This window comes from Sanguibacteroides sp. AM78-02pH3A (assembly GCF_027666085.1).
Lineage (GTDB): Bacteria > Bacteroidota > Bacteroidia > Bacteroidales > Marinifilaceae > Gabonibacter > Gabonibacter massiliensis.
This window is the reverse complement of record NZ_JAQEHX010000002.1, coordinates 57672-519044: the sequence shown is the minus strand read 5'-3', so window position 1 is coordinate 519044 and position 461373 is coordinate 57672. Positions and strand designations below refer to the sequence as shown.

Annotated in this window: 375 protein-coding genes, 6 tRNA genes, 2 pseudogenes and 7 riboswitches (2 of these 390 running past the window's edge); of the genes and pseudogenes, 187 read left to right on the top strand and 196 right to left on the bottom strand. The window is 42.0% G+C overall.

The window, feature by feature from the left end; all coding sequences use genetic code 11:
* Positions 1–437, bottom strand: the beginning of a protein-coding gene (locus PGR74_RS04960) for an AMP-dependent synthetase/ligase (RefSeq protein WP_041503561.1). The gene continues 1465 nt to the left of window position 1, outside the view; only the first 437 of its 1902 coding nucleotides appear in the window; its start codon is at positions 435–437; its stop codon lies beyond the left edge, outside the window.
* A gap of 180 nt (positions 438–617) precedes the next feature.
* Here PGR74_RS04960 and PGR74_RS04955 point away from each other — a divergent pair, with 180 nt between their 5' ends.
* On the top strand, positions 618–965 hold the full coding sequence (locus tag PGR74_RS04955; protein WP_041503560.1) for a hypothetical protein: 348 nt from the start codon (positions 618–620) through the stop codon (positions 963–965).
* A 64-nt stretch (positions 966–1029) separates the two neighbouring features.
* Here the strand turns inward: PGR74_RS04955 and PGR74_RS04950 are convergent, their stop codons facing one another.
* Positions 1030–2424 (bottom strand): MFS transporter, encoded by a 1395-nt coding sequence (locus PGR74_RS04950; protein ID WP_041503559.1) that lies wholly within the window; start codon positions 2422–2424, stop codon positions 1030–1032.
* 108 nt (positions 2425–2532) lie between these two features.
* Positions 2533–3849 carry an MATE family efflux transporter gene (locus PGR74_RS04945; RefSeq protein ID WP_041503558.1) on the bottom strand — a complete coding sequence of 439 codons (1317 nt, stop codon included), beginning with the start codon at positions 3847–3849 and terminating at the stop codon, positions 2533–2535.
* Between the two features lie 238 nt (positions 3850–4087).
* Between PGR74_RS04945 and PGR74_RS04940 the strand changes: the two genes are divergently transcribed.
* The 8 genes from PGR74_RS04940 to PGR74_RS04905 all read left to right on the top strand — a co-directional run bounded on the left by PGR74_RS04940 (position 4088) and on the right by PGR74_RS04905 (position 13458).
* The gene (locus PGR74_RS04940) at positions 4088–4897 is read left to right on the top strand and encodes a M48 family metallopeptidase (RefSeq protein WP_041503557.1); all 810 of its coding nucleotides are present in this window, start codon (positions 4088–4090) and stop codon (positions 4895–4897) included.
* A gap of 113 nt (positions 4898–5010) precedes the next feature.
* Positions 5011–6480, top strand: a complete 1470-nt coding sequence (gene cysS, locus PGR74_RS04935) for a cysteine--tRNA ligase (protein ID WP_110688538.1) — start codon at positions 5011–5013, stop codon at positions 6478–6480.
* 53 nt (positions 6481–6533) lie between these two features.
* Entirely contained in the window at positions 6534–7658 is a 1125-nt protein-coding gene (locus PGR74_RS04930) for a glutaminyl-peptide cyclotransferase (RefSeq protein ID WP_052634627.1), read from the top strand.
* A gap of 66 nt (positions 7659–7724) precedes the next feature.
* On the top strand, positions 7725–8393 hold the full coding sequence (gene ung / locus PGR74_RS04925) for a uracil-DNA glycosylase (RefSeq protein WP_041503556.1): 669 nt from the start codon (positions 7725–7727) through the stop codon (positions 8391–8393).
* 232 nt (positions 8394–8625) lie between these two features.
* Complete coding sequence (locus tag PGR74_RS04920; RefSeq protein ID WP_041503555.1) at positions 8626–9624, top strand: class II fructose-bisphosphate aldolase; 999 nt, start codon at positions 8626–8628, stop codon at positions 9622–9624.
* Positions 9625–9751: 127 nt separating this feature from the next.
* The gene (typA, locus tag PGR74_RS04915) at positions 9752–11569 is read left to right on the top strand and encodes a translational GTPase TypA (RefSeq protein ID WP_041504635.1); all 1818 of its coding nucleotides are present in this window, start codon (positions 9752–9754) and stop codon (positions 11567–11569) included.
* 148 nt (positions 11570–11717) lie between these two features.
* Positions 11718–13121, top strand: coding sequence for a WG repeat-containing protein (locus tag PGR74_RS04910; RefSeq protein WP_110688521.1), 1404 nt, complete (start codon positions 11718–11720; stop codon positions 13119–13121).
* A gap of 70 nt (positions 13122–13191) precedes the next feature.
* Positions 13192–13458 carry a hypothetical protein gene (locus PGR74_RS04905; protein WP_041503552.1) on the top strand — a complete coding sequence of 89 codons (267 nt, stop codon included), beginning with the start codon at positions 13192–13194 and terminating at the stop codon, positions 13456–13458.
* Here PGR74_RS04905 and cobC read toward each other — a convergent pair.
* Together cobC and PGR74_RS04895 are read right to left on the bottom strand one after the other, a co-directional pair.
* Positions 13455–13985 (bottom strand): alpha-ribazole phosphatase, encoded by a 531-nt coding sequence (gene cobC / locus PGR74_RS04900; protein WP_041504633.1) that lies wholly within the window; start codon positions 13983–13985, stop codon positions 13455–13457. The two genes, PGR74_RS04905 and cobC, sit on opposite strands and share 4 nt — an antisense overlap.
* Before the next feature lie 7 nt (positions 13986–13992).
* Positions 13993–15153: a hypothetical protein gene (locus PGR74_RS04895; protein WP_270516799.1), complete on the bottom strand. Its 1161-nt coding sequence runs from the start codon at positions 15151–15153 to the stop codon at positions 13993–13995.
* Positions 15154–15312: 159 nt separating this feature from the next.
* Here PGR74_RS04895 and PGR74_RS04890 point away from each other — a divergent pair, with 159 nt between their 5' ends.
* A complete protein-coding gene (locus PGR74_RS04890) occupies positions 15313–15507 on the top strand; it encodes a hypothetical protein (RefSeq protein WP_041504631.1) in 195 nt (64 codons plus the stop codon).
* Positions 15508–15753: 246 nt separating this feature from the next.
* Complete coding sequence (locus tag PGR74_RS04885; RefSeq protein WP_270516797.1) at positions 15754–19026, top strand: golvesin C-terminal-like domain-containing protein; 3273 nt, start codon at positions 15754–15756, stop codon at positions 19024–19026.
* On the opposite strand, the gene PGR74_RS04880 is transcribed toward PGR74_RS04885, so the two are convergent.
* From PGR74_RS04880 to PGR74_RS04870, 3 genes are all read right to left on the bottom strand, one after another.
* Positions 19012–19773, bottom strand: coding sequence for an adenosylcobinamide-GDP ribazoletransferase (locus PGR74_RS04880; RefSeq protein WP_041503548.1), 762 nt, complete (start codon positions 19771–19773; stop codon positions 19012–19014). The genes PGR74_RS04885 and PGR74_RS04880 overlap by 15 nt on opposite strands.
* A 109-nt stretch (positions 19774–19882) precedes the next feature.
* Positions 19883–20920 (bottom strand): nicotinate-nucleotide--dimethylbenzimidazole phosphoribosyltransferase, encoded by a 1038-nt coding sequence (gene cobT / locus PGR74_RS04875; RefSeq protein WP_041505172.1) that lies wholly within the window; start codon positions 20918–20920, stop codon positions 19883–19885.
* Positions 20921–20944: 24 nt separating this feature from the next.
* Positions 20945–21460 carry a bifunctional adenosylcobinamide kinase/adenosylcobinamide-phosphate guanylyltransferase gene (locus PGR74_RS04870; RefSeq protein ID WP_181416493.1) on the bottom strand — a complete coding sequence of 172 codons (516 nt, stop codon included), beginning with the start codon at positions 21458–21460 and terminating at the stop codon, positions 20945–20947.
* Positions 21461–22044: 584 nt separating this feature from the next.
* Here PGR74_RS04870 and PGR74_RS04865 point away from each other — a divergent pair.
* Positions 22045–25290: a hypothetical protein gene (locus PGR74_RS04865; RefSeq protein WP_270516796.1), complete on the top strand. Its 3246-nt coding sequence runs from the start codon at positions 22045–22047 to the stop codon at positions 25288–25290.
* Between the two features lie 239 nt (positions 25291–25529).
* Here the strand turns inward: PGR74_RS04865 and PGR74_RS04860 are convergent, their stop codons facing one another.
* The gene (locus tag PGR74_RS04860) at positions 25530–27908 is read right to left on the bottom strand and encodes a TonB-dependent receptor (RefSeq protein WP_070807486.1); all 2379 of its coding nucleotides are present in this window, start codon (positions 27906–27908) and stop codon (positions 25530–25532) included.
* A 106-nt stretch (positions 27909–28014) separates the two neighbouring features.
* Positions 28015–28211, bottom strand: a riboswitch (cobalamin riboswitch).
* An 83-nt stretch (positions 28212–28294) separates the two neighbouring features.
* Positions 28295–28516, top strand: a riboswitch (cobalamin riboswitch).
* A gap of 168 nt (positions 28517–28684) precedes the next feature.
* Between PGR74_RS04860 and PGR74_RS04855 the strand changes: the two genes are divergently transcribed.
* The 8 genes from PGR74_RS04855 to PGR74_RS04820 all read left to right on the top strand — a co-directional run bounded on the left by PGR74_RS04855 (position 28685) and on the right by PGR74_RS04820 (position 38931).
* Positions 28685–30157 (top strand): PepSY domain-containing protein, encoded by a 1473-nt coding sequence (locus PGR74_RS04855; RefSeq protein ID WP_041503543.1) that lies wholly within the window; start codon positions 28685–28687, stop codon positions 30155–30157.
* Between the two features lie 10 nt (positions 30158–30167).
* Positions 30168–30734 (top strand): histidine phosphatase family protein, encoded by a 567-nt coding sequence (locus PGR74_RS04850; protein WP_316929909.1) that lies wholly within the window; start codon positions 30168–30170, stop codon positions 30732–30734.
* A 27-nt stretch (positions 30735–30761) separates the two neighbouring features.
* Entirely contained in the window at positions 30762–31331 is a 570-nt protein-coding gene (locus PGR74_RS04845; protein WP_041503542.1) for a cob(I)yrinic acid a,c-diamide adenosyltransferase, read from the top strand.
* 106 nt (positions 31332–31437) lie between these two features.
* Positions 31438–32919: a cobyric acid synthase gene (locus PGR74_RS04840; protein ID WP_041503541.1), complete on the top strand. Its 1482-nt coding sequence runs from the start codon at positions 31438–31440 to the stop codon at positions 32917–32919.
* Positions 32916–33983, top strand: coding sequence for a pyridoxal phosphate-dependent aminotransferase (locus tag PGR74_RS04835; protein ID WP_052634625.1), 1068 nt, complete (start codon positions 32916–32918; stop codon positions 33981–33983). Before PGR74_RS04840 ends, PGR74_RS04835 begins: the two co-directional genes overlap by 4 nt.
* 11 nt (positions 33984–33994) lie before the next feature.
* Positions 33995–34939, top strand: a complete 945-nt coding sequence (cbiB, locus tag PGR74_RS04830; RefSeq protein ID WP_041505174.1) for an adenosylcobinamide-phosphate synthase CbiB — start codon at positions 33995–33997, stop codon at positions 34937–34939.
* Positions 34940–35125: 186 nt separating this feature from the next.
* Entirely contained in the window at positions 35126–38398 is a 3273-nt protein-coding gene (locus PGR74_RS04825; protein WP_270516795.1) for a hypothetical protein, read from the top strand.
* A gap of 335 nt (positions 38399–38733) precedes the next feature.
* Complete coding sequence (locus tag PGR74_RS04820; protein ID WP_041503444.1) at positions 38734–38931, top strand: hypothetical protein; 198 nt, start codon at positions 38734–38736, stop codon at positions 38929–38931.
* Positions 38932–39088: 157 nt separating this feature from the next.
* Here the strand turns inward: PGR74_RS04820 and PGR74_RS04815 are convergent, their stop codons facing one another.
* Positions 39089–40393: a cobyrinate a,c-diamide synthase gene (locus tag PGR74_RS04815; RefSeq protein ID WP_041503443.1), complete on the bottom strand. Its 1305-nt coding sequence runs from the start codon at positions 40391–40393 to the stop codon at positions 39089–39091.
* A gap of 204 nt (positions 40394–40597) precedes the next feature.
* A riboswitch (cobalamin riboswitch) is annotated at positions 40598–40807 on the top strand.
* A 53-nt stretch (positions 40808–40860) separates the two neighbouring features.
* On the opposite strand from PGR74_RS04815, the gene PGR74_RS04810 reads away from it, so the two are divergent.
* Both PGR74_RS04810 and PGR74_RS04805 read left to right on the top strand, forming a co-directional pair.
* Entirely contained in the window at positions 40861–43101 is a 2241-nt protein-coding gene (locus PGR74_RS04810) for a TonB-dependent receptor (protein ID WP_059027111.1), read from the top strand.
* A gap of 83 nt (positions 43102–43184) precedes the next feature.
* Positions 43185–44111, top strand: a complete 927-nt coding sequence (locus tag PGR74_RS04805; protein WP_041505177.1) for a sirohydrochlorin cobaltochelatase — start codon at positions 43185–43187, stop codon at positions 44109–44111.
* A 61-nt stretch (positions 44112–44172) separates the two neighbouring features.
* Here the strand turns inward: PGR74_RS04805 and PGR74_RS04800 are convergent, their stop codons facing one another.
* The gene (locus tag PGR74_RS04800) at positions 44173–44394 is read right to left on the bottom strand and encodes a hypothetical protein (RefSeq protein WP_041503440.1); all 222 of its coding nucleotides are present in this window, start codon (positions 44392–44394) and stop codon (positions 44173–44175) included.
* A 205-nt stretch (positions 44395–44599) separates the two neighbouring features.
* Between PGR74_RS04800 and cobJ the strand changes: the two genes are divergently transcribed.
* From cobJ to PGR74_RS04775, 5 genes are all read left to right on the top strand, one after another.
* Positions 44600–46009: a precorrin-3B C(17)-methyltransferase gene (gene cobJ, locus PGR74_RS04795; RefSeq protein ID WP_041505179.1), complete on the top strand. Its 1410-nt coding sequence runs from the start codon at positions 44600–44602 to the stop codon at positions 46007–46009.
* A 53-nt stretch (positions 46010–46062) separates the two neighbouring features.
* On the top strand, positions 46063–47247 hold the full coding sequence (gene cbiE, locus PGR74_RS04790; protein WP_270516793.1) for a precorrin-6y C5,15-methyltransferase (decarboxylating) subunit CbiE: 1185 nt from the start codon (positions 46063–46065) through the stop codon (positions 47245–47247).
* Positions 47248–47251: 4 nt separating this feature from the next.
* Complete coding sequence (cobM, locus tag PGR74_RS04785; protein ID WP_270516792.1) at positions 47252–49063, top strand: precorrin-4 C(11)-methyltransferase; 1812 nt, start codon at positions 47252–47254, stop codon at positions 49061–49063.
* A 72-nt stretch (positions 49064–49135) separates the two neighbouring features.
* Positions 49136–50920 (top strand): cobalt-precorrin-5B (C(1))-methyltransferase CbiD, encoded by a 1785-nt coding sequence (gene cbiD, locus PGR74_RS04780; RefSeq protein ID WP_041503436.1) that lies wholly within the window; start codon positions 49136–49138, stop codon positions 50918–50920.
* 131 nt (positions 50921–51051) lie between these two features.
* Positions 51052–51936 (top strand): DMT family transporter, encoded by an 885-nt coding sequence (locus PGR74_RS04775; protein ID WP_041503435.1) that lies wholly within the window; start codon positions 51052–51054, stop codon positions 51934–51936.
* 59 nt (positions 51937–51995) lie between these two features.
* Here the strand turns inward: PGR74_RS04775 and PGR74_RS04770 are convergent, their stop codons facing one another.
* From PGR74_RS04770 to PGR74_RS04760, 3 genes are read right to left on the bottom strand one after another with little or no spacing between them, the layout of a single operon-like run.
* Positions 51996–53012, bottom strand: coding sequence for an ABC transporter ATP-binding protein (locus PGR74_RS04770; RefSeq protein ID WP_041503434.1), 1017 nt, complete (start codon positions 53010–53012; stop codon positions 51996–51998).
* Between the two features lie 9 nt (positions 53013–53021).
* On the bottom strand, positions 53022–54062 hold the full coding sequence (locus PGR74_RS04765; protein WP_289623344.1) for an iron ABC transporter permease: 1041 nt from the start codon (positions 54060–54062) through the stop codon (positions 53022–53024).
* A gap of 4 nt (positions 54063–54066) precedes the next feature.
* Positions 54067–55227 (bottom strand): ABC transporter substrate-binding protein, encoded by a 1161-nt coding sequence (locus tag PGR74_RS04760; protein ID WP_270516804.1) that lies wholly within the window; start codon positions 55225–55227, stop codon positions 54067–54069.
* A gap of 27 nt (positions 55228–55254) precedes the next feature.
* A riboswitch (cobalamin riboswitch) is annotated at positions 55255–55450 on the bottom strand.
* A 110-nt stretch (positions 55451–55560) separates the two neighbouring features.
* On the opposite strand from PGR74_RS04760, the gene cobI reads away from it, so the two are divergent.
* The 4 genes from cobI (at position 55561) to PGR74_RS04740 (ending at position 60374) form a co-directional block, all read left to right on the top strand.
* The gene (gene cobI / locus PGR74_RS04755) at positions 55561–56268 is read left to right on the top strand and encodes a precorrin-2 C(20)-methyltransferase (protein ID WP_041503432.1); all 708 of its coding nucleotides are present in this window, start codon (positions 55561–55563) and stop codon (positions 56266–56268) included.
* A 90-nt stretch (positions 56269–56358) separates the two neighbouring features.
* The gene (locus tag PGR74_RS04750; RefSeq protein ID WP_041503431.1) at positions 56359–57534 is read left to right on the top strand and encodes a BamA/TamA family outer membrane protein; all 1176 of its coding nucleotides are present in this window, start codon (positions 56359–56361) and stop codon (positions 57532–57534) included.
* Positions 57521–59239, top strand: coding sequence for a lipid A phosphoethanolamine transferase (locus tag PGR74_RS04745; RefSeq protein ID WP_052634601.1), 1719 nt, complete (start codon positions 57521–57523; stop codon positions 59237–59239). The genes PGR74_RS04750 and PGR74_RS04745 overlap by 14 nt, the downstream gene beginning before the upstream one ends.
* 145 nt (positions 59240–59384) lie before the next feature.
* The gene (locus PGR74_RS04740; protein ID WP_041503430.1) at positions 59385–60374 is read left to right on the top strand and encodes an aspartate-semialdehyde dehydrogenase; all 990 of its coding nucleotides are present in this window, start codon (positions 59385–59387) and stop codon (positions 60372–60374) included.
* A gap of 49 nt (positions 60375–60423) precedes the next feature.
* On the opposite strand, the gene PGR74_RS04735 is transcribed toward PGR74_RS04740, so the two are convergent.
* Positions 60424–61077, bottom strand: coding sequence for a 4'-phosphopantetheinyl transferase family protein (locus tag PGR74_RS04735; RefSeq protein WP_181416489.1), 654 nt, complete (start codon positions 61075–61077; stop codon positions 60424–60426).
* Between the two features lie 509 nt (positions 61078–61586).
* Between PGR74_RS04735 and PGR74_RS04730 the strand changes: the two genes are divergently transcribed.
* The gene (locus PGR74_RS04730) at positions 61587–62279 is read left to right on the top strand and encodes an energy transducer TonB (RefSeq protein WP_041503429.1); all 693 of its coding nucleotides are present in this window, start codon (positions 61587–61589) and stop codon (positions 62277–62279) included.
* Positions 62280–62342: 63 nt separating this feature from the next.
* Complete coding sequence (gene hflX, locus PGR74_RS04725; RefSeq protein ID WP_041503520.1) at positions 62343–63566, top strand: GTPase HflX; 1224 nt, start codon at positions 62343–62345, stop codon at positions 63564–63566.
* Between the two features lie 259 nt (positions 63567–63825).
* Here hflX and tyrS read toward each other — a convergent pair whose 3' ends face one another.
* A complete protein-coding gene (gene tyrS, locus PGR74_RS04720; RefSeq protein WP_041503428.1) occupies positions 63826–65118 on the bottom strand; it encodes a tyrosine--tRNA ligase in 1293 nt (430 codons plus the stop codon).
* Positions 65119–65146: 28 nt separating this feature from the next.
* Positions 65147–65626: a CvpA family protein gene (locus tag PGR74_RS04715; protein ID WP_059027088.1), complete on the bottom strand. Its 480-nt coding sequence runs from the start codon at positions 65624–65626 to the stop codon at positions 65147–65149.
* Between the two features lie 390 nt (positions 65627–66016).
* Between PGR74_RS04715 and aspS the strand changes: the two genes are divergently transcribed.
* The 6 genes from aspS (at position 66017) to PGR74_RS04685 (ending at position 73191) form a co-directional block, all read left to right on the top strand.
* Positions 66017–67768 (top strand): aspartate--tRNA ligase, encoded by a 1752-nt coding sequence (gene aspS / locus PGR74_RS04710; RefSeq protein ID WP_270516787.1) that lies wholly within the window; start codon positions 66017–66019, stop codon positions 67766–67768.
* A gap of 114 nt (positions 67769–67882) precedes the next feature.
* Complete coding sequence (locus PGR74_RS04705; protein WP_041503425.1) at positions 67883–69010, top strand: DNA polymerase III subunit; 1128 nt, start codon at positions 67883–67885, stop codon at positions 69008–69010.
* Between the two features lie 102 nt (positions 69011–69112).
* Positions 69113–70384: a PSP1 domain-containing protein gene (locus PGR74_RS04700; protein ID WP_082027530.1), complete on the top strand. Its 1272-nt coding sequence runs from the start codon at positions 69113–69115 to the stop codon at positions 70382–70384.
* The gene (locus tag PGR74_RS04695; protein ID WP_041505183.1) at positions 70377–71195 is read left to right on the top strand and encodes a rhomboid family intramembrane serine protease; all 819 of its coding nucleotides are present in this window, start codon (positions 70377–70379) and stop codon (positions 71193–71195) included. The genes PGR74_RS04700 and PGR74_RS04695 overlap by 8 nt, the downstream gene beginning before the upstream one ends.
* Before the next feature lie 6 nt (positions 71196–71201).
* A complete protein-coding gene (locus PGR74_RS04690; protein ID WP_052649397.1) occupies positions 71202–72134 on the top strand; it encodes a rhomboid family protein in 933 nt (310 codons plus the stop codon).
* 19 nt (positions 72135–72153) lie between these two features.
* A complete protein-coding gene (locus PGR74_RS04685; protein ID WP_041505184.1) occupies positions 72154–73191 on the top strand; it encodes an endonuclease/exonuclease/phosphatase family protein in 1038 nt (345 codons plus the stop codon).
* A gap of 167 nt (positions 73192–73358) precedes the next feature.
* On the opposite strand, the gene PGR74_RS04680 is transcribed toward PGR74_RS04685, so the two are convergent.
* The 9 genes from PGR74_RS04680 to PGR74_RS04640 form a co-directional block, all read right to left on the bottom strand.
* On the bottom strand, positions 73359–76130 hold the full coding sequence (locus tag PGR74_RS04680; RefSeq protein ID WP_270516786.1) for a M16 family metallopeptidase: 2772 nt from the start codon (positions 76128–76130) through the stop codon (positions 73359–73361).
* Positions 76127–77401 (bottom strand): thioredoxin family protein, encoded by a 1275-nt coding sequence (locus PGR74_RS04675; RefSeq protein WP_041505186.1) that lies wholly within the window; start codon positions 77399–77401, stop codon positions 76127–76129. Before PGR74_RS04675 ends, PGR74_RS04680 begins: the two co-directional genes overlap by 4 nt.
* A 120-nt stretch (positions 77402–77521) precedes the next feature.
* Complete coding sequence (locus PGR74_RS04670; RefSeq protein ID WP_041505187.1) at positions 77522–77776, bottom strand: hypothetical protein; 255 nt, start codon at positions 77774–77776, stop codon at positions 77522–77524.
* A gap of 302 nt (positions 77777–78078) precedes the next feature.
* On the bottom strand, positions 78079–78867 hold the full coding sequence (locus PGR74_RS04665) for a hypothetical protein (protein ID WP_052649398.1): 789 nt from the start codon (positions 78865–78867) through the stop codon (positions 78079–78081).
* An 11-nt stretch (positions 78868–78878) separates the two neighbouring features.
* The gene (locus tag PGR74_RS04660; protein ID WP_052634592.1) at positions 78879–79520 is read right to left on the bottom strand and encodes a hypothetical protein; all 642 of its coding nucleotides are present in this window, start codon (positions 79518–79520) and stop codon (positions 78879–78881) included.
* A complete protein-coding gene (locus tag PGR74_RS04655) occupies positions 79505–81082 on the bottom strand; it encodes a RagB/SusD family nutrient uptake outer membrane protein (RefSeq protein WP_041505188.1) in 1578 nt (525 codons plus the stop codon). Before PGR74_RS04655 ends, PGR74_RS04660 begins: the two co-directional genes overlap by 16 nt.
* Positions 81083–81093: 11 nt before the next feature.
* A complete protein-coding gene (locus PGR74_RS04650; RefSeq protein ID WP_110688533.1) occupies positions 81094–84585 on the bottom strand; it encodes a SusC/RagA family TonB-linked outer membrane protein in 3492 nt (1163 codons plus the stop codon).
* A gap of 150 nt (positions 84586–84735) precedes the next feature.
* Positions 84736–85875, bottom strand: a complete 1140-nt coding sequence (locus PGR74_RS04645; protein ID WP_270516784.1) for a FecR family protein — start codon at positions 85873–85875, stop codon at positions 84736–84738.
* 185 nt (positions 85876–86060) lie between these two features.
* Positions 86061–86579: a sigma-70 family RNA polymerase sigma factor gene (locus tag PGR74_RS04640; RefSeq protein ID WP_270516783.1), complete on the bottom strand. Its 519-nt coding sequence runs from the start codon at positions 86577–86579 to the stop codon at positions 86061–86063.
* Between the two features lie 485 nt (positions 86580–87064).
* Between PGR74_RS04640 and PGR74_RS04635 the strand changes: the two genes are divergently transcribed.
* Both PGR74_RS04635 and PGR74_RS04630 read left to right on the top strand, forming a co-directional pair.
* Positions 87065–87138, top strand: a tRNA-Ala gene (locus PGR74_RS04635).
* 114 nt (positions 87139–87252) lie between these two features.
* The gene (locus PGR74_RS04630; protein ID WP_041503416.1) at positions 87253–88473 is read left to right on the top strand and encodes a tyrosine-type recombinase/integrase; all 1221 of its coding nucleotides are present in this window, start codon (positions 87253–87255) and stop codon (positions 88471–88473) included.
* Between the two features lie 15 nt (positions 88474–88488).
* Here PGR74_RS04630 and PGR74_RS04625 read toward each other — a convergent pair whose 3' ends face one another.
* The 38 genes from PGR74_RS04625 to PGR74_RS04440 form a co-directional block, all read right to left on the bottom strand.
* Positions 88489–91785: a golvesin C-terminal-like domain-containing protein gene (locus tag PGR74_RS04625; RefSeq protein WP_041503415.1), complete on the bottom strand. Its 3297-nt coding sequence runs from the start codon at positions 91783–91785 to the stop codon at positions 88489–88491.
* A 19-nt stretch (positions 91786–91804) separates the two neighbouring features.
* On the bottom strand, positions 91805–92263 hold the full coding sequence (locus tag PGR74_RS04620) for a hypothetical protein (protein ID WP_041503414.1): 459 nt from the start codon (positions 92261–92263) through the stop codon (positions 91805–91807).
* Between the two features lie 260 nt (positions 92264–92523).
* Positions 92524–93108: a DUF6549 family protein gene (locus tag PGR74_RS04615; RefSeq protein WP_041503413.1), complete on the bottom strand. Its 585-nt coding sequence runs from the start codon at positions 93106–93108 to the stop codon at positions 92524–92526.
* Position 93109: 1 nt separating this feature from the next.
* Positions 93110–93568: a hypothetical protein gene (locus tag PGR74_RS04610; protein ID WP_052634589.1), complete on the bottom strand. Its 459-nt coding sequence runs from the start codon at positions 93566–93568 to the stop codon at positions 93110–93112.
* Complete coding sequence (locus PGR74_RS04605; protein ID WP_041503412.1) at positions 93555–94010, bottom strand: hypothetical protein; 456 nt, start codon at positions 94008–94010, stop codon at positions 93555–93557. The genes PGR74_RS04610 and PGR74_RS04605 overlap by 14 nt, the downstream gene beginning before the upstream one ends.
* 522 nt (positions 94011–94532) lie before the next feature.
* Entirely contained in the window at positions 94533–94937 is a 405-nt protein-coding gene (locus PGR74_RS04600; RefSeq protein ID WP_041503411.1) for a hypothetical protein, read from the bottom strand.
* Positions 94938–94949: 12 nt separating this feature from the next.
* The gene (locus PGR74_RS04595) at positions 94950–95258 is read right to left on the bottom strand and encodes a hypothetical protein (protein ID WP_041503410.1); all 309 of its coding nucleotides are present in this window, start codon (positions 95256–95258) and stop codon (positions 94950–94952) included.
* A gap of 47 nt (positions 95259–95305) precedes the next feature.
* Complete coding sequence (locus tag PGR74_RS04590; protein WP_041503409.1) at positions 95306–95935, bottom strand: hypothetical protein; 630 nt, start codon at positions 95933–95935, stop codon at positions 95306–95308.
* Positions 95936–95941: 6 nt separating this feature from the next.
* On the bottom strand, positions 95942–97693 hold the full coding sequence (locus PGR74_RS04585; protein WP_041503408.1) for a hypothetical protein: 1752 nt from the start codon (positions 97691–97693) through the stop codon (positions 95942–95944).
* Position 97694: 1 nt separating this feature from the next.
* Positions 97695–100868: a hypothetical protein gene (locus PGR74_RS04580; protein WP_110688507.1), complete on the bottom strand. Its 3174-nt coding sequence runs from the start codon at positions 100866–100868 to the stop codon at positions 97695–97697.
* A gap of 52 nt (positions 100869–100920) precedes the next feature.
* Positions 100921–102417: a hypothetical protein gene (locus PGR74_RS04575; protein ID WP_041503406.1), complete on the bottom strand. Its 1497-nt coding sequence runs from the start codon at positions 102415–102417 to the stop codon at positions 100921–100923.
* Positions 102414–106415, bottom strand: coding sequence for a phage tail tape measure protein (locus PGR74_RS04570; RefSeq protein WP_041503405.1), 4002 nt, complete (start codon positions 106413–106415; stop codon positions 102414–102416). The genes PGR74_RS04575 and PGR74_RS04570 overlap by 4 nt, the downstream gene beginning before the upstream one ends.
* Positions 106416–106673: 258 nt before the next feature.
* Positions 106674–107084, bottom strand: a complete 411-nt coding sequence (locus PGR74_RS04565) for a DUF2442 domain-containing protein (RefSeq protein WP_041503404.1) — start codon at positions 107082–107084, stop codon at positions 106674–106676.
* 31 nt (positions 107085–107115) lie between these two features.
* A complete protein-coding gene (locus PGR74_RS04560) occupies positions 107116–107352 on the bottom strand; it encodes a DUF4160 domain-containing protein (protein ID WP_041503403.1) in 237 nt (78 codons plus the stop codon).
* Between the two features lie 70 nt (positions 107353–107422).
* Positions 107423–107950 carry a hypothetical protein gene (locus tag PGR74_RS04555; RefSeq protein WP_110688504.1) on the bottom strand — a complete coding sequence of 176 codons (528 nt, stop codon included), beginning with the start codon at positions 107948–107950 and terminating at the stop codon, positions 107423–107425.
* A complete protein-coding gene (locus tag PGR74_RS04550) occupies positions 107931–108413 on the bottom strand; it encodes a hypothetical protein (protein WP_110688503.1) in 483 nt (160 codons plus the stop codon). Before PGR74_RS04550 ends, PGR74_RS04555 begins: the two co-directional genes overlap by 20 nt.
* A complete protein-coding gene (locus tag PGR74_RS04545; protein WP_041503400.1) occupies positions 108403–109176 on the bottom strand; it encodes a hypothetical protein in 774 nt (257 codons plus the stop codon). The genes PGR74_RS04550 and PGR74_RS04545 overlap by 11 nt, the downstream gene beginning before the upstream one ends.
* Positions 109173–110012: a DUF6712 family protein gene (locus PGR74_RS04540; protein WP_041503399.1), complete on the bottom strand. Its 840-nt coding sequence runs from the start codon at positions 110010–110012 to the stop codon at positions 109173–109175. The genes PGR74_RS04545 and PGR74_RS04540 overlap by 4 nt, the downstream gene beginning before the upstream one ends.
* On the bottom strand, positions 109996–111336 hold the full coding sequence (locus tag PGR74_RS04535; RefSeq protein WP_052634586.1) for a hypothetical protein: 1341 nt from the start codon (positions 111334–111336) through the stop codon (positions 109996–109998). Before PGR74_RS04535 ends, PGR74_RS04540 begins: the two co-directional genes overlap by 17 nt.
* Positions 111333–111557, bottom strand: coding sequence for a hypothetical protein (locus PGR74_RS04530; RefSeq protein WP_041503398.1), 225 nt, complete (start codon positions 111555–111557; stop codon positions 111333–111335). The genes PGR74_RS04535 and PGR74_RS04530 overlap by 4 nt, the downstream gene beginning before the upstream one ends.
* Before the next feature lie 325 nt (positions 111558–111882).
* Entirely contained in the window at positions 111883–113520 is a 1638-nt protein-coding gene (locus tag PGR74_RS04525) for a hypothetical protein (RefSeq protein WP_052634584.1), read from the bottom strand.
* A complete protein-coding gene (locus PGR74_RS04520) occupies positions 113498–114103 on the bottom strand; it encodes a TPM domain-containing protein (RefSeq protein ID WP_041503397.1) in 606 nt (201 codons plus the stop codon). The genes PGR74_RS04525 and PGR74_RS04520 overlap by 23 nt, the downstream gene beginning before the upstream one ends.
* Entirely contained in the window at positions 114096–114755 is a 660-nt protein-coding gene (locus PGR74_RS04515; RefSeq protein ID WP_041503396.1) for a hypothetical protein, read from the bottom strand. The genes PGR74_RS04520 and PGR74_RS04515 overlap by 8 nt, the downstream gene beginning before the upstream one ends.
* The gene (locus tag PGR74_RS04510) at positions 114752–114970 is read right to left on the bottom strand and encodes a hypothetical protein (RefSeq protein WP_041503395.1); all 219 of its coding nucleotides are present in this window, start codon (positions 114968–114970) and stop codon (positions 114752–114754) included. The genes PGR74_RS04515 and PGR74_RS04510 overlap by 4 nt, the downstream gene beginning before the upstream one ends.
* 91 nt (positions 114971–115061) lie before the next feature.
* A complete protein-coding gene (locus PGR74_RS04505; protein WP_052634582.1) occupies positions 115062–115634 on the bottom strand; it encodes a hypothetical protein in 573 nt (190 codons plus the stop codon).
* 14 nt (positions 115635–115648) lie between these two features.
* A complete protein-coding gene (locus PGR74_RS04500) occupies positions 115649–116617 on the bottom strand; it encodes a hypothetical protein (protein ID WP_041503394.1) in 969 nt (322 codons plus the stop codon).
* Positions 116618–116620: 3 nt separating this feature from the next.
* A complete protein-coding gene (locus PGR74_RS04495; protein WP_052634580.1) occupies positions 116621–117625 on the bottom strand; it encodes a head maturation protease, ClpP-related in 1005 nt (334 codons plus the stop codon).
* A 75-nt stretch (positions 117626–117700) separates the two neighbouring features.
* Positions 117701–118135: a hypothetical protein gene (locus PGR74_RS04490; protein ID WP_041503393.1), complete on the bottom strand. Its 435-nt coding sequence runs from the start codon at positions 118133–118135 to the stop codon at positions 117701–117703.
* Positions 118136–118210: 75 nt separating this feature from the next.
* Positions 118211–118705 (bottom strand): hypothetical protein, encoded by a 495-nt coding sequence (locus PGR74_RS04485; protein ID WP_041503392.1) that lies wholly within the window; start codon positions 118703–118705, stop codon positions 118211–118213.
* A gap of 744 nt (positions 118706–119449) precedes the next feature.
* Entirely contained in the window at positions 119450–122617 is a 3168-nt protein-coding gene (gene dnaG / locus PGR74_RS04480) for a DNA primase (protein WP_052634578.1), read from the bottom strand.
* Between the two features lie 11 nt (positions 122618–122628).
* Positions 122629–122949: a hypothetical protein gene (locus tag PGR74_RS04475; protein ID WP_041503391.1), complete on the bottom strand. Its 321-nt coding sequence runs from the start codon at positions 122947–122949 to the stop codon at positions 122629–122631.
* A gap of 487 nt (positions 122950–123436) precedes the next feature.
* Positions 123437–124021 (bottom strand): hypothetical protein, encoded by a 585-nt coding sequence (locus PGR74_RS04470; protein WP_235375064.1) that lies wholly within the window; start codon positions 124019–124021, stop codon positions 123437–123439.
* 49 nt (positions 124022–124070) lie between these two features.
* The gene (locus PGR74_RS04465) at positions 124071–124208 is read right to left on the bottom strand and encodes a hypothetical protein (RefSeq protein ID WP_235375063.1); all 138 of its coding nucleotides are present in this window, start codon (positions 124206–124208) and stop codon (positions 124071–124073) included.
* 67 nt (positions 124209–124275) lie between these two features.
* Entirely contained in the window at positions 124276–124464 is a 189-nt protein-coding gene (locus PGR74_RS04460; protein WP_041503389.1) for a hypothetical protein, read from the bottom strand.
* 584 nt (positions 124465–125048) lie between these two features.
* Positions 125049–125324 (bottom strand): hypothetical protein, encoded by a 276-nt coding sequence (locus PGR74_RS04455; protein WP_146216418.1) that lies wholly within the window; start codon positions 125322–125324, stop codon positions 125049–125051.
* 27 nt (positions 125325–125351) lie between these two features.
* A tRNA-OTHER gene (locus tag PGR74_RS04450) sits at positions 125352–125442 on the bottom strand.
* Positions 125443–125492: 50 nt separating this feature from the next.
* A complete protein-coding gene (locus PGR74_RS04445) occupies positions 125493–126059 on the bottom strand; it encodes a helix-turn-helix transcriptional regulator (RefSeq protein ID WP_041503385.1) in 567 nt (188 codons plus the stop codon).
* 59 nt (positions 126060–126118) lie between these two features.
* On the bottom strand, positions 126119–126331 hold the full coding sequence (locus tag PGR74_RS04440) for a hypothetical protein (protein WP_041503384.1): 213 nt from the start codon (positions 126329–126331) through the stop codon (positions 126119–126121).
* Positions 126332–126455: 124 nt separating this feature from the next.
* On the opposite strand from PGR74_RS04440, the gene PGR74_RS04435 reads away from it, so the two are divergent.
* Together PGR74_RS04435 and PGR74_RS04430 are read left to right on the top strand one after the other, a co-directional pair.
* Positions 126456–126857, top strand: a complete 402-nt coding sequence (locus PGR74_RS04435; protein ID WP_041503383.1) for a helix-turn-helix domain-containing protein — start codon at positions 126456–126458, stop codon at positions 126855–126857.
* A gap of 25 nt (positions 126858–126882) precedes the next feature.
* Complete coding sequence (locus PGR74_RS04430; protein ID WP_052634576.1) at positions 126883–128247, top strand: exonuclease domain-containing protein; 1365 nt, start codon at positions 126883–126885, stop codon at positions 128245–128247.
* A 21-nt stretch (positions 128248–128268) separates the two neighbouring features.
* Here PGR74_RS04430 and PGR74_RS04425 read toward each other — a convergent pair whose 3' ends face one another.
* Both PGR74_RS04425 and PGR74_RS04420 read right to left on the bottom strand, forming a co-directional pair.
* Positions 128269–128514, bottom strand: a complete 246-nt coding sequence (locus PGR74_RS04425) for a hypothetical protein (RefSeq protein WP_041503382.1) — start codon at positions 128512–128514, stop codon at positions 128269–128271.
* Between the two features lie 301 nt (positions 128515–128815).
* Positions 128816–129547 carry a transposase gene (locus PGR74_RS04420; RefSeq protein ID WP_041505192.1) on the bottom strand — a complete coding sequence of 244 codons (732 nt, stop codon included), beginning with the start codon at positions 129545–129547 and terminating at the stop codon, positions 128816–128818.
* Between the two features lie 187 nt (positions 129548–129734).
* On the opposite strand from PGR74_RS04420, the gene PGR74_RS04415 reads away from it, so the two are divergent.
* Genes PGR74_RS04415 through mutL form a run of 3 tightly spaced genes read left to right on the top strand, consistent with a single transcriptional unit; the run spans position 129735 to position 133035 of the window.
* Positions 129735–130826 carry a lysylphosphatidylglycerol synthase transmembrane domain-containing protein gene (locus tag PGR74_RS04415; RefSeq protein WP_041505193.1) on the top strand — a complete coding sequence of 364 codons (1092 nt, stop codon included), beginning with the start codon at positions 129735–129737 and terminating at the stop codon, positions 130824–130826.
* Positions 130827–130833: 7 nt separating this feature from the next.
* Complete coding sequence (locus tag PGR74_RS04410; protein ID WP_041503379.1) at positions 130834–131142, top strand: hypothetical protein; 309 nt, start codon at positions 130834–130836, stop codon at positions 131140–131142.
* 21 nt (positions 131143–131163) lie between these two features.
* Complete coding sequence (mutL, locus tag PGR74_RS04405; RefSeq protein ID WP_270516779.1) at positions 131164–133035, top strand: DNA mismatch repair endonuclease MutL; 1872 nt, start codon at positions 131164–131166, stop codon at positions 133033–133035.
* A 115-nt stretch (positions 133036–133150) separates the two neighbouring features.
* On the opposite strand, the gene PGR74_RS04400 is transcribed toward mutL, so the two are convergent.
* Positions 133151–134482, bottom strand: coding sequence for a TlpA family protein disulfide reductase (locus tag PGR74_RS04400; protein WP_270516778.1), 1332 nt, complete (start codon positions 134480–134482; stop codon positions 133151–133153).
* A gap of 150 nt (positions 134483–134632) precedes the next feature.
* Here PGR74_RS04400 and PGR74_RS04395 point away from each other — a divergent pair, with 150 nt between their 5' ends.
* Positions 134633–136915: an NADP-dependent malic enzyme gene (locus tag PGR74_RS04395; RefSeq protein ID WP_041505196.1), complete on the top strand. Its 2283-nt coding sequence runs from the start codon at positions 134633–134635 to the stop codon at positions 136913–136915.
* Between the two features lie 139 nt (positions 136916–137054).
* Complete coding sequence (gene rpiB / locus PGR74_RS04390) at positions 137055–137486, top strand: ribose 5-phosphate isomerase B (RefSeq protein ID WP_041503375.1); 432 nt, start codon at positions 137055–137057, stop codon at positions 137484–137486.
* A gap of 55 nt (positions 137487–137541) precedes the next feature.
* Here rpiB and rprY read toward each other — a convergent pair whose 3' ends face one another.
* The 4 genes from rprY to PGR74_RS04370 all read right to left on the bottom strand — a co-directional run bounded on the left by rprY (position 137542) and on the right by PGR74_RS04370 (position 141485).
* A complete protein-coding gene (gene rprY, locus PGR74_RS04385) occupies positions 137542–138231 on the bottom strand; it encodes a response regulator transcription factor RprY (protein WP_041503374.1) in 690 nt (229 codons plus the stop codon).
* A gap of 61 nt (positions 138232–138292) precedes the next feature.
* Positions 138293–139831 carry a sensor histidine kinase gene (locus PGR74_RS04380; RefSeq protein WP_041505197.1) on the bottom strand — a complete coding sequence of 513 codons (1539 nt, stop codon included), beginning with the start codon at positions 139829–139831 and terminating at the stop codon, positions 138293–138295.
* A gap of 80 nt (positions 139832–139911) precedes the next feature.
* Positions 139912–140934, bottom strand: coding sequence for a Holliday junction branch migration DNA helicase RuvB (gene ruvB, locus PGR74_RS04375; RefSeq protein ID WP_041505198.1), 1023 nt, complete (start codon positions 140932–140934; stop codon positions 139912–139914).
* A gap of 113 nt (positions 140935–141047) precedes the next feature.
* Complete coding sequence (locus tag PGR74_RS04370; protein WP_041505319.1) at positions 141048–141485, bottom strand: nucleoside deaminase; 438 nt, start codon at positions 141483–141485, stop codon at positions 141048–141050.
* A gap of 179 nt (positions 141486–141664) precedes the next feature.
* On the opposite strand from PGR74_RS04370, the gene PGR74_RS04365 reads away from it, so the two are divergent.
* From PGR74_RS04365 to PGR74_RS04300, 14 genes are all read left to right on the top strand, one after another.
* Positions 141665–142858, top strand: a complete 1194-nt coding sequence (locus PGR74_RS04365; protein ID WP_041505199.1) for a phosphoglycerate kinase — start codon at positions 141665–141667, stop codon at positions 142856–142858.
* Between the two features lie 98 nt (positions 142859–142956).
* Positions 142957–143550, top strand: a complete 594-nt coding sequence (locus PGR74_RS04360; protein WP_041505200.1) for a MarC family protein — start codon at positions 142957–142959, stop codon at positions 143548–143550.
* Positions 143551–143754: 204 nt separating this feature from the next.
* A riboswitch (cobalamin riboswitch) is annotated at positions 143755–143957 on the top strand.
* 178 nt (positions 143958–144135) lie between these two features.
* Positions 144136–146100, top strand: coding sequence for a TonB-dependent receptor (locus tag PGR74_RS04355; protein WP_442985414.1), 1965 nt, complete (start codon positions 144136–144138; stop codon positions 146098–146100).
* Between the two features lie 28 nt (positions 146101–146128).
* Positions 146129–147298 (top strand): YncE family protein, encoded by a 1170-nt coding sequence (locus tag PGR74_RS04350; RefSeq protein WP_270516776.1) that lies wholly within the window; start codon positions 146129–146131, stop codon positions 147296–147298.
* 13 nt (positions 147299–147311) lie between these two features.
* Positions 147312–148994 (top strand): PKD-like domain-containing protein, encoded by a 1683-nt coding sequence (locus PGR74_RS04345; RefSeq protein WP_041505203.1) that lies wholly within the window; start codon positions 147312–147314, stop codon positions 148992–148994.
* An 8-nt stretch (positions 148995–149002) separates the two neighbouring features.
* Entirely contained in the window at positions 149003–151084 is a 2082-nt protein-coding gene (locus PGR74_RS04340) for a hypothetical protein (RefSeq protein WP_146216417.1), read from the top strand.
* 14 nt (positions 151085–151098) lie between these two features.
* Positions 151099–153024: a hypothetical protein gene (locus PGR74_RS04335; protein ID WP_270516774.1), complete on the top strand. Its 1926-nt coding sequence runs from the start codon at positions 151099–151101 to the stop codon at positions 153022–153024.
* Positions 153025–153088: 64 nt separating this feature from the next.
* Positions 153089–154210: an ABC transporter substrate-binding protein gene (locus tag PGR74_RS04330; RefSeq protein ID WP_270516773.1), complete on the top strand. Its 1122-nt coding sequence runs from the start codon at positions 153089–153091 to the stop codon at positions 154208–154210.
* Entirely contained in the window at positions 154207–155253 is a 1047-nt protein-coding gene (locus PGR74_RS04325) for an iron chelate uptake ABC transporter family permease subunit (protein WP_394341851.1), read from the top strand. Before PGR74_RS04330 ends, PGR74_RS04325 begins: the two co-directional genes overlap by 4 nt.
* A 1-nt stretch (position 155254) precedes the next feature.
* Positions 155255–156277 carry an ABC transporter ATP-binding protein gene (locus tag PGR74_RS04320; protein WP_110688491.1) on the top strand — a complete coding sequence of 341 codons (1023 nt, stop codon included), beginning with the start codon at positions 155255–155257 and terminating at the stop codon, positions 156275–156277.
* 186 nt (positions 156278–156463) lie between these two features.
* Positions 156464–157267 (top strand): zinc transporter ZupT, encoded by an 804-nt coding sequence (zupT, locus tag PGR74_RS04315; RefSeq protein WP_059027020.1) that lies wholly within the window; start codon positions 156464–156466, stop codon positions 157265–157267.
* A gap of 10 nt (positions 157268–157277) precedes the next feature.
* Positions 157278–158183: a cation diffusion facilitator family transporter gene (locus PGR74_RS04310; RefSeq protein WP_041505206.1), complete on the top strand. Its 906-nt coding sequence runs from the start codon at positions 157278–157280 to the stop codon at positions 158181–158183.
* 157 nt (positions 158184–158340) lie between these two features.
* Positions 158341–158521, top strand: a riboswitch (cobalamin riboswitch).
* Between the two features lie 102 nt (positions 158522–158623).
* The gene (locus PGR74_RS04305; RefSeq protein WP_270516771.1) at positions 158624–160771 is read left to right on the top strand and encodes a ribonucleoside triphosphate reductase; all 2148 of its coding nucleotides are present in this window, start codon (positions 158624–158626) and stop codon (positions 160769–160771) included.
* A complete protein-coding gene (locus PGR74_RS04300) occupies positions 160753–161388 on the top strand; it encodes an anaerobic ribonucleoside-triphosphate reductase activating protein (protein WP_041503354.1) in 636 nt (211 codons plus the stop codon). Before PGR74_RS04305 ends, PGR74_RS04300 begins: the two co-directional genes overlap by 19 nt.
* Here the strand turns inward: PGR74_RS04300 and PGR74_RS04295 are convergent.
* The 3 genes from PGR74_RS04295 to PGR74_RS04285 form a co-directional block, all read right to left on the bottom strand.
* On the bottom strand, positions 161368–162036 hold the full coding sequence (locus PGR74_RS04295) for a potassium channel family protein (RefSeq protein ID WP_041503353.1): 669 nt from the start codon (positions 162034–162036) through the stop codon (positions 161368–161370). The genes PGR74_RS04300 and PGR74_RS04295 overlap by 21 nt on opposite strands.
* 28 nt (positions 162037–162064) lie before the next feature.
* The gene (locus tag PGR74_RS04290; protein WP_041505207.1) at positions 162065–163879 is read right to left on the bottom strand and encodes a TrkH family potassium uptake protein; all 1815 of its coding nucleotides are present in this window, start codon (positions 163877–163879) and stop codon (positions 162065–162067) included.
* A gap of 199 nt (positions 163880–164078) precedes the next feature.
* On the bottom strand, positions 164079–164447 hold the full coding sequence (locus PGR74_RS04285) for a DMT family protein (protein ID WP_041503351.1): 369 nt from the start codon (positions 164445–164447) through the stop codon (positions 164079–164081).
* A 133-nt stretch (positions 164448–164580) separates the two neighbouring features.
* On the opposite strand from PGR74_RS04285, the gene PGR74_RS04280 reads away from it, so the two are divergent.
* Both PGR74_RS04280 and PGR74_RS04275 read left to right on the top strand, forming a co-directional pair.
* Positions 164581–165417, top strand: coding sequence for an AAA family ATPase (locus PGR74_RS04280; RefSeq protein ID WP_041503350.1), 837 nt, complete (start codon positions 164581–164583; stop codon positions 165415–165417).
* Between the two features lie 34 nt (positions 165418–165451).
* The gene (locus tag PGR74_RS04275) at positions 165452–166426 is read left to right on the top strand and encodes a DUF4435 domain-containing protein (RefSeq protein ID WP_041503349.1); all 975 of its coding nucleotides are present in this window, start codon (positions 165452–165454) and stop codon (positions 166424–166426) included.
* Here PGR74_RS04275 and PGR74_RS04270 read toward each other — a convergent pair.
* From PGR74_RS04270 to PGR74_RS04260, 3 genes are all read right to left on the bottom strand, one after another.
* Positions 166397–167299 (bottom strand): hypothetical protein, encoded by a 903-nt coding sequence (locus PGR74_RS04270; protein ID WP_270516770.1) that lies wholly within the window; start codon positions 167297–167299, stop codon positions 166397–166399. The two genes, PGR74_RS04275 and PGR74_RS04270, sit on opposite strands and share 30 nt — an antisense overlap.
* On the bottom strand, positions 167283–167864 hold the full coding sequence (locus tag PGR74_RS04265) for an RNA polymerase sigma factor (protein WP_235375062.1): 582 nt from the start codon (positions 167862–167864) through the stop codon (positions 167283–167285). Before PGR74_RS04265 ends, PGR74_RS04270 begins: the two co-directional genes overlap by 17 nt.
* Before the next feature lie 132 nt (positions 167865–167996).
* Entirely contained in the window at positions 167997–168686 is a 690-nt protein-coding gene (locus PGR74_RS04260) for a DUF4163 domain-containing protein (protein WP_082032901.1), read from the bottom strand.
* A gap of 235 nt (positions 168687–168921) precedes the next feature.
* Between PGR74_RS04260 and PGR74_RS04255 the strand changes: the two genes are divergently transcribed.
* The 9 genes from PGR74_RS04255 (at position 168922) to PGR74_RS04215 (ending at position 178915) form a co-directional block, all read left to right on the top strand.
* Positions 168922–170151, top strand: coding sequence for a sigma-54 interaction domain-containing protein (locus PGR74_RS04255; RefSeq protein ID WP_041503346.1), 1230 nt, complete (start codon positions 168922–168924; stop codon positions 170149–170151).
* Positions 170152–170200: 49 nt separating this feature from the next.
* Positions 170201–170719 (top strand): LptE family protein, encoded by a 519-nt coding sequence (locus tag PGR74_RS04250; RefSeq protein WP_041503502.1) that lies wholly within the window; start codon positions 170201–170203, stop codon positions 170717–170719.
* A 20-nt stretch (positions 170720–170739) separates the two neighbouring features.
* Positions 170740–171477 carry a hypothetical protein gene (locus tag PGR74_RS04245; RefSeq protein WP_146216416.1) on the top strand — a complete coding sequence of 246 codons (738 nt, stop codon included), beginning with the start codon at positions 170740–170742 and terminating at the stop codon, positions 171475–171477.
* Positions 171468–171845, top strand: coding sequence for a preprotein translocase subunit SecG (gene secG / locus PGR74_RS04240; protein ID WP_041503345.1), 378 nt, complete (start codon positions 171468–171470; stop codon positions 171843–171845). The genes PGR74_RS04245 and secG overlap by 10 nt, the downstream gene beginning before the upstream one ends.
* Before the next feature lie 150 nt (positions 171846–171995).
* Complete coding sequence (locus PGR74_RS04235; protein WP_041503344.1) at positions 171996–172265, top strand: co-chaperone GroES; 270 nt, start codon at positions 171996–171998, stop codon at positions 172263–172265.
* Positions 172266–172302: 37 nt separating this feature from the next.
* Positions 172303–173934, top strand: coding sequence for a chaperonin GroEL (gene groL, locus PGR74_RS04230; protein ID WP_270516768.1), 1632 nt, complete (start codon positions 172303–172305; stop codon positions 173932–173934).
* A gap of 203 nt (positions 173935–174137) precedes the next feature.
* Positions 174138–175832, top strand: coding sequence for a Na/Pi cotransporter family protein (locus tag PGR74_RS04225; RefSeq protein WP_041503342.1), 1695 nt, complete (start codon positions 174138–174140; stop codon positions 175830–175832).
* A 42-nt stretch (positions 175833–175874) separates the two neighbouring features.
* Entirely contained in the window at positions 175875–177431 is a 1557-nt protein-coding gene (locus PGR74_RS04220) for a glycine--tRNA ligase (RefSeq protein WP_110688487.1), read from the top strand.
* Between the two features lie 245 nt (positions 177432–177676).
* Complete coding sequence (locus PGR74_RS04215) at positions 177677–178915, top strand: DcaP family trimeric outer membrane transporter (RefSeq protein ID WP_041503340.1); 1239 nt, start codon at positions 177677–177679, stop codon at positions 178913–178915.
* 47 nt (positions 178916–178962) lie between these two features.
* Here PGR74_RS04215 and PGR74_RS04210 read toward each other — a convergent pair whose 3' ends face one another.
* From PGR74_RS04210 to fbp, 8 genes are all read right to left on the bottom strand, one after another.
* Complete coding sequence (locus tag PGR74_RS04210) at positions 178963–179904, bottom strand: bifunctional riboflavin kinase/FAD synthetase (RefSeq protein ID WP_041503339.1); 942 nt, start codon at positions 179902–179904, stop codon at positions 178963–178965.
* Between the two features lie 121 nt (positions 179905–180025).
* Positions 180026–182590, bottom strand: coding sequence for an adenosylcobalamin-dependent ribonucleoside-diphosphate reductase (locus PGR74_RS04205; RefSeq protein ID WP_052634568.1), 2565 nt, complete (start codon positions 182588–182590; stop codon positions 180026–180028).
* A 284-nt stretch (positions 182591–182874) separates the two neighbouring features.
* Positions 182875–183408, bottom strand: coding sequence for a ribosome maturation factor RimM (rimM, locus tag PGR74_RS04200; RefSeq protein ID WP_041503338.1), 534 nt, complete (start codon positions 183406–183408; stop codon positions 182875–182877).
* Positions 183409–183416: 8 nt separating this feature from the next.
* Complete coding sequence (locus PGR74_RS04195; protein ID WP_041503337.1) at positions 183417–183995, bottom strand: 30S ribosomal protein S16; 579 nt, start codon at positions 183993–183995, stop codon at positions 183417–183419.
* A 359-nt stretch (positions 183996–184354) separates the two neighbouring features.
* A complete protein-coding gene (locus PGR74_RS04190; protein WP_041503336.1) occupies positions 184355–184999 on the bottom strand; it encodes a flavodoxin domain-containing protein in 645 nt (214 codons plus the stop codon).
* A 71-nt stretch (positions 185000–185070) separates the two neighbouring features.
* Entirely contained in the window at positions 185071–185757 is a 687-nt protein-coding gene (locus PGR74_RS04185) for a hypothetical protein (RefSeq protein ID WP_041503335.1), read from the bottom strand.
* Between the two features lie 251 nt (positions 185758–186008).
* On the bottom strand, positions 186009–188066 hold the full coding sequence (locus PGR74_RS04180) for an acetate--CoA ligase family protein (RefSeq protein WP_270516767.1): 2058 nt from the start codon (positions 188064–188066) through the stop codon (positions 186009–186011).
* A gap of 75 nt (positions 188067–188141) precedes the next feature.
* Entirely contained in the window at positions 188142–189161 is a 1020-nt protein-coding gene (fbp, locus tag PGR74_RS04175) for a class 1 fructose-bisphosphatase (protein ID WP_200889850.1), read from the bottom strand.
* A gap of 111 nt (positions 189162–189272) precedes the next feature.
* Between fbp and PGR74_RS04170 the strand changes: the two genes are divergently transcribed.
* From PGR74_RS04170 to PGR74_RS04140, 7 genes are all read left to right on the top strand, one after another.
* Positions 189273–190526, top strand: coding sequence for an aspartate kinase (locus tag PGR74_RS04170; protein WP_041503332.1), 1254 nt, complete (start codon positions 189273–189275; stop codon positions 190524–190526).
* A gap of 13 nt (positions 190527–190539) precedes the next feature.
* Complete coding sequence (locus tag PGR74_RS04165; protein ID WP_270516766.1) at positions 190540–192273, top strand: hypothetical protein; 1734 nt, start codon at positions 190540–190542, stop codon at positions 192271–192273.
* A gap of 134 nt (positions 192274–192407) precedes the next feature.
* Positions 192408–195836 (top strand): isoleucine--tRNA ligase, encoded by a 3429-nt coding sequence (gene ileS / locus PGR74_RS04160; protein ID WP_041503330.1) that lies wholly within the window; start codon positions 192408–192410, stop codon positions 195834–195836.
* A 94-nt stretch (positions 195837–195930) separates the two neighbouring features.
* Positions 195931–196311: a TraR/DksA family transcriptional regulator gene (locus tag PGR74_RS04155; RefSeq protein WP_041503329.1), complete on the top strand. Its 381-nt coding sequence runs from the start codon at positions 195931–195933 to the stop codon at positions 196309–196311.
* Between the two features lie 94 nt (positions 196312–196405).
* Positions 196406–197014: a lipoprotein signal peptidase gene (locus tag PGR74_RS04150; protein ID WP_041503328.1), complete on the top strand. Its 609-nt coding sequence runs from the start codon at positions 196406–196408 to the stop codon at positions 197012–197014.
* 199 nt (positions 197015–197213) lie between these two features.
* Complete coding sequence (topA, locus tag PGR74_RS04145) at positions 197214–199586, top strand: type I DNA topoisomerase (protein WP_041503327.1); 2373 nt, start codon at positions 197214–197216, stop codon at positions 199584–199586.
* A 113-nt stretch (positions 199587–199699) separates the two neighbouring features.
* Positions 199700–201832, top strand: a complete 2133-nt coding sequence (locus PGR74_RS04140; RefSeq protein WP_041503326.1) for a SurA N-terminal domain-containing protein — start codon at positions 199700–199702, stop codon at positions 201830–201832.
* A 108-nt stretch (positions 201833–201940) separates the two neighbouring features.
* Here PGR74_RS04140 and PGR74_RS04135 read toward each other — a convergent pair whose 3' ends face one another.
* Positions 201941–203626 (bottom strand): phosphoethanolamine transferase, encoded by a 1686-nt coding sequence (locus PGR74_RS04135; RefSeq protein WP_270516764.1) that lies wholly within the window; start codon positions 203624–203626, stop codon positions 201941–201943.
* A gap of 102 nt (positions 203627–203728) precedes the next feature.
* On the opposite strand from PGR74_RS04135, the gene PGR74_RS04130 reads away from it, so the two are divergent.
* From PGR74_RS04130 to PGR74_RS04110, 5 genes are all read left to right on the top strand, one after another.
* On the top strand, positions 203729–205015 hold the full coding sequence (locus PGR74_RS04130; protein ID WP_270516763.1) for a glycosyltransferase: 1287 nt from the start codon (positions 203729–203731) through the stop codon (positions 205013–205015).
* Between the two features lie 25 nt (positions 205016–205040).
* Positions 205041–206021 (top strand): D-glucuronyl C5-epimerase family protein, encoded by a 981-nt coding sequence (locus PGR74_RS04125; RefSeq protein WP_059026977.1) that lies wholly within the window; start codon positions 205041–205043, stop codon positions 206019–206021.
* 116 nt (positions 206022–206137) lie between these two features.
* Complete coding sequence (asnB, locus tag PGR74_RS04120) at positions 206138–208066, top strand: asparagine synthase (glutamine-hydrolyzing) (RefSeq protein WP_041505215.1); 1929 nt, start codon at positions 206138–206140, stop codon at positions 208064–208066.
* A gap of 25 nt (positions 208067–208091) precedes the next feature.
* Complete coding sequence (locus PGR74_RS04115) at positions 208092–209141, top strand: glycosyltransferase (RefSeq protein ID WP_041503322.1); 1050 nt, start codon at positions 208092–208094, stop codon at positions 209139–209141.
* A 3-nt stretch (positions 209142–209144) separates the two neighbouring features.
* Positions 209145–210344 carry a glycosyltransferase gene (locus PGR74_RS04110; RefSeq protein ID WP_041503321.1) on the top strand — a complete coding sequence of 400 codons (1200 nt, stop codon included), beginning with the start codon at positions 209145–209147 and terminating at the stop codon, positions 210342–210344.
* Here the strand turns inward: PGR74_RS04110 and PGR74_RS04105 are convergent.
* From PGR74_RS04105 to PGR74_RS04095, 3 genes are read right to left on the bottom strand one after another with little or no spacing between them, the layout of a single operon-like run.
* Positions 210311–211420 carry a glycosyltransferase family 4 protein gene (locus PGR74_RS04105; RefSeq protein ID WP_270516761.1) on the bottom strand — a complete coding sequence of 370 codons (1110 nt, stop codon included), beginning with the start codon at positions 211418–211420 and terminating at the stop codon, positions 210311–210313. The genes PGR74_RS04110 and PGR74_RS04105 overlap by 34 nt on opposite strands.
* Positions 211417–212301, bottom strand: a complete 885-nt coding sequence (locus PGR74_RS04100; RefSeq protein WP_041505217.1) for a glycosyltransferase family 2 protein — start codon at positions 212299–212301, stop codon at positions 211417–211419. Before PGR74_RS04100 ends, PGR74_RS04105 begins: the two co-directional genes overlap by 4 nt.
* A complete protein-coding gene (locus PGR74_RS04095; RefSeq protein WP_270516760.1) occupies positions 212298–213791 on the bottom strand; it encodes a lipopolysaccharide biosynthesis protein in 1494 nt (497 codons plus the stop codon). The genes PGR74_RS04100 and PGR74_RS04095 overlap by 4 nt, the downstream gene beginning before the upstream one ends.
* A 130-nt stretch (positions 213792–213921) precedes the next feature.
* Between PGR74_RS04095 and PGR74_RS04090 the strand changes: the two genes are divergently transcribed.
* From PGR74_RS04090 to PGR74_RS04080, 3 genes are all read left to right on the top strand, one after another.
* Positions 213922–216405, top strand: coding sequence for a YfhO family protein (locus PGR74_RS04090; RefSeq protein ID WP_052634565.1), 2484 nt, complete (start codon positions 213922–213924; stop codon positions 216403–216405).
* 133 nt (positions 216406–216538) lie between these two features.
* Complete coding sequence (locus tag PGR74_RS04085; protein WP_270516759.1) at positions 216539–217894, top strand: PCMD domain-containing protein; 1356 nt, start codon at positions 216539–216541, stop codon at positions 217892–217894.
* 6 nt (positions 217895–217900) lie between these two features.
* Complete coding sequence (locus tag PGR74_RS04080; RefSeq protein ID WP_041503317.1) at positions 217901–218731, top strand: outer membrane beta-barrel protein; 831 nt, start codon at positions 217901–217903, stop codon at positions 218729–218731.
* A 312-nt stretch (positions 218732–219043) separates the two neighbouring features.
* Here the strand turns inward: PGR74_RS04080 and PGR74_RS04075 are convergent, their stop codons facing one another.
* Positions 219044–220285: a peptidase U32 family protein gene (locus PGR74_RS04075; RefSeq protein WP_270516756.1), complete on the bottom strand. Its 1242-nt coding sequence runs from the start codon at positions 220283–220285 to the stop codon at positions 219044–219046.
* 142 nt (positions 220286–220427) lie between these two features.
* Between PGR74_RS04075 and nhaC the strand changes: the two genes are divergently transcribed.
* From nhaC to PGR74_RS04050, 5 genes are all read left to right on the top strand, one after another.
* Positions 220428–221858 carry a Na+/H+ antiporter NhaC gene (gene nhaC, locus PGR74_RS04070; protein ID WP_270516755.1) on the top strand — a complete coding sequence of 477 codons (1431 nt, stop codon included), beginning with the start codon at positions 220428–220430 and terminating at the stop codon, positions 221856–221858.
* Between the two features lie 121 nt (positions 221859–221979).
* Positions 221980–222357, top strand: coding sequence for a BlaI/MecI/CopY family transcriptional regulator (locus PGR74_RS04065; protein WP_041503314.1), 378 nt, complete (start codon positions 221980–221982; stop codon positions 222355–222357).
* A gap of 4 nt (positions 222358–222361) precedes the next feature.
* Complete coding sequence (locus PGR74_RS04060; protein WP_110688485.1) at positions 222362–223600, top strand: M56 family metallopeptidase; 1239 nt, start codon at positions 222362–222364, stop codon at positions 223598–223600.
* A gap of 153 nt (positions 223601–223753) precedes the next feature.
* On the top strand, positions 223754–224317 hold the full coding sequence (gene frr / locus PGR74_RS04055; protein ID WP_041503312.1) for a ribosome recycling factor: 564 nt from the start codon (positions 223754–223756) through the stop codon (positions 224315–224317).
* Positions 224318–224452: 135 nt separating this feature from the next.
* Positions 224453–225238: a DUF5672 family protein gene (locus PGR74_RS04050; RefSeq protein ID WP_110688529.1), complete on the top strand. Its 786-nt coding sequence runs from the start codon at positions 224453–224455 to the stop codon at positions 225236–225238.
* Here the strand turns inward: PGR74_RS04050 and PGR74_RS04045 are convergent.
* The 17 genes from PGR74_RS04045 to rsgA form a co-directional block, all read right to left on the bottom strand.
* Entirely contained in the window at positions 225222–226178 is a 957-nt protein-coding gene (locus tag PGR74_RS04045; protein ID WP_110688484.1) for a glycosyltransferase family 9 protein, read from the bottom strand. The two genes, PGR74_RS04050 and PGR74_RS04045, sit on opposite strands and share 17 nt — an antisense overlap.
* 10 nt (positions 226179–226188) lie before the next feature.
* A complete protein-coding gene (locus tag PGR74_RS04040; protein WP_110688483.1) occupies positions 226189–227127 on the bottom strand; it encodes a glycosyltransferase family 2 protein in 939 nt (312 codons plus the stop codon).
* Positions 227128–227139: 12 nt separating this feature from the next.
* Positions 227140–227931 carry an HAD-IIA family hydrolase gene (locus tag PGR74_RS04035; protein WP_041503310.1) on the bottom strand — a complete coding sequence of 264 codons (792 nt, stop codon included), beginning with the start codon at positions 227929–227931 and terminating at the stop codon, positions 227140–227142.
* The gene (locus tag PGR74_RS04030; protein ID WP_041505221.1) at positions 227918–228730 is read right to left on the bottom strand and encodes an aldolase/citrate lyase family protein; all 813 of its coding nucleotides are present in this window, start codon (positions 228728–228730) and stop codon (positions 227918–227920) included. Before PGR74_RS04030 ends, PGR74_RS04035 begins: the two co-directional genes overlap by 14 nt.
* Positions 228731–228732: 2 nt before the next feature.
* Positions 228733–230517 (bottom strand): thiamine pyrophosphate-binding protein, encoded by a 1785-nt coding sequence (locus PGR74_RS04025; protein WP_200889849.1) that lies wholly within the window; start codon positions 230515–230517, stop codon positions 228733–228735.
* Positions 230517–231410: an NAD-dependent epimerase/dehydratase family protein gene (locus PGR74_RS04020; RefSeq protein ID WP_235375061.1), complete on the bottom strand. Its 894-nt coding sequence runs from the start codon at positions 231408–231410 to the stop codon at positions 230517–230519. Before PGR74_RS04020 ends, PGR74_RS04025 begins: the two co-directional genes overlap by 1 nt.
* Positions 231397–232734: a lipopolysaccharide biosynthesis protein RfbH gene (gene rfbH / locus PGR74_RS04015; protein WP_041503306.1), complete on the bottom strand. Its 1338-nt coding sequence runs from the start codon at positions 232732–232734 to the stop codon at positions 231397–231399. The genes PGR74_RS04020 and rfbH overlap by 14 nt, the downstream gene beginning before the upstream one ends.
* Positions 232731–233810 (bottom strand): CDP-glucose 4,6-dehydratase, encoded by a 1080-nt coding sequence (gene rfbG / locus PGR74_RS04010; RefSeq protein WP_041505223.1) that lies wholly within the window; start codon positions 233808–233810, stop codon positions 232731–232733. Before rfbG ends, rfbH begins: the two co-directional genes overlap by 4 nt.
* 15 nt (positions 233811–233825) lie before the next feature.
* The gene (gene rfbF, locus PGR74_RS04005) at positions 233826–234596 is read right to left on the bottom strand and encodes a glucose-1-phosphate cytidylyltransferase (RefSeq protein WP_041505224.1); all 771 of its coding nucleotides are present in this window, start codon (positions 234594–234596) and stop codon (positions 233826–233828) included.
* Between the two features lie 181 nt (positions 234597–234777).
* On the bottom strand, positions 234778–235527 hold the full coding sequence (gene kdsB, locus PGR74_RS04000; protein WP_270516751.1) for a 3-deoxy-manno-octulosonate cytidylyltransferase: 750 nt from the start codon (positions 235525–235527) through the stop codon (positions 234778–234780).
* 4 nt (positions 235528–235531) lie between these two features.
* Positions 235532–238060 (bottom strand): M1 family metallopeptidase, encoded by a 2529-nt coding sequence (locus tag PGR74_RS03995; RefSeq protein ID WP_052649400.1) that lies wholly within the window; start codon positions 238058–238060, stop codon positions 235532–235534.
* 8 nt (positions 238061–238068) lie between these two features.
* Positions 238069–238422, bottom strand: coding sequence for a bactofilin family protein (locus tag PGR74_RS03990; RefSeq protein ID WP_041503302.1), 354 nt, complete (start codon positions 238420–238422; stop codon positions 238069–238071).
* A 14-nt stretch (positions 238423–238436) separates the two neighbouring features.
* Complete coding sequence (locus PGR74_RS03985) at positions 238437–238778, bottom strand: bactofilin family protein (protein ID WP_041503301.1); 342 nt, start codon at positions 238776–238778, stop codon at positions 238437–238439.
* 236 nt (positions 238779–239014) lie between these two features.
* Complete coding sequence (locus PGR74_RS03980) at positions 239015–240034, bottom strand: beta-ketoacyl-ACP synthase III (protein WP_041503300.1); 1020 nt, start codon at positions 240032–240034, stop codon at positions 239015–239017.
* Positions 240035–240145: 111 nt separating this feature from the next.
* Positions 240146–240331 carry a 50S ribosomal protein L32 gene (gene rpmF, locus PGR74_RS03975; RefSeq protein ID WP_041505225.1) on the bottom strand — a complete coding sequence of 62 codons (186 nt, stop codon included), beginning with the start codon at positions 240329–240331 and terminating at the stop codon, positions 240146–240148.
* Between the two features lie 17 nt (positions 240332–240348).
* A complete protein-coding gene (locus PGR74_RS03970) occupies positions 240349–240873 on the bottom strand; it encodes a YceD family protein (protein WP_235375060.1) in 525 nt (174 codons plus the stop codon).
* Positions 240874–240983: 110 nt separating this feature from the next.
* Positions 240984–241907 (bottom strand): ribosome small subunit-dependent GTPase A, encoded by a 924-nt coding sequence (gene rsgA / locus PGR74_RS03965; RefSeq protein ID WP_041503299.1) that lies wholly within the window; start codon positions 241905–241907, stop codon positions 240984–240986.
* A 222-nt stretch (positions 241908–242129) separates the two neighbouring features.
* On the opposite strand from rsgA, the gene PGR74_RS03960 reads away from it, so the two are divergent.
* From PGR74_RS03960 to PGR74_RS03910, 11 genes are all read left to right on the top strand, one after another.
* A complete protein-coding gene (locus PGR74_RS03960; RefSeq protein ID WP_041503298.1) occupies positions 242130–242726 on the top strand; it encodes a non-canonical purine NTP diphosphatase in 597 nt (198 codons plus the stop codon).
* On the top strand, positions 242713–243429 hold the full coding sequence (recO, locus tag PGR74_RS03955) for a DNA repair protein RecO (protein WP_041505226.1): 717 nt from the start codon (positions 242713–242715) through the stop codon (positions 243427–243429). The genes PGR74_RS03960 and recO overlap by 14 nt, the downstream gene beginning before the upstream one ends.
* A gap of 156 nt (positions 243430–243585) precedes the next feature.
* Complete coding sequence (locus tag PGR74_RS03950) at positions 243586–243978, top strand: hypothetical protein (RefSeq protein WP_041505227.1); 393 nt, start codon at positions 243586–243588, stop codon at positions 243976–243978.
* 20 nt (positions 243979–243998) lie between these two features.
* Positions 243999–247349, top strand: coding sequence for a golvesin C-terminal-like domain-containing protein (locus tag PGR74_RS03945; protein WP_041505228.1), 3351 nt, complete (start codon positions 243999–244001; stop codon positions 247347–247349).
* A 19-nt stretch (positions 247350–247368) separates the two neighbouring features.
* Positions 247369–248847, top strand: coding sequence for a TolC family protein (locus PGR74_RS03940; protein ID WP_041503294.1), 1479 nt, complete (start codon positions 247369–247371; stop codon positions 248845–248847).
* Between the two features lie 27 nt (positions 248848–248874).
* Positions 248875–249933, top strand: a complete 1059-nt coding sequence (locus tag PGR74_RS03935; protein WP_041503293.1) for an efflux RND transporter periplasmic adaptor subunit — start codon at positions 248875–248877, stop codon at positions 249931–249933.
* A gap of 81 nt (positions 249934–250014) precedes the next feature.
* Entirely contained in the window at positions 250015–253116 is a 3102-nt protein-coding gene (locus PGR74_RS03930) for an efflux RND transporter permease subunit (RefSeq protein ID WP_041503292.1), read from the top strand.
* Positions 253113–257852 (top strand): efflux RND transporter permease subunit, encoded by a 4740-nt coding sequence (locus PGR74_RS03925; RefSeq protein ID WP_110688474.1) that lies wholly within the window; start codon positions 253113–253115, stop codon positions 257850–257852. Before PGR74_RS03930 ends, PGR74_RS03925 begins: the two co-directional genes overlap by 4 nt.
* Before the next feature lie 72 nt (positions 257853–257924).
* Positions 257925–258656: a hypothetical protein gene (locus tag PGR74_RS03920; protein WP_041503290.1), complete on the top strand. Its 732-nt coding sequence runs from the start codon at positions 257925–257927 to the stop codon at positions 258654–258656.
* A gap of 248 nt (positions 258657–258904) precedes the next feature.
* Complete coding sequence (locus tag PGR74_RS03915) at positions 258905–260725, top strand: hypothetical protein (protein ID WP_152616167.1); 1821 nt, start codon at positions 258905–258907, stop codon at positions 260723–260725.
* Between the two features lie 194 nt (positions 260726–260919).
* Positions 260920–262530 carry an O-antigen ligase family protein gene (locus PGR74_RS03910; RefSeq protein ID WP_270516743.1) on the top strand — a complete coding sequence of 537 codons (1611 nt, stop codon included), beginning with the start codon at positions 260920–260922 and terminating at the stop codon, positions 262528–262530.
* Positions 262531–262751: 221 nt separating this feature from the next.
* Here PGR74_RS03910 and PGR74_RS03905 read toward each other — a convergent pair whose 3' ends face one another.
* The 3 genes from PGR74_RS03905 to PGR74_RS03895 are packed head-to-tail and all read right to left on the bottom strand — an operon-like array spanning position 262752 to position 264401.
* Positions 262752–263189, bottom strand: coding sequence for a hypothetical protein (locus PGR74_RS03905; RefSeq protein WP_152616166.1), 438 nt, complete (start codon positions 263187–263189; stop codon positions 262752–262754).
* An 11-nt stretch (positions 263190–263200) separates the two neighbouring features.
* Positions 263201–263908 carry a bacteriocin fulvocin C-related protein gene (locus PGR74_RS03900; RefSeq protein ID WP_270516741.1) on the bottom strand — a complete coding sequence of 236 codons (708 nt, stop codon included), beginning with the start codon at positions 263906–263908 and terminating at the stop codon, positions 263201–263203.
* 28 nt (positions 263909–263936) lie between these two features.
* Positions 263937–264401 (bottom strand): DUF1573 domain-containing protein, encoded by a 465-nt coding sequence (locus tag PGR74_RS03895; protein ID WP_270516739.1) that lies wholly within the window; start codon positions 264399–264401, stop codon positions 263937–263939.
* Positions 264402–264512: 111 nt separating this feature from the next.
* On the opposite strand from PGR74_RS03895, the gene PGR74_RS03890 reads away from it, so the two are divergent.
* The 8 genes from PGR74_RS03890 to PGR74_RS03855 all read left to right on the top strand — a co-directional run bounded on the left by PGR74_RS03890 (position 264513) and on the right by PGR74_RS03855 (position 275608).
* The gene (locus tag PGR74_RS03890; RefSeq protein WP_110688471.1) at positions 264513–265892 is read left to right on the top strand and encodes a sensor histidine kinase; all 1380 of its coding nucleotides are present in this window, start codon (positions 264513–264515) and stop codon (positions 265890–265892) included.
* The gene (locus tag PGR74_RS03885) at positions 265882–266571 is read left to right on the top strand and encodes a response regulator transcription factor (protein ID WP_059026893.1); all 690 of its coding nucleotides are present in this window, start codon (positions 265882–265884) and stop codon (positions 266569–266571) included. The genes PGR74_RS03890 and PGR74_RS03885 overlap by 11 nt, the downstream gene beginning before the upstream one ends.
* Positions 266572–266764: 193 nt before the next feature.
* Complete coding sequence (gene dnaG, locus PGR74_RS03880; protein ID WP_059027268.1) at positions 266765–268696, top strand: DNA primase; 1932 nt, start codon at positions 266765–266767, stop codon at positions 268694–268696.
* Positions 268697–268906: 210 nt separating this feature from the next.
* Positions 268907–269527, top strand: a complete 621-nt coding sequence (locus PGR74_RS03875; protein WP_041503282.1) for a TetR/AcrR family transcriptional regulator — start codon at positions 268907–268909, stop codon at positions 269525–269527.
* A gap of 108 nt (positions 269528–269635) precedes the next feature.
* Positions 269636–270922, top strand: a complete 1287-nt coding sequence (locus PGR74_RS03870; protein ID WP_041503281.1) for a TolC family protein — start codon at positions 269636–269638, stop codon at positions 270920–270922.
* A 28-nt stretch (positions 270923–270950) separates the two neighbouring features.
* Positions 270951–271994 carry an efflux RND transporter periplasmic adaptor subunit gene (locus tag PGR74_RS03865; RefSeq protein WP_270516737.1) on the top strand — a complete coding sequence of 348 codons (1044 nt, stop codon included), beginning with the start codon at positions 270951–270953 and terminating at the stop codon, positions 271992–271994.
* 93 nt (positions 271995–272087) lie between these two features.
* Positions 272088–275252 (top strand): efflux RND transporter permease subunit, encoded by a 3165-nt coding sequence (locus PGR74_RS03860; protein ID WP_041503279.1) that lies wholly within the window; start codon positions 272088–272090, stop codon positions 275250–275252.
* Positions 275253–275314: 62 nt separating this feature from the next.
* The gene (locus PGR74_RS03855; protein ID WP_041503278.1) at positions 275315–275608 is read left to right on the top strand and encodes a PG0541 family transporter-associated protein; all 294 of its coding nucleotides are present in this window, start codon (positions 275315–275317) and stop codon (positions 275606–275608) included.
* Between the two features lie 265 nt (positions 275609–275873).
* Here the strand turns inward: PGR74_RS03855 and PGR74_RS03850 are convergent, their stop codons facing one another.
* From PGR74_RS03850 to PGR74_RS03825, 6 genes are all read right to left on the bottom strand, one after another.
* The gene (locus PGR74_RS03850) at positions 275874–276785 is read right to left on the bottom strand and encodes a YitT family protein (protein WP_041503277.1); all 912 of its coding nucleotides are present in this window, start codon (positions 276783–276785) and stop codon (positions 275874–275876) included.
* 273 nt (positions 276786–277058) lie between these two features.
* Positions 277059–277249: riboswitch (cobalamin riboswitch) on the top strand.
* A 159-nt stretch (positions 277250–277408) separates the two neighbouring features.
* Positions 277409–278011 carry a nicotinate (nicotinamide) nucleotide adenylyltransferase gene (nadD, locus tag PGR74_RS03845; RefSeq protein ID WP_041503276.1) on the bottom strand — a complete coding sequence of 201 codons (603 nt, stop codon included), beginning with the start codon at positions 278009–278011 and terminating at the stop codon, positions 277409–277411.
* 175 nt (positions 278012–278186) lie between these two features.
* Positions 278187–279065 (bottom strand): YicC/YloC family endoribonuclease, encoded by an 879-nt coding sequence (locus tag PGR74_RS03840; RefSeq protein WP_270516734.1) that lies wholly within the window; start codon positions 279063–279065, stop codon positions 278187–278189.
* A gap of 106 nt (positions 279066–279171) precedes the next feature.
* Entirely contained in the window at positions 279172–279933 is a 762-nt protein-coding gene (locus tag PGR74_RS03835) for a hypothetical protein (protein ID WP_270516733.1), read from the bottom strand.
* A 151-nt stretch (positions 279934–280084) separates the two neighbouring features.
* A complete protein-coding gene (locus PGR74_RS03830; RefSeq protein WP_041505242.1) occupies positions 280085–280687 on the bottom strand; it encodes a hypothetical protein in 603 nt (200 codons plus the stop codon).
* Positions 280688–280698: 11 nt separating this feature from the next.
* A complete protein-coding gene (locus tag PGR74_RS03825; protein WP_052634616.1) occupies positions 280699–281199 on the bottom strand; it encodes an RNA polymerase sigma factor in 501 nt (166 codons plus the stop codon).
* Between the two features lie 152 nt (positions 281200–281351).
* On the opposite strand from PGR74_RS03825, the gene lepA reads away from it, so the two are divergent.
* From lepA to dinB, 5 genes are all read left to right on the top strand, one after another.
* Positions 281352–283139, top strand: a complete 1788-nt coding sequence (gene lepA / locus PGR74_RS03820) for a translation elongation factor 4 (RefSeq protein WP_041503271.1) — start codon at positions 281352–281354, stop codon at positions 283137–283139.
* A gap of 26 nt (positions 283140–283165) precedes the next feature.
* Positions 283166–284473, top strand: coding sequence for an amidohydrolase family protein (locus PGR74_RS03815; RefSeq protein ID WP_041503270.1), 1308 nt, complete (start codon positions 283166–283168; stop codon positions 284471–284473).
* A gap of 179 nt (positions 284474–284652) precedes the next feature.
* Entirely contained in the window at positions 284653–285516 is an 864-nt protein-coding gene (speB, locus tag PGR74_RS03810) for an agmatinase (RefSeq protein WP_041503268.1), read from the top strand.
* Positions 285517–285649: 133 nt separating this feature from the next.
* Entirely contained in the window at positions 285650–286672 is a 1023-nt protein-coding gene (locus tag PGR74_RS03805; RefSeq protein WP_041503267.1) for a 1,9-bis(guanidino)-5-aza-nonane synthase, read from the top strand.
* A 252-nt stretch (positions 286673–286924) separates the two neighbouring features.
* The gene (dinB, locus tag PGR74_RS03800) at positions 286925–288001 is read left to right on the top strand and encodes a DNA polymerase IV (RefSeq protein WP_082027540.1); all 1077 of its coding nucleotides are present in this window, start codon (positions 286925–286927) and stop codon (positions 287999–288001) included.
* Between the two features lie 214 nt (positions 288002–288215).
* Here dinB and speA read toward each other — a convergent pair whose 3' ends face one another.
* The gene (speA, locus tag PGR74_RS03795) at positions 288216–290108 is read right to left on the bottom strand and encodes a biosynthetic arginine decarboxylase (RefSeq protein WP_041503265.1); all 1893 of its coding nucleotides are present in this window, start codon (positions 290106–290108) and stop codon (positions 288216–288218) included.
* A 269-nt stretch (positions 290109–290377) separates the two neighbouring features.
* Positions 290378–290450: transfer RNA gene (locus PGR74_RS03790), tRNA-Pro, on the bottom strand.
* Between the two features lie 91 nt (positions 290451–290541).
* Between PGR74_RS03790 and rbfA the strand changes: the two genes are divergently transcribed.
* The 10 genes from rbfA to PGR74_RS03740 all read left to right on the top strand — a co-directional run bounded on the left by rbfA (position 290542) and on the right by PGR74_RS03740 (position 298667).
* Entirely contained in the window at positions 290542–290877 is a 336-nt protein-coding gene (rbfA, locus tag PGR74_RS03785; protein WP_041503264.1) for a 30S ribosome-binding factor RbfA, read from the top strand.
* A 65-nt stretch (positions 290878–290942) separates the two neighbouring features.
* Positions 290943–292151 carry an ABC transporter permease gene (locus tag PGR74_RS03780; RefSeq protein WP_041505244.1) on the top strand — a complete coding sequence of 403 codons (1209 nt, stop codon included), beginning with the start codon at positions 290943–290945 and terminating at the stop codon, positions 292149–292151.
* Positions 292152–292155: 4 nt separating this feature from the next.
* Positions 292156–292980: a peptidylprolyl isomerase gene (locus tag PGR74_RS03775; protein WP_052649402.1), complete on the top strand. Its 825-nt coding sequence runs from the start codon at positions 292156–292158 to the stop codon at positions 292978–292980.
* On the top strand, positions 292980–293387 hold the full coding sequence (locus PGR74_RS03770; protein ID WP_041503262.1) for a VanZ family protein: 408 nt from the start codon (positions 292980–292982) through the stop codon (positions 293385–293387). Before PGR74_RS03775 ends, PGR74_RS03770 begins: the two co-directional genes overlap by 1 nt.
* Before the next feature lie 78 nt (positions 293388–293465).
* Complete coding sequence (locus PGR74_RS03765; protein ID WP_041503489.1) at positions 293466–293780, top strand: MGMT family protein; 315 nt, start codon at positions 293466–293468, stop codon at positions 293778–293780.
* 11 nt (positions 293781–293791) lie between these two features.
* On the top strand, positions 293792–294376 hold the full coding sequence (locus PGR74_RS03760) for a sugar O-acetyltransferase (protein ID WP_041505325.1): 585 nt from the start codon (positions 293792–293794) through the stop codon (positions 294374–294376).
* A 96-nt stretch (positions 294377–294472) separates the two neighbouring features.
* Positions 294473–295495 carry a phenylalanine--tRNA ligase subunit alpha gene (gene pheS, locus PGR74_RS03755; RefSeq protein WP_041503260.1) on the top strand — a complete coding sequence of 341 codons (1023 nt, stop codon included), beginning with the start codon at positions 294473–294475 and terminating at the stop codon, positions 295493–295495.
* An 87-nt stretch (positions 295496–295582) separates the two neighbouring features.
* Positions 295583–296431: an N-acetylmuramoyl-L-alanine amidase-like domain-containing protein gene (locus PGR74_RS03750; protein ID WP_041505245.1), complete on the top strand. Its 849-nt coding sequence runs from the start codon at positions 295583–295585 to the stop codon at positions 296429–296431.
* Between the two features lie 150 nt (positions 296432–296581).
* Positions 296582–297178 carry a penicillin-binding protein activator LpoB gene (locus tag PGR74_RS03745; RefSeq protein ID WP_041503258.1) on the top strand — a complete coding sequence of 199 codons (597 nt, stop codon included), beginning with the start codon at positions 296582–296584 and terminating at the stop codon, positions 297176–297178.
* A 31-nt stretch (positions 297179–297209) separates the two neighbouring features.
* On the top strand, positions 297210–298667 hold the full coding sequence (locus PGR74_RS03740) for a COG3014 family protein (RefSeq protein ID WP_235375058.1): 1458 nt from the start codon (positions 297210–297212) through the stop codon (positions 298665–298667).
* A gap of 132 nt (positions 298668–298799) precedes the next feature.
* Here the strand turns inward: PGR74_RS03740 and PGR74_RS03735 are convergent, their stop codons facing one another.
* From PGR74_RS03735 to PGR74_RS03700, 8 genes are all read right to left on the bottom strand, one after another.
* Entirely contained in the window at positions 298800–300080 is a 1281-nt protein-coding gene (locus PGR74_RS03735; protein WP_270516720.1) for a thioredoxin family protein, read from the bottom strand.
* Position 300081: 1 nt separating this feature from the next.
* Entirely contained in the window at positions 300082–300519 is a 438-nt protein-coding gene (locus PGR74_RS03730; protein WP_041503256.1) for a hypothetical protein, read from the bottom strand.
* A 19-nt stretch (positions 300520–300538) separates the two neighbouring features.
* Positions 300539–301150: a fasciclin domain-containing protein gene (locus PGR74_RS03725; protein ID WP_041505246.1), complete on the bottom strand. Its 612-nt coding sequence runs from the start codon at positions 301148–301150 to the stop codon at positions 300539–300541.
* A gap of 5 nt (positions 301151–301155) precedes the next feature.
* Complete coding sequence (locus tag PGR74_RS03720; protein ID WP_041505247.1) at positions 301156–302694, bottom strand: RagB/SusD family nutrient uptake outer membrane protein; 1539 nt, start codon at positions 302692–302694, stop codon at positions 301156–301158.
* A 5-nt stretch (positions 302695–302699) separates the two neighbouring features.
* The gene (locus PGR74_RS03715; protein WP_110688467.1) at positions 302700–306152 is read right to left on the bottom strand and encodes a SusC/RagA family TonB-linked outer membrane protein; all 3453 of its coding nucleotides are present in this window, start codon (positions 306150–306152) and stop codon (positions 302700–302702) included.
* 276 nt (positions 306153–306428) lie between these two features.
* Positions 306429–307556, bottom strand: a complete 1128-nt coding sequence (locus tag PGR74_RS03710) for a FecR family protein (protein ID WP_270516719.1) — start codon at positions 307554–307556, stop codon at positions 306429–306431.
* Between the two features lie 148 nt (positions 307557–307704).
* Positions 307705–308283 (bottom strand): RNA polymerase sigma-70 factor, encoded by a 579-nt coding sequence (locus tag PGR74_RS03705; protein WP_041503252.1) that lies wholly within the window; start codon positions 308281–308283, stop codon positions 307705–307707.
* Positions 308284–308613: 330 nt separating this feature from the next.
* Positions 308614–309987 carry a dipeptidase gene (locus PGR74_RS03700; protein ID WP_041503251.1) on the bottom strand — a complete coding sequence of 458 codons (1374 nt, stop codon included), beginning with the start codon at positions 309985–309987 and terminating at the stop codon, positions 308614–308616.
* Positions 309988–310150: 163 nt separating this feature from the next.
* Here PGR74_RS03700 and PGR74_RS03695 point away from each other — a divergent pair, with 163 nt between their 5' ends.
* The gene (locus PGR74_RS03695; RefSeq protein WP_041503250.1) at positions 310151–311089 is read left to right on the top strand and encodes a ribose-phosphate pyrophosphokinase; all 939 of its coding nucleotides are present in this window, start codon (positions 310151–310153) and stop codon (positions 311087–311089) included.
* Positions 311090–311161: 72 nt separating this feature from the next.
* Here the strand turns inward: PGR74_RS03695 and PGR74_RS03690 are convergent, their stop codons facing one another.
* From PGR74_RS03690 to PGR74_RS03680, 3 genes are all read right to left on the bottom strand, one after another.
* Entirely contained in the window at positions 311162–312166 is a 1005-nt protein-coding gene (locus PGR74_RS03690; protein WP_052634554.1) for a Kelch repeat-containing protein, read from the bottom strand.
* 12 nt (positions 312167–312178) lie between these two features.
* The gene (locus PGR74_RS03685) at positions 312179–313345 is read right to left on the bottom strand and encodes a hypothetical protein (protein ID WP_270516717.1); all 1167 of its coding nucleotides are present in this window, start codon (positions 313343–313345) and stop codon (positions 312179–312181) included.
* A 228-nt stretch (positions 313346–313573) separates the two neighbouring features.
* On the bottom strand, positions 313574–314215 hold the full coding sequence (locus tag PGR74_RS03680) for a SanA/YdcF family protein (protein ID WP_394341850.1): 642 nt from the start codon (positions 314213–314215) through the stop codon (positions 313574–313576).
* 124 nt (positions 314216–314339) lie between these two features.
* Between PGR74_RS03680 and PGR74_RS03675 the strand changes: the two genes are divergently transcribed.
* Positions 314340–315059, top strand: a complete 720-nt coding sequence (locus PGR74_RS03675) for a pirin family protein (RefSeq protein WP_041503248.1) — start codon at positions 314340–314342, stop codon at positions 315057–315059.
* Between the two features lie 199 nt (positions 315060–315258).
* Positions 315259–316122 carry a VIT1/CCC1 transporter family protein gene (locus PGR74_RS03670; RefSeq protein ID WP_041503247.1) on the top strand — a complete coding sequence of 288 codons (864 nt, stop codon included), beginning with the start codon at positions 315259–315261 and terminating at the stop codon, positions 316120–316122.
* On the opposite strand, the gene PGR74_RS03665 is transcribed toward PGR74_RS03670, so the two are convergent.
* Entirely contained in the window at positions 316086–317552 is a 1467-nt protein-coding gene (locus PGR74_RS03665; protein WP_270516715.1) for a sodium:solute symporter, read from the bottom strand. The two genes, PGR74_RS03670 and PGR74_RS03665, sit on opposite strands and share 37 nt — an antisense overlap.
* Positions 317553–317700: 148 nt before the next feature.
* On the opposite strand from PGR74_RS03665, the gene leuS reads away from it, so the two are divergent.
* Entirely contained in the window at positions 317701–320472 is a 2772-nt protein-coding gene (gene leuS, locus PGR74_RS03660) for a leucine--tRNA ligase (protein WP_041503245.1), read from the top strand.
* Between the two features lie 143 nt (positions 320473–320615).
* Here leuS and PGR74_RS03655 read toward each other — a convergent pair whose 3' ends face one another.
* Both PGR74_RS03655 and PGR74_RS03650 read right to left on the bottom strand, forming a co-directional pair.
* The gene (locus tag PGR74_RS03655) at positions 320616–320993 is read right to left on the bottom strand and encodes a YbaN family protein (protein ID WP_070807480.1); all 378 of its coding nucleotides are present in this window, start codon (positions 320991–320993) and stop codon (positions 320616–320618) included.
* A 2-nt stretch (positions 320994–320995) separates the two neighbouring features.
* The gene (locus PGR74_RS03650) at positions 320996–321940 is read right to left on the bottom strand and encodes a tRNA-dihydrouridine synthase family protein (RefSeq protein WP_041505327.1); all 945 of its coding nucleotides are present in this window, start codon (positions 321938–321940) and stop codon (positions 320996–320998) included.
* A gap of 98 nt (positions 321941–322038) precedes the next feature.
* Between PGR74_RS03650 and PGR74_RS03645 the strand changes: the two genes are divergently transcribed.
* Together PGR74_RS03645 and PGR74_RS03640 are read left to right on the top strand one after the other, a co-directional pair.
* Positions 322039–322245: a hypothetical protein gene (locus tag PGR74_RS03645; protein WP_041503244.1), complete on the top strand. Its 207-nt coding sequence runs from the start codon at positions 322039–322041 to the stop codon at positions 322243–322245.
* Positions 322246–322268: 23 nt separating this feature from the next.
* On the top strand, positions 322269–322817 hold the full coding sequence (locus PGR74_RS03640; RefSeq protein WP_041503243.1) for a TlpA family protein disulfide reductase: 549 nt from the start codon (positions 322269–322271) through the stop codon (positions 322815–322817).
* Between the two features lie 289 nt (positions 322818–323106).
* Here PGR74_RS03640 and PGR74_RS03635 read toward each other — a convergent pair whose 3' ends face one another.
* From PGR74_RS03635 to PGR74_RS03615, 5 genes are all read right to left on the bottom strand, one after another.
* The gene (locus tag PGR74_RS03635; RefSeq protein WP_270516714.1) at positions 323107–323856 is read right to left on the bottom strand and encodes a DNA/RNA non-specific endonuclease; all 750 of its coding nucleotides are present in this window, start codon (positions 323854–323856) and stop codon (positions 323107–323109) included.
* 10 nt (positions 323857–323866) lie between these two features.
* Positions 323867–325465: a S41 family peptidase gene (locus PGR74_RS03630; protein WP_041505254.1), complete on the bottom strand. Its 1599-nt coding sequence runs from the start codon at positions 325463–325465 to the stop codon at positions 323867–323869.
* A 15-nt stretch (positions 325466–325480) separates the two neighbouring features.
* On the bottom strand, positions 325481–325906 hold the full coding sequence (locus tag PGR74_RS03625) for a deoxycytidylate deaminase (protein ID WP_041505329.1): 426 nt from the start codon (positions 325904–325906) through the stop codon (positions 325481–325483).
* Positions 325907–325910: 4 nt separating this feature from the next.
* Entirely contained in the window at positions 325911–326885 is a 975-nt protein-coding gene (locus tag PGR74_RS03620) for a polyprenyl synthetase family protein (RefSeq protein ID WP_041503240.1), read from the bottom strand.
* Between the two features lie 329 nt (positions 326886–327214).
* A tRNA-Arg gene (locus PGR74_RS03615) sits at positions 327215–327286 on the bottom strand.
* A gap of 364 nt (positions 327287–327650) precedes the next feature.
* On the opposite strand from PGR74_RS03615, the gene PGR74_RS03610 reads away from it, so the two are divergent.
* The 4 genes from PGR74_RS03610 (at position 327651) to PGR74_RS03595 (ending at position 332276) form a co-directional block, all read left to right on the top strand.
* Positions 327651–328871, top strand: coding sequence for an aminotransferase-like domain-containing protein (locus PGR74_RS03610; protein ID WP_041505255.1), 1221 nt, complete (start codon positions 327651–327653; stop codon positions 328869–328871).
* A gap of 96 nt (positions 328872–328967) precedes the next feature.
* Positions 328968–329420, top strand: a complete 453-nt coding sequence (dtd, locus tag PGR74_RS03605; RefSeq protein WP_041503238.1) for a D-aminoacyl-tRNA deacylase — start codon at positions 328968–328970, stop codon at positions 329418–329420.
* Between the two features lie 110 nt (positions 329421–329530).
* Positions 329531–329860 (top strand): nucleotide pyrophosphohydrolase, encoded by a 330-nt coding sequence (locus PGR74_RS03600; protein ID WP_041503237.1) that lies wholly within the window; start codon positions 329531–329533, stop codon positions 329858–329860.
* Positions 329861–329909: 49 nt separating this feature from the next.
* Positions 329910–332276, top strand: coding sequence for an efflux RND transporter permease subunit (locus tag PGR74_RS03595; protein ID WP_041505256.1), 2367 nt, complete (start codon positions 329910–329912; stop codon positions 332274–332276).
* An 81-nt stretch (positions 332277–332357) separates the two neighbouring features.
* Here PGR74_RS03595 and deoC read toward each other — a convergent pair whose 3' ends face one another.
* Positions 332358–333218, bottom strand: a complete 861-nt coding sequence (gene deoC, locus PGR74_RS03590; protein ID WP_052634612.1) for a deoxyribose-phosphate aldolase — start codon at positions 333216–333218, stop codon at positions 332358–332360.
* Between the two features lie 227 nt (positions 333219–333445).
* On the opposite strand from deoC, the gene mutS reads away from it, so the two are divergent.
* A complete protein-coding gene (gene mutS, locus PGR74_RS03585; protein WP_041503234.1) occupies positions 333446–336061 on the top strand; it encodes a DNA mismatch repair protein MutS in 2616 nt (871 codons plus the stop codon).
* Positions 336062–336115: 54 nt separating this feature from the next.
* On the opposite strand, the gene PGR74_RS03580 is transcribed toward mutS, so the two are convergent.
* Positions 336116–336919 (bottom strand): peptidylprolyl isomerase, encoded by an 804-nt coding sequence (locus tag PGR74_RS03580; protein WP_041505257.1) that lies wholly within the window; start codon positions 336917–336919, stop codon positions 336116–336118.
* Between the two features lie 111 nt (positions 336920–337030).
* On the opposite strand from PGR74_RS03580, the gene PGR74_RS03575 reads away from it, so the two are divergent.
* A complete protein-coding gene (locus tag PGR74_RS03575; RefSeq protein WP_270516710.1) occupies positions 337031–337438 on the top strand; it encodes an SPOR domain-containing protein in 408 nt (135 codons plus the stop codon).
* A gap of 10 nt (positions 337439–337448) precedes the next feature.
* Complete coding sequence (locus tag PGR74_RS03570; protein ID WP_041503231.1) at positions 337449–337910, top strand: SPOR domain-containing protein; 462 nt, start codon at positions 337449–337451, stop codon at positions 337908–337910.
* Here PGR74_RS03570 and PGR74_RS03565 read toward each other — a convergent pair.
* The 4 genes from PGR74_RS03565 to hemW form a co-directional block, all read right to left on the bottom strand.
* Positions 337907–338506, bottom strand: coding sequence for a PAP2 family protein (locus PGR74_RS03565; protein ID WP_270516708.1), 600 nt, complete (start codon positions 338504–338506; stop codon positions 337907–337909). The two genes, PGR74_RS03570 and PGR74_RS03565, sit on opposite strands and share 4 nt — an antisense overlap.
* Before the next feature lie 18 nt (positions 338507–338524).
* Positions 338525–340015, bottom strand: a complete 1491-nt coding sequence (gene rpoN, locus PGR74_RS03560) for an RNA polymerase factor sigma-54 (RefSeq protein WP_041503229.1) — start codon at positions 340013–340015, stop codon at positions 338525–338527.
* Between the two features lie 59 nt (positions 340016–340074).
* A complete protein-coding gene (asnS, locus tag PGR74_RS03555; protein ID WP_059026855.1) occupies positions 340075–341523 on the bottom strand; it encodes an asparagine--tRNA ligase in 1449 nt (482 codons plus the stop codon).
* A gap of 186 nt (positions 341524–341709) precedes the next feature.
* The gene (gene hemW / locus PGR74_RS03550) at positions 341710–342828 is read right to left on the bottom strand and encodes a radical SAM family heme chaperone HemW (RefSeq protein ID WP_270516707.1); all 1119 of its coding nucleotides are present in this window, start codon (positions 342826–342828) and stop codon (positions 341710–341712) included.
* Between the two features lie 120 nt (positions 342829–342948).
* On the opposite strand from hemW, the gene PGR74_RS03545 reads away from it, so the two are divergent.
* The 8 genes from PGR74_RS03545 to PGR74_RS03510 all read left to right on the top strand — a co-directional run bounded on the left by PGR74_RS03545 (position 342949) and on the right by PGR74_RS03510 (position 350318).
* Positions 342949–345186 carry a TonB-dependent receptor gene (locus PGR74_RS03545; RefSeq protein ID WP_041503226.1) on the top strand — a complete coding sequence of 746 codons (2238 nt, stop codon included), beginning with the start codon at positions 342949–342951 and terminating at the stop codon, positions 345184–345186.
* A 1-nt stretch (position 345187) separates the two neighbouring features.
* Complete coding sequence (locus tag PGR74_RS03540) at positions 345188–345979, top strand: DUF4249 family protein (protein ID WP_041503225.1); 792 nt, start codon at positions 345188–345190, stop codon at positions 345977–345979.
* Between the two features lie 260 nt (positions 345980–346239).
* Entirely contained in the window at positions 346240–346695 is a 456-nt protein-coding gene (rplM, locus tag PGR74_RS03535; protein ID WP_041503224.1) for a 50S ribosomal protein L13, read from the top strand.
* A gap of 6 nt (positions 346696–346701) precedes the next feature.
* A complete protein-coding gene (gene rpsI / locus PGR74_RS03530; protein WP_041503223.1) occupies positions 346702–347088 on the top strand; it encodes a 30S ribosomal protein S9 in 387 nt (128 codons plus the stop codon).
* A 93-nt stretch (positions 347089–347181) separates the two neighbouring features.
* Positions 347182–347982: a 30S ribosomal protein S2 gene (gene rpsB, locus PGR74_RS03525; protein WP_041503222.1), complete on the top strand. Its 801-nt coding sequence runs from the start codon at positions 347182–347184 to the stop codon at positions 347980–347982.
* Positions 347983–348061: 79 nt separating this feature from the next.
* On the top strand, positions 348062–348880 hold the full coding sequence (gene tsf, locus PGR74_RS03520; RefSeq protein ID WP_041503481.1) for a translation elongation factor Ts: 819 nt from the start codon (positions 348062–348064) through the stop codon (positions 348878–348880).
* Positions 348881–348945: 65 nt separating this feature from the next.
* Positions 348946–349611: an HAD family hydrolase gene (locus PGR74_RS03515; protein WP_262509255.1), complete on the top strand. Its 666-nt coding sequence runs from the start codon at positions 348946–348948 to the stop codon at positions 349609–349611.
* 86 nt (positions 349612–349697) lie between these two features.
* Complete coding sequence (locus PGR74_RS03510) at positions 349698–350318, top strand: HAD family hydrolase (RefSeq protein ID WP_052634551.1); 621 nt, start codon at positions 349698–349700, stop codon at positions 350316–350318.
* A gap of 2 nt (positions 350319–350320) precedes the next feature.
* Here the strand turns inward: PGR74_RS03510 and PGR74_RS03505 are convergent, their stop codons facing one another.
* A complete protein-coding gene (locus PGR74_RS03505) occupies positions 350321–351958 on the bottom strand; it encodes an ArnT family glycosyltransferase (RefSeq protein ID WP_041505261.1) in 1638 nt (545 codons plus the stop codon).
* Between the two features lie 186 nt (positions 351959–352144).
* On the opposite strand from PGR74_RS03505, the gene PGR74_RS03500 reads away from it, so the two are divergent.
* Positions 352145–353686: an ArnT family glycosyltransferase gene (locus PGR74_RS03500; protein ID WP_041503219.1), complete on the top strand. Its 1542-nt coding sequence runs from the start codon at positions 352145–352147 to the stop codon at positions 353684–353686.
* 4 nt (positions 353687–353690) lie between these two features.
* On the opposite strand, the gene PGR74_RS03495 is transcribed toward PGR74_RS03500, so the two are convergent.
* Together PGR74_RS03495 and PGR74_RS03490 are read right to left on the bottom strand one after the other, a co-directional pair.
* Positions 353691–354305, bottom strand: coding sequence for a lipid-A-disaccharide synthase N-terminal domain-containing protein (locus PGR74_RS03495; protein ID WP_041503218.1), 615 nt, complete (start codon positions 354303–354305; stop codon positions 353691–353693).
* 35 nt (positions 354306–354340) lie between these two features.
* A complete protein-coding gene (locus PGR74_RS03490) occupies positions 354341–355072 on the bottom strand; it encodes a glycosyltransferase (protein WP_041503217.1) in 732 nt (243 codons plus the stop codon).
* A 144-nt stretch (positions 355073–355216) separates the two neighbouring features.
* On the opposite strand from PGR74_RS03490, the gene pyrH reads away from it, so the two are divergent.
* The 8 genes from pyrH to gltX all read left to right on the top strand — a co-directional run bounded on the left by pyrH (position 355217) and on the right by gltX (position 363319).
* Positions 355217–355921, top strand: coding sequence for a UMP kinase (gene pyrH / locus PGR74_RS03485; RefSeq protein WP_041503216.1), 705 nt, complete (start codon positions 355217–355219; stop codon positions 355919–355921).
* Positions 355922–355980: 59 nt separating this feature from the next.
* A complete protein-coding gene (gene dxs / locus PGR74_RS03480) occupies positions 355981–357858 on the top strand; it encodes a 1-deoxy-D-xylulose-5-phosphate synthase (RefSeq protein ID WP_442985413.1) in 1878 nt (625 codons plus the stop codon).
* An 18-nt stretch (positions 357859–357876) separates the two neighbouring features.
* Positions 357877–358575 (top strand): Crp/Fnr family transcriptional regulator, encoded by a 699-nt coding sequence (locus tag PGR74_RS03475; RefSeq protein ID WP_041505263.1) that lies wholly within the window; start codon positions 357877–357879, stop codon positions 358573–358575.
* Between the two features lie 221 nt (positions 358576–358796).
* Positions 358797–359996, top strand: coding sequence for a pyridoxal phosphate-dependent aminotransferase (locus tag PGR74_RS03470; RefSeq protein WP_041503213.1), 1200 nt, complete (start codon positions 358797–358799; stop codon positions 359994–359996).
* Positions 359997–360175: 179 nt separating this feature from the next.
* Positions 360176–361315, top strand: coding sequence for a 1-acyl-sn-glycerol-3-phosphate acyltransferase (locus PGR74_RS03465; protein ID WP_041503212.1), 1140 nt, complete (start codon positions 360176–360178; stop codon positions 361313–361315).
* 55 nt (positions 361316–361370) lie between these two features.
* The gene (locus tag PGR74_RS03460; RefSeq protein WP_262509239.1) at positions 361371–361505 is read left to right on the top strand and encodes a hypothetical protein; all 135 of its coding nucleotides are present in this window, start codon (positions 361371–361373) and stop codon (positions 361503–361505) included.
* Positions 361505–361786: a hypothetical protein gene (locus PGR74_RS03455; RefSeq protein ID WP_041503210.1), complete on the top strand. Its 282-nt coding sequence runs from the start codon at positions 361505–361507 to the stop codon at positions 361784–361786. The genes PGR74_RS03460 and PGR74_RS03455 overlap by 1 nt, the downstream gene beginning before the upstream one ends.
* Before the next feature lie 12 nt (positions 361787–361798).
* The gene (gene gltX / locus PGR74_RS03450; RefSeq protein WP_270516702.1) at positions 361799–363319 is read left to right on the top strand and encodes a glutamate--tRNA ligase; all 1521 of its coding nucleotides are present in this window, start codon (positions 361799–361801) and stop codon (positions 363317–363319) included.
* Between the two features lie 54 nt (positions 363320–363373).
* On the opposite strand, the gene PGR74_RS03445 is transcribed toward gltX, so the two are convergent.
* Positions 363374–363982: a nitroreductase family protein gene (locus tag PGR74_RS03445; protein WP_270516701.1), complete on the bottom strand. Its 609-nt coding sequence runs from the start codon at positions 363980–363982 to the stop codon at positions 363374–363376.
* Between the two features lie 154 nt (positions 363983–364136).
* Here PGR74_RS03445 and glpK point away from each other — a divergent pair, with 154 nt between their 5' ends.
* Together glpK and PGR74_RS03435 are read left to right on the top strand one after the other, a co-directional pair.
* Positions 364137–365633 (top strand): glycerol kinase GlpK, encoded by a 1497-nt coding sequence (gene glpK, locus PGR74_RS03440; protein WP_041503207.1) that lies wholly within the window; start codon positions 364137–364139, stop codon positions 365631–365633.
* Between the two features lie 128 nt (positions 365634–365761).
* Positions 365762–366502: an MIP/aquaporin family protein gene (locus PGR74_RS03435; protein WP_270516700.1), complete on the top strand. Its 741-nt coding sequence runs from the start codon at positions 365762–365764 to the stop codon at positions 366500–366502.
* Here PGR74_RS03435 and dusB read toward each other — a convergent pair.
* The gene (dusB, locus tag PGR74_RS03430; RefSeq protein ID WP_270516699.1) at positions 366452–367483 is read right to left on the bottom strand and encodes a tRNA dihydrouridine synthase DusB; all 1032 of its coding nucleotides are present in this window, start codon (positions 367481–367483) and stop codon (positions 366452–366454) included. The two genes, PGR74_RS03435 and dusB, sit on opposite strands and share 51 nt — an antisense overlap.
* A 92-nt stretch (positions 367484–367575) precedes the next feature.
* Between dusB and PGR74_RS03425 the strand changes: the two genes are divergently transcribed.
* The 3 genes from PGR74_RS03425 to PGR74_RS03415 all read left to right on the top strand — a co-directional run bounded on the left by PGR74_RS03425 (position 367576) and on the right by PGR74_RS03415 (position 370850).
* Positions 367576–368094, top strand: coding sequence for a hypothetical protein (locus tag PGR74_RS03425; RefSeq protein ID WP_041503204.1), 519 nt, complete (start codon positions 367576–367578; stop codon positions 368092–368094).
* A 53-nt stretch (positions 368095–368147) separates the two neighbouring features.
* Positions 368148–368972 carry an outer membrane beta-barrel protein gene (locus tag PGR74_RS03420; protein WP_052634549.1) on the top strand — a complete coding sequence of 275 codons (825 nt, stop codon included), beginning with the start codon at positions 368148–368150 and terminating at the stop codon, positions 368970–368972.
* A gap of 246 nt (positions 368973–369218) precedes the next feature.
* A complete protein-coding gene (locus tag PGR74_RS03415; RefSeq protein WP_270516698.1) occupies positions 369219–370850 on the top strand; it encodes a dipeptidyl-peptidase 3 family protein in 1632 nt (543 codons plus the stop codon).
* A 436-nt stretch (positions 370851–371286) separates the two neighbouring features.
* Here the strand turns inward: PGR74_RS03415 and PGR74_RS03410 are convergent.
* The 7 genes from PGR74_RS03410 to polA form a co-directional block, all read right to left on the bottom strand.
* Positions 371287–371357: transfer RNA gene (locus PGR74_RS03410), tRNA-Gln, on the bottom strand.
* Between the two features lie 53 nt (positions 371358–371410).
* Positions 371411–373060: a S41 family peptidase gene (locus PGR74_RS03405; protein ID WP_270516697.1), complete on the bottom strand. Its 1650-nt coding sequence runs from the start codon at positions 373058–373060 to the stop codon at positions 371411–371413.
* Between the two features lie 56 nt (positions 373061–373116).
* A complete protein-coding gene (yidD, locus tag PGR74_RS03400) occupies positions 373117–373317 on the bottom strand; it encodes a membrane protein insertion efficiency factor YidD (protein ID WP_235375055.1) in 201 nt (66 codons plus the stop codon).
* Positions 373298–373753 (bottom strand): ribonuclease P protein component, encoded by a 456-nt coding sequence (rnpA, locus tag PGR74_RS03395; protein WP_270516696.1) that lies wholly within the window; start codon positions 373751–373753, stop codon positions 373298–373300. The genes yidD and rnpA overlap by 20 nt, the downstream gene beginning before the upstream one ends.
* 18 nt (positions 373754–373771) lie before the next feature.
* The gene (locus PGR74_RS03390; RefSeq protein ID WP_041503201.1) at positions 373772–374533 is read right to left on the bottom strand and encodes a uroporphyrinogen-III synthase; all 762 of its coding nucleotides are present in this window, start codon (positions 374531–374533) and stop codon (positions 373772–373774) included.
* Positions 374534–374545: 12 nt separating this feature from the next.
* On the bottom strand, positions 374546–375376 hold the full coding sequence (locus tag PGR74_RS03385; protein ID WP_052649405.1) for a DUF4271 domain-containing protein: 831 nt from the start codon (positions 375374–375376) through the stop codon (positions 374546–374548).
* 24 nt (positions 375377–375400) lie between these two features.
* Positions 375401–378100 (bottom strand): DNA polymerase I, encoded by a 2700-nt coding sequence (polA, locus tag PGR74_RS03380; protein WP_270516695.1) that lies wholly within the window; start codon positions 378098–378100, stop codon positions 375401–375403.
* Between the two features lie 156 nt (positions 378101–378256).
* Here polA and PGR74_RS03375 point away from each other — a divergent pair, with 156 nt between their 5' ends.
* Together PGR74_RS03375 and PGR74_RS03370 are read left to right on the top strand one after the other, a co-directional pair.
* Positions 378257–379348: a bifunctional 3-deoxy-7-phosphoheptulonate synthase/chorismate mutase type II gene (locus tag PGR74_RS03375; RefSeq protein WP_270516694.1), complete on the top strand. Its 1092-nt coding sequence runs from the start codon at positions 378257–378259 to the stop codon at positions 379346–379348.
* Positions 379349–379366: 18 nt separating this feature from the next.
* On the top strand, positions 379367–380014 hold the full coding sequence (locus tag PGR74_RS03370; protein ID WP_041503199.1) for a response regulator transcription factor: 648 nt from the start codon (positions 379367–379369) through the stop codon (positions 380012–380014).
* Here the strand turns inward: PGR74_RS03370 and PGR74_RS03365 are convergent.
* The 15 genes from PGR74_RS03365 to argR form a co-directional block, all read right to left on the bottom strand.
* Positions 380011–380916: a serine O-acetyltransferase gene (locus PGR74_RS03365; protein WP_041503198.1), complete on the bottom strand. Its 906-nt coding sequence runs from the start codon at positions 380914–380916 to the stop codon at positions 380011–380013. The two genes, PGR74_RS03370 and PGR74_RS03365, sit on opposite strands and share 4 nt — an antisense overlap.
* A 2-nt stretch (positions 380917–380918) precedes the next feature.
* Positions 380919–381854 (bottom strand): cysteine synthase A, encoded by a 936-nt coding sequence (gene cysK, locus PGR74_RS03360; RefSeq protein ID WP_041503197.1) that lies wholly within the window; start codon positions 381852–381854, stop codon positions 380919–380921.
* Positions 381855–382024: 170 nt separating this feature from the next.
* On the bottom strand, positions 382025–383824 hold the full coding sequence (uvrC, locus tag PGR74_RS03355) for an excinuclease ABC subunit UvrC (protein ID WP_200889851.1): 1800 nt from the start codon (positions 383822–383824) through the stop codon (positions 382025–382027).
* A 5-nt stretch (positions 383825–383829) separates the two neighbouring features.
* Positions 383830–385440 carry an adenine deaminase gene (gene ade, locus PGR74_RS03350; protein WP_041503195.1) on the bottom strand — a complete coding sequence of 537 codons (1611 nt, stop codon included), beginning with the start codon at positions 385438–385440 and terminating at the stop codon, positions 383830–383832.
* A 71-nt stretch (positions 385441–385511) separates the two neighbouring features.
* Positions 385512–387398 (bottom strand): tRNA uridine-5-carboxymethylaminomethyl(34) synthesis enzyme MnmG, encoded by a 1887-nt coding sequence (gene mnmG, locus PGR74_RS03345; protein WP_041503194.1) that lies wholly within the window; start codon positions 387396–387398, stop codon positions 385512–385514.
* Between the two features lies 1 nt (position 387399).
* On the bottom strand, positions 387400–387828 hold the full coding sequence (gene ybeY, locus PGR74_RS03340) for an rRNA maturation RNase YbeY (RefSeq protein ID WP_041503193.1): 429 nt from the start codon (positions 387826–387828) through the stop codon (positions 387400–387402).
* Between the two features lie 6 nt (positions 387829–387834).
* Positions 387835–388233 carry an ATP-binding protein gene (locus PGR74_RS03335; RefSeq protein WP_041503192.1) on the bottom strand — a complete coding sequence of 133 codons (399 nt, stop codon included), beginning with the start codon at positions 388231–388233 and terminating at the stop codon, positions 387835–387837.
* Positions 388234–388412: 179 nt separating this feature from the next.
* Positions 388413–389603 carry a murein hydrolase activator EnvC family protein gene (locus PGR74_RS03330; RefSeq protein WP_041503191.1) on the bottom strand — a complete coding sequence of 397 codons (1191 nt, stop codon included), beginning with the start codon at positions 389601–389603 and terminating at the stop codon, positions 388413–388415.
* Positions 389603–390457, bottom strand: coding sequence for a DUF4292 domain-containing protein (locus PGR74_RS03325; protein ID WP_041503190.1), 855 nt, complete (start codon positions 390455–390457; stop codon positions 389603–389605). The genes PGR74_RS03330 and PGR74_RS03325 overlap by 1 nt, the downstream gene beginning before the upstream one ends.
* Positions 390447–391988 carry a tetratricopeptide repeat protein gene (locus tag PGR74_RS03320; RefSeq protein WP_236684992.1) on the bottom strand — a complete coding sequence of 514 codons (1542 nt, stop codon included), beginning with the start codon at positions 391986–391988 and terminating at the stop codon, positions 390447–390449. The genes PGR74_RS03325 and PGR74_RS03320 overlap by 11 nt, the downstream gene beginning before the upstream one ends.
* A gap of 206 nt (positions 391989–392194) precedes the next feature.
* Entirely contained in the window at positions 392195–392629 is a 435-nt protein-coding gene (dut, locus tag PGR74_RS03315; RefSeq protein WP_041503188.1) for a dUTP diphosphatase, read from the bottom strand.
* 614 nt (positions 392630–393243) lie between these two features.
* Positions 393244–393729 carry a D-glycero-beta-D-manno-heptose 1-phosphate adenylyltransferase gene (rfaE2, locus tag PGR74_RS03310; RefSeq protein WP_041503187.1) on the bottom strand — a complete coding sequence of 162 codons (486 nt, stop codon included), beginning with the start codon at positions 393727–393729 and terminating at the stop codon, positions 393244–393246.
* Positions 393730–393733: 4 nt separating this feature from the next.
* Positions 393734–394084: an aspartate 1-decarboxylase gene (panD, locus tag PGR74_RS03305; RefSeq protein WP_041503186.1), complete on the bottom strand. Its 351-nt coding sequence runs from the start codon at positions 394082–394084 to the stop codon at positions 393734–393736.
* Between the two features lie 24 nt (positions 394085–394108).
* Positions 394109–394948, bottom strand: coding sequence for a pantoate--beta-alanine ligase (gene panC / locus PGR74_RS03300; RefSeq protein ID WP_041503185.1), 840 nt, complete (start codon positions 394946–394948; stop codon positions 394109–394111).
* 139 nt (positions 394949–395087) lie between these two features.
* Positions 395088–395567 (bottom strand): arginine repressor, encoded by a 480-nt coding sequence (gene argR / locus PGR74_RS03295; RefSeq protein WP_041503184.1) that lies wholly within the window; start codon positions 395565–395567, stop codon positions 395088–395090.
* Between the two features lie 172 nt (positions 395568–395739).
* Here argR and carA point away from each other — a divergent pair, with 172 nt between their 5' ends.
* From carA to radA, 5 genes are all read left to right on the top strand, one after another.
* On the top strand, positions 395740–396822 hold the full coding sequence (gene carA, locus PGR74_RS03290) for a glutamine-hydrolyzing carbamoyl-phosphate synthase small subunit (RefSeq protein WP_041503183.1): 1083 nt from the start codon (positions 395740–395742) through the stop codon (positions 396820–396822).
* Between the two features lie 28 nt (positions 396823–396850).
* Positions 396851–400072 carry a carbamoyl-phosphate synthase (glutamine-hydrolyzing) large subunit gene (carB, locus tag PGR74_RS03285; RefSeq protein WP_041503475.1) on the top strand — a complete coding sequence of 1074 codons (3222 nt, stop codon included), beginning with the start codon at positions 396851–396853 and terminating at the stop codon, positions 400070–400072.
* 166 nt (positions 400073–400238) lie between these two features.
* The gene (locus tag PGR74_RS03280; RefSeq protein ID WP_041503182.1) at positions 400239–400637 is read left to right on the top strand and encodes a hypothetical protein; all 399 of its coding nucleotides are present in this window, start codon (positions 400239–400241) and stop codon (positions 400635–400637) included.
* Positions 400638–400747: 110 nt separating this feature from the next.
* Positions 400748–403075, top strand: a complete 2328-nt coding sequence (locus PGR74_RS03275) for a transglycosylase domain-containing protein (RefSeq protein WP_041503181.1) — start codon at positions 400748–400750, stop codon at positions 403073–403075.
* A gap of 110 nt (positions 403076–403185) precedes the next feature.
* Complete coding sequence (gene radA / locus PGR74_RS03270) at positions 403186–404550, top strand: DNA repair protein RadA (RefSeq protein ID WP_041503180.1); 1365 nt, start codon at positions 403186–403188, stop codon at positions 404548–404550.
* Positions 404551–404594: 44 nt separating this feature from the next.
* On the opposite strand, the gene PGR74_RS03265 is transcribed toward radA, so the two are convergent.
* A complete protein-coding gene (locus PGR74_RS03265) occupies positions 404595–407273 on the bottom strand; it encodes a S9 family peptidase (RefSeq protein ID WP_110688458.1) in 2679 nt (892 codons plus the stop codon).
* Between the two features lie 89 nt (positions 407274–407362).
* Positions 407363–407812 (bottom strand): lipocalin family protein, encoded by a 450-nt coding sequence (locus PGR74_RS03260; RefSeq protein ID WP_052634540.1) that lies wholly within the window; start codon positions 407810–407812, stop codon positions 407363–407365.
* Positions 407813–408236: 424 nt separating this feature from the next.
* Between PGR74_RS03260 and PGR74_RS03255 the strand changes: the two genes are divergently transcribed.
* Together PGR74_RS03255 and PGR74_RS03250 are read left to right on the top strand one after the other, a co-directional pair.
* On the top strand, positions 408237–409175 hold the full coding sequence (locus PGR74_RS03255) for a DMT family transporter (RefSeq protein WP_041503472.1): 939 nt from the start codon (positions 408237–408239) through the stop codon (positions 409173–409175).
* Between the two features lie 178 nt (positions 409176–409353).
* Positions 409354–410508 carry an AAA family ATPase gene (locus PGR74_RS03250; RefSeq protein WP_041503179.1) on the top strand — a complete coding sequence of 385 codons (1155 nt, stop codon included), beginning with the start codon at positions 409354–409356 and terminating at the stop codon, positions 410506–410508.
* Positions 410509–410571: 63 nt separating this feature from the next.
* On the opposite strand, the gene PGR74_RS03245 is transcribed toward PGR74_RS03250, so the two are convergent.
* The 9 genes from PGR74_RS03245 to PGR74_RS03205 all read right to left on the bottom strand — a co-directional run bounded on the left by PGR74_RS03245 (position 410572) and on the right by PGR74_RS03205 (position 419866).
* A tRNA-Lys gene (locus PGR74_RS03245) sits at positions 410572–410647 on the bottom strand.
* A gap of 71 nt (positions 410648–410718) precedes the next feature.
* On the bottom strand, positions 410719–411435 hold the full coding sequence (locus PGR74_RS03240) for a YebC/PmpR family DNA-binding transcriptional regulator (RefSeq protein WP_041503178.1): 717 nt from the start codon (positions 411433–411435) through the stop codon (positions 410719–410721).
* 116 nt (positions 411436–411551) lie between these two features.
* Positions 411552–412958, bottom strand: coding sequence for a FimB/Mfa2 family fimbrial subunit (locus PGR74_RS03235; RefSeq protein ID WP_270516692.1), 1407 nt, complete (start codon positions 412956–412958; stop codon positions 411552–411554).
* Between the two features lie 187 nt (positions 412959–413145).
* Entirely contained in the window at positions 413146–414060 is a 915-nt protein-coding gene (locus tag PGR74_RS03230; RefSeq protein ID WP_041503176.1) for a glutaminase, read from the bottom strand.
* A gap of 65 nt (positions 414061–414125) precedes the next feature.
* Entirely contained in the window at positions 414126–415151 is a 1026-nt protein-coding gene (locus tag PGR74_RS03225) for an AMP-binding protein (protein ID WP_041503175.1), read from the bottom strand.
* A 10-nt stretch (positions 415152–415161) separates the two neighbouring features.
* Positions 415162–416208: an o-succinylbenzoate synthase gene (locus tag PGR74_RS03220; protein ID WP_041503174.1), complete on the bottom strand. Its 1047-nt coding sequence runs from the start codon at positions 416206–416208 to the stop codon at positions 415162–415164.
* A gap of 4 nt (positions 416209–416212) precedes the next feature.
* Positions 416213–417034: a 1,4-dihydroxy-2-naphthoyl-CoA synthase gene (menB, locus tag PGR74_RS03215; protein WP_041503173.1), complete on the bottom strand. Its 822-nt coding sequence runs from the start codon at positions 417032–417034 to the stop codon at positions 416213–416215.
* An 8-nt stretch (positions 417035–417042) separates the two neighbouring features.
* A complete protein-coding gene (gene menD, locus PGR74_RS03210) occupies positions 417043–418746 on the bottom strand; it encodes a 2-succinyl-5-enolpyruvyl-6-hydroxy-3-cyclohexene-1-carboxylic-acid synthase (RefSeq protein WP_041505271.1) in 1704 nt (567 codons plus the stop codon).
* On the bottom strand, positions 418727–419866 hold the full coding sequence (locus PGR74_RS03205) for an isochorismate synthase (protein ID WP_041505272.1): 1140 nt from the start codon (positions 419864–419866) through the stop codon (positions 418727–418729). The genes menD and PGR74_RS03205 overlap by 20 nt, the downstream gene beginning before the upstream one ends.
* 116 nt (positions 419867–419982) lie before the next feature.
* Here PGR74_RS03205 and PGR74_RS03200 point away from each other — a divergent pair, with 116 nt between their 5' ends.
* Positions 419983–421344, top strand: a complete 1362-nt coding sequence (locus PGR74_RS03200) for an MFS transporter (RefSeq protein ID WP_110688455.1) — start codon at positions 419983–419985, stop codon at positions 421342–421344.
* Between the two features lie 177 nt (positions 421345–421521).
* Here PGR74_RS03200 and PGR74_RS03195 read toward each other — a convergent pair whose 3' ends face one another.
* Together PGR74_RS03195 and PGR74_RS03190 are read right to left on the bottom strand one after the other, a co-directional pair.
* Entirely contained in the window at positions 421522–422160 is a 639-nt protein-coding gene (locus tag PGR74_RS03195) for a trimeric intracellular cation channel family protein (protein ID WP_041503167.1), read from the bottom strand.
* An 85-nt stretch (positions 422161–422245) separates the two neighbouring features.
* A pseudogene (locus PGR74_RS03190) lies at positions 422246–422572 on the bottom strand (alpha/beta hydrolase); the annotation flags it as partial.
* 1166 nt (positions 422573–423738) lie between these two features.
* Here PGR74_RS03190 and PGR74_RS03185 point away from each other — a divergent pair.
* From PGR74_RS03185 to PGR74_RS03170, 4 genes are all read left to right on the top strand, one after another.
* Positions 423739–427131 carry an ABC transporter permease gene (locus tag PGR74_RS03185; protein WP_041503165.1) on the top strand — a complete coding sequence of 1131 codons (3393 nt, stop codon included), beginning with the start codon at positions 423739–423741 and terminating at the stop codon, positions 427129–427131.
* A 31-nt stretch (positions 427132–427162) separates the two neighbouring features.
* Positions 427163–427561: a hypothetical protein gene (locus PGR74_RS03180; protein ID WP_041503164.1), complete on the top strand. Its 399-nt coding sequence runs from the start codon at positions 427163–427165 to the stop codon at positions 427559–427561.
* Positions 427562–427987: 426 nt separating this feature from the next.
* Positions 427988–428563, top strand: a complete 576-nt coding sequence (locus PGR74_RS03175) for a hypothetical protein (protein WP_041503163.1) — start codon at positions 427988–427990, stop codon at positions 428561–428563.
* Positions 428564–428574: 11 nt separating this feature from the next.
* A complete protein-coding gene (locus PGR74_RS03170; protein ID WP_270516689.1) occupies positions 428575–429315 on the top strand; it encodes a hypothetical protein in 741 nt (246 codons plus the stop codon).
* Positions 429316–429773: 458 nt separating this feature from the next.
* Here the strand turns inward: PGR74_RS03170 and PGR74_RS03165 are convergent.
* From PGR74_RS03165 to PGR74_RS03135, 7 genes and pseudogenes are all read right to left on the bottom strand, one after another.
* Positions 429774–429946, bottom strand: a pseudogene (locus PGR74_RS03165) (histone H1).
* 305 nt (positions 429947–430251) lie between these two features.
* Positions 430252–431790, bottom strand: a complete 1539-nt coding sequence (locus PGR74_RS03160; protein WP_041503161.1) for a DUF4998 domain-containing protein — start codon at positions 431788–431790, stop codon at positions 430252–430254.
* Positions 431791–431793: 3 nt separating this feature from the next.
* Positions 431794–433116, bottom strand: coding sequence for a DUF4959 domain-containing protein (locus PGR74_RS03155; protein ID WP_041503160.1), 1323 nt, complete (start codon positions 433114–433116; stop codon positions 431794–431796).
* Positions 433117–433154: 38 nt separating this feature from the next.
* Positions 433155–435119: a RagB/SusD family nutrient uptake outer membrane protein gene (locus PGR74_RS03150; protein WP_041503159.1), complete on the bottom strand. Its 1965-nt coding sequence runs from the start codon at positions 435117–435119 to the stop codon at positions 433155–433157.
* An 18-nt stretch (positions 435120–435137) separates the two neighbouring features.
* Positions 435138–438584, bottom strand: a complete 3447-nt coding sequence (locus PGR74_RS03145) for a TonB-dependent receptor (RefSeq protein WP_270516688.1) — start codon at positions 438582–438584, stop codon at positions 435138–435140.
* Positions 438585–438697: 113 nt separating this feature from the next.
* The gene (locus PGR74_RS03140; RefSeq protein WP_052634538.1) at positions 438698–439861 is read right to left on the bottom strand and encodes a FecR family protein; all 1164 of its coding nucleotides are present in this window, start codon (positions 439859–439861) and stop codon (positions 438698–438700) included.
* A gap of 53 nt (positions 439862–439914) precedes the next feature.
* Positions 439915–440484 carry an RNA polymerase sigma-70 factor gene (locus PGR74_RS03135; protein ID WP_270516687.1) on the bottom strand — a complete coding sequence of 190 codons (570 nt, stop codon included), beginning with the start codon at positions 440482–440484 and terminating at the stop codon, positions 439915–439917.
* A 328-nt stretch (positions 440485–440812) separates the two neighbouring features.
* Between PGR74_RS03135 and PGR74_RS03130 the strand changes: the two genes are divergently transcribed.
* The 3 genes from PGR74_RS03130 to PGR74_RS03120 all read left to right on the top strand — a co-directional run bounded on the left by PGR74_RS03130 (position 440813) and on the right by PGR74_RS03120 (position 442557).
* A complete protein-coding gene (locus PGR74_RS03130; protein ID WP_041503156.1) occupies positions 440813–441001 on the top strand; it encodes a PLDc N-terminal domain-containing protein in 189 nt (62 codons plus the stop codon).
* A gap of 585 nt (positions 441002–441586) precedes the next feature.
* On the top strand, positions 441587–441955 hold the full coding sequence (locus tag PGR74_RS03125; protein ID WP_270516686.1) for a fibronectin type III domain-containing protein: 369 nt from the start codon (positions 441587–441589) through the stop codon (positions 441953–441955).
* A 209-nt stretch (positions 441956–442164) separates the two neighbouring features.
* Positions 442165–442557, top strand: coding sequence for a fibronectin type III domain-containing protein (locus PGR74_RS03120; RefSeq protein ID WP_041503155.1), 393 nt, complete (start codon positions 442165–442167; stop codon positions 442555–442557).
* A gap of 228 nt (positions 442558–442785) precedes the next feature.
* Here the strand turns inward: PGR74_RS03120 and scpA are convergent, their stop codons facing one another.
* Both scpA and PGR74_RS03110 read right to left on the bottom strand, forming a co-directional pair.
* Complete coding sequence (gene scpA / locus PGR74_RS03115) at positions 442786–444942, bottom strand: methylmalonyl-CoA mutase (RefSeq protein WP_041503154.1); 2157 nt, start codon at positions 444940–444942, stop codon at positions 442786–442788.
* Positions 444943–445002: 60 nt separating this feature from the next.
* A complete protein-coding gene (locus PGR74_RS03110; RefSeq protein ID WP_270516684.1) occupies positions 445003–446880 on the bottom strand; it encodes a methylmalonyl-CoA mutase family protein in 1878 nt (625 codons plus the stop codon).
* A 241-nt stretch (positions 446881–447121) separates the two neighbouring features.
* Here PGR74_RS03110 and PGR74_RS03105 point away from each other — a divergent pair, with 241 nt between their 5' ends.
* Positions 447122–448018, top strand: a complete 897-nt coding sequence (locus tag PGR74_RS03105) for a diaminopimelate dehydrogenase (protein WP_041503152.1) — start codon at positions 447122–447124, stop codon at positions 448016–448018.
* A gap of 68 nt (positions 448019–448086) precedes the next feature.
* Here PGR74_RS03105 and PGR74_RS03100 read toward each other — a convergent pair whose 3' ends face one another.
* On the bottom strand, positions 448087–448386 hold the full coding sequence (locus PGR74_RS03100; protein WP_041505289.1) for a hypothetical protein: 300 nt from the start codon (positions 448384–448386) through the stop codon (positions 448087–448089).
* Between the two features lie 456 nt (positions 448387–448842).
* On the opposite strand from PGR74_RS03100, the gene PGR74_RS03095 reads away from it, so the two are divergent.
* The 3 genes from PGR74_RS03095 (at position 448843) to efp (ending at position 450855) form a co-directional block, all read left to right on the top strand.
* Positions 448843–449418, top strand: coding sequence for an L-threonylcarbamoyladenylate synthase (locus tag PGR74_RS03095; protein WP_110688448.1), 576 nt, complete (start codon positions 448843–448845; stop codon positions 449416–449418).
* A gap of 20 nt (positions 449419–449438) precedes the next feature.
* Positions 449439–450125: a tRNA (adenosine(37)-N6)-threonylcarbamoyltransferase complex dimerization subunit type 1 TsaB gene (tsaB, locus tag PGR74_RS03090; RefSeq protein WP_270516682.1), complete on the top strand. Its 687-nt coding sequence runs from the start codon at positions 449439–449441 to the stop codon at positions 450123–450125.
* Positions 450126–450285: 160 nt separating this feature from the next.
* Positions 450286–450855: an elongation factor P gene (gene efp / locus PGR74_RS03085; protein WP_041503148.1), complete on the top strand. Its 570-nt coding sequence runs from the start codon at positions 450286–450288 to the stop codon at positions 450853–450855.
* 162 nt (positions 450856–451017) lie between these two features.
* Here efp and rnc read toward each other — a convergent pair whose 3' ends face one another.
* The 3 genes from rnc to PGR74_RS03070 are packed head-to-tail and all read right to left on the bottom strand — an operon-like array spanning position 451018 to position 453280.
* Entirely contained in the window at positions 451018–451761 is a 744-nt protein-coding gene (rnc, locus tag PGR74_RS03080) for a ribonuclease III (RefSeq protein ID WP_041503147.1), read from the bottom strand.
* A 22-nt stretch (positions 451762–451783) separates the two neighbouring features.
* Positions 451784–453028, bottom strand: a complete 1245-nt coding sequence (fabF, locus tag PGR74_RS03075; protein WP_041503146.1) for a beta-ketoacyl-ACP synthase II — start codon at positions 453026–453028, stop codon at positions 451784–451786.
* Between the two features lie 15 nt (positions 453029–453043).
* Positions 453044–453280: an acyl carrier protein gene (locus PGR74_RS03070; RefSeq protein ID WP_041503145.1), complete on the bottom strand. Its 237-nt coding sequence runs from the start codon at positions 453278–453280 to the stop codon at positions 453044–453046.
* 171 nt (positions 453281–453451) lie between these two features.
* On the opposite strand from PGR74_RS03070, the gene purN reads away from it, so the two are divergent.
* The 4 genes from purN to dnaE all read left to right on the top strand — a co-directional run.
* Positions 453452–454018 carry a phosphoribosylglycinamide formyltransferase gene (gene purN / locus PGR74_RS03065; RefSeq protein WP_041503144.1) on the top strand — a complete coding sequence of 189 codons (567 nt, stop codon included), beginning with the start codon at positions 453452–453454 and terminating at the stop codon, positions 454016–454018.
* 53 nt (positions 454019–454071) lie between these two features.
* Positions 454072–457275 carry a S41 family peptidase gene (locus PGR74_RS03060; RefSeq protein WP_041503470.1) on the top strand — a complete coding sequence of 1068 codons (3204 nt, stop codon included), beginning with the start codon at positions 454072–454074 and terminating at the stop codon, positions 457273–457275.
* 60 nt (positions 457276–457335) lie between these two features.
* On the top strand, positions 457336–458736 hold the full coding sequence (locus tag PGR74_RS03055) for an MFS transporter (RefSeq protein ID WP_041505293.1): 1401 nt from the start codon (positions 457336–457338) through the stop codon (positions 458734–458736).
* Positions 458737–458896: 160 nt separating this feature from the next.
* Positions 458897–461373, top strand: partial view of a DNA polymerase III subunit alpha gene (dnaE, locus tag PGR74_RS03050; RefSeq protein WP_041505294.1) — the 5' portion only. 1183 nt of this gene lie beyond the right edge of the window; only the first 2477 of its 3660 coding nucleotides appear in the window; the start codon lies at positions 458897–458899; its stop codon lies beyond the right edge, outside the window.

The window sequence follows — 461373 nt, the reverse complement described above, 5'->3', positions numbered from 1 at the left end:
TCGAAAGAGAGAGTACGCTCCTCTTCTCCCTCATAATCGAATACAATGATCTTCTCTACTTGGAGCAAACGGGAGCTCATTTCACGTATCCGACGGAAATAATAAGAAGAAACAATTAAAAAACGAACTCCCGAATGTTCTATCCGAAATAAGATTTCATCACTTGTCAATTTGATACTTAAAGGTACATTTACCCCTCCCGCGTACAATACCCCCAGTTCAGCATACACCCAACGATTACATCCTTCACTCAAAAGAGCTGCCCGGTCTCCCTTATTCATCCCCAAAGAGAGTAAAGCTCCGGCAAAATCTATTACTTTCTCTCTAACCTCCCGATAAGACGTGGATATATATTTTCCATCTCTCTTCTCCCACAAATAAGGACTTTCGGAAAATTTCTCGCAACTCCGTTCAAATAACGCTATGATTGTATCCATACCTCTTTACAAAACCTCCTTACTAAAACTACAAAAATAGATATTTTACAAATCTAATAAAGAAATTCCAATTCCCTACGGCAACTCCCGGATAATAACTTTTTTCCAATCTCCTACTTATCAGGATGTAACCTGAATTTCTTTTCTCACGTAATCTTTACACAAACATAAAAGAATAACATGACCCGATTTTTAATCTTAACTATTACCGTAGTCTGTATAGGTATTACTATCGCCTGGAACAATAAAGCACATGGCGTTCTGCATCAAAATACCCCGATGAAAAACATAGAATTAAAATTCATCATCCAAGAATCTTCGGAGGTTCCCCTTCATCATGATATCATCATCTATGACGGTGATCCTTCCCGTAACGGACATGTATTGACAAAAGGCAAGGCAACAACAAAGAAGCCTTTTGTTACCTCCATAAGGGTTTCAGCTCAAAAACACGAACTATTTTCCGTTAGTCGTATCCCTTTCCATTCCAAACAAATCACCCGTACTGTAAAACAAACCAAACCTTAAATCAAAAGGTGTTTTTCCTAAATACGAGGAGAAACACCTTTTCATTCCGATATATACTACGTAGTTATTCGTTACCCATCTCCTGTTTCCGGGCATCTATGTAACGTACCACTTTTCCGTAAATGATCAAAGCGATAGCCGAAACCAAAGCAATACCGGCAAAATAATACCAGATATAATGAGCATTTGAAGCTGCCGCCGCCCACTCCGCCTCGCTACTAAACAAAGCATGGTCCGGACAATATTTACTCAACAGGAATCCGGACAATCCGAAACCGAAAATAGAAGAGAGAAACGAATGCAAATGGCTAAATCCGAGATAAAGCCCTTCCTCTCCTTTAGGAGCCTGTAAAGAAAAATACTCCAGAAAACGGGGAGAAATAAATACTTCAGCTAATCCCTGGAACACGATACCCACGATCATCATAAAAGCGACCGGATGCATTCCAACAATCTCACTATTGCTCAACATATTACCCGAAGCCATACATAAAGCCGATACCGGCATAATAAACATGCCTACCGTCATAGAAAATAATGCCGATTTTTTTCGCATCAATTGCGTAATCAAACTCACCGTCAACACAACCACCAACGGATTCACGTTAGCATACCACCCGATAGCACTTCCTTCCCCGGCCAACCGGATCACGTATTTGGGCATCGTCGCGTATAACTGATGTTGCACCATCCAGAATCCCGTAATGATTAAAATTAAAATAAGCAGACGGGCGTTCGTACAGACTTTCATCAAAGCGACCCATATCTGCCGGAAAGATTTTCCTTCTCCCGCATGTTTATCGCTTTTATACATAAAATAAATAGCTATTAAAGCTAAAAATGTCATGGAGGCAGAGAAATAATTCAAGACGATCATCCCCTCATGTCCCATAGAATCTCTTAACGGCGTCACCAATACCTTGCCGGAAAAAGCCCCGATATTTACCATCCCGTAAAAAATAGCAAAACCTTTCGCTCGGGTACTCTCGTCCGTTTCCTTGGCCACGGTACCGGAAATAACACTTTTAATAAAAGATCCGCCGACAACGATCAAAGCCATAATCGGTAAGATACCGTAACGATAGTTACTATCCTGCAATCCGTTAAAACGAGTTTCGTATCCGTATTCCACCAATCCGGTAGAAGCCAAAAAAGTCGGAAATACCCCTAATCCCAAATACCCTAACGTCAATAACAAAAAAGCCAGTAACATGGACTTACGAAATCCTATTTTGTCGGCAAGAGCTCCCGAGAAAGTAGGCAAGAAATACAAACAAGCGGAAAATATTCCCGCGATAGTAGCAGCCTGAATATCTGAAAAACCCAATACATTACTCAAATACAGGGTGATTACGACAAAAACACCGTAATACGCCGCTCTCTCTAATAATTCGACCGTGTTGGCAACCCAAAACGCTTTACTGAACTTCACTTTTTTCTTTTCTGTTGTCACACTCATACATTTAATTTTTACTAATTTTCATCCAACCGTGCAAAAATAACATTTTTACAATACACGACAATACCCGAAACCGATAGATCTAAATGATCCGGAAACACTCGAAAATTATTTACAACCTATTTTTTGTAAATATTGCAGTGTAAAAATCTTACGACTCCAAAGCGTTTGCATGATTCCCCGCAAAGAAAGATAGACCAGAAAAGCCAGCCAAAGCATATGATTATCGGTACTCCCGGAAAAAGTATAAAAAATGAAGAAAAAAGCGAATGAAGCTATCAACATAGCCCCAAGCATCTGTTTCGTTGCAGTGGCACCTATAAGTATTCCATCCCATAAGAAAGCGGAAAATCCGGCTAACGGAATAGCCAAAACCCAATAAAAATAAGTAGCCGAAGCCTGTATGACCTCCGTATCATCCGTCAATATACTTAAAAAATTTTTCCCTCCTACCGCGTATAAAAGAGTAAAAAACAAAGATAGTCCGACTCCCCAAGCGAACAGATTACGGACAGCATGTTTCAATTGCTTTAAATTACAAGCACCCACGTAACGGCCTGCTAAAGCTTCCCCGGCATAAGCAAAACCGTCCATAATATAAGAAAACAGTGTAAAAAGCTGCATCAACAGAGTATTAACCGCCAATATCACGTCCCCCTGACGGGCCCCCGTGGAAGTAAAAAAAGTAGTTACGGCAATCAAACAGAATGTACGCAAAAAAATATCCCGGTTCACCGCGAAAAAACGCTGCATAGCCGTTAAATATAAACTTTCCCGCAAAACAACCCTTACCCGCAAATAGCCGTATTTCTTCACCCATAAAACAACCGCCATGGCCAAGCCGCCATATTCGGCCACCACGGTTCCCAAGGCAACTCCTTCCACCTTCATCTTAAATCCAAAAACGAAACAAAGGCTGCACAAAATATTAACCGTATTCACCGCAATAGCAATATACATGGGGAAACGGGAATTTTGCATTCCGATAAACCATCCCTTAAAACCATACAAAGTCAAAACAGCCGGAGCTCCCCAGATGCAAACCCGAAAATAGGCTACGGCATACCGTTCTACTTCATCGCTGGTATCCAACAGGTGAAAAGCCAAACGCTCGATCGGGTATTGCAACAACAATAAGGCGATTGCAGAGACCAACCCGACACAAACCGCCTGTACCAAAACCCTCGTTTCCGCCGAAGCGTCTTTCCGTCCATAAGCCTGCGAAGTCAACCCGCTCGTACCCATTCGCAAAAAACCGAAATTCCAGTATAAAATATTAAACAGCAATCCTCCTACCGCAATCGCCCCGATATAAGCAGTCGCACCCAAATGCCCCACGATAGCCACATCGACTAAACCCAATAACGGGACCGTTATATTAGATATAATCGACGGAACGGCCAATTGAAGAATTCTCCGATTCATTACTTTTCATTTTAACACAAAAATAAAAGTATTTCCCTCAAAATAATTCAATAAAAGAAAATCTTGTTTCTATTATCTATCTATTACCTTTTAACCCAATAAAAATAGATTGTTAACGGGATGCTGTCCAACGGGCAAAAAGTAACTCATTTTTTCCGAAAGATTCTCTATTGAAAAACATTGCATTTTTCAGGTACGTATTATATTTTAGCATTCGAAATAAAAAAGAAATCAAACGATGAAAAAGAAATTTACCCGTATTACCCTATTAGGCTCTTTCCTTCTATTGATGTACCAATGTGCCACCGTACCCATCACGGGACGTCATCAACTTATTTTATTTCCGGAAGACCAGATGGTACAAACCAGCCTGACTTCTTACAGCAGTTTTATTAAAGAGAATAAATTATCGAGCGACGATTCGGCCAAAAACCGGATTCGGAAAGTAGGGGCCCGCATATCCAAAGCCGTGGAACAATACCTGAGAGAACACGGTTTAGAATCCGAAATTCAAAATTTCCAATGGGAATTTAATCTGGTAGTCAGCAATGAACCCAACGCCTGGTGTATGCCCGGAGGAAAAGTGGTATTCTATGAAGGGATTTTGCCCTACTGCCAAAACGAAGCGGGCATCGCTGTCGTTATGGGACACGAAATCGCTCATGCCGTAGCCCATCACAGCAACGAACGAATGAGTCAACAAGCATTGGTTCAATACGGTAGTACTGCCGCAAGCGAATTACTCGGCCAATCCCAGGGGGCAGCAAGAAAAGCGTTACTGGAACAGGTAATCGGAATCGGAGCCAACGTCGGCATCATCTTGCCTTTTTCACGTAAACACGAATCGGAAGCCGATCATTTGGGACTGATCTTTATGACAATGGCCGGTTACGATCCCAATGAAGCCACGGCCTTTTGGTCACGAATGGCAGCAGCAGGGGGAGGCAAACAAGCCGAATTCTTATCCACCCACCCGGCAGACGAAAAACGGATCGCTCAATTAAAAGCCCTGATCCCGGAAGCCTTGAAGTATAAGCCGCAGGAGTAAAACGCCTATCCCATGCTCTTCTCTTCCCCTGTTTTTAAACTTTATAAAAATAGAGAAGTTGTTTTTTATTTTTTTCTTACTTTTGTTATCCGAAACAAATGACTAAAAATACCATGGAAAATAAACTGACGATATACAATACATTAGATCGGAAAAAGGAGCTGTTCGAACCTCTTAACCCTCCATTTGTCGGATTGTACGTATGCGGTCCTACCGTGTACGGGGATGCTCATTTGGGACATGCCCGTCCGGCTATCACGTTCGATTTGCTTTTCAGATACCTGAAATACTTGGGTTATAAGGTAAGATACATCCGGAATATCACTGATGTAGGTCATTTAGTCAACGACGCGGACGAAGGAGAGGACAAAATCGGCAAAAAAGCGAAATTGGAACAACTGGAACCGATGGAAATCGTCCAATTGTATACCAACCGTTATCATAAAAACATGGAAGATCTGAATACACTTCCTCCCAGTATAGAACCTCACGCTTCGGGACACATCATAGAACAACAGGAGTTAATCAAAAAGATTATCGATAACGGTTTCGCTTATGAAAGTAACGGCAATATCTATTTCGATGTAGAACACTACAACCGGAAATTCCATTACGGAAAACTTTCCGGCCGAAAAATAGAAGAGTTATTTTCCAATACACGCCAGTTAGACGGACAAGGAGAAAAAAGAAACCCGTTGGATTTCGCTCTCTGGAAAAAAGCCTCCCCGGAACACATCATGCGGTGGCCTTCCCCCTGGGGAACAGGATTCCCGGGCTGGCATTTAGAATGTTCTTGTATGAGTCAAAAATACCTGGGAGAAACGTTTGATATCCACGGGGGAGGGTTGGATTTACAATTTCCTCATCACGAATGCGAAATCGCCCAAAGTGCGGCCGCGTACGGACACGACGCCGTAAGGTACTGGATGCATAATAATATGGTAACCATCAACGGACAAAAAATGGGGAAATCGTTAGGTAACTTTATCACCTTGGATCAACTTTTCTCGGGAGAAAATGACGTACTGGAACAAGCCTACTCCCCCATGACGGTTCGGTTCTTTATTCTCCAAGCCCATTATCGCAGCCCGCTCGATTTCTCAAACGAAGCATTAAAAGCGGCCCAAAAAGGTTACGAACGTCTTATGTCCGCCGTCAACCAATTGAATAAACTGAAGCCGTCAATAGAGAATACGGTAGATGTGGACTCCTTGATAAAGGAATGTTTCGAAGCGCTAAACGATGATTTGAATACTCCTATTCTAATCTCCCATCTATTCGACGGTGTACGGATCATCAATTCGATCAGTGCAGGCCATGAAAAAATAAACACCGAAAATTTAGATAAATTGAAAAAACTATACCAGGACATCGTAATTGATATTCTGGGATTAAAAAGCGAGGAGGATTCCGGGGCAAGCAACCAAGCTTTAGACAAAGTAATCGAGGCGATGATGAACGTGCGGAAAGTAGCACGCCAAAATAAAGACTGGGCCACTTCCGATCAGATTCGTGACGAATTAAAAAATGCAGGAATCCTTATTAAGGATACAAAAGACGGATACGAATGGAGCCTCGAATAAGAAGGCTTCTTTTACCCTCTTCACAGGAGGAAGATAATTATAATTAAAAATCAATGACATACATATTCTACGCATTATTATTTACATTGGTGTTCATCTCGTGCAAAACGGAGACAAAGCCTAAAAACAAAAACGCAACGTCGGTTTCGGCAAATGCGAAACCATCACCGGAAAATACGACGAGATACGTTAAGAGCATCCAGATTATCTATCCTCAAAAAAACGACACGTGTGTATTCGGAGAGAAAATCAAAATAAATTTCGCTTACGACAAACGATATAAAATCGATTCTTCTCATATCCTGTACAATAACTCAAGGATCACCACATTAGACAGTAATACCCGGGAGTATATCTTCAAAATCCCGGAAGGGAAATGCGGAACTCAAACGATAAAAGTCATGGCTTTCCATCCTAACCAGAGACAGGGGATTGCTACCATGCCGATCGTCATTAAACCAAACAAAGCTCCTGTATCTCTCGATTACCAACTTATAAACACCTTCCCTCACGACAACCGCGCCTACACCCAAGGTCTTGTATTTCACGACAATTTCATGTACGAAGGAACCGGACAATACGGAGCCTCCTCTTTACGAAAAACAGATCTTCAAAACAATAAAATACTATCCGTCCTTCACCTTGACAGGTCCTATTTCGGAGAAGGTATTACCATCTATAAAGACAAAATTTATCAAATTACCTGGAAATCACACAAAGGATTTGTTTACGACCTGAATACTTTCACGCTGGAAACCACGTTCGATTACCAAACTCAAGGTTGGGGCATTACCACAATGGACGACAAACTGATCATGAGTGACGGAACTCATGTCCTCTATCACCTCGATCCGGAAACTTTCAATATATTGAAAAGAGTAGAGGTTTTCGACCATAACGGTCCCGTCCTGAATCTAAACGAACTGGAGTTCATAAACGGCATGATCTGGGCCAACGTTTGGCTAACCGATCGAATTGCCGTTATCGATCCGCAAACAGGGGTCGTCAAACAAGAATTGCATCTGCCCGACTTATTAACAAAGGAGGAGAGCGGCAAGTTAGATGAAAATGATGACGTACTGAACGGTATTGCCTACAATGCCCAAAAAGGGACCCTATATGTTACCGGTAAACGCTGGCCTAAACTTTTTGAACTAAAGATAAAGCCTGTCAAATAATGACTTTTCAAAATCACCCAATCGTAAATCATCAAATCTTTAATTATAATCTAAATTCTACCTACCATGCCTGACGTTAAAATAGAAGAATCCTGGAAAGACCTTTTAAAGGAAGAATTTGAAAAACCTTATTTTTCAGAGCTCATTCAATTTGTGAAAGAAGAGTATAAGCATAACCGAATATTCCCCCCGGGAAAACTTATTTTTAACGCTTTTGACCATTGTCCCGTTGAAAACACGAAAGTCGTCATTTTGGGACAAGATCCCTACCACGGGCCGGGACAGGCTCACGGCCTTTGTTTTTCCGTACCGGAAGGAATAGAACAACCACCATCTTTACAAAACATTTTTAAAGAGATCAACAACGATTTGGGATCAGCCATACCTTCTTCCGGAAATTTGGAACGCTGGTCCGATCAGGGGGTTCTACTCCTGAACGCTACCTTGACTGTAAGGGCTCATCAGGCCGGCTCCCACCAGAATAAAGGCTGGGAAGAGTTCACGGATGCCGTTATCAAACTATTAGCCGAAAAAAAGGAGCACCTCGTTTTCATGCTATGGGGTTCTTATGCCCAGCGCAAAGGAGCTTTCATCAATACGCAACGCCATTTGGTATTAAAATCCGTTCATCCTTCTCCCTTATCGGCCAATCGGGGCGGATGGTTTGGAAATCACCACTTCAGTCAAGCCAATACCTATTTAAAAGCACATGGTTTAGAAGAGATCGAATGGTGAAACAAGATAGCGCATGGGACGACCTAATCGTACACCAGACATTTTAACAAGATTGCAAACAGGGGTGCGTCGCAATATCGGGTATGAATTTCAATTCCCATCTTCAATCCTTGTATTTCCGGACAACATGAAATTAACAGGTTACGCAAACGTTTGAAATTTTTTCCGGTTTTTCTTGGAAAACTCTGTTTTTAATCCTTAACTTTGATGCAGATTATAAAAAATATCAGCTATGGTTAATTACAAAGACTTAGGACTGGTTAACACCAGAGAGATGTTCAAGAAGGCAATGGAAGGCAAATACGCCATCCCGGCTTTCAATTTCAACAATATGGAACAGATGCAAGCCATCATCGGAGCTTGCGTAGAAACCAAATCACCGGTAATCTTACAAGTCTCCAGCGGAGCTCGAAAATATGCCAATCAAACCATTTTGCGTTACATGGCACAAGGGGCTGTCGAATATGCAAAAGAATTGGGATGCAATATACCTATTGCCCTTCATTTAGATCATGGTGACACCTTTGAATTATGTAAATCTTGTATTGAAATGGGCTTTTCTTCTGTCATGATTGACGGTTCGGCCCTCCCGTACGAAGAAAATATCGCTCTAACGAAGAAAGTGGTAGACTATGCTCACCAATTCGACGTAACCGTTGAGGGAGAATTAGGAGTTTTAGCCGGAATCGAAGACGACGTGAAAGCAGCTGAACACGTCTATACCAGTCCTGCACAGGTAGAAGATTTCGTGAAAAGAACAGGGGTGGATTCATTGGCTATCTCTATCGGAACTTCCCACGGAGCCAACAAATTCAAACCGGAACAATGTACCCGGAATGCAGAGGGAATTTTGATTCCGCCTCCTTTACGCTTTGATATCCTCGAGGAGATAGAAAAAAGGATCCCGGGATTCCCGATCGTACTTCACGGCTCTTCTTCAGTTCCTCAAGACAAGGTTGCCATTATCAACAAATACGGGGGAGCCGTAAAAGATGCCGTAGGTATTCCGGAAGAACAATTACGTAAAGCAGCGACATCAGCCGTCTGCAAAATCAACATCGATTCCGACGGACGTTTGGCAATGACAGCCGCTATTCGTGAAGTATTTGCCCAGAAACCGGCAGAATTCGATCCGCGTAAATACCTCGGGCCGGCACGCGAATCATTAAAGGAATTATATAAACACAAAACAATTAACGTGTTAGGAAGCGCAAACCGCGTTGATTGCTGATTCTATCGCATCATAAAAAAGGGACTCCGAAGTCCCTTTTTTATATTTTTTATATCCAACTGATTCACTTTCCAATAAAATGCATTACCTTTGCGCCCTATTTGGAACAATACCATAAAGGAGCAAAATGCAGAAAATTAGAAACATTGCGATTATCGCACATGTCGATCACGGGAAAACGACACTGGTCGACAAAATGATTTACCAAGGAAATTTATTCAGAGAAACAGAAAACAAAGGCGATCTATTGCTCGATAATAATGATCTGGAAAGAGAACGAGGAATTACCATATTGGCTAAAAACGTATCCGTTCATTACAAAGACTATAAGATCAATATCATTGACACACCGGGACATGCCGATTTCGGTGGAGAGGTCGAACGCGTTCTGAATATGGCCGACGGTGTTCTCCTATTGGTAGATGCCTTCGAGGGAACTATGCCTCAAACCCGTTTCGTTCTTCAAAAAGCTCTTGCTTTAGGTAAAAAACCCATCGTGGTTGTTAATAAAGTAGACAAGACCAATTGCAGACCGGATTTTGTTTATGAACAGGTATTTGATCTTATGTTCTCTTTGGACGCTACCGAAGAGCAACTCGATTTCACCGTTGTTTACGGTAGTGCCAAACAAGGTTGGATGTCAACGGATTGGCATAAGCCGACAACTGATATTACCCCGTTATTAGACGCTATTATCAAAGATATTCCCGCTCCTAAAATACAGGAAGGAACTCCACAAATGTTAATTACCTCCCTGGAATACTCCTCTTACGTGGGACGTATTGCCATCGGGAAACTAACCCGCGGCAAGCTAAAATCCGGAATGGCCGTAACGTTATGTAAGCGGGACGGAGAAACGATGGTAAAATCCAGAATCAAAGATTTAATGATATTCGAGGGGATGGGTAAACAAAAAGTGGAAGAAGTAGAGTGCGGCGAGATCTGCGCGTTAGTGGGAATCGAAGGATTTGAGATCGGCGATACGATTGCGGATTTCGAGAATCCGGAGGCTCTCGCTCCCATTGCAATCGACGAGCCGACCATGAGTATGCTATTTACCATCAACGACTCTCCCTTCTTCGGAAGAGACGGTAAATACGTAACTTCCCGCCATATCAAGGAACGTTTGGACCGGGAACTGGAAAAGAATCTTGCTTTACGGGTACAACCCGGATTAACAGCCGATTCATTTGTCGTATTCGGACGGGGTGTATTACACCTGAGCGTTCTTATCGAGACCATGCGCCGGGAGGGTTACGAGTTACAAGTAGGACAACCCAAAGTAATCATAAAAGAGATCAACGGCGTCAAATGCGAACCCGTCGAAGAGTTAACGATCGATTTACCGGAGGAACTTTCAGGAAAAGCGATTGAAATGGTTAACCGTCGAAAAGGTACCATGACCAACATGGAACACCGGAATGAACGGGTTCACCTTACATTCGATATCCCCTCAAGGGGAATCATCGGTCTAAGAAGCAATTTACTGACAGCGACGGCCGGAGAAGCCGTTATGGCCCACCGCCTGAAAGGCTTCGAACCTTATATGGGAGAGATCGAAATGCGTACCAACGGCTCTCTTATCGCCATGGAAGCCGGAGATACTTTCGCTTACGCAATCAATAAACTGCAAGACCGCGGACGTTTCTTCATCGATCCGGGTGAAGAAGTATATGCCGGACAAGTTATCGGCGAAAGTACCCGTCAGGACGATATCGTTATCAATGTCTGCAAATCCAAGAAACTGACCAATATGCGAGCCAGTGGCTCCGATGATAAAGTAAACATCGCCCCTGCCGTAAAATTTAGTTTGGAAGAAGCTCTTGAATATATTCAGGAAGACGAATACGTGGAGGTTACGCCCAAGTCTATGCGCCTTCGCAAAATCATCCTTGACGAGACAGAACGAAAAAGAAAAAATAAAGCTGCCGCTACCGCAGAATAATTTAATCTTTGTAAGATATAAACAACGCTGATCAAAATGAAATTGATCAGCGTTGTTTTTTATCACTCATACAATCAAGAACAGACACTCTATTTAAAAAATATTATTACTTTTAATCCTTCAAAATATAGACTATATAGTACACATAATGAAATATACCCTTCTATTATGCCTGATCGGCTTGTTGCTGGCCTGCAAGGAAAAAAAACAGATCAATTTTATCGGTTACGCCCACCAGATAGCCAATGGAAAGTGGGGGTTTATTAACGAAACGGGAGAAGAAATCGTAGCTTATAAATTCGATGGGGCAAAAGATTTTAAGGAGGGTATCGCAGTCGTCAGGATGGGCAATGGTTACGGATTCATCAATACAAAAGGCAAGATCGTGATCCCATTCAAATACGAACAGGCAGAAAGCTTTCAATACGGATTGGCCATTGTTACCCAAAACGCCAAAAAGGGAATCATCAATCTAAAAGGAGAAAAGGTTGTAGATTGCCTTTATGACGAACTTCATATCTTTCCGGAAGAAGGGGTCGCCAAAGCCAGAAAAGAAAATAAATACGGCTATATAAACCTTTCCGGAAAAGAAATGATTCCTTTCCGTTACGATGAGATATTTGCTTTCGATTCCACAGGCATAGCTCTCGTTAAACAAAACGGGAAATTAGGATATGTTTCCCGGGACGGAAAAGAGATTCTCCCTTGCCTATACAATGATATTCAAAAATTCGGGGCTTATCTTTATTCCATTACAAACGATAGCCTATCCGGTTTTATCAACCTCCAAAAACAGATGGTAACGCCTTGCCAATACCAATCGGCGACCTTTTGCGATGCCGACGGAGAATTATACAACGGGGAGATCATTCGGGTAGAAGCAGAAGGGAAATTCGGATTAATCGACGCTTACGGTAATACAATATGCGAAACCACGTACGACCGAATTGATGATTTTGGAGAGAGAGGTCTCGCTCTTGTTGTCAAGGATAACTTGTACGGTTATATCGACAAAAAAGGAAAAGAGGTCTTTCTTCCCCGGTATGAAGAACTGGAATATTTCACACCAAACGTGTATAAAATAAAAAAAGAGAGAAAATTCGGATTAATCGACAGTTTGCAGAACGAAATCACATCCTGTATCTACGACGCCATCGGAAAAATGAGCAACCGTCTATTTCGGATTTATAAAGACGATGCTTTGGGCTTATTGGACGAAAACGGAGACATCGCCCTTCCTTCCGTCTATAAAGATATATACTGGTTTGATAAAGAGCGGCAATTCATTCTCGTGCTAAACCAAGACAATCAAGTAGGTCTGTTAAACGATAAAGGAGCTCCCCTTACCCGTTGTATCTATACCCATATAGAGCCGTTTAATTCCATGGGTTATGCTTTAGTCCGAGCCAAAGGGAAAGAGGGCTATGTCAACAAAAAAGGGAAAGAGGTCGTACCTTGTATCTACTCTTACGTCTACCCCATCTCGGAAGATCAGACCGTACAAGTAAGAAACGATAAAGGAGTAACTATCCGGCTCAGCATCAACAACTGAATTTCATATCGAAATTCATATCTCTTATTAAAAAATAATTCGTACATTTAACGACGTAAAAGAATTTTTTATGAAAAAAGAGGACGAATCTCCCAACAACGCAATACTCCATTGTCAAAAAAAATTACAACGGATACGGGCTTTCATTTATATCCTCATATTAATTGCAATCGTACGAATAGCAATGATGGATTTCAATGGAGTCAGTACTCGAATGTGTATCGATGTAGCCGTCATGTTATTCATTATCGGCCTGACTTTAGTTTGCGAAAAGAACGTACGCCGAAAACTCAAACAAGCCATACGCCATGCCGAAGAAGAGGAAGAAAGATGCTAAACGACCTCCACGATCGTACGACTGCCATACGTGATATCATTTGAAAATGCTTGATTGAAATTATAAACACCCGCATAAATCAATACAGCTTGAATCGTTCCCCCGTGAGCAAAAATACAAACCTCCCGAAAAGGTTTCTTTCTCAACTCATCCAAAAAGGCAGTAACCCTATTGTATTGATCCAAAAAACTTTCACCTCCTACGGGCTGGACATTTAACCAATTGTCATACCACTCCTGTAACTTGGGATCCTTAATTTCCTCCCATCGTTTTCCTTCCCAGTGTCCGAAATTCAACTCTTTTAAACGATCATCCAGTACAGGATCTGGAAAACCGCAATAAGCAGCCAATTTCGTACATCGTTGCAAAGGACTCGAGTACACCGCATCGAATCGCGTTCCCACTAAACCTGCCTTCACCTTCTCCGCCTCTTCCGGAAATGTTTCCGCTACATCTACATCGCTATTCCCGTAGCAAGTCCCGGCAGGAACTTCTACCCGGGTATGCCGGATCAATGTCAACTTCATCGGCTTATCATGATTTAAATTTAACTTTCGTAATAAAAGGGTAATGCAGAGCATGAAGCTGTATCAATCCGATACGCTCCAATACACAACGTTTCAAAGGATCCTTTATTTTTTGAATATCTTCCGTCTTCTTCAGTTCCTTGCAATCATCCCATAGAATGGTATAAAAATAATCCTTATCCGAATGATAAAATCGTACCGGAGCCCCTTCTTCTCCTACCCAATAAATTCCCTTTTGCTTACGGTTGGGATACAAAAAATAATAGGCTTCGGCACGAGGGCCCGCAACGGAAAAATAAAATTCTTTTGAAGTCGCCTTAAAATAGATCGGCATTTTAAAATAATCCGCCTGCAAATAATATTGAATCTGCGATTTACCTTCCTTCAGCGGAGAAAAGGCATATCCGGAAGGGATTGTCCGTTTTCCAAAATCAATTTTAAACTCTTTTTCCAATTTTCCCTCTTTTACTCTATAATAAAAATGCTCTCCTCCCTGTGTACGGATATAATAAGACCGATCATAAGAGGGAGAAATGAGGAAGAAAGGAATCGTATAGTCTGAACGAGACAGATAGCTTCCAGTCTTTTTCCCCTTTTTATCAAATGACACTAACTGATCGAATGGCTTTGAAAAACTATCCTCATTCAATATACAAAAATAGAGAAAAAAACCACCGTCCGTCGACGGAGCAATCTCATAAGCATCTCCCGCCTCAGCATATTCCGGATGAATACTTTCCAACCAATGACCATCGGTCAGATCGTACAATTGTACATCTCCCTTCCAATCCAATGCCAACAACACATTTTTATCAAAATCCAATGCCACATCCCGGATAGTTCCGCAATTACCCTCCTTCGGCATACACTCCCTTCCAATAGTAAACAAATATTTACCGGAAGCATCGAAAAAAGCGATATTACGATTATCCCACAAAATAATATTCTCCCCCGGCACAAGCAAAATTTTACGGCTCCAAACTGTAATTCCCTCCACTTTATCCAACGGTATCACCTCCACCCGCTCTATCCACTTATTCAAATCGGTTACTCTTTCACATTGCTCTAAAGGTCTCAATACCCGCACATGCTCCTCTTTCCGGGCTGAAACAAAACCATCTTCTCCTCCCCAGATCAGGAAGCTTAAAATTATAAGAATAGTTTTCATATCACCGTTTTTTTATAAAGCAAATATAGGAAAAGAATTTATTGATAGCATTATGTAGAATTAAAATAAATCGTCTAAAATTTTGTTTATTATCTATTTTTTTGTAAATTACAATCGATACTTCGTCCCTCCATATATTAATCATTAAATCGTACGAATATGAAAAGTTTAATTTTAAGATTATTTTTCTTCTCCTTTCTGCTTATAGAAGGAGAAGAGGTATTTGCGGCTAAATATTATGTCGGTGGAGACGTAAGAGAATTTTGGACCATGGAATTACTACCAGGTGTCACCGTCCGCACTCTTGGTACTGCAATCGTTACAAAACAGATAAAAACGGAAGATACGTGTTAGTTCTCAATGCCTCTGGAACCTACACATTGGAATTTTCTCTTGCAGGATTTGGTACTGCAACAAAAACCGTTACCTTATTTAATCCCAATGAGGCTACCATAGTAGACGATATGATTCTTGTCCCCAAATCAAGTACAACAGAAAATTTATTTTCTAATAATCTTTTTCCTCATTACATTAATACATACGAATTATTAGCTTATTTAAAAAGGAAAAACTTCTATTTTTGTTAAGTCAATCTGAGATATGAACCTATATAACGTCAACACGATTCTGACCCACGAAGCTAAAATACAGGGACGAGGTATTTTGTTTAAAATCCTCGCGGGTTTGGTTATAGGCGGTATCACTTATATCGTTATGATCTACCATGGAAATTTTCCCTCCGCATCCTGGCAAAGAATCGCCATTTCCTCCTATATCCCCTGGGTCAGCACCACGCTTCTCAACCTTCTTCAGAACCTATTTGTCATCTTTACGATCAGCGGGTTCTACAAGAGATCGACAGCCGAAAACCTCGAGGTTCATCCCGCCGGGAATAGCGAGTGGTTACTCGGAAAAACGTTAGGCGTTATAAAGGTCCTATTTATTCTCGATTTAGCGTCCATCGGTATCACCTCTACCGTGCATGTACTACTCACGGACTCTCCCTTCAACATAGGAATCTATCTCTTCTATTTCATTACTCTGACCGTTCCAGCGACCCTCTTTTACTCCGGACTTACCCTCTTTCTATCCTTTCTTACACGACATAAAGGGATTACCATATTAGTTACGGGTCTACTCTACCTTTGCACCTCCGGCTTTTTTCACGATTACTGGAACGGGACAACCGATATCCTGGCCATCTCCATACCGAACATCTTTTCGAACATCACCGGACATGTTAATCCCGAACATTACCTCCTGCACCGGGGAGCTTTTTTCGGGATCGGGATTGGACTAATTTGCCTGGCGATAGCCTGTTTTAACAGAATCCCCAACCGGGTAAAAGCTCCCGGAGAATTCCGAATAACCGGAATCGTCGTGACAGTTATCGGATTGATGTTGCTCTCCTCGTACCGGATTCATTTCGTGAAAGAGAGCCAAAAAAGACAGAATCACGTGGAGATATTCGCGCGCCACGGGAATATTCCCAGCTTACAAATTCCAGAACACCAAATCCATTTTTCCAGGGAAGGCTCTATCGTGAACGCGACCAGCGAACTCTACCTGAAAAACCCGAACCCGGGAAAAGTCGATACCCTCGTGCTTTTTCTAAACCCCGGCCTGAAAATAAACTCATTGAAAGAGAACGAAAAAGAACTGCCATTCAAACAAGAAGGACAGGTCACCCTCATCTTTCATCCCCTGGAGACAGGACAAGAGATAAAACTAAAACTCCGTTACTCGGGGGAAATCGACGAGAGCGTCGCTTACCTCGATATCCCCGACAAGTTGTTTTACCAACCCAAAGATAACCCTTCTCTTCCTTTTATACTCGGCAAAAGAAGTGCTATGGTCGAAGAAAACTATATCTACCTTACCCCCGAGGTCATGTGGTACCCGTCGGCCGTACCTCCCGTTAACCCGATGGCCCCTTTTTGCTCCGGGAAAGACTTTACCCGCTTTAAATTGACCGTCGAAAATCCCGGAGAACTAATTTTCCTCTCACAGGGAAAAGAAGAGAAAAATAAAAAACAGGTCTCTTTCCATAACGAGGATCCTCTTACGGGTATTTCCCTTTGTGCCGGCAAGTTCAAAAGGAAATACATTAGCATGGGGAAATTTTACGCGTACCTCTATTACCTGAAAGAACAACCCTTCTTTTATAACGACCTAAAACAGGCCGACAACAAAGTAATAATCGAAGCGTATAAAGATTTAATAAATTACAGAGAAATAAAAGGAAATCCACCTTGTAGATTAATGTTAATCGAGATTCCCCTGTCCATTCACTCCTTTTTCAGGACCCGGAAAGAGAGCAGCGATTTCGCCCAACCGGAGATTCTTTTTTACCCGGAAAGAGGAGCAACCTTCGATCTCGATTTTAAGCAAATGAAAAAAATATACCGGAGCAATTTTTACACGAATGACGAGAAGGAGCTACAAAGTCATATGCTCTCCCGTTCTCTCGAGCTCCTTGTACAAGGAGAATCTTCTCGTTATAACGAGAAAACAGGAGTCACCAACTGGGAAAAAAACAAGTACAACATTCTTCCCGTTCTTGTAAAAGACACATGCTATACCCGATCAGACGAATTTCCAGTCATAAATTTAATCATACAAGATATTTTAAAAGAGGAACCTGTTTTCGGTGCATCTATACACGAATATACTCCTACAGCCAACATCATTTTCGCCTTGCGTTACATGGAAAAACACAGCCTGAAAGAAGCCTTGTATGACAAAAAATTACCCGAAGAAGTGCTCGCCAAGATCATTGACCTGAAAAAAAAGGATTTCCTTCATTACCTTGCCTCTCGTGCAAGAAGAGACCAAGTCATCGACCTGCTTCGAGAAACGTGTACCGTACCTTATCAAGTAACCTTTCTCGAAAAGTTTCTCGAAAAATTTAAAGAAAAGTTTAACACGGATATCCTTCCTTTTACTCGAAAATGGTACGCGGGGAAGGGCTTACCTGCAATTTTAGTACAAGAAGCTCAAATAAATAAAATAGAAGGAGACAGCCTCGGCAGATATGCCGCTCACGTCAAACTGTATAACCCGACCGGCATCGATGCAATCGTGTCTATTGACTTCGAAAATGTAAAAAGACAAAATACAATTCCTTCTTCTTCATCAATAAAATACCTCGTACTTCCACCCCACTCGTGCAAACAGATAAAAATGGTCAACGATAACAAGTATGATATCAAACTATATACCGGAATATCTTATAATATTCCAATTCAAAGATCTATCGGAAAGATCATTACTTTCATGGCAGACACAACAACCGGAATCTTCGATTGCAACCCCACGATAACAACACCCGATCCGGATGAACTGATCGTGGACAACGAGGATCAGGGATTTTCTCTTATCGAACCGGGAAAGATTCTGAACGAACTCTTTGAAAAAGAATTTAACAGGTATTACGAGTGGCCCCATAATGCCCTTAGATGGACCAAAAACTATAATTACACTTATCACGGGGAAATTACAAAAAGTATTCATTACAAGACGGGTGGAAAAGGAAGCTACAAGGCCCGATGGGAAGTAACCGTCACCGAACCGGGAGAGTACGAGATCTTCGCCCACATTCCTTTAATATACACGGTACAACCACCTGTCTTAAATAATTACTGTAACGGAGCAATTCTTCATTACACGATAGAGCAAGAAAAAAAACAAGAAGTTAAATTAGACCTTATGAACAAACGAGAACGTCGTCTTGGATTTTGGGTTCCATTGGGCACTTTTACCCTCGTAACGGGAAAAACCAGTGTCACCCTCGATGATAGGGGAAGTTCCAACCAATACATCGTCGCCGACGCCATAAAATGGGTAAAGAAAAAGCCGTCAACAAACAAATAGAAGAGCCACAATTGTTATATAAAATACTTGCTCGATCAATAATACCGAAGCCCCGCAACAATCTCCGGTATATCCCCCGATCTTGAGTTTCAGAAAAAAACGCAACCCGCATGCCATCATTAAAGCAGGGAAGACTGCACACCATAAATACGAGTCCAAAAAAAGAAAGGGTATTAAAACAAGAAAACCGACTCCCGCAAAAAGAAAGAGCTTAACTTTATTGTATAATAAATGTACTTTACTCTCTTCTACCTTCCGAACATAGGAAAGCGTATTGATCATTCCGGCCGCACAAAATTTAGAAAAACAATCCGCACTCAAAATAATGGCAAATAACACGGAGGTCTCCACTCCCGATCCCCCGATGGCAAACAACAAACTATAATAGAGCAGAAAATAGAGAAGCAATCCGATGGTTCCGTAACATCCGATATGCGAATCCTTCATAATAGCTAAAATTTTCTCTTTGGTCGTTCCCCCGCCGAACCCATCAAAAAAGTCCGCCAAACCATCTTCATGTAAAGCTCCGGTTAGTAGAACACGGGCAATGATTGCCAATACGCAGGCAATCCCCACCGGTAACACGAACGAAGCTAACCAAAAAGTTCCGGCCGTAACAAAACCGGTTAAAAAACCGATCACAGGCCAATACCGTATGGCCTCCTCGAAATAACGTTTATCCACACTTACCCAATGCCACAACGGCAATCGGGTAAACATCATCATCGCCGCCAATAAACCTTTCATAGTATTGTAAATTGCAGATTATAAATTAACAGGATGGGAGTCAGAAAGATTAAGCGATTCAGAGATTAAATCCAATCGCTTAATCCTTATAATCATTGAATCTTTCAATCTAAAAATATTTTGTTACCTCGGCCTGTTTAAATGAAGCCATTTCATTAATCATACGCACAGCCGATTCCAATAGCGGATAGGCACAAATAGCTCCGGTCCCTTCGCCCAAACGTAATCCTAAATTCAACAACGGCTTAGCTTCCAAATAATCCAATAACAATTTATGTCCCGTTTCATCTCCCTGGTGTCCGTATACACAATAATCCGTTACTGCCGGACAACATTTTCTTGCTGCCAGCACGCAATTAGTCATGATAAATCCATCCACGATAATAACCATTCCCAACTCCGCGGCACGTAACATTCCCCCGACAGCAGCGACCATCTCGAATCCCCCGAAATAACGTAAAATATCTTCTGTCGATCCGTCCCCGGTATAATTTTCCATAGAAGCCTTCAACACCTCGTATTTATGTTTAATACCGTCACTTGCCAAACCGCTTCCGGCTCCCACGCATTGTTTTAAATCGATCCCGGTGAAATAGGACATCCAAACGGAAGAAGGCGACGTATTAGCTATTCCCATCTCTCCAAAACTCACCACGTTGGTTCCTTCCGCGTAAACCATATCCACAATCTCTGCGCCGATTTCAATAGCCCGCTCAAACTCCTCCTCACTCATTGCCGCCTCGTAACGAAAGTTAGAAGTTCCTTTCCTGATCTTTCGATCGATCAAACCCTCCAATACGCCAAAATCCCCGTTTACGCCACAATCTACCAATTTAAGACCGAAATGATGCTGACGAGCGAACATATTTACGCCTGCACCGCCTTTGATGAAATTATAAATCATCTGTCGGGTTACTTCCGGTGCTGAAAAGCTAACGCCCTCTTTCACAATCCCATGATCTGCAGCGTAAATAATATTCTGCGGCTTATTCAATTTCGGAGATAATGTTTGTTGGATAGTTCCCAATTGGATAGCCAACTCTTCCAACCGCCCCAAAGAGCCTTTAGGTTTTGTCAAATTATTGATTTTATCCTCTAAAACCGGCACAATAGCCTTATTCGTCTCTTTTACTACAAACGCTCTCATTTTTATTGTATATTTATTTTATCCTTAGCTCTTAATTTTCATCTCTATCCCGGAGACCATCAACACGACCTCATCCGCACGGGAAGCCACGTACCGATTCACCCATCCCTGTAAATCGGTAAAACGACGTTGTACCGGATCCACGGCTATCCCCCCCATACCGATCTCGTTCGTTACAAAAATAAAAATTCCCTCTTGTGCCGTAAATCGGTCGAATTCATCTTTTATTTCCCTCAACGATTTTTCAATATCGGAATCATTATCGAAAAAGAAATTCGTACTCCACAAAGTAATACAATCTATAACCACTACGCGCCCCTTCAGATCGCATTTCGATATATATTTCTCTTCCTCTATGTTGGTCCATTGGGCCCCCCGGTCTCGTTGATGCCTTCTTACCCGCTCCCGGAACTCCTCATCCCATACCCGGGAAGTAGCTAAATAAACCGGACAATCCGATAACTCCAACGCCAAACGCTGAGCATAATCACTTTTGCCGGATCGCTGTCCTCCGGTTATCAAAACTATTTTTCTTTTCATCATAACGGCAAATTTCTCTGTTTTTTAACGAAATACAAAGAAATCGCAGAAAAAAAACGAAGTTGTAAAATAAGAAAACAAGCAATTCCGTTTACAATTGATTCCTCACGGAAAAAACAACCGTATCAGCATCATTCATTTCAATAGAACCACAGCCAATTGTGAGCCACAAGTATCAATCGAATCTTCCAGCAATACAATCGCCGATTTCTCACGCCAATCGACCGAAAGAGTTGTTTTTTTATGCTTTGATAATCTCTATTTTTAGATTCTATTTATACGGCATATTTTCCCTATCCGTAATACGGTAAAAAGCCTTTCGGTCCTTGTTATTTATAATAAAGCAAAAAAAATAAACCACTATCCTATACCGATCTCACTTCCGGCGAATCTTCCATTTTAAAGAATAAACCATTATATATTAATAATATATCCTGAGATAGATATCCAGAATCCACGTCCTCCTAATTCTTATTCCCGGAAATATTTCAATTTCAACAGTACTATGTATTGCATGCTACTATTTTTTATTTATATATTTGTATCGTACTAAAAATAAATTACAAAAAATAAAACCTGCAATTATGGAAACGCCCAATCTAAAAACAGCCATAACTTACGAGAGCAAGTTAGTAAAAAGAAACTGGTTATTTTACCTCTTTGTCTTCGGGGCATTGGGATTTATATTAGGTAGTCCTCTCTTGGATAACCTTATAAATACGTACGTTCCATGGCGTAAATTTATATTCGAGTCTTCTTTTCCTCTATACGGATATTACTTTTTGAACCTCTTCCAACCGATATTCGTCACATTTATCGTCTGCGACATCCATAGGAAACGGAAAAAAGCCGAAACCCGGGAAGTGCTTTCAACACGGCCCATCGGTAACGGTCAATCCTTTCTCGGGGAATTTTTGGGTATTCTTATTCCGTTCCTCACGATAGATGTCATCTTTATGATCATCTCCATGATTATCCACATATTTGTACCGAATTCCCCCGTCAATATAGGAATATATCTTTTCTATCTTTTCACGCACGTGCTGCCCACGCTTGTTTTTATTACCGGGTTATCCGTATTGGTAAACAGGTTAGCCAAACACCCTTTCGTCAGCTGGCTTATCCTGATCGCTTTTCTCTACTTAGCGTACACCTACCTGACGACGCCTCTTCACGGGATATTCGATTTTCGTGGAAATTCACTTCCGAACTTTTTTTCCACCTTAGTCGGGTTCATGCACATGGAGAATTACCTGCTCCAGCGAGGTGCTATCCTGTTATTGGGTATAAGCCTGCTCTACCTCGCCGTTTTAGCCACGAAGAGATATCCCAATGTCGCCGGCCGGAAACGCTATTTAACGGTTCCCGCTTTCTTGTGCTTCGTACTTGCCGTAGGGCTCGGCGTTATATACGTTACCAACTTTCAAAGCCGTTTGAAAAACAGGATCGGGCATCGCGAAACTTTCGTGAAATACAATGAATACCCCACGGCACGCGTGAGCGAGCACGATATCACCTATCGACCCGGGGGAGATAAATTCTCGGCAACAAGCCGGATGAAGATCCAAAACCGGAAAAAAACAACAATGGAACAGCTTCTGCTCTTCTTAAACCCGGGATTAAAGATCGACAAGATCGAATCCGGGGGACAAAACCTTCCCTTTCACAGGGACCGGCAGGTGATCGTCATCGAGCGTTCCCTGGCTCCCGGGGAAAATATCGAGATAGAGATGGAGTACGGGGGAACGATCGACGAGGATATTTACCAGATTAACATTCCGGATAATAAATTCTTTTCTACCGTCAGGTATCGTTTTGATTACGAAAATTACGGCAGACACACGGCTTTCGTATCGGATAAATACACTTTACTTATACCGCAAGTGATGTGGTATCCGACCGCGGTTCCTCCGGTCGAGTTACAGGCATCCAAGGAGACCGATTTCACGGATTACACCCTCCGCGTCAAAAACCCGGGCGAGATGACCGTCTTATCTCAAGGCAAACCGACGAGAGAGGGCGATAACGTCACGTTCAACAATTTACAAAACCTGACCGGGTTAACCCTCTGTATCGGGAATTACGAGAAAAGGGCGATCACCGTAGATTCCCTTACCGTCGAGTTTTACACCTACCCGGGAAACGATTTCTACCTGAAGTGTTTCGATGAATGGGAGGACCTGAAAAAAGACAATCCTGACCGGGAGAAAAATTTAAAAAAGGTATTTTATCAATGCAGAAATAAAATCGAACACGGCAAACCTACCCCTTACCCCTTTCACTATTTCAAGCTGGTCGAGGTTCCTTCGTCCTTTCTCAACAGAAGTCCGTTCAGCGATGGCATTCAACCGGAGATCGCACTTTTTCAGGAACGATGGTGCGAATGGGAGAATACACATCCCGGTACTTTTACTCCTCGCGAGGATTGGAGCATACAGAATTATATACTGGACTACCAGCTTCCCTTTTACCTGGACCAAATGCGCATAAATCGTATTTTCTCGGATTATACCAGCAGCATCACCTCCGACAGATATCAGGGGATAGACGCCATATTCAAACAAATAATCAACCCGAAAGTATCTAAGAAAGATATGAATCCCAAAACGATAAACCGTATTGCGGAAAAAGGATTGAAAGGGATCATGGCCGAAGAATACAGCGAGGAACAACGCCTCGTCATTTCTACAAAAGTTTCGCATTTATTAAGTTATCTCTCGACAATCACTACCTGGGACTCCCTAAACCGCTTCACGCGGGAATTTAACGAGCGTACCCGCTTCCGGGAAATTGACTTCGACTCGTTCTTCGAGGAATTCGAGCAACGTTTCGGGCAGGACATCAAGGCTTACATGGACGAGTGGTACACGAGTCGCCGGATTCCCCTGTTAACGATAAAAGATCTGTCCCGGAAAACGACAGAAAAGACACAAGTCATCGACTTTATGGTAAACAATTCCAGCGAAACGGACGGTATCGTCTCGATCATTAAGCTTGGTCAGTATGGTATCGGGGGACAGCCAATCGAAAACTGCCGGAATTACATCATCAAACCCGGAGAATACAAACGAATTGTCGTTCATGAAGACATCGAAGAAGAACTCCTGCTGACCACCAATTTCTCGGGTAATTTACCGAAAAACATTTCATTCAATAACAATGAATCCCCCTTATCAGGCCCCGTACCGAAAGAAGGAGTCACATTGATCGAGAGGAATCGATTCTCCCCCCCGGGAGAGATCATCGTCGACAACGAGGACGAGAGCTTCCAGCTGATCGATTCGGCAAACAATCGAAAACGATTAGCCGATCTGGTCAAAAAAGAAGACGCCCAAGAGTACACTTATTTAGAAAACTCGAAAGCCAACGCTTGGATTGTTACTTTATCGCAGGAATTCTACGGCAAACATATTCGTAGTGCTTTCACCAAAAAATCAAGCACGGGAAATTTCAAAGCAGTCTGGACAGCAAACCTCCCGGAAGCAGGGAAATACGAGATACTTATCCACCGACCCCGTATTGTTGACGCTTGTGACGGAAAACTATGTACAGCCGACCACCCGGGGATGAAAAACTACTATACCGTCTACACCCCCAAGGGAAAAGAGGAAATCATCATAGAAAACCGAGAAGAAACTTCAGACTGGCTACCGGTTACTTCCACCCTGTCGCCGGAAGAAGTCTGGGTATCCTTAGGCACGTTCACTTTACCGGCTGGAGAATCCCGTGTCGTGTTGGACGACCGGGGGGCTTCCGTTACGAATAAAATATTCGGTGAATATCTTCAACTGATAATTGCCGATGCTGTCAAATGGGTACCAGTAAGATAATCAGAAACACTCATACCATACTACGAAACCTAAATCCGAGAACATTCACAACTTGTACAAACAAATAATGTTCCGTGCATCGAAATAGCCATTCCCTCACGACCGTATGGCCGTATACAGGGAATGGCTATCATCTAAATTACAATTGACGAATGTCAATTAGAAGATTCGAAAATACATACCTAAAAAGCTGAATAATTTTTTCGTCAAACAGCTCACTTAAAACCCCAAAATCCTATTTAAAACTTATAAGACACAGAAAGTTGATAGTTTCTCGGAGTACCCTGTACCGGACTGGATGATTCGAAATACTCCTTATTAAATATATTATTTACATTACATGCTAACGTAATATGACTCTTTATCGTATAAAATACGCCTCCATCCATCAACCAAAGAGAGGGATAATACAATCGGGAAGCTACATCCCGGAAAATTTTGTCCCGGAAGTTTCCACTCAAATGAAAGGACAAAGCCTTAAATATCCCCGTCGGAACAGTATAATCGGCAAACACATAGAAAGTAGTCCGAGGTACTCCTGTGGTTCGCATGTTTTTCCCCGTCTGCTTATATTCGGGGAAAGCACTACTTTCCCGAATGGAGCGTATCCGATAATCCGACAAACATAAAGCCCCCCTCAAAGAAAGAGTAGGTAAAATCCGGGCCGTAACATCCATATCCAGTGTCTTCATATCGGCTCTACCTACCTGCGCATTAACCGTCATCTTAGTCACTTCCACGGTTCCATCCCCTTGCTCTTCTTCCACCTCACGGGTTCCCACGTTCGTAACCATATTGGTACGACGGATGTAAGAGAAATTTACGCTTGCATCCAACCACTCGTTAAAAGTATAACGAACTCCCGTCTCAAAAGAGTAATCCCGTTCGGGTTTGAAAATTTGATCCCCTTCCTTATCCGGATTAATCGAATTTCCGTTTTTATCCAAATAGATATTATTTACACGATATGTCGTCGTATTCGGAGTAAAGGCTGACCCGTGGGCAATATGAATCGATAATTCTGGACGGGGAAAATAAACAGCTCCCACATGCCAGGTAAAAGCTGAGGCATGAAAATTCGCCCATTTTCCCATATCTTTTTTATCGTAATCGAACGATTTCCCGTCGATCGTCGGAAAATTGGCCATCATTCTTCTCTTGTAAAAATCCATACGCCCGGAAGCCATGAATTTCCATTTATCATTCCATTCAAATACATCACGGAAATAGATACCGTTTGTATACCATTTTCTCAAGTAAATGGAAGATACATTCTGTATCCAGTACCCTTGTACAAGTTCCGGATTTTTCACGGACAACATCACATCGGTTCCCGGACCGTAGGTATCTCCGTTATCCCAACCGCAATATTGTCGCATATCAAATAACGACCAATTCCAACCGATAGCATAATGGTGTTTTGTAGAAGCTATTTCCGCATCGCCGGTTAACTCTAATGTGTTGTTATAAGTATCGTGACGCGGGAAAAAACCGCTCGCCCCGAAACGGCGCAAAGAATCTATATCCACATAAGTCGCTTCCCGAACCCCGTTCTTCTCCGTATAATATTTGTAATCCGCTCCTTCAAAGGGAGTTTTCGCACTTTTGTAAGAAAGACTTCCTACTCCGGAAGTCCGGTGATAGCTGTGATCAAAAGCAAAAACCTCCTTCAATTTCAAACCGTTCGTAAAGGTATAAACATAATCAAGTTTTATATTATACCCTTTCCGGCTATGCGAATCATTGGCAAAATCATTATAAACCTGCCCGAAATCGGCTGTTGGATGACGATCTCCCTTACGCATAACCACTTTATCGGTAGCCATATCCACCATATCCCCCGGCATATAAGGAGCAGCCCCCAATTCGACCGTATAATGGTCGTCTTCAAAACCAAAGGCGACATCAACTCTGCTCTTGCCTAAAGTAGCTCCCAATGTCGCTATTCCGGATAAACGCTGAGGAGACATACGACGCCAACCTCCAAAAGTAGCGTAATGCAAGTTAGCCATGTACTCTACCGGTCCGACCAATTTACCGCCGAATCCCAAACTTACCTTCTTTACATCCCACCTTTCATAACTGAAACGGGCATTCGCCAAAAATTCGGGAGAGGCTTTCTTACGCACAATATTGATAACACCTCCCATGGCTCCGTAACCGGCAAGGATGGCTGCAGGTCCGCGAAGCACTTCGATAGACTCCGCCGAAGCAAGATCCCCCAAAGGAAACGTGTTAATACTCTGCCGGTCATCCCGAATACCGTCCACCATTAAAACGGCCGGCATATTGGAGCCTCCGACGTAAAAACGTCTCCACAAACCGCCCTGGTTGCCCAGTCGGACGCCAGGCAGAAAACGAACGGCATCCACCCATTCGGTAATTCCTTTCCGTTCAAGCACTTTTGCAGACAATAGAGATACATTTAACGGAACGAATCTGAGAGGTACATTCAGTCCCATTAATTCCATTCTTTTCTTTTTTCCCAAGACCGTCGCTTCTTCAATATTAAAAATCGAATCCGTGATACTCTTTTTTTTCCTTTTGTCTTTATCTTCGGCCAAAAGAGAGCCGACACACACCAGTAACAATAATGTTAGTACAACAACTTTTTTCATAAAAACTATATATTAATAATGAATAAAGCATTATTAACATAGTTTAAGGGTACATGAGTAAAAAGTATAAATTTATCTTTCTCCTCTCGCTTTTGTTCCCGAAAGCTATGGTTTACGTGCTTTGGCAGGTCTTCTGACTTGTTCCGAATTTTGCCGCCTTCCCGGTTTCAACCAGTGACATTGAAGTACAAAATTCTTTTACAGGAACTTACAGCTGCGGGTACAGTTCCGGATTCACACCGGATTCCCTATTCTGTTTCACCTCAAGAAAAGAGGTATCGCACCAAAACGGCACAAAAGTAATACAAATTTCTTTATTAGAAACACTATTACCATTTTTTATTTCATGATATTTTTCCAGAAATAACATCATTTCAAAAAAAATTGTACATTTGCAGCGTTTTGGTGTTGTGTTATCATTCTAACTAACACACAAGAGGGAAACCGGTCAGAATCCGGTACAGTACCCGCTACTGTGATGCCCGCTTCTTCTGAAAAGAAGATATATGACGGATAAATTCTTACACCACTGTTCCAGCGAATACGAGGGAATGGGAAGGTATCTATCCGGGGCGAGTCAGGAGACCTACCGAAACCAATAGTTAACGCATATGCTCGGGGTTAAGGATAGCGTTACTGAAATGTTTTTCATCAAAAATGAAAGATTTTAACTATCAAGCCGTTATTGAATCGTTATCGAGCGATTCGATAAGAGTTCCGATGAATTCCTGGCGTGAAGTAAGCAACATATTTATAAAACTATAAACTAAAAAGATATGATTAAATTTTTTATTCACGTACACCGGATTCTCGGACTTTTACTCTGTATACTGTGTTTTTTATGGTGCATTTCCGGTATAGTATTGATATACCACTCCTTTCCCCGGGTAGGACCGGACAAAAGACTTCCTCGCCAGGAAGCCCTGGATACCTCTCGTCTACCCGCAATCAACGAGATACGGCAACGTTTACCCCAAAATGTACTCTCGAACAACTTTAATTTAAACAATCCCTTCGGCGAACCGGTTTTCCATTACGGCAGATGGCGTGAAGTAACCGATCTCTACGCCGACAGTACCTATATCCTCCCTTCTCCCATCTATTCCCTTTGCGAGGAGAGAGCCAAATACTGGTGTCCGGATCGTAACATCACCGAGGTCGATACACTCCGCAAATTAGAGGTATGGATTCCTTTCGGACAATTGAAAAAAGACCTGCCTATCTACAAATTCTATTTTGACGGACCGGAACATTACCAACTTTATATCTCTTCCCGTACCGGAAATATCCTACAGTTCTCTTCCCGGGAACAACGCTTTTGGGCCTGGATAGGAGCTATTCCCCATTGGTTATACATCACCTCTATTCGACAGGATATACAAAAATGGGATACTCTTTTGTATTGGAGTTGCTTACTCAGCCTTATCATGTGCATCAGTGGAATCTTTCTCGGAATCCGAGCCTACTGGCTGGCCCGCCGGAAAGGCTTTCTTCATTCTCCCTATACAAAGCCGTGGTTCCGCTGGCATCACATCACCGGTTTCTTTTTCGGTATCTTTATCTGTACTTGGCTATTCAGTGCATGGGCGCCCATATCACCCACCTTTTCCAATTTATTCAACAATAACAAAAAGGCAGGTAACGCGTTCAGAAGCCGTCCTTCCATCCCGGCTGCTCCTCCCATCGAAAAATATAATCTGGATTACCGGAAGGCTATTGCCGAAGTATCGAAAACACATGGTCCTGTAAAAGAGATTACCTGGAGTAATTACAACGATATACCACTTTACAAATTACGGACAGTGGAAAAAGAAATTATTCTGGATGCATCCGCCGACTCGATACGCCCTTTTCAAATCACCGAAGAGACGATCTACGCTGCCGTAAAGAAACTGACGGCCGATACGGTTCACTACACCATCGTCAAAATGGAAGAATACGATAACTATTACATCTCCCGTCGCAGAACTTTACCTCTACCTGTCTATAAAGTAACGTTGGATAATGAATCCGGAGATTGCTATTATTATAATTTGAAATCTTTTCAACCGCAACATTATGATAACAACGGACGTTGGAAACGCTGGGCCTTCCGGGGATTACACCGGTTGGATTTCAAATTTCTAATCGATCGTCCCGTATTATGGACAATCGTCATGTGGGGACTTTTGCTCGGATGTACCTTTGTCTCCGTGAGCGGGATTGTTTTATCCGTAAAATACATCATCAGATTGGTAAAAAGACGATAGTAACAAAAACTTGAATTTGTTTATTACCTTCGCGGGAGAGAATCAAAGAAGAGATGCCATGATAGAACTCACTCTTACCCGTCATGGGGAAACGTTAGAAAATCAACAACATATTTTGCAAGGGCAACTCCCGGGCACCCTCTCCCCGTTAGGTATTGAACAAGCAAGAAAGTTAGCCGAGAAATTAAAAAATGAAAGAGTGGATGCCGTCGTATGCAGTGATCTGGCCAGAAGCCGGGAGACGGCCGAAGTAATCGCTTCATTTCACGAATTGGAGCCTGAAGCGACCCCCCTGCTCCGGGAAATGGACTGGGGCGTATACACGGGACAACAATTGGACGATGTAAATTGGAGCGATTTACCGGATAGTGTCGAATCGGTAGATGAACTGTTCAACCGGGCTGCCGCTTTCATTCGGTATTTAAAGACATATCACGAGGGAAAACGAATCGTCGCCGTAGGCCACGGAGCCTTTAACCGAGCCATCGCCACTTACCTGCAAGGAAAAAAAGCCATGGAGATGACCGAATTACCAATTATGGAAAATACGGCCTGCATTTTATTTCAGATTTTATAAACAAACATTCTATCGACACTTACAGACATGAAAATATACACCAAAGGAGGAGATAAAGGAACAACAGGAATACACGGGGGAAAACGGGTCGACAAAGACGATCCTCGCATCGAGGCCAACGGAACCCTGGACGAATTGAACTCTTGTATCGGACTTATCCGGGCCCAAATCGGAGAAAGGCACGAGTGGCAGGAGATGCTCCATTTCATTCAAAAATCCCTCATGACCGTTATGTCCCACGTGGCAACTCCTACCGCCTTACGTCCCCAAAATCCGAATCCGCTTCCCGAAGACTTAGATATTTGCTGCGAGCAAGAAATAGACCGATGGCAATCGGCTATCCGACATCCCTCCTCACATTTTATTCTTCCGGGAGGGACCCTCGTTTCCGCTCAATGTCATATGGCTCGCACCATCGCCCGACGAGCCGAAAGACGGTTATGGACATTAAACAAAGAAGAGGAGGTCACTCCGGTTATTCTTCGGTTCATCAATCGCTTATCGGATCTCTTTTTCACGCTGGCCCGCTATGAAATGGATTTACAAGGGACGGAAGAAGAACGTTGGCAATCTTTTCTATACAAGAAAAAATCTTAAACGACAATATTTGAAAAATTCATCTTACAAACTACCAAAATAAATTTGCACCGCGCTATATTTGCATCGTGTTAAGCTGGCAAGTGAAATTTAAAATTTTCTATTTATGCGGTTAAAACCCATCATGTTCGTCGGGACTTGCTCCGATGCTGGAAAAAGTATCGTGAATGCCGCTTTTTGCCGCATTTTTAAACAAGACGGTTATTATCCGGCCCCGTTTAAAGCTCAAAACATGTCTCTCAATTCCTATTCCACTCCGGACGGATTGGAGATCGGACGTGCTCAAGCCGTACAAGCGGAAGCCTGCATGATTCCACCGCAGAGTGATATGAATCCCGTGTTGCTAAAACCGACGAACGAACAAAGTTCACAGGTCGTCTTAAATGGAAAGCCGATCGGTAATATGACGGCCAAAGAGTATTTTCTGGCGAACAACAAAGCGGAACTGTTTAATCAGGCCTACGCGGCTTACCAACGCCTCTCCCGGCGATACAACCCTATCGTGTTAGAAGGAGCGGGAAGCATATCCGAACTGAATCTGAAGAACAGGGATATTACCAATATGCGCATGGCTGTCCGCACGGGAGCCGCAACTTATCTCGTGGCCGACATAGACCGGGGGGGGGTATTCGCTTCGGTATACGGCTCTATCGCCTTACTCGACGAAGAGGAAAAGCGTCAGATTAAAGGCATTATCATAAACAAATTCAGGGGAGATGTCTCTCTTTTCGATGAAGGAAGAAAAATCATCCGCGATTTGACCCGTATTCCCGTGGTAGGAGTCATTCCCTATTTCCGGGATATCCATATAGAAGATGAAGATTCAGTGGCACTCGAGAATAAAAATGACCGGGCAACGAAAGGAAAAATCAACGTGGCGATCATCCTCTTGAAACGCCTATCCAACTTTACGGATTTCAACATACTGGAACAAGATCCCAGATTTCATGCCTATTACACGAACAATACCCGGGAAATCGAAAAGGCCGATATCATTATCCTGCCGGGTTCTAAAAACACCATAGCCGACTTACAGGATATCCGTTCGAACGGAATTGCCGATGCCATACTTCAAGCCCACAAATCGGGGAAGAAAATCATCGGAATATGCGGAGGGTATCAAATGTTAGGATCCAGAATAGAAGACCCATTCCATATCGAAGGAGAGATCGACGCGATTCCCGGATTAAGTATTTTTCCGACAGTCACCGTGTTGGAGCCGGAAAAGATCACCCGCCAATGCAGGTTTCGATTCAAAGGACTCGAAAATACCTGCGAAGGCTACGAGATTCATATGGGAGGGACGACTCTTTTGAACGATTCTCCGGCATCACCTTTAAATAGATTGAGCGACGGGCGAGAAGACGGATACCTTCTCAATGATAAATGTTGGGGCACCTACCTACACGGTATATTAGACAACAGTATCGTTCTAAATGAGTTGGCGGAAGGATTGACCCCGATGGCTCCATCCGAATTCGATTATGCCGCCTACAAAAACAGGCAATACGATTTACTGGCCGATCACGTGAGGGCTGCCGTAGACTTAGCCTATATCTATTCCACTTTAAAAACAGATGAACGATGATACACGGACACGGAGATGATATATACAAGGCCGCCGGAGAGATAAAAGCGAACTTTTCCACGAATGTCTGGTACGAAACAGATATCAACCTATTGCAATCGGTTATCCTGCAACAAATGGACAAGATCCTCCATTATCCGGAACCCGATGCGGGATCTTTTGTGGAAATAGTCGCCCGGCATTATGGAATCTCCTCCGAGAATGTAATTGCAGGTAACGGGGCAACCGAGCTCTTCTACCTCATCGCTCATGCTTTTACGGGAGCCAATACCTGTTTGCCGATCCCCTCTTTTACAGAATACGAAGACGCCTGTTCGTTATATAAACATCGACTCGCTTTTATCCCTTTTTCCGAACGGGAATGTACTCCGGAAGAAATAGGAAAAATTTGTCCCGAACCGGAACTCATGTTTATCTGTAATCCGAATAATCCGGACGGACGAGTATGGGAACTTGACCAGATTCGGAATTTACTCCGACATCACCCCCGAATGACACTTGTTGTGGATGAATCCTTTATTGATTTCGCCCCTTCTGCTTATCCGGCAGAAGGGCTGCTGGAACAATTTCCGAATCTATTAGTAATCCACTCCATGACCAAGAATTTTGCCATTCCGGGACTCCGGTTAGGCTACCTGTTAGGAAACGAGCAACTGATCTCCCGGATTAAAAAGTTCAAACAACCCTGGAGTATAAACGCTCTTGCCATTGAAGTCGGAAAATACCTCTTGACACATGGAGAGGACCTACTTCCCGATACACAACATCTGTTACGCAGAAAGCAAACATTCGTGACAGCCCTGCAAAAGATTCCGGGATTCCGTCCCCAACCCTCCGAAACCTCCTTCTTTTTAGTCGAGACTGACTGGAATTCAACGGTTCTAAAACATATCCTCCTTGAAAGATACGGACTTCTGATTCGGGATGCCTCCAATTTCCGGGGACTAAACAACCGCTATTTCCGGGTAAATACCCTGACCGATTTTAAAAACGGCCTGCTGATAGAGGCATTACAAGAACTTGGGGCCAACGAAGGTTCTCCTGCCAAAACGAAACCGTATTAAATCTTCCGACCATGTCCCTTCTACCTGTTTTGCTCCCTTTAATCTCCGGTTACATCCTGGACCTGCTTTTCGGAGATCCTCGCAAACTTCCTCACCCCGTCGTGGCTTTCGGGAACTTAATCAACTGGTGCGAACGTCATTTGAATCAAGGAAATTATCGAAAAACCAAGGGATGTTTAGTAGCTCTGCTCCTACCGCTTTTCATATGGGGGATCGGTATGGGAATTTCAATCCTAACCTGGAAAATTTCACCTGTCTTCTATTATATCGTCGCTTCCGCTTTCGTCTTCTACGGATTAGCCAACCACAGTTTGATCCAAGAAGGAAGAGAGGTCATAGATACGTTGGAAAAAAAAGGAGTAGAAGCCGGACGCAAGCGTCTGTCCTGGATCGTGGGACGAGATACCTCTCAACTTCCCCCGAAAAAAATATACACGGCGGTTTTGGAAACCATGGCCGAAAATTTAAGCGACGGCGTCGTTGCCCCGCTTTTCTTTTACGCGCTCGGCGGATTTCCCGCTATGATGGCTTATAAAATGATCAATACCCTCGACTCTATGGTCGGTTACAAAGATCCCAAATACAAAGATTTCGGATGTTGTTCGGCTCGTATTGATGATATTTTCAATTATATCCCTGCCCGGATAACAGCCCTGTTTATTGCCATCGTCGGTTATCGGAAAGGAATCTTCAATTTTATCCGGCAATACGCTCGGCAGCACGCCAGCCCTAATTCCGGCTACCCGGAATCCGCAATGGCCGGAAGTTTGGATTGCCGATTCGGGGGACCCAACATCTACCACGGTATACTTGTCGATAAGCCATATATCGGGACCAACGATCGGGAACTCTCCCGCACGGACTTTCGTCGTGCCGCCCGCATCAACCAAATGGTTTGTTTACTTACGCTCCTGATAATCTCTATTTTCTACACTATATTCGCTTACAACGCGTAATTCTCGATCAGAAATACGACAAAAGCCTTTTCGCTTCTGTTTTTTTCGACATTTAATCCGTTCCGAATCTTATACTCGAACAATCTTTCCTTATTTTAACAATACTATGTATTACATAATAGTTTTTTTTATTTATATCTTTGGGACGTACTAAAAATAAATCACAAAAAAACAAAACCTGCAATGATGGAAAAAACAACTCTAAAAGCTGCCATAACTTACGAGAGCAAGTTAGTAAAAAGAAACTGGTTATTTTATCTCTTTATTTTCGGGGTATTCATATATACTTTAGGCTTACCTTTATTGGATACTTACCAATACGAATACATCAATTGGAGAAAATTTGTATTTGCATCCTCCTTTTCTTTATTCGGGATTCACTTTTTAAACTTGTTCCAATCGATAATTGTCGCTTTTATCGTCTGCGATATCCATAGGAAACGGAAAAAAGCCGAAACCCGGGAGGTTCTTTCCGCCCGGCCCATCGGTAACGGCCGATCTTTTCTCGGAGAAATTTTGGGTATTCTTATCCCGTTCTTCGCGATAGATGTCATCTTTGTAATTAGCTTAATGTCTACGGGAATATTAATACCGGATTCTCCCGTTAACTTGTGGGTAAATCTTTTTTATCTACTCACTTACGTGTTGCCCACGCTTGTTTTTATTACCGGGTTATCCGTATTGGTAAACAGGTTAGTTAAACACCCTTTCGTCAGCTGGCTTATCCTGATCGTTTTTCTCTACTTAGCGTACACCTACCTGACGACGCCTCTTCACGGGATATTCGATTTCCGGGGAAGTTCGCTGCCGAACGCTTTTTCCACCTTAGTCGGGTTCATGCACATGGAGAATTACCTGCTCCAGCGAGGTGCGATCCTGTTATTGGGTATAAGCCTGCTCTACTTCGCCGTACCCTTCACGAAAAGACAACCCGGTACTCCCGGTAAAAAACGTTATTTAACCATTCCCGCTTTCCTGTGTTTCGTACTTGCCGTGGGGCTCGGCGTTATATACGTTACCAACTTTCAAAGCCGTTTGAAAAACAGGATCGGGGATCGCGAAACTTTCTTGAAATACAATGAATATCCCAAGGCTCGTGTAATTGAGCACGATATCACCTATCGACCCGGGGGAGATAAATTCTCGGCAACAAGCCGGATGAAAATCCAAAACCGGAAAAAAACAACAATGGAGCAACTTCTGCTCTTTTTAAACCCGGGATTAAAGATAGACAAGATCGAATCCGGGGGACAAAACCTTCCCTTTCACAGGGACCGGCAGGTGATCGTCATCGAACGTCCCCTGGCTCCCGGGGAAAATATCGAGATAGAGATCACGTACGGGGGAACGATCGACGAGGATATTTATCAGGTAAACATCCCCGACGACGAATTCTTCTCTCCCCGCACCGATCGTGAAGGTGAAAACTATGGTAACCGTACGGCTTTTGTATCGGATAAATATACCTTGCTTCTGCCGCAAGTGATGTGGTACCCGACGGCAGTTCCCCCTGTCTGGTTGCAGGCATCCAAGGAGACTAATTTCACGGATTATACCCTCCATGTCAAAAACCCGGGCGGGATGACCGTCTTATCGCAAGGCAAACCGACGAGAGAGGGCGATAACGTCACGTTCAACAATTTACAAAACCTGACCGGGTTAACCCTCTGTATCGGGAATTACGAGAAAAGGGCGATCACCGTAGATTCCCTTACCGTCGAGTTTTACACTTATCCGGGAAATAGTTTCTATATGAAATATTTCGATGAATGGGAAGCCTTGAAAAAAGATAACCCGGACCGGGAGAAAAATTTAAAAGAGATTTTTTATGAATGTAAAAATGAAATCGAATACAATACTCCCATCCCTTACCCCTTTAAATATTTTAAATTGATCGAGGTTCCTTCCTCCTCCTATTTTTGGACCAACAAAACTTCGTTTAGCGATAACAATTCGTTTAGCGATAACATCCAACCGGAAATGGCTCTTTTCTGGGAACGTTTATGCAGAGTACAATCAACCCATCCCGGTACTTTTTCCAAAGATCCTAATCAAGACGAAAGCGTGGAGGAATACGTTCTGTACCGCCAAATGCCCGCTTTTCTTAGTAGGATAGGAATAAAAAACATTTTCTCGAATTACAATAGCAGCCTCACGTCCGATTCGTACCAGGGTATAGAATCGATATTCAAAAATATGATAAACCCGAGACTATCGGAATCCGAAATAAGTCCGAAAATATTAAATCATTTTGCAGAGAAGGGGTTGAAAGGAATTATTGCGGAAGGATACAGCAGGGAACAAAGTTCGGCCATTTCTTTAAAAGTTTCGCATTTATTAGGCTACCTTGCGACAATCACCACCTGGGACTCCTTAAACCGTTTCATGCATGAATTCAACGAGCGTATCCGTTTTCAAGAAACCGATTTCGACTCGTTCCTCGAGGAATTCGAGCAACGGTTCGGACAGAACATCAAACCTTACATGGACGAGTGGTACACGAGCCACCAGATACCCCTGTTAACGATAAAAGACCTCTCCCTCAAAACGACGGGAAAGACACGGATCATCGATTTCAAGGTGGGCAATATCAGTGAAACGGACGGTATCGTTTCACTCCTTATAACCGATATGTACGGTGCAATAACCGGATACGACCGAAATTACCTGATCAAACCCGGAGAATTTAAACGAATCGTCATTCATGCAAACATCGAACACCGGTTAGAATTGACCACCAACTTTTCGGGCATTTTACCCAATGATAACATTTTATTTTCCCCGGGAGAGTTCCCCTTCTCAGGTCCCGTACCGAAAGAAGGAGTCACGCCGATCGATAGAAATGAATTCTATCCCCCGGGAGAGATCGTCGTCGACAACGAGGACGAGAATTTCCAGTTGATCGATTCGGCAAACAACCGAAAACGATTAGCCGATCTGTTCAGAAACGAGAGCGATCAGGAATACGTCAACCCGCAAAACCTTAAAGCTAACGCTTGGAATCCTATATTAGAAAAAGGAATGTACGGCAATCGTATCCGTAGCGCATTTGTAAAAGAAGTCGGTACCGGCCAATTCAAAGCCGAATGGACTGCCAACCTTCCGGAAGCCGGAAAATACGAAATATTTATCTATCGGCCTCATTATACGACATCAAGAAGAGATATATATACGACCGACTTCCCGGGGATGAAAAATTACTATACCGTCTACACTCCCCAAGGAAAAGAGGAAATAATCTTAGAAGTTCAAGAAGGAAATTTCGATTTGTCAAACCTCTACCTCTTACCGGAAGAAGAAGCCTGGGTATCGCTGGGCAAGTTTAACCTGCCGGCCGGAGAATCCCGTGTTGTGTTGGACGACAGGGGAGTAGATCATCCTTTTACATCAGAGAAATATCGTTATTCATTTATTCAGCTCGTGATTGCCGATGCCGTTAAATGGGTAAAGGAAAAGTAAACGGATCATTGAAACTCCGGTAATGTTATGATTAAGAGATTAGGTGATTACCTCAATCTAATCTCTTAATCATTTTTATATCTACTTATTTTTCATGTACGGGTACTCGTATCCTGTAATTACAGGAAAAGATTAACTACCGATCGGAGAATTAGCCGTTACATATCCCCCAATCGCAGGCCAATAAGTTAATCCCTTGTTCGTTTTTTTATATTTATTCTTAAAAGACGATAATACTTTTCTACCTTTAAAGCATTTTATTATAAGATATAGCGTCTAATCATACTTTTTTTATTTGGAATAGCGAGAATAACGATCCTACAATATCCTATCTTATGAAAACAAGCTCAATTCTAAAAAGCCTCTTATTCGGCATCCTATATTGGGGATTCGTACCTCCTGCCTCTGCCCAGCAAATATCCTATGACCGTATAACCCGAATCGATAGCGTTCACCCGTTAAAAGATTCCATCCGTTCGGACGAAAATTTTCCTCTTCCGTTCTATATCCGGTTTTCCCAAACGGTAAAATAGAAAATTATACCTCTTCCATAAAGTCATTAAAAAGCATCGAACTCATCCTCGATGGAAAAAAAGAACGATTAGAGAAAAGAAGTTATAGTCCCTTTTAAGAAAGGATGCCTCTCCTATTCATCGTATTAAAATAAAAAATATAATCCTTTTTCAAAAATCAAACAATCGAATACAAAGACTGAAATGTTTCCTCATCCCAATAAAAATGGATATAGGAAGCCAACACGTGTTTGTAATGATAAATCGGCGTGTCCGTTTCCCGCCCTTTAGCACTATATGTTTTTCCAACCGTAGGGATAAGCCGATCTCCGGACACTACCCGGGAATAGTGGAATTCATGTCCCCGGAACACCATACCGTCGATCTCTATCCGCCGATATCCCAATTTCAAACCCATCTTCTCCATGGTCGCCCTATGTTTCAAAAGTCCTGCCATAGGGTATACCTTTCCGTCCATACCCGAAATAGAATCACAAAGATACATCATCCCCCCGCATTCGGCAAAGACTTTTCCTCCACTCTCCCCATAATCCCGAATCGAAGCCAACATTTCCCCGTTGGCAGATAATTCGGGCAAATAGTACTCGGGATATCCGCCGGGTAGATAGACAAAATCCGATAACGGCAGCTCCCGGTCCCGCAAAGGACTGAAAAAAGTAACTTCACCCATTCGTTTCAATACCTCCATATTTTCACGGTAAACAAAGTTAAAGGCCTCATCCATGGCAACAGCGATCCTCAATCTTTCGGTTACTCTCCTCTCACTAACAGCAACCGGTTCAAAAGCCCTTCGGGTCAACTCCAATAAACGATCCACATCTACCGTCCGTGTGATAACCTTCGCCACCCGGCCGGCAAATGCATCAAAATCAAAAGTTTCATCAAGAGTTAACCCCAAATGCCGGGAAGGCACCTCAAAATCTTCCTGGTTCGGGAGGTATCCCAAAGCTTCCATACCGACATCCTCGCACGCTTGTTGCAAATAAGAGTAATGCATAGCGGAACTGACAAAATTAAAAACGACCCCCGCAACCTGCAACTTCGGATAAAAATGTTTGAAACCGTACAGGACAGGGGCTACGGAATAAGCCGTCGACCGGGCATTCAACAACAATATCACGGGAATATTCAACAAAGCGGCAATTTCCGCACTACTCCCGTTCATGCCGTCATAACCGTCGAATAGGCCCATTACCCCTTCGGTCACGCATACGTCCGAATGTTCGCCATAACGGGCATATACCTCCCGTACACGCTTTTCAGCAGCCATAAAAACATCCAAATTCACCGATTCTTCCCCCGCGGCAATGGCGTGATACTTCGTATCGATATAATCCGGTCCGCATTTAAAGGGCTGTACGTCCAAGCCTCGATCCTTCAAAGCCCGCAACAAACCGATCGTAAAGGTAGTTTTCCCGCTTCCAGAAGAAGCCGCTCCGATTAAAAACTGTGATTTCCGCATTTGATCCGAATTGAAGGACAAATATAATGATAATTCATGATCGCGGATAAAAAGATTGAGTGATTAAAAAATTTTGAGATAGAACAGCACACAGGGACGGGTGCAACAGGTTATTTTCCTTTCGACCGGATATAGCTCTTTTTTATGCTCCGATTTAACTTGTCATTTTTTTCAAGTATTTTTTTATTTCAAATCAAAAAGTAATACATTTGCACTGTCTTTGGTGTTGTGTTGCATATCTGCTAACACACAAGAGGGAAGCCGGTTGGAATCCGGAACAGTGCCCGCTACTGTGATGCCCGGTCCTTTAAAAGGAGGATCAAAGAACAGATTCTTACACCACTGTCCGATTGCGGACGGGAAGGTATCGTTCTTAGGCGTAGTCAGGAGACCTGCCGAGACATATAGGTAATAACTATTCCCGGGGTCAGGAATAGAATTATAAACAGCTAAAATTAATCATTGTAATGAAAAAGTTTGTTGTGTTAACAGCTTTGCTGTTATCGGTTGTCAGTGTTTCACTCGCCGGCATCACCCTAAAAGGAAAAGTCGTCGATGCCAAAACCCAAAAAGCTCTCGCGGGAGCTAACGTGAGATTGATCGGCACGAATATAGGTATCGCAACGGATAACAAAGGTGAGTTTACCCTGAAAAACATCGCAGAGGGGACATACATCCTCAGAGCCAGTTTTTCCGGTTATGAAACGGAAGACATAAAAGTAAACAGTAGCACAGAAGAGATCGTTTTCAAACTATCCCGGACGCCCGTAAACTTGAATCAGGTTGTTGTCACCGGTACGGGAACTCACCGCAGACTAAAAGACTCTCCCGTACCCGTGGAAGTTTTAAGCGGAACAGAAATAAGAAAAGCCGGAGTCACCTCCTTCGAGGACGCCTTATTATTATTAAATCCCTCTTTCAACATCCGTCCGACCGTCATGGGCTCTTATTTCACGATGAACGGGTTGGAAAACAAACATATTCTAATTTTAGTGGACGGGAAAAAAATGGCGGGAGATGTTTCCGGCAATACGGACTTGTCGCGTATTGATATGAGCCGGGTAAAACGAATCGAAATACTGAAAGGAGCAGCTTCTTCCCTCTATGGTTCGGAAGCCATTGCCGGAGTTATCAATGTCATTACCGAGCAACCCAAAGAACCTATCAGCATCCAATCGAAAACCCGGTTCGGGGGAAAATCCAGTTTCGTCCAAAACGCCAGTTTAGACCTGAACTTCGGTAAATTTACCTCCTCAACCTCTTACCAAAGACGCCAATCGGACGGGTGGAAATTAAGTCCCTACGAAACGAGCGCAGATACGGTCGTTCCTACCAGGAAAGAATCCGTCAACTCCTTTTTTTCCAATATCGTAAGCCAACGTTTCACTTACGAGCCGAACCAGAGGCTATCGCTTTATGCCCAAGGAAGCTATTTTGACCGGGAGGTGAACCGTCCCGTCCAACACAAGAAAAGCGACGGAGGCTACACGTACGATTTGACCTATATGGATTACAATTGCGGTGTAGGAGGAAAATACCTGTTTGATAACAAAGCCTATATTGCTTTAGATTTATACATGGACAACTACGAGTATAACAAGCTTTATACCGTGGCACAGGTGGTCAAAAACGACACGACCTTCCGGGTTGGCGACGAGGAACTGACCAAACGTCAAAAGTACTATAATGCCAATCTGAGAAGCGTATTCCGGGTCGGTGATTTTAACAAATTCACCGTGGGTGCCGAATACGTGGACGACTACATGAAAAATCCCGGCAGCTTGGATGAACCTAAAGAGGTATATACACTCGCCATTTATGCACAAGACGAAATACGCCTATGGGACAAACTTCAGATCCTTCCCGGATTCCGTTACGTTTACCATGAAAATTTCAAAAACAGGTTTACCCCTAAATTAGCCTTGATGTACTCTTTGAAAAAATTCAATTTCAGGGCTGCCTATTCCGCCGGTTTCAAAGCACCGACCTTACAGGAACTCTATTATGATTACGAGAACCGGGGATCCATTACCATCGGAAATCCGGATTTAAAACCGGAAAAATCAAACTATTACAGTTTGAACGTCGAATATGTCGGAAGATTTCTGAATATCTCGGTAAACGGATATATCAATGACATTAAGGATATCATTGACAGTTACGAGTTGGAATTAACGGAAGAGGACAAGGAAAACGGAATCAAAACGAGGAAAATGTATCGCAATTTAGATAAAGCGCGTGCTCAAGGGTTCGATATTTCCGTTAACAGTTATCTCGGATACGGTTTCTCCGCAGGTGGAGCCTATAATTGTGTTTATGCCAAAGACCGAAAAACCGGACACCGGTTGAACGAGGCCGTAAGACACGCGGCCACCTTCCGTGCCGGATGGATGCACGAATGGAACAAATACAGACTGAACGTAAATGTAAACGGAAGAATACAAGGACAAAAATACATCTATTCCGAAACAAAGGATAAAACGACGGGGAAACCCATCTATACGGACAAGAGCGCCCCGAAATATCAATTATGGAATCTGGCAACCACCCACACTTTTGCCCCGGTAGGAAACTTCTTCTTTGAGGTGAATGCCGGAATAGACAATATTTTTGACTGGACGGACGATCGTCCGAACGGGGTGAATTACGCCACGCTCAATCCGGGCAGGACCTTGTTTGCCAGTTTGATTATTCGTTTCACCAAATAACCCATCTCCCCGGAGATGTTTGAAAAACACATCTACCCTTTTTTAGAATTTTCGAACATCCCGGGGATTATCCCTTTCTTGTCATGAAAAACATACTATTTGTCATCTTATTACTACTTTTCCACATAACTCTCTTCGGACACGGAGAAGGTTTTAAAGAATCCGACATCTTTAAAACAGTAGGGCCCAACGATAAAATCGCTCTTCTCGTCGTACATTTCGGGACAACCCATGACGATACCCGGGCCTTGACCATCGATGCCATTAATCAAAAAATGAAAAAAGAGTTTCAGACTATCGAAGTCCGAGAAGCTTATACCTCCCGTATGATTATACGCCGTCTAAAAGAAAAAGGTGTTCGGAAACCAAACCCGACAGAGGCGTTAAACAAATTGGCAACAGAAGGCTATACTCATATCATCATACAGTCGACGAACATTATCGAGGGTGTCGAAATGGAATCATTACGTCGGGATGCGGCTCAACTACAATCCAAATTCAAAGATATCCGTATCGGAAACCCGTTACTCTACTCACCGGAAGACTACCTCAAAGCCATAAAAGCAATCGCCGCAGAATTAAAAGGAAAAACGAAAGGAGAATGCGTATTTGTCTGCCACGGAACCTATCATCCGGGAAACGCCTCTTACGGTATGCTTGATTACATGATGAAAGCAGAAGGACATAAAAATTACCATATCGGAACCATAGAAGGCTATCCGACCTTTGAAAATGTACTGTCCGGCCTTAAATCATCCGGAAGTAAAGAAGTTACCCTTATCCCCTTTATGTTCGTAGCCGGAGATCACGCTAAAAACGATATCGCCAAAGAGTGGAAAGAAAAATTGGAAAAAAACGGATATCGTGTTTCTCTCTTTCTGAAAGGATTAGGTGAACATTCCCGCATTCAGGATATTTTCATCCAACATGCACGTTACGCGGCTACCCACAAAAAAGAAGATATCGTAACCAAGAAAAAGAAATACGAAATATCGGACGATATCGAGTGATGGAAGAATTAAGAGATAGAAGGATTGAAAAGATTGACGATTGTAAATTGTAGATTGTAAATTAAAAAGCAGCAGCCAATCTTAAATTTACAATGAACGGAGGAGAGGGAAGGATAAAACGAGGGAACATAAACAAGGAACGGCGAGTGTTGCGTGCGGTTTCCGGAATGTCCGGACGACGGAATGTCCGAGCGAAGCGAGTCCCGGAGACCAGGGAACGGAAACCGTCTACACGACCGTCGGGAACGTCCCGGTCCCCCGAGGGGTATCCCGAAGAGATCAAAAGATTAAAAAGATGCTGGAATTAAGCAACTTAGCGATCGAATGATTAAAAAAGATTGACGATTGTAAAGAAGGCAAGAGCAAAACTCAATCAGAAATCATTTATACCCCATGGGCTTTTAAAACTTTATCGATTTGAAGAACCTTATGGATTCTATGAAAGTGAAATAAAAAAAGTAACTTTGTTCCGGTTAAACAATTCAAATATGAATAACGGAAAAATATACGTAGCGGGTATCGGTCCGGGAAGCGAAGAAGATATTACGCCTGCCGTACGGACAGCCATAGCCGATTCAGACGTTGTTATCGGCTATAAATACTACTTCGGATTCATTCAGGAAATTATCGGCAGTCACGCAAAATGTGTCGACACGGGAATGAAAAAAGAACAAGATCGGGCAGCAGAAGCTTTCCGGCAAGCTCAAAACGGGAAAACAGTTTGTGTGATCAGCTCGGGGGATGCCGGCATATACGGTATGGCTCCCCTTATTTTGGAAATGAAAAAAGAGTTAAACAGCGACATCGAAATTGAGATTCTTCCCGGCATCAGTGCCTTTCAAAAGGGAGCAGCTCTTTTGGGTGCACCGATCGGACACGACTTCTGCATCATCTCCCTTTCCGATTTAATGACCCCTTGGGAAAAAATCGAAAAACGAATAGCAGCAGCTGCTGCTGCCGATTTCGTCACAGCCATATATAATCCGAAAAGTGAAGGCCGTTACTGGCAACTTCATCGTTTAAAGGAGATCTTTTTAGAGTATCGCCAACCGGAAAACCCGGTCGGGTTTGTCCGTCAAGCAGGCAGAACGGAACAAAAGACAAAAATAACTACCCTTACCGATTTCGACCCGGAAGAGGTCGACATGTTTACCATCGTAATTATCGGTAATTCTCAATCCTACGCGTGGGACAATCACATCATCACTCCCCGCGGCTACTATCGGGATCAAGAATCCGACACCGAGATGAAAATAGGGCAAGAAATTATGATTCAAAGTTTCCGTACCATAGCCTCGGAATTAAAGAACAAGGATATACCTTTGGATCGGAAATGGGCATTATTACACACGATCCATACCACAGCCGATTTCGATATGGAAAATATCTTTTACTCCGATCCCTTAGCCGTGGAGAAATTGTACCAAGATTTCAAGGAGAGAAAGATCCGGACAATCATTACGGATGTTACGATGGCCGCATCGGGTATCCGAAAAGGAGCTCTCGAACGTTTAGGAGTATCCGTAAAATGTTATTTGCATGACGAACGAACCGCTGAAATGGCTAACCAGCTGAATATCACCAGGACACAAGCCGGAATCCGGTTGGCAGCAGAAGAACATCCTGAAGCTTTGTACGTTTTCGGGAACGCCCCCACCGCCCTGATGGAACTCTGTTCGTTAATCCGCAAAGGGAAAGCCCGTCCCGCAGGAGTTATCGGAGCACCCGTTGGATTCGTCAATGTACGGGAATCCAAGCATATGCTTAAATCATTCACCCGTATACCCAAGATTATCATAGAAGGACGTAAGGGAGGAAGTAATCTTGCTGCTACAATTGTCAATGCTATCCTTTGCTTCGACGATGCGTCGCAATTACGTCCCGGAAGAGATTTATAATTTCAGATACCCTATTTGCGTTCCGTGTGTATTTCATTTTTAATTTTATTCTTATGGAATTTATTGTAATCGGATTGGACGACAACAAAGAACCGGATTTTAATAAGCATATCCGTTCGCTCATCAGTAGTCATTCTGTTTTTTCCGGAGGGAAACGACATCATGAACTCGTTAAGAAGTTGCTTCCGCCCGATTACACTTGGATAGATATAACCGTTCCCTTGGACAACGTATTCCGACAATACGCCTTATGGGGGGAAATCGTTGTTTTTGCTTCCGGTGATCCTCTTTTTTTCGGGTTTGCAACTACGATCCAGAAACGATTGCCTCAGGCAAAGATCATACTACACCCCTGTTTCAATTCGTTACAAACCCTGTCACACCGCCTGCTTCTGCCTTACCACGACATGCATACGGTCTCTCTTACAGGGCGCCCATGGCATGAATTCGACAAAACATTGATTGAAGGAGGGAAAAAGATAGGTATTCTGACCGACCGTGAAAAAACGCCCCCTGCCATTGCCCAACGAATGCTTGAATTCGGATACGACAACTACCAAATGACCGTCGGTGAATTACTGGGAAACACAGAAGAAAGAATACGGAGGTTCTCCTTGCCGGAAGTCTGCAAACAAGAATTTCAATTCCCCAATTGCATTATCCTCGAACAAACTTATCCCCGAGAGCGACCTTTCGGCCTCCCGGAAGAGGATTTCCATCTGTTGAACGGAAGAAGCAAGATGATCACGAAAATGCCGGTTCGCTTACTATCTTTAAGCATGTTAGATCTCCGATCCCGGCAACATTTATGGGATATCGGATTTTGTACCGGTTCCGTATCCATCGAAGCTAAACTACAATTTCCCCATCTTCATATTACCGCTTTCGAACAACGACCGGAAGGAGAAGAACTGATGTACGCCAACTGCCAAAAGTTCGGTACCCCGGGAATCGAAACCATCGCAGAAGATTTTACCACGGCAGACCTGACAGGCATCCCTTATCCCGATGCCGTTTTTATCGGCGGACACGGGGGAAAAATGAAGGAGATCTTACATATCCTAAGCGAAAAGATCGTTTCGGGAGGCCCTGTCGTATTCAATTCCGTCTCGGAAGAGAGCAATCGATTATTTACCGTTACGGCGGAACAATGCGGCTTTACGATCACCAAACGACACCGTATAACCGTCGATCAACATAACCCGATAGAAATTATTCAAGCGACAAAAAACAGTTAATCATATGAATTCGATAGCCATCATCATAGCCTCGGATCAGGGAGCCGAAACGGCTCGGATCATCCGCCGGGAGATGCCAAACAGCGAAATATTTTCATCGATAGAACGAGAAGGATGCACTCCTATCGACTCCATCGCCGCATTTACCGCAGTTCATTTCCATGATTTCGACGCTCTCCTGTTCATAGGAGCTTTAGGTATATGTGTTCGGACCATAGCCCCCTGTATCCAATCCAAATACAAGGATCCTGCCGTGATCAACATAGACGCCGTAGGGAAACACGTCATCCCGGTTTTGTCAGGACACGTGGGAGGTGCAAACGAATTAGCCAAACGCATAGCGGGAATTATCGGCGGAGAGGCCATTATTACCACGCAGAGCGATAATACAAACCTATGGGCTCTCGATACCCTCGACCGCCAATTCGGATGGAAAGCGGAAAAAACACACCCGATGAACGAGATCATCGCCGCCTTTGTAAACAAACGCCCGACGGCCCTGTTGTTGGATATTAGAGACAAAGGCACAAACTATTTGGAACATACCTGTCCTGAACATGTAGAACTATTCTATCGATTTGAAGACGTTCCTCAAGAACGCTTTCACTTGTTGATCGCCGTCACTCCCCGCATTTACAATTTTTCCATACCGACCCTTATCTTCCGCCCCCCTGTCCTCCACATGGGAATAGGCTGTAAAAGGAACGCTCACCCGGAAGGAGCGTGGGAATGGATAAAAAAAGATATGACAACCAAAGGCTTATCTCCTTTATCTCTAAAAAGCATTTCCACTATCGAACTAAAAAAAGAGGAGCCTCTTATCCGGGAAATCTCCCGACAAACAGAACTTCCTCTTACCGTGTATGCGACAGAAGATCTACAAGGCATAGTGGTTCCCAATCCTTCCGAAAAAGTTTTCGAAGTTACCTCTGTTTACGGAGTGGCAGAAAGTACAGCTTTGAAAAGCGCCCGCAACGAACAGCTACTTATTGAAAAACAAAAAATGTCCCTTCTTGAAGGGAGTCATTTTACATACGCCATAGCATGCGATGCCCTTGCGGAACGTAAAGGTTTCATAGAAATTGTCGGCGCCGGACCCGGGGATCCCGAATTAATTTCCGTAAAAGGAAAGCGCTTCCTCGAACAGGCAGACCTTATTCTGTATGCCGGTAGTCTGGTGCCCGTGGAACTAACCTATTACGCCAAACCAGGAGCAACCGTACGCAGTTCGGCTTCTATGGATTTGGAAGAACAATTCGCAATTATGAAAGAATTTTACGATAAAGGACTCTTTATCGTCAGACTTCACACCGGAGACCCTTGCATTTACGGGGCGATTCAAGAACAAATGGCCTTTTTCGACGAATACGGCATGCACTATCACATTACGCCCGGAATCTCTTCTTTCCTGGCAGCAGCAGCAGCTTTACAATCCCAATTCACCATACCGGAAAAAGTACAGACCATTATCCTTACCCGGGGAGAAGGCCGCACCCCGATGCCGGAAAAAGAGAAACTACACCTGTTGGCCCGGTCACAAAGCACTATGTGTATTTTCCTAAGTGCTTCTATCGCAGAGCAAGTACAGAGCGAGTTGTTGGTACATTATCCGCCCACGACTCCGGTAGCTGCCTGTTACCATCTGACTTGGAAAGACGAACGAATTTACCGGGGAGAATTAAAAGATTTGGCCCGGATCATAAAAGAAAATCACCTGACTCTCACCACAATGATCGTTGTAGGAGAAGCTATCGATAACAGACAGGGACTTTCCAGGCTCTATTCGCACCAATTCAAACACTTATTTCGCAAATAAAATAATTTGATCGTAAATTACAAATTGACAATTGTAAATCAAACATCGTAAGATTCTCGATCCAAAATTACCATGGTTTTAATATTCGGCGGAACGACAGAAGGAAGGGCAGCGGTTCGTACATTGGACGAAGCGGGAAGTTCTTATTACTATTCCACCCGAGGTAAAACCCAACAGTTGGAATGTAAGCACGGTACCCGAATCAACGGAGAGATGGACCGGAAATCCATTCAAGACTTCTGCATTTCCCATGATATTCGCCTTATCGTGGATGCCGCCCACCCTTTTGCCGAAAATTTACACGCGAATATCGCCCTTATATCCGAAGAGTTGGAAATTCCCGTTATCCGTTTCGAACGCCGTTATCCCGAACACGATCCTTCGTTTATCTGGTGCGACTCTTTCGATGAAGCCATCCGATACCTAAAGCGACACTCTATCCGGAATTTACTGGCCCTAACAGGCGTCCAAACGATCCATAAGTTACATCCTTACTGGTCGCAATATCCTTGTTGGTTCAGAATACTTAACCGGGAAGACTCTTTACAACTTGCCAATAAAGAAAATTTTCCCCGTGAAAAATTACTTTTTTGGCAAGAGGGAGAAGATGAAACCGCTCTTTTGGAAAAAATACGACCGGAAGCCATCCTCACGAAAGAGAGCGGAGAGTCGGGTTTTTTCCGTGAAAAAACAGAAGCGGCCAAAGCTCTGCATATCCCGCTACTCGTCATTAAACGTCCTCCATTACCGGATTCTTTTTATACCGTCAACGGAGAACACGGACTTCGTTACCGGGTGGAACGTCTTTTACCCGGATTTTACCCGTTACGCAGCGGTTTCACGACGGGAACCTGCGCCACGGCTGCAACCAAAGCCGCCTTGCAAGGACTTCTTACCGGAACAGTTCCAACAGAAGCAACAATAACTCTGCCCAACGGGGAAGAAGTGACTCTACCCGTTGAACAAGGTTTTTTGAATGAAGACTCCTGCAAATGCTGCGTTACCAAAGATGCGGGAGATGACCCGGACGTAACCCACGGACGCCTGATCTGTTCCGAAATCAGGTTCAACTCTTCTCCGGAAATCCGATTTCTGCCCGGGGAAGGGGTAGGAACCGTGACCCTGCCCGGCTTAGGAATCCCCGTGGGAGATCCGGCAATTAACGCCACACCCCGAGCTATGATGATTCGAGAGGTAGAACGTATGATTCATCAACACAAAGTCGATCAGGGAGTTGACATCCGAATTTCCGTACCCGAGGGAAGTATTTTAGCACAAAAAACATTTAACCCGAAATTGGGGATTACCGGAGGAATTTCCATCATCGGCACTTCCGGAATCGTACGTCCTTTCTCCACGGAAGCATTTATCAATTCCATCCGTAAAGAAATTCAAGTCGCCAAAGCCCTCGGTTGTAAACATATCGTCATCAATTCCGGGGCCAAAAGCGAAAACAGGTTGCGGGAACGCTTCCCCGATCTTCCCCCCCAAGCATTTATCCATTACGGGAATTTCATCGGTGAAACGTTAAAGATGGCGGAAACAGAAGGCATTGAAAAAATCACCATGGGCATTATGATCGGTAAAGCAATTAAATTAGCGGAGGGACATTTAGACACGCATAGTAAAAAAGTAGTCATGAACAAAGAGTTCATCCGTCAAATTGCCAAAGAAGTAAAAAGTCCTTCTGCTTTAATCCATTCGATTGCAGATATTACCTTAGCCCGGGAATTATGGACATTATTTGCTGATTCCCCTGCCTTCTTCGAAAAACTCATCGAATATTGTTATAAATACTGTCTCCCTCAGCTCTGCTCTTCCGAATTGGAAATCATTCTTATACAAGAAAACAATTGACAAGGCTATCATTCTTCGATTGAAATATCCGGAGATGTACAATTTAAAATCACTGATTATTCCCCATCTTTTTTACCCGAAACAACAACATATAAAACAGGTTTAGTATTTTTGCGCCGAATTTTTGAGATATGAGTAGGATAAAAGGGATTATATACGCAATCGTGGCCTCCTCAACATTCGGGCTGGCCCCATTTTTCACCCTGACACTTTTAGCTGCCGGATATTCATCATTTGAGGTATTATCTTATCGCTGGGGAGTAGCCTCTCTTTGTTTAATCCTATTCGGATTATCTCTTAAGTGTAATTTTTGCATAAGTAAAAAGGATTTGGGTATCGTTTTTTTATTGAGCCTGTTCCGGGCTGCGACCTCTTTTAGTTTAGTTATTGCCTATCAAAACATATCGAGCGGAGTCGCATCCACGATCCACTTCATGTACCCGTTAGCCGTTGCTATGGTCATGATGTTTTTTTTCCGCGAAAGAAAATCAGGTTGGATCCTTTCAGCTATTTGCATGTCTATCGTCGGAGCCGTCATGCTCTCTCTCGGTAATATCAATCACAACGAAGGAGATGCGACTCTCGGAATTATATCCGCCTGCATCTCTATCTTCTCTTACGGAGGATATATCGTCGGCGTGAGAAAAAGTCGTGCCGTACAGATCGATTCGATCGTTCTTACGTGCTATGTAATGGCTTTCGGAGCCCTAATGTTTATCATTTGCGGCAGTTTCACGGGAGGAGTTCGGTTAGAGACCGACGGAAATCTCTGGCTTTACATCCTGGGTCTGGCATTGCCGGCAACCGCCATATCCAACATGACATTGGTTAAAGCCATCAAACACATCGGCCCAACCCTTACTTCCATATTCGGAGCCATGGAACCCTTAACGGCCGTAGTCATAGGGATATGGGTATTTCACGAGTGGTTCACCGTTCAGGGAGCCCTCGGAATCCTGTTAATCATCGTGGCTGTAAGTATCGTCGTCTTACAGGAAAAACGAAAAGTCAGTTAACCCAATCCAAAAATTGCCGACGAAAGAACTCCGAGACTAACAATCACCACGGAATTCCTTTATTCACAATTGTCAACCAGTTGTTTCAGTAAAATATCGATATCGGGAACGGATACGATTTTTCCGGAGGGGAACTGTATCTTAAAACCTTGGGTCGTAAGATCTCCGGTCTCTACGACAATATCCGACACTACATTCCGATTGGCTAACATACCGTTTCGTTGCAAAGCTTTCCGAACCATGGCATATTTCTGGCCATGCCCGATCAACCGCACTTGCCTCGTATATTGATTTTCAATCCGGAACAAACCGGTCTCCATATCGAAAACAATTCCCTTACGAGCAAAAAAATTACTCAAATGCCCGTCTAAGGCCAAATCTTCAGGAGTCCCGATCGTAATGCCGTGTTGACGATCCATTAACCAAATTTTATCGGCAATCTGCAAAGCCAACTCCAAATCATGGGTCGAGAGAAAAATGGTTTTATCGGTTTCACGCGTCAAACGATGAAGCAATTGCATGATCTCCACTTTACTCGGGAAATCCAAAAAAGCAGTAGGCTCGTCTAAAAAGATAATCGGAGTCTGCTGCGCCAATGCTTTGGCTATCATTACTTTTTGACGTTCTCCGTCACTCAAGGTATGTATCATCCGGGAGGCTAAATTCTCTATCCGGACCAAGGCGATAGACTCCTCGACAATCCGGCGATCCTCCTTATTCAACACTCCCCAAAACCCGGTATAAGGACTGCGTCCCATTTCAACCAATTCCCGGGCCATCATGTTCCGGACATCACATTTCTCCGTGAGTACTACCCCTATGGTCGTCGACAACTCCTTATCGGTATATCTCTCGATCTCTTTTCCCCTGATCTCGATCTCTCCTGCCAACTTCGGTTGAAAAGCAGAGAGCGTCCGCAAAAGTGTCGATTTACCTACCCCGTTAGCTCCTAACAAACAGGTCAATTCCCCCCCGTAAATCGTCGTACAAATACCTTGTGCCACTATTTTCGTATCACTTTTCGTCTTATAACCGATAGAAAGACCTCTTATATTTACCGTATCCTTTAATGCCATAACCTCATTTTATTCGTTCCAATCCCCTTTCCGTTTCCTAAATAAAACAGATGCAACCACAGGAGCCCCCACCAATGCCGTCACGGAATTAACCGGAAGAGCTCCTTCAAACCCAGGCAAACGGGCGATCAAATTACAGGCCAAAGCCAAAGCTGCCCCCACCAGCATGGAAGCCGGCATCAACATCCGATGATCCGAAGTCTGAAATATAGCCCGACACAAATGAGGAACCGCTAAACCCAAAAAGATAATCGGTCCGCAGTAAGCCGTCACGATAGCCGTCAGTACCCCGGCACAGGTAATTACTTCCACCCGGGCTCTTTTTATGTTTAATCCGAGATTACGGGCATATCCGTCACCCAGCATCAACAGATTCAAAGACTTGATCAATAAAAACGATAGGGGAATGATCACCGCCATAATTCCGACAAACAACATCATCTGATTACCAGATACTCGAGAGAAACTTCCCAAACCCCAGATAACATAAGCCTTGATATCCTCCTCCACGCTAAAAAATTTCAACACCCCGATAATCGCGTTGGCAATATAGCCGATCATCACTCCGATAATCAATAAAGTAACACTCCCTTTTATCTTCCCGGAAGCAAAAACGATCAAAGCCATAACAGACAGAGCCCCTATCACAGCCGCTACGGACATGGCCACCTCTCCGATAAACCCTAAACGGCTCAAAGCGACCCCTCCCAGATTGCCCGAAAGAAGCACAACGAAAGCAACTCCCAAACTGGCTCCGGAACTAATCCCCAACACGGAAGGACCGGCCAAAGGATTCCGGAAAATCGTCTGCATCTGTAATCCACTGATAGACAAGCCAGCTCCTGCCACCAATGCGGTCAACGCCTGAGGTAAACGAGATTTCCAAACGATATTCTGCCAAGCCACCGGTTCTCCCTCTCCCCCTGTCAACACGTTCCACACGGAGGTAAAAGGAATGGAAACCGATCCCAAAACCAGATTCAGCAACAAAAAGACGATAATAAATACTATAATGGAAAAAATCAATACCGTATTTCTCCGTATGTTCATCTTCCTACTTTTTTAACAAATCATAATACACCGGCCGATAATCCGGCAACAACTCCGGATGAAAAACCCTAATCATATCAGCCAAAACAATATCCGGCTCGGCCGGCATACTCTCGTAAAACGGTTTTTCCCTCATATTGCAATAGATCACCCCTTTTTGCCGGAACGCCTTGAAATCCGCGTATCTTTCATCCTGTGCTTTCAACGCATCGTAATTATACTCTCCGGGAAAGCTGTTCGCGATACGCCAATAATCCGCACTCTCGGCCTGATTATAGACCGTTTCAAAATCGAGAGTAACTCCTCCCGATCTGGGATCATCTTTTAAAAAATAATCGGCTCCCGCATCATGAAACAATTGAGCCAAAAAACTTTTTCCCCCGACCGCATACCATACGCCACCCCTCAGCTCTCCACTGAATACAACCGGGCGCCGCTTCACATCCCGTACCAACCGTTTCAATTCATTATATCGTTGCTCTATCTGACCGAATATCCGATTCGCATCCTCTTCCATTCCCAACAATAAACCGGTAAACTTAATCCATTCGGCCTGTCCCAACGGAGTCATCTCTTTGTAGCCCAAATGAGGAACCAAAGGAATGCCTATATCTTTCACCGCATCATATCCCCCTCGTTTAAAAGGGGAAATCAGCATCAAATCCGGATTGATATTCATGATCACCTCATTATCGAAATTACCTTCGATACCGATCTTTTGAGTCCTCCCCTCGTCCACCTGCTTTTGCATGGTTTCATTGAAAAGGTAACGGGTACTCGTAATTCCGACCACCCGATCCATCGCTCCCAACTTAATAACATTGGACAACTGTAAAGAGGTCATACAGATCAAATGCCTGACCGGAAGATCGATCACGGGAACTCCCTCGGGAAAAGAGGCATGACCTCCCCGCTTCTTCAAAACGAACCGGTAACAAGTACTATTTTTATTTTGTGGGTCTTGTATCTCCAATAACAAATAATCCTTCCGATATTCGACCCGAAAGCCTTGCGCATACTTCAGCCGGATTTGTCTTGCAGTGTCTGATTCCGCTTTAATACCGGATACGACAGAATCAACCTTAGCCCGACGTTTTTCCGGTTTACAAGAAAGTAAACCGACAGATAACAACAATACTAAAGATAATTGCATGAATGTATTCATTTTCTTTTCCTCCGAAAGATTAAATTTAATCAATGTACACATCTGGCAGGTTTTCTGGCTTGTCATCTTTTCTCCTTCCCAAAACAGACACATTTCAGTGGTTGTACCGAAAAGATCTACCTCATTACGAGATAGCGATTGACTTTACAGCTGCGGGGACAGCCCCGGAATTTCACCGGATTCCCTTTTCCTTATGGAAATACCAAGACGCATGCAAAGATATAAATATTATTTTGATCACATTCTTTTTTTTACGACTTTTGCCCTCGCAAATTTATGACCCAGAGATCATAAAGAGATTCAAATTTGCTTTTTACGATTAAAATCATAGATATGGCAATAACAGGAAAAATCATAAACGTCTCATTAGGACCAGGCAATCCGGAATTAATCACGGTTAAATCCCTGAAAACCTTACAAGAATCGACAAGCATATACTGTCCGGGAACCGCAGATAAAAACGGTAATTTTAAATCCCGTTCTTTAACCATATTGCGGGCATTGCCCGTCGATACAACCCGGATTCACTGTTTTCCGGTCCCTATGTCAAAAGACCGGACGGAAGCCAATCGGATGTATGATCAAATAGCCTTGGAAATTCAGGAAAAAATAAACAAAGGGGAGATCGTATCCATTACAGCGGAAGGAGACTCCGGTTTCTATTCTTCCGGCAATTATCTGTTTGAGAAACTATCAAACGCCGGAATTCCCATCACGACATCAGCCGGAATTCCGGCTTTTATCGCGGCCGGTGCATTGGCCGGTCTCCATATCGTGAAACAGGAGGAAAAACTAATTGTCCTTCCCGGCACCGTTTCCTCGGGAGAACTCCAGGGCTTAATAGAAAAAAACTATGTCATTGTAATTATGAAACTTTCACAATGTACGGACGAGATCCATCGCTTTATAGCAAAGAACCCGTCACTTCATGTTCATTATTTTGAAAATATCGGTACGACCGGAGAGCTTTATTACCAAGACAAAGAGGAAATCATGACGAAAGAATTTCCTTATTTTTCTTTGATGATTATCAAAAAGTAAACAAATGGCATAAATCTTGCGTACATCGTCTAACAGAATTAAAACCGTGTATTAAAATCTATATTCCAACTACTTCCAACAAAACAAGATATGATTCAACGATCACTATATATCTTTATTCTCCTGTTTGGCTTTGGTATATCCCAGGGCAAAGCAGACGGACTAATAGAAAAAAGGGACAGCATAAACGAGATTCCTGATTCCGTGAAAACAAAAAAAGATAATTTTTTCAAGCGTTTTTATCGTTATTTTGCCGAATCGAACGAAGTAAAAGAAGAGAAAAAATTCGATTTCTCCATCATCGGAGGACCTCATTTTTCGAGCGATACCAAATTAGGCCTCGGCGTGGTCGCTTCCGGTCTATACCGATTAGACCGTTCAGACAAATCCATATCTCCCTCCAATGTTTCTATTTACGGTGATATCACCACAACCGGATTTTACCTGTTAGGGATTCGCGGGAATACGATATTTCCGAAAGACAAATTCCGAATCGACGGAAACATCTATTTTTTCTCTTTTCCGAGTTCTTACTGGGGAATCGGTTATGAAGCCGGACACAGGGATTCCAGCACGACCTTTAAACGGTTAGAAAATCAAATTAAACTGGATTTTTTATTCAAAGTCGCCAAAAATACCTACGTGGGGCCCAACCTGATGTTCAGGAACGTTAACGGAAAAGATTTTAAAGATATTTCATTCCTTAACGGAGAAAAGAGCAGCATCTCCTGCTTCGGTCCCGGAATCGTAGCTTCCTACGATTCGAGGGATTTTATTCCGAATCCGAGCAAGGGATTTTATGCCAAATTAGAACAACAATTTTTTCCTAAATTTTTGGGAAATGACTATGATTTCAATAGAACGAGCGTAGAACTCCGTTATTACCATAAGCTATGGAAAGGAGGTATCCTTGCTTCGGAGATACAAGGTATTTTCAATTACGGAGATACCCCGTGGAGTATGGTTGCCCTATTAGGAGGTCCCTACCGGATGCGCGGATATTACGAAGGACAATACAGAGACAACGATATGGTTCAGACCCAGGTGGAACTCCGGCAAAAAATCTACAACCGACATGGCATTGTCGTTTGGGGTGGAGCCGGAAATGTTTTTCCGAAAACGGACAAATTCAAATGGAGTCAAACCCTTCCCTCCTACGGATTGGGATATCGCTGGGAATTTAAAAACAGAGTTAACGTAAGATTAGATTATGGTTTCGGCAAAGGACAGAACGCATTCTACTTCAATATCAATGAAGCTTTTTAATTTTATTTCCGATTTCACGAAAAAACCCAAAGCAGTTTTTTGGTTTTTCATCATCCTGAACATGATACCGAACTGCTTCTTAATCTTCACGGAACCTCTTTCGGGATTAGGAAGGATCATTCTTATCCTTGCTCCTTTAGGAGTATACCTTATCGTGTTTTCCCTGCTCAAAAAGGCCGGACTGATCCAACTCATCCTAATCCCCCTATTGATATTCCACGCCTTTCAAATGGTCTTGTTTTACCTTTTCGGAGAATCCGTTATTGCCGTTGATATGTTTTTGAATTTACCAACGACCAACGCATCCGAAGCAGGCGAGCTGCTAAACAGTTTGTGGCCGGCTATAATCCTGGTCTGTGTCCTTTATATTCCGACCATCGTTCTCGCTTCTATGTCGGTACATTATAAAGTAATCTATCCCGCGGCATTTCGCCGACACATGATCATAGGGGGAGCGGCTTTACTCGTCCTTACATCCGGAGGTATCGTTTTTGAGAAATCACGGGACAACAGCTACGAAATAAAAACGGATATCTATCCTGCCAATATATTTTACAATTTAGGATATGCCGTTCATAAATGGCACCGTAGTGAACTCTACCCAAAAACGTCTAAAGAGTTCACCTTTCATGCCACTCGGGATTCGCTGGTTTCCGAAAAGAGAGAAATCTATATACTCGTTATCGGAGAAGCTTCCCGCGCCAAGAATTGGAGTTTATGGGGATACGAAAGGGAAACCAATCCCCGTCTAAAAACGACGGAAAACTTAATATTGTATAAAGATGCCCTTACCCAATCCAACACCACGCACAAAAGTGTACCCTTAATCCTTTCTGCCGCCGACGCGGAACATTACGAGGCTCTTTATACCCAAAAAAGTATTATTACCGCTTTCAAAGAAGTCGGTTTTAAAACCGTCTTTTTTTCCAATCAGATTCCCAACCGTTCTTTCACGGACTATTTCGCTTCGGAAGCGGACATCTACAAAACAATCCGATTACCGTTAGAAGGAGGACTAATCACCGAAAATAATTACGATCAAGCCCTAATCCCTTTGATTAAGCAATGCATCGATTCCTTGTCCGACAACCTTTTTATCGTACTCCATACCTACGGATCACATTTCAACTACCGGGAACGGTATCCGGCAGAATTTGCCGTTTACTCTCCGGATAACACCTCGGGAATCGAATACAAATACAAACAACAACTGATCAATGCTTACGACAATAGTATTCGTTATACCGACGGTTTTCTGGCCGACATTATCCAATTGTTGAATGAAAATCAGGCAGAATCAGCCCTATTGTACTCTCCGGACCACGGAGAAGATCTACTGGATGACTGCCGGAAAAAATTTCTTCATGCCTCTCCCATCCCTACCATTTATCAAATACACATTCCTTTCTTCCTGTGGTTTTCCGAGTCTTACAAAACATTAAAACCGGAACATTACACCCAAGCCCTTGCACATGCCGATGCTCCGGTCTCTACAAATGCCATTTTCCACACATTACTGGATTTGGCAGACATCCGCACGGCCTACTTCAGACCGGACTTATCTTTAGTCAATCCGGGATTCAAACGCCGTCCCCGCATGTACCTGAACGACCACGACAAGCCCGTCAACTACTACCTCGTAGGAATGAAAAAGCAAGACAAGGATTACATTCAAAAAATGAAGCTAAACCATGATATTAAATAAATATTGATATTAGGTGATTTAGTGATTGGATGATTAAAATGATTGACGATTGCAATTAAAATTATCATACATTTGTCGTTGTTTTTAATACCATTAATTATAAATTCTGCAATCCCAATATATCGATTGCAAAAAACTGAAAAATATGAAAGTAGCAGTAGTAGGAGCAACAGGTCTTGTCGGAAGAAAGATGTTGCAAGTTTTGGAAGAGAGAAATTTCCCCGTAACCGAATTAATTCCCGTGGCCAGCGAAAGCTCCGTGGGCAGAGAGATCACATTTAAAAACCGAACATATAAAGTAGTAGGCACGCGAGAGGCTATACAAATGAAACCTCAAGTAGCTATTTTTTCAGCCGGAGGGGAAACCTCTTTAACATGGGCTCCTCAATTTGCAGCAGCAGGGACCACCGTCATAGACAACTCTTCGGCTTGGAGAATGGATCCCGCTAAAAAATTAATCATTCCCGAAATCAATGCCGATACATTAACCAGAGACGATAAAATTATTGCCAATCCGAACTGTTCCACCATACAAATGCTCATGGCTATAGCACCTCTCCACAAAAAATACAAAATCAAACGAATGGTTGTATCCACTTACCAATCCGTTACCGGAAGCGGCTTAAAAGGAATCACACAACTCGAGGGTGAACGGGAAGGTAAAGAGGTGAAAAAAGCCTATGCCCATCCTATCGACCGAAACTGCTTACCCCATTGCGACTCTTTTACAGAAAACGGTTACACGAAAGAGGAGATGAAACTGGTAAATGAAACCTGCAAAATCTTAAACGACGACTCTATAAAAGTAACAGCCACCGCCGTCCGTGTTCCCGTGACGGGTGGACATTCCGAGAGTATAAACATAGAATTCGAACGCGATTACAACTTAGATGACATTCGAAATTTACTGTCACAAACTCCTGGAGTGGTCGTACAGGATGATCCGTCGCAAAATATTTACCCGATGGCACTTACCGCAAATGAAAAAGACGAGGTCTTCGTGGGACGGATCCGACGGGATTTCTCCCGGGAAAACAGCCTTAACCTATGGGTCGTTTCGGATAACCTGCGAAAAGGAGCAGCGACCAATGCCGTTCAAATAGCAGAATACCTGAACAAACAGCAATTATTATAATACAATTTTTATTTCAGCTTTAAATAGAGACCGTTATACTCCTTTCTATTTAAAGCTGAAATATCGAAATTGAACATTCCCGAACGCGAGGTAATACGTTTTGCTCGCTACAAACAAAACAAGAATATCGATGATCAATCGGACATTCGCTCACCTCTAAAGGTAATTTCCTGTTTTCTTCATGCAAAAAAATACCATCCTCCTCAAAGGCGACCAAAAAACTGCTCATCGGACGCGTTAAACCAGCTCCCGTATATTTCAGAAAACTCTCCTTTACGGACCAAAAATCATAAAACAGTCTATCCTTTTTCTCTGCCCATACAGATTTCAATCGCTCTACCTCCAAAGGATGAAAAAAACGAGAAGCCACCTCCATTCGAGCCTTTTGCCTCTTCTCTATATCGATCCCCACGGCCTGATCGGAAAAAGCACATACCAAATAATCTCCGGAATGAGAAATATTAAAAAAAAGATTCGGAACTCCTTCCAAATAAGGCTTCCCTTTTTTCTGTCTCAAGATTCGATAGGAAAAAGGAGCGATATGCCAATACGTTTTCAATACATAACGCACCAAAGCCTCTCCTGCCGACCGGAACAATTTTACTCGTTCGTTTTTATAAACGACAATTTCCCGATAAGTTTCTTCGGATATCCATTTTTTCAATCCGGGAGAAACCTTCTCATACCTTACGGTTGACGGCATGTAAATATAAAAAACCTCGAGCATGATACAAATGTAAAAAACTTACCCGAATTTCTATCCTTTAAGGTCCGTTTTTAGATTTCGAAGCGCCGGGAATACATAATTAACGTTAATTTAAGCTTGCGTCGTGAAAAAATTAAGAAAATATTCACATTTATCCCTTGAAAAATTGTTTTTCTCATTTTTATATTCTACTTTTACATCATCAAATTAACGTTTGAATAACATTTAAATAGAAGAGCAAAAAATTAAAAAGCGACTTACACAAGAATAAGATACATACAGTGATTTACATACAATACGAACATCCCGAAAAGAGGCAGTCTTAATAGGCTGCCCTTTTTACTTCTTCTTATTTCAGCCTTCTACTTGCACATTAACAAGATTTTAAAAGAGATTCGTTTTTCGTTTAACATTTTATTCGAAAAAAAGTTGCTATTTCTCTCCATATTGCTTATCTTTACGAACGAAAAGTGGAATAATAGTAAGCACATATTTAAACTAATAAAATGGAAGTAAAGAAATCACCGAAAGCAGACCTTGAAAGAAGAAAAGGTATTTTCTTCGAGATCGGTTTGGTTGCTGCCTTGGCCATCTTATTCTTAGCTTTCGAATGGAAAGTAAGCACTAACGTTGAAGAAGAATTTATGACCGTGGCAGAGCCGACAATGGAAGAAGAGGTCATTCCAATTACGCAACAAATGTTGAAACCGCCTCCTCCACCTCCTCCAGCCCCGAAATTAACGGACTTGATCGATATTGTTGAAGATGATACGGATATTGAGGAGCAACTGGAAATTGAAGACGTTGAAGCTGACGTAGAGAACAGAGAGGTCCAAAATTACGATTATGACGGAGAGTACGATCCCGATGCAACGGGAGAAGACGATGTCTTCGTAACCGTGGAAGACATGCCGGTTTTTCCGGGAGGAGATATCACAAAATGGATTAACAAGCATGTGAAGTATCCGATGATTGCCCAGGAGAACGGAGTACAAGGTAAAGTAATCGTTCAATTCGTAGTTGGAAAAGACGGAACTGTTGGTGACATAAAAGTGGTTCGTGGAGTAGACTCGTCTCTTGACCAGGAAGCCGTTCGCGTCATCAAATCCATGCCCAAATGGAAAGCAGGGAAGCAGAGAGGAGTACCAGTAAAAGTTTCCTTTACTGTACCCATCAATTTCCAATTGAAGAATCAATAATAAAAGATTTTTGAATTATAACAAGGGGCTGTCGTGATCGTCAGCCCCTTATTTATCGCTATTATGGGGAATTATTTTTATACGGAAAAAAAAGCAGAAAAAGCAATTCTTGTGGGTGTAGCCCTACAATCAGAAAATATCAGCTACGATACCATGTGTGAATATTTAAACGAATTAGCCTTCCTGGCCGAAACGGCCGGAGCCGAAACCGTGAAAGTTTTCACACAAAATTTAGACAAACCGGTAACAGCGACCTTTATCGGTAAAGGGAAATTGGAAGAGATCAAAAATTATGTAGAAGAAAACGACATCGATTTGATTATCTTCGATGACGAATTGACTCCTACCCAACTTCGCAATATAGAACGGGAACTGAAAGGAAGAAAGGTGCTCGACCGGACCAATCTGATCTTAGACATATTCGCCAAAAGAGCCCGAACCGCAGAGGCAAAAGCCCAGGTCGAACTCGCACAATACCAATACCTCCTGCCTCGTTTAACGGGAATGTGGACCCACCTGGAACGGCAAAAGGGAGGTATCGGTTTACGAGGTCCCGGAGAAACGGAAATCGAAACGGACCGAAGGATCATTCGGGATAAGATCTCCCGCCTGAAAGAGCAACTCGACAAAATAGACAAACAGATGATTACCCAACGTAAAAACAGGGGGAAATTAGTGCGGGTAGCTCTTGTCGGGTACACCAACGTGGGTAAATCTACTCTGATGAATTTATTGAGCAAGTCGGAAGTGTTCGCGGAAAACAAACTATTCGCGACATTGGATACGACCGTACGAAAAATCGCCATCAAAAACGTACCGCTTCTATTAGCCGACACCGTCGGTTTTATCCGCAAACTGCCTCATCATTTGGTGGAATCCTTCAAATCGACCTTAGACGAGGTACGGGAAGCCGATGTGATCCTGCACGTTGTAGATATCTCCCACCCGCAATTCGAAGATCAAATCCGGGTTGTTAACGAAACGTTGGCTGAACTGATCGAGAATCCGAAACCGACGATTACGATTTTCAATAAGATAGATGCATTTACCTTTGTACCTAAAGAGGAAGACGACCTGACCCCTATCGAACGGGAAAATTACAGCCTTGATCATCTCAAACAAATGTGGATGGCCAAACAAGGGGGAGAAACCGTATACATATCGGCCAAAAACAAGGAAAACATCGAGGAGTTAAAAGAAAAATTGTACAACATCGCAAAAGAAATCCATTCGGCCCGTTTCCCGTTCAACGACTTTCTGTATCAAGACACGATAATTGAAGATTAAAAGATTAGAGATTAAAAAGATTCTGTGATTAGGTGATTTAGTGATTGGATGATAAAAAAAGATGGACGATTGTAGATTGTAAATTAAAAAACAGCGTTCGTTTCATCATCTACAATTTAAAATCTACAAAGAATGTGTGGATTAGAAGATTGAAAAATTAGGTGATTCGAATGCAATCCTTTAATCGCTGAATTATCAATCACAAAATCACTGAATTCTTCCGATTTAAAATAAAGAAGCGACCTTTCGGTCGCTTTTATTACTTGACATTCAGCAAGAAATAATTCTTTTTACCGCTCTGCAATAAAATAAATTTATCATCGATGAGGTATTCCGCATTCACGATCAATTCCTGATCCGTTACCTTCTCCTTATTCAAACTGATCGCATTTGATTTCAATGCACGGCGTGCTTCTCCCTTGGAAGACATAATCGACGTTTTATCGGCCAATAAATCCACGATAGAGATCCCCGCTTCCAAATCGGAACGCAAAATATCATACTGAGGCACACCTTCGAAAACTGCCAACAAAGTATCTTCATCCAAACGTTTCAACGCATCCGAAGTTGCGTTTCCGAACAAAATCTGGGAGGCTTCCACGGCAGCCTCGTAAGCTTCCGGACTATGAATCAGACAGGTTATCTCCCTTGCCAGAACCTTCTGCAATTTTCTCAGATGCGGGGCATCATGATGTTCGACGATCAAAGCATCTATTTCGGCCGGAGGAAGGATCGTAAAAATCTTAATGTATTTCTCGGCGTCCTCATCCGTGGCATTCAACCAGAACTGGTAAAACTTATAAGGAGAGGTTCGTTTAGGATCCAACCAGATATTGCCGGATTCCGTTTTTCCGAATTTTTTACCATCACTTTTTGTCATCAAAGGCCAGGTCAAACCATAAGCCTCCGCACCGTCTTTCCGGCGTATCAATTCCCCCCCTGTCGTAATATTTCCCCATTGATCCGACCCTCCCATCTGCAGAAGACAATTATAATGACGACGTAAATGCAGAAAGTCATATCCTTGTACCAACTGATACGTAAACTCGGTAAAAGATAAGCCCTGTGTCGAATCGGCACTCAATCGCTTCTTTACCGAATCTTTAGCCATCATATAATTCACCGTAATATGTTTTCCAACCTCCCGGATAAAATCAAGAAAGGTGAAATTTTTCATCCAATCATAATTATTCACCATGATCGCGGCATTCGGTGCATCGGAATTAAAATCGATGAACTTCGACAACTGCGCCCTGATCCCATCCATATTTTTCTGCACGGTTGTCTCGTCCAATAAATTTCTTTCCAAAGACTTACCGCTCGGATCCCCTATCATTCCGGTAGCCCCTCCTATCAGAAAAATAGGTTTATGACCCGCCATTTGAAGATGTTTCATCATCATAACCGACACCAAGTGCCCCACGTGCAACGAGTCTGCCGTGGGATCAATACCCACGTAAGCCGTCGTCTGCTCTTTCGCCAGTTGCTCCTCTGTTCCCGGCATGATATTATGAATCATACCCCGCCATTTTAATTCTTCAACAAAATTCATCGATTCTCAATTTATAGGATTTTGACAATTAATTTACAGCACTCCGATAGACCCCATTTGCAAAATTAACAAAAGGATAATACAACAGGCTCTGATTCTTGGTTTTTGCAGGAATAAAATCATATTTAGAGTCTAATGCATTGACAACAAACAAGATGACACATACTACAATAGCAGCTTTCATCATGCCTAACAAAATTCCGAACAATTTGTTGAAAAGCCCCAAAGAGACCATATCGACTAATTTGGTCAATAACTTTCCCAACAAATGAATAACGATAACTACCAATAGAAAAGTTACCGCAAAAGCGACGTAATAAGAGTAAGAAACAGGAATATCGATAAAATCTTTCAAAAAAGATTCCGTAACGCTTCCGTACTTTAAAGATATGAACACGCCTAAAATCAACGCGAACAACGTCGACATCTCCACGATCAATCCGGAAGTAAAACCTTTATATGCTCCATATATCAAAGGAAGCAAAATAATCACATCAACATAATTCATCTCTGCCTTTCAATCCATATAATAAGGTTTCAAAGATAAAAATTTGTTTATTCATATCCGAAAAAATAACATACATAAATGGAGCATTTGGCATTTTAACAAAAGAATCAATACATAAAAATCAAAATACAGGAAATGAAGGTGTCGTTTTATGGAAAATTCATCCGAAAGAGAATACCCGCATCCGATCCGTCGGAAAACCCCGAACGTCTATTTCAAATCCGTTGACTACATATGCTGATTTTTTGCGAGATTAGCACCGGAAACTGATAAATTCTTATTATTTTCGCAAATTGTTAAATAGGCGAATTGTATCCTATAAACAAAGTCATATAAAAACAAAAGAGGACTTAGGAGTAGCTCCGAATCCGAATATTTAATAGTAAAACTATGTACAGAACACATACTTGTGGACAACTACGAATAGAAAACGTGAATGAAAGCGTTTGTCTCAGTGGTTGGGTTCAAAAGGTAAGACGGTTAGGTGCCATGTCATTCGTGGACTTGAGAGACCGTTACGGTATTACCCAGTTAGTCGTGGAAGAATCCGCTCCTGACGAGATCAAAAAAATAACGGAAAAATTAGGAAGGGAATACGTGATTCAAGTAAAAGGCACCGTGGTTGAAAGAGCCAGTAAAAACACCAAGATTCCTACCGGAGAAATCGAGATCCTGATTAAAGAACTCCATATATTGAGTACTTCTGAAACTCCTCCTTTCACCATCGAAGACCAAACCGACGGGGGAGACGACATACGGATGAAATACCGTTATATGGATTTACGCCGGCCTGTTGTTCGGAAAAACCTGGAATTGAGACATCGGATGGCACAGATTGTACGCAATTACCTGAGTAACCGGGATTTTATAGAAGTAGAAACTCCCGTTCTGATCAAAAGTACTCCGGAAGGAGCCCGCGACTTTGTCGTCCCTTCACGGATGAACCCGGGACAATTCTACGCTCTACCGCAAAGTCCACAGACTTTCAAGCAATTATTGATGGTTTCCGGATTCGATCGTTATTTCCAGATCGTAAAATGTTTTCGGGACGAAGATTTACGGGCGGACCGCCAGCCGGAATTTACCCAGATCGACTGCGAAATGTCTTTTGTCGAACAGGAAGACGTATTAGAGCTATTTGAAGGGCTGGTCCGTCATCTGTTCAAAGAAATACGAAACGTCGATATCCCGGCAATCCCCCGAATGACTTGGGCGGACGCCATGGAATATTACGGATGTGACAAACCCGATATCCGTTTCGACATGAAGTTTGTCGACTTGACGGCTATCGCCAAAGGAAAAAACTTTGCCGTATTTGACGATGCCGAATACATAGGAGCCATTTGCGCCCCTCGATGTGCTCATTATACGCGGAAGCAGATCGACGAGCTGACGGATTTCGTGAAACGTTCTCAAATCGGGGCCAAAGGTTTGGTTTACGTGAAATATAACGAGGACGGAACCCTGAAATCTTCCGTGGATAAATTCTACGACGAGACCGATTTAAAACGATGGGCAGAAGCTTGTAAAGCCCAACCGGGCGATTTACTTCTTATCCTGGTAGGTCCCAAGAAGAAGACCTTACCCCAATTAAGCGAATTACGCTTAGAGATGGGAAACCGTTTGGGACTGCGGGATAAAAACGTATTCAAACCTTTATGGGTAGTGGATTTTCCTTTATTGGAATGGGACGAAGAAACACAACGTTTCTATGCCATGCACCATCCCTTCACCTCTCCCAAACCGGAAGATATTCCTTTAATGGATTCCGATCCGGGAAAGGTCCGGGCCAATGCTTACGATATGGTCATTAACGGAGTGGAAGTAGGAGGAGGTTCTATCCGTATCCATGATTCCAATCTCCAGTCCAAAATGTTCGATTGCCTCGGATTCACGCACGAAGCCGCACAAGCTCAATTCGGATTCCTAATAGGTGCCTTCAAATACGGAGCCCCTCCTCACGGCGGAATTGCTTTCGGATTCGATCGCTTGGTTTCCATGTTTGCCGGTTTGGATTCGATTCGGGACGTGATCGCTTTCCCGAAAAACAATTCAGGAAGAGACGTTATGATTGACTCCCCTTCTGACATTTCGGAAGAACAGCTGAAAGAACTGAACATTCGACTGAAAACGGAAAATTAAATAACATCATTCAATGATTTCAGATTATCCGCTTGGCTGATCGAGAAAGCTCGGTCTTAAATAAAAAAGTCTTGTACGGCTGGAATCTAAATCATTAAATTTAAAAATTAAAACGTGTTTTTTAAAGAAGTCATCGGCCATGAAGAGATAAAGCAGCGACTGCTCGCCACCCTGCAATCGGGAAGAGTGAGTCACGCCCAGCTATTTACCGGAGAAACAGGCTCCGGTAGTCTGGCCCTGGCCCTGGCTTTTACCCAATATCTTTTTTGCACGGGCGATAAGCACGAGGAAGCTTGTGGGGTTTGCCCGGCTTGCAAAAAGATGCAAAAATTAATTCATCCGGATCTGCATTTCGTTTTCCCCGTGGTAAAATCCACAAAAATCAAACTTCCCGTTAGCGATGAATATCTCAACGAATGGCGAAATGTACTACTGAACAATTCTTACATAGATTTGGAGAACTGGCTATCGGCGATGGGAGCCGACGAGAACGCACAAGCCATGATCTACACGGAAGAGAGTGGGAATATCCTGAGGAAACTGGCACTAAAACCCTTTGAATCGGATTACAAGGTAATGATCATATGGCTACCGGAAAAAATGAAACCGGAATGCTCTAACAAACTACTCAAAATTTTAGAAGAGCCTTACCCGAGAACTCTTTTCCTGTTAGTCTCGGAACACCCGGAAGAGATTATCAATACTATTTTATCCAGGACACAACGTGTTCATATTCCTCCTCTCGGACAAGAAGAGATTGCCAAACAGTTGATCCGCCAGCAAAGCCTGTCTCCCGATTCCGCAAACGAAGTCGCCCACGTGGCCTCCGGAAGCTGGCTAAAGGCCCTTAAAATCCTCGAAGAGACGGAAGAGTCCGTTTATAACCAGGAAAAATTCATTCAAATGATGCGCTTGTGCTGGGAGAGGAAGATGCTAACGGTTAACGAATTCGTCAACGAATTGGCAGCCCTGGGAAGAGAGCGGCAAAAAAGTTTTCTAACTCATTGCATCCGTATGATACGTGAAAACTTTGTCAGAAACTTTGAGCTCGAAAATATAGTATACATGACCAAACGGGAGAAAGATTTTTCCGTAAAATTTTCTCCTTATGTACATGAAGGCAACGTAATCCCGCTTTACGAAGAGTTTGAAAGAGCTTACAGCGACATCATCCGCAACGGAAACGGGAAAATCATATTCACGGATCTTTGCATTAAGGTAATGCAAAATATCCGTCCATAGGTCAACCGCACGCATAGGTTGACCAGAAAAGTGAAAACGGAAAACAGCCTGATTTTCAGTCGTAACTTTTAGCTTTTAATTTTTAACTTTTAGTCTTAACGTATGAGTGAAGAAATAAACGAAGAGATCCGGGAAAATCCCGAAAACCAAAATAAACAGCCCTATCCTATCGTTCCGGTAATAGACCATCGTCTGCTTGCCGGTAAATTGACGGAATACAACTGGATGCAAGATATCCCGGAGGGTTGTAGTACTTCCGATATCGTCGAAGTTCGCTTTAAAAACACGAGAAAAGGTTTTTACCTGAACAACAGCAACCTGAATCTCACTATCGGAGATATTGTTGCCGTAGAAGCTGCATTAGGGCACGACATCGGTATCGTCTCCCTGACAGGAGAACTGGTCCGGGAACAGATGCGATTGAAACGGGTAGATCTGGAACGAAATCCGCTGAAAAAAGTGTATCGAAAAGCCAAACCGCACGATATCGAAAAATGGCAACAGGCTATCGCCCTCGAGTATGATACCATGATTAAATCCCGCAAGATTGCTGCAGACCTTAACTTGGACATGAAAATCGGAGATGTCGAATACCAGGGAGATAAAACAAAGGCTATCTTCTATTACATTGCCGGAGACCGGGTGGATTTCCGGAAATTGATTAAAGTACTGGCCGAAACTTTTCACATCCGTATCGAAATGAAACAAATCGGAGCACGCCAAGAAGCAGGGCGCATTGGCGGCATCGGTTCGTGCGGACGAAAACTTTGTTGCTCGACCTTTATCACCAACTTCATATCGGTGTCTACTTCCGCGGCACGTTATCAGGATATCTCCCTGAACCCGCAAAAATTGGCAGGCCAATGCGGCAAGTTAAAATGCTGCCTTAACTACGAAGTGGATGCTTACATCGATGAGCAAAAAGATTTTCCTTCCTCCAATGTTTGGCTGAATACCGGCGAAGGTATGCTCTATCATCAAAAAACCGACATATTCGGACGTTCCATGTCTTATACCTATGATAAAGAGGGAAAAGGAGCTTTAATCAAACTCCCCGTGGAACGGGTGAAAGAGATTATCGCCATGAACAAAAGAGGTTTTATTCCACCTAAAGCTTTAGATACGAATGAAAAGCGACCGGAAGATATCAAATACACGGATGGAGTAGGAGAAGAGAGTTTAAACCGCTTTGACGAAAAGAAACAACCTAAAAAGAACTATTCCAAAAACAGAAATAACCGGAAAAACGTACAAAAAAATAACAACCGGGCGGAAACAAACCGTTCCAACGGAAACAAACCGGTAAACAAAGTGGAAAACAGACAGCATAAACCGGTAAACAAACAAAATACTAAACCGAACAAAAATGAGTAATTATCGTCCACTTTCCAATATTACCCCGGCGGTAAAAGCGATCATCATCATCAATGTGATCATTTTTCTACTGATCAACCTCATGGGAAAACGCTCCGGTATCGATTGGGTCAATATTTTAGGATTACACCTTCCGGAATCCAAGCACTTCGCTTTCTACCAATACATTACCCACATGTTTACCCAAGAAGGGCTAACGCATATATTCTTCAATATGTTCGCCGTATTCATGTTCGGACGCATTCTTGAATCGGTGTGGGGAAGCAAACGTTTTGTCATATACTACATGGTCACCGGTATCGGAGCGGCACTACTCTATTCATTGGTCAGCTGGTACGGTTACCACAACATGCAGGAGGAGTTCTATGCTTTTCAAAATACACCGGACCCCGGCTTATTAGCAGAATTTTTACGAACTCATCTGGGAGGCATTCCGAACGACTTAGTCGCCTTTATCGACGGTTGGACCAACCATCCGAATTCCCAGGAGTATATTAAAACGGCAGAGGCCATCTATCAAAACGTCATACAGGGATACGTCAACATTCCGATGATCGGAGCTTCAGGAGCCGTTTTCGGAATCTTGTTAGCTTTCGGCATGCTGTTTCCCAACACGGAATTGTTCATTATGTTCATTCCGATACCGATTAAGGCTAAATATTTCGTTCTCTTTTATGGAGCCGCCGAGTTGTATTTAGGCATTCAAAATCAAGTGGGAGACAACGTGGCCCATTTCGCCCACCTGGGAGGTATGCTGTTCGGTTTCTTCATGATACGTTATTGGCGTAAACACAGTAAACGTTTTTATTGATCGATTATGGCCGCATATTATAACCCATATGGTAATACCCCTTTCTCTGAAGGAATATGGAGCGGAATAAAACGCTCTTTCAGACAAGGAACGACCCTTAGCCGACTGATATACATCAATATTGCGGTTTTCATTGTCATCAAGTTAGCAGCCGTATTCTTTATATTGGCCGGCTATCGGGGGATAGACGAATTTTTATTGCCCTACGTGGGAGTTCCCGCTTATCCTTACAATCTTCTGTACACTCCCTGGACCATCATTACCTATATGTTTACACAGTTCGGATTCTTTCATCTGCTGTTCAACATGTTATGGCTCTACTGGTTCGGAGGGATTTTTTTAAACTATTTTTCGGAACGAAAACTGACGGGAGTATATATTCTCGGCGGAATATCAGGGGCTATCATCTATATGGCGGCCTATGCGATCTTCCCGGCTTTTGCCACGGAACGCTATTTTTCATGGGCCATAGGGGCCTCGGCTTCTATCATGGCCATCGTCTTTGCCGTTTGTACCTACCTGCCGAACCACCGGATCTATATATTCCTGGTCGGCCCGGTAAAATTAATCCATTTGGCCCTTTTCACGGCAGCAATCGATATCATCAGCATACCTTCGGGAAATGCGGGTGGACATATCGCCCACTTGGGCGGAGCTCTTTTCGGTTATCTTTTCACGTCAGGCATTCGAAAAAACCGGGATATTGCAAGCGGTATCGTCAACTTCTTTGAAAAGATCGGAAAACTATTTATCTCCCGTAAAAAGATGCGGGTAAAGTATAAAAAGAAGGCATCGGATATGAATGACAGGGAGTACAACGAATACAAAAAACAAAAAGACGACCGGATCAACGATATTTTAGACAAGATTTCCAAATCGGGATATGAAAGCTTGACAAAAGAGGAGAAAGAAATTTTGTTCAAATCGGGAAGAAATTAAACCCATAAAACAAATCAGGTTGAAACGAATCATCGATACCTTTATCAGAATCATCACGTGGACCGCTATTTTAGGCCTATTGGGGAGTTATACTTCTCCCTACGTAAACCCGAACACCTGTTATCTCTCCTCCCTCATAGGGTTAGCCTATCACTATCTCCTGATCGTCAATTTGATTCTACTCCTGTATTGGATTGCACGCTGGAAAAAAACGGCATGGCTTATCCTGTTCGTTTTAGCCGCAGGGTATCCTTTCATGAGAACCTATTACGGGATGAACGGTCCGATATCCGGAAATACACCATACGATATCTCGATCCTCTCCTATAATGTCCGGCAAATGGATATATACGGCTGGTCCAAACAAAAAGAGACACCCCAACAACTGGAAGAGTACATCAATCGATTCCCGGGGAACCTCGTATGCCTTCAGGAGGTGCCTCAACAAAAAGGAATTTTTGCAAGATTCTCTACCTATCCCTACTATTACCATCAAAAAGATATCGCCATCTTATCCCGTACTCCTTTATTAAACACGGGTTTTATCGATTTCGATAAAAAATATATGGCCGCCTGCATTTACGCAGACATTGCCGTTTCAAACGATACCGTACGCGTATATTGCGTTCATTTGGAGTCTTACCGGTTAGGAGACAAAGACCGCAAACTCCTGCAAAAGCTATCGGAAGGGAAAGGACAAGCTCTGTCCGAAGAGGTACACTCTATCGTTTCCCTGTTGATTGCCGCCAACAAAAACAGAGCCCGGCAAGCCGAGATCATCAAGAAACACATGAACCGATCCTCCTATCCCGTCATCCTGTGCGGAGATTTCAACGATACTCCTCTCTCCTATACTTACAGCACTTTAGACGACGACATGCAAGACAGTTTTGTCGAAAAAGGAAGAGGATTAGGCAACACCTATATCGGAGAATTTCCCTCCTTCCGTATCGACCATATCCTCCACTCCTCCTCGTTCGAAACCGTCTCTTACCTCCGAGATACCGTCAAATTCTCAGACCACTATCCGATCCAAAGCAAACTCAAAAAGAATTGACCATTGTAGATTGACGATTGTAAATTTAAAAAATATGATTTTAAAGATCGTAAGATCAGAGTGTTAATCATAAATAAATTCTCAAATCTATTCGCCTTTCATTTAATCAATAACCCACGGGACGGGTGCAATGTGTTATTTAATTGTCAATCTACAATTTTAAATCGTCAATGATCAGATTTAATCACGATATCCGCACATTCGGCGGTATCGAAAAACTTTTTGGCAACCGCCTGCACTTCCTTGGCATCGATCTTTTCAATCGGTTTCTCGAAATAAGCCGGCGAATCGATATCCTTACCCGTTTCCACGTAATAACGCAGGGCTTCCATCCAGTGAGCATTACCCCTGTTCTTCAGCATCCGGGCACGACCTTTTTTCATCATCATCACGATATCCTCCACCTCTTCCTCACTCATCCCCTCCTGTACCAACCGTTGAATTTGCTCATGGACGATAGCCCGCATCCGATCGCCTTTTTCCGTACTGGTTTGAAAATCAATACCTATAAACTGATAAGGCTTGGGGTAGGAAAGATAAGATGCACTCACCTCCACTCCATAAGCTCCTCCCTCGTCTTCACGGATAATATCCCGGTAACGATTGGAAAGGATTTCACGGATAATATCTATACAAAGCTCCTCTCCCGGTTTTAATTTCAACTTGTTCGTGTACTCGATATTCACGATATATTTATCATCCGGAATATGTGCCTCGATCGTCTCCGTCATCGAACCGCTCTTTCGCAAATCGTACTTCACCGGCTGCTCTTTACGGTAGACGGAAGGAAGAGCTCCCAAGTATTGTTTCACCAATTTTCGAGCCTCTTCCCGCCCGATATTTCCGGTCAGGTAAAAACGAAAATCGGAAGCATCCCGGAAACGATCGTGATAAATGGCCACCATCTTATCGAAATCCATAGCATCGTAATACTGATCATTCCTTTTCCATAACCGGGGTGAATCCTTTAACCGAAGCTTCGTCATCGCCTCGGAAATCGTGTCTTCCGCGGTACGGGGGGTATTCTCATAATCCATTTTGTTCAGGTAAACGAACTTATCGAAATCATCCCGGTTAAAACGGGGTTTTTCAAACAAGAGGTAAACGATCTGGAAAAGCATTTCCGCCTCGTTGTTGTCGCAATACCCGCTCACTCCTTCCGAGGTCTCTCCCAGACGAATATCGGGACGAATCTGGTGTCCCTTCAATATGGCCTGCATCATCCGGACATCGTGTTTATACAAACCGGAACGCATCATCAAGGAAGAGAGAGCCGATGCGGAAGGTAAATCTTCGGCCGGAAGCAGCGATTTTCCCCCGGGACTTTCTCCCATAAGACTCACCTTCGGCCCGTCGGTATCCGAAAATTTATAATACACTTTACACCCGTTGGAAAGCGTCCACTCCTCGGCATCCAACTTTTTGATCTTTTTCTCTTTCACGATCTCGCCGCCCTTCACCTCGAAATCCAGCAAGGGAACAGCTGTCACCTCGAAGTCCAAAGGTTTGATATCCGCCTTTCGGGCATTTTCCATGATTTGTTTAACCTCGTCCTTACTCGGAAAATCATAAGCCGGATCGTTACCCCGCATCACGAACACCCAATTCCGATCGTCCGTATACCAGGATGCTACCCAATCCTGCAAATCCTTTGCCGTCAATTCCGATAAAATCTCCCGGGAAAGAGAGATATCTTCCTCCACGCTCGAGATGGGATTCCCTTCCAGAAAATTATTCTGGTAAATAGTCACATAAGCCGCATTAGGCAACTTATCCTTGTTTTTCTCCGTCTCCTCCAATCCCGGAAGGTAAGCATCGATCCGCTTTTTCAACTCTTTATCGGTCAAAGAAAAACGATGAATCCGCTCGATCTCCTCCATCAATTGCGTCAACGCCTCCCGTTCTTTGTGCGGGTAAGCCTGTACGTAGATTCTCCACCTGTTGTAATTCCGGACCAACCGTCCGTGATCGACGGCCGTCAACAGGAACAACGGGTTTTGCGTATTGATATAGGCGTCTAATTGTCCCACCACGATATCATTGTAAAACCTTTCGATCAAATTATTTTTCATCATCTCTTTCAACGATACCGGGGGAACCCTTCTCATCCTTCGGCTCAATACCATATCGGGAGAGGTCAACTCTTTATCGAAAGCTTTCGCGTACAAAGGTTCCGGGTTATCCGGTATTTCAAAAACCGGCCTCGGCTTCGGATCGACCCGTTTCGGAATGGGATCGAAAAGACGGTGTATCTCTCGCTCTATCCGGGCCGGCTCCACGTCTCCGATAACGATCACGGCCTGTAAGTCCGGGCGATAAAAATCATGGTAATAAGCTTTCAACTCTATCGGGGTAAAACTTTCCAGCACCTCTACCGTCCCGATAACATTCCGGGTGGCATAGCGACTGCCGTTATACGCGTAAAGATCCGTCTGTTCCTTTAGCCGGGCGTTCATATCCCGCCGGGAACGCCGTTCCTCGAAAATCACTCCCCGTTCCTTGTCGATCTCCTTCGGATCGAGTAAAAGAAAACCCGACCAGTCTTTCAATACCAACAAACAGGAATCCACTAAAAGCTTGTCTTTTGTCGGTACCGAGTTAATATAATACACCGTTTCGTCTTGTCCTGTTTCGGCATTAAAATGTTTTACCCCTCTTCTTTCCAAAAAACGGGGAATCCCCTCTTTAAAACTCCGGCTTCCGTTAAAAGCCATGTGTTCCAGAAAATGAGCCAAACCGTTCTGGTCATCATTCTCCAACAAGGCACCCACGTTCTGCACGAGGTAAAAATCGGCACGTCCCCGTTGGGCAACCGAGTGCCGCACGTAGTAGGTCAAACCGTTCTTTAATTTCCCGTGCCGAAATACGTCTGACGTATCCCGGGCAAAACTCCCCTCCCAGAAGAAAGGAAGTAACACAAATAATATCCATCTATTCATAAATTTTCTAAGCTTTGCTTAATCACTTGTTGCAATTGTTTCATCATCATCTTGTTCTCGATCTGCGTACTGGTCAGAAAAGCCTGGTTAAAGGATTGCTTGGCCTTATCGGTTTGACCGGTATGCTGGAAACACTGTCCCATCATGATCAATAAACGGGTACGCAAACCCGAATCCATTTTCTTTTCAAGAGCTTTCCCGATCCAGGGAATACATTTCGAATACGCGTTTTCCGACAATTTGCCCTCGTAAGCCGTGAACAGGTCTTCCAAGGGTTGCGTGTAATCGTTCACATCCGCCTGATCGCCTTTCCCTGCAAAATATTTATTCATATTTTTAAAAAAAGCGTCTTCATCCCGCCGATACAGACTGTAGGTAGCGTCGGCCAACAAGGTAACGGCATCCTGTACGGAAAGAGAGCCGAAAGAGATTCCGGCATATACTTTTTGTAAATCTCCGTTCACGCGTGCCAAACGGTCTTTATAAGAAAGATCCCCCTTTTTACACAATCGGATGATATAAGAGTTATTTAACCCCATCAGGTAACCCGCCACTACCTCTTTTCCCACGACTTTTGCATATTGATCGAAATTAGCAGCCACGAAATCGAAAACCGGGTCTTTTTTACCCGTTTGGGCATGATACATGGTCAGGATCATGAAATCCGGTTCGGTAATCATGTGGTCCAATTTATTATTTTTCATGTACTCCGCATAGAGATTATCGACACGAGCAATCCATTTTTGCTGGTCATACCCTTGTTGCGCCGAAACAAAAGTGGGAGCTTCCAACAATAGTTGTCGAGAAAGCTGGACATCCTTTTTTTTCTTCTTGTATTGTTCGTACAACTGTTCGAAACTCAGGGCTTCTCCTTTGGCAATTCGGGCCTCTTTGACAAACGATGCCGGATCTTTGGTCCCCGTTATCCTTCGCATCTCCTTACCGTCCCGGCCGACGAAAACCATCGTCGGCAAGGCCGTCACGTTGTATCTTTTAGCAAGCTCCTTGTTCTCTTTCGCGTCCACGTTCACCTTCACGCAGATAAAACGAGAATTAAAATACTCCCCGACTTCCGGCCGGGTAAAAACCTGCTCCGCCATCATCTTACAAGGTCCGCACCAATCCGCGTAAAAATCCACGAACAAATCCTTTTTCTCCTCTTTAGCTTTCTTCATGGCCTCATCGAAACTCCCTTCGAATATCACCATCTGAGCCGATAAGCTCCCCAGTATTCCCATCAGGAACACGCTGATAAATACTATTTTTTTCATAATAATTAATATGTAATAATTGTAAATTTTAAATTGTAGATTGAAAAATTCAGTGATTCTGAAATTATATAATTATGTGACTTTTTCGCTTATTCGCCTAATCATTTAATCCATTAATCATCAATTGATTATTCGTTTATATGTAACAGGACCTCCTCCTATCATAACTTCTCCTCTTTTAGGAACATATTGTATAACCAAAGAATCCTGATTTAAAAAAAGAATTTTATATACATCACACGAGTATTTGCAAGAAGGCATCAGATCTTCATTGGATTGAGAAACGTTATATCGCTTTTCACCACCTGCACTTAAAATCATTACCAAGCCACAAATGATCCATACACTACCGATAATTTTTATTGTCCTTTTCATAAGCTCACGCTATCCGTTTATTTCCAATCAAAAGTCAAAAAAGCGATTTTCCTTACCTGAATCACCCAATTAGTGAATCACTTAATCCTTTTAATCTAAAATCGGCAATCTTTCTAATCACTGAATCACTTTAATCCCTTAATCCCAGAATCATTTCACGGTTTTATGATTCGCGATAGAATCTCTTCCATCGCCAACCATAAATCCCCGCGAACAAGCATCTACGAATTATAATTAAGAATCATTTTCGAATAAAACACCCGTGCCTGACTTTCTCAATCACTTAATCTACAATCACCTGGTTAATCGTCAATCTCATCCCCTTCCTCGATAATAAACGTAAAGACATCTTTCAAAACTTTCGAGTATCCCTCATTTTTAATCATGACAGAAACAACATAACGTCCCGGGGGAGCTTGCACGTTCTGATCCACATACATTCGGCCACCACCGATAATGGTCAGGCTTTTCCGGAAAAGTTCAGCGTTGGCCGGATTTTCGTTTTTCACCTCGACGATGGAATAAATCAACGGCTCTGTCCCGAAAACCGATTCCATCGGCGGAGTCACCCAGGGAATTTTATACTCCATCGTGTTTTTCAGTTTCGATATCTTATTATTCAACTCCCTTTCCGAACCGATTCCCATATCGATAGCGATTTGCCGAATTTTTCTATCGAGATCAGTAGATTTATTCTGCAAATCTTGCCATTCCTTCCTTATTATCTCTCGTTTCTCATACAATTCGTCTAACAGTTCTTGAAGCTCCGCACGTTGATCCGGATCCGTCGTCGCCTCCAATGCTTCTTCAACCGGAGCAATCTCGTAATCGTCGAAATCCCACAATTCATATCGTTTTTCCTGCGCTTGCTCTTTCCAATAATCTCTTTCTTCCATTAAAGGTCCTGCCTGTTCATAAAACTGATTCTGTAGAGTCGTCAGCTCCTGAAGCCTTTTTTGCATATTATACAAACTTAAAGAATCTTTTTGGTAGGCAGCGGTATCTGCAACCAGAAACCCGACTTCCATATCATTACAGGCTGTCATGACAAACATTCCGGCCCAAACCAATAAGTATACTATTTTTTTCATCGTACCTTATTTTAAAAGTTTCTAAACTTAAAATCATAATTAAGCGAGTGAACCACTCCCGTGGTTGTCTGAATATCCGATGAAGCAATCACTTCGTTTCTTGCTCCTTGCACGTTTCGGCTGGCTAAATTCAATACTACGGCTCCCGCCTGTTGTACCCCTTCGTATGTCTGCCGGAACGTCCATAAAAACAACTCTCCCCGAAGTGCAGGACACGTCATCCCGTCATATTCTGTAAACTCGGCTCCTCCTCTATTTACGCGATTACCGAAAGGAATATTTTTTAATATCAAACGTCGGGGAACAACCAATTTTTGCAAAATATCCTTACATTTCCCCTCCGGAATATCAGTCACCCGATCGTAACCGTTTTCCAACAGATAACGTCGAATACTCGGACTGGTTAATCCGAAAAAAGTGATCTGTTTATGTTCTCCTGTCCCGTCGAAAAGAGACTTTAATCCGGCATGCTCGATCATGATAATCGTCGAATCCCAATTATAACTATCCGTTTGAAAATACTCCCACATCGTACAATCGTGGATTCCGTTCGCCGTACCTCCGTCGATATAACCGTATTTCGTGCAGGAAGCGAAAACCACTGCCATTACGATCGCTATACTTTTACCTATATTTTTTATTTCTGACGCCATGACCAATAGATATTTTGTTTCATTAATGGATTCTTATCAAACGCATTTCTCGGTACGGGAAGATACAACGCCCCGTCTTTAACCTCTTCATCGGTTAACGCGGCATAAGCCCAAGACAATTGTTCCCGGAAATAACCGTTCCTCACAATATCGTAATAACGTACTCCCTCACCAAATAACTCTCTTTCCCTCTCATGGAAAATCTCTTTTCGAAGTGCTTCCGGATCGGTTGATCCCGAGTAATCATTCAAGCCGGCCCGATTACGAATACGATTCAAATCATTTACCGCTGTTTCCATTCCCAAACGAGCCCGACACTCTGCCCGAAGCAATATTAAATCGGCCAATCTCCAAACCACCCGGTTTCCGTCCATTGCCAACAAGGGAGCATCTCCCCCTTCTATTACTGCAGGATTTACACTCCGAATTTCCTTGTTCCATTTATCTAAAAAGGCATAATCGGAAATTTTCCAAGTCGAATCGATTACGATTCCATCATCATCCCAATCAGTAGGTTGCCAATAACCGACTTCTCCCAACTTATACCAATATTCCTTCAATCTTTGATCCCCTCTTTCGTAGAGATCTTCAATCGTAGAGACATACACGGTAGGTTTACGATAATTTGACTCTATATTCTCCGGATTAGTCGTTGTATACGGGTAATCCAATAGCAATAAACCGGGATAACGGCACTCGAACATAGCACTCCAGAAACGTCCTTCGTCCCGGTCGTTGATCTCTATGCTAAAAATTGTTTCGACACTTTTCCGTCCGGCACCCAATGTATTGTTTTTCAAAGCGAGAATATCCGGTTCCAAATCATAATACCCAACCTTTCCATCGATAACCAAAGAGGCATGTTTCTCAGCCTCCTCCCAGTATTTTCTATCTCCGGATATTCCTCCCATATAGGCATAAATATTGGCCAAAAGAGTGTGAACCGTACCCAAACTGGCATATTGCCTGGAAGTTACCACACTACCGTTAGCATCCGTTAACTTTTCATACGTCGGAAGCTTTAAAGCAATATTCGCACAACGAATCACCTCTTCTAAAAGGATAGTAATTGAACTCTTACCAAAAGCATCCGTAGATTCCGTCCCCGGAGCCAAAGGAGCTTCCCCCCATTGCCGGACCACGTCAAAATAAAACAAAGCCTTGGCAAAATTGGCTTGGGCAATCCAGTAATCAGCTCGTTCTTCTGAAATATGCTCGAAACGGAATCGATTTTCTTCCATCATATTAGCCAAGTAGATTGCACTATAATGAATAGCCCAGTTATCCATATTTCCACCGAAAAACTCTTCAGGATTCAATGTTCTAAATCCCTCGTAATCCCCTCCCTCGTCACACAACAAGCCACTTATATCTAAATGATTCGTATAGAAAGGAGCAAATATCTTTTTCTCATTTCCAAATATGGAAATCATTATGTTTTCCAAATCCTGCTCGCTTTTAAAATAATTGATATAGGTCACCGATTTTTCCGATTCGACCGTCAACCAGTCGTTACAGGAAAAAAACGGTAAAAAAAGCAGTATAATACATATATTTTTCATAGTCATCCGTTTTAAAAGTTAATAGTCAAACCGACTGTAAATTTCCGAGGAAGCGGGTAAGAACTTAAGAAATCTATACCGCTCGTAATATTTACAATTTCCGGATCCAATCCGGAATAATTCGTCAGTAAAAACAGATTTTCCATTGTTAAGAACAAACGTACTCCCGCAAGTCCGGCCTTTTTAGCTATTTTATCGTGTAGATTGTATCCCAAGGTCAGCTGTTTTAAACGAATCATATGCACTTTTTCGATATCACAATCGTTTGTTCCGTTGAATTGTCCCGCGAGTCCGTTATACATTTGCATATGAGGAAAATCATAAGATCCTCCTCCCGGAAAAGTCCAGGAATTGAATTCACGAACATCTCCCATAATTGGCCCTTCCTTTTCCGAAGGCTGAACATTTAATCGACTATAAGCATTGATGATATGCCGCCCTAAAGAATAGGTAAAGACTACATTCAAATCGAACTGTTTCCACGTGATCTCGTTGATAAAACCGCCATGCGCCACGGGAAGCGGGCTGGCCGCATAATATTTGTCCTTCTCATCAATCTTCCCGTCTCCGTTTAAATCGACGATTTTACGAGTCCCCGGGAAAAAGATCTTGTAATTTCCCGAATTCAATGGTTTGGGCATTCCGTCGGCCTCCGTGTAAGAGTAAGGAATTTCCTCCATGGCATTAAAGAATCCGTCAGTCTTATACACTTTCATCCGGTACAAAGGTTTTCCTAATACATTTCCTGAAAAATCCCATCCGTCATGACTTTTCCTAAAACGATTCCAATTTCGGGAAGCATTAAATTTCATCCGCCACTTCACAGCACTCTCCCTAAAAATATCGGCCGTTAATTCCACTTCAAGTCCCTCATTGGATACCGCCAGGGCATTTTGCCATTGAAAACCATGAAAATAGATATTACCGGGAAGATCCACTTGATTCAATTGTCCCTTCGTGTAACGGTAATAATAATCGCAAGTCAACCGGATACGGTAATCCAATAGACTGACATCCAATCCAACATCGTACTGATCAGTCTCTTCCCACGTCAATTTTCGATTGATCAATCCGCCCTTTCGGTCCGGAACAATTCCCCCGTTTCCTAAAAACATGTTATCGCTCGAAGCCATCAACCCGTGAGCCAAATAACGCTGCCTAAACTTTTGACCGGACTTACCCCAACTGGCCCGAATCTTACCGAAACTCAACCAGTACAACCCTTTCATCCAAGGTTCCCCCGAAAAAGCCCAGCCTACCGCAACCGAAGGAAAAGTAGCCCAACGTACTTTCTCTCCGAAAACCGACGATCCGTCCCGACGAATAGTCGCCTCCAGCATGTATTTCTCCTTGAAATTATAGGTCAACCGCCCAAAATAGCTATTCATCCGTTCTTCTTCAAAATCGGAAGTATAGATAAAAGCAGATTGAAATATCTCCTGATTACTATTGGGGTCCGCCACGTTTACCACTCCATCTTCACCACCCCACGTTCCCTGTACATAATGTACATAATCATTCGGCCCTTTTCGAGCGGACCCGCCATTACCATAAGATTGATCTTTTTGAAAAGACAATCCCAATAAAATATCGAAATTATGAACCTGTTTGATCGAAAAAGTATAATTCAACAGGTTTTCATTCAATAAAGAAATACTTCGCCCGATTTGTCCCTCTGATTTCGACCAATGATGATAAGAGTCAAAAGTACTCGGCTCAAAATGATTTAAATTATTCTGGTTATAATCGAGCCCTCCCGACAAACGCAAATGCAGATTTCGTAAAACTTCATAATCCAATACCAAGTTATAACGAGCCGCATAACTATGATTTTTCTGTATAACACTGTTCAATTTTTTAAGTAACTCCTTTTTTATATAAGATTCACCGGGATGAAGAGTCGAGGCAAACATGGGATTTATTGTAACTCCTTCCACTTTAGCCCCGGTTCTATCTCCTCCCCGACTTCGATCGCTATAAGAGAGCGAGAACGAATTATCCAATCTTATCCGTTTTGAAGGGTTAACCGAAAGATTCGTCATCACGTTTATTCTCTGGAAATCACTACCATACATAATTCCCTCCTCCTTATAATATCCCGCACCGATCATATAACGAATGGCTTCCGATCCCCCGCTGGCCTGCAAATTGGCGTTATAAACCTTGGCCGTACGATAAGCATATTTCCACCAATCCGTGGAGTTATTGTAAAAAACATTCAAACTATCCTGCAATCGCTGACTATGATTGGCTTCAGAAGCATTTCCCCAAAACCAGTCATAAACCGGTTGATTCAATTCGCTTCCTCTAAAACCCCACACTTCCTCGTAAGAGGTCGGAATCTTCCAGTGCCCGTCACTCCCCTGATAAGGAATAATCGTATTCCGGAGTCCTCGGATATTATGCCAACGCTCCAATTGACCGCCGCTCTGCACGGGAGTCTCCGGTATCCACGAAGCCGAATAGGAGACATTAGCCGTGAACTTCGCCTGTCCGACACGCCCCTTTTTCGTGGTAATCAAAATCACCCCGTTTCCGGCCCGGGAGCCGTATATCGCTGCTGAAGCCGCATCTTTCAAGACCTCTACCGATTCGATCATCGAAGGGTCCAAATTAGAGAGCATATTGGTTCCCGTGATCGGAGAAGTAAACGATTGTATTGGTACCCCATCCACCACGTAAAGAGGAGATCCATACGCTCGGTCTCCACCTTCTCCTTCCACGAAAAACGAGTTATATCCCCGGATAGCCACGATAGAACCTCCACCCCCGGGAGCACCCGAAAGATTGTTTACCTCCACCCCGGCCATATGTCCTTGCAACAAGCTTTCCAAACTATGCGTGGGCAACTCCTTGATGTCATCGGCTTTCACGGAAGAGATAGCACTGATGACAGTACGCTTCTTCTGCTCCCCGTAAGCGATTACCTGTACCTCGTCCAATCCGGTCACGTCCTCGGTCATTACGATCCGAAGCGTATCCGGTTTCTCGGTAAACTCCACTTTCTGCGTCTTATAGCCGATAAACGAACACTCTAACGTTCCGCTCTTTACCGGCAAAAGCAACTTAAAAAAACCTTTACTATTCGTCGAGATCCCCAGCGTCGTGTTTACAAGTTTTACCGTTACCCCGATCATGGGGACCCCCTTTTTATCCTTCACGATTCCCACCACCTCATTTTTAACGGGTTGCCTGGATTTACTTACCGCCGTACCCGCCCTTAAAGAAAGGACGATCGTCTTATCGGAAATGGCATAGGTCCAGATCGTATTCCGTAGACAAGAGTCCAAAACGGTCTCCACCGGTTGATCTTTCATGGAAAGCGTGATATCGTTTACCTCCCGAACCTGATCCCCCACGAAAAGATAACGATAGCCCGTCTGGCGTTTGATCTCCTCCAAAACGGAAACCAAAGAGGCCTTTTTCACGTCGATCGTCACTTTCTGTGCCGAAACCATACCCGAATGCAACGAAATCACCATACCGAAGAACATAATCATCATCTGTTTAGATGATAAAAATCCCTTAATTCTTCTCCCAAAAGGAGAAAATCGATTTTTTTTCATAAATTTGTGAATTGGGTTAAACAACATATATAGGTATAACCTATAAAAATCGGGGGATGGTCAGATCTCCCGATTTTTTCGATTACCTCACTTTTTTTTGGATAAAATTTCCACTCGATCTTCCCGATAATTTACCTTCACCTCATTGGTCAACTCCAATACATCGAGAAATTCTCGGATCGATTCGTAACGTTTTAACGAACCGTTCAACGATCTATGGCGCAACACACTATCCACGACGATCTCCATGTCATACCACCGAGCAAGCTTACGCCCCACCCTTTCCAGAGACTCTCCCTCGAACAGGAATTCTCCCGAACGCCAACCGGTATAAATTTCCGTATCTACCTTCTTTACCTGTAAAATGGAATCCGTTTTCTCAAACACGGCCTGCTGACCGGGAGATAACAGAGCTTCTTTATCATCGGCATGGATTCGTACGCTCCCCTCCTCCAACGTCACTTCCACATCCGATTCGTCCGCATAGGCCATAACATTAAAGGCCGTTCCCAAAACCCGGACATCCATATTTCCGGTTTTCACGACAAAGGGAACCTCGGATTTCGTTACTTCAAAGTAAGCCTCCCCCCTCAATTCGACATCCCGTTCGACCGCATTGAAAGAAACCGGATAGGACAACTCACTCGCGGCATTTAACCACACCTTCGTTCCGTCCGACAACTCCACGTAATACTCGCATCCTTTCGGTACCACCAATTTATTTACAATCGGTTCTTCCGTGCCTCGAACCGATGCGCTTCGATAACTCAACTTTCCCCCGGCCCTATTTTCAACCACAACTCCTCGTTGCACGATGGTTAAGGAATCGAACAAATCTATTTTCTTGCTCTCCCCGACAAGCAAATAAGGGGTCTTCAATTTCTCGGCTGTCCATAGCTCTCTCTGCTCCGGCTCCCGCTCCTCATTCATCCACAAAACAACAAAAAATCCACAAGCAAGCACAGCAGCCACTTTCACCCCGACCATACTCCACCTTCGTAAACGATTCCTTTTCAACCGATCCTTTATCCGCACGATTGCCCCCACCTCATCGATCTCCCGGAAAATTTCCAGTCCCTTCCGTAACTCATCCGGAGAAAAACGCCATTCCAACTCTTCCCGTAATCCGGCCTCCTCTTCCATCTCCTCCCTCCACTTACTCTCTCCGTTCAACAGACCGCGAGCGATCTTTTGTGCCAAACTGTAATATTTTTTCAAGTTTTGCATATTTTGCTATTTTATATACAAAACGATTATATTCCGATAAGTGACTAAAAGAATTTCAATTTTAACATTCAACATTGAACGATAGCACCCGGGGACGGGGTTAAAGTGCTATCCGTCAAAAATGGATGGCATGAAAGAAATTTTACAGTCGAGAGACTCCGTCATCGAATCTCCGATAGCTATTTTCAAATCATACCTCCGAACACGAAAACAAAAAGATGTTGCGGAATATATCTTTTCAGTAATAAAAGCCCCCGTTGCTTTTGAGCCCGGACGGTACTGGGTTCTACATCCAATTTTTCAGCTATCTCGATACTATTATACTCTAAAAGAACCAAATGCATAACCTTTGCACATTCGCAAGGTAATTGATCGATTGCCTCTTTTACGATGGATAAAGTCTCGGACTCAACAAGAGCTGCCCATATCGAATCGTGAGACGGCTCTTTACCGACTAAAAGCGAATCGGCCTGGTGTTTCTCTACCACTTTTTGATGTTTCAGATAATCCAAACAACGATTTCGAACGGTAATATAAAGAAAAGATTTTAACACACCGGATTTTTCAAAAGGAACTCCTTTCTCAAACAACATTACGAAAACATCCTGAACCACATCCTCTCCCGCCTCTCTATCCTTCAACAAGCGGTACGCAAAATAAGCCAATCCCCGATAGTATTGCTCAAAAATCCACACATAATCCATTGTTCCATTTTTGCCCTTAATACACGCCATCATTAAACTCTTTGGAGCAAATATACAACTTACATTTACAAAAATAAAATATATGACAATTTTGCATCTCAATTACTCTACCATTATACCTGTAAATCATTCATACCAGACCCGATAGCCACGAAAATTCGGGGAAATTTTCTCCAACGATAAAACTCTATCACCTGCATACTCGATCATACCTCAATCTTACCCTCCCCCATTTCCACGAGAAAAGATTATAACACCTGTAACTACGAAAAACAAGAGAAAACACAAACACCATTTAAGGCACTGTAATACAGTAACTATATTTAACCTTTCTTCTTCCGCCAGTAGTATTATTGAAATCTGAAAAATTTGTATTAATCATTGATTGTTGTAGATCAAAACGGAAGCTACGCATTTTTAATAAAAAATTCTTCTCGCCTTAAATTTCATATTTCCGGATTTTTATCTATATTTGCACCGCAAACGGGGAATTAGCTCAGTTGGCTAGAGCGTTTGACTGGCAGTCAAAAGGTCGACGGTTCGATTCCGTTATTCTCCACAATACTCACGTAACAGTCTGACAATCAGACTGTTATATTTTCGAGTGGGATTATATAATTTTCGAGACCATAATTTTTCTTTTTAAAGTTGGGGAATTTTAAAAGTTAATCTTATGGAAAAGAAAATCGCGACAAAACCCCAATTAAGAAAAACGCCAAAAGGCAGATGGTATATTTATTACTCGGTCCGGAACCCCGAAACGGGAAAACTTGTTCCACAGAAAATTGAAAAAGGATTTTCCGAGGGGACTATAATGCAAAAAAAGAAACATGCCGATAAATTAATCCGGGAAATAACACGAAAATTAAAAGCAGGATGGCTTCCCTGGAAAGATCCGGAATCCGTGTACGAGGATGAAATTAACTATCAGCATGAAAATCAATCTTACAGTAAAAAAAGAAAATCTAACAACACGATCAGAAGATTGTTATCAGACTTCCTGGCAGAGAGAAAACTATCTTTAAAAAAGAAATCTTATCAAACGTATCAATCAAGAATGCGAGTATTTCACGGGTTTATTATAAAAAATAAACTCGATGAAAATGATATAACGGCAATTGACAATAAAGTGATACTAAAATTCTTTCAGGAACTTATAGAAAAAAAACAACTCGATAAACGATCCGTGAATAATTACAAGATTATCTTGTCCATGTTCTTCAATTCCATGATAGAGAAAAAAAGAATTTACAAGTCCCCGGTATACAACATCCCGTTAGGGGAAAAAACAAAAGATAACGCCCCTTCTCCCATTCTTCCCCCTGACCTCGAAGTGCTATTACAAACGATCGAAAAAAAAGATAAACAATTGTATCTTGCATGCTTGATGCAATATTTTTGCGCGATTCGCCCCGGGTTAGAATTACGTACATTACAAGTGAAACACATAAATTTCTGGGCAAAAACGATAACGATAAAAGCATGTTACGCGAAAAACTCGCGTGAGCGAATTATAGCCATTCCTGAACAATTCTACAATATAATTACACGCGTGTACAAATTACAAGCTGTAAATCGAGATTATTTCATATTTTCAAGAAACAGGGAACCCGGCACACGGCAAATCGGTATTAATTCGTTACGAGTTAGATTTAACGAGATACGAGACGAATTAGGATTAAGCAAGGATTACAAGCTATACAGCCTTAAGCACACGGGAGCCGGATTCTTACTCGATAAAGGAGAAGTTACAATCAAGGACCTACAAGCGCATTTAGGACACGCGGACATCAATAGTACCTTTCAATACATTCGAAAATACAGGGGGCAGACAAACGAAAAGATCCGGAACAATTTCCCGGATCCTTTCCCAAATTTCGAGAAACAGGCATGAACCCTAATTTATCGCTTAGTCTATTTTTATCCACTTCACCGCGTCAGCCACGATCGCCACGTCTTTTCGTTTTTGGAGGTCTTTGTCGGAAAGTACCACCCTTGCCTCCCCCGCCGGGAAATCATACTCGCCAAGAGAGGCCCAGCCAGGGGAGCCCACGCGCTTGGGTATCGCGATATCCAGATCCACCGCCACTTCCTCTTTCTTATCCCCGTGGAAAACCGTGTAGTGATTAACCACTCCTCCCGGGGGAGCGAACCCGGGAACAAGAAGCTTTTTATACACCTTAGCCACTACCCGGTAACGTCCCGCCCCCGGGAGATTCACCCGCCACGTGGCTGTAGATTTACCCTCTCCACCGCCAATGCAGTAACAGCCCCGGATCGAGTCTCCCTCCGCCTCCATCGTGATCACCTGTTCCCAGCGAGAGGTCTCTCCATCCTGGAAATTCCGCACGCGGGGTGCCTTACGGAACCATTTTTGAAACCACGTCAAATTCCCATCCACCAGCTCGAAACCGGCATCCTGGTCATCCACCACGAGCTCGTTCTCGTTCTCGCTCGCCAGAAATTCTTCTACCGGGATCGTGCGCCATTCCCCGCCAAGTTCCCAGGGTTCTCTACACTCACGGTTCTTCCTCGCGGGAAAACGGAAAAAATTTGGCCGATTCGTCGATAACCAGGTATTCAAGTGAAAAGAGTCCCCCCTCACCACGAACGAGAACGATTTCACCTCCCCAGGCTCTATATAACAGCTGACACGATCTATCTCGGCGACGCTACCGTACTCGATGGAGACCACGCCTCCCGTCTTACCGGCGTTCATGATCTTTCCCTCGAGTTTGGAAAGCCCGGTAACGGGATCGTAAAGCACCACCTCGTCCCTCATTTTAAAATATTGCTCGTGCCTGGTCGCCATCCAATCCTCGACAAGACGATTCATGTCAAATCCCCAGCGAGTCCCCCACCTCTCCAGCAGCGAGTCATAATCCATCTCGCCACGAGCGTGTCGATACAAGCTATCTAAACAATACCGCAATTCCCTCTCGGGAACACGCAACGTCAACCTGATCAAAAGATCCTGCGTCTTCATGTAAAACACCTGGTTCCTGATACCCCTCTCCGAACCCGAGTCCGATAAAAAATCCAGCAAGGTTCGACCGGTGAAATAATCGTGAAACGATTTTTGACCGGCAAAAATCATCCCGGATATACTCTGGCTTTTATTCATAACACGTGTTTGTCCCCCTAACCTTTCAAACACTTTACCCATGAACGGGTATTTTAAAGAGTAAACCCAGGCATTTCTATCAGCGCCAAGTGTTCTCACGGGACTATCCGCCACGTAAGTGACTTTCACTTTTTGCCGGCCGAGGTTCAACAAGGGATGACTCCCCCGCTGCCTGATTACACCGTTAATCAACCGGCTATGCAGGTCATCACATGCTGACAAAAAGTCTTCCCCGGTCTTAACCTTACCGGCCTTCATCACGCCGGTCATGTCCAGGTCGAATCCCCGCTCGTGAAAAAAGACCATTCCCGGTTCTACAAGTCCACCCGAGGATTTCCCCTCGTGAGAGGACAGATGAAAAGAAACCGGCACTTCCGACAAGTAAAGATAAGGCCACCCCGGTTCATACCACGACATCGACAGGAAGTTCCTGTAATCGTACCAGTACACCGGGGGATTTTTACACAACCTGGAGAAAGCATCGCGACTCGTGCCCGAGAAAATCATTTTCAACCTTTCTCCCCACCCGGTCAAATTAACATGGAAACCGAAAGTTTTATCCACCGGCAAGTTATAGTTTTTAACGTTAGCACCGTATAACGAGATACCGTTTAACGGGTTTCGGCTGGTAAAACGAATACCGTTTTTCAGCCGCTCGGGAACGCCCTGCGAGAGAATCGTTTGTTGCGAGGGATTTTCCACGATCAACGTGAAAAGGGTGAAATCCCGGCCCGTCGCTAACGGCATAAAGGGATTCACCGGGGGAATGGCCACCGGGTACCACGTGCATGCGGGGGTTAACAGGAGAAAATTATGCTCGACGAAAGCCCCCCGACGACCCGTCGGGAAAAAACGATCCCCGTGAAAAACGTCCTCGTGTTCCTCGCTCGAAAGGTGCAAGTCACAATAACGGTCATCGATCTTTCCCTCGTACGCCAGCCGCAAGGATAGTGTGTCCCCCGGGGCCAAAGATCGATCGATCAAAACAAATTGCCCGTCACGATCGTGAGACAAGGCGTTATCCCCGGATTTAACCGACAAGACACGCAAACCGGGGTTCAAAAACAAGACGATTCGATTCAAATCCCGTTTCCCGGGGTTATAAACCAGCAGGTCGCTCTCCGCTTTCAACCCCTTGCCCGTTTGACGCAACCGGATATCGTGTCTCCTTACCCGGCAGGTCACCTCCCGCCAGTTACGCTCGAAACTCGAACGGTATTCCGATCGAACCGACCGGTCCCGGTAGTGAGAGTACTCGAGCAAAACGCCACAACCGAGGCCCGCCAAAACGAGCAAGATCCCGCCCGAGGCATGAAGATTCCGGGTACTCGACCGGTTGGGCAAGCGCCTCATGTATTTTACTCCCCACGCCAAAAAGCCCAGGCCGACCAGCGTGTAAATCGAACGATGCAACAAGTAACGGGAAAGATTCACGTGTCCCACCAGCCACGAGAATAAATTGGGAACGCCACTGCCCGTGTAATCGAGAGTCCCGTGCTGGAAGTAAGGCAACCAGAACAAGCTACCGATCAACCACGCCACGGCAAGAGTGATAGCGAGATAACGGGAACCCGTGGCGCTACTTACCCATAAAGAGAATCCAGCCACGAGCAACCACGAGGGAAGGTTCAACGTCAACAGGTAAAACAGGTAATAACCCCAGCCCACCGGGGCAAGACTCGTCAAATTAACCAGAAAGATAGAAAGTAAAATCACCGTCACGTTAACCAGGCCGAAAAGAACGAGGTTACCGGTAACGATCCCCCAGTAGAAAGCCGTGTTACCTGCCGGGCGAGCCTGTAAACTCTCCAGGGCTCCCGGCCTACTTAACCGGCGGGGAATTTCCGCCATCATTACCGCCAGGAACAACGACTGCACAACACTATACAGGTAAGCGTTCACCAAAGGCATGGAGCAAGGCAAGGCCATCATCTTCCAGTTCTCACCGCCCGGCCCCTGCCAGTAAACATGACACGACACGATCCCGACTAACGAGAACAGGGCGAAAAAACGAAAGATCCAGCTCCGGCTTTGTTGTTTTATCTCGTGTATAACCACCGGGAAAATATCACGTGTACTCATGTTTAATTTAAAATTTTATTTATGCCAGTACTAACATTTTAGATCTCCAAACCAAGCTTTTCTCCTGGATACAAACCAGTGATCCCGGGCGAGCATTCTTTTTCGAACCATTCACCCATTGTGCCACCGGCTTCACCACCGTTAATATCACGCAAAGCCTGTATTCAAAACGAAGAATCCCCTCTTCCACAAAATGACACCCAAACCAGTATACTCCTTGATCTTCCATAGTCACCCCTATGTATCCATAAGCGCTTACCACACCTAAGCCCACTAATTCCGGTCCGTTCCCAAAATCGTGATAAAGCGAAACATCATCCATTTCCCCGTCAAAAATACCCGCGAAACTAACATAAAAAGTTTCCCCTTCCGTGCATGTCTGAGTCCGGTAAATCACTTCACCTGAAGCCACGTTCGTTGATATTCCCCCGATCAGGAGAACCAACGTTAATACTACTAGTTGAATTGTTTTTTTCATGATTTTTAATTTTAGAGGTTAGTAAAATGGTTATTTGAATAAATATTATTATAAAAAATAATATTTGTGTAAATATATAATAATTATTTCTTATATCAATGTATTATACATGTATAATATTTATTATCATAACATAATCTATCATAATAATATTATTACAAAAACATGAGAAGTGACAAACGAGAAAGGAGCGTTTATACATTTCCATTGAAAAACGCCCGCTACAATATAATGATCTATAAAGAATAAACGTATTTAAACTACTTTCTCAATTCAATATACCTTGAATAAGTGATCTTACTATAAGGATTCTTGCTAATAACTTCTTGGCGAATTGCTTTCGTTCCCCAACGAATGAATAAAAATTTTCGAGGTACACGATGAACGATCTGTACAAGAGTGTCTCTACTTTCAATCGTCCCGCAAAAGGACTCCCGATCCACACAACCGGAAAGTGTAAGATAATCGTTCCTAAAATCGATACATCTCAGCGTATCCATCCGCCCTGGAATAATACTATCACGAGTAACAGTCTTTATAACATACTTTGTTTCTATTGCCGTCTGACTAACAGATTGCAATCGTCTTACTTTCAAATTTAGGTCCGTAACCTGCTTCTCTAAATCATCGCAATAACGAGTAAACTCCCGGTTTGATAACGTTAGTCTCTCGACGGAAGCGGCGGAAAGGCTATCTTTTGTACGATAATATTCTACATTAGACAATAATGTTCGTTGATTATCGGATAGTCTATTCCGGTCCTCCCGAATTCCATGACAACTCCTTACAGATATTACCAGAGAACCGGTAAGAATAACTATTATAAACAATAGATATTTCGTCATATTAAAAGTAATTTATCTTTTTTCCATTCAAATAATCGTAGATATCTAAATGTATCCAGCTCACGCCTTTTTCCAATCGTATTGGGAAAGGCAACAAATGTACATTAGTGGCTATTATTGTTCGTGCTTCCTCCGCGGTCATTCCTTTAGCCGTAAAGTCAACTCCGGACCCGTTAACGTGCGCAGACAAATACACTTCTCCCTTGCTCGTTTTATCCTCAACAATCTGGCAAATATTACAACGCAGCCCTCGTTGAGAGAAAGAGCCGCCGGAGTCATAATTATTAACATAAATAGGAACTTTCAGTATATCCCGCCGGACAATTAGGAGGGTATGTAATAGCTCCGTGTCTATAAATTGCCAGCTATTATCGCCAAATTTTTTGTGACAATGCGGGCAAACAAGCTCCCGCACGTCAAAGAACTCTTTAAGTTCCTTTATTATTTCACTTCGATTCATTTTTAATTTCTTTGCCCAAATAGTTACTCAATCCCGGAATTTTTTTTGCAAACTCAATGCTCAATACATCGTATAAAAAAGCAATAGTGCGGCTCTGGGGAAACAGCAACTTTATATTTCGCAGCATGTTCACTCCATAAAAATAGAAAACAGAATAAGTAACGAAACTAACACACTGTATCGCACCATCCATATTTCCTTTTTTCTCACCGATAAAAAATATTGCCACAACCAAAACAAAAAATATAGTGGCCTCTTTAACACACTTCCACGCTTTTTTAAATTTAAACTTCTCATCATTTACAAAAATTGCAGCCAATAATCCAAAAAAGAAATTTAGCATAAATACTGTCAACATCGATACTAAATCTCCTGAAATTGGATTAAGATACGCCATCAATCCGGCGATAACACTAACAACTAACGCCTTAAAATTTTCCATTTCACACCTCCTTAAAATCCTATATTTTTCCGTAATACCTAACGAATGCGAAAAACTTTCGTGTCTTTAGGTAAAGAGGATTGTTCTGATTATCGTACGCTTCCATTTCCATTGCTGAACTCCAATAGGCTTTACCGTTAGCTTTTACAAAATCCTTTTTCCTCTTACTAAAAAGGTGGTGGATGAAAGAAACAAGCCACTCCATTAGATATAAAATGTAATAACAAATAATCGGTAACAGGATAAACCATATCGATGCTCCTAAGTATAGCAATACAAATAAAAGCAATGTCCCAAGTATAAAACATTCTAAATACTGCACGACATGAATCGATTCATGTGTCTTTTCTTCATTATTTAACTCTGATTCTTTCGTAAAGACAGAACCGAAGAGCATTATCGTGCTACAAGTAGAAAATAGTAATAACAGCTTCGCTATAAAACTATTATAAAAAATCTTTATTTCCATAGATTTAAATTTTAGAGATACAGAGGTATTTAAATGTACCTCTGTATCTACTTTCATTCTACTATTAACTGCAAAACATTAATCCTATCGAGGCTCAAATCATTTTCTTTAACAAATTCGAGCAACTGTTCTTTGCTAATCTTTTGTAGCTTAACATCTATTTCCTCGTTAAGATGTTTTTCCGCGAAGTCACGGAATTTGTCGTTCCATTCTTTTTCGAGAATTTCATTTTTTTCTCCTTCCTTCAAATCTGCCGGACGAAGCTGATTTGCCGCGAGACGCTGCGCCTCGTTAATCTCGTTAACGTGCTTGTTTAACTCGATCTTCATGTCTAACAAGGCAAAAGCACTCTCTTTACTCAACTTGCTTATCTTGTTACTACTCAAAACCTCGTTCAGGTTCAAAACTTCAAATCTTTTCAACTTTGTCACTCCCTTAATCGTCTTTTCCTTTGCCATAACAATAAAGTTTTAGATAGTTATACTTCCGGCTTCTGCTTTCACCTCGATGTCCGTGATCGTGGCTTTTAGTAGATTCGCGCAATCGTTCAGGTAGTTTTCTTCTATATCCGTGTAGCCGAAACGATTAACATTCTTGTTAAAATTTCCGACGTGGCTATCATCGTCCACTTTCCTAAATTCCCCGTTGCCAGAAATAACTACTTTTTGGCTATTAAGAGAGAATATTCCCTTAAGTTTAATCGAGGCATTTTGCGCCTCAACGTTAATGCTAACTGACTCCAAACCATTAACTTTCGTTGTAATTGCTGTTGTTGCCATAATTTTAATTTCTAAGTTGTTAATAATAAATATTCTAACGTTTATAATTATATCACGCCGGTGGCGTACGAAGAGTTTAATACAAGTCTTGCAGCCTCGTCGCTCGGTTCGTCCATGTGCCCGATAAGCATGTAGATAGGCACAGTCGTGGAATCGGGCCAGTTGTAGTTTGTCAGGTCAGAAACGCCCTCGATAGTTTCGATCCCGGATCCTCCAGCACGGACTTCCAGAATTTTTCGGCCATCTGCCATCGGGCCGAAAGATAGACCAATAACAAGATCATATAGCAATGAATAATCGAGTTTCGAACGGAGTACAAGAGTTTTTATCTCGCCCCACGGGTTGTTCATAAACTCTTTAACTGAAGACCCGGCAAACTGATTCATCTTCGCTATAACAAGAAAATTATTTACGGTAACCGGATCGCTTTTAAGTGTTCCAGTCAGGTTTGTCCCGATTATTTGCTCTTCTTCTTGCTGCGATATCGTTGACCGGGGATCCCAGTACAACACGAAACTTCTTTTTACCTCTCTTTGCCAAACGAGACGTTTAACGTTATTCGCGTCCGTGGCCCAAATTTCCCGGACTTGTTTTAACACGTTATTCGCATCTGTAATCTTACAATCCTTTAATGTTTTTAGAACATTACTACTATCTGTTATACTAATTCCTGCCATTGCCTATTATGTTAAAAAATACACGGTATTAGCGAGTGTCGTGGAAGGTATAGCGGTAACTACCTCTACTCTTTTGTCGCAACAAAAGTCTGCTGATCCTGCCAAATGTCCGTTGAAATGTGCCGAGTACATTTGCGCGAACGGCCGATCCGCTGAACCTATATAACATGTATTAACAGCCCTCGGTATTAAACCGACATGAATTGTCGTGGCGTTACCTCCCGTGCCAAGGTTTGTTGCATTTAGGTTTGTAACACTAATAGAAGTAGCGGCAAACGCTCCGTTACCGTCCCTGGCCACTACCGTTGACGCCACGTTTCCAGAACTGTACGCTATTCCACCAGACAGGGCAGTAGCTGCTGACCATTTGGCTAATTGCCCCGCGACTCCACCGGAACCAGTAACGGGAGAGGATAAATTATATGCATCCCAGATTTTGTAATTGGTCGCAGTGCCACCTACATTCCGAGCGTGGTATATATCTGTGTTAGTGGATCTAATTAAGACCCCGGGGGTACTTAAATGTCCAAGGACCAGGATATTTGAACCGGGAGCTACGTATGCCATATCTACAATATTTCCTTCTGAACTATAAGACTTAAGTTTTTGTCCATTAGGTATGTAAATACTCTCCGACGTGTAAAGGTTTTTAACTTTTAAATTCGCGTATGAACCGTCTGCCTTACCCGATCCCAGCAAATAATCCGTTATTCCACCCGCACATCCTCGATAATTCAACCACACGCCGGGGAGAGCTGCCGCTTGTGATATAAAGGTAACCTCGTTGCCACTATGCAAGAAATTATTTGACATTCCTTGCATCGCCACATCCCGCCACACACTCAATGTTCCGTTACTCACCCCGGCAACTCTAAGCTCCCCTCCTGTTGATATTGATAGAATACCTCCCGTGTACCAATTCGTACCGCCAGAATCAAATCTTAATAGCATATTACAAGCGTACCCGAACTCCCCATCCATCGAGGCTCCTCCCCTGTATATACCCCCTTGTAAGTTTAATAAACTTGTTGTAACACCCTGAGCAGATCTCGGTATATAACTATTCAAATCCGTCGTGGTAGCTGGACTCGAAAGGTTATATGCATCCCATATCTTGTATTCCGCTGATGCGCCTCTTCTGTGTATAAGATCGGAAGCTACTGAATGTAATACCAAATTGTCACGTTGATCTCCGACAACCACATCATCAGTAGATGAAATATATATTAACGCCTCCTCTCTCCCTGTTGAATTTACTCCTGTGAGACTAACCCCTTTAACGGATAATTTCACTCCTCCATTAGCGTATAATTTACCGGTAAGAGGTTTACCATTCCCTGCCGAAAGAGGCAAATAGTCGTTTAAATCCGTTCGAAGGGTGTCGACAAGGCTTTTCAAAGCCCGGCCCTGGTTAGCACTAAGAGCGTCGACTGTGGAAGTAGAAATTAAGCTATCGACGACTGGGACCGGATCGCCTTTAGCTTTCATTCCAGTATTCTCGTATTTTCCTGTCAGTTCGTTGTAACGATACCAAAAATCGTTTATAATTTTCATCGGGTTGTCCGATAGGGTGTTTAACCGTTCCGCGGCCGCGAGAGCGGCATCGGAAGAAGCTTTTATAAACTCTAACCCGACCCGGACGGTGCGATTTTGCGCGTCGACACCGATCGTGGATAACCCGACTAAACTCGAGACAAGCGGTAAATCACTAATCTTTACCTCTCTTTTTTCTACTTTATCATTTATTAAATTACTCATATCAAAAATCTTTAGAATACACTGAATTATCTTGAGAATCGTAAGTAAAGTCCGAGTGATTAAGTATATACCATTTCAGTGTATTATTATTTCCCAGAACGGCTTTTAACTCGAGTAGCCGTGTAAAATTTAATTTTACGGTTTTCACTGTTTTATCATACCCACCAGAAGGAAAGATAAAGTTATTATCATTCTTAATTTTAATATAAATGTACCCGGACATCCGGCTATCACCTGTATTAAACACGGATGCTCTAACTCCTTGATACTTTACATCGTCAGGAAGCACGTAAGTTTTATACGCGTTGTAAGCAGCTTGCCCGGAAAAATTAAATCCAGTAGAGAAGTCCAGGTTTTCGACAGGATTTTCAGTTTCTATTTTCTTGAAAAGTTCCGATACAGAACCGTAAAAAAAGCCCCCGGAAGTATAGATCATTCCATTTTTATCTATCCTGAAAAAACCATCGTTTATGTTTATGACATCATTATCACTTCCCAAAAAGTCAATCACGGAACCAGACTTATTTTTCATCACTGTATTCCCGTTCAGTTCAATTTTATCCCCTTTAAGCCGTAAAGCCGATGTCCCATCCTTTTCAACAGAGGCATTTATCGACGCGATAACATTGTCCGCTTTCACGGTTAACTCGAGTTCCGCGGTATTATTATTTACTTTTTGCGTGATCTGGGACAATAACGTGCTTGTGGACTGCGTGTAAGCGTCAAAAACCGTTTTGGATACAGTACTTTCTATGCTTGCCTCTACATCCGTTACTCGTTGCGTGATTTGCGATAATAAAGTGCTTGTGCTTTGCTTGTAAGCGTCAAAGACAGTTTTAGACACCGTACTTTCTATACTTGCTTCTACATCCGTTATTCGCTGCGTAATTTGAGATAACAAGGTACTTGTAGACTGGGTATAAGCATCGTACACGGTCTTAGACACTGTATTTTCGATTGCTGCTTCTGTATCGGTCAGCCGGGTTGAAATAGAAACAAGGGTTTCTGATACGTTATTAAATTCGGTCGCCACACTTTTGCCGTTCCGGAGCATGAAATCTCCGATAAGGTAAACATTCGACGAGTACAAACCGAATCCGTTTAGTTTTCCCAACACCGGTGAAACAAGCCCGGAGAGATCTCCCAACTGCACACGAATATTCTCGAAGTTTATCGTCGTGGTGGAAACCCCGTCGAGAACTCTAATATACTTGTTTATACTATCGACATAAATACTTCCTTGTCGGTCCGGATCCGAAACGTTTCCCTGCCGCGCGAGAGTTAAAAATCGGTCCGGATATCCACCGGTGTTAACCATCAAATAGGCTCCGTCTTCCGTTAAAAGATAGTTAGACAACGAGTCCGTTAAGTATGAAAAAAATTCCGGCGCGTTCTCGGCATGGATAAATACATGTTTATCCTCGATTTTTTCAACGGTATAGTAAACAGTTGAAAAACCTGTTTCCAAGCTAAATATACCTCGTAAAATATCACCTTCTTTCCACGGGATTTCTGGAACCTCCTTTTCCTGTTTAAGACTAATTTTATAGCGGTCCATTCCGGTACATTCGATAGTGTCCACGACACCACCACCGGTAAACCAAAATTCATCCGCGACAACGGAAACTTTATTTTTTATAATCTCGGGTACATACAGGTATTCACGCACGTCGAGTCTTGTTACTTCCCCGTATCCTCTACTATCAAACATATAACCTGTACCCAACAATCCAGACGCGTAATTCTCCGAACTACAATACTCTTTTACAGAAATAGAGTTAAACAAAACATCATCTGTTGTGCGTAAAGGCTGATTTATGTAATCTTCAAAGAAGTGATCAGCCCATTTTTCAGCGTTTTCAGCTTCATCCGCGTATCCAGCAAAAATTTTACGATCAAGAAATTTTAAATACAAATCTTCCCGGACAAGTTCTGTTTTTTGCCAATAGTTTGTTAGGTCGATTATTGTCTCTATATTATCAATAGTATACCCTAAAACATACCGAGTTATTGCGTCGACGGAAATTCGACGCCAAGCATTTTCAAAAGCATACTGAACTGGTAATATAAGATCGTCAGCTATCGCAGCAAGAGGAAACTCGGTCAGCCGGGGAGCTAAAAAAAAAAGTTCGTCAACAACGGGAAATTCTAACAGTTCAGGAAGAGATTCCCGGTTCCGAACGATATTATTATATTTTGTCTCTTTAGCGTATCGGAATTCGAACTCGTAAGTATTCAAATTATCCGTTTCAAATTTATTTTCCGATTCTTCTATAAAAATTCGTCGTGCTGAATCCGTCACGTGGAATCGTTGCGGAGAAACAAAAAAATCACGTAGCCACTCGGCGTAATCTTTAGAAGGCAAAAATCCCGTGTTTTGCATGTAGACGCAAGACATATCTATATCGCTATCCGTCGTCTCATCTTTTATCGTGCTTAGATTACCTTCCGTTTTCAAAGAGGAAGAAAATAACCCGGAAAACAAAACCGTATCAATTCCACCGATAGTGTTCTCGAACAAATAAATTTGCTGATTATCATGGAAAGGAGAGAGCACGTAACGTTGTATATAACTTAACCGGTTTCCATCCGGATTTTCTACCCAAACGTCGTAATACAATACTTGTTTGGAAAAATAACCGTTTACGATATCCCAATTAAGATTAAAAGCGTAAAGTTTAGCGGATTCCAAAATAATTGTATGAATCTCGAATGCCTTATCCGAGAAGTAACCTTTTATTTTCAGGTTCCCGGTTTCCTGAGTATAATACGATAAAAATTCCGGCTGATTGGAAATTATAAATTTTTGTTGTGGTTGCCAGGTTAAAAAATTAGTCTTAAAGAAAACGGGGGTTGATTCCAACGCAGAAAATCCTCCTTTCACGACTGTAAAAGTTATAATTTGTGTATCGATTCTCGCCGAAAATGTTTTAACCGCCCTCGTTTGCTCGTAAATAACAGAGTCAAAATCCGGGATGGAGATTTTCAATAATTCATCAATTACCAGCTTCACGGGGATCTCAACTCTCCCGGCAATAGGTTCGTAGTTTTCCCTCAAAATTTCGACAGCATCGCACGTTAAAACAAATTCAACACTTCCGGTTACTTCCGAAAGAATAAAATCCTTAACGTTTCCTGACAAGCTTAGTGATTCCGGTTGCTGTATTATTTTCATGCCTCAATTTTTCAGAAAAGTAATAGACGAACACACGATTATAAAGGACAAACTACAAGGGATATCCACGATATATGAACTCCACGATATTATCTTTGCCAAGTTTTATCTCGACCTCTTTCGTTACATATTTTTGTCCAGCGATTACCACCGCACGACAAAGTATATTCTTAACGCTTCTTATGTACTCGATTTTCCTTTGCACTTTAATCTCGTGCAACATCTGACTTTTCACGAGAAAATTGACCTTATCCCGGTATAAGGTAGAAAGTCCTCTTACCCACGTTAAATTTATAGGGGTAGATCCATCCCATTCCGGCTCGGGAGACATGTACGGCTCCGTGCTTGCCGGCAAACCATTTCTTTTATAATAACCTCGATATACCGCGAGACGGAATTCCGAAACAACACTTTTATCAAAAAGCGGGTCAACGTTCACGTTACTATAATTTATAACCGCGATATTGTTCTGGTTCGCTCCTCGATTAATTCCGTCATGCACGGTATTAACAGGAGTAGAAATGCAATCAATTTGCTTAAAATCACCTTCCCCGACCTCCCATTCAAGCGAACTTTTAATACTATCGAGTGTCGAATCCGAAACGTCTTTATCTTTAAACCTGTAACCCGTTTTATTATCATCATCAAATTTTTTATCAACACCATTCTCGACAAGAATAGAAAAAGGTTCGCCTGTTAAGATGCTATTAAAATTCTCTATCGATATCTCTTTCCGGTTTACATCTACCCAGAAGACAAGATTAAATTTTTTCTCTATATCTGCAAAAAAGTCTTTCACGGGAATATAGGGTAAACAATGCCGGAAATTAAATAATCGGGGCTTACTAACCATCCCTGAACGGTTAACAATAAGAATATCGTTAAATCCCTCGATAGCGTTAAGGCAGTTTTTCCCTATTTTATAGCCGAACCACTTTATTAGTTCTTCAATAACAAACTTTAAACGCATAAACGGGAGATACACGCACGTTTTACCATTCATGACGAATGCAAATTGTTTCGTGTTAATATCATAAGGATTAAATACTTTCTGGAATAATGCCTCGGCAGGCGGTAGCAACGTTGTTTCAGTAAAGTTTTCATCGAGGAGTGGACAGGTAACGTAATTTTTCTCTCCCTGCAAGGATTTGTTCATAGCCATTACCGCCTCGGTCTCGTTCGCGAAATCCTCGGAACCTATATTACAATCACGGACCATTATATTAGTTGCTTTTCGCCAAAACGACATCTTAGCGGTACTGATATACAATTCGACCTCTTTCGATGTTATATCTGTTATTGTCGCGAATCCTCTTAGTAATTCGTAAGGACCAAATAGCACGACAGCTGGCAACTCAGTATCAAAGGAATTTTGAACGATTCGATCGATATTCCCGAATACATTTTTATTCGCCTTTAACGGGATCGTGAACGGGTACGTTACATCGTCGTTGCGATCTTCCAGTAGAGTGTTTTGAAATTTTAAAACCAACTCCACGTCGATTGGCAAGGCTACATCCAAGTCCGAAATTATAACACGTAAATTCATCTTCCTACACTTGTATTTTTATCGTACATGTTCGATTTATCAAACTTCTCTTTGAAGCCTCCGGAACCATACCATTTAAAAATTATTTCTTTGTTCGCGAGAATTTTCATCATCCGTATATTTTCATCCAGTAATTCAATAAATCTCGGATCCGCGGACAACACGGCGGATGAATCAGAAGAATCCACAACCGTTCCTCCCCGGGATCGCCCGGGAACAAACAAGTAACGAGTAAGGTCCAGTTTATCAACATTCCCGCTTCGCTGCGCGGTATCAATAACATCCAGAATCGGTTTCACGGTAGGATTCATCACGGCATCATTACTCACGACAAATTCCCGTCCAGATTCTCCAACAAGAACAGTAGGAGAATCAACAAACCCCCGATTATCCGGGTTATCTTTTGCCCGGAAACGCTTCCCGTCCTGGGATCTTACAACATCTATATAGCCACCCTTTTCCGCGCCGGGAAGGGGAGTAGCGGCGATAGTAGCGATTTGCGCCGCTCCCAAAGCTGTAACAAGAGCAGTTAATGCCATTGTCGTCGCACCGAAATCAAACTTAGGTACATCTGCCCAAATCTTCATTATTGCTAACGCCGTGTTTGTTATAACGTTAACAATCGCCATCTCTTTCTGTCGCTTCGCTTGTTTATTTTCTATTTCGGCTTTTTTAGCATCAAGTTCCGCATCAAGTTCAGAAACCCGAGCATTATATTGTTCTTGACTAATCTGCCCGGCATCTAATTGTTTATCAAGAGTTGCACGTTTCTTTTTCGAACTCTTTTCAAAATCTTTTAATTGTCGTTGTTCAGAGGCAACCATGTAATTATTATATACTCCCCACAAGTTCGTTAAAGCCTGAACGGAAACTCCAATTTCATCAACGCCAAATTTCCCATCACGTAAATTTTGGAATAAAAGGTCCCATTTCTCTGGAGTCATACCTAAAACATCAACGGGGGAGGACTTTAATATTGCAACATCCTTTTTTTCATCACCAATTTTCAATTTCGACAAAGTCTCTTTTGCTTCTAAAATTGCCTTCTCGAGTTTTTTACGTTCGCCAGGGGAAAGAACTTTATCTGCTAAATCAAGATTTACAACATTACTACCATCTAACATCCCTTGCATAAGAGTAATTAATTTTCTGGCATGCTCGGCAGAAAGCTTTAATTCTTCCTCGCGATGTTTCTTTTTCAATTTAGCTTTTTCCGACGTGTTTAAATTCTCCGCGGATAATTCCTCGTTATGCTTTATATGCAGTTCGGACAGCTCGCGAGCGTTAGTATCCTTAAGGTCTTGTATTTCCTTATCTATTGCTTTTTGTCGCTCCTGCATTATTTTTGTTTCTGTCTCGGTCTTTATTTTATAAATATTAGCCTGATGCTCTTTGTAAAGAGCCTGTAATACTAAAGCATCCTTACTTTCCAATTCGATCTCTTTTTTACTGGCGAGACCAGCATCTTTAAGGCGTTTCTCGTAAAGAATATCTTCCTGCTCCAACGCTGTTTTAGCCTCGAATAATACTTTTTCCCGAAACTCCTTTTGGTCTTTTAACCTTTTCTCGTTTTCTTTCTTTAACCGTTCGGTTTTCTTTAACTCCTCGAGGATATCTTTTTCCATTTCATCACGCCAATTGTTATTTTCGATTTTCACTCCAGGTAATAAAATTGGTCCGGAATAATCCGGGGAGGAGGATATATCTATATTATCTTTTAATTTTTTTATTTCTTCTAATCGCGTTTCTAACATACTAACCTCTTCTTCTACTTTACCGACAGCTTTTAACGCGTTGACACGAGCGTCAGGGGAAGAATCAAAACCGTTTATAATTTCATCATTTTTCTTCCGGGAAGCATCTAATCTTGCTTTGGCTTTAACAAGAGCATCCTCTATATCCATTTGTTGTTTCACCAGATCGGTAAATTGTGCTTCTTTTTCTTGCAGCCTAATCCGTTTCTCGAGCTCCGAACGGTATTCCTTTTCCGTTTGTTTTATATCCTGTAAACTGGCGTTATATAGCTTTTGTTTATCTATAACATCGGGTATAATCTCGGCAAGACGATCAACTAATTTTATCCTTTCCTCCGTGCCGGAATTTGTCGTTTTAAGTTTGGTAAATAACATCTCCATTTGCCCGGTTTGTTCCCTTAGCGTATCAGTATATTGCTTATTTATATCGGATAATCGCTTCTGGCTTTCAGTTAAATTATTCGTGTTTTTCACGAGATCGACTATAAAACCAATCGCCAACGCCGCACCAGTAGCGATAAGACCCCATGGCGTTTTGGCAATAGTGGCGTTAGCGGCTTTCATCGCCACGATTTTTTGTTCGATAGCAACAATATGTCTCTTTTCCGCCATTGTGGCAGATCCCGTGAAAATCGTTTGTAATTTCAACGCCGCAATTTGAGCGTTCATTCCTAAAATTTTAGCCTTTCCAACAAGAACGGAATCTTTTCCAATCGCGTTACGAGCCAAATCAAGAGCGTTAAGAATTTTTGTTTTAGCGAGTAAAATCGTAATAGTAACAACAAGAGCACCAAGCGAAATCCCGTAATTATTAGCAATATCAACCAACGCGCCAAATACACGAAGTAAAGACGTCCCGCCACGCGTTAACAATCCGATACCGGGGGTAAGTTTCTCCCCTATCTCGATACGAACCTTTTCCAACTCGTTGAGATATTGTTGCGTTTTAACTTTATTCGTGTCAGTATTCGTTGCTGCCTGCTCTATGGCTTTATTCGTGCCGGAAACAGCTTGCAAATATTCTGCATATTTCGCCCGGCCAGCAACAAGGACCTCTACCATTTTAGCGTGTTCCTTCCCGAAAATATCAACAGACGTTTCACCAGTATTGAAACGATCGATCAATTCATCCAGGGCCACGTTAACATCAAAAATTCCGTCACGGTAACCGATTTGTTTAGCCTTCATCTCGAGCATTACTTTATCGAGACTGTTACCCGCGACCGCCGCTTCTTTAAAATTCGGGGCTGCCGTTTCAATCAACGCGACAAGTTCTTCAAAATTCAACCCCATTAGCTTAGCGGTAGTTCCGGATTTTTCAATTGCCTGCGAAAGGTAATTAATATTTCCTGCCCCGGCCTGGGAACCAGCCGCAAGAACATTTATATATCGACGAGCGTCGGAAGATTCCGCGTTAAACTGGTTAAGAGAATTAGTAAGGGCTTGCGCTGCCGGTTGAATGTCCATCTTTGCCGCCTCGGATAATATAATTGCCTCTACCGTTACCTCATGCAACGCCTCTTTATTTTTAAGTAATTCGGGTCTCTGGCTACCGATCATCGTGTAAGCGTCGAGGATATTCGTGGCCCCCTGGCGAATCCTCACGCCACCCTCGAGGGTTGCGGTAGAAGTATCTTTTGCCTGTTGTTTAAGATATTCAAGTGAATCACCCGTTAGCCCGGTAAGAGCCGAAAGATTTTGAAAACTATCCTCAAAATTATTATAGCTCTGTAAAGATTTACGAGCTTCACCTTGTATTTTAAATAGGGTTGCACCAACTACACCAAGCAAAATATTATGTTGATTTAAGATTCCACTACTTTTACGTAAAACGGAATCAGTACCGGATATCTCCGCCCGTAATTGTTTTTCTTGTGAAGCAAGTTTTCGCTTGATCCCTACAAGCTCATTCCATTCCATCGAGTTCTTCTTTATCGCTTTACCGTTAAGCCGTGAATTAACTGACGAGATCGCTTGCCTTAGCTCCGTCATTGTCGCCCCGGAGAGATTATCCAAAACAGCCTTAACGTTAACAGACTCTTTACGTAATAGCTTCATTCGTGAATCGAGTTTACTCAATTCCCATTCCGTATTTGCAACTTTCTTAGCATCGTTGGCATCGAAAGCCCTTTTTAATTCTAATCGTAAAGCGGCTGACTGTTTAGAAAGATCTTTCAGTTGATCCGATGCCTGACGGCCATCAAGGAGGACTTCTATTTTTGTTTGTTCGGTATTCCTTGCCATAACTGTATTTTTCAGCAAGTTACCAGTCGATCAAAAAATTTGAAAGGACACAAAAAAACCGGGCTAATTGCCCGGGTATCATTAACATTAAACAAGACGTTCAAGAAAGTATGTTTTTTAGCAATTTGTAAATACAAACTAACCCTATCACGCCAATGAAAAGGTACAATAATAACAAGATCCCTCCCGGCACAGAATCTACAATTACCGAAACAGCCACAGACACGCAGGCAATAACAAAAACCATTATATATTTTTTCATACTGCTTTTAATTCTTCCCCCAAATCGTGTAGAGCCTTTATTATTTTTTCCTCACGCTCTTTCGATGGCTTTTTTATCCCGTTAATATAAGCGGACAGGATACTTTGACTTATACCAATCCGACGAGCGATTTTAGAAATATTCAGTTCCGGAATAGATTTAAAAACTCTTCCCAGGCGGTTAACAGGTTCCTCAACTGGGACATCAAATAAAAAACTCTCGAAACTTATGTCCTCGTCCAGTTCCGGCCAATGTATACCCATTGCAGACAATTTATAATTGGCCCTTTGCTCGGCCGTGGCATTAACCAAACGAGGGTACCACTTGAGAGATTGCTTTAAATCTTCTCCACTCTCATTACGGATCCAAATATATTCATCTTTAAACCAAAGTTTTTTTATTTCCATAACCTAAAATTTTACGGAAACAGAACCGGAATTATTCCCCGATAAACTCTTTCCAACGTTCTATAATAATTTCTCTGTTTTCCTCGATTATAGCTTCCGCTATCTTTACGTCCTTATTCTTAATCCCCTTGTTCTCGATCAAAATCACTTCCGGATCGATCTGAAATTTTGCTATCCCGTCCGAGTTTTCAACATGCACGTGAATTGGGCGATGTTCCCGGGACCAGAAAAAGAATCTTAATCCAAACAATATAAATAATGTAGGCATATTCTTAATTTTTATACATACAAATATAGGTAATAAATTTATTACCTACAACTATTTTACAAAGAAAATTTTAAAATGGTTTCCAAGTTTTATGATTATTAGTCCACCGACCCGGCATTGATCGACGACGGGCATAATTACGAGCGTTACGTTTAGATTGCTGCACGGCATAATAAAATCCCTTTTGCGTCTTAGTTCCACCGGAAATTTTATCCAACTCATCGAGGATTGCAACGGATGCTTCACTTGTAAACTTATCTCGCGTGATTTCTTTTAATCTATGCATTTGTGCCCACCAGTAACGAGACAACCATTCTTTACTTGAACGGTTAGACTCAACATTCCCGCTATTACCTTTATAAAAACCCCGACCAACACCCATATCAACAAAGCGACCGTAAAGATTAAAAGACATTGTTATATTATAAATCTCATTACCTTTATCATTAAGGGTTAATCTGCCCCTTTTAAGAGAATCAATAAGGTGTTCCGAGGCAAGACTAAAACCGAGCACGTCGAGACGTTGTAATAATACCTTCATGGTTATATCACTCCACGCCTCGAGCGATTCCACGAAATTACCTCCACTCTGTTTCATCGTATGCAAGACTTACAGGAATATCTATCGTGAACGTGAAGAATAAACCGGCCATTCCACCACAAAAATCACCTGGAACTTCATCGAAAGGAATATTCTCAACATTAAGGTATTGCAAAGACTCGAGCATTTCCGCGTCTCTAATAAGTCTGGACACTATACTTTTGTAGAGTAATCTAACTATATATAAACTACGACCTCGACCATCCATATCCGGCCACTTTCCCAATTTGCTTAACAAAAAAATAGTAACCGGACGTCGTTCAAACCATCCAGCCCCGTCACCCTGAAACAATATCCCGTCTTGATTGTCCAAAACGACAAAAAAAGAAGATGCACGCTTGTAAGATTGTAGAACTTCCTCCATTAATTTTACATCCGAAACCCGACAAAATTCAAAAGAATCTAATGCCTTCAATTCATTTTTAAGCTTTCCAAGATAATCAACAATATCAAATTCCATTGCTATTAAGTTTTTCATTCATTTCCTTAATGTTTCTGGCTTTATCGTTCATGTCACATAGCACCCGCCACACGGGAAGTTTCGCTACTTCCTTTTCTTTAGTTATATCCCCTCCCGTTACAAGGTTATACATCGCGTGCACGTTGTCCCGAAGTGATACCGGTTCCGAATTATTTTCCCCCGCGCGAAATAGATCCGGGCATTCCGAGGCCACACGATTTAAAACGAAGCCAAACCAAAGATATGACGTGTAGCATGTTTCATTAGTCTCTTCTTTAAAACAATCTATCTTAATGTTATCTGGGTCCCAGCTTCGATCAGGGTACATTACAGCACATAATTTTAGTAAAGTAACTCGATCATCCGGTAATTTATTAACCTGATTATAATACACGAGAGCGGATATAAACTCTGAAAAGTTCGCGTCGTGCATTAAAACAGATCGGGCTTTTCTTCCCCCGATCGCCGGCACGGGATTGAACCTATCTCTTTCCCGTAAAAGAAACTCGCAATCTTTACTAAAATAAATGATTTGTCCTAATCGCAATGAAAATTTATCTTTCCCACGTGCAAACAAATAAGATGGGTTATACTTTGTTCCGAAACGCCCCGGGAGAATTTTTAAACCTGCGAGACATATAAACGCTTTAAGTAAAAAAGCCTGTTTTGTTAATCCTTGTAGAAACAAGGAAGAAATAAAAACAAGTTGCGACGGTGTTAGTTTATCCCAACTTCTCGGGATCGTTAAATTTATCGTTTTCATATTCCTCCAAGGATAAAAAACGGGTTACCAGTACTATTTTCAAATTTTTCAGCGTGACGGACTTTATACTCGACACTATTCCCGTATGTCGGGTATTTAGAGACATTTTTATCAAGAAACGTGATTACATCCTCGAGCGAGCGATTAGCGTTAACTGGATCCCCTACTACAAAGTTAGCCAAGACTACTTTCAAAAAATTGATTACAGTTTTATTATCTGACGTGAGATCGCCGTCTCTCTGTTGTTCTACAAGTTCATCTATGTATTCCCGACCAATCCATTTTCCGATGTCGGTATAAGATCGAAGCAAGAGATCAGGTTTTAATTTTAAAAAGTCCGTTCTGGTCCCGTACCAGTTACAAAGTAATTTTAATTCTTTCGCCGTGGTGATTAGACAATCGCTAAGTACTGAAAACGCCTTAGAACCTTTCCAGGCGTCATGATAACTTGTAGTGTCTTCCAAGTACGATATTAAAACTTCTATCTCTTCATCTCTTTCTTTTATCGTTGCCTCTATTAACCTGTTTACACGATCTCGAGACGCGGGAGCAAGATTATCAGAACTCACGACAGCAAAACCATTGGCATTCTGAACAAGATCAAGGAAAGGGATAGCACGTCGGTAAGCATCAAGGCTAATTATTTTCATGCACGTGTCTAAAAGATCACCATGTTTTCCGGGGGTATCATGTATTTCAAGATATAACACGTTACCAAGTACCTCTGTTCTAAGCCACCTTTCAGAAGCTTCAACATAAGTTATCAGGTCTTCCCACGCCGAAGCCACCGCCGTGGGAACATACTTTACAAACTGTTCTTTACTCTGTAATATCATTTTCGTTATTATTTCGTGAAACTTCTTTGGCATCCGTCCCCTGGTCTAAAGTAGTGAGCATGATGTCGGGAATTTCAAAGCTAATATCCCATTTATTCACGTCCGCGACAAGTTGTAAGGGTTCAAGCAACAAGTCCCGCACGGGTTTTTCAATCGCTTGTTTCATGGTAAACAGTTCGCGTTTATCAGATCCCGACTGAGATCCTTTATTTTTGCCAGGGGTAGCCCCATTCAAGTGAGGATGCACCCCCTGCGCGTAACACAAGAAATTTGCCGCTTCCTCTGCATCCTCGATCCAATCTCCTCCCTCTTTTTTCGTGTCAATAACCGTTATCTTAACCATGTGATGCTCGACCCTATTAGGATCAATATAATACCCTGAAAACCAGACTTTATCTCCTGTTTCTAATCCAGAAAGAAAATTTTTTATGCTTTCAATTTCTTTCTTTCGGCGATTTTGTTTTTCCTCCGGATCGGTTATACCTTCACTTTGATAAAGATAATTCCAAAATTCTTTATCAATTTCGACGTGATAGCGAATTTTCATGCCTGAACGCATGTGCGCCTTTTTTACCCGCGGGACCATAACGCTAAGGTCGTACCACCCCGAACGTAAAGTCGACATCCAGTATGCAAACGGGTAATACTTGTTACCCGGGCTCGGAATTTTTACAAGAAAGGCAAATTTCTTACAGTCTCCCTTAACAAATTTTCCCTCTGAATTCGGTAAACGTCCTAATCTTATCATGAGATCTCCCCATGGATCTCGAATATCTAACAAATCAATAATCTCTGGATCTTTACTATTCTCGTTATCATCCCAATTAGCGTACAATACTTTTTCAATTTTCCCCGTTTTGGGATTACACGTCTCGAAACGAATAAACATTGCCTCCTTATGCACGACTTGTACAACGTTAGTCCCCTCTCTATCTAAAATCAACACGATAACGGCAAAATTCCAAAACTTAAGATCCGTGATAGCTTCCCACATCAACGGAACTAACCGGTTCCGCTTAAAAAACGTTTTTATTTTTTCGTCAGTAATCTTATTACCATCCTTATCAAGAACCTTTACCCCACGCCCGTAACAAGTCAAAATATTAAACAGCATGTTAGGGCTCATAACATCACTGTCGAACACTTTGTCCCGGATGAGTAAAGGCAAATTATTATCATTCCCCCACTCCACGTAACCTCTCGATGATCCTTTTATTACAACAGGTTCCTTTGCTTCCTTATCAAAAAGATCCGCCGTCGACGCTTCATTAACTATTGCGGCGATATCGCTACTTACTTCCAAAATAAAAACATTATTATTCATAGCATAACCTCCACCCCGTTAAATTCAAAAATATTCCATGCACGGATAGTTCGTACCTCCTTGGAAATAACGTGCAAAAGATTAAACGTGTTATTTTCCTTGTAACTCGAAGTACACACGACACCATTTGCTTCCACAATATTCCCTTCTTTATCCCAGTATTTAAGATCAACTTCCTTTTTACTCTCGAGAATTAACCTTACGTTATAAATAGATATCATAATATATTTTTATAGCAAGGTAAATAGTAACACGACAAATTGAAAGGACAAGAAAACAATCTCGATTACCATCTAAACGCATCAGGTAATCATATGATTATCAAACAAAAGCCATATCATATAGCGTAAAAACATACCCCTCGATTACCAAAAGCAAGCTTAGGGCGGTGCGGGGTCGGGAGCCTGAAAAATGGAAAAATGTGGGATATTTTTAACAATAACATAATAGCTATTAGCGATATAGAATTTTAAAAACTGAAAAACATTAAAATCTGAAACAAAAAAAACGGATATAAATACCCGTAGCACATTGTATTTATAGCAATTACGACAAAACAGAGACAAGCCCAAACATAGATCCAGATTGATGCGGGAATTTGTTCATGCCGATAAAAAGAGTGTCCCAAGCGTCGGTTCCATCAGTACGGTACTGCAAAAGATCTTCTTCGGTTTCGGCGTATTTTTCCCCGGATTTATCTTTTTCAAAACCTCGGGTTCCAATCCGAACTCCCGCTTGTTCCATTGCCAGAACAAGGGCTTCATTATGCGGTTTGTTTATTTGAGGATAAAGATAATTTCCTTGACCTGTAAAAGCTTCATTTATAATCTTATGCTTTTCCCGATGAGACATTGGTTGACCAATGTAAACAGGATAAACAGTCCAACCTTGTTTTTGAAATTCATCCTGAACCGTAGACGCAAAATCATCAGCATTAACCGCGTAATTATTCCCGATCGCCGTACTATCAAAATAATATACAACCTCACGGGTGGCATGAAATCTATAATAATTACAAAAATCCTGTACAACTTCTCTAAGCTTCCGTTCATATTTCACATAGAAGGATTTAAGAGTACGCATTGTCATGTCAATATCTTGCCCGCAAACAAGCCAATTGATATTAGCGTTATAATCAAAAGCTATACAAATCGGTCTATTAAAATTTAAATCTCCATCCTGCAAACAATTTTCATCCTGCAATTTATTAAAATCAAAATTACAATTATCCAAGTATGAATTATTAAAATAAGTATAGTAATGCTTTTCACCAAGATTAGAATAAAAGCCGCCTAATAATTTCGTCACACGTTTTGACATTATTGACGTCAAAAACACCATCGGTGGAAGATCTCGCTTTAAGTCGCGAATATATTTCTCTCCCAATAATGCCAAATTTTGAATAGAAGACCATTCACGATATAAAACAGCAACAGAACGAAGGCGGGCCATCTCCTTAATTATATACTTATAATAACGTTGTAATGAATCTGTCCATCCTTCTGTTTTTACTTTTGTTTGCAACCGGAATTTTTCAACAACAAGATATTGTATCGTATCAATTAATTCCTCGTCCATCATATTTTTATATGCCAAAAACCAAGAACCTTTTTTGGTCGTAGGCATATCCGAGATTATCAATTTTGAGCGATACCAGGGGCAATCACGGAATCGAGGAGAATACCCCCCCATTGCCTGGAAGGTTTCATCCTTTAATTTATCGTAATCTAAAAATTTTGCTTCATCAAAATACCCCCAGTCCAATGTTAAGGAATTAGAAGTACCCGGACGATCCTGAGAAATTAATTTTAATAAAGTTCCATTCCAGAACACGATCGAATTATCGTATGAAGCTGGCGGTAAAGCAGGTTCTTTAAAATTTGCAGAAGCAGGAGGTTTACGACCAATGAAATAATGTACATCCCTCTGTATATTCCATTGTCGAAGGGCATTTAATGTTCCAGGTAAAGTCCGAGTTAATAATTGTTGGTATGAAGTCCCCACGACACCTCCCGTGCTACCTGACATATATTTCATGTTGCGAAGAATAAAAGGAGCCCCAAATCCATGGCTTTTTCCCAAGCGTCGTCCTCCAACTACAACCGATGTGTTCGCGGCTATATACATACACTCCATTTGAGGGGTATTAAAATATTGCTTTTTAATCTCCGGAGACATCTTCATAGGGTATATCATTTATCTCAATTTGCGTGGAGTATTTTTCCTCCATCTTTCGAATCTTTTCGGATAATTCAGCACGTGTTGTTCCAGTTAATATCCCCGCTTCAACAGGATCATTTGTCGGCTCAAATTCAGGTAATTTAATCTGCTCCCAATCGAAAGGATCGGCATCAATCTTATTAAGGCGATTAATTTTTACCAAAGCTTCTGCCGCGGCAATTTTTGTTCTCGCGATAAATACTGCCGAACCAACGAGTTCCGGATCCCCATCCGTATCTTCAAGTTCACTTACCGCTTCTTTAATTAATTCGTTAGCCATGTATCGATACCATTCTTTACTGGCGTTACGAACCTTACCAAATAAAAATTGCAAGTTCTTAATATCAACATAGGCTTGTGACATAGATATCCCGTAATGACTCATTAAAAAATTCCGCACTTCTTTATCTGAAATCCACGGTTTATCTAACCAAAAAGTAAAGGCAGTCTCATACCGCCGTATCATTTCTTTTTGCTTTTCCGTTAAAGATTCATCTTTACGGAACATATTATCATGTAAAAGCCCTAACGTATCTTGTTTAGACATTGAAAACTAATCCTAAAGCTTCAAGTTCTTTTTGATTTTCTGGGGCAAAATTTTCACCGGCAGAAAGCAACTCGTTAATCCGACGTTGCATTGCTTCAAGTTTCTTCGCTCGAATCGCACCGAATAAAGTCATTACTGCCTTTTTTCCTTCACTTAGATATTTTCGATTAGCACTAATTCGCTTCTCGTCTATTTTTACTGGTTGTACTCCCTCGTTTTGTTCAGATACCCACGCGTCGATAACATTCCAATTCGCTCGAATTTCTTTGCGGTAATTTTCTAACTGTTCTATAAGCGGTGTACGCAGTCCGGCGGCTGTCATTAATTTTAATTGTTCATGAATTCCCCTGCTTAAGCGATACTTCTCGGCGGTTTCTTCCCATAACACGCGTAAATGTTCTGGTAAATCCTTCGGATCAATTCGGGAAGTTAATAACCGGGGAATAGTAGAATAATTCGTTTTAACGGGTTCTTTAACTTCCGATTGTTTATTTATCCCGGCAATTTTATTAAGCTCGTACTCGAGCTTTAATTGCATTTTTTTACGGGATAGATTTTGCAATAAAACTCTATTTTTAGAGAATCGGGCGAGTAGTAGAAGTCCTTCCTCGTAATCCTTACCGGTATAAAACCATTCTTGTATTGTTTTCATATCAATATCGCTTTTAAATTTTCTGTAATGTATTTCTTGTCTTTACTTGTCTCGCAATACGCTATCAAACGGCGATTACGGGGAACGTAATGCTTTAAAAGTTGTATACCGAACTCGACATTCTTTTTCTTTAAAAAAGACTGCAAATCTTTCTTCCGGTTCCCGGAAATCTCCGGTAAGATATTTTCCGGTACTTCTTCTTTTTTTCTGACCATTTTTATTTTAAAATTAAAAAGGAGGAGAATCGTATTAAAGGACGAAAGCCTGTCACGCTCATGACAGGCTTTTAATTTAAAATATAATCATTTACGCTCCCCCGGAAGGTGGTGCAACCGGGGCATTAATATCCCCGTCAGCCGTCACAATCTTACCGGTATAAAATGGCAAACATTCATCCGTTGCCTCGACCTCAATTGTCGTGGCTTTCTCGCTTGTCGCCTCGGACCCGAGATTTAGCGAAATTTTCGTGATCGTGTCAAAGATCTCGCTACCGACTACACGGAATTTATCTTTACTATTCATATCCTGAATTAGCCAAACGAGATCTTCCCGGTTTCCATAGCGTTGCAAGGAGATAGCTTCCTCGTCGGTTCCGGCATGTTTAACGCTAAGTTTATTTAAAACCGTCGTGGACTCCCTCTCCCCCTGGGGCTCGGAAGTCAGCGAGTTCTTTCGCTGGATTACATCAACTTTATTCCATTTTGCAGCCTCCAACAGGGTAAAATCACCCTTGTACGTGCTACACCCGGCAGCATTTTCACTATCCTCCAGAACAGGCCACGCTGTAATTTTACTTTTATTAATAAAGTAAGCCACGCTTTTCAACCCTGGAAGATTCTTTTTTCCTTGTTCCCAAACTAAATCCGCATAAAAAGACATATATACCTCCTTTCTTACGCGCCGGTATTTACCGGAGCTTTTTGTTCTGCAATCAACAATTTCTCTTCCCCGATGTATTCGTACTCTACACCGAAAAACATAGCGGCAACAAACTGCAACAAAAACGGGTTATCTCCCTCTCGAACACGTACAGTTTCTTTCTCGACACCATTACCGTACCCGTATAACATGTTATCTTTCGTTGTCAATTGGAAATAGTCAGATCCTTTTTTAGATACAAGAGGTACTAACTCGCACATGTTTTGCGAACCTTCCAAAAATGTTTTTTCAAACGCTTTATTATAAGGAGCAGCCCCAACAGTTGTTTGGTAATCATCACAATAAGCATCGTAAACGGTCTGCGGGATAAACAATTTACTCTCCTCGTTTCTAAGCTCATCAGATGCAGCACGGTAAACAGATTTTAGAATGTCAACAGCATTTTGCGCGGTAACAATCTCTATTTCCTTGTAATTTCCTTTTGCCGCCGCAATATTTCCTGCCGTGATCTCTTTTTTTGTAATAGTATCAAAACCATTAAACAGGTCGGAAGTCGTCGTCCCTGAATCTTTTCGAACCGCAGAAAAAAGATTTTTATTCAATTTTTTCAATAAAGTTTTCATGATTTTCATCAGGATCCCCTTATGAATCTCGGCATCTTCGATTTTCCCACCTTTAGCGTAAAGTTGCGCGTAAATAGTATCACGAAGAATGTTCGGGTCAAATTCCTCGACACAAGAACCAAGAAACGTTTCAATGGTACGAGCATCCAAACCAATATTTTTCCCCGCGTTTTTTTCGCCAGTATACGGGCGAAGTTCAAAATCTCCCGTCATCCAACCGGTAGTTTCCTTGTGACTAACTCCCGGGCGAGGAGTCATGTGGATTAGGGCGTCGCTGACCCCTATCGCGGGGAGCTGTAAAAGCTGTTTCCGGTATTTCTCCGCGGAACCAACAAGTTTTTCAGTAATCGTGTTAGGCATAAATCAAATGTTTTTAAAAAGTTCGATATCGTCTTTACTTAACCGGTCAGATGTCACCCGTGAACTATCATCGTCCGTTTTCTTTGTCACGTCAATAGTTTCATCCCCCGGGGCATTTTTCAGATTCTCAATCTGTTTTTTAGCTTCATCCAACTGATTTTTTGTTTCAGCATGGGAATCACGTTCCGTTTCCAGATCATTTCTAACCGTCTCCAATTCTGTTGAATTAGACACGAGTGTTTGTACAAAAGCAATCACATCCGCTTCGGTCGAATTGCTATCGAGGTTACACACCTTTATTAACTCACTTAAATTCATCTCGTTTTCTTTCTTATCAAATAGATTATTAAACCAGCTTAGGATGTTTACACGACGTGGAGAACGCATGAGGGAATCAAACTCGTTAACGATGTCCGTGTAAGACATGCTCGAGACATTTTCCGGAACTTTAGCCTCGTTACTCTCTATCTCGTCGATAAAACCCTCGTTCTTTGCCTCTTCCGCCGTAAGCCAATGGTCGGCAAAGTCAAAATATTTTTTCTCGATATCTTCCGGCTTTGCCCCAGATTTAGAACTAATACAAGAAACAAGCGACCCTTTAACCTTTTCCAGCACGGAAAGATAGTTTTGTATATCCTTCTCGGTTCCATACACGCCCCCCATCGGGGAGTGTAACATAACAAGAGCGTTTTTGGCGGAATGAACCGTACCCCCGGACAATAGGATAATTGCCCCCATCGATGCAGCTAAACCATCATTGTAGGTATGTATTTGAACTTTCGATTGTTGAATTGCATTGAATATCGCGAGACCGTCAAAAACACTTCCACCCGGGGAATTAATATGAATATTAACCCTTGAACACGTTTTCTCGAGTTCTTTAAATTCCGAAACAAATCTTTTTGCCGTTATCGATTCCTCGAACCAACTATCACCGATCACCCCGTAAATTAAAACATCTGCCTCTATCTCGGATTTGTATTGTATCTTGTAATAAGATTTATTCATAGTATTGTTACGTTTTTTATTGATTATCAATAAACAATACTACGACAAGAAAGATCGAATTGAAAGGACGATATATTAAATAACAAAAGGAGATTCATACATGCTTTTACCGGAAAATTCAATAGACGTAACATTTGCTTTTTTAACCGTTCCCGGGATTGTTCTTTTAATAATTCGCTTGACTGGGAATACAAGATGAGAAATATTGTTCCCGTCCGTGATAACAGCAACTAACTTGTTATTACTTACCTGATCTAACAAGGAGGAGACTTCCGGACGAAGTTTTGATATATCAAGCTTAACACTTTTCTCGAAATAAAAACCACCTTCACTCTCTTTTTCCGTTTCAACAAAAGATGAAGATTCTTTTTTTATCCCCGGTATGTTAATGAAACGATAACCAGGGCGTAATATATTTTCTCGAGCAATAGTGGAAAATTTATAGTCTGGTAATTTGCAATTCCTTAAAAGAGCAACCTCGATGCTTTTTATTATTGAAAAATTTTTCATCCCGTATTTTTTAATCGCTCTTTCACGCTTTTTACTAAACAAACAAGCAAAAAGCGTGAAATATTTTATAATTACTTAGTATACAATAGATTTAATAACATCATATAACGCTTTACGAACTTTTTTCTGGTTTCGATAGTCAGATTTTTTAATTGTCTCGTAATTCAAAGCACAATTTTTGATATTATACTCCTCCATTATCGCTTCTATGATTTCCTTCTGGCTACATTTTCGGGAGTAGCCAGCCTCGAAAATAAGACGTATCCTCTGCCGAAATTCAGCCTCGAGATAATCGTTTATCTTTTGCTCGCCCCATTTGTCGACAAAACAAAAACGATATTTTATAAAAGCAGTATTATAAGCGTTCGTGAGAAGCAAGAATTTAACCGGGTGATCCAACACCGGTTTAGCCGGGGCGGATCCGGAAGTCAGTATATGCGAGAATATCATTTTCCCGATATCACTATGTCTCGACAAGATAATATTACCTTCTTTGTCCGTTTTTAGCTCGTGACGACAAAAATCCTCGAGGTAGGGTTTTAAATTTAAAGTTAGGATAACATTACTCATAACTATCTGATTTTATGATATAAATATACTAAATATTGCCGAAATAACGAAGGACTTAATACAATTTACCTGTTTAAAGAGTACCATTTGCAACAATTAATCCTTACCAAAAACTCCGTTTTTTTCGTACGATTATACTTTTGTACGTAATAATATTTAAACAAATGATAATCAAAACTATAAATAAGTTACTGAATTTTATCCAATTATAAAAATTTATGAGCTATTTTTTTCGAGAAAATTATCCACGATATAAATGTATACTCTATATTTTGCCTACTTTACTTACTTTACTTACTTTATTTACATATGTAATTGATATTAAGTATATTATACAGCAAATGTCTTACTCGATTATTTTATTTACTTACTATATAAGTATTAGATAAAGTAAGTAAAGTAAGATAAAGTAAGTAAATATGTCATCATTATCGTGGTGTAAGTTCCGTAGTTACAATAACATATAACGAAATAAAGTAAGTAAAGTAAATAAAGTAAGCGAATACAAGAAAATTATAACGTGTTATAATTATTCGCAAGGTTTGTAATGCTTCCATTTGCCTAAAAGGTATTTTTTTAAGGGGGGTGGAAGGGGGGATTCCGACGACATTTGTGATTATAATTAAAACGGAATCCTTTTGCATAGCAAAAGGATAAACGTTGGTGCTGCCATGCAGCAAAAAAGGTCCGGCATCTATCGATACCGGGAATTTAAAAGCCCGTCTATGTTTAGACGGGCTGAATTTAAAAAGGTAGTTTTTGTTGTGGTTCGTCAGTAGTTGTTATATTTTCTGTCTCTATCGTGCCCTCGTTTTTCGTCTCATTCCGAATTGATAAAGGTAAAAGAGAGTAGTCGAACACGAAAGCAGAAGTGCTCGTGTATTTTTTCTTTTTATTCTCGTCTAATTCTTGAATCCCTGTCTTTGGATCAACTCGATTAAAATATACCTTCTTTGTATCGCAAATGAACGCTTTCGTGTTTTTTAAATAGCTCTGAATTGTCGATTCTGGTAACGGCTTCTCCCCCTCTTTTAACACTCTTTCTCTATAAAAAGAGAATATTCGACTCGTGTTTAAATAAATAAGCTCTTTGGGTTCACTGAATGAAATGTCTTCCTTTTTCCACGAGTCACCCTCGCTATAAATACGCTTAATCTTTTTCTCGTAAACAAACTTGTAATCCCCTCCCTCGAAAATGTAATTAGAAGAAGCGAGGAATTGAATTACTCTCCAGAATTTTCCGAGATCATCATTTTGTTCACTTTCCTTTCCCTGTACTATCATTAAATCACAAGCTTTTTCAATTAATTCATCCCATGACCAGGGTAATTCAAGGTAATCTTCCAGGGCAGTATAAGCGGCAAGAACCATCATCCAGTTGTTAAAAATCCGGTCCATGATATCACGGCCTTTCATTATTGCTTCCATTTTCGCCTGTGTTTTTTTAAGAGCGGCCGAATAACCATCCGTGAAACAAGAGCGTAACTTTAATATACGGTTAGTCAAATGCGTTATCCCCCGCTTCTCTATCTCTTTTAATTCCTGATATCTCTTTTTCTCTTCCGGGGTGTGAGTGTCATTCATGAAGCCAAGGAAAATAAACCGAGTTAAAAGAGCCGTATCTGCATCCGCCATTTGTTGCCCGCAGACGACAACACCCTGATCCACTGCTGTCGTCTCCCGCTTTTTATCTTTATCCATGTTAATCCGGGTTCGCCCGGATCCGCCCCAAATACCTTTTAAAAATTCCCGTTTTTCTACTTCCATATCGTTTCTGTATTCATCAACGACACACAAGGCATTAGCGGCAGCGGCGACGTGATCGCCAAGAGCAGCTTTCGTGGCCGTGAATAAATTCGGAGTTTCTCCCAAGACTCCAAACATTTGCGCGAGCGACTCCGCGCATCCTGATTTACCAGATCCTTTTGGCCCGAACATGTTCAGCAAAGGAAACACACGAAATTTATTTACAATAATATCACGAAACAGGCAAGCAAGGTAAAAACAAAAGGCGACCTTCCCGTTATCCCCGTGAACATCAACAAATTTTTTCATGTATTCTTTTAGCGTTATGTTCCCCTCTAAATGTATAAAATTCCGCTCAAACGTGAATAACTTCTTTTCTTTCTCGTAGATGCGAGAGAAAGCCGGAAGATAGTAGGATTTACCCTCGTGTTTTACAATACCGATATCGTTAACCGGTTTAAACTCGTTACCGGCAAATATACCGTTTCCCCAGGCAAAAAATCCCTGTTCTTGCCAACCTAATTGCGTTATCTCGATGCAACTTTCAGTGTTTTTGTATAACCAAATTTTTAGTTTATTTAAATCTGAATCAGAACCATTCCACCAAAAATTTCCCAAGCTTTCGATTTTTAATCGAAAAGAGGAAATCATGTTTAAATCCTTCTGTGCAATTTCTATAACTTTCCGGATCCCGTCCTCGTTCACGACTTCATATGTCCGTTTAGCGTTTATTGTGCTTTCGATGTGAAATAAAGGCACTAATATAAAATTACTCTGCTTGCGAGGTTTCCCTTTCGTGTCAGCAAAATGATAACAATTAGAATCGATATAAAAGCCATGCTCTTGATAATCTCCAAGCGATATATTTTTAGGAATCAGACTACTTTTTTCTGACGGGGACTTATCTTTTAACCATCGAGCAACAGCATCCTGCCAAGCCTTTCGAGGTTTAACGTATTCGGTAAAAGAATCTATATACACCTCGTGAATACTCGTTTCCTCGTACTGCGCAACCAGGAAGGCAACTTCTTTCATAAATTCAGACTTGAACTGGGGATTCCTACATTTCCCCTGGTTTTGCTTTACTTTCCACACGATGTAATCAATGGCATTTTCATCCTTGTATTTTTCAAATTTTTCTAACAAGGTGAAATAAGAATCTGGATCCTCTTTTTCTGGAAGAAGAATAACATCAACATTCAGCTTTTTTTTAATTAGAGCCTCGGCATTTTTCACCGTGGCTTTTAACCCGGCTTCATCACCGTCGTAAAGTAGTGTTACACTTCTTGTATAACGAGATAAGACATTTATTTGTTCGTCTGTTAAAGCCGTTCCGCAAGGAGCAACGGTATTAGGAACACCTATCGAGTACATTCTCAACACGTCAAAATTACCCTCGACAAGATAGACCCTATTTTCATTTTTAATATAGCGACGAGCAAAATTTAACCCTAAAAGAGTATCTCCTTTTTTGTAAATAGGAGATTCGGATGAATTTATATATTTGGGACTTTTACTGTCCTTTTTTAATACCCTTCCGGAAAACGCTATCGGTTTACCCGTGGCGGAAAAGATCGGAAACATTACACGATCCCTGAAGGTATCGTACAAATGTCCATCATCTGCTTTTTTTATCAAATCTGCTTCAAGCAATAATTCGGTACTCAACCCTTTTTCTCTCGCCCAGGCTAAAAATCGATTACCGGCAGGAGCGTAACCAAGATCAAAATCATTGTCAATCGAAAAACCTCTATCCTCAATGTATTTTCGGGCCTCGGTAGATTTTAAAAGACACTCTTTAAAATATTCTAAAGCGGAATTACAAACAATATGCAAAGCTTCCTGGTGCTTATACTCCCGCTCGTTAAAATCCTTATCCTCTTTCCAGGAGAAATCGATTCCCAATTTTGCCGCCGCGATTTTAACGGCTTCCAGAAATTCAACTCCTTCATGTTTCTTAATAAAGTCAATAACATCTCCGCCTTCACCACACCCGAAACATTTAAACTTCCCCTTCGCTGGAGTAACAGTAAACGAGGGGGTTTTTTCAGGATGAAACGGACATAAACCCAAATAATTATGTCCATTTTTCTTTAATTCGACATAATGACTTAAAACCTCGACAATATCATCGTTTATCCGATCGATAATTTCTTTAATCTGCATCGTTTAAATTTTTAATCTATTCTCTTTAGAATTAAAACTTCAACCTCGTGGTTGTCTCTTAACACCGGGAAACGTTCTTGCAAAGCAGGCACTATAACTTTACTTCCCATGCCGTAGGCAAGATAACATATAGAATCAGGAATTTTAGAGACAGCATACGTGTAATAGTCTAACAGTATAGCTTTACTTATTTCTCCCGTCTCTGGATCCTCCAACTCGTACAACTCTCCCTTCTCGCTATTTACCAAGAAACATCGTTTTCTATAATCTCCCCGGGCAGGTTGCACGATAAGAAAACAACCGTGACACGGGATTGCATGTTTAATTCTCATTATTATCAGGAATATAATGTTGTACAACGAAATTAAATTCAGATAGAAGTTGCCGGATTTGTAATATCTCAAACGGGTTCTTTCCGTACGGGAAATAAATAGTCATTTCTCTTGTATCACACCGAATATTCTTTCTCCGTAATCGGTATAGGATATTACTTCTTCGCTTGTATTTCTTTGCATCCATGCTCCAAATTGTTTTTAATTAGTTAGCAACCAATTAATTTTAGTTTATTTCGTTCTCGTTGAAATGTCATCCCAAAATGAAACATACAAATACCATAGTTACACGTTTCTATTTCAAATTCGATAGTGACTCGAATGAACCCAAAATGACGATATATCCGATCATGACATTCACTGTAACACATTTTAATACAAGCAAGCTTGTACGATGGATAACAACGTAATGCTCGAATGAAAGCAATGTAATCCTCTATTTCTATATATAGATTTGTTGTATATTTTCTTTTGTTCATATCGTTTTCTAATTGATTTTCAAATTGCTTGCTACTATAATTGGATTAGCCCACTCCCGTTGAAATTGCTTCCATTTCGTTGATACTTCGCCTTTAAAATCTCGGTATAGCATTGCGAAAGGCATAAACCCGGCATCCCAAGTCTCTCGCAATCTTTTCTCTGCTTTCTCGAAGGAATCGCCTTTATATCCAATCAGGACATAACATCTTAATTCATGACTGGCTTTTGTAAAACCCGCATCGAATAGGTATTTACCCGCTTGCCTAAGCGGTTCAAGATCGTCAGGAGTATCGTACGCAAAAAACAGGCTTTCTGGACGCAGTTCTTTTAATTGTTTCGCTCGTTCCGAGGTTAGTATTTTAGCTTCCAATCCTCCCACGAATTGCGGACGATCCGGTTGCCGTTTTAGCATATCAAACACTTCTTTAATGTGCCGATCGGAACACGCTAATAAGTTATCATCTGTCACGATCCAGCCATCTATCACCGGAAGTTCTCTCAATGCGTATCCCTCTCGTTTGGGTACTGCACAGAACCAACAACGATTCGGGCAACCACGAGAAGTTATCACGTAACCTTTTTTCATGTACATCCCCGGAACAAAATAACCACCCGGCGAGTTGAAAGCGGGTCCGCCAATTTTAACCGGGGCTACCGATCTCCATTGTTTCTCCGCCCATTCTGCCCAGCGTAAATCCCATGTAAAAGCGACCGAAATATGTACTTCGTCCGCTTCTTCCCATAAGCCCGGAGTCGTGGCGATCGTACACTTTCATCATCAGGGGTAGCATTCGTACGGCGGGGAAACACACGTATTATTTTCTTCTCCATTATTTCAAATCGTTTTTAATCTTCTTTAATAACATTAATTACTCTACATGCCATTGTATTCCATAATTCAGAATATTCTTCTTTTTCTGTTTCCAATGGAGGATTAAATTTCACATTTACAGTTGCAGTTTCGTCATTATCATTGCTGATTCTTAAAATCATTTCCTGATTGGATTTGCTATCTTTTACTGTTATTGTTACCATACTCAAATCGTTTTCTTAGTTAATTTTTCTCTAAGTCTATATACAGTCTCGGCATCAACTTTTGCGTTAAATTTTCTGCAATTAGATTCATGGAGCCCAGTCGCTAATTTTCCACAACAACAGAACATTGATTGATTATCAGATAATTCATCGAATACCTTTATTCTCGTTGAGTTCCACTCTTTCATAAATTGTATTTTTAGATATTGTATTTTATCATTTTTCATACTTCAATCATCGTTTCAAATCGTTTTCAATTAGTGTTTTTTTACCATGCAAGAAGCGAGGAGCATTAAACACATTAGCACATCCAAAAAAGCAATCATTACTATAATAGTGTCTAATAGAGTCATAAGATCATTTTTTTTGATTCCAGTAATTTTTAGGTAAGGTTACGAGCCATTTTCCAAGCTCGACATATAGCACATGTAAATTACTCGCCCGAATGACCGACGAATGACCATGTAATTTAACATTAAGATAATAGCCTTCATTATCTTTCGATAATATATATCTATCCATGAGTTGTAACATGGTGAAAAATGCAACGAGTGTTTCACCATAACGTCTTCCGGTCAACATTGTCATAACACACAAAGTTTTAAATCAAATTCTGGTGTTCGTTCTCCGGCAATTGTAGCGCGACCTTCAAAATCCCATTCTACTCTCAATCGATCTCGATTGGGCCGTTGTACAACACCAATCACCTTCCAAATAAATGGTGTAGGTTCATGGTATATAAAAGAAGAAAAAATAACACGCAAGCCAGTCTGGGCCGCTTTTACTTGAGCGATCTCGAAATCAGCAACTCGATATCGACATTTTTCATCAATCAGATCTTTTAATTTCTTTATTGTCATAATTTTCTTTTTTAAGTTAGGAAACTGAGGGAAGAGAGGGATTCGAACCCTCAGGATGCTTCTGTTAGCTTTTCCGGAATAGCCCATCCTTTACACTTTACCGTCCAGGATTCTTCCCATTTACCGGGGAAGAATAATTTTTCCCCGGATCAACAAAACACAAAACAATCACACACCTAATTCCGTAAACATCGCAATTAGGGCGACAATATTTGTAACATTATAGCGATCTTTCAACTTCTCGATTCTACTCTTCACGGCGGCCTCTGAAACATTAAGTTTAGATGCGACCTCCTTTGCTGTCTTGCCGGTTTTAAGTTCACGAATAGTTTCAACCTCGTAACTTTTCAATCCAATAGCTTTGCTACAAAATTTTCCCCGGCCGGGACAATCAATTTTCAGGCAGGCCGAATTATACTGGTCCGGAGTAATTTTCTCATCGACAAAATCCGGATCACCATCCAAGCTACCAAACTGGCAAAACAACCATTGTTTAAATCCTGATTCGAAACCAACAATCCCAAATTGCTTCCGGATAAAGTCTTGACCTTCTTTATCCTCGAGATACATTTGTATAAAATTGCGTTTTTCCATGCCGGGTAAATCTTCAAACTTCATTCGAGTACCGTTGTACATCGCGTACATTTGCCCGTTCCGGGCGAATAACTCCGTTCCGGAAAATATTCCGGCTGGAAGATTGGCACTTTGGCCAAATTGTCGTAAATTTGTTTCCATAATGTAAGATTTTAATCCCGCTGAAAGTTGTCCAGACCATAAGCGGGATTTTTGGTTAATTAAAGGGTTGATACTTCTTTTTTAGCTTTTTCGGCCTTAACTTTCTCTTCTTTAGCAATAGCAATAGCGGCATCGAGAACTCTCTTGTTATTTGATTTACCGTTCATCGTGGCGTATATTGTCATGAAACTAATGCCTGTTTCCGTGAAGATCCTACGGGCATACCCCCGGGGAAGCCATTGTTTAATCTTTTTCAATTCTTCATTTTTCATACTTTTTACTGTTGTTTATATTATTACTTTATACTAACTTGCTAAAAGTTTAGCAAGACAAATATAAGGAATATATAACTAATAAAACAAATATTATTACAAATATTTTTGATTGTTTTTCCAAATGATTGACATAAAGAGACTTATAAAGGATTTAAAAATAACACAGGTTGAATTAGCTTCTATATTAGGATGTAAGCAAGGATATATCTCAAGAATAGCAAATAATAAAGAGGATATATCACCTAATATGCTCAAAAAATTAAAAGAAATTTATGGAGATATTGTTAATACCTATATTACAAATATTAGTAATAATAGTACAAATAAAATAGAGTTACATCAAGAGAATTATACATATATAACTCTACCAACAGATGTATGGGAAAAAATGAGTCAACTAATCGATACAGTAACTTCCCAACAGCGAACTATTGAAAGTTTATCGAAAAAAGTAAAGAGCGAGGATGTCCCCCGGGACGACGGTGCAATGCATGCCGCTGCAAGCGGATTTTCGGAAAAATGAGACCTAAATATTAATAAATAAAATCATGACTTCTGATTTCATCGAGTATTCTACCTATAAATTAGCTTATTTCTTCACCCCGGAAAAAGAAAGACCATGGAGCGGAGAAACAAAAAAGATAATTGAATATGAGTTTTTTATAACTTCCAATCCAGAATTAACAAATCTAAAAAAATTGCTGGAGAAAGAATTAAAGAGAGTCTCTAAATGGGAAAAATTATACTTAGAATCTGTTGAGTCTTGGAAGATCACAATTAAAAATTTAATCGACAATTTAGGACAAGAATGTACAAATAGATATTTACAACTAAAACCGAATGTTGATGAAAAACAAGTTACTTCTTGTAAAGATTTTACAGACCTAAATAAATATTTTCAACGAAGAAGAAATATTGAATATTGTTCTGACGAAGAGGTTGGATGTCTAGCTGTATTACTGACAGAAATACAAAGAAGAATCGAAAAACAGTTAGACTCTATTTCAAAAAATAGCCTACCCGAGTCTGACAAAGAAAATAAATTTGATTTTGTAGCCATCGATTTTGAACACGCAACACCAAATAAAGGAACCGTCTGTGCAGTAGGTATTGCATGCGTAAAAAACAAAAAGATTGTTGATACATATTACACACTTATCCAACCTCCAAATAATGAATATTTCAAATGGAATTCAATAATTCATGGCATTTTTCCTACAGACACAAAAGATTCACCATCATTTATAAATATTTGGCCCGAGATTAGAAAACGAATTATCAACAATACTATTATTGCACACGGAGCTACACATACTGATAAACATTGTTTAGAACAAGCAATGTCTTACTATAATATCACAGAAAATATAAATATTTCATGGATAGACACACAAACTTATTGTAATGCAAGCCTAGATATATTATGCAAGGCCTGTAACATTTCATTAGCTCATCATAATGCACTATCAGATGCCAAAGGATGTGCTGAAATATATTTGCGTATAATAGAAGGAACTTTCCCTTTTGATGTCATCCAGTCAATAAAATCATCACAACAAACTATCGCAGAATTTAAAGAAAATCATAGCCCCATACAACGAGAATTATTATTCCCTGAATTTGAAAATGTCCAAAATAAAAATAATCCATTTTACAAGAAAAAGGTGGTCATTTCGGGGAACTATGAACGTTGGCCCAATAGGGATGAACTAGGTATAGTATTAAAAGAACTAGGAGCTGATATTGATCGAAGTATAGGAAAATATACAAACATACTATGCGCAGGGTCGGACTGTGGTCCTGTTAAACTAAAAAAAATGCAGGAACTAATTGATGCAGGGAAAGACGCCAAAATATTAAGAGAGGATGAAATACTCAAACTTATTCAAGAAAGCGGATTTTCGGAACAATGAAAACTAATTATTAACCTAATATTATAAATATAGTTTGTTTTCATAAAAGGCTTTGGCTTGCTCTTTTTCAGCTTGATATGTCTTGGGATAGAAGTATTTCATAACAATGATAGAATGTTTGAAAAACAAATTTCTAATAAAGCAAAACGCATCTGGCGATTTACTGGAAAAACAGAAAGGAACACAAACAATCATCGCAACAAGCGCAAATGCTTCAAGAATGATAAAATAGGATACACAAATAGACAATGCCAATAATCGTTTCATAGTAGATTAAATATATAGAGTTCAACATAAACCAAAAATATAAACAACAGAAAAATGGAAAAGGACAAAAAAATAAACATATAGATAAAATACTTTTAACCTTATTAATAATATAACAAGCAAAACAATTTCCCCACCAAAATGAAAAGATTCGAAAATCCCGAAAAATAATAACACATTAACGGGTAATATATTACAAAGAAGTATAGAATCCGTTATTCTCCACCCGTTAACCAATAACAGTCTGATATGCAGGCTGTTATTTTTTTATATGCCCTTAGAGATGGGACTCATGTGTTATTTACAAACGTCGAATAATATTAAAACCTATCCCTGTAATTCGAGCAAGCTGACGATTCCTTACACCCGGATTTTGTTTTACCTCTCGCAAGATTCGTTTTTGTTCTACAACAGAAAATTCCGTCAACTTCTTGCCATTTAGTTTTTCTTCTATCAACACTTGCACCTCACCGTCATTCAATAAATAATTTTGATCAATATCCATACACTCTTCTTGCTCCCCTTCTCGCAGATAAGTTTGTATATCCACTTCACTATCAAAAAAAAGACTTAAGAAATTTGTCTCAACAAAAGAATTATCTTTATTAAAACACAAACGATAGCTACTCCATTTATAATCTGCAACACTCCTGCTCATTCCCGCTTTTACCGGATTATTCAGAATATATTTGAAACACCGCAATAAATACCCCTCTTCTTCTATTACTTCACTTTTAAAACGATCTTGAAAAAGATAACCTCGACGTCCATATTTACCATTGAACCACGTGGCATAGAGCGAAGCAATACGATGAACATGAAAACTAAGCTTGTTGCTCTCTACAATAAAATGTATGTGATTATCCATCAAACAATAGCAATATATCTTAAAAGATATACCGGCCTCTATTTTTAAAAGGTCTAAAAATTTCTGGCGATCGTCATCGTCTCGAAAAATCATAATTTGGTCTATACCGCGTTGAATAACATGGTAAATACCTGAAACCGAACGTTGACGAGCCTGTCTGGGCATAAGCAATGAAATTTAACTATATATTAAATTTAAGAAAAAAAACGAAATTTCCCAAATAGCACTTTTACCCCGTCCCTAAGTGCTACCTAAGTGCTATATAAAAATTTAGAATCTCGAGGGGAAATATAAAAATCATAATACGCCGTTGGACTTTTTTTAGTAATTTAGCCTCGACAAAACGTTGATTATGGCAAAAGAAAATCCGGAAGAGAATAAACAGTTAACGAAAAAAATAAGCCCGTATAAAATCATATATCCGATCATTATCGGGTTAGCTGTTGTCTCTTATATGTTATACAAGGAATTTGACCCGAAAGCTTTCGATGTGATCACTTTCACCTGGAGTACGATTTTCTGGCTTTTCGTGGCTTTTTTGTGTATGATCATTCGGGATCTGGGTTACGTAATCCGAATTCGCGTACTTTCGGGCGGCCGATTGAAATGGATCCAAGCCATACGGATTATTTTCTTATGGGAGTTTACCTCGGCTGTTACCCCTTCAGCTATCGGAGGAACAAGTTTGGCTATTCTATTCGTGCATAAAGAGGGAATAGGCGTAGGGAAAAGTTCGGCCATGGTCATGGCTACCTCCTTTTTAGACGAATTGTATTTCATCATCATGTTTCCGTTGATTCTGCTATTCGTCAACCACCAGGCTCTATGGTACATGCCGGATACGACCAAAACCGTTGCAGACAGTTTGATTCTCTTTGCCGTTATCGGTTATGGTATCAAATTAGCTTATTTGATCATTTTAAGCTACGGGCTATTTAAAAACCCAAGAGGTCTGAAGTTTCTGATCATGAAGCTTTTCAAATGGAGAATATTACGAAAATGGAGACACGATGCCAACGAAGCCGGAAGCGATATCATCCGCAACTCCATTGAATTGCGAAGAATGCCTTTCGGTTTCTGGTTAAAGACTTTCGGAGCTACCTTTTGCTCATGGACAGCCAGGTATTGGGTGGTAAATGCCATCTTAGTCGCTTTTTGGTTCGGGCGTTATGACTGGGCTCAACATTTTCTTATCTTCGCGAGACAACTCGTGATGTGGATCATGATGTTGGTGAGTCCCACTCCCGGGGGAAGCGGTTTCGCCGAATTCGTCTTTTCGAAGTATTTGGGGGAATTTCTTCCGAACGCGGGAGTCGCTATCGCGATGGCGATCTTATGGCGTCTGATTAGTTATTATCCTTATCTGTTTGTAGGCGTTTTTATTGTTCCCCGTTGGATAGCAAAAAACTTTGGTAAATCATCGAAAAAAGAAACCGTAAATTAAATGGATTATGGGATTTTTTAATCAACCGAAACCTAAACGCTTCGAGCTCAAACCCCGCTATTGGGATCCGGAAGCAGAAGCAAGAAAAGAGCGAGAGAAAAGGATGAGGGCCGAACTCGGTCTAAAAGAAGACGGTGAAGAGTATATCCCTGACGTAAGGGCCGGTTTTCAACGGGAATACGCCCGCAGGAAAGCCAACAGGCCTGCCAAGTCAATGAGCTATTCTTTACGGCTGTTTTTGATCCTGATCGTTATTCTACTGGTCATATTTTATTTGGCTACATACAAACTCGACTTGATTCTCAAACTATTTTAGTACTAAAAACAAACGAAATTTATGTCCGATATTATTCAACTCTTACCTGATTCCGTGGCCAATCAAATTGCTGCCGGAGAGGTTGTACAACGTCCGGCTTCCGTGGTTAAAGAACTAATGGAAAACGCCATCGATGCCGGAGCTACACAAATTCAGGTTATTTTGAAAAATGTAGGAAAAGCGCTTATTCAAGTCATTGACGACGGTAGCGGAATGTCACCAAGAGATGCCCGCATGGCATTCGAACGTCACGCTACGTCCAAAATCAAAACCGCAACGGATCTGTTCAATATCCGGACCATGGGATTCCGGGGAGAAGCCTTGGCTTCCATTGCCTCCGTATCCGAAGTGGAACTAAAAACGAAAAAAGAAGAGGAGGAATTGGGTACTTATCTTTTTATTGCCGATTCCGAACTAAAGAACCAGGAGAGCATCAATTGCAACAGGGGAACCAATCTTTCCGTGAAAAACTTATTTTACAACATTCCCGCCCGCCGCAAATTTTTAAAATCGGACACCACGGAGCTACGAAACATTACAACCGAATTTTTACGGGTAGCCCTTACCGCTCCGCATATCGCATTCTCTTTAGTCAATAACGGGAATGAGATTTACAATTTCCCCATCTCCGGATTACGGCAACGCTTGGTCAACGCATTCGGTAAAACTATAAATCCCAAGTTAATCACGGTGGGTTGTGAAACCGGTTTTATCACGATCAACGGTTTCGTGTGTGCTCCACAACACTCCAGAAAGAGTTACGGGGAACAGTATTTTTTCGTGAACAACCGCTTCATGAAACACAACTATTTCCACAAAGCAGTGTTAGAAGCTTACTCCGGTTTAATCAGCCCGGATACGATTCCCTCCTATTTTCTCTATTTCACGATAGATCCCTCCATGATCGATATCAACATCCATCCGACAAAAACAGAAATAAAATTCCAGGATGAAAACGCTATTTTTCAAATCATCTTAGCTTGTGTAAAAGAGGCTTTGGGAAAATTCAACATTACCCCTACAATCGATTTCGACACGGAGGGAAAAGTCGATTTTTCACCGGAAACGACACCTATCATCCCCAAAGTACCGAAAGTAAGTTACAACCCCCATTACAATCCGTTCAATTATGCAACCTCCATTTCAAAAGAGGATTCCGATTTCGAGCGCCCCGCTTCTTCTCCCAAAGAATATACGCGTGAGCAAGCAAAAAAAGAACGGGTACCGGCTAATTGGGATGCCCTTTTTCAAGGATTAGAAGAAAAAGAAGAGGTCATACAAACAGAAATTCCGGAAATGGCCGTCAAGCAGGAAGAGCACGAGGGAGTGATCTCTTTTATCCAAATGAAAGGCCGTTATATCGTTACCCCGGTTCATTCGGGACTGATGTTCATAGATCAGAAAAGAGCCCATGAGCGGGTACTCTTCGAACGCTATCGCGAATCGTTGATACAACAGAAAGTATGCGGCCAGAAGAGTCTTTTTCCGGAAACGTTGGAACTATCAGCAGATGACTTCTTGCTGGTAAAAGAGATTCTCAACGACTTGAACGTATTAGGATTCGAATTAGGCGAATTCGGCAAAAATTGTTATGCCGTTTACACGACACCTCCCGATCTTTCACATGCACGGGGCAAAGAGGTCCTGATTAACTTAATCGAACACTACAAAAATACGGAAGGTTCCATACGCGAAAAAATGCAGGACCGGATCGCACTTTCATTGGCAAAAGCCGCAGCCTTAAACTACGATACAATATTGAACAAACAAGAGATGAACGACCTTTTCGATAGTCTTTTTGCCTGTACACATCCGAACTATACGGCCGACGGGAAAACCATCATTCACATTTTAAAAAATGAAGAGGTCATCCCTTGGTTCAGTAAATCATGATGATTGAGAGATATGACGATTGAGGGATTTAGAGATGGACGATTGCAGATTAAAAAGATTCCGAGATTAGGTGGTTTATTGAATGAAAAAAAGATGGACGACGGTAGATTGTAAATTAAAAAAGTTGTTTCAGATACGTTTCCGTTTCGGGATTGGTCGGACGCAAAAAATCAGAATCCACGATATTTCCTTCCGGATCGATTAAAATAAAACGAGGGATTCCGCGAATCAAATAAAAATCCATCAATTCCCGATTTTCTCCCATATGGAGCTCAATATCACACGTGTGTTTCTCCTTTAAAAAGCGTTCCCAAGTTCCTCTATCTTTATCACAGGATATAGAAACAAAAGCTATTTTTTTACCTTTGAATTTTTCTACCAACTTATCCCATGCCACACTTTCAATCCGACAAGGCGCTCCCCAGGTCGCCCATACGTTCAATAAAAGGTATTTCCCTCTAAAATCAAGGGAACGAACGATATTTCCATTTTGATCCGTATAGGTAAAATCCAAAGCGGGACACCCTTTTACAATCCGGGCGCATCGGTTATAAAAATCATAAAAATGTTTCCTAAGAGCAGAATCTTTAACATAATAATCATAAACAGCGACTATCTCTTCCGTATGTTCGTCAATACCGGAACCGACTAAATAATTGTAAGCAAAACGATCAATCAAATACTCTATCAATACCTTATTCTTCAAATTTTTTTTCACGTAATCAAATTGAGCCATAACCCGTTTATAAGCATCAAACTCCTGAATACGATAGGTACTGATCAAAGAGACCAAAGAAGCCATCCCTTCTTTATACTCCTTCAATGTCATTAATTTTTCATCTTCCCAAATCAAAGCCCTAATACAATCCATATAAGCCGTATCGGGTAGGAAATCTTTGTTTCCGGTACTCCAGGCATGGTATAAAGGATAATTTTCCAAAACGGTATAGGTCGTAAATTTTATCCTCTCTCGCTCCATTTTCGTAAATTCCGGATCAAAAGACATGGAATCCAAATGTTCACATTGGCTGGCGATATGATCTTTCAACTGATTTAAAAAATCTCTCTCCCCCAAAGCATAGTCAAGAGATCCTTCCTGAAATCTTCTGCTATTCAGATAAATATTCTTGGCAGCCCCATCCCCCTCAAAACGAACGTTTTGACGAACCTTATTCCCGTAAATAAAAATCGACAACGATTTTCCACTTTCGAAAAATAAAGGAATCCGATCCTTCCCGTACTTCAACACACCATACCCCAACTCGTTTAACACGATACGACCGTGTCCCTTATCATCCACGTCAACCCTGTATTCTGTAGTATCGACGGATAATACGAATCGATGTTCGTTAGTTCCAACAAGATTAAAATCAACAACAACCCTTTGATTTCTGGTACAAGATATGAATGACACCAACAATACAACTATTAACCCAAATTTCATCATTATCTATTCTACCTATTTTAGTTCGGCTAAATTAATAATAACCTCTTTTAACCTGCGTTAATATTTTGACTTTAACATTTCATTAACACATTCTATTTGTCGTTTAAAACAAATCCGGATAATTTTACATTTATACAAATAAGTTAGATTATGGATTCTATTGAAAAAACACAAGCTTTACAATATCACGCGACAGGACGTCCCGGAAAGATCGAGGTCATCCCGACAAAACCACATAGTACCCAACACGATTTATCATTGGCTTACTCCCCGGGAGTAGCGGAGCCTTGTCTCGAAATTCAAAAAAATCAGACGGAAGCGTACAAATACACGGCCAAAAGCAATTTAGTCGCCGTCATCTCCAACGGAACAGCCGTTTTAGGTTTAGGAGACATCGGAGCTCTATCCGGTAAACCCGTAATGGAAGGAAAAGGACTTTTATTTAAAATTTTTGCAGACATAGATGTTTTCGATATCGAGGTCGACACGAAAGAAGTGGATAAGTTCGTCGAAACGGTTAAAACCATAGCTCCGACTTTCGGCGGAATAAATTTAGAAGACATCAAAGCTCCCGAATGCTTTGAAATAGAGCGACGTTTAAAGGAAGAATTAGACATTCCCGTTATGCATGACGATCAGCATGGAACCGCTATCATATCGGCAGCCGGACTATTAAACGCCTTGGAACTTAACGGCAAAAAGATCGAGGAGATAAAAGTCGTTGTTAACGGTGCCGGAGCGGCTGCTATTTCTTGTGCCCGTCTTTATTTGACATTGGGAGTGAAGAAAGAGCATTTGATCATGTGTGACAGTAAAGGCGTTATCCGAAACGATAGAAAAGATTTAAACAGTGAAAAACAAGAGTTCGCTACAGACACGCCTCTACAAACTTTACAGGAAGCCTTAGTCGGAGCGGATTTATTTTTAGGTTTATCCGTGGCCGACATTTTGACAGAAGAAATGATTCAAAGCATGGGTAATGACCCTATCGTTTTTGCTTTGGCCAACCCCAATCCTGAAATCTCTTACGAGAAAGCCATACATAGTCGTCCGGACATTATTTTCGCGACAGGTCGTTCGGATTATCCCAATCAAATTAATAACGTATTGGGTTTCCCTTACATTTTCCGAGGGGCATTAGACGTTCAAGCCAAAGGAATAAACGAGGAGATGAAATTGGCGGCCGTTTATGCTTTAGCCCGATTAACCAAAGAACCCGTACCGGAAAAGGTTAAGATGGCCTATAACGATCCTTCCATCGCATTCGGCCGGAATTATATCATTCCAAAAGCCTTAGACGTCCGTTTGATCAGTCGTATTGCTCCGGCCGTAGCCCGGGCTGCCATAACATCCGGAATCGCCCGCAAGACAATTACCGATTGGGAAGCCTATCAGGAACAACTCGAGAAAAGAATCGGAGAGGATGACCGCCTTATGCGACGCATGACGGGAAAAGCCAAAACAGATCCCAAACGTATTGTCTTTGCAGAAGGTGCTGATATAAAAGTACTATTGGCCATACAGGAAATCGTTACGGAAAAAATAGCACATCCTATTCTTATCGGAAATACAACCGAAATTGAGAATTTAAAAAAACAGCTTCATCTGAAGATCGACGAATTAACGATTTTCGATCCGGCCGTAGAAAAAGAGAAGATAAGAGAATACACGCAAGCTTATTATAAGCTGAGGCAAAGAAAAGGGATCACCGCCGAACAGGCCGAAGAATTAATGCATAATTCGAATTTTATCGGATTGATGATGGTCGAATCCGGAGACGGGGACGGACTGATATCCGGCATTCACTCCGATTATCGCCATGTACTACGGGCTGCCAAAGACATCATCGGTTTACGGGAATGTTGCAAATACGCCGTGGGGATGCATATCGTTACCCATAAAAAAGGAACTTACTTTTTGGCGGATACCACCGTTAACAGCCATCCTTCTGCCGATACGTTAGAATCCGTCACCGTCCTCACCTACGAGGCCGTGAAACAATTTAACGTAGAACCTATTATTGCCGTAGCCTCTTACTCCAATTTCGGAGAATACCACTTGGGAAGTCCGGCACAAATACAAGAAGCCATCGAAGTTTTACATCGAAAATACCCGGAAATCATCGTGGACGGAGAAATGTCAGCTTCCGTTGCTTTCAATAAAGAGTTAAGAAAAAAGCGATATCCGTTCTCGCCATTAGCGGATAAAGATGTAAACACGATCATTTTCCCCAACCTGAGTTCCGGAAGTATCGCTTTGGGCATATTACAGGAATTAGGAAGCAACGAAATCATCGGCCCGGTACTCTTAGGATTGAAAAAGCCGGTACATATTCTGCAAATGGGGTGCAGCGTACGGGATATCGTATACATGACCACCCTTGCCGTAACAGACGCTCAAAAAGAAAAACCGGTAGATATGTGCAGACTCTAATCGTACGGTAGTTCGAAACGATTACCCGATTAAGTGATTAATTCACATCATCTCTTGATCACAGAAGTCTAAATGTTTCTTACCTTTGCAAAAAATATAACGTATAATCATCCGTTAAACGGAAATTTTAATTTATCGTATGAAAATAGCAATAGCATGTGACCATGCAGGTTACGAGTACAAGGAGAGATTAGTTAAATACCTTCGGGAGGAGGGACATGAAGTGAAAGATTTCGGGACTCACTCTTCCGAAAGTATGGATTACCCGGACACGGCACACCCGTTGGCCGTCAGCGTGGAATCCGGAGAATACGAAAAAGGAATTGTCCTGTGCGGAAGCGGAAACGGTATCTCCATGACAGTAAACAAGCACCAGGGAATCCGTTGTGCCCTATGCTGGAATATGGAATTGGCAGCTTTGGCGCGTCAACACAACAATGCCAATGTTTGCAGTATTCCGGCTCGTTTCATAGCCTACGAAGAGGCTCAAAACGTGATCGACACCTTCTTATCGACAGCCTTCGAAGGCGGAAGACATCAACGGAGAATAGATAAGATTCCGGTAAAATAAACACCATAAAAAACGGGTCCCGAAAACGAGACCCGTTTTATTCATTTATCAGACATCAAAGGATCAATTTATATCCTTTTCCGTGAACATTGATAATTTCCACAGAAGGATCTTTCTTCAAGTGTTTACGTAATTTGGTGATATAAACATCCATACTTCTTGCATTGAAATAGTTGTCATCCGCCCAAATGTTCTTCAAAGCAAAGTTTCTCTCCAATACTTTATTTACATTCAAGCATAACAAACGAAGTAATTCCGATTCTTTCGTGGTCAGTTTTTGCTCCTCTTCTCCATCAAACAAAGTTTGCTTCTTAGAGTTGAACGTCAACTTACCGATCTTAAAGATCTCTTGCTCATCTTCCGGTTTCAGACCGGTCGATCTTCTCAATACGGCCTCGATTCTCAAAAGCAACTCTTCCATGCTGAAAGGTTTACTCATGTAATCGTCAGCTCCTAATTTGAATCCTTCCAACACATCTTCTTTCATCGTTTTTGCCGTCAAGAAAATGATTGGAATCTCGCTATTAATTTGTCGTACGTCTTTTGCCAAAGTGAAACCGTCTTTCTTCGGCATCATCACGTCAAATATACAAATATCGAAAGGTTGATTTAAAAAAGTCTCGTAAGCGACTTCTCCATCCTCGCATAAAACGGTGTCAAAACCTTTAGCTCTTAAATACTCTTTAAGCAGCATGCCGAGGTTTGTGTCATCCTCTGCTAATAAAATTTTAATTTTCTCATCCATAGCTATGTTGTTTTAAATAATTCTCTATATCGTTTTAAATTCTCTGAAAAAATATACGAAATTAGAAAAATAAGGTTCTCTTTACCTTTTGTTTTTTTGATGTTAATGGTAAAATAATGTCAAAACAGCTCCCTTTATCCGGGGAACTTTCCACGTCAATGTTTCCTCCGTGTGCTTCCACGATCTTTTTCACGTACGAAAGGCCCAGCCCAAAACCTTTCACGTCATGCAAATTTCCTGTCGACACGCGATAAAAACGTTCAAAGATCAATTTTTGATCTTTCTTAGCAATTCCTATGCCATTATCAATCACACTAATAACAATCTCATGATTCCTATTTCGCGTATAGATTGAGATCTCCGGAGCCCGGATACAATACTTAATAGCATTGTCAACCAGATTAGAAATGACGTTCGTTATATGAACCTCATCGGCCAATACTTCGTCATTTTCAGCCTCCAGGTGACCGAACATTTTACCTCCTTTATCCTCCACCCGCAAGATAAATTTAGGTAACAAATCTTCTATAATGTCATTTATATTGATCTTTTTCAATTTTAACTTCATCCTCGTTTCCGTAAAAAGAGCGGTTTGCAACACCCGTTCCACCTGATAAGTCAAACGTTTACTCTCGTCCCGAATAATGGTAGCGACCCGGTCAATGGTTTCCGGCGTATTCGTTACAGCTCCGTCCTTCAACATCTGTGAAGCCAAAGAGATCGTCGCTATCGGGGTTTTAAATTCATGAGTCATATTGTTAATAAAGTCATTCTTTATTACCGATAGTTTTTTCTGACGAATAATAACCACTAAACAGAATACAGAACAAAACAACAAAGCGAATGTGATCAATATACTGGGTAACAACATCCACAAAGAACTCGCCGCATCTCCTGCCAAATCAGGAAACCTCAAATACAGTACCGTTCCTCCTTTTTCACCCGGGAAAATTCTCTTATCCCAATATCGATCCTGTTGGCTTAAAAAGTTTTTAGAGGCCAACACGAACTTTCCATTCTCTTTTATCCCGAACTCAAACGAGCTACGAATACCGTTATCGATCAGAGCATTTCCGATAAAACCGTACAAATCATTCACATCCATCCTGCCCTCTATCATTCGTTCCGGTTTATTCCCCTCCTCTACGACCAGCACGTAATCCTTTCCCAAACGTTCCTTAATCTGCTGTTGCAATTTTGCAAGAGAGGTCGATAAATTATCTTTGGTTACCTTACGACCTACAAAATCACTGACATCCTGCACATCCGAGTCATCATCAATCAAACTCAGTACAGAACTAAACATCAAATTAGGATCGTTCTTAGAAGCGATTTTCCGCTTCGGATCCACGTACATTCGAGTATCTTCTACACCATCCTCTGAACTTTTCAACAGATTGTTCCCCTCTGCAATGCGATTCATCTTCACTTTTCCCCGGATATAATCAACAACCTCATCCATCACTTTATTGACGGTATAATCAAACTGCTCTTTTTTTACTTCAAAGGCGGTCTGAAAATAGCTTGTCTGAAGCAGAATTAATCCAAATAACGAGAGACCAAACACAACACCCAATATGATAATCTGTTGTTTTCTCATACCACAAATTTAACAATTCAATTTTAACATTTCCTACTATTAACACAATTTAACCATATAACGTTTGCATGGCTAATTGTCTAAAAAAGCGTAGGTTGATCATTCTTTACCTGGTCCTTTTTTAGGTGTTTATAGGCCAGATCCGTCACTTCGCGTCCCCGGGGAGTTCTTTTCAGAAACCCCTCTTTAATCAGAAAAGGTTCATAGACCTCTTCTAACGTGCCGGGGTCTTCACTTACGGCAGTAGCTATGGTTGTCAATCCGACAGGACCTCCCTTAAACTTATCGATAATGGTCAGCAGAATTTTATTATCCATCTCATCCAAACCGAATTTATCGATATTCAAAGCTTCAAGAGCATATTGAGTGATCTCATGATCGATAACACCATTTCCTTTTACCATCGCAAAATCGCGTACTCTCCTCAACAGGGCATTCGCGATACGGGGTGTCCCTCGGCTTCTCGAAGCAATCTCTTTCGAAGCCTGGCTTGTTATCTTCACGTTCAGGATAGAAGCGGAACGTTCGATAATTCCCGTCAAAATATCCAGGTCGTAATATTCCAAATGACTGTTAATACCAAAGCGAGCACGCAAAGGGGCCGTCAGTAAACCGCTACGGGTAGTGGCTCCTATCAAGGTAAAAGGATTCAATTGTATTTGTACGGAACGGGCAGCCGGTCCTTTATCGATCATAATATCGATTTTAAAATCCTCCATGGCCGAATAGAGATACTCTTCCACGATAGGGCTCAACCGATGAATCTCGTCAATAAAAAGGACATCGTTCGTTTCCAAATTAGTCAGTAAGCCGGCTAAATCGCCCGGCTTATCCAGCACCGGTCCGGAGGTAATCTTTATTCCTACTCCCAACTCATTGGCAATAATGGCAGATAAAGTTGTCTTTCCCAACCCGGGAGGCCCATGTAATAAGACATGATCCAACGACTCGTCTCTCATTTTGGCCGCCTGTACAAAAATCTCTAAATTATCCACAATCTTTTTTTGTCCCTGGAAATCACGAAAGGTCAAGGGGCGTAACGCCTTCTCCAACTCTTTCTCACTTTCAGGAACATTCCCGCTTCTTATATCAAATCCAGCCATCTATTTTTTTTTACCTGTTTCAAAACCGAATCCCAGCCTAAAAGGATTCGTCGTTTTCTTTTTCGAGTCTCAAATGTATAAAAACTCCATCGCATATACAATGCGGGAAAGAATTAATCACGTTTACGAACAAAAAATGCCTTCAGTAAATCGGCGCATGCTTCGCCCAACACTCCGGCTACCACTTTGGTCTTCGGGTGAAGTATAGGGGGAGTCAGCCTCGCGTATCCCCGGTGCGGGTCCGATGCTCCATACACTAACTCTCCCAACTGAGCCCACGCTAAAGCCCCCCCGCACATAGTACATGGTTCCATCGTCACGTAAAGCGTACAGTCATTTAAATATTTTCCTCCTAACGAAGCGGTTGCCGATGTAATCGCCAACATTTCCGCATGAGCCGTCACATCATTCAATCTCTCGGTTTGATTATGGGCCCTGGCAATAATTTTATCCTTGCAAACAACAATCGCTCCCACGGGGATCTCCCCTTCCGACTGAGCAATATAGGCTTCTTCCAAAGCCTTTTTCATAAAAAATTCATGTTTATCCATCTGATGTATCGTATGAATAGCTAAAGTCTGCATTTTTTTCGAGACCTACAAATTTTCTCTCTCATTTCCCGACAAACCGACTCCCCGATAGCCTTTTCACTTTTTTTCTTTGTTTAAATTCATTTTATACATACCTTTATCATGACAATTACGTAAGAATATATCTAAACATAAATAATATGCAGACGATTGACAATTACAATTTTAAAAACAAAAGGGCGTTAATTCGAGTCGACTTTAACGTACCTATGAATGACAAATTCGAAATTACAGATGATACCCGCATGCGGGCTGCCATTCCAACGATAAAAAAAGTATTGGAAAAAGGAGGTTCTGTTATTCTCATGTCTCATTTGGGACGTCCGAAAAACGGACCGGAGGATAAGTTTTCTTTGAAACACATTCAAAAGCACTTAGAGGAGTTATTGCATACCCCTGTTAAATTCGCGGAAGATTGTGTCGGAGAACAAGCCCAAAAGATGGCAGCCGATTTAAAACCGGGAGAAGTACTTCTATTGGAAAACCTTCGTTTCCACAAAGAGGAAGAAAAAGGGGACAAACAATTTGCCAAAGAACTGGCCTCTTTAGGAGACGTATGGATCAACGACGCCTTCGGAACCGCCCACCGGGCCCATGCCTCTACTGCCGTGATCGCCGAATTTTTCCCGAACGACAAACTTTTCGGTTATGTCATGAAAGGAGAATTAGAAAGCGTGGATAAAGTAATGCACAATCCGACCCGTCCTTTTACAGCCATCATGGGAGGTTCGAAAGTATCCTCTAAAATCGATATCATCATGAATCTGATGGACAAGGTGGATAACCTGATTTTGGGCGGTGGTATGACTTATACTTTTAAAAAAGCATTGGGTGGTCATATCGGAAATTCGATTTGCGAAGAAGATAAACTGGATTTAGCCCTCGATATCCTAAAAATCGCCAAAGAAAAGGGGGTTAATTTAGTGCTTTCCAACCAAACATTAGCCGCCGACGCTTTCAGTCAGGACGCCCACACTCAAATTGTAGACCCCATGAATATCCCGGACGGCTGGGAAGGTTTGGACATCGGCCCGGAAACCCGAAAGGAATTTGCAAAAATCATCGAAAATTCAAAAACCATTCTTTGGAACGGTCCCGTAGGCGTGTTTGAGATCCCCAAATTTGCCGAAGGAACAAAAGCCATCGCCGAAGCCATCGTGAAAGCAACCGAAAAAGGGGCCTTCTCGCTTATCGGCGGAGGAGACTCGGTCGCAGCCATCAACCAATTCGGTTTAGCCGACAAAGTCAGCTACGTCTCTACGGGAGGTGGTGCATTGCTCGAATATATCGAGGGCAAAAAGCTCCCCGGAATCACGGCTATCCGGGAAGAATAATACAGGAAGCACATATACAAAAAGGTATTGTCTTATTTATTCTACAGACAATACCTTTTGTTCTTTTTTAATATGTTGCTTTTTTATATTTTTGCGACATGGAATTAAATTTTAGTATTAAAGAGATTTTTACGGCCTTTATGGTATTGTTTGCCGTGATCGATATCACCGGTTCCGCTCCTATAATCATGAATCTAAATAGTAGCGGGAATAAGGTCAATGCGGAAAAAGCAACCGGAATTTCTTTAGCTATTTTTATCACGTTTCTCTTTGCCGGCGACGCCCTATTAAAACTATTCAATATCGATATCTCTTCCTTCGCCATAGCCGGAGCTTTGGTACTTTTTGTATTAGCGATCGAAATGACTTTTAATATCGAGGTTTTCCGCAATAATGGTCCGGGAGGTTCCGCAACCATCGTTCCCGTGGTCTTTCCTTTGGTTGCGGGAGCTGGAGCTCTCACGACGACCTTATCTCTCCGTGCGGAATGTCATGTCGTTAACATCATCATAGCCATTATTTTAAACATGGCAGTAGTTTATATCGTATTAAAAAACGTCTCTTTGGTGGAACGTTTGATCGGAAAAGGAGGAGTGTACGTATTACGTAAATTTTTCGGTATCATATTATTGGCTATGGCCGTCAAATTATTCACGACCAACTTGACAAGCCTACTTAACTCCTTTTCCTGATTAACCATTGTTATCTTCCCCGGACGATTGTCCGATAATGCTCCCATCTTTCAGTGAATCGACTGTAAGTACATTATTCTACCATACCTATCCATCATTGTAACAGCCTTTATTCAGACAGGCAATATTCCTGTATTTTCGAAATCGAATTTTTAATTGCACATTTTATTTGTTTATTACTAAATACTATCTAATTTTGCACCCGATTAAACAATCGATTTTGGTGTCACCTTTCGTTTTACGGAAGGTGGTGAAAAGGGAATCAGGTGAGAATCCTGAACAGACCCGCTGCTGTAAGCTCCACCGAAATTTTCGAACAATACTCACATCCACTGTTTCGACACGAAATGGGAAGGGCGTTTGAAAACGGAGTAAGTCAGAAGACCTGCCAATATCGTTATAATCTGAAGCTTTCTGGGAGTAGAGCTTGGATATAAACGTGAACATTATCCGATTTATTCTTTACGACAAAAGAGTAACTTCGTTATTTGTACCGCAGGATATTCTCCAGAAGGCTGTTTATTACTTTAATGACAGCTAAAAATGAATTATTCGCATCTTATAGCTCTGAATTTATGGTTGTTGATGACACCGGGAATTTATGCCCAACAGCAGGACACAACTAAAATGTATCATATAAAGGAAGCCGTTGTTTCCGCCAAGCAGATACAAAAAGAGATCATTCCCGTCCAAATTTTATCCGGAGCTACTTTACAAAAATTAAGCGTCCACTCTGTCGCTGATGCTTTACGCTATTTTTCCGGAGTACAAATTAAAGATTACGGGGGAATCGGAGGGTTGAAAACCGTTAATATCCGGAGTATGGGTACTCAACACGTCGGAGTTTTCTATGACGGGATCGAGTTGGGAAATGCCCAAAACGGAATTATCGATTTAGGACGTTTTTCGTTGGACAATATGGAGTCCATTTCATTATACAACGGACAACGAAGCGCCATTTTCCAATCGGCCAAAGACTTCGGTTCAGCCGGATCCATTTATATGGTCTCCAGGATCCCCCGATTCAATCCGGAGAAAAAATACAATGCCAAATTTACCTTTAAGACCGGTTCCTTCGGGTTGGCCAATCCCTCCTTTCTGCTGGAAAACCGACTCGGTAAAAATATCGACGGTTCATTAAGCGCAGAATACATGTATACCAACGGAAAATACAAATTCAGTTACCGGAAGAAAAACGGTTACGATACCACTGAAATACGTAAGAACGGGGATGTATACGCCATTCGAGCAGAATACGGTCTTTTCGGCAAGCTCAAAGAGGGAGAATGGAAAGCAAAAACTTATTTCTATCATTCGGAAAGAGGATATCCCGGAGCCTCGGTACGTGAAGAGCCCGGGAAATTTAAAAATCAGGATCGACAATGGGATTCCAATTTTTTTCTACAAGGCTCCTTTAAAAAGTACTTCAACCGTTACAGCATGCTTATCAACGGCAAATACGCTTACGATTACCTGCATTATCTTTCCGATCCCCGCTTGGACGCTTCTACGATGTATGTAAACAACCACTATCGCCAACAAGAGGTATATCTTTCTTCCGCCAACCTGTTCAACGTTCTTCCCGGATGGAATCTAAATTTATCTGCCGATTTCCAATGGAATAAATTGAATGCAGACCTCGTCGATTTTGTCTATCCTACCCGTTACACGGGCTTAATCGCACTGGCTACGGCTATTAATTTCCAGCGTTTGAACATACAGGCAAGTCTACTGGGTACCTTCGTCAATGATAAAACTCGCGTTACAAATGCAGCTGCAGACAGTAAACAAAAGTATACCCCCACCATTGTCCTTTCCTGGCAACCCTGGGAGGAAAAAGATTTGAATTTCAGGGCATTTTACAAACGAATATTCAGGATGCCCACCCTGAATGATCTGTATTATACCTTTATCGGGAACAAAAATCTGGCTCCGGAATACACGATCCAATACGATTTCGGTATCACCTATGCCCGCCAGTTTACCTCTTCGGCACTAAAAAGTTTAGAAATTCAAGTCGACGGCTACTATAACGAAGTAACCGATAAAATCATCGCCATTCCGATCTCCAACCAATTTCGCTGGACAATGATCAATTTGGGAGAGGTCGAAATTCGAGGAGTGGATGTTGCCTTACAATCGCATTGGAATTTCAAACGTCATTGGTTGCTCGATACCCGAATAAACTATACCTACCAGAAGGCTCAGGATTTCAGTAAACCGGGAAGTCCTTTTTACGGAGATCAGATCCCCTATATTCCCTGGCATGGCGGATCCGCAATCCTGAACGGCAGTTATAAAAGCTGGGATTTGAACTACAGCTTCATCTATACCGGAAAACGTTACGAATCGAGCGCCAATATTCCTGAAAACAAAGCCAAAGAGTGGTATACAAACGACCTTTCGGCTTCCAAGACATTTCTGTGGAAGAAGGCAAAAATCCGATTGACGGCAGAAATCAATAACCTGCTGAATCAACAATACGAGGTCGTGGAGTGTTATCCCATGCCGGGTACCAACGTAAAGTTTACGATCAATATAGAAATCTGATACAAATAAACCTTTAATCTTTTAAAGTATGATCAAACTAAAAATTCATGTAGGTATACTCTTTCTGGTAGGAAGCTTTATATTCTCTTCCTGCCGGAACGATGATGAAGAGATCATCTCTTCGGTTATCACCCAAGTAGCGCCGAGCGATTCGGTCTCCGGTCCCATTAAGGGATTCTTTCTGTTGAACGAAGGAAATATGGGCAGCAATAAAGCCACTTTGGACTACTTCGACTACACGACCGGAAAATACCATAAAAATATCTTTCCGGAAAGAAATCCTTCGGTTGTCAAAGAACTCGGAGACGTAGGAAACGACATTCAAATTTACGGAAACAAATTATACGCGGTTATCAATGCCTCCAATCTGGTGGAAGTCATGGATGTCAATACGGCCAAGCATATCGGAACAATTTCTATTCCGAATTGCCGATACATCGTATTCGACAAAGGATACGCTTATGTCAGCTCTTATGCCGGAAAAATAGAAATAGATCCCAACGCCCGGTTAGGGTATGTAGCCAAAGTGGATACGGCTACCCTGCAAATACTCGACTCCTGTTCCGTGGGGTATCAACCGGAAGAGATGGTTATTGCCGGAAATAAACTATACGCAGCCAACTCCGGAGGGTATCGCGTTCCCAACTACGACAATACGGTATCGGTCATCGACCTGAACAGTTTTAAAGAGATTAAAAAAATTCCGGTAGCCATCAACCTCCACCGGATGAAAATCGACCGGAATGCCAATATCTATGTTACCTCCCGGGGAGACTATAAAAACATACACTCCAACACCTATGTCATCGATCCGAGAAAAGACATCGTCACCGACGTTCTGAATTTCCCGGCAAGCGAGCTATACCTTTGCGGGGATTCGCTTTACGCCTACAGCACGGAATACAGCAAAATCACCGAAAAGAACACGGTCACCTACACCATATACAATACCAAAACAAAACGTATCGTAACCAGAAACTTTATCAAGGACGGAACGGAACTATCGATAGAGGTCCCCTACTCTTTGGCCGTAGATCCGAGAACCAGAGAGATATACATTTCTGATGCCAAAGGCTATGTCACCCCGGGCACTCTTTATTGTTTCACCCCGGACGGAAAGAAAAAATGGGAAGTGACCACAGGAGATATTCCGGCACACCTTGTTTTTACCACAAAACCATTGAAAGATTTAAAATAAAAAATCGCTCATTATGAAAAAAAACAAATTCTTACTTATCATCTTGTTATGGGGCCTTTTCCTCGGAACCCTTCAATCCTGTTCCGACGACGATAAGGTACATATCGGTTCTCCTGACGTGACTTTCAATAACGGAAGTGGAGAATATAAAGTCAAAATCGGTAAAGAGATCACGTTAAAAGCAAAAATAAAAGATGCCGTAAATCCTGTCTATTCCTGGAAGATAAACGGTGAGATCGTCTCCACCGATACGACATTCCTGTTCTTCGGCAAGCAAATCGGCGAGAGCTTTGTTAACTTTCGATTGGATGCGGATAACGGAAGTATAGAAAAACAGGTAAAAATCTCCGTCGTTGAGAAAGCCCTTCCCGTGGTCTCCATCAACGGTTCCCTTGCCCCGTTTGCCGGGATCGATTATCCGATAGCTCCCGCGGTAGAGAACAGTGAAGGTGCCAGTTATCTCTGGCGAGTAGACGGAAAAGTATCCGGTACGGACAGCGTACTCATCTTCAATCAACCCGAAGCAGGAGAATACCAATTGGCTTTGACCGTAAAAAATGAAGACGGAGAGGCCGTTTACATCAATAAAGTGATGGTCTTATCCGTCATAGAAGCACAATTGATCTTTAGCGACGGCCGTTACCGGATTCCCACGGATAACCGGATTCCCAAATTTACAGTTCCTCAAGGGAGAAAATTAGTTTTATCTCCGACCACATTCGGTATTTCCCCCAACGCCGTTTATGAATGGAGCGTGGACGGAACCGTACAAAACGAAAAATCGGTATTTTTCACTTTTGAACCTACGCAACAGAAAACCTATCGCCTTAAAGTATCTGTAAAAGAGGGGGGAAAAACAGTATTTGCAGAAGCCGATATTACCTGTACGGAACCGGAAGAGACCCATCGTCGGACGATCACCGCCTCAAGTTCCGCAAAGATAACCGACATTTTCGAATATATCCCCGCACCGAATCAATTCAATTCATACCAGATCGGTTCTACTTTCACCCAAGCTTTAAACGATGCCCGTTCCATACTTACCAACGAGAGTTACACCTTCCTCGGGGCTTACGGGGGATACATCGTCATGGGCTTCGACCATAGCGTGGAGAACAAAGAAGGCGAATATGATTTAGAAATTAATGGAAATGCTTTTTCCGGTAATTCCGAACCGGCTATCGTATGGGTCATGCAGGATGAAAACGGAGACGGATTGCCGAACGATACATGGTACGAATTGAAAGGAAGTGCTATCCCGGAACAGACTACCCGTCAATACGCCATTACCTACTACAAGCCCAAGGAAACTCGCACCAACGTGATTTGGGTCGACAATGAGGGAAAAACCGGAAGTGTGGATATCAATAGCTACCACTCCCAGGACTATTATTTTCCGATGTTTATCCAAGGGAACAGCTATACCCTATATGGTACCAAACTGGCTCCCCTTACCGAGAATGTCGGAGGAATCTGGTATAATCGGGATTACGAATGGGGATACGTGGATAACTACGGAACAAATAAGGATTGTTTCGACATCGGTAATGCCGTTCAACGCGACGGAACCCCTATAAAACTAAAATACATCGATTTTGTCATGGTACAAACCGGAATAAGTTCCAAAGCGGAAAACATCGGAGAACTTTCCACCGAGTGTTGTGCAGCCTACGATTATCACTTAAAGAATAAATGATCATGAATATGAAAAAATGGAATATAACAGGGTCGATTTTCATGCTCTTTGCCGTACTCGGAATCACGGGATGTAACGACAAGGACGATCCCTTTAACGGAATGGATAATTACATCACCTCTTTTATTTTGACACAGGGCAGTACCTCTTTAAAGGCAGAATTGATCAACGACAGTATCATCATCACAGCCCCCGCGGCTCTTTCACTGGAAGGAGCCAAAGCAGAACTGACTTTGAGCGAACGGGCACGTATTACACCCTCCCCGGAAGAGATCGACAAATGGGACGAACAAATGCTTTTTAAAGTCAATGCTTCGAACGGAGAACAAAGAGTCTATTACTATCTGGTAAAAAAAGAACAATCCGTACTGGAAGGAAGCATACAACTCACGACACAAGAGGAGGTAAATGCATTCGAAACAAACGGAATCACGGCAATCAACGGAAATCTGATCATTGCATCGACTTCCGGCGAAGACTCGATCACCTCTTTAGTTCCGTTACATAACCTTCGGGAGATACGATACGATTTGATCGTCAATGACCGGTATACCGGAAAAGATCTGTTAGGATTAGAGAATTTGGAGAAAGTGGGAGGAGTCTCGATCCAGGCAGGCAAGAACCTCGAACTGATAGAGTTTCCGCACCTGATTTCCGTGGGAAAAGACTTTACGGTAAATCACGCGAAGGTAGAACAAATCGTGTGTCCCAAGTTAAACCGTATCGGACGTCATTTGAATGTTTCAGGAAATTTAGCTCAAACAGAGTTCCCCGCGTTGGAGGAAATAGAAGGAGGCCTGACCTATACCTCTTCAGGTTCTCTCTCTTTGATTCCGACTATCTATTTCCCTAATTTAGTCCGAATCGGAGACAACTTCTCCATCGAAAAACTGGAAAAGGTGGAGCGGATCGATCTACCCGCTTTAGAAAAGTGCGGAGGAATGTCTATTTTTGCCAATACTTCCAAGTCCATGCTTAAGATATTAAACACTCCCGCTTTAAAAGAGATTTCCGGGACACTGGATATCAGGTATTGTCAAATCCTCGAACTGGAGATGCCCGTACTGGAACAGGTTGCAGAGATCAAATTAAGAAATAACTCCATTCTTACATGCAAATTTCCTCTCCTCCGCGAAATAACCGGTAACCTAACCCTCGAAAGCTTGTCCCACCTGGAAAATTTAGACGGGTTCCCGGCTCTGGCATCGATCGGAGGCATATTCACGATTCAGTCCATAACCCATTTTGAAAAATTCGAAGCCCCGGCAACTTTAAAGAAAATCAACGAACTAAAGTTATCCAATCTGAATCATATAACCGAGATCCATATCAAAGGCTTGGACATCGCGACGCTCAACCTGTTGAACAAAACATTAGCCACCGCTAAAGTAATCGGAGACAAGGTATTCAACGGTATCCTTCGTCTGGAATGCACCTCCTCTATCTCCCAAACAGATAATCTCTTTCCCTTATTGGAAGGTATAGAAGAGATCGGAGGCTTGGATTTAAACGGATATGCCTTATACAACATCGACGCCCAAGGCATAACCAAAATCAACGGGGATCTTACTGCAAATACAAGTTCGCTTAAGACACTAAAATTCCCGCATCTGACAGAGGTATCCGGAAATTTTACCTTAAAGTCAAGCCTGAGTAGCTTAACCGAATTCGGAGTACCCTTGCTTACAAAGGTCGGAGCGAATTTGAAGATCAACAATTTCTCCAAAAACTTCGCCCTGAAAATACCGGCCTTAACAGCAGTAGGCGGAGACATGACCATCTCAACGGCCGACTATAGCAACTCTTTTGCCTCTATCGAAATGCCGGCTTTAATAAGCATTGGTAATAAACTGACACTGAACACGAGCAGCAGTTATTATACCAATAAGGCATTGACCCATCTGGACGGATTCTCTGCTCTTGCGAGCGTAAAAGAGGTCGAGATCACCAGTCAGGCAGCATTGGTATCATTTTTAGGCTTAAAACAGGCGATTCCGGGCATTTCCAGTTTAAAAACGGAGAAAAACAAGTACAATCCGACACTCGAAATGTTACAAAACGGCCAATGGACAGAACCCAACCAAAATTGAAGTTTAATTCGTAAATGAAAAAGAATATGCAACTGTTATCTATAAAAAGAGTTTTTTTCTTTTTGTTTATCCCGCTTTTCGTGACGAGTTGTAGCGACGACGAAAGTGATTTTACGGGAGGAGACAACTATATAATCTCCTTTCGTCTGAAACAAGGAGAAGCTTTACTGCACACGACAATTCACGGGGACAACATCAAACTGGTCGTTCCCGAAAACTTTACTTTCGACGGCATTTCCGCCGCCATTACGACCAGTGAAAACGCTACCCTCTCTCCGTCCCTTTCGGAAGTACAGGCATGGAATATCAAACAGACGTTTACGGTTACTTCGTATAACGGGAGTAAACGTACCTATACTTATGTCGTAGAGAAGAGATCCGTCGCTCATGAAGGCAATGTCGTATTGGCAACCCAAGCCGACCTGGAAGCCTTCGCCGCACAGGACATAAATGAAGTAAACGGAAGTCTGACCATCGGAGAAGCAGAAGGCGAGGCAACCGTCACCTCTCTGGCTCCCTTGGCCAAACTTCGGAAAGTAAAATACGACCTCATCATCAACTCTACATACGGCGGGACGACTTTAGAAGGATTAGAAAATTTAGAATCGGTCGGGGCCATACGCATCAACAAAGGGACCGGACTGGAAGAGGTAAACCTCCCCCAATTAAAAGATATCGCCCAAACGTTATATGTAGAAAGCAGTCAGAGTAAGATCGCAACCATAAACTTTCCCAAGTTAACCAATATTGGGGGAAGTGCTACTTTGGGATCGCTCTCGACCTTGGAAACCCTTTCAGCACCTAAGGTGGAAAAGATTTGGGGCGCATTGAATCTATCTTCCGATCGTTCTTTGGTCGAATTGGATCTATCCTCGTTAAAAAGAGTCGACGGAGAGTTGAATCTTTCCGATATCAGTAAGATCACAAACGTGGACGGACTGAAAGCGCTGGAATTCATCGGTGGAAAATTCACTCTGGATAACCTATCGGCAGTGGAAAATTTAGACGGATTGAAAGCGCTCTCTTACGTGGGAGGAGATTTTTGGATGTACAGACTCCCGTTGATTACCCGCTTAAACGGGTTCTCCTCTCTTAAAGAGGTAAGAGGTACCTTAACTATTTACTCCGTGCCTTTTGAGTCATTCTCCGATTTCTCCTCATTAAAAAGAGTTCCCAAATTGGCTATCAAAAATAATGATGCCCTGAAAGATGTAAATATTTCGAATTTGGAAAATCTTACTTCAATGGAATTCGAAGGGATAAAAAATGAAGCGACCTTAACCGGTAAAGAAATTTTCCCGGGCTATATCAATGTCACCACATCCAATATCCTTATAAAAGGGATTAAAGAGGTCGGCCGATTGAGGTATTACATCAATATACCGGATCAGGACAGGACATTGGATATTGAAAAAGTAAACGGCGATTTCACGTTATTGGTCTACGGCCTTACAGGAAGCTTTAATTTACCCCGGTTAACGGAAATCGGCGGAAAGCTGGATATCCAAATTCAGAATAAGATCACGCTCGATTTATCCGCTTTGAAAAAATTAGGAAGTTTAAAAGCAGAAGGAGTCAACGTCGACATCTTAGCGTTCCCGGTATTGGAAACGGTAAAAGGTGATTTCAATATAACCACGGCAAACTATCAAAGCAATATGTCAGATGTTCAGGCTCCCAAACTGCAAAGCGTAGGCGGCATGTTTGCCTTATGCGGTTTCAGCTCTTATTACAGCAACAAATACATAACCGACCTAAACGGTTTCAGTTCCTTGAAGAGTGTAGGCAGTATTAAAATTCAACACAACATGATGTTGACCTCATTTAAAGGAATAGAAGGCGTCATCTCCTCTTTGGAAGCAGCCCAATGGAAGGTTTCCGGCAACGGATACGATCCGACTTACCAAGATATGGAAAATGGCTTATGGGATAAACCCTGATAGAAAAGTCCTGCCTGAAAAAACGGGCAGGACAATCACATTATATTTATCTATTTTTATATCTATGAAAATTCATACCCTATTCGTCGGTCTTATTCTTCTTTGTTTTTCCTGCAAAAACCAACCATCCGGTTCAAACGCAGCCGGGGCTCCGATCCCCCTGAAACACGCCGAGAATCTCGTGCTGTTCCCGATTGAAGACTACACGATAGCCCAACTGCGTAATCCCTGGGATACTACTAAAATATTACATACTTACATTTTGGTTCCGAAAGAGAAAAAAGTTCCGACTCATCTCCCGGAAGGAACCGTAGTGAAAATCCCGTTGTCTAAGGCGATCGTCTACTCTTCCGTCCATTGCAGCCTGCTTCGGCAATTGGGTTCAATAACAAGTATCGTCGGCGTTTGCGATCTCCAGTATATCAAAATACCGGAAATACAAGAAGGATGTTCCTCAGGGAAAATCGCCGATTTGGGAAGCAGCATGAATCCCGATATCGAAAAAATCATCGATATTCACCCGGATGCCATTTTACTCTCTCCTTTCGAAAATAGCGGCGGCTACGGACGAATTGAAAAATTGGACGTACCGGTCATCGAATGTGCCGATTACATGGAAACCTCTCCCTTGGGACGGGCGGAATGGATGCGCTTTTACGGATTACTATTCGGACAGGCAGCAACAGCAGACTCTCTCTTTTCAGCGGTAACAAAAGAGTATAAGCGATTATGTCAATTGGCCTTGACGACACCGTCAAAACCCTCCGTTATCAGCGAACTAAGAAGCGGATCGGCCTGGTACGTGCCGGGTGGAAAAAGCACGATGGGACAACTGTATTCGGATGCCGGCGCCCGCTATCTATGGAGCGACGACCCCCGGAGCGGATCTATTCCCCTGGCCTTCGAAGTTGTTTTCGACCAGGGACACGAGGCCGATTTTTGGCTGATAAAATACAATCAGCAAACAGACAAGACTCTTCGCGAATTAAAATCGGACTACGCTCCCTACGCCAAATTCAAAGCCTTCAAAGAGAAGAACGTGTACGGATGCAACACGGGTAAGGTCGCTTTTTACGAGGAGTCGCCCTTCCACCCCGAATTATTATTAAAAGACCTGATAAGTATTTTTCATCCTGAATTAGTGAAAGATTATCAAGCATATTATTTCCAAAAACTGACGGAATGAATACCTCACACATGACATCTCCCGGCCGAAAATTCGGAATATTACTAACAGGCACCATCCTGGTGTTGTTGTATGGTAATTTGATCATAGGTTCCGTCCATATACCCGTTGATGCCGTTTGGGACATCTTGTGCGGACAGGAAGTCGAAAAAGCGAGTTGGAGATTTATTATTTGGGAATCACGCGTTCCCCAATGTATTACGGCCCTATTATGCGGAGCGGCATTAGCGGCTTCCGGTTTGATGTTACAAACAGCCTTCAACAATCCTTTAGCCGGCCCTTCCATCTTAGGAATTACGACCGGATCCAGCTTGGGAGTCGCCCTTGTCATGTTATTGGGAGGAGGCATTATTTCAGCGGGCGCATTCAACTTATCCGGTTTTTTTTCCGTCATTCTGGGAGCTTTTATCGGTTCCATGGTAGTTATGGGAATGATTCTGTTTTTCTCTACACTGACGAAAAGCAATATCATGTTGTTAATTATCGGTATTATGATCGGCTATATAGCTTCTTCCGTCATTGCTCTGTTGAACTTTTTTGCCACGGCGGAAGGGGTACACTCTTATATTATATGGGGGATGGGAAATTTCGGCGGAGTATCTATGGAACAATTGCCCTTTTTCTCCGCTACCTGTCTCATCGGATTGCTCCTCTCCTTATCATTGACAAAACCCCTGAATGCCCTTCTGTTAGGCACTCGATATGCCGAGAACTTAGGTATAAACATCCGCCGTATCCGTCATATGCTACTGATCGCTACCGGGCTATTAACAGCAGTCACAACGGCCTTTTGCGGTCCTATCGCTTTTATCGGCTTAGCTGTTCCTCATGTCGCACGACTCCTGTTGGGCACCTCGAACCATAATTCTCTCCTTCCGAACACCATGCTGCTGGGAGGGGCCATTGCCCTATTATGTAATCTGATATGCGTATTACCGGGGGAATCGGGCATCATCCCGTTAAATGCCGTAACGCCGGTATTGGGAGCCCCCGTGATCATTTACGTCATCATTAAACAACGCAAGATCCAATACTTCAACTAATATGCAAAATAATCCCATCGTACGGTCGCGGGACCTGACCATCGGATACAGGAAAGGCCGGAAAGAGACGAATCCAATCCAGCAACACCTCTCTTTCGAACTCCATAGAGGAGAATTAGTTTGTCTGTTGGGACCCAACGGGGCCGGTAAATCCACGCTTTTACGTACACTCGCATCATTCCAACCCCCATTAACGGGAGAAGTGCAACTCGAAGGGAAACCTTTATCCGACTATTCGGAAAAAGAGCGTTCCCGAAAAATAGGGGTAGTACTCACGGACCGGACACAGGCCGGAGGATTGACCGTCTATGAATTAATCTCTTTAGGACGTCAACCGCATACCGGATTTTTCGGACGACTCCATGCACGTGACCACAAAATCATCGAAGAGGCTATGAGTTCCGTGGGGATAGAAAACAAATTCAATAATTACGTTGCCGAACTATCCGACGGAGAACGACAAAAAACGATGATAGCCAAAGCATTGGTCCAGGAATGTCCGGTAATTCTTTTAGATGAACCCACCGCTTTTTTAGACGTAACGAGCCGAATAGAGATCATGCAACTCCTGCATACCCTTGCTTACCGACAACAAAAAACGATTCTGTTATCCACCCATGATATAGAACAAGCCCTTATTCTGGCGGATCGGCTATGGTTGCTATCGAAAACGGAAGGATTACGTTGCGGGGTAACGGAAGACCTGATTTTCGATAACAGCATGGATACGCTATTCGACCGGGAAAAAATAAAATTCGACCTTACCCAGGGAAACTATTATCCGCCCATACGGGGAGATCGCCATATCATCGTCGAGGCGGAAGACGAAACCTTAAAACATTGGGCGATCAACGTTTTAAACAGAAACCATTACATATGCCTTTTCTATCCCTACCCTTCCACTCTTTACCCGATATTAAAACTAAAAACGGCCCGGGAGATGAGTTTTCTTCCCTCCGGGGGAGAAAAAATCCCCGTACACTCGTTCGAAGAATTGACCGATCTTTTAAAATCCCTACCCTAACTTAAACCTTCCCGAGAAACGATGGTCCTCTGCAGCACTCCGAAAACGTCCATCCCATGTCCCAAAAAATGAATTTTCATTTTCTTTACCGAGGCTTTTTCATACCCGTAAAAAATCTATCTTTGTAAAATAAACCAAACGAAATCTCCGGAAAACATCGGGTATAACCCGGATAATATCGAATTCATGAAAGAAAGTTTATTTATTCCGTTATTATTGACTTTACTTGCAGGATTGGCAACCGGTATCGGTAGCCTGATCGCTTTTTTCACCCATCACACGAACAAACGTTTTCTCTCCTTTTCGCTGGGACTCTCCGCGGGAGTAATGATATACGTCTCTTTCGTGGAAATCTTCCAACAGGCGGAAACTTCCCTTACGGCCGAGTTAGGTTCAAAATACGGTATGACCATGACGGTCCTCTGCTTCTTCGCGGGAATGTCATTGATCGGTATCATCGATCGTCTGGTACCTTCCTTTGAAAATCCTCACGAAGTTCGTTCCGTAGAAAGTATGGATACCCCTCCCCCCAAGGATACAAAATTGATGCGCATGGGACTGATGACGGCCCTGGCCATCGGCATCCATAACTTCCCGGAAGGTATCGCTACTTTCACGGCTGCAGTGGAAAGCCCGACTTTAGGAATTGCAATAGCCGTCGCTATCGCCATCCACAATATCCCGGAAGGTATTGCCGTTTCTGTTCCTATTTACCATGCAACCGGAGATCGTAAAAAGGCATTTCGTTATTCCCTTCTGTCCGGCCTGGCGGAACCGACCGGTGCTCTTCTGGCTTATTTAGTACTCATGCCCTTTATGTCGCCCGTCCTGATGGGATGTATCTTCGCAGCCGTCGCAGGTATCATGGTCTTTATTTCCATAGATGAATTACTTCCTGCCGCCCGGGAATACGGAGAACACCACATCTCCATCTACGGACTTATCTCCGGAATGGGAATCATGGCTTTAAGTTTAATTTTATTGGCATAACCAAAAAGATATGGAACATACGCACGAACATCACCACCATAGAATCACCAGTCTAAATAAAGCTTTTATCATAGGGATCACGTTAAACACGGCTTTCGTGGTCGTTGAATTCGTTGCGGGATTCTGGTTTAATTCTTTGGGATTACTCTCGGATGCGGGACACAACTTAAGCGATGTCTTCAGTCTTGTATTGGCCATGCTGGCTTTCCGGCTTTCCCGCGTACAAGCCAATACCAAATACACGTACGGCTACAAAAAAAGCACGGTCTTAGCCTCCCTTTTAAATGCCGTCATCCTGTTGATTGCCGTAGGCTTCATCTTGGGAGAAAGCATCAACAAACTATTCCATCCTCAGCCGGTCGACGGAGACGCCGTCGCCTGGGTTGCCGGAGTCGGAGTAGTCATCAACGGGATCACGGCCTGGCTGTTTATGAAAGATAAAGAAAAGGACCTGAACGTAAAAGGAGCTTATCTACATATGGCAGCAGATGCCTTGGTCTCCATCGGTGTTTTGGTCTCCGGATTGATTATCGCCAACACGGGATGGAATATCATCGATCCGCTTATCGGGATCGGAATTGCCGTCATCATCGTTTATTCCACTTGGGGATTGCTGCGAGACAGTATTCGCTTGTCCTTAGACGGGGTTCCCGCCGGAACCGATTACAGACAGGTCGAAAAAACCATTGCCTCTGCCCGCGGGGTAAAAGGATTTCATCATTTGCATATCTGGGCTTTAAGCACGACCGAAACCGCTCTTACCGTACACGTCGTCATCGATGACATGTCCCAAATGGAAACCGTAAAATGCGATTTGAAACATGAATTGGAGCATATCGGCATTATTCATGCCACGTTGGAATTTGAAGCACCGGGATCTCATTGCAAGGATTGCCAAAAAGAATATTCAGACTAAAATGTTTCCCAAAAATGAAAACTTTATTAAATAAATATCATACAAAATTTTCCTATTCATACACACAAACAACTTAATATAAGTTTATTAACAATATATTCCACTTAGAATTATTGTTAAAAACAAAGATTACGATATATCCTATCTTATTTTTATTTACTTTCGTCATGCATTCGGTTCACGTTTGTGATTAATAGGGAATCCGGTGAAAATCCGGGACTATACCCGTAGCTGTAAGCTTTTTTTGTTTTTCGATCAAGAGATCCACTGTCGGATAACCGATGGGAAGGAGGTCGAAAATAGCGAGTCAGAAGACCTGCCGATTGCGATATATCCGTAACTTTCGGGTGAAAAGCGAGGAGAAGGCTTGCCTATCGGACTATTCTCATTTTACCCAAGGTTATAGTAAATTTATTTATTCATTACTAAAACCTTTAAGAATGAACGAAAACAGCTCTTTTTCAAAAATTGTAAAACGCAACGGGGAGATTTGCGATTTTAAAGCGGAAAAAATCGAACAAGCGATTTTTAAAGCTACGCGAGCAACGGGAAACCCTCATCGTAAAACAGCACGCGAACTCTGCAACAAGGTGATTGAAATTCTAAAAACCGACACCCCAGAAGGAGTCATTCCCCACGTGGAGATCGTACAGGACACGGTTGAACAGGTACTCTTGCAACACGGAGATTTCAATTTATTGAAAATTTATCTGCTTTACCGGAAACAACATGAACAGATCCGGAATTCCAAGGTATTGCTTACCAATATCGAAGTGATGGACGATTACCTGACTTTAAGCGACTGGAAAGTAAAAGAGAGTGCCAATTCGTCCTATTCTCTACAAGGGTTAAACCAACATATCTCCACCCAGATCACGTCCAATTACTGGTTAAACAATCTCTATCCGGAGAGAATATCCGAAGCTCACAAAAGCGGGGCCCTTCATATTCACGATCTCGGATTTTTAAGCGTGTATTGTGTCGGATGGGATCTGAAAGACTTACTAACAGTCGGTTTCAGGGGAGTTGAGGGAAAAGCCCAAAGTAAACCGGCCAAACATTTCCGGACAGCTTTAGGACAAATTGTCAACTTTTTCTATACCATGCAGGGAGAAGCCGCCGGGGCTCAGGCCTTCTCCAATTTCGATACCTTCCTGGCCCCTTATATCCGCTACGATCAATTGGATTACAAACAGATAAAACAATGCTTACAGGAGTTTCTGTTTAACTTAAACGTACCGACACGCGTCGGCTTCCAAACCCCTTTTACCAACATTACCATGGACCTAACTGTTCCGGATTTCTTAAAAAACGAACCGATTGTTCACGGCGGAGAAATCAAGGAAGAAGTATACGGCGACTTCCAAGCGGAGGTCACTTTACTAAATAAAGCATTTACCGAAGTAATGTACGAAGGTGATGCTTCCGGCAGTCTCTTCTCCTTCCCTATCCCGACCTACAATATCACTCCGGATTTTGATTGGAACAATCCCGAACACGAAGGGATATGGGAGATGACGGCCAAATACGGGATTCCCTATTTTTCCAATTTCGTGAACTCCGATATGAAACCGGACGATGTCCGCAGCATGTGCTGCCGTTTACGCTTGGATAAACGGGAATTGATGAAACGGGGAGGAGGACTGTTTGCTGCCAACCCGCTTACCGGGTCCGTGGGTGTCGTTACTATCAATCTGCCCCGTTTAGGTTATGAATCCGTATCGGAAGAAAACTTTTATCAACGTCTACGTTATTTGATGGAAATCGCTAAAGATAGCCTGGAGATCAAACGAAAAGTCATTGAACGTTATACCGAAAAAGGACTTTATCCCTACTCCAAATACTACCTCAGACACGTACACGAACGTTACGACTGTTTCTGGAAAAACCATTTCTCTACCATCGGGATAAACGGAATGAACGAATGCTGCCTCAACTTCTTAGGAGTACCTATCACCCATTCGGACGGAATAGAATTCGCTCAAAAAACAATGCTTTTCATGCGGGACATTTTAACCGAATTTCAGGAGGAGACCGGCAACATCTATAATTTGGAAGCCACTCCGGCAGAAAGTACCTCCTATCGTTTTGCTTTACTGGACACGGCCGCATATCCGGACATTATCGTGGCCAACCGGAAAGAATTCGAAAAAGGAGCACAACCTTATTACACGAATTCCACCCATTTACCGGTACATTTTACGGAAGACCTGTACGAAGCACTCGAACAACAGGATCAGCTTCAAACCCTTTATACCGGAGGAACCGTCTTCCACGTTTTTACCGGGGAACACCGGACTTCCGCCCAAGCCGCTAAAAACATGATACGGAAAGTAACTTCCGCATTCCGGTTACCCTATATCACGCTCTCGCCTTCCTTCAGCATATGTCCCTCCCACGGTTACATAGCCGGAGAACATTTTACCTGCCCCCAATGCGGAGCGAAGTCGGAAGTATACAGCAGGATCGTCGGCTACATGCGTCCAGTGAGTCAATGGAACAACGGAAAACGGGCCGAGTTTGACGACCGGAAACATTTTGACAACAGTATCACGGAAGAAATTGCGATATGCGAATCGGAGGATTGATTAAACAGAGCCTGATCGATTGGGAAGGGAGAGTGACCGCCGTTATATTTACCCAGGGATGCAATTTCCGGTGCGGTTATTGTCACAATCCCTCCCTTGTCCTACCGGAACTTTTTACGAATAATCAAAAATGGACGGAAGCGGAACTATTTTCGTTTCTGTCCAAACGCCGACAATGGTTGGACGGAGTTGTTATCTCCGGAGGCGAACCAACCCTTCAACCTGACCTTATTCTTTTTGTCCAAAAAATAAAAAAGTTAGGGTTCGACATAAAATTGGACACGAACGGGAGCAATCCCGACCTTCTCCGAGAACTTATTGCCGGGAAACGGATCGACGCAATTGCCATGGACATAAAATCCGCGTTAAACCTAACTGCCTACCGGAAAATAAGCCCCAATATAAGTTCCGAATTGCTGGACAAAATAAAAGAGTCTATTCGTATCATTCGGGCTTCAGGTATAGAGTATCTTTTTCGGACAACCGTTATTCCGGGTTTACAAACGGAAAAGGAACTGGAAAATGTAAAAAAGGAGTTCGAAAAAGATCCTTTTCTTTTACAGGAGTTCCGGAATGGGGATATCTTAAAAAATTACTTATTGCAATTGAATTCCTAACTTCCGGAAGTTCTTGTGCAATCCAAAAAGCACCAGAATATCTCTTCTTTCAAGTATCAGATCACTTGGCAGCTCGGGAAGAACCGTAGGCTTATCCTCTTTTTCCTGCAAACGTTTCAGGGTTATCAATTTCAAACCGAACTCCCGCTCGAAATCCACATCGCCTAATTTACGACCGACGAATCCGGCAGGAACTTCCCATTCGATAATCACGTGATCGGTATCGACCACGTAAGAATCGATGGTCGTTGCCAACTCTACCTTCAGGGCAAAAAAATCGGCATATTCCCACTCCGGATTGATAATCTCCGTAATACCCATCGTCTCCATAATCGTTTTGTGAACCTCCGACATGGCTCTGGCAACGATACGCTTGACTGCAAATTGTTTCAACAGGGCAAGTACGTACAAAGAGGTACCGAAATCCTTACCGATGACCACAAACACGATATCCACATCTTTCAAAGGTAGAGATCCCAAAGCCTGTTCGCTCCGGACGTCCAAGGCAATGGTCGTCGTAATGCTGTCCTTGTACTGATTGATTTTATTCAAATCGTTGTCAACTCCGATCACCTCATGTCCCAAAGCCGTCAAACGCTGTGACAAAGCCAGTCCAAAATGTCCTAAACCGATAACAATGCACTTCATATCATTCAAACATTAACTTCATTCATACTTATAATATCACCGTATCGTCCGCATACCTGTACAACTTCTCCTGCCGCTGCTTGACAACACCCGATAACAACGTGATCAATCCTACCCGCCCCACGAACATCGTGAGACTAATGATTATTTTTCCCGCATCACTCATAGCCGGGGTAAAATTCAACGAAAGCCCTACCGTTCCCAAAGCAGAAAAAACTTCAAATACGATTTGAACGAACCTCCCCTGAGGTTCCAGTATCGAAAGCAGCATAACGGCCAAAGCCGTCCACGCCAAAGACAAAAAGATAATCGCCTGAGCCCGATTCACATTTAAACGGGTTAATTGTCTCTTACCGATCTCCACCCTATCTTCTCCCCGGAGAATAGCGATAACATTCTTTAAAGCGATAACGAAGGTAGTCGTTTTTATTCCCCCGCCCGTAGACATCGGAGAGGCTCCGATCCACATCAATAAGATAAATAGAAAAATCGTAGCCTGATGTAACGCGGCCATATCCACATTATTAAATCCTGCCGTTCGAGTCGTCACGGAAGCCATAAACGAGGTAGCCAACTTTCCTTGCCAGGATAGACCTTCCAGGGTATTACCATCTTCAAAAAACAAAAAGAACACCATTCCCAACACCAATAAGACCAAGGTTGTCGGCAACACGATCCGAGTAGTGGTGCTCACGATATGAGCCCTATACTCAACTTTTCGTTTTCCATGAAACAAATACACTAAAAAACACCGTATCTTATATTTAAAATAACTTCCGTAATTAAACAATATAGGAAATCCCAGGCCGCCGAAAACGATCAGAAGACCTAACCAAACTTGTAATCCATAAACATTTCGAACCAAAGGATCATACAAATTTCCGGGCAAAGTAGAAAAACCAGCGTTACAAAATGCCGAAACGGCATGGAAAAGGGAAAAGAAAAACTTATCCTGAATTCCTTCCACATCCTGAATTTGCAGATAGACTATATACACCCCGACAGCCTCTATCAGTAAGGTCGTCGTTACCGTGTAAAACAAGGTTCTGAAAATATTATTCAGGGAAGATTCGTTCAACAAGTTTTTAAGAGCTAACTGATCCCGGAACGTCGTTTTCCCCAAAAAGGACATGGCGAAGAAACTGGTAAACGTCATCACCCCGATCCCGCCTAACTGAATCAACAATAAAAGGATCACATCCCCTGTCGGGGTAAAAACTTTTGCCGTATCAAGTACCGTCAATCCCGTTACGCACACCGCACTTGTCGCCGTAAAAAGGGCATCGATAAAACTGATTTTCTCGTAAGTAGCCGTGGGTAGTTTCAACAAGAAGGTCCCGATCAAAATCAACATCAGAAAACTGATAACGAACATCATTTCGGGACGGACATTACTTTTGAGCACGACAAAGAACTCTTTTGAAAGATAGATCGTGCTCAGAATCAAAACGACCGTATAGGTTACGATTCGATTCAACCGATACAGTACCGGATTCCGCGTTATCACCTCAGGGATCGAAAACCGGTATTCGGCAATAATCAAACCAAGTAAAACAATCAAAAAAAAGACCTCTAACCAGAAGCCTTTTTCTTCCCGCAACAATTTAAAATTAAGGAGGAACCGGATGGTAAGAAAAATAAAAAAGAGATTGGTTATCCCCTTATACATGCTATAAATCTCCTCCTGATACGCCGAAGCTCCCTTAAAACCGAATTTATAAACGACTAAAAAGATAGCCACAAATGAAGCCATAAACAACACGACACGCCCCGCTCCCTCCAAAATCGTTTTTGTTATCCGGTAAAATTTTCTAAATTGATATTGTATTTCCGTTGAAAACATAACTCCTATTTTCAGCAAGAATAAACGTTATTAAAATCTCTTTAGTTTCATTCTTTTCTGCGAAATTCGATCCCTGCTTCCAAATGTAACCATTTGTTTCGATTTGACCAAGTAGTTTTTCATGTTTGAACAGGCAAGGCCGAAAACCCGATAGATAGAACGGCGCCCGGCCCCTTAGACCCTTCCCGTATACCGTGATTTATTTCATAAACACGAAATAGACGGCCAAAACGAGACAGATACAGGCCGCCAAATGATTCCATTGAAAGGTAACACCTTTGAAGAATAGCATAGAAAAAAGGATAAATATCGCCAATGTGATTACCTCTTGAATAACCTTTAACTGCATCAACGAAAAAGGACCGCCATTCCCTTCAAAACCGATCCGGTTGGCTGGAACCTGAGCACAATACTCGAAAAAAGCAATCGCCCATGAAAAGAGGATTACGCCGATAAGCGGCCAATGACTAATTATTTTTGTCTCTTGCAATTTCAAGTGTCCGTACCAGGCAAAAGTCATAAACATATTAGACACCAAAAGTAATCCGATCGTATAAACCCCTTTCATTTTCTTCTTGTTAACACATTTATATTCTCGACATATAGACGATAATCTCCCTCAAAGCAGCACAAAAATATAAATTTTATTACCTTTGTTGATAATGATTGGGAGCAAAGTTCATTTTTAATCGCCATTTGTCATGAAAGCCAATAAAATTCAAAAAATCGAGATACGGAATGTCTGGGGGAAATACAATTTCCGATGGGAAAACCTCAATCCGGATGTTAACATTCTGACCGGAATCAACGGTAGCGGGAAAACTACCTTTTTCAACGTAATGGACGCATTACTATCCGCAGACGTGAAGAGGCTGAGAAATTACAATATCGAGGCGGAAATCATCATCGACGACATTGCCATTCCCTACAATCGCCAAACGACGCCAAACGAGATCAAACAAAAATTATCCGGATTCAACTACATGAAAATAAGCACCTTCGATGTTCCATTGAAGGACCGCCGAAAAATGGGAAAAGAAGATAGCCCGTTATTAAGCGAATTGAAAGAGATTGTTTACAGCGTAGGAGAGAATAATGCTTCTTTTTCGGATTACCGGCTAAAAGCGACCAATTTCCCCGAACAAGCGGAAGAGATAAATACCCGGATCCGGCATTTTTATGACACGGTCAACCACCTTTTTGCAGGAACGGGGAAGACCATAGAGATCGATCCCATGACCAATCAGCTGATCTTCAAAGACGGCAAAGAGACCATCCACCTTCATAAACTCTCTTCCGGAGAAAAGCAACTATTGATTATTCTATTGCGTGTTTTCCTGATGGACGGACAACCTTACGTGCTATTGATGGACGAGCCGGAAATCTCCCTTCATATCGAATGGCAATACCGGCTGTTCGAAGAGATACAAAAATTAAATCCCTGTTGTCAAATCATTACGTCTACCCATTCGCCCAGCTTGTTCGGCGACGGATGGGGAGATAAACTGGTATTTATTGAGGACCTGATCGTTCAATAAAAATCATGGAAAACCACCTAAAGCATTAATTTACATGTTCCCTACTGTCGATATTAATAAAGAGAAATATTATTATCATGCGGCCAAACGTTTTATGATGGATGCACAAATGTTACGCTGTCGAGCCGCCATACATGTTGAAGATAAAGATGATATCCTGTTTTGGAGTAAAATATTCAATCATTTTCGTCCCCGGGACCGTTTTCACTTCATCGCAGGCTCCCGAAACGAAAGGGGAAACGAAACGAAAGGAGTAACTCAATGCTTGAAATACCTGAAATTTTTAGGACCCAAATTTTTTATCTGCATCGATAGTGACTACCGCTACTTACTGCAAGAACGGGAAATGAGCATAAAGCATTTTGTCTTTCAAACCTATACTTATTCTTTCGAAAACCACCATTGTTACGGAAAGGGATTAAATGAAATTTGCCAACGCATCACCACATTACCCAATACGATTTTTGATTTCGACCGATTCATAAAGGCATTTTCCCGTATTATTTACGAACTTTTCTTATGGCATCTCTATTTTCTCGTTGCAGATCCCAAACGTTTTCCAATTTCCGAATTCAACGAATTGATCACTCCCCGGTGGAGAGGTCCCCATCCGGACATCCGGCATAACGCCCAACGACTGCTTCAAGAACTACAACAACGTATCAGACAGAAAACAAATTATTTACACCGTAAATATCCCAAAGCCGATCTCGATATGCTAAAGGAAAAATACGAAAACTTAGGCTTAGTCCCGGAGAATACCTATTTTTTCGTCAGGGGACATAATGTTTACGATCTGATCTACTCTTTGCACAAAGAGGTCTGCAAAAAGATTTTACGATCAGCCCGGGAATCATCCGGCAAAGAGATTTCAAAAATCAATCTTTTCGGTTATAGAAACAGTATCGACGAACAATTGAAAAAAAATTTACATTTTGGGGCTTACCCGGCCATCCTGAAAATAGAAGAAGACATCCGCTCATTTTTCAACGAAGTCTACCAAACGTAAAACAGCACGATCATCCTTTCGTTCTTTTCCTAATTCGAAACGGACAATCACTTCCACCCTTCCTATCCCATCGACCTTTTTCCACCGGGGACCGTCGACGAGCAAACGGATGATTTCATCATTCACGGGATAAGAAAAACCATCAGCTATCCGTATACGGGAAGGTACGCCTTTTTGATTAATCTCGAAAGAGAGTCGGACCTCTCCGGTTTTATTTTCCTCTACCTCTTCCTTCGGGTATTTCAAATTCTTTTCCGCGTAGCGATTAAAACGGATGACATTTTCTGCCATAAGAGAGTCTCCTTTCGTTTTCTGCATTCCGGAATCAACTTTTACCGAACTCCCCATTACAGTCCTTTTCATTTTACTTTCTTTTGCCCTGATATTCTCAACGGCACGATCCATCTTCTCATCTTCTTTCTCCGTATTGACCGTATCTGCTCTTTCCGTATCGGCCATTATGACCGGCTTTGCATTTTCTACCAAAGAATCCGGCTTCCTACTTCTCGACAACGCGACAGGATTCTCTATTTTTCCCCCCGGGACATCAGCCTTTTCGCCACCCTTGCTCAACATCACATTCTGTTCCGTCTCGTCGACCGGCCATAAAAAACACAATGCAATACCCGTAACGACAATGACTCCGGCAACGATTCCCCATACCCGTTGCCTAAAGTGATTCCCCACCGAAGCCCGGTCATCGAGTTGCCGTTCCAAACGTATCAAACCATCCATAGGATCGGAAATCTGCGACAATCCTTCCATCGCCTCATACAAAAAAGGATCGGACAAAGCATCTTTTTCCAGGCGATTAGCCGCCTGACCTTTCCGATTACTTCGAAGATACTCTTTTATGTCATTGCTCCCTGTCATAGAAACCCAAGCCTTTCCGATTTATACAAAGCTTCAAATTCCGTTTTCCGTTCTGAATAAAACTCTTCACGTTCTTAGAAGAGAATCCTGTTCGCATCTCCACTTCCTTATAGGAAAGTTCATCAAAAAAGAAGTGATTAATACAAATTCTCTGTTTTTCGGGTAACTCCTCCATACACTCCCGCACCGCTTTTTCCCGCTCTTCATTCTCTCCATCGAATTCAAGATGCAAATCTTCACAGAAATCCATAAACGAATGATCTAAATTTAAAGAAACATTCCATGTTTTTTTTCGCAACTCCATCAGACAATAATTCCTCGTACAGGTATAAAGCCAAGATTTAAAGACTTCTATTTTCGTACTTTTAGCTTTTTCCACCGTATTTTCGAACAACTGCATGACAGCATCTTGAGCATCCTCCGGCTTTTTGAGGTACTTTAACGCGACACCGTACACCAAAGGCATGTACCTCTTGTACAGATCGGTTAGATAAATAAGTTTCCCGCTCTTACAATACAGCTGTAAAAGTTCTTCATCACTTCTATATTTATCTACAGGAATCACGCTTACACACTCTTTTCCACAAATATATGAATAAAGTCGGAGTAATTCAACCCATCAGAATAAAATTGTCTCTTTTTACCCGATCTCGGTTCTTACGGGAGATTGAAGGTAAAAAGAGACAATTACAATATGCTAATGAATGAATAAATCTCCTTTCAACTCCGTCCGGGGAACATTTATTTGCGCCACACCGCAAGCATAAGCTCCTAATACATATTGCGCATAAGTAAAACACAACTCCTTCCGATTAAAATTAATCACCGTTACGGCATCCAATGTCGGGTCCGTAGTAAAACAATCATCCGGATTTTTAAAATGTGCTTTTAACAGGGTATTGATTGCTTTCTCCTTGGAATAATTTACAATGTCCTTCGGAGACAGCAGTTTTTGATTTTTCACATCATAATTAAAGGCATAAAAGTTAGTCATTCCGTGCGCTCCCCCCGTAAAAGTATAGACCGTTAAAAGAACGCTCACGTATTCGTCTGTCGCCATGAATACGCTATCGCCCGCAACCAACTCGTAACTCCATACCGGACGATTTGTCGTATCCGTTACAAAGGTATTAAAAAAATCGGTCGCATCTGCTTTCAAACTATCGATCAAACCGTTTAAACATTTCTGGATTTCTCCGTTCAAAACCTCACAACTCTTGTTTACGGCCGGAGTCGAAGAGGAGAAAACCGAATGCTTTACTTCGATACTCCAATCACCTGTCGTATGAGACAGATGATCCTGCTTAACGTTCAGATTTTGAACCTTGGGTTGGCATCCGGCCAAAACAAAGGCCAAGAGTGCCGCAATCATTAATGTGTTTCTCATTGTTTCTGTGCTTTTAATTTGTCACGAATATATAAATTTAACTCCAAAAAAAAATCAGATTAATAAAATATTCTATCCACGTCACCGAGTTCAAACTTTTACTTTTACGTAAGTCATTTTCCAAAGTTATCCGTTAAACGGAAAAGATGATAAAAACTATTTTTGACAATGTAATTATGTCAGTAAAAACTGCTAATTTTGCAGATAGGCATAATTCTAAAACAGAAATTGGAAAATGGAAGATATAAGAGCCATTAAGCAACGATTCGAAATTATCGGTAACGATTTAAAATTAAACAGGGCAATAGAAAAAGCTATACAAGTCGCCCCCACGGACTTCACCGTCATGATAACGGGAGAAAGCGGAGTGGGGAAAGAGATCTTCCCGCGTATTATTCATAGTTACAGTAGCCGTAAACACGCTCAATACATTGCAGTAAACTGCGGAGCTATCCCCGAAGGGACTATCGATTCCGAACTGTTCGGACACGAAAAGGGCTCGTTCACGGGAGCGTTGGCAGACCGGAAGGGATATTTCGAAGTAAGCAACGGGGGAACGATTTTTCTGGATGAAGTAGGGGAATTGCCTCTATCCACTCAAGCTAAATTGTTACGCGTACTCGAAGCCGGAGAGTTCATTCGCGTCGGTTCTTCGAAAGTGCAAAAAACCGACGTGAGAGTTATCGCGGCAACCAACGTGGATCTCCCCTCGGCAGTAAAAAACGGTAAATTCAGAGAAGACCTCTATTATCGGATCAGCACCATCCCTATTCAAATTCCCCCGCTTCGGGAACGTAAAGAAGATATTGTCCTACTTTTCCGCAAATTTGCGGCAGATTTTGCCGAGAAATACCGCATGCCGGCGATTAAACTTTCAGAGGAAGCCGCTTTCGTATTGGAAAATTACTCCTGGCCGGGTAATGTCAGGCAATTGAAAAACATTACCGAACAGATCTCTATCCTGGAACGGGAAAGAATCGTGGATGCCCAAACATTAAAAGAGTATCTTCCCCAACAGGGTAACAACCTTCCGACTCTTACCAACCTCCCGGAGAACGATCAGAGTTTTGCCAATGAAAGAGAGATTCTTTATAAAATTCTTTTCGACATGAAAAAAGACATGAATGATTTAAAGCAACTCGTGTATGACATCATGCAAAAAGAGCAGATAGAAAAAACAGATATCAAACCTTCGACCTCTATTGTTCTTCGGAATTTATACGATACGGCCCCGGCAGAACTCGGGAAACCGTCCGTTACAAAAATTTTCCCTAAAGAGGAAGAACACATCGAAGACACCGAAGCTGTTATTGAAGAATCTCTTTCCTTAGAAGAAAAAGAGAAAGAGATGATTATAAAGGCTCTGGAAAAGAACCACGGGAAACGAAAATTAGCGGCACAAGATCTCGGTATCTCGGAAAGGACCTTATATCGAAAATTGAAAGAATACAATATCGAAAATTGATTCTTGGAAAAGTTTATTACTTTTGTTCACTAAGTTTTATAAACTGCTTATGATTAAAAAAATTATACCTGTATTATTATTGGCTATTGGTTTTAGCGGTTGCAAGTTAGCGAGCGTAAGCTATTCATTTACCGGAGCCCAGATATCTCCCGACGTGAAAACATTTTCCGTCGATTATTTTTCGAACAAAACCGCGTTCGCTCCGGATTTGGGATCAAATTTTACAGAAGCATTGAAAAGTTACCTCCGTTCCAGAACCAACCTGACAGAAGTAACCAACAATGACGGAGACGTACGTTTCGAAGGGCAGATTGTCGGGTTCTCCCAACGTCCGATGGAGATACAGAACAACGAAGTGGCAGCCTCCAACCGATTAACCATTGAGATACGGGTAAAATATACCAACACGAAGGACGAAACAGGCAAATCAAATTTCGATTCCCGGTTTTCCCATTATCAAAACTACGGTATCGATGAAGATTATGATGCTATCGAGGCCGATTTAATCAAAAAAATCGTTGATGAAATTATCGAAGACGTATACAATAAAGCATTTGTCAACTGGTAACATTTAACAGATCGGTGAATTTGAACGAACTAATCGGATTCATTCATTCGCAGGAGGCAGAAGACGAAAAACTAAAAGCATTGGAGAGCTTAATAGAAAAATTTCCTTACTTCGCCCTTCCCCGGATGATATACCTGAAACTATTGCATGTTTCAGGACAAATCGCTTACACTGAAAAATTGAAGCAAAACACCATCTATATCCCTGATCACAAACAATTTTACCGGTTTCTGCATGATATGATCCCCTTAGAGGAAAAAATGGCATTTACCTTTTTTGAGTCTGACGCAAAAAACCACATGGCCATTGAATTCATCAAAGACACGGAGGAGATCAACCTGAAAAAAGATCCCTCGTCGTCCGCGACACCGTTACTGATACCTTATCGAATCGAAAACGAATTTCCCGATGAAGAAATCTTGCCGATAAGCGAGATTGCACATGTATTAAGAAAGCCCTCAAAAAACAAAAACACAAACCGGGATCTTCCCACTGAAGGGTCCGAGCAAAAGAACAGGCCCATCCTGAAAGACCCGGAAGACACGAGTAAAAACTCCGGGATTGCCATAGAAGAAAACGAAAGTTTCTTTTCAGAAACGTTAGCTAAAATATACGTGAAACAAAAACTATATGACAAGGCTGTCGCAACTTATCTAAAATTAAGTTTGAAATATCCGGAAAAAAGTATTTACTTTGCAAACCAAATCGAAAAAATTAAAGAGATAATAAATAATAATACGAATTCATCATGTACATAGCTATTTCTGTTTTGATCTTTATTGTTTGCGCTTTACTTATACTGATTGTTTTGGTGCAAAATTCAAAAGGAGGCGGGTTATCTTCCACTTTTGCTTCCTCAAACCAAATTATGGGCGTAAGAAAAACAACGGATTTTTTGGAGAAAGCGACTTGGACATTAGCAGGAGCCATGTTGGTTCTATGTGTTGCAGCCTCAATGCTTATCCCCAGAGAAGAACAGGGAGGTAAATCTGCCATTCAGGAAAAAATCGGTAATATGGCCGTTCCAATACAACAGTCCATGCCCGACTTTTCAACGGGAAGTACAGACAATAATACGTCAAATCCGTCTGAAGAAAATAAAACTACCACTCCGGAAGAAAAATAGGAAACATTATAACGACAAAACTCGTAAAGTAAAAATGTCAGTATGTCAGTCATGCTGACATTTTTTTGTTTGGCACGGAAAATGCAAGTTTCCTGTCGTAATTAAAAACGAATCGAAATAATTAATATAAACTTTTAAACGATAAGAATTATGGCACTAAAGACTGTTCTTAGCAAAATCATCGTAGAGCCGGTAGAGGCAGAAACAAAGACAGCATCTGGAATTATCATTCCGGATTCAGCACAAGAGAAACCACAAAAAGGAGTTGTCATCGCAACAGGTAATGGAAAACATGATGAACCAATGGAAATTAAAGTTGGCGATACCGTTTTATTCGGAAAATACGCCGGAACAGAACTTCACATCGATGATAAGAAATATTTAGTAATGAATCAAACGGACGTTTTGGTTGTCCTCTAATCTCAAATCGTAAATCAAAATTTAAATAAAAATCGTTATGGCAAAAGAGATAAAATTCAATATGGAAGCCCGCGACTTACTGAAAAAGGGCGTTGACGAGTTGGCAGATGCAGTAAAAGTAACCCTCGGCCCGAAAGGTCGTAATGTTGTAATCGAGAGAAAATTCGGAGCTCCTCATATCACGAAAGACGGGGTTTCCGTGGCAAAAGAAATTGAATTATCGGATCCCTACGCAAACCTTGGAGCCCAAATGGTAAAAGAAGTCGCTTCCAAAACGGGAGATGATGCGGGGGACGGAACCACCACCGCAACCATTTTAGCCCAATCAATCATTAACGTAGGTCTTAAGAACGTTACAGCCGGAGCTAATCCGATGGATCTGAAAAGAGGAATCGACAAAGCAGTTATAACCGTAGTTAAGAGTTTGGAAGCACAAAAAGAGGAGGTAGGAGAAAACTACGAAAAAATTCGTCAGGTAGCCCGTATCTCCGCTAATGGAGACGACACGATCGGTTCTTTGATCGCCGAAGCCATGAAAAAAGTAACCAAAGAGGGAGTTATCACCGTGGAAGAAGCGAAAGGGATCGAAACCGAGGTAAAAGTAGTAGAAGGAATGCAATTCGACCGGGGATATATATCTCCCTATTTTGTAACCGACACGGAAAAAATGCAAGTCGAATTTGATAATCCTTATATCTTGCTATACGATAAAAAAGTCTCCACTATGAAAGAGTTGCTTCCAGTTCTGGAACCGGTAGCTCAATCAGGTCGTGCTTTATTGATCGTAGCCGAAGACGTGGAAAGCGAAGCTCTGGCAACATTAGTGGTGAACCGCTTGAGAGGTTCGTTGAAGATTGCCGCTGTTAAAGCCCCCGGTTTCGGAGACCGCAGAAAAGAGATGTTGGAAGACTTAGCCATCCTAACCGGTGGTGTTGTTATCTCCGAAGAGAAAGGATTGAAATTGGAAAGCACGACTATCGACATGTTGGGTAGAGCTGAAAAAGTGACCATTGACAAAGAGAATACAACCATCGTAAACGGAGCCGGCAAAAAAGAAGCCATCGTCGAACGAGTAAATCAAATCAAAAAGATGATCGAGAATTCGACTTCCGATTACGATAAAGAAAAATTACAAGAAAGATTAGCCAAATTAGCCGGCGGAGTAGCCGTTCTTTATGTCGGAGCCGCTTCTGAAATGGAAATGAAAGAGAAAAAAGACCGGGTCGACGATGCGTTAAGCGCAACCCGTGCTGCCATTGAAGAAGGAATCGTTCCGGGAGGGGGCGTTGCTTATATCCGTGCCATTGAAGCCTTGAACGGCTTAAAAGGTGATAACGAAGACGAGACCACAGGTATAGAAATCATCAAACGCGCCATTGAAGAACCGCTTCGTCAAATTGCCCACAACGCGGGAGTAGAAGGAGCTGTTGTCGTTAATCGCATAAAAGAAGGCAAAAAAGATTTCGGATATAACGCACGTATCGACGAATACCAGAACCTGTTGGAAGCCGGAGTGATCGATCCGAAGAAAGTTGCCCGTGTCGCCTTGGAAAACGCGGCTTCTATCGCCGGAATGTTCTTAACAACCGAATGTGTGTTAGTTGAAGAAAAGAAAGAAGAAGCACCGGCAATGCCTCCCATGGGCGGAGGAATGCCCGGAATGATGTAAAAACATGCATATGACCATAAAAAACCGCTCGAAAATTCGAGCGGTTTTTTATTATCCCGTTACGACATAATAGGAAGTATTAATACAATTTCACAGGATTTAATCGGTCAAAAACAAAAAAGGGATAGCAATAGGGGCTTTTTTTATTTACTTTATATACCTTTACCGTCGCAAATTTTATTTTTGTTAGGAAAAGTATATTTATGAATTATTCCATTCTTGATTTTCTCCAGTTAATCGGATCGCTGGGAGTGTTTCTCTTCGGAATGAAGATGATGAGCGAGGCCCTACAAAAGGTCGCGGGTGACAAGATGAGACACATACTGGCAGCCATGACTTCCAACCGGGTCAAAGGTGTCATCACCGGACTATTAATTACGACTATTATCCAGAGTTCCTCGGCGACTACCGTTATGGTTGTCAGTTTCGTGAACGCGGGACTATTAAACTTAGTAGGTTCCATAGGGGTCATTATGGGTGCCAACGTGGGGACCACCTTTACTGCCTGGTTAATCTCCATCCTCGGATTTAAGGTCAGTATGGTCAGCCTCTCCCTCCCTTTAATCGGACTTAGTCTGCCTTTACTCTTTTCAGCCAAACGGATTCGAAAAAGCTGGGGAGAGTTAATTATCGGATTCGGATTACTATTTATCGGGTTGGATTTCTTACAAAAATCGATGCCTAACATCCACGAAAACCCGGAGATTCTAAACTTTTTACACAATTACACGGATTTAGGATACGGTTCCTATATTCTATTTATGCTGATCGGAACGGCTTTAACCATCCTTATCCAATCCTCCTCAGCCACCATGGCTCTAACCCTGGTGATGTGCGCCAACGGCTGGATCGGCTTCGATATTGCCGCCTCCATGGTATTAGGCGAAAACATCGGAACGACTATTACCGCCAACCTGGCTGCCATGATAGCTAACACGACGGCCAAAAGAGCGGCTTTCGCCCATTTCCTGTTTAATGTATTCGGAGTCATCTGGGTCCTTGCCATCTTTCCTTTTTTCCTAAGATGGGTTGCGGGACTTAGCGAACACCTCGGGATCGGCGATCCTTTTACCAATATCGGATCTGTTCCCATTGCCCTCTCTTTGTTTCACACCTGCTTCAATGTAGCTAACGTCGTTATTCTTATCGGTTTCACAAAAGTGATTGCCCGACTGGTTACCCGCATCATCAAATCGAAAGAGACGGCAGATGACGCATTTACCTTGAAACACATCAAAATCGGTTTACTCTCTACTCCGGATGCTTCTCTCTTCCAAGCGAAACAGGAGATCACCCACTATGGAAACAATACCTTGGATATGTACCGGCTCGTCGTGGAATGCTTACATACTCCGACGAAAGATTTCGAGAAAAAATTCAATAAGATCGATAAATTAGAAGATGAAAGTGATTTGGTGGAGGTCGAGATCGCCGATTACCTGACCAAGGTTTCGGAATCCAAGCTTTCTACCGAGAATTCCCAGCGTGTCCGGGCCATGTTCCGTATTGTTTCCGAGATAGAAAGCATTGCCGACTCTTCCTTGAATATAGCCAAAGCCATCGGGCGAAGAAACAGTCAAAACATCACTTTTCCGGATTTCATAGACGAGAAGTTACAACACATGCTCGATATCGTGGACGAAGCTTTGGTTGTTATGTGTGCTAATCTGGCTACGGAGTATAAGGAAGTAAAGGCCAAAAAAGCTTACGAAGTAGAACAAACTATCAATGATTACCGAACGATTTTACAACAGGAACACCTCACGGCAATCGAAGAGAAAAAATACGATTACGCTACAGGTATTATCTATAGCGACATTTTCTTCGAATGTGAAAAAATCGGGGATTATGCTATCAATGTAACCGAGGCAATAAAAGAGATCGGCGGAGATAATTGATTCGTATTTTTAATGATTTATAAATCATAATTCTTAAATAATATGGCACAAGAAGATGTATTTAAAAAATTGGTCGCACATTGTAAAGAATACGGGTATGTGTTTCCATCTTCCGAAATATACGATGGGTTAGGGGCTGTATACGACTACGGGCAATACGGTGTGGAGTTAAAAAACAACATAAAAAAATACTGGTGGGATTCTATGGTATTGCTACACGAGAACGTAGTAGGTTTGGATTCTGCCATTTTTATGCATCCGACCATATGGAAAGCTTCCGGGCATGTAGATGCCTTCAACGATCCTCTGATTGATAATAAAGATTCCAAAAAGAGATACCGGGCGGATGTATTAATCGAAGAGCATATTGCCAAGTACGAAGACAAGATCGAAAAAGACGTTGCCAAAGCCAGAAAAAGATTTGGAGAGAGTTTCGACGAGCATCTCTTCAGACAAACCAATCCGCAAATATCGGAGACTCTCCGAAAAAAAGAGGAATTGACAGCAAGAATGTCTAAAGCCCTAAATGACAATGATCTGACAGAATTACGGCAAATCATCATTGACAATAAAATCGTATGTCCTATTTCAGGGACTTGTAACTGGACGGAAGTTCGTCAATTCAATCTGATGTTCTCTACCGAAATGGGTTCGACAGCAGAAGGAGCAAGTAAAATCTATCTTCGCCCGGAAACAGCCCAGGGGATATTTGTAAACTTTTTAAACGTACAAAAAACCGGAAGGATGAAAATACCTTTCGGTATTGCCCAGATCGGAAAAGCCTTCCGGAATGAAATCGTGGCACGGCAATTCATCTTCCGTATGCGGGAATTCGAACAAATGGAAATGCAGTTCTTTGTACGGCCGGGCTCCGAGTTAGAGTGGTTTAAAAAATGGAAAACAACCCGGATGAGCTGGCATCAATCATTGGGTTTCGGTGCAGAAAATTATCGTTTTCACGACCACGAGAAATTAGCCCATTACGCGAATGCAGCCACAGACATTGAATACCGTTTCCCCTTCGGCTTTAAAGAGGTGGAAGGGATTCATTCCCGTACCGATTTCGACTTAAAACGTCATCAGGAGTTTTCAGGCAAAAAGATACAATACTTCGATCCCGAATTAAATGAATCTTACGTTCCTTACGTGGTTGAAACCTCTATCGGAGTAGACCGGATGTTTTTACAAGTCCTTTCGGCCGCTTATCACGAAGAGGAGATCAGTAAAGAAGACGGTTCGAAAGATTCCAGGGTCGTCCTCAAATTACCGGCAGCCTTAGCACCTATAAAATTAGCCGTCATGCCATTAGTGAAGAAAGACGGTCTGCCGGAAAAAGCAGAGGAGATCATGAAACTTTTACGCTTAGATTTCAGGTGTCAATACGACGAAAAAGACTCTATCGGGAAACGTTACCGTCGGCAAGACGCCATCGGTACTCCGTTCTGTATTACCGTCGATCATCAAACATTAGAGGATAATGCCGTCACGATCCGTTATCGGGATACCATGGAACAGGAGCGGGTTGCCATCGACCGTCTCTTCGATATACTGAAAGCCAAAACGGATATAAAGCAATTATTAAATCAAATTACCTTGTAAATTTGTAAAGAACCATATACTGAAAATCGCTGTCTTATCGGATAGCGATTTTTTTGTCTCCATCCTCCGCCAAGGTTCATAAACGTCCTTTTTATAAAATACAAACAATTTGAGTCCTTTTATCTTTTTATATTACGGGCTTCGTTTCTTTTAACTCCCCCCCTCTCAACTTTCAATTTTTCACGTCGTATATAGCTCTATGATATTCTATTAGAAATTTATAATAACCTAATAATTGTAATGCTATGAGAAAATGGATTTTTCTATTGTTGATCGCCGTAATATGCGGTAGCTATTCCGAAACTCGCGCACAGGTCAACGTAACTTCCGTATCGGCCAAAAATGATGCGGATAACTTTTACAAAATGATGAAGGAAGCTTTTCCTCTCTCTTTCAATGATCCTGCCTCCCCGCGATTTGTTTTTTTCAATAAAAACAAAAATTTCGTTTTCGGTGTAGGCGGCTTCGTTCAGGTGCAAGGATTATATGATTTTAACGGAGTTCCCAACGATAACTATTTCACAACGAATTCCATCGCTCTTAAAGGACAACAAGCAGGCGGACGTTACGGCATTACAATAGGTCAATCCCGTCTATTTTTCAAGTTAGTCGGAGATACTGAAGTCGGTCGTTTAGTGACCTATATGGAAATGGAATTTGAAGGGGAGAACAATACTCCTATTTTAAGACAAGCTTTTATTAAATTCAAAGGATTTACGATCGGTAAAACCTGGAGTACTTTCTGCGATATCTCTGCAGGCCCCGCGACGATAGACGAAGAAGGTCCTTCGAGCGAAATCGCATTACGCCAACCTCAAATCCGTTATACCTACGATTTCACGCAAAACTTACAAGCTTCTTTAGCCATAGAGTACGTGGAACCCTCTTACACGGAGGCCAAATTCACAGAATATATTCATCAAAGAATTCCGGATATCCCTTTAACTGTAAAATACACTTTCAAAGACGGCAGTCACTTGCAGGCGGGAGGAATACTAAGAAACATGTACTATAAAAATACGGCAAAAGATAAAGACGAAATCGTAACCGGTTGGGGAGTTGCCTTAAGCGGTATCTGGCAATTGGCAAAAAATACCTCTTTCAACTTTCAGGGGGTTTACGGAAAAGGCATTTCCAACTACATTCAGGATCTTTCCGGCACAGGTCTGGATCTGGTTCCAAGTGAGACGGACGACTCCCGTTTAAAAGCATTCAACGCCTGGGGAGGCTTTGCCGGCTTCACCCATCAATGGAATGAGAAACTCTCCTCAAACATCATGTATAGTTATGCCAGGGTACTGGAACAATACGGAATGCCAAGCACATCATATAAATACGCTCAATATGCCGCAGCCAATTTATTTTGGGATTTTTCAGAGTATGGAAGTTGCGGTATAGAATACGTGTACGGACGTCGCAATGACTTCAACAAAGAGTATGGTAATGCAAACCGTATCAATACGATGATACAATACAGGTTCTAAAAATTACTGCTATTTTTATCAATAGGCCATTCCTGAAAAGCAAACGGTTATCGGGAATGGCCCTCTTGCAGTAAACGGACAGCCTCCTTCTTATCCCTTTCCAACTGTTCCTTCAATTCATCCACCCCGTCAAATTTCTGTTCCCCGCGAAGCCGGGCTACAAAGTCTACCGTTAACACCTGACGGTATATATCTCGTGCAAAATCAAACAGATGAACCTCAAGAGAAGTTCTTCCGTCATTGCTGACGGTAGGACGAATCCCTATATTTAACATCCCGGAATAAACCTCTTCGCCGACTTTCACGCGCACGACGTATACTCCATTCGCCGGTAATAATTTCCGTTCATTATCTACCTGCAAATTAGCCGTGGGGAACCCTAATTTCCTCCCTAACCGGTGCCCTTCAATCACCTCCCCCGTAACGGAATAAGGATAACCCAAAAATAGATTCACCTGTCTGATGTCTCCAATGGCCAAGGCATTACGAATTTTCGTAGAACTTACGTTCACGTGTTCCGTTACAAACACTTTTTCCTGTTCCAGTAAAAAATGATATTTTCGAGACAGCTGCTGCAAATTTTCAAAATTCCCGGTTCGATCTTTTCCAAATCGATGATCATACCCCACCACGAGAGCTTTTATACCGATCCTACCGATTAAAATCAACTCTACGAATTCGGCATAAGACAGTTCGGATAACTCCCGGGTAAACTCAAGGATAATCAAGTGATCAATGCCACAACGCTCTAAAATAGAAATCTTCTCCGGTAAGGTCGTTAATATCCCCGGTTTCTTTTCCATGGGATAGAGAACCTCCCGCGGATGAGGTTCAAAACTTATGATCACAGACTCCCCTCCCATTTGCCGGGCTTTTTCTTTCAAATGCTCGATCACACTTAAATGCCCTAAATGTACCCCATCAAAACTACCGATCGTGAGAACCGGACGATTTATTTCTATATTTTCAACACCGTAATGAACCTTCATGATCAACCCTTAATTACTTAGAATCCTTACCACAAAAGTAATACAAAAAATAGTAAAGAAGCTGTCCGGATTCATTTATCGAACAGCTTCTTTCACTTTTATATCAAAAAAAATAACAGCATCAACCGCATTTAGAGGATCCGCAAACCTTGCAGATCAGGCATCCTTCTTGATAAACAATCGATTTCGAACCGCAATTTTCGCAAACAGACCCTGTAGCCTCCGTTCCATCCGGAATAAATTTCCTCAATGCGCGTTCCACTCCGTTTTTCCAAGTATTGATATTTTCATTATCAAACTCCATGGCAGCTACTAACTCCACGATCTGAGTGATAGGCATTCCGTAACGCAAAACGCCGGAGATCAGTTTAGCATAGTTCCAATACTCTTTGTTAAATTTATAGGATAATCCTTCCACTGTTGTTTTAAACCCCCGTTTATTGGAAAACTGGAAGTCGTAACGGCTATTTCCATCCTCATCCACATTTTTCACGATCTTACCGTCCGTCACAGCTTTCGGCAGCATGATTCCCTCTTCGTCGTCGGCAATACCCGTAAAGATCTCATAGGGTTTTCCCTCGTACAATCCGATAAAAGCAATCCATTTTTCTTTATTATTCTGGAAACGAACGATTTCTGCATCCAACTCTTTCGGACGCTTCGAAGGCATACTTCCGGTCTCCTGCTTTTTCTCTTTATTGGCTACCAACACGCCCGAACGAGAACCGTCCCGGTAAACCGTACATCCCTTACACCCACTTTTCCATGCCTCAATGTAAAGTTGACCTACCAACTCTTCCGTCACATCAGCCGGTAAGTTTACGGTTACACTGATCGAATGGTCCACCCACTTCTGGACACGTCCCTGCATCCGGACCTTGGCGACCCAGTCAATATCATTGGAGGTTGCTCTGTAATAAGGAGATTCAGCCACCATGGCATCAATCTCTTCGTTGGTATAACGTTTATGAATATCATACCCGTTTTTCTCCATCCAAACCATAAATTTATGGTGGAACACGATAAACTCTTCGAAACAATCTCCCGTTTCATCCGTGAAATCGATGTGTACATCCTTATCGTTAGGATTCACTTTCCTTCTCCGTTTATATACCGGCAAAAAAACCGGTTCGATTCCGGAGGTGGTTTGTGTCATCAGACTGGTCGTTCCCGTGGGAGCAATCGTGAGACAGGCAATATTCCGCCGACCGTATTTTAGCATCTCTTCATACATCTCGGGAGCAGCCTCCTTCAAACGCAAGATAAACGGATTATTTTTCTCTCTTTCGGCATCAAAAATCTTAAAAGCACCTCTCTCGCGAGCCATATCGACAGAAGAACCGTACGCCGCAATCGCTAATCTTTTATGCACATCCACGGAGAAATCAATAGCCTCATCGCTTCCGTAACGTAGTCCCAATGCCGCCAACATATCTCCTTCCGCCGTAATGCCTACTCCGGTACGTCTTCCCTCTTTCGCTTTCTGTTTAATTTTATGCCATAACCGTACTTCAACACCTTTCACCTCTTCCTCCTCCGGATCGCTGTCGATCTTATCCAGGATAGCATCTATTTTCTCCAATTCCAGATCGATAATATCGTCCATGATACGCTGAGCGATTCCCACGTGTTTGTCAAACAGCTCATAGTCAAACGAAGCGTCCGGAGTAAAAGGATCTTTTACGTATGAATAGAGATTAATCGCCAACAACCGACAAGAGTCATAAGGACATAACGGTATCTCACCGCAAGGATTCGTGGAAACGGTACGATAACCCAGATCGGCATAACAATCGGGTACACTCTCCCGAATAATCGTATCCCAGAATAAAATACCCGGTTCAGCCGACTTCCAGGCGTTATAGACGATTTTATTCCATAATTTAACAGCACTGATCTGTTTTATATTTTTCGGGTGTTCGGAGTAAACCGGATATTTTTGAACATACTCCCGCTCTTCTACGACAGCCTGCATAAATTCATCGTCAATCTTCACGGAAATATTGGCTCCGGTCACTTTACCTTCCGTCATTTTAGCGTCTATAAAACTTTCCGAATCCGGATGATTGATAGATACACTCAACATCAAAGCCCCTCGACGGCCGTCTTGTGCCACCTCCCGGGTCGAGTTGGAATAACGCTCCATAAAAGGAACGATTCCGGTTGAAGTTAAAGCCGAATTTTTAACCGGCGATCCCTTCGGGCGGATATGAGACAAATCGTGTCCTACTCCTCCCCTTCGTTTCATCAGTTGTACCTGTTCCTGATCAATCTTCATGACTCCTCCATAAGAATCGGAAGGACCTTCATTCCCGATAACGAAGCAATTGGATAAAGAGGCAATCTGAAACTCATTACCAATACCTGTCATCGGTCCGCCTTGAGGTACAATGTACTTGAAATCTTTCAACACCTCAAAGATTTCTTCCTCGCTTAACGGATTCGAATATCTTCTTTCTATTCGGGCTATTTCAGATGCCAACCGACGATGCATATCGTTCGGATTCAACTCGAAGATATTCCCATAAGAGTCTTTTAAAGCGTATTTGCTAACCCAGACCCTCGCTGCCAATTCATCTCCCTTAAAATAATCAAGAGAGCTCGAGTAAGCTTCTTCCTGCGTATAAACCTTTTTCTGTTCCACGGTTTCTTTTTGCTTTTTAATCAGAGTAGTCGTTTTTTCCATTTTATATAATAAGTCTTTTTTTATATTCACTTCCGATCAAACAAAACTAAATAAAAAAAACTTCTTGGAAAAATATTTTTACTAACATCAATAAAAAGTTTTCCATAATATCAACATACAATACTGAATATCAATAATATGATATTTTATAAAATGTGGAAAAAATTTCCAAAATATAAATTCATTATAAACTACAGATAATTTTACAATAAACCTATCATGCAAACGTTAAGATCCAATATTCGACAAATGAAACGTAGAATGGAACAATCGCTTCGAAAGATTTAGTATAATTCTTTAATCTCTTCCGGTATTTCCACTCGAAGAAGTTGTTCGTTTTCCGAGATTTCTTTCACGTATCTTTCGGAAAGCGGAAGTAAAATCTCTTTCGAGAAGATTCGAATAGACAAGAGCATATTACCGGAATAATTGGCCACATCGACCACTTCGCCGGATTCTCGCGTAAGTATATCCTGAACGGAGAATCCTATTAATTCGGAAAGTTCAAAAGGTAAATCTTCCTCCTCTTCCTCCCCCACTAAATCTTTATCCATCAAAAGCTCTTTCCCGGTCAGACGATCGGCCTGAGCCTTTGAATCGACATAATCAAATTTGATGATATAGGACGAATGATTTCTCTTCATCAATCCGTCTTTGGCTACAAAAAAGGGAACCGGTGCTCCTTCCAAAAGAATAAACACCGGTTCTTCCTTGTATTGTTCGAGAAGATCGTTATCAGAATAAACAACAACAGCACCTTGCAAACTATGCGTTTTGCCAACCTCACCAATCTTTATACAATCTTCCTTTTTGATCATCGCAAACCTTATTCTGCAACGGGAGTTTCAGTCTCTGCCTGCGTCTCTGCAGCTTCCGCAGCCTCAGTAGCAGCCGTTTCGACCTCTGCTCTGGCAGCGGCTTCAGCCTCTGCTTTGGCAGCAGCAATCTCAGCTTGTTTTTTAGCGATCAACTCTGCCCGAGCTTCTTTTACTTTAGCTTCAGCTTCTACACGTGCCTTGTAAGCACTTTCTGACTCGTCGGCCAAACGATTGATCTTGGATTGGATCTTGGCTACTTTCTCTTTCTTCCATGCTTCGAACTTCGCTTCGGCAACAGCCTCATCGAAAGCACCTTTTTTCACTCCTTCCAACAAGTGTTTTTTCAACAAAACTCCTTCATAAGAAAGAATACTTCTCACCGTATCTGTCGGTTGAGCTCCTACATTCATCCAATATAACGCTCTCTCGAAATTCAAATCGATCGTAGCGGGATTGGTCATCGGATTATAGGAACCGATTCTTTCGATGTATTTTCCGTCACGCGGAGCTCTACTGTCTGCTATCACTACATGATAGAATGGTCTGCCTTTACGACCGTGTCTTGCTAATCTAATTTTAGTTGCCATTTAGTCAAATTTAAATAATTGAATTACTGCCTATTCTCGATAGGCGGTGCAAATATAGTCATTTAATCGAAGTAAAAAAATTAAATTCAAACACAAATGCTATTTTTACTTTCCCGGCCCGACACCTCTCTTTCCCCCCTCCCCCCGCCCCCGAAGGCAGCCCATTCAGAAGCCATTTTTCTATCGTGGATTTTTATCGTTTTCAATCAAATTTCCTTTATGCGATTAAATTGATAACGAATCGCTAAATCCATATACATTTCTTGTCTCATATAGCATAGGAACGTACTTCATAAAAACAAAAGAGACTGCCGATGACGAGCAATCTCTTTTCATGTATCGAATATCCTCCATGATAATTAAATATCTTCAAATTCAGGCAACACCAAGGAGAGCCATTTATCCAAGCGGGGTTCGGTCTTTTCGGATTCGTAATCTTCATCCAAAGGCAAGCCGACAAAAAGATTATCCACAATTGCTGCCGAACCGCTGAAAACATACCCGTCCGTTGAAGTTTTTCCGACCAATTCAGCCCCTAATTGGGTTACCAACTCGGCCATGTATCCCATGCCGTCTACAAAATTAGCAGGATAGGTTACGTGATCTCCCAAACCGACCAAGGCCACCCGGCGGTCACGTAAAGAAAGCTTCCGCATGGCCGGAAAAAATTTGGCCCACTGGTCCCGTTGTTCCCGTTCCCAAGTACTGCGCCCCAAAGAAGAACACACGATGATGATGTTCTTGTAATCCAACAACCTCGTCGCCGGAATCTCCGAAATATAAAACATCTCCACCCGCTTAGCACCTATTTTTCGCTTTAAGATCTTAGCGACACGGTGTACACTTCCTCCTGTCGGGGCATAAAATATCCCTAACCACTTCAAATCGGAAACCCGTTCTTCCAACAGATAATTGCCTTCCAAATCCGCTGTTAAACGTAAAGCCTCATTTTCTTTCTGTGTACTTTTTTGCTTACTGCTTTTTCCTGTATCTTTTCTTTCCATATCTTTTTGTTTAAGTAAATGCTTTGTTCCTTAAACTATACGATGGAAAATATGAAAGGTTTAACAGGACTTTACTTTTTATGCGTCGCTATGGCCAACAGAACCCCTAAGGCGACACCCAACAAAGCAGCAAAAAGCACGCGCATGTCTCCCGGCAACAAAAAAGTTATGGTATGAGCGGGATACCAGAAAAAGGGTATCGTCTTTTTAAACACAAAATTCCATTGTACCCGCCAATTTAAATTGGCCATGATCTCTCCCATGGGAATGGGAGTAAAAAATCCGCGTAAAGTTCCTCCGTTATTGATAATATGAGTATCCGTTATTTTGTGCAGAGTCATAAACACAGGAGCAAAAATAGTATTCATTGCCACGGATATGCAAAAAGCCACAAACACCTTTGGCCACGAGAGAGAAGCACCCATAACGCTCATCGCATCGGTCATTCCCATCGTCGTCAGAAAAGCAGGCACACCATTGGCAAATATCGTCATCGCCATACTTATACCCATACCCAATATACCCCATACAAAAGCCCGAGGCAATATCCCGAAACCTTTTCGATTATACACGCCTGCGCTGATTCTCAATCCTATACACTCTCCTAAAGTCGATAAAATCGCAAACTTCAGAAAACTCATGATCATACCATGCTCCGCATTGAACGTCTTATAAAAAGAGTATACGTCTTCCGATACGAAAAAGGGAAGTAAACAAATGACCACGCACCCTATAAAAATAATGTCTTTCTTTTTCATTTTACTCCATAATGGTTTCGTACACACCAAACAAAACCCCATATAAATTATATTCAGTTATTAAGATCAATCCGCTCTCTTTTCTCTCACGGAGTCGGAAGAGCTCTCTTTTTCCAAAAAAGGGCAGCCCCCCCTTCCGAATGCCCGGCCAACGCAACCAAAACTTAGGAGTACCGCCATAAGCAATACTCCTAATACGATGATCATTCTCTTTTCCTGTCCTGCAAATTTTACCAGGCTTCAAAAAGAACTTATTTTTCGATCCGGATACGGGCATCCACGGCCACAACCCCTTCTTTATTCCCTAACAACGGATTCAGGTCCATCTCAAAAATTTCGGGTGCCACTTTAACCAATGCAGATATCCGCATAACCGTTTCGGCAAATTTATCTTCATTTACCGGCTCTTGTCCGCGGACACCCTGAATAATCTTATAGGATTTCAAACCCTGTATCATAGTCTGTGCTTCCTTCTTCGAGATAGGAGCCAATCCGGCATTCACATCTTTCAATACTTCAATAAAAATACCACCCAAACCGCAAAGCACCATATGGCCGAATTTATCGTCGCGTTTGGCACCGATAAACACCTCCGTCCCGCGCAATTGTTGGGCAAGCATGATCGCATAGGTATCCTTAATCTGCATCATCCGCTTAAATTCACGTCGAACGGTCTCTTCGTCTTTCACGTTAAGCACCACTCCTCCCACGTCGGATTTATGTACCGGACCTACAACCTTCATTACCAAGGGGAATCCGATCTCTTTGGCCAGTTTCACAATCTCCTCTTCTTTATCGGAAACACCCTCCTTCGCGCGGGCGACACCTGCCGCATCCAACAATCGATGTATATCTTCAGGGGCCAAATAGCCATTGGAAGCCCGATCAACGACCTCCCGAATCTTCTTCACGTCCATATCAGGCATCTCAAAATGCTCAGGCTGAGGAGCAGGCGTCTTCATGATCTTACATAACGCGTTTCCGAAAAGAACTTCGTCCGGAAAATAGACCCGCCCTTTGGCCACGAAAGCATCAATCTCGTCTTTCACGATCTTGGAAGAAGGGAAGATGGGGAATATCGGCTTTTTGCTACTCTTCATTTTCTCGTTCAGCACATCGTATACATCGAAAACAGGAAATAATCCCGGACTTCCGAAAATAACAGCCATCCCGTCGACCTGATCGAAATCGCGATCACAAGCGTCCAGAATATACCCTAATTGTTCGGCCGTACCTGTCGCCAGAAAATCGATCGGATTTCCTACCGATGAGCCCGGGAACAATTTCGTCAACAGTTCCCGTGCCTTTTCGCCCTCGATACGCGGAACATCCATACCCCCATTAGAAAGTGCATCCGTTAACATCACGGCCGGTCCCCCGGCATGCGTTACGACCGCCATATTTTTCCCTTTTAACTCAGGATGCATAAATATTCCGGCAACCGTCATCAACTCATCCCTACCGTTACAACGCACGATACCGGCCTTCTTAAATAAAGCCTCTACGGCAACATCAGGACTGGCCATAGCACCGGTATGAGAAGAAGCGGCACGGCTTCCGGCAGCAGACCCGCCGGATTTAATAGCCGCAATACGACATCCCTTCCGAATCAATGAAGAAGCATGTTTCAATAATTTCTCAGGTTTATCAATGCTCTCCACGTACAGTAATTTGACCCGCGAGCTGGTCTGCGGGTCAAAAGATTCGTCCATATATTCTAAAATCTCCTCTATACCCATTTGAGCGGAATTACCCACAGAATAGGTACTATTAAATTTAATACCTTTCTGCATTCCCGTATCCATAATAAACAAAGCCGTTGCCCCTGATCCGGAAATCAAATCTACCCCTCGAGGATCCAATTTAGGAATCGGTTGGGTGAAAACTCCACTATAATGATTCGTCAATACACCGATACAATTCGGTCCGATCAACGCACCCCCCACGGAATCGATGGTATCAACAATCTGTTTTTCCAATTTCGCTCCCTCTTCGTTCTCTTCATGAAAACCGGCGGACAAAATGATAAAAGCCCGGGTATTTTTCTGTTTTGCCAATACTTCTACGGCAGCAGGACAATATTTGGCGGCAATAGCCAAAATCGCACAATCCACCACAGGAAGATCCCTCACATCCTTATAAGATTTAACACCCTGTACTTCATCCATTTTAGGATTTACCACATAAAGCTCTCCTTTGAAGTTTCCATCCTGCAGATTTCTCAAGACAGCGCCTCCCGGTTTATGAATATCATCCGATCCGCCGACAACAACGATGCTTTTCGGATCTATTAATTGTTTTGTTACCATAAAAATACTGCTATTTATCTTTAAAACCGAATGGATGATTCTTTAAGGATCATCCATTCGAATCTATTACAATTTTTAGATATGATTAAAAAATGTCAGAAACTCCCGAGCCTTCAATACCATATTCTTTGATCCGGTATACAAAGGCACTCTTTGATGTATGGCTTCCGGCTGAATTTCCAATATCCTTCTTTCACCGTCTATCGCCATTCCTCCCGACTGTTCCGCAATAAAAGCAATCGGGTTACATTCGTACAACAGTCTTAATTTCCCCGTCGGATGAGAACTCGTTTGCGGGTACAAGAAAATGCCTCCCTTCAACATATTTCTATGAAAATCAGCTACTAAAGAACCGATATAACGGGAGGTATACGGACGTTTCGTCGCATCGTCTTTTTCCTGACAATATTTGATAAATTTCTTCACTCCGACTGGAAAATTCACGTAGTTCCCTTCATTGATAGAATAAATTTTCCCGCTTTCCGGTGTTTGCATATTCGGATGAGACAAACAAAATTCCCCGATAGAAGTATCCAGCGTGAAACCGTTCACGCCATTTCCGGAACTATACACCATCATGGTTGAAGATCCGTAAATAACATAACCGGCCGCAATCTGTTCCGTTCCCGGTTGCAAGAAATCCTCAATCATAGGAGGTTCTCCTAAAGGAGATTTCCTTTTGTAAATAGAAAAAATAGTCCCTACCGACACATTTACATCGATATTGGAAGAACCGTCCAAAGGGTCCATACAGATAATGTATTTGGCATCCCGGCATAATCCCTCTTCAAAAATAACGATATCCTGATTCTCTTCCGTTGCTACACCACAACACTCACCACTTGCACGCAATTCATCCATAAAGGTCGTATCGGCATATACATCCAGCTTCTGCTGATCCTCCCCCTGCACATTCATACTACCGACCTTTCCCAGAATATCCACTAATCCGGCTTTATTTACTTCTCTATGTACTTTTTTTGCAGCAATTCCTATATGGTGCAAAAGTCTTGAAAATTCACCGGTAGCCCCGGGTATTTCGGCCTGTCTTTCAACGATAAATTGATTTAAAGTTGTAACTTTATGCATTATCATGGTTCTGTGTTTTTAATTTTCTGCAAATATAGGTTATAATCTTTAATTTAAAAAGTTTACCCAGTTTATTGCCTATTTTATTATTTTTGTCTCGAACTAATTTTTTGATGAATGAAAATATTCAAATTCGGTGGTGCTTCCGTAAAAGATGCAGAAGGAGTTCGGAACTTAGCTTCCATTATACAAGAACAAAGGGAAAATTTGATTGTGGTCGTATCGGCGATGGGAAAAACGACAAATCACCTGGAAGTTTTGTGCAATGCCTATTTTCACAAAGATCCACAACTATGGGTTGTTTTGAATGAGTTGAAAAAATACCATCAGGAGATCGTCAATCAACTATTCCCGACAGATGATCCGGTATACAGGCACATGGAAAAATGGTTCACTGCTCTTCAAAACATGTTATCCGAAGAATCCTCCCTATGTTACGACTACGAGTACGACCGGATCATCTGTTTCGGAGAGCTTCTTTCCACTACTATCGTTTCCGATTATTTACAAACGGCAGGATTAAAAAATCAATTCATCGACATTCGGAAAGTCCTAAAATCGGATCAAAATTACCGGAATGCCAATATCGATTTAACACTTTCGGAAAAGTTCTGTAAAGAAACTTTCACCTTTTCGACAACTTCCCTATACGTAACCCAAGGATTTATCGCCGGAACAAAAATCAATCAAACGACGACCTTGGGACGGGAAGGATCCGATTACACGGCCGCATTATTAGCCAATCTTCTGGATGCGGAAAATGTCACCATCTGGAAAGACGTTCCAGGCGTCATGAACGCGGACCCGAAAGAGTACGCGCAAGCCGAAGTCATACATCGGATGTCTTACAAAGAGGCTATCGAACTATCCCACTTCGGAGCAAAAGTAATTCATCCCAAGACCATTAAACCCATACAAAACAAGCAGATACCTCTCTACGTGAAATCTTTTCTGTTCCCGGGTACAGAAGGAACCGTTATTCAAGAACTGGAAGAACGGCTGAGCCTTCCGCCTATATACATCAACAAAGAGAATCAGCTCTTACTGACTCTTACACCACGAGATTTCTCCTTCATTGCCGAAGAGAAATTAAGTCAGATTTTCGGGATCCTGGCAAAATACAAATTAAAGCTGAACCTGATGCAAAATTCGGCCATCAGCTTCTCGTTCTGCATCGATAACCACGAGGCGATCCTTACCGATTTTATCAAAGAACTGCAAAAAGAGTACGAGGTATTGTACAATCGGGACGTAAAACTGATTACCATTCGACATTACACAGAAAATTGCATACAGGAAATCATCGGTCGGCAGCCCATCCTGGTTGAACAGCGAAGCCGCATCACGGCACAATTTGTCTTACACAATTAAAATCAAAAACATCATGACAAGTGTTCTCAACAAAATCAATACAAAAGTACAGACTTATCTATGCATCTGCCTGATCGGTATCGTTTTTGCTTTTAATTACGGAAAAATTTTCGATTACAAACCGGACCTAAACGGAGATAACGTCTATTACTACGCCTTGGGGAAAGCACTTGCCGAAGGAAAAGGATATACCAACATTATGGGTTTTGAAGAAAGTCCGCATACCCACTTCCCTCCCGGTTATCCGTTGTTCACGGCTACCGTGTTATCCGTTTTTCACTCTTATGTTTCTTTAAAGATGGCTAACGGAGTTCTCTTTTTCTTCGCCATTTTATTCCTATTTCTATTCATACGGAAAATATCCGACTCCATCCTTCTGGCTTTGGGAACCTGCTTACTTTGCTGTATGCAACCCGAACTCCTACGCTATTCGACCATCGTCATGAGCGAAATGCTATTTACCTGCCTGTCGATAGCCGCCCTGTACCTGCTCAGTTTGGTTCATACCGATAATCTCTTCGGAGGAGAAAGGCCCAAATCCCAAATCCTGTTATTTATCCTGCTGATCGTATGTTTGAACTATATCTATTTTGTCAGAACGATGGGAGCTTCTATCATTCTGGCATTCATGATCTATTTCACGATTATTTGCATTCAACGCGCCATTACCTATATCCGCGAAAAACGACAAGACGAAAATCCCTATCTGACAAAAACAAACAAACGACGCGTAATAAGCAACGTATTGATTCTTCTTATTTTAGTCGGGTCTTTCTCTTGTTCCAAAATCGGATGGGACATACGCAACCGAAGTCACGGGGTCGTGCATAGCGATTACCTCAATGATTTCAGGAAAAAGCCCAAAGGTGAACAGATGACGACATTCTCCGATTGGGCCACCAGGATTCAAAACAACATAACCAGTTATTCCGTGAAATGGATTCCTTCCGCCATCTGGCCATTTGATTACGACCGTCAAACAACGAACTCCATGGGATGGGTCCGGGGTTTTTGTGTCATCGCTTTAATTATTTTCGGATTAAGCCGATTGAAAAAATACAGGTTACTATTATCCCTCTATTTAGGAATTACCATGGCGGTTCTACTTTTCTGGCCGGAACAGTATGCCGGACACCGTTATATGATCGGAATCATCCCTTTATTGATTTTTCTTTTTCTCAACGGATGTATCTCTTTTGTCGCCTATCTTTTATCATCCTACCCTAATTTCAAGTACAAATACAGGGAATTCATCCCGACAGGAGCACTCGTCCTGTTCATCGTATTTTTTATGTTTCCAAAATATTCTCAAGCATTGGAAACACAACGGAAACTGGCTACCTTTAAAGTCTGGAACGAACGGATTGCCCCGGAAGCCTTCATCGAATACGTATATGCCATTCAATGGTGTAAAAAGAACTTACCGGAAGAGGCTCGTATTGCTTGTCGGAAACCGGAACTCTTCTATCTGTTTTCATCCGGAAGAAAAGCGGTTTCCTTCCCTCAGTACGGAAAACCCGAAGTTATTTTCAATAACTTTAAAAAAGAGGGCATCACTCACGTGATTATAGACAGATGGTTCCGTCACGGCTATGTCACGATCTATCCACTTGCGGCAAAATATTACCCGGAATACTTCCGACCGATCGTTCAATTCGGGAAAAATACGGATAAGCAATTACCCACATTATTATTCGAATTTCAACCGGAAGGAGTAGCTCCCGTTGACGAAAACGCTCAAAAATAGAAGAATAGTATTCTATCAAATCCCATTTTTATACAAGAAAGAGAGAAAAGTCTGTTTTTCTTTCCTAAGAAAATGATATATTTGCAACTTGATTTTTCAGATGCGAACAATAACTATAAAAATCAGTGACCAAAATGGACAAAAAATTCCATGAATATAAAAGTTTGGATCTCTCCCGGATCAATCAGGAAGTACTGAAGGAGTGGGAAGAAAACAAAACATTTGAGGAAAGTCTGAAAACCCGCGAAGGAAATCCCTCTTTCGTTTTTTACGAAGGGCCTCCTTCCGCCAACGGCATGCCTGGCATTCACCATGTAATGGCGAGAACGATCAAGGATGTAGTCTGCCGTTACAAAACCTTACAGGGCTTTTACGTGGAGCGTAAAGCCGGATGGGATACCCACGGTTTACCCGTCGAATTGGGCGTCGAGAAAAAGCTCGGCATCACTAAAGAAAACATCGGCAAAACGATCTCCGTGGCAGACTATAACAAAGCTTGCCGGGAAGACGTGATGAAATATACCCGCGAATGGGAAGATTTGACCCAAAAGATGGGGTACTGGGTAGACATGCACAACCCGTATATCACCTATGATAACCGCTATATCGAAACTTTATGGTATCTATTGAAGCAATTGTATGAAAAAGGATTGCTCTATAAAGGATACACGATCCAGCCCTACTCTCCGGCCGCTGGAACAGGGTTAAGCACGCATGAATTAAATCAGCCCGGTTGTTACCGCGACGTTAAGGATACCACCTGTGTCGCCCAGTTTAAGGTCGTTCGCGATGCGAAATCCGAAAAACTATTCGCTCATAGTGATCAGGTCTATTTCCTTGCCTGGACGACAACTCCATGGACATTACCTTCAAACACGGCCTTGGCTGTCGGACCAAATATAACTTATCTTGAAATAAAAACATACAACCCGTATACTTTCCAGCCGATCACGGTCATAATAGCCGAAGAGCGGTTCAACAGCTTTTTTAATAAAAAAGCGGAATCTATCGCTTTGGAAGAGTATAAAGAAGGTGACAAATTAATTCCTTACCGAATCGTAAACCGATTTAAGGGACCGGATTTGGAAGGAATACGTTACGAACAATTAATACCGTGGATGAAGCCGTTAGGAGACGCTTTCCGGGTTATTCTGGGGGATTACGTGACGACCGAAGACGGCACGGGGATAGTACATATCGCCCCTACTTTCGGTGCCGATGACGACCGGGTAGCTAAAATTTCCGGCATCTCTCCAATGTTGCTCATAGACAAAGAGGGAAACAGACAACCCATGGTAGACAAACAGGGGAAACTTTTTCTCCTTGACGAAATAGATCCTGACTTTATCAAAAATAACATTGATGTTACATCATACAGCAATTACGCCGGACGTTTTGTAAAAAATGCCTATGATCCCAATCTTTCGGAAGACGATACCACATTAGACATCGATCTATCCGTCATGCTCAAACGGGAGAACAAAGCATTTAAAGTTGAAAAGCACGAGCATAATTATCCGCACTGCTGGCGTACGGATAAACCGGTACTCTACTATCCTTTGGATTCATGGTTTATCAAAACGACAGCTGTAAAAGAACGGATGATCGAATTGAATAAAACCATCAATTGGAAACCCGCCAGCACAGGAGAAGGAAGATTCGGGAAATGGTTGGAGAACCTCGTAGACTGGAATTTATCCAGATCTCGTTATTGGGGAACTCCCCTTCCCATATGGATTAGCGAAGACGGAACAGAGCAGATATGCATCGGCTCCGTGAAAGAGTTAATAGAGGAGATCGAACGCGCTATCCAAGCCGGTTTTATGAAAGAAAATCCATTTAAGGATTTTATTCCCGGTGATTACTCCGATGCTAATTACGATAAAATTGATCTTCATCGTCCTTACGTAGATGAGATTATACTGGTTTCTCCGACAGGACAACGAATGTTCCGGGAAAAAGACCTGATCGACGTCTGGTTTGATTCCGGAGCCATGCCTTATGCCCAATTGCATTACCCTTTTGAAAATCGGGAGGCCATCGATAACCGCTATCGGTTTCCGGCAGATTTTATTGCCGAAGGAGTAGATCAAACGCGGGGCTGGTTTTTCACATTACACGCCATTGCCACGATGGTATTTGACTCCGTGGCCTTTAAGAATATCATTTCAAACGGACTGGTACTGGATGCCAAGGGCAACAAGATGTCCAAACGTTTGGGCAACGCAGTCGACCCGTTCGCAACCATTGAAAAACAGGGATCAGATGCTTTACGTTGGTATATGATCACCAACTCCCAGCCGTGGGATAATCTGAAATTCGATATTACCGGAGTAGAGGAAGTGAAACGGAAATTCTTCGGGACTTTATACAACACGTACAGCTTTTTTGCCTTGTACGCCAACATTGATGAATTCACTTACGCGGAAACGGATATAGATCTTAACGAACGTCCCGAAATCGATCGCTGGATTTTATCTCTATTGAACACGTTAATCCAGGAGGTGACGGAGGCATACGAGAAATACGAGCCGACGCGAGCCGGACGGGCCATACAGGATTTTGTGATTGAAAATCTTTCCAATTGGTATGTCCGTTTATCCCGGAAACGCTATTGGGGAGGCGATTATACGAAAGATAAGATTTCCGCTTACCAGACGCTTTATACCTGTCTCGAAACGGTAGCCTTGCTGTCGGCCCCGATAGCTCCATTTTACATGGACCGTCTTTTTGCCGATCTGAATCAAGCTACAGGCCGTTATCAAACGAACGTACATTTGGCAACCTTCCCGATCGCTGATCCGAGTATGATCGACAAACAACTGGAAGAGCGAATGGAGATGGCACAGCAAATCTCCTCCATGGTCTTGGGTTTAAGAAGAAAAGTCCAAATCCGGGTAAGACAACCGTTAGGTAAATTATTGATTCCCATCTTAAATGGAGAGATGACAGCCCAGCTGGAGGCCGTAAAAAATATCATACTCTCGGAAGTGAACGTAAAAGAGATCGAATACATCACGGATACGGCCGGTATCTTAATCAAGAAAATCAAACCGAATTTTAAAACCCTGGGACCGAAATACGGGAAGTACATGAAACAAATTTCGGCTTTAGTAGGGGCCATGACACAAAGTGACATCTACAATTTCGAAAAACAGGGCTCTTTTTCTTTACAAGTGGGAGAAACAGCCGTTGAATTAACATTGGAAGATGTAGAAATTCTTTCAGAAGATATTCCGGGATGGTTAGTAGCCAACGAGGGTCGTCTGACTGTTGCTTTGGACGTAAATCTGACGCAAGAGCTGAAGGAAGAGGGAATTGCCCGCGAACTGATCAACCGGATTCAAAACCTCCGGAAAGACAGTAATTTTAATGTAACAGACAAAATCGACTTGCAAATCGGGAAACACGAACAAATCAACGATGCCGTATTGCATTTCAAAGATTATATTTCCAGTCAGGTACTGGCAGAAAACATAACATTAACGGAATCAGCCGGAGAAGATGTTCAGGCAATCGAAATTGACGATATCCGTACATTCATAAAAATTCAACGGATGTAACCTCTCGCTCGTAAATAGAGTAAAAGTGGATATTTTACCGCAATGGAGAGCCATCAGGGAATTTTTTATTAACTTAGACAAAAACTTTATTACTATGTCAGAAAAGACAAGATATTCGGATGAAGAGTTACAGGAATTTAAAGAATTAATTCTCGAGAAACTCGAAAAGGCTAAAAAAGATTACGACGTTCTAAAGGCCGTAATCTCTGGCAGCGATGGAAACGATATAGCCGATACCTCTCCGACCTTTAAGGTTTTGGAAGAAGGAGCCTCCGTACTCTCCAAGGAGGAAGCCGGGCGTTTAGCTCAAAGACAAGCAAAATTTATTGCTCATCTGGAGGCTGCATTGGTACGCATAGAAAATAAAACTTACGGTATCTGCCGGGTAACAGGAAAGTTGATTTCAAAGGAAAGATTACGCGCTGTTCCTCATGCGACACTTAGTATGGATGCGAAAATGGGACAAGACTCCTAAGCACACCGGAAATTCATATTGAAAAATAAAAAGTGAAGGAACCTGATTTCTTCACTTGGTTTTTTCAATTTCAATATCAAATTCAAATGAAAAAATGACAAGTCAGAAGAAATTAATACTGTTTATTATCCTATTGCTGATCATCGATCAAGTTGTCAAAATCTGGGTTAAAACACATATGCAGCTCGGTGACTCGTTCAACGTTTTCGGAAACTGGTTCAAGATTCTTTTCGTCGAGAACAATGGGATGGCTTTCGGAATGGAGTTGGGAGGAGGTAAATGGGGAAAAACCGTATTAAGTATCTTTCGTATCGTTGCCGTAATCGGTATCGGTTGGTATATTCGTCATCTAATGAAACAAAAAGCCCCTCAAGGGGTCGTTTTTTCTTTTGCTTTGATCTTTTGCGGAGCCATAGGCAACATCATCGACAGCATGTTTTACGGTATGATCTTTAATGAAAGTTTTTCCCAAGTGGCAACCCTCTTCCCGAGCGAAGGAGGCTACTCCTCTTTCCTGCACGGACGAGTGGTAGACATGTTGTACTTCCCTCTGTATCGCGGTTGGTTACCCGAGTGGATTCCCTTCTGGGGCAACACCTATTTTGAATTTTTCCGCCCGGTTTTCAATCTGGCCGATTCTTACATTACGATCGGCGTACTTATATTAATTATTTTTTACCGCAAATTTTTCTCGACGAAATAAGAAACGGCTTGAATAAAACCGGTTAAAACAGAGCGTTAAGATCAGGCATTCAATCTCTTCAGGGGATTTTCACGGAAAATATTCATTTTCATTTTTCAACTTTCAATTGTTTTACGTAAGTTTGCAGCCTAAATTCAGAGTGAACCGCTTGAGAAAGCGATAATTCTGTGCCTCAAGGCCAGAGATAAAGGAATCATCTATGATTGAAAATTTAGTAATAGTGGAGTCTCCGGCGAAAGCCAAGACCATCGAACGTTTTTTAGGAAATAATTATATAGTAAAATCCAGTTTCGGCCACATTCGAGATTTGGAAAAAAAAGATTTAGGTATCGATATTGAAAACAATTTTCAGCCTAAATACGAGATATCCGCAGACAAAAAAGCTATTGTTAAAGAATTAAAGCAATTAGCAAAAGAAGCCAAAACTGTATGGTTAGCTTCCGATGAGGACCGGGAAGGAGAAGCCATCGCCTGGCATTTGTTTGAAGTATTAGATCTAAAAAGCGAAAACACGAAACGCATCGTTTTTCATGAGATTACCAAAGATGCCATTTTACATGCTATCGAAAATCCAAGAAACATAGATAAAAACTTAGTCGATGCTCAACAAGCTCGTCGGGTATTGGATCGGCTTGTGGGGTTCGAAGTTTCCCCCGTACTTTGGAAAAAGGTTAAACCTTCGCTCTCTGCCGGACGCGTTCAATCCGTCGCCGTAAAACTTATCGTGGAGAGAGAACGAGAAATCAATCATTTTACCGAACAAAAATACTATAAGGTTTCCGGACAGTTTAACACGAAAGACTCCGAAGGTAAACAGATTTCTCTAAAAGCCGAATTATCCGAACGTTTTTCAACGGAAGAAACTACCCTTCGATTTTTAGAAGCTTGTAAATCTTCTGATTTTACCGTAGGAGAAGTAGAAACCAAACCGACAACCCGGAAACCGGCTCCTCCTTTTACAACCTCCACCCTGCAACAGGAGGCTTCCCGGAAATTAGGTTTTTCCGTTTCACAAACGATGGCCGTCGCTCAAAAATTATACGAACACGGACATATCACCTATATGAGAACAGATTCCGTGAATCTTTCCCAATTGGCTATTCATTCAGCTAAAAGCGTCATTATAAGCTCTCTGGGCGAAAAATATTCAAAGCCCAGAAATTACGCGACAAAAACCAAAGGCGCACAAGAGGCACATGAAGCCATCCGGCCGACTTACATTGACAAAGAAGAAATTGACGGAGATCGTAACGAACAGCAACTCTATACTCTGATTCGCAAACGCATGCTGGCTTCCCAAATGGCAGATGCCGAATTGGAAAAAACGACCATCCCCATTCATATCTCTTCGCTCCCGCAAATCTTTACTGCAACGGGAGAAGTCATTCAATTCGACGGATTTTTAAAAGTATACATGGAGTCGCAAGATGACGAGAAAGAAGACGAGAAAAACGATTTGCTTCCGCCGCTTCACAAAGGAGACCGCTTAGAAAGAACAAAAATAGAAGCCATAGAACAATACACGATGCACCCGCCCCGTTATACGGAAGCCAGCCTCGTTAAAAAGATGGAAACTCTGGGAATCGGACGTCCTTCCACTTATGCCCCGACTATTACGACTATCCAAAACCGGGGTTATATCATTAAAGAGAGCAGGGAAGGTATCGAACGTCAAATTCAAAACTTCGAATTAAAAGGTAACGACATAAAGAAGCATACGTTAACCCGTCTTTTCGGTAGCGAAAAGAAAAAATTATTTCCTTCGGATATCGGGATGGTTGTCACCGACTTCCTATCCAATTATTTTACCAACATCATGGACTACAATTTCACGGCTAAAGCAGAGGAGGCACTTGACCATATTGCAGAGGGAGAAGTGGGATGGCAATCTATGATCGGGACATTTTACACACCTTTCCACACGAACGTGGAAAAGACATTGAAAGAATCGGAGCGTAATACCGGAGCCCGTACGCTCGGGACAGATCCTCAAACAGGAGAAAACGTATCGGTTCGTATCGGCCGCTTCGGGCCGGTGGCACAAATCGGAGAGGGTGAACATGTGCGTTATGCCAGTCTATTAAAAGGGCAGCTCATGGAGACCATTACGTTAGAAGAAGCATTAGCTCTTTTCAAATTTCCGAGAATACTCGGCACCTATGAAGAGAAACCCGTTTCCGTTGCCATGGGTCGTTTTGGTCCTTACATCAAACATGACCAACTATTCGTATCTCTGAAAAAGAGTATTGACGATCCCGGAACCATCACGTTGGATACAGCCATCGAACGCATTAACGAGAAAAGAGAGGTTGAAAAAAATCGGCAAATCAACGTGTTTGAAAACGGAGTACAGATTTTAAACGGCCGCTTCGGACCCTATATCGCTTACAACAAAATCAATTACAAAATACCCAAAGGGAAAGACGCAGCTCTACTGACGCAGGAGGAGTGTATGGAAATCATCGAAAAGAGCGGAGATTCCAAAAAGAAGACAACAAAAAAAGCAACGACGAAAACTAATAGTAAAGCTGCGTCAAAAACACCTAAAAAATCAACAAAAAAGAAGGAATAGCAATAGACGAGCGACAACATAAAATTTATTTGCAAAAAAGCGATCCATTTTATATATTCGTACGCTCGAAAAAATAGATGAATCGTGTGTAAAAACATTAAAATTTAATATAAATGGCAACGTTACAAAAAATTAGAAATCGCGGTGGAATACTTGTTAGTATCGTGATTGGTTTAGCCCTCGTGGCTTTCATTGTTGGAGATGCTTTAAGCTCTGGTGCCAGCATTATGAATCGCTCCAGAAACAAGGTAGGAGAAATAGCGGGAGAATCCATCAGCATTCAGGAATACCAGCAAAAAATCACTAAAAATGAGGAAATGGTAAAATCCATGAATGGCATTTCCGCCTTATCGGAAGACCAACAACAGATGATCCGTGAAAATACGTGGCAACAGATTGTTACCAACGCCATCATGGAAAAAGAATATGAAAATATCGGGATGGGCCTGAGCGGAGACGAACTATACGACCTTCTTCTCGGAGACAATATGAACCCGGCCGTCCAACAATTATTTGCAGATCCTCAAACAGGACAGGTAGATAAAGATCGGGCTCGCTTGGTTATCAAACAATTGATCGAAGCTCCGGCGGGTACTCCACAAAAAGCCTACTGGTTGAATATGGAAGAGCAGATAGCAACCGCCAGAAAACAAAGTAAATACAATATATTATTAACAAGAGGGTTATACGTTACAGACGCTTTTGCTAAAAACTTTTTGGAGAATGCGGCAACGACGGTCGATATCAGCTACATTTTGAAAAGCTACAATACCATCAGTGATTCTTCCATAACCGTTACTTCCAACGAAATCAAAGATTATTACAACTCGCACCAATACCTGTTCCAAGTACCGGAAAGCAGACGAATCGCGTATGTCAGCTTCGATATTACCGCCTCGCCTGAAGACATCAAAGAGACAGAAGAGTGGGTAAACTCATTAAAAGACGAATTTGCTTCGGCTCCAAACGTTATTGAATTCGCCACTCTCTCTTCCGAAAAAAGATTTCCGACCGCTTACCTGAAAAAAGGAGAGCTCGGGTACAGTGAATTGGATGATTTTATCTTTGTCGAAAAAAACAACGGCGTATTCGGTCCTTATCTAAAAGATCAAGCCTATAACATCGCACGGGTAGCCGATCGCAGAATGTTACCGGATTCGGTTAAAGCCCGTCATATCCTGATCGTACCGGAGAACGGAAGATCTGTTCAGGCAGCTGAGAAATTAGCAGATAGCTTAGCCGGAGCTTTACGTAAAGGAGCCGATTTCGAAGCTATTGCCAAACGCTACTCGGCAGATCAAAATTCCGCCATCAATGGTGGGGATTTGGGATGGTTCACCCAAAATGCCATGATCCAACCGTTTAGTGATACCGTGTTCTTTGCCAATAAAAACGAAATCAAAACAGTTAAAACACAATATGGTTACCATATCGTACAAGTAACCGACAGATCAAAACCGGAAGAAAAGGTATTAGTAGGTATTATAAGCAAAGAAATCACTCCGTCTCAGCAGACCATCAATAACATCTATAACGATGCCCGCGTATTCGTTAATAATGTAACCACGATAACAGACTTCGAAACTGCCGTTACCGATCACAAACAAACAAAAAGGATTGCCAATTTGGGTAAAAACGATAAAACAATCCCGGGTATGGATAATGCCAGAGAGATTATCCGCGAGGCTTATCTAACGGATAAAACCGGTAACGTATTGCTGACAAAAGAAAAATCACCGATCTTCGAAAGTGGCAATAAGTTTACGGTAGCCGTTTTGACAGAGATACAAAAAGAAGGCATCGCCCCGCTGAATAGCGTTGCAAGCCTCATTAAAAGAGAGTTGATTCGCCAAAAGAAAGGTGAAATCATCGCTAAAGAATTGGAAAAAGACATGAGCGGAAGCCAAAGCTTACTCTCCATAGCTCAAAAAGCTAAAGCCGAAGTAGTAGACGCAAACGATGTTAACTTCAATTCCGTTCAATTACCGGGAGCCGGAATCGAACCCAAGGTCATTGCCGAAGCTGTAGCTATGAACGAGGGGGAAATATCCAAACCGATCATCGGCAATCAGGGGGTCTATATTGTCACGGTTAATACAAAACATGTAAACGAAGTGACTCCTGAACAGATTGCTCTGGCTAAAGCAAGTATGTTACAAACTAATTTCTATCGGGTAAATTATCAATTACTTCCTTCATTAGTGAAAAAGGCTGGAGTTGTTGATTCAAGATACAAATTCTATTAGTAACCCAAACAAACAAACTTAAAGTGAAAAAACCTGCCTGGTTTCAGGCAGGTTTTTTTATAGCATATCTCTCGGAAGATCTTGAATCGGCGAACCATTCACCCGGAATTACTCTCTTACCGCTTTTAACCTATCATAATCAATCCGACTGACTATTCGCTTCCTTTTTATATTAAAAGCCGGATTAACTACGCTTCTGGTACTATCGAAATCCGTGGTCCCGATATTCGCCAAATCCAAAATCGTATGAATCAAATCATCTGTCATATAAGGTCTTTTAACCGAAGCGGCGATCTGTCCTACTTTTTGAGATTCCATCTCCTTATAAAGGGGAGAACACCAAATCAAAAAAGGAATCTCAACCATATATCTGCTCGGATCAGTCTCCGTATGCCCCGAAAAATCCCGACGTTCAAATAACTCTTCTCCATGATCGGAAAGGTAAACGATCACCGCTTTTCTCTCCCTGAAACGCTCTAATATTTCGTAAACGACATGGTCATTATAAAGAATCGTGTTCAAATAGGACGCCAATACCTCTTTCTTTTCTTCTTCTTCTAACCAAGTCACATCGTCGGCCTTAAACCGGGCATACTCTTCCGGATAACGATGCCGATAATTACCATGAGACCCCATCAGGTGGATAACCCAAAAATTCCGATTCGGGTTTTTCTGCAATTGATCGTCTATAATAGGCAGCAGCTCTTCGTCAAAATCCCCGTAACAATGTTCAAAGGAACTCCTGGTATGATTAAAAATAGTCACATCGCTACGCTTAGCTATCACCGCAGGCAAATTTCCATAAGCACCAAAAGATTCCTGATTGGATATCCATATGGTTTCATACCCTGCTTTTTTCATTACATCGACCAACAGATTATATTTATTCCATGCTTTAACAGATTCGTAATGATAGAAAGAAAACAAAGACTGAATACATAAAATCGTTGAGACATAAGGACTGATCACGTCCCGGTACAAATAAATCTCACCCCGTTCTTTCAATTCTCGCAACAAAGGTGTCGTCGGATATATAGAATCATAAACTCCCATGTATTTTCTTCCTAAAGATTCTCCTAAAATAAGAACGATATCTTCTATATCGGGTTCGTTTCGGGTAATTACCGGATTACTACTTACCTGTTTCATTAAATTGTTACAAACCTTCATCTCGTCACGTACCATTCGCTGAGAAACCCATAAACGCTGAATCGGAACCATTGTCTTAAACAACGGGGTCTTGTTCTGACGATATATCATCGCCAGAATGCCCGCCAATAAAAATAATGCAACGAATTTACCTATCCGGGAAAGAGAACGGGAAGAGATGCTTTTCAAAGAAAACGTCGATATCCAACAGGCCATGACAAGAACAATACTCCCACCAGCCAGCCACTTCACACCCCCATACATTTGAAAAAACTCGTTCGCCTCTTCCGGGTTCGTGGCTAATAACGGTAAAACGATTGAAGGAACAAATCCACTTTTATAATAATAAAGCGTAAAGCACTCGCACACGAACAATAGGCCGGATAAAAAAATTACGACACCCGTATATACTCTCTTTAACCAAACAGAAGAGATGAATTCCCGAAAAGCACCCAATAGATAACAAACAAGAAAGGCATTGATAAATCCATGCACCCATTTGGTATATATGGAAATTCCTATCTCCCGTTCCGCATTCATCCAAGCCCCTGTAGAAAAATTAAACAACAGAAGTACTACTATAAAATAGAAATTACGAACAAAAATTCCCCCTATTGGTTTCCACGCAAAACCGAATCTTTTCATTATTTCTCATTTTTCAAATCTCTATTGCCGTCTTATCTTCTCTCCAATTCACTCTGTTTCCGAAAAAACACTATTTTTGTAAAAAAGTTAATGCAGATCATCATGACGCAACAGCATACAAAAATAAAAAAAGTATTGGTAATTACTTACTATTGGCCTCCCGCGGGAGGGCCCGGCGTTCAACGCTGGCTGAAATTTGCAAAATATCTGCCGACTTCGGAAGTCATACCCGTCATCTTAACTGTTGATCCGCACAAAGCAGAATACCCCATACAAGACCCTACTTTACAGAAAGATGTTGATCCTAACATATTGGTATACAAGACAACGGCAAAAGGATTATATTCATTATACAAAAAAATCACACGCGCTAAAACAGCTCCTTACAGCGGTTTTGTCAACGAGGGGAAACCGCGTTTTAGACAAAAAGTAGCCCGCTTTATCAGAGGAAATTTTTTTTTACCCGACGCCCGAAAGGGGTGGAATAAATATGCTTATGCTAAAGCCGTAGAGCTGATCGAAAAATACAACATCCAAACGGTCATCACAACCGGTCCCCCGATGTCCACCCACCTGATCGGCCTGAAATTAAAGAAAAACAAAAACATAAAATGGATAGCCGACTTCAGGGATCCATGGACAGATATCTACTACTATCATGACCTATACCCCACCCGTATAGCACAAGCCATTGACAAGGCTTACGAAAGGGAGGTATTAGAAAAAAGCGATATTGTATTAACCGCCAATTTCATCAAAGAGAAACTCGTCTGTAAAAGCTCTAAAATCATTCCCGATAAGATACACGTATTAACCAACGGCTTTGACGAAGAAGATTTTAAAACAGAGGGAGCCAATAAAAAAGAGGAGTTCACGATTACTTACGCCGGAACATTGGCCTCCTCTTATCCAGTTCAACCCTTTATCGATGCCGTTGCGGAACTCTATCCGGAAAAAAAAATCGTTTTACAATTCGTAGGTAAAGTAAGTGAAGAACACAAGGCATACATTACTTCAAAAAAGAATATAAAAGCCGTATTTACCGGATTTATACCCCACGAAAGAGCCGTAAGAGAGTTGATCGAATCACAACTTCTATTATTAATCTTCCATCATACGAATCAAAACGAGGGACATATGCCGGGAAAACTGTTTGAATACCTGGCGGCCCGAACGCCGATTCTCTGTATAGAAGATCGGGAGAGTATGGCGGGCAAGATCATCCGGGATTGTCGTTCCGGAATAACCCTCTCTTTCCATGATAAAGAAGGTATCAAAAAATTCATATCGACGGCATACACACAACCGGAATTCCAAGGAGACTCGGAAAAAATCTCTCGATATTCAAGACAAACATTAACCGCCCGACTAAGCCAATTCATTGATTAATATGCAACTAAAGAAAATTACATTCATGTTTCGCAAATTCCTTCGGGACCTGAACGGTAACAAACACCTGAAGATAAACCAAGAGAATACTACCCCTTTGTTGTCCGGTTACTATTTCAAATTCGAAGAGAATCTCTCCAGACTGAATCGGCTCATTCACTCGTTCGATGAAAAAGGAGTACCCATCAATACCAGTTATATCGATGTCGAAAAACGACAACTGCATTATTACCCGATTACCATCGGACAATACGGATTAGCCGTCTTCCACTCGTGGCTTTCGACCCGGCAAGAAGTGAAGAAACAACTGTTCCTGAATATTGCCGATTGGTTTCAAACTCACGCCGTAACGGACAACGACCTCGGTACCTATTGGCTGACCGAGGTTCCCAAACCGGAATTTCAAGTATTCAAACCCTGGAAATCGGCTTTTGCCCAAAGCCGGGGCATCTCCATCCTCCTGAGAGCATGGCAAATCACCGGAGAAGAAAAATACCTCGCAACCGCCTCCAAAGCATTGATACCTTTCACGAAAGATATTTCAGAGGGAGGCGTGGCGGTAGACCGGAATATACAAGAGACATTTTATGAAGAGTACGTGGCGGCCCGTCCTACCCGGGTACTGGACGGGCACGGCTTTTCATTGTTCGGTTTATACGACTTCGTCCGGGCGACGGGCGACGGGCGATTGGCGGAATACAACCGTTTAGCTCTTCGCCTTTTTAACGAGGGAGTAGAGGGATTAATTCGTCAACTTCCCTCGTTTGACATGGGATTTTGGTTGCGTTTCAATCGTTGCGAAGTACCCGGTTATCCGAAAGACGACCCCTGCACCATCAGTTATCTTCGCTTAGTCCTTTTGCAAATAGAAGTGCTCTACCGGATCACGAAACGAGAAGAGCTGTTGGAATACCGGAAAAAATTCGAAAAATACGACGCTCTCTTTCCTATTTTGAAGATGTACCGGTTTAAATTCAGAGCCCTGAAAAAATTAAACCGACTCTAATTTTAGTATCCGCCAATATTTACCGCAAAAGGGATGAACAATTTGTACAAGCTCCCGAAAAATAGTAACTTTGTAAACGAAGATCATAACATCGTTTTATCGGAATAAGGGTAATTATGTGCGGGATAGCCGGGATATTTGAAAAAGAAAAAGACAATCGGCCGTTGATGTCGAAGATGTTGGACGCAATCGCCCATAGAGGTCCGGATGCCAAATCCATCTATACCCATCGAAATTTCACCTTAGGTCATCGCCGTCTCTCCATCATCGATTTATGCACGGGAGATCAACCCGTGTTTAACGAAGATCAGTCCGTTTGCATTATCTTCAACGGAGAGATATATAATTTCGAAGAGCTAAAGGAGGAACTGCAAACCAAAGGACACCGATTTCGTACCCATACAGATACCGAGGTGCTGGTACACCTTTACGAAGAGTACGGGACAAATTTTTTTAACCGGTTAAACGGAATATTCGCTTTCGCGTTATTAGACAAGAACCGCGACCGGCTCCTTCTCGCCAGGGATCATTTCGGAGTAAAGCCCCTTCATTATTACCTGAAGGACGGAATCCTATTATTCGGATCGGAACAAAAATCCATCATCCTCCACCCGAAATACGAACGGGAACTCAATCTAAAGGCACTGCATATTCATTTGAATCTAAGATATACCCAAGGAAACGAAACATTGTTCAAAGGGATAAAACGGCTTCCGGCTGCCCATTTCGCCTTATTCGAAAACGGACTTTTTACGGTCAGGCGATATTGGGAGATGCCCGTGGGCACAGACCGCTCCATCACGGAAAAAGAGGCCAAAGAGAGAATCAATGTTTTGATCAAAGCCGCCGTAAAGCGACAGCTGATCAGCGACGTCCCGGTGGGAGTCTACTTGTCCGGAGGATTGGATTCTTCCGCAATCGTACAAAAAATGCATGAATTGGGAGTTGCGGAGATAAACACGTTTACCCTCGGCTTCAACGAACCCACAGATGAATTTCCGGATGCTCAACAGATAGCGGATTACTTCCACACGAAACACCATACCCTGAGCCTCTCGATGAACCCCATGCAACAGATGCCCAAAGTCATCTGGCATGCCGAAGAGCCCAAGATCAATTTGTTACAAGGTTACAATATGTCCGCTTTCGTACATCCGAAAGTAAAAGTAATTTTAGGAGGACTGGGAGGCGACGAACTCTTTGCCGGATACGATATTCATAAATTCATCTATCCGTTCAATCGCTGGCATCATTATACCCCGTACTGGATGCAACGTCTGTTACGCTGGAAATCTGACTTTATCTTTAAGCTCCAAAATAATTCTCATGCTCTGCGTTACGACGAATACCGGCGAGGAGTGCAAATGTTGCTTGCCATCGGAAACATAGAACGTTTCTACCTGATTATTCGAAATGTTTGGGATTACGATACTCCATTTTATAAAAACATATATAACGAATCGTTTCTGAAGCAACGACGCATGGAGAGTATTCGGGTTCACAGGGAGTTCGACAGCCTATTTCACCGTGTCCGGCACGAAAAAGCCCTGGATCAGGTTCTTTATGCCGAATTTCAAACCAAAATGGTCAATGACTATCTATTGACCGACGACCGGATGTCCATGGCCCACTCGGTAGAAGAACGAGTTCCTTTACTCGACAAAGAGTTAGTTGAATTCGCTTTCCAATTGCCGGTGGAATTAAAAATAAAGAATAACCAGACAAAATATCTTTTCCGAAAAGCGTTAGAACCCTATCTGCCGCCCAAAATCATCACGAAGAAAAAATGGGGATTTACCGTTAACCCGTACCTCCAGTTCAAAAAAGATTTAAAGGAGACCGCGGAAAAGATATTGACCCAAAAATACATCGATCGACAAGGCATATTCAATTACGATTACATCAAACGCATATTGGACTATCCGGCCCATCCGAAACTCCGGTGGCACTACAATTACATCTGGATTTTAGTCGGATTAGCCATATGGGAAGATCAATTCATTCACCACAGAACGGACGACCGTATTGAATCTTATTATAAATAGAATAAAAAACGATATCAGGATAAGCATGGGAGAAAAAAACACCAGTACGACATATTCCATCATCATAGCCGTTTACAACCGGTTGGAGGAGGTCAAAGAACTGCTTGTCAGTGCCGAGGCCTTAGAAGGAGATCGCTCCCTTTTCGAACTTCTGTTCGTGGACGACGGTTCAAAAGACGGTTTTAAAGATTTCATCCGACACTATTCTTCTCCCAGCGGCCTGCAGATACGAGCTGTTTTCCAACAAAATCAAGGCCCTGGAGCAGCCCGCAATTTCGGCATGAGTCAAGCCAAAGGGGATTATTTCATTTTCGTAGACTCGGACTGCATGTTTCCCCCGCACTGGCTAACGGAAATCGAAAAAACACAACAAATACGCTCTTACGATGCTTTCGGCGGTCCGGACACCTGCCATCCCTCATTTTCCCCTTTGCTGAAAGCCATCAATTATTCGATGACCTCCTTCATCGGTACGGGAGGAACCCGCGGCAGCAAAAGACATATCGGAAGATTCTACCCCCGCAGTTTTAACATGGGCATATCCCGGAAAATTTATGAAACGATCGGAGGCATGGGAGGTTTACGTCACGGACAGGACATGGATTACTCCATGAGAATATACAACGCAGGCTTTAAGGTGGGATTGATTCCCGGAGCTTACGTGTATCACAAACGGCGTACCAGTATCCCTAAATTCTTCCGACAGATCTTCAACTGGGGTGTCGCCCGGATTAACCTGACCCGAAGACATCCGCATACATTAAAAGCGGTACATCTACTACCGGCATTATTACTTTTGGGATTAATCCTTGTCGGGATACTTTCTTTTCTATTACCCGCCCATGCCCCTCTGATTTGGATCGTCATCGGGTGCGGATTCATCGGTATCTGCTTGTTTGCTTTCGTGCAATCCTATTGTAAATACAAAAGCGGCCAAACGGCTTTACTCTCTATACTGACACTGAATATTCAAGTATTCGCCTACGGGGCAGGATTGCTTTGGGGAGCATGGAATACCCTGAAAGGAAAAGAAGTAAAAGGTTTCTCCAAAAATTACTACGGTAAAAACAAATAACCCATGAAACGACTGTTATTTTTCACCCAGAGTTTTCCTTACAGTTACAAAGAACCTTTTATCGAAAACGAAATCGGTTACCTGTCAAAAGCTTTCGATGAGATCACGATTCTTCCCTGGATAGGCGAAGGGGAGATCACCCGAAAGGTTCCGGCCAACTGCAAGGTACTAAAACCCATGCTTAGAAACGACCGGGATACGATTTTGTCGGGAATCTTTTGCCGTGCCCCCTTTTTTTATTTCATCCGCCGATTCTTTTCGGATAAAGCTTATACCGGCCTAAGCAAAATTATAAAATACATTTCGGTATCTACCTTCTGTCGGGCCATCCTCTCTAATAAAGATTTTAAAAAAGTCAACGACGAATTTAAGAATGATACCGTTTATTTTTATTGGGGTATCGGTACGGCCTACGTACTCCCCTTCATTAAAAACAAGCGCAAAAAAATCGTCCGTTTCCACGGGGCCGACCTATACCTGGAAAGAAGAGCCAATCGATATATTCCATTCCGCAAAGAAGTTTACACTCACCTGACGCAAGCCGTCTATATCTCCAAACAAGGTTTGGAGTACGCCTCGGAACGATACGGAAGTTACCGTTTCAATGCCTGTTGCAGTTACCTGGGTACACTGGACCATGGGGTTAAAAAAAACTTCCCTCCAGATGGTATCATCCGTCTCCTGAGCTGCTCCAACGTGATTCCCGTCAAACGGGTAGCTTTAATTTTAGAAACCTTACAAACCATCCGCGATCAAAAAATCGAATGGACCCACATCGGAGACGGTAACCTATGGGAGGAATTAAAAGAGAAAAGTCTGCTTCTTCCCGATAACATAAAGGTAAACTTTACCGGCAGGCGGAGTAACAAACAAGTCATCGAATACTATCAATCACAACCGATCGACATCTTTATCAATGTCAGTTCCAGCGAGGGATTACCCGTGGCGATTATGGAAGCGATCTCTTTCGACATTCCGATTATCGCGACAAATGTAGGAGGGACAAGTGAAATCGTCACACCGGAAACCGGTATTCTGATCGCTCCCGATTCTTCTCCCGAATTGATCGCTGCCCGAATCCGGGAACTATACAAAGTCAAAGAGACTCTCCATCCCCGTAAATTATGGTTGGAAAAATTCTCCGCGGAGAAGAACTATCCCGATTTCATTCAACACGTTTTATTGCCAACGCCTGATAAATGAGTATACAGCCTGTTCAAGGCCTCCATATGCTTTTCTATCCCGTATTTTTCTTTAATATAGAAGGCCGCTTTCCGCGCTTTCTCTCTATATTTTTCGGGATGAGCATAAAAATCTAAAAAAGAGGATAGCAATTGTTCCACCTCTTTTGTTTTATACATCACGGCCAACCGGCCCTCTTCCGTCACCTCCCGCATCACCTCCCAATCGTTCACAAAAACAGGAATACCGGCAGCGATCGCTTCTATAACCGCAATACCGAAAGAATCATGTTCCGTAGAATAGATAAAAGCATCCCATTGGGTCAAAAGAGAGGGTACATCCGATCTTGTTCCCAAAAAACATACCTCATCCTGTAAACCCGCAGTCTCACAGAAACGAACACATTCGTCATACAAGCGAGGGTAACGGGAATCTTTCCTGCCGACAAATAAAAATCGAAATGGGATACCCGCTTTTTTCAATAAAACCAGAAATCGGCAAATGGTTATCTGATCTCTTCCGGGAACAAAATTACCGACGCTCCCCATCAGCAATCCGGGCGATTCAAAAGACTCTCCTTTCTCCCGTTGTTCGAATTTGGCGAAATCGATCCCGTTGTAAACGACCCGGCTCTGGTTCCGGGGGAAACGATACTTTTTCTCGTAATAGGACTTTTGTACCTCACTCACGAAAATATTCAAATCCGCATGCCGGATCATCCATTTCATAAAAAAACGCCCCTTTGCCGTCTGATGATAATCATAACCATGAAACGTTTGAACGATCTTTATCCCGCACCCCCTCGTTGCCAACCAGGCGTAACAAGCCTCTAACGAATGCTGGGCATGAACGATATTTACTTTTTCCCTGCAGAGCAATTTCCTCAAACGAAAAACGTAAGATAAGTCCATTCCTTTCCGGGGTGTCATCTTAAACATGGGAACCCCCGTGGCTTTATATAGATCCGAAATAACTCCCTCTTCCCGATAAATACATATGATTTGATAAGAAGTCAGGTCTGCTCGGGATAAAATATCCAATAAAAGAGTCTCCATGCCTCCCCGATTTAATGCCCCAAGGAAATAAGCCACTTTCATACTTTCTTATTTTTATATCTCCGTTTTAAAAATAAAAGATATCCCAATGGATAACAGCAGAAGGTCCTTACCTTATCCGATGAATCTTCCAGAAGACGCCTCTTTTTACCGGCCAAGGCATAGCTGACATAATTAATCGTATTCTTCCACCTCTCTTTAAAGGATTCGGCATACATCGCTTTTTGATCGCAGTATAAAGCATATCCTATCGGGTTATCTTTTCTTAATTTCGCTTGATTACGCGTATATCCATCTTCCAAATAATTGCACACGATGATAATCCGAGGCAAAACCAACAGTTGAAATTGCCGATCTATCTGATTATACACATAGGCCTCGGTAATAAACTTCTCCCCTTCAATTTCGGGAAATAAAAACGAACGAAGCACCTCCGTTCTGTATACCAAGGTCGAATCTCCCCGGAAACCGTTTTTATACAACTCTTTCAAGGTCGAATTACGTTCATAAGGAAACTTGCCGTCCGACAAAGTCTCTTCGGTATTTTTCCCCCGGTATCCCACGAGTCCGGCAATCGTCGCATCTCCCCCCTTCTCTTTCCAAAAAGATAAAATTTTCTCTATCCCGTCGTCTACCAAGTAATCATCCGAATCCACACATACGAACAATTCGGTCTCCGTACTTTTTACTCCCCGGTTATGAGCCCTCATCTTTCCGCCGTTTTCCTGATAAATATATCTTATGGAAATTTTTTCTTCCGATTGCCAGCTTTTTATAAGCTCTTCCGTTCCATCCTTCGAGCCGTCATCCACGACCAACCATTCGAAATTTTTATTACTCTGCCGGCATAAACTTTCGTAAAGGCGTCCCAATGTATAAGCCCGATTATAGGTCGGGGTAAATACAGTTAATTCTTTCATCATCTTCTCCATTTTAGCCACTTAAAAATCAGATCATCCGCCAATTGATTTACCTCGACCGAAAGATGCAGGAAATAAGTGAGTACACTTCCCGCGATACACATAATGGAACTCCGGAAAATCCCATCCAACCAAGGGTCGTCCATATCCGGTAAAATGGCATTCAAACCGTATAACAACAAGAAGATACCTAACAACTTAAGTGTATTCCATGTATAGGGATTTCCTTTCACTTTTGCAAATACAAGCCATTGTTGAACGGTATGGGAAAGGATACAGGTCAGCAACGTCGCCACGGCAGCCCCGGTCATGCCCAATATGGGAATCAACCAACTGTTCGTAAGAATGGTAATAGCCGTAATAAAAAAGGTAAAATAAAGACCCCAATAATAGTATCTGGAAAAACTAATCAATGTATATCCAAAACCTAAAAACATCACGATCAAACGAGAAAGACCGATGAAAAAAACAACCCATTTACCAGCCCGATAATCCGCTCCGTTAGGAATAATATCGAATATATTGTCTATGTTTATCCATAAAAGCAGGAACAGAAATCCTCCGATCAACAATTGATGCAAAGATACTTTTTTATACAAGGCATTTGCCTTCTCGAAATCGCCGGCTCTCAAGGCTTCCGCCGCTACCGGGGAAGAAATGGCCGTGATCGAACGGGAAGGGATATCGATGATGGCAACCATATAAAAGGCGATGGTATAGATTCCACCGTAATTCAATCCCATCTCCGCACTTACCATAAAAAGATCCAATTTACTCGTGATACTTCCCCCGATAACCCCCACCATTAAAAAAGCGGTATACTTCAAAATATCTTTACGAAGATCTTTGTTTATAAAAGAGAAATCATGTTTTAAAGAGACGGAACCAATCCGGGAAGCATACCATAGATTTAAAAACATCGCAATACCATACACGGCAATGTAAGTAGCAACCAAACCGGTCATTCCCGTCACGTGAACGGCATACAAAATGTAAACCCCGATCAACAACAACCGGATCACTACTTCCCGTATCAATTTTGGGACAGCGATTCTCATCAGCAAATTGGAATACGTTTCGAATACTCCGAGGTAAACGATAAAAAACATCAAAGGAAACAACCAATTATAGTAATCCACGAAAAGAGCCGAGTTCTGCTCGAAATAAGCACATACAGGCTGCTTCAGCAACCAGGCCACAGGAATAAAAAGACAGCACCCGACTAAAGGCAAAGCGACAAGATAAAAAAAGAAACCGTTATTACGGCCGTCTTTACTTTTAAAAAAAGGGAAAAAACGAATAGCGGAAGAGGTCGTCCCCAACTGAACAAAGGTTCCTAATAACGTGGCAGCTTCAAATAATACCCGAGTTAAACCGATCTCCTCTGAAGTTAAAAAACGAGTCACGATAAACATCGTGGAAAGGAAACCGATAAAAGCCCCCACGTAATTCACAACAGTGCCTTTTATGCTTTGCCGGATAATAATCCCCATGAACCTTTGTACTTATAGATTTATCGCGCAAATAGTAAACAAAAATAGGAATTATTTATCGATAATGGGGGTTTGACGATTATATTTTTTATTTTTGTCCCTGTTTGATCATAAGTTAAAGAATTTATCCATGAAAAAAATCAACTTCAAACCGTTATATCCGCATTTCATTGCACTAATTCTTTTTATTATCATTTCATATGCTTATTTCCCCGCCCTTTTCGAAGGCAAAATCGTGCACCAGTCGGATATCTCTTCCTGGAGAGGAGCCGCCAACGAGATTCTTGAATTTCAAAAGAAGACCGGAGAGGAGACACTATGGACGAACTCCATGTTCAGCGGTATGCCCACCACTATGATCCTCACGAAATATAAAGGGAATTACTTGGAATATATATATAAACAATTATTTATCGGCTCTCGTCCGGCAAGCTACCTTATTATCGCACTCTTCAGCTTTTATTTGCTGATGTTAGCGTTTGGCGTAAATACCTGGTTAGCGATTGCAGGCGCTTTAGCTTTCGGCTTTTGTTCCTACAACTTCCAGATCCTGTTAGTGGGACACAATGCTAAAATGATGGCTATCGCTTTTATGCCGCTTGTCCTGGCAGGAGTCGTCTACGCCTTCCGAAAAAAACGGTTGTTAGGCGCTCTGTTATTCGGTTTGGCCCTTTCGTTCGAGATCACGGCAAATCATCCTCAGATTACCTTCTACCTGGCATTTATCATTATTGCCTATGGTATAGGACAACTCTATACAGCCATTAAAAACAAAACATTACCCGCTTTCCTTAAAACGGCACTTCTATTAGTGGTTGCGGCCGGATTGGCAGCCGGAACCAATGTCAATCATCTATGGCCCACCTGGGAATACGGGAAATATACCATGCGGGGAGGTTCCGAATTAACCTCCGACGATCCATCCGCCAAAACGAAAGGCTTGGACAAAGAGTACGCCACCGCTTGGAGCTACGGGATAGACGAAACATTGAATTTATTGATACCCAATTTCAAAGGAGGCAGCTCTCAAGGAGGATTGGGCACCGGCTCGGAAACTTACAAATATTTGAAACAACAAGGAGTAAAAGAAGTCGATCAAGTGATCCGACAGTTAGGAACCTATTGGGGACAACAACCCTTTACGGCCGGTCCGATGTATATGGGGGCCATTGCCGTCTTTCTTTTCGTATTGGGGATCGTTCTGATCAAGGGGCCGATGAAATGGTGGATCGTAGGAGTCTCTTTATTAGCTCTATTCTTGGGTTGGGGACGACATTTCATGTTCTTCTCCAATATCTTTTACGATTATGTACCTCTATACAATAAATTCAGGGTACCTTCCATGATCCTGATCATTCTGCAACTAACGATTCCCTTGTTGGGCATTTATACCTTAAACCAAATATTCAATCAAAAATTCGACAAAAAAACCTTAGTCAAAGGATTAAAAATTGCTATTGGTATTACCGGAGGTATTTGTGCCGTCTTCGCCCTGATTCCCGGTCTGGCCGGTAATTTTACCGCTCCCGTAGATCAACAGTACTATGACTGGTTACGGGCATTGGTGATTCAGGACAGAATATCCATGTTACGGGCCGACGCATTCCGCTCTTTAATCTTTATTCTTTTAGCAGGAACCGTTATCTGGGCGGGAGTGATCCAAAAATTAAAATTCTCTCAAATGGCCATTATCCTCAGTCTTCTGATATTGACGGACATGTGGACCATCGACAAACGTTACCTGAACAACAGTCATTTCGTTACTCAAAAAGAATTTAATAATCAATTCCGGGCTCGCCCGGTCGATCTGGAAATCTTAAAAGACAATGACCCGAATTACCGGGTACTGGATTTAGCCGTAAACGTGTTCAACGATTCCCATTCCAGCTATTTCCACAAAACCATCGGCGGTTATAGTGCGGCAAAATTACAGCGCTATCAGGATATCATCGATTACTTTATTATTCCCGAGATTCAATCTTTCCAAAAAGACGCAAACGCAACTCAGACCCTCACGGGAATGGAGGAGAGCTTGAAGAGGCAAAAAGTGTTGAATATGCTTAACACGAAATACATTATATTGAATACCAATGCCTCTATTGAAAACAGATCCGCCCTTGGGAATGCTTGGTTTGTACAAGATTATAAATTAGTGAACACGCCGAAAGAGGAGTTGGTCACCTTACAGGCGATAGATCCGGCTGAAATAGCCGTTATCAACGAAGAATTCAAACCGATTATTCAAGACAAAGGTTTCAACTACGACGAAAACGGAGAGATCGTGTTAACCGAATATGCACCCAACCGACTGGAGTACAAGAGTAAAGCCAACAATGAACAACTGGCCTTATTCAGTGAGGTCTACTACCCTAAAGGGTGGAAAGCGTATATCGACGGAGAGGAAACCGACCTTTTCAGAGCCAATTACATCCTAAGAGGAATGATTATTCCGGCAGGAGAACATACTATCGTATTCGAATATAAACCGGAATCTTATTATACGGGAGCCAAAATTTCAGCTATATGTTCCGGCATATTATTACTGTTACTGCTCGGGTATATCATCGTAGGTATAAAAAAGATTCTAATATCTCCTAAAACCACTATGAATTAAAGAGACAAAATACAAATAAGAAAATTCTGGTACGTTTTTTGCTCGAAAATGTCCCATAATGTTAATACATCTATAAATAATTTACTTTACATTTTCAAATACGTAAAGTATGGTTTAACCAGAAAAATAAACTATGAGAAATTACTTTATCCTTCTTTTTTTAACAGGCATACTGATATTAAATGCCTGTACTAAAGTAGATAAACTTAGTGACGAGGCCAATATTACTTCACTTGCCGTTACCGGAATAACTCCTCAAGGCATCAACATCGATCAGAACAATATAACCATCGAGAACAATATTGTTTCCATACCTTTGAACTACGGAAGAAAATTATTCCCGTTAACTTTATCTACTGAAATAAAATTTTCATCAACAACTGACGGAACAATGAGCACGAACGCCCAGCCGTTAAATCTGAAAGAATTTACATTCAACGATGTGTATACACCGCAAACTTTTTACCTGATTTCCGAAAGCGGTGTTCCTCATTTAGCCCAGATCATACTCATAGATCAACCGAACGCTGAAATTTCCGACTTTAAAATTACCAATTTCCCGGAAGATAAGGTAAGTACAAGAATCCGTGACAATTACGTTAGAATCGTCTTTAAGGACGCCATTGAAAAATGGCCTATCGATATCGAAGCACAAATCACCCGCATCGGAGAGTGGAAGGAGGGTTCCGATATTACTTCTTTCCATTTCACCCAACCGGGAGAAACTAAACACCTGACCCTGGTAGCCGACAACGGAGACGAAAGGGTATGGAACATCCAGATCGTACCTCCCATTGAAAATTCGGACTTCGAATTATGGATCAACGAGGGAACGATAGACGTAAATATTAATCCCATTCCGGGTAAAGGATTCGGCTGGGCGACCGCTAATAACATGTTCGTACAAGGGACTTTGCCCGTATCGAATAACGGGGGCAAAGCCGCCCAGATATCCACGGACATCCAAAGTATAGGTTTTATCGGAGACCTCGTTACAGCCGGAACCCTGTTCACCGGTTACTTCAAGATGAATATATCCAAATTAGACGATCCGAGAGCCATGACCTACTTCGGTATTCCTTTTATCAATAGACCGGCTTCTCTCTCCATAGATGTAAAATATAAACCGGGAAACACGTTACAGCAATCCGTTAAAAATAAAGACGGAAAATATGTTTTGACAGAAGCAAAAGGAGTAGACGAGGGACGTATATGGGTTAAATTATTACACTGGAACGGGGAAGGTGAATTGGAGTATCACGATAGAGACATACCGGATCTGACCGTCATTGGAGAAGGAGATTACGTTCTTAAAGGATCGGATCTCTCCCTACGCGACTGGAAGAATATAGTCATTCCTATCAAATATACTTCCGATCTGGAACCCACTCACATCAGTATTGTCATGACTTCCAGCAACAAAGGAGACCTTTTTATCGGTGCCAAAGGAAGTACATTAACTGTTGATAACCTTACATTCAAATACTAATCTACCATGATGAAATATATATTTTTACCCGTTTTATTCATTTTTTGCTCCGTTACCCTTTTCGCGCGAAAAACGGAACAAACGCTCCCATCCGCTAAACAGGATAGTATCGATCGTAAAAATGTCGAATACAGGTTTGCCTTAGGAGTCCAATTGGGAACCGATATCGGGGGAGCCATCCCTTTTCCTTTCAGTAATGTTCCCGAACCATTCAATCCTTATCCGAAACTTTCTCCCTCTTTAGGTGCGAAATTCACCTTCCCCGTAGATCGTTACTGGACCGTCGGAGCTGAAATAACCTACAAAAAAGTTGCCATCGATGCGGACGCAAGAATAGAAAACCAACGTTTCAACGATGCCAAAAACGATGTTATCGCCCGTTTCACGGGATCGGCTGAAATGAATATGGACTTTACCATGATGGAAGTACCTCTCTACTTCAAATACACGTTCCGGAATCAAAAAGACCGCATCCTTGCAGGAGGTTATTTTGCCTGGGTCATTAAAGGTAAGTTCAATGTAACGGTAAACAAAGGTTTTATGATGGACGACAACGGAGTCTACACGGGAGCCATCGACGACGAACCGCTAAAAATTAACTTTAGCGACATTCTGGATACTTGGGATGCGGGACTGATTGCAGGATACGAGCGCAAATTATTTTCCAGAGTAGAGATCGGATTACGTGTATCCTGGGGATTCAAGGATATTTTCAAACCGAGCAATCAATATTTCGATTACAAAATGCTCCAGATACGAGGAGCTTTAGTGGTAAGTTATAACCTGTTCGATATAAAACCTCCCCGTCTCAATCCTTTCCGGCATAAAAACATATAATAACCCACGGGGACGGGTACAATGCTATTTTAATTGTAGATTTTAGATCGACGATTGTAAATTAAAAAACAACGAAATCAGAGGATTAAGTGTGATTAAAAGAATTTGCGATTTACGATTGAAAGACAGCAAAATTGGAATTGAAGCAAGTATCAATTTACAATCTACAATTTAAAATTTACAATTAGACGGATTTCGTCATTGAGATTTCGAATTGTAGATTGACGATTCAAAGAGGGCGAGAGCAAAAATTCAATCGCAAATCAAAATCTTTCAGACTCGTACACTACCCTATTCATCTACCATGGCCCATTAATCAGCTTCTATCAGTTTATATAACTTATCACCTCTGCGCAAAAACGGTTCGACAGGCATAGAAAAAAGAGAACCTTTATCGACTTGTCGAACCGGTTGTAAATCAACCCGAATTTCCGTGACATGCATTTGCACGACTCCTGTTGTCGGTCCCATAATCAAAATTTCATCCCCGACTCTCAGATCATAAGACTCTAACTTAAATTCACCCACGTGCAGCTTCGTAAAATAATTGGTCACTTTCCCGATACACACCTTTTTTTTCGTGGCTTTCGAACCGTATACCTCACTCCACTCACCCAAACGTTGCCCCAAATAATATCCATTCCAGAATCCCCGGTTAAACACGGTTGAAAGCCGTTCTTTCCAATGTTCGATCTTTTCGGCGGAATAACTACCGTCCGCATAAGCATCTATTGCTTCGTTGTAACACTCGCAAACCGTTTTCACGTATTCGGCGGAGCGTGCCCGTCCCTCAATTTTAAATACCCGTACTCCGGCATCTATCAGTTTATTAATAAAACCTATCGTACACAAATCTTTAGGCGACATGATGTACTTTCCGTCTATTTCCAATTCCACCTCGCTATCCGTATCTTTCACCGTATACGAACGGCGGCATATCTGATAGCAGGCTCCCCGGTTGGCAGAAGCATTCATCTCATGCAAACTCAAATAACACTTGCCGGAAACGGCCATACACAATGCCCCATGCGCAAACATTTCGATTTGCATGAGCTCTCCTTTGGGACCTCTTAAATCCTGTGCCACAATCTGGCGATGAATCGTCATGACCTGATCCAAATCCAATTCCCGGGCCAATACAACCACATCGGCAAATTGAGAATAAAATTTAACCGCCTCAAAATTAGTAATATTGCACTGCGTGCTGATATGTACCTCCACACCGATGGAACGGGCGTAAAGAATAGCTGCCATATCCGAAGCAATGATAGCCGTCAAACCGGACTCTTTCACGCAATCGATAATCCGGTGCATCTTCTCCAATTCATTATTATAGATAATCGTATTAACGGTCAAATAAGTCTTCACTCCCTTTTCCCTGCATTTTTCAACGATACACTTTAGATCCTCCAACGTGAAATTGGCCGAAGAACGGGAACGCATATTCAATCCCTCCACGCCGAAATAAACGGAATTCGCTCCTGCCTGCAAGGCAGCCTCCAAAGATTCATAAGAGCCAACGGGAGCCATTATCTCAAAATCTGTTCTTTTCATACGCAACATTTAGAACGACAAAAGTACATTTGTTCATCGAAAATAAAAACTGAAATTGAAAATTAGTGTATTGGAGAAGCCAAACCATTGAATCTATCTCTTGAAGAAATCGTATATCTCAATAAAACGAAAGAACACGCTTATGACACATCCGCAACCTCCCACACTCGTTCAAGCCGTTATCCCCATCCTCTTTTTAATTGGATTACTGTTTTTAAACGTCCTTTATTTTGAAGATCCATTGGGAGGAGCCAACCAAATCGCACTTATGATCACCGCGACTCTCAGCGGCCTGATCGCTTGGCATAATCACGTGGACTGGAATCACCTGCAAGGTAAAATTCTCAGTACCATTCATTCAGCCATGCCGGCTATTCTGATCCTCCTCCTGATAGGAGCCTTAAGTGGAACTTGGATGTTAAGCGGAGTTATTCCCACGATGATCTACTACGGAATAGACCTGATGTCCCCCTCTTATTTTCTTGTTGCTTCCGTGGTCATATCCGGGATTGTTTCCCTGGCAACCGGAAGCTCTTGGTCCACGATTGCCACCGTGGGGGTCGCAATCATCGGAATAGGACACGCTTTCGATATGAATTCGGGGATTGTTGCCGGCGCAATCATTTCCGGTGCTTATTTCGGCGATAAAATGTCTCCCCTTTCCGACACGACCAATCTGACCCCGGCAATTGCCGGCACCGATCTGTTTACCCACATTCGCTACATGATTTACACGACAGTACCGACTTTAATCATTACTTTGATCATTTTTGCCATCATCGGATTAACCCACACCAATGAAATAAATTTAACCAGTACAGACGACATCAAAACCGGCATCGCCGAAACTTTCCGGATTACTCCCTGGCTACTGTCCGTTCCCCTCCTATTAGCGTTCATTATCATCAAAAAAATTCCTCCCATCCCGGCAATGTTAATTGGTATTGCTTTAGGCGTTCTATTTGCTTTGCTTTTTCAAACCGAATTACTCGAGAACTTAATAAAAGGAGAGACGTTCACCAACAAATATCAACTTATCCTGCAAGTGATTTCCAGTAAAATGGAGTTATCAACGGGCTCTCCCGACATCGACCGTTTACTCTCTACCCGAGGAATGGAAGGAATGCTCAGTACGGTATGGTTGATCCTGATGGCGATGATTTTCAGCGGAGTGATGGAAGCCGGAGGATCCCTGAAAAGAATAAGCGAAGCCATGGTTGCCTATATTAAGAACGACACTTCGCTCGTTGCGACAACCATCGGTTCTTGTATCCTTTTCAATATCTCAGCTTGCGATCAATATCTGTCTATTGTCGTACCGGGAAAAATGATGCAAAAGATTTATAAAGAACATAGGCTTAAACCTGAAGTTCTAAGCCGGGCGTTGGAAGATTCGGCCACCGTTACCTCTGTCTTAATCCCGTGGAACACTTGCGGAGCAACCCAATCACGCGTATTAGGGGTCGCTACTTTCGATTATCTTCCCTATTGCTTCTTCAATTTAATCAGCCCGTTTATGAATATCTTTATTACCGCTATCCACTATAAAATCCGAAAAATATCGAAACGATAAACCACGAATACACATCATATTAATAATTAAAAAACTATCCATACGATAAAATAACTATATTTTTAGTTTAAAAACTAAAATATTAGTTCTATATTTGTTTGCACATACAAAATATAAAACAATGAGAGAATTAACAAGAGCAGAAGAACAAGTCATGCAGATCCTTTGGGATCTGGACAAAGCCTTTGTCAAAGAGATCGTAGAGAAATTTGCCGACCCTAAACCGGCCTATAATACGGTCTCTACTATTATCCGAATTTTGCAGGAAAAAGGATTCGTAGACCATGAAACTTTTGGAAAAAGTCACCGATATTTCCCTCTTGTGGACAAAGAGACATACACCCGAAAATTCCTGAGGAATTTTGTAGGGAACTATTTTGAAAACTCTTATTCGCAAATGGTTTCTTTTCTCACCCGCTCGGAAAATATCGATTTGAAGGAGTTGGAAGACATCCTGCAAAAAGTAAAAGAAGCTCAACAGGCCGAACGAAAAAAATAGAGTCATGATACCCTTCTTACCTTATATCGTTAAGTCGACAATCATATTGATTGTTTTATTGGGATACTATCAACTGGTGTTGCAAAAACAAACTTTTTACAATACCAACCGTTTTTACCTACTCGGCATCCTGCTAATGGCTCAACTTATTCCGTTCATTCAAATAACAATTCCTTTCCGCTCCTTTATGGAGAGTCAGGGAATCATGGACAATCCGTTTGCTGCCATTTTCTTAACCGATACAAATGTCGAAGCTTCTGTTTCGACTCCCAATTACTGGATTTGGATCTATTTTTCCGGAGTAATCGTCGTATCCGTTAAATTCGCTTTAGCCATTTTGCAATTAAGGCATTTAGTAAATACAAATCCATCTAAAAAAATACGAGGGATACGAATCGTTTTTCTTCCCCGATCCTATCCGAATTTTTCGTTTTTCCATTTACTCTTTGTCAATCAATCCGTAGAAGACGCTGAAACCCGGCAAAATACTTTCGCCCACGAAAAAATACACATACGCCAACTACACAGCTTGGATTTACTATTCATCCATCTTTTCTGCCTGATCAATTGGTTCAATCCTTTTGCATGGCTACTGAAAAGAGCCATAATCCAAAATCACGAATTCATCGCCGATCACCGGGTGATCCAAAAATATCAAACGGAAGGTTATCTTCGACTCATACTGAGCCAATCATTTAAAACCCATTTTTCTTTCACGAATCACTTTGCATGTTCCAACCTAAAGAAAAGAATAATTATGATGACAAAACAACAAACCCAAAAGTACAAAGTATGGAATTACGTACCAGCCACTTTACTCTGTGGATTTCTCTTTATTACTTTTTCCTGTCAAACGGAAGAATCAAACTCTCAGGAGCAAAATGTCACACAAACACTTAATTTAAGTAACGTTACCGCAGATACGACAGATACTTTCGTTACGGTACAAGATATGCCCGTTTTTCCTGAAGGGGATATCGTCAAATGGATCAATCAAAAGACCAAATACCCGGCCGAAGCCCAGAGAAAAGGATTAGAAGGCAAAGTAGTTATCCAATTTATAGTAGCGAAAGACGGTAGTGTTAAGGATATAAAAATTGTTAGAGGAGTAGAAGAAACATTAGACGCAGAGGCCGTTAGAGTTATCCAGTCCATGCCAAAATGGAAACCAGGGAAAGTAAACGGAAAAGCGGTGAACGTCTCTTTCACCGTGCCGATTAATTTCCAAATTAAGGATTTATAAACACGACAAAAAACAAAATTCCGGACGGAGAGTCTCCTTCTTTATCGACTACTAAAAATATATCGTAAAGGAAAACTCGAAAAGAATAGATTGAAATAAAGTTTTTTATACCTTTGTAATCAATAGGCAAAATAACATTAAATCACAATTTATATGAACGAGGAAGTACAATTTTATCTTGACGAAGCCAAAGAAAGAATGGAAGCTGCTCTGAATCATTTAGAAACAGAATTAAGTAAAATCAGAGCGGGAAGAGCTAACCCGAAAATCTTACAAGATGTCATGGTAGATTATTACGGAAGTCTTACCCCGTTAAATCAAGTTGCCAACATTTCCAGTCCGGACCCTCGGACGATCTCCGTACAACCGTGGGAAAAAAGCATGATTGCTCCCATCGAAAGAGCCATCATGGCAGCCAACTTGGGATTAAACCCGGATAACAACGGAGAAACCATACGAATCAATATTCCGTCTTTAACGGAAGAGCGTCGTCGTGATTTGGTAAAGCAAAGTAAGGGAGAAACAGAAACCGCCAAAGTCAGTATACGGAATGCACGGCGCGATGCCATAGAACAGGTAAAGAAAATGGTTAAAGACGGACTTCCCGAGGATGAGGCCAAAGATGCCGAAGCTGTCGCTCAGAAGCTAACCGACGAATACGGTAAAAAAGTAGACGAGTATTTCGCTAAAAAAGAGAAAGACATTATGACTATCTAACTCGGCTATCCCCGACAGGCTTTACGTTCCAATGGGAATATTTTGCTCGAATGAATAATGCCGTCCGTCATTTGCCGGGCGGCCCCTTTAGTTTATAATACGATACATATTGCCCCACCTTCAATTATCGTGAAGATGAATCAACTCGTAAAAATCATAATACCTGTCTATAAAACGGATCTGAATCGTACGGATATTATTTCATTAAATCAAGCAGTTAAGGTATTAAACCATTATCCTAAAGTCATCATCAAACCGAACAGCTTAGATGTGACGGAAGTGTTAGACTTGTATCCCGATACTTTCGAAATTGAAAGTTTCGACGATCACTATTTTGCCAATATTGCAGGCTATAACCGTTTAATGCTTTCAGCTGAATTTTACGAACGATTTCTTCACGTGAAATACATTTTGATTTATCAATTGGATGCTTTTGTTTTCCGGGATGAGCTCACCCAATGGTGTCAACGGGGTTACGATTATATCGGAGCCCCCTGGTTATGTAAATTGAAGTACCGGAGGTTCCCCTTGAACTTTTTTCTAAAACTTCGGGGAGCAGTCTATTCCCTTGCGGGAATAAAACACAGGCAGCAATGTTTTTTCAAAGTCGGGAACGGTGGATTCTCTTTACGCAAGGTTGATACGTGTTATCGCAAAACAATAGAGATGCAATCACGCATTCACACCTATCTTTCCCGTGTCGGCGAAAGCAGCCAATTCAACGAAGATGTCTTTTGGGCTTTGGAAGCAACGAAAAACAACGACTTCTCCATACCGACCTGGCAGGAAGCAATACATTTCTCATTCGACCTATTCCCGAAAATCTGTTTTCAATTCGCTCAAAAGCAACTCCCTTTCGGTTGCCACCGCTGGAACAAAGAGTTGAATTTTTGGAAAGACTATATCAATCTCCCCGATTAAGTAATAACTCGACATGATCCACAATCATTTGCGGTGTTATATTCCGAATATAATCTTCCTCATTGATCATATTGTTCTCCACTTTCAAGGCGATACCGAAATCGACCTTGGGAAGGATCGTAGAGGTCGGACTCGTGGAGAGTCCCAAAAGAGCCACAAATTTCGTGTGAACCGCTGCAGCGATATGCATGGCAGAAGAATCGATGGTAATCAACGCATCTAAATTGGCTATCGTCGTTACAAATTCCCCCACGGAAGTTTTTCCGGTCAGGTTGATAACACTATCCAATTTCACCCGTTTCAAATAGGAAGCATGAATCCCCGCATCGTTACGGTCTCCTATCAAAACAAGATTATAGCCGTTTAACAATTTCAACAATTCAAGCGACAAACTTTCCGGATATCTTCTATATTTCTTATTTATACCTCCCAAATACAAACCGATTACCTGTTTATTATCCGGGAAATAAAACGTCTTCTCTTGTTTATAGAATAATCTCAAAGGCGGAAGGTAAATATATTTATTATTGAAATACTTATTCACGAGCATAGCATACCGATTGATATAATGCACGTTACGATTTAATGGCATCTTAAAATCCAATAAAAAACCCCTTCCTTCATTTTTGTATCCGATAAGGCATTTTACCAAAGCCAGTTTAAATATAAAAACAGAAATAAATGTATTCGTAAATAGGATACCCAAGTCGTATTTACCCTGATAAATCCGTTTGACGAAAGTAAGGTAATTTTTTCTTCCTTTCTCAAAACAAATAAAATCATCGATTCGAGGATCATGTTCAAATATATCTTTTATAAAAGAAAGGCCCAACAAGGTTATCCTCGAATCCGGATACTCCTGTTTTAATAAGTCTATCGCAGGAAGTGTATTTATTGAATCCCCAATAAAATTAGGCATTCTAATAATAATGTTTTTCATATACAATTCTTTATCCCTTCTTTTTCACAAACATCCTTTTAAAAGGATATACTAATCCATATAGAAATAGTTTCACAAAGTTAATATATAAATAAGGGCAACTCCAATAATGTTTAAAAATAATGCGAAAAGTTCCTTTCGTTTCGAAACAATACATCTCTCTATCTTTGATATAGATACGTTTAAGCCAAAGATAAAGATGCCCTTTAAAAAGTTTGCGCTTCTCCTGTTTAAACACATTGAAAGAGAGGGCGCCGCTCCGGAGATACTCCTGATAGATCCCTATATAGTTCTCTACAAATATTTTAAAAAAATTATATCCTCCTTTCTTACTGGGTGGAAGCGTTTCATAAAGATCTTCCCGGTAGACTACGGTAGGGCTCTTTTCATTCACGATTCTCAGCGTCCAATCCATTTGGCTCAACTGTAAAGATCGGCAACGTTCCTTATCGGGTAGGGCCTCAAAACATTCTCTCCATGTACCGAAATGCCCAATCCAAGTAGACCAGAAAGAGACTTTCTCCACAAAATCGTCCAATGAATAACATACGGCCTCGTTAAACTCCGGTTTTGATACCCTCGTATAAAAGAACAAATTCTCACCGGACTCCTTGTGCTTTTCTATCCTCTCCAACAAATAACCGAGTGTACCTGCTTTCAATATGGAATAGTCATTCAATAACTTCACGTACCTACCCGTCCCTAAAGACAAAACCAACTCGAAATTGGCATCGCGAATATTCTCCGGGTTCCTGTGATACACAACATTCGGGTAAGACGAGGAGTATTTTTTTACCACTTCAGGCGTTGCGTCCGTAGAACAATTATCCGAAACGATTACCTCAACCCGCTCGTCGAACTCCTTATCGCACACAATGCGAGAGAGTACCGCATCCAAGATCTCACACCTGTTATAAGTAGGAATACAAAGAGATAATAATTTTTCCATCTCTATCCGTGTCTAAAAAAACAATAACAACTCTTCTATATTCGCCAATACATTCGTACGACTCTTCTCTAAATCGGTCGAAAGCAAGAAAGAGGAACAACCGAAATTTTGAGCCATCCGGATATCAGATTCATACGAATCTCCTATCAAAGCAATCTCCCGAGGGTTTAATCGGAATCTATCGGACACCATAGATAACATATAGGTATTAGGTTTGCCTATCACCACGTCCACCTCCCGTTCACAAGCCACCTCCATCGCACGTACAATAGCCCCGCACCCCGGATACCTTATGCCTCCGCCGACAGGATAATTCTTATCCAAATTACAAGCTATTAGCTTAGCTTCCGGATACCTGTCTATCATTTTCAATGCCTCCGCGAGCCTGCTATAATCGATACTCGTATCGAGTCCCAGCACGATGGCCTCTACCTTGCAACTTTCCTTCTCGGAGTACTCGACCACGTTACACGCTTTTCCTATCTCGCGTTTCAACCCGGCCGTTCCCAAGCAATAGACATTCTTATATCCTTCTCTACATACAAAATCTACGGTTACCGTCAAAGAGGAGAAAATCTCCTCTTCTTCAGCCTCATATCCCAATCGTACTAATTTATTTTTTAACTCGATTTCGTTTTTGGAAGAATTATTGGTAAGATATAATAACCGATATCCTTTGTTCTTCAACTGTTTCAAAACCTCCGGTGCCCCGTCAACAGCCTTATCACCATTGTATAAGGTGCCATCCAGATCAAAAGCGAGTGTTGTTACCTTCAATTCATTTTCTCTTTTAATAATTTCCACCGGCTTCTTCGATTAATTTTTTATAACGAGCCTCAAGCATCACGATGCGATTAGCATCTTCCTCGTATATACTTTGGTAGAAATGACGTTTATTTTTCAACCACATCAATTCAAAGCCCACGGCTTTCAATATTCCTTTATCCGACTCTTTTCCCAAGGCTTCGGGACAAGCAAAAATAACCTTACGGGTTTCATATCCATGAAGAGTCCCTTGGGGTAAACGATTGAAGAACGGTATGGATGCCGCAGAAACTCCTCCGCCTATAACACACTCCAATCCAGCTTTTTCAGCCCTTTTACACAGATCATCGGCAATTTTAAAAATCTCTTCCGAATTGATATCTTCCCGGGTCATCCCCATAGATCCTGTCATGTCTACCCGTCCCAATACAATACCTTTCAAATCCCCGATACAAGGCAATTCCAACATCCTATCAAAATTCCTATACCCATCGATCGTTTCGATATTTACCAAAAAATCCACATCGTTCCACTCCTCGTCGGGGAATACCAAGCGAGTAGCATGAAGAAATTTCTTCAAGGCATAAGGGGTCTCGATCATAGGCGCCACAATACGCTTTACTCCGATAGAACGCGCATCATACATATCCTTAATGGCCTCTCCTCCTCCAATCTTTATCGTCAGGTCCAATCCGGCCTTCGTTACCACTTCTTTCAATCGCAGAGCCTCTTCCATACGCGTCCCTTCAGCCTCAAACTCTGCCTTAATGCCAATCACATGATAATTTTCTTTTAAGTCGATCAAAGTTTCGACCATCTTATGTTCAAGAGCATTCATAACTATTCATTTAATGGTTTTATAATCATATTTTCTAAAAATTCTTCCCGGGAAAGAAAAGGATACAGGTCTTCCAACGGTTTGGAAACCATCCGGCCGTCCTCTTTCCTCACGGATGAGGTTTTCGGCATAAACTTGTAATCATCCAACAGATCAACGACACACACCATCGGCGTATTGTCCTGCAATAATTCGGGTAACACCCGCTCCATCTCCTCGTGAGAAGAAATGGAAAGTGTTTTAATGCCGAAAGCCGTTCCGAGTTTGACAAAATCAGGAAAACCGACTCCACTATCCTCATTGCAACCGATATATTGTCCCGCAAAAAAATTATCCTGAGTCTGTTTAATAGAGATATACCCGTGATTATCCAATACAATCAGCTTAATAGGTAATTTATAATAGGCCATCGTCGCCATCTCCTGTAAGTTCATCATCAGACTGCCGTCCCCTGCCAGACAGATGATCTGCCGTTCGGGATGAGCAACGGCAGCCCCTATGGCGGCAGGCAAATCATATCCCATGGAAGCGCAGCCGGAATTCCATATATATTGCTGCCCTTTCTTCACTTCTCCAGCCTGAAAAAGCACCACGCACGCGGTTCCGTTTCCGGCGACAACAGTCGATTTATCAGATAAGCGACGGGTTAATTCCCTCATGAAATAATAAGGTTGAACTCTCTCCTTTGTATACTTATACTCTTCCGATACCGTAGGGTAACGTTGTTTCCTTACCTGACACCAGGCTAACCAGTCCGGCCAGGACCGCCTGGGAGTATAGGCTCGCAGGCGGTCAATAAACCACCCGGCATCGGCGCATATACCCATATCCACCCGAACCGTCGGTTTTCGAAGCTCTTCAGGATCGATATCCACGACCACGTGCTTACCTGCGCGTACATAGTATTCCCAATTATAACTTACCTGACGTATATTGTTTCTGGAACCTATCGTGATAACCAAATCAGCATTTTGAAGGGCAAAATTACCGGCTCTCGAACCTAATGTTCCTATTCGACCGATATAATTAGGATTCTCCTCTTCCAGAATATCCATTCCGTTAAACGTCGTAAGGACGGGTATATGAAATTTCTCCGCCAAAGCCCGAAAACGATCCGCAGCCTTAGCTATTTTTATTCCGTGTCCGGCCACAAATACGGGACGTTCGGCCTTTTCCAGCCACTCGAAAAAAAGAGTAAGATCCGGCTCCTCTTTTTTTATCGAAGAAGGACTATACTCTTTTTGAATCTTTTCATCCATAATCATCCCCTGAATATCCATGGGCACATCTATCCACACCGGACCGGGACGACCAGAGAGAGCCCGGTCCACGGCTTCGTCCAAAACACTCTTCACCTCATCCAACGAGGTTATCTGTTTGGCAAACTTGGTGAGCGGTTTTACCACCTCGATAATATCCACCTCCTGATCTCCCAATTGACGAAGTCTGAGCCGAGGGTAACGGGTAATAGTCGTCTGTTGTTTTACCTGACCGGAAATATACAAAACGGGTACGGAATCCGTCCACTGCCCCATAAGTCCGGTCAACGTATTTAAACCGCCAGGACCAGTCGTCACATTAACCACCGCCAACCTGCCCGTCGAACGGGCATAAGCTTCAGCCGCAATAGCACAAGCCTGTTCATGATGATTACAGGTATATTGTAATCCTGCACAATGTCCGATAGCGTCGTTCAGGTGCATCGCACCACCCCCCGTAATCATAAATACATGTTCAACACGGTATTTCTCAACCAATCGCTTAAAAATATAATCACTTACTCTCATTATTTATCCACTAACAATAAATCTCTGTTTATATGAGCCTTATTATCGACATACCAACGGTATAACCGTGTAACGGCTTGTTCCAAAGGTGTGAATTTCAATCCGGGCATCTCTTCCGACAACCGGGTATTGGAACCACTATACTCTAACCCCTTCCCCTCTTTAGCGATAATGACAGGCAAATCTTTTCCGGATATACGCCTCACCATCAAAGCCAATTCATATAGAGAAACCGAAGAGGCCGGGGTAATATTATAGGCCTTGTATTTAGGCCGGGCTTCGATAAAATACTCTAACACCGTCATCAAATCCTCTACAAAAATATAATCAAAATTCCGGTCCTGCTTTATCGTAATCGGCAAATCAAACAACGTCTTACAAATCGCATTCGAAATAAAACGAATCGCATAATCTTCATATTTTCCGAAAATTCCGAAGATTCGTAAATCGTATATATTCGAACTTTTTTCAATACACTTTTCACAGACATACTTGGAAAAACCGTGCTCATCTGCCGGAATATTTTGTCCATACTCCTCTTCCTTCATCTTGGGATGATAGTACCTCATATCATAAATCGCACCGGAGCCCAATACAATCATTTTTTCATACTCCTTCACGTGTCGTTCCAGATTAAAAAACATCCGGGTATTGTTATAAAACAATCCTTCACACGAAGCCGCATTCCGATGTCCCGGCTGACCGGCAGCATGTATCACCACATCCACCGAATGACGATGGAAATAGTCGTCAACCTCCTTCTCGTTGACAAGATTCAATTCCTTACTCGAAGGAGTCAACAGACGATACCGTTCGGAAAGGAAACTCTCCTTTATATTCTTACCGATAAAACCATTCGAACCTGTTAATAAAATCGTTTTATTCATGCTCATGACAGAACGCTTTAATTTCTTTTATCATATAGTCGAGCATAGGTTTCTTCATGCCGGGATAAACACCTATCCACAAAGAGTTCGTCATCACCAGATCCGTATTTTTCAACTCTCCGACCACACGGAAACCTTCTCCGCTTTTACGCATCTCATCGAAACAAGGATGTTTGATCAAATTCCCGGCAAACAACATTCGGGTTTGAATATGATGTCTCTCAAGATGGTGAACCAGATCATTCCGGGTAAAACCGGCATTTTCTTTTACAAAGATTAAAAATCCGAACCAACTGGGATCAGCATTTCCGGTAGGCTCTGCAAAAATCAACCGATCCTCCAAACCTCTTAACCCCTCCCTCAAATAAGTCCAGTTTTGTTTTCTGGCCTCCACGATAGCCGGAATTTTTCTCAACTGCGCACATCCTATTGCAGCCTGCATATCCGTGACCTTCAGGTTATATCCGAAATGCGAATAGACGTATTTATGGTCATAACCGAGAGGAAGTTCTCCGAATTGCTGGGTAAAACGTATTCCGCAGGTATTATCTTTTCCCGAATCGCACCAACAATCCCTTCCCCAATCCCGGAACGAATTTACTATCCGGTGCAGTAACAAATTATTGGTATAAACGGCTCCGCCCTCCCCCATCGTGATATGATGAGGCGGATAAAAGCTGGAAGTACCTATATCACCTATGGTCCCCGTGTATTTCCACTCTCCGTCCAGTCGGTATTTGGAACCCAATGCATCGCAATTATCCTCGATTAGCCACAATTGATGGCGATCACAAAAATCTCTTACCGCCTTTAAATCAAAGGGATTACCCAACGTATGAGCTACCATCACCGCTTTCGTCCTCGGCGAATAAGCCCGCTCCAACAAGGTCACGTCAATATTATACGTGGGTAACATGATATCCACGAAAACAGGCACGGCCCCATAAATGATAAAAGGGGTCACCGTTGTCGGAAAACCGGCCGCAACCGTTATCACCTCATCCCCTCTTTTTACTTGTCTCTCCTTCAATTTCGGAGAGGTCAAGGTCATAAAAGCCAACAAATTGGCAGACGATCCGGAGTTGGTTAAAGAACAAAATTTCACACCTAAAAACTTGGCAAATTCCCGCTCGAATTCCGAAGCATAACGTCCGGTCGTCAACCAGAAATCCAAAGAAGCATTCACTAAATTTTCCAATTCATCCTGATCGAAATAACGTCCCCCGTAACCGATCCTGTCTCCTTCCTTAAATTCAGTCTCTTTCTCCTTAAATTCCTCTATGTAATACTCCCTTACGAGCTTCAAGATTTGTTCTCTTTTCGTATTCATGATCTTTCAAAAAAATTTTTTATCTGCTTTTCCGTGTACTCCCGTATATTTCCGGGATCCTCATTATAGTTTTTATACCATTCCAAGGTCCATTTCAACGCTTCGGAAGCATTCAACCGGGGATACCATTTCAATTCTTTATTAGCCAACGATATATCCAATCTCAACATATTCGCCTCATGCAACACTCGCGTATCCTGTCGTACGACATACTCCCCTTCTCCCCAAATTTCAATGGCCGACTTTGTCATCTCCTCTACCGTCAACGTGTCGTGAGACCAAGGCCCGAAATTATAGGCGTTGGACATTTCCCCGTACCTCTCGGATGCCATGGCCCCCAATAACAAATAGCCATATAACGGTTCCAAGACATGTTGCCACGGACGAACAGCTCCCGGGTTTCTCAGAACAATCTCTTTCTTTTCCTGGAGAGACCGGATGATATCCGGAACCAAACGATCCTTGGCCCAATCTCCTCCGCCGATAACATTACCCGCCCGGGCTACGACCAAAGCTTTATGATGTTCCCCGTAACTTTCGGTATTAAAAAACGAATTCCGATAAGAATCGATTACCAACTCGGCACAAGCCTTACTCGCGCTATACGGATCATACCCTCCCAACCTGTCATTCTCCCGGTAGGCATAGGGCCATTCGTAATTATAATACACTTTATCCGTGGTAATCAACACGACGGTACACTTGTGTTGCCATCTCCTTAAGACATCCAACAAATGAGCCGTCCCGATACTGTTTACGGCAAAAGTCTCCACCGGGAATTCATAAGACAAACGAACAATAGGCTGAGCCGCCAGATGAAAGATAAAATCAGGTTCAAACGTTGTAATTTCCCGGGACAGACGCTTAGCATCCATCAAATCCCCGATCACGGAGGTAGCTATCTCCTCTACCTTTAAAACGTCGTATAAGTTGGGAGATGTTTCCGGAGCCAAAGCATATCCCTTTACCCGAGCTCCTAACATTGAGAGTATCTTGATCAACCATGCGCCTTTAAAGCCGGTATGGCCCGTCACCAAAACCTTTTTCCCGTTATAAGGGTTCTCTTTCCAATCCATACGTCAACAATTACGTTACCAAACTTTCCAAACAGCCTCTCCCGATTCCCACATCTTATTCAAATCTTCCTTATCTTTCAACGTATCCATAGGTTTCCAAAAACCGGCATGTTTGAAAGCCATCATCTGATGTTGTTGTGCAATTCGCTCCATGGGCTCTCTCTCCCAGGTAATATGATCTCCTTCGATAAAATCAAACACTCCCGGCTCGCACACAAAATACCCCCCGTTAATCCAGGCTCCGTCTCCCTTAGGCTTTTCAATAAAAGATTTAACACTATTCTCCTTCTCTATCGTGATAGCACCGAAACGACCAGTCGGCTGAATGGTCGTTACCGTGCATAACTTCTTATGGTTTTTATGAAAACGGAGCAGTTCCCCGATATTTACGTCTGATACACCATCTCCATAAGTCAGCATGAAGGTCTCGTCACCTATGTATTTTTGAATCCGTTTGATACGACCTCCCGTCATCGTGTTCAACCCCGTATCGATCAACGTTACCTTCCACGGTTCCACATCCGTATCCAGTATCTCCAAAGAATTCCGTTGCAGATCGATCATCAGATTGGAACGATACATACAATAATTTGCAAAAAACTCCTTGATTATATGACCTTTATAACCTAAACAAATAATAAATTCATTCACTCCGTACTGAGAATAAGTCTTCATGATATGCCACAAAATAGGCATTCCTCCGATCTCAACCATAGGTTTCGGTTTGATTCCCGTCTCTTCACTCAACCGGGTTCCTAATCCCCCTGCCAATATAACTGCTTTCATCTATTAATAAATTTAGAACACCAAATTTTGTTCAAAGATAACGCTTAATAATCAGAATTACCTTCATTCCGTTAAACAAAAAAATGACAATTGACGATTGTAGATTAAGAACTTCGGCGCTTGAATGACGAAACGATCCATTTCCAATCACCGAATTATCAAATCATAGCATATAAATCCCTTAATCTTGGAGGATTTTCTTCAAATCTTCCGGCGTATCGATTCCGATAGATTCATGATGAGTGATGCTCACGGCTATCTTATAACCGTTCTCCAACCAACGTAATTGCTCTAAAGATTCGGCTTTCTCCAGTATCCCCTGCGGAATTCGGGTGATACTTTCCAATACTACCGGACGATAGGCATACATTCCCACGTGTTTATAATAAGGAGTGCGCGTCAGCCATTCACCTTGGTCTACTCCTCGACAAAACGGAATAGGGCAGCGACTAAAATAAAGGGCCGTATGTTGTTGGGAAAAAACGATCTTCACCTTATTGGGATCAAATATTTCTTCATTCTTTTCAAAAGGTTTGGCCAAAGTCGCAATCTGAATGTCTGGCTCCTCGAACCTCGATATCAAGGCCTCTATCTGTTCCGGCAGAATAAAAGGTTCATCTCCCTGAACATTTACAATAACCTCGAAATCCTGTTGCAAAAGTTCTTTCACTTTTTGATAGGCCTCATAACAACGATCGGTCCCGCTTTTATGAGTTGTTGCCGTCATCACGGCTCGACCTCCGAACCGGATCACGGTATCGTAAATCCGTTCATCGTCCGTAGCCACATAAACATGTTCCGACACGGCCGTCGCTTTTTCATACACATGCTGTATCATCGGCTTCCCCGCTATTTCGACCAAAGGTTTCCCCGGAAATCGGGTAGAAGCATACCTGGCTGGAATTAATATTAAATTAGATTTGAGAATCATTATGCTATTCTAATTTGAGATTATTACTCTCGGCATGAAGTCGTCGTAAATGATCGGAATTGGACAATATTTTTAATTTCAGATTGTGCGGATAGTTGGGATGTTTCTCCAAAAAATGAGTAACGACGGAATAAACATACTTGCTCGTGTGGCCGGATAAACCGGCATTCAACCAGTCGGAAGGGAAAAAGATATCCCCCGTCTCCTGTATTTCCTGCAATTTCTCCAACACTTGAGGTATGTATTCTTCGGACTCTTGACGGCGCAAGGGATGATTCAACCACCTCAGACTCTCTCCCGCCCAAACCTCATTTACTCTATTCTTTTCCAACAACAAAGCGTTAAAAACGCTATCCCGGACCTGTTTTTTTCCGGATACGGAAGGCAATACATAGGCAAAACGATTCAACAAGTCCTTATTCTTTACCGTTCTGAGGATGTATTTCTTCATATTCTGATATTGATTGGAATCTCTCAATATCATATTATAAGCTATCAGTATCCTGTCGTCATCCGCGATCGTCATCCCGCCCGTCTCTTCCGTACCGTATAATATTTTCGCTATATATCCTTTGGCTTCCGACGAGGTATATATACCCAACAATGTTTTAAAATAGGTTTTCTTGTTCACTCCCGTCTGTTCTTTTGATAACATATCCATGCAGAAACGCTCCAGATCCTCCTGCAATAACTGACGGCTCCCCTCATCCAGGTAAGTATTATATACGGTAGTTAAAAACGAAAGCGTCCGATTAATAACCAAATTATTCGTTTCCGCGGGCAGATGCTTGATACAAAAACGAACAAACAGCTCCCCCTTTAACTTTTTATTCAAAACTCCTTCATATAGCAATTGCCAGCTGACTGCCCGGTACAAAGGTTCAGGCAATTCACTCAAATACTCGTTCAAGGCACGAACAGAATACTCCGTAGGTAAGAAACAACCGTATCCCAAAACATCTCCGTCCGGCAACACCACCTTAGCATTACGGTAGCGCGTTAACGTATCTTTCAAAAAGAGAATATTTTCCCGCAAACGTCTGTTGCTTTCCCAAATAACCGATATCCGTTGAGGCCATACCCGGTTTTTTCCGGACTCATCGACCATTTCGACTCCATTTTCACCGAATTCGATCAATGGGGCTCCCGCCTCTTTCACCCATATTTCGTTCCACGCCTGTAAACCGACTCCGGATGTCTCTTCGAGCAGGGTGATCAAATCATTCCAATCCGCATTGGAATAAGCCCATCTCCTCAGGTAATGACGCAATCCTCTACGCAACTCCCCTTCCGTAATCAAATTCTCCAACATATTCATCACAATAGGCGCTTTATGATAAATAATATCCCCGTACAAAGTTCCCGCATCTTTCAGGTTATCTAATTGTTGCAAGATCGGATGAGTACCCTCGGTTCGATCCGTACGTAAAGCAGCTTCATAGTGACTTAAATAAAAATTCAACTTATGATCGACCGTCGGATACAGGCCGGCTAAAATTTTACCTGCCATAAAATTTGCAAAAACCTCCTTCAGCCATACATCGTCAAACCACTTCATCGTCACCAGATCTCCAAACCACATATGGGCTGTTTCATGAGCGATAACCTCACTTCGTCTCAAGCGTGCCGTCATATCGGCATCCGGATCGAGAAATAACCGTGAAGCATGGTAATACGTTGCCCCCGGATGTTCCATTCCTCCGAATTGAAAAGCCGGAATAGCAACCACATTGTATACATCGAAGGGATAAGGCCTTCCCGTGTATTTCTCCATCCAATTTAACGAATAGGCCACCTCCCGGGCTATTTCGGATAGGCTGCCATTAATTTTAGAGGTATCTGTCTCCCGGTAATAAATACCGATCCAACGCCTGTCTACATACCATTCCGCGTAATCAAAAACTCCCGCCACAAATGCAAATAAATAAGTGCTCAACGGCTTCGTCTCCTCAAATTCATACAGTTTATAGTCATCGAACTGCTCCATTCGTAACAAATCCCCGTTGGCAACGGCTCTCCATGTCGAAGGAATTTTCAATCTCAATTTAAAACGCCCTTTGATATCCGGTTGGTCGAAACAAGGCATCAACGTCCGGCAACGGTCCGGAACCAATAAGGTGTAAAGAAAATCGTCATTCCGATTCAAAGAGGTCTCTCCGGCTCGAAATTTAATATTCAGCGAATTCCGCCCCTCTTTTAAATTTTTTTCTTCAATAATAATATGTTCATTCTTAAATATATACGGGACTCTTTCTCCATCGGAAGTAATCGAGATAATACTTTCTTCGTCCGCCTTAAAATCCAAAACGACCGGAGCCAACTGTAACAACTCGAAAGAGATTTCCGAATCGGCAATGATGGCAGCCCCTTTATCGGAGGGAATCGCAAAGTACAAGCTATAACTTACTCCCCCGATATTCGATTTCCGCTCTTGTGCCAGTTCTTTTGAAACCCCTTTTTCAATACCACCATTTCCCCTCTCGCAAGCGGCAAATAATAAACAGAATTGTATAACGGCTAAAAAACAACGCACGTCCTGATTTATTTCTGGTGAACTTCTCTTTCTATACGGCACTCCCCATTAAAAACAGCTCCTGATTCTATCATTATATAAGCGGCCTTTATCGTACCCACGAAGGTCGATTTAGCTCTCAAGGAAACCGTTCCAAGCGAAAGTATATTACCCTGAACATTGCCTAAGATATCTACACTCGGTGAATTTATCTCTCCTTCTACCTTTGCCGTCGGTCCAATAACCAAACGCCCCGTAGTATTAATCTTACCTTTAATGGTTCCATCGACACGTATATCATTTTTCGCATGAAGATCCCCTTCGATAGAAGTCCCCTCACTTAATAAATTCAACGCTACCTGTTGTTGTACTTCTTTTCCCATAAAAGTCCTTTAGATTATATTTTTACCAAACACAACTCGTTAATACCTATTCTATTCCCCACAATCCGCAAACGGCAGGTTTCAACACGTCCTCCGACACGCCCTTCTTCACGTATAGTCAAATCCCCCGTATTCACGCTCCCCTTTACCAGGCCATCCACATCCAACACCTTGCAATTCACATTACCTTCCACAACTGCACCTCTTTTAATCACCAACACTCCGCCACAATCCACATTACCCGCAACAATACCTCCCAGGAACAAATCATTCGGCACTCTTATATCCCCTTGAATAACGGATGTACTAAGAATAACTGTTCTCTTCGCATTAGGTTGATGTACATTTTTCGTCATATTGCAAGAAAATAAGTGACCAAATATACAACAAGTAATCTAAAATAAAAAATCAAATCTAACGAAATCTGAGCATCTGTCCTCCAATATTTCTTGCGACAAAACGGGATAACAGACGTAACGCCATAAACAACAAAAAAAATGCTATCCTACCGGATAGCATTTTATAATATCGTAAATTGCAGATTAACCACCGAACCCTTCGATTACCGGACACCTGATCTCATTCCGCTTTTTTATCCACGACTGCCAATTGCATTTTTCCCGTCATACCCCCATTTGAGGTAGATCGCTCCCCAGGTAAACCCGGCCCCGAAAGCAGCTAAAATCAGATTATCCCCTTTCTTAAGCTGATCTTCCCACTCGTAAAGACAAAGAGGAATCGTCGCAGAAGTCGTATTTCCGTATTTATGAATATTTACCATAACTTTGGACCGATCCAGTCCCATACGGTCTCCCGTTGCGGCAATGATTCGCAAATTAGCCTGATGAGGCACGAGCCAAGCCACATCGTCGGAAGTCAGATTGTTTTTTTTCATGATCTCTACCGATACGTCGGCCATATTAGAAACGGCATGTTTAAATACAGGCTGCCCCTCCTGATATATGTAATGCTCCCGGGCCATGACCGTCTCCATGGCAGGAGGTTTTAACGAACCACCGGCTTTCATATGCAAATGCACCCTTCCCATTCCGTCAGAACGCAAAATATGATCCATCACCCCTATGTTCTCAAAGGTAGGCTCTAATAATACGGCAGCAGCACCATCACCGAAAATCGGACAAGTGGCACGATCCGTGTAATCGGCAATAGCAGACATCTTTTCCGCTCCCACCAAAACGACTTTCTTGTAACGTCCGCTCTCGACGAATTGTGTAGCCGTCGTTAATCCATACAGGAATCCGGAACACCCGGCATTCAGATCAAAACTAAACGCCTTTTTTATTCCTACCATATCGGAAATTACATTTCCATTGGCCGGAAAATGCATATCCGCCGTAACGGTACAACAAATCAAAAGGTCGACCTCTTCAGGTGTAAGTCCCGTCTTGCGAAAAAGATCCTCAACAGCTTTCGCTCCAAGGTATGCACTTCCTTTATCCTTATCCCGTAAAATACGTCTCTCTTTGATACCAATCCGGGTCATAATCCACTCATCCGTGGTGTCCACCATACGACTCAACTCTTCGTTTGTCAAAATATAGTCGGGACAATATGCACCGACCCCCGTAATTACAGCCTTTGGCCTTTCCATAAAGTTTTTTTTGATAATTTTCGTTCACTCGAAATAAATACCCCTATACAACCATAGCCCCCTTATTACAGGGGGCTGTATTATTTAAGGCAACTTATCGTCACATCAAAATTATGCGACAACAGCTTTCTCAATAGCCAATTTACCCCTGTAATACCCGCATTCCGGACATACAGTATGATACTGTACTGCAGCACCACAATTTGAACACTTTGCTATTGCAGGAACTGTCGCCTTGTCATGTGTTCTTCTCTTATTCCTTCTCTGCTTAGAGGTTCGGTGTTTAGGATGTGCCATTTTTTTCTATTTTTAATTTAGTTATTAATTAATTTCTTCAATTCATCCCATCGGGGATCGCTTTTTTTATTCTCGTTTATTACCAAATTGTCCAGCACTTTTTCCATCTCCTCATTACACTCTCCATCCGGATGTACAACCCGAAGAGGGTAATTCAACATATACATTTCATATAGCGGTGCACTCAAATCTAAAAAATCTTCCTCTTGCGACAACACGATAAAATCATCCTCGTTCCCCTCTTCACGTTCTCCGTATTTCACATAAAGATTCAACTCTCCGCTAACAGGTAATTCCATCTCTTCCAGACAACGATCACATACAGCTTTCACCACTCCCGTAATCTTCATCCTCACCTCCATCAAAAGAGAAGACTTCACGATATCCACACAAGCCCTGACTTCTCCTTTCGTCCCTTTTGTCGTCTCAAAGCAATCGAAAAAAGAGTCGTCCAACATGAATTCGAAGGAGTGTTTCCCCTCTCCCAAGCCCCTGTGAGCAATCTTATATTCTTTCAACCTATCCACTACTATACGAAACAAAAACGGCGCAAATGTACAAAAAATAATTCATCTGCGACAACTATTTCTCTCTTTTTTATTTTCATCCCTCTCCAAAACGAATATTACAATTTTGTACCCCGATCGTACACTTACCCCTTTCTATATTTTTCTGTCTCTTCTTCAAACATACTGACATAACTGAAATAACGGGTCTCACTGATCTTACCCTCTTTAACAGCCTCCAATACCGCACAACCGGGTTCATGAATATGAGTACAGTTATAATAGCGGCAATCTTCGGCATACTTAAATATTTCCGGGAAATAATGAGATATTTCGTTTTTTTCCATATGGACAAGTCCAAAAGCCCGAATCCCCGGTGTATCCACGATATACCCTCCGAAACTCAATTCGAACATCTCGGCAAAAGTAGTCGTATGCTTACCGGTATCGTGCATTTCGGATATTTTTGCCGTTTTCAGAGTCAGCTCCGGCTCTATCCGGTTGATCAAAGAGGATTTTCCCACACCCGATTGTCCTGAAAACACGGAAACTTTATCTTGCAACAATTGTTTTACTTCCTCTACACCCTCTCCCGTTTCCGCGGAAACGGCCAAACAGGTATACCCCACGTTCCGATAAACATCCACCAACGCCCGCAAAAGCCATCGATCTTCCTCGTCACACAAATCTATCTTATTAAAAATCAAGACGGCAGGAATATTATATGCTTCCACGGAGACTAAAAAACGATCGATAAAGACGGTAGAAACTTCAGGATGTTTCAAAGTCGTGACCAGTATCGCCTGATCTACATTCGCGGCAATAATATGGGCTTGCCTGGAGAGATTGGTAGACTTCCGTATAATGTAATTTTTACGGTCTAATATATCATAAATAACTCCTTCTCCCGCTTGTCGTTCAACCGCCACTCTATCACCGACCGCCACCGGATTAGTGGTCTTTATGCCTTTCGTCCTAAATTTTCCTTTTATCCGGCACGACCAGATCTCCCCGTCTTCCATCCGTACGGAATACCAACTCCCGGTCGACTTTACAACAACACCCCTCATCTTAGATTAGCCATTTAAATTAAAAATCGGTTCGCGACGAAAACTCATTCCCAAACAAGTACATCAAACTGATATCGAACATTCAAGAAGATACCCCAATGGACATTTTGAGACCTTTATTCTCAATTTCTATCTTTTCTTTTCGTTTTTAACTTCACAAAGATAATCTATTTCACTAATTTTGTCGCATGCAATACGCATAAAAACCGAAATCTCATTAAGATGAAATTAGTTTTTGCCACCAATAACGTTCACAAGTTAGAAGAAATCAAACAAATGTTAGGAGACCCCTACACGCTTGTTTCTTTGAAAGAAATCCAATGTTTTGACGATATCCCGGAAGAGCAGGACACACTCGAAGGCAACGCGTTACAAAAAGCTCGCTACATTCACGAAAGGTATGGGATCGACTGTTTTGCCGATGACACGGGACTCGAAATCGAAGCCCTTGACATGGCCCCCGGGGTTTATTCCGCCCGCTATGCCGGAACAGATCATAATTCCGAAGCCAATATGAAAAAAGTACTGTCTCAAATGAACGGCGTAACCAACCGGAAAGCTCGATTCAGAACTGTTATCGCCCTCATAATAAACCGGAAGGAATATCTTTTCGAAGGGATAGTGAACGGCCATATCCTGCCCTCGCCCAAAGGAGACAGCGGCTTTGGTTATGATCCCATCTTTCAACCGGAAGGCTTCGCCCAAAGTTTTGCCGAAATGAATCTTGCGGACAAGAACAAAATCAGCCACAGGGGACGAGCCGTCGAAAAGCTCTGCATCTTCCTAAAAAATCGAGAAGATAAACATGGAAGTAACTAACGCCATCGTATTAAAAAACATACCTTACACGGAAAATCAACGCATACTCTCCGTTTTCTCCGCAGAACGGGGATTTCTTTCGCTGATCACTCCCGTCAATACGATCAAGCGCCGGAACAATCACGCTACTCAATGCATGCAGATTGTCGAAATAGAGTACATTTTCAATGAAAAAAACAACATCCACAAACTAACGACAATCGTCAATACCCGTAACACCACGGCAATCTATCTTGATGTATATAAAATGAATATCGCTTTACTATGGGGCGAGATCTTAAACCTGACTTTACGAAACGAAGGCAAAAACGAAACCCTGTACGAATACATAGAAAACTCCATCGAGTATTTAAATTCGGCACAACGGGACATCGCTAACTTTAATTTATTTTTTCTGTTCCATTTAGCCTCCCTGCTTGGATTCGACATCAATTCATCGACCTACCGCCCCGGTTATATACTTAATCTCAATGACGGGAATTTCTATCCGACAGCCGCGAACGACTCCTACTCGACAGGCCCGCATGCGGCACAAGCCATATACAAGCTATGCAACTCTCCTTTAGCTGACATTGGAAATATCCCGTTAAACCGCCAAAGCAGAAGCATTATTTTAGATATACTTCTCCTCTTCCTCAGCTTCCACCTGAACATCAATTTCAACATCAAAAGCATTAAAGTCATTCGTGAAATCTTCTCTTAAAATTTGACATTATTCATCTTTAGTTAATATTTTCTTAAAAAATAAACTTTTTAAGCAGGAAAATGTCATACAACAAATGCTATTTTTCACTTTTTATTAACACACTTTGTGAATTACAAAAAATAAATTTAACCAATCAATTAAACCGCTAAGATTATGCGTATAAAAATTGACGACCTCAATAGAATCTATTCAGGTGACAAAAGGGTTTTTAGTGATTTGAATGTAAACATTGAACCGGGTTTTTTTTGCTTCTCAGTATTTCGTAATATTGAAAACGTTATCTTTGCGTGCATGCAATCTCCGCTTCAAGGTCATTCTTTCGAAAAGATTTTTTTTGACAATGACACCGTTGCCAAAGGAGATAAAACGATATGTTTTTTTGAAGAAGATCCTCTCGGGGAAACTCAAAAAACGGGTTTTCAACAAATGACGGAAAAAAGAGAAGCAGCAATCCGTCCCGATTTGAAACATACCCCTGTTTATCACATCGACAACCTGCCCGAGAAGCAGCATCGAAGTAATAGTAAATACGAATTATTTCACTAAAAACACAAAATTAAAAAACGATGAATCTACATAATATACATACCGTTTCCCGTTACGAAGCCAAACTCTTACGAAGAAGTTGGTTATTTCGTATTTTCGCCATCCTCTCCTTATTAGTAATCACGTTTTTCCATTTGACTACTCAAGCCAATCTTTTTTGGTACCAATGGAATATGGTGGCGATGTCCTCCTCTATCCCATTCGTCAATATTTATATTTTCAATATCGCACAATCGGTCATTGCCATTTTTTTAGCCGGTAGTTTTTTAAAAAGAGACCAAAAATTAGACACGGCGGAAGTCGTCTATGTCCGTCCGATGAGCAACGCGGATTACGTTATCGGGAAAAGCTGGGGAATCATTAAAGTCTTCATCTCTCTAAACATTCTCGCTTTACTGGTTGCAGCATTCATCAACCTCTATGTAAGTGAATCTCCGTTCAATTTACTTCCTTACGTCTTCTACCTTTTAACGCTGTCCATTCCGTCTCTCGTATTCATCCTGGGACTCTCGTTCATGGTCATGTGTTTCGTAAAGAATCAGGCGGTAACTTTCGTCATTCTGTTAGGCTATATCGGAGTAACCCTGTTCTATTTAGGAAATATCGAACACGGTGCATTCGATTTCTTCGCACTCACGCTGCCCAATATTTTTTCCGACATTTCGGGACATCCCGTTCTATCGGATTATTTGTTGCAAAGAAGTTCTTTCCTGCTTTTAGGCATTAGCCTGCTCTCTTTCACCATCGCTTTGGTAAAACGTCTTCCCCATCATCCCAAAAAGAGAATCTTATTAAACACACTGGGGATCATTATCCTATTATTAGGTATAGGAGCGAACTTGTCCTATCTATGGCAATTCCGTCATAACGACACGTTAAGAAGCCGTTATATCGAAAAATACCAGGCTTACAACTCCCACGACAAAGTAAACCTTCTGTCCGAAGAGCTGATTTATTCCCAAAAAGGTAATCAAATCTTCGTCGACGCTCATCTAACCGTTCAAAACAGAAACCACCGGAAAATCAATTCTGTCCTGATCTATCTGAATCCTACCCTGCAGGTGACGGAGGTCTCTCACGAGGGTACCAAACTACCGTTTAAAAGAGACGAGCAGATACTCGTTATAGACAAGGAATTAACCCCTTATCAAATAGTAGATTTACAAATCCGGTACGAGGGCAAGGTGAGTGAAAACATTGGTTACTTAGAAGTACAAGACGAGGAATACTACGATACACAAACCGGTAGCAGCATCCTGCGGTTCGGGAAGAGATACGCTTTCGTTCAAAACGACTTTACCCTATTGACCCCCGAAGTTTTATGGTATCCGGTCACATTCCCGCCAATGAACCCGGAAGCTCCTTATAATATTCAAAAGAATTTTACCCATTTTTCATTGAAAGTCATCCCCACCGAAAAACAAACGGTACTTTCTCAGGGAACGTCCTCCCAATCAGGAGATACCATCATTTTCCATAATACACATAGACTACCTTCCATCAGTCTGGCTATCGGAAATTACGAAAAAAAGTCCATCACGGTGGATTCCGTCCTATTTGAATTATATCATTTTAAAGGGCATGACTACTTCTCGAAAGAATTTACGAATTTAAAAGATACCTTAGGCAGTATTATCTCAGACATCAAAAATCAATACGAAAGCCGGAAAAACAGGGTCTATCCGTTCGAAAAACTGATTCTGGCAGAAACTCCGGTGTCATTCGCTTCATACGTTCGAAATTGGAAAGGTTACAGTGAATTCATCCAACCGGAGATAGCTTTTATTCCCGAAAGAGGAACAACTCTTCCCAGCGGGAACTTCAAGCTTGCCAAAAAAATGCAAAGACAAAGGGGAGGAGGGCCGAACCGGGGAACGATAGACGAAACGGAAATAGAAACCAGAGTTTTCAGAGATTTCATTACCTGGTGTTTTTTGAATGAAAGTAAATATGAAGAGACAGGAAATCTATTTGTAAATAGCATCTTCTCGTCCGGCTGGAACGGGACATCCAAATTAAATCCTTTTGATTTTTCCGGATTCTATTTCAATCATGCTAATTTTATCTATTCACACAACTTCCCTGTCATGGATATTCTTTTGAATACGATGTTCAAGCAAGAAGAAAATGATCCGTGGTCAAGGTGGAGAAGGAGATTTTCCGGTATGAGCGATGCTCAGAAAGCATCCGCATTCTTAAAGGAAAAGAGTTTCGAACAAGCTGTTCTGGACCGTTCGCTCTCCCCGGAAGTATTTTACGAGATGCTTAAGCTCAAAGGAAATTACCTGCGTAATTACCTCACCTCTCAAATACCTTTGGCAGATTATAATAAGTTCATGACACAATTCATGAAAGATTACCAGTTTAAAGAGATCAATTTCACGGTATTGAATAACTCTTTTATGAGAAAATTCAATATCAATCTGATGGATTTTATCCCCCAATGGTATACGATCAACCAAACCCCTTTATTCATTGTGAAAGGAATCAATGCGGATAAAGTCGTGGTCGACGACTACACGAAATACGTTGTTCAATTTAAGATTCACAATCCGACGGAAGTAGAAGGTATCGTTTCCGTAAATATCGAAGAAGGAGAATGGGGCAGAAGAGGGAGAGGCCGACAACAGGAAAAACCGTTACAGCATTATATTATTCCGGCTAAATCCTATAAAGAGATTAAAACGCTGTGTGACGAGCGACCCCGTAATATCGACATTAACACCAATATCGCCCAAAACATACCAAGCGATATCGTCTATAATTTTTCCAAAATAAACACGGAGACCAAAGAGATGACCACCGGTATGTTTAACACGGATGCAACCCTTTTTGAATACAATCCCAAAGATATTATCGTGGACAACGAGGATCAAAATTTCCATTTGATCGAGTCCAACCAGAAGACAACCCTCCAATCCATATTTAAGAAACCGCAAGAAGACAAATACAAAAACCTGACGACTTGGATGCCTCCTACCCGTTGGACGGCTACCGTGGGTACCAATTTCTACGGGGAATATATCAACAGCGGCTATTATAAAAAAACCGGAAACGGGAACAATAAAGCCGAATGGGTAGCCCAGATAGAGACTCCCGGTTTTTACGAGGTTTTTGTCTATAACGCAAGAATCGTGTGGGGATGGAGACGCGAAGAATCAAACATGCAATATTATACCGTAAAACATGATGACGGGGAGGAAGAGGTTTCTATCGAGACCAATGAAAATACCCAGGATTGGGTTTCATTAGGCAGCTTCCATTTCTCTCCCGGAGAGGCTAAAGTTATTCTGAGCGACAAAGGATCGAATCCCAATCAAGTGATTTACGCAGATGCTGTTCGGTGGGTATTTCAAAACAAAGAAAAATAACAAATAAACCAGCACTTTTATGAAAAAAATCACAGCACTACTTTTATTAACCATCGGCTTAACCGGATGGCTTTCCCAACGTGTTTCCGCACAGGAAGTTCAGGTCCTGACTTTGGAAAAAGCGCTCGAGATTGCCTACAAAAACAGTCCCGATTTAATTCAAAGTAAGATAACTTTAGAGCAAAGTGAATTAAGTCTTGTCCGCCAGAAAGCTATGCTCAAATCAAAATTCAGTTTGAATTTATCCCCTTTTCAGTATTCCCGACAAAATGTCTATTTCGATTACGAATCGAAAAACTACATATCTAAAGTGATGTCTTCCAGGGGTAGTTTTACGATAAACCAACCCATTATATGGACAGGTGGTAGCATATCCTTAACTCAAAGTTTAGACTGGCAGGATGCAAGTAATCAATCGCAAGGAGGAAAAAGCACTTATTTCAACAACGACCTTTCCCTTACTCTTTCACAACCCATTTTTAAATACAATGAATTGAAAATGCAACTGAAAGAAATAGAATACAATCTTGAAAAATCCAAGATTGATTATGCACTAAAACAATTAACCATTGAAACATCTGTAACCTCTCAGTTTTATAGCGTATATAGAAGTTATAAAAGCTTGATAAATCAACAGGAAAGCTATAAACAGGCAAAAGCGACTTATGAATTAACCAAAGCTTTGGTTGAACAGGATAATCGCCCGAAAGTAGATTTATTAGAAGCTGAAGTAAATATAGATGATGCTGAAATAAGTTTGGCAAAAGCTCAAATTGATTACGCCAATACAAAAGACAATTTTAAAAAACTATTAGGCCTGCCTTTGGACGAAGATATCTCCGTTCTTCCTAAAACAGAAGTTGAACCCATACATGTAGATATGGATTTAGCCATAAAATACGCCTTGGACCAACGAATGGAATTAATGCAACAAAATATTACAATTCAAGAAGGTTTACTTAATCTTATAAAAATAAAAGCAGAAGATAAATTCAGCGGAGAGATTTCCGCCACTGTCGGATTATGGAATAACAGCAGTAATTTCACGGGAGCTTTCCAAAACCTTCAGGATAAGCAAGACATTCGTCTCAATGTTTCCATACCTATTTTCGACTGGGGAGCACGTAAAGCAAATATCAGAAGTACCGAGTTAGCTAACGAATCTCAAGAAATTAATTTTGAGGAACAGAAAAAAAATATTATTATTCAAATTCGCCAAATTTGCAGGAATCTTCCTCAATTATATAAAGAAATTTCCATTGCTAAAAAAAGAGTAGATAATGCTGAAATCATATACGACATTAAATATCAAACCTATCAAGCCGGTCAGCTAAGTTACAAAGATCTACAAGATTTTCAAGACAAATTAACGACAGCTAAAGAAAACTATACCAGTGCAATTATTCAATATAAAGAAAAATTATTGGAATTGAAAATAAACACGCTGTGGGATTTCCAAACTAATACCTCCTACTTCCCCGTGGATCTGTTAAAATAATCTACTAACTTTAAAAACATAGAAATCATGATCAATAAAAATATGAAATACATCGGCTTTATACTATTAGCATTTGCTTTAAACGGATGTAATAGTCCGAGAATGGGTTCGGGAAACGAAAACCCCACCCCGGTATGGTTATCGGAAGTAGGCAAACGTACGATCCGGCAACTGACCACCACCACCGGAACGGCCAAGGCAAGCCAAAAGGCAGAAGTCAAAGCCGAAGTCACGGGAAAATATATCTTACAAACCAATCCCAAAACCGGGCGTCCCTATAAATTAGGCGATATCGTCGAAAAAGGAGCCGTTATCATCCGTCTCGAAAATAAGGAACAGGAAAATACCGTTTCTTTGGAAACCAAAGAGATGGAACTTGGTATTGCGAAAAAGGATGTAAAAGCGAAAGAGATCTTATTAGAGAAAGGAGGGGTTACGGAAACAGATCTATTAAATGCAAAAAAAAGTCTGCTTTCTGCCGAATTAGGATTGGAAAAAGCCAAGATGGACCTCGACAAATTGAATATCAGAGCCCCCTTTAAAGGAGTCATTGTCAATCTTCCCTATTATACGCCCAATGTAGACGTTGCTTCCAATGAGGTACTATTAGGTATTATGGATTACAGCAAGATGTATATGGAGATCGAACTTCCGGAAAATGCCATCGAAAAGGTAAAGGTAGGCCAGAAAGTTTTGGTTACCAATTACAATATCAAATCGGACACCCTATCGGGACATGTAACCCAACTCTCTCCGGCCATCAACGAAGAGACTCGGACCTTTTCCGGTTTTATTACCATCGATAATCCCAATTTAAAACTCCGTCCGGGAATGTTTGCCAAAGGAGACATCATCACCCTGCAAAAAGACTCGGTAGTCGCCATTCCGAAAGAGCTGATCAGCTCGCGGAGAATGATCTCCGTCTTTACCGTGGAACGAAACATGGCCGAAGAAAAAATGGTTAAAACCGGAATCAGCGACGATCGGTTCATTGAAATCGAAAGCGGTTTGAATGCCGGAGACAAGATCGTCACCAAAGGATATGAGTACCTGAGAAACAGAAGCAGAGTAAAAATCATGAAATAATTTTTAGAGTTTAGCATTTTAAGCATGCAAAGACCATGACACAGTATGTAATCTAAAATCTAAAATCTAAAATTCATATATATGAACAGCATTACAAAATTTGCAGTCAAATACCCGGTAAGCGTACTCATGCTTACCTTAGCGGTGTGTCTGCTCGGAACAATATCCTATAATAAATTGGGAACGGACTTGTTTCCGGATTTAAAAAATCCGTCCCTATACGTTGAGATAAAATGCGGTCAGCGTCCGCCGGAAGAAGTTGAAAAACTATTCGCTTCCAAAGCCGAATCCCAGATCGCCCGCTCGGAAGGAGTTAGCAGCGTGTACAGTGTTTCCAAAGTCGGAAACGCCAAAATCACCGTCGAATACGCCTGGGACCAAGACATGGATGCCGCCTTCCTGGATCTGCAACGGAACCTGTCTCAGATGTCTCAAGAAGACGGTGTCGATGAGTTGAATGTTACGCGCTACGATGCCAACGCTACTCCCATATTGACCATCGCTTTGACGCATAATGAAATCAATGACATGAACGAGCTCCGTAAGATAGCGGAGAACTATATGCGCAACGAATTAGTGAGAGTGGAAGGCATTGCCGATATCCAGCTCAACGGACAGGAAACGGCCATCGTAGAGATCAATACCGACAGCTATATGTTGGATGCTTTCAATCTGGATGCCAATACTATCGCCAGTAAAATCGAAGGTTTAAACACCAATGTTTCGGGCGGGACCATCGAAGAGGGAGATATTACCTATACCGTAAAAGGGGTTAACCTCATCAAAACCGTCGATGATATTGAAAATATCATCGTTGCTTTCAAAGAAACAACATCTTCCGGCAATAGCGGAGAAAGCTCTGGGGCAACAAGCAGCTCTTCCAGTAAAGCCAAAGCCCCGATCTTCCTGAAAGACGTGGCCACCGTTACGATCCGGAACCAGGAGCCGGAAAATATAGTCCGGTATAACGGGGAACGTTGCCTCGGTATCAGTATTTTCAAAGAGAATAAATACAATACCGTCAATGCCGTCGATAATCTTTTAACCAAATTACAGGAATTTCAAAAAAGCATGCCGGCTTATAATTTCCATATCATCAGCAATCAAGGAGATTTTATCGGAAGTTCCATTAACGAAGTGAAAGACTCCGCTCTTTTGGGAATTTTATTGGCGGTTATAATTTTGTATGTCTTCTTAAGACGTATAAACATGACCTTAATCGTAAGTGTCTCTATTCCTATCTCCATTATCGCCACATTCAACCTGATGTACTTTAACGGATTATCCATCAATATCATGACATTGGGGGGGCTTGCCTTGGGAGCCGGAATGCTGGTAGACAATGCCATCGTGGTCATGGAAAATATTTTCCGGAACTTAGATGAAAACAAACTCTCTCCGGCGCAGGCCGCCGTCACGGGAACCTCCGAAGTTGCCGGAGCCATCACGGCCTCTACTTTGACAACAATCGTGGTATTTCTACCTATCGTCTATTTACAGGGAGCCGCGGGAGAACTTTTTAAAGAACAGGCTTGGACCGTTAGCTTTTCGCTTCTCTCCTCGCTATTCGTTTCCATCCTATTTATTCCCATGCTGGCTTCCCGATTCGTGAAAAAAAATCAGGACGTAAAAAGCCGTGCTATCTCCATCAAAGGATTCGGTAATTTCGTGGGACGAGTATTAAAAAGAAAATACGCGGTCATTTTAGTTGCCTTTATCCTTATGGTTGTCTCTTACCTTATGTTACCCTTTATCGGGATGGAATTTATGCCGAAAGCCGATTCCAAGGAATTTGCCATCACCCTTTCCATGGAACCCGGATTGCGCCTTAGAAGTACGGATGCAGCAGCAGGAGGAATCGAAGAAACGATAAAAGCCTTGGGAGAAGATGACATCGAATGGATTTACTCCATCATAGGCCCATCGAATATCAACGATCCCAACGGAGAAAAATTAGAGGGAGAACATCAAGCCCAAATAAAGGTAAAGTTAAAAAAAGAGTCTAAATTGAATGCCGACTACTTTATTTCCAACATCAGTGAAACTTATCCGCTCCAGAATGGCATGGAAATCTCCTATCAACAGGGAGAATCAACGTTACAAAGTATCCTGGGTACGGAGGGTGCACCCTTAGTTGTAGAGGTAAAGGGCGAAGAGCTGGAAACCATTGACGGACTGTGTAAGGAAATCAAACAAAAAATAACGGGTATTGCCGGTTTATACGATATCAAAACCTCCATGGAAAACGGAGCTCCTGAGGTCAATATACAAATAGACCGCATAAAAAGCGGTATATACGGGATCAATATCAGTGATGTCACCGGTCAGATAAAAAACAAACTACAAGGAAAAGAGGCCGGGACTTTCGATAACAAAGGAGAAAGCATCGACATCAATATTAAGGTTCCTGAAGTCTCCTTAGCCGAATTAGGAAGTATCGAAATCAGCCAAAGCGATAAAAAATACCGCTTGGACGAGATTGCCGATATTTCGATCGTGACGGCTCCCAAGGAGATCACCCGGAATAACCAGAGCCGGATCGGAAGAGTAACGGCCATGTTGGAAAAAGGATACACGTTAGGCCACATCGCCCCACAAGTAAAAAAACAAATAGCGGAGGTAGAGTTCCCTGCAAAATACACGGCAAAGATTACCGGAGAGGAGGAGATGCGTCAGGAATCATTCGGAGGACTGGGATTTGCCCTGTTCCTCTCCATTCTTCTGGTCTATATGGTGATGGCAGCCCAATTCGAATCGTTACGACATCCGTTCACCATCCTGCTTACCATTCCTTTAGCGGGAGTAGGATGTATTTGGGCTTTCCTGCTCACGGGAGATACTCTCAATATGATGGCTTTTATCGGTATCATCATGTTAGCGGGTATAGCCGTAAACAGTTCCATCATTTTAGTGGATGCCATCAACCGCCTGAAGGCCGAAGGCCACCCGCTGGAAGAGGCGATCATGATGGCGGCTCAATTCAGAATACGCCCAATCATTATGACCAGTGCCACTACTATTTTGGCCTTACTGCCCATGTGTTTCGGTTTCGGGGAGGGAGCTTCCCTGCGTTCCCCGATGGCTCTCGCGGTAATCGGTGGATTGGCGACCTCCACCGTCATGACACTGATTGTCATCCCGTGCGTGTATTATATTATTGATAAGAAAAAGAAAGTGGAATGAACACGATCATAAAAAGAAGGGTTCTTATATCGATGTTATTCATCGGATTAGTTCTCATGGGCGTATTTTCCTACAAATACATTCCCATGGAATTATATCCCAATGCCGATCTTCCGGTATTGTACGTGAGTATCAACGCCCAAAATGAACTCGATTTGGATTACGTTGAAAAATATGCGGTTATTCCGGTGGAAGGAGCTATCCGCTCCCAGCAAGGGATTGAAAAAATCGAATCGCAATACTACTCGAGAGGTGCCGATATTAAGGTTTCTTTAAACCAAGATGTGGACCTAAAATATGCTTTCCTGCAAATGGAGCAAAAAATAAAATCCACCCAGTCCTCCGTTCCGGAAATCTTCAAACTATCCGTCAGTAAAGGTTACTCGGGGTCTTCCAACGACCAATTTATGCACTTACTGATTCTCGGGGAAGGCGATATCGATTATGTACGCAATATCACGGACGAGGATATCGTCCCCTACCTGAACAGCGTGGAGGGAATGGCCTCCGTAAAAGCAAGGGGAGGACGGCAAAAAACCATCGAGATTATCGTCGATCCGGATAAATGCAAGGCTTTAAATATTACCAAATCCACCATCAGTAACCTGATTTCAAATAATCAAACAGGAAAAAACTTTATCGGTCTTACCTACGACGGAAACAAACGCTATTTTGCCAATATAACGGCAGAATACCTTAACACGGAAGACCTCGGCAACATCGTTGTGGCCAAAGGACCGATTTTATTGAAAGACATCGCGGAGATCCGATTCGGGGTAAAAGAAGAGGAAACTTATTCCAGAACCAAAGGAAAAGAGGTGGTCTCTTGTGTTCTTTCCAAATCCCCGACAGTTAATGTTATCGAACTCTCCAAAAGAACTCGTGCGGAAATCGACCGCCTGAACGAGGAACTTAAATCCAAGGGAATTTCCATTGAGATCGACTCCGATACGGCCGAAATCATGAATAAAAATATCAATTCCATCATTGATTTGGCGATTAGCGGAGCATTTCTGGCAATCATCGTACTATTCCTGTTTTTACGGAAAATAAAAATCGTCAGCATCGTGGCCTTTGCCATCCCGATCTCCGTATTCTCCTCTTTCTATTTCTTCTACCTTTCGGGTATCACGATCAACACCCTGACGCTTACAGGACTTGCTCTTGCTGTCGGGATGTTATTGGACAATTCCATCGTGGTCATGGAAAACATCTATCGACTAAAAGCTACAGGTATGCCCACGGAAGAAGCTTGCGTACGAGGGACTACCGAGGTATGGAAAGCCATTCTGGCAGCCACGGTAACCACCGTTACCGTTTTTCTTCCCTTCCTGTTCACCAATGACTACATCATAAAAATGATCGGAGAGCATATCGGAATCTCCATTATTACGACTTTGATCATCTCCTTAGTCGTGGCGCTATTGCTTATTCCGATGGCAATCAACTACCTTTTAAGAAAAGAGACCGGCAATGTCAATTTCAGTAACATTTCCATACACAACCGTTTGGTTCAAATGTATATAGCTATTTTAAAAATGGCATTACGAAAACCCACGGAGGTTATTTTATTCTCCCTCGTCATTCTCTTCGTTACGGTAGTCCTCTCCCTCACGCTATCTCTGAATACCCTGAAAGAGATACAAAATGACAGTTTCCAGGTAGAGATCACCACCCCTTCCGGTTCGACGTTAGAAAAAACGGATGAACTGATCCGGCGTTTCGAAGAGGAATTGCCCGGCATTCCGGAAATAAAAACCTTCTCTTCCACCGTAGAGAAGGAAAAAGCCAACCTAATTATCAAGTTAGAAGACCAATTCGAAAAGATAAACGGTAAAAATCTCCAGAAACTCAAAGCCGATATCTTAGAGTTAGCTAAAAAAGTAAATATTACGGATATCAGTTTGGATGCCAGCGAGAGCCGCGATAATTTCAGTGGCGGTAGCAGTCTGCTCGGGAATAGCGACCTGCTCAGGTATATGGGAAGAGGAAGTCAATCCGAAAAAATTGTCATCAAAGGGGAGGATTTCGAAAAAATGACCAGCTATGCCAATCTGATCGACTATCAATTGAAAGAATTGGAGGATGTAATAGCCTACTCCAACATAAATGTCTTACCCGGAGATCCAGAGGCACGTATCTATTTCGATCCCTACCTGATGGAAGTAAATGAAGTCACTCCCTCCGAAGTAAGCCAAGAGCTCACCGGCCTACAACCGGAAAGTCCGGTATCGAATGCAAAATTCAAAACAAAAGATCAGGAATATGACATCACGATCCGGGATATCAACTACGACAAGGAAAAAGAGGAAAAACAACAATACCCCTCTTTGGAAGATCTGCGTAACTTAGATGTCACCACCAGCAAAAAAGCCCTGATACAATTGAATAACTTTAGCCGGATCCGGTTAGAACAGGGACAGGGAAGAGTCAAACGAGTCAACCAGGAAAAGCAATTGGAGATAAACTACATGTTTAAATCCGATATCAACGAATCCAAGGATTTGCTGGAAGCCTCCCGTTTACAGATCGACGAATTGGTACAAGGAACAGACGTTCCGAGCGGCGTTTTCGTAGAGATCGTACACGAAGAAAAACAACCGGAAGACTATACCTTCCTGATCATTGCGGCTTTCGTCCTTATCTATATGATCCTTGCCGCCGTTTTCGAATCTCTCACCGCTCCCATCGTGTTGATGTTCACCATCCCGTTGGCAGCGATCGGTTCGTTGCTGTTTTTACTGTTTACCAATAATTCCGTGGCGAACAATGCCCAGGTATATGTCGGCTTTATCATCCTGATAGGTATCGTAGTGAATAACAGTATTATTCTGATCGATTACACGACCATGTTGCGGAAAAACGGTTTCCGCAAGCAACGGGCAATCATTACGGCAGGACTTTCCCGCCTGCGTCCGATACTGATCACCGCTATAACGACTATCGTCGCCATGATTCCGTTAGCTATGGGAAAAGACGAATCCGCTTCCGGATTGGGAGCTCCTTTTGCCATTACCGTTATCGGGGGATTGACCATGAGTACCCTATTGACTCTTGTGATCATCCCTACCCTTTATTCCGGATTGGAAGATGCTTTGAAGAGACTACGCACGCAAAGTCTCTTTATGAAAGTCCTGCAACTGTCGCTATTTGTTATCTGCGTCGTTTGTACCTTCATTTTCTCGTCGGAAATATTGAATCGTATTTTCTACCTGATTATCGCAGTCGTGTTGGTTCCGGGAATTACTTGGTTCCTCGAGAATAGTCTGCGCAGAGCAAAAAGCAATATTATTCCCCCGCACGAGGAGTTAGTGATTACGATCCGTAACTTAGTGAAGATATACGGACGGCCTTCGCGCTTCACCAGGGAATGGACCTCCGGACTAAAAGTCAAGGAACGTTTAGGATTAAAAACCTACTACTACTCTTGGAAAGATCTCCAAGCTTTAGTTTGGCTCGTTCCTATTACAGTCTTCCTGTTCTATTTTACTTTTATCTATCAGGTACTATTTTTCTGGGCTATCGTTTTCGCCCTATGTTCTTGGTTCATGACCCTGAATACTATAAAAATCTTCTATGAATTGAGTATCAACAGGGAATGGCATCTTGCAAAAAAGATACTGGAATATACGGTCATGGTCATCTACTATATCGGCCCGTTAATCATTCTGAACTGGGGAAGCAGCAAATTCAACAATAGCGGAGGAGCCGTTTTTATCGGGCTTTTCTGGTATTTGGCGATTGGAGCCCGCTTCCTTTCCAATAAAATCAATAACGAAAATATCAATATCGATCTGATTGACGGACGTTTCCGGATGCTGCGTAAAACCATCTTCCGGATGGCAGCTCAAACCCCGATTATCGGAGCAAAAAAGAAGCCTTTCAAAGCATTAAGCTCCGTCTCTCTTGAGATTCGTACCGGAATGTTCGGATTATTGGGACCGAACGGGGCCGGAAAAACCACGCTTATGCGTATCATCTGCGGTATTTTCGAGCAAAGTTACGGCAAGATTTTCATCAACGGTATCGACACTCAAAAGAAACGGGAAGAGTTACAGGGACTGATCGGTTATTTACCGCAGGAATTCGGAACATACGAAAACCTGACCGCCTGGGAATTCTTAGAGTATCAATCCCTTTTGAAGGGTATTTACGACAAACGAACCCGTTTCAATCGTATCAGCGAGGTCCTATCGGCCGTCCACATGTATGAAAACAAGGACAAAAAGATCGGAGGATTTTCGGGAGGAATGAAACAGCGTATCGGTATTGCCCAAACGCTTCTGAATTTACCGCGCATCCTCGTTGTTGACGAACCCACCGCGGGATTAGACCCCAGAGAGAGAATTCGTTTCCGTAACTTGCTGGTAGAGCTTTCCCGTAACCGGATCGTGATCTTCTCGACTCACATCATCGAGGATATCGCCAGTTCCTGTAACCAGGTAGGTGTTATCAACAAAGGAATACTGAAATACTTAGGAACCCCGAACGATATGGCAAATATCGCAAAAGACGTAACCTGGAGTTTCGAACTCCCGGCCCGCGACTTCACGAAGTTGCCGTCCGACTTGTTGATCGTACACCACATCAGGCAGGGAGACGTCATCCGGGTACGTTGCTTGAGCGAAGAAAAACCGGCAGAAAACGCGGAAAGAATACTTCCGGCATTGGAAGACTCTTACCTGTGGTTACTACGAACGGTTAAGATTCAAAACAAAGAAGAGATTATTACTTAACACGGGACCATACTTCGTCTTCAACTTCGGTTGAAGACGAAGTCATAGCCCTCTTAAAAGGAGGAATATACAATGAGCGTTATCAATTCAAAACCACACATCCTGATACAGATTTGGACAACGATTCAAAAACTGGTCCAATACAATATTAAAATTATTTTTGGAAATAAGTTTCTCTATTTCATGTTAGCCGCTCTGGTTTTTTTCATCATCATTGTTACCGTAAAACTTTTCGGAGATGACGAAATTACCCAAGCGACTGCCTATTCCATGCTGATGATGCCTTGTATTCTGCTCGTTTTCTATCCCATGTGTTTCGGGATTCAAAATGACCAGGATGCCAAAATCGTAGAGATCATATTCGGTATTCCGAATTACAGTTATAAGGTCTGGCTGTTCCGTCTGCTTATCGCTTATGTCATCTGCCTACTGATCACCCTTCTGTTATCCACTCTCACCTGGTGGGTAATCGTGGATGTTCCCGTATTCAAATTGACATTTCAAACGATGGTTCCCGCTCTTTTTATCGGAACTCTCTCCTTTATGCTGAGTACCGTGATTAAAAACGGAAACGGGACTTCCGTGGTAATTATTATCATCGGTCTCATTCTTAACTTAGTGGACGGACAGCTGGGAAACAGTCAATGGAACATATTTATCAATCCGTTCAATGTCCCGTTAGATAAAAATCCGGAGATCTTTTTCAACACGGTAGCCCACAATCGGGTTATCATGCTGGTAGCCTCTACCCTTTTTATCATCTTCGGCCTAAATAACACCCGCAACCGGGAAAAATTCATATAGAAACATCCGACAACGGATGCTATCTACCATCAAAAACAGGAGTTCGATGTAATCTCGAACTCCTGTTTTTTTAATCTACGGCCATCTCCTAATTGTAAATTGGACGCTGCATTTTGTAATTTACAATTTAAAATCTACAACCTACAATTAAACACCCTGCATTATCCCGCTATTCGCAACCCATTCGCAACCATTCCAGCATCGATCACTCTTTATATTTTGTATGTTTACATGTTAATTTTAGAACCATGAGAACGATGTACTTTTGTGTGATGTTGTGTATATTTTTTTCTTCCTGCGGACAAAAGAACGAAAAATTGGAAAACGCTTTAAAACTGGCTAAGGAAAACCAGAAGGAGCTGGAAAAAGTGCTTGCACACTATGCCCAACATCCGGCAGACGCCCTCAAGCTGAAAGCCGCCGAATTTCTAATCGAAAATATGCCGGGCCATTACACCATACAAGGAACGTTAATCAACGAGTACCGGGAAAAGATTTACGCGGACACAACAGCCTCCTATTTTGCCAAAAAAGCCTTGGATATCTCTTTAAGCAAAATCGACTGGCTACGAGATGCATCCCGAAAAGAGGAAGACATCGAACACATTAAAGCAGATTTTCTGATTCGGCACATCGATCTTTCGTTCGAACGGCTGAATCAATACCCTTGGCTCGAAGATTATCCCTTCGACCTATTTTTGGAATACCTTCTGCCCTACCGCTTTGAAAACGAACGATTGGATTTATGGATTGACTCTCTACATGTTTCCCGGAAAACCATTGAAATCCATTCCCTAAGAAACGGTTATCAATACATAAAAGAGTTTGCGGAGTCTGAAAAAACTTTCGATCTTTCTTTTATACGACAATTATTCGGTAGACAGATATATGTAGATTGTTCACATGCGTCCATAAAATATAATTTTAAACTCAGGGCATTAGGATTCCCATCCACAATCGAGTATATTGTTCATTTCGCAAATCGTAACGGTTATCACAACTGGTGTAAGCCAATCTCTGCCGAATACAAAGAATACGAAGACATTGGTATTTCGGGAAAAAAAACGGCAAAAGTCTATCAGAAAACCTATTCTCGTAATAAAACCCTTATTCCTCACGAAGGCGAATACCTACCAGAAATGTTCCGGGATCCTTTTCTCAAAGATATCAGCAGTCAATACTTACACACGGAGAATATTCGTGTACATGTAAATAATTCGTCACATACAATGCCTCACTACGCCTTCTTATGCGTGTTTAATAATTTGGAATGGCAACCGACAGCAATAGGCAAAGTAAAACGAAAAAAAGCTGAATTTAAAGACATCGGCAAAGATATTGCCTACCTTCCGGTCTGTTTCGACAAGCAAAATAGGACAATCATCAATTATCCGTTTATACTAAATCTGAAAGGAGAAGTAGAATACCTTATCCCAGATACATCTACACGTCAAGTCATTCGTATAAAACGAAAATATCCTCTCAACGAAAATTTACTCTCCTATGCCCGAGAACTCGAACGTATCACTTTTGAAGGAAGCAATGACCCTGAACTCCAAGAATCAGATACACTCCTGACAAATTTAGAAACATCCGAGATCACTTATTTGTTCGGAGAAATTAAAACCCGCAAATTATACCGGCACTACCGAATCACATCACCCATTTCGACAAATATCGGTGAGATCATATTGATCAGTTCCAGAGGAGAACGATTAAAAGGAACCACAGATTCAATCTTTACTAAAGGTTTCGATCACAATCCTCTTACAAATACACGAGTAAAAAAAGACGAAGCAGTTAACATCCGTTTTGATTCTCCCGTCGAAATAGCTAAAATAATATGCCTCCCCCGAAGCGACGGGAACGGAATCTACCCTGAAAACGAATACGAACTTTTCTACCACGATCTGAACGGCTGGCAATCTTTAGGTCGGAAAACAGCCACGGATTACTACCTCGAGTACGACAACATTCCCAAAGACGCACTTCTCTGGCTCCGTAACCGTACGACCGGCATCGAAGAACGAATCTTTACCTACCAAGACCAGAAAATTAAGTTTTGGTAATACAATTATATCAAGGCATTTACATAACGTTCAAACAATCGAGAAGAAATAAACACGGACATCCTATGACTCAACATTATTCATTTCCTGTCATTTGTTTGTTACTCCTACTTTTTATTGCTTTTTTAATCCCAGATTTATTTATCAATAGGCATATAACCTTGGGCATATTGAGTATAAATAGCATCGCAATTATGTTAATTTTCTGGATATTATCTCATAAAAAGACAATCATCATTTCAAAAAGTGTTTTAACTGCAGGAAGTTTTGTTTTCTATTGGACCATTTGGCAATTTTGTTCAGAAGGATCATCACCTTCTGAACGAATTATGTTTTTGTCTCTATTGTTGTTATATATTGCCTATTCACAACATTCATTCTATCGGAAAGATTTATATCAATTATACAGTATTGTTTCCTTTTCCGGAGTTTGTATGTCATGTTGGGGAATATTACAATATTTGAATTTGGTAGAGATTTATCATTTAAAATATCCAGTTACAGGTAATTTTGACAATCCGGCAGGCATTGCCATATTTTTAGGAGCAATATTGCCTTTTTCTATGTTTTTTATATCCAGCAATGAAAAACGTATTAAATTATGGGGTATTTTTTCTTCCTGTATACTGACAGGTACTATTCTACTGTCAGGTTCAAGAACAGGAGTATTAATTATTCTACCCGCATATTTGCTCGCATTCTGTCAAAACAAAAATAGGCTACGATTTCAAAAATTTATACGCAGATTTTGGTGGCTTCTTCTCGTAGCCTGTATCTTCTTGTTCATTGGTTTATATTTCTGGAAAATAGATTCTGCAAACGGACGAATTTTAATTTGGACCTGTTCATGGAATATGTTCCTGGATCATTGGATTATTGGAACCGGAGAAGGTGGTTTTACGGCAAACTACATGAGTTATCAAGCCGAATACTTCCGACAAAATCCAGATAGTATTTTCAGCATATTAGCAGATAACGTGCAAACACCTTTTAATGAATTCTTAGCCTTTGCCGTACAATACGGTACAGTAGGACTCTGTTTCTTCGGATTATTTATTACCAGAATTATACAGGTCTACGGTCAATGCAACCAAAAAGCAATTTTACATCCCGTAGGTACAAGTTTACTTGCCATTGCCATAGCAAGTTGTTTTTCATATCCTCTGAAATATCCACTCATCTGCCTGATTCTAATGTTGAATTTAGCCATTTTATCCACGAAAGACAAGTGTATTTTTCAATCAATAACAGGATGGAAATTAAATGTATTTCGTTTTATCGGTTATAGTATTTGTATTCTATTTCTCAGTTGGACATTCAATTGGATACATGCAGAAAGAAAATGGTTTGTGATAACGTATTCCCGATCTTCCGATAGATGGAAAAAATACCATGATTTACACGAATGGTTGGGAAAAGACGGTATGTTCCTCTATAATCATGCAGCAGCATTACATCGAGATAAGCAATATAAGGAGAGTCTTATCGTACTTACTTTATGTACACGCTATTTTAATGATTTTGATGTTCAACTCCTGTTAGCCGACAATTACTATCATTTGGGAAACTTATATGCGGCAGAATGTTGTTATCTGACAGCAGCAAGGATGTGCCCAAACCGATTTTTACCTTTATACCATTTAGTCAACTTATACGAATTGAAAGGAGATAGAAAAATGGTTGAAAAAACGGTTTTAGATATAAAAAATAAAAAAGTAAAAGTACCGTCGATTATTATTGACGATATAAAAGATAAAATGAAACAAAAATATAACGAATTGTTATTGGAAAAGGATGATTTTTAGACCTGCTGATAAAGATCTGCTTCTACCTTTCATTTAATGTTTAATTAAAATATTCTCCAGATAGATAAAACCGAGTAGAAAGAAATGATAATTTTTTCTACTCGATATCATTTTATTCCATTTATATATTGGAAACCAATAACAGTTTTTCCATAAATCCAACTATTACCACTTTAGTCTCCGAATCACGAAATCACTTGATTTTTTAATAAAAATATCTTTCACAGTAGTTTTAACCAATAAGGATTTCCCCATAAAGCCAAAAAAATTACGAGTATACCGCAAAACAAAAGGAAAATCTTCTGCTGTTTCTTTTCCATCCTGCAATAGATTAATCCCCCAATGATGCCGATCCAGCGAAGAAGAAGTTGCGGAGGAGAAGCTGTTAGATAACCGTAACGTATATAAAGATAAATATCGTTAGGCAGTTCAAAAATACAACTTCCGATAAGCAAAAGAATAATTACATAAGAAGGCTTTATCCTATTCTTATACTTATGTAACATATACACTGTTAATAGAAAAAATAGAATAGCTCCCATAAACAGACAGACCTGATGTCCTAAATAGGGATAAGTCGGTAAATACAACCCCCTTAAAGGGAAAATTAGAGTCTCCAATAAGGCGGCACTAATAAAAATCCATATATATTTCTTCATAAAATTGTTAATTAAGCCCATAAATGACGACAATTACCATCACATGCTTGTGTCCTAAACCATCCACAATCGATAAAATCTAATTTACATCCTGCGTCCTCTCTACATCTTTGTTGAAATTCTCCGGTCAAATCACAAAAATCCTGTTTCGTCGAGCAACTACAATTCTTCCAACCGGAGCCGGAACCGGATTCAGATCGGGATTTAACTAAAGGGTGATCCGAATCGGAAGCAGATGCAATATCACCTGCTTTATTTAACATTTTGTTCCCTGTTGCGGCTATCGCGTATAGCATCTTTTTGTTCCAACCCAACTTTTCTTTCGCATCATCTTGCCAACGATACATAAACAGATCGAATGTATCATCCGCTTTTTGATTTTTATCCGGAGAAAACATCTGCGGATTCTTTTCCAAAAAGTCAACTAAAATAAGCAGATGCGCTCTTTCTTGTTCGCTCCAGTCTAACTCCAATACTTCTGCCAATTTTTCTTTCCAGAAAGTATGCTTTTGCTCGGAACTAAAAGCCACATAATATCCCTGTTGTAAATCTTGTTTTTCAATGTTAAGCCATTGAGTTCTATCCATAACTTGTACCTCCGAAATATTATTTCTGACTATTTTATCTATTTCAGGATCACAACTGTAAAGAAGCTCTTTCTGGCATGCACATAGAAAGAAAGAGGCAAAAACAATTCCTAATAATAATAGACTTTTCATAATTCTGTTTTTATTGTTAGACATAAATTTATTTTACAAAACCTTTGATTTGAATTGATTCGATATCATTGCTAGCATTCGATTTAATATAAATTGTCTTGTATAAAGCTCCCCGCTGTCCGGTCGTATTGACAAATACTTTAATCGTGTCTCTTTCATTGGGATTAATCGGACGCTTAGGAATCTCGGCAGACAAACAATTACATGTTATATCCGCTTTATATATAATAAGAGGGATTTCTCCTGTATTCGTGAATTCATAATTAATAGCTATTTGAGGAAACTTTTCTTTCTTAATGGTTCCAAAATCATATTGTTTCTTAACAAATTTCAGATATGCTTTATTCCCTTGTTTCTTTGTTAATGTATCATATGCCTCAGGTAATACAAGATCTTTTTTCGGAAAATTACTTTTTGTGTCCGATGTTTTAGATCCATTACATCCTATAATTACTATCCAAAATATAAGAATCAATATAGCTCCACTTTTCATAGTTTTATATTTTTTATTTTTACAAAAATACACACTACGAATCACCTAAAATTAAAAAAAGGTTGCGAGAGGGTTGCGAATTTTATAACTTTGAAGCAAAATAAATGAAAAATGGATCAAAGAATGCGTTTTGTTTGGAATATTACAATTTTTGCGGGATCTATTCTTTTGTGCAACCAATTGATTCACGTGAATAATTTATACAGGCTGAGAAAAAATGCACACATATATCAACAAAATGAAATGATCAAAGGAGCTATCCACGAATTCAACATGAAGTCTACCAATCTGAAAAAATCGGGTTACTCGATCAGTTTCAACGCGAGAAATAACGAATTAAGATACATCATTAATAATCAGAAATTTAAACACCAACTATACCCGCAAGACGACATTAAACATGTCATGGAACAATGTACTTACGATATTCGGGATCCGGAACTTTGGACCTTAGAGCATTTTTACAGCTATTTACAGGAAAAACAGGATTCCGTAATGTTGAAAAAACTTTCCATGCGTTTCCTTGTTTCAGACAAGACCGGAAAAAATATCGATACTTACCCGAAAAAACAGGTCGATCTTCCCGCATCTTATGAATTTAAGGATACCCTCGGATTTATCTCCAAAGATATTTTGCTTGTCGCTTATGACTACCCGACCGCACTTTTCCTGCAATCGACCTCCGGACAGGTCATTCTTGTTATTTTCATGACCGCTTTACTTATCCTGTGTATCGTGAACCTTAATCGAACCGTTCGAAAGGAAAAAATAAACGGTAAACACCGGGAACTGTTTATCAACAATATAGTACACGACCTGAAACGTCCCGTCGTAAATCAAATCAAAATCTGCCACCTATTGCACGACACGATATCCCCGGAACAACATTCCTTTCTTAAACAAAGCGAAAAACAATTGAACGAGATGTTACACACCATCCATCAGATGTTACTTCAATCCACTGATGAACACGGGTTGCGACTAAAATTACGGGATTTCGATCTGGCGGAAATGTTGCAAGCCCTAACAGAAAAAAAACAATGGAACGTAAAAGAAGAAAAAGAATTTACGATTCTGGTCGATTTTTTACCGACCGATAACATCATCTCGGGAGACTATCATTTCTTAAGTGCCGTTTTCCAGAATCTCGTGGACAATGCTTTAAAGTATTCCGGAGACCGGGTAGCCATAAAAATCACGTGTGAAGAGATAGATGTCCAATTTATCCGAATCACGATTCAGGATAACGGCTTCGGAATTTCTTCCAAAAACCAAAAACAAGTATTCGAACGCTACAATCGCGGAGATCACCAAAACAATCACGAAATAAAGGGACATGGGCAAGGTTTACATTACGTTCGCACGGTAATTTCCGCTCACGGGGGAAAAATCGATCTGACGAGTACCGAAGGAGAAGGAACCTCGATCACCATTACATTACCCCGAAAAAATCGCCGGAAAAAAAATAACATCGCTAAAAATGGAAAATAAGATCAATATACTCTACGCCGAAGACGATCTACTGGGAGCAGCACTGACTCGAGCAATTCTAGAAAAGCATAATTTTCTGGTCGAGATCGCCCCTGACGGTGAAGAAGCCTGGAAAGCTTATAAAAGAAAAAAGCCGGATATTCTCTTGCTCGATCTCGATATGCCGGGTATTAACGGACTTCAATTGACTCAACTCGTCCGGAAGCAAGATCTCCAAACTTTTATCATCGTTTACTCTTTGCACGGAGAGGCAGAAAAAGAAATAGCGATCCTGGATGCCGGAGCAGACGAATTCATCTGTAAAGAGCGTCCGCCGGAAATACTCGTGGCCTACCTGAAACGTATCAGCCAAAAAATCATGACAAACCTGAATACCCCTCATCTGTACCAACTTTCACCCCGTACAACTTACAATAGCAGCGCGCGAACACTGACAATCGATGGCGAAAGTACATCCTTAAAAACCATCGATGCCCGTTTCCTGCAATTATTGTGCGCAAAGAATCAGGAAGTGGCCTCACGTGAATACCTTATCGAGGGAGTATGGGGCCAAGCTAACCTCGGCAAAGCATCCGAGCTCAAAAAATACGCCAGCCGGGTCCGTAAACTATTAAAAGTCGACTCCTCCCTAAAAATCGAGTACCGGGAAAACGGATATATTCTCATCACGGAATTATGAATGCCTTTCGCTCATTGTAAATTGCAAACCAAGAGAATTCTGAGATTAGAGATTTAGTGATTCAGATTCTCATCACGGAATCATTGAATCACCCAATCGTTCAATTGCCAATCTTTTAATCGATTGATTCGTCATTGAATTTTTGTCCTTCGGAATGGAGTTAATTCTGCTTATTAAGCATTATCTTTGCCTTATGATTGATCAGGCTACCATACAAAAGATTTTTGATGCTGCAGACATATTGGAGGTTGTTTCCGACTTTGTAAGTCTAAAAAAGCGGGGGGTAAACTACCTTGGATTGTGTCCGTTTCATAACGAAAAGACGGGTTCGTTCACGGTATCCCCGGCCAAAGGCATATACAAATGTTTTGGTTGTGGAAAAGGGGGCAATGCGGTGAATTTTATCATGGAACACGAGCAGTTATCTTACGTGGAAGCATTGAAATATTTAGCCGCTAAATACCATATTCCCATCGAGGAAAAGGAGTTGACCGAAGAGCAAAAGAAGGAGAAGACGGAGAGGGAGAGTATGTTGGTGGTTACGGCCTATGCTCAGGAATATTTTAAGTACCAGTTACACCATACGGATGAAGGCCGCTCTGTCGGACTCGGCTATTTGAAGCAGCGGGGGATCAGTGACGAGATGATCGAAAAATTCGGGTTAGGTTATAATCCTGAAGATTGGGGTGCTTTTTCCAATACGGCAATCGGCAAAGGATACAAAAAAGAATTTCTGGTAAAGACAGGATTATCGATCGAAAATGAACGGGGTATATTCGACCGTTTTCGGGCAAGGGTGATGTTTCCGGTATTGGATTTAGCCGGAAAAGTGATTGCCTTTGGCGGGCGAACCATGTCGACCGATAAAAAAGTATCGAAATACCTGAATTCCCCCGAATCCGAAATTTATCACAAGAGTAAAACGTTGTACGGTATCTATTTTGCGAAAAAGAGTATCGTACAACAAGACCGTTGCATTTTGGTCGAAGGTTACACGGATGTTATCTCTTTTCACGCGAAAGGGATCGAAAACGTCGTGGCTTCTTCGGGTACATCATTGACGATAGAGCAGATTCGTTTGATCCGTCGATTGACACCTAATGTCACGATTATATATGACGGAGATGCTGCCGGAATTAAGGCCTCTTTACGAGGAATAGATTTGGTTTTGGAAGAGGGATTGAATGTACGGGTACTTTTGCTGCCGGACGGAGAAGACCCGGATTCGTTTGCCAGAAGTCACTCTTCGCATGAGCTGACAGAGTATATCGCCCATAATGAAACCGATTTTATAAGTTTTAAAACCAAATTGTTGCTTGGAAGTGCCGGAGATGACCCGGTTGAAAAGGCGAGGTTAATCAGTGACATTGTACGTAGCATTTCAAAAATTCCCGATAATATTACCCGCTCCGTATACGTTCGGGAGACGGCACACCAGTTGGAGGTAGAAGAACGCATCTTGTACACGGAAATAGCCAAAATCCGGAAGAAAGGTGAGGAAGAGGCAGGTAAGAAAGGCGTGCAACAGGAACCGGATTTGAACGGGGGAGAGAAAATGATGAGGAGTGTCACTCCTTGTGATCTGGAAGAGACCGTACTAATTCGCTATCTTATTTTGTACGGAACAAACGATTTGTATGAAGAAAAGGTGAATGGGATTGAACGTATGGTTTCCGTGGGAGAGTTTATTATCCGGGAATTGGCCGAAGATGATTTGGAATTACTAAATCCGGTATTCAACACGATTCAAAATGAATACAAACGGGAATACCAATCAGGAACATTTATTCCAGCCCGTCATTTCATTGCCCATCCCGATCTAAAAGTAAGTACGATCGTTGCAACGATCTTAAGCGAACCTTACGAATTGAGCAAGATATGGAATAGAATGGAAAGTTTTATTCAGACCGAACAAATGAAGTTGATCGAGTTACTACCTAAGATTCTGGATAACTACAAAATGCGAAGAATAGAAATGCTTGCCCGCGAAGCCGACAATCGCATATTGGAACTACAAAACAGCGGAGATTTGTCGCAAGTGTTGGAATGGATTAAACGCAAAAATGCAATCAACACCATTCGTCGTAAACTAAACGATAAGCTGGGACGTACGGGAATACATTAAAGAATTCTGAGATTAGGGAATTGCCGATTCAGTGATTTAGTGATTCAAATTTAATCTCCTAATCACAGAATCCAAAAGCTTTTCTCTCTTTGCAAATTAACAGAAAATTAACTACACAGCATTCGTATAATTTCAATTATTATATACCTTTGCCCACGGAAACGTTTTAAAGGTGTTTCGTTTCCTCGTACAACATTAATACAAGAAACGATGGATTACAACAACCCGCAACAAAAAGAGGAATTATTGGAGAATATTTCCGAATTATTTCTGAAATACGGTCTCCGGAGTACTTCCATGGATGATATAGCCAATCATCTGAAGATCTCGAAAAAGACTCTTTACCAATTGTTTAACAACAAAGACGATGTCGTTGAACAAGTTTTAGTCCATCGAAGATTAGCCAGAAGCAAACAAGCCGATATGGAAGGCGTTCAGAAAATGAATCCGATTGAAATCATGAATAAAATTAAGACATACATGATTCATGACCTCTCTCGAAGGGTCCCGGCAAATTATTTCGATATTAAAAAATACCATCCGGCGGTATATCAAAAAATCATGAAAAACGATGAAAATTTTACAAAAAATTTCCTAACCGATTTAATAAAAACAGGCATCAACCAAAAATACTTCAGATCGGAAATCGATGCGGAACTACAAGTCTACCTGCTGGGGAAACAATTGAGTTTCTTACGGGAACCCGAGGTATTCAGCCAAATCGCCTATCCGATAGAGACCGTAGTAGAAACCATCATCAATAATTTTTTAATGGCAATATGCACGGAGAAAGGTATCAAAGAGATTGAAAAACAAAGCAACGCAAAATAAAGTAAATAAATTATAATAAATAAACACGATGAAATAAGCGGTATTGTTTTTGTAAAGCGTATTGTATTTAAAATTCCCCAAGAATAATAACAATTTAATCTATAAATCATGAAAAAAGGAGTTCCATTCTTTCTTATTTTTCTACTCGTGCCTTGGCTACTTCGTTCACAGGAAGTTCCTCAAACACTCTCCTTAAGACAGGCTATCGAGTATGCTATCAAGCACAACAAAGAATTACAATCTTCACAACTGGAAATAGACCTGTATAAACAAAAAGTACGGGAATCTGTTTCACAGGGGTTGCCGCAAATCAACGGTACTTTGGATTATAATACCAATTTCGGTTACAAAATGGATTTTGGAGGTAATTCCATGAAGATGAAAGATCAATCCAATGTAAAAGCAAGTTTGCAACAATTAATTTTTAGCGGACAATGGATTTTAGGGATACAAACCAGCAAGATCGCCGAACGTTTGACCGAGCAACAGGTGGAGATTACCGAACTGGATATCGTCGAAAACATCTGTAATTCTTATTACACGATTTTGGTAAGCGAACGAATGTTGGACATTCTGCGCCAGAATCTCGAAAACATGAATAAGATTTATCAACACACCGATAATATGTATAAAGCAGGAACCGTAGAGGTTACGGATGTCGATCAAATCCGAATTACCGTCGGTCAACTGAAAAACAGTTTACTTTCCATGGAAAGGACCGTGGAGGTTAATTACAATTTGTTACGCCTTCAATTGGGATTAGTGGCCGGTACGACCGTCAAGCTGACGGACAACTTAACCGTTTTTCTTGACGAGAACAAAGCCCGCCAATTGTCGGAAACGACATTCGATATCCAGAAAAATCCCGAATTTCAGATTATGCAGACCCAAACGGAACTAAACAAAAAAATGCTGGGATTGGAGAAATGGAGTTATGCTCCGACAATTTCCGGTTCCTATACCTTTAACCACAAACTGTTAAAGCCGGAATTCGACATGAGTGCCAAACACTCGGCAAGTTTGACGATGACCATTCCTATCTTCTCAGGATTCGAAAGGAAGTCAAAGGTTGCACAGGCAAAAATTCAATTGGATCAAACTAATATAAACAAAAGCCTGTTGGAAGATCAGTTGAACTTACAGGATGAACAATTGAAGTTCGAATTGAGAAACGCGATTGAAAACTACAACCTCCAAAAGGAAAATATCGACGTAGCCGGACGCGTATTAGCCAATTATCAACGGAAATATGAATTCGGAGCCGTTTCCAGCTTGGATCTGACTCAGGCCAATAACAATTACCTGCAAGCTGAAAACAATTATACGAATGCCGTTTTGACCTTATTGCAAGCTCAATTGAATATTGAAAGATTGTATAATCAACTTCCTCATTAATACTTGGAATAACAAAAAAAGAAATACAATGGTAAAGAATCTCATTTTATCGATTATAGCGTTAGCTATACTTACCGGCTGCTCTAACAAGAAAGACAAGGCAGCAGACACATCGAACGCAACCGTTCAAGCCGTACCCGTGAAGGTTATGAAACTTGAAAAGAAAAAGATTGCTAAAACGATAGATTACACGGCCAATTTGGAAGCCGAGGAGCAAGTCTATTACGCTCCTTCCTCCACCGGAAGAATTGAAAAGATTCACGTGGAGGTAGGCGATCCGATTAAAAAAGGACAACTCTTAGTCGAAATGGACCGGACCCAATTACATCAGGCCGAAGTCCAATTGAAAAACTTAGAAACGGAATACAACCGGGCCGTCATGTTGAAAAAGACGGAAAGTATTTCACAACAAGCTTATGATGCAGCCGTTACCCAGTACGAGGTAGCTAAATCCAACGTGGAATTTCTACGGGAAAACACGAAACTTTTAGCCCCGTTCAATGGAGTGGTAACCGGAAAGTTCTACGAGAACGGTGAAATGTATTCCGGTTCCCCTGCCGGAGGTGCCGCCAAAGCCTCTGTGATCTCCATCGAACAGATCAATCCGCTAAAGGCTAAGGTAAACATGACGGAACAATATTTTCCGCTCATCAAACAAGGGACTCCCGTTGAATTAAAGAGCGCCATCTATCCCGACCGGACATTCCCCGGAAAAGTAAGTATCGTATATCCGACGATAGACAAGTACTCCCGTACTTTCACCGTCGAGGTAAAGATTCCGAACAATGACCTGACGCTACGTCCGGGTATGTTCGGTTCGATTACCTTCTTTATCGGAGAAACGGAAACGATGGTTGTTCCCGCCTTGGCAGTTTTGAAATTACAAGGAGCCAATAACCGGTACGTGTTCTTAAACGATAACGGCAAAGCTAAACGGGTTGAAGTTATCTTAGGAAAACGTTTCGACGATCAGGTGGAATTGATTTCCGATGAGATCAAGGAAGGAGACGAATTGATCACCGTAGGTCAAGCCCGGTTGGTGGACGGAGCACCCATCCAAATCACAAAATAATAGTAACATGCAGGATTTAAGCATCATCATGCGAAGAGAGGGGGACCACAAGTAACCGTCATAAATCCGAATCATAAATCTAAAACAAAAAAGATGAGTATATTTAATACAGCCGTAGAAAAACCGATTACGACATTGATGATTTTCGTCGGTATCATCGTGCTGGGAGTCTTCTCGCTGGTCCAACTCCCCGTTGACCAGTATCCTAAGATGGACCCTCCCTATCTATCGGTAATGACAAGTTATCCGGGAGCAAACGCCGCGGATATAGAAACCAATATCACAAAAATATTAGAGGATCAGTTGAATTCCGTGGAAGATTTGAAAGAGCTGACCTCTACCTCATACGATAATCTTTCCGTTATCCAGTTGGAGTTCGAATGGGAAGCCAACTTAGACGAGGCCGCAAATGACGTTCGTGACGCTATCGACAAGGCCATGGATAATCTTCCGGACGATATCGATCGCCCCTCCTTGTTCAAGTTCAATACGTCCATGATGCCGGTAATCATTTACTCTTTGACGGCAGACGCTTCTTATCCCGGAATCGAAAAGATCGTCGACGACAAGGTGATCAACCGGTTAAACCGGGTAGACGGGGTCGCTTCCGTGACCATCGCGGGTTCTCCCAAACGGGTTATCTACGTGGATCTCGATCCGAACAAACTGGATGCCTACAACATGACCGTGGAGAGCCTTGGAAATCTGATCGCTGCCGAGAATAAGAATCTTCCGGCCGGTAATTTGAAAATGGGTATCATGGATTATCAGGTCCGCGTGGAAGGAGAATTCGACGACAGCGAAAAAATCAAGAATATCGTAGTCGCAACGAATAACGGCAAATCCATACTGCTCAAAGATATCGCTATCGTTAAAGATACGATCAAGGACATCACCTTAGAGCAGTTGATCAACCGGCAACAGGGAGCGATTTTGTTAGTAACCAAACAATCCGATGCCAACACGGTAGCCATCGCTAAAACCGTCAAAAAAGAGATGGCTCAGATCATGAAAGAGTTGCCTCCCGACATTAAAATCGACGTATTGGTCGACTCGTCCGACTTCATCGTTCAATCCATCAACAACCTGTCGGAAACATTGATGTACGCTTTGATCTTCGTAGTCTTGGTCGTATTACTATTCCTCGGACGATGGAGGGCGACGTTTATCATCGCACTGACCATCCCGATCTCGTTGATCGTGGCATTTATCTATCTTTTTATCACGAACGAATCGCTAAATGTCATTTCCCTGTCCTCCCTTTCGATTGCTATCGGTATGGTTGTGGACGACGCTATCGTGGTTTTGGAAAACATCACGAAACACATCGAACGGGGAAGTGCTCCGCGCGAAGCGGCTAAATACGGGACAAACGAGGTATGGTTGTCGGTTATCGTAACCACCTTGGTTACCGTGGCCGTATTCTTCCCGTTGACCTTGGTTACGGGTATGACCGGAATCCTGTTCAAACAATTGGGTTATATCGTATGTATTACCGTTTGTACCTCTACCGTAACGGCTATCAGTTTGACCCCTATGCTCTCTTCCCAGCTACTGCGCCTACAAGATAAGGATACGCAGAAAAAAGAAAGCAAATTCAGTTATAACAGTACCGTTATGCGATTATTGGATAAGTTGGATGCCTGGTATGAAAGATTAATCCGTTGGTCCTTGTATCACAAAACAACCATCACACTGACAGCCGTGGTTATTTTCGTGGCTTCCATGTTCTTGGCCAAATACATCAGTACGGACTTTATGCCCCAGAACGACCAGGGTTCCATGAACGTATACGTGAAGATGCAGACCGGACAAAGAGTAGAGGAGACCAAACGGGTTGCCCTGCAAATCGACTCGATTATGAGAGCGAATTACCCGGAGATCAGACAGATCAATCTCTCTTACGGTAGCGAAGACGAGGATGCGGGATTCTCCTCCCTATTCAATAAAACCGGTAGTAATATTTTGAATATCCGAGCCAGATTAGTAGATCTGAAAGATAGAAATCGCAGTGTATTTACCATCGCCGACGACCTTCGTTCCCGATTGAAAGAGCTGCCTGATGTTTTGGTATATACGGTTAGTACCTCCAGCGGAGGTTCCATGTCGAGCAATAACGTAGACATCGAAATTTCCGGATTTGATTTCGAACAAACCAATAAACTGGCCGCAACCATCAAACAAAAGATGGAAGACGTACCCGGTGCCGAGGATATCAACATCAGCCGGGACGACGACAAGCCGGAACTCCAGCTATTCTTGAACCAAGATAAACTTTCAAGACACGGTTTGACCACCACGGAAGTAGCCAACGCCCTACGTAACCGAGTATACGGATATAAGCCCACGAAATACAAGGAAGACGGAGAAGAGTATGACGTGATCGTCCGCTTGCAGGAAAAATACCGGAGTTCTATCACCGAAATAGAAAATATCCTGATTACGAATGCCGCGGGAGAAAAGATCCGGTTAAAAGAGTTGGGTGAAATCAAAGAGTATTGGTCTCCGCCAAACATCGAACGTAAAAGTAAACAACGTTTGGTAAAAGTATCCATTACCCCTTCCAGGGGAGTCTCATTGGGAGACATCGCTGTCGCCGCCCAGAAAGTGATCGACGACATGAAAAACGAAATCCCGCAAGAGATCTCCGTATACGTGGGAGGTAGCTACGAAGACCAACAGGAGTCATTCAGTTCGTTAGCCATGTTGATGGTATTAGCCATGTTATTGGTATACATTGTTATGGCCTCCGAGTTCGAATCATTCAAAATGCCGTTCATCATCATGTTGTCTATCCCGTTCGCTTTCTCCGGGGTGATCCTGGCCCTGCTGCTGACAAATACGACCATGAGTGTGATCGCGGCATTAGGCGCCGTCATGCTGGTCGGTATCGTAACGAAGAACGGTATCGTATTGATCGACTTCATCAATCTGATGCGGGAAAGAGGTATCCGGTTATACGATGCCATCGCACAAGCCTGCCGGTCCCGTCTTCGTCCGGTATTGATGACAGCATTAACGACTATCTTGGGTATGTTGCCGATGGCACTGAGCACGGGAGAGGGTTCCGAAACATGGCGCCCGATGGGTGTAGCCGTAATCGGAGGTTTGGTATTCTCTACCATCATCACCATGATTATCGTCCCCGTCATCTATGCTGCTATGGATAAGAGCGGTAGCCGTGACAAGAAAAAGGCGTTAAGTAAACAATTCAAGTTTATGCGGGACTTTGATCCGAAAGAGTTAGAACAAAAATAAATTTACAACCCGGAATTCGGAAGAGTAAACTTATCGGATCCCGGGTTATAAAACAAATTCATATGAAAGCTGTATTTATATCCTATAACCAAGCCTTAACAGAACGGGTGGACTATTTACTCGACCAGTTGCAAGTACGAGGCTGGACTCAGTTCCCTTTAGTAAACGGTAGGGGAACGAACACGGGTGAACCCCGCATGGGGACACACACCTGGCCCGAAATGAACTCGGCCATTCTTACCATCGTGGAAGACCACAAGGTTCCTTTGATCCTCAAATACGTGGAAAAATTAGACAACGTGAACAGAGAAAACGGTATCAGAGCCTTTGTCTGGGACATCACGCAAACCTATTGATAATCAGCGATTGCAGATGAATAGATTCTTGGATTCAGTGATTCAAATTCAATCTCTGAATTCAAGAATTCTTTTAATTTATAATCTACATCTTTCGAATATCTAACAACAGATTCTCCACATCATAACGAAAGTTTTTCTTTCAGGTAGGAGCCGGAAGAGGCAATCCAAGTAACATAAAAACATAGTTAAAAAAAAGATGCCCTGAAATAAGGCATCTTATCTGTTTTTATAAAAATAATCCTGTTCGAATTAATCCTGATCCCTAATCCTCCTTTAAGGATTTGAATCCTCTACCCAATATCTCACGGGAGTCGATGACGTTGATAAAGGCTTCCGGATCTATCTCCCGGATACGATGACGCAATATCATCATCTCCCGACGGGTAAGAATCGTATAAATAATCTCACGGGATTCTCCCTTATAGGCTCCGACGGCCGGCAACAGGGTCGCTCCCCGGTTAATGTCTTTCAATATGATACTCTTTACCGACTCGACCTCTTTCGTTACAATCATCAAGGTCTTATGTACGGAAGCTCCTTCCACGATCAAATCGATCACTTTACCTTCGATAAACACGATAATCCAGGAATACATCGGTAATTTCCAATCCCCGAAAGCCAAAACAGTCGTCAACGTGATCGTACAATCTACGATAATTACCAATGTACCTAAAGAAATATGCGTATATTTGTTCAGAATCATCGCAATGATATCCGACCCACCCGAAGTAGCCCTGGATTTAAAAATCATACCGATCCCTATACCGTATACAATACCCCCGAAAATTGAGGACAACAGTTGTTCTTGCAAATCAGCCCGATTTTCTACCCCCGGTTCCAACAAAGCATCAAAACCATAAGATTGGTGAATCAACCACATAAAACCCGGAATAGCAAAAGTACAGATTACCGTTTTAATACCGAACTTGGCTCCTAAGAAATAGATACCGAGCAACAACAGGGGCACATCCATACATAAAGCCGTTGCTTCTGTTCTCCAACCGAACAAATGATGGAAAACCATAGAGAGACCATATGTTCCTCCCGGTGCAAATCCATAGGGTTCGGCAAACATCACGGCTCCCAACGCAAACACAAAACAACCACCTATCAACCAAGAATAGGTAATAAAGAAATCCTTGGAGAATAATTTCTCCTTCGTTACAAATCCCATGTTTAAACTTATTTACTGAGTTATTAATTCCACTTTTTCAGACGCACAAAAGTACAACTTGTTTTCGATTTCCCACAACGTTTTCGATGTAATTACAAATCATGTAAAATATTGATAATCTTAGATTTAATCTTTGGATATCATGCATATTTATACAAGAGACCACATATTTATACAAAAAACAAAAAAAGCCGTATCAACTCATCTCACCCTCAATCAAAAGAAAATAGGTCTTTCAAAATTATTATTTATCCCATCCTTATTTTCATTTATTTGTTTATATTTGTCTTTGCTTTGGATAGTGAATGTTCTTCGAACGCTCCGAGGGAATCATGTGAAAATCGTGAACTGTACCCGCAGCTGTAAGCTTCGTTAACTTTAGTCTCTACTGCCACTGTTTATAAAAATGGGAAGGCGACAAAAAGGAAGCAAGTCAGAAAACCTGCCAAACATTAGTTTTTACTGTAGCTTTCGGGAAAAGAAGCTGGTAAGATGTCTATTGTGCTTGCCACAATTTTCTTCTTCCCCATTTTCCAACAAGCGTTGTTCTGCTGAATAGGTGAGTAGGTATTTTTTATAGAATTTCTCTGCCAACTTAATTCTATAATAAAATAGAAGCTCACTTATTCTTTTTTAGACCCTTCGTATTTCTTTATAACCAAAGACCGTAAGCAGGAAGGAACCCAGTCGGAAATATCGCCTCCCGAACGAATCCGGTCTCTTATCTCAGTCGACGAATAAGGAAACAAAGGAGCATCGACAAAAGATATATCCGGATACTCTTCCCCGGAACACTCAAACCCTTTACGGGGATAAACGAGCAGAGGGTAATGCGTTCGAATCCATTGATCGTCTTTCCATAAATGAAAATTACACAGGTTATCTTCTCCTATGATTAATTTAAACAGGCAATCCGGATAGCGGGATGAAAGTAATCTTAAGGTATCTACCGTATAAGAAGGTTTAGGCATGGAAAACTCGATATCGCAAGCCGACATTCTTTCGTCTCCGGCTATGGCTGTTTTTACCATCTCCAACCGATCTTGTTCAGGCAATAATGCCTGATTAACTTTAAAAGGATTACAAGGACTAATAACAAACCACAACTTATCACAATATCCATTATCGAGAAGATAACGGGCAATTCCGATATGACCGTTATGAACCGGATTAAAAGAACCGAAAAACAATCCTATCCGAAAAGGTATTTGATTATCATTATTCATTTTTCAAAAATTAGTCGCTATCTCATTCATTCCGTAATCAACGATCAGGTGACTTTACCAAGCTCTTCCTACCCTCCGAGTCCTCCCGTTTTTAAACGTGCCATCTAAAAACGACAATTAAATAACCCATCTCATCCGTTCCCGCGTGCTATTTAAATTCCGGTTCGTTTTCGACCTACAAAACATTAAGGCTTTGCTCCTTAATTTTCTCCAATTCATCTTTCATTCGCACTACTAATTTCTGAATGTCATGGTCGTTTGCCTTCGACCCCATCGTGTTGATTTCACGACCGATCTCCTGGGCGATAAAACCCAATTTACGTCCCGGAGCCTCTTCTTTTTCAGCCGTTTCTATAAAATATTTGCAATGATTGGCTAAACGCACTTTTTCTTCCGTGATATCCAATTTCTCCAAGTAATAGATGATCTCCTGCTCCAAACGGTTTTCATCTATATTCTTGATTTCCCCCCACTCCTTCATTTTCTCCTGCAAACGCTGTTTTATCGCCACGACACGTTGAGCTTCAAACCGAGGAACCTCTGCCGATAAACTTTTAATCAGCTCTATACGATTCAATATATCCTTTATCAATACGGCTCCCTCTTGTACTCTGAACTTATTAACCTCTTCCAGGGCTTTCAGGATTCCGGCCTTCAAATGAAGCCACTCCTCTTCATCCAACTCTTCTGATTTTACCTGAAGTGTATCCGGAAAACGCATGATCGTCTGTAACAACTCCCCTTTATCCGGTTCTACCCCCAAGGAAGAAGCAACATCAAGCATTTGTTGGTAATATTGGGAAACGGCGGATTTATTTACAGCCACTTCTTTATCCGCATCCGTACCGTCAAAATAAATGAACATGTCTACTTTACCTCGTTCCAGGTAATTTTTTATTGTATTCCGAATCTCTATGTCTTTCTCTTTATATAAATTCGGAGTCTTCAAATTAACATCCAATTGTTTTGAGTTCAGGCTTTTTACCTCAATCACAATCTTCTTATCACCACTTTCAACAGTTGCTTTCCCGAAACCGGTCATTGATTTTACCATAATTTTCACTTTTGTTAGGTTACAATTCCTTGCAAAAGTAGGGCTTTTATTTTAGAAACAAGGTTACAAAATATCGAAAAAGTTCAGGAAAGCAGCCGGGAAAATATTACTCTCCCAACATTTTCTGACGGTACTCTGACAAAATCTTATCTATCTCCTCCTGAATACGGTTCAGCTCCTCGTCCCGGAGTAAAGGATTTTCCAACCAGATCAACATCTGGGAACACTCTTGAAGCCGCAACTCCACATATTTTTTCAGATAGGTAAGCTCCAAACGATTTTCCTTTCCCAAATCCTTCGAACGCTCTATCGTCCGCAACGCATCCTGATATTTTTTCCAACAAACGAGAGAGACCGTATCCACGTAAGCACGAACAATTTCCGGGTCCTCTTCCCGCTCAATCATCTCGTAAACCTTCAACGCTTTTTCTTCATTTAGATCCAGTTCCTCCGGCCATACATTCCCTATATCCGTAAAAAACAGAGTGGCGACCAGCAACAAGAGCAAAACCGAAAGACCCACGAGGCTAACACCCAAAGCCCGCCAGGCGGAATAGAAGGTACCGCCCTCCCGGGCGTGTTCATCCAAACGTCTTTTTTGGGTCTTATAAACAACAAAACCGATAATGATCACGCTCAATCCCGGTATCAAATATCGAGGAACCCGATCTGCCTGCTCATCCGGCAAAGAACATAAAACAAGTACGATCACAAGGGTTAAAAGTAAAGATATCAACAAGGTAAACCAAGCCGCCTTTCTACGGCCCATGTGAAAAAAATTTATACTCATCAACAATCCTCCCGAAAAAGGACCGAACAACAAAGTCATAAGATCGATAATCTTCTCTTTATAAAATTTTGCCTCCACGTTTTCAAATAATAAAATTTTCGGTCTGATGCTTTTTCAAACGCACAAACTTAAAAAATTATTCGAACATATTACCCTGTAACTACTTTCTGAACAGATTATCGTTCATAAAATGAAAGGATTTACAAATCCGCCGATTGTAAAGCTCCTATCAATCCTTCTCGACTTCTTCCCACTCTTCAATACTCTCTTGTATCTCCTGAATATTTTTCAGCGTAAAACGCCGATAGATAATCCAACTTAATAAAACGGCAAATAAAAGACCTATTGCAACAAAAATAAGAATGAAATAGTACGCGATATCGCTAAAAGCTTTAAGAGAACTAATGAACAAAACAGCATACATGATACCGAGAAAAGGAGTAAACAATAATTCTGTCTGAGAACTCCTTTTATAACGATGAATGGAGAAGGCAAGCTCTTTCATGTTTTTCTTTATCGCATCCATCCGGTGTAACGATCGTAGACCTCTCCACACGTATAAGACCATAAAAAACAATACCAAAAGATTAACCCACAAGAACCAATCCTGCATATGTTTCTTCCCAACCGGCCCACTCCACACGATAGTACAACAAATGATACTTATACAAGCACATATTCCCGACCAAATCTCAGCATTGATTAATTTATCGATAGCCTGATTCCGTTTCCCTTCTATCATTTTTCTAATCATCCGTTCATCGAGAATCTCTTTTCTTTTGAGGGATTCTTCCCAGGAATTCCAATTATCTTTCATTTTATCCAATTCCATAACACAATAATTTAACCATTAGACATGTTTTTCAATTTTTCTTTGATCCTGCTGAGTTTTGTCGCAACATTCGTCACCGACAATCCCGTAATCACCGCTATTTCCTGGTACGACTTTTCTTCCAGATAAAGCAACACCAATGCCCTTTCCAGCTGCCCCAGCCGATCGATCAAAACATACATCTCTTTTATCTCTCCCGCTACATCCCTGTCATCGTCCGGCAAATCCGACGCGACATCAATCGGTAGTATCTTCGACCTTTTTATAAACCGTCTGAAATAGGAGATGGAGGTATTCAAAGCAATCCGATACACCCACGTAGAAGGCTTTGCATCCCGGCGAAAATCGGGAAACCCCTTCCACAAATTGATTACCGTCTCCTGATACAAATCGTTTAAATGGCCTGCATCCCGGGAATATAAATAGCAGACCTTATAAATGATCCGTTGGTGCTCCTGAATAAAAGCAATAAACTCTTTTTCTAACTCCTGATCCATCGATTTTTTTCTCATAAGACGCACGCAAGAAACAAAAATCACAGCAGACTAAAAAATATTTTATACGATTCTGTCGTTTAGCCCGTTTCATTTTCAAAACTCGACACTTCATATTCACGGAAAATCACTATCTTTGCACTCCAAATTATTAATTGCAAATTTCATACATGGAGCACATTAGGAATTTCTGTATTATCGCACATATTGATCACGGAAAAAGTACATTGGCAGACAGGCTGCTGGAATACACGGGGACAGTGACAGGCAAAGCCTTACAGGCTCAGGTTCTCGATGACATGGACCTGGAGAGAGAGCGGGGAATCACCATTAAAAGCCATGCCATTCAGATGGATTACAATTACAAGGGAGAAAAATACGTGCTAAACCTGATCGATACGCCGGGACATGTGGATTTTTCCTATGAAGTATCCCGTTCCATCGCGGCCTGCGAAGGGGCTCTACTGATCGTGGACGCGACACAAGGTATTCAGGCCCAAACGATATCCAACCTTTATTTGGCAATAGACAATAATTTGGAGGTCATTCCGGTGTTGAACAAAATGGATATGCCCAACGCCATGCCCGAAGAGGTAAAAGACCAGATCGAAGAACTTTTAGGTTGTAAAAGAGAAGATATATTGGAAGCCAGCGGTAAAACCGGAATGGGTGTCGACCGGATATTGGAAGCCGTCGTGGAACGGATTCCAGCTCCCACGGGAGATCCTGAAGCTCCGTTGCAAGCTTTGATTTTCGATTCCGAATTCAACTCCTTCCGCGGGATTATCACTTATTGTCGCATCGTGAACGGTTCTTTAAAAAGCGGAGATAAGGTCAAATTTGTAAACACGGGAAAGGAGTATACCGCGGACGAAATCGGTGTTTTACGCCTGAATCAGGAACCCCGCGCCGAATTGCCGACGGGGGATGTCGGCTACATTATTTCCGGCATCAAGACCTCTTCGGAGGTGAAGGTCGGCGATACGATTACTCATATCAACCGCCCTTGCGACAAAGCTATCGAGGGTTTCGAAGAGGTTAAGCCCATGGTATTCGCGGGAATATACCCCATCGATTCGGAGGATTACGAAGATTTACGAACTTCCATAGAGAAACTGCAACTTAACGATGCTTCCCTGACTTTTGAACCGGAATCTTCAGCAGCTTTAGGCTTCGGTTTTCGCTGCGGATTTTTGGGGATGTTGCATATGGAGATCATTCAGGAACGGTTAGACCGCGAATTCGACATGAATGTGATCACGACGGTTCCTAACGTAATGTATATCGCTCACACGACCAAAGGAGAGGTATACGAGATGCACAACCCGTCGGACATGCCCTCTCCGACCACGTTGGATTACATCGAAGAACCTTATATAAAAGCACAGATCATCACCCCGACCGAATACATCGGTCCGATCATGACCCTCTGCCTCGGAAAGCGGGGAACTTTGATCAAACAACACTACCTGACCGGTAACCGCATCGAGTTAAACTATGAAATGCCGCTTGCCGAGATCGTGTTCGATTTCTACGATAAACTGAAGAGCATCACCAAAGGATACGCCTCTTTCGACTATTTCCAAATCGGTTACAGACAAGCCAACCTGGTTAAACTGGACATCCTGCTGAACGGGGAGTCCGTGGATGCCCTTTCCGCACTTATTCATTTCGATAACGCCTATTCGTTCGGAAAACGGATTTGCGAGAAACTCAAGGAACTCATTCCCCGACAACAATTCGATATTGCCATCCAAGCTGCCATCGGAGCCAAAATCATCTCCCGGGAAACCATAAAGGCCGTCCGGAAAGACGTTACTGCCAAATGTTACGGGGGTGATATCTCCCGGAAACGCAAATTGCTGGAAAAACAGAAAAAAGGGAAGAAACGAATGAAACAGATCGGGAACGTGGAAGTACCGCAAAAAGCATTCCTTGCCGTTTTGAAGTTAGATTAAGGTAACCTGTTCATAAACAAACGGACATGAAAAAACAGATCATCAATGCCTGCATCGTTACGATGAATTCCCAAATGGAGGTGGTAAAAAACGGCTTTATCGATATCGAAGGAGATGAAATCCTCCGTATAGGATCTATGAATGAACGCCAAACAAACAGCCCCGAAATAGAGATCACGGATGCGGCAGGAATGATTGTTATGCCCGGTTTCATTAACACTCATACCCATGTTCCCATGACCCTTTTGCGCGGATTTGCTGATGATCTTCCCTTGCACGAGTGGCTGACGGAACACATTTTTCCGGCAGAAGCTCGTCTCGTCACGCCCGAAAATGTTCGGATTGCCAGCCGGTTGGCTTTTATCGAGATGATCAAATCGGGTACGACTTGTTTCAACGACATGTACTTTTTTGAAGATATCATCGCGGAAGAGGCTAAAAAGGCAGGCATTCGGGGGGTAGTGGGAGAATCGCTTATCGATTTCCCGACAGCCAGCTTTAAAACAGTAGAAGAAGGACTCTCTCTTTGCGAACAATTGATACAAAAGTGGCAAAACGACAGCTTGATTCATCCTTCCGTTTGCGCTCACTCTCCTTATACCTGTTCCGAAAAGACACTGAAAAGCGGTAAGCGATTGGCAGACAAATACAATACGCTCTTACAGATTCATGTTTCGGAAACACGAAAAGAGGTGGAAGATATTAAAATCCGTACCGGAAAAACTCCGGGAGAATATCTCCATTCCATCGGATTATTGGACAAAAACGTCATTGCGGCCCACGGCGTGTGGCTGACCCCGAAAGAAACAGAATTATTCGCAAGCACACGTACTTCTATCGGGCATTGTCCCAAAAGCAACCTGAAATTAGCCAGCGGAATTGCCGATACGGACTCCTACCGGAAAGCAGGTGTCACGGTCGGAATCGGAACCGACGGCACCGCAAGTAACAACACCTTGGATATGGTGGAGGAGATGCGCTTCGCCGCCCTATTGCCTAAAGTAGTCCACTACAACCCGGAGGCAATCCAGGCCCGTACGGCCTTACAAATGGCAACCCTCAACGGGGCAAAGGCTCTGGGGTTAGACGGAATCACCGGTTCCATAGAGACAGGGAAAAAAGCGGATCTGATACTCGTGCATGCTAATGCCAGCAATATGATTCCCGTTTACGACGAATACTCCGCGATCGTCTATGCCATGAACAGCAAAAATATCCGTTATTCCATGGTAAACGGGGAATGGATCATGAAAAATCGGGAGGTATTGCATATCGATAAAGAAGAGACCTTAAAGGCAGTGAAACGAATTGCCTGCTCGTTTCGTCTTTCGTAAAAGGATTTGTATTTAAAAAATCCCTATCCTTTGAGCCTATTTTTTCCGATTCGTAAAAAGATTAGGACGGAAGCAAGTTATTTTCAATTTTCATCTTTCAATTTTCAATTAAATAGTTTAGCTTTGCAATCCTTATTTATAAAAGAAAAAGTTTATAAACAATATAAACACAAGAAGATATGGAAAATTTAAATTATGGCGGACTGGAAGAAGAGTATACAGCATACGATAAAGCCGAAATCGTAATATTACCCGTTCCCTATGACGGGACAAGTACTTGGATAAAAGGTGCCGATAAAGGTCCGGATGCACTTTTAGAAGCTTCTGCCAATATGGAGCTTTATGATATTGAAACAGATTCTGAAGTATATAGAAAAGGCATTGCAACCGTAGAGCCTGTCTCGGAAGCATCTTCTCCCGAAGCCATGTCTCAGGAAGTTGAACGCCGGGTAGATGCGATACTAAAAGACAAGAAATTTCCTGTCATCTTAGGAGGAGAACACTCCGTAAGTATCGGAGCTTTCCGGGCTTTTGCCAAACATTTCGATAAATTCTCGGTTTTACAACTCGACGCCCATTCGGACATGCGTAGCGAATACGAAGGTTCCACCCATAACCACGCCTGTGTTATGGCCAGGGCAAAAGAAGTCGCAACCATAGCCCAGGTTGGAATCAGAAGTTCTGCCATCGAAGAGAAAGAGAATATCATGCCGGACCGCATCTTCTATGCCCATGACTTACATGATGCCAAGGAAGGTAGTAACTGGATGTACATGGTTTCTCAAAAATTACACGACAACGTGTATATCACCATCGATCTCGACGTGTTCGACCCGGCCATCATGCCCTCTACCGGAACTCCAGAACCGGACGGACTTTATTACCGGGAAGTTCTGAATTTCCTGAAACTGATCAACGAGAGACATAATATCATCGGTATGGATGTTGTGGAACTATGCCCGAACGAGTCGAATAAAGCTCCCGATTTCTTGGCCAGCAAGCTGATTTATCAGATATTGAGCATGAAATACAACAACCAATAAAAGATTTATGATTAAGCGATTCCGTGATTTTACGACTAAAAAATCACCCGATCGTTCAATCAACTTCCAATTAAAAATATTGAGTCTATAAGGTCCTCATAATTGCACCTTTATATTTTTAAGATTAACAAAAATGGAAAAGAAAGATTTATTAAAAGACACCATCAAACACATCGACATCAAATCGTATGACTCAACGCAATTAATCGACGCGATGCGCGATATGTCATTCACCTCTCGCGATACCGCTCGTGCCGCCGATATCTTGATGAAAATGGTGAAAGAGAAAGAGTGTACTAATATTCTTACCATTGCCGGCAGCACCAGTGCCGCCGGATGTATGCAGGTATACGTGGACATGGTTCGCAACAAAATGGTCGACGTCGTGGTTTCTACCGGGGCCTCCATTATCGACATGGACCTTTTCGAGGCTCTTGGTTTCAAACACTATAAAGGTAGCCAGGACGTGCCGGATATGCAATTACGCGAACTTTACATTGACCGTATCTACGATACGTTCATCGATGAAGAAGAACTCCAGGCTTGCGACCATACGACTTACGAAATCGCCAACAATTTAGAGCCTCGTCCTTACTCTTCCCGAGAGTTCATCTGGGAAATCGGAAAATGGTTACACGAGGGACATGCCGTGAAAAAAGACAGCTTGATTCAAACATGCTACGAATGCGGAGTACCTATCTTCTGTCCTGCTTTTTCCGATTGTAGCGCCGGATTCGGCATCGGAAAACATCAATGGGAACACCCGGATAAACATGTTTCTATCGACTCCGTGAAAGATTTTATCGAATTGACCAAAATTAAAATCGAAGCAGGAACCACCGGTTTGTTCATGGTAGGCGGAGGTACTCCGAAAAATTTTGCACAGGACACGGTTGTATGTGCCGAAATCTTAGGTTATGAAGTACCCATGCATAAATACGCCATCCAAATCACCGTAGCCGATGTTCGGGACGGAGCCTGCTCTTCATCCACATTAAAAGAAGCTTGCTCCTGGGGTAAGGTGGATGTCACCTACGAACAAATGGTATATGCAGAAGGAACCACCGTCATTCCATTGATCGCCAGCTATATATATCACAGCAATGCATGGAAGGCAAGAGAATACAAAAACTGGAATAAACTATTCGTAAAATAAGTCATTAGCGATTTTTTACCATATAAAACTGTCCCTAATTTATTTTCGGGACAGTTTTTATTTCATCAAGTATTTTCCTTTTTAAGAAGAATCGATGGTTAACAACAAAAAAGAGTGACATCACTTTCATTTATCTTCCTCACTTCCGCATTATTTTTGTGCTGCTATTATTAAAAAGAATTGAATAAAAAAAGAAATACCCGTCTCTTCTTCCGGAATAACATATAATCGGTTACCTTCGTAACGACCAACATGTACAACCGAAAAATTATCCATATCGATATGGACGCCTTTTATGCATCCATCGAACAACGCGACCATCCGGAATACCGGGGAAAACCCGTTGTGGTAGGACGTCCGGAAGCCCGGGGAGTCATCGCTGCCGCCAGCTACGAAGCACGTCGGTACGGTATCCATTCGGCCATGTCCTCCATGAAGGCCCTAAAGCTTTGTCCGGACTTGATCTTTATCTCCTCCCGCATGGAGGTATATAAGGCCGTTTCCCGGGAAATCCATCAGATTTTCAGAAAATACACGGACCTGATCGAATCGCTTTCCATTGATGAAGCTTTTTTAGATGTAACCGAAAATAAAAAAGGTATCTTTCTGGCAGTCGACGTTGCCAAAGCAATCAAAAAAGAGATCAAAGAAAAATTAGGATTGATCGCATCGGCCGGAATCTCTTACAATAAATTTTTGGCAAAAATCGCCTCCGATTACCGGAAACCGGACGGTCTCTACACGATCCATCCGGACAGGGCACTCTCGTTTATCGCAAAGCTCCCTATTGAAGCTTTCTGGGGTATCGGAAAAGTCACAGCCCGAAAAATGCATGAGCTCGGAGTACATACGGGACAGGATTTACAATACTGTTCCCCGGAATTTCTGACACGCAATTTCGGAAAAGCGGGAACGCTCTACTACGATTTCGCTCACGGCATCGATCCCCGTCCCGTGGAACCGTTTAGAATCCGTAAATCGGTAGGATGCGAACAAACTTACGATAAAGACCTGACAACCCATACCGCTCTTATCATAGAGCTCTATCACATCACGAAAGAGCTCATCCGCCGATTGGAAAAAAATAACTTCAAAGGGCATACACTAACCTTAAAAGTGAAATTTCCCGATTTTACACAGAAAACCCGCAGCATCAGTTTAAGCAACGAATTGACTACTTTACAAGAGATTCTCCCTTTGGCGAAGAATTTATTGAACGAGTTGAAATTGGAGGACTACCGCATCCGCCTGTTAGGTTTATCCGTTTCCAATCCTTTTGACGGTTCATCCCCTCACCAACCTACACAACTTAGCTTTAATTTTAAATAATTACGAAAACATTTAGAGCGAATCTCCGTAAAAGAACACGAGAAACAACTACTCATTAACCGAAATGTAATAGAGTTGTCTTATTTATAAAAACAGAATCCACTACACTTGTAGTGGATTTCAAACTGAACTTAGACGTTTTTTTTCATAAATTTGTTATTGATACTGTAAGGTCCCTGCTGCGACAGCACGGACCTTTTTCTATTCGCCTAAATTATTCCAAATAAGTATATCCATACAGGCCGGAACGGTAATTAGATAAAAATTCCCGTCCTTCTTCCGCCGATATAATTCCTTTTTTTACGGAACTGGTAACCCAAACCTCTACAGTCCGCGCCATTCGTTTCGGCATAAATTGTACATATTCAAGCACGTCGGCTACCGTCTCTCCCTCGATGATCTTATCGATCACGTATTCGTCTCCCTTCACTTTAATATGCACGGCATTGGTGTCCCCGAAAAGATTATGCAGGTCTCCCAATATCTCCTGATAAGCTCCCACGAGGAAGACGCCAAAATAATAGGGTTCTTTCCCGTTCAACTCGTGCACGGGTAAATGATAGGAGAAATTACGGGTAGAGATAAAATTATCTATCTTGCCATCCGAATCACAAGTAATATCCTGTATCGTAGCCGATTTGGTCGGTTGCTCGTTCAACCGGGTAATCGGAATGATCGGGAATATCTGATCGATGGCCCAAGAGTCCGGTAAAGACTGGAACAGTGAAAAGTTACAAAAATACTTATCCGGCAAAAGTTTGGAAATCTTCTTCAATTCATCCGGAGCATGTTTCGTATTGACGGCCATGTCATACACGTCACGGGCTACCGACCAGAAAAGACGCTCCACCTGTGCTCTCGTCCGCAAATCTATCAGTCCTAAATTAAAGAGTCCCAAGGCATCCTCCCGGATCTGCATGGCATCGTGCCAGGTTTCAATCAAACGCGGCTGATTCAGGTTTTCCCACAAGTCGTAAAGTTCTTTTACCAATTCATGGGCATCCTCTGTTATCTCCTCGTTTTCGTCAAATTCGGGCAAGCTGGTACTGGCCAATGCTTCAAAGACCAACACCGAATGATGAGCCGTTAAAGAACGCCCCGATTCCGTAATAACATTGGGTTGTTTCAATTCATTCTTCTCGCAGGCATCTACAATCGCTGAAACCGCATCGTTTACATACTCTTGAATCGAATAGTTCATACTATTCCCACTCGTAGCCGAACGCGTCCCGTCATAGTCCACTCCCAAACCTCCGCCGATATCCACGAAATCGATATCGTATCCCATGGACTGCAATTGCACGTAAAACTGAGAAGCCTCCTTTAAAGCTGTCTTTATCCGGCGGATATTGGTTACCTGACTACCGATATGGAAATGGATCAGCTTAAGACAATCCATCAGTTTGTTCTTTTCCAAGATATCCAGGGCTTCGAGCAATTCACTCGAATTTACGCCGAACTTGCTGACATCGCCCCCGGACTCTTCCCATTTTCCACTTCCAGAACTTGCCAATTTAATCCGGATCCCGATATTGGGACGTATCTTCAATCGTTTGGCAATAGAGGCAATATTCCGAAGTTCGTTTAACTTTTCGACCACCAGGAATATATTCCGTCCCATCTTTTGGGCCAAAAGAGCCAATTCGATATAATTCTCATCCTTATAGCCATTACAAATGATCATGGCGTCATCATCGATATCAATAGACAATACCGCGTGTAATTCCGGTTTCGAACCGGCCTCCAATCCGATATTATACTTGGTCCCGTGACTTACAATCTCCTCCACCACCGGACGCATCTGATTCACCTTTATCGGGTAGATAATAAAATTCTTTCCCGTATAACCGTACTCTTTCGCCGCAGCCTCGAAACAATTCGAAATTTTCTCGATCCGGTTATCCAAAATATCCGGAAATCTTAATAATACAGGAGCCGACACGTCACGAACCTGAAGTTCTTCCATCAGTTCTTTCAAATCAATACGGGGCCCTCCCGTTTTAGGTGTCACCGTAACATGTCCTTTCTCGTTGATTGAAAAATAGTTCAGCCCCCAACCGTTGATATTGTACAGTTCGGCCGAATCGTCAATACTCCATTTTCTCATTTCTATGCAAGACCGTTTTAAGATTGATTGTTTGCGCAAATCTACAATATATTTTCAATATTAATATACTTTTCAGGCAGATTGTCAGCAGAATATTAGTTACAAATTTTAAATTGCAGATCGTATATTTAAAATTACAATTTAAGCCATCAGCAGCAAGAATAAAATAGTAGTAAAATACGACGATCCGTTTTTACAACAATCGGGGACGACACGACAGCCACCCAAAAGAAAAACACGCTGTAAGTCAGCGTGTTCATTTCTAACAGTCGGGATGACTGGACTCGAACCAGCGGCCTCCACGTCCCGAACGTGGCGCGCTACCAACTGCGCTACATCCCGTTTTCGTTTTGCGAGGGCAAAGATAATAAAAGTCTAAATTAAAATCACTATCTTTGTAGAAATTTTTACCGAATCATCAATTTTTCTTATAATGGACTCAATCAGACAAAATAAAGTAGGACGTTTAATTCAAAAAGACTTAAGCGAAATGTTTCAGAAGGAGTGTAAGGAGTATACCGTGGGAGCTATTTTATCCGTTACAGCCGTAAGAGTCAGTCCGGATTTATCCTACGCGAGGGTATACCTAAGCATCTTCCCTTCCGAATTGACGGAAAAGGTTCTGAACAGCTTAACGGAAAAAAATAAGAACATCCGTTTTATCCTCGGAAAAAAAATCGGTAAACAGATCCGCATCATTCCCGAACTGAGATTTTTCGTGGATGACAGTCTCGATTATATCGAAAAAATCGACGAACTTTTAAAATAATTTCGATACCTTCGAGTCGAGTCAAATCAAACAGTCGGCGAGGCTGAAACCCAAAGCTCTTTTTCATGAATTTATCGGTATTCATCGCACGGCGATACCTGTTTTCAAAAAAGAAGCAGAATGCCATCAATATTATCTCGATTATCAGCATGATCGGGGTAGCTATCGGTACGGCCGCCCTGATTGTCGTCCTCTCCGTTTTCAACGGGATCGACTTGCTTCTGACCGACGCTACCGATAGTTTTACCCCTGACATCACCTTGTCCCCGGTAAAAGGAAAATTTTTCAAAACGGACTCTTTACTGATAGAGACGTTGAAACACACGGAAGGAATTCGGTCCTACGATCCCGTCGTAGAAGAAAAGGCTTTGGTAAAGTACGGGAAAAAACTTATGCCCGTAACGGTGAAAGGAGTCGATAAAAATTACAACGAGCACACCGGGATAGACCACACGATCTCTACCGGGAAATACTCCTTAAAAGAAGGAGACAAATACACGGCCGTCCTCGGATATTCGATTGCCGCAACACTCAAGCTCAGAATCGGGCTAACGACACCCATGACCTTTTATTATCCGGACAAAAACTCCTCTTCGGCGGCATCGGCCCTGAACAGCGAGAATATTTTTCCGATAGCCCTGTTCTCCGCTCAACAGGACATTGACGGCAAATACGTCATCACGGACATCGATTTCGCCCGTAGACTTTTCATGGTACCGGGAGAGATCTCTCAAATCGAAATCAAACTAAACGATCCGGACCGGATCTCTAACATCAAAGCCGAACTCAAGAACGCCATTAACCAACAACAATACAAGGTCGAAGACAAATACGATACCAACCGTTCTTTCTACGCCATGATGAAATCGGAAAAGTTAGCCATCTTCCTGATCCTGCTCTTTATTCTTTTAATCGCCTCTTTCAATATCATCGGGTCCGTATCCATGCTGATCATCGACAAAAAAGAGGATATCGGCATATATCAAGCCCTTGGAATGAGCAGGGAAAAAATCATCTCCATATTCAAATTGGAAGGAAACCTGATTACCGGTATCGGAGCCCTTTTCGGACTTATCGTTGGTTCCTTACTCTGTTTGGGGCAGGAATATTTCGGATGGATTACTTTGGGTGAAGGAAATTACATGATCGATGCCTATCCCGTTAAACTGATAGGTCACGATATATTGATTATCCTGATCTCGGTTATTGCTATCGGTTACCTGGCATCACATTTTCCCGTAAAATACCTTATTCGTAAAATCGTTAAAAACTAATTCCATGAGACCTTATTTCTTTATCGGTTTGCTCTGTTTCCTATTCACCACAGCTTCCGTCCGCGGTTTAGGACAAACAAAAGAGACTCTTGTCCTGATCGAAACCAATATGGGGACGATGAAAGCCAAATTATACAACGACACGCCCATTCACCGGGATCATTTTATCAGACTGGCTAAAGCCGGGCATTATGACGGGACCCTTTTTTACAGAACGATCAAAAACTTTATCATTCAAGGAGGTTCTTCCGACAGCAGGAATGCCGTTCCCGGACAAGTTATCGGATTCGGAAAAGGAGTTATTATCGACGCGGAGATAAAACCGAACCATTACCATAAAAAAGGGGCTTTAGCAGCACCCCGTCAACCGGACCGGGTCAATTTCTTCAAAGAATCGGATATCTCCCAATTTTATATCGTACAAGGGAAAAAATATACTCCCGAGGAGTTAAAGAAAATAGAAAACGCCGCGAACGTTCCGATTAAAAAAGCCATCCAACAGAAATATTTCACGAAAGAAAAAAAAGCTATTTTAGACACGTTGCGCGCACAGAAAAAAGTGGCGGAATTTCGGGAAATCGCTGAAAAAATAAAAACGGACATTGCTTTCGAGTGGAATCTGAATACCGACAAAATCCACATGCCGGAAGATAAGATCGAGGCATACACGACCTTGGGCGGTGTCCATCATTTGGATAAAGAGTATACGGTATTCGGAGAGGTTATCGAAGGCTTGGATGTCATCGACCGTATTGCCGCCTTAAAGACGGACAAGCAAGACCGTCCGCTTACAGATGTAAAAATCATCCGCGTAAAAATCATCGAGTAATGATACCACGTAAACAAACCCTGCTATTTAGAAATATCATTTGGGCTCTCGTCATATTTATTCTATGTGCCATGCCCTCCGAGTCGGTTCCCGATCCGCATTTAAACATCCCGCATTTAGACAAGGTCGTACATTTCGGTATGTTTTTTATCATGGCCATTTTTTTATGCAGTGAACTGCATTATCAAACCAGAATACGTACCCATACTATCTTTTGGATAACCGTGATATTCAGTTTTATCTACGGCGGACTGATCGAGATTTTACAGATGACTTATTTCCAACGCGGAGGAGAGTGGGGCGATCTGCTGGCAGACGTATTGGGTGCTGTTGCCGGTTGTTTGCTTTATCCCGCGGTTAAAAGACAAAAAGACAAATTATTATCCCGAATCAAAAACAAGTTCTGATTGTACCCCTCGACAATAGAGCATTTGGAATTCTCCCCCCATTCGAATAAATTTGTTCCTTGTTTTGAATTTATACCCGTGAAAAAGACCGGAACAAAAGAAGAGTTTTATTCGGATGTATATCAAACCGTAAAAGAGATACCTCCTGGCTTTGTAAGTACTTACGGACAGATTGCCCGCCTGGCCGGACAACCGCAATATTCCAGACTGGTAGGACGGGCAATGTCTCATGCCCCTGCCTACTTAAATTTACCCTGTCACCGGGTTGTAAACAGCCAAGGGCGCACAGTTCCGGGATGGACGGAACAAAGGAAATTGCTTCTATCGGAAAATATCACCTTCAAATCGAACGGATGTGTCGATTTAAAAAGACATCTTTGGAGATTATTTTAAGAACACGAACCATGACAGAAAAAGAAAAAATGCTGACCGGAAAGATGTATATCGCCTCCGGGAAAGAGTTGACGGCCGAACGATTACACGCGAGAGAACTTTTGCTCGAATTCAATACTACGCCTCCCCGCGAACTGGAAAAACGGAGCGTTATCCTGAAGCGATTATTAGGAAAGACCGGAACGCAATATTACATAGAACCTCCCTTCCGGTGCGACTACGGCTACAACATTACCATCGGAGAAAACTTTTATGCCAATTATAACTGTACTATTTTGGATTGCGCCGAGGTTAAAATAGGAGATCATGTCCTTTTGGGCCCCAACGTATCCCTTTTTACAGCCGGACACCCGTTAGAAGCAACCGAAAGAAGCAAAGGTCTGGAATACGCTTATCCCATCACGATCGGTAATAACGTATGGATCGGAGGAGGAACCATTATCAATCCGGGTATTACGATCGGGGACAACAGCATCATCGGATCAGGCAGTATCGTCACTAAAAATATTCCGGCAAATGTAATTGCCGCAGGTAATCCTTGCAGGATCATCCGGCAACTCGGTGAAAACGACGAGGATAAAACGCAAACACGTTAAAAGCGGAGATCCCTCATAAAAATAACCCGCGATAGTGGAAAATAGAAAACTCTTTTTTTTTAACTTTGTCCTCCAAGGATTTCAAAATTAGAGAAGATGTTAGACAAGATTAAACAACTCTGCGCCGAAATCGGCAGTTTTAGAGCAAGCCACCTTGAAGAAGTGGAACAATTCAGGATTAAACATTTAAGCAAGAAGGGAACGATTGCCGCTCTTTTTGATGACTTCAAAAATGTACCTGTAGAGCAGAAGAAAGAGATAGGACAGGCTTTGAATGAGCTAAAAACGACCGCCATAGCCAAGGTGAACGAGTTGAAGGAGACGCTCTCCAACGTTCAGGAGGGCAAAAGCGACATCGATCTGACCATGCCGGGAGATCCTCTTAAATTAGGAACCCGCCATCCGCTCTCTATCGTAAAAAACGAGATTCTGTCTATCTTTAATAGATTAGGTTTTACCATATCCGAAGGACCGGAGATCGAAGACGATTGGCACAATTTTTCAGCCCTGAACTTCCCGGAAGAACATCCGGCCCGCGATATGCAGGATACCTTTTTCATCCAGAAGAATCCGGATTTGGTATTGCATACCCATACCTCGTCCGTTCAGGTACGGGACATGGAAACCCATGAATTACCGATTCGTTTGGTGACGCCGGGTCGCGTGTTCCGTAACGAAGCGATCTCCGCGCGGGCTCACTGCATCTTTCACCAGATCGAGGCCCTTTATATCGATGAAAACGTATCGTTTGCCGATCTGAAACAGACTCTAACCTATTTCGCAAAGGAGTTGTTCGGACCGGAGACCCAAATCCGTCTGAGGCCCTCCTACTTCCCTTTCACGGAACCCTCGGCCGAGATGGATGTATCTTGTACCCTATGTCACGGAAAAGGATGTAACGTGTGTAAAGGAACAGGATGGTTAGAAATATTAGGCTGCGGGATGGTCGATCCCAATGTATTGGAATTAAACGGGATAGATAAAGACAAATATACCGGATTCGCTTTAGGAATGGGTATCGAACGCATCTCCATGTTAAAGTACGGTATCAAAGACCTGCGTCTTTTCTTTGAAAACGATATCCGGTTTTTAGAACAATTTTCCGCCGCGGGAATCTAACTCGATTCCATGATGTTGTGATTAAGGGATTCTGTGATTGAAACTTCTACAATCGCCGAATCGCTTAATTCTTTAATCGTAAAATATATGAACATACTTTTTTGTATCATTTTTTTCTTTTGCTGTCAGCCATGTAATCCGTTGCAACCGGAGGATCAGGCCGTACTGGATCGTTTCTTTGAATACGCGGGAAAACATCAACTCTCGCGTCTCTCACTTCAGGAACGAATCGTAAAAACAGGTGAATTTTTTTTGAATACCCCTTACCGGGGAGGCACTCTCGAAGGAAAAGAAAAAGAGCAATTGGTGGTGAATCTGCGGCAGTTGGACTGCGTCACCTTCGTAGACAACGTCATGGCCCTCGCCCTGTTAAAACAATACGATGCAGAAGCTTGTAAGGAATTTTTATCCAATCTGCAAAAGATCAGATACAGAAACTGTAAAATATCGAATTATACCTCCCGGTTACACTATTCTACGGACTGGCTTTACGAAATGCAACGGATCGGACTCGTCTCGGACGTAACGAAATCAAACGGGGGGATTCCGTTTCCGAACAAAGTCGGCTTTATCTCCCTGAATTACCGGAAATATCCGGCATTGACGAAAGACACCGTCTTACTCCCCGAAATTTCACGAATCGAAAAAAATATCAATGCAAGAAACTATTTTTATATCCCTAAAAATCAAGTAAATGAAAAAGCCGGACAAATTCAAAACGGAGATATTATACTGATCACGACGAATAAAAAAGGACTTGATACTTCACACGTGGGAATCGCCGTTGAAAAGGACGGAAATATCTATCTTTTACACGCCTCTCTTACCTCCCGGAAAGTAATCCTTTCCGATATTCCCCTCTCCCACTATTTAAGTCAGATTCCTTCTCATACGGGCATTATGATCGCTCGTCCTTTAAATGTTAACTTAAATTAACACCGATACGCCCGAACAAATTCTATATTTGGTCAAATTTTTGTAATAAAATTCTCAAAGAGTCAACCAAATGATCGGTTTTCACGTAATTATCCCATATTACTAAAACCGAGAGGTTCTCCCAACATGTATAACCTAAAAAGAGAAAATATGAAAAAACTAATTATCGGAACATTTCTTTTAATAACGTTTGCTTTCTTAAGCGGATGCGGAAGCAGAAACATTACCCGTGTAAATTCAAACGAAACCATCGATTTAAGCGGAAGATGGAATGACACGGATTCCCGGTTAGTATCGGAAGAAATGGTTGCCGATCTACTTACCGCCCCCTGGCCTGCCAAATACACGAAAGATACGGGAAAACGCCCTGTTATTGTTGTCGGATTGATCGAAAACAAGAGTCACGAACACATCAATTCCGAAACATTTATCAAAGACATTGAAAAAGCCGTTATCCGGGACGGGAACATCCGTCTTGTGGTTGCCGGAGAGAAACGAAACGAACTCCGGAAAGAACGGGCCGAACAACAAGATTATTCAGCTCCCGAGACCATCAAAAAATGGGGTCGCGAATTAGGAGCCGACTTTATTCTTCAGGGAACCATCAACAGCATCGTTGATTCCTATAAAAAACAAAAGGTAGTGATGTATCAAATAGACCTGCAACTGACCAATATCGAAACCAATGAAGTGGTTTGGATGGGTGATAAGAAAATAAAGAAGCAGATCAAAGACCGGGTACTTTAAAGACTGAAATTATACTCGTTAGGGTTTATTCATGCAAAAGACAGCAGAATACGCGAAAGAGATTAAAAAGCGAAAGTTGGGGTACTTGTTACGCCAACTTGGCTTTTATACGTGTATCTTCCTCTCTTTGCTACCCGCAGGTTGTGCGACCTGGTACCAGCGGACGGCCGAATTTCAATCTGCCGTTACAAGCGGTAATTTTGAAAAAGCGAACAAACTGTTGGCAAAAGACAAAAAGCAAGCCAACGGTAAAAACCGCATACTCTATTACCTGAACAAAGGCTATACGGAATTTATGCTGGGAAACCACGAAGCCAGCAATCAAGCTTTCGAAACCGCAGAGATCCTTACCGACGAACAAACTAAAAATCTATTGAACGAAGCGGCCGTTTTAGTCACCAATCCGGAAGCCAGGCCTTATCATCCCGAAGATTTCGAAGTAATCATGATCAACTATTACAAAGCGTTGAATTACCTCGAGATGAACGATATGGAGGGAGCTTTGGTGGAAGTCCGGAAAATCAATATCAAACTCAATCAATTAAACGACAAATACCCGGACAATAAAAATCGCTACCAACAAGACGCTTTTGCCCACCTGTTGATGGGACTGATTTACGATGCCGCGGGAGATATCAACAATGCCTTTATCGCTTACCGGAATGCTTATGAAGTATATCAAACCGATTACGTGAAAAATTTCGGGGTATATCCTCCCGAACAGTTGAAAAAGGATCTGCTCAGGACAGCTTACAAATGCGGCTTTACGGACGAACTGCGGAAATACGAAAAGGTATTCGGTATAACCTACGCGCCTTCGGCAGACCCTACTCACGGAGAGTTGGTCTTTTTCTGGTTAAACGGATTCGGTCCGGTAAAATCCGAATGGAGTCTTAATTTTGCCAAGCAAAAACGAGGCGACGGAGCCATTGTCTTTTACAACCAGGAACTCGGACTTGCATTTCCCTTTTTTATCGGCAACCTGAACGACAACGAAAAACAATCTTTAGCCGACCTTCAAGTTTTGCGGGTCGTATTTCCCAAATACATGAAGCGCAATCCGCTCTACTCCAAAGGTTCGATTACCCTGTCGGGACAAGTTTACCCCTTTGAGTTAGCAGAAGACATCAATGAAATCGCTTTTAAAACTTTACACGATCGTATGGTGCGGGAACTCTCCAACTCCCTGTTGCGGGTAGCGACCAAAAAAGGAATCGAATACGCGGCCCGGAAACAAAACGAGTGGTTAGGCTTCGCCGTCGGATTAGCCAATGCGATCACGGAGAAAGCAGACACCCGGAACTGGCAAACCCTTCCCTACTCCGTATATTACGCCCGCCTCCCTCTCTCTTCGGGAGAAAACCGGATCGATCTCCGCTTCTCCTCCGACAAAGCAGCTCCCCTTATCCAGCCGATAACCGTCGAAAGCCACTCCCGTAAAACCCATTTCCGCGTATTCCAAACCATGGATATTCAGAACAATCATTAAAACTCCTGTCGCCATCGATCGAACGATTATATTTTAGCACAAAATGGCCGGAGAGATGATTCTCCACGCACAGAAAATCCTCTCCGGCCCTCTATATGCCTACAAAAGCACGAATACATACTAAACCGATTACTATTCGTCAGGCATTTGTTCCAATACCCTCTTAATCTGGGCTTGCATACGGGCGTCACCTAATTGCATTGCCAAGATATAAGCCTGATTGAAACAGCTTTTTGCCTTTTTATAATTCTCCAATCCTCGAAAACAGTTTCCCATCAGACAACTCATATCCAACTGTTCCTGAGGTTGCAATTTGAGCTTCGAGGCCCTCTCCAACCAAACCAACAGACGTTCGTAAGATTGGGAACTTAATACGCCCTTACGGGCTATTACCAACTCCTGTATTGCTTCCCGATAATCCGTAAAAGTAAGGAACTCCCCAACTTGATTGAAATAATCCTCTTTCAAATCGATGAACTTACCTTCGTTTTTCTCGGCATACAGAGCATATATACCGTCCGACTGGCTTTTCATAACATTGTAAACAGACAAATGCGGGTATTTTATCTTGGCATACACCACTCTCATATCCCCGTCGATCCGTTTTAATTCTTCCAGATAAGCCCTATCACCGGCTTTGGCAAGCGCATTGATCAACCCGTTTTGCCGGGAGAGTATAAATTCCCAAACGACGTGAGGCTCTATTATTTTTTCGAACTCCTCGCGATGCTTATTCACAAAGTTTAACACCGAGTCATCACGTCCCACTTTTTCATGATAAAGCATGATAATCTGAAAATCCAAGTTATTGATCATATGATCCAATTTTTTGAGAGGAACATAGGTCTTAAAGATTTCATTGGCCCGTTCTCTCCACTTTATCCTTTCCTGACCATCCAACTCTCTTATGAAATCGGGGGCCTCTGTCAATAGGGTTTGCATGACAGCGAGATCTTTTTTCCCGTTCCGGAACTCTTTATACAATTCCGGGTAGGTCCGACGTTCCCCGGTAAGCTCTTGCCCGATATGGAGGAAACGCGTTTTACTGAGGAGGCCGGAAATCCGCTTTTGCTCTTTCCCGTTTTCATCGAGAAACACGAGGGTCGGCATGCTTTGGATCTGATATTTCCGGGCAAGTATCCGTTCTTTATCTACATCAACGCGTACACAGACGAAATGTTTATCGTAATACGCTTTTACCTCAGGATCCGTGAACACCGTTTCGGAGAAACGTTTACACGGCCCGCACCAGGTGGCATAAAAATCAATAAACACCGGCTTTTTCTCTTGTTTCGCCTGCTTTAATGCCTGTTCATAACTTTCATCCGAAAAAGCGATTTCCTGAGCAACCCCATTCAGACTGCCCAGAGAAAACAACATTAGGAATAAACCGATACATTTTCTCTTGCTCATACTATTTCTCTTTTATAACTACAGTAAATACATCTTTTAAAACAGCCGTATAACTGTCATTCGAAACCCGTATAGTAAGCACGTATGTCCCGTTGGGGGCTTTTATATCCTTACTTGGAAAATAAACCCGGCCCCCGCCGATCACCCGTACCTGCTCCTTGAATAATTCGGCATCTCCGCCGTCCGTGGCCCTTACCCCTTCAAGGCTATACATTATAGGGTTCGTACCCAATACCCCGCCGATCTCGGCTGAAGCCCAATCCGCACCCGTTTTCAGAATTGTCCTATCCGGTTCCCTATACGGATTTAACTCCCGCCGTACCTCCATCGAGGCAGGCGAATACTCGGCTTTATCCGTTTTCAAATAACCGATTTTCATATCGTGACACCCGTACAATCCCACGACACATATTCCTATGATAATAATGAATTGTTTCATACGTTTCCTATTTTCAAGTTTACATTTCTCCCAGCGTGAAATCATATCCCAAAGAGTGAACCACCCCGTTATCCGGTTCGATATCTCCCGACGCGATATTGATCTTCCGATGTGCATCGAGCGAAGTTATATAAAGCAAAAGAGGGCCCATCCCGGCAACACCCTGGTAATCGCTTTTAAAAGTATAGGCCCAAATCCGGTTTCCCCCCATCATCGTGTAAGTATCCCCTCCTTCCCCGATTGCCTCCGCCCCTTCAGCGGCTTTCCCTTCTTTAAACTCCACACGCATCATCTTTCCTTTCATCACGTGCCGGAGTATGGTGTTACGGCAGAAATCGACATCCATGTCTTGTATATGCTCGATACCATTCCTATACATGTAACGGAGAATGGAAAAATTGGTCGGACCGAAAAAAGTGATCTCCTCGTCGCCATCGAAAAGGCTCTCCAAACCGGCATGTTTAATCATAACCACGGTGGAATCCCAGTCGTAATGATTCGCTTGCATGTACTCCAGCATACTCCCGTCAAAACGACCGATGCTGATTCCCGTCTTCATAAACCCGTCTTTCGTGCAGGACACCTCGAAAAACAAGAAGACGATCCCTATTATCCAGTATACTCTTTTCATAATTCTCATTTTAAACCTTTAGATTGCCAATATTGATTTTGTTGCATCAGATCGTTTCGATAGAAAGAATTCGGAGCGACAGGATAATACTGAGCTCCCGTTTCAAACTCTTCTTCGCTCATTATCGAGAACGCATCTGTCAATTCCGTTTTCCAGTAACCGTTCCGTATTACATCATAATAACGATGCCCTTCAAAGAGTAACTCTTTTTCCCGTTCCTTAAAAATCATGTAACGCAGATCACCCTCGGCAGCCGTGTAATCATGTCCCCGGTTACCGTAAGCCCGGCCCCGGATTTCGTTTAAATCATCGGCCGCATTGCCTCTATTCAATCTTATCCGGCACTCCGCCCTAAGCAACATGATATCCGCCAATCGCCACACGATGCGATTCACGTCCTGGGTTTTATAAAGCTCTCTATCGAGATAGGCATTATATTCATACACAGGATAATCCCATTTACCCAAAAAGGCTTTCTCTATCGCTACTTCATGCGTTATGGCCGGATTATATGGATCCTTTATATGATAGACATTACTATCTATCTCCCGGAAGTAAGCATCTATACGCCGATCATGTTCCCTGTCGTACATCTCTTTCACCGTCCGTTTATGGATCTCCAGATAAGTTCTGGCCGTTGGCAGCTGTCCCTTGATGATCGGGTAAGTTAAATAAGTGTAAACCGCGAGGTAAGGTTTATGCATAAAAAAGGGATCGTCCGGCATATAATACTCCGCTTCGAATATACCCTCCGGACTATTGCCTTTCATCACGCTGACGCACACCTCTTTCGGATCTTTTGCCAATTCGTAGTACCCTACCTTTCCCTCGATAATATCCGAACAATACTTCTCCGCCATCTCCCAGGATGTAGCTTCTCCCAGCAGTCCCGCCCGCCAGGCATAGATATGGGCCAGCAACGCCGTTGCAGCTCCTTTGCTTCCATACTGTTTTGACGTGATTTTCGCCCCAGTCTCATCGACTAAATCTTCGAATTTAGGCAACTCCAAGGCAATCTCGGCATTCCGGATAGCCTCGTCCAGTACCTTTATGACCTTCTCGCGGGGATATACCGCTACCGTTGTACTATTAGAAACGATCGGGGCATCTCCCCATTGCCGCGCGATTTGAAAATAACAAAACGCTTTCACGAAACAAGCCTGACGTTTATAGTACTCCAATCGCTCCGCCTCAACCTCCTTGAAACGGTAGGCATTATCCAAAATCACGTTTGCCGAATAAATCAGGGTATAATACCCATTCCAACTAATGTATTGGTATTCGCTCGGAACGAGATTGCGTGTATTTCCGATGGGTTGATCATTTATCTTATCCGCGATCAATCCTACCATTTGATGTGCTCTATCGTCGTAACACAAACTCCTGTACAATTTCGCGTTTATATCGTACAGCAGAGCGGCCACATCTTTCTCCGTCTTAAAAGAATTCGTGTAAGTCAACATCGTCTCGGGTTCAACATCCAATAAGGAATCGCATGCGATCAATTGGATTACCGCCATTAAATATATTACAATTCGTTTCATCCCATTTAAAAATTAACCGTTAATCCTAATGTAAACTTCCGATCCAAGGGATAACTGAACATGTTATCCTTTCCGTCATTCACGACCTCCGGATCTATACCTGAATAATTGGTCCACAAGAAAAGATTCTCCCCGGTAAAAAACACCCGAATGCCGGATAAACCGATACGTTTCAATACTTTGGACGGAACGTTATATCCTAAACTCAACGTTTTCAATCGTAAAAAATTCACCCGTTCAATCCACGAACGTACACTCTCTTCATCCGAAAGGCCCAAAGCCGCCATATCGGGAAAATCCCCTTCTTTTTGCCAAAAATCCAATTTCCGGTAGTCCGTTAAGACGGGCGTCCCTCCATACAGAGAGGTCCGTACATACTGATTGATTAGTTTTCTCCCCAGGTTGTAAGACAAAAGCAAATTCAAGTCTATATTTTTCCAACGCAATTCATGCACCCATCCCCCGTGAGCGACGGGTAGTACAGAGCCCGCGTAATATTTATCCCCCGTACTTACTCGACCGTCACCATTGATATCTTTAAGCGCCCGCATGCCCGGAATATAATATTGTCCTACTCCTGCCAACGAAGGTGTTTGTAAATACTGGAGAGTACCGTTCGGAAGACTGTATTGGGGAACCTCTTTTTGGTTTTGGACAAAACCGATGTCATCATACACGTACAACCCCTGAAGAGGTCTGCCGATCACCCATACTCCCTCGTCCATTCCCGTGTAACTTTTTACAAAACGGTTCCAGTTCCGGGAAATATTAAAACGGGTCCGCCAGCTCAGCTCTTTTCTTCTAATTATATCTCCCACTAACTCCACTTCAATACCCTCGTTCGACACCTCCATGGCATTTTGCCATTGATTCGTATTTCCCAAAACATCCGAAGGCAGCTTGACTTCGTAAAGCAAAGATTTAGTATACTTGTAATAATAATCCAGCTTTAATTTTAATCTGTAATTTAAAAACTCGAGATCGAGACCGAAATCGTACTGATCCGATTTCTCCCATTTCAAACTTCTGTTAATCATCGGTGCGAATTTTCCCGGATTTCCCATAAAATTACCCCCCGGCTTAACGATTCCATGGGCTAAATAGGGATCGTTCAAAGTCCTACCGGAGGTTCCCCAGCTCGCCCGGAACTTACCCATATCCAACCAATGCGCCCAGCCTTTGATAAAAGGCTCCTCGCCAAAGCTCCAGCCGACGGCAATAGCCGGAAAATCGGCATAACGCACGTCCTCCCCGAAAGCCGACGACCCGTCCCGACGATACGTGAACTCCATCAGGTACCTCAACTTATAATTGTAAGCAACCCGCCCGAGGTAACTCACCATCACCTGTTGGACAAAAGAAGATTCGTAATGTTTTAAAGCCTGCACATATGTCCCGTAAGTATGAGTCGAAGGATGATTCTTATCTACATAATGAACATAATCGCTGGCCCCCCTTCTCGCCGACCCTCCGATCGCGTGGACTTGATTCTCTGTATACGTCAACCCGAGCAACAACTCGAATCGATGCACATCATCAATATTTCGCGTATATTTCAACAAATTCTCTTGAGAGATCCCGATATTACGACTCACCTCCCCTTTGGAACGGTTTTCCATTTGATAATCGAGATAAGAGGGTGTGAATACGTTGCTATTCCCCTGCGCGTAATCCAATCCCAGGGAAGCGGTAAACTTCAATCCCTTGATAATATCAAAGCCCAACTGGGCATTCAGCATCATACGATAGTTATCGTTTCGGGCAACAGTACCATTCAATTTTTCCAGAATTTTTTTCTCTACCTCCCCCCCGGCAGGCAGGATGGTTTCCGTTTGCATCGGATTGGCTGTCAATACTTCTATACTGGCCGCACCACTATTCACGTTACGGCTCTTATCCGTGTATGCCAAATAAAAACGGGAATCAAAGGCGATCCGCTTGGTCGGCTGCAACGATAAATTGGCGATAAAATTAACCCGCTTAAATTCACTGTTGTTCATGATACCTTTTTCCTTGTAATACCCCATCCCTACCATATAACGTATACCGGGTTTCCCTCCGGAAGCCTGAATGTTGGCATTCAATACTTTCCCCGTGCGGAACACCCGTTTCCACCAATTCGTCTGGTTATTGAAAAAAGGATTCAAACTATCCTGCAATTTCAAATCCGACGGAGCCGGTTGTCCCGCATTCCAAAATTTATCGTATTGTCCTCCCCCCTCGTAAGCCTCCCGATAAGATTGGGGATAAGAAGCCGTCCTTGTAAACCAATCATAACCGGCTAATCGATAGTTCCGTTGGTATAAAATTTTCCACCAACGTTCCGCTTTCCCCCCGAGCTGTAGCGGAAATTCCGGCATAATGGAAGCCGTGTAGGAAACATTAACCGCAAAATTGGCTTTCCCGATCTTTCCTTTTTTAGTGGTAATCAAGATCACACCACTTCCGGCACGCGAACCGTAAATGGCTGCAGCCGCGGCATCTTTCAGAACCTCTACCGACTCTATCGTATTGGGGTCCAGCTCCGCTAACGCGTTTGTCCCCGTAACCGGAGAAGTGAAGGAATGCATCGGCACCCCGTCGATCACGTACAGCGGTTGTCCGTCACTGGCTTCAGGTATCATCAAGGAATTGTATCCGCGTACGGCCACGTAAGTTCCTCCGCTTCCAGGAGCCCCGGAACGATTGGTAATTTCAACCCCCGCCATACGCCCTTGCAAGAGATTGGTGAAGCTACTGGTCGGAATTTCTTTGATATCTTCCCCCTTTACCGAGGAGATGGAACTTACCAGTTCTCTTTTGTTTCGTTCCCCGTAACCGATAACGGTCACCTCATTCAAATCGGAAACCTCCTCTTCCAAGATTACAATAACCTCTTTTCCCGGAATGACAGGTACTCTCTTCGTTTTATATCCCACAAAAGAAAACTCCAACGTTCCCTTTTGTTCCGGTATATTAAGCGCGAATTTTCCATCTTTGTCCGTTGCCGTGCCGAAGGTAGAGCCCGCAACTCTTACCGTAACTCCCGGCATGGATTGTTTATTTTCATCCAAAACGACCCCGGTAAAACGATATACTTTGACCGTCTTGTAGCTTTTTTTGATAATAACCGTCTTTCCCTCTATCTTATACTCCAATCCGGTCTCGTTACCGATCAATAAAGAATCGAGAGCCTGTTTTAGCGTCACGGATTGCATATTCATCGTAATACCGGTGTAACCGCTCAATTCGCTCGAATTAAATAAAAAATTATAACGGCTTTGCACACGCAAACTTTCAATGATTTTAATTAAAGACGTGTTTTGAACGTTTAAACTTACCCTCGCCGTCGTATCCGTTTGTGCTTGGAGATGCATGATCCCCGAAAAGCAAACGAACCACATACAGAGACTCCACCGGGATAGGCTCTTCCCGATAACAGGAATATTCCCAAGAAGTTTTCGTTGATTTTTTTTCATAAAATTTATGTTATTAATGTGACATTTATACACAGCAACTCACGGACAACGAGACGGACCAACATCCCGCCTGCCCTATTGCTGCTTTACCTATCGTTTTAATAGGTTTAGAAAAAGCAAGTTGCCTTTATGCTCACTGGTGTTTTACCACACCTTTTCATGTTTCTTCTTTGATGTTTTGTCGGATTTTTTTCATAGCTTTGTAGTATTAATGTGACTGTTGAAATATACAGCGACTTTATACGGCGAGAGATGGACCAACATCTCTCGTCATTTTTACCGCTTTTTGATAGTAATTTTTCTTCCCTCGATCTCGTACATTATATTTCCCATCTTAGAAATTACTTCGAGAGCTTCCTCCAATGTTTTAGCCCGATCCATATAAACATGCAACCTAATATCCTGCCATTCGGATGAATCATACGCGATCTCGACATCATACCAACGGGCCAACTCGTTCATTACCTGCTCCAACGAAGCATTTTTAAAGACGAACTCTCCATTTTTCCACGCTAAAACACTTACGATATCCGCTTCCCGTACCGTAAGGATCTGATCGTCTGCAGCAATCTCACACAACTCGCCGGGAGATAAAATCACCGAATCGCTCCCCGACAGTATCTCCACCTTGCCGGATATCAAAGTAGCATAAGCGTTTTGTCCCACGCGCGCTTTCACGTTAAAACGCGTTCCCAATACCCGAATCTTCACCCCGAGAATCTCCACGTAAAACGGTCGATCCTCATCCCGTGCAACCGTAAAGTATGCTTCACCACTCAGAAAGATTTTCCGCTCATTTCCCGCAAAAAAAGAGGGGAATCGCAGGCGTGTCTCCGAATTCAAGATCACGCTCGTTCCGTCGGCGAGTAGCAAGGAGTATTCTCCCCCCTTCGGAACAACCACCTCCATATATTCCGCGATAGCGGCATCTTCCCATTCCAACTCCTTCTGTACCGCAACTTTTTCGTTTACCTCGAAACCCGGTATCTTGACAGCTGAAGTCGCCATAGTTGTAATTTCATGAGTTTTCCCGTCCGGTAAAATCAATTGTATCCGGCTGGAAAGAGCCGTTACCGGGGGCAAGGTCTTCCTCTCTCTCGGTTTCCTCTCGGATTGTATCCAATGAATACCCACTATCGCGATGGCAATACATGCCGCGGCTGTTATCCAAGGTCGCCAATCCCTCCGGTATCGTCTCTTCCGAGACCATTGCCTCCTCTGCCATATCTTCTCCGGTCGTTTCCTCTCTTCCCGGACTCCCGGCCTCCGGCCTTTATAAAACACTTCCGCATCTTTGAAAAAACAACTCCTCTCCTCCCCGCCTTCCGTCCAACTCTTTACCTCCTCTTTTTCATCCTCAGAAGCACAGCCTAAAATCACCCGCTTTATTTTATCTATTTCCATGATTGTATGTTTCACCTTTATATATATGACAACCATGTAGGAAAATGGGGGACAAAACATATTGATAATTTCAAGTCCCAAAAAAGATACGATTGATCGACAGACCCTCATCGCGAAAATCAACAGGCAAACAACCTTCAATTTAAAATCAAATGATTCCTTTTATAAGCATGAACAGGTAAAGGAGAGGAACGGACTCCCTGATAAATTTATAAGCCCGTTTAACGTGAGTATGGACGGTAACTTCCGAAACGTTGAGTTCCAGAGCGATCTGCTTGTAACTCATGTTTTGAAAAATCTTCAACTCCAACACTCTGCGCTGTTGTTCGGGCAGTTTTTGTAAACATTCCCGTACCTTCTCGAACAGGACGCCATCATCTTCGTATTCCAAAGTTCCCATATAAATCAGGGATTCCGTCAATTTCGTACGATTAGAATCCTCCACCTGAAGATGCTTATAGTAATTCAAACAAGCATTTTTGACAGAAGAGTAAAGATAACTCGTGATATTGGTATGATCTGGAAGAGAACCTGCCATCCTCCACAAACATAGAAAAGCCTCGGACACGATATCTTCCGCCACCCCGGCATTCATCGTATAATTTAAAGCAAACCGAAATAATCGGGGATTCATTATCCGAAATATTTGTTCAAAAACTTCATGTGAATTCTCCTTTAAGTCTCTAACCCAGATTCTGTCTAATATGTCATTTCTGTCAGAACTCATTACCGGAATAAATAGTTTTAAAATAATTATTGTCCACCGTAGAGTTTTTAACTCTACCCATACCACGGAAATAGTGCCGTTCTTTATAAAACGTTGTCGAATTTCGATACATTCATTTATCTCTGAACAACCTGTTTAAATCACCCCGGCACCGAATAATAAAACGGTATATGACGAATTTAAACAGCATTAATTTATAGCACAAATCAATCATTGCAACAAATATAAGTACAATTTATATTAATAATGCACAACATTCGATTATTATTTATATAAAAACGGGGTAAAGCGAAAATTGGCTTTACCCCGTTTTTATATGAAATCGAGAAATTATTTTTTCATAATCTCTACAAAATAGTCGTAGAACAAAGGAATCGTGGTGATACCGTTGAAGAACTGCTCCAAAGGATAGTTTTCATTCGGAGAGTGAATCGCATCAGAACCCAATCCGAATCCCATCAAAACGGACTTGATGCCCAATACCTCTTCAAAAGTAGCAATGATCGGAATACTACCGCCTGAACGTACCGGAACCGGCATTTTACCGTACACCTGCTCATAGGCTTTTTCGGCAGCTTTATAAGCCGGAAGGTCTATCGGACATACGTAAGAAGGTCCTCCGTGCAGGTATTCCACCTTCACCGTTACATAATCCGGAGCGATCGATTCGAAATACTCTTTGAAAAGTTCGGCGATCTTTTCATGTTTTTGATTGGGAACCAAACGACAACTGATTTTAGCATAAGCTTTGGAAGGCAAAACCGTTTTGGCTCCCTCTCCCGTGTAACCGCCCCAGATTCCGCACACGTCGAAAGTAGGACGGATACCCGTACGTTCGTTGGTCGTGAATCCCTCTTCGCCTTTCACCTCTCTGATTCCCAAGGACTCTTTATATTTTTCGAGATCGAACGGAGCTTTCGCCATCTTGGCTCTCTCCTCGGCACTCACCTCCAACACGTCGTCATAGAATCCCGGAATCGTAATATGCCCTTTCTCATCTTGCATATCGGCTATCATCTTACAAAGCACGTTAATCGGATTGGCCACGGCTCCGCCGAAAATTCCGGAATGCAAATCGGCATTCGGTCCGGTAACTTCCACCTGCCAATAAGCCAATCCCCGCAACCCGGTCGTGATAGAAGGGATATCCCGGGCAATCATACTGGTATCGGAAACCAAAATAACATCGGCTTTCAGCATCTCCTTATGATCCCGGCAGAATTTAGGCAAACTCGGGGAACCGATCTCCTCTTCTCCCTCGATCATAAACTTCACGTTACATTTTAACTTTCCGGTCTTCACCATATATTCGAATGCCTTGGCATGCATAAAGGATTGCCCTTTGTCGTCATCCGATCCGCGGGCCCAAATCTTCCCGTCCTTAATCACCGGTTCAAAAGGTTTCGTATGCCATAAATCCACAGGATCTACCGGCATCACGTCCATATGTCCGTACACCAATACAGTAGGAAGAGAGGGATCTATGATCTTTTCGCCGTACGCTACCGGATTTCCTTCGGTTTCATAAACTTCCGCCCGGTCCGCCCCGGCTGCCAGCATCAGTTTTGTCCATTGTTCGGCACAACGGTACATATCCGGTTTGTGTTCCGCCAACGAAGAGATCGACGGGATACGAATCAATTCAAAAAGTTCATTTAAAAAGCGCTCTTTGTTTTCCTCGATGTAATTTTTGACAGCTTCCATTTAATTTACATATTATATTAATAATTGATTGATTTATCACTTTACGGTGGTAAATATAACAAAAACAAATGAAAAGAAAGGAATGAATAATTTCCAAAATCAATACTTAGTTTTCGATTAATTTCCTACTTTTGCCAAGTGTTTCAACTAAGAATTAAAATCTATGCCAAATTTTCCCGAAATCAAAGTTTTCGCCGGAGAACAGAGTACCTATCTCGCCGATAGCATCGCTCATTCTTTAGGGCTTGAACTTGGTAAAAAGAGTTTTACGAAATTCAGTGACGGAGAATTCGTCACTTCTTTCGATGAAACGGTGAGAGGAGAGCATGTCTATCTTGTTCAATCTACCTTCCCGCCAAGTGATAATCTCATGGAGTTACTTTTAATGATCGATGCGGCCAAGAGAGCATCAGCTTATAAGGTTATCGCGGTAATTCCTTACTTCGGTTTTGCCCGCCAAGACCGGAAAGACAAACCGCGCGTGGCGATCGGAGCTAAATTGGTTGCCAACATGCTTCAGGCAGCCGGTGTAGATCGAATCATCACGATGGATCTCCACGCGGATCAGATTCAAGGTTTTTTCGACATTCCGGTAGATCACCTCTACGGTTCCACTGTTTTGGTTCCATATATCAAATCATTGGGACTGAAAGATCTATCCATTGCTTCTCCTGATATCGGGGGAGCCAAAAGAGCCAACTCCTGGGCAAAACATTTTGATTCGGGGCTGATCATCTGCCACAAAACCCGGATCAGAGCCAACGAAGTGGCCGATATGAAGGTGATAGGAGACGTGGAAGGTAAAAATATTATCGTGGTCGACGACATGATCGATACGGCAGGTACTATTTGCAAGGCCGCCGACATGTTGGTTGACAAAGGTGCTGCCAGCGTACGCGCTGTCGCAACCCACGCCGTACTTTCCGGTAAAGCATACGAAAATATTGAAAAATCCAAATTGACGGAGATCATCTTCACGGATTCCATTCCGCAGAAACAACCCTGCTCCAAAATCAAGGTTTTACCGATTGCCCCGATGTTTGCCGACACGATCCGTAACATTTACGAACATAAATCCATCAGCGACAGTTTTATCATGTAAGCTGTCCGTAACAAAAATAGAGACAGCCCGGTAGAAACCGGGCTGTCTCGTTATTTTACAATGCCTTATTTCCTATTGTGGATTAAAAATATAGATTACTTCTCCTAATATATATCCTCTCCCTCCAAGAGAAACTCCAATTCCATTTGCAATAGATTCTGGCAAATCCGTTATCTTTTGCCAAGTATCCTTTCTTGGATCATATCCCCAACAAGAAAAAAGTTCTTTTCCAAACACATCGACACCCGACACGAGGTAGGCATAATCTTTACCTTTCACGTTTAATACAAAAGCCGAAGCATATTTCCGGGAAACTTCCGCCGCTTCCCCCTCTAAAGGACTCATAAAGGACCACTTTTTCGCACCAGAAGAAAATTTATATATACCTCGAAACAGCCAAGGAGCCCATTCTCCAGCCCTTCCTCCTGTACAAATATAGGCATTCCCATCCGCAACAAAAGCTACAGCTCCAGTCATAGGAGTTTTTAAAGACTCAAATGGTTTCCACCCCACGCCTGATTCAAACGTATACACATCAAAAAAAATATTTTTCCCGTTATCTCCGGTACCTACATATCCCTTTCCGTCTAAAGTAAATGCCACAGCACCTCTACGAGCGATCCCAGGAAATTTAAACACCAAAGGCTCCGGTTCCCAACGTTCTGTCTTTATGTCGAATACCCAAAAATCATCATAATAAACCTCTTCCTTTTTTTCATTTTCCGCATAGCCCAACCCTACATAAGCTTTTGATCCAAGGACAAAAGCAACTGCTCCTTTCCGCGGCTTTCCAGGAAAAACAGCGACTAATCTCCATTCCTCTTCCTCGCCGTTAAGAGTATAGCGCAAAAAATAAGGACTTGTCGTTTTATCCCAATTAGCCATTCCGAATCCAACATAAAGCGTATCCTTAACTGTAAAAGAGACCCCTTCTTTAAAACAAATTGGAAACTGGGGATCCATAAATTTCTGTTGCCATACTCCTTTAGGCACCACACCCGCATCAATATCTTTATTACAAGAAATTTGAGCGAACAACAAAATACCGATAAATATGAAAAAAGAATAGATTTTCATCGTATTAAAATATCATGGAATAAGCTCTTCCAATATCCCACCATCCACAGGAGGAACCGAACTTCCGTTAACAAACGTGTAAAAAAACGGTCCACTTGTTGGTGTTTGTCGTTCTCCTCTAAATGCAACTCGAAGTTGAAAAGTAGAAGATTCGTCTACTCGTGTTATTCTATATATAATACACTCAAACCAAGATAAATAAGGAAATTCATCTGTTGATTCCAATATTGTTTTACCGGCAACAACCATTTTATAGGGTAAATAAACCGTATAATAATCATCATAGCCCAATGCATCTCCCCTTTGTTGAAAAGAATCATTAACTCCTGCTGTTTGAGTACCAAACATAAAATTATAACTATAATTTATTACCTTAAAACTATATGAATTTGTTCCTGGTATTGGTTCTTGCCCTATTGCACGACAATATGTTTCTCTTGTATATCCATGTTGAGCTATTAAAAGATTTGTTTTATCATAAAAGATCACAACAACCCTCTCATTATAAGGACTAATCCCATAAACACCTTTAGTTATATTATAAAAAGTTATCGGATAAGTAGTACGAGCTAATGGCTCTTCAATAGACGTATCTTTTTGACTATAATCTGTAACAAAAATTCTGCGAGATTCGTCTGAACTCGTATAATTATTCAACTCGGTATATCTATTTATGTCACCACCAATCCATATTTTCAAATATTTAGGAGTTACTTGATAGATCGTATCTCCAACAGCAAAATACCCTTTTTCATTCAAAACTTTAGCGTAGTAAGGAGTAGCTAAATTAAGATCATAAGAGGTTGAGCCGTCATTATAAAATACTTCTTTGATAAAATCTTCTTTTAAATACTTATAATAAAGCTTACTATGCTTAATAGCTTTTTCCAAATCTACCTCATTAAGAGTTCTTAAATAATCAATTTGACCACTTTCCGCTTCAATAATTTCATCCATGACATCACGCTGAGATCTAAACGTCATAATAAATGGATCGTAGTTAATTGATTGCTTTCCATTTATAATTGCCTCTAAAACTTTATAGTTAGAAATAATCAACATTCCGTTTTTTAATTGTACTTCGTTTTGAGCCTTATTATCTTGTGGCTTTATTTCATTAATATTGTCCGAACAAGATAAAATACAAAATAAGATACTATAGAAGCAAATAAGAATCACTCTTTTAATATTTTCATAACTTGTTAATTTTATAAGTTAATAATGAAATCCTACCGTTTGCATTTTTCTCCTTTCCTATAAAAACGGCTTTTATATTATTTAACAATACCCACAATGCAAATATAGTATAATATTATTACAATATATGCAATGATATTATATTAATTAAAATATTAATATATCGTGGATCAATATAGAATCTAATATGATTATATTAATTTTGAAGTATCAGGAAATCGTTATAGGTTCTCCCAAATGGCGGGGTCCTTTACCGAACAAAAGGTCGACAAACACTTTTACCCGGGCTAAAAGTTCACGCGTATTGGTTTTTAATCCGCTATAGGCATCCACGTCCGTAGCGTTAAACCCGACAGCCTCTATACCGTTATATTTGGCTATATACAGAGCCCGCTCGTTATGAAAACGTTGGGAAATAATTGTAAAACGATCTTGTCCGAATACTTTTTTAGCCCTTACGACGGAGTCCAACGTACGTATCCCCGCAAAATCCATCACGATGACACTGTCCGGAACTCCTTTTGCCAACAAGGCTTTCCGCATCTCTACCGGTTCATTGTAATTCCGTTGCCTATTGTCTCCGCTCACCAAAATACGTTCGATCTTCCCGCTACGATACAAAAAAACGGCCGCTTCGATACGATAATCAAAATACCGGTTTGCCTTTCCTCCCTTAAGTTTCGGGGAAGTCCCCAATAACAGCCCCACTCGATTCGCCGGAATCTCTATGACATTCCCGTATACCCGACCTTCCGCCGACTTTTCGATGATCCAATTACACGCAAGAATAATTCCCGTAATCATCAACAGCAATATCAAAAAACAAAATCCCAATCGTTTCATCCAGTTCATGATACAGAGTTTAGAAACAAGAATCGGTATATTCCGACCAAAATTAAATATATATTTTCACGAAACAAAGGTTCATAAAACTAATATTCTTCTTTTTCCGTATAAACAATAATAATTATAAATTATGAAAACAATATTACACAAAGCAGCAACAAGAGGTTTTTTCGACCATGGTTGGTTGAAAACTCATCATACATTCAGTTTTGCAGATTACTACGATCCGGAAAGAATTAATTTCGGAGCTCTGCGGGTATTGAATGACGATAAAATCGCGGGAGGGACCGGTTTCGGTCTACATCCACACCAGAATATGGAAGTTGTCTCCATTCCTTTGAAAGGAGCCTTGGAACACAAAGACAGTTTAGGACACGCCTCCGTTATAAAGGAAGGGGAGATACAAGCGATGAGTGCCGGAACCGGTATCCGCCATAGCGAATACAATAAAAACAATAATACCCCTGCTGAATTTTTACAAATATGGGTTATACCCGATCGTATGAATGTATCTCCAAGATATGAAAATGCCGTTATTGCCGATTTACTCAAGAAAAACGAGATTACGGAAATCGTTTCTCCTTATCCCGGAGACGGCAAAGGATTATGGATATACCAACAAGCCTGGTTCTCTATCGGAGAGTTGGAAAAAAACACATTACAGGGCTATAAATTAAAATCGCCCAACAGTTTAGGCGTTTACGCCTTCCTCATCGAAGGGAAAGCCACGGTCGCCGGAAAAGAGCTGGAAAAACGGGACGGATTAGGTATATACGATACAGAAAGTTTTGAAATCAAAGCAAACGAATATACCAAAATCCTACTCATCGAAGTTCCACCATACAGCTAAACAAGCTACAAATTGTAAATTTATTTTAGATCGACGATTAAGCCTCGGATTCTGTGATTAAGCGATTGATCTTAATCACAGAATCAAAAAATTCTTGTGCCGCACAAGACCATTGCGATTCAAAAAAGAACCGGATCATTACCTTCATTTTTAAACTAAACATCCTGCTTTCCCAATTGAACATATAAAGTTATCCGGCATGACTACGAAAGAAATAAAACAATTAATCGCCTTTCAGGTCAATGAAGCGACTGAAAATATCATCTACCGGCGTTTAGCAAAAATACAGAAGAAAGAACATAACCGGCATGTACTGGAAGGCCTTTCTCGAGAGGAGTTAAGGCATTACCACACCCTCCAAAAGTTCACCGGAAAAACTCCCGGACCCAATCGTTGGCGAATTTTCTGGTACGTTACCATTGCTCGCCTGTTTGGTTTAATTTTCGGTATCAAGTTAATGGAAAAAGGAGAAATCCGCACCCGACTTACTTATCGCCAATGGGAAGAGACCGAAGAATTACAAGTTATGGCAAAAGAGGAAGAAGAACATGAAAACAAACTGATTTCCTTAATCGATGAAGAGGGATTAAATTACATGAGTGCCGTTGTTTTAGGTTTAAATGACGCCCTGGTGGAATTCACGGGAGCATTAGCCGGTTACACCTTTGCCTTACAACATCCCAAATTAGTCGCCCTCACCGGAGGGATCACGGGTATTGCCGCGGCTCTCTCCATGGCAGCCTCGGAGTATCTCTCTACCCGGGCCGACAACGACGGGAAAAACGCAGTTAAAGCTTCCGTTTATACCGGCATCGCTTACCTCATTACAGTCATTGCGTTGATCCTTCCTTTCGTACTTATGCAGAATGTCTACTGGGCATTAGGCATCTGTTTGCTCAGCGCCCTATCAATCATTGCCATTTTCAATTATTATTACTCTATTGTTCGCTCCGAAAGATTTGGACATCGATTTGCAGAAATGGCAATCATCAGTCTTGGAATAGCTGCCGTCAGCTTTGGAATCGGTTACGCCTTACGAATATTTACAGGCATCGAACTATAGACTCCGGATCTTCTCTTTCGAATCAGCCACAACCCGCCAAAGCACAACAAACCGTTAAGCAAAAGTATTTCAAACCCGAAACGATACCCGAAAAGAAGCTGTTCCGAATAACAATTGATTCCAAAAGAGAGCAGCGGAGAGAGCAGGCATACCCAGGGCAAATAGGTCTCTTTTACAGCATATTTCGTTGTTAATCCGAATGTAAAAAGTCCCAGTATAGGACCGTAAGTATATCCCACGGCTTTCAATACCGCCGAAACCACGCTGCTGTTATTCAACTCCCTGAAAAGGATCACGACCAAACACATCAGCAAGGAAAAAAACACGTGTACCGTCATCCGTTTACGTCGTTGGGTCGTATCCTGAGGCGTCAGCTTTAAGAAATCGATACAAAAGGAGGTCGTCAGCGCCGTTAACGAAGAATCGACGGAGGAATAAGCGGCAGCCGTGATTCCCAGCAAAAAAAACAAAGAGGCAACAGCCCCGAAATAATTCAAGGACAAAAACGGGAAAAGATCATCCGATTTTTCGGGAAGGTCGATTCCGTTAGCTCCCGCGTACAAGTAAAGCAAAGCTCCCAAAAAGAGAAAAAGAAGATTCGTGACCAAAAACAAAAAGGAAAAAGAAAACATATTTATCTTACAGTCCCTTAATGTTTTGCACGTCAAACTCTTTTGCATCATATTCTGATCCAACCCGTTAATTGATACGGTAATGGCGACTCCTGCCAAGAACTGTTTCCAGACATTATGGCCCGACCTCCAATCCCAGTCGAAAACCCGGGAAAAAGAACTCTCCTTCACTTTTTCAATAGCAGTCAAAAAGCTAAAGTCCAACGCCCGGTTAATGACACAAATGGTCAACACCACGGACACCAGCATAAAAACAGTCTGTAACGTATCCGTCCAGACAATCGTCTTTATCCCCCCACGCACCGTATATATCCATACCAATCCGACCGTAATGAATACCGTCACCCAAAAGGGAATTCCCATCGCGTTAAAAAGTGCCAACTGCAATACCCCAACCACAAGGAACAAACGAAAGGAAGACCCCAAAAGCTGGGACACGATAAAGAAAAAAGATCCCGTCAACCGGGCTTTCTCCCCGAAACGATCTCCCAGCCAGGAATAAATAGAGATCAGGTTTAACCGATAAAACAGAGGTAAAAGCACGATGCCGATAATGATATACCCCACACAATTACCCACCACTAAGGTCAAATAAGTCCAATCGCTACTACCCACCTCTCCCGGAATGGAAATAAACGTGACACCGGATAAAGAGGTTCCGATCATACCGAAAGCGACCAAGTACCAGGGAGAATTCCGGTTTGCCGTAAAAAAAGATTCGCTATTCAGTTTACGAGTCGTAAAAAAACCGACAATGATCAACAAAACGAAATAGGACAAGAGAATTGTCAATACCACACCCGACGTCATTTGAAATAAATTTGTATTTGGACAAAACTACGAAATAATTAAAAATTGAAAGTTGAAAATTGAAAATTTATTCTTGTAAGTTTTATATCTTTGCCTGCCAATCAAAAATCATAAATCTTAAATCATTCATACAGATATGGAATATAATTTTAAAGAGGTAGAAAAAAAGTGGCAAAACTATTGGCGAGAGCATAAGACATATCGGGTCGAAGTGGATCACTCCAAGCCCAAATACTACGTGTTGGATATGTTTCCTTACCCTTCCGGGGCAGGTTTGCATGTGGGACATCCTCTTGGTTATATTGCATCCGATATCTTTTCCCGTTACAAACACTTGAAAGGATTCAATGTCCTGCATCCTATGGGATATGATGCTTACGGACTTCCGGCGGAACAATACGCTATCCAAACAGGACAGCACCCGGCAATCACAACGGAAAAAAACATCAACCGTTACCGGGAACAAATGGATAAAATCGGTTTTTCTTATGATTGGGACCGGGAAATACGTACCTGTGATCCAGGATATTATAAATGGACTCAATGGACCTTCATTCAGATGTTCAATAGCTTTTATTGCTATGACGAACAAAAAGCCATGCCGATCGGTGAATTGGTGAAAGCATTCGAGACCTCCGGGACGGAAGGACTGAACGTGGCATGCAGCGAGGATTTACACTTTTCGGCAGAAGAGTGGAAAAGGAAACCGGAAAGAGAACAACAGGAGATTTTGTTGAATTACCGCCTTGCCTATCTCGCGGATACGATGGTCAACTGGTGTCCTCAACTCGGAACGGTTTTGGCAAACGACGAGGTTAAAGAAGGTCTATCCCTCCGGGGAGGTTACCCTGTCGTACAGAAAAAAATGAGACAATGGTCCTTAAGGGTATCCGCTTACGCACAAAGATTATTGGACGGATTGGACACGATCGCATGGTCCGATTCTTTAAAAGACATACAACGTAACTGGATCGGACGTTCACAGGGTGCGGACGTGCGGTTCGACGTGAAAGATTCCGATATAAAATTAGAGATTTTCACCACCCGTCCCGATACGATATTCGGCGTCAGCTTTATGGTGCTGGCTCCGGAATCGGATTACGTCCAACAACTTACGACTCCCGAACAGGCTCAGGCCGTTAAAGAGTATCTGGATTATGTTGCCAAAAGGACGGAACGGGAACGCCAGACGGAAATCAAAAAAGTAACGGGAGTATTCACGGGCTCCTACGCCATCAATCCGTTCACGAACAATGCCATTCCTGTTTGGATCAGCGAATACGTTTTATCCGGCTATGGAACTGGAGCGATTATGGCTGTTCCGGGCCACGATAGCCGGGACTATGCCTTTGCAAAACATTTTAATCTGCCTGTTATTCCAGTAGTCGACGATGGAGAAGGCCACGACATGAGCGAAGGTTCATACGATGCCAAAGCCGGAAAAATGATCAATAGCGGTATTATCAACGGGATGGAAGTTAAAGACGCCATCCGTTACATTGCCGAAGAGATTGAAAAACGGGGTATCGGCAAAAGCAAAATAAACTACCGTTTGAGAGATGCCATTTTCAGTCGCCAACGTTATTGGGGAGAACCGTTCCCGGTATATTACAAAGAAGGTATGCCTTATATGCTGGACGAATCTAAACTGCCCTTGGAATTACCGGAAATAGACAAATACCTCCCGACGGAAACGGGAGAGCCTCCTCTCGGACGAGCTCGGAATTGGAAAACCGAGGAGGGATATCCGTTGGAACTGAACACGATGCCCGGATTCGCTGGATCATCGGCTTATTACCTTCGCTATATGGATCCCCGCAACGATCAGGCTTTAGTAAGCGAAGAGGCGGACAAGTATTGGCGTAACGTAGACCTGTACTTGGGAGGTTCCGAACATGCTACCGGACACCTCATCTATTCCCGTTTCTGGAATATGTTCCTATACGATTTGGGAGTGGTATGCGAGCCGGAACCCTTTAAGAAACTGATCAATCAGGGAATGATACAAGGACGATCCAATTTCGTGTATCGCATTCAGGGAACAAACACGTTCGTCTCTGTCGGACTGAAAGACCGGTATGAAACGACTGAAATCCACGTGGATGTCAATATCGTGAAAAACGACATTTTGGATATCGAAGCTTTCAAACGATGGATGCCGGAGTATGCCAGTGCCGAATTTATTCTCGAGAACGGGAAATATGTCTGCGGCTGGGCCATCGAAAAGATGTCGAAATCCATGTTCAACGTGGTAAATCCTGACACGATAATCGAAGAATACGGTGCGGATACATTGCGTTTGTACGAAATGTTCCTCGGACCGCTTGAAGCCAGTAAACCTTGGGATACCCAAGGAATCGACGGGGTATACAAATTCTTGCGTAAATTCTGGCGTCTGTTCCAAAACGGAGAGGCATTTCAGGTCAGTGAGGACAAACCTTCTCCCGAAGAATTAAAAATTTTACACAAAACCATTAAAAAGATCGAGTTCGACGTGGAGAATTTTTCATTCAATACTTCTATCCCGGCTTTTATGATATGCGTGAACGAGTTGACAGCCCTAAAATGCAATAAAAGAGAGATTCTGGAACCCCTGGTTATTACTATCGCTCCCTACGCCCCGCATATAGCTGAAGAGTTATGGCACTTACTGGGGCATACGGACAGCGTAACCGAGGAAAGATTCCCGCAATGGGAAGAGAAGTATTTAGTGGAAAACGAATTCGAATATCCCGTATCTTTTAACGGAAAAGTAAGATTCAAATTATCCATGCCCTTATCTGCCAGCCATCCGGAGATAGAGGCTGCCGTAAAAGCCACTCCGGAATTTGCCAAATGGGCAGACGGAAAAGAGATAAAAAAATTAATTATCGTACCCAAAAAGATTATCAACGTCGTCTTGGGGTAAAATATTTAAATGCCATTATCCGCAACAAGATAAATTCATTTCATTTTGGTATTCTGTGATTAGGAAACGGATTCAATTATAAATTTTCTAATCACAGAATTTTTTACTCTATGGCGATAGCACTTTTACCCCGTCCCAAAGTGCTATTTTTTCTCATTCGGGACGATGAATAAAACGCTACAAGTTCCGATCACCCCTAATCCCAGTAATAACAAGCGAAGGTGCATATGCTCTATAAAGCCAAAAGCCGAAATGGAGATCATCGTCCACATGCAAGCAATAGAAAACCATTTCGTTTTCCAACTGACGCCTCGACGCTCTTGAAAACGCCTCAGGTAGGGGCCGAGCCATCGGGAACGATGCAACGCATCGTGCATTCGTTTGGAACTTTTATAAAAAAGCCAGGAACTTAATAATAGGAACGGAGTCGTGGGCAACCCCGGGACAAAAATGCCGATAACCCCTAAGACAATGGAAATACAACCCACCAGAATATATATAGCTTTTCGGATCTGTCCCATATCTACTCTTTAAAAGCCTCTGCCACGGCATCGTTATATTGAGTCACCTTATTGGCTTTTTTGATCTTTTTCAAAACCTTCCGATCGGTTTCGGGTAAAAAATATTCCCAAAAAGTTTTCATCTTCATCAACAGCTGATGATCTCCCTGTAAACGCTCCCCGTTTTGTTCAAACAACTCATCATGAAATTCCCTGAACTTTCTCAAACGATTTTCCCGGCACAGTTCCCGGTTTTCCCGATATTCCATCGCCAAAGCCGGATTCGCCAATAGTCCTCTCCCTATCATTACTCCCTCCAATAGAGGAAAGCATGTTACGACTTCCCGTATATCTTCAAGGGTACGAATATCGCCATTATAATAAAGCGGATGACGAGAGCCTTCGTAAAAAGCCCGAAAGGCCTCCCGGTTCACCTCTCCTCCATACTCCTGAACTCCCACTCTCGCATGTAAAATAACAGCCTTCAACGGGGCCTCGTTTAACACGGGTAAGAGTTTCATTCCCTCTTCCGGACTCTCCCATCCCAATCGCATTTTCACGGAGCAGTGCAAAACGGGAAAAGCGCCGATTACGTCCATAAGAGCCGCAACCTTCTCCGGATAGGATAAAATTCCCGCACCCTTTCCTTTTCGCGCGATCATTGAAAAAGGACATCCCAAGTTCAAATCGACCCGACCGTATCCCTTATCCGCCAGCATGGCAAGCATTACCCGCAACTCGTCGGGATCTCCACCGAGTACCTGAGGTATCAATTCCCCGACTCGATTTATTTCCGGCGTAATATCTCTCAAATCTTTCGTCCGGAACCCATTTCCCTTTTCAACACGGATAAAAGGCGTATAATAAGCATCTATGCCTCCAAAATGTTTTTCGTGCAAATTGCGGTAAATCCAATCGGTATGGCCCTGTACCGGAGCAAAATGTATTTTGTAATCTTTCAATTCCATAATTAATCCCATTACTGTTGCAAAAGTATGATTTTACCCCGAATAGGCTTCTGTTTTCAACTGAAAGTTTCTTATCTTTGAAAACAAAAAGAAGATAGATGAGATTTTTACTTTGCCCGCAGTGCGGAATCCGGCGTTTTTACGTGAAAGACAGCGACGGCAATCAATGTCTTGTTCAGGTTACCGCAACATACGAAGTTGTACCCGTGAATGAAGGAGATTCATTGGAAGGTTTCAACACGGAAATTGTTTATTGCTTAGGCTGCTCCTGGAGCGGGAGCGTCAAACGTCTGAAAAAATATTAGTCAGAAACAGATAAAAAGATAAAATGAAAAAGTGTATAGGGTTATTACTTGTTATACTCGCTTGCTCTTTTACTCAAGCGCAGTCAGAGGATAGAGGTTATATTGTTAAAGTAGGGGACGAAGCTCCCGATATAGAACTTCTTTTCCCCGACGGGACCAAAAAACAATTGAAAGATTTACGGGGGAAGATCGTTATGTTACAGTTCACCGCCAGCTGGTGCGGAGTATGTCGCAAGGAAATGCCTTTTATAGAAAAAGATATATGGCTAAAGCTGAAGGGTAACTCTAAGTTCATCCTTTTCGGAATCGACTTGAAAGAGTCCAAAGAGACTGTTGAAAAATTCGCCAAAGAAACAAAAATCACCTATCCTCTTTTACTCGATCCGGAAGGTAAAGCGTTTTATGCTTTTGCCGCCCAAGGAGCAGGAGTTACCCGGAATGTCATTATCGACGATAACGGAAAGATCGTTTTTATGACCCGCCTTTATGACAAAAAAGAATTCGATGAAATGGTAAAGGTTATCAACCAATTGCTAAAAAAGAAGCAGACGGACACGACAAAAGATCGATAACTGAACGACAGAAAAGGCGTCCATCTACCGCCGGCCTCATTTTAGACCCTCCTCTGTACGGGAAATATACTCCCACGAAAAACATCGACACCCCCGTAAATGAAACGGGAGTGAATTAGTCTTTTCCATACCCTTTGTACCATCGCAAACGAAAAAACTCGAGAACTACCTCTTTTTCTTCTTTCTTCTGCCTTTTCTTTTCCGGCCCTTTTTTCGGATAAAAAACTGCAAGGCGACAAAAAGAACAACGGTCACAACCACCAATACAGCCTGTTCCCGTTTTCCCGGTTTACCCCCCCCTTTTCAAACCGGACACCAGTTCGGGATGTGCAGCGGTATCAGCCTCCAGCAGCTTTTCTATCTCATCCGGTAGTTGCGGAAAAAAATCAATCCCCGTTAAGGCTTCTATCCGGTCCACCGATACGGCAAAATCTTTTAAAGGCTGGTCACTCCCCGCGTTGGGAAGCAGATAGGCGATCATCTGTTGTGAGGCGGGAGCATAAAACAATTTATAGTAATACCCCGGAACCGTAACCTTATTTTTGCCTATATGACCTTTGTTTTCTTTAAAAACAGGACCGGTAACCACGTAAAGTAACTCTTTCCTTCCCCGTTTTCGCAGCAAATCTTCCAATCGTTTCCAGATTCCGCGGTTAAAAGCAGGAACTTGAGGAGACATATTCGACATATAAAACGTTTCACTCATCGCTTTTTTATCAAAAGCCATATCGGCTGCCGGACATAAATGTCCCCGGTCGTAACCGCTGCGTTTGTAGTCATCGGGAGTTGCCGAAAACAAGTTCAATTGGGGGTCTACCCGAAAATCATTCTCGCGGCCAACGGCTCTATTCCCCCTGCTTTTTAGTTCGTAATACACCCAGTTGGCCTGCCTGTGAATCGTATCGAAACCCAAGGAATAAAACGCGTGTTTCACTTTTATCCCTGCCCCGGAAGGAATATATTCTTGCGAACGGATATGCCTCGTACCGGTCAAAAATAGAAATAGGAGGCATAACAGCCTCCCGTATCCTAATTTCATTAAAAACATATTATTCCTCTATTGCCTTCTGTATCGTTATATCTTTTTCACCCAGAATAGGATAAAAACCCTCATCGTCGATCAGGTGGCGGGCTATAAACGCTTCCAAACGCACCCGAAGTATTTCGTACGAATCTTTTATTCCCCTTTTATCCTTTTTCAATCCTCGCTTTGCCGCATAATCAGCCATATCGCCTACCAAATCGAAGCGCTTCAAATACTTCTGAATCGATTTATAATCCTTGAGATCTTTCATTTCGGCCCGGTGATGCTCCATAAAATCAAACGTATAATCATACAACAATTGAGATTCAGACAACGCGACTAAATATCTCGAAGCTCCCGTCGTATCCGCGGGTACGAAAATATCCGGCATTACGCCTCCTCCCCCGTAAACCGTACGCCCGCCAACCGTCTGGAATTTCAATTTCTCATCGAATACAATACTGTCTTTCTGAGAAAATTCACCATGCTTCAATCGGTTGTATATATCATTATAATATTTTTCTTTCCCCTCATTATAGGGCTTTTGTATCGACCTGCCGGAAGGAATGTAGTAACGGGCCACCGTCAAACGAAGGGCCGAACCATCCGGCAACATCCGTTGTTCCTGCACCAATCCTTTTCCAAAAGACCGGCGACCGATGATTGTTCCCCGGTCATTATCCTGGATCGCCCCCGCAAAAATCTCACTCGCCGATGCGCTGAATTCGTTAATCAACACATCCAATTTCAAATCCTTGTAATTTCCCTTTCCATTCGCATTAAAATCGCTACGAGGAGAAGCTTGCCCCTGGGTATATAAAATCAATTGACCCTCCTCCAAAAATTCATTAATCATCTGGATGGCTATCGGAAGAACCCCTCCTTCATTATCCCTCAAATCCACTACCACCTTCTTCATTCCTTTTTGAGTCAGTTCTGCCAATGCCCGCATAAATTCCCCGTAAGTATGCATCCCGAATGTTCTTATCTTTACATACCCCGTTGTGTCATTCAGCATATAAGCGATATCTATACTTTTTATCGGAATACTTCCCCGCGTAACGTTTTTGATCAACAATTGAGGCTCTCCTTTACGAAGAATAGTCAATTTCACATCCGTTCCCATCTCCCCCCTCAACATACTCATGATCTGTTTCGAATCCATATTTTTCCCGGCAATGAGCGAATCATTTACCCGAATGATGCGATCCCCGTCCTGTACTCCGGCCTTCTCCGAAGGCCCCCCCGGAACGACCTTAACCACTAACGCCGTATCTAAATAATTGTAAAACTGTACTCCGATACCTCCGAAATTTCCCACGATACTTTCATTGGCTCTTTGCATATCCTCAGCCGGGATATAGACCGTATGGGGATCCAAATCTTTCAACAATATCGAAATGGCTTTTTCCACCAATTCATTCGAGTTAACCGTATCCACGTACGAATGCTGGATCATGTTGATAATAACGTCCAATTTACTACCATTAACCGGCAGAAATATTTTAGAAGCGGCCGCATTGTTCCTTTTTGTCGGTATAAAATGATTAATCATCATCCCAAATACAACCGCCAACGCCAGCACGATCGGTGTTAAAACGGCCCTTAAATTTTCTCTGTTCATTTTCATCTGTTTTATTTACTCTATCTCTATCAATTCCACCTCGATATCGGCTTTCCGCAGCAATTCCACTCCATCCGCCGAACGGTAATCTTCAGAATACACCACACGCTTAATTCCTGCCTGTATGATCAATTTAGCACACTCGATACAAGGAGACGCGGTCACGTATAACGTGGCCCCCAAGCTACTGTTATTCGACTTTGCAACTTTTGTAATAGCATTCGCCTCTGCATGCAAAACATAAGGCTTCGTCTTATTCCTATCATCTTCACAGATGTTTTCAAACCCGGACGGAGTCCCGTTATATCCATCAGAAATAATAGCATTCCCTCTCACGATCAATGCTCCGACCTGACGACGTACACAATAAGAATTTTCCGCCCATATGCGGGCCATCCTCAGGTAACGTTCATCCAATAATCGCTGTTTAGATTTTTCCATCGTATTACTTCTTACGGTCACACAACGCATCTATTTCCTCATAAAGCACCTGTTTGCGCTCTTCCGGAACTTCTATTTGAGACAGTATCTCCCGACTTTTCTTCAAATATTTGTTAATGGCATCCAATGTGACCTGTTTGATTCCTAATCGGTTGTATATTTCCGTTATGGCTTTAATCTTTTCTTCCGGACAGAAATCCTTCATCTCAATCCAGCTCGTCAACTCTTTTTTAGTCGCCTCATCAGCCAACTCGAAAGCCCGGATCAACATATAAGTCTTTTTATTGGAAACAATATCCCCTCCTATGTTCTTCCCGAATTCCGAAACATCCCCGTAAACATCCAGATAATCGTCTTGAAGTTGAAAAGCCAATCCCAAGAATCCGCCGAAATCATACAAAGCTTTATACTCATGTTCCGGAGCTCCTGCTATCAAGGCTCCATGTCGCAAACTTCCCGCAATAAGAACAGAAGTTTTCAAATAAATCATATGAAGGTACTCTTCCTCCGTTACATCATTTCTGGTCTCAAACTCCATGTCATACTGTTGTCCCTTGCAAACATCCATCGCCACCTGATTAAAACCGTCGATAGCCCGCCTCAGGTAGCGGTCTTCACAATGCTCAATATATTTATAAGCCGTGATAGCAGCAGCATCACCGCTCAAAATAGCCACATTGTTATTCCATTTTTTATGTACGGTTTGCCTCCCCCGTCTCAACTCCGCATCATCCATCACATCATCGTGCAACAACGTATAGTTATGAAAGATTTCTATGCCGATGGCAGATTTCAGAACCCTTTCTATATCTTCCCGGTATAAGTTATAGGCCAACAAGGTTAAAATCGGTCTCAACCGTTTTCCTCCGTCTTCCAAAATATATTTAATCGGTTCGAACAGCGAGTAAGGCTTTTCTATATACTCCTGTTTCGCCATTTCTTTCTTTACAATTTCACGAAGTTCGTCTATCGTATACATAGTCCCAAATTTTACACATTATAATTCGGCTAAAGTATAAAAAAAACTATATATCGACAATCGTAGATTAAAAGAATTAAAGAATGAGAAGATTACAGGGATTAGGAGATTGAAAGATTAGAGGATTAAGAGATCGGGAGATTAACGGATTGAAAGATTGAGGGACAGGGAGAAAAGACTATTCAATTCCCCGCACCCGGGAAAAGGGTGAAAATACTATTAAAAAAGATCGACGATCGTTTTCAGATTGACGACTTAAAAAGGGAATATCAAAATTCCATCTTAAAACGTAAACCGGAAACTAATCCATTGACTATCAATTAAAAATGTGATCCCACCAAGAATCGAACTTGGATTTAAAGTTTAGGAAACTTCCGTTCTATCCGTTGAACTATGGGACCTTTACGGTTTGCAAAAGTAATTGAAAAAAATGGCAGTTCCAAATATTATTTAAACGGCAACAAACGGAAAAGAAAATTTGCTATTATTTCATTGGTAACATCTGCAAGGGAATACGATCCCTTTTTTAATCATCTTGTATTTTCTTTCGACAGGCTTTTAAATCCTTAAAAAACACGGTGTACGCGTTATCTATCATGATCACGGAAACAAAATTATTACTAAAAAAGTCTTTAAACATAAAAAATGAAAGCGGGAATACCCGCATTAATAAAAAATTGATACGAAAAATTTTATTTCAAAAAGTTATTATTAACTTCGCAACACAAATAGCATTAAGCGTCTATTCATTTAATTAAGATAAACATGGTTAGCGACTACAAAGAAATTTTATCAGACAGCGCCAAAGGGATGAAGCGCTCTGCAATCAGAGAGTTATTGAAATTGACTCAGAAACCGGAAATCATTTCATTTGCCGGAGGTCTTCCCGCGAAAGAATCCTTCCCATTAGAACAATTGCAAGAAATATGTGCAGAGGTAATCGCCACTGACGGAGCAGCGGCTTGCCAATACGGTTCTACCGAAGGAGTTCCCGAATTATTGGAGATTCTGGCCCAACGCTACCGGGATCAAGGATTAAGTTATGTTACAAAAGAGAACATCACCATCATCACCTCTTCTCAACAAGGGCTGGATACTGTAGGTAAAATTTTCCTTAATCGGGGTGACAAATATATTTGCGAATTACCCTCCTACTTAGGGGCTCTCGGTGCTTTTAACTCTTATGGCGGGGTCGCTGTCGGAATTCCTCAGGACGAACAGGGAATGAGCGCCATCGAGCTGGAGAAAACATTGGCCGACATGAAAGCCAAAGGCGAAAAACCCAAATTTATCTATTTGATCCCCGACTTCCAGAATCCTGCCGGAATGACCATGCCGGATGCCAGAAGAAAAGAGATCTTGGCTATCGCTAAAAAATACGAGATCTTAATTATTGAAGACAGTCCTTACCGGGAATTACGCTTTTCCGGCAAGCCACAACATATGTTATACGAATTAGATAACGGCGAAGGCAATGTCATCACGCTGGGAACTTTCTCTAAAATATTCATGCCGGGATTCCGTATGGGATGGGTATTGGCACACCCGATGATCATCGACAACTTCGTAAAGGCAAAACAAAGCACGGACCTTTGTACCTCTGCATTTTTACAGAAGATTACCGTGAAATTCTTCCAAAAGAACTATTTCGACGCCAACGTGAAAAAGATTGTCGAACTCTATCGCGGTAAATTGAATGCAATGATAGGAGCATTTGAAAAGTACATGCCGGAAGGCGTTAGCTGGACTCACCCGGAAGGAGGTCTTTTCTTGTTCTTAACCTTACCGGAGCAATACGATGCAGAAGATCTTTTCAAAATTGCAATCGAAAAGAACGTGGCATTTGTATTAGGTACCGTTTTCTTCTGTAACGGAAAAGGTAAAAACACCATGCGTATCAACTTCTCTTACATGAGCGAGGAACAAAATATCGAGGGAGTGAAGAGATTGGCCGAAGCGATCAAAGAGTTGTATGCAAAAAAATAAAACGATACACGATGAACTTTAAGCTAAAAGTTGGAGGAAACTCCGACTTTTAGTTTTTATAACAAATCCCTTGCGTGATTTTAAACCTTATTCATCATGAAAGTAGTCATTCAACGAGTTTCCCGCGCCAGCGTCACTATAAACCGACACCTCTTTTCAAGCATAAATAAAGGCATGTTGGTACTTGTCGGGATACAATCGGACGACTCGGAAGAGGATATCAATTGGTTAGTATCAAAAATCATCCATCTCCGCATCTTCGACGACGAAAACGGAGTAATGAATAAATCCATATTAGAAACCGGAGGAGAGATTTTAGCCGTGAGTCAATTCACCTTAATGGCCCGTACCAAAAAAGGGAATCGCCCTTCCTATATCGATGCGGCACCACCTTCCATTTCAATTCCCCTTTACGAACAATTTGTCTCCACATTGCAAAAAGAGATTAAAAATGAGATTAAAACCGGGCAATTCGGTGCAGAAATGGAAGTAGAACTCCTCAACGACGGACCGGTAACCATCCTCATGGACAGTAAGAACAAGTTATAAAATAGCCGATCCTTAAACGCTGATTACTCCAACAGGAGATTACAACGAATGAATAACATGGCTTTTTAAGAGCAACAAAAGGACGACGACGAATTTTAAATTATTATAGTATGGACTTGACAGAATTACAAACGGCTGTTGATGCCTGGATCAAAACTTACGGGGTAAAATATTTTGGAGAACTCACCAATATGGCCATTCTGACAGAAGAAGTAGGAGAATTGGCAAGAGTCATGGCCAGGAAATACGGGGACCAATCTTTCAAAGAAGGAGAAAAAGATAATTTAGCCGATGAAATGGCCGACGTTCTCTGGGTTTTAGTATGTTTAGCCAATCAAACGGGGGTAGATTTAAATTCCGCCATAAGTAATAATTTTGCAAAAAAAACAGCAAGAGATGTGAATCGACATAAAAAAAATCCGAAACTGTTTAAAGATTAAATGCATTTATCCTACTTTTGCGACAATATATAAAATTAACATGTGAAATATGTGGATTAAGATTGCCGGAATTCTTCTTAGAAACCGGATAGGTTTTATTATTGCCATTTCGATTATTACCCTCTTTCTGGCCTCTCAAATCAGAAAGGTCGAAATGTCATATGAATACGCCAATCTTCTCCCATCAACAGACAGTGCTTTTCTCGATTACATCGATTTCCATGAAAAATTCGGTCAAGAGGGGAATGTCATGGTATTTGCCATTCAGGACACCTCCTTTTACGAAGTGAACAAACTCAACGATTGGATACAAATGTGCGATAGCTTAAAAACTTTACGCGGAGTTATCGCCTTAGTGGACATCACTCACTCTTTCAATCTCTGTAAAGATACGGCCAATCGCAGATTCGACATAAAACCCATATTTCCACATCACATCAAAAACCAGCGGGAAGCCGATAGTTTGTCTCAAATCGTGGAGAATCTCCCTTTTTACGACGGAACACTTTTTAACAAGAAAAAAGCGATTTACGGCATGATGGTTTCCGTTTCGGCTGATGTCATGAACTCTCCGGCACGCGTAGGACTGGTCAAGGATATCTTAAAAATCACGGAAGCATTTTCTGCCAAACACGAGCTTAAAATGCATTATTCCGGCTTACCCTACATTCGGGTCGTAAATGCCGAAAATATCAAGGGAGAGATGTATATGTTCATTATTCTCTCCCTGCTGATCTCGACTTTTATCCTTTACCTCTTCTTCCGCTCTTTCCGAATCATCGGGTTTTGTTTATTAATCGTTCTTATATGCGTTTGCTGGACCGTAGGTGTCATGGCTATGCTCGGAATTAAAATCACGCTTTTAACGGCTATGTTACCCCCATTATTAATCGTGATCTGTATTCCCAACATGGTCTTCATGATTAATAAATTTCACGCCGAATACGATCGCCACGGGAACAAGATCAAGGCTTTACAGAGAATGATTCAAAAGATAGGAAACGCCTCTTTCCTTAGCAACCTGACTACAGCTGCCGGTTTTGCCACATTTATCGTTACCTCCAGTCAGATTCTCGTTGAATTCGGTATCACCGCTTCCATCGGTATCAGCTTTGTCTATTTGGTTTGCCTAATCATGATTCCCTGCGTATTTAGCTTTCTTCCGTCTCCGGACAGCAAGCAAATCAAGCATCTACATAATAAATTTGTAAACGACACTTTAAATAAGGTTATTGAAATTATTATTAATCACCGGAATAAAGTTTATATTACTGCTTCCATTGTAGTCGTTTTAGGGTTTATCGGTATCTCTTTGATGAAATCTACAGGGTACATGGTTGACGATCTGAAAGAGAGCGACCCGATCCGACAGGATCTCATGTTTTTCGAGGATAATTTCGACGGTTTAATGCCTTTGGAAATCACGATTGATTTCAAAAAACCGAATCAAGTCATCAAGTTATCCAACTTGGAGAAATTAGATTTATTAGCCCAAGAACTCTCCCAAGACGAAGACATTTCAAAACCCATTTCCATCGTTGAGGTGATTAAATTTGCCAATCAGGCTTTTTATAACGGGAAACCGGCCTATTACAAATTGCCGAGCAATCAAACGAAAAATTTTATTTTAAAATACGCTTCCCAATCCGCAGGAAGTATCGGGGGAAAAGCAAATTCATTTGTTGACTCCACCCTAAGAAATGTCCGGATGAGCTACCGTATAAAGGATATCGGTACTAAAAAAATGCAGGAAAAAGAGAATAAATTATACGGGATCATTGGAAAATATTTCCCCGGAGACCGAAATGTTGTAAAGGTAACCGGATCAAGTATCATCTTTTTTAAAGGGACCCAGTATTTAGTCACCAATCTATTCACGTCCCTGCTATTAGCCATTATCCTTATCGCCATTTTCATGGCATGGATGTTCCGGAGTAAACGCATGGTTATCGTTGCCCTCCTGCCAAACCTCATCCCGCAAATTATTACAGCCGCCATTATGGGATACTGTGGAATCCCGATCAAAGCATCGACCATATTAGTATTCAGTATCGCTTTTGGTATTTCAGTCGACGGGACCATTCACTATTTAGCAAAATACAGGCAAGAGTTACAAGGGACAAACTGGAGTATTCGGTCGTCTGCCGTTCTGGCGTTGAAAGAGACAGGGCAAAGCATGATTTATAACGCCATTATCCTTTTCTTCGGTTTCGGAATCTTTGCTTTGTCGGACTTCGGCGGAACCGTTGCTTTAGGCATCCTCGTTTCCATTACCCTATTGGCAGCGATGCTTTCCAACCTCATTATATTACCCTCGCTTTTGTTAACCTTGGATAAGCATACGACAAACAAGACTTTTAAAGAACCGGTCATTCAAATTTTCGATGAAGAAGACGAAAGGGAGAAACACAGATAAATATATTCGTGGTCCCTTATCTCAACAACCGTTATCCCTAACGGATTTTTAATAAAAAAACCGGCTTATGCCGGTCTTTCATTATTTCTTCATCTCTTTCAAGATATCATCCATTAACTGGGATGTCCCGATTCGAAAATAGCGAGGAGTCACCCATTCTTTTCCCAAAACATGGTTGACGATGGTTAGGTAACGAATGGCATTTTGTACTTTGGAAACACCTCCTGCCACTTTTATTCCCACCATTTTACCCGTTTGGGCATGATACTGACGGACGGCTTCACACATCACATAAACAGATTCGGGAGTAGCATTCACAGGCACTTTTCCCGTGGATGTTTTCACAAAATCCGCTCCCGCGTATGCACTGATCAACGCGGCATTAAATATGCTCTCGATATCCTTCAGCTCCCCGGTTTCCAATATCACTTTCAATAAAACGCCTTTACAAGCTTCCCGGATAGCTGCAAGCTCCTCGTATACCCTCTCGTAATTTCTCTCCAGAATATCCCCCACGGAGATAACCACATCGATTTCATCCGCCCCGGCGGCAACGGCCGCTTTACATTCTGCAATTTTTACTTCCATAAAAGATTGAGAAGAGGGAAAACAAGCTCCCACGACAGTCGTTTTAATGGATGTTTCACTCAATCCGTTTTTTACAATCGAAGCATATTTCGGGAATACACATACCGAAGCGACCTCAGGCAAGGCATTCTTCTTGATTTTCTTAAGCAGTTCCGCAACAAATTCCGTCACGGACCTATCCGTATCTGTCACCTTCAATGTCGTATAATCCATACAGGTTATACATAGCTCGAAGTTCTCCGGACAGTAGGCCAAAGCAATCTCTTTCTCGATAACTCCATCCAACTCGAACTCTATCCGATCTTCTAAATTCGAAAAATTATAAGTAGCTAATATTCCCGATATATTTTCCATAAACATTCAATTTATTTCTCCATAAAGCAACTGGAAATATCTATACGCAATTTCCTCGTGTCAAGTTTATTCTTCCCTAATTTTTATTAACAAACTTATGCTTGCTTGTTTTCAGTTCGACAAAATTACATAATACTTCTGAGATTTTTAAACAAATATCATGCAAAATATTTATTTTTGGGATGCGTAAACACTCGCACGATCTATAAATTCATAAGCAAAACTAAATGGCTACAAAATCAGAAATACAAACACCTTTGATGCAACAATACTATGCAGCTAAGGCTCAATATCCTGATGCACTACTTCTTTACAGAATGGGAGATTTCTATGAGACCTTCGGGGAAGATGCCATCACTACCTCAAAGATTTTAGGGATTACCCTCACAAAGCGATCTCACGGCTCCCCCGGAGACGTAGAGCTCGCCGGTTTCCCCTATCATGCCATAGATACCTATCTTCCTAAATTAGTCCGTGCCGGTCAGAGAGTAGCCATCTGTGAACAATTGGAAGATCCTAAGAAAACCAAGAAGTTAGTCAAACGGGGAGTCATAGAATTAGTAACTCCCGGTGTTTCGTACAACGAAAATACCATTGACAATAAAAATAACGTATTTCTGGCCTCCGTCTATTTTACCAAAAGCAAAGCCGGAATCTCGTTATTGGATCTTTCCACGGGCGAATTTTTAACGACGGAAGGAACTCCTTCCACGGTAGACAAATTATTGAATAGTTTTCAACCCAAGGAGGTGTTATATCCTAAAGGCTCTGAAGCCTTATTCCATGAACTTTTCGGAAATAAATACTATACTTACCCGGTAGAAGCCTGGTTTTTCGAACCGGACTCTTCGGAAGATCGGCTGAAGAAACATTTCGACGTCTCTTCTCTGAAAGGTTTTGGAATTGATAAGTTAGAATGCGGTATCGCCGCTTCCGGGGCCATTCTCTATTATTTAGACATGACCAAGCACGAGCTGGTAGGGCATATCACCTCTATTGGACGAATCGATGAATCCACTTGTGTATTATTAGACCGCTTCACGCTACGAAACCTGGAAATATTGGAATCGCTCCACGAAGGAGGTTGTTCGTTAACCGATATTATTGACAGAACAATCACTCCCATGGGCAGTCGGATGCTTCGCCGTTGGATTTGCATGCCGTTGAAATCTCCGGAAGAGATCAACCAACGGTTGGATATCGTAGAAAGTTTCATTCAACACGAAACCGAGCGTCTCGAGCTGGAACAACTATTACGGATCATCGGGGATCTGGAACGGTTAGCTTCTAAAATTGCCGTATGCCGGATCTCGCCGCGAGAGATGGTACAATTGAAAGTAGCTTTGCAAACGTTGATTCCGCTAAAAAAACATTGCCGGAACATCAACAATCCCCAATTAACCCAATGGATCGAGCAATTAAACGAATGCGAGGCTCTTCATCAAAAGATAGCGCAACAAATACAGGAAGAAGCACCCGCTCAGCTGAACAAGGGAAATGTCATTGCCCCCGGGGTTAACGCGGAGTTAGACGAGTTGAGAGAAATCTCCTCCCATGGAAAAGAACTCCTGCTTCAAATGCAACAACGGGAAATAGAAAAAACCGGTATCCCTTCATTAAAAATAGGTTTTAATAATGTATACGGCTATTACATAGAGGTGACTAAAACTCACAACAGTAAAGCCCCCGATACCTGGATCAGGAAGCAGACATTAGTGAATGCAGAACGCTACATCACACCCGAATTAAAGGAGTATGAAGAAAAGATCTTAGGAGCAGAAGATCGTATTCAGGAGTTGGAGAGTACGATTTACAACGAATTGTTACTCGTTGCCTCATCCTATATCAAAGCCATACAAACTAATGCCCATATCATTTCCCGGATCGATGCTTTAATTTCGTTTTCTAACGTATCCATCACGAACCAATACCACCGTCCTGAAATCAATGAATCCTATTCCATCGATATAAAAGCCGGGCGTCATCCGGTCATCGAAAAGCAGCTTCCTCCCGGAGAAAGCTATATCCACAACGATTTGTTTTTAGATAACGAAAAACAACAAATCATTATTATCACGGGACCTAACATGGCCGGAAAATCGGCTTTATTACGTCAGACAGCACTTATCGTCATTATGGCACAAGCCGGTTGTTTCGTTCCGGCAACCTCCGCATCAATCGGGTATGTCGATAAGGTTTTCACAAGAGTCGGGGCCTCAGACAACATCTCCTTGGGAGAATCTACTTTCATGGTAGAAATGAACGAAGCCGCCAATATATTAAACAATATATCCGATCGGAGCCTCGTTTTGTTCGATGAGTTGGGAAGAGGGACCTCTACTTACGACGGAATCTCCATTGCCTGGGCCATCGTGGAATTTTTACACGAGCATGTCAAATACCGTACGAAGACTCTGTTTGCCACCCATTATCACGAATTGAACGAAATGGAACGTTCGTTCCCGAAAATCAAAAACTACAATGTTTCGGTAAAGGAAGTGAATAATAAAATTGTCTTTTTGCGTAAATTGGTAAAAGGAGGTTCAAATCACTCTTTCGGAATCCAAGTCGCTAAAATGGCAGGATTGCCGCAATCCGTCATATTACGGGCTTCTGAGATTCTGAAACAGCTGGAAAACGACAAGAACAAAAGCGGGACCTTACAAAAAAACGTGAGTCGGATTGCCAATGAAAGGGAAGGGGTCCAGCTCAGCTTTTTCCAATTGGAAGATCCCGTTCTTCTCCAAATTAGAGACGAAATCGCCGGGTTGGACATCAACGGTCTAACCCCACTCGAGGCTTTGAATAAGCTAAACGAGATTAAAAAGATCACCGGAATCTAAAACCGTTTAAGTTACAAATTGACGATTGGCCTCTGCAATCGTCAATTCAAACGGTCATTTAATAATTTCCATGTGCAGGATTACGACGTTTTCCAAAGGACGATCGTTGGCATCGGTTCGTACGGCTGCTATTTTATCCATAACCTCCATCCCTTCGACTATCTCCCCGAATACGGTATATTGACCATCCAAATGAGGAGTTCCTCCCACCGTCGTATAAATCTTTTTCTGCTCCGGAGTTAACACCAACTCTTCTTGAACAAAAAGGCTGTCACAGGCATGAGCTATCTCTTCCGTCAACCGATCCATTCCCTCCTGATCTTCGGCTTTTTGCAAGCGAGCATATTCGGCTTCATAACCCGATTTGATACGGTTATACAAAGCGATCTTCCGGCGTTCATTAATCCGCTTCACCGTGTTATCCAGCTTCTCCGGCGAATAAACGACACCCTGCACCATATAGAAATGCGAGCCGCTGGACTTTCGCTGAGGATTCACCTCATCTCCCTCCCGGGCTGCCGCAAGTACACCTCTTTTATGAAAGTAACGAGGTTGAAACTCCGCATCGATGGTGTACCCGTTATCACCTTCTCCCAATAAAGTTCCCGATGCCGCTGTTTTCGATTCCGGGTCTCCAGCCTGTATCATAAAATTTTGAATAACACGATGAAATAAAACGCTATCATAAAATTGTTCCTTCACTAACTTCAAAAAATTATCCCGATGCTTAGGCGTCTCGTTATATAACTTAACTTTTATATCTCCCATCGTCGTAGACATACTCACTATTTGTTCTTTCTGATTACTACAAGAGATACCGCTGCAGAATAAGAGTATCAATAAAAAAAATTTATTCATAAACCTGATTTTAAAATTAAAACGAATAATTTCATCGACAAAAATAGAGGAATTTGTTTTATTTACAATATTTTTGTGTTCATCTTGGCTAACTTATAAAAAAAGACGATCATGAAAACTGTTTTAATTTTTACAACCGCTTTAATATTTGTTTTCTTTTCAGCTTGCAAAGAAAAACAAGCTCCGAAAAAAGAGACTCCCGTACAAGTCGTTAAAACGGAAAACACGACTCCGCCCGAGGTAGAGGCAGAAAAAACGAAAGATGTAAAACCGGTAGTAAAAGAGAAAAAAAACTACTTCCTGGTTGCCGGATGTTTTGAATATAAAAGCAACGCGGATAAACTGTGTCAAAGACTCCAAAAAGAAGGTTTCTCCGAAGCGGAAGTACTGAACTATTTTGAGAATCTCTATTTAGTCGTTTACGAGGGGTATGCTCAAAAAACGGATGCGCTCGTAGCCTTGAAGAATATACAAAAAGAGGCCAGTAAGCAAAAAACCTGGTTGTACCACGCCAAATAAGTAAAGAAGAATGATGAAAATCTTATTATTTCTGGCAATACTCTTTCTATTCGGTCATTGCCAGCATAATAAATTAGACTCCAAAAAATTGACGACGGCAAGTGTCACGAGAGATCTGACTGCCGTTTTAAAAGACAGTATAGTTACGCCGAAAGAGGACACGACGGCCATACGGCAAGAGCAAAAAACCGAACCCTTACAAACGGAAAGCCCATCGCGAAAAGATCGCATTGTCACTTCTCCTACGGAAAGCTATTACGTTATCGTAGCCAGTTATCCAGAACTATCATCCGCCGAAAAAAGATTGAATCGTCTGGTAGAACAAGGATACACGGAATCACGGATTATTACCAAAAATAATCGCTTCCGCGTGAGTGTCGCCCGGTATAGAGATAAAGAAGAGGCTATTCGTGAAACAAATGATTGGAAAAAACGTCTCGACCGGGATGATCTTTGGGTGATCCGGTATTAATAAAGCACGACAACGATAAAGGTAGCTCCGTATAAAAATCCGAAGTACACTTGGGCGGGTGTATGACATTTCAAATACAGCCTGCAACTACCGAGAACTCCAGATAACAGGATCAGGAAGGATAGCGTATACATTACATCCCCAAAATATTTTGTTCCCAAGATAAAAACGAAACCGCATAGAGCCCCTATCGCCATCATATGTATACTCATTTTCCAACAGATCGTGACAAACAGGAAACCGGACAATAAAATGATGATAAGCAGGTAAAACTGACGTACGATATGGGCATAAGGGAACTCCCGAAGCAAATAGACGACGACAAAAAAACAGACGATCGTTATCAGAATCGGGAAAATACGTTCCTGCTTGTTCCACATGGCATAGCTATCTATTAATCGCAAATATTTTAACAAAGGCAAACACGCCAGAGGAATAAAAACAGGACCGGTAATCGTTAGCAAATAGGCCGTATATTGAGTCTGCAAAGGAATAAAAGAAAAAATAGTTCCCGAATGGAAGATAATAAACAAGGCATACAAAGGGATTACAACGGGATGTGCCAATAAAGACACAAGAAAAGCGACATTCTTCATAACACACACACTGTTAAGTTATACTTCCCGTCTTAAACGGGCAACCGGAATATCCAATAGCTGCCTGTACTTGGCAACCGTACGCCTGGCTATTTGATATCCCTTCTTATTCATTAATTCAACCAACTCGTCATCCGTAAACGGTTTACGTTTGTTTTCCTGGTCTACAATCTCCTTCAATACGTTTTTAATCTCTCCGGTACTCACCTCTTCCCCGCTATTGGTAGGCATACTCCCCGAAAAGAATTGTTTTAACGAATATATTCCAAACCATGTTTGTACATACTTCGAATTGGATACCCTGGAAATGGTCGAAACATCTAATCCCGTAATATCTGCAATATCCCGCAAAATCATAGGTTTCAAGCGACTTTCATCACCGGTCAAAAAGAATTGTTTCTGAAATTGAACAATAGCAGTCATTGTCAGCATGAGGGTATTATTACGCTGCTCTACGGCATCGATAAACGAACGAGCCGAATTCAATTTATACTTCACAAAAGAAACCACATCTTTTTTTTCTTTCGAAGTAGCACTTTTCTGATATTTCTCCAATAGATTCAGATAAGACTTGTTTAATCTCAATTCCGGAACATCTCCAGAATTAAGGCTCAGCTGCAACTCACCATCTACAATATCCAAATTAAAATCCGGAATAATTTTTTCAGAACCGGAATTAACCGAATCCGACACCTGTCCTCCCGGCTTAGGATTCAACTTTAAAATCTCATCGATAGCCTCTCTCAACTCTTTATCCGAAAGCCGCATACGTTTGGTAATCTTTTCATAATGTTTTTTGGAAAACTCCTCAAAGAAATTTTCCAAAATCATCTGTGCATGACGTAACGAGGGAGTCGGATTCCCTGCCAAACGTCGTTTTATTTGCAGCAATAAACACTCCCGTAAATCTCGTGCCCCTACTCCTGCCGGTTCAAACTCCTGCACGATATGCAATAGACGTAGCACTTTTTCTTCATCAATCTCTATCCCGGCACCAAAGGCCAAATCATCCACGATATTTTCAATATCCCGTCGCAAATAACCATCCTCATCCATATTGCCGATGATGTATTCCGCAATCTTACGATCCATCTCGCTCAATGGCTTTACCCCCAGTTGAGCGATTAAGTTCTCTCGAAAAGAGATTCCTCCGGACAACACAAAATCCCGTCCGTCATCGTCTTTGGAAACATTGGAAGCAGACAGCTTATAATCGGGAATGTCATCATCGTCACTCAGGTAATCATCCAAAGAAAATTCATCCTCGACCGTATCGTGATCTTCCTCCTCCTCGGAAGCCTGATCATACTCCTCTTCGCTCTCTTCCCTATACTCCTCCTCGTGCTCCTGTTGCTCTTCTTCCCCCAGATCCAACAAGGGATTCGATTCCAATTCCTCCTTTATTCTTTGCTCCAATTGGTAAGTGGGAAGCTCCAGCAGTTTTATCAACTGAATCTGCAACGGATTTATTTTCAATCCCAATTTTTGTTGTAAATTCTGCTTTAGCATCTCTCTTCATCGTTGTTGTAATGAAAGAGATTCAAATAACGATTGAATCTCTTCCTGTATTAAAATTCTGCACTTTTCGGTGTCCGCGGGAAGGGTATCACGTCACGAATATTTCCCATTCCGGTCACAAAAAGTAATAGACGTTCGAATCCCAAGCCAAATCCGCTATGAACGGCAGAACCAAAGCGACGGGTATCCAGATACCAGCTCATACTTTCCACGGGAATCCCCACCTCTTTCATTCTTGTCACCAATTTATCGTAATCTTCTTCCCGTTGGGACCCACCAATAATCTCTCCGATCTGCGGGAAAAGCACATCCATTGCCGCCACGGTTTTTCCATCCGGGTTCTGCTTCATATAAAAAGCCTTTATCTCCTTCGGGTAGCCTGTCAAAATAACCGGACGTTTGAAGTGCTTCTCAACCAAATAACGTTCGTGTTCGCTTTGTAGATCCACTCCCCACCCCGTTATCGGGTATTGGAATTTACCACTCTTGTTTTGCTTGCTATTTTTCAAAATATCAATGGCTTCCGTATAAGTAACCCGTTCGAAATCATGATTCAGTACGAATTGCAATTTTTCAATCAACTCCATGGAACGATCCTCCGCTTTCTTGTCTTTCTCCTCGTCCTGAAGACGCTTACTCAAGAACTGAAGATCATCCATACAATGTTCCAAAGCGTAACGAATCAAATATTTTAAGAAATCTTCCGCCAGATCCATGTTATCTTTCAAATCATAGAAAGCAGCCTCCGGCTCGACCATCCAGAACTCTGCCAGATGACGAGTCGTATTGGAGTTTTCAGCACGAAACGTCGGTCCGAACGTGTATATTTTCCCCAAAGCCATAGCTCCTAATTCTCCCTCTAACTGCCCACTTACGGTTAAATTTGTCGATTTACCGAAAAAATCCTGTTTAAAATCGACCTCGCCCCCTTCGGTCAAAGGCGGGTTCTTCGGATCGAGGGTCGTTACCCGGAACATTTCACCAGCACCTTCACAATCTGATGCGGTAATCAAAGGCGTATGTAAATAATAAAAGCCATGATTATTAAAATATTGATGTATCGCAAAAGCCATAGCATGGCGAATGCGAAAAACAGCACCGAAAATATTGGTCCGGAAGCGCAAATGAGCAACCTCTCGCAAAAACTCCAACGAATGCTTTTTGGGTTGAATCGGAAATTTATCCGGATCCGCTTCTCCCAAAACAACTATCTCCTTTGCCTGTATTTCGTAAGATTGACCGCTTCCGGTACTCTCTACCAGCATTCCTTTTACATGAATAGCGGCTCCCGTTGTCACTTTTTTCACTAACTCCTCCGGGAAATTATTCATTTCCACGACAATCTGTATATTATTTATCGTAGAGCCGTCATTCAAGGCTATAAAATTAACCTGTTTATTACCGCGTTTGGTTCTAACCCAACCACTTACCTCGACTTCTTTGTCACAATCTTCAGACTGTAACAGCTCTTTGATTAATCGTTTTTTTGTGTCCATCATCTTACATTTACACCATTATCATTTTATCTACACCATGTTCCACCCGAAACACGGATGGGCAAAAATAATAAATTAAGCATCAATTCACAAATAGATACCTCTTAGATTCATATCCTAAAAAGTTCCGTCTCCAAACCCGTTATAAGTCTATAATATTCTCCACGAAAAGAAGGAATTTTTCTCGTTTCAAATAAACAGCTCGCTAAAAATTCCGTCAGAGACCAGCCATCCCCGGGGAGACAACCGAATTATATTATTCTCTATCTCTAAAAGTCCGCTTTCCCTCCAAACAGGTAACTTGTGTTTTACCCGGTTCCAATAAACGGCGTACTCCCGTTCAAGCCGCTTTATGTCCAACCCCCACATCGTACGCAAACGCGTCATTATACATTCATTATACTTGTCCCTATCGCTTAACTCTTCCCGCTCGAAATACAACCGATTTTCCTGCAAAGCATCCATATATTTTTTCAAATGAGCCGCATTCCATTGCCTGGAATCCCCGTCATAAGAGTGGGCCGCCGCCCCCAATCCGAGGTAAGGACGTTGCATCCAGTAAGAAGTATTGTGTTTCGAATATTTACGTTCTTTAGCAAAATTAGATATTTCGTAATGCTCGAAACCGATATGCTTCAAGTAATCGGAAACCAAAAGATACTGTTCGGCCAAGCAGTCATCATCCAAAGGAACAAATTTACCGCGGGCCGCCAAGCGTTCGAAAACGGTATTGGAGTCGATACTCAACAGGTAAACCGAAACATGGGAAACCGGCAGATTTTCAAGTATTTTCAGATGATGCTCCACATCCGAAGAGGTACTTCCGGGCAGACCGATAATCAAATCAATTCCGATATTTTCAAATCCGCAATCAGCAGCCCGGCACACCGCCTCTTCCGCCCGGCGAGCCGAGTGAGTCCGGTTGATCTGTTTCAGAACCTTATCGTCGAAAGACTGTACACCTATACTTAGACGATTAAACCCCACCTCTTTCCAAAACCTCAGCTTTTCAACAGTAACATCTTCGGGATTAGCCTCCAATGTACGCTCGGAATCGGGAGAAAACGTCCAACAGGACTCTACCTCCCTCACGATTCTCTCCAATTCATTCACCTCTAAATAAGAGGGAGTACCCCCACCGAAGTAAAGCGTATCCGCCTGCCGAGACGGCAAATACTCCCTTCGTAATTCAACCTCCCGGCACAATGCCCGGACATACTCCTCTTTCCGTTGCAGGGAAGCCACGGAGTAGAAACCACAATAAAAACATTTACTTCGGCAAAAAGGTATATGCACGTATATTCCCATGAACGAAACTTTATTAAGCGACAAATTTAACAACAATTATCGCGTATCTCTCACATTGAATTATGAATTGTTTGCTACATTTGTAAAATTCAGCGGGAAGTGCAAGTTAAAATTAAAACCATGTTTAAGTTCATCACCTTCTTATTTTTATTCGGGCCTATCTGCCTTCAGGCGCAAACCGTAATCCTGGGAAGAGTGATATCCAACGCGGGAGAAGCCGTACAAGGGGTAAATATCTATTACGTGGAAGGAAAAACAGGAACGACAACAGATTCGACCGGACACTTCCGGCTGGAATGCGAACTTCCGTGTACCCTCGAATTATCGCACGTGAATTACCAAAAGGAGACCTATAAGCTATTGAATAATCGAACCTCCTTCGTGATTGTCTTACGAAATAAACACAATAACTTGAAAGAGGTTATCGTGACCGGTTTTCCGGCCAGCGGCAAGATCTTCGCCTCTTCGAACAATATCGAACGGATTCCGGCCATCCTCGGGGAACAGGATATTATGAAATACTTGGCTACTCTGCCGGGAATTATTACCACCAATGCCTTGAATTCAGGAATATACGTACGGGGAGGCAACAGCAATGAAAACGGATTTCTAATCAATGACATGCCTATCGCCAATCCAGATCACCTGACCGGTATTCTTTCCACCTTCGATCCTTACATCATCAGCAATTCGACCTTGTACAAAAGCGGATTTCCGGCCCGATACAACAGTTTCCTTTCGTCTTATATCAACATGCGCCCCGAACAAGGGAACAAACAAAATTACGAGGGAGAGATTACGTTAGGGTTAGTCTCCTCATCGATAAAGACACAAGGACCGATTATAAAAAATAAGACCTCCTTTGCCGTATCTCTCAGGACCTCTTATCTCGAACATATCGCAAGAATATATAACCAAACCATCAAGGATCAACAAGAACCGAACTACATGCCGGAATATGGTTTCAGCGACGTTACGGTTAGCTTAGATTCCAAAATCTCCGGCAAATGGCGCATGAACGCTTTCGGATTATTCACCATCGACAATTTAAAGATGAAGCTAAGCGACCATATCCAATACAAATTCAATTGGCACACGTTATCCGGTATCGTAAATACCACTTACGCTCCATCTTCCGATCGGTTCTGGAGTTTACAGGTCGGAATGAACACTGCTTACAGCAAAGGAGATGCCACAGGCAGCATTCCGATGGGCGGGGGCAACCAACACTACTCGGTTCTTGCAAAACTCTCCTACTCCCGTTCCTTTTCGGAACGGATACAATTCAATACCGGAGGTAAATTCGAGTATGCCCGCTTTGAAACGGCAAACAAAATGGACGATTACCACAACTTTTTAATAAAAAGTTCAGATAAATCATTTAATCTATCTGAGATATATGCAGATATAATCTATCAGATAAACCCTTACTTTAATATTAACGGAGGGGTCAATTATCAATTTTATCAAGGAGCAACCCTCCGACACACATTCTCTCCCCGCTTTAAAATCAGCTACACCCGAGGAGGCTTTACCCTTTGGATGGACTATGCCAAGACCGCCCAATACCTGAGTCTTTATCCCTATTTTACGGTAAAGACCCCCATCGACATCTGGTATCCGTTAGAAAAAAATTCGAAACCGGCTATCTGCCATCAATATTCCATCGGAATAAATCAGGCCGTCAGTCAAATTTTATCCGTCTACGCGGGAGTTTTCTATAAAGACATGCGTCACGTCAAAGATTTTGCATCCGATATAAAAACGGAATACACGGCATTAACCGAGAACCAAATCGAAGGAAAAGGCCACGCAAAAGGATTCGAAATAGATTTCACCTTGAATAACCGAGCCTTTTACGCGCACGCGAACTATACCCTATCGGAATCCAAAAGACAATTCAAGGAGATCAATAACGGCAAGTCCTTTTATCCCCCTTACGACGTCAAGCACAATATCATCATCAACTTTTCCTATAACCTCTCTTCACGCCTTACATGGAACGCACTCTGGTCGTTCTCCTCGGGAGTTTACACTACTTTCCCCGTCGGAGCGGTTATCGCACATAACATTACGGATATTCTGGATCATCCTGTTCTTATCCCGGTCTATACAGACCGTTACAATTACAAACTCCCTAACAATCATCGATTAGACGCAGATATCAACTATAAGTTCAATTTCCGGAATCTCTTTTTCAAATTGACAATAGGTGCGTACAACATATACAACCAGTCCAATCCCTCATTTATTTATTTCAGACCGGAACGTACGGGACAAACGGGGACGAAATTCGTACCCAAATCCAAGGTAATGCTGCCGTTTATTCCGTATATTTCGCTACGTTTAAGATGGTGACATGAAGAAAAAAAGTGTATTGTTAGGTATTTTGCTCTCCGTTTACGCCTGCATTCCGGAAGAAGATCTTCCCATAAAAAACATGGGAACCGTTTCCGGCTACTTTATCGAGTGCTATTGCAAACCGGAAGAAACTTTCTCCTTGAGTGCTATTCCCGTTTTGCCCATCTCGGGCAATTTGGCTCCGGACTTTTCGACGGAATTCGATATCTCGATCCGAGCAAACGAACTGATCAAAATGGAACACGTCATCTTCACTCTCCCCGGTTCGGATTTCATTTACAATTACGGGAGCGAAAAAAAACTGGCACCCGGCAACGACACGCTCTATCTAAAAATAATAACGCCCGAAAAAAATCAGATAACAGCACAAACAGCCGTCCCGGAAGCGATCAAAATAGATTCATATCAAATCAAAAATAACGTTGCCAGCATCCATTTTTCCACTTCGGAAGATCCGACTCAAAATTACTATATTTACACGCTTCAGCTCTCAGCCAACGATTCGATATTCAGAAAAGAGGTTTCCTACCTGAATCTCAGTCATTACAAATCAGCTTCTGCCATAACACGTCGTATCGTCTGTTCGCAAATCGCAGAGGCAGATATAGCCTTTATCAGCCTGATGCGCATCACAAAAGATTGTTATAACTATCAGATATCCTTAAATGAAGCCAATAGCGCGAATCAGGGAAGTATCACGACTCCGGTACCTTTAGAGGGAAATATCGAGGGAGCTTTGGGAATCTTCACTTGTTACACGGAAGACACGAAAAGCATCACCCTCAAATAAACAAACGCTTCATATTCAAACTTTTTACCGCAAACTTTTTGTATACCCGAAATTTTATGTAATTTTGCCCCTCATTTTGGAGTGGTTTATTCGAAAAAATGCAGGAGTGAACCTTAGCCATTTACCTTGCATCGCAGACCCGAGGATGAAAACGTTCAACAGTCGCCCGACTAACCTCGTTTGTTTTCACCGAAAAGGGATGCTAAAGTAAACCACGAAAAAAGACAAACAGAAGTATAATTTTTTAAATTAAAAAAGAAGTGGATCAAATTAGTTACAAAACAATTTCCGTCAATAAAGCCACCGCCAAAAAAGAGTGGGTTTTAATTGACGCAGAAAACGAGGTTTTGGGACGTCTTGCTTCAAAAGTTGCGAAACTCTTAAGAGGCAAATATAAACCCAGCTACACACCTCATGTTGATTGCGGAGACAACGTAATTATCATTAACGTGGAAAAAGTACAGTTAACCGGTAAGAAATTGACCGACAAACAGTACATCAGACACACCCAGTATCCCGGTGGACAAAGAATTTCAACACCGCAACAGTTGTTGGCAAAACACCCGGAAAGAATTATCGAGCACGCTGTTAAAGGAATGCTTCCGAAAAATCGCCTTGGCAGAGCTGTCATGAAAAATCTTTACTTGTACGCCGGCACGGAGCACAAGCAAGAGGCTCAACAGCCAAAAGTAATTGATTTAAACTCACTTAAATAACAAGGTATGGAAGTAATTAATGCAATCGGTAGAAGAAAAACGGCAGTAGCACGTGTTTATCTCAGCGAGGGAAAAGGCAATATTACGATCAACAAAAGGAATTTGGAAGAGTATTTTACCTTGCCGACCCTTCAATATATTGTAAAACAACCGCTTGAATTGTTAGGAGTAACCGGACAATACGATATCAAAGTAAATCTTGGAGGAGGTGGCTTCAACGGTCAGGCAGAAGCATTACGTTTAGGAATTGCCAGAGCATTGGTAAAAATCAATGCCGAAGACAAACCAAAATTAAGAGCAGCAGGATTCATGACCAGAGATCCGCGTGAAGTGGAACGTAAAAAACCGGGTCGTCCGGGTGCTCGTAAGAGATTCCAGTTCTCTAAACGTTAATGGAGGTTTAGTATCTAAATTGACGGGACTTCTAATGAGAACTACCCGGCAATTGATTAAATGTAAGAATGTAAACTTTATAAAAAAACAAAAATGTCAAATACAAGTTTCGACGAATTATTAAATGCAGGTTGTCACTTTGGACACCTTACCCGTAAATGGAATCCCAAAATGGCTCCTTATATCTTTATGGAGCGTAATGATATCCACATCATCGACCTGAACAAAACAGCTATTATGTTGGACAAAGCAAGTGCCGCTTTAAGACAAATCGCTAAATCAGGTAGAAAAATTCTGTTTGTAGCAACAAAAAAACAGGCTAAGGACATTGTTGCCGAAAAAATTTCTAATATCAACATGCCGTATGTAACGGAAAGATGGCCGGGTGGTATGTTAACCAACTTCCCCACTATCCGGAAAGCCGTGAAGAAAATGACGACCATCGACAAAATGGAGAAAGACGGAACTTTCGATCATCTTTCAAAAAGAGAGAAACTCCAAATCTCCCGTCAAAGAGCCAAATTGGAGAAAAACTTGGGTAGTATCGCCGATTTGACCCGGCTCCCGGCTGCTCTTTTTGTTGTCGATGTTATGAAAGAATACATCGCTGTTAAAGAGGCAAATACCCTCGGGATCCCCGTATTTGCAATGGTTGACACGAACTCTAATCCGGACGGTATCGACTTCGTAATACCTTGTAATGACGATGCTTCGACTTCCATCTCATTGATCATTGAAAAAGTGGCTTCTGCTATTAAAGAAGGGCTAACCGAAAGAAAAGTGGAACGGGAAAAAGAGGGCGGAGACAAAAAAGCCGTAGTAGAAAAAGCAGAGAAAGTGGAAGATCAGGAGGAAGTAGAGGTAGAGGAATCAGCTTCAGAAGAAGAAAAATAATTTACGATCTTACAGACTTACGATTGATATCGTAAGTCTGCCACTGTAAATGATCATTTACAAATTAAAAAAAGAGAACATGGAAATAAAAGCAGCAGACGTAATGAAGTTGCGTAAAGCAACAAACGCCGGAATGATGGATTGTAAACACGCTCTTCAGGAAGCTGAAGGTGATTTCGACAAAGCCGTAGACATCATCCGTAAAAAAGGTCTGGTTATTGCCAGCAAACGTGCTGACAGAGATGCTAAAGAAGGATGTGTATTAGCTAAAACCGACGGAAAAAAAGCCGTAATCGTTTCACTGAATTGTGAAACAGATTTCGTGGCTAAGAACGAAGGCTTCATCGCATTCACTACCCGTATTCTGGAAGCAGCTCTTGCTAATATGCCGGAAAACATAGAAGCTTTGTTAAACCTCCAATTGGATGGAAGAACTATTGCGGAACAGATTGCCGAACAAACAGGTGTTATCGGAGAAAAATTAGAGTTAAGTTATTACGGAAAATTAGAAGCTGAAGCTTCCGTTGTATATATTCACCCGGGAAACAAACTGGCTACCGTCGTAGGATTCAACAAAGAGGCCGACATGCAGGCAATGAAAAACATCGCCATGCAGGTAGCTGCAATGGCTCCTGTCGCATTGGATAAAGAAGATATTCCTCAGAGTGTCATCGATCACGAAGTGGAAATCGGTCGTGAAAAAGCACGGGAAGAAGGCAAACCAGAAGCCATGTTAGATAAAATCGCACAAGGACGTCTGAATAAATTCTTCCAAGAATCGACTCTATTAAATCAAGTTTACGAACAGGACGGAAAAATGTCCGTAAGAGAATACTTGAAGAGTATTGACAAAGATTTAACCGCCACCGGATTTTTACGCTTCACTCTGAACGCTTAATTGGTGGAATCAATTCATATAAAAACAGGCTTTACAGCCTGTTTTTTTTGCCTAAAACGATAACCGTGCCTCAGAAAAATTACACTTGCATATTATTGGATTTAGACGGAACCGTCACGGATTCCATGCCAGGCATCACCAGATCCGTACAATATGCCTTATCCTGTTTCGACATTCAAGTAACGGATATCAATACGTTACAAAAATTCGTAGGTCCACCTCTGAAAGAATCGTTCATGGAATACTATCAATTCGATGAAAAAATGGCAATGGAGGCTATCGAGGCTTACAGAAAACGATTTGAAAAAATCGGAATTTACGAAAATAACCTGTATCCGGGAATTGAATCTTTATTGAAGGAGTTGAACAAAGCAAAAAAGAAAGTGATGTTGGCCACTTCCAAACCAACAATCTACGCACGTCAGATAATCGATCACTATCATCTTACCCCCTATTTTTCTTATATAGGAGGAAGTAGTTTAGACGGTTCTATTTCGCATAAAGATGAAGTCATTCGTCTCGTAATGGAGCAAAACTCGATTGAAAATAAAGAAGACGTCGTAATGATCGGAGACCGCAAATATGACATCGAGGGCGCTCGAAAAACGGGAATAGACTCCATAGGAGTACTTTACGGATACGGCGATCAAAAAGAACTGAGTTTAGCCGGAGCCAACTACATCGTACGGGATGTCGAAGAACTTGCTCACTTTCTGTTAAACACAAGATAGACTATTCCCGGAAGAAAAATATTCTCTCTTCGTATCTGAAAAGAATATTCCTTCGTATAACTTTCATTCATACTAAAAGGGAAAAAATGATGAAAGGGATTACAACGATAATTTTCGACCTGGGAGGGGTATTGATGGATTTGGACAAAAATGCCTGCATACGGGCATTTCAAGCCATCGGCTTTAAAGATATTGATGAATATTTAGATATTTACCTCCCTAAAGAAGGAGTTTTCAAACAATTAGAACAAGGGCAAATCGGCACCGATGAGTTTCACGAGGGTGTCCGAAAACTTATCGGAAGGTCTGTAACGGACGAAAGTATAGATGATGCTTACCGGGAGATGTTGGCCGGTATTCCAGGGTACAAACTGGAAATGCTGAGACAATTAAAAGAGCATTATCAAATATTATTGTTAAGTAACACGAATCCGATCATGATGGATTACATCCGGAAGACCTACTTTATGGACGAAGGAGTAAGCTGGAAAAACTATTTCGACGAACTGTTTCTTTCTTACGAATTAAAAATGACCAAGCCGGATCCCGCTATTTTCAAAGAGGTAATCCGCCGCTCCGGAATTCATCCCGAAACCACCTTCTATCTGGACGATTCCCCACGAAATATAGAGACCGGTAAATCCTTCGGGCTTAAAACCTATACGGTACAACCACACGAAGATTTTCGGTTCCTATTCAATAAGTAGCTTTATCTCTTTTCGATGACCGTAACATAACGTACAAATTTCGGAGAGTGCCACTTCGTGTTTTTTTTCCTGGCGTTATTATCATATACGTCAACCAAACGAAGCTTCACCCGTTCCCGTACGGATTCGGGCAATACATCTTCGGCCGGTCGACCGGAAACAAGCACGATAGGCAGCGAATCCAGTATAGCCGTATCTTTACCCGTATCCCACGGCAAAATCCGGCGACCGGCTTCATATACCAACTCCATCCGCAACTCTTCCTCTTGAGGATAATAAAAAGGCAACTTATTGATACTTTCAATCTCCCTGACCGCCCGTATACTTTTTATCTCCTCATTATTAAACATCGTCGCCACCGAATTCATTAACAAGGTCTCCACGAGAATCAACAAAATAACCATTCCCGTAAAAACTTTCAGAGGTTTTAGCCTTATGCCTCCTACAAAAATAGAATAAGAGACTAACCAAAAAAGGAAAGAGACTACGATATAGTAGACCCAACCGATTTGTCGGGTTTGAAAAAACAATACATACAACGCAACAGGCATTCCCAAGGCAATGATCGCGGGCAGGAAAGCATTTATCCGGAATACGATCTTATCGCCCTTCGTCAAACTCTTTTCTTTGACGGCTATAAAGATGTATAATACATAATGAGCAACCACCATAGCGGAAGGTATCAGCAACGGTAACAAATAACGCGTTTTCTTTTCCGGAAAGCAAGAAAGTAAAACCAAGGAAAGCAATGTCCAAACAATCGCCAGCCTATACTCTTTCTTTAAGGTTATTTTATGTTTTAACCAGGGCCAACATAGTCCCGTTAACAAAAACAAAGACCAAATACCCGACTCCGTAAAAAATTTCCAATAATAATACCATGGACGAACATTCCGCTCTATCCAGGCCGTGGACTCTTTAGCCATCACAAATAAAGCCATGTCTTTATGGAAAACATACAAATAGAGCGGCCACCAGAAACTGATCAGAATAAAAATCAAAACCATCAGTAACACAGGCCATAATTTATGTCCGAATTTCGGACGATAAATAAAGAAATAGGACATCAGAAAGGGTAAAAGAAGAGCATAAAACGAAACCGGCCCTTTTCCTAAAAAAGATAGTCCTAATAATATTCCGGCCACGCAAAAATCCCACCACCTCGTCCGCATCGCCGCCATCCCACGGTAAAAAAAGAATATGGCACCCAGCATAAAACTATGACAATAGATATCCCATGTTGCTACCCTCCCCTGCATGATCACATTAAACGACGTCGCAAGTACCAACGCCGACAATAATCCGAATAATTTATTTTGAGTCAACGCAGATGCAAAAAAATAAAGGAAAAATACCATTATCGTCGCCATAAGCCCGGCTGCCCCTCGCTGTAACGCGATATTATCCGGGCTTATCATATCAATACCTGCCGCTATCCACGTCGGTAAAGGAGGCTTCTCCAAACGAAGTTCCCCGTTCATGGTAGGCACCAACCAATTATCGTAAGTCTCCATCTCATGGGCTGTTACGAGGTTGCGCGACTCCATAATATCAACAAATATCGCATCGTTGTTCACGAAAAAAGCAAACCAACAAACAACAAGGATAAACAATATATGAATCCAATCTCTTTTTTGCATAACACCAAATAATTATTTGTTTGAGTCAGAGCGCAAATTTAAAATAAATTAATAGAGAAGCGATAGAATGGAGGAAGAAATGAACGTAAATATTTTTTGGCAAAAAAAATCAATTCGCGTAACAAAAAAGAAACATTTTAGTATATAAATTTGTACGTCGTTTAAATCTGACTAAAAAGGGAAAATATGAAAATAGAACGGTATTTTCTTCTATTCATTTTGGTTTTACCGGCCTTAATATTACGAGATTTCACACCAAATAATGAATTAAAATATTTAAGCATCGCGGACGAAGCCATTCGCAATGGAGATTGGTTTACATTCTATAATCACGGAACGATCTACGCGGATAAGCCACCCTTATATTTCTGGATCATTATGCTTTGCAAGATCGTATGGGGCAGTCATTCCATGTTCCTTCTCTCCCTGTTCTCGGTCATTCCCGCTTTCATTACCATAGGGATAATGGATCGTTGGATCCGTGAGTGTTCCCTGTCTTCCCGCCGGAGCGTAGCATTACTACTGTTTACCAGCGGACTTTTTCTCGGCTCTGCCCTTGTATTGAGAATGGACATGATGATGTGTATGTTTATCACGTTATCCCTCTATATTTTTTACAAGCGGTACACGGAACAAGACCGGAAACCCGATCACTTTTGGTTACCCTTCTGCATATTTATGGCCCTCTTTTCAAAAGGTCCCATAGGCATTATTGTCCCTGTATGTTCCATTGCCGTTTTTTTAATCTTGAAAAAAGAGATCCGGAAATTCGGAAAATTCCTCGGATGGAAAGAATTTACCATATTATTGACACTATGCGTCATATGGTTCGGATGCGTATTCTGGGAAGGAGGGTATGATTACTTATACGACTTGCTGTTTCACCAAACCATAAACCGGGCAGTAGATTCTTTCCAACATAAAGAACCTTTCTGGTACTACGGAACAACCATTTGGTACGCTTTGGCTCCCTGGTCTCTTTTCTATATCCTGATTCTGGTCATAGGTATTTGGAAAAGACTTATTACAACGGATAAGGAAAAACTTTTCTTTTCAGTCATCGCCACAACATTCATTCTATTATCGTTATTCAGCTCGAAATTAGATATCTATTTACTGCCTATATATCCTTTTGTCGCCTATCTTTCCATACTGCTCCTGCCAAAAATTAAAGAGAAATGGATCCGTTTTACCCTGTACATCCCTATTGTCGTATTTATTCTTGCTTTTCCGATCTCCTTTTTCTTGGCCGACCGAATCGAATTCATCAGACTCTACTGTATCCGTACAGGCATCGGAATTCTTTTCGTCAGCGCCTTGTTTGCCTTCGTCAGCCTACGCCGGCATAACCTTCACCAGGCAATTCAAACGACAGCCTTAGGATTATTAATCTCTATCTTTGTCAGTTCCTTTGCTCTTCCGAAACTGAACCCGAATCTCGGCTTTTCCGCTTTATCTCAAAAAGCCTTAGAAATTATCGATAACAGTACGATTGAAAACCTCTACTTTTACCGTTTTCGAAGCGGAGAAAATATGGACGTTTATCTTCACCGTCCCCTTTTTAAAATAAAAGAAAAAGAGGAGATGCTCCGCATATACGAGAAAGGGGGAAACCTCATTTTTATTAAAGTATGGGATGTTCAAAAATCACCGGAATTAAGAGCGTGGCTGTCCCGAACGCGCTATACAGTCATCGGAAAATTTTACATCATCGAAAAACCGAACTGAGGAATCAATTCCCCTTGCAGGAAAAAGAGAGATAAATATTTCGGCTATAAGCGATAAAACCTGTTGATTGTCCCAAAATCAACACGGGATCACGCCGATAAATAGCATAAGCAACAATGATAAACGAACCTACCAAACTAATCACCCAAAAACCCAACGGGAGCAGAGATTCGTCTTTGTGTCTGGAATAAAACCATTGATAAACAAACCGTAGGGTAAAAACGATTTGCCCTAACGATCCGAAAATCAACAACCATAACGGGATAGAATCATTTCTGAAAAACTGTTCTGCAAACGCCCGGGCGTCTTTTAACAAATAAAGAACGACCACGACGGGCGTTACCAACAAAAGAATCCGGACTATTCTGGGCCATTTCTTCCATTGATCCTTTTTATCTAAATTCCAGATATAGATGTAATAGGCAATAAACTGCCCGAATATAATGGCGAAATCATCCCTGATCCATCCGTAAATAAACAAAAGATAGGAGCCTGCCAGACTAAGCTGCCAAAAAATAGTCGGAGAAATAACCCGTTTTGCCCTCTCTGATAAAATCCATTGCAGTAATATTCGGGCCGAAAAAAATAGCTGAGCCAAAAAACCGATGACATATACCATGCCGCTGAACTTTAAATTAAACCTTTGATTACTCCCTATTGTAAGTTATTTTCCGCTATTTGGTAATTGATATAACGCTTTTTCATCCAACGGTAAGCAAAACAATCTTTAAAAGGACCTACCAACCGATTCGTCAAATTGTATTTAGATTTACCTGCAATCCGGGGAAAGTGTTTTACAGGAACCTGTTTTACTTTTCCGTTCTGAAGCTGAATCAAAGCCGGAAGGAAACGGTGCATTCCCGTGAAAAAAGGAATCCGTTTGGCATAATCCGTACGTAAAATCTTCAGGGGACATCCGGTATCTTCCACTCCGTCATGAGTCATCATACGACGGAAACCATTCGCTATTTTAGAAGACATATTCTTTACCAAGCTATCTTTTCTTCCGGTCCGAATCCCCATGACCATCTCGTATTCGTCCACGTATTCCAATAAACGATTGAAATCAGCCGGCGTCGTTTGCAGATCGGCATCGATATAACCGACCCACGGTGAAAAGGAGTGATCGATTCCCGCTTTCATCGCCGCACTTAATCCTCCGTTACGGGCCAAATTCATAAAAAAGAATTTTTCGTTCCTGGAACATACTTCACGAATCAGCCGCTCGCTATCATCCTTCGAACCGTCATTAACAAATAAAACGCAAGAAGAGACTTCCGCCGATTTCAAAAAATCACCCAACTCTTTTTCCAATCGCAAAATATTTCCCTCTTCATTATATACCGGAACGATAATGGTAAACTGATAGTTTGCGGTCCTATTCATAAGTCAAAAAAATTTAAATGCATAAATTAAATTATAGTTACGACAAAATTGTTTAGCTTTGTTGTTCGTTTTACGGTCATGCAATATCGTAATTTATTACTATAATTCAGATTATTTTGTTTTCAAAACTAAACGGACAAAGATATGCAATATAACCGAATTTTATTAAAACTCAGTGGAGAATCTTTAATGGGAGAACAAAAATACGGTATAGACACCGCTTGTTTGGAGAGTTATGCACGCCAGATTCACGAAATAGCAAACTTGGGTATTCAGATCGGGATTGTCATCGGAGGAGGAAATATTTTTCGGGGGTTAAGCGGTACAAACAAAGGTTTTGACAGGGTAAAAGGAGACAGCATGGGAATGTTAGCCACCGTTATCAACAGCCTTGCCCTAAGTTCCGCCTTAGAAAACGAAGGTTGTAAGAATAAAGTACTTACGGCTATACGCATGGAGCCTATCGGAGAGTATTATTCAAAAGCAAAAGCCGTGGAATACCTGCAAGAAGGTTATGTAACGATTATCAGCGGCGGCACGGGCAATCCATATTTTACCACGGATACGGCAAGCAGTCTCAGGGCCATAGAAATCGAGGCCGAGGTCATGTTGAAAGGAACGCGGGTGGATGGTATCTATACTGCCGACCCGGAGAAAGATCCGACTGCCGTAAAATTCGATAAAATCTCATACGACGAAATTTATTCCCGAGGATTGAAGGTGATGGATTTAACGGCAACGACCATGTGCAAAGAGAATCACCTTCCTATTATCGTTTTCAACATGGATGTCCCCGGTAACCTCAAAAAGGTCATGACGGGTGAAAACATCGGGACCATCGTTTACTAAATTTAAGGAGTTAAACGGAAAAGAAAGCATCTCTTTTCCCGCTTTAGAGACTATTGATCGTGAATAAAAATATATTAGAAACTATCAACTCTCCTGCCGACTTAAAGAAAGTCCCAGAAGACGATTTAATTCAACTGTGTCAGGAACTCCGTCAAAAAATCATAGACGAATGTTCCGAACATCCCGGCCATTTCGGTGCAGGGTTAGGAGTCGTTGAACTTACGGTAGCTTTGCATTATGTTTTCGACACCCCTTACGACAATCTGATATGGGACGTCGGACACCAAGCTTATCCACATAAAATATTAACCGGACGAAGAGAAAATTTCGATACGAATCGTCAATACAAAGGAATTAGCGGATTCCCTAAACGAAGTGAAAGCGAATACGACTCTTTCGGAACCGGCCACTCTTCAACTTCTATTTCCGCGGCATTAGGCATGGCCGTAGCTGCCAAATTAAACGGAGAAAAAGACAGACTTTCCGTGGCCGTGATCGGCGACGGAGCCATGACCGGCGGAATGGCTTTCGAAGGATTGAATAACGCGGGAATAAATAATGCCAACCTCTTAGTTATCTTAAACGACAATAACATGGCCATCGACCCGAATGTCGGCGGCATGAATGAATATTTATTGGATATCTCCACTTCCAAAACTTACAATAAACTAAAAGAAGACGTTTGGCGAATCTTAGGACGATTGAATAAGATCAGCCCGGGAGCGCGCAATTTCATTCAAAAAGTAGACAATAGTGTCAAATCACTCCTGCTTAAACAAAGTAATCTGTTTGAAGCTTTGGGGTTCAGATACTTCGGTCCGGTGGACGGTCACGATGTAAATCACCTGATCAAGGTACTCCGGGATCTGAAAGCGATCCAGGGTCCCAAATTACTACATTGCATTACCGTTAAAGGCAAAGGGTTCAAGCAAGCCGAATTGGACCAGACCACCTGGCACGCCCCCGGAAAATTCAACAAGGAAACAGGTGAACTGATCAAAGAAAACAAGCCCGATACTCCCCCTAAATTTCAGGATGTATTCGGACATACTATTTTAGAACTGGCTCGGAATAATGAAAAAATAGTAGGCATTACACCAGCCATGCCTACGGGTTGTTCCCTCAACATTATGATGAAAGAGATGCCGGACCGTTGTTTCGATGTAGGTATTGCCGAGCAACATGCCGTAACTTTTTCCGCCGGACTCGCCGCACAGGGATATATCCCGTTTTGCAATATTTACTCCTCTTTTATGCAAAGAGCGTACGACCAGGTTATTCACGACGTGGCACTGCAAAAATTACAGGTGATTTTTTGCCTTGATAGGGGTGGCTTGGTCGGGGCAGACGGAGCTACACATCACGGGGCCTACGATTTGGCGTACTTCCGTTGCATACCGAATATGACGATTGCCGCTCCGTTCGATGAAGAAGAATTGCGTAATATGATGTATACGGCTCAGCTTCCCGATAAAGGTCCCTTTTCAATCCGTTATCCGCGCGGTAACGGTTCCGCACTCCATTGGAGGACTCCGTTCAAAGAACTCGAAATCGGAAAAGGAAGATGCCTTATCGAAGGAGACGAGGTCGCCGTATTATCTATCGGTGCCATCGGGCGAGAGGCCATAAAGGCAATTGAAAAAAATCCCCCCCACTCTGTTGCAATTTATGATATGCGTTTTCTTAAACCCTTAGATACGGAGTTACTGCACACGGTCTTTAAAAAATTCTCCAAAATCATTACGTTGGAAGATGGGACAACCATCGGCGGCTTGGGTAGTGCCGTTCTCGAATTCATGGCCGACCACGGGTATTCGGCCAAAGTCATTCGATTGGGCATCCCCGATCATTTTATAGAACACGGTAGTCAACAGCAATTATATCGAGAATGCGGATTTGATGCGGAAGCAATTTATAATTATATTTGTTCGATATAGCGTTTATTCAACCAGGCCATGAAAGCAGAAATCTTATTACCGGAAAACATCGAATGCATCGCCAGATTCAAGAAGACATTTAAGAATGTGCCCGATCAGGAAATCGAAAAGTTACTTGCAGATAACGTGATCAAACATTATAAAAAAGGAGAATTTATCTACAAAGAAGGCTCTCGAATAAAGGGGTGTTATTTCCTGTATTCCGGGATCGTAAAGATTTTCCAGACAGGTAACGAAGGAAAGGATCAGATTATTCGGTTCGGGAAAGAAGGTGATATCTTCGGTTTTCGTTCCGTTATCCGTAAAGAGTCTGCCTGTACTTCCGTAGAAACATTATCGGACTGCATTTTATGTTATATACCGGACGCCTCCCTGATGCATATGATCACCAATAGCCCTAACTTTGCCTACGAAATGATGCAAATCGCCTGCAAAGAATTAGGAGATGCCAATCGCTACATCAAAGATATTGCACAGAAATCCGTCAAATCAAGACTGTCAGAAATCTTACTACTAATTGCCGGGGATTTCGGCTTGGAGGAGGACGGAACATTAAAATTAAGCGTTACCCGGGAAGATTTGAGCAACTTTGTAGGAACGGCAACAGAAACCCTTATCCGGCTGCTGTCCGACCTGAAAAACGAAGGCCTTCTCGAATCCAAGGGACGGAAAATCAAACTACTGGACATCGACAAGCTAAAAAAATTAGCGGAATAACTCGTCACGAACAGTTGACAAGGAGGCGTACAATATGCTATCATTGCAGACAGACGGTTCGAATTACAGAATAAAAGAGCCGGTAATTGAATTTAATCTCCGTATCACATCATCATTCAATCACCCCCAATCACTTCATTTAAAATCTCCGTTTTTTAGGATAATTCTAATTATTAAGCATTATATTTGTGCACAAAACTTAACATCTTAAACACGAATCTATGCCACAAATATCAGAAAAAGGGATGGCGATGCCCTCTTCGCCTATCCGAAAATTAGTTCCCTTTGCGGATAAAGCTAAAGAAAAAGGAATCAAAGTATATCACCTGAACATCGGACAACCGGATATTCAAACCCCGGATGTCGCGTTAGAAGCATTAAAACATTGCACGGAAAAAGTCATCGCTTACACGAATTCCGCCGGAAATCTCTCTTACCGGAAAAAATTAGCTAAATATTATCAAAATATTGGTATACAAATCGATGAAACCAATATCATGATTACAACAGGAGGTTCGGAAGCGATCACCATCGCTTTTATGTCTACCTTAAATCCCGGAGATGAAATTATCATTCCGGAACCATTCTATGCTAACTACACGGCTTTCGCCCTTATGTGCGGTGTAAAAGTAAAAGCCATCACATCCAGCATAGAGACCAACTTCGCCTTGCCTCCCGTCAGTGAATTTGAGAAGCTGATCACTCCCCGTACGAAAGGGATCGTTATCGTGAATCCGAATAACCCTACCGGTTACTTATACTCACAGGAAGAGTTGGAACAATTGGCTTCCATCGTGAAGAAATACGACCTCTACCTTTATTCGGACGAAGTATACAGGGAATTCTGTTACGACGGACACAAACATTTCTCCACGATGCAATTGAAAGGAATAGAGCAAAATGTCATATTGCTGGACTCTGTTTCCAAAAGATACAGCGAATGCGGATTGCGCGTAGGGGCTTTAATCACCCGGAACAAAGAAGTTCTGACAGCTGCACTTAAATTCGGCATGGCTCGTTTGTGCGCCCCCGCTATCGGTCAGATCCTGGCGGAAGCCTCTTTGGATACCCCGGAAGAGTATTTTAAGGATGTTTACAACGAATATATCGAGAGAAGGGATTTCATGGTAGAAGCTTTAAATAAGATGCCCGGAGTTGTTTGTCCCAAACCGAAAGGAGCCTTTTACGCGGTAGTTAAACTTCCTGTAGACGATGCGGACAAGTTTGCTCAATGGTTGCTGGAAGACTTCGAGTACAACAAGCAAACCGTAATGGTTGCTCCTGCCAGCGGCTTCTATTCTACTCCCGGATTAGGTAAAGACGAGGTAAGAATAGCTTATGTCTTAAAAATCTCCGAATTGAAAGGAGCGATGGAAACATTAGCCAAGGCATTGGAAGTATACCCAGGAAGAGTAAAATAGTATTTTTCTACTTGATATAATCCTGGAAGACAGAAGTCTTTCAGGATTATTTTTTATTGTCTTTTTTTAGAAATCCGGTAAAACGAACGTTCATTTCGTTTAATATCGCAAACCAAATACTCGTTTATCAAACATTTTATCTATCTTTGTCCAAAGATTTCTAAATTTAAGATCAAGACATGACTTCAGATCCCCAATTTGATAGTATCAGGCCATATATAGGATCAGAGATTCCGGAAGCCGTTGAGCGTCTCAGTCAGGCAGAAGAATTTTTGCAACTTTTTTCTCATATGACCAAAATCGATAAAAACCTTATCGCGAAAAAACTTGAAGGCATCACAACCAGAGACGAATTCCAAGCCCGCTTCTTCGGACCGGTAATGGAAAGACTCATCGCCGGAACAACAGACGGCGTCACAGCGGTAGGTTTGGAACACATAGAAAAAGATAAATCCTATTTATTCGTGACCAATCACAGGGACATCATCCTCGACTCTGCCATCCTCAATGTGCTATTGAGGAAACGGGGGGATCATTACTGTGAAGCAGCCATCGGAAGTAACCTGTTAATAAATAAATGGGTTACGGACCTGGTAAAGTTGAATGCCTGTTTCATTATTGAACGGGGATTACCGGTCAGAGATATGATTTCAAGTGCTTCTTTACGTTCACATTATATCCGGGATATTATTCACGAAAATGAATACTCCGTGTGGATTGCCCAAAAAGAGGGAAGAACAAAGAACGGAGACGACCGGACGCAACACAGTCTGCTCAAAATGTTTAAGATGAGCGGTCCCAAAGAGTTTGTCGACAATTTTAAAGAACTACGTATTGTTCCGATTGCGATCTCGTATGAATGGGAACCCTGTGATGATTTAAAAACCGATGAGCTTTATCAAAAAAGTATCGGTGATTACGTGAAGACCCCGGCGGCAGATATGCGAAGCATGCAACAGGGACTTTCGGGTTACAAAGGAAGAGTACATTTTACGATCTCTTCTCCCATTCAACATGAACTCGACGAACTCGATGCCCAATCGAATAATGGAGATCGGATAGCGGAATTAGCGACCTATATCGATTCTAAAATTCATTCCGGATTCAAGTTATGGCCGAATAATTATATAGCTTACGATTTACTCCACGGGACAACCCGTTTTTCCTCGAAATATTCGAAGGAAGAAAAAGAGAAATTTATTCAGGTGATGACAGAAAAGATGGAACGTCTTAACGGAAACCGCTCTGTTTTAAATAATATTTTTCTGGAAATTTACGCCAATCCGGTAAAAAACGCCACGACAGGAAACAAACAATAACTTCGATCTTATGCGTATATCTCGATACCTACTGATACTTGCAGCATTTCTAATTATGATCTCAAGTGTTCTCTCGTTGTTTCATGGAGGAGACCGTACCGCCGTTTACGTTAACATCGCCGCAATGGCATCTATCGCTATTGCCGTTTCGATCACCAGTTTTAAAAACCCTAATAAACGTAACCTGTAATGTACAAATTCAGACGTCGAATCTATGCCGGAGGGAAAAGCATGGAGTTCTGGTTTGGATTAACCAGTAAAAGCCGGGATCATCATTCAAATTACACCTTGTTTCTTTTAACGGAGAGCCCGGATTCCCCGTTTAGTTACGCGGAACAAATCGGAAGCGGATTCCACGCGAAAGCCGACGCCGAACGTTTTGCCATTCAATACGCCAAAGATCTTTTTCGAAATCTATTGGACCGGGAAAAGGAGACCGAAGAAAAAGACGATAATAATCAATTACAATAAATAAACTGAAAAATGGACAGAAAAGTTAGAGTAAGATTTGCTCCCAGCCCCACGGGTGCACTCCATTTAGGAGGTGTCAGAACGGCCCTATTCAATTATTTATTCGCTCGCCACCACGGTGGTGATTTCCTTTTAAGAATAGAAGATACGGATCAAAACCGGTATGTACCCGGAGCCGAAGAATATATCATAGAATCATTAAAATGGTGCGGATTGACCGTGGACGAAGGTGTCGGTGTCGGAGGAGAATACGGTCCCTACCGTCAAAGTGAACGCAAATCCCTGTATAAGCAGTACGCGTTACAATTAGTAGAATCCGGAAATGCATACTACTCTTTCGATAGTGCCGAAGAACTAAACGCACAACGGACAGCAAGCGAGGCTAAAGGAGAGACATTCATGTATAACGCCGCTACCCGAAAAAATCTCAAAAATTCGTTGAATATGCAGGACGACGAGGTTAAGAATTTGTTGGAAAGCGGTATCCACTACGTGATTCGTTTTAAAATGCCTGAAAATGAAGACCTGCATTTACGCGATATCATCCGGGGAGAGGTACATTTCAATACTTCGCTTTTGGATGATAAGGTTTTATTCAAATCCGACGGTATGCCGACGTATCATTTAGCCAATATCGTCGACGATCATTTAATGAAAATATCGCACGTGATCCGGGGAGAAGAGTGGTTGCCTTCCCTGCCTCTACACGTACTTTTATACCGGGCTTTCGGTTGGGAAAACACCATGCCGGAATTCGCCCATCTTCCCCTAATCCTGAAACCGGTAGGAAACGGTAAATTAAGTAAACGAGACGGAAACAAAATGGGATTCCCCGTATTCCCTATGGAATTTAACGATCCGGAAACGGGAGAAAAATGGCATGGCTACAAGGAGGACGGCTACCTCCCGGAGGCTTTCATCAATATGTTAGCCCTATTGGGCTGGAACCCGGGAACGGATCAAGAGCTTTTCTCCCTACAAGAACTCTGCGATCAATTCTCCTTGGAACGGGTTAATAAATCAGGTGCCCGGTTTAACCCCGATAAGGCGAAATGGTTCAATCACAAATACCTGACCAGGAAAAGCGATAAAGAGCTTGCCCGCGATTTGAATGAAATACTCATCCAAAACGGGATATCCTATGAAAGGGAGAAACTGGAAAAGATCTGTCATTTATTAAAGGAGAGAGCTAATTTCGTATCCGATATCTATCATTCATCAGGATACTTCTACAAAGCGCCCGAAACTTACGACGAAAAAGGGGTGAAAAAATGTTGGAAAGAGGAGACGCCGGGCCTTGTTCAGGAGTTGATCGATATTCTGGAAGGAGTATCCGAATTCACTTCTGCCAATACCGAAGAAGCCGTAAAAACATGGGTTTCCGGAAAAGAGATAGGGTTCGGTAAAGTCATGAATCCTTTCCGTTTAGCCATCATCGGGGCTGCGGACGGGCCTCATATGTTCGACATTATAGAAATATTGGGCAAGGAAGAGACCCTAAAACGGTTGAGAAAAGCATTAGCAACCCTATAAAAATTGGGCGATTCAGTGATTATTTTAATCGCCGGATCACCCAATCTCACTATCTTATTCTACTCTCGATATTTTATTCGGGTCATATTTGTCTTTTACTTTTTGCGGACCGTCGGGATAGCCGATCGGAATAACACAGAGCGGGACCAAATTTTCAGGCAATTGGCTATATCTGCGTACCACATCCATCCGGTCTTCGTACGGATAGGCTGCTGTCCAGACAGCCCCCAATTCCAATGCTTCGGCTGCCAATAGTATATTTTGGGTGGCTGCCGAACAATCCAAATACCAATAGGAGGATACCGAGGGATCCCCGCAAACTACGATAGCCAAAGGAGCTTGAATCAACATTTTCGCATAAGGCAATCCCGCGGCCATCGAATCCAACGCAGCCCGTTTCGTCACAACCACAAATGCCCAAGGACGGGTATCCTTTCCCGAAGGTGCAGCCATCCCCGCTTTCAACAAAGTCGTAATCTTCTCTTCCTCTACCGGTTTATTCAAATACTTCCGGACACTTTTGCGTCCCATAATCGTTTCTATCGCACCCTCCTCCAAAAGAGCCGACTTCTTTTCGTTTCTCTCTCCCATAACTGACGTCTTTAATATAACAATAAGTAATACTGCCGCTAATAAAACATAAAAAGCACTTCGTTTATTCATCTCTATATTCTTTTAAAACCGATTCTAAGATAGGACATTTTTCCTCCCGTATGGCTTATGCTTTTGTTAAATACGCTTTTCAGAACAAAATTAGTAACAAAAAATCCTAAATCCCGTAGAAAAGATAAGCCCTAACGATAAAACAAACAGAATCATGAAAACCGAAAAATACGTACTGGCCTTGGATCAGGGAACGACTTCTTCCCGAGCAATGCTTTTCAATCATAACGGCAACGTGGTTGCCATGTCGCAAAAACCGATAGAACAACATTTCCCCCGTCCCGGATGGGTGGAACACGATCCCTCGGAGATCTGGTACTCCCAATCTTCGGTTGCGGCCGAGGTGATCGCCAAAGGTAACCTGACAGGCTTGGATATTGCCTGTATCGGGATCACCAACCAACGGGAAACCACGATCATATGGGATCGCGAGACCTCCATTCCCGTTTACCGGGCCATCGTATGGCAAGACCGGCGGACGGCCGATATTTGCAAGGAATTGCAGGAAAACGGATACGGCGATATGATCCGGGAAAAAACAGGTTTAATCATAGACGCTTATTTTTCCGCTACAAAAATCAAATGGATATTAGACAATGTCGAAGGAGCACGGGAACGCGCAGAGAAAGGGAAACTTTGTTTCGGCACGGTCGACAGCTGGCTTGTCTGGAAATTTACCCAAGGGAAAGTCCATGTTACCGATGTCAGTAATGCTTCCCGGACCATGTTATTCAATATTCACACGCTACAATGGGATAAAGAGCTATTGGAGCTGTTTCATATTCCCGAATCCCTGTTACCGGAAGTAAAAGCCAGCAGCGAGATCTATTCCGAAACGGCAACGACCTTGTTCTCCACCAAAATACCGATTGCCGGAATTGCCGGAGATCAACAGGCTGCTCTTTTCGGCCAACTTTGTCTCTCCCCGGGAATGACGAAAACGACATACGGAACGGGATGCTTTATGGTAATGAACACAGGGAACAAAGTGGTCAAATCAAAAAATAACCTATTGAACACGATCGCCTGGAAAATTAAAGGAGAAGTTACCTATGCCCTTGAAGGCAGTGTTTTCGTGGGAGGTGCAGTCATCCAATGGCTGAGAGACGGAGTTAAGCTCATCTCCACGGCCTCTGTCAGCGAGCCTATGGCAAGTTCACTATCCGATAACGGAGGCGTATATTTCGTTCCGGCCCTGACAGGCTTGGGAGCTCCTTACTGGGACCAATATGCCCGAGGGGGTATTATAGGCATTACCCGGGGAACCACGCCGGAACATATCGCAAGAGCTGCCTTGGAAGGAATTGCTTTCGAAGTATATGACGTGATCCAGGCCATGGAACACGACATGAAACAAGCCTCTCCGGAATTAAGAGTCGACGGAGGAGCCGTAGCCAACAACTTTCTTATGCAATTCCAAAGTAATATCTGCAAAGCTAAAGTCGTACGCCCGAAGGTATTGGAAACGACAGCCCTCGGAGCCGCCTATTTAGCAGGATTGGCAACCGGGTACTGGGAAAGTACGGAAGAGCTTCAGGAACAATGGAGCATCGACCGGGTTTTCGAACCTCAGGATACCGACGAACATGTGAAACAACTTTTACACATGTGGCATAAAGCCGTGGAACGGGTACGCGACTGGGAAGAGTAACATAAAATCCGATCCGAGGTGATTACGTGATTTCACGATTGGGCGATTCATTTGAATCACTGAATTCTTTCGATATCCTTTACATCCAACACTTACAACCGTTATTTTCAATTTAAAATTATATCATCATGTCTCCTTTTACAGCTGAACTTATCGGAACAATGGTCATGATTCTCCTCGGGGATGGAGTGGTTGCCAACGTGGTATTGAATAAAACCAAAGGATTCGGTGCGGGATGGATCACGATTACCACGGCTTGGGCATTAGCCGTATTTGCCGGAGTAGTAATTGCAGGGCCGTATAGCGGGGCTCATCTGAATCCGGCCATCACAATCGGTTTCGCCATCACGGAAAAATTTCCCTGGAGCGACGTACCGTTCTACATCATCGCCCAAATGATCGGAGCCGCCCTGGGAGCCCTGCTTGTCTGGATTATCTATTACGATCACTTTAATGCGACGGATAATCCGAGTACAAAATTAGGCGTATTCTGTACGGCTCCGGAAATACGGCATAACATCATCAATCTTTCTTGTGAAATAATCGGAACTTTCGTCCTGATGTTTTCCGTCTTTTATATCACCGGGGCAGAACTCATTGCCGACGTGGATACGACCGCACCCATCGGCTTAGGCTCTATCGGTGCCATCCCCGTGGCTTTCATCGTATGGGCTATCGGCCTTTCGTTAGGAGGAGTCACCGGGTATGCAATCAATCCGGCACGGGATCTCGCTCCCAGAATCATGCATGCCGTCCTGCCCATTTCCGGAAAAGGCAGCAGCCATTGGGACTACGCGTGGATTCCCGTTTTCGGACCTTTAATTGGGTGTGGAATCGCCGCCCTCGTTTACGGAATTCTCTCCATTTAATACTCCGGAGCCATATCTCTCCTTGATCCGGTCAAAAACCTCCCACAAAACTTTTATATTAGGGGCTTGTAGCATCTCTATCCTTAAATCTCTGAAATGAGACAAGCCCTTAAACATACAAGCCATGTGACGGCGCATGTGAAACAATCCGCGAACCTCATCCAGCCACTCCATAGATAAGAGTATCTGCTCTTTAATGATATCGATCTGTTCTGCTACCGTCAGTTCGGGCAGCACTTCACCAGTGGAGAGATAATGTTTTATCTGTTTGAAGATCCAAGGTTTTCCGATCGCAGCCCGACCAATCATCACGCCATCGACACCATATCGCTCAAAGGCCTCCTTTACCTTCCGAGGAGAATCTATATCCCCATTTCCAATAACGGGAATTCTTATCCGGGGATTACTTTTAACCCGGGCGATAGGTTCCCAGTCAGCCTCTCCCTTGTACATCTGGGAACGGGTTCTTCCGTGAATGGCCAAAGCACTGATTCCGACATCCTGCAACCGCTCTGCCACCTCATCGATCATAATATGATCGCAATCCCATCCCAAACGGGTTTTTACCGTCACCGGAATATTTACAGCCCGAACGATCTGCCGCGTCATTTCAACCATTAAGGGGATATCCCTGAGCATACCTGCTCCCGCACCCTTTGCAGCTACCCGTTTCACCGGACACCCAAAATTAATATCGATGAAATCCGGTCGCACGGTCTCTACGATCTTAGCCGCTTCTACCATCGATTCGATAAAGCGTCCGTAAATCTGTATGGTTACCGGTCGTTCACTATCCTCTATCGTCAACTTTTTCACGGTCTTATTCACGGAACGTACTAAAGCATCCGCAGAAACGAACTCGGAATACAGCCAGTCTGCACCATAACGCTTACAAAATTTACGGAAGGGAGGATTAGTAACCTCCTCCATCGGTGCCAATATCAATGGCCTTTCTCCCACGTTTTTTCCTCCAATAATCATAAGATATAGGTAATTTTAGAGATCTCTTATTTATAAGTTTGGCCACAAAAATAATAATTAATATCTTTAACTTTCAAAATAAAATGATTCATATGCATATACTTCACCTTGTTTTGGCAGGCCTGCTCACTTTTAGTTCACCAAGTGACGAATGGATACGGGTCAAAGGTCCGGATCACCTCTCGTTTCTATTTCCCAATCATGCCCAACGTTTAAAAAAAGAGATCGAAGGTGCTCAATCATGGATTTTCCAAACCAAAAATCTAACCTGTGTATTCGGCGTCGTATGTACGAAATTGAATACGGAAAAAGGGACATTCAAAGACCTTACCGTAGCGCAATTGTACCAACAAATGAAAAAAGAGACCCTGACAGTGGAATCGGCCGTCCTCAAAGAAGAAAAAAACATCCCGCATAAAGATATGGAGATAAAAGAAATCTGTTATACTATAACGAAAGACAAAGATAACATGATCTATTATAAACGGTTTATATTCAGAAATAATTGCATGTACCAAATCGTCATCGGGGGAAAATCGAAACTTTTGAATGAAATTCTCATACAAAAAGAAAAATTTTTTCATTCTGTCTCCTTCAATCCGAAACCGTAACCTTTATATAAGATAAAACGAAAAATACAGCAATATAAACTATCTTCATCACCATGAAAACAATACTTCTTTTTACGATTCTCCTAATCGCTTGTCCCGTATGGGCTCAAAAAACAAAATCAGATACGACGAAAGGGGAATTCAAACAAATCTATTTACAGGAAAAAAGAGAAAAAAGAAGAGCCAACCCGACGGAAATATTAAGCGATCCGTTACACCGTCACTCTTATCAAAACAACAATTTCCTTTATTTTAAAGGTCATTGGAGCGGTTTCTTCTTCGGCTTCATCAATTTCGACAATACAAACTACATCCAACTCGGAGGAACCGCTTACATGGAATTGGACAAGGGGAATTCATGGGTCATGCAATTCAATTTAATCCAGAAAGGCATACGCCTGAATCCGTCCAACACCATCGGGTTGGTAACCGGACTCGGCCTGGAGTATCAACGTTTTCGTTTCAAACATAAAAATACGATCGTAAAGGATGAACACGGAGTAATTCATGACGATCCGTTAACCGATTTGCATGTGAAAAAAAGCTCTTTCAAAAACCTATATCTTACCATTCCTTTGCTGGTCGAAGTCCAATTTCCCGGTAAGAGTAGAATCAAAGCCTTTGTATCGGGAGGATTTACGGGAGGTCTGAGGTTACACACGAAAACAAAGGTCGTCTATAAAAAAGAGGACGGAAAAAAACGCCGTCTAAAAGATTCCGGGAATTTCAGTATGACCCCGGTCAAGGTCGATGCCACTCTTCGTGCCGGATACGGACATCTGGCCGTATGGGGAAATTATTCCCTGAACCGGATGTTTAAAACCAATAAAGGACCGGAACTACATCCATATAGCATAGGGATAGGCATCACATTCTGACCTGTTATTCTATCCGGTAATCGGCAACGACTGGAAACAACTCTGTTTTCCCACTCAGTTCGGTAGAACTCCCGCGTGAGATTCTATTCAAGCCCGAATGCGGATGAAAAAGAGGACAAATTGAAAAGGAGCCTTTTCGATAATCCTTTATTGTTCTTTTGCAAACAGCAATTTTTTCTCGTTTTATAACAAATAATCCCCTCCTTTTTATAAATTCGCCGGCATAACTTAAAAACACTACCCAAAATGAGAAAACTATTCCTATTTTTACTTTTAGGTTCTTTTGCGTTCTCTTGTAAAGAGGCCAAAAAGGAGACCAAAGAAAGCCCTTATAAGCCGCTTGCCGACCAATACGCCGAGTTTACACTCACGACAGACATGAGTAAGCTAACCGAAAACGAGAAAAAAATGCTCCCCATCCTTATCGAGGTCGCGGACATCATGGAAGAGATTTTCTGGCAAAATGCTTATGGAGATAAAGAAGAATTACTCGCTCAAAACCCGGATCCCTATGCACAGAAATATATCAAAATCAACTACGGACCATGGGATCGATTAAACGACAATAAACCTTTTATCGAAGGTGTAGGCCCTAAACCTTTAGGAGCCAATTTCTACCCGGCCGACATGACCAAAGAGGAGTTCCAGGCATTGAAAGATCCACGGAAAACCGATTGGTACAGCGTTATCAGACGGGATACTTCCGGCCAGCTGATTGTCGTGCCGTTCCACAAGGCTTATCCCGAAGAGACGGCTAAAGCCGCGGAATTACTAAAACAAGCCGCGGAATTAGCAGAAGATCCGGGATTGAAAAAGTATTTGGAACTACGCTCCCAGGCTCTTTTGACAGACGATTATCTCGCCAGCGATTTAGCGTGGATGGATATGCAAAACAACACCTTAGATTTTGTAGTAGGTCCGATCGAAACCTATGAAGACCAACTTTTCGGTTACAAGGCTTCACATTCCGGTCAGATTTTAGTCAAAGACAAAGAGTGGAGTAAAAAGCTCTCCTTATACGCCCAATATTTACCCAAATTACAAGAAAATCTTCCGGTACCGTCCGCTTATAAACAGGAGAAGGCCAATGCCAACGCCGATTTAAACGCTTACGACGTAATTTATTATGCCGGAGATTGCAATGCCGGCAGTAAAAATATAGCCATCAACCTTCCGAACGATCCGAGAGTACACGCTGCCAAAGGAAGTCGCAAATTGCAGCTCAAGAACTCGATGGATGCCAAATTCCAGACGATGGTGGTTCCTATTTCCAAATTAGTGATCACTCCGGAACAACAAAAACACGTGAAAGGAGATGCCTTCTTTGAAAACACCATGTTCCATGAAGTGGCACACGGTCTCGGCGTCAATTACACGATCAAGGATAAGCAGGAGGTTCGCTCCGCTTTACAAAATACTTATACTTCAATCGAAGAGGCCAAAGCCGATATCCTCGGGTTGTATTGCCTCACTCAGTTAGCCGATTGGGGCATTCTGAAAGACAAAGATTTGATGGACAACTACGTTACTTTCGTGGCCGGCATTTTCAGATCCGTGCGGTTCGGTGCAGCCAGCGCACACGGGAAAGCCAACATGCTTCAATTTAACCATTTCATGGAAAGCGGAGCCATCACGAAAGACGAAACGACCGGATACTATACCATCGATTTTGAAAAAATGAAAAAAGACATCGGCGTTATCGCCGGGGAATACATTACCTTGCAAGGTAACGGAGACATCGCCGGCGCACAAGCCTTGATTGCAGCCAAAGGAGTTATCCCTCCATCCCTCCAAAAAGATTTGGATAAAATCGCCGGAGCCGGAATACCGAAAGATATCTTCTTCAAACAAGGTAAAACCGTTTTGGTGTCGGAATAACAATCGGCCCTAAGACCATATATAAAATAAAAGCGCTGTCCCGGACGGACAGCGCTTTTATTTTCATACCCTCTTTTTTGTTTTACCACCGTCGAATCGATACGACACAATGAAGCTGTATTTTTTATCGTCTTTGTGATTATCCTATAGCTGATTCTATTACAATCTATGAAGTTAAGCATAATAACGATACAATAACGGGAGATTGGTTTACCGTCTTTATAAAAGATAACAATATTCATATTAACACGGAAAAAAACAGTACGATCAAAAATAGAAGGATCAGACTTATATTCGGTTACGGACAAGCGAGTGAAGGGTTCGATGTTATTCAAAAGAGACGTATCGATTAAACTATTTATAAAAACGCTCCCCCCATCCTATTAAAAAAATATCCCTTCTAACTTAAACGTTACAAGGGATATTTTTCAGCTTGTTGCCCCACTAGGACTCGAACCCAGACAGACAGAACCAGAATCTGGAGTGCTACCATTACACCATAGGGCAATTGCGCTGCAAATATAGTAGTTTTTTGAAAAATCAAAAACTACTGCCTACTTTTATTTTAAAATTTTCCGGTACTCCTCCTCATTGGAAAGCACTTCGACAGCTTTGGCCACATCCCGGTCATGTCTCATCCGGTATTCAACCACTCCATCCTGCATATAATACCGTCCCATCAGTTGGTCGGAAAGGATCTCGCCGATCTCTTTCCGGAACAAATCCAGATCCCGGTCGATGGAGTGACCCAACTCGGCTTTTAAACGATCTATATGACCTTTTACCTGATCATAATATTTTTCGGACTTAGCCGTTTCGACCAACTTATCCAAAGCCGTTTGCGATGCCGTTTCATATTCAAACCGATGCTCTTTCAAATACTTTTTAAAGTCATTATAGATGTCATCCGTCAACTCAAAGGTAGCCGGAGCAGGTAGGGAAGGATGCGTTAAGGCATACTGATTGACAAAATCAAAAATCATATCCTTTATTACCAATTCCTGCGTAATTTTAGCGTATTTTTCCGGTTCTATTTTTACATCCGGAGCAATACCTCCCCCATCATACACGGTACGTCCAGCTTTCGTTTTAAAAGCCGTAATCAAAGAATCCGGTATGGCGCCCACGCTTCCGTCCGGATTCCGGTGAGCGTAATCCACGGCCTGTATGCAACGGCCGCTCGGGATATAATATTTCGCCGTGGTTACCTTCAATTTCGTATTATATACCAAATCACGGGTCGTCTGAACCAATCCTTTACCGAAAGAACGTTCTCCAATAATCACGGCCCGGTCGTAATCCTGTAAAGAACCGGAAAGAATTTCAGAAGCGGACGCAGAAGAACGGTCGATTAAAACGGCCAGTTTCATATCGGGGACGATCGGATTATTGGAAGTAAAATACTCCTTATCCCATTGTTTTATCTTTCCTTTCGTATTAACTACCAATGTGTTGCGAGGTAAAAAATAGTTAGCTATTTCCACAGCCTGATCCAACAAACCTCCGCCGTTCCCACGCAGATCCAAAATCAAAGACTCCGCCCCCTGCTGTTTCAAATCCATGATAGCCCGACGCACATCTTCCGCCGACTTATCCGTAAAGCCGGTAAAATAGATATAACCGATCTTATCGTCGAACATACCGTAATAAGGAACACTCGGTAACTGAACGTTTTCCCGGACCACCTTCACCTCCATAGGCTTCTCCTCTCCCAAGCGCTTTATCTTTATCGTAACCTCTTTTCCCGGTTGCCCTTTCAGATGCTGACTGACAAATTCCGTATTTTTCCCTTTCATATCCATCCCGTCTATGGCAAGAATCAAGTCACCCGGCAGGAGTCCGGCTCTATCGGCCGGGGAATTCCGATAAGGCTCCCGAATCACCACATAGTCGTCTTTCATACTGATAACCGAACCGATACCCGCGTAAGCTCCCGTTGTCATCATCTTGAATTCATCCATCTTCGATTCCGGATAATAGACCGTATAAGGATCCAGCGATTTCAGCATGGCATCAATTCCAGTCTGTACTAATTTTTCCGGTTCTATCTCATCGACATAGAAAAGGTTCACATCCCGAAAAAGGGTCGCGAAAATATTTAAACCTTTACTGACTTCAAAACGTTTTTCATCTTCCTTTAAACTTAAAATTCCCAATGCCAAGATGAAAACACCGAGAATGCTCAGGACGATACGCGTACTTCTATTCATAACCTTAGTTTATTACATAAGAACGAAAATAATACATATTCCGGAATATTACAAATTCACGGGACAGGATCGTATCCCGAACCACCCCAAGGATGGCAGGAACCTATCCGTTTGACGGCCAACCACAGTCCTTTTACAGGGCCATGCTTTCGTATGGCCTCTATCGCGTATTGGGAACACGTGGGCGTATAACGACAAGTGGGAGGCTTTAAAGGCGATAAACAATGCTGATAAAACCTAAGGGGTATCAACAACATTCCTATCACGATCCTTTTTAATATGAGTTTCCATTTTCTTAAAGGCACCTGTTATTGCTTTTTCAATTTTATCGTACTTCACAATCGAATCATTCAGATAAATAAATAACATATTCCATGTTTCGTTCTCCGGAATATTTCCATACAGACGAAACTTGTTCAATCGATAGGCTTCCCGTACCAAACGTTTTACCCGGTTACGCTTTACCGCTCTCTTAAAACGTTTTTTAGAAACACTGATAGCCATCCGGGCAGGAAATTCCTCTTCCTCTCGTTCCGACACGTATACAATCACCCGCAAAGGATAAGAGATAAAGCTAAAACCCGACGATAGGAGACGCTCAAAACGACTTCTACTACACAAACGCTCGGCCTTACAAAACGTATATCCTATTGTCTCTCGATTCATGATCACAAACAGAATAAAAATGGACATCGTCCGATGTCCATTTTATCACTTCTTATTCTCTTTATTATAAGCCTTAATGAACTGTTCCAAAGCCATCGTCATGGATGGCGCCTTTTCCGTGGGCGCCTTAATATCCAACCTCAAACCCGCTTCTTCCACTGCTTCTGCTGTCGCCGGGCCGAAAGCGGCAATCACTGTCGTACCCTGTTCGAAATTCGGGTAGTTTTGAAATAAAGATTTTATTCCCGCCGGAGTGTAAAATACAATAATATCGAACTCCTTCAAATCAGGAATTTCATCCACGAGATCATTCGCTACCGTTTTATATAAAACAGCCTTCGTGTATTTTAAATGCAATTCGTCTAACAATCCCGGCACGTTTTCTTTATGCACATCGGAGAGAGGAACAAAAAAATGCTCTGTCTTATGCTTCAACAAAACCTTGGTCATATCCTCTACTTTTTTATCGCCATAGAAAATCTTTCTTTTCCGATATACGATATACTTCTGCAAGTAGAAAGCCACTGACTCGGAAATACAAAAATATTTCATCGTGTCCGGTACGACAACTCTCAACTCGTTACAAATCCTAAAAAAATGATCAATAGCCGTTCGACTTGTAAAAACAATGGCCGTATAGTCAAGTATATTGATTCGTTGTTGCCGAAATTCTTTCCCGGAGACACCCTCCACTTTAATAAAAGATTTGAACTCTAATTTCAAACCATACTCCTCAGCCAAATCAAAATAGGGAGATTTTTCTGTTGTTGGCTTAGGCTGCGAAACTAATATTTTCTTGATCCTCAATGCTGTATGTTTTTAATTAACACTTGCTTCAATTATCTCTTCCAACATCTTGTATATTACAAGAAATGGCAGTATTTCGAGCGCACAAAGGTACAAAATCATATATAAAATTGAAACTCTATATTCAAATAATATTTTAATCAATCTTATAAATCTAAAAATCAAATAGATAGAAAATATGGTAAAAATAAAATAAATCAACGGCTGAACGGAAGTCGGACGGACATAAAACAACGCGATAACAAAAGGAGAAATCATTAATCCAATCACCGTATTGTAAACCCACAAGTTTGTAACCATCTCTTTGGCACAATAACGAGCATTAAACGTCCACCCCAAAAGACGAATAAAACCGATCAAGAGCAAATGATATCCCGCAAGGAAAGCAAAAACAAGAACAGAGTCGTCAAAAATAAAATCGCCATTGATCAGGTAAACCAAAAATATAGAAAGAACGGAAGCAGAAAGACAAAACGTTATAAACAGAAAAAAATAATTGGGACGAAGTCCTTCCGTGTATACTTTCTCCTGGTTTTTCTGTTTAAAAAAGAAACCGAATAAACCGGAGAACAGCCCTTTCCCTCTCAATCGGATAAACGCCAACAGTCCTAAAAAGATAATCGTATACAACAATACCCCGGACATAAAATCCACATCTTGTTGTCCTTTCAAGGGAACATCCTTCCATGAACCGATAGGAGCTGTTGAGGATGCAATGGTGTCAAACAGAAATTCTTCCCTTACAGATACCTTTTTTTCAAAAAGAGAAACAGGCCGAATAACAGAATCTGCCGATGTTCCTGTTAATGGCAAATGCAACGTATCAACTTGTTCTCCACGCATGAATAACATTATTTATACACAATATTAATGGGCTTCATACCAGTTTTTCCCGTATCCGGTACTTACGGTCAAGGGTACGGCAAGTTTAATCACATTTTCCATACAATCCACGACCAATCCTTTTAACTCTTCCAACTCTTCCCTATGACATTTAAAATTCAATTCGTCATGTACCTGCAATATCATTTTGGACTTTAACCCTCTCCTTGCGATCTCCTGATGGATACAGATCATCGCTTTTTTAATGATATCGGCAGCAGATCCTTGAATCGGAGCATTTACGGCGTTCCGTTCCGCTACCCCGCGAACGACAGCATTCCTGGAATTGATATCCCTTAAATAACGCCGCCTTCCCATGATGGTTTCCACATATCCTTGTTTCCTGGCCTTTTCGACGGATTTCTCCATATACTGTTTCACTCCGGGATAAAGATTAAAATAACCGTCTATCAACTCTTTCCCTTCTTTTCGCGGGATCTTCAATCGCTCGGCCAATCCCCAAGCCGAAATTCCGTAAATAATTCCGAAATTCGCCGTCTTAGCCCGACGCCTCATTTCCGGCGTAACCTCGTTCAAAGGTACATGATAAATCTTTGCGGCCGTTTCTGCATGCACATCTTCCCCGTTCAAAAAAGCATCTATCAACTCTTTCGTTCCGCTCAAATGAGCCATTAATCGAAGCTCCACCTGTGAATAATCGGCAGAAAAGAAGCAATAATCAGGATCCCCGGTAATAAAAGCTTTCCGGATATTCCTCCCCTCTTCTGTCCGAACGGGAATATTCTGCAAATTGGGATTCAAACTACTTAAGCGACCGGTAGCCGCTTCTGCCTGATTAAAACGCGTATGAATTTTACCGGTACCCGGATCAACATAGGTAGGCAAAGCCTCTGCATAAGTGGTTAATAATTTCTTCAATCCACGGTAGATCAATATATGTTCAATGATCGGATGTTCACCCTCCAACTTGGATAAAACCTGTTCGGAAGTGCTATACTGACCCGTCTTGGTCTTTTTATTCGTCCCCCCGATATTCATATCGTCGAACAACACCTCACCCAATTGTTTAGGCGAACTGATGTTAAACTCTTTTCCCGCCATTTTATAAATAACCTTTTCGGACTCTGCAATCTTTAATTTCAACTCCTCGGACAACTCTTTCAATGCCTCCTTGTCGATAGCAACACCTTCATACTCCATGTCCGCCAAAACAAAAACCAATGGCATCTCCAACTGCTCGAAAAGAGTATATAAGCCGACCTGTTCCAAGGCCTCTTTGAGTTTCCCTTTCAACCGGAAAAGAATATCGGTCCTCTCTTCAAAATCCTTATTCTTAATGGAATCATCTTCAAAAGACAACGTAAGCTGCTGACTATTGCCGTCATCTCCCTTAACCAACCGATAATTCAGTAACTCCAGGGCGATGCGTTCCAACTCGTGCGAGCTATCCGGCTGCAACACGTAATGCGCGATCTTTATATCAAAAATCCGATTCTTAATTTCAATTCCTGCCCGACGTAACCAGATGATATCATTTTTCACATCATTAGAAATCAACATCTTATCCGGATTTTCAAAGACGGATCTCAACCTTCCGACCATTTTCTCGGCAGCTTCTTTTTCTAAGGGCAATCGCAGATAACGCATCCGATTAGCCCGAACAGAAAAAGCGAGATAAGTCGGATAAGAGTTATAGAGGGTTCCATCCCCGAATACTGAATGCAAAACATATTCCGAGGACTCTTCCAATATCCCGATCATTTCATTCAACTCTCTTTCGCTTTGAATTTCCTGATAAGAAACCTCTTCCTCGTGCAAAGATTCAACCGAAACTTCAGTGTGCTCGATCGAAAATATCCGTTTAGACAAGGAAAAAAGCTCCAGCTCTTTAAATATCGGTTCCAACACTTCTTCTTTTATCTCCGTCCGAATTAAATCTTGTATAGAGATATTTACCGGAACCTCGCTATTGATCGTTACCAACTCTTTCGATAAAAATACCGTGGGTTGACAAGCCAATAAATTTTCTTTTTGTTTCCCTTTCAGCTCATCTATATGCTGGTATATACCTTCGATACTCCCGTATTTATAAATCAAAGAAGAAGCGCTTTTCGGTCCTACCCCGGAACATCCCGGAACATTATCGGCAGAATCCCCCATCAATCCCAAAATATCAATGACTTGTTCCACCCGCTCTATTCCAAAGTGATCCAGAACTTCCGCAATCCCCCACACTTCCGACTTATTTCCAGCCCGTCCCGGCTTATACATAAACACCCGCTCGCTCACCAACTGGGCATAATCTTTATCCGGAGTGATCATGTAGACTTGAAAGTTTTCTTTCTCTCCGATTTTAGCCAAGGTTCCGATAACATCATCCGCCTCAAAACCGTCCACGGCAATCAAATTGATCCCTAATCCTTGAATTATTCTCTTTATATAGGGAACGGATTTCTTCAAATCTTCCGGCATGGGAGGACGCTGGGCCTTATATTGAGGATACATTTCATGCCGAAATGTGGGTCCTTCCGGATCAAAAACAACAGCCAAATGAGTCGGTTTTTCTTCTTCCAAAAGTTCCAGCAGAAAATTACAAAAACCAAAAGTTGCCGAAGTATTTATCCCCGTCGTTGTAATCCTCGGATTATTGATAAACGCATAATACGAGCGGTAAATCAACGCGTAAGCATCCAACAAATACAACCTTTTTTCCTCATTTATCATCGTTTTCCCTTTTCAAATTAGTTTTCACAAAGTTAGAAATAATATGCAATTAGGCGTCTATTAAAAAAGAAAAGAATATCTTTGAAAGATTTCTTTCTAACGAATAAAATCAAATACATCTGATATACAAAACATTGATTACAAAATAATTATAGTATGTTGTCCAAACCGGATATATATCCATACACGGAATGGAATTTTTTCTCCGATACCCGTCGGCCATTGATTATCGCAGGTCCTTGCAGCGCGGAAAGCGAATTTCAACTATTCCAAACGGCACAAGAATTAAAAAATAACGGCATCGACACTTTACGGGCCGGCCTTTGGAAACCGCGTACGCGTCCCAATTCCTTCGAAGGAGTCGGAAGCAAAGGGCTCTCCTGGTTAAAACGCGTTCAGGAAGAGTTGAACATGAAGGTCTCGACGGAGGTTGCCAATGGCCACCACGTGGAGATGGCTCTCTCTGCCGGTATCGATTTGTTATGGATAGGAGCGCGGACGACGGCTAACCCTTTTGCCGTCCAGGAGATTGCAGAAGCATTAAAAGGAGTGGATATTCCCATATTAATAAAAAATCCGATAAATCCGGATATCGAGTTATGGATCGGGGCTTTCGAACGTCTGAACCTATGTGGTTTAACTCGATTGGGAGCTATCCACCGGGGATTTTCCTCGTATAATAATTTAATCTACCGGAATCCTCCGCAATGGCAGATCCCGATCGAATTAAAACGAAGAATTAAAAATCTACCCCTATTTTGTGATCCCAGTCATATCGGCGGACATTCCGAATACCTCCAGGAAATAGCCCAAAAATCCATGGATCTCGGATTTGACGGCTTAATTATCGAATCTCATATTTGTCCCGCCTCAGCATTAAGTGATTCAGAACAACAAGTTACACCGCAAACGCTTAAACACATTTTATCGAATCTAATTATCAGGACGGAACAATCCCTGGATTCCAACTGTCAACTTATGATCGAAGAACTTCGAGAAAAGATAGATAATTTAGATAACATGGTATTGGAGACATTAGCCAACCGAATGAAAATAATAGAAGATATCGGACAGTACAAAAAACAGAATAATATCACGATCTTACAACCCGACCGATGGGAAAAGATATTGAACCGAGTCACGGCAGAAGCTAAACAGCTCGGATTAAACAGGGAGTTGGTTGAAAAAGTATTTAAAGCCATCCATCAGGCATCCATAGACAGACAGACTGAGATCATGAATGAATAAACGGATTGAATTTTTTCCATGAGCGAATTAATCATAGCAGACTTACAAGATATTACCAAAGCAGGACTTCTCTTTTTATCACAAAAGCTGAAAGGATTTAAAACCATTTCAGAAGTAAAAAACAAAGAAGAATTGATTCAACGGCTTACCTCTGATCCAGAGGCCGTCGTAATTATAGACTATATGTTATTCGATTTCGTCGATATAAATGAACTGCTGAAAATAAAAGAACGTTTTCAACAAGCCAAATGGATCCTATTTTCAGAAAATTTAAGCGACGATATTTTGAATAAATTGCTTTTCAGCACCCACTCTTTCAGCGCTATTTTGAAAAGCTGTTCCAATGAAGAGATTACCTGTGCTTTAAAATGTTCAACATGCGGAGAACGTTTCATATGCAATCGTATATGCAACAAATTACTTACGATAAAGAGCTCCGGTCTCCAAATACAAAATAAACTTACTCCCACGGAAAAGGACATTCTTAAAGAAATTGCTTCCGGTAAGACAACGAAAGAGATTGCACATGGACGGAAACTGAGTTTTCACACGATCCTGACTCATCGGAAAAATATCTTCAGAAAAATAGGAGTACGCAATGCCTATGAAGCTACAAAATACGCGATACGTACTCGCCTTGTTAACCCCGACGACTACTTAAGTTAAATACCGAGACCATCGGAAAAAGTATTGGACAATGCTTTCTGCTGTAAAACATGAGAACCGGGCGGAACGCTAACCGTTAACCAAACGTTACCACCTATAACGGAATCTTTACCAATCGTCACTCTCCCTAAAATACTCGTGTTGGCATAAACCACCACGTTATCTTCCAGAATCGGATGACGGGGAACATTCATGGGACTTCCTTTTTCGTCCAATACAAAACGTTTGGCACCGAGAGTAACTCCCTGATACAAACGAACCCGGTCACCGATAATACAAGTTTCTCCGATGACAACTCCGGTTCCGTGATCGATGCTAAAGGATTCTCCGATTTTCGCACCGGGATGTATATCTATACCTGTCTCGGAATGAGCCATCTCAGAAATAATACGCGGCAATATCGGAACTCCCAACAGTAATAATTCGTGAGCCACCCGATGATTTAGCAAGGCTCGTACAGCCGGATAACAAAAGATAACCTCTCCGTAACTTTTAGCTGCCGGATCTCCTTCTAAAATCGCCCGGACATCCGTGTGCAATACACGTTTTATCTCCGGTATCCGATTAATGAACAGCAAGGCCAAATCCTCGGCACACTCGGACGAAGCACTGCAATGCCCCTGAATATTAAAACAACTCCCATATAAAATTTGCTCGGACAACAAATGGTATAAACGCTCCATTTTCACTCCTATATGATATCGAATAGTCTCCGGATGTACACAGGGTTCACCGTAGTAACCGTAGAAAATGACAGAACGCAGCAAATCGACCACCTCTTTCAATTTTTCGATAGAAGGAAGCGGCATCTCGTGTTGCAATATATATTCGTCTTCTCCCGATGGAAGAGAAAGTTTTTCCACGCTTTTTTGCAAGATATCGAAAGTATCGGCTCGTTTCATATTTATTGATAATTATACAAAGGCGTCGAAAGATATCTTTCTCCGGTATCCGGTAATAATACCACTATATGTTTTCCTTGATTATCGGGATGTCTCGCAACCATAACAGCCGCATGCAAAGCCGCCCCGGAAGAGATTCCGGTCAATACGCCTTCCGTTTTAGCCAATTCCCGAGCCGTTTCAAAAGCCTTTTCCGTTTCAACCTGTACGATACTATCCACTATCTCATTTGAAAAAACTCCGGGAATAAATCCGGCACCGATTCCCTGGATTTGATGAGGACCGGCTACTCCTCCGGATAACACAGGGGAATCACTCGGCTCCACGGCAATAATTTTTATTCCGGGCTTCAATTGCTTCAAGCGACGACCGACCCCCGTGATAGTACCTCCGGTTCCCACTCCGGCAATAAAAATATCCACGCTACCATCCGTATCTTCCCAAATCTCTTCTGCCGTAGTCCGTTCATGAATGGCAGGATTTGCAGGATTTTCAAACTGCTGCAATATGGTAGAATTCGGATTTGCCTGCTGTAACTCCTCCGCCTTGGCAATAGCCCCCCGCATACCTTCAGAACCCGGAGTCAACACCAAATTCGCCCCTAAAGCCTTCAGTAAATTTCTCCGCTCCATACTCATCGTCTCCGGCATCGTCAAAGTAAGCCTATAACCTCTGGAGGCGGCAACCATGGCCAATCCGACTCCGGTATTTCCGCTCGTAGGCTCAATAATTTCCGAACCCGGTTTCAATAGGCCTGACCGTTCCGCATCCTCGATCATTGCCAAAGCTATACGATCTTTCACGCTCCCGGCAGGATTAAAGTACTCCAACTTAGCTATAATTATAGCTTTCAATTTTTTATCCCGATTGAAATTAGATAATTCCAACAAAGGAGTATGTCCTACCAAATCCGTTAATTGTTTTGCTATTTTTCCCATATTACCTGTCTAATTAAGTCGTATCAAAACTAAATGTTTATTTTACAAATAAAAATCACATAAACAAGGTATTTTCATACCCTGTTCATGGTATTCGTTTTTAACCGCAAAAAAGTTTCTCGAAAAATAGATTCTATTTAGATCATTGATAAACAGATGAAAGCACTATCTTATACCACAGAATTAAAATAATCTCGTACGATTTTAGCCTTTGCTTTCCCAATAACTTCAGAGAGTTTTTCCAAAGGAGCTTTCGCTATTGCATCTATCGTTTTGAAATGTTGAAACAAAGTAATTTCAGTTTTTTCCCCAATACCTTGAATTTCACTTAGAACACTATTAATCTGCCCTTTTTCCCTTAACCTTCGATGAAACGTGATACCAAAACGATGAGCCTCGTCACGAATATGCATTAAGGTTTTTAAGGCAAGTGAATTTTTAGCCAGCAGATAGGGGTCCGTATCCCCGGGATAATATATCTCTTCCATCCGTTTTGCCAACCCTACAATAGGAATTTGTCCCCGAAGACCTAATTTTTCCAAACTATTCAAAGCAGCGTGCAATTGTCCTTTACCTCCATCGATCACAATTAAATCCGGTAGCTCCTTCCCTTCGTCTAAAATCCTGTGATATCGCCGATAAATAATCTCCTCCATAGAAGCAAAGTCATCCGGTCCTTCTACCGTTTTCACGTGAAAATGCCGATACTCTCTTTTAGCGGGTTTACCGTCTATAAAAACGACACAGGAAGCCACAGGATTGGTTCCCTGTATGTTCGAATTATCGAAACATTCCATCCGATGCGGAATACGAGGTAATCTCAATTCCGTTTTAATCGTGTTCAGTATGGTAAATTTACTCTCCTCCTTTCGAAAAACCCCCCGTTGCCTCTCCCTGTCCGTCTTAAAGAATTTGGCATTCCGTTCCGATAGTTCCAATAATTGCTTTTTCTCTCCCCGTTGCGGAATAAAATAAGTAATTCCATCCATCAAAACATCAGGATAAAAAGGAACTAAAACTTCCTTTGAATGGCTATTGACCAACTGTCTGATTTCCAGAATGGCAAAAGAAAGAAGAGATTCTTTCGATTCATCCAATTTACGTTCTAATTCAATAGTATGAACCTGATTAACAGCTCCATGTACGATACGCAAATAATTTACATAGGCATATTTATCTTCCTCTATATAAGAAAAAACATCCATGTCATGGATAGAAGTGCGCACAATCGTGGATTTCGCCTGATGAGTCTTCAGCGCTTCTATTGCCTCTTTCAACTCCTGGGCTTTTTCAAATTGCATGGAAATAGAAAATTCTTTCATTTTATCATTCATAGCCTCCAAAACAGTAGAGATATTTCCTTTCAGAATGGAACGAATTTGTGCTATGAAATCCAAATACTCCTCCTCCGACACTTTTCCCACGCAAGGAGCTAAACAATTTCCTATATGATACTCCAAACAAACTTTATATTTTCCATCGTAAATATTTGATTTATTTATAGATAAATTGCACGTACGCAATTTATAAAGTGATTTGATAAGCGTAATCAAGGTATGAGCGAATTTCGCTGATGTATAAGGACCAAAATATTCCGAACCGTTCCTTACGAATTTTCGAGTAATAAAAACCCGGGGAAAAGGCTCATTAGTTATACAAATCCACGGATAAGTTTTATCGTCCTTCAATAAAATATTATAACGGGGTTTGTATTTTTTGATCAAATTATTTTCTAATAGAAGTGCATCTTGTTCACTATCAACGACTACATACCTCAGATCGCGGATCTTTCTCACTAAAACCATGGTTTTAGATGATTGATTCGTTTTGATAAAGTAAGATGAAACCCTGTTCTTCAAATTTTTAGCTTTACCAATATATATAATAATTCCATTGGCATCTAAAAATTGATAAACCCCAGGGTTAGTAGGCAACTTACTCACTTTTTCTTTCAGAGGATTGTTTTCCATCATTCCTATACAAAATCGAACTTATTATAATCAAACATTCCTTTTTCTCCTATCTTAAAATAAGGAATCACGATCAACGACATAAAGGAAAGGGTCATAAACGGAGATTTCAAAACAGACCCCATCGTTTTTATCTCGTCATTCAATTTCAGGTATTGCCCGGCGACTTCTTCACAGGATAAATTACTGATAATTCCCCCTATGGGTAAAGGTAAAAGTAAAAGTTTATCGCCGTTTTTAATCGATAAACCTCCTTTTTGTTCAATCACGGCATTAATAGAAGCGACTAAATCTTCATCCGTACAACCGATTGCAATTATATTATGCGAATCATGAGAAATACAAGAAGCAAAAGCACCTCGTTTTATACCAAATCCTGAAACGAATCCGACCTGGGGCTTTCCGTTCAAATAACGATTCAAATAAACAATCTTCAAAACATCTGCCGATAGATCAGATTCAAATTTATCATTCATTTTATCAAGTGAAAAAATCATTTTACCAGTCACAAGTTCATCCGGCATAATTTTAATACACGCCACTTGATTCGATAATGTCGTTTCTATATCCGCAATAGTTAATCTATCGTGATGGAAAAGATTACATGAATTCCACTCCTCTTTTAAGCCGTAAAAAGATCTCTTTTCAAAAACATTTTCCCCATCGATAAAAGTAGAAATAATATTCATTCTCTCTAAATCATCCGTAATAATAAAATCTGCTTTATCTCCTACATTCAAAGTACCCACATCCAAACGGTAGAAACGAACCGGATTCAAACAAGCGACCTGCAAAACATCAAAAATACCAAATCCATCCGATAAAGCCTTTTTTACCATATAATTGATATGCCCGAACTGAAGAAGATCATCGGGATGGGCATCATCCGTACAAAACATAACATCATCCGTACGTGTTCCGATCAAAGATTTCAGTGCTTCATAATTTTTTGCAGCACTTCCTTCGCGAATAATAACCTTCATCCCTTTCATGATTTTTTCCTCCGCTTCATCCAAAGTCACACACTCATGGTCCGTCTCTATCCCATGCCCTATATATAAACTTAGTTTGTCCCCTCTCAATGCAGGTGCATGACCGTCTATTCTTAAATTATATTTTTTCGCAACAGCCAATTTAGCCATTACTTCAGGTTCATTATTCAAAACACCAGGTATATTCATCATTTCCGATAATGCCACAAATTTTCCGGTAGCAGCCATCTCCTCAACATCTTCAGCATCTATTTTTCCTGCAGTCCGGTCAAAGGGTGTAGCAGGTACACAAGAAGGAATTCCGTAATAAAATTTCAATGCAGCTTTTTCACTATTCTCCATCATTTTTTTCACTCCTTCCATCCCTAACACATTTGCTATTTCATGCGGATCATTGACAATAGCAACCGTACCGAGTCTGGTAACTATATTTGAAAACTCGACAGGTAAAAGCATAGAACTTTCAACATGTACATGGGCATCGACAAAACCAGGCATTATATACCTATCATAGGAATTAGAATTTCTTTCAATGGATACAATTTTTCGCTCCGAAATTTTTATAGTAGAAGGATAAATTTCTCTATTGACAACATCTACTAAATTCCCCTCTATTGTTTTCATAATGCATTTTTAAACGATTAGCCCTTATCAACCCTTCGCATCATTTTGAACGTTCCACGTGAAACATCCTTTTATCTTCCCATCAAAATGAGTAAAACATTAATATCGGAAGGAGATACTCCAGTAATACGAGAAGCCTGTCCAATTGTTTTGGGTTTAATTTTTGTAAGCTTTTCACGGGCTTCAATGGAAAGTGCAGCAATCTCCATATAATTAAATTTATCGGCAATAACCAAATTTTCCAAACGATTCAATTTGTCTGCCATCAATTTTTCTCTCTCTATATAACCTGAATACTTCACTAAAACTTCAGCAGCCTCAATAATCTCCTCTCTAATAAATTGTTCGGAAATTAATGATTTTAAAGAAGGTATAAAATCAATAATTTTCATTAAGTTGATTTGAGGTCGAGAAATCAAGTCAATCAACTTCATTTTTTGTTTAATCGGAGAAGAGTTCAAACTATCGAGAACTCCATTAATTTCATCAGGCGAAACACTATAATTTCGAATAAAATCTAACAAGAGATCTCTTTTTACTACTTTGTCCCGAAATACAAGATTTCGTTTTTCCGATACCAAACCTATGTCGTACCCTAAAGGAGTCAATCTTACATCGGCATCGTCCTGACGCAATAGAATACGATATTCAGCCCTGGAAGTAAACATACGATAAGGTTCATCCACTCCCTTCGTCACTAAATCATCGATTAAAACACCAATATAAGCCTGATCGCGATTCAACACGAAAGTTCTATTCTCATGAAGTGACAAATGAGCATTTATGCCGGCCATCAAACCTTGGGCCGCAGCCTCCTCATAACCGGTAGTTCCGTTAATTTGTCCCGCGAAATAGAGTCCCGAAACCAATTTCGTCTCCAAGGTAGAAAAGAGTTGAGTCGGCGGAAAATAATCATATTCTATGGCATATCCCGGACGAAATATTTTCACATGCTCAAAACCTTTCACGGAACGCAAAGCTTTTAATTGTACCTCCAAAGGCAAAGAAGAAGAGAAACCATTCAAATAGTATTCAGTAGTCGTTTCTCCTTCCGGCTCCAAAAAAAGATGATGACTCTCTTTATCGAAAAAAGTATCCAATTTCGTTTCGATACTAGGGCAATAACGAGGACCTATACTCTTAATCGTACCGTTAAACAAGGGACTATCGTCAAAACCCGTACGCAAAATATCATGTACTTCCTTATTCGTGTAAGCGATATAACAAGGACGCTTGTTCAATTCGTTTTCATAATCGAAATGAAGAAAAGAAAATCGATGAAAATCATTATCTCCATCCTGACGTGTCAACTTTGAGAAATCAACACTTCGGCCATCTATTCTTACAGGAGTTCCTGTTTTCATCCTCCCCACGGTAAAACCTAAACTTTTCAATTGCTCGGATAACCCGAAAGAGGCTTGTTCCGAAATTCTTCCACCGGGAAAATTCACTCTTCCCACGTGCATCAAGCCGTTAAGGAAAGTTCCATTGGTCAAAATAACTTTTTCAGCGGAGAAGGAAACTCCTAAAACCGTCTTTACACCATTTACATTTCCTTTAGAATCCAGCAATAACTCCTCTACGTGATCTTGCCAAATATCCAAATTAACCGTGTTTTCAATTATACTTCTCCAATTTTGAGAAAAAGACATTCGATCGCATTGAGCACGAGGACTCCACATGGCAGGACCTTTCGAAAGATTAAGCATCCTGAATTGAATCGAACTTCTGTCCGTTACTATACCCGTATATCCTCCTAACGCATCTATCTCCCTAACAATCTGTCCTTTGGCTATACCTCCGATGGCAGGATTACATGACATCTGAGCTATCTTATTCATATCCAATGTAATAAGTAGCGTCTTAGAACCCAAATTAGCCGCAGCACAAGCTGCCTCGCATCCGGCATGACCTGCCCCAACAACTATGACATCATATAGAGGAAATAAAGACGACATATTATAGCGTTTTAAGCAATCCTAAACAATGATCTTCGTTCTTTCTCATCAATTTAGCATCTTCATCCGTTTTATCCTTAAAACCTATTAAATGAAGAACCGAATGTACCATAACACGATTCAATTCGTTTTCAAAAGTCGTACTAAATTCCAAAGCATTGGATTGTACGGTATCCAAACTGATAAAAACGTCTCCTGAAAGGATATCATTTTCTCTATAATCAAAGGTGATTACGTCCGTATAATAGTCATGATTCAGATACTTTCTATTCACATCCAAAATATAAGAATCATCACAAAAAACAAAAGAAATGGTTCCTATACGGCAAGAGTAATCGGAAGCGACTAAATCCAACCATTTTCTTATCTTTTCCGGCAATAGAAAAAACGGCAATTCACACCCCTCATTAAAAAAGAAAATTTCACTCATTACAATTTATAAATTGAAAACCAATGTCACTTTAGAACCGTTGTCTTCAAAAATCAAATCGTCTGACAAGGTTTTCATTAAATAAAGTCCGCGTCCGGCATCTTTCTCGATATTATCCGGCAAGGTCGGATCCGGAATATAATTGTAATCGAATCCGTCTCCTTCATCTTTTACCGTTACGCAAAGCTTACCGTCGTCTTCACGTACAAAAAACTTTACATACTTTGAAGGATCGAGCTTATTTCCATATAAAATAGCATTGTTGACCGCTTCAATAACACACAGACTGATTTTACCGAATACCTCAGGTTCAACATGATACACATCGACAAAGTAATCAATGAAATTTTCTACTTTAACGATGTTTCCAATCTCTGAAGTAATTGAAAATTCTAATTTGTCCATCACCAACTAAAATGAAATAGTTCATATTAAATTTACCAACACAATAACAATATCCACTCAAATCTCAATCACAATTAAAACCGCATATACACAGCTTAACGTATAGCGAATTTAAACAAAAAAAATTTAAATATCAATTCATCAAATAGATAAAAATTTAAAAAACCGTCTCTGCAAAGCTACCAGGGTGACAACCATAACTGAGGATCCAGTTTTTCCTTATCCCTCCATATCTGAAAATTCAAAGTACTACTACTTTCATTATCAGAGGCCAATTTACCTATTTTTTGCTTCAGTTTAATTACATCTCCCTTTCTGATATAAACTTTTATTATATTCGAATAAAGTGTCAAGTAATTACCGTGCCTAATCATGACTACGTTATTATACCCCGGTATAAACATGATTTCGACAACCGTTCCCGTAAAAACCGATCTGACATCCGCACCGGCTGACGTCGTAACGGTTATTCCGTCATTTGTCAACTTAACCTGTTTAAAAAGAGGATGAACGTTCACTCCAAATTTTTCCGATACGAATCCCTCCTCAACGGGCCAAGGCAATTTTCCCTTATTTTTAGCGAAATCATCCGAAATAAGTTTCTCTTCCGGTGTTAATTTATAGTTAGAATTCTTACTACCGGACTTTTTAGCCTGTGCGGCTATCAAAGACTTCAGTTTATTGGCCAAAACTTCCCTTTTTTTAATTTCGGCTTTCAACTTTTTATCTAATTCCCTCTCCTTTTTCTTTAATTCGTTTACATAACTGTTAGCCTGATTCTGCTCTCGTATTAATTCTGCATTCTTTGCAACAATAAGATTTTGTTTCCCGTTCTTTTCCGAAACCAAAAGATTCAGCTTATTATTGACAGTCGTCAAGGAATCGTTAGCTGCCTTTATAAGCTCTATTTGCCGTTTGGAATAATCTTGTACCTGATCGAAGTATTTATAACGCGCATAGGCTTGCATGAGAGTCGTCGAAGAAAAAATAAAAACCAATTTATCCGACTGATTTTTTTTCTTCCAGGTTTCGTAAACCATCTTCGCGTAAAAATCCATCATTTTTTGTCTGTTCGATTCCAAATGAGTCTTTATCCTTTCGTTATCCGTAATCAGTTTTTCAAGATAGGAGACTTCATCATTCAGCGATTGAATGATCTCCTTTCCCTTCACTATCTTTTGATTGATTATAGTCAGCTTTTGTAAAGTAGTCGAACGATTATTCCGAGTAGAATTCAACAATTTATTCAAATACGAGATTTCCTTTTCTGCCTGTTCTTTCTTTTTCTTTACCTCATCGATAGATTGAGAAAAGGAAAAAGCGGAAACATGCAGAAACAAAAAAATCAATATATAGCGCACAACCACCATCAATAAATTCGTTTATACTTACTGGATATCTTAAAATTCGATTCTACTTTTACATCAAACTCCAATCTGTCAAAAACAATTTTAACTTCAACCGGATCCGATTCCATATAGAGATTGAAAAGAATCTTTCCAGGATACAGATATCCGCCGAAGTCTTTAAAATCATCATACTTTACATTCAACCCTATCTGCTCTTCTATATCTTTGATGGAGACGAAACAAGGTCTAAAATAATCCGGATCTATCTGAATCTCCTGCAAAATCAAAGAGTATTCCTTGTTTTTCCTCCTTTTTTTATATAATTTCTTCAACTTTCTACCCAACGCTTTCTCTTCCAAGGTATAAAGTAAATAATTATTTCCCGACTTATCGAACTTATATCGTTTAGTTCTATCGTTCAAAGATGTACAGGATTCAAAATTAAAAAAGTAATTCGAAAGAATCCGTTGAAAACAATCGAAACTTAAATTTAAATCGAACCTATTGGAAAAATAACTATAATCCGATATAAAATATTCTTTATCATGAAAGTTAACGAACTTTATGCTGTCGGGAGTCAACAGTAAACGAGCCACATTAATACCAAGAGGCGATGCCGACATCGAGATACAAATAAAACTGTCTTTTTTCATCTGCATCGTGGCTTTCAGACTATTCGATTTTTTCTTCGTGTTCAAAGAAATATCCATTTTCTTCGAATACAAAGACTGGAAATCCAATTCATTTTCAACAATATTTTTAAATAATCTTCCCTCTGAAATGTTTTCAAGTTCCCTTTGCTTTGGCAATTTTTTTGTCGAATGACAAGAAATAAAAAGAACAACCAACGATAAAATAAATAACTTACTTCTCATTTTCAATCAATAATCCATGCTCAATTTTATTTTCTAATTCACTACTTAACTCTTCACCACCCAACTCTAACGCTTTTTTCCACATTTTCACAGCCTCTTCCTTCTCCCCGTTCATGTATAAAATGTCACCATAATGTTCATATAAAACAGCTGAAGGCGATTGACTTTTTTCAATCGCTATATTCATATAATATTTGGCCAACGAATAACTTTTCTGCTTAAACAACACCCAGGCATAAGTATCCAAAAAAGTAGGGTTATTCGGATCGGCAGAAACCGTTTTTGCACTCATACGTTCGGCATCGTTCAATCGTTCGTTCCGGATAGAGAGATAATAACTGTAATTATTTAAAGTCATAATGTCGTTCGGATTGATCTTCAAGACCTCGTCGAACATTTTGAAAGCGCGTTCGACACTATCCAAAACGTAAAAACTTTCGCCTAAATAAGCATAAAATTGAGCTTTCATAGGAGAATTCTCAGGAGATAATTCAAGACCTTTATTCAAGTAAACCAAAGCATCTTCATATTTCTTTTGAATCATCAAAGGCAAACTGACCATTGCATAAGGCAAAGGTTGATTCGGAAAATACTCCATACACTCTTTTCCTCTGTCATACATCAAAACAGTATCGCCCAACTGACTATACAACAGTAATAACTCTTCCCAAATCAAATAGTTATTTTTATCCTTAGACAATACAAATTCCAACTCGTTTGCACTCTCCTTCAGTTTGTTGTCTTTCCTCAATAAATCCGCATAAAGCGTTCTAACGGTTAAATCGTTATCGTATTTCTCCAATAATAACCCCATGTATTCGTGTATCCTTCTATCCGACATAAACGAATCGGAAGAGTTAACGAGCAATTTCAAAAGATACTGTACCTTAAAATTATTATCGTTATTATCGTTCAATAAGGCCTTTCTCAAATAAATATCAGCATGCAACGTATCCTTCTTTTGCAAATAATAATCCGTCAGATAAAAAAGAACAAAACCATTGGAAGGATCTCTTTCCATTAATTTGTTCAATACCTGTAATCCCTTCTTCTCTTGATCATTTGACAAATAAAGTTCTGCCAATAATCCTAAATAATCGCTCTTGCCGGGATATTTCTTGATCAACTTCAAAATCTCTGAAGAAGCTTTTTTTATATTCTTAGCTTTGGCATACAGCTTTACCTTTTCCACGGAAGAAATTTCCGAAGGACCGAACTGTTTTTCGTACCGATCCAATACAGCTATAGCTTCCTCCCATTTTTCCACAGAGGTTAACAAATTAGTTTCAATCAGGTAAAAATCTTCCCGTTCCGGATATTGCTTTATTAACTCGTCATAAACGACACAAGCCTGATCTATCATCGATTTCTTTTCCAATATATTGGCCAACAAAATTTTATACCAAATATTAGAAGATTCTAACTCTACGGCTTCCCGCATCAATTTCAAAGGAATATCCAAATTATCCGTCAATACTAAAATGGAAGCCAATTCATAACGTACTGCCGCACTTTTATTATCAATTTTCATACATTGATCAAAATAAGATAAGGCAGATTTAAAATCTCCTAATACTTTGTACCTTATCCCCTCCATAAAAGCGTAGTCAAACGCTACTTTTTTATCGTCGTCCAAAGTAACACTTACACTATTTTTTTTATCAGCAAAAGATAAAACAGTACATCCAATAAATAGAAATGTAAGTAATGATTTGATCATTGTATTTTTATGTCGTTTTAATATTTACCTGTATGACCAAAACCCCCTTCGCCTCTCTCCGTTTCATTTAAAGCCTTTACCTTAACAAGTTCCACTTGTTCGAACTTTTGTATGACCATTTGACAAATTCTGTCTCCATCGTTGATTTGAACCATTTCGTGAGAAAGATTAACAAGAATAACACCTATTTCTCCTCTGTAATCAGGATCGATAGTTCCCGGCGCATTCAAAACAGTTATTCCTTCGTTTAGAGCCAAACCACTTCTCGGTCTGATTTGAGCTTCATATCCCTCTGGCAACTCTATAAAAAGTCCTGTCGGTATCAGCTTTCTCTCCAAAGGTTTTAACATGATGGATTGCTCTAAATTAGCACGAATGTCCATTCCGGCGGAAAAATTCGTTTTATATTCCGGAAGAGCGTGTTTCGATTTGTTGATTATATTTACTCTCATTTTTCTCTTTAAATAATACAGTATTACCCTATCATAATAAATCGTGCTAAGATAGGGAATTTTTACGAAAGAATCTGATAAAAATCCTTTCGCAAATAAAAATCTTATTTACAAAAGTATTTATGCGAAAAATACCTTTGGAAAGGAAGTTACTCTTCTCTTATTCTTATTATATTTTCTCTTTATTTAAAAAGTAAATTGATTATGATAATAGCGTGTGAGTATTTGTAGTAAAATATATATGTATCACTTGTTTTATTCGTTATTAAAAAAAGGTCGTGAATTTACTCACAAGATTTTTATAAATAATATATTGATTTATAGTGAAATTACTTAGTTATTCACAGTTGTTAATTGTGTTTACGTTGAATAAATCTTTTGTAAATGAGTAAGACGTTCGTGTTAATAATTTGTATAAACAAATCAAATTAAAAATGGAAAACATTGTTGTATTTTCGGGTTTTATTATTACAAGAGTATCGGAATGAAAAATCAAAATGATTTTATTCTTTTTATTTCGATTTTAATACACTTTTTTTTCACAAGGTATGGGGATAAAAAAAGAGTTGACCAATTACTTTTGGTCAACTCTTTGAAATAATATATCGTATTTGTTATATCTTGTTTAAAATGGAAGTGGTGGAATAACCTTCAACGAAGTCAATGGTGATGATTTTCCCGTTTTTTGCTTTAACTATGTCATAACCTACTATCTCTTCCGGATTATAATCGCCGCCTTTTACCAACACATCGGGTTGAACATAGTCGATGAGATCATAGGGAGTATCGCTGTCGAAAAGAATAACCTCATCGACAAAGATGAGAGAAGCGAGAGCCAAAGCTCTGGCATTTTCATCGTTTACGGGTCTGTTTTCACCTTTCAGGCGTTTAACGGAAGCGTCCGAATTCAGTCCGATAATTAACTTGGTGCCGAGGTTGGCTGCTTGTGCCAAGTATTCGATATGTCCTCTGTGGAGAATGTCGAAACAACCGTTCGTGAAGACGATTTTTTCGTCTTTGAATCTCCATAAACTTAAAGTACGTGACGCTTCTTCCTGCGTTCTTGCTATTTTATTTTTTATATACGGCAAATAATCCATAATGCTATATCAATTTATTCGTTGTTGTTTCAGGAAAGACCAGAGTAGGTTTATGCTTTTTAGCTTCTTCGAAATCCATCATGGCGTAAGATATAATTATGATTATATCTCCGACTGCACATTTTCGCGCGGCGGGTCCGTTCAAGCAGACAATGCCTGAATTACGTTCTCCTTTTATAATATAAGTATCCAATCTTTCTCCGTTATTCACATTTACGATTTGTACTTTCTCGTTTTCGATCAGATTGGCTGCTTCCATCAGAGTTTCGTCAATGGTGATGCTTCCCACGTACTGGAGATTTGCTTCGGTTACGGTCACCTTGTGAAGTTTGGATTTAACGACCTCTATGAACATATTCGTGGTATTTGTGATGAATGGTTAAAATACGATGTTATCAATTAATCTGATTTTGTCGGCATACACGGCAATACAACCGACTTTGTTTTTGTTTTCGTTCCAATCTTTGATAGGACGCAGATCCGTATCGTCTACGATTTCGAAATATTCCACTTCCAAATAGGGATTTTTGTTGATTTCGTCTATCACCCATTGTTTCAACTCCTCCACATTCATCTTGCCGGTTAATTCGGTTGCTTTTTGAAGTACCTTATGAATGTGAGGTGCGTTTTGCCTGTACAAAGGTTTAAGAAGCGTATTTCTTGAACTCATGGCTAAGCCGTCCGCTTCACGGACAATAGGGCATGGTATGATTTCCAAGTTATAATGTAATTGTTTTACCATATTTTTTATAACGGCGATTTGTTGGAAATCCTTCATTCCGAAATAAGCCCGGTGGGGTTTAACGATATCGAATAATTTACTGACAACTTGTCCTACTCCGTTAAAATGCCCCGGACGCTTTGCTCCTTCCATAACAGTTTCAACATACCCGAAATCGAATAAACGCGTATCTTCTTCAGGATAAATTTCTTCTACGTCAGGTACGAATGCATAATCACAACCGTTCTTTTCCAAAAGAACGGTATCTTTTTCAACGGTTCTCGGATATCTTTTCAGGTCTTCTTTATCGTTGAACTGTGTCGGATTTACAAATATACTGACGACCGTTATATCATTATCTCGTTTACAGGTTTTGACGAGTGATATATGTCCTTCGTGTAACGCACCCATCGTAGGTACAAATCCCACCTTTTTTCCCTCATTCTTCAATTTTTCAATTAAGGCGGTCAATTGTGATTTTTTATATATCGTTTCCATCTTATTTTTTTGAAAATTCGGGATGCAAGTTTACAAACTATTTTCGATATAATTCAAAATTGCCGATTGAAAATTGAAAATAGCTTTGTATAAAGGTAATATTATAGATATATTTACAGATATTATTAGTTTGTTAATGTTATTTATACAATGAATGGATATTGGGATGAATGGAAGATAGAGTATCCAGCAATTCGTTTCGATTTACTCCTTCCCGCATAACGACGAGGATCGTGTCGTCTCCTCCAATGGTGCCTAACACCTCAAAATAATTTCCGCTATCGATAAGGACGGTGACGGCTTTGGCATATCCGGGTAAAGTTTTAATAACGGCGATATTTTGGGAAAAATCAATGCTGAGAATAGCGTCGGTAACGATGGTAGATGCTTTTTCATCGGATGGTTCGCTTTGCATATTATCAGGAATGATATAAATGTAACCTTTGTCTTTATGCGGTATCTTGGCTACTCTCATAAATTTCAAATCGCGCGATAATGTACTTTGAGTAGCTTCCACTCCTTCCTGCTTTAATCTGTATAGAAGTTCTTCTTGCGAGCTGATCTGTTCGTTATCAATTAATTTACGGATGATCAACAAACGTTTTGTTTTGTTTCCCATATTATTCTGTGTATTGCACTATACAAAAGTAAATAAAATAGTTTGATTTTCAATAGAGAGAATAAAAATTGCATATTTATTTGTTACAATACATAAACATGCTTTGAATCTTCAAAAATAACCCCTATTTTTGCCGAAAATTAATCATAATCTGTATTGAAATAGAATAAATATGCATGATTTAAAAAATGCTCGTCTGGTTTTGGAAGACGGGACTGTTTATGAAGGAACTTCCTTTGGTTACGAGAAATCGGTTTCCGGGGAAGTTGTTTTTTATACGGCAATGACGGGTTATCCCGAAAGTTTGACGGATCCTTCTTATAAGGGTCAGATTTTAGTACCTACTTATCCGATGATTGGGAATTACGGGGTTCCGGTGGATGATGAATGCGATGGTATTTCCAAATTTTTTGAATCGGACCGAATTCATTGTAGCGCTTTGGTGATTTCCGATTACTCTTTTCAATACAGTCATTGGAACTCGCGAAAAAATCTGGGAGATTGGTTAAAAGAACAAAAAGTTCCCGGAATTTTCGGTGTAGATACCCGTTCATTAACACAAAAATTGCGGGAAAATGGAGCCATGTTAGGGAAGATCGTATTTGATGGGAAAGAGGTTCCTTTCTATGATCCGAATAAGGATAATATTGTCGCGCAGGTTTCTACGGAGGGAATTATGGAGTATGGAGATGGAAAGTATAAAGTATTGCTTGTGGACTGTGGTGTGAAAAATAACATATTGCGTTGTTTGCTGAAACGGGATGTTGCGATAAAACGAGTTCCTTGGGATCACGATTTTACACGGGAAACATACGATGGCTTGTTTTTATCCAATGGTCCGGGAGATCCGGCCATGTGTGGTAAAACCATAGAAAACATAAAGATTATGTTGGAAAAGAGTATTCCTATAATGGGTGTTTGTTTGGGAAACCAATTGATGGCTCGGGCTGCGGGAGCACAAACCTACAAGATGAAATACGGGCATAGAGGCCATAATCAACCGGTCGTGCAACCGGGTAGCCAACGTTGCTATATTACATCGCAAAATCACGGTTTTGCTATAGATGAAAGAACTTTGCCGAAAGAGTGGGAACCTCTTTTCGTGAATGTAAATGATGGATCGAATGAAGGAATCCGGCATAAAACGAAACCCTTTTTTTCGACGCAATTTCATCCCGAGGCTTCGAGTGGACCTGTAGACACGGAATTTTTATTTGACGATTTTATAAGAGCCATGGAGAGAACGGATAGATAATTAGAATTTGAACATTGTAAAATAGATGATGATGAGAGAGATAAAGAAAATATTACTTTTAGGTTCGGGAGCTTTAAAGATCGGGGAAGCGGGAGAATTTGATTATTCAGGTTCACAGGCTTTGAAAGCTTTACGGGAAGAAGGAATCTATTCCGTGTTGATTAATCCTAATATTGCTACGGTACAGACCTCGGAAGGAGTAGCGGATAAAATTTATTATTTGCCGGTGACTCCCGAATTTGTAGAAAAAGTAATAGAGAAGGAGCGTCCTGATGGTATTTTTCTCTCTTTCGGCGGACAAACGGCTTTAAATTGCGGGATTACTTTACATCGGATGGGAATTTTAAAAAAATATGATGTAGAGGTATTGGGAACTCCCGTGCAAGCGATTATTGATACGGAAGACCGAGAGATTTTTGCGCGTAAATTATCTGAAATTCAGGTGTGTACTCCTAAAAGTATTGCGGCAGGTACAATGGAAGAAGCTATCGCTGCAGTTCAAAAGGTAGGTTTCCCGGTGATTGTCAGAGCTGCTTATACGTTGGGAGGATTAGGGTCCGGTTTTTGTTCCTCTATGGACGAGTTTAAACGGCTGTTAGATAGTGCTTTTTCTTATTCTCCTCAGGTTCTGGTGGAGGAGTCGTTGAAGGGATGGAAAGAGGTCGAATACGAGGTTGTCAGAGACCGATACGATAATTGCATTACTGTTTGTAATATGGAGAATTTTGATCCGTTAGGCATTCATACCGGCGAAAGTATCGTAGTCGCTCCTTCCCAAACGCTGAGTAATAGTGAGTACCATAAACTGAGAGCCATTGCTATCAAAATAATCCGGCATATAGGTATCGTCGGGGAGTGTAATGTACAATATGCATTGGATCCGAATTCGGAAAATTACCGGGTGATAGAGGTAAATGCCAGATTGTCCAGATCGAGTGCCTTGGCTTCAAAAGCTACCGGTTATCCCTTGGCTTTTGTTGCGGCAAAATTGGGATTGGGTTACGGATTACACGAAATAAAAAATTCGGTGACTAAAATAACGACGGCTTGTTTTGAACCTGCTTTAGATTATGTGGTTTGTAAAATTCCGCGTTGGGATTTAAATAAGTTTGGAGGTGTTTCCAAGCTGATAGGCTCTTCTATGAAAAGTGTGGGGGAGATTATGGCCATAGGGAGGTCTTTTGAGGAGGCGATTCAGAAAGGAATTCGAATGATCGGTCAAGGGATGCACGGTTTTGTCGGTAATAGGGTAAGGGTAAAGGTAAAGGATATCGATGAAGAGCTCATTCATCCTACGGATACTCGTATTTTTGCTATTGCGGCTGCTTTTGATAAAGGATATAGCGTGGAACAAATCCATGAAAAAACGCGTATTGACAGATGGTTCCTTCAGCGTTTGGAAAATATCCATTTGCTGAAAGAAGAGTTGGGATCTTTGGAGAAAGAGACAAGTATAGATAAATCATTTTTAAGAAAAGTCAAACGATACGGTTTTTCGGATTTCCAGATCGGTCGTTTGGTGATTCGGGACTCCTCTCTTTCACCTCATGAGAAGATGTTAAAAATCAGAAGTTATCGTAAGAAATTAGGTGTTTTGCCCTGTGTAAAACAGATAGACACGTTGGCCGGCGAGTATCCGGCATTGACCAATTATCTTTATCTAACCTATGGCGGAGAAGCTAATGATATTGAATATGAGCACGATCACCGTTCTGTTATCGTGTTAGGGTCTGGAGCTTATCGTATCGGGAGTAGTGTCGAATTTGACTGGTGTGGGGTTAGTGCTTTGAATTCGATTCGTAAAGCGGGTTATCGTTCGGTAATGATTAATTACAATCCGGAGACGGTGAGTACGGATTACGATATTTGCGATCGACTCTATTTTGACGAACTTTCTTTTGAGCGGGTAATGGATATCGTAGAATTCGAAAGGCCTAAAGGAGTGATCGTTTCTACGGGAGGACAGATTCCCAATAATCTTGCTATGCGTTTGCACGGGCAACTGGTACCTATTCTGGGAACTTCTCCGGAGTCTATCGACCGGGCGGAAGATCGGCAAAAATTTTCTTTTATGTGTGATGAACTGGGTATAGACCAGCCGCGGTGGAGTGAATTGACAAGTATCGAGGATATCTATCAGTTTGTGGATAAGGTCGGTTTTCCTGTTTTAATACGTCCCTCTTACGTGCTCTCCGGAGCTGCTATGAACGTGGTATCGAATAAGGAGGAGTTGATATATTTTCTTGAACTGGCAGCTGAAGTTTCTAAGGATCATCCGGTGGTGGTTTCCGAATTTATAGAACAGGCGAAAGAGATCGAGATCGATGCAGTTGCTCAGGACGGTGAGATCAAAGCTTACGCTATCAGTGAACATATCGAATTTGCAGGGGTCCATTCGGGGGATGCGACCATTGTATTTCCGGCTCAAAAACTTTATATAGAAACTATACGGAGGATAAAAAAAATAGCTCGGTCGATTGCGAAGGAGTTGAATATTTCCGGTCCTTTCAATATGCAGTTTTTGGCGAAAGATAATGATATTAAAGTGATAGAATGTAATTTAAGAGCATCGCGAAGTTTTCCGTTTGTTTCAAAAGTATTGAAATATAATTTTATAGATATGGCTACCCGGATCATGTTGGGAGAAAAAGTGGAGTTTTTGAATAAATCGGTCTTTGACTTGGATTACGTGGGAGTCAAAGCTTCCCAATTTTCTTTTGCCCGGTTATTAAAGGCAGATCCGGTATTGGGGGTTGATATGGCATCTACCGGAGAGGTCGGTTGCATAGGGGAGAATTATTATGAAGCGGTATTGAAAAGTATGCTTTCTGTCGGACACCGGATTCCTTGTAAGAATATTTTAATCTCTTCAGGCCCTTCCCGTTCGAAAGTGGAGCTGCTAACTTCTGCCCGGATGTTACGGGAAAAAGGATATGCCATCTATGCTACGGAAGGTACGGCAAAATTCTTTGAAGAGAATGGAATAGAGGTTACTGTTCTATATTGGCCGGATGAGGACAAAAAGCCGAATGTCATGGAATTTTTGAGAGAGAGAAAAGTGGATTTGGTGATCAATATACCTAAAAACCATACGAAAAGAGAACTTGATAATGGTTATAAAATTCGCCGGGCGGCGGTGGATTATAATATTCCGTTGATAACGAATGCCCGCTTGGCGAGTGCTTTTATTTATGCGGTTTGTAAAGTAGGGGCGGGTGAGATCGTGATTAAAAGTTGGGACGAATATTGATCGCCTGGCATTCGTCAATTGAAAATGTTATAGCGTAAATGCTTCTATGTCATGACAGAGTTATAGCCCAATCTGTGGTTTGTTTGCTTTTTATTCAAAAACAAAATAAACCTGTGCCGGAAATAGGAGAAAATCATTTATTTTTACGGAATAATAATCTGAAATTATGGATAGGAGAAAAATAAATCGATTGGTTTATACAGGGGCTTTGTTGGTATTGTTTGTAATAGGTGTGATTTTATGGTATCAGCAAGTAGGAAGTTCGGAGATGAAGGTTTTTACCGTTATTCATCAAAAAGAGGCTTCTTTTGATTTTAAGTCCAAATTCAAGAAGCCGGAACGATTAAAAATCCGTTTCGAGGGAAAAGTGGATTGCGATGCTTTGCTTGTAGTAAAAAATACGGGACAATCGGTAAAATCCAGAATAACATTTCCGATTAAAAAAGGCGATTTAAAAGAGAAGGTTTTGGATTGTCCGTGGACTTCTCCCGGTGTATTGCTTCAGATCCGATCTAACGAATGCGAGATAAATGATTTAAAAATTATTCTTGAGGTTTTGGAATAGTTTGTATACGTGAGTTTTATGGAGGAAGGTCAGGGAGTTAAGAATATATGATGAGGGAAAGATTCGGATTTATTTTCTAACTTTGCGTCTCAAAATTAATACGGATTAGGATGTTAAAAAGGTATTGGAAAAGCTTTACAATTTTTTGGAGTCTGTTTATTCTTTTCGTGGCAGGTATTTTTTTCTTTTTTTATTTGATATCTGACGGGAAGTTAGGTTTTATGCCTACTTTCGAAGAACTGGAGAATCCGAATAATCGTTTTGCCAGCGAGATTTATTCGGCAGATGGGAAAATTATCGGAAAATATTTTCGGGGAAGTGAAAACCGGCGTTACACGGATTATCACGATATTCCCCAGAGTGTGATAGATGCGTTGATTGCCACCGAGGATGTACGTTTTTATGAGCATAGCGGTATTGATATACGGGGTCTGTTCCGGGTGGCGAAAGGAATGGTTACGGGAAATAGTTCTTCCGGGGGAGGAAGTACGATCACACAACAATTGGCCAAGATGTTATTTCCGCGCTCGGCCAATCAGAATTTTATGGAATTGGCTTTGCGTAAATTTCGGGAATGGGTCATCGCGGTGAAGTTGGAAAAGAGTTACACGAAAGAGGAGATCATTACCATGTATCTTAATAAATTTGATTTTTTAAATCTGGCGGTCGGTATAAACTCGGCAGCTAATATTTATTTTGCGACAACTCCTGATTCTTTACGGGTAGAACAGGCTGCTATGTTGATCGGTATGGCTAAAAATCCTTCGTTGTTTAATCCTATCCGTCGTCCGGATAAGACCTTGGGACGCAGGAACGTGGTATTGGGACAAATGTATAAATACGGTAAAATCACTCAGGCGGAATACGATTCTTTGGTCCTTTTGCCTTTGGGTATCGATTTTAGAAAAGAGGATCATAAAGAGGGAATTGCTACTTATTTTAGAGAATATTTAAGGCAGTTTATGACGGCCAATAAACCGAAACGGGAGGATTACAAATGGAATAAGTCTCAATATGCTTTAGATTCCATCGCCTGGGAAACGAATCCGCTTTATGGTTGGTGTAATAAGAATATTAAATCTGACGGCTCACATTACGATATCTATTCCGACGGTTTAAAGATTTATACGACCTTGGATTCGCGTATGCAGAAATACGCGGAAGAGGCCGTTGCCGAACATTTGGGACAGACTTTGCAGCCTACCTTTCATAATGAAAGAGTACAAAAAAGAAATCCTCCTTTCTCGAACGATATGACAAAAGAGGAAATAGAAGATATTATGAATCAGGCTATCAAACGGTCCGATCGTTATAAATCTATGCTGGCGGAAGGTAAAACTTATAGAGAGATAAAAAAAGAGTTCTTGAAACCGGTCCAAATGTCTGTTTTTACTTGGAAAGGTGTTCGGGATACGCTTTTATCTCCGATGGATTCGATAAAACATTATAAGTCGTTTTTCCGTGCTGGTTTTATGGCGCTGGATCCGAAGACAGGTAATATAAAAGCCTATGTGGGAGGACCGGACTACCGTTATTTTATGTACGATATGGTAAGTGTGGGAAAGCGTCAGGTAGGATCAACGATTAAGCCGATTCTATATACATTGGCCATGCAGGAAGGATTGGCTCCTTGTCAGAAAGTATTGAATGTCGCCCAAACGTTTGTGTTGCCTGACGGGACAACCTGGACTCCGCGGAACTCCACGGATAAAAGGGAAAACGAGTGGGTAACGTTGAAATGGGGATTAGCCAATTCCGTAAATAATATTTCTGGATGGGTAATGAAACAGTTTACTCCAGAAGCGGTGGCTCAAATGGCCCATAAAATGGGAATTACCAGTTTTATCGATCCCGTGCCCGCCCTGTTTTTAGGATCTTCCGAAATTTCCGTAAAAGAGATGGTGTCCGCTTTTTCTATATACTCTAATAAGGGAGTCTATAACTCTCCGATGATGGTAACGAAGATTGAAGACAAATACGGGAATGTGTTGGCCCGTCTTGAACCGGAATCGAGAGAGGTTATTACTGAAAACACGGCTTATCTGATGGCAAGTCTTTTGAAAGCGGTTGTCGATGAAGGAACGGGAAGGCGTATCCGCTTCCGGTATCATTTTACGAATCCGATTGGAGGCAAGACGGGTACGACGCAAAATCATTCCGACGGTTGGTTTATCGGTATCACTCCTGATTTGGCAGGAGGAGTCTGGGTAGGAGCTGAAGATCGTTCGATCCATTTCCAAAATTTGGCGAACGGACAAGGAGCCAGTATGGCTTTGCCGATTTGGGCTTTATTTATGCAAAAAGTATATGCGGATAAATCTATTGCCATGCCTCAACGGGATTTTGAAGCTCCTGTGGGCATGAATAACGTGTTGGATTGTGGTGATGAGGAAAAAGACGGGAGAGCGGTCCAGCCGGAGGAGGAGGAATTTTTTTAGTTGGGATTTGTATTCCGAATTTAACGATTGTAAAAAGGGTTCCTTGTTTGGTCTTTGCGTCCGGAAAACTTTCTATTACAGTATGATACATTACTAAATATACGGAGGGTATGGTAAAATCAAAGAGCGTTTTTGTTTGTCAGAACTGTGGAGCCAAAGAGTCCAAGTGGGTTGGAAAATGTTCTACTTGCGGGGAGTGGAATAGTTTTGTCGAGGAGGTTGAAGTCATCACGAAAGGTAATCGGACAGCCTCCGGACTCGGAGGGAGTTCATTAAGACCTTTAAGATTGTCGGAAGTGAAGACCAATGCTGACGAACGGATGGACACGAAGGACGATGAGTTGAACCGGGTTCTCGGGGGAGGTTTAGTCCCCGGTTCCATGATTTTATTGGGAGGAGAACCGGGGATCGGTAAATCTACTTTAGTCCTTCAATTTGCCCTTCATAATCGTTGCGGTAAGGTACTTTACGTCTCGGGGGAGGAGAGTGTTTCCCAGATTAAGATGCGGGCACAACGTTTAGGGGCGGAAAATGACGATTGCCTGTTTCTTTCCGGTAATTCTTTGGAGGCGGTGATGGAGCATGCCAAGGTTTTAGAGCCTAAGTTGTTGATTATTGATTCTATCCAGACTTTGGCAACAGAAAGCGTCGATGCTATTCCCGGTAGCCTTTCTCAGATTCGAGAGTGTACGAACGTGCTGTTACGATTTTCAAAGGAGAATACGATTACAACCATATTGATCGGGCATATTACCAAGGATGGCCAATTGGCCGGTCCCAAGATACTCGAACATATGGTGGATACCGTTTTGCAGTTTGAAGGAGACCAGCAATACATGTATCGGATTTTGCGTTCCATGAAAAATCGCTTCGGATCGACTTCCGAAATCGGAATTTATGAAATGTTGCAATCGGGATTACGTCAGGTGACGAATCCTTCCGAGTTGTTGTTGTCGAATCACGGGGAAGAGTTGAGCGGTATAGCCGTTTCGGCTACGGTAGAGGGTGTAAGGCCTATCTTATTGGAAGTACAGGCGTTGGTAAGCACGGCTGCTTATGGAACGCCTCAGCGTTCGGCTACCGGTTTTGATACGAGACGTTTGAATATGTTATTGGCGGTTTTGGAAAAACGAGTCGGTTTCCGTTTGGCGGCGAAAGATGTCTTTCTAAATATTGCCGGAGGTATTCGGGTGAGCGATCCCGCTCTTGATTTAGGGGTCGTTATGGCCGTGTTATCTTCTAATATGGATGCGGCTCTTCCCAAAGATACGGTGTTTGCCGGAGAAGTCGGTTTATCCGGAGAGATCAGAGCCGTTAGTCGTATCGAACAGCGGATAGCCGAAGCGGAGAAATTAGGATTTAAGCGGATTTTTATTCCTACCGGAAACAAGAAGGCCTTGACCAAAAAAAACGAAAAAATTGATGTCCGTTCCTTTTCAAAAATTGCTGATATATGTCGGGAACTTTTTAAATGATAAAAGGCTGATCGTATGACCAGCCTTTTGCCTTTTTGTAGAAGCTATTTTGTTAAATCGTATTTTTGATCATAACCTCTCTCTTTGATATTGATTCCCTCTTTCATCCACCGGGGTAGAGGAGTATCTTTTAAATAATGATCGAAAAACTGTTCCATCCTTATGGTCCAATCGACCTGTGCGGGACGGGATCTCAGGAAATGTCCCTCTCCCATGTAATTTAATAACCATGCCGGCCGTTGTAGTCTTCGCAGGGCCAGGAACAGGTTGCGTCCGTCGTAAAATGCCACGGCTTCGTCTTTATCGCAATGAAAAATCAGGGCCGGAGTATGAATTTTGTCGGCAAATAAAAGAGGCGAATTTTCAATATATCCCGGTAGATCCTCCCATAATGTTTTACCCATACGACATTGCCAATCTTCATACATAAGCATGCAAGCTATTCCTCCCTCGTCTCTTATCCCGGTGTATACGGATGTGATGTTGATCAACGCGGCCCCGATATTGACGCATTTGAATAGATCGGTTCGAGTAACGATATAAGCTACTTGAAAGCCCGACCAACTGTGTCCTTGCAGTCCGATACGGTTTGAATCCAGGATCTGCCGGTCCATTAAAGCTTTTGTACCGCTGACAACGGCATTGTAAGAGCTTTTGCCGGGTTCACCGATTTTAAAATAGACATCCGGCTGGAACACGATGTAGCCTTTGCTGACGTAAGTCGGAATATCGATCATGGCATGGCTTAGTCCCGGAACAGGATGAATATGCATTTCCGGAGTATGTGTCTCGTAAAACGTGACGATGGAAGGATAACTTTTGTTCGGATCGTAGTTGTCCGGAAGATAGAGCAATCCTTGATTCCGTTTTCCGTCGTAATTGGTCCATTCAACTTGTTGAACGGATCCCCAAGCATACTCTTTTTGTTGCGGGTTCGCTGAGGTTATCTTTTTCATTCGTTTGAAAGAACGGTCACAGATCCATAAATCCCGTTCCTCTTCGTAGCTTTGTTTGAAACATACGACTGTTTTTCGGTCTTCACTCTCTTGAAGAATTTCGATATCGAATGCTCCCTCTATTTTGGGTGTTAATTTTCCATGGGGAGAAAGTTGGTATATTCCATGATCTTTGTTTTCCCAATTCATGGAATAGATTTCCTGGGTTTTGTTCAGGTCAATGAACAACTCGTTTCTTTCGGGATTGACAAACCTGAAGACAGTATGGTGTTTGCGACCGGCTCCCTTTGTCCAGCAATGGGTTTTTTCCTCGCCTTCCAAATCGACCACCCAGATATCGTATCGGTCGTAAACGAGTAATTTTTTCCCGTCATTACTCCACCCTGCAATACCGTACGGGGGTGCGGGGTTCGGCCTGTCATACAATTCGTTTTGTAAAGGATAGGGAATTTCATCCGTTAGTTTTCTTCGGGTAAAGGTCTCCGGGTTCAATAGTATCCAGGATGAATTCGTGTTGTCGAAAAAGAGGATGTGATCTCCGTTCGGTGTCCATTGAACGGGTCGGGTTAACGCCTGGGCGATCATTTTACTCTCCCCGTCAGCTAAATTTACCAGATAAAGGTCATATCTGGTATCGTGTTGCCAATCTCTGAACTTTCGGTAAGGAATATTGTCTGTCTTAAAAGCGAATTTAGGATCTTTGCCGTTTTGGATGTATAAAGCGGAATAGTCGGAATCACAAATTTTGTAATGTTTCTTTCGTTGCAGATCGAAGATCCCTTTCGAGGGAGAGGGCATAGGGTTTAAGATACCTCCTTTTGCCTGTTGAGACGGGATCATCTCGTCATTCCAACTCCAAAGTTCCAATTGGAAACTTTCGTCTTTTTCTCCCCGGGAGGGACGTGGTTTTCGGGGAGTAGGCAGATCGTATAGAAGAAATTTATTATCTCCTAAAATTTCTGCGGACTCGATATCCATTGATAGGGTGTCGATCTCGCTGTAATCTACTAATTTAATTGCCGAATTATTTTGCAAGGAAAAAATATAGAGATTTTTTGCCGTTTTATAATTGGTATCGGCGATAACGATAAAACTTCCTTTCTTTTCCCGTTCATCGAATCTGAAAAAAGAGAGGGATTTTGTCGAATCTCGATATAATGTTTTATGTTGTTGTGTATGAAATACATTACCGTAACGAATGATATTGCAGGAGGGAGTTTGCTCGATGTATATTATTTTGGAGTCCCGGTCGTACAATTGATAGTTCCCGATGTGTTCCAAAATGATGCTGTCGTTGGTTTCTATATTTTTTATTATTAAGGCTTGGTCGTTTTCCCGAAAATAGGAGAATTGAGGGGCATAAAGACTAAATTCGGCCCCCTCGGGACATACGGTCTCCTTTTGGTTTTTTAAAGATCTGGCTATTACGGGAGATTCTGAATTATTTTCGGAAGTGGCTCGACTGTAAGTAATCCATTCTCCCGAGGCGAAAAATTGATAGAAGTCGATTTGATTCAGTGTAATGGTTTTTCCGGTTTTTACTTCGTATAGGTAGTAGGTTTGGCGCGCATCTTTATTTTTATCCTCGTTATCGTGATACAGGTAACGGTATTTAACCCATTTCCCGTTCATGGATAATTCGTAGGAATTAACATATCTCCATTGCTTGTAAGCTTCTTCGTCCAATGCTTTTTTTGGGGCTATACCGGAGAGATGAAAAGAGAGAGAGAGAAACAGAAAAAGAAAGAGTGAGTGTAGATAATGCATATATTATAAAAATTTGAGCGGAGATACCTCAAAATTTTTAAGTCTTATCCTTTTAAAAAAGAATCTTGAGGTATCTCCGGAGAATGTTATTATTGAACATCGGTATTTACGGTAGAATCTTGCTCTACGGTCGTATTTGCCTGAGGAGTAACTTTTTCCTTAATGATTTTGGTATTCAAATACAAAAAAGCAAGGCGAGGATTGGCTTCTTGTACGACTAAGGATAATGAATCGGCTGTCAGCTGTTCGATTTTTTCTTTTGTTTCGTAAGCCTCTTTTGAACCGTCTTCTTCAATGCTGGTTCCCTTAATGATCAGGTAACCGTCTTTGATTTCCCAGGTTTTCAAATCCAATGAAGGAATGTTGATGGCTTCGCATACTCCGTCTTTTTTGAAATTGAATCCTTTTAATTCTCCTGTAGACTGATAGGTATAAGGGTTACACCACTCCCCGATGAGTTTTTTTTCCATCTCTTTTTGAGGATTACTGCTACAGGCACAAAAAATTAAAATTAAACCAAAGTAAATTAAGTTTTTCATGTTTTTGTTTTTAAAAAATTAAGGTTTTACTATTATTACACTCTCCGGATCAAAAAGGATTAATCCGGTTTTCTTTTTGACTTTATCTTAACAATCTAAAGTAAGTAAGGGAGGTTTCTCGTTAGGTGCTGCAAAAGTATTCATTTTTGGATAACGGCCAAACATTTTTTTGTCACTTTTATCTCTATGTGACGTAATAGCACTTGGGTAGCACTTGGGGACGGGGCAAAAGTGCTATTTTAAAGTGAAATAATATTGAATAGGATTCAATAATAGTAAAGCGGGACAGGACGGCTTCCCTGATCCGTCCAGCATGAGTATTACGGAATCGCAGAATTCTTTCTTCTTTGTGAAAACAAAATGGTATCTTTGCAACCATTTTAATTTGTTGGCTTATAGTGGATATAAAAATGTCTTACCAATGATGAATTTAAAGGCTAAAGGATATATTTTAGGGGTTATTGCGGCGGCGACTTACGGTATGAATCCCTTATTTGCACTTCCTCTATACAAGGCGGGAATGAATCCTGATTCGGTTCTGTTTCTAAGGTATTTGTTCGCTATCCCCGTGTTGGGAATCATGATTAAGGCGAGGGGACGTGATTTCAAGTTAAAACGGAAAGAGATCGTCCCGCTGATTATCATGGGATTGTTGATTTCTCTTTCTTCCCTTACTCTTTTCCAAAGCTATAATTACATGGAAGCCGGTATTGCGTCTACCTTATTGTTTGTCTATCCGATTATGGTGGCATTGATTATGGCTTTTGTATTTAAAGAGAGACTGACATTGCAAACCATCGTATGTATTTTATTGGCCTTGGGTGGAATAGGGTTGCTTTATAAAGGTGATGACGGTACGACGCTTAATTTGACAGGAGTTATTTTAGTCGTTATTTCAGCTCTTTCCTATGCCATTTATATTGTCGCTGTAAACCGTCCCCTGCTAAAAGATATCGCGACGCTAAAATTGACGTTCTACGTGTTGCTTTTCGGAATGACTTTATTTTTAGTGCGGGTTGATTTCGGGATGAGTTTGCGGGTTGTCGATACCTGGTATTTGTGGGGTAATTTGATCGCCTTGGCTATTTTTCCGACAGCTGTTTCGTTTCTTTGTACTACTCAAGCCATCCAATACATCGGTTCGACGCCGACGGCCATTTTGGGGGCTTTGGAACCCCTGACTGCCGTTTTTTTTGGTGTAACCGTCTTCGGAGAATCTTTTACGATGAGATTGGCTTGCGGGATACTCATGATTGTTTCTGCCGTAACCCTTATTATTGCAGGAAGTAATGTTACCGTCTATTTGGTTCGTTTTAGAAAACTTTTTCCCAAACTTCCGGTCAAAAAAAAGCGAATGCATTGAATTTTATCAGTGTTTTTGCCTTGTTATTAGAGACGATAGGAGATATATCCGGTCTCGATACGCTTGTATTGTGATAGGAATCATGATTGAGTATCGACGATAACGCTGTATAAGATATTGTTATTTAATTTATAATTATTATATTTGCAATAATTGTATATCAAATATTAAGAGAAGAATGATTGCTAAAATCAAAAATCCGTTTGTTGTAAACGGGTATGTTTCGGAGGTGTATTTCTGCGACCGGGAGAGTGAAACGGCAGAGTTGACCGGAGCCTTACGTAACGAGCGTAATATGGTAGTTGTATCGCCTCGGCGTATGGGAAAGACCGGCCTGATAGAGCATTGTTTCCATCAAAAGGAAATTGAAAGGGGGTACTATACTTTTTTTATCGATATTTATGCTACCGGTAGTTTAAAAGAGTTCGTTTTTATTCTCGGCAAACATATTTTTACGACCTTGAAATCCAAGGGGAGAAAATTTGCGGAACATTTTTTCTCGGCGATCAGTTCTTTACGTCCTGCCTTCAAACTCGACCCGGTTAGCGGTCAACCTGTTTTTGATATCGGAATAGGTGAGATCCGGCAACCTCTGTTGTCATTGGAAGAGATATTCAAATACCTCGAGTCGGCGGATAAACGTTGTATTGTGGCGATAGACGAGTTTCAGCAAATAGCCAAATACCCGGAAAAGAATGTGGAGGCTGTTTTGCGTACATACATACAGCAATGCAAGAACACGACTTTTGTATTTTGCGGGAGTCAACACCATATGATGCAGAATATCTTTTTCTCGGCATCGAGGCCCTTCTACCAGAGTGCATCGTATATGAATCTCGAACCGATCGGACTTGAACCTTATCGAAAATTCGTGCAGAATCATTTCAATAAAGCGGGAAAGAAAATTTCCGACGAATGTATAACACGAGTCTATAATCTGTTGGACGGGCATACGTGGTATATACAGGCGGTTTTTAACCGACTGTACGAACAGTTGGATAGCGGGGAAGAGATGTCTGTTACTATCGCTGATTTTGTCTTGCATATGACGGTAGAGTCGAACCGGACAGTTTACCAGAGTATGGTTTCGATGTTGTCCGAACGGCAAAAAGAGATCTTGTTTGCTATTGCTAAGGAAGGAAAAGCTTCAGGGATCACTTCGGCTGAATTTATAAGGAAGCATGGCCTATACTCTCCCAGTTCGGTACAATCGTCGGTGAAACAGTTATTGGAAAAAGAGTTTATAACTAAAGAGGAGAATAGCTACCAGATTTATGACCGCTTTTTTGGTCTTTGGCTTGCTAAAACATACGGAACCGGGTATTCTCTTTAGTAGCACTCGGGGACTGAAGTTTTTCTCAAAATAAAACCACCTACTTGCGCAGGTGGTTCATTTTGGTGACCTCGGAGGGGCTCGAACCCTCGGCCCATTGATTAAGAGTCAATTGCTCTACCAGCTGAGCTACGAAGTCATCCTTTGCTTACAGTGTTGACTGATTTGCGGGTGCAAATATGCAACTATATTTTTTAATCTGCAAGAAATTTATTCTTTAATGTTGTGATAAACATTGGTGACATCGTCGTCTTCGTCCAGTTTATCCAGGATTTTGTCGACTTCGGCACGTTGTTCTTCAGTCAATTCTTTCGTATCTAACGGTATCCGTTCGAATTCTCCGCTAACGATGTCGTATTTGTTGTCTTCCAAGAATTTTTGGATGTTTCCATAAGCCTCGAACGGGCCGTAAATTACGATAATGCCGTCCTCGTCTTCGAAGATTTCGTCAGCTCCGTAATCGATCATTTCCAGCTCGAATCCTTCCATATCGAAATTTTCCGGTTTATGTATTTTGAACACGCATTTCCGGTCGAAGAGAAAATCCAAAGAACCGGTGGTTCCGAGAGAGCCGCCGTATTTGGTGAAAGCATGGCGTACATTGGCTACCGTACGCGTATTATTGTCCGTGGCGGCTTCAACGACAATTGCTATTCCGTAAGGAGCATAACCTTCGTATACCACTTCTTTGTAATCCGAGGTATCCTTTGAAACGGCTCTTTTGATGGCTCGTTCCACGTTTTCTTTCGGCATGTTTTCAGCCTTAGCGTTTTGGATTAAGATACGGAGGCGTGTATTGTTTGCGGGGTCGGGTCCTCCGGCCTTCACGGCGATATCAATTTCTTTACCTATCCGAGTAAAAGTACGGGCCATGTTACCCCACCTCTTCAGTTTACGTGCTTTACGATATTCAAACGCTCTTCCCATAGTTGTATCTATTTGATTATTATTCTATCTCTGAATTAGGGTTGCAAATTTAATGGTAAAACTTAAAACTAAAAAGGAAATAAAAAGAATTTATTGGGATGACCCGTATGAAATCGTTATTCTAATTTGCGGACTTCGAAATTATCCACGTAGACAGCCTCTGCGGGGTCTGGTATTTTTGATCCCGGAGAGTAGGTTCTGATCTCTATTCTCAGGAATTTAGCTCCCATCGGAGCCCTGAATTTATTATTGGCTCCTAAAGGTTCGATCCAGCCATCGGTCGCTTTTGTTTCTTGGGTCTGAAGTTTTTCGTTGAAACCGGATAGGGCGGTTGATGCTTTACGCCATGTACTGGTTATTTTCCAAGCGTAAGAGGTCGCTGTCGAGTTTACGTTTAATTTGATTTGAAAACATTCTCCTTCCATGACCGGAATATCTTGATAAATATAGGTTTGATGTTCCAGTCGAGCGGAGTTACCCGAGAGAGAGAAAGTCGCATCCGTGTTTTTATGAACAACGTTATGAGCTCCTCCGGTTACCAGCCAACCGACAGGGGTTACCGGAGCTGTTTCCCAGGTTTCAAAATCTCCGTTTGTCAGGAGATTCGGGCCGGTCGGATTGCCTGTAATCGGTCGGTCGTCGGCGACAATGGGGTTATTGTCGTCAAACGTGAATTGGCTACCCGCGTCGATGATGTTCTCGTCCCAATCTTGAATAATAAAGTTGAAAGTTTGTCTTGTCGTCGGGATGAATCTTCCGGATATTCTTACGATCTGATTTGCTCGGATGGCAGGAGCCATGGGCATGACACCCCGGTAGGTGACCTGATTTTTTGTATACAGAATTCCGATTTCCGCTTTATTGGCCGCAACGGGAAAGGTTAAGAGTTCAGCCGTACACGTTCGCATACCTTTCACGTGGGCTAACTTTTTAAGGATAGTATTGGCTGTTCCGAGTTTGCTTCCGTCGACGGTAGAGGTGTATGGAACTCCTTTCAGTTCCACTTTGATCGAATCGATATCCGGATCGATGTCGTTGAGTTCGACAATTACTTTTCCGACCCGTCGTTGGAGGTGAACGGCAATGGGGGCCGGAGGTGAGTTTTCGGTAATATTCATGCGTTGTATGACCGAGAGGAATTCAGAAGATTCCCGGTAGTTTTCACCTGTTTTTAAAAGTTTCAACAGTATCTTCTCTTTCGGGTCACCTATTTTGGCACTAACTTCGTTTTCATCCGTTCCGTTGGCAATAAAAGCAATGTCATAATTGCCTATCGGGAGGTTGATCGATAGGTCGGTTCCGTCGAGATCTTCTTCCGAATAGGAAAATAGGCGTGCGACATGATTGGTTTCATCGAACGCGATAATGCGTAAACGGGAAAACGCGGCGTTTACGTCTTTCGTCTGCGAACCTGCAAGCGTCGTACTAAAACTAACGTGAGTTTCCTGACCTGTAATGATTTCATCCATGAAGCAGCTTATGCAAAAGCATACGATTACGAGTAGAAAAATTAATTTTTTCATGGGGTCTACATTTATTATTTTTCAGCATGTTAACGTACCGTGATAAAATCACGTAATAAGACGAGGATATACTCCTTCTTTTCCCGAGTAGAAGGAGGGAGCATCGGATAAATAATTTTGGTAAGAGATTTAATACACGCCTCCGTGTTTCAAAATTATGACAAAAAAACGAGAAACCAATGGAATGTTAGAAAATAGAGATGCCAATATTGGTGGTAAAACGTTCCAAGGTCTCTATGCCCATGTATGAATTCCCATGGCGATTTAATTCGGGACTCCACACGGCAATACTGAGTTTACCGGGAATAATGGCTACTACTCCTCCTCCGACGCCGCTTTTTCCGGGCATACCTACCCGGAATGCAAAATCTCCGGATTCGTCGTAAAATCCGCAGGTCAGCATCAAGGCACTAAGCCGTTTGGAACGACTGACGGTAAGAATTTCTTCCTGATTATAAGGATTCGTTCCGTGATTTGCCAAAAAAAGAAAAGATTTGGCTAAATCGACACAATTCATGGCAATACTGCATTGATGACAGTAAACGTCTACCAGTGAATCCACGTCATTCCGGATATTTCCGAAGCTTTTCATAAAATGCCCCAAAGCTTTGTTTCTGCTGGCGTGTTCGAATTCGGAGGAGGCTACGTTTTTATCGTAATAGATATCATCATTTCCTGCCACCTCCCGAATAAATTGTAAAATTGCTTCTTTGGGGCGCGGATAAAGGTCCATTAACTTATCGGTAACGACAAGGGCTCCCGCGTTGATAAAAGGATTTCTGGGAATACCTTGCTCATGTTCCAATTGTACTAACGAGTTAAAAGGAGTACCCGAGGGCTCTCGTCCCACGTATTGCCATAAGTCGCTTCCGAGGTGACGGACAACCATGGACAGAGTAAAAACTTTGGATATGCTTTGTATGGAAAACTTGGTGAGGTAATCTCCGGTACCGATTATTTCACCGTCTAAAGTAGCGATGGCAATACCGTACTGGTGCGGATCCACGTGGGCTAAAGCCGGAATATAGTTAGCTACTTTTCCTCTTCCGAAAAAGGGTTTGACTTCCTGGTATATGTTCTCGATGACCTCTTTGTAATCCATCTCGTTCGTAATTTATCGGTCCAAATATACGAAAGATTTTATTTGGGTTAAGTACGTGACATGATTTAAAGTTTTCGAATGACTTTTCCGGAATAAGTTTCCCGGAACGGATTTTGGAATAGAATATTTTTAGGTACCTCGTAGGGAGGAAGTAACTGTTTTATTTGTTTTTTCAGGGCTGTACACCGTTTCTTGTCCCAAGGAGCGTCTTCTATAACTAAAACGGCTTTTTCTCCCAAGTAGTCGTCCGGTTGGGAAGTAATAAAAAAACGTTGAGCGATGTAAGGGGCTAATTTTTGCTCCAATGTTTCGGGGAAGAGCTTTATGCCCCCCGAATTGATAACGTTATCGTGGCGCCCTAACCATTCGAAGTGTCGCTCGTCTATAAGCCGGACGATATCGTTGGTTGTGAATGTTCCGGTATGCAAATGCGGAGTATGGATAACCAAACAATCCCTGTCGTCGGTAGCAAACCGGACTTGGCCTATGGCAAAATACGGATCGGAAGCCTGCGGACCGTTGAGATAACGGAGAGCTACGTGTGAGACGGTTTCCGTCATTCCGTAAGTTCCGAAGCAACGGGAAGAAATATATTGCAGCTTTTTATGGAGTAAAGGAGAGGTAGCTGCCCCTCCGATAATGACGTGCCGGATCCGGTTAAGTCGTTTGGCTGTCTCCGGGGTTGATAATGTTGTATCTACTTGCATGGGAACCATTGCGGCAAAATCGATTGCTCCGGAGAAATGGGATAAAGGGGAGGAAGAAGGAGGAGTAACCCATAAATTTGCCTGTGCCGTCAAAGCTCTTACGATCATCATCTTTCCGGCGATGTAAGAGGGGGAGAGGCATAACAGCATATTGGTTTCCTGGCCTATTTCAAAAAAAGCATTGGTGATCCGGGCGGAAGCCAGCATATCTTTTTTTAAAAGTCGGATCTCTTTCGGCTTCCCTGTTGAACCGGATGTACGACCAATAACGTATTCGTTCGGGTCGAACCATTCTTTTAAAAAAGAGACGACTTCTTTATTTTCGGATGGATCGATTTCCGAAAGTTTTGTGTAAGATTTGCCGTTCAGTCGAATTTGTTTCATGCGGTTGGTATTAAAAAGAGAGTGGATTCAATTCCCATTTTTTAGTCGGATTATAACTGATAAAACAACCTTTTTGTTCTAAGGGAGACGGTATATTGTTGATGTATAATTGCCCGGTTCCTAACCCTTGGGGCATGGCGGTAGGTAGTGTTGCCGTCCATTGGGCAATGGCGTTTAGCCCTATGTTCGATTCCAAGGCGGAAGTAACCCACCAGCCGATACGGAGTCGACCGGCTATTTCGATCCACTCTTCCGCGCCGGAGAATCCTCCTGTCAGGGCGGGTTTTAATATGATGTACCGGGGTTGTATCGTCATCAGCAACTCTCTCTTTCTTTCTGTTTCCGATATCCCGATTAACTCCTCGTCGAGGGCGATAGGTACGGGAGATAATCGACAAAGCCGGGCCATCTCTTTCCATTGGCCCTGGCGAATGGGTTGTTCGATGGAGTGGATATCGTAACGAGCTAATTGTTCTAATTTTGCTAAGGCTTCATCGGGAGTAAAGGCTCCGTTCGCGTCTACCCGTAACTCTATATCGTGACGGTTAAAACGGGAACGGATCAGTTTCAATAGTTCCAGTTCCGATTGAAAATCGATTGCTCCTATTTTTAATTTTATGCAATGGAATCCGGCGTTCAATTTTTCAACCAGACGCTCTTCCATCGTTTTCCGGTCTCCCATCCAAATAAGGCCGTTAATCTCTATCGGCCGGCTATTTTCAAGGAAAGGGGTAGGGTAAATCCAACGTTTACCCCCGTTTCCCAAATCAGCCAAAGCGGTTTCTACGCCGAAACGGATCGAACTCCAATCATTCAATGTCTCCAACGGTAATCGGTCTATGTTTAGGCATACCTGTTCCAGTTGTTTTTCGTAGTCGGGCCGATCGTCGGCACTTAACCCCCGGAATAGTGCGCATTCCCCTATCCCGAAGACCTCGGGGCGCTCGGTGTCCCATACTTTTATAAACCAGCTCTCTTTTGTCGTCAGGATTCCTCTGGAAGTTCCCGCCGGTTGTTTAAAGACGAGACGATAAGGGATATAGGATGCCTTTAGCATAGAATCAGGGGAATTTAGGGAACTTTTTAAAATCCGGATCTCTTTTTTCCAAAAAGGCGTTTTTGCCCTCTTGGGCTTCCTCCATAAGATAATACATCAAAGTGGCATCTCCGGCGAATTCCATTAAACCGTGCTGTCCGTCCAATTCGGCATTAAGCGCCCGTTTGATCATCCGAACGGCCATAGGGCTCCGTTGCATGATGGTTTTGCACCACTCTACCGTTTCGTCCTCCAGTCGTTCGAAGGGCACCACTTTATTCACCATTCCCATCTCTTCTGCTTCCCTGGCCGTGTACTGTCGGCATAAGAACCAAATTTCCCTTGCTTTTTTCTGGCCGACATGTCTTGCCAAATAGGAAGAACCGAATCCCCCGTCGAAACTTCCTACTTTAGGACCGGTTTGACCGAAACGGGCATTTTCGGAAGCGATCGTTAAGTCGCATACGACATGCAGAACATGGCCGCCCCCGATAGCATAGCCGTTTACCATGGCGATGACGGGCTTAGGAATGGAACGGATGGCTTTGTGCAGGTCTAAAACATTTAACCGGGGAACTCCGTTTTCGTCTATATATCCACCACTCCCCTTTACGTTTTGATCGCCTCCTGAACAAAATGCTTTATCCCCGGCACCCGTGAGGATGACGACATAAATATCGTTTCGTTCCCGGCATATGGCCATGGCATCCAGCATCTCCGCGTTGGTTTGCGGCCGGAAAGCATTGTACACCTGTTGCCGGTCGATCGTTATTTTTGCAATTCCTTCGAAGAAATCGAATTTGATATCTTCGTATGCTTTAATTGTGGTCCAGTTTCTTGTTGTCATATTATTATTCAGTTTCTTTTACTTAGGTGTTTAAAATATTCTTTCAATATATTGCCGTTTACAGTCCGGGGTGTTTTTACAACTAACAGATAAGGTTTTTCTGCCGGTTGAAAAAAAGAGGAGATGCATTCTTTCAGGGTTATTTCGTTGTCTGCTTCAAATACCTTAAATCCGTGGAGCTCTCCTAATCGAACGATATCGACTTGATGCGGCGTTTCAAAGAACTCTTCTACCTCATCCAATACGGAGGGACCGGGAAGAAATCTGAAGATGCCCCCTCCTCCGTTTTGGATAACAACGATTTTTAAATTGGAAGACTTGTATTTTATCCATAAAGCGTTCGAATCATATAGAAATCCGATGTCTCCGGTAATCAGTATCGTTGGATCGCGAGTTGTCACGGAGGCCCCAACAGCGGTGGAGGAGCATCCGTCGATTCCGCTTGTCCCCCTGTTTCCGTCTGCTCTTGCTATCGTGTTACAATGGAAAAGTTGGGCATATCTTACGGGGGTGCTATTCCCCAATTGTAAACGCGTATTCGCGGGCAAGGCGGGGAGAAGAAGCGAGAAAGCCTTCAAATCGCACCATGGAATCCGGCTAAGGTATTCATGATGCCGTTTTTCCGCTAAGTTCTCTTTTTCTTTCCAGAGCCGGAAATAATCCGAAGGTTCCGATTTTTCCGCTAATCCGCTTGTCAGTTGAGTAAAAAAAGCCCGGGCCTCCATTTTTATCGGTAGAGTCAGGGATTGATAAGTATCCGGGGCAATTTCTCTTAAATCGATATGCCAGTGTTCCCGCGGCGGATGATGGCGAATAAAAGTTTTGATCATTCGCGAAACGACGGCTCCTCCGAAAGTAATCAATAAATCGGGAGCGAAGAGGGATTCCTCTTCGTTTTGGATCGTGGCCAAAACCCGGTCGATGGTCGGAATGGCCTGCGGGATGTTTTTATTTGCTATATTTTCGGTTAAGACGACAACTTTATGTTGCAGGATGAGTTGTTCTATTTGTTGGGTAATAATTTTGTCGGGTGTATGGAAACCTACGATCAGTAAAATTCTGTTATACCGGAAGAATAATCCTTGTAATTTTGCTTTTTCATCCGGCAGCAGTTCGGTTCGAGTAGGACTTACCCGGATGATTCGCTGGGGCGATATCCCGTGTGAGTGAAATCCGTACAGGGGTTCCCGCAGGGGTATGTTTACGTGTACAGGACCTTTATATGCTGTCTGGGAGGCATTGATCGCCTCGTTGATCAAACGATTGGCATACCACCGGTCTTCCGGCGTAACGATATTTACCGGTAACTGGCAAGAGTATTTGACGAAAGGGGTCAGGATGTTGTTTTGCCGGATGGTTTGGCTATCGTCCTGATCGATCCATTCCGGCGGACGGTCGGCCGAAATGACAAGCAAGGGAATCCCTTGATAATAAGCTTCGGCTATCGCGGGAGCATAATTCAGGAGTGCGGTTCCGGATGTGCAAATGAGGGCGACTGTTCGTTGACTTTGTTGCGCTATGCCTAAAGCGAAAAAGGCGGCGGATCGTTCATCGGGAATGACGAAATGCCGTAACTTTTTTTCTTTGGCCACGGAGACCAGTAGGGGGGCATTTCTGGAGCCCGGGGAGAGGACGATATCGTGAATCTCCTTTTGAACCAACAGTTCCGTGAGTATACGTACGCTCTCTATATCAGAATGTAGTTTTTCCATAATTGATCTGTCGTATTAAATTTAACAGGGTATCGGCTTTTGTACAAGTTTCTTCCCATTCGTTTTCCGGGTCGGAGGCCGGAGTAATTCCGCCGCCCACGTATAGTTTTAATGCATCGTTAAAAAGCTCCATGCTCCGTAGGTTTACAAAAAGATTGAAGGCGCCGTTTTGTTGTATGGGGCCTAAGTAGCCTGCGTAATACCGCCGTTCCTGTTTTTCTATTTCTGAAATCAGTTGCATGGCCCTCTTTTTAGGAATGCCGCAAACCGCCGGTGTCGGATGCAATAGGGAAATCAATTGATCTATCTCTTCGGCAGGCAGTTGTTCGTCGCTTTTAAACAAGGTACAAAGGTGGTATACGTTTCCGGCTTGTACGGTTTCCGGTCCTGTTATTTCTAAATTGCGAGTAAAAATAGGTTGTAAAATCTGAGTAATATAGTCCGTTACGATCTGTTGTTCTATTCTATCCTTTTCACTCCACACGATTTTTTCTTTAGGTGTTGTGGCCGGTTGTGTTCCGGCAAGAGACATCGTAAAGAAACCGTTCCTGTCGTATTTCAAAAAAGTTTCCGGGGTAGCTCCCATCCAGGCACATTTGCCGGGAATGACCACGAAAAAGAGAAAAGCGTGATGATATTGTTTCATCTGCTCGAAAAGAATGGGAGCCATTTTGAGTGAATCGCAAGGGAGGGTAATTGTTCGTGAAAAGACCACCTTCTTCATGGATTCTCTTTTTAAAGTCGCGATTAAAGTCCGGAGTTCATCCAGGTATTCGAGATGATCGCAATCGTTTTTGGTAAAATTGCGTTCGGGGGTATTGAATACCGTGTTTTGAAGATTTATGATCGCTTCCTGGTCGCACAGGTAATCGGTAAAAGCGAGGTCTTCTTTGATAAAAAAAGGAAAACTCCAGGAGGCCCGGCTAAAAGGTGCAATGATAAATCCTTTGCCTTTCTGGTGTTTATCGAAACCATTGAATATATTGATATCGTTTGAAAGCTGTGCTCCGAAAACCATCTCCTGAGAACCGGGTAGACGATACGTGTAAAAAGGAATATTATTTCTCAGACAGATTCCTTGCACTTCCGCGATAGAAAGTTTGCTTTTTGTTTCCGACATAGTACTAAATTCTTTATTAAACGAATTTGTCTTACAAAAATAGCCAAAATTCTGCTGTTGATGTCTACATTGTTTAAAATCTGACTACTTTTGCCTAAGTTAGATTTCTGATCGGAATGCATGAGGATAAAAATAGAAAGAAATTTTGGGGAGGAAGAAAAGGATGGCGAGAGTTATTACCCAATAACTCGAGTGCTTTTTTTTATATTTTTTCTTCTTTGAAAAATTATAATTTCCGTCTTTATTTTGGCGGACAATGTGTTTCTCTGATCGGAACGTGGATGCAGCAAATCGCCATGAGCTGGTTGGTATTCCGTTTGACGGGTTCCGTTTTTTTGTTAGCCACGGTGACTTTTATGGCTCAGATTCCGATCTTGCTCGTGACACCTTTCATGAGTGTTTTTGTCGATCGTTTTAACCGTCGTCATATTTTGATCTTTACCCAAAGTTTATCTATGTTGCAAGCGTTGATTATGGCTTGGTTGACCTTATCGGGTTGGATCGAAGTGTGGCATATTTTAGTTTTAAGTGTATTTATCGGTTTGATCAATGCCCTGGATAACCCTACCCGGCAATCGTTTTATCCGAGTTTGGTTCCGAAAGAGAATTTGGGGAATGCCATAGCTTTAAATTCAGCGGTAATTAACGGTTCCCGGTTAATAGGTCCGGCTGTAGGAGGTGTATTGATCGGATTATTCGGGGAGGGATATTGTTTCTTATTGAATGGAATCAGTTATTTGGGTGTTATTGTTGCTTTATTGATGATGCGTTTGACCCCTTTCCGGCCGAAACCGGTTGTTCAGCGGGTATGGGTGGATATAGAAGACGGATTTCGGTATGTATGGGAAAATATTCCTATACGGACTTTATTGTTATTAATGAGTAGCGTTAGCTTTTTCGGTATCCCGTTGATGACTTTTATTCCGGCATACGTGAAGACGATCCTCGGGGGAGAGAGCGAGATGTTGGGCGTATTGCTCTCCAGTATCGGGATCGGTTCTTTCGGGGCGGCCCTCTATCTGGCGGCCCGGAAAAGCGTGTTGGGGTTGGGAAAGGTGGTGATGTTATCCACACTCTTACTTGGAATCGGGATTATTCTGATATCTTTTGTCTCCGTTCCCTGGGTGGCAACGATCTTATGCATACCGATCGGTTTTTTCATAATAGCGGCAGTAGCTTCCGTCAATACGTTGTTGCAGACTTTGTCCGATGAGGACAAGCGGGGGCGGGTTATGGGATATATGGCCATGACTTTTACGGGGATGGCTCCGATCGGGAGCATGGTTTTGGGAGCTATTGAAAAGTATATCGGGTTACCCGCTATCATTATGTGTTCGGGTATCGGTTGCGTATTGGCTGCTTGCCTTTTCGAGCATTATCGCCCGTTGATCCGCCGCCTGACCCGGCCTGTTTACGTGGAAAAAGGCATTATCCCTGAAATTGCTGTCGGCATAGAGAACTCAGAGGAGAACTTTTAGATTCAAAGATTTAAGTTATTGAATGATCTTGAGATTAAGGGATTTTGAAATTGTTCGATTAAATAATTGGGGGATTTTAGAGATTAAGGAGAAATTTACGATTTAAACTTTAGATTATCGTATCTCCTGCGATCGGAGTGGTTCCTCTCTATGATCCGATCGGGATCGTGTATAAGTTTATGGATTATTGTGATGCTCTCCTTTTAACACGGGCAAACTGATATGATATTTTACGGCTAAGACACGAATGATGATGACACTAATTGCCGTGACGATTTGAGTAGATACCGGGCCGATTTGTATAAAATCGCAGAAAAAATAGATGAATCCTCCTATGATGCAGGCTATCGCGTAAATGTCTTTTCGGAAAATCAGAGGAACCTCGTTGATACAGATATCCCGGATAACTCCCCCGACGGCTCCGGTCGTCATTCCCATGATAATCGCCACCCAGGCAGGAAATCCGCTTAACAGACTTTTTTCAATGCCGACCACGGTGAATAGTCCCAATCCGATGGCATCGAAGATAAAGAAGGTGTTATTCAATCTGATCACGTGTTTTCCGAAAAGGATAACAAAGCCTAAGGCAAGTGCCGTAACGATTAAATAAGAGGGCTGGTGCATCCAGAAAGGCGTCACTCCGAGCAAAAGATCCCGGGTGGTTCCGCCACCGATAGCCGTGGCTGCCCCGACCACGTATGCCCCGAACCAATCGAAATTCTTTGCTGATGCTAATCGGATACCACTGATTGCAAAAGCAAAGGTTCCGATGTAGTCGATAATTGTCGTAAAATTGATATCTGAAAAATGGAACATATTATTGTTATTAGCGGTGGCAAAGTTACGATAAATCTATCGAATAGGCGAATAAAACAGGAAGGGGTTTCTTTTGTGTTTCTTTCCAACCACAGATACCGAGTATGCCGATGCGCACCGGATTTAGACGGTCGAATGTGGTAAGAAAGTACATTGTCGCACTGAAATCCTCCGTATTGATGTCGGGAGAGGCAATGCTGAGACGTTCTCCTCCACTTTCGCCTGTAAAAGACGGGTCGAAAGCAAGGGTGATAAAACCTCGTTCGGCGAGCATCTGGGCGTAAGTGCCGGACGATTGTTCTTTCACCGCTCCGAATAGTCCGCTTACGGCGATTGTCGTAAGTATGCCCTCTGCGTTCTTCGGTATATCCATGTCTGCGGCAAGTGTAATGCCGAAACGGTCGAGAAACGAGCATAACCAATTTTCATAATTGGGATGGTCTGAAACGTGTTAGACAGTCCTTTAATATTCGTGCGATATAAACTCTCCCAGATTCCAAGATATTCAATTGTATTTCGATTAAATGGGCCAGCTCCCAATAACTGCAGTCGGGGCATCACATTTTGTATTTTGCTATGTCTGGCAGACTGATATAGTCATTTTCATTGACTGATATAATTGTGTCGCCTGTGTCCTTTATTGTAATCTTTGCCATTTATTATTGACCCGTTGAATTTTAACTATAAAAGTAGCTATAATCTATGAGATTATATCCTTTTCAATGAACCGTGTACAAGAATGAAACCAAATATTTGATAAAGGGACCTTTATGCTCAGGGATTATGACTTCCGTTATAATCGAAAGAGGTATTTGATAGCACGGCGTCGCAAATCACTGAAAATCGTATGGTTGGCAAATCGGTACCTCTGTATTTCAAGTATTTCTCTAAAAGTTTATTCACCAATCGATTGTATCAAACTGATGAATATTCAACACGAACACAGGCGTATGGGATACGTATGAAGGCTATGTTAGATATAACAATTGGATACATCCTTATAAAATAAATGTTTACGAAGATGCCGATATTCAGGTAGACGTTATAAAACAAGAAACAACAGATATTAACCATGTTGTGATAGCCGCACGAATAGAAGATCTGCAAAATGGTTATCACGCAATAATTTTCACGGCAATAAAAACAGGGTAAACTTTTAAAAAGCGGGTTGGATATCACTCTGAAAGTTATAAATGAAGATGGTTACGGACGAGATCTAACGTACAATTTTAAAAGATAATAGCGTGTGCGTTCAGACTTTCTTACGTACGATAGGAAATATACATAATAGGCATCAAAAATAGCCTTTCCTTCAATCATCGTAAATTTTATTAAACCTATTTTTATTGTACTCGGAAAGCGGAAAGATTGGCCCGACTGACCGCTCGCGAGCAAGATGGAGGTAAACGAATCAAAAGACAGAAGGAAAATTTTCATTGCAAGAATTTGATTTATAAATTTTTAATCTGACGGTAGTTCATAATAATACAATAGCATGAAAATCATTTTCTTATTTTATTTTTAAATAATTTTTTATAACTTACAAGCGTATTTTTTACACTAAAGTTCTCGATTGACATGAAAAGTTGTGGATTAATAGCTCGCGTGCAGGCCAAACTGCTTTTTCGATCCGGCCTGGGAAGGTTCTTTTTTATCTTGATCTCGGCCTGTATCCTTTTTCACGTCGGGTTTAACTTGAGCGCGCTTAATCCCGCCAAAGGATCGGGAGAAGTCCACATGGCTTCCCTTTTCCCCTATACGATCGCTTTTTTATTCACCTTGTCGCAATACCCGGTTTTGATTTTTCTTTCCGCATCGTTTTTTTCCCGGAAAAAAATTGATACGCTCGATTCCATCAAAGCCCGTCCCGCAAGTAACGCAGAGTATTACACGGGAGTCGGTATCGGGTTTGTCCGGGTATTCGTGGCGTGGGCGATCGTCCTCTTTTCCCTGGGCATGCTTGTTCATGTCTTTGCCAGCAAGGCTCCTTTTAACCCGTGGCTTTACCCCTATTACCTGGTGACGCTGGTGTTCCCGGCCACGGTCTTCATGCTCGGTCTCTCCTTTTTTATTTTAAGTCTTTTACGTCAATCGTTTGTTTCCATGATAATCTTGTTCGCTTGCGTTTGGGGAACCGTCTCCTTGTCTGGAGAATCTTTTTCCGGTATTCTTAATTTCTCCGGGCTGACGTTACCGAACGAGTATTCCGAGATAACCGGTTTCGCTGATGTTTATCCTTATCTTTTACAACGCCTGGGGTGGTTGTTGGCGGGTGTCGGGTTGTTTTTTTTCTCGATACTTTTTTGTCGACGCCTGGAGAACCGTCCCGGGGAACGGGTGGCGACAGGGAAAAAGGCCGGCGGAATATTGTTGCTGGGACTTGCCTGCTTGTTAGCCGTTCAGGGAATATACTCTCGCAAGTACGCCCGCCGGGCTCGTTACGCCGAAGTGTATGATCGCCACGTGAATCATGACAGGTTATACCTCCTGACTCAGGAGTTGTATGTCACGCCCGCCGGCCGCCGGCTAAAGGGCCTTAGCCGGATGAAACTCTTGAACGAAACGGGGAAGGTCTTGCCCGATTTTTTACTTTACTTGAACCCGGGGTTACGCGTGAAATCGTTGACGGTGGGGGATGATACCGTCTCGTTCCGTCGCAAGGATCAGGTCATTGTCGTCGGGAAATCCGTTTTGCCGGGTGACACGCTCCGGGTGGAGATGGTGTACGAGGGAGGTATCGATGAAAACATTTTTTATCTCGACGTGCCGGAAGAAGAGCTAAAGGACTCGTGGGTAGAGGGCCATCCGCGGGATTTGTGCCCCCGTGGCAAACGGTACGCTTACCTGGACGAGCATCAGGTGTTGTTAAACCCGGAGGGTTTGTGGTATCCCGTCACGGTCCCCCCGGTAAACCCCGCTTCGCCGTATGTCATTGAAAAAAATTTTACCGGTTACAGGTTGACCGTTCACGGCGTGAAAGGCCAAACAGTCATCTCGCAAGGAGAGCGGCGGGATACCGGGGAAGGTGTCGTATTCGAGAATAATTACCCTCTTACCGGGATTAGCCTGTGCGTCGGGGATTATGAAAGGCGTTACCTCCGGTTGGATTCTGTCGATTACGAGCTTTTCCTGTTTAAAGGACACGGGATCTTCGTGGAGGCGTATGAAGATGTTTTGAACGATTTGCCGGGGTATTTTTCCGGCAATTTGAAGCCTTCGATTGAACGTGATTTTAATAAAGAGTACCCGTTCAAGCGATTGCTGTTTATCGAGACTCCCCGTACCTTTGTCACGTATTACCGGGATCAAAGAGGGGGAAGCGAGTACGTGCAACCTGAGATTATTTTTTTCCCGGAGCGCATGCCCACGCCCTGGATGGACAGGTGGGCGTTGAACAGGCATAGCAAGCAATTTGCAGAGTATTTCACGGGAGGGGAGAAGGGGGTGAAACTCGATATGATTCAGTCGATCTATACCAATTACTTGGAGAGAGAAATCAGGCCCGTGTATTACCCTCGTTTAAAACGTGCGATTGATCGATTGACGTTTCGACCGTCAAAACCGGCGAGAGTGAATAACTTGTTCTTTACCGGTCCTCTCTTTTATAACCATGTCTATTCTTTTCACTCGCTCGATTACCCGGTCATCGAGACCGTGTTCAACACGATGGTAAAAAACTCTTTTAACCCGGCTGCGGCCGCTTTTTCCTTTATTAGCCTGGAAAATTATCGCGAGGGGATTCGTTTTTTAAGTACCCGCGGGTTGAAAGACGTGTCCCGGTACCCCGGCTTGAGCCCGGAATTGACGCGTAGGCTCGTGAATATTAAAACGGATGAATTATTGTCTCTCCTGGACTTGCACGGTGTCCCCACGGGCAAGCTTGCCGGCTATCTACGGGAGTATGTTTCCCGGAGGCATTTTAATCGTGTCGATTTAAAGGACCTCGACCGGGACATGAGACGTGATCTGGGAATAAATTTGCTGGATATTTTACCCGGTTGGTATCAACAAAATCGCTTGCCCTCGTTTATCGTGAAGGATATTGACGCGAGACGGGTTAGCGCGGATGGACCCTATTATAGCGGTAACGACGTGACGCGATTTGTTTTCACCGTTTACAACGACAGCCAGACAGACGGTTTTGTTACCCTGTCTTACTTCTCGGAACTTTATGCCAGGCTTCCTTCCAATTATCATTATCGGATCCCGGCGGGGGAGGGAAGAAGGATAAGTCACGTGGCTCGTGGCAAGTGTTCCGAGCCTGTTTTGAAATTGAACCTCTCCCGAAATTACCCTCCCGATATCCCTCTCGAGGAGTTCCTTTCATCCGTCGCTTCAGTGGACACGCTAAATCGAGAGGAAAAAATCGGTAAAGGGGATTTATTCCCGCCCGGGGAGATTATCGTTGATGACATGGATGCCGGGTTCTCTCGCGGTACCCGCGGGTTATCGCTTATCAAACGATGGAAAAGAGGGCGACAGGAAGAAGCTGTTCACGAGAAGGATATAATTTATTTTGATAGATTAAACCCGGACTGGCAAACAAGGATAGATCAAACGGCTCACGGGTATCCCACGCGCACGACTATGGCCTGTTCAGTGTCGAATTCCGGTGACGGGGTGAGCTGGAGCGCAGGGATCGACAGGGAAGGATATTACGAGATCTCGGTCTATATCCCGCCGGGCTTGATAAAATACACGGGTTCTCACGTGAAGAGCGATAACACGACTAAACCGTCGTTCTCGCAATATTACACGATCGAGTGTAACGGTGAATTGAAAGAAACCAGTATCGAGATTTCCGGTCAACCGGGCTGGACGTCGATAGGGAAATTTTATTGCGTGCCCGGAACGATGTGCGTGTCTCTCCTGGATAAAGGAATACCCGGTCAGCTCATTTGGGCGGATGCCGTCAGGTGGAAATATCTTGGCGCTAAAGATGAACAAGTTACAGGTCGTGCCCCTCGTTAAACTTATTATAAACCTTTAAATTACAAACATTATGAAAAGAATTTTACTTGTATTGAGCGGGATCTTTTGTTTTTTGACCTCGTTTTCTCCTGCCGCGACGGAGGGAGACGTGGCGTGGATTGTTAGCCCGATGACAAAAGCTATTGTTGAAGGTGATAAAGCTGACTTTGAAGTAACAATTTATAAAACTTACGGGGAGTTTAGAGAATTAGACGTTAAGTCGGTTAGTAGCGATCCAGAAAATTTTCCTGTTTCCGAGAAAGTCACAGATAATGACTATAATATGATTAAATATCAAGTTACGGGGGAAGGTAAGAAAGCGGGAAATTACACGATCACGATAACAATTTCCGGGAAATATAACAACAATGGAATTAAAAATTTCAATCAAAGTAAAACCGTTAAAGTGGCGGTCGTGAGAATAGATTGATTACATAGCGAAACAGGTTTAACGAGGGATTATTAAATAGCGTTATAAAAAACGAAACCGACCGAGAGTTTTACTTTTGGTCGGTTTCCAAATTGTCCTAACTATTCAAATTTTATTTCCCTTATCCTTGTTAAAGGCCCGTTCATGAATTTGATATACCCGATCTCCTTTCTTTTTTAGACGATTTTGAAGGCTGTGTTTATAAACAAGGCCACATCTCGAGAGAATTAACCATCAACTACCAACCTGATATTAAAAAGAATATGTACACGGTCAACAAACGACTTGCCCTCGTGGAGAACTAAGCCTTTACACTATCACAAAAGAATAATTTTAATTTTGGGAATAAACTTGTTCTAAAATATTTTTTATATATTTGTTAATATAATGTATTTCATTGTTACGGTATCTAAAAATCACTCATGTATGAAAAAGATTGTATTTTCTTTTTTATTCGTTACAATAATAAACTTCAGCTTCGGGCAACGCTGGGGAGCAAATTTTTATTTTGGCCAAAAATCAGTTCAAGAATACAGTACATGGTGCGTGTTCGCTTGTATAGAGATGAAAACACAAAAGAGTCATGAACAATGCAATGCCGCAACAATGTACGTTCACGAGTTTCATTCAACAAGTATAGATTGCTGCGAGAAATTTCCAGATGATCATGCGAGCGAAGAGTATAATAAATTCTGTCTTCATGGCGTGGATCTTCTCAAATGTCCTCACTTTTTAGGAATATATCATAAAGCTATGCCCTTATCTATTACCAATATAAGTTCTACTTTTAAATACGGGGAACATCAACTTTTCTATCCACTCCCTTGTTATGGATTTATTAATTCATTACATCATTGTGTTTTAGTATATGGAATTGAAGCTACTATAGAAGGACTTCAAAAATTATGGAAGGTGTATTACATCGACCCTTATGACGGAAGTTCTAAATACCTGAGAGTATACGAAAACGATACCAGTATTCAACTAATTTGTATAATATAAACCGAACGATTATGAAACAGATCACGTTATTCTTGTCATGCTTCTTCCTGTTCACGAGTTGTTCCGAGAAAAAGATAACCTCGGCCACGAATAATTCTTTACTCAACCCAAATCAGGTTCTTGCTTCCAACGAAACAAAGGTTTATAATGCCGTTAAATGGGATATACTGGATAGGGCAAAAGACAACACCGCCAGATCCAAAAGTAGTGGATCTCTGCTTTCCCCTCAAGTAGTTGAAAGAATGGAGGTGTACCGGATTCCTTATTACGAGTTTAACGAGGAAGATTTTTTTAGAGATCCCACGCCGGAAAGGATTATAACTTGCTGTTATCCCCCGGAGGATAAAATGATGTTTATAGGTAAAATGAGCGGGGAGATTGTTTCTATATTTGAAGCCTCGAAGAAAAAGGACAAATGGTATATCGGAATCTTTTATGACGATGCTAATTTTATCAAGGAAACTTTATCTTGGATTCCTAAAAAGATAGAGTACCCGGATTCTTCTCATCTAAAATTAATAACAATATATGGTTTACCGCACTTTGCCTATACCAACGACAATAAAACTACCTATTACCGGTTCACAGGCCAACCGGAGGCTTACGAGAGTGAATTGTTTGACTATATTGTCAGTGCTCACGAGAATGCGAAAGGGTTAAAGGAATTTTTTGACAAGACAGGAGGCCACGTGATCAAGGGTGATTCTCTAATTCCAATCGAGGAATTCATGAAAAGGGAAAAAAATAAATGAAACATTCAAGATAACCACGAGAAAGGAGATAATTACCCGATCTCTTTTCTTTTTTAGACGATTTTAAAGGCCGTGTTTATAAACAAGGCCACGTATCGAGAGAATTAACCACCGACTACCAACCTGATATTAAAAAGAATACGTACCACGTCTCACCTCTATTCATCCCTGCGGCAGACGACAATGAATATTATCAGGACGTATACGTGTATTTTATGGTATACGTACACTGCCAACAAGAAGTCTTGTCTATGTTTGCCGCAGGAAGTTTTTTTGCTTTTAGTAAGTAAAAACTAAACCGATAAAACAATATGAGATACTTCACCTTGTAAATTTATTGATTTATTTTTAAATTTGGATTATAATCTCACCATTATATATTGACGTTCAGATGAATACATTGCAAAATACAAGAAGAAGATCTCAAAAGATCTCCTTCTTGTGTCAGGCTCGTTTCTTTATCCTTTAGAAACCTCGAGTGAAACTTTTCGAAACTCTTTCAATACTTTATTCCAAAGAGGCTTTTCCGGCACGTGTACCGACAGCTTTATTCCCATTGAGCAATTGAGATTTGGCATCTTTCTCGGAACGCAAGATAAACTTCTGCAATTTTTTCAATCTGTTCTCTCATCTATTTTTTATCAGTCATTTAAAATGCACCGACAGATATAAGATTTTTAAATGGCTGTACAAAAGGGAATAAATATACTTTAAAACAATAAAAACCGATATATTCTCGTTGCCGAAATAAAAGAGGAGCTGCCAAATCATTTCCGGATTAGGTGGATGTAAGTGGTCGGTTTTTATTTTGAAGGATTATTCGTTTTCGATCTTTTTACCTCATAAACACAACTGTTAAAACAACAAGAACGATATAGTGTGGAGTGTTAAATAACCCGTCTAACGGGTGTTATTGTTAGACGGGTTTGACTGATACTACTGATAAGCTACGATGTCTGCTAATTTGATTCTGAATATACCTTTGTTTACTTCGTCGTGTAGAATGATTTTGATGTATCGGATCTCTCTGGAACCTTCGGCGATTGGTAGTAAGGTAACCTCGCCGGAACCTTTGCCGAGAATGTTCTCTTCCATGTAAGTGACGTTTTTCCAGTCGATCTGGTCGGTCGAGGTTTTGATGATAACGGAAGGGGGCAAATAATGTGGCGAATCCCTGTCCTTGGTGGGATCGAACAGCATTTGTGTTATCTTGATCCCGCGTACTCTTTGGGGCTTTTTCAATACGATGGTTAACTCGTAGGTACGGGATATCGGAGATACGGAAGATTCCCACCAGGTATTCGGGTCGTTGTCCAATAGATCGGTTAGATAGGTATCGCTGTCGCTATCGGGGACAGAACATTTAATGGCCTCTACTTCTGTTTGGGGGATATAATGGAGTTTGTCCAATTCTTTCCGGTCGGGATAGCCCATCTCCCGGATGTAGTCCCGGTGGATATTACCGAAATAGTGGTTGTGGTAACGTTCGACGTTTAATCCCGTTAATCCGTTTGCCGCATCCAATACGCGGAGACTGCGTTCTTTTTCATAAAGGAGGCTGTTGTCTTCCGGGGTTGAGTAGGCGGGATCGGGGTAGAGGTAACGATTTTTACCGAGTAGCAACTTTTCGAGCTTCGGGCAATAGAGAACATCTTCGAAAGTGGTTGCGTCATAATCGAATTCGAGTATTCTGACCGTATCGACAAAGTGTCTGAATGCCGCTTCTTCAGCCGTGCTTTGATCGTTATAACCGTAACGTTGCCGTATGGCCGATTTGAAATCCGAGGAAAAAGTCCGCTCGTTACCCAATAGCACGGGGGCAAAACGAATAATATCCGGACATCCTTCTAATTTTCCCAAACGATCGATCGTGATCGGCTTGTCATGATCCACATCTTCCAAGACCGTAAACTCTTCGTTGAACTTCTCTTCGGTCAGCGGGTAGATTTGACTTTTGCCTTGCGTGTCGGTGTAATTGAGCTTTATTTCTACAATATTGTCATTCCATTGATCCATAAAAAAGACCAGATTGTCTTTGACTTTATAGAATTTGGTGACTGCTCTCGTGAAGGTCCGTACGGCCTCGTGATCCTCCGTGTAAGGGCGGGCATAATTCGATACGATTAACGATTCGTTACCGTTTTTATCCACGGCACAAACGTCTACGCGATAGGTCCCGTCTCCCAAATTACGAAGATCGCACGATGTTGCGGATTTTTCTAACAAGGAGTCGTGTTGTATATTTGAGGCAGACCAAGATACTTTTATCTTATCGGTGAAGGCATCCACGCCGTTGTTCCACTTTAATTCCAACCGTTTCCATCCGACGGTTACCTCTAAGTCGGAACATTTCGCCGGATAACGGATCTTACCGTTACCGGCATAGTCGCTATACGTGTCTTCCAGACTTTCTCCGCAGCTTACTGATACCACCGTCGCTATCAGTAAGTTTACCAAATATTTTATTCTTTTCATAACTTAATCTTTTTTTACGTAAACTTCCAACTCTTGTATCGTGAAATAATTATCAATATTTGGACTTAATCCTGGGTATCTATAATCAAAAGTATCGTGAACTATAAATTTCAAATAACGATATCTTTCCGGAGTGGCAGGAAAGAGTATTTCCAAATAAGCCGGATCGGCAGCTGCAAGCATTTCCGGAGTACTTATTCTTCCATCCCAATTCCATTCCGAACAGGACCATGTCCATCTATCTTCGTCTTTTGTTGCCGGATGCTGATAAAAATAGCCGATCTTTGTCCACGACGAAGGAGTACCCTCCTTCTCATTACCCGCGTAAACCGTTACTTCGCAGGGTAATTTATTAGTGTATAATCCTTCCCATACCGTTCCTAAAGGCCCAAAGCTTCCACCAACAAAATGAACTGATAAGTTCAAAATTCCATACATTCGAATGCTGGCTGGAATTTTTTTTTCATTCAAATCTATGATAAAAGGTTTACCCAATGCATTCGGACCTGCCACGAAAGTGAAGACTTTTTCCATTTTTTTATTTTTTAAGCGTTGTTCCCCTTTCGTATCTCCGTTAAACAAATAATTTACTCCCGTACAGGCTTCCTCGTTTTCGATAGAAAGATCGCCCACAAAAAAATTCTTCTCGGAAAGGTTCCATTTCTCGAAATAGAAAGATTCCACGTCTTTCCATATTTTTTGTCTTACGCGATAACCCCGGTAATCTTCGGTACGAACTACTACTGTATTTATGTTTCGTGCCTGTTGCAGCAGGAATCGAAGGGTGTCCCCCCCTTTATTAATCGGAAAACTTTTTAACAGGATGGTATCTTCTTGTTGGGTCAGGGGATTGGTACCCAAATAAAGAACGTGTGCCATTCCCGATACTCGTTCGGGTGTATTGTATATTACTTGAAAACCACCCCAGTAAGAGGAGACTTCCGCCGTATTGAAAAAAGCGTATGGTGCGGAGTCCTGCGTGTCAAAGGTCACCTCGAAAGGGGCCGACTCCTCGTTCCGGTTATTCACGAGGGAGACACGGGCGGAGACTTTTTGTCGGGCCTCGTTAAAACCGTCGATAAGAAGCGAGTCAGATCCGTAACCTCCGGTTTTTAATACCTCGTAACCCCTGGAATCGATATAGCGGATATTAATGGCGAAAATTTCAAAATCGGAAGGTAGGTCGTAATACATTGCAGCTCCACCCGGCAAAGCTTTGAACCGGATATTGTCCTTGGGCATAGTTGCGTCGAATGCAAGGTGATCGTCTTGCGAACAGGCAAAAAATCCCAAGAGTATGATCGATATAAATAAAATATGTTTCATGATTGACTGTTTTAATGTTTCTTTTATGATGTCCGTTTTTACCACCCCGGATTTTGAACCACTCCGGAAATCAATACTTGTTCCGCCCTGATCGGGTTGAGATAGTCTCTCGGGGCCGTAAATTTGCACTTGTTCCAGATAACCACGGGACCTTCGAAATTGTTGTAAAATCCCCGAGCCGTTTCGCCGAGTACGTTCCACCCGTATTGTTTTTCATTTAGCTTTTCGTGTGCGATCTTCCAACGGCGGAGGTTCCAGTAACGGTGTCCCTCGAATGCGAGTTCTATATTGATCTCCTGACGGATAATTTCGCGCATTCCTTCCCGGGAATCGACCTTATCGGGATTTTTTGAATAAGATGATTTCCATGATGTTACTACATCCGGAATACCGGCTCGTTTGCGTACTTTATTTAGCGGGGCATATACCCGGTTGTCGGGTTTCTCTAAATATTCGTTCCAAGCCTCGGCCTGAATCAGGTAAAGTTCCGCCAAGCGGATGATCGGTAAAGTTTCATTCCGTTTGATATTATTATGATACGTATTGATTGCCCAGTTGGAATACGAGTGTTTTTTTAACCAATAACCGTTGATGTTTTGCCAGGAATTGCTGGTAACGATATCGTATTGGGAGCCGAACTGTTCTCCTTTATAGGCTTTAACGATTAAATTATAATTGACATAAGGAGTATTCGTGCCGAGTTGCCAGTGAAGGCGGTCGGCTGCAATACAGGCGTAGAAACGGGGCTCTCGACGCAAGTGAAGTTGAAGTACTTCCGTATTAAGCGGCACCACGTTTTTATATAACGAATTGGCTTCTTTACTCATTTGGTAACGGCTGTTGTAGTTCCAAGTATTGTCGGCATCGATGGGAAGCCCGTGTTCCGTGTAATACATCTCTACCATTTTCATGGACGGAGAGAGACAGCCATATAGAACCTCATTAAAGTATTGCAGATCCGAAGACCTAAATCGAGGTAGACAAAACTTGTAAAATCCTTCGCTTGTGTATTTCCACTCCAAAATGAATTCGGGATTCGAAAACGTGGAATACATGGAGAATTCAATATCTCCCATAGTATTTAATAGATGAGAGTTTCGATTGTTTGTTTCGTTATATAAACGATGTCCATGTTCGCATTCCCGAACGGCTTCGTCTGCTGCTTCTGCCGCCCGTTTCCATTTCTCGGGATCTTTTTGAGTACTGAAAAGGGGCTCGCCGTTCTTACCTTTAAAATCCGAGTAATATTCATTACCGTTAAAAAGGGGAGAGGCTGCATAAAGAAGGGCTTTAGCTTTAAGTGTTAATGCTGCTTCTTTACTGAAAAAGGGGGCTCGATCAGAATCTCTCGTGATACTTGTCGGCAAATATTGAATAGCTTCGTCAAGTAGACGTACGATGGTATTGAAACAGGTGTCCACGTGGACCCGGGGTTGTTGCATCTTGGACATGTCTTCGTCCACACCGATGTTATCGGGTACAAGGACGATCGGGCCATAGCGGCGAACCAGCTCGAAATAGATAAAGGCCTTTATGGCTTTAACTTCCGCCTTCCATTGCCGTTTCTCGCTTGCTAACATGTTGTAGACGTTATCGATGTTTCCGATAAAAATATTGCTTGACCGGATCAATTCGTAAAAAGAATTAAAACGATCTTCAATACCACCTTCTTCCCATAAGTTATCATAAGGAGCTTGAGACATTTGCTGTCCGTCGGAGATTTTAAATCCCGGGTAATAATATTTACCGTTAAGGTTGGAAAAATTTCGGAATCTCTCGCAAGTAATAAATTCGTCGCTACCGACATAGGAAACGTTTTCACCTATACTTGCCAACAAGCTGCTTGTTAATCCATATATACCTACCAACCAGTCACTTGCACTCGTGCGTTGCTCAAAAATAGTCTCTATCGTATCGATATCTTTTTCAGGTGTCATATTCAAATAATCGCTACACGCGAATAACAGCATGACGGTACATAAAATATATAATAAATGTTTCATTGTTCAATCGTTTTAAAATTAGAAACTTACGTTCATTCCGATCGAGAAGGTTCGCTGTATCGGGTAATTGAAACCGTTATTTCCCAGCTCCACGTCCCATATTTTGAAATTACTGATCAGAAAGGGGTTATTTACGCGGGCGTAAAACTTTGCATTTTGCATTTTTAATTTGGTCATCAGATTAACGGGTAGGTTGTAGGCTAACTCCATCGACGTGCAACGCAAAAAACGGCACTCGCGCATGAAATAGGTACTTTTGCGATTTTCTGTTCCGGCATCCCAGTCTTCTTGCGGGTTATGGACGCTGATCGGCTGGGTCGAAAGGCGGGGCCAAAAAGGACGTTCTTTCATATTGCTCTCGCTCCAGTGGTCGTCGAATATGGCTTTTAACATGGCCCGGTTTCCTGCGAAAGGATTGATTTGCATGGGGTCCATAAAGAAGGTCCGTTTGCCCGATCCCTGAAAAGCAAAGCTAAATTCCCAGTTTTTATAGTTGATGAATCCGCTGAAGCCGTAGATGATCCGCGGTGTGGTCGGAAAACCGATATGCGTGGCGTCGTTGACATCGATTTTTCCGTCGCCGTTCAGATCCCGGTAACGGATATCCCCGGGCAAGACGTCGCCTCCCTGGACGGGGGAGTTGTCGATTTCTGCCTGGTCACGAAAAAGTCCCTCTGCAATATACCCGATAGATTGCGATAGTTCGTGCCCCTTTTTTAGTTGCCAGGCAGGTTTGTCGGAGGCTTCCTCGATATTGAGGTAAACGGCCTTGTTGTAGGTGAATGTGCCGTTGAGGATGATCCAGCAATCTTTATTGAAAGCGTGTTGGATTTTTCCCGATAGGTCGACTCCCCGGGAACGGGCTTTGCCGACATTGGCTAATTGATACTCCTCGATACCGACGCTTGCCGGAACCGTGATGCGGTAGTCGAGGATGTTATGACGGATTTCCTGGTAGAGATCGGCCGTCACCTCTAAAAAACCTTTAAATAGTTTGGTCTCGATACCGATGTTGATCTGTTCGGCAATCTCCCATTTGATTTTATTGTTGGGATAGGAGATTATTTTATAAAAACTCATCAGCTTTCCTCCAGGTCTGGGGTCAGTTTCCCATCTTTCAGCGAGTAAGGGAAGATGAGTAAAGCGGGGGGAGGAGATAATCCCGTCGTTACCGACCTTTCCCCATGAAAACCTGAATTTCAAGAAAGACAGCCAATGAGCGGTATGGTCGGCTAACAAACTCTCTTTGGAAGCGATCCATGCCGCCCCGACAGCCGGGAAAAATCCCCACTGGTGATTTCTGGCAAAACGCTCGGAGCCGTTGTAACCGAAACTCGCCTCTGCAAAATAACGATCCTTATACCCGTAAGAAGCCCGCATGGAGAAACCCATGTTACGTCGGGGAATACCGTCCAAAACGGATGCTGTCTCCGATATGGTGGTTTCCTGTACACCGAGAACTGCGGTCAAACTGGTTTGATGCTCTTTCCAGGCGGCCGTATGCAAGGCACGTACTTCGTAACCGAGTTGCGTACTTTGGCTACTGCCGCTACCCCGTCCGTCTTTAGCCAAAGTTCTACGGGCTTGGGTTGGATTCAGAGCGGATAACGTGTGTTTTCCCATTTCAAAATCGTAATTATTGTCCAATAAGGCGTATAAATAGGGTTCCGTGGTGTAAGCGTTGGCATAATAGCCCATTTTATTCAAAGAGATACTGGCTCTCATTTCAAGGCCTTTGACTATGGACGAGAGGTTGTGGATGTATTCCGCCCGGGTGGTCGCCGAGTAGCGACTCCGTTCTTTATATCCTCTTTGTATGGCCATGTAGGGGTTGATACTCTCTTTGCTCACGGCTCCGAATCTCAGATGTGGCCAGGCGTAAGTTTCGTCGGCGGGATACATGGGTGCGAAATCCACGGGCGAGGCAGCAAAAGCCATGGCGTAGGCCTGAGTCACGTCGCTATACGGACCGTGATATTTGTCGAGTGAAGCCGTGGAGTTGATCAGCAACCTGATTCCTGTACTCAGATCGATATTCAGATTGGTACGAAAAGTGAACGTGTTGTTACTGATATTGCAGTCGAACTGGTTCAGTCTATCGGTTTTTAGCATACCTTCATCCCGGGTATAATTGACAGAAGCGTAGTATTGTATAATCCTCGATCCGCCGCGTAGATTCAATCCCATGTGATGGTTGACGGAATGGTCGTGGAATAGAATCTTATACCAGTCGTTGGCCGGATAGACAAAGGAGGGATATTTGCCGGATCCGGTGCGTTCGATACGTTCTACGCTGTATTGCGGCATGGCCATCGGGTTTCGAGCCAGGAGGGCTTGATTGTACATCTTCATGTAAGTCACTGGATCGACCACGTCGATTTTTCGTGTAGGCATGGAAGTGATTGCCTCGTAACGTACGGAAGTGTATACGCTACCCTCCACGCCTTTTTTAGTTGTGACGAGGATTACTCCGTTGGCTCCGCGAGCCCCGTACATGGCTGTTGCCGAGGCATCTTTCATCACACTGAAGCTCTCGATGTCTTCGACGGGCATGCGCGCTAAATCCAATTTCGACGATTCCACGCCGTCGATCAGAATCAGCGGGTCGATGTTGGCATGAGTTTGAAACGAGGTGATTCCCCGGATATAGAATTTGGTGTTCATTTCGCTTTCCGTCAAAGCCCCCGGAAGACCTCCCGTTTGCCATCCGATGATGCCGGCGATCTTTCCTGCGAATTGGGTGGTCAGATCGCTACTCGATGATTTCAGGCTTCCCGGGTTAACGGTAGTGATGGCCGCTACCACGCTCTCTTTCTTTTGTTCCCCGAAAGCCACCACGGTTACCTCCTCGATATTTTCAGCGGTAGGATTTAGTCGTATATTGATTTTGGTTTTTCCCTTAATCGGTACGATCTCTGTTTTATATCCGATAAAAGAGACTTTTAGTACATCATCCGGTTTTGCAGGAATTACGTACCGTCCGTTGGTATCGGAGGCAACACCCCGGGTTGTTCCGTGGATAATTACTGTAGCCCCGGGAATGGGATTCCCTTTTTCATCCGTAATCTTACCGCTTATTTTAAGCAGGGATACCGTTGTTTTTTCACGGATCGTGATTAAATTTCCTTGAATGGAATATTCCAACCCCAAGCCGGGAAGAATTTCATCAAGAATCAGTTTGACTTCTTTGTTTTCGGCCTTTACGGAAATTTTTCCTTTCGATTTTGCCAATTCGCTGTTGTAAAAAAAATCGTAATCGGTTTGTTTTTTCAGTTCCGCAATCACTTCGTTTAAAGTGACCTCTTTTAAGTCCAGTGTAACCTTGTTTTTCTGTTGTGCCTGCAGGGTTATGGGTACGGAAAGAGATACGCCCAAAAACAAAAGCACAAAGAAATTCTTAAAGATTAACATTCTTCGTCGTGTATTCCAACTTCTTGGTAATGCATGGTCTCGTTTTTTTTTCATAAATTTGTAGTATTATAATTTGACATCGATACATCCGTTTCTTACAGGGATGTCGGATGTATTTATGAAGAGAAGCAGGTTGAAGATTGATCAGGTTTTCAACCTGCTGTGTTTTATTTCCCTTGTATCGTTATGTGGTCTTTTTCCACGACAAATTTTACATCTCTGGTATATTCCAACCTATCGAATAGAGGTTCGAGGTCGTCGTACCTTTTCAAACGTCCGCTGAATTTTATGTTTTTCAATTCCGAATCGGAGAATTCGATTTTGATATTATACCACCGGGAGAAGATTTGCATTAGTTCCTCTAAAGACATGTCTTCAAAATCGTAATAGCCGTCTTTCCAGGAGGTAAATTGCCGCGTGTTTACGGGAAAGTAGTCTGTTTCCTTGGTTTGTTTATTATATACGACTTGCGTTCCGGGGACCATGATAACGTGATGATCTCCGCATCGGGTTTCCACGCGACCTTGTTCCAATGTCGTTTTTGTCCATGTTTCGTCGGGATAGGCCTTTACGTTAAAGGAGGTTCCTAATGCCCGAACCGAAACATTTGCCGTGTGTACGATAAACGGGTGTAAAGAATCGGCGATAACTTCAAAATAGCCTTCTCCGGTTAGAAAAACCTCTCGTTTTTTTTCGGCAAACTGATCGGGGTAACGTAAGGAACTCCCCGCGTTAAGATAGGTCTTGGTCCCGTCCGGGAGGATCACGTTGTATTCCGCTCCGAACGGGACGTTTATCGTGTAAAATTCGGGAACCCGTTCTTCGGTTGTGTAGGACTCGAAGATCAGGGTTTGTTTGTCTGTACGAATCTTTTTCTTGTCGTCGGATAAGATGACGGTCGATTTGTTTTGGCTGAGCAGTTGTTTTTTCCCGTTCGGTAAAATCAATTCCGCCGCAGGTTTGGTGACAGAGAGACCGGATAGGTATATTTGATCCATGTGAAATTTCTTTTCTGCCGGTTTTTCCCATTTTAAGGCGAAAAAAAGGCCTACTAACAGAACGGATGCCGCAGCACAGGACGACCAAAAAATCTGTTTCCGTTTTTTTCTGATCCGGGAAATTTTTCGTTTGACATGGGCGAAGACCATATCTTGATTCTGGTGTTTATCCAGCATACTCTTTTGAAAAGTTAATTTCTGAATGATTTGTGCTATATTCCCGTTTTGAACGGAAGAGTGTTCCCATTCTGTGAATAACTGTTTTTCTTCGTCAGTCAAAGATTTGTTATTCAGTATGTTCGCTAATATCTCATCGATCTTGTTTTCCATCATTTACCACGCTTTTCTTATATATTTATAAAATAAGAAAAAAGGGTGATAGAGAATCAATCTTTTTTTGTTAACAAATATAAAAGTGTAAGGAAGGTTTTTTCCTGGAGGTTTTCACGCAGGAATTTAAGAGCTGTTTTCATTTGGGTTTTCACGGTATTGATACTGATTCCCAGTTCATCTGCAATCTCTTGATACCCTTTATCGTTCAGGCAGGCCATTAAAAATATTTTCCGGCATTTTTCAGGGAGCCGGTTTATCGTTTCATATAAAATTTCGACTGTTCCCTGATACTCTTCGGTCGTATCGTAGTGATGCGTATCGTTTTCAAAAGAAAACGAGAGTTGGGTTTCGTATCTTTTTTTGTGTTCTTTCAGGAAGAGAAAAGAGCGATTTTTGACCATCTTAAAAATATATCGATCCAAATTTCCCGTGAACGAGTGGAGTTTTTTGCTGTTCCACAAGCAGACAAAGCAGTCTTGTACGATGTCTTCCGCGGCTTCCAGATCATCCAGTATGTGATAGGAATACAACAGTAAATTGTCATAATACTGTTCAAAAAGAAGTTGGAAAGCGTTGCTTTCGTCTTTCTTGATCAAATGTAGTATGGTTGCCGATGAATTCATTTCTATTATTTATGTATACAAATATAATGAACTCCAATATTGAAGCAAACTTTTAAGGGAAAGAATTCGTGTATCGATGTTATTATGGCCGAATGCTGTTGCGCTAATCCACCGTCGATACTCCTGTCGGGCAGCGAGAATAGGGGTATATATACGGGAATTTTTTCTGAGCGCGATCTAAAGGATACGCGTATATTTTATGAGAAATGGGAATTATGGTTTTATTTAAGTTAAATTTTAAAATTTGTCGTATTTATTTCTGTTTTCAGTTGATGAATTCGACTAAAACAGGTTATTTTGCAGTATTAATTTTAAATAAATAAATGTTATGGGATTGATTATCTATATTATCGGGATCGTGGCGACAATTTATGCCATTCTTGATCTTGTAAAGAAAAACATTTCGACGCCTTGCAAGTTGCTGTTTATCATTGTTCTTTTATTGACCAGCTGGATCGGTTTGATTATCTATTTCTTGTACGCGAAAGACCACGTGGAAGAGTGGTGCAAACAATGAGGTAATTCAAAAATATGCAAGATACGGTGCATAAGTTTGTGGATAGCATCTTGTAAAAAGTAATTTGACAAAAATGGAGACATTTCATTTACGATTTTGTCTCCGTTTTATAATCATTTGATTCAAATGATTATATTTTTTGATCGGGTTTAAATTCCGGTCAAACATTGAAATACGATACGGGGCGGTTGTCTTGGAAAATTTTTTATCTCTTAATTTATTGGCTGTTCTTCTTTTCGATAATTTTCTATCGTGTTTAAGCTATAACGGCATCCGCAACCTTTAGGAAAGCCTCAGTATAGAGTGGATTGAAGAGGTTTTAATTTCAATTATTCGGGAAACGGGAAAATCCGTATCTATTTTTGAGATAGGGATAATCGGATCTTTAACTGCATGGTTGCGGCTAAAAAAGAGATACCGGTGTAAAGCAATAAAAGTAGATTTCGTTCGTTATAATATAATTTATTTAATAAAATAAATATATTTATTTTTATATTTGAAAATAATATTAATTTTGTAAGTGATATATTTAAGATATTAATCTTATAACTAATAAAACTATGAAAAAAAATTAGAAAAAACGCTTTGAAGTCATTCTTGTTTATCTGTTTAGGTTTGACCTTTACAACAATTGTGTTTGCTAATATGATGTATGATGTCCCTGGTGCTCCGGGAGCTCCCCAAGTTGTTGATGTACGGGGTGATAGATGTGAATTAAAATACCTGCCGCCCGTTTATAGTGGTGGGTCCCAAGTGTTAAACTATATTATTGAATGTAGAAACAAAGGGGATTATAAGTGGAAAGTTATAGGAACGTCTAAGTCAACTTGTTTTGTGGCTTTTGGTATGATTGAAGGAAATGAGGTGGAATTTCGTGTTTTTGCTGTAAATAAATTTGGAAAAAGTGATCCGTCGAAGTCTTCGGGATTTATATTAATTAAAAGTAAATTATAGTTGGGGTAAAATACTAAAATGAGAAAAACCAGAATAATTTAGCACTGAATTATTTTGTTTTTATAAAATAGGACCTGATCAAAGAAAAACGCATTTCTTGCAACTGTCTTTAGACGGAATAAGATCGTGTTTTAGTTATAGTCAAATTATCATTTCAATCTTTTTGGATTGTGATATGGATAAATAATTAATATTAAAACAACAAAACTATGAAAAAGATTAGAAAAAACGCTTTGAAATTATTTTTATTCGTCTGCTTGGGTTTAACCCTTACGACGATAGTGTATGCCAGTGCGAGGATAAATGGTGATGTTCCCAGTTCTCCGAGCAAGCCTTGGTTTGTTAATGTATGGGGTAATGGATGTCAATTAAGTTTCTATACGCCTATTGATAATGGAGGGGCGCCAATACAATACTATGTTATTCAGCATATGTACAAAGATGATTTCATATGGTACACCTCGGGAACAACGACAACGTTTACCTTTGCGGCTGTTAATATGAGGGAAGGAAAGATGGCACAATTTCGTGTTAGAGCCGTAAATAAATTTGGAATGAGTGAACCGTCGGAAGCTTCTGAATTTATCATATTTAAAGATTGATCCGATATTAATTAAGATACCAAGAAAGAAATCCTGAATAATCATAATATAGAGTTATTTGGGATTTTTCTTTCAAATTAAACCTAATCGAAAATACGTGTTTTTTACAATTGTTTATTAAACAAAATGAGATTGGGTTTGGATATATTTATTATCATTTTCTTAAGGCAAAAAAGAACTGTCTAATAAATTTAGACAGTTCTTTTTATTTTATAGAGCATTCGAAAATTATTTCTTAGCTAAATCGATCAGGATTTCGAGAACCTGAATAGCGCTCTTGGATACTTTGGTCCCGGGACCGAATACGGCGATAGCACCGGCATCGAACAAGAATTGATAATCCTGATGAGGGATAACTCCTCCTACATAAACGAGGATATCCTCGCGGCCTAATTTTTTCAATTCGTTGATAACGGCGGGTACCAATGTTTTATGTCCGGCAGCCAAAGAGGAAACTCCGACTACGTGTACGTCGTTTTCCACGGCCTGTTTGGCGGTCTCTTCCGGGGTTTGGAACAAAGGTCCCATGTCCACGTCGAAACCGAGATCTGCATAACCCGTGGCAACTACTTTAGCACCGCGGTCATGTCCGTCCTGACCCATTTTGGCAATCATGATACGAGGACGACGTCCGGTCATTTCTGCAAATTTGTCTGCTAACTCTTTTGCTTTCCGGAAATCTTCGTCTTCTTTTGCTACGCTTGAATATACTCCGCTCACGGTTCTGATAACTGCTTTATAACGTCCTACAACTTTTTCACACGCATATGATATTTCGCCCAAAGAGGCTCTTTTCTTGGCGGCATCTACGGCCAATTCCAGTAAATTGCCTTCTCCGGTTTCCGCACATTTGGTGATGGCCTCCAAGGCTGCATCCACTTCAGCTTGATTACGGTTTGCTTTTAATTCTTGCAAACGGCGGATTTGTGCTTCCCGTACGGCGGTGTTATCCACTTCGAGAATATCGATCGGATCTTCTTTTTCCAAACGGTATTTATTTGTTCCTACGATAGTTTGAACTCCGCTATCGATGCGGGCTTGCGTACGTGCGGCTGCCTCTTCGATCCGAAGTTTAGGTATGCCGGATTCGATGGCTTTGGCCATACCGCCCAATTTTTCGATTTCCTCGATATGAGCCCATGCTTTGTCTACCAATTCTTGCGTCAGGCTCTCCACGTAGTAGGAACCTCCCCACGGGTCGATGGATTTGCAAACGGTGGTTTCATCCTGGATATAGATCTGTGTATTACGGGCTATACGTGCGGAGAAGTCGGTCGGAAGAGCGATGGCTTCATCCAGTGCGTTGGTATGCAAACTCTGGGTGTGTCCAAGAGCGGCGCCCATGGCTTCTATACAGGTGCGTCCCACGTTGTTGAACGGATCTTGTTCGGTCAAGGACCAACCGGAAGTCTGGCTGTGTGTACGTAATGCCAAAGATTTCGGGTTTTTCGGGTTGAATTGTTTTACGATCTTTGCCCACAACAGACGACCGGCTCTCATTTTGGCGATCTCCATGAAGTGGTTCATACCGATGGCCCAGAAGAATGATAAACGCGGGGCGAAGGCATCGATATCCATTCCGGCGTTCACTCCTGCGCGCAAATATTCCAAACCGTCGGCCAATGTATAAGCCAGCTCGATATCGGCGGTAGCACCTGCTTCCTGCATGTGGTACCCGGAGATAGAGATGGAGTTGAACTTCGGCATATTTTTGGAAGTATATTCGAAGATATCGGCGATAATCTTCATAGAGAATTTAGGCGGGTAAATATAGGTATTACGCACCATAAACTCTTTCAGGATATCATTCTGAATGGTTCCCGACAATTGATCCAGGGTGGCTCCTTGCTCTAATCCGGCAACGATATAGAAAGCCAAGATCGGAAGAACCGCACCGTTCATCGTCATGGAGACGGACATTTTATCCAACGGAATCTGGTCGAACAGGATCTTCATATCCAAAATAGAGTCCACGGCAACACCGGCCTTACCCACGTCTCCGATGACACGCGGGTGATCGGAGTCGTACCCGCGGTGAGTGGCCAAGTCGAATGCCACTGACAAACCTTTTTGTCCGGCGGCCAAGTTACGGCGATAAAAGGCGTTAGACTCTTCTGCCGTGGAGAATCCGGCGTATTGACGGATCGTCCAGGGGCGCATCGGATACATTCCGGAATAGGGTCCGCGGAGGTAGGGAGGAATACCGGCTACATAGTCCAGGTGTTCCATACCTTTCAAATCTTCTTCGGTATACACGGGTTTTACCGGTATAAGTTCAGGGGTCATCCACGATTTTTCAATCTGATTGGCTTTCTCCCACTCGGAAGCGGTCGTAGCAGGCTTTTGTGATGACTTGATATTTATATCTTTAAAATTCGGTTTCATCTTTGTAATTTGTAATTATGATTAAGGCTGTGCTCTCAATCTGAAATCTAAAATCGTCAACTATTTAATTCCCAATTTTTGTTGGTAACCCTTCAGGTCTTCCAGTACGTTACATTTTACATGAACATAGTTGGTGATACCGATTGCTTCCAATTCCGGTCTGGATTCCGGGTTTCCGGCAACAACGACAATGGCTTTGTCTTTTAATGCAGCGTAAATCTCCGGAGCAATCGTCGCGTATTCGTCGTCCGAACTACAGATTACCACGATATTGGCTTTGTTGTCCAAGCAGGCTTTTGCTCCTTCTTCCACGGTTTTGAATCCGTTATTATCCATTACCTGGAATCCGGCACAAGCAAAGAAATTGCATGCGAATTGGGCTCTTGCTTTACGCATGGCCAGATTGCCCATGGGGAACATATAAACGACCGGACGGTGTCCGTTTTCTTTGGCGAACATGTCGGTTCTTAAACGCATAGCCTCAAAAGCCTGGGTTCCGCGGTAAGGTTTCAATGTTTCTACAACAGCATCGGGGGCGGTGAAGTCTTCCGGTTCCAAGATGCAAGAACAAAGAGCTTTGTCGATCTTTTCGTTGAAATTCGGGAATTGGTTTGTTCCCAAGAAGTTTTCTTTGCGGTTTGCGATGTCTTGGTCTCTCTTTTGGGCGGTAGCCTTTATTGCGGCTTGAACGAAGCCTGACTCTAAAGCTTTCTGCATGCCGCCTTGTTCCTGAACTTCGAGGAATAGCTTCCAGGCAGCTTCAGCAATGAACTGGGTCAGCTCTTCGATATAATAAGATCCTCCGGCTACGTCTGCAATCTTGCCGAAATGAGACTCTTCTTTTAACAGTAATTGTTGGTTGCGAGCCACCCGTTCACCCAATTCAGAGGGATGGCATTCGTAGATATAGTCGTACGGGTGTACGGTGAAAGAATCAACACCGCCTAAAATAGCGGACATGGCTTCCGTTTGAGTACGAAGCATGTTTACATTCGGGTCATAAACCGTTTTGTTCCATTCTGAAGTTTCAGCATGTATATTCATTTTACAGATGGAGTCGCAGCACGGGTTGTAAGCTTTCACGATTTGAGCCCACAAGAAACGAGCGGCTCTCAATTTGGCTATTTCCATGAAATATTTGGAGCCTGTGGCAAAGCGGAAGCGCATTCTGGGGGCGATATCTTTGATATCCATGCCGGCATCTGTCAGTTTATCCAAGTATTCAACACCGGCAGCCAGACTAAATCCCAATTCCTGTACAATGGAAGCACCGGAATTGTTGAAAACAAATCCTCCGACTTCGATGCTTTTGAAATTTTTCATCTGGGCCGTTCCTTCCGTGGTCGTTTTTACAACATTGAAAGGATGAGGATCACAGAACTTGCCTTCCAGAACCAATTTCGTGATCGGATCTATATTGATACCTCCGTGGATGGATTCCGGATTCACTCCTTTTTCCGCAACCACTTCTTTAAACATATTAAGGATGGCAACTTTATTGCAACATAAAACGAAGTTGATTTCGATGCAGTCGAGGCAAATATCTTTTAAAAGAGCCTCCATGTCGGCTTTCGTGAAGTTCTTGCCATCAGAAATAACGAAGCCTAAGGAATCAACACCTCTGTTCAAAATGTCCAACGCTTTCTTATTCGCCTCTGCAACATTCTCTACCTTAATGTCTTGACGAATAAACCAGTTGTTGTCTTTTTTGTTACCTCTCACGTAAGGAAATTCTCCGGGGAAGCAATCCAAGTACTTGAGGTCCTTCATATTCTCCAAACGATACATCGGTTGGACATTGAAGCCCTCGTTTGTTCTCCAAACCAGCTTTTTATTGAAATCAGCCCCTTTTAGGTCTGCAGTTACTTTGTCCATCCACTCTTGAGTCGTGTTTGGTGCAAATTCACTGAAAAGCTTTGTGTGTACATTCTCTGCCATAATAAGTTTTTATGTAATTGTTCTGTAACTGTTTGTTATTAAAAACGAAAAGCAAAATTAACCCTTTTCGACAATTTAAAAAAGAAAATCCCTTTTATTTTCGGCTATTCGGCATATTATCATGGTTTTTTAATAGTTCGTTGAAATAATTTGATATTTGGGGAGATGAAAAATAGAGATACCTTTTTACGGGAGAGGATTATTTTGTAATTTGCAGCGTTAAATTTAAAGTAAGAAACAGATGAAAAAGATAAGAGCTGCCATTGTCGGCTATGGAAATATCGGACGCTATGTGCTTGATGCGCTTCAGGTCGCACCTGATTTTGAAGTAGCGGGAATCGTACGCCGAGATGCCGCGGATATACCTGATGAGTTGAAAAGTTTTCCGGTTGTTTCGGATATCGCCTGTCTGAAAGAGGTGGATGTTGCTATCCTGTGTACGCCGACCCGAAGTGTGGAAACTTATGCTTCTAAGATTTTGAAGATGGGGATAAATACCGTCGACAGTTTCGATATTCATACGGAGATTTCCGGATTACATGAGCGTTTGGGAGAGATAGCTAAAAAATACAATAGTGTTTCTATTATTTCTGCCGGTTGGGATCCGGGGAGTGATTCTATGGTTCGGGCCCTGTTGGAAGCTTGTGCCCCGAAAGGAATTACTTATACGAATTTCGGCCCCGGCATGAGTATGGGACATACGGTAGCCGTAAAAGCTATCGAAGGGGTAAAAGCGGCATTATCTATGACGATTCCTGTTGGTACGGGCATTCACCGCCGGATGGTTTATATCGAATTAAAGGAGGGGTATGATTTCAAACGGGTGGCGGAAGCTATTAAGACGGATCCTTATTTCGAACATGATGAAACCCATGTAATGCAGGTGGACAGTGTAGATGCTTTGAAAGATATGGGACACGGAGTCAACCTGATCCGGAAAGGAGTTTCCGGAAAAACACAGAATCAATTGTTCGAATTCGGTATGAAGATCAATAATCCTGCCCTGACGGGTCAGATTTTGGTGGCTACGGCCAGGGCTTCCGTGCTGCAGCGGCCGGGATGTTATACTTTGATAGAGATTCCGGTTATCGATCTACTGTACGGAGACCGGAAGGAGCTGATAAAGCATTTGGTATAGAGAATATTTTACTGGAAAAGACCGGACCATTATCATCGTCCGGTCTTTTCAAAAAAGCGAAGACTCGATTAAATGCTTCCTGTTCCATTGCTTCCTGTAGACCAATCCGTAACACTGGCTGTAACTTGAATTCCGGTAGCTGTTATCGTAAACGTCAATGTATGTTTCTGATTAGCTATAAACGTCAGCTCGTTTTCTCCGTCTTTCGGCGTTACGGTTTTATCTGTATTATTTAGGGTCAGGGTAAATTCCGGGGCAGAACCGGGCCATACCAGGTAATCGGTGACGAATGTTTCGCCGGATTCGCTCAGATCGGCTCCGGTAACCTGAGGATAATAGGCGTAAAATCGAGGGAACCCACGGGCCAAAAATCTTCATTGCCCGGCTCGAAGTCGAATTTTGTTCCGTTCGTACTTATCGAAATTTTCGCGTTATTTAAATTTTCCTGTGTAGTTTTTGTCCTTTGTTCTTTAATTAATAACAACGTTAAACCACAAAATAGAGGTATGATAAACGAGAGGACGTACGAAAAATACATCCAGGAAATGGAAGAAAACAATTCACTGATCATGATCCCTTTTGGTACTATAATGTATATATTTACATGTTCAAATATAGTAAAATAATGTCTTGTGAAACGTTTTTCAGGAGGTAGTGTTGTATTAGGCCGTAATTGATACGAAATGATCCGACTAGAACCGTTGGGATATGGATTCGAAGGAAATAGGATGCGTAATGGCACAAGAGAAAAATTATTTATATGAATAAAATTGAATCTGGAAAATAATTGACAATTTTGTATCATCAATTTCAATGATACTGATATGAATGTAGAAAAATGCAGAGAAGAAGTAAAGAAGGCTTGTGAGGTATTGAAAAACGGGGGGGTAATCCTTTACCCCACGGATACGATTTGGGGAATCGGATGTGATGCGACTAATGATGAGGCGGTAAAACGGGTATATGAGTTGAAAAAGCGGGAAGACAGTAAGGCGATGTTGGTTCTTTTGGATGATTTGGGTAAGTTGGCATCCTATGTGGATGTGCCGGATATTACTTATGATTTGTTGGAAGCTGCCGATCGTCCGATGACGGTCATTTATCCGCGTGCTAAGAATTTGGCCAAAGGATTGGTTAGTGCGGACGGCACGATAGGAATCCGTATCACGAAAGAGATTTTTTCGCGAATGTTGGTTGCTCGCTTTCGCAAGCCGATTGTTTCTACATCTGCCAATATTAGTGGAGATCCTTCGCCCAAGTGTTTTGCCGATATCAGCGATGAGGTAAAAAAATCCGTCGATTACGTGGTCGATTTTCGACAGGAGGAAACGACTAATCCGGCCCCTTCCAGTATTGTTAAATTAGGCTTGGGAGGAGAGATACAGATTATTCGTCAATAAAGGATATAAAATTTTAATTTATGGCATTGATTTTAAATATAGATACGTCAACAGAGATTTGTTCGGTGGCTATAGTTCGGGATGGAAAGTTATTGGCTTTGAAAGAGAATGACGAGGGATTGAATCACTCTGTTTTATTGGGTGTTTATGTAGACGAACTGTTGAAAGAGAATGGAATACGGGCCAAAGAGTTGGATGCTGTTGCCGTTAGCATGGGGCCCGGTTCCTATACCGGGTTACGTATTGGCGTTTCGTTGGCCAAAGGGATATGTTTCGGAACGGGGAAACCTTTAATAGCTATAAGCACGTTGAAAGCTTTAGCTATTTCCGTTGCCCGGAATGTTGACGAAGAGGCTCTTTTTTGTCCGATGATAGACGCTCGTCGCATGGAGGTTTATTCGGCTATTTTTAATCGGAACGGGGAGATGATACGTGATGTACGGGCGGAAATCATAGACCCGTCTTCATTTAGCGATTGGTTGGTTGATCATAAAATCTATTTCTTTGGAAACGGTAGTGGAAAAGTAAAAGAGGTCATAGTTCATCCCCATGCGCGATTTGTGGACCGGGTGGTTACTTCTGCTGTCAATATGATAACTTTGGCTGAACAAAAGTGGGAAGAGAAAACTTTTGAAGATCTGGCTTATTTCGAACCGTTTTACTTAAAAGATTTTATCGCTACCGTTCCCAAGAAAAAAGTGCTTTGAATGTTTTTTCCATTTCTCGGATTTTTTATAGAGAGTAAACTTGTCATGATGCTAAAATGGTCATGGCTGTGGAAAAATGATTCGACTTTTGGTCAGTTGGGCTGATTTTCTTATATTTGCACCCTAATTTCAATTATTAAAACTAAAACTTATTAGATAAATGGCAACGACAGCTGATTTTAGGAATGGATTATGCATCGTTTTTAAGGACGATTTATATACCATTGTACAATTCCAACATGTGAAACCGGGTAAAGGTCCCGCTTTCGTGAGAACGAAATTAAGAAATGTAAAAACAGGGCGGATTTTGGAAAATACTTTTACCTCTGGAATAAAGATAGATGTAGCTCGTATCGAGAGACGTCCTTATCAGTTTTTATATAAAGAGGGAGAGGATTATGTTATGATGCATACGGAGACTTACGAGCAATTGAATATTGCAAAAGAGTTGATCAATGCCCCTCAATTTTTAAAAGAAGGAGATGCCGTTGAGATGGTTGTGCACGCCGATACGGAAACACCGTTGTATGTTGAGTTATTGCCGAACGTCGTATTGGAAGTGACTTATACGGAACCGGGTTTGAAGGGAGATACGGCTTCTTCAACGGCTTTGAAGGCAGCCGAGGTGGAGACCGGAGCCAAAGTGATGGTACCTCTTTTTGTAAATACCGGGGAAAAAATACGTATAAGTACGCAAGACGGTTCTTACGTGGAACGCGTGAGGGAGTAAAAAGAAGAAAAGATATTTATGGAGAGACTATCCGCTTTGAGGGTAGTCTCTTTTATGTTCATCTCGAAGAGCAAACAGGGCGGATTCGACAATCTGTATGAGGTTATTCCATCAAAAAATTGCTAAATTGCGAGAACTGGCTTTTGGTCGGATAAGCTCGGGCTATATGATGATATTGCCTTGCCCCTCATTTTGAAGTTTTTGAATGGCTTTTTCCGCGGAATGTTGTTCAGCTTCTTTTTTGGAAGACCCCACGCCTTTACCGATGACTTCTTCTCCGACTGAGATCGTACAAACGAATTTGGAGCGACGATTTTTAAAGAGCTCTTCCGTGTGTATGCTCAGTTCTATTTTATTTTTTTGTCCCCACTCGATAAGTCGACTTTTGAAATTTTTATCGATGTATACCAGGTCTTCTAAGTTTACGTAGTGAGGAAAGATGTATTGTTCGATAAAATCCTTTGTCTTGGCGTATCCCTGATCAAGATAGATAGCACCGGTAAAAGCTTCGAACACATCACCGTATATGTGTTTGTTTTTTGAAATGTCCGATTTGGCGATGACCTCTTTACTTAACCCCATCTTTATGGCTATTTCGTTCAAGGACTCCCGGCTTACGATCTTGGAACGTAGGCGGGTTAAAAATCCTTCGTCTTTGTTCGGAAAAAATTTGTAAAGAATTTCAGCCACGATGGCACCCAATACGGCATCGCCCAGGAACTCGAGGCGTTCATAATTAAGGATCGTTCCGCTTTTCGTATACCTGGAAGCAGACTTGTGCAGTAAAGCAAGGTTATATAACCCTTTATTTTGAGGGATAAATCCCCACTCGTAAATAGACAATCCATAAAACTTATCTTTGCGATGCAGATATAGTTTTATGGATTGAATTATTTGCCTAATCACTTTCCAACGTTTTAGTTAGTGATTATTTTTTAAATACAACACAGGCATTGTGACCACCGAACCCGAAGGTGTTACTAATGGCAACATTTATTTTTCTTTCTTGAGCCTTATTAAATGTAAAATTTAATTTCGGATCCAGTTCCGGATCCAAGCTCTGGAAATTAATAGTCGGGGGAACAATGTCGTTTTTCACGGCCAAGACACAAGCGATTGCTTCGATGGCACCGGCGGCGCCTAATAAATGTCCGGTCATTGATTTGGTAGAACTGATGTTCAGCTGATAAGCGTGTTCTCCAAATGCTTTAAGAATAGCCTTAGGTTCTGCTATATCTCCTAATCCCGTAGATGTCCCGTGTACATTGATGTAATCGACATCTTTAGGAGTCAGGCCTGCATCTTCGAGGGCAGATTTCATTACGTCTCCGGCACCTTCTCCTTCCGGGTCGGGAGCCGTCATGTGATAAGCATCACAATTCATTCCTGCTCCTGCAAGTTCTGCATAGATTTTAGCTCCTCTCTTCATGGCGTGCTCGTATTCTTCAACGATTAGTGCGGCTCCGCCTTCTCCCAACACGAATCCGTCACGGTTTGCGTCAAACGGACGAGAAGCGCTTTTCGGATCGTCATTGCGGGTGGATATGGCTTTCATGGCGTTGAAACCTCCAACACCGGGAACGGTTATCGCGGCTTCAGATCCGCCGGCAATAATCACGTTTGCTTTTCCTAATCGAATGAGGTTTAATGCATCTACTAAAGAATGAGCCGATGATGCACAAGCAGAAACCGTCGTATAGTTAGGCCCCTTTAGGCCGTGTTCGATAGCGATCATTCCTCCTGCCATATTGGCAATCATCTTGGGGATAAAGAAAGGGTTGAATCTGGGAGTACCATCTCCGATGGCAAATGTTTTACACTCTTCGTAGAATGTTTCCAATCCTCCGATACCTGCGCCCCAGATTACACCTACTCTTCTCTTATCCTCTGCGGATAAATCGAGTCCTGAATCCTTAATGGCTTCCCGGGCTGCAATGAGACCGAATTGCGTGTAAAGATCCATTTTACGGACTTCTTTCTTGTCGAAATGTTCCGTCGGCTCGTAATTTTTTATTTCACATGCGAATTGCGTGCGAAATTTAGATGCATCAAAACGAGTAATAGGACCGGCGCCGCTAACGCCTTTTTTCAAGTTGTCCCAAAACTCGGACACCGTGTGACCGAGAGGATTGATCGTTCCAAGACCTGTAATTACTACTCGTTTGAGGTTCATAAAATCAATATTAAATTACTGAGCGTTAGCTTCAACATAAGCAATAGCATCGCCTACGGTAGCAATTTTCTCTGCTTGATCGTCCGGAATAGTGATGTTGAATTCTTTTTCCAATTCCATAATCAATTCTACCGTATCCAAAGAGTCAGCTCCAAGATCATTTGTAAATGTTGCACTCGGTGTAACTTCTGATTCATCAACTCCTAATTTATCAACGATAATAGCTTTCACTCTGTTTGTAATGTCAGACATAACTTTAAATTTTAATTAGACATTTTTTAATTTCACACTTAATCACCCTTGGGGTGTACATAACTCTCAAAGTTCGGGGGCAAAGTTAGAGAATTTATTTTTCATAGAAAATTTTTTTGCTTGAATAAAGTTTTATTATCTTTATGACTTTGATTTTTAATTAATTACATCATGAAGAAAATAGCAATATTTGCCTCTGGTTCAGGGTCTAACGCTGAAAATATCATTAAATTTTTTAAAAATGATCCGCAAAATAGCGTGATCGGCGTGTTTTGTAATAAGCCGGATGCTTTTGTTTTGGAGAGAGCAAGACGTTTGAATATACCCGCCTTTGTTTTTAATAAAGAAGACTTTTATCGGTCTGATCGTATCTTGTCACAAATGAGTGAGTTGGGAGTGGACTTGATCGTGCTGGCCGGTTTCTTGTGGAAGGTACCCGAGCCTATCATCGATGCCTATGAGTACCGGATCATCAATATACATCCGGCTCTTTTGCCTCGTTACGGGGGAAAGGGCATGTACGGTATGCATGTCCATGAGGCTGTAATCGCTGCCGGGGAAAAGGAGAGCGGAATCACCATCCATTATGTAAATCGTCATTACGATGAAGGGGCTGCAATTTTTCAGGCAAGATGTGAGGTTACGCCCGAGGATACGCCGGATTCGTTAGCTGCCAAGATACATGATTTGGAATACGAGTATTTCCCGAAAGTGGTAAAACAGGTATTGGAGAAATGAGGGTTATTCCTGCAAGAATAAAAAGAATTTATACGGCTTATTGATTGGGAATGATGAAAAAAAATATAGTTTTATTATTGGGATTTTTTTTAGGCTGTCTGTGCTTGAAGGCAGAAGAGGCTCGTTTATTGCGTTTCCCTCATAGTGTTGGGGAGAAGGTCGTTTTTTCGTATGCCGGCGATCTTTATACGGTACCTGTATCGGGAGGAGTTGCCCGTCGCCTGACTTCTCACGTGGGGTATGAGATGTTTCCTCGAATTTCTCCGGATGGTAAATATATCGCTTTCACGGGACAATACGACGGAAATACGGAAGTGTTCGTTATTCCCGTCGAGGGGGGAGAACCGAAACGGCTGACTTATTCCGCCACCTTGAAGCGGGACGATTTGGGGGATCGGATGGGGCCTAATAACATCGTGATCGGATGGACTCCGGATAGTAAATCTATTTTATATCGTTCCAGGCAATATACCTTTAATGATTTTACCGGACAATTGTTCACGGTTCCCGTATCGGGAGGAATGCCAACGGAGATTCCGCTGGCGAATGGAGGGTTTGCGTCTTTTTCTCCCGATGGGAAAAGATTAGCTTATAACTATATTTTCCGGGAATTTCGAACATGGAAAAGATACGAAGGCGGGATGGCCGACGATATCCGGGTTTTCGATTTCTCCACCAAAAAATCCGAAAAAATAACGCATGATGTGAGGCAGGATATTATTCCCATGTGGTCTCCCGACGGAGAGGATATCTATTATATTTCGGACCGGGACGACATCATGAATCTTTACGTTTATCATATAAAGACAAAAGAGACTCGCCAATTGACTTTTTATAAAGATTACGATATAAAATTTCCGGCCATAGGCGATAAGTCGATTGTTTACGAGCATGGAGGATATATTTATCGTTACGATTTGAAGAACGGTAAAAACGAACGGATTAAAATTGATATCGATAATGATCAGGTTTATTCGCGTCCGGAATGGAGACGGGTAAGCGATCAGATCGACTTCCGAGCTCCTTCTCCTGACGGACGACGGGTTTTGGTTTCGGCAAGAGGAGATATTTTTTCACTTCCGGTGAAAGAGGGCATTACTTATAATTTGACCAACTCTTCCCATGCCAATGATCGGATGGGGGCTTGGTCTCCTGACGGCAATTACATAAGCTATATATCCGATAAGGAGGGTGAGTTTTCGATTTATATCCGGGAGGTTGCGACCGGCAGGGAAAAAAGGTTGATAAAGGGTTTTAAAGGATACATCTTTAATTACAAATGGTCACCTGATTCCCGGTCTATTTTATGGAGCGATAAGGGAAATACCTTAAATATTTCGGATGTTGCTACCGGAAAGAGGGAAATTATCGAAACTTCTCCCGTGCGCCCGATGACGGATTTCAATTGGTCTCCTGACAGCAGATACATTACTTATGTACGTCCGGGAAAAGCGGTCGATCATATTATAATATACGAGTTGTCCGATAAGCGGAAACATCAGATAACTGACGATTGGTACGGGGTGGCTTCTCCGAATTTCAGTCGCGATGGAAAATATCTTTTGTTCGTTTCTGCCCGCTCTTTCTCCCCCTCTTACGGCAGAACGGAATGGAACCATGTCTATCGGGAGATGAATAAAGTTTATATTTTGCCTTTGGTGAAAGGAGCTTGGATTCCTTTTTCTCCTGAAAACGACGGAATGCCGAAGGTGAAAACGCCGGATGGCGAAGGAAAAGAAGGTGGCTATGATTTTACGGATGTAAACCGTCGTTTGATCGAATTACCGATTTTACCGGCCGATAATTACGGTAATTTGCATATGATAGGTAACTATGTTTATTACGATCGGGGAGGCCATACAATGGTGTATGACCTGGCGGGTAAAAGCGAATCTTCCCTTGGCGGGCAAATTGTTTTCAGTCCGGGGTATGATAAGGCGTTAGGAGTTGTCGGGCAGGTTTTTCAAATTATTGATTTGCCGACGACCTCTCTTTCCGTGGGGAGTGGAATTTCGACAAATGGCGTGAAGAAACGGATTAATTACCATGAAGAATGGATGCAAATTTATAACGAGACCTGGCGTCAGATGAGGGATTTCTTTTATGCTGAAAATATGCATGGGGTGGATTGGAATAAAGTATACGAAAAGTATAAGGTGCTCGTGCCTTATGTTAACCATCGGACGGATCTGACTTACCTGATAGGAGAGATGATCGGGGAGCTGAACGTGGGGCATGCCTATTCTATAAACGGTAAACATCCTGAACCGGAACGAATTAAGATGGGCTTATTGGGAGCAACTTTCAAAAGGGATAAATCCGGTTATTTTCAGGTAGAAAGAATCATCGAGGGGGCTAATTGGAAAACTTCGACCCGCTCGCCTTTGACCATGCCGGGAGTGGATGTCCGGGAGGGAGATTATTTGATCGCTATCAATGGAAAATCTTTGCAAGAGACCGATAATTTATTTACCGAATTAATAGATATGGCCGGAAAGACGGTTGAATTGGAGGTCAATTCAAAACCTTCCGTTACCGGATCTCGCCGGGTTTTAGTAATACCGTTGGCAGATGAATCGAAACTGTATTATTATCATTGGGTACAGAACAATATAAAGAAAGTGGAGGAGGCGACGAACGGAGAGGTGGGTTATGTCCATATACCGGATATGGGAACGGAAGGATTGAATGAATTTGTGAAACACTATTATCCCCAATTGCAAAAAAAGGCTTTGATTATCGATGACCGGGGAAACGGGGGTGGCAATGTTTCACCCATGATTATTGAACGTTTGATGCGTACGCCGACTTATTTTACGATGCATACGAATCAAAAGGAGGGATCGGTAAATCCGGTCGGTACGTTTATTGGTCCCAAGGTGTTGTTGGTGAACGAGTACTCGGCTTCTGACGGAGATTTGTTTCCTTATCGTTTTAAATACAATAAATTGGGTACGGTTATCGGAAGACGTACCTGGGGCGGAGTGGTCGGTTATAGCGGAACCATTCCTGTTGTGGACGGAGGGGCGATCGTGACTCCTTCTTACGCTCCTTTTGCTGTTGACGGAAGCGGATTTATCATCGAAGGGACCGGTGTTACTCCTCATATAGATTTGGAAAACGATCCTTATTTAGAATATACGGGGCGGGATCAACAGTTGGAGAAGGCGATAGAAATTATTTTAGAGCAATTAAAAACGGCGAAGAGATCGGTTCCGCCTATTCCTGTTTTCCCGGATAAATCGGGAAAGAACTGAGATAGGTTGAAACTTTTTTCCAAATGTTTCGATAGGTAAGGATAAAAGGAAAAGATTTTTATGGGAACTGAAGAAGTCAAGATGGACGGGCTTCCATTGCCGAGACGTTATTGGGCCATTTTGTCCATTGCATTGGGTATAACCGTCTCCGTTCTGGACGGGACGATAGCGAATGTCGCTCTTCCTACTATCGCGCAGGATCTGCAGGCGACACCCTCCATGTCGATATGGATCGTGAATGCTTATCAGTTAGCTATCGTTGTCTCGTTGCTCTCCCTTTCCTCTTTGGGGGATATTTGGGGCTACCGTAAAGTTTATATAAGCGGATTGTTCTTATTTAGTTTTACCTCGTTGGCGTGCGCACTTTCCAATTCTTTGTGGACGTTAACGGTTGCCCGTGTTCTTCAGGGATTCGGGGCTGCCGCGATTACGAGTGTGAATACTTCGCTCATTCGTATTATTTATCCTCAGCGTATCATAGGCCGGGGAATGGGAATAAACGCTTTGGTGGTTGCGGTATCTGCTGCCGCCGGACCTACTATCGCTGCCGGGATCCTTTCCGTTGCTTCCTGGCCTTGGTTGTTCGCGATCAATGTTCCGATAGGGATTGCGGCCTTGATGTTGAGTTTTAAATTTCTGCCTTCCAATACGGTGCGGGTAGAGGGACGGCGTTTTGACTGGATGAGCGGGTGGATGAACGCTTTGACGTTCGGATTGTTGATATCGGCAATTGAAGGCTATGCCCACGGTATCGATTCCATATATATCGTTTCGGGCTTAGCGGTCATGTTCGTTGTCGGTTTCTTTTTTATTCGTCGTCAGTTGAATCAGACTTATCCGCTGTTGCCCGTGGATTTGTTGCGAATTCCTATTTTCGCTCTCTCCGTCGGCACATCGATATGTTCTTTTACCGCTCAGATGTTGGCTATGGTTTCTTTGCCTTTTTTCTTACAAAATGCGTTGGGGAGGGATGAGGTAGTGACGGGTTTGTTGTTAACTCCCTGGCCTTTGGCTACCATGTTGGCGGCTCCTCTTGCCGGTCGGTTGATCGAACGCGTTCATGCGGGTTTGTTGGGTGGAATAGGGCTGACCTTGTTTGCTGGCGGTTTATTTCTGTTGGCTACTTTACCCGAAATGCCGACAAACGCGAGTATTGTTTGGCGAATGGCTTTGTGTGGTGCCGGTTTCGGCTTGTTTCAAACGCCGAATAACAGTATTTTGATTTTATCTGCCCCCCGGCAACGTAGCGGAGGAGCGAGCGGAATGTTAGGGACTTCGCGTCTTTTGGGACAGACCTCCGGAGCCTCTTTGGTCGCTTTGATGTTTGCCTTGTTTCCGCATAACGGGACGCATGCCGCGCTTTATTTGGGGGGTGCTTTTGCAGCGCTTGCCGCTATCGTGAGTTTTTCCAGAATGTCTTTACCTGAGCCCGGAGCTTTGGGAAAGAGAAAAAAGGGATAGATCCGGATAAGGAATGTGGAAAATTTTAGAACTGTTTTTCAGTTGTTGATGATCGTTCTCAAGAGATTATTCCTTACCTTTGTTTAGGTATAAATCAATGGAATCGTTTTTCTATTCTATTGACAATTAGGTGTTTGTTTTAATTCTTAGCGTATAATATATGTCTTTTACCCATTTTCATGTACATTCTCAGTATTCTATTTTGGATGGAGCGGCGAGTATTCCCGGTTTGATTGATAAAGCCATCGCTGACGGGATGCCGGCGATTTCCTTGACGGACCATGGAAGTATGTTTGGTATCAAACTTTTCTATGATCTTTGTCGAAAGAAAGGTATCAAACCGATTTTGGGTGTTGAAGCTTATGTCGCCCGGGTGTCATTGCATAATAAAAAAAATCCGCAGGATCGTTCCGGAGAACATTTGATTCTTTTGGCAAAGAATCTGCAGGGATACAGAAATCTTGTGAAATTGTGTTCTGTAGCCCAGGTGGAAGGATTTTATTATCGGCCTCGTATCGATAAGGCCCTTTTGGAGAGACACAAAGAGGGATTGATTATTTCCTCCGCTTGCTTGGGAGGGGAAATCTGTCAGAAAATCATGGCCGGGGATATAGAAGGAGCGGAGGCTGCTGCCCTATGGTATAAGGATTTGGTAGGGGAGGATTATTATTTGGAAGTGATGAAACATCCGACGACCAATCCTCTTTTGAGAGCGGATGTATACGACAGGCAAGTGAGGTGTAATGCCGAGATACTGAGAATCGGGAAAAAATTGGGTATAAAGGTTATTGCCACCAATGATGTGCATTTTTTGAATGAAGAGGATGCCGAAGCTCACGATATCCTAATCTGTTTGCAGACGAATAAGGATTTGGATGATCCCAAGCGGATGCGGTATACTCAACAGGAGTGGTTTAAGACAACGGCGGAAATGGAAGCCTTGTTCAGTGACGTTCCGGAAGTCATTGCGAATACGCAAGAGATTGTGGATAAGGTAGAGGATTATAAATTGGATTCCGATCCGTTGATGCCTGTATTCCCGATTCCTCCTGAGTTGGGAACGGAAGAAGAGTATCGAAAAAAATACACGGAAAGAGATCTTTTCGATGAATTTACTCAAAATGAAAAGGGTGAGGTGGTGATGAGTGAAGAGGATGCTCAAAAGAAGGTGAAGAAATTAGGAGGTTATGATCGGCTTTATCGTATTAAATTGGAGGCCGATTATTTAAAGGAGTTAGCGATGAAGGGGGCGGTGAAGCGTTACGGAGAGCATATCCCTCCCGATATCATGGAGCGTTTGATTTTTGAACTTCATATCATGAAGACGATGGGTTTCCCGGGCTATTTCCTTATTGTACAGGATTTTATTCGGGCAGCCCGCGATATGGGGGTGATTGTCGGTCCCGGACGGGGTTCGGCGGCGGGGAGTGCGGTAGCTTATTGCTTAGGTATTACAAATATAGACCCGATAAAATATGATTTGCTGTTCGAGCGTTTTTTAAATCCCGACCGTATCTCTTTACCCGATATCGATGTGGATTTTGATGACGACGGACGGCAACGCGTATTGGAATGGGTAACTCAAAAGTATGGAGCAGATAAAGTGGCTCATATCGTTACTTTCGGAAGTATGGCCGCTAAAATGGCTATTAAGGATGTGGCCCGGGTGTTGAAGTTGGAATTATCGGAAGCCAATCGATTGGCTAAAATGGTTCCGGAGGCTCCGAAAATGACACTGAAAAGGGCATATGAAGAGAATCCCGATTTAAAGAAAGAGAAAGAATCACCCAATCCGGTAGTGGGCAAAACGATTCGGTTGGCGGAGATTTTGGAGGGGTCCGTGCGACAGACGGGTGTTCATGCCTGTGGAATATTGATTAGCCGGGATCCGCTCACGGAACATATTCCGATTATGCCGACCGAGGGGGAGAGCTTGATGACGACGCAGTATGACGGTCATTTTGTAGAGCCTATCGGATTGATTAAAATGGACTTCTTGGGGTTGCGGACTCTCTCTATTATAAAAACTTGTTTGGATAATATTAAAAAATCCCGCCACGAGGTTTTGGATGTGGATGCGATTTCCCTGGAGGACCAGGAGACTTTTGCTCTTTTTTCCCGGGGAGAGACGACGGGCCTGTTCCAGTTCGAGTCGCCGGGGATGAAAAAACACCTGCGGGCCTTACAGCCTAACCGCTTCGAGGATTTGGTGGCGATGAATGCTCTTTATCGTCCGGGACCTATGGAGTATATTCCTGATTTCATCAAACGTAAGCACGGGGAGGAACCCATCGTGTACGATCATCCTATGATGGAACCCTTTTTAAAGGATACTTACGGGATCACTGTCTATCAGGAGCAGGTGATGTTACAATCACGGGCTTTGGGGAGTTTCACCCGTGGTATGTCCGATACGCTTCGAAAAGCTATGGGTAAAAAACAGATCGATACGATGAATGCCCTGAAGACGCAATTTATAGAGGGGTGTAATAAAAATCCGGAGTTCGTAAAGGGATGTAAAGAGATGGGGAAAGAGGTCAAACCTTTGGTAGAAAAAATATGGGGAGATTGGGAAGCCTTTGCCTCGTATGCTTTTAATAAATCTCATTCCGTTTGTTATGCTTATATCGCTTACCA

Coding starts and splice junctions, on each gene's coding strand:
- PGR74_RS04955 (WP_041503560.1), top strand. CDS start 618: ATGACCCGATTTTTAATCTTAACTATTACCGTAGTCTGTATAGGTATT.
- PGR74_RS04950 (WP_041503559.1), bottom strand. CDS start 2,424: ATGAGTGTGACAACAGAAAAGAAAAAAGTGAAGTTCAGTAAAGCGTTT.
- PGR74_RS04945 (WP_041503558.1), bottom strand. CDS start 3,849: ATGAATCGGAGAATTCTTCAATTGGCCGTTCCGTCGATTATATCTAAT.
- PGR74_RS04940 (WP_041503557.1), top strand. CDS start 4,088: ATGAAAAAGAAATTTACCCGTATTACCCTATTAGGCTCTTTCCTTCTA.
- cysS (WP_110688538.1), top strand. CDS start 5,011: ATGGAAAATAAACTGACGATATACAATACATTAGATCGGAAAAAGGAG.
- PGR74_RS04930 (WP_052634627.1), top strand. CDS start 6,534: ATGACATACATATTCTACGCATTATTATTTACATTGGTGTTCATCTCG.
- ung (WP_041503556.1), top strand. CDS start 7,725: ATGCCTGACGTTAAAATAGAAGAATCCTGGAAAGACCTTTTAAAGGAA.
- PGR74_RS04920 (WP_041503555.1), top strand. CDS start 8,626: ATGGTTAATTACAAAGACTTAGGACTGGTTAACACCAGAGAGATGTTC.
- typA (WP_041504635.1), top strand. CDS start 9,752: ATGCAGAAAATTAGAAACATTGCGATTATCGCACATGTCGATCACGGG.
- PGR74_RS04910 (WP_110688521.1), top strand. CDS start 11,718: ATGAAATATACCCTTCTATTATGCCTGATCGGCTTGTTGCTGGCCTGC.
- PGR74_RS04905 (WP_041503552.1), top strand. CDS start 13,192: ATGAAAAAAGAGGACGAATCTCCCAACAACGCAATACTCCATTGTCAA.
- cobC (WP_041504633.1), bottom strand. CDS start 13,985: ATGAAGTTGACATTGATCCGGCATACCCGGGTAGAAGTTCCTGCCGGG.
- PGR74_RS04895 (WP_270516799.1), bottom strand. CDS start 15,153: ATGAAAACTATTCTTATAATTTTAAGCTTCCTGATCTGGGGAGGAGAA.
- PGR74_RS04890 (WP_041504631.1), top strand. CDS start 15,313: ATGAAAAGTTTAATTTTAAGATTATTTTTCTTCTCCTTTCTGCTTATA.
- PGR74_RS04885 (WP_270516797.1), top strand. CDS start 15,754: ATGAACCTATATAACGTCAACACGATTCTGACCCACGAAGCTAAAATA.
- PGR74_RS04880 (WP_041503548.1), bottom strand. CDS start 19,773: ATGAAAGGTTTATTGGCGGCGATGATGATGTTTACCCGATTGCCGTTG.
- cobT (WP_041505172.1), bottom strand. CDS start 20,920: ATGAGAGCGTTTGTAGTAAAAGAGACGAATAAGGCTATTGTGCCGGTT.
- PGR74_RS04870 (WP_181416493.1), bottom strand. CDS start 21,460: ATGAAAAGAAAAATAGTTTTGATAACCGGAGGACAGCGATCCGGCAAA.
- PGR74_RS04865 (WP_270516796.1), top strand. CDS start 22,045: ATGGAAACGCCCAATCTAAAAACAGCCATAACTTACGAGAGCAAGTTA.
- PGR74_RS04860 (WP_070807486.1), bottom strand. CDS start 27,908: ATGAAAAAAGTTGTTGTACTAACATTATTGTTACTGGTGTGTGTCGGC.
- PGR74_RS04855 (WP_041503543.1), top strand. CDS start 28,685: ATGATTAAATTTTTTATTCACGTACACCGGATTCTCGGACTTTTACTC.
- PGR74_RS04845 (WP_041503542.1), top strand. CDS start 30,762: ATGAAAATATACACCAAAGGAGGAGATAAAGGAACAACAGGAATACAC.
- PGR74_RS04840 (WP_041503541.1), top strand. CDS start 31,438: ATGCGGTTAAAACCCATCATGTTCGTCGGGACTTGCTCCGATGCTGGA.
- PGR74_RS04835 (WP_052634625.1), top strand. CDS start 32,916: ATGATACACGGACACGGAGATGATATATACAAGGCCGCCGGAGAGATA.
- cbiB (WP_041505174.1), top strand. CDS start 33,995: ATGTCCCTTCTACCTGTTTTGCTCCCTTTAATCTCCGGTTACATCCTG.
- PGR74_RS04825 (WP_270516795.1), top strand. CDS start 35,126: ATGGAAAAAACAACTCTAAAAGCTGCCATAACTTACGAGAGCAAGTTA.
- PGR74_RS04820 (WP_041503444.1), top strand. CDS start 38,734: ATGAAAACAAGCTCAATTCTAAAAAGCCTCTTATTCGGCATCCTATAT.
- PGR74_RS04815 (WP_041503443.1), bottom strand. CDS start 40,393: ATGCGGAAATCACAGTTTTTAATCGGAGCGGCTTCTTCTGGAAGCGGG.
- PGR74_RS04810 (WP_059027111.1), top strand. CDS start 40,861: ATGAAAAAGTTTGTTGTGTTAACAGCTTTGCTGTTATCGGTTGTCAGT.
- PGR74_RS04805 (WP_041505177.1), top strand. CDS start 43,185: ATGAAAAACATACTATTTGTCATCTTATTACTACTTTTCCACATAACT.
- cobJ (WP_041505179.1), top strand. CDS start 44,600: ATGAATAACGGAAAAATATACGTAGCGGGTATCGGTCCGGGAAGCGAA.
- cbiE (WP_270516793.1), top strand. CDS start 46,063: ATGGAATTTATTGTAATCGGATTGGACGACAACAAAGAACCGGATTTT.
- cobM (WP_270516792.1), top strand. CDS start 47,252: ATGAATTCGATAGCCATCATCATAGCCTCGGATCAGGGAGCCGAAACG.
- cbiD (WP_041503436.1), top strand. CDS start 49,136: ATGGTTTTAATATTCGGCGGAACGACAGAAGGAAGGGCAGCGGTTCGT.
- PGR74_RS04775 (WP_041503435.1), top strand. CDS start 51,052: ATGAGTAGGATAAAAGGGATTATATACGCAATCGTGGCCTCCTCAACA.
- PGR74_RS04770 (WP_041503434.1), bottom strand. CDS start 53,012: ATGGCATTAAAGGATACGGTAAATATAAGAGGTCTTTCTATCGGTTAT.
- PGR74_RS04765 (WP_289623344.1), bottom strand. CDS start 54,062: ATGAACATACGGAGAAATACGGTATTGATTTTTTCCATTATAGTATTT.
- PGR74_RS04760 (WP_270516804.1), bottom strand. CDS start 55,227: ATGAATACATTCATGCAATTATCTTTAGTATTGTTGTTATCTGTCGGT.
- cobI (WP_041503432.1), top strand. CDS start 55,561: ATGGCAATAACAGGAAAAATCATAAACGTCTCATTAGGACCAGGCAAT.
- PGR74_RS04750 (WP_041503431.1), top strand. CDS start 56,359: ATGATTCAACGATCACTATATATCTTTATTCTCCTGTTTGGCTTTGGT.
- PGR74_RS04745 (WP_052634601.1), top strand. CDS start 57,521: ATGAAGCTTTTTAATTTTATTTCCGATTTCACGAAAAAACCCAAAGCA.
- PGR74_RS04740 (WP_041503430.1), top strand. CDS start 59,385: ATGAAAGTAGCAGTAGTAGGAGCAACAGGTCTTGTCGGAAGAAAGATG.
- PGR74_RS04735 (WP_181416489.1), bottom strand. CDS start 61,077: ATGCCGTCAACCGTAAGGTATGAGAAGGTTTCTCCCGGATTGAAAAAA.
- PGR74_RS04730 (WP_041503429.1), top strand. CDS start 61,587: ATGGAAGTAAAGAAATCACCGAAAGCAGACCTTGAAAGAAGAAAAGGT.
- hflX (WP_041503520.1), top strand. CDS start 62,343: ATGGGGAATTATTTTTATACGGAAAAAAAAGCAGAAAAAGCAATTCTT.
- tyrS (WP_041503428.1), bottom strand. CDS start 65,118: ATGAATTTTGTTGAAGAATTAAAATGGCGGGGTATGATTCATAATATC.
- PGR74_RS04715 (WP_059027088.1), bottom strand. CDS start 65,626: ATGAATTATGTTGATGTGATTATTTTGCTTCCTTTGATATATGGAGCA.
- aspS (WP_270516787.1), top strand. CDS start 66,017: ATGTACAGAACACATACTTGTGGACAACTACGAATAGAAAACGTGAAT.
- PGR74_RS04700 (WP_082027530.1), top strand. CDS start 69,113: ATGAGTGAAGAAATAAACGAAGAGATCCGGGAAAATCCCGAAAACCAA.
- PGR74_RS04695 (WP_041505183.1), top strand. CDS start 70,377: ATGAGTAATTATCGTCCACTTTCCAATATTACCCCGGCGGTAAAAGCG.
- PGR74_RS04690 (WP_052649397.1), top strand. CDS start 71,202: ATGGCCGCATATTATAACCCATATGGTAATACCCCTTTCTCTGAAGGA.
- PGR74_RS04680 (WP_270516786.1), bottom strand. CDS start 76,130: ATGAATAGATGGATATTATTTGTGTTACTTCCTTTCTTCTGGGAGGGG.
- PGR74_RS04675 (WP_041505186.1), bottom strand. CDS start 77,401: ATGAAAAAAATAGTATTTATCAGCGTGTTCCTGATGGGAATACTGGGG.
- PGR74_RS04670 (WP_041505187.1), bottom strand. CDS start 77,776: ATGAAAAGGACAATAAAAATTATCGGTAGTGTATGGATCATTTGTGGC.
- PGR74_RS04665 (WP_052649398.1), bottom strand. CDS start 78,867: ATGAAAAAAATAGTATACTTATTGGTTTGGGCCGGAATGTTTGTCATG.
- PGR74_RS04660 (WP_052634592.1), bottom strand. CDS start 79,520: ATGGCGTCAGAAATAAAAAATATAGGTAAAAGTATAGCGATCGTAATG.
- PGR74_RS04655 (WP_041505188.1), bottom strand. CDS start 81,082: ATGAAAAATATATGTATTATACTGCTTTTTTTACCGTTTTTTTCCTGT.
- PGR74_RS04650 (WP_110688533.1), bottom strand. CDS start 84,585: ATGATGATTATGTTCTTCGGTATGGTGATTTCGTTGCATTCGGGTATG.
- PGR74_RS04645 (WP_270516784.1), bottom strand. CDS start 85,875: ATGCAAAACTTGAAAAAATATTACAGTTTGGCACAAAAGATCGCTCGC.
- PGR74_RS04640 (WP_270516783.1), bottom strand. CDS start 86,579: ATGGATTATGTGTGGATTTTTGAGCAATACTATCGGGGATTGGCTTAT.
- PGR74_RS04630 (WP_041503416.1), top strand. CDS start 87,253: ATGGAAAAGAAAATCGCGACAAAACCCCAATTAAGAAAAACGCCAAAA.
- PGR74_RS04625 (WP_041503415.1), bottom strand. CDS start 91,785: ATGAGTACACGTGATATTTTCCCGGTGGTTATACACGAGATAAAACAA.
- PGR74_RS04620 (WP_041503414.1), bottom strand. CDS start 92,263: ATGAAAAAAACAATTCAACTAGTAGTATTAACGTTGGTTCTCCTGATC.
- PGR74_RS04615 (WP_041503413.1), bottom strand. CDS start 93,108: ATGACGAAATATCTATTGTTTATAATAGTTATTCTTACCGGTTCTCTG.
- PGR74_RS04610 (WP_052634589.1), bottom strand. CDS start 93,568: ATGAATCGAAGTGAAATAATAAAGGAACTTAAAGAGTTCTTTGACGTG.
- PGR74_RS04605 (WP_041503412.1), bottom strand. CDS start 94,010: ATGGAAAATTTTAAGGCGTTAGTTGTTAGTGTTATCGCCGGATTGATG.
- PGR74_RS04600 (WP_041503411.1), bottom strand. CDS start 94,937: ATGGCAAAGGAAAAGACGATTAAGGGAGTGACAAAGTTGAAAAGATTT.
- PGR74_RS04595 (WP_041503410.1), bottom strand. CDS start 95,258: ATGGCAACAACAGCAATTACAACGAAAGTTAATGGTTTGGAGTCAGTT.
- PGR74_RS04590 (WP_041503409.1), bottom strand. CDS start 95,935: ATGGCAGGAATTAGTATAACAGATAGTAGTAATGTTCTAAAAACATTA.
- PGR74_RS04585 (WP_041503408.1), bottom strand. CDS start 97,693: ATGAGTAATTTAATAAATGATAAAGTAGAAAAAAGAGAGGTAAAGATT.
- PGR74_RS04580 (WP_110688507.1), bottom strand. CDS start 100,868: ATGAAAATAATACAGCAACCGGAATCACTAAGCTTGTCAGGAAACGTT.
- PGR74_RS04575 (WP_041503406.1), bottom strand. CDS start 102,417: ATGAATTTACGTGTTATAATTTCGGACTTGGATGTAGCCTTGCCAATC.
- PGR74_RS04570 (WP_041503405.1), bottom strand. CDS start 106,415: ATGGCAAGGAATACCGAACAAACAAAAATAGAAGTCCTCCTTGATGGC.
- PGR74_RS04565 (WP_041503404.1), bottom strand. CDS start 107,084: ATGGAAATAAAAAAACTTTGGTTTAAAGATGAATATATTTGGATCCGT.
- PGR74_RS04560 (WP_041503403.1), bottom strand. CDS start 107,352: ATGCCTACATTATTTATATTGTTTGGATTAAGATTCTTTTTCTGGTCC.
- PGR74_RS04555 (WP_110688504.1), bottom strand. CDS start 107,950: ATGAAACAGAGTGGAGGTAATTTCGTGGAATCGCTCGAGGCGTGGAGT.
- PGR74_RS04550 (WP_110688503.1), bottom strand. CDS start 108,413: ATGGAATTTGATATTGTTGATTATCTTGGAAAGCTTAAAAATGAATTG.
- PGR74_RS04545 (WP_041503400.1), bottom strand. CDS start 109,176: ATGAAAACGATAAATTTAACGATCCCGAGAAGTTGGGATAAACTAACA.
- PGR74_RS04540 (WP_041503399.1), bottom strand. CDS start 110,012: ATGATATTACAGAGTAAAGAACAGTTTGTAAAGTATGTTCCCACGGCG.
- PGR74_RS04535 (WP_052634586.1), bottom strand. CDS start 111,336: ATGAATAATAATGTTTTTATTTTGGAAGTAAGTAGCGATATCGCCGCA.
- PGR74_RS04530 (WP_041503398.1), bottom strand. CDS start 111,557: ATGATATCTATTTATAACGTAAGGTTAATTCTCGAGAGTAAAAAGGAA.
- PGR74_RS04525 (WP_052634584.1), bottom strand. CDS start 113,520: ATGAAGATGTCTCCGGAGATTAAAAAGCAATATTTTAATACCCCTCAA.
- PGR74_RS04520 (WP_041503397.1), bottom strand. CDS start 114,103: ATGTCTAAACAAGATACGTTAGGGCTTTTACATGATAATATGTTCCGT.
- PGR74_RS04515 (WP_041503396.1), bottom strand. CDS start 114,755: ATGAAAACAATACAAGAATGGTTTTATACCGGTAAGGATTACGAGGAA.
- PGR74_RS04510 (WP_041503395.1), bottom strand. CDS start 114,970: ATGGTCAGAAAAAAAGAAGAAGTACCGGAAAATATCTTACCGGAGATT.
- PGR74_RS04505 (WP_052634582.1), bottom strand. CDS start 115,634: ATGTCTTTTTATGCGGATTTAGTTTGGGAACAAGGAAAAAAGAATCTT.
- PGR74_RS04500 (WP_041503394.1), bottom strand. CDS start 116,617: ATGCCTAACACGATTACTGAAAAACTTGTTGGTTCCGCGGAGAAATAC.
- PGR74_RS04495 (WP_052634580.1), bottom strand. CDS start 117,625: ATGAATAAATCTTATTACAAGATACAATACAAATCCGAGATAGAGGCA.
- PGR74_RS04490 (WP_041503393.1), bottom strand. CDS start 118,135: ATGAAAAATTTTTCAATAATAAAAAGCATCGAGGTTGCTCTTTTAAGG.
- PGR74_RS04485 (WP_041503392.1), bottom strand. CDS start 118,705: ATGAGTAATGTTATCCTAACTTTAAATTTAAAACCCTACCTCGAGGAT.
- dnaG (WP_052634578.1), bottom strand. CDS start 122,617: ATGCAGATTAAAGAAATTATCGATCGGATAAACGATGATATTGTCGAG.
- PGR74_RS04475 (WP_041503391.1), bottom strand. CDS start 122,949: ATGAGAATTAAACATGCAATCCCGTGTCACGGTTGTTTTCTTATCGTG.
- PGR74_RS04470 (WP_235375064.1), bottom strand. CDS start 124,021: ATGTACATGAAAAAAGGTTACGTGATAACTTCTCGTGGTTGCCCGAAT.
- PGR74_RS04465 (WP_235375063.1), bottom strand. CDS start 124,208: ATGATGAAAGTGTACGATCGCCACGACTCCGGGCTTATGGGAAGAAGC.
- PGR74_RS04460 (WP_041503389.1), bottom strand. CDS start 124,464: ATGGTAACAATAACAGTAAAAGATAGCAAATCCAATCAGGAAATGATT.
- PGR74_RS04455 (WP_146216418.1), bottom strand. CDS start 125,324: ATGACAATAAAGAAATTAAAAGATCTGATTGATGAAAAATGTCGATAT.
- PGR74_RS04445 (WP_041503385.1), bottom strand. CDS start 126,059: ATGGAAACAAATTTACGACAATTTGGCCAAAGTGCCAATCTTCCAGCC.
- PGR74_RS04440 (WP_041503384.1), bottom strand. CDS start 126,331: ATGAAAAATGAAGAATTGAAAAAGATTAAACAATGGCTTCCCCGGGGG.
- PGR74_RS04435 (WP_041503383.1), top strand. CDS start 126,456: ATGATTGACATAAAGAGACTTATAAAGGATTTAAAAATAACACAGGTT.
- PGR74_RS04430 (WP_052634576.1), top strand. CDS start 126,883: ATGACTTCTGATTTCATCGAGTATTCTACCTATAAATTAGCTTATTTC.
- PGR74_RS04425 (WP_041503382.1), bottom strand. CDS start 128,514: ATGAAACGATTATTGGCATTGTCTATTTGTGTATCCTATTTTATCATT.
- PGR74_RS04420 (WP_041505192.1), bottom strand. CDS start 129,547: ATGCCCAGACAGGCTCGTCAACGTTCGGTTTCAGGTATTTACCATGTT.
- PGR74_RS04415 (WP_041505193.1), top strand. CDS start 129,735: ATGGCAAAAGAAAATCCGGAAGAGAATAAACAGTTAACGAAAAAAATA.
- PGR74_RS04410 (WP_041503379.1), top strand. CDS start 130,834: ATGGGATTTTTTAATCAACCGAAACCTAAACGCTTCGAGCTCAAACCC.
- mutL (WP_270516779.1), top strand. CDS start 131,164: ATGTCCGATATTATTCAACTCTTACCTGATTCCGTGGCCAATCAAATT.
- PGR74_RS04400 (WP_270516778.1), bottom strand. CDS start 134,482: ATGATGAAATTTGGGTTAATAGTTGTATTGTTGGTGTCATTCATATCT.
- PGR74_RS04395 (WP_041505196.1), top strand. CDS start 134,633: ATGGATTCTATTGAAAAAACACAAGCTTTACAATATCACGCGACAGGA.
- rpiB (WP_041503375.1), top strand. CDS start 137,055: ATGAAAATAGCAATAGCATGTGACCATGCAGGTTACGAGTACAAGGAG.
- rprY (WP_041503374.1), bottom strand. CDS start 138,231: ATGGATGAGAAAATTAAAATTTTATTAGCAGAGGATGACACAAACCTC.
- PGR74_RS04380 (WP_041505197.1), bottom strand. CDS start 139,831: ATGAGAAAACAACAGATTATCATATTGGGTGTTGTGTTTGGTCTCTCG.
- ruvB (WP_041505198.1), bottom strand. CDS start 140,934: ATGGCTGGATTTGATATAAGAAGCGGGAATGTTCCTGAAAGTGAGAAA.
- PGR74_RS04370 (WP_041505319.1), bottom strand. CDS start 141,485: ATGGATAAACATGAATTTTTTATGAAAAAGGCTTTGGAAGAAGCCTAT.
- PGR74_RS04365 (WP_041505199.1), top strand. CDS start 141,665: ATGCAGACGATTGACAATTACAATTTTAAAAACAAAAGGGCGTTAATT.
- PGR74_RS04360 (WP_041505200.1), top strand. CDS start 142,957: ATGGAATTAAATTTTAGTATTAAAGAGATTTTTACGGCCTTTATGGTA.
- PGR74_RS04355 (WP_442985414.1), top strand. CDS start 144,136: ATGACACCGGGAATTTATGCCCAACAGCAGGACACAACTAAAATGTAT.
- PGR74_RS04350 (WP_270516776.1), top strand. CDS start 146,129: ATGATCAAACTAAAAATTCATGTAGGTATACTCTTTCTGGTAGGAAGC.
- PGR74_RS04345 (WP_041505203.1), top strand. CDS start 147,312: ATGAAAAAAAACAAATTCTTACTTATCATCTTGTTATGGGGCCTTTTC.
- PGR74_RS04340 (WP_146216417.1), top strand. CDS start 149,003: ATGAAAAAATGGAATATAACAGGGTCGATTTTCATGCTCTTTGCCGTA.
- PGR74_RS04335 (WP_270516774.1), top strand. CDS start 151,099: ATGAAAAAGAATATGCAACTGTTATCTATAAAAAGAGTTTTTTTCTTT.
- PGR74_RS04330 (WP_270516773.1), top strand. CDS start 153,089: ATGAAAATTCATACCCTATTCGTCGGTCTTATTCTTCTTTGTTTTTCC.
- PGR74_RS04325 (WP_394341851.1), top strand. CDS start 154,207: ATGAATACCTCACACATGACATCTCCCGGCCGAAAATTCGGAATATTA.
- PGR74_RS04320 (WP_110688491.1), top strand. CDS start 155,255: ATGCAAAATAATCCCATCGTACGGTCGCGGGACCTGACCATCGGATAC.
- zupT (WP_059027020.1), top strand. CDS start 156,464: ATGAAAGAAAGTTTATTTATTCCGTTATTATTGACTTTACTTGCAGGA.
- PGR74_RS04310 (WP_041505206.1), top strand. CDS start 157,278: ATGGAACATACGCACGAACATCACCACCATAGAATCACCAGTCTAAAT.
- PGR74_RS04305 (WP_270516771.1), top strand. CDS start 158,624: ATGAACGAAAACAGCTCTTTTTCAAAAATTGTAAAACGCAACGGGGAG.
- PGR74_RS04300 (WP_041503354.1), top strand. CDS start 160,753: ATGCGAATCGGAGGATTGATTAAACAGAGCCTGATCGATTGGGAAGGG.
- PGR74_RS04295 (WP_041503353.1), bottom strand. CDS start 162,036: ATGAAGTGCATTGTTATCGGTTTAGGACATTTTGGACTGGCTTTGTCA.
- PGR74_RS04290 (WP_041505207.1), bottom strand. CDS start 163,879: ATGTTTTCAACGGAAATACAATATCAATTTAGAAAATTTTACCGGATA.
- PGR74_RS04285 (WP_041503351.1), bottom strand. CDS start 164,447: ATGAAAGGGGTTTATACGATCGGATTACTTTTGGTGTCTAATATGTTT.
- PGR74_RS04280 (WP_041503350.1), top strand. CDS start 164,581: ATGAAAGCCAATAAAATTCAAAAAATCGAGATACGGAATGTCTGGGGG.
- PGR74_RS04275 (WP_041503349.1), top strand. CDS start 165,452: ATGTTCCCTACTGTCGATATTAATAAAGAGAAATATTATTATCATGCG.
- PGR74_RS04270 (WP_270516770.1), bottom strand. CDS start 167,299: ATGACAGGGAGCAATGACATAAAAGAGTATCTTCGAAGTAATCGGAAA.
- PGR74_RS04260 (WP_082032901.1), bottom strand. CDS start 168,686: ATGAGAAACACATTAATGATTGCGGCACTCTTGGCCTTTGTTTTGGCC.
- PGR74_RS04255 (WP_041503346.1), top strand. CDS start 168,922: ATGGAAGATATAAGAGCCATTAAGCAACGATTCGAAATTATCGGTAAC.
- PGR74_RS04250 (WP_041503502.1), top strand. CDS start 170,201: ATGATTAAAAAAATTATACCTGTATTATTATTGGCTATTGGTTTTAGC.
- secG (WP_041503345.1), top strand. CDS start 171,468: ATGTACATAGCTATTTCTGTTTTGATCTTTATTGTTTGCGCTTTACTT.
- PGR74_RS04235 (WP_041503344.1), top strand. CDS start 171,996: ATGGCACTAAAGACTGTTCTTAGCAAAATCATCGTAGAGCCGGTAGAG.
- groL (WP_270516768.1), top strand. CDS start 172,303: ATGGCAAAAGAGATAAAATTCAATATGGAAGCCCGCGACTTACTGAAA.
- PGR74_RS04225 (WP_041503342.1), top strand. CDS start 174,138: ATGAATTATTCCATTCTTGATTTTCTCCAGTTAATCGGATCGCTGGGA.
- PGR74_RS04220 (WP_110688487.1), top strand. CDS start 175,875: ATGGCACAAGAAGATGTATTTAAAAAATTGGTCGCACATTGTAAAGAA.
- PGR74_RS04215 (WP_041503340.1), top strand. CDS start 177,677: ATGAGAAAATGGATTTTTCTATTGTTGATCGCCGTAATATGCGGTAGC.
- PGR74_RS04210 (WP_041503339.1), bottom strand. CDS start 179,904: ATGAAGGTTCATTACGGTGTTGAAAATATAGAAATAAATCGTCCGGTT.
- PGR74_RS04205 (WP_052634568.1), bottom strand. CDS start 182,590: ATGGAAAAAACGACTACTCTGATTAAAAAGCAAAAAGAAACCGTGGAA.
- rimM (WP_041503338.1), bottom strand. CDS start 183,408: ATGATCAAAAAGGAAGATTGTATAAAGATTGGTGAGGTTGGCAAAACG.
- PGR74_RS04195 (WP_041503337.1), bottom strand. CDS start 183,995: ATGGCAACTAAAATTAGATTAGCAAGACACGGTCGTAAAGGCAGACCA.
- PGR74_RS04190 (WP_041503336.1), bottom strand. CDS start 184,999: ATGGAAAGAAAAGATACAGGAAAAAGCAGTAAGCAAAAAAGTACACAG.
- PGR74_RS04185 (WP_041503335.1), bottom strand. CDS start 185,757: ATGAAAAAGAAAGACATTATTTTTATAGGGTGCGTGGTCATTTGTTTA.
- PGR74_RS04180 (WP_270516767.1), bottom strand. CDS start 188,066: ATGGTAACAAAACAATTAATAGATCCGAAAAGCATCGTTGTTGTCGGC.
- fbp (WP_200889850.1), bottom strand. CDS start 189,161: ATGATAATGCATAAAGTTACAACTTTAAATCAATTTATCGTTGAAAGA.
- PGR74_RS04170 (WP_041503332.1), top strand. CDS start 189,273: ATGAAAATATTCAAATTCGGTGGTGCTTCCGTAAAAGATGCAGAAGGA.
- PGR74_RS04165 (WP_270516766.1), top strand. CDS start 190,540: ATGACAAGTGTTCTCAACAAAATCAATACAAAAGTACAGACTTATCTA.
- ileS (WP_041503330.1), top strand. CDS start 192,408: ATGGACAAAAAATTCCATGAATATAAAAGTTTGGATCTCTCCCGGATC.
- PGR74_RS04155 (WP_041503329.1), top strand. CDS start 195,931: ATGTCAGAAAAGACAAGATATTCGGATGAAGAGTTACAGGAATTTAAA.
- PGR74_RS04150 (WP_041503328.1), top strand. CDS start 196,406: ATGACAAGTCAGAAGAAATTAATACTGTTTATTATCCTATTGCTGATC.
- topA (WP_041503327.1), top strand. CDS start 197,214: ATGATTGAAAATTTAGTAATAGTGGAGTCTCCGGCGAAAGCCAAGACC.
- PGR74_RS04140 (WP_041503326.1), top strand. CDS start 199,700: ATGGCAACGTTACAAAAAATTAGAAATCGCGGTGGAATACTTGTTAGT.
- PGR74_RS04135 (WP_270516764.1), bottom strand. CDS start 203,626: ATGAAAAGATTCGGTTTTGCGTGGAAACCAATAGGGGGAATTTTTGTT.
- PGR74_RS04130 (WP_270516763.1), top strand. CDS start 203,729: ATGACGCAACAGCATACAAAAATAAAAAAAGTATTGGTAATTACTTAC.
- PGR74_RS04125 (WP_059026977.1), top strand. CDS start 205,041: ATGTTTCGCAAATTCCTTCGGGACCTGAACGGTAACAAACACCTGAAG.
- asnB (WP_041505215.1), top strand. CDS start 206,138: ATGTGCGGGATAGCCGGGATATTTGAAAAAGAAAAAGACAATCGGCCG.
- PGR74_RS04115 (WP_041503322.1), top strand. CDS start 208,092: ATGGGAGAAAAAAACACCAGTACGACATATTCCATCATCATAGCCGTT.
- PGR74_RS04110 (WP_041503321.1), top strand. CDS start 209,145: ATGAAACGACTGTTATTTTTCACCCAGAGTTTTCCTTACAGTTACAAA.
- PGR74_RS04105 (WP_270516761.1), bottom strand. CDS start 211,420: ATGAAAGTGGCTTATTTCCTTGGGGCATTAAATCGGGGAGGCATGGAG.
- PGR74_RS04100 (WP_041505217.1), bottom strand. CDS start 212,301: ATGATGAAAGAATTAACTGTATTTACCCCGACCTATAATCGGGCTTAT.
- PGR74_RS04095 (WP_270516760.1), bottom strand. CDS start 213,791: ATGGGGATTATTATCCGGCAAAGCATAAAAGGCACTGTTGTGAATTAC.
- PGR74_RS04090 (WP_052634565.1), top strand. CDS start 213,922: ATGAAAAAAATCAACTTCAAACCGTTATATCCGCATTTCATTGCACTA.
- PGR74_RS04085 (WP_270516759.1), top strand. CDS start 216,539: ATGAGAAATTACTTTATCCTTCTTTTTTTAACAGGCATACTGATATTA.
- PGR74_RS04080 (WP_041503317.1), top strand. CDS start 217,901: ATGATGAAATATATATTTTTACCCGTTTTATTCATTTTTTGCTCCGTT.
- PGR74_RS04075 (WP_270516756.1), bottom strand. CDS start 220,285: ATGAAAAGAACAGATTTTGAGATAATGGCTCCCGTTGGCTCTTATGAA.
- nhaC (WP_270516755.1), top strand. CDS start 220,428: ATGACACATCCGCAACCTCCCACACTCGTTCAAGCCGTTATCCCCATC.
- PGR74_RS04065 (WP_041503314.1), top strand. CDS start 221,980: ATGAGAGAATTAACAAGAGCAGAAGAACAAGTCATGCAGATCCTTTGG.
- PGR74_RS04060 (WP_110688485.1), top strand. CDS start 222,362: ATGATACCCTTCTTACCTTATATCGTTAAGTCGACAATCATATTGATT.
- frr (WP_041503312.1), top strand. CDS start 223,754: ATGAACGAGGAAGTACAATTTTATCTTGACGAAGCCAAAGAAAGAATG.
- PGR74_RS04050 (WP_110688529.1), top strand. CDS start 224,453: ATGAATCAACTCGTAAAAATCATAATACCTGTCTATAAAACGGATCTG.
- PGR74_RS04045 (WP_110688484.1), bottom strand. CDS start 226,178: ATGAAAAACATTATTATTAGAATGCCTAATTTTATTGGGGATTCAATA.
- PGR74_RS04040 (WP_110688483.1), bottom strand. CDS start 227,127: ATGGAAAAATTATTATCTCTTTGTATTCCTACTTATAACAGGTGTGAG.
- PGR74_RS04030 (WP_041505221.1), bottom strand. CDS start 228,730: ATGAATGCTCTTGAACATAAGATGGTCGAAACTTTGATCGACTTAAAA.
- PGR74_RS04025 (WP_200889849.1), bottom strand. CDS start 230,517: ATGAGAGTAAGTGATTATATTTTTAAGCGATTGGTTGAGAAATACCGT.
- PGR74_RS04020 (WP_235375061.1), bottom strand. CDS start 231,410: ATGAGCATGAATAAAACGATTTTATTAACAGGTTCGAATGGTTTTATC.
- rfbH (WP_041503306.1), bottom strand. CDS start 232,734: ATGAATACGAAAAGAGAACAAATCTTGAAGCTCGTAAGGGAGTATTAC.
- rfbG (WP_041505223.1), bottom strand. CDS start 233,810: ATGGATTGGAAAGAGAACCCTTATAACGGGAAAAAGGTTTTGGTGACG.
- rfbF (WP_041505224.1), bottom strand. CDS start 234,596: ATGAAAGCAGTTATATTGGCAGGGGGATTAGGAACCCGGTTGAGTGAA.
- kdsB (WP_270516751.1), bottom strand. CDS start 235,527: ATGATTCTCAAATCTAATTTAATATTAATTCCAGCCAGGTATGCTTCT.
- PGR74_RS03990 (WP_041503302.1), bottom strand. CDS start 238,422: ATGGGAAAAGAAGTACAACAACAGGTAGCGTTGAATTTATTAAGTGAG.
- PGR74_RS03985 (WP_041503301.1), bottom strand. CDS start 238,778: ATGACGAAAAATGTACATCAACCTAATGCGAAGAGAACAGTTATTCTT.
- PGR74_RS03980 (WP_041503300.1), bottom strand. CDS start 240,034: ATGGAAAGGCCAAAGGCTGTAATTACGGGGGTCGGTGCATATTGTCCC.
- rpmF (WP_041505225.1), bottom strand. CDS start 240,331: ATGGCACATCCTAAACACCGAACCTCTAAGCAGAGAAGGAATAAGAGA.
- rsgA (WP_041503299.1), bottom strand. CDS start 241,907: ATGAGGGGTGTTGTTGTAAAGTCGACCGGGAGTTGGTATTCCGTACGG.
- PGR74_RS03960 (WP_041503298.1), top strand. CDS start 242,130: ATGAAATTAGTTTTTGCCACCAATAACGTTCACAAGTTAGAAGAAATC.
- recO (WP_041505226.1), top strand. CDS start 242,713: ATGGAAGTAACTAACGCCATCGTATTAAAAAACATACCTTACACGGAA.
- PGR74_RS03950 (WP_041505227.1), top strand. CDS start 243,586: ATGCGTATAAAAATTGACGACCTCAATAGAATCTATTCAGGTGACAAA.
- PGR74_RS03945 (WP_041505228.1), top strand. CDS start 243,999: ATGAATCTACATAATATACATACCGTTTCCCGTTACGAAGCCAAACTC.
- PGR74_RS03940 (WP_041503294.1), top strand. CDS start 247,369: ATGAAAAAAATCACAGCACTACTTTTATTAACCATCGGCTTAACCGGA.
- PGR74_RS03935 (WP_041503293.1), top strand. CDS start 248,875: ATGATCAATAAAAATATGAAATACATCGGCTTTATACTATTAGCATTT.
- PGR74_RS03930 (WP_041503292.1), top strand. CDS start 250,015: ATGAACAGCATTACAAAATTTGCAGTCAAATACCCGGTAAGCGTACTC.
- PGR74_RS03925 (WP_110688474.1), top strand. CDS start 253,113: ATGAACACGATCATAAAAAGAAGGGTTCTTATATCGATGTTATTCATC.
- PGR74_RS03920 (WP_041503290.1), top strand. CDS start 257,925: ATGAGCGTTATCAATTCAAAACCACACATCCTGATACAGATTTGGACA.
- PGR74_RS03915 (WP_152616167.1), top strand. CDS start 258,905: ATGAGAACGATGTACTTTTGTGTGATGTTGTGTATATTTTTTTCTTCC.
- PGR74_RS03910 (WP_270516743.1), top strand. CDS start 260,920: ATGTTAATTTTCTGGATATTATCTCATAAAAAGACAATCATCATTTCA.
- PGR74_RS03905 (WP_152616166.1), bottom strand. CDS start 263,189: ATGAAGAAATATATATGGATTTTTATTAGTGCCGCCTTATTGGAGACT.
- PGR74_RS03900 (WP_270516741.1), bottom strand. CDS start 263,908: ATGAAAAGTCTATTATTATTAGGAATTGTTTTTGCCTCTTTCTTTCTA.
- PGR74_RS03895 (WP_270516739.1), bottom strand. CDS start 264,401: ATGAAAAGTGGAGCTATATTGATTCTTATATTTTGGATAGTAATTATA.
- PGR74_RS03890 (WP_110688471.1), top strand. CDS start 264,513: ATGGATCAAAGAATGCGTTTTGTTTGGAATATTACAATTTTTGCGGGA.
- PGR74_RS03885 (WP_059026893.1), top strand. CDS start 265,882: ATGGAAAATAAGATCAATATACTCTACGCCGAAGACGATCTACTGGGA.
- dnaG (WP_059027268.1), top strand. CDS start 266,765: ATGATTGATCAGGCTACCATACAAAAGATTTTTGATGCTGCAGACATA.
- PGR74_RS03875 (WP_041503282.1), top strand. CDS start 268,907: ATGGATTACAACAACCCGCAACAAAAAGAGGAATTATTGGAGAATATT.
- PGR74_RS03870 (WP_041503281.1), top strand. CDS start 269,636: ATGAAAAAAGGAGTTCCATTCTTTCTTATTTTTCTACTCGTGCCTTGG.
- PGR74_RS03865 (WP_270516737.1), top strand. CDS start 270,951: ATGGTAAAGAATCTCATTTTATCGATTATAGCGTTAGCTATACTTACC.
- PGR74_RS03860 (WP_041503279.1), top strand. CDS start 272,088: ATGAGTATATTTAATACAGCCGTAGAAAAACCGATTACGACATTGATG.
- PGR74_RS03855 (WP_041503278.1), top strand. CDS start 275,315: ATGAAAGCTGTATTTATATCCTATAACCAAGCCTTAACAGAACGGGTG.
- PGR74_RS03850 (WP_041503277.1), bottom strand. CDS start 276,785: ATGGGATTTGTAACGAAGGAGAAATTATTCTCCAAGGATTTCTTTATT.
- nadD (WP_041503276.1), bottom strand. CDS start 278,011: ATGAATAATGATAATCAAATACCTTTTCGGATAGGATTGTTTTTCGGT.
- PGR74_RS03840 (WP_270516734.1), bottom strand. CDS start 279,065: ATGGTAAAATCAATGACCGGTTTCGGGAAAGCAACTGTTGAAAGTGGT.
- PGR74_RS03830 (WP_041505242.1), bottom strand. CDS start 280,687: ATGGAATTGGATAAAATGAAAGATAATTGGAATTCCTGGGAAGAATCC.
- PGR74_RS03825 (WP_052634616.1), bottom strand. CDS start 281,199: ATGAGAAAAAAATCGATGGATCAGGAGTTAGAAAAAGAGTTTATTGCT.
- lepA (WP_041503271.1), top strand. CDS start 281,352: ATGGAGCACATTAGGAATTTCTGTATTATCGCACATATTGATCACGGA.
- PGR74_RS03815 (WP_041503270.1), top strand. CDS start 283,166: ATGAAAAAACAGATCATCAATGCCTGCATCGTTACGATGAATTCCCAA.
- speB (WP_041503268.1), top strand. CDS start 284,653: ATGGAAAATTTAAATTATGGCGGACTGGAAGAAGAGTATACAGCATAC.
- PGR74_RS03805 (WP_041503267.1), top strand. CDS start 285,650: ATGGAAAAGAAAGATTTATTAAAAGACACCATCAAACACATCGACATC.
- dinB (WP_082027540.1), top strand. CDS start 286,925: ATGTACAACCGAAAAATTATCCATATCGATATGGACGCCTTTTATGCA.
- speA (WP_041503265.1), bottom strand. CDS start 290,108: ATGAGAAAATGGAGTATTGACGATTCGGCCGAACTGTACAATATCAAC.
- rbfA (WP_041503264.1), top strand. CDS start 290,542: ATGGACTCAATCAGACAAAATAAAGTAGGACGTTTAATTCAAAAAGAC.
- PGR74_RS03780 (WP_041505244.1), top strand. CDS start 290,943: ATGAATTTATCGGTATTCATCGCACGGCGATACCTGTTTTCAAAAAAG.
- PGR74_RS03775 (WP_052649402.1), top strand. CDS start 292,156: ATGAGACCTTATTTCTTTATCGGTTTGCTCTGTTTCCTATTCACCACA.
- PGR74_RS03770 (WP_041503262.1), top strand. CDS start 292,980: ATGATACCACGTAAACAAACCCTGCTATTTAGAAATATCATTTGGGCT.
- PGR74_RS03760 (WP_041505325.1), top strand. CDS start 293,792: ATGACAGAAAAAGAAAAAATGCTGACCGGAAAGATGTATATCGCCTCC.
- pheS (WP_041503260.1), top strand. CDS start 294,473: ATGTTAGACAAGATTAAACAACTCTGCGCCGAAATCGGCAGTTTTAGA.
- PGR74_RS03750 (WP_041505245.1), top strand. CDS start 295,583: ATGAACATACTTTTTTGTATCATTTTTTTCTTTTGCTGTCAGCCATGT.
- PGR74_RS03745 (WP_041503258.1), top strand. CDS start 296,582: ATGAAAAAACTAATTATCGGAACATTTCTTTTAATAACGTTTGCTTTC.
- PGR74_RS03740 (WP_235375058.1), top strand. CDS start 297,210: ATGCAAAAGACAGCAGAATACGCGAAAGAGATTAAAAAGCGAAAGTTG.
- PGR74_RS03735 (WP_270516720.1), bottom strand. CDS start 300,080: ATGAGCAAGAGAAAATGTATCGGTTTATTCCTAATGTTGTTTTCTCTG.
- PGR74_RS03730 (WP_041503256.1), bottom strand. CDS start 300,519: ATGAAACAATTCATTATTATCATAGGAATATGTGTCGTGGGATTGTAC.
- PGR74_RS03725 (WP_041505246.1), bottom strand. CDS start 301,150: ATGAAAAGAGTATACTGGATAATAGGGATCGTCTTCTTGTTTTTCGAG.
- PGR74_RS03720 (WP_041505247.1), bottom strand. CDS start 302,694: ATGAAACGAATTGTAATATATTTAATGGCGGTAATCCAATTGATCGCA.
- PGR74_RS03715 (WP_110688467.1), bottom strand. CDS start 306,152: ATGAAAAAAAATCAACGAAAACTTCTTGGGAATATTCCTGTTATCGGG.
- PGR74_RS03710 (WP_270516719.1), bottom strand. CDS start 307,556: ATGGAAATAGATAAAATAAAGCGGGTGATTTTAGGCTGTGCTTCTGAG.
- PGR74_RS03705 (WP_041503252.1), bottom strand. CDS start 308,283: ATGAGTTCTGACAGAAATGACATATTAGACAGAATCTGGGTTAGAGAC.
- PGR74_RS03700 (WP_041503251.1), bottom strand. CDS start 309,987: ATGGAAGCTGTCAAAAATTACATCGAGGAAAACAAAGAGCGCTTTTTA.
- PGR74_RS03695 (WP_041503250.1), top strand. CDS start 310,151: ATGCCAAATTTTCCCGAAATCAAAGTTTTCGCCGGAGAACAGAGTACC.
- PGR74_RS03690 (WP_052634554.1), bottom strand. CDS start 312,166: ATGAAAATCTATTCTTTTTTCATATTTATCGGTATTTTGTTGTTCGCT.
- PGR74_RS03680 (WP_394341850.1), bottom strand. CDS start 314,215: ATGAACTGGATGAAACGATTGGGATTTTGTTTTTTGATATTGCTGTTG.
- PGR74_RS03675 (WP_041503248.1), top strand. CDS start 314,340: ATGAAAACAATATTACACAAAGCAGCAACAAGAGGTTTTTTCGACCAT.
- PGR74_RS03670 (WP_041503247.1), top strand. CDS start 315,259: ATGACTACGAAAGAAATAAAACAATTAATCGCCTTTCAGGTCAATGAA.
- leuS (WP_041503245.1), top strand. CDS start 317,701: ATGGAATATAATTTTAAAGAGGTAGAAAAAAAGTGGCAAAACTATTGG.
- PGR74_RS03655 (WP_070807480.1), bottom strand. CDS start 320,993: ATGGGACAGATCCGAAAAGCTATATATATTCTGGTGGGTTGTATTTCC.
- PGR74_RS03650 (WP_041505327.1), bottom strand. CDS start 321,940: ATGGAATTGAAAGATTACAAAATACATTTTGCTCCGGTACAGGGCCAT.
- PGR74_RS03645 (WP_041503244.1), top strand. CDS start 322,039: ATGAGATTTTTACTTTGCCCGCAGTGCGGAATCCGGCGTTTTTACGTG.
- PGR74_RS03640 (WP_041503243.1), top strand. CDS start 322,269: ATGAAAAAGTGTATAGGGTTATTACTTGTTATACTCGCTTGCTCTTTT.
- PGR74_RS03635 (WP_270516714.1), bottom strand. CDS start 323,856: ATGAAATTAGGATACGGGAGGCTGTTATGCCTCCTATTTCTATTTTTG.
- PGR74_RS03630 (WP_041505254.1), bottom strand. CDS start 325,465: ATGAACAGAGAAAATTTAAGGGCCGTTTTAACACCGATCGTGCTGGCG.
- PGR74_RS03625 (WP_041505329.1), bottom strand. CDS start 325,906: ATGGAAAAATCTAAACAGCGATTATTGGATGAACGTTACCTGAGGATG.
- PGR74_RS03620 (WP_041503240.1), bottom strand. CDS start 326,885: ATGTATACGATAGACGAACTTCGTGAAATTGTAAAGAAAGAAATGGCG.
- PGR74_RS03610 (WP_041505255.1), top strand. CDS start 327,651: ATGGTTAGCGACTACAAAGAAATTTTATCAGACAGCGCCAAAGGGATG.
- dtd (WP_041503238.1), top strand. CDS start 328,968: ATGAAAGTAGTCATTCAACGAGTTTCCCGCGCCAGCGTCACTATAAAC.
- PGR74_RS03600 (WP_041503237.1), top strand. CDS start 329,531: ATGGACTTGACAGAATTACAAACGGCTGTTGATGCCTGGATCAAAACT.
- PGR74_RS03595 (WP_041505256.1), top strand. CDS start 329,910: ATGTGGATTAAGATTGCCGGAATTCTTCTTAGAAACCGGATAGGTTTT.
- deoC (WP_052634612.1), bottom strand. CDS start 333,218: ATGGAAAATATATCGGGAATATTAGCTACTTATAATTTTTCGAATTTA.
- mutS (WP_041503234.1), top strand. CDS start 333,446: ATGGCTACAAAATCAGAAATACAAACACCTTTGATGCAACAATACTAT.
- PGR74_RS03580 (WP_041505257.1), bottom strand. CDS start 336,919: ATGAATAAATTTTTTTTATTGATACTCTTATTCTGCAGCGGTATCTCT.
- PGR74_RS03575 (WP_270516710.1), top strand. CDS start 337,031: ATGAAAACTGTTTTAATTTTTACAACCGCTTTAATATTTGTTTTCTTT.
- PGR74_RS03570 (WP_041503231.1), top strand. CDS start 337,449: ATGATGAAAATCTTATTATTTCTGGCAATACTCTTTCTATTCGGTCAT.
- PGR74_RS03565 (WP_270516708.1), bottom strand. CDS start 338,506: ATGAAGAATGTCGCTTTTCTTGTGTCTTTATTGGCACATCCCGTTGTA.
- rpoN (WP_041503229.1), bottom strand. CDS start 340,015: ATGCTAAAGCAGAATTTACAACAAAAATTGGGATTGAAAATAAATCCG.
- asnS (WP_059026855.1), bottom strand. CDS start 341,523: ATGATGGACACAAAAAAACGATTAATCAAAGAGCTGTTACAGTCTGAA.
- hemW (WP_270516707.1), bottom strand. CDS start 342,828: ATGGGAATATACGTGCATATACCTTTTTGCCGAAGTAAATGTTTTTAT.
- PGR74_RS03545 (WP_041503226.1), top strand. CDS start 342,949: ATGTTTAAGTTCATCACCTTCTTATTTTTATTCGGGCCTATCTGCCTT.
- PGR74_RS03540 (WP_041503225.1), top strand. CDS start 345,188: ATGAAGAAAAAAAGTGTATTGTTAGGTATTTTGCTCTCCGTTTACGCC.
- rpsI (WP_041503223.1), top strand. CDS start 346,702: ATGGAAGTAATTAATGCAATCGGTAGAAGAAAAACGGCAGTAGCACGT.
- rpsB (WP_041503222.1), top strand. CDS start 347,182: ATGTCAAATACAAGTTTCGACGAATTATTAAATGCAGGTTGTCACTTT.
- tsf (WP_041503481.1), top strand. CDS start 348,062: ATGGAAATAAAAGCAGCAGACGTAATGAAGTTGCGTAAAGCAACAAAC.
- PGR74_RS03510 (WP_052634551.1), top strand. CDS start 349,698: ATGATGAAAGGGATTACAACGATAATTTTCGACCTGGGAGGGGTATTG.
- PGR74_RS03505 (WP_041505261.1), bottom strand. CDS start 351,958: ATGCAAAAAAGAGATTGGATTCATATATTGTTTATCCTTGTTGTTTGT.
- PGR74_RS03500 (WP_041503219.1), top strand. CDS start 352,145: ATGAAAATAGAACGGTATTTTCTTCTATTCATTTTGGTTTTACCGGCC.
- PGR74_RS03495 (WP_041503218.1), bottom strand. CDS start 354,305: ATGGTATATGTCATCGGTTTTTTGGCTCAGCTATTTTTTTCGGCCCGA.
- PGR74_RS03490 (WP_041503217.1), bottom strand. CDS start 355,072: ATGAATAGGACCGCAAACTATCAGTTTACCATTATCGTTCCGGTATAT.
- pyrH (WP_041503216.1), top strand. CDS start 355,217: ATGCAATATAACCGAATTTTATTAAAACTCAGTGGAGAATCTTTAATG.
- PGR74_RS03475 (WP_041505263.1), top strand. CDS start 357,877: ATGAAAGCAGAAATCTTATTACCGGAAAACATCGAATGCATCGCCAGA.
- PGR74_RS03470 (WP_041503213.1), top strand. CDS start 358,797: ATGCCACAAATATCAGAAAAAGGGATGGCGATGCCCTCTTCGCCTATC.
- PGR74_RS03465 (WP_041503212.1), top strand. CDS start 360,176: ATGACTTCAGATCCCCAATTTGATAGTATCAGGCCATATATAGGATCA.
- PGR74_RS03460 (WP_262509239.1), top strand. CDS start 361,371: ATGATCTCAAGTGTTCTCTCGTTGTTTCATGGAGGAGACCGTACCGCC.
- PGR74_RS03455 (WP_041503210.1), top strand. CDS start 361,505: ATGTACAAATTCAGACGTCGAATCTATGCCGGAGGGAAAAGCATGGAG.
- gltX (WP_270516702.1), top strand. CDS start 361,799: ATGGACAGAAAAGTTAGAGTAAGATTTGCTCCCAGCCCCACGGGTGCA.
- PGR74_RS03445 (WP_270516701.1), bottom strand. CDS start 363,982: ATGAATAAACGAAGTGCTTTTTATGTTTTATTAGCGGCAGTATTACTT.
- glpK (WP_041503207.1), top strand. CDS start 364,137: ATGAAAACCGAAAAATACGTACTGGCCTTGGATCAGGGAACGACTTCT.
- PGR74_RS03435 (WP_270516700.1), top strand. CDS start 365,762: ATGTCTCCTTTTACAGCTGAACTTATCGGAACAATGGTCATGATTCTC.
- dusB (WP_270516699.1), bottom strand. CDS start 367,483: ATGATTATTGGAGGAAAAAACGTGGGAGAAAGGCCATTGATATTGGCA.
- PGR74_RS03425 (WP_041503204.1), top strand. CDS start 367,576: ATGCATATACTTCACCTTGTTTTGGCAGGCCTGCTCACTTTTAGTTCA.
- PGR74_RS03420 (WP_052634549.1), top strand. CDS start 368,148: ATGAAAACAATACTTCTTTTTACGATTCTCCTAATCGCTTGTCCCGTA.
- PGR74_RS03415 (WP_270516698.1), top strand. CDS start 369,219: ATGAGAAAACTATTCCTATTTTTACTTTTAGGTTCTTTTGCGTTCTCT.
- PGR74_RS03405 (WP_270516697.1), bottom strand. CDS start 373,060: ATGAATAGAAGTACGCGTATCGTCCTGAGCATTCTCGGTGTTTTCATC.
- yidD (WP_235375055.1), bottom strand. CDS start 373,317: ATGTTGTTGATACCCCTTAGGTTTTATCAGCATTGTTTATCGCCTTTA.
- rnpA (WP_270516696.1), bottom strand. CDS start 373,753: ATGTCCATTTTTATTCTGTTTGTGATCATGAATCGAGAGACAATAGGA.
- PGR74_RS03385 (WP_052649405.1), bottom strand. CDS start 375,376: ATGCGTGGAGAACAAGTTGATACGTTGCATTTGCCATTAACAGGAACA.
- polA (WP_270516695.1), bottom strand. CDS start 378,100: ATGATAAATGAGGAAAAAAGGTTGTATTTGTTGGATGCTTACGCGTTG.
- PGR74_RS03375 (WP_270516694.1), top strand. CDS start 378,257: ATGTTGTCCAAACCGGATATATATCCATACACGGAATGGAATTTTTTC.
- PGR74_RS03370 (WP_041503199.1), top strand. CDS start 379,367: ATGAGCGAATTAATCATAGCAGACTTACAAGATATTACCAAAGCAGGA.
- PGR74_RS03365 (WP_041503198.1), bottom strand. CDS start 380,916: ATGAAACGAGCCGATACTTTCGATATCTTGCAAAAAAGCGTGGAAAAA.
- cysK (WP_041503197.1), bottom strand. CDS start 381,854: ATGGGAAAAATAGCAAAACAATTAACGGATTTGGTAGGACATACTCCT.
- uvrC (WP_200889851.1), bottom strand. CDS start 383,824: ATGGAAAACAATCCTCTGAAAGAAAAAGTGAGTAAGTTGCCTACTAAC.
- ade (WP_041503195.1), bottom strand. CDS start 385,440: ATGAAAACAATAGAGGGGAATTTAGTAGATGTTGTCAATAGAGAAATT.
- mnmG (WP_041503194.1), bottom strand. CDS start 387,398: ATGTCGTCTTTATTTCCTCTATATGATGTCATAGTTGTTGGGGCAGGT.
- ybeY (WP_041503193.1), bottom strand. CDS start 387,828: ATGAGTGAAATTTTCTTTTTTAATGAGGGGTGTGAATTGCCGTTTTTT.
- PGR74_RS03335 (WP_041503192.1), bottom strand. CDS start 388,233: ATGGACAAATTAGAATTTTCAATTACTTCAGAGATTGGAAACATCGTT.
- PGR74_RS03330 (WP_041503191.1), bottom strand. CDS start 389,603: ATGGTGGTTGTGCGCTATATATTGATTTTTTTGTTTCTGCATGTTTCC.
- PGR74_RS03325 (WP_041503190.1), bottom strand. CDS start 390,457: ATGAGAAGTAAGTTATTTATTTTATCGTTGGTTGTTCTTTTTATTTCT.
- PGR74_RS03320 (WP_236684992.1), bottom strand. CDS start 391,988: ATGAAAATTGATAATAAAAGTGCGGCAGTACGTTATGAATTGGCTTCC.
- dut (WP_041503188.1), bottom strand. CDS start 392,629: ATGAGAGTAAATATAATCAACAAATCGAAACACGCTCTTCCGGAATAT.
- rfaE2 (WP_041503187.1), bottom strand. CDS start 393,729: ATGGATTATTTGCCGTATATAAAAAATAAAATAGCAAGAACGCAGGAA.
- panD (WP_041503186.1), bottom strand. CDS start 394,084: ATGTTCATAGAGGTCGTTAAATCCAAACTTCACAAGGTGACCGTAACC.
- panC (WP_041503185.1), bottom strand. CDS start 394,948: ATGGAAACGATATATAAAAAATCACAATTGACCGCCTTAATTGAAAAA.
- argR (WP_041503184.1), bottom strand. CDS start 395,567: ATGGGAAACAAAACAAAACGTTTGTTGATCATCCGTAAATTAATTGAT.
- carA (WP_041503183.1), top strand. CDS start 395,740: ATGCATGATTTAAAAAATGCTCGTCTGGTTTTGGAAGACGGGACTGTT.
- carB (WP_041503475.1), top strand. CDS start 396,851: ATGATGAGAGAGATAAAGAAAATATTACTTTTAGGTTCGGGAGCTTTA.
- PGR74_RS03280 (WP_041503182.1), top strand. CDS start 400,239: ATGGATAGGAGAAAAATAAATCGATTGGTTTATACAGGGGCTTTGTTG.
- PGR74_RS03275 (WP_041503181.1), top strand. CDS start 400,748: ATGTTAAAAAGGTATTGGAAAAGCTTTACAATTTTTTGGAGTCTGTTT.
- radA (WP_041503180.1), top strand. CDS start 403,186: ATGGTAAAATCAAAGAGCGTTTTTGTTTGTCAGAACTGTGGAGCCAAA.
- PGR74_RS03265 (WP_110688458.1), bottom strand. CDS start 407,273: ATGCATTATCTACACTCACTCTTTCTTTTTCTGTTTCTCTCTCTCTCT.
- PGR74_RS03260 (WP_052634540.1), bottom strand. CDS start 407,812: ATGAAAAACTTAATTTACTTTGGTTTAATTTTAATTTTTTGTGCCTGT.
- PGR74_RS03255 (WP_041503472.1), top strand. CDS start 408,237: ATGAATTTAAAGGCTAAAGGATATATTTTAGGGGTTATTGCGGCGGCG.
- PGR74_RS03250 (WP_041503179.1), top strand. CDS start 409,354: ATGATTGCTAAAATCAAAAATCCGTTTGTTGTAAACGGGTATGTTTCG.
- PGR74_RS03240 (WP_041503178.1), bottom strand. CDS start 411,435: ATGGGAAGAGCGTTTGAATATCGTAAAGCACGTAAACTGAAGAGGTGG.
- PGR74_RS03235 (WP_270516692.1), bottom strand. CDS start 412,958: ATGAAAAAATTAATTTTTCTACTCGTAATCGTATGCTTTTGCATAAGC.
- PGR74_RS03230 (WP_041503176.1), bottom strand. CDS start 414,060: ATGGATTACAAAGAGGTCATCGAGAACATATACCAGGAAGTCAAACCC.
- PGR74_RS03225 (WP_041503175.1), bottom strand. CDS start 415,151: ATGAAACAAATTCGACTGAACGGCAAATCTTACACAAAACTTTCGGAA.
- PGR74_RS03220 (WP_041503174.1), bottom strand. CDS start 416,208: ATGCTAAAGGCATCCTATATCCCTTATCGTCTCGTCTTTAAACAACCG.
- menB (WP_041503173.1), bottom strand. CDS start 417,034: ATGACAACAAGAAACTGGACCACAATTAAAGCATACGAAGATATCAAA.
- menD (WP_041505271.1), bottom strand. CDS start 418,746: ATGGAAAAACTACATTCTGATATAGAGAGCGTACGTATACTCACGGAA.
- PGR74_RS03205 (WP_041505272.1), bottom strand. CDS start 419,866: ATGTCGGAAACAAAAAGCAAACTTTCTATCGCGGAAGTGCAAGGAATC.
- PGR74_RS03200 (WP_110688455.1), top strand. CDS start 419,983: ATGCATGAGGATAAAAATAGAAAGAAATTTTGGGGAGGAAGAAAAGGA.
- PGR74_RS03195 (WP_041503167.1), bottom strand. CDS start 422,160: ATGTTCCATTTTTCAGATATCAATTTTACGACAATTATCGACTACATC.
- PGR74_RS03185 (WP_041503165.1), top strand. CDS start 423,739: ATGAAAAGTTGTGGATTAATAGCTCGCGTGCAGGCCAAACTGCTTTTT.
- PGR74_RS03180 (WP_041503164.1), top strand. CDS start 427,163: ATGAAAAGAATTTTACTTGTATTGAGCGGGATCTTTTGTTTTTTGACC.
- PGR74_RS03175 (WP_041503163.1), top strand. CDS start 427,988: ATGAAAAAGATTGTATTTTCTTTTTTATTCGTTACAATAATAAACTTC.
- PGR74_RS03170 (WP_270516689.1), top strand. CDS start 428,575: ATGAAACAGATCACGTTATTCTTGTCATGCTTCTTCCTGTTCACGAGT.
- PGR74_RS03160 (WP_041503161.1), bottom strand. CDS start 431,790: ATGAAAAGAATAAAATATTTGGTAAACTTACTGATAGCGACGGTGGTA.
- PGR74_RS03155 (WP_041503160.1), bottom strand. CDS start 433,116: ATGAAACATATTTTATTTATATCGATCATACTCTTGGGATTTTTTGCC.
- PGR74_RS03150 (WP_041503159.1), bottom strand. CDS start 435,119: ATGAAACATTTATTATATATTTTATGTACCGTCATGCTGTTATTCGCG.
- PGR74_RS03145 (WP_270516688.1), bottom strand. CDS start 438,584: ATGAAAAAAAAACGAGACCATGCATTACCAAGAAGTTGGAATACACGA.
- PGR74_RS03140 (WP_052634538.1), bottom strand. CDS start 439,861: ATGATGGAAAACAAGATCGATGAGATATTAGCGAACATACTGAATAAC.
- PGR74_RS03135 (WP_270516687.1), bottom strand. CDS start 440,484: ATGAATTCATCGGCAACCATACTACATTTGATCAAGAAAGACGAAAGC.
- PGR74_RS03130 (WP_041503156.1), top strand. CDS start 440,813: ATGGGATTGATTATCTATATTATCGGGATCGTGGCGACAATTTATGCC.
- PGR74_RS03120 (WP_041503155.1), top strand. CDS start 442,165: ATGAAAAAGATTAGAAAAAACGCTTTGAAATTATTTTTATTCGTCTGC.
- scpA (WP_041503154.1), bottom strand. CDS start 444,942: ATGAAACCGAATTTTAAAGATATAAATATCAAGTCATCACAAAAGCCT.
- PGR74_RS03110 (WP_270516684.1), bottom strand. CDS start 446,880: ATGGCAGAGAATGTACACACAAAGCTTTTCAGTGAATTTGCACCAAAC.
- PGR74_RS03105 (WP_041503152.1), top strand. CDS start 447,122: ATGAAAAAGATAAGAGCTGCCATTGTCGGCTATGGAAATATCGGACGC.
- PGR74_RS03095 (WP_110688448.1), top strand. CDS start 448,843: ATGAATGTAGAAAAATGCAGAGAAGAAGTAAAGAAGGCTTGTGAGGTA.
- tsaB (WP_270516682.1), top strand. CDS start 449,439: ATGGCATTGATTTTAAATATAGATACGTCAACAGAGATTTGTTCGGTG.
- efp (WP_041503148.1), top strand. CDS start 450,286: ATGGCAACGACAGCTGATTTTAGGAATGGATTATGCATCGTTTTTAAG.
- fabF (WP_041503146.1), bottom strand. CDS start 453,028: ATGAACCTCAAACGAGTAGTAATTACAGGTCTTGGAACGATCAATCCT.
- PGR74_RS03070 (WP_041503145.1), bottom strand. CDS start 453,280: ATGTCTGACATTACAAACAGAGTGAAAGCTATTATCGTTGATAAATTA.
- purN (WP_041503144.1), top strand. CDS start 453,452: ATGAAGAAAATAGCAATATTTGCCTCTGGTTCAGGGTCTAACGCTGAA.
- PGR74_RS03060 (WP_041503470.1), top strand. CDS start 454,072: ATGAAAAAAAATATAGTTTTATTATTGGGATTTTTTTTAGGCTGTCTG.
- PGR74_RS03055 (WP_041505293.1), top strand. CDS start 457,336: ATGGGAACTGAAGAAGTCAAGATGGACGGGCTTCCATTGCCGAGACGT.